Source organism: Rhizobium aureum, from assembly GCF_030182495.1.
Lineage (GTDB): Bacteria > Pseudomonadota > Alphaproteobacteria > Rhizobiales > Rhizobiaceae > Rhizobium > Rhizobium tropici_C.
The window spans coordinates 1-459,136 of sequence record NZ_JAQJCI010000002.1; the positions used below are offsets into that span (position 1 = coordinate 1).

The following is a 459,136-nucleotide window of genomic DNA, read 5'->3' on the forward strand; positions in this document are numbered from 1 at the left end:
ATTAGGTCCAGATCGATATGAGCGATCTGTAGTCCGCGCTGCGGCACCGTCTTGATCAATCCTTCGGCTTCCAGGCGCGGGATCAGTTCGCGGATGGCACCGAGCGTCAGTCCCGTCAGCTCGACCAGCCGCCGCTGCGAGATGAATTGCCCAGGCCGAACGTCGCGCGCCAAGAGATGGCGCGTGAAGCTCTCATAGGCTTTCTCTCTCAACGTCGTCTGTTCGCCTGGTCCGTCCATCGGCAGCTCCGGACTGTTCGGTTAGGCTGCCTCGGCGCGAAACAGCGCACCGAAGGCAGTAAAGAGCGTATCGGAATCTCGGCTGTTCAATGCCACGAGCGGCGGGCGCACGGCAAGCCAGCTGTCGTCCTCGGTCAACCGGGTGAGAATGGCCTTGATCGAGGGGATGACTGGATAGTTCAGCAGCTCTTCGACGAAACGCTCGACATTGGCGTCGTCGATGCCCTTTTCCGCCATGGCCTGGACCTCGCGGGGGAGGAGGTTCGCCATGCCGGAAATGGCTCCCTGTCCGCCGAGGCGCACACCGCGCGCCAGATGCCGTTCATCGCCGATCAGAATGATGAGATCGCCATGCGTCTTCAGCAGTTCCTCGGTATAGGGCCAGTCGCCAGAGGAATCCTTGACGCCGACAACGACATCCGGAAACGCCGTGCGCAGGCGACCCACGAGGGAAATGGAGAGCGGTACCATCGTCACCGAGGGAATATTATAGACGATCACGTCGCGGGCATGCGTGCCGAGCATGGTGAAAACGGCCGAAAACCATTTAAAGAGGCCATCGTCGCTGACGTTCTTGAAGTAGGAGGGCGGGGCAAGAAGAATATTGCGGACGCCCTGCGCCAGTGCCTGCCCAGCTTGAGCTGCCGCATCCTCGGCAGCATCGACGAGCACGCCCATGACGATCTGCTCAGGTGCGATGCCGGCGGCGATCATGGCGGCCAGAACCTGCTTGCGCTCCTGCATGCCGATGGAGGCCCCTTCGCCTGTCGTGCCGAAGAGCGTGACGCTTTTGCAGCCATTGGCCAGACAATGCTTCGCCTGCTCAATCACGCCCGGGATCGCGATCTCACCATCCGCATCAAAGGGCGTTGCCAGGGCGGCCGACAGGCCGAAACTTTCTTTCATCCGATCCTCCCGATCTTGTAGGATCACTGCGTAGCACACTGACATGTTAGTTGTAAAGCGTCGATTCATTTAGTCATGCATAAGGACGCCATGATCGTACAGGGAGCATAATCGGCCGCTGCGACCACGTCCGATGCGGCGCGTGTTGGTTCGCAATGGTTCCGACTGTCAACAGCCAGCGCTATTTCCGCACAGGAACGTAATCGAGCCCGCCATCTATCCGTGAAGGCCGGCCATCGAGGAAGAGTTCACCGATGCGCGGCGCGGAGCGGGCGATGACCTTGCCGCGCTTGATGACGGCGAGGCGATTGGGCTTCAGGCGCAGCGCCTCCAGCGTGTCGATGGCCTGCAACACGACGAAATCGGCATTGCAGCCCTTTTCCAGGCCATAGCCTTCAAGGCCGAGCGCCTTGGCGGAGTTGACGGTGAGCGCATCGAAGATCTTCTTCTTGTCTTCGATGCCGGCCATCTGTGCGACATGGATGGCCATATGGCCGACCTCAAGCATGTCGCCCGAGCCCATCGAATACCAGGGGTCCATCACGCAATCATGGCCGAAGGAGACGTTGAGCCCGGCATCCATCAGTTCGCGCACGCGCGTCATGCCGCGTCGCTTGGGATAAGTGTCGTGCCGGCCCTGCAGCATGATGTTGATCAGCGGGTTGGGAATGACGTTGATCCTTGCTTCCGCCATGAGGGGGATGAGCTTGGAGACGTAGTAATTGTCCATCGAATGCATCGAGGTCAGGTGCGAGCCGGCAACGCGGCCCTGCAGCCCGAAACGAATGGTTTCTGCCGCCAACGTTTCGATGTGGCGCGACATCGGATCGTCGGTTTCGTCGCAATGCATGTCGACGGGAAGGCCGCGATCGGCGGCGATCCTGCAGAGCGCCTCGACGGAGGCTCTGCCCTCATCCATCGTGCGCTCGAAATGCGGAATGCCGCCGACGATATCGACGCCCATGTCGAGTGCGCGTGAGAGGGAAGCCACGCCGTCTTTGGCGCGATAATAGCCATCCTGCGGGAAGGCGACAAGCTGCAAGTCGATATAGGGCTTGACCCTGTCCTTCACCTCCAGAAGCGCCTCGGCCGTCACCAGCTTAGGATCGGAAGTGTCGACATGGCTACGGATGAACAGCAGTCCTTGTGTGACGGCGAGATCGCAATAGCGTAGCGCGCGCTCGACAAGCTCCTCCTTCGTCACGATCGGGCGCAATTCCCCCCAAAGTGCGATGCCCTCCAGAAGCGTGCCTGATATATTCATGCGTGGCAGGCCAAGCGAAAGCGTCGCGTCCATATGGAAATGCGGGTCGACGAAGGGCGGGCTCACCAGCCGGTCGGTCGCATCGATCTCTTCCTTCGCCTCCGCGGCGATCGAGGCTTCGATTGCTGCGATCTTGCCATCCTTGACCGCGATGTCGATGCGCTTGCGACCATCGGGCAGATTGGCATTGCGAATGATCAGATCGAACATGAACGGCTCCTCGGATTATCTTTCGCCACGGCGATAGGGTTGCATCAGCGCCTGCGGCACGCGGGCGCGCCTGCTCATGACGGCAAGGGCAACAATGGACAGAATGTATGGCGTCATCAGAAAGAGCTGATAGGGCACACCCTGCACCGCTGTTTGCAGGCGCAATTGGAAAGCGTCGAAGAAGGCAAAGAGCAGGGCGCCGAACAGCGCTCGACCCGGCCGCCAGGACGAAAAGACGACGAGCGCGATGCATATCCAGCCGCGGCCCTGCACCATCGTCGGAAAGAAACTGTTGAAGGCGGAAAGCGTCAGGAAGGCGCCGCCCATGCCCATCAGAGCACTGCCGGCGATGATGGCGCCATAGCGGATCCTCGTCGGGTTAAGGCCCTGCGCCTCGGCCGCATGCGGATTTTCACCCGTCATGCGGATCGCAAGTCCGACCGGCGTGCGGAAGATGAGATAGGCCATGACCAGTGCCGCCAGGATCGCGAGATAGGTCGGGGCGGTCTGCGTGAAGAGAGCCGGGCCGATGAAGGGCAGGGTGGAAAGCCCGGGGATCGCGATCGGCTGGAACGGCGTGATGGTCGGCGGTGTTCCGGCAACCGGAACGATCAGCCGGAAGACGTAGTAACTGAAGCTGGATGCAAAAAGCGTCACGCCGAGGCCGGAGACATGCTGCGACAGGCCAAGCGTCACTGTCAGGGCCGAATGCAGAAGCCCGAAAATACCGCCAGCGATTGCCGCAATCAGAAGACCGGTCCATAAATCCGCGCCATGATAGACGGAGAGCCAGCCGATCATCGCGCCAAAGGTCATGATGCCCTCGATGCCGAGATTGAGAACGCCGGCGCGTTCACAAAGAAGCGCGCCGAGCGTGCCGAAGATCAAGGGTGTCGCAATCCGCAGCACGGCGGCCCAAAGCCCGGCCGATGCAATGATGTCGACCAGCGTGTTCATCGGCGGATCCTGTATTGCGTGAAGAACAAGGCGATCAGCATGGTCAGTAGCGACAGGGCGACCGTGACGTCGGCAATATACGTGGGAATGCCGAGGCTGCGGCTCATGCCATCGGCGCCGACGAACATCGTGGCGGTGAAGATCGCCGCAAGGACGACGCCGAGCGGGTTGAGGTTTGCAAGCATGGCGACGACGATGCCGGCATAGCCGAACCCGGGGGACAGATCGGTCGTGACGTAACCTTTGACACCCATCACTTCGATCGCGCCGGCAAGGCCGGCAAGCCCACCCGAAAGACAGGCGACCTTGACGAGCGTCGAGCCAAGGCGAACGCCGGCAAAGACAGCGCCTGACGGGTTGAGACCTGCCGCCCGCGACTGCATGCCGAAAACGGTGCGCGACTGAACGAAATAGACGAGCGCCGCAATGACGATCGCAATTGCAAAACCGATATGAAGGCGCGATCGCGCAATCAGCTTGGGCAGCATGGCGTGATCCCCAAGTGCCTGGGATTGCGGCCAGCCGAATGCCGTGGGGTCCTTCAGCACGCCGTCGATCAGCATGGAGACGAAGAGAACGGCGATGAAATTCAGGATGAGGCTGGTGACGACTTCGTCGACGGAAAAGCGCAGCCGCAGCCACAGCGGCACGAGGATCAGGACCATGCCGGCAATAGCGCCGATCACCATCAATAGCGGAATGAGGATCGGGCCGGGCAGGCCGGCGAGCATTTTCGACCCGAAGCCCGCAACGGCAATGGCACCGAAATAGAATTGCCCCTCGGCGCCGATATTCCACAGGCGGGCGCGAAAGGCGACTGCGGCGGCCAATCCCGTCAGGATCAATGGCGTCGCGCGAGTCAGCGTCTCCGTTGCCGAAAGCCTGGAGCCGAAGGCTCCAAGCAGAATCCGGCGATAGGCTTCCAGGACAGGTGCGCCGGCAATCGCGATCAGGATGCCGGCGAGCGCGAGTGCTGCGATGATTGCAAGCAGGGGAGCCAGGGCCATCATGTAGAGTGGGCGGTGTTCGCGCCGTTCAAATCGCATGTTCTGTCCCGCTCTTGTCTTTCCATTCTCCGGCCATCATCAGTCCCAGCAGGCGCGCATCGGCCTCGCCGGCATCGATCGGGGCCGAAAGCCGGCCGCCGACGATGGCCTGGATGCGATCGGCCAGGGCAATCACTTCATCCAGATCCTCCGAAATCAACAGGACGGCGGTGCCTTGCCGGCGCGCTTCCAGAATACGCCCGTGAACGGCGGCGACGGCGCCTTCGTCCAATCCGCGCGCTGGCTGCGCGGCGATCAGGATGCGTGGTCGCTCATGGAGATTGCGGCCGAGGATCAGCTTCTGCATGTTGCCGCCCGATAATAGCCGGGTGCGTGTCGCAGCACCGCCGCCGCGCACGTCGAATGCCTCGATGATCTCCTGCGCAAAGGCCATGCCGGCCTTTTTATCGACGAGGCCATGCTTCGAATAGGAAGACAGGCGCTCGAGCACGGCATTTTCCCAGATCGCCATTTCGCCGATCGCACCATCACGGTTTCGGTCTTCCGGGATGCGTCCGATGCCGGCATCGATGACCGCGGCAACGTCGAGATCGCCGACGGGCTTGCCGAACAGAAGAAGTTCGCCGGATGAGCGGTTCGACATGCCGGACAGGATTTGCCCCAAGGTCGCCTGGCCGTTGCCCGATACGCCGATGATCCCCAGAACCTCGCCTGCCCGGACATGGAAGCTGATCTTTTTCAGCCGTTCGACGCCACCGTTCTTGACGGTGATATCGCGAGCTTCGAGCACGATGTCGCCCGGCTTCGACGTTTCGCGAGTTGGGCGCGTGACACGATGTCCGACCATCAACTCGGCAAGCTCGGCCTTGCTGGTCTGAGATGCCTGTCTTTCGGCCGCGACCTTGCCGCCGCGCAGGACGACAATACGATCGGCCGTGGCCATGACTTCATCGAGCTTGTGCGAGATGAAGATCAAAGACAGGCCTTGTGCTGCCATCTGCTTCAACGTCGAAAAGAGCTTTTCCGCCTCGATCTGGGTCAGAACGGCGGTCGGCTCGTCGAGGATCAGGATGCGCGCATCATTGTAGAGTGCCTTGAGGATCTCCACCCGCTGCTGCTCACCGACGGAGAGATCACCAAGGCGCGCATCGGGGTCGACCTTCAGGCCGAAACGCTCGGAGATCGCCAGGAGCTTGTTGCGGGCCGCACCCGTTTGAGACTTGAGTGACCAAAGCCCTTCGGTACCCGTCATAATATTCTCGAGTACCGTCAGGTTCGGCGCCAACGAGAAATGCTGATGCACCATGCCGACGCCGGCCCGGATCGCTGCGCGCGGCTTGCCCTGCGGCAGTTCCATATTGCCGATCAGGATGCGGCCGCTATCGGGCACATAGTGCCCGAAGAGGATACTCATCAGCGTCGTCTTGCCAGCGCCGTTTTCTCCGAGCAGGGCAACGATTTCGCCCTTTGCCAAGGACAGCGAGATATCGTCATTGGCAATCGTGCTGCCGAAGCGTTTGCTGACACCTTCAATGGAAAGGACAGGAATGGTCATGCCGGAAAGCCTGCAATCGGGAAGCGATGCTGCCAACGTTGCTCGGCCTCGAGCACGGATGCAAGCTGCAGCAACAGCTTATCCTCACCCATGGGTGCCATCAGCTGGACCGGCAGCGGCAATCCCTCTCCATCTTCGCCGAAGGGAAGTGTGATGGCCGGAAAACCGGAAATATTGGCGAGCGCGGCAAGAGGGGCAAAGGACGTCATGCGTTCGAGGTGCAATTCCGTGTCCGAATGATCCGTCGGAAAGGACCCGATGGGCGGTGGTGCAGAGGCGAGCATCGGCATGACGACGACATCGACCCTGTCGAAGACATCCCACAGAATACGGCTTGCCCTGACGGCGCCATTGAGGGAGTTCCAAAGGGCGGTTGCCGGCATGGCGTGTCCGCGCATGATGAAGGCTTGCGTCATCGTCTCTGCAAGGCGCGTGTCCAGTTCGAGATCGTCAATCAGGCTGGCGATATTGACGGAAATGATATCGCCAAAGGCACGGGCGCTGGCTTGAACGGCACTTTCCACCTCACCCCAACGGATGGATACCAGTTCGTTTCCCTGGCTTTCGAGGAAACTGGCCGCTGCTTCCACCGCTTGGGCCCGATCTGGTTCGATTGCGTAACGCTGGCCGGTGTCTGCAAGGAGTCCGACGCGAAGCTTACCGGTCTTGGCCGGGAGTTGAGCGATATCCGCGAACGGTCCTCGCGTTCGACCTCGCACGACATCGAATATCCGTGCGGTATCGCGTACCGAGCGGGTGACGGCCAATTCGCTCGCGATGCCGCCGAGATGATTGCCGAAGGAGGGGCCGGCGGGCACGGCGCCGCGTGTCAGCTTCAGTCCGACAAGGCCGCAGCAAGCGGCCGGCACGCGGATCGAGCCGCCCGCATCCGTCGCATGCGCGATCGCAACGATACCGGCGGCGACTGCGGCCGCCGCACCGCCCGAAGAGCCGCCGGCGGTTCTGTCTTGGTCCAGGGGATTTCGGCAGATCGGGCCGATTGCCGGTTCGGATGCGAGTGAGAAGCCGAATTCCGGGCTGGTGCTCAAGCCGAAGGCGCAAAGGCCACCGTCGCGAAAGCGGCCAGCCAAATCGCTATCTGCTCCTTCACCCGTGCGGGCGAACAGGCGCGAGCCAGCGGTCACCGGTAGCCCCGGGAAGGGGCCGCCGAGATCCTTGGCAACCGTCGGCACGCCTGCGAATGGCCGCAGCGCAAAGCGCTCTGGATATTCCGATGCCTCCTGATCCAAGACTTGCGCTGCGGCAAGTCCCGCCTCTGGATTTAGATAGGTAATGGCGCCAAGCTCATCCTGCTTGGCGCAGGCGGCAAGCGCTGCCTGCATGGCATCCACACAGGTAAGCTTGCCGGACTTGATCGCGCCAGTAAGCTCCGTGGCATCGGCGAATGATGGGCTGGTCATGATCGACCGAAGGATTACTTCGGTTGATCCGCTACCTTCGGCACTTCGAAGGTGCCGGCCTTGATGTCGGCACGAACCTTCTCCATTGCAGCTTCGGCCTCTGCCGGTGCGACGCCTTTCACATAGACGATGTCGCTGCCGCCTTCCTTCATCAGGCCGTAGGCCGTGTAGTTGCGGCCAACCGGCTTGCCGGCGGCGACATCGGCGATCGCCGCATTGAGAATGGGGCGGAAGTACCACATGGCATTGGCAAAGACGGTTTCGGGATAGCGCGGTGTATAATCGATCAGCGATCCCACCGACTTGATGTGGCGCTCCTTGGCGGCATCGGCCGTGCCGATCCGCTCACCGAAGAGAATGTCGGCGCCGGCATCGATCTGCGCGAGACCGGCTTCGCGTGCCTTTGGAGGATCGAAGAAGGTTCCGATGAAGGAGACGAGATGCTTGCAATCCGGATTGACCGCTTTGACGCCCGCGGCAAAGGCATTGATCAGCATATTGACCTCTGGGATCGGGATTGCTCCAACGGAGCCGACGACGTTCGACTTGGTCATCTTACCCGCCAGCATGCCGGCGAGATAGGCGCCGTCATAGTTCCAGGTGCCGAAGACACCGAAATTGCTGCCGGCTGCTTCGCCGCTGGAGCCGAGAACGAAGGCGGTATCCGGATAATCGGCGGCGACCTGACGCGCTTCCTTCTCCACGGCATAGGCTTCGCCGATGATCAGCTTGTTGCCCTGTTCGGCATATTCGCGCATGGCGCGCGGATAGTCCGTGCCGGAAACGCCCTCGGAAAAGACGTATTCGATAACGCCTTCCTTGGCCGCGTCCTGGAGCGCCTTGTGAAGACAGGAGTTCCAGGCGTTTTCGACCGGCGAGGCATGGATGCCCGCCACCTTGAGGGGTGCGGCAGCGCGTGCGGCCGGCGCCAGCGCGCTGACGCCAAGGGCAATGCCGGAGGCTATGACGGCACGGCGTGACAGTATGATTTCATTGGTCATTTTTCAGTTCCCCTGCTTTTTGATCATTTGGTAAAAACCATAGAAGGGGGCTAAAAAAGTGTCAAGCAACAGGCATGCTCAAATAATATGCGAAAGCGCCCCCATGCTTGCTCGTCACATATATTGATAGACAGTCCGTGCGGCCGTTATTCGATCGTCCTGCAGGCCATCGCCGGTTGTTGCTTGGCGCCATACAAATTGGCTCTACGCTGAGGATTCCTGACCAAAAGAGCCGATCCGGCGTGGCAATCGATAAAATCTGCTGATACAACTGTATTCTTCATTAACTAGCTCACTTCACTCAATGTTTTGGATTTCGTGCGATAACGGAACCAAAGGGTAGGGTGATCCATGCAAGAGCTTCCAGTTTCGTCAAAAATCATTAAATCCGTTTTCTTCCGCCCCGATGATGGGCGGCTTTACATCCGCTTTAAGAACGGCGAGGAGCGTCAGTTTACCGGCGTTCCGCAGAAGGCCGCAATTGCCATGGTGAAGGCACCTTCACCGGGCCAGCACTATATCGAGCATATCCGCACCCAGTTCGAACGCGTGGCTTGAGACGAGAGTTCAGAGCCGGCTGTCTTGCCTTGAAGACGCCGGCTGACTTGTTGCTCTCCGGCCACAAGCTCCATAGGCGATGGCCAGGCTTATCCATCAATGCATTGATAAACGAAGAGTTGCGCTATCTACATCGATCAGAACCATCTCCCAGGGAGGACGCGGCGTGATTGATGAAAAGCAACTTATATCCAAGATCACCTGGAGGCTCATGCCCTTCCTCGGGATCCTTTATCTGATTGCCTATATCGATCGCCAGAATGTCAGTTATGCAAAGCTGCAGATGGTCGGCGATCTCGGCATGAGCGAATATGCTTATGGTCTCGGCGCCTCGCTGTTCTTTATCGGTTATTTCATCTTCGAAGTACCGAGCAACCTGCTTCTCGACAGGTTCGGAGCGAGCAGATGGTTCGCGCGCATTCTGATATCCTGGGGCGCGGTGACGGTCGCGCTCGCCTATACGCAGAATGCCACCATGTTCTATATTCTCCGCTTCCTGCTCGGCGCCTGCGAGGCGGGCTTCTTCCCCGGCGTACTCTATCTGCTGACCCTTTGGTATCCTTCGGCCTATCGCGGCACCATGGTCGGGCTCTTCATGATCTTCAGCGCCTTTGCCAATGCGATCGGCGCGCCGCTCGGCGGCGTGCTGCTGGATCTCAATGGACTTTATGGTATTGCCGGCTGGCAATGGGTCTTCCTGGTGACTGGCATTCCCGCGATCATTGCCGGTTTCGTCACCCTGTTCTATCTGCCGGATCTGCCTGCCAAGGCGACCTTTCTCGACGACGCGGAAAAGACCTGGCTTGAAGATCGGCTCGCGGTCGAAAATTCGGCCATGGAGCAAAATGCCGCCGACGGCTTCAAGGCGCTTGTCAATCCGCGCGTGCTGTTGATGGCGCTTTGCTATATCGGCTTTCCGCTGGCCGCCTATGGGCTCAGCTATTGGCTGCCGACCATTGTCAAGAATTTCGGTGTGAGCAACACAACGAACGGTTTTCTCAACATCATTCCCTGGCTTCTGGTCGCGATCGCCCTTTACGCCGTGCCGGCAGCGGCGGACAAGGCCGAATCGAAAACGCCCTACATCGTCATCCCTGCCTTGATCGGTGCCATAAGCCTGGTCTTATCCGCCGTCATTCCCGATCATACGCTGCAATTTGCTTTCCTCTGCATTGCGGCCGCCGGCATCTTCGCCGGCCAGCCGGTCTTCTGGAGCCTGCCGTCGCGCTTCCTTCAGGGCGCTGGCGCCGCAGCCGGCCTTGCCGCGATCAATTCCGTTGGCAATCTTGGCGGCTTCATCGCCCAGAACGTCGTCCCGTGGATCAAGGATTCCACCGGAAGCACGATAGCGCCGATGTTCTTCCTTGCCGCTTGCCTGCTGGCTGCCGCGCTGCTTGTTTTCATCATCGGGCGCATGGTGCCACGCACGCCGCGGCGGGACGGTCTTGGTGCTCCAAATGCGGCCGGCATGAAGTGATTGCGATTATTCAAGCAAGAGCATCCTTCAAATGAGAGGGCGGCCTGACGGCCGTCCTGATTTCTCGCGCGGCTGCTGGCACCATCATCATGGAAATGCCGATACGACGGGCTGCCACCCGTCGCCATCGCATCCCTCTGGCGCAGCGGCAAGACCATATTACGCTCCCAGATAATTACAGGAGTTGACAGATTTTTACAGATTTAGTAGCTCTGACGCACGGGAAATGCGCTATGCCTTATCGCTAGTCGGCCTTCACAAAGGATGATGATGAAACTCTCCGTCGCCAACGATTCCGGTGCAGGCGCGACGCGCTTCGGCGACATCATCTATGAGAGGATTGTCGCGATGATCGCCGACGGACAGTTTGCGGTGAACGAAAGATTGCCGGCGGAAGCCAGGCTCGCGGAGATGTTCGGTGCGTCGCGGCCTGTCGTGCGTGATGCGCTGGAGCGGCTGCGTGCCGATGGCTTGATCGTGTCGCGCAAAGGGTCCGGTTCCTATGTGCGCCAAAGGCCGGATTCCTCAGTCCTGAAAATGGTGCCCGTAGGATCGCTCGCCGACGTCCAGCGCTTTTTCGAATTTCGAGCGGGGCTCGAGGCGGAAGCCGCCGAGCTAGCGGCACGCAACTGGCAGGCTGATGACAAGGAACGGATCACCGCAGCGCTTCAAAAGATCGAACAGTGTCTTCGCGAGGGCCGGCTCGGCGCGGAAGAGGATCAGGAATTGCACGATGCGATTGCGATCGCCACCGGCAACCAGTTCCATGTCACCGCCCGCGAATTGTTCAGGCCGCACTTCGCCATCGGTCATTCGGTGACACGCAGCCTCAGTCTCAAGCGGACTCCGGAGCAGATCCGCAGTGTGCAGGATGAGCATGCGGTGATCGTTCAGGCGATCTTTGCGCGGCAGGATGCCGAAGCGCATGACGCCATGAAACGACACATCTTGAATGCACGCGCCCGCATGTTCAAAGGCGTCTAGAATATTGAATGAGATAAGGCGAGGCGATCTACTTTTTGAAGCTTCCCGCTTGCGCCTCGATGGATGACGAAGGGTAGGAATATGAGCATCGAAACCATGCGGCGGGCGCTGACTGGCGTATCTGGCGTTCCGGTCACGGCCTATGATGCAAATGGCGAAGTGGAACCGCGCATGACCGCTCAGGTCTACCAGCGCGTGGCAGCGGCCGGCATCTACAACATCGTCGCGGCAGGCAATACCGGTGAGTTCTATGCGCTGACGCCTGAAGAAATCCGCCGCGTCCACGAAGCTGCGATAAAGGGCGTCGATGGCAAGGCACCGGTGACGGCGGCAATCGGCCGTTCCCTGCGCGAGGCGATCCAGATGGCCAGGGATGCCGCCTCGATCGGCGCTTCCGCCGTCATGTCGCATCAGCCGGTGGATCCGTTTGCCGCACCCGCTTCTCAGATCGACTATTTCCGCGATCTTGCGGAAGCATCGCCCCTGCCGCTCGTCGCCTATGTCCGTGCCGAAGGTTTCAGCGTCGACGACATGGTTCGCTTGGCCGGCCACGGCAATATTGCCGGCATCAAGTTCGCGACGACGGATCTGATGCTGCTTTCGCGGGCGATCGCCGCCTCCGATCCGAATGGCGCGCTGTTCGTCTGTGGCCTGGCCGAAAGCTGGGCTCCGTCATTTGCAGCCGCCGGTGCACGCGGCTTCACCTCCGGCCTCGTCAATGTCGCACCAAAGCTTTCGCTTGCCGTTCTCGATGCCTTGGCAAAGGGGGACTTTGCTGCTGCCCGTGCGATCGTCAGCACGCTCGAGCCTTTCGAGCGTATGCGCACGAAGTTTCGCAGCGGCGCCAATGTCACGGTCGTCAAGGAAGCGGTCACTTTCTCCGGCCTGAATGTCGGCCCCGTTCGTGTTCCGGGGTTGCCAAGCCTCGATCAGAAGGATCGCGAGGAACTGTTTGCCCTGCTTCGTACCTGGCGGGAAGCAGGCGAGCTTTCTACCAGCTGACTCGCGGCATCGGCACAACCGCTGGCGGCGGGAATGCGCGCGACATACACTCATGCTGATTTGATGAGTGATGCTGCCTCGAGACGCATTCCGTCAACGTCTCACGCCGGCGGCCGCGGTTAGGGCGCGTGCACCGTAAACTGTAGGTAGGCTGCAAGGCTGATGGCGGACAGCGCCACAATGGCGACCGGATGGGAGAGGCTCTTGCTGATGGCCGCAAGCGTCAGGCCGAGCAGGATGATAGCGCCTCCCAGCAGAAGCCCTTTGTCGGCGATAGACAGTGCAAGGGCGGAGAGGCTCACCGCGGCTGCGACCATCGTGACCGGCATCTGGTTTTGCAGACCTTCGCCGCCGCTCGTAAATGTGAGCAGGAACCTGTTCCAGCTCAAACCGAGGGAAATGCTCAAAAGCAGCGGTAGAAGAATGGGCAGCATGAATATCGTCTCTTGCAGTGGGCGATGAAAGAGACGCAATTCATGTGCCAACGACTGCAGGCGGCGATCCGTCCGGCCCAAACGTCATGCCGGCATGAATGGTTGCCCGTTTGGGCGGCGATCTGCCGTTCCGTTCAGCACTCCGGCAGGACTGACGGGCTCAAAATCCCATATGATCAGGGATCACCGACAGCGCGCTCCGTTTTGCGTGATGATGACATCCATCGGAATATCGTGATGAAGCGGATGGATGGTTTCGATCCTCTGCGATTCGAAGCCGACCCCGATGGTCAGCGGCTTGCGATCGAGGGCGGCAAGGGTTCTGTCAAAAAATCCGCCTCCATAGCCAAGACGGAAGCAATGTGGATCGAAACCGACCAGAGGTGCAATGACGATATCCGGAACGGCTTGCCTGCCGCCGGCCGGAACCGGAATGTTCCATACTCCGCGTTCAAGTCGCTCCCCCATTCTCCACGAGCGGAATATCAAGGGTTTCGCCTTGGCGACGACAACAGGCAGCAGACACACGGCGCCACGAGCTGTTGCGGCCGCCATCCATCCCCGGAGGTCCGGCTCTCCGAGAAACGGCCAAAACAGGCTGATATGTTTATCGGCGATGTCGGGAATGACCTGATCGAGATGGGCTGCAATCGAACGCGTATATTCCTCGCGCTCTGCCACCGGCAGGGCTTTCCGATCGTCGATCAGCCTTTGCCGCTCCGCTTTTCGCCACGCAGAGATATCCAGGATTCGGTTCTCGCTTGATGGGATGCCGCTATAAGCCGGGTCGACGTCGTGCAGCATACAGGCGGGAGATGCGTATTCACGAGATTCTTCGTCCGGTTGATGTCGATCTGATTTTACCATCCGCTCCTTAACGCTCCGTCCCACTCGATATCGAAACATGCTTGAGCTATGAGAATGATTTTTATATAGGGAATGATAGGGCAGCTTAATTCCTGAATCGAGATCTTTTCATTGGACCTCTCATCGATCGAGATATTCCTGGCCGTCGCCAGTGATCGCAGCGTGACAAAGGCTGCGAAGGCTGTCGGTCGCGTGCCATCGAACGTGACGACACGCATCCAGCAGCTGGAGGAGGATCTGGGCGTCCTGCTCTTCAGCCGCGACGGCAAGAAGATGACGCTGACGAAAGAAGGCGAGACGTTCCAGATCTATGCCAATCGACTTGCCGCACTGGCGCTTGAAGCGCGCCAAGCGGTCAGGCCCGTGCTTCCATCGGGCACATTGCGGGTCGGAACGATGGAAAGCACGGCTGCAAGCCGGCTGCCCGCGGCGCTCAGCCAATTCAATCGCATGTGGCCGAATGTATCGCTCCAACTGACCCTTGGCGCCTCGCGTGACCTTGCCCGGGATGTTCTGAATGACGTTCTGGACTGCGCGCTGATCGCCTTGCCGCCAAAACCCATGCTGGATGACGATGCGGGTTTTGGGGCCGAGCTCAGACAACTCGAGGCCGCACCGGTCTTTGTCGAGGATCTGTTGCTGCTGTTGCCGTCCGGGCATTCCTCAATCCGGTCGGCCGCCGACCTGCGGGTCGGATCGATTGCGGCCCTGGAACCCGGATGCACCTATCGGCGGATTGCCGAGAGCTGGGCGCGCAAATCGAGCACCTTGCCGACGACGGAACTCGGCTCCTATCATGCCATCCTGGCAAGTGTGGCGACCGGCAATGCTGCCGGTGTCATACCGAAATCGGTCCTTGATCTCATGCACTGGCCGATGACATCAGCGACACATCAACTGGCCGCGGTCGACACGATGCTTATTTTCCGCAAAAATGATCGCCCGAGCGCCTTCAATGCGTTTCATGAGGTCCTTAGCGCCACCAGGGGCAAGGGCTCTCGACTGGTGCCGAACTAATCAAATTCTGTCGCCCAGCCACGAAATACGCTTCCGGAAAACTGGTTTCATCATGCAGCATCAAGAGTCTCAAAAGGCCGGATCCAACCGGTTCCGCTTGTTTTCGCCGATCCTTGCCGGAGCAACCTTACGCGAGCGATTGATTGCCTGCCTCGGCGCTTTGATCGGTATCGGTCTTACCGGCGTCATCAGCGGTTATCTTTTCGGGCAGGGGCCGCATCTTCCGCTTATCGTCGCCCCGATGGGGGCGTCCGCGGTGCTGCTTTTTGCGGTTCCGGCAAGCCCGCTTGCCCAGCCCTGGTCGATCATCGGCGGCAACACCATTTCCGCCATGATGGGTATCATTGCAGCCTATTTCATCCGTGATCCGATCATCGCGATCGGGGTCGGTGTCTCGCTTGCGATCGGGGCGATGTCGTTTACGCGATGCCTGCATCCGCCGGGCGGCGCGGCTGCCTTGACCGCCGTTCTCGGCGGGCCGGTGGTTGCCGGCTGGGGCTTCCTGTTTCCTTTCGTGCCGGTCGCCCTGAATTCCTGCATACTCGTCGGCCTCGGGCTGGTGTTTCACAAACTCTCCGGGCGGAATTATCCGCATGTGGTCGCAAAGCCGGCCGAAAACATCCATCAGACACGCGATCTGCCGCCGCCCTTGCGGGTGGGCTTTCGCGAGGAGGACGTCGATGCAGCCCTGGACGAGCTCGACGAGACCTTCGACATCGATCGGGCAGACCTCGGCCGCCTCCTGCGGCAGGTCGAATTGCAGGCGGCGGTACGATCGCATGGCGACATAAGCTGCGCCGATATCATGTCGCGCGATGTCATCGCCATCAGCGAGGATGCCGAGCCGGATCATGCACGGCATCTTCTCCTGAAGCACAACATCCGCACCTTGCCGGTGAAGGACCGGGAAGGCCGCCTGATCGGCACGGTCGGCCTTCGCGAACTTTCGGAAAGTTCGGATACTATCATAGGTTCCGCATCGAAACCGGCCGTGGCAGATGCCGCGGATCCCGCCTTGTCGCTGTTGCCCGTTCTGACGGATGGTCGCACGCATGCGGTCATCGTCGTCGATGCCGACTGGCGCGTCCTTGGCCTGATATCGCAGACGGATCTTTTGAGTGCCATGGCCCGGCTTCTGCCGACCAGGGGCACTCCAGCGCAAGTGGTCGCATGAAGTAGACGAGAAAGTTTTGGGCGAGCAGCTTTTGAAGCGTTTTCGCGTAACCTTCGGACGCGTCTATCGGAGGTGGACGCCTTCGATGCGTGCTAAATTTCCATTTAAAGAATGACAATTATAAATCATTCTCCATTATTGAAGATGATTGCGGATCCGAAGAATGGGCAGGAATATGTTCGTCGAGCGCGCACAAAATGGAGACTTCATCGTCGATTCCTTCGAGATCGCCGAACGTTTCGGGCTATCGCTCAGCGAGTTCCGCCGCTACATGCAGCGCGGTGCGATCTCCTCTTGCGTCGAGGTGGGCACGGCGGATCATCAAGGCACCAGGCGCCTGTCCCTGCGACTTGGCAACCGGATATGGCGGGCTGTTCTGGACGACGATAACAGGGTTCGGCACGAGGAGATGACATTTCTGCATATGGGTGCGCGACCGCCGGCCCCTTGACGCAACCGCAGCCTGGGTCGAAATCCTACGGGCCTTCCCACAGGATCGCTCCGTCACGGACGAATGTTGCGCTGCTTTAGCACTACTTTGGCAGAATTGAATTTGGGGTCATTAGGAACCTGATACGGCAGTGAGGACATCGTTGTGGTGGATGGTGGTTTGAGAGCGCGGCTATGACAGCGCGTCGGATGGCCGGCAGTGTCGGCTTAGGCGGGCCGTGCCTCTTCCTTTTTTTCCCGCTTTGCCTTGTTGAGGCGTTGATGTTGAAGAAAGGCATAGGCAATCATCGTCATCAACGCGTGTCGGTGGAGGCCCTGCCATGATCGGCCTTCAAAGTGATCGAGGCCGAGCTCTTCCTTCATCTGCTGATGGGCCTGCTCGCAGACCCATCGCGCCTTGATGGCCGCCGCGAGCGCTTTCAAGGTCGCCTCGGCCGGCAGGTTGGAGAGATAATATTTGCGCTCGTCGTTTGAACGCCATTCACCAACGAGCCACGCCACTTCGCCCGGCATGTGCTGCTGTCCCTTGTCGAGGATGCGTTGCGGGGAACCATCAGCAATCCGAATGCGTAGGGCAGCGAAGCGTGCTGTCAGTCGACCTTTCGTGCCGTGACGCCAACTGACCTTCTTCCAGGTCGTTCCTTCCAAGATCGTTTCGGCTGCGGTCGACAGCGTATCGGGGATCGAATGCTTGCGTGGCCGTCCATGGCCGGCGACAGGAAAGACCAATGCGACATCATGAGGATAAACCTTCTGATGCTTGGGAATACCGACAGCCCAGGTGAGATTGCGTGCACTGAGCCCCTGGCGAAACGCAGCCGACAGACCATAGCCGGCATCCGCAAGCACGGTGCCAAACCGCACGCCTGCGGCCATCAGCCGATCGATCTCGTCGAGCGCGATCTCCGGTTTGGTGCGGGATCGGCGCATCTCCTCGGGAACACCAGCCTTCGCCATCCGATCCTGATCACTCGTCCAACTGTCGGGCAAGAACAATCGTAAGCCCACTGGGACGGGAACCTCGTCGCGGGCCAGCGTCAACGACACCAGCGTCTGGCAATTGGCGCGCTTGCCGAGCATCGACGCGTACTGCGGCGCCACCCCAACAGAATGGTCGCCTTTCTTCGGTAGACCTGTGTCGTCGATCACCAGAAAAGCATCTGATGCCCCGACAATCTTGTCGGCCTGCACCGCCAGTTCCGCCTCAAGAGGACCGGCATCCCAAATCCCATCCGAGATGAAATGATGTAGGCGGTCGTAGCGATCAGGTGCCAGACGTTCCGCCATCGGCTCGATACTCTTGCGATCACCAGGTCCGATGAGGCCCGAAATATAGACCGGGCACATCTGCCGCCGCTTCTTGTGACCAAGCTTCTCGACGAACGGCTTCAGCCAATCCGCCAGCGCAACATCCAATTCCGACATCTCGCGCACCCCTGTGAAAGTGCCCAAGATGGCCCATCATCGTAAATGACCGGTTAATCTGCCAAAGTAGTGCTAGGCTCAGGACTCATTGCTCAGAGCCAGAAGATGACGGTTGCGGCGATACATATTGCCGAGAAGAAGGTGTGGGCGCATCGATCGTAGCGAGTTGCGATGCGGCGCCAGTCCTTGAGTTTTGCGAAGAGGTTCTCGACCTTGTGGCGCTTGCGATAAAGCGTCTTGTCATAGGGGTATGGCACTTTCCGGCTGCGGCTCGATGGAATGCAGGGTTCGATACCTTTTGCCTGCAATGCCTCACGGAATGGCGTGCTGTCGTAGCCGCGATCGGCAATGAGGACTTTGGCGGGCGGCAAAGCGTCGAGAACGAGCCGTGCGCCTTTGTGATCGCTCATCTGGCCTTCACTGAGCAGCATGACGATTGGGCGGCCTTCGTCATCGCAGACCGTGTGCAGCTTGGAGTTCAGTCCACCTTTGGTTCGCCCGATACGACGGGGAACATCCCCTTTTTTAGCAGGCTTGCGGCCGTGCGATGTGCCTTGAGATGCGTGGCATCGATCATGATCCGCTCGGACTTCGCGCCATCGACCGCCAGGGCCGCGAAGATGCGGTCAAAGACACCAAGGCGGCTCCAGCGAATGAAGCGATTGTAGAGCGTCTTGTGCGGACCGTAGTCCTTCGGCGCATCCTTCCACTGCATGCCATGCTTGATGACGTAGACGATGCCACTGATCACCCGGCGGTCGTCCACCCGCGGAATGCCATGCGCCAAAGGGAAGTACGGTTCGATCAGCGCCATTTGGCGCTCGCTCAACAAAAACAAATCACTCATCGCGGCCTCCTATCGGAAACCGTGAATCACATCTCAAGCAAAATTAATAGGTCCTGAGCCTAGATCAAGACCTGAAGCGCAAGAGGCGAACCTGAAAGATCGCGATGCGCTTCAGTGAACCGAAATGCCATTCTTTCTTCGTCCATTCAGCAGATGAATGAACGTGATGCCCTGCTCCAGCAGAAGCTCGGCAGCCTTCAGGTCCTTCGGGCCGAGATCCGACGAACAGCTGCGAAGATTGCATGCGAGAAAGAAGGAATTGGTGGCGGCGAGCGCATCGCCATCCTCCTCCGCCTCTTCGGCGGCAGCCTGCAGTACATCCGCAACGGCCGTCATAAGGTCGGCGCGCTCCTGCAGGTTCATTTCATCGAGACTTTTCGTGATGCCATTCATGACGCCTCCTCCGCGCACGCGAATATCTCCGGCATCGACCGGGCCGGCGCAGCTTGCAACTGGACATGATAGAAATGCGATTGGTAAGTCAGATATGGCGACGACGGCGTCAAACAGCAAGGCATGGCTTCCATGCCAAGAGCGCATGGCACTGCGGCCGGCACCCGAGGTGCGTTTGGCGGAATCGACCCATCGCGGGGATCGATCCTAAGGCGCCGTTGTCCCCGGGGACGTTCTAAAGGTGTGGTATCCAGTGGTGATCCGAATGGAGCCTTTCAAGTGGCATCCGTAAGCCAATACTTTCCGAATCTGAAAAATAAAGCCGCCTGCCGGAACGCATCGAAGACCGATCGACCTCCGATGCGGGATATCTCTATCAATGCCGTTCAGCGCGGACGGCGGATCGCCCGCAGTTTGCCGCTGCTGCCGCCGCCGGCATAGAACCGGTCCTTGCCATCGGATTCGAGGCCGGAGACGCCGGTCCCTTCGGGCATTTCGAGCCGCTCCAGCACTTCGCCCGTCGCCGGATCGACGCGGCGCACATCGCTTTCGTCGCCCTCCCAGGTGCCATGCCACAATTCTCCGTCGACCCATGTGACGCCGGTGACGATACGGTTGGATTCGATGGTGCGCTTGATGGCACCGGTTTCGGGGTCGATTTCGTAGATCCTGCGGCCGCGATGCTGCCCGACCCACAGGCTGCCGTCACTCCAGGCGAGGCCTGAATCGCCGCCGTTGCCGGGCGCGGGAATGGTGGAAATGATATTTCCTGTCGCGGGATCGACCTTGTGAATCTTGTCCTCGGCGATCTGATAGAGGTAACGCCCGTCGAAAGCGGTGCCTGCATGGGACGCAACGTCGATCGTGCGCACCTGTTCGCCGCTCTCCGGGTTCAGAGCATGCAGCTTTTCGCCGGAGGCGAACCAGACGTGCTGGCCATCGAAGGTAACTCCATTCACCCTCGGCGCGTTCTCGAAGGGACCGTATTCGCGAATGATTTCTGCTCGGGACTTTTTCATGCTTCCATCCTCCGGTCGGAATTGGTCGAGTGTCGATATGAGAGACCTTAGTCGCTCGGCAGCGGCCCAGGGAGTAACAATGTTGTCGGGAAGCCGACAACCGGCGGCATCATCCAGCGGCAGGCTCTCCCATTGCCGACACTTTGCACCATTCCAGCCGCTGCAAGCGCGTCGAGAGCACGCTGCACCGTGCGCGGGCTTGTCGCCAGTGCAATCGACAATGCTGAACTCGACCAGGATTCTCCATCCGAAAGCAGAGCGAGCAGCGAGCCATTCTCGACTTCCACCGGTGGCGCCAGTACCACGACACCGCGTTCTCCACGCGGCGTCAGCGCAAAACCGCGCGGCGTCGCGCTGATATCGGCCAATGGCTCCAGGGCGGCGCGAAGCCTCCCGATCTCGACCCTCAGCCGCGCCCTGTGGGATTCGTCGGCATGGCGAGCATGGAAGGCGCGGGAAAGCAGGGTAGAACGCGGTACATCGGCGGGAGCGGCCTCGGCAAGCGCGCGCGCCAGGGCAAAGAGCACCGGCCGGCTCGCAAGCGGCACGATCTCGCCGCCGCTGCGCACGATATTGCGGCAGGCATCGACCACCAATATTCCAGACGCCAACAGGGCCTCGACCTCGTCGAGCGACAGCAATTTCTCCTCGCCCTGGGCTACCAGCCGCGCAGCCGGGGCATCCAGAGCACGTGTCGCATCGCGCACTTCGATCATAAGTGCGGGGATCCCTGCCTTGCCGGCCGCTTCCGCGGCGCGCGCAAGGGCGGCGCGGGCCGGCGCGATCCGCAGGCGGCGGATGGCGATGCCGGCGACCGCCAGTTCATGGCTCGCCCTTGCGGCTGGTGGCAGCGGCGATGGATCGAGCTTCGCCAATAGGCGTTCGGCCTCGTCCAGATGGCCGACAAGCAACAGACGGCGTATCTGCAGGTTGCGGGCATGGGCGGCATTGACGTGGTCGCCATGTCTTTCGAGGGCCGCCCTTGCCGTCTCCAGCGTTTTTTCCGGCCAGCCAAGGTCACGCGACACAAGGGCAATCTCGGCTTCGGCCACGGTGCACCGGGCACGGGCGACAGCCTCGCGGGGACCAAAGGCGCGCGCGGCGCTCTTCAGAAGTGTCTTGGCGCGGACAAGATCTCCGAGCTGCGCCATGGCAATGCCGCGCAGCGCCAGCGCCGGCGCATCCTCGCGCAGCGACACACGCTTCAAAGCGCCCAGCACATCGCCTGATGCAAGCGCCTGAGCTGCAGCGACGATCAGCGAGTCCATCGAAATCCCGTCACACTTGTAACTCCCACCCCTTCGGTCTCCAGGGGTAAGTTATCGCATATCGGCAGGCAAGATGTAGCGCCGACACGGACGAGCTGACCGACAAGAGGAGATGAACCATGACGATGCATAGAACTGGAACGCGCCAGGAATGGCTTTCGGCACGGCTTTCGCTACTGGAGCAGGAAAAGGAACTGACGCGACGCAGCGACGAGATCGCCGCCCGCCGCCAGGAATTGCCCTGGGTGAAGCTGGAGAAGGACTACCGGCTCGAGACCGAGAAGGGCGTCGTTCCGCTCTCAGGCCTCTTCAAGGGCCGCTCGCAGCTTCTGGTCTATCATTTCATGTTCGGACCGGACTACACGGCCGGCTGCCCATCCTGTTCGTCGATCGCCGATGGCTTCAACGGCATCGCAGTGCATCTTGAGAACCACGATGTCGCTTTTTCCGCAGTATCCAGGGCGCCGCTTGCCAAACTGTTGGAATTCAAGCGGCGCATGGGCTGGACCTTCGACTGGGCCTCATCGGCCAATAGCGATTTCAACCACGATTTCAACGTCTGGTTCACGCCGGAAGAACAGCGCGACGGTGGCATCGAATATAATTACCGTCGCGAACCGCCGATGCCCGACGCTCAGGCGGGCAAGACGATGCAGCAATGGGAGCTGCGCGGCAGCGAAGGCCCGGTGCAATTGATGGCGTCAATGACAGGGACGAATGTCCCAACCTACACACGCGACCGGCCCGGCGTCAGCGCTTTCTCGATCCAGGATGGCGACATCTACCACACCTATTCGTCCTATGCCCGCGGCCTTGACGGTCTCTGGGGCATGTATCAGTGGCTCGATCGCGCCCCGCTCGGCCGCAACGAGACCGGTGTGTGGTGGAGACACCACGATCGATACGGAGCAAACTGATGTCTGGCTCATCCGAAAACAATGAAAGGGTCGGCAGACATGCCGCCGCCCCTGCCCTGCCAGCCATTGCCGGTCGCTGGCTGGCAATGGCCGCTGCGCCAAGTTTCGCCCTCATGACGGTGCTGTCTGCCTATGGCGCGACCGGCGACATGATCTGTTCGGCGCATGATAGTTCGATGCTCGGCGGCATGGTGCCGATGTATCTGCTCATGAGCCTCTTTCATTGCGGTCCCTGGCTGAAGCTTCTCGCGAGAGAAGAACCAGGCGCCCGCATATCAGCCTAGATGCCGACTAGGCGAGGTTCTTGAGATAGAGCGAAAGCAGCTGGGTCTGGGATGAGATGCCGAGCTTGCGATAGACGTTGCGGCGGTGAACCTTCACCGTCCCCGTCGAGATATTGAGCTTCAGACCGATCGATTCCGACGAATGCCCCTGTAAGACGAGTTCGACGATGGCAGTCTCCCGGCTCGTCAGATTGAGATCCCGCCAGACAGCTTCCGCTGGCGGGACAATCTCGTTCTCGCCCTTCCTGCGCCGGCTCCTGCTGCCGGCCACCAGTTGCGCATCGAAGCGCGAGGCGAGGCCGGCCCAATAGTGTCGCACCATGTTTGCGACGAGCGGTTCGACCTTCTTCAGCGTCGCAAATTCAGCAGGCGGAAAAACCCCGGTCCTCTCGCGCCGCATCAATGAAAGGACGATGGTGACGTCCTCGTCGGCATTGACGAAGAAGCCGATCTCCTCGGCAAGTCCGGTCTGCACATAATAGGTTCGGTAGTACTCGCTGGAAAAGAAGCGATCCGGCGCCAGCTCCCGCATCCTGAGCACGCCTTCGCGGCGGCTGCGCGCCGTGTGATAGAAGGGATCCAGCAGATAGGGGCCAGCCTGGTAGAGCGTGACGAAAACGACATGCTCTTGGGGATCGAAAGTGCTGTAGAGATCGATCGGCCGTTCCTTGCCGCGATAGGCGAAAACGACCACGTAATCGAACCGTACCAGCGACGCCATCATCTGGCGGAACGTCTCTCCGAACTCGGCATCCGTCATCGTCGATCGGCCGATCGTGGCGTTGAAGGCGGCAAACAGCCCTTCAAGGTCGGTGCTCATGTGACGGATCCCCTCTGCCGCCCTGCGCATTCAGCGCAGCCCCTATATACACCTCCCACGAAGCATTCTGCACGAAAATACCTCTTTCGGGGTATATACCTCGCGAGAAGCTCAGGCTTACTCTTTCCTTAACGACGGTGGCAATAAGGCAGATCAAGACTGCCGACCAACCGCAGGGAACAGACGTGGCATCCGCTTCAACGAACGATATCGAATTCCGTTCGGTCACGAAGAACTATGGCGCCGTGACCGCCGTGATGGACATCAATCTCAATGTGCCCAAGGGCGCATTCCTGGCGCTTCTGGGGCCTTCCGGCTGCGGCAAGACGACGTGCTTGCGCATGATCGGCGGCTTCGAACAGCCGAGCGAAGGCACAGTGCTGATCGACGGGCGGGAGATGAACGGTGTTCCGGCCTACCGACGCCCGGTCAACATGGTGTTCCAGCACTATGCGCTGTTTCCGCATTTCAACGTCGCGCAGAACGTCGCCTACGGGCTGAAGCAGATGCGCCCGAAGATCGGCGGTACCGAAATCGACCGGCGCGTTGCCGAAGCGCTCGAGATGGTTCGCCTCGGCGGTTTCGCCAAGCGCCGCATCCATGAAATGTCCGGGGGGCAGCAGCAGCGCGTGGCCCTGGCGCGCGCCATCGTCAACCGTCCCTCCGTGCTCCTGCTCGACGAGCCGCTGGCGGCCCTTGACAAGAAACTGCGCTCGGCCATGCAGATCGAGCTTCAGACGCTGCAGCGCGAGCTCGGCATTACCTTCGTTCTCGTCACCCACGACCAGGAAGAAGCACTGTCGATGGCCGATATCGTCTGCGTCATGAGCGCAGGGCGCATTCGCCAGCTCGGCACGCCGCAGGAAGTCTATGATCGCCCTGCCGATCTCTTCGTCGCCGATTTCGTCGGCAAGACCAACCGCATCGAGGCGACGATGGAAGCCGACGGCAAAACGCTTCGCCTGGCGGACGGTTCGGCACTGTCAACCGGCAAGCGGCTCGCACCGGGAGCGGCAATTGCCGCCCTGCGTCCGGAAGCGATCCATCTCAGCCGCGGCATGGCGGCAGCCGGTATGTCCTTCAAGGGCACGGTGACGCATCGCATCTTCCTGGGCTCGTCAGCCGAATATGCGGTCACCGTCCCCGGTCTCGGCGATTTCCTGATCACCTCGGATCGCCGCAGCATGAACGAAAGCGATCTCGTGGGTCCGGGCGAAGAGGTCTTCCTCGGCTTCGACCCCACAGCCCTCCATGTCTTTCCAGCATCGAATGCATAAGCCAAAACAAGGGAACAGCATCATGAGCAAGGATTATAAGGACAATCTTCCGATTTCAGCCGAAGGCTTCATGGACGAATTCATGCGCCTGAAGCGTGGCTCGATCAGCCGTCGTCACTTTCTGAATATCACAGGCCTCGGCCTTGCAACGGCGGTTCTGTCGCGCTTCCCGGGCGCGCTGTCGACGCCCGCCTATGCCGCCGGCGAACTCGGCACGCAGATGTCGATCGCGACCTGGCCGAACTATCACGACCCCGCGACCTTCGAGAACTTCAAGGCAGCAACCGGCGTCGCCGTCGAAGTCAACGTCTTCGGCTCGAATGAGGAAATGCTCGCAAAGCTCCAGGCCGGCGCCTCCGGCTGGTCGCTCTTCGTACCGACCAACTACACGATTTCGACCCATCACAAGCTCGGCCTCATCGAGGAACTCGATCTCTCCAAGATTCCGAATTTCAGCCAGGCAACGGAAAGCCCGCGCTTCACCAAGGAAGGGCAGATCGACGGCAAGACCTATGCCGTGCCGAAGAACTGGGGCACGACCGGCTTTTCCGTCAACACCAAAAAGATCAAGACCAAGCTTTCGAGCTGGAAGGACTTCTTCGAGATTGCGCAGACGGAGGCCGACGGCCGCGCCATGGTGCACGATTATCAGCTGACCACCATCGGCAGTGCGCTCGTTTCCCTCGGCTACGATTTCAACTCGATCAAGCCGGAAGAGCTCGCCAAGGCCGAGGAACTATTGATCAAGGTCAAGCCGCATCTCTTTGCCATCAACTCCGACTATCAGCCGTCGATGCGTTCGACCGACGCCTGGCTGACCATGTGCTGGACCAATGACGGCGCGCAGCTCAATCGCGACATGCCCGAGCTTGACTATGTGCTCGGCAAGGACGGCGGCGAGATCTGGACCGACTATTACGCGATCCCGAAGGATGCGCCGAACAAGGCCGCCGGCTATGCCCTGCTCAACTATCTGATGGACCCGAAGAATGCGGTGAAGGAGCACATCGCCAATGGCGCACCGACCACCGACAGCCGTGTGATCGAGCTCCTGCCGAAGGAAATCACCTCGAACAAGATCGTCTATCCGGATGAAGCCTCGCTGACGCCGCTCGAATTCGGTGCCGCCGTCACGCTCACCGATCCGAGCCGTGCCGAACTGATGGCGCGCTTCAAGTCGGCGTGATCGTTTTTCTTCGACCCGATCCCTTGCACCATGACGGCGGTAAGGGATCGGCTTCCTTCTCAGCACCGGCGGACAAAGAACCTCTCGATGCCCCTTAACCCTGCCACCAAACGGCGCCTCGTCACCGCTGCCCTTGTCGGGCCGGCAAGCATCTGGCTGTTCGTCTTCCTGGTGCTGCCCTTCATTGCCATCATCGTCTTTGCCTTTGGTGAGCGTGCGCCCGAAGGCGGCTATCAGGCAGCTTTCACCTTCGCGCAATTCGCCAATCTCGGCTCGCGGTCGGCCGCTTTCATCAATACGTTGATCCTTGCGCCGATCGGTGCGGCTGTCTGTCTGCTCGTTGCTTATCCGGTCGCCTATTATCTGGCCGTCAAAGCGAGCCCCCAACGCCGCCTGCTGCTCGTCTCCCTCGTCGTCGTGCCCTTCTGGACGAGCCTGCTCGTGCGCACATACGCCTGGATGTACCTGCTCGGCGCACGCGGCATTCCGCATCTGCTGGAATTCTTCGGCATAGAGAACACCAGACTTATCAACACGCCCGGTGCCGTGCTGCTTGGTATCGTCTATGGCTATCTGCCGCTGATGATCATGCCGATCTATGTCAGCCTCGAAAAGCTCGACCGCCGCCTCCTTGAGGCTTCTGCCGATCTCGGCGCCAGGCCCGTCTCGACCTTCTTTGGCATCACGCTGCCGCTCTCCTTGCCCGGCGTCATGACCGGCGTTGCCCTGGTGACGATCCTGTTGCTTGGCGAATATCTGATCCCGCAGTTGCTTGGCGGCGGCAAGGTGTTCTTCATCGGCAATGCGCTCGTCGACCTCTTCCTGCAATCGCGCAACTGGCCATTCGGATCGGCGATCGCCGTGACCCTCGTTGCTGTCGTCGTCATCGTGCTCCTGGTTGCCATGCGCATTGCCTGGCGCGTCGCCGGCACCCGTCAGGTGGATCTCGTCTGATGCGCGCGCTCGTTACCTTCGTCTATCTGTTCCTCTATACGCCGATCGCGCTCGTCGTCCTGTTCTCCTTCAACGCCGGCCGCAATGCCAGCGAATTCACCGGCTTTTCGACGCAGTGGTACGGACGGGCGCTATCCAACACTTTTCTGATGGAAGCGCTGCGCAACAGCCTCATCATCGCCTTTACCAGTGCCGCGCTCGCCGCAATCTTCGGCACCATGGCGGCAATCGGCTTGGAACGGCTCGGTCCTCGCGCCCGCGCCGTCTTCGACGGGCTCTTTGCCGCCGCGATCGTCGTGCCTGGTGTCGTCATCGGCATTGCGACGCTGGTGGCGCTCGTCGAGGTCTTCGGCATCATCAACCCGTTGATCGCAGCCGTCTGGCCTAGCGATCAGCCACCGAAATTCGCACTCGGGTATGGCTCGATCATCGCCGCGCACGGCCTCTTCACCATGGCGCTGGTGACGATGATCGTGAAGGCGCGCATTGCAAGCCTTGGCCGTGACATCGTCGAAGCCTCCAGCGACCTCTACGCCACGCCGCTGACCACGTTCCGGCAGATCGTGTTGCCGCAGATCATGCCATCGATCCTCGCCGGCTTCCTGCTCGCCTTCACCTTCTCCTTCGACGATTTCATCATCGCCTTCTTCGTCGCGGGATCGAATACGACGCTGCCGATCTATGTCTTCGCCTCGATCCGCCGCGGCGTCACGCCGGAGATCAACGCGATCGCGACCATGGTGCTGATCGCATCGCTCTTCCTCATTCTCATCGCGCGTTTCCTGATGCGCGAAAAGACAACGACAAACTGACCAGGGAAACATCATGATACTCAAGAATCGGGTCGCAATCGTCACCGGAGCCGGCTCCGGCATCGGCCGCGCCGGCGCGCTGATCATGGCGCGCGAAGGCGCGCATGTGGTCGTCGCCGATATCGACTTGGCAAATGCCGAGGAAACTGTGAGCCAGATTGCCGAGGCGGGTGGCAGCGCCGAAAGCCTTGTTGTCGACGTCATAGACGATCAGGCGCTTGAGGCCGGTGTCGCAAAGATCGCCGCCCGGCACGGACGCATTGATATTCTGCACAATCACGCCGGCGCTCAGGTCGCCGGTAATCTGGAAGAGGTCCCGGTTTCCGGTTTCGATAGGTCCTGGAACCTGAATGTTCGGGCGCATTTCATGGCTTCGCGTTTCGTCATGCCGATCATGAAGAAGGCTGGCAAGGGCGTCATCCTCAACACCTCGTCGTCATCGGGCGTGCTCTATGATCGCGAGATGATCGCCTATACCACCTCCAAACACGCGGTCATCGCCATGACCCGCCAGATGGCCGGCGACTATGCCCGCTTCGGCATCCGCGTCAACGCGCTCTGCCCCGGCTGGGTCGACACGCCGTTCAACGCGCCGTTCATCACGCAGATGGGCGGACGCAGCGCCATCGAAGATTACATCGCCGAGAAAGTGCCGCTTGGACGATGGGCCGATGTGTCGGAAATCGCCGAACCGATCCTGTTCCTCGTTTCCGACCGCTCCTCCTACATGACAGGTCAGATCCTCGTCGTCGATGGCGGCGAAACGGTCGTCTAGAGCCGTTTGTATTGACGCATTTCCGGACGGAAAACCGCTCCGCACTTTTCCTGGAATTGCTGCTCTAGGCTTGCGGACGTAGACGTCTCACCGATGCGTGAAATCCGTGCGCCGTCGTTCCTCTCAAAGCCAGTCCGGCAGCCCCGCCGCCACGCGCCCGGCGACAGCTGCCTCGACGCAATCGGCAAGGCTGCCAAAGCGCACGGCGCGTCCGCTGAGCCCCGGCCCGTAAAGCGCATACTTGCCCGAATTGGTCATGACCGCACGCGTGCCGGGCGGAAAGACCGGCTCGGAGATCGAGCACCAGCAAAGGTCGGGCAAAACCTGCACGCCGCTGTCACGCAGCCGCGCCAGCGTCCCGTCAGCCTCGGCAGTCGCGATGACATCGCGCCCCGCCGTGACGATGACCATCACCTCAGGCAGGCGGCGCCGGCCGGCAAAGGCGTGGGCGAGCGCATGGCATTCGGCAAGCGAGGCGTGCGGGCTGCCGATGGCGACGAGCTCGACGGCTTCCGGCCCCTCGTTTAACATCCTCCAGGCGGCAGCCATGTCGGCGCGTGTGATGGTAAGGCGATCGGCATTCGGATCGAGAGCATCGACAGCCTCCGGCGTCACGCCTTCGACATGCAGCATGGGAGCAGCAGATGTTGTGCCAAAGGCAGCACAGAGCGCCTTCAGGTCGTCGCGCGCCGGATGTCCGGCGGCAAGACCACGCAGCAACGGAATGCGATCGGGAGACGCCTTTCCGGCGAGATAGCCGATGAGCGGCCAGAAAGCATCGTCGCGACCTTCGGGAAGTTCGACATCGAGGATACGCGTCGCCTTGCGATTTTCATCCAGATATACGCCCGAAAGCGGCGCGCGACCTGTCAATGCAATACAGAGATCGAGGAAATCGGGATGCTTGGCGGTGCGCGCACCAAGCACGCTGTTGGCGAAGATCACGGCATTGGACTCCGCCCAGCCAATGGCCTCGCCGGCGCCCGGTGCGCTGTCGAGCAGATAGGGAGAGCAGGTGAAAGTCGGGCGGCAGCCCATGCGCACATAGGCATCCGCCAGCCGCGCGGCGGGATCGCCAAAATCCTCCGGCACGCCCTGCGATCTCCAATTGGCGCGATCGACGGAAATGGCGTTCATGGTGGTAGGTATGCGCACACGTCCGCCGAACTCAGCCATCTTTTCCGCAAAGGTCAGGTTGGCTGGGCTTGCATAGATGCATCCATCGATATGACCCTGCGTCACGTCGATAAGCGAAGTGGCGCCCTGCTGAGCCGCCATGGCGGTCAATATGCGCGTGGCCTGAGCAACCGCAACGCCTTCGCCGCCCGCAAGCATGAACCTGTCGGCCTCCGTCAAGGAAAGCCCGGCGATAGCAGGTGGCAAAAGAGGCATGGTCTCGCCATCCGCGACGATGGCAGCGGTTTCGATCCTGACCGTCTTTGCATGCGCCAGACGGGCAAAGACATCCGGATGGAGCCGCACGACGGGCAGCTGCCGGCCGAACATTTCGGCGGCGACAAGTGCGCCGAGCGTCAGCACATCCTCGGCTTCGCAGAAGATCAGGGCAGCCGGCGCGCGGCCTGTCAGCGCGAGATCGAGCAGCACACCGGAACCACTGCAGGAGCCGCGGCTCGAAGGCATCATCAGGATTGCGCCAGTGAGACATTCGCCATGCAGAGGATGATGGATATCGATGACCTTGCCGGTGGCCGGATCGACCCCACCCCAGAAGCTGAGGGCCTCCTGCGTGGCGACGACGCGGCCCTCCGCCGTGCCACCCATGATGCTGCGAGCCGATGCCGTGTCGTTCATTTCATCGTGGGTCCATATGCGAGAGGATTGTAAGCACCGATGTGGAAATCCACATCGTCATGCCTGTTTGCATTAGAAGCGTTGCGGCGAGAAGGGCGTCAGATCGATCGCCGGCGCCTGCCGTGTCAAAAGGTCGGCGACAATACGCGCCGTGCCGGCGGATTGGGTCAAACCGAGATGGCCATGGCCGAAGGCATAGATCACGTCCGGCGTCGCCTTGGCGCTGCCGATCGCAGGTAGACTGTCGGGCAGCGATGGGCGGAAGCCCATCCATTGCACGCCACCTTCCGGCTTGAGGCTGGTCAAGAAACTACGCGCCTTCTGCAGCATGGCTTCGGAACGGCGAAAATTCGGCGGCAAGGCCAATCCGCCCAGCTCCACCGCACCACCGACACGAATGCCGGTCGAAAGTTTGCTGACGACGAAGCCATGGCCGCCGAAGGTGATCTGCGTGCGCAGGTCGAAGGCATCGGCCGGAAGCGTCGTGTTGTAGCCGCGTTCGGTTTCGAGCGGAATGTGCTCGCCGAGCGTCTTGGCGATCCGATGCGAGAAGGCGCCGGCAGCCAGAACAACCTTGCCAGCCTGGCGCAGCTTTCCATCCGCAGCCACCACCTCGACCCCAACCGGGAGCGCCCGAAGCGACGAAATCTCCGATGTCTCGATGACGCCGCCGTGGCTGCGAAAATGCGCGGCCAGCGCCAGCGTGTAGAGCTTAGGATCGGCGATGGAATACCAGCCGGGCGTGAAAGTGCCGAGGATGAAACGCGATGCCAGCCCCGGCTGGATCGCTGCCATCTCGTCGGCTTTCAGATGCTGGAATTCGATGCCGTGATTGCGGCGAACCTCCCAGCCTGGCAGCGAAGCGCGGAATTCCGCCTCGCTTTCATAGACTTGGAGATTGCCCTCCTTGCGCAACATGGAGAGCGTCTCCGTCGCGGCGAGAAACGGCTCAAGCTCGGCCTTGGAAAGATCCATCAGGCTTGTCTGGGCCGCCGTGGCGTGGGCAACGCGCGAGGGCTGGCAGGCACGCCAGAACCGAAACATCCAGGGCGCGATCTTGAGCGCATAGGCGGGCGGCACCGACAGCGGCCCGAGCGGATCGAGGAGCCATTTCGGCGCCTTTTTCAAGATGCCGGGGGACGCCAGCGGCAGGATATCCGTGAAGGCAAAGGCACCGGCGTTGCCCGCCGAAGCGCCGGCGGCCGGTCCCTCGCGGTCGACGACCATGACGCTCAAGCCCCGCGCCTGCGCCGCGATCGCGGTGGAAAGGCCAACAACACCGGCCCCAATGACGATAACGTCCGGTCTTGCCATCAACACGCACTCGAAAGAGATTTCTGCTGATACTGCGGCGCGCCGAAAATCTGTTTGGACTTGCCGATCTCGGTCATGGCGCTCCGGTGGAAATAGGCAACGCGATCGGAGACACCGCGAGCAGGTGTTGGTCCAAGCGTCAGGCAGATCATGGTCATCTCTCCTCCCGGTGCGGGATCAAGCGCAGATATTACGTCATCAAACAACATATGTTCCGGCGGCATGGCAAGCGTTCTTGTCGGAAGGATCGAGAACGTCTCGGCAACGTCGGTATGGGCCTGTTTTACCGTCATTTCTTCGGCTGCAGCAGCATGATATTTGCGGATGACGGTAATTCACTGGTCTTCCTCAACTGAAGCCGAAAAGCACGAAAGGATCGCATGTCGATTTCTTGTATTCTTTTTGTATTTATAATTTTCAAGTCTATGATGCAAGCGAACATAATATGGGAGAACCGAAATTGAGTGACGTGACCACCCTGACACCGGATGCGCTGCGAGGCCGTGTCGAAGCGATCCTTTTAAAAGCCGGCGTCAATGCGCAGCAAGCCGGTGCAATCGCGCGGGTGATCGTCGCCGGCGAACGTGACGCTTGCAAGTCGCACGGCATCTACCGCATCGAAGGTGTGTTGCGTGCGGTCAAGGCCGGCAAGGCACGGCCCGATGCGGTGCCGGTTCTCGAACAAAATGATGGCTCCGCCATCGTTCGCGTCGATGCCAAGAGCGGCTTTTCCAATGCTGCCTTCGAGCTCGGCATGCCTGTGCTTGCCGAACGGGCTCGCCGCTTCGGCATTGCCGCACTCGCCATCAACGACTGCACGCATTTCGCAGCGCTCTGGCCGGAGGTGGAAGCCCTGACGGATCGAGGCCTTGCCGCCTTCGCCATGTGCCCGAGCTATTCCACCGTCGCGCCCGCCGGAGGTACAGCGCCGCTCCTCGGAACCAACCCCTTCGCCTTCGGCTGGCCGCGCATCGACAATCCGCCTTACGTCTTCGACTTCGCGACGTCGGTTGCCGCCCGCGGCGAGATCGAGCTGCATCGCCGCGCCGGCAAGCCTCTTCCAGAGGGCTGGGCGATCGATTCCGACGGCCAACCGACCACGGATCCGGAGGCAGCACTTGCCGGCGCGATGCTGCCGTTCGGAGGCCACAAAGGCTCGGCCATCGGCACGATGATCGAGCTTCTGGCCGGCATCATGATCGGCGACTTCACCAGCCGTGAGGCGCTCGATTATCTCGGCTCCACGGCCTTTGCGCCGCGGCACGGCGAACTCATCGTTGCCTTCTCGCCGGAGGCTTTTGCGGCTGGTCGACCTGGAAATCCGCTCGCCCGTGCCGAAGTGCTGTTCGAAGCGATTGTCGGCCAAGGCGCGCGCCTGCCCTCACAACGTCGCTTCACCGCTCGCGCTCGTGCGGAAAAGGATGGTATCCCGCTGACAGCAGAGGAAATCCGCCAACTCGATCGCCTTGAAGAACTCGGCCTCGACGCCGTGGCCTGAGCAACGTCAAAACGTAACTGAAAGCTAACATAAGATAACAAAAGAGGCCCATTCGGGCCTCTCACGTTTGGGCTTGAGCTTGCGACCACTTAGGCCTTGTACTTTTCCACGGCGCCCGGAAGCTTGCTCCACTCGGCGTACCAAGTATTGAACAGCTTGAACTGCGCCTCGACATAGCCGCGCTGGCTGTCGTTCAAGACGTCGCTTTCGTTGAAGTGCAGCTCATATTCCTTGTCTCCCTTCAGCACCATCATGTGCTTGAAGAAGAGAACCAGGTCCGGACCTTCATCGAAGGATGACAGGACGGCGAGCGCCTGCTCGAGTTCAAGCGCGCGCTGGCGTGCATCGACGTCGCCCTTGGCTGCGGCCTGGGCGAGGTTGCAGAGATGAACGACTTCCCTCGGCAGGACGTTGCCGATGCCGGTGATGGCACCCGTCGCGCCGCAGTTGACGAAGCCATGGAAGACGGCCGTGTCGACGCCGATCATCAGCGACACGTCATCGTCGCGGCTCGTGATGTTCTCGGCGGCATAGCGCATATCGGCAGGGCCGCCGAACTCCTTGAAGCCGACGAGATTTGGATGCTCGGCACGCAGCGCAAAGAACAGATCGGCACGCGTGGCAAAGCCATAATAAGGGCTGTTATAAATCACGGCCGGAAGATCGGGAGCGGCCGACAGGATCGCCTTGAAATGCGCCTTCTGGGCAGCGATCACCGAGCCGCGCGACAGCACGCGCGGGATCACCATCAGCCCCTTGGCGCCGACCTTCTGCGCATGAGCGGCATGGGCAACGGCCGATGCCGTATTGACGGCGCCGGTGCCGACGATGACCGGCACGCCCGCCTTGGCCAGCCGCTCGACGCCCTCCATGCGCTGCGCATCGGTCAGAAGCGGCCAATCGCCCATCGAGCCGCAATAGACGACCGCCGACATGCCTTCGGCGATGAGCTGCTTGGCCTTGCGCACGAGCGCATCGAAATCGGGGCTGCGGTCGGGCTTGCACGGGGTCATGAGCGCCGGGATCACGCCGGAGAAAACGCTGGATTTCATCTGTCTATCCTTTTGGCTTTAGGGTGGATCGGCAACCAGCCCAGCCGCATCCGCCGCCGCGCCTTACCGTCTTTGCAGCATTGATATATCTTTGTATTTATTTTGTCGACAAGAAATATGCAACTAGAGCCGCACGTCGAGGCGATCTCCGCGCACCAGCAATTTCTGGATCTGCGCGACGATCTGTTCCGCATGTTCACGCGCCAGACGCTCGGCAAGCTCGATATCGCGCCCCGCGACGGCGTCGATGATTTCATCATGCTCCTCGACGAAACGGCGCGGCAAGCGGTCATTATAGGATTGATAGTAGAGGCGAAGGATGCGCCGTCCCTCATTCAGCAGACGCGAGAAAAGGCTCGTGAAATAGGGATTGCGGCCAGCTTCGGCAATAGCCAGATGCAGCGCGGCGTTGGTGGAGATCATGGCGAGCGCATCCTGGGCCTCGACGGCGGCAGCGAAATCCGCCTGAAGCGCGCGCACGGCCTCAAGATCCTCCGGGCGATGATACTTCGCCGCAAGTTGCGTGGTGACCCGGTACATGAGCACCAGCGCATCGAAATAGTTGTGCATGTTGAGGAAATCGATCTGCGACACCATGGTCGAGCGGTTGGGCAGCGTATCGATCAGCCCCTCGCCCGCAAGCCGCACCAACGCTTCGCGGATCGGCGTGCGCGACATGCCGAAACGTTCGGAAAGCTGCACCTCGTCGATGGGGCTGCCAGGGGGTAGTTCGAGATCCAGAATCTCGTCCCGCAGGATATCGTAGACCACCTTCACGCCGGAGCCGCGCTTACGCTCGTTTCGAAGGCTTGTTTCATTATCCATGGCTAGCTGACCCCTTCTTTCTGCGTGAGAAATAAAGGGGCATGCCAGGTAAATCAACGGCGCGGCCCGGAAAGGCTGCTTCGTTCCTATCATCATCGTCGCGTCGATGATTATGGACCGGACCTGCCCATTCCAACCGTGGGAAGAACCAAAGATGGCGCACTTCGCAGGTAGGCTCTGTCGCCTCTTTGCGCTACGGATCCGCGGAATGGCAAGCGAGGTAAATGAGATAGCGACGACCTTAGCTTACTTAAGCCTGGTAATCGTTGCGCCGTCCGGGGAGAGCTTTTACCTTCAATCTCCTTCGCATGCTTAGCGCCGCATTTGGAGATTGGATTGCAGATAGAAACTATCCGCCTACTGCTTCGACCTTCCAGGCTGTCGGACACCCCTGCCCTATTCCAATTTCTCGGAGACAGGGAGGCGATGAAACATACGCACGTAGACGAAACACAAACTGCTTGTCGTAGAAGGATTGCTGTTCATGAAAGGCGGCGGCGGCATGATGGATATGCGCCTTGGACCGTTATCAGGAAGGATGATGGAAAAATCATCGGCTGGGGTGGTTTGTACAACGATCCCTCTGATCCTGGGTGGGGTTGCGAGATCGGATACTTCTTCCATCCCGATGTCTGGAGACAAGGATATGCCTCGGAACTGATCTCTGCCGCATTAAATTTGGCCGACAACCAACTGAAGCTTCCTGCGGTCCGTGCATTTGCGCATCCGGAGAATGCTGGCTCGCGGAAGGTTCTGGAGTCGGCTGGTTTCAAGGTCGATCGCTTTTTGAATCGCCTTCTCTTCTCCAGACCTCGTCGATGAGATGATCTGAGTTCTCAAGGTCTTTCCTGGCGAAACCGCGCGACTTGCTACGAACACCGAGCGGGACGATATCTTAATCGATAAGAACACGCCGAAGGGGCTGCGCATGGGATTGTCGCACATGCAACTGATATTCATGCACAGATCGACAATGATAATCTTGCGCGCTTGAGAAGAGCGTTGCCTGGCTCACTGAGCTGAAGCCCGATTGTTTGGTGATTTCCGGTGACCTTATGGGCGATCGGTAGCCAGAACCCTGCTCAAGGCTGGGCAAGATCAACAGTTTGAGATTATGGTTAATGCTTCATTTAATTGAAGCTATTGCGGGCTTTGCTTCCGCCATTGCAGCATGACCAGCTGCAGCTCTCACGGATATCGCACATGGACTTTTGCGCGACAGCACTCCTATGCGTATCGTGACGCTGGCTCGCCGGCAAGGTATCTCAAGGTATCTGTGTCGTTATCTCCAGATTTTTCGATGTATATAGCGACTGCGCCTCGCACAGAAGCGGCCGATCCTGCATGTCCGTCGCGCATGACTTCGTACTGGCTTGTTTTCGCCTCCCGGACACGGTGTAGCAGGAGACGCCGTCAAGCCCTGCCCTACGGATCGGCGCATTGCTGCTCCGTGCAGATCGCCCGAATAGTGCCCGCCGCCAGACAAGGCGCCATATAAAGAGGAACGAAACATAAGGATCGTTGCACATCTAACGAGCGAAGTGCGCGTCCCTTGGCTTGCCGATTCAAGAGAAAGGTGCGCCGCGTACCCGGTACTTCTCGCGGCACGATGCAAGCTATCTTCCCAGTCATGAAAATCCCGTTAACCAAAACTTGCTGTGAGAGACGCCACCCCGTATATGGTCGACAGTTTGGCATGAGGCGAGAAGACGCAGGCGGATTTCTTTGCCGTCTCGTCAAAATCACTTCACAATCAATTCGTAATGGAATTGCACTCAGAGGAACGATTTCATGGAAGAACCCTGGACGACCGATCGCCAGCCGGTCACTGCGACCGAGCTCGATGTCAAAAAGGCGGCTGCGATCAATGCGCTCCTGCTTCGCCCTATCGACATCCTGCCTATCAAGGCCGGCGACCTCATCCGTCCTTTCGCGCTCGGCCTCTGGAATGAGATCCGCCCGCTGCTGAAGCCCGACGTGCCGGTCATGTCGCTCCGTCGCGCGACCAGCGCATTTCTTCATTCCAAGCGATATTACCAGGCCTGCGCGCAGCCGAATTCAATGCGTCACGATCTCGCCGGCAATCCGGTCGAGCAGCTCTCGGCCGAAGACAGGCTTGCGGCACAGCAGCGTCTGATCGCACTCCGCCAGACGCAGACCAAGACGGCCCCTCATCACGACGAACCAAGCCCGCCGCCGGTGTTGAGCAAAGCAGAGCTCATTCGGGCATCTCTTCTCGGCAACAGGCGTACGGACCGCGTTGCGCGTTGATACGCCAGGCGGGCCACCGCATCCCGGCAGCCCATCGAGTGAACTCATCATACCGCTTCATGGCGCTGCCCGCCTCGAATGGCGTCGGCCTGGATGCCGATGAGCGCCGGAACTTATCCATTACCCGGCCGACCGGTGTAGTCCGCGGACTACCGATCTCCTAATCCCCTCACCTCAATCCTGTTGCCGTCGTGGCGCCATGGAAGGAATGGCGCAAGTAGTCCGCGGACTACCTCTCATCGAAGGCTGCGCGCCAGCCGCGCATACCGACACAAGCACACACAGCAAGGATATCAAGGGAGCGAAACCCGCCGCTCGGAGCGAACGGCAGCCTATGCATGCGCAAAAAGCAGCCAAAAACTGCCTTTTGTTTAAGCATTTGTAAAACGGCCACGAATCGGAGCATATTATAACTGCGTAGTTCAGCGGCAATCCGTCACAATTGCGCAGTTAATTGGGAAAATAACCATGCAGCCGAGTCTCGTGCTCCAAGACGATCAAGAGCATCTACCAACGCTTCTGGCAACAGATGCGCAAGAGCTGTCTTATCAGCTCCAGCAGCATCAGGCAAAGCTCTTTCCGCCTCAGTCACAGAAAACTATGCGGATGTTTTCGCCGGCTGAGGCCGCCGCATTTATCGGCATCGGGGAAGGTTACCTCCGCCAGATCGCAGCCGAAGGCCATGGGCCGGATCCGCTTGCCAATGGACGGCGGCTCTATACGGCCGAAGACATGGATCGGATCCGTAAGGTTCTCGACGAACGAAACGGAACGCCTAAATACGTGCCTTGGCGCCGCGGAACCGAAAAACTGCAGATCATCTCGGTGATGAATTTCAAGGGCGGTTCCGGCAAGACGACCACTGCAGCCCATTTCGCGCAATATCTGGCGTTGAGAGGCTACCGCGTACTTGCGGTCGACCTCGATCCGCAGGCATCCCTATCAGCTCTGTTCGGGCACCAGCCCGAGATCGACGTCGGCGAAAACGAAACGCTTTATGGGGCCATTCGTTATGAGGGCCCTCGCCCAATAGCCGATATCGTTCGTTCGACCTACACGCCAAATCTGCATCTGATCCCCGGAAATCTCGAACTCATGGAATTCGAGCACGAGACGCCGCGTGCAATGGCTGCCGGCAAGGCCGAGACGATGTTCTTTGCCCGCATAGGCGAAGTCCTGACCGAGATCGAAAGTTTCTACGATGTGGTGGTCATCGATTGCCCGCCGCAACTCGGCTTTCTGACGATGTCGGCACTCTGTGCCGCGACATCGATCCTCATCACCGTGCATCCGCAGATGCTCGACGTTATGTCCATGTCGCAGTTTCTGACGATGACGAGCGAGCTCATGTCCGTCGTCGAGAGAGCAGGGGGGCGCACCAGTTATGACTGGATGCGTTACCTCGTGACGCGCTTCGAGCCAAACGACGGACCACAAAGCCAGATGACCGGTTTCATGAAGGCAATCTTCGGCAACCGCATGCTCCATAACGCAATGGTCAAGTCGACGGCCGTTGCCGATGCCGGCGTCACCAAACAGACCCTCTACGAGGTCGAGCGTGCCCAGTTCACCAGGGGTACCTATGACCGCGCTCTGGATTCGCTCAATCTCGTCAACAGCGAGATCGAGACGCATATTCGCCTAACCTGGGGAAGGAAATAAATAGATGGCGCGCAAAAACCTTCTCGAAATCTCGGCGCCGAATACGAGCCGCACGGAGGCACCGGCGCCAAAGGACCATCGTCCGATCGCTGGCTTCCTGCCGCAGGCAAGAGGCTCCGCTCCGGTGGGCGGCATCACCAGGACGCTCGGAAATATCACGGAGAAGATGGAACGAGCCAGCGATCTCGAACGGCAACTGGCGGAAGGTCAGACGGTCGTCGATATCGATCCCGAGCTTGTCGATGGATCATTCGTTACCGATCGTCTGGAAATCGATCCCGTCGAGCTTGGTCAGCTGGTCGAGCAGATACGCGAACACGGCCAGCAGGTGCCAATCCTCGTACGCCCGCATCCGGAATCCCGCGGGCGTTTTCAGGTCGCCTACGGCCATCGTCGACTGGCGGCGGCAAAAGAGCTCAGCATCAAGGTGCGTGCAGTCGTGCGTCAGCTCACCGACGATCAGCTGGTGGTCAGTCAAGGCCAGGAAAACAGTGCCCGCACGAACCTATCCTATATCGAGCGCGCATTGTTCGCGTTGCGCCTTGAGCAGCGCGGTTTCGGTCGCGATGTCATCATGGCCGCACTCGGCGTGGACAAGGCAGCGCTTTCGAAGATGCTCATCGTTACCAGACAAGTGCCTCTCGCTCTCATCAGCGCGATCGGCCCCGCCCCCGAAATTGGCCGCAGGCGCTGGCTAGAGCTCGGAGAACGTCTCGAGAGCGTCCCCTCGGAACCAATCGTGGCTGAGTTGTCCGCGGACAACCAGCGTCAGCTGTCCAGTGATGCGCGCTTTCAGCGGGCGCTGGTTCTTGCAATCGGTAAACCAGCATCCGCCAAGGCAGCTGTTACGCCATCATCGATAGCCGGTGTTCCGGTGACGTTTAAGCGAACGCCGGCGCGCGCGACCTTTGTTTTCGACAGCAAGGCCGCCCCCGGCTTCGATCAGTTCGTACAGGAGAGGTTGCAATCTCTCTTCAACGAGTTCCAAGAAGGAAAGGATACGTAACCCGCAAAAGAAAAAGGCCCCCAAACGACGCCGTCGTGGAAGCCCTTCTCTGATCTTAAGCAAATCGAGAATCGCATTTCCCCGAATCACAGTCAAGAGTCTTTGGCATCGTTTTGGTGAGCAGACTTCTTTTGCCACAACGTAGGTGAAAGAAAATGGAAGCCGAACATGTGACGACGCCTTTTGGGCGGCGGCCGATGACGCTTGCCATGTTGATAGCTCAAAGAAGAGCCGATCATGGGAAATCCGTCAGGTCCGTCGACAAGTGGAAGATTTATCGTGCGCTCTGTGAAGCCAAGCCCTTGCTGGGCGTGACGGATCGAGCGCTGGCCGTGTTGAATGCGCTCTTGAGTTTCTATCCGAAGAGCGAACTCTCGGATGACGCCAACCTGATCGTATTTCCTTCAAACGCACAATTGTCGTTGCGCGCGCATGGCATGGCGGAACAGACAATCCGCCGTCACCTCGCTGTCCTGATCGCTGCCGGGCTTCTTGTCCGCCGGGATAGCCCCAACGGCAAGCGCTACGCTCGCCGGAACAGGGCAGGGGATCTCAATGAGGCTTATGGTTTCTCCTTGGCGCCTCTTCTGTCCCGCGCCGACGAGATCGAGCATCTCGCCGCCGAGGTCGTTGCCGAGCGATTGCACATGCAGGGTCTACGCGAGCACATCAGCCTCCACCGGCGCGATATCGCCAAGCTCATCGAAACCGCCATTGCCGAGGATATTGAAGGCCCTTGGGAAGCCGTCCATTCAGGCTTTCGCGCGCTCATTGATGACCTTCCGCGTTCGCCGAACGTGGCACAGTTGGAGACGCTGTTGGGGAAACTCGGCCGTCTGCGTGACGAAATCGTCAACCGATTGGAAACACATGCAGAAACTGCGAAACTAAGCGCCAATCCCTATCAAAATGAGCGGCACATACAGAATTCAGACTCCGAATCCCAAATTGAATCTGAAGCCACGTCCACAAAAAATGCCTCTCCACGAAGCTTCGCTCCGCGGACAACTCCAGTTCTCGTGAACATCCCCCCAGCTTCCGAAACTCTGCCGCCGATGCCTTGTACGCCCGACGGTAGTCACCCGGAGATTGGCACCGGAACAGAGTTGAAGTCCTTCCCGCTCGATCTCATTTTGCGAGCATGCCCAGAGATCACCGCTTACGGCCCGACCGGACAGATCAAGAGCTGGCGCGATCTGCTCTCTGCTTCACTCGTCGTCAAATCGATGCTCGATGTCAGTCCGGGAACCTATGGAGGGGCCTGCGCTGCCATGGGAGTGGAAAACGCTGCGACCGTCATCGCCTGCATCCTCCAACGTGGCTCCCGTATCAATTCCGCCGGTGCCTATCTTCGCGATTTGACACGGCGAGCGGAGAAAGGAGCGTTTGCCATCGGTCCTATGCTCATGAGCCTTCTTCGGGCGAATATGGCCCCAGCCGTGCGCAAGATCGCTTAGCATGTCCCGTTAACAGCATTGAGGATCTGATGGTCGGTTTCAGTTGGCACCACGACGAAATAACTCTGGCATTGCGTACAGCTCAAGATATTTCGCTGCCTCCGCAGCGAATGATAACTACCCTGCATCGGATCTTTTAGGGGAGGGCGCTTGGAGTTATGAACAGCCGGAAGGGTAGACATTTGCTGGCAAAAAAGGCATAAAAGTACAGAGATGTGCTGGCAGTAGGGATAGTCCTGGTTTGCAAATTCGATCGTTTTCGACTGAATTTCATCGCTCGCTAGCAGATTGATTTCATTGAAGTAAATTCGCTATCGGAAGCTATATCGAACTTTCATACCGTCGCATCTGTGTAAATTGCGTGACGAAGACAGGCTGTTCGTCCGCATACTAACTCGCCTCAGAAACAGGAGACAGCGGCCCATACCTGTTGCCACTGATCCTCCTGCCTTAATTTTCAGTCATTGTGACTAGACCGACGTCATTGCTGGTCGCAAATCGGTATCGGCCGCGGCGGCGGTGCCGGATGGTCGTTCTTGTATTGCGCGATGATCGGCTCCAAGGTTTCCTTCGGCCAAAATTTCGGAGTGCCGATTTCCTTCAGGCAGGACTCGTTCCAATACAATCCGGACTGTGCTGGAGAGCGCCCGGCTGCAACGGCCTTGGCGACTGCGTTGATGTCCGAGGATTCAGGATAGATGTAGAGGGTCGTTGGATTGTCCTTCACCATGGAGATGATCTGATTGGCATCCGATGTCGACCAGCTCGTGCAGCCATCGCTGCGGCCTCCCGCATATTCCACCAGCTTCCCGAGCGGAACGTATCCGTCGCGATTGGCATAGGGGCTCTGCGGATCCTTCTTCATGCAGATACCGGCAACCTTTGCAGCCGCATGGCCGCCAATCGCCCTGGCGCGTGCATTGGCGGTTTCGCCAACACCGTCGAACTGCACGAATGTGCGAAGGAAAGCAGCATCCTTCGTCTGCGAAATCCGATAATAACCCTTGAAGGTGGTTTTCGTTTCTTCCGTCACATAAGACCCGCCGGCCGTCAGGTTCGAATCCATCGCGTTGCCGAAGTTCCTCGCGCACATCCGGCCATTGCCGAAGTCGACGACGCCCTTGAGATCGCGGCCGCTGCCGTGGCCCGATGAAACCACCCGGAATGTCTGCGTCGCCTCGCAGACGATATAGAAACGCCCTGCCGATTTGCCGTCAGCCGGATTGTTCGGCCGGGTTGCATCCATAGCGAAATAACAGGGATTCCTGACCTTGCCTTCGCTCATCTTCTGCATGTAAAGCGCGCGCGCCCTTTGCAGAATCGGTCGGGCAATCTGACCGTCGCCTTCGCCGACATAGGCATTCAGCCATGCCGGAATATCCGATTGGCGCTCCGCGGCAAGAGATTGCGATGTTGAAGGGATGATGATGGTAAGAGAGCAAAGGCTGAGCATCTGGGCGACGCTTCGAATGGCATATCTCAACCGCACGAAAATAAATCTCCTGTCAAAATTTTCTGGATCCACATGCGCCGTAGCAGACAACCACGATCTTGGCAGTCCGCCCGCCACACAAGTCCGGCTGCCATGCGCTCAGATCCAGACATCATAATTGTGCGCTGCTTTGCTGAATGACGACCTAACGGAGGCGGGAACCTCGGCGGTCGCGGAAAGATTATTTGCCCGCCCTTAATTTCCTCATCCGCTTCGCGTCAGCATTCTTCACGGATCGCGGCGCAAATATGGCCGTGTTGTATCGGATGAGTTGCATTTGCTGACATGGGCTTTTGCCGGCCGTCCTAGGGTCAATCCCGGAGGATGAACAATCTGATTTTCTACCTCGCGAATAGCGAGATCCACCGGCAATTGCCCGATGCGGATTCTGGCCGATGATCAATCGACAAATTCAACGATCACGCCCGGTTTTACCATCCTTGCCAGCTCCTCCACATCCCAATTTGTCAGGCGGACACATCCATGAGAGCCGACTTTGCCGATGAGCTCTGGATCCGGTGTCCCGTGGATGCCATAAGTGGGTTCGGTCAAATCGATCCAGACCGTGCCGACCGGATTGTTCGGCCCGCTTGGCAGCTTCAGGATCCTCTTATTGCGACCCTGTTGAAAATTGATCTTCGGATTGTAGGTATATGTCGGCAATCGAGCGACGCCCTTGACCTTGTGTGAGCCTGAGGGGGAGGGCGATTCCTCGCTGCCGATCGTGGCCGGGTAGATCGTCAACAGCGACCCGTCTTCCGCAAAGGCGAATACCTGGCCCAACTTTCTGTGAACCTCGATCCGCTTCACCACGCCGGTCTTTGCCTCGCCAGGCATCGCAACCATGATTGTTTCACCCGAGGTAAAAGACGCGGTCGGATTGAGCGCTTTCAGGAGAGCGATGCTCATATGGAAACGTTCGGCTAATTTTTCGCCGATGCTCGTATAGCCGAGGCGATCCATCTTGGCTTGCTCGCCATAGTCCTTGGGAATGCTCTTCACCAGATCCTTCCCGTCATCCGACGTTATGACATATGGCTGAATGACGGGAAGCTGATCCTCAATCCGTCGGAGTACCTCTGGATCGAGTTTTCCATCGATGGGAAGCCGTTGCAAAGCTTCAAATCCTGCAATTGCTTTACTGAGATTCTCTCCGGCATAGCCATCGACAGCACCAGGAGAGGAGCCGGCTCGATCCAGCAGCACCTGAAGTTTGATGATCGCTGCGTCAGGCTTGCTCGGCTTCTTGCCCGGCGCTTCGGTCTGTATGGACGTGATGGCAGCGCCATTGACATCCTGAGCGGCTATGGGAGCGGCGACAGCCGGACTTGAAAATATCAAAGCGATAGAGATCGCAAGACAGCGTATATGAATCATGTCTTGAAAATCATTATCCGCGCAAGTTGTTCCGCCGGCTTATGGGTGGACCCGAATGGCTGATCCCGGCGAGGGGTCTGATTTTTCGCAGCTGTCGAAGATAAGGCTGGCCGCGCCGATCAGACCGGCATGCCGTCCGAGCTGAGCGGCAACGATCGGCACGTTGCGATAGGCGGGCATGGCGCGCTCGCGAACCGTCGCCGCCATTTGATCGTGCAGAAGATCAAAGCCATGCGAAATTCCTCCACCCATGACAAGCAAGTCGGGTGAATAGAGATGAAGCAGGTTTGTGAAGCCGATCCCCAGCCACCGTGCCTCGTCGATCAGCAGCGCCAATGCATCGGCGTCGCCCTTTCGCGCGGCTTCGACGACATGTCGTCCGGTCACGTCGGCATCGGCGGCGACCTTGCGCAGCACCGATCCGTCGGACGGCCTGGTGCGGGCCGTTGCCCGTCTGCCGAGTGCCGTGCCGGAGGCGACGGCCTCAAAGCAGCCGACTGCCCCGCAAAAGCAACGTTCGCCCTCGTTTGTGATCGTCATGTGGCCGATCTCGGCAGCCAGGCCCCGTCTGCCATGCAGGATCCGGCCATCGGCAATCACGCCACCGCCGATACCGGTCGACACTGTGACGAAGACCATCGATCCCGCCCCTCGGCCGGCGCCATATCGCCACTCGCCAAGCGCTGCCGCATTCGCATCGTTTTCGAGCCTTACGGGCAGCTTGAAATGGTTTTGGAGAATCTCCGCCAGCGGGACCTCATGCCATCCGACCAGGGTCGGGGCGGCAATGACGACGCCGGCGTCCGGATCGAGCGGACCGGGCGCGCCGATCCCGATCCCGATCGGCGAAAGATCGGGCGTTTGTGCCAACACCGTTTCAGCCAGCTGCTCGATCTGGCGGATGACTGCGGCGGGGCCGCCGACCGCATCCGTCGACAGGGACGAGAACGACAGAGGGCATCCCGCATCATCGACAAGTGCGGCGCGAAGCTCCGTTCCACCGAGATCGAATGCAAGAGCGACCTTTTTCACGAAACCCGGCTCTCCAATCCGTGCAGCCAGGCGATCCGGTCGCCGAGGTTCTTGTCGCCGAATGCCAGCGATCCAAGAACGACGGTCTGCGCTCCGGCCTGGCGCAGAAGCGGGACGGTTTGTTCGCGAATGCCGCCATCGGCGGCTAGGATTACCCGCTCCTCGCGGCCTGCTTTCCTTAGGAGGAATCGTGCCTCGAGCAGCCGGTCGCATGCCTTTTCGGAAAGGCTTTGTCCCTTGACGCCGATCGACGTTCCGAGCAGCGTCACGAAGGCGACGTGATCGATGAAGGGCTCGATCGCCGAAATGGGTGTTTCCAGTCGCAGCACCACACCGGCTTCGGCACCCAGCTCCTTGGCAAGTGCAATGGCACGCAAGCCGGCATTGCCGTTTTCAGCGTGGACGCTAATCAAATCGGCGCCCGCCTCGATGAACTGGCGCGTCTGCTCTTCGACGATTTCAGCCTCGACCATGAGATGCACGTGGATCGGTTTGGCGGTCGACTTGGCGATGCGCGCGACAAAATCCGGAAAGAACAGAAAGCCCGGCGTAAAGCGCGCATCGGCGACATCGATATGATGCAGGTCCACATAAGGCTCTATGCGCCTGAGGTCGGTTTCCATATTGGCAAGATCGGCCGACCAGAGCGAGAATTCGCCGAGAAGCCTGTTGCGGGGAAGCGCTGCGATGGCCGCCGGGCCGGAAAGGGGTCTGGACGTCATGATGGAACGAAGCTCCGGAGTGTTTTGGATGCGAAAAAATGTGCGATGGCGTCTTGGACCTCGGCAAAATGCCTGTTTTTGTCGACAGCCTTGGCGGTGACTTCGACAAAGCTTGCGCCTGGAATGACATTGGCGAGCGTCTGCGCGCAGGAGAGCGGATGGATCGCATCCCGACGGTTGCCGATAACCAGGGTGGGTATAGCAAGAGCAGCGGCGACTGCCTGCGGCACATCCGGCCCGTCGGCCGCTATGTCAGCCAGTACCGACGCAAAAGCGACGGCGTCCGGTCTGTCGAAATAACCAAGCAGGGAAGAGAAATTGTCCGGTGCCTCCGAGGCGATCCATCGTCCGGTTTCAGAGGCGATAAAGCGCCTTTTGGCCTCCTCGATCGGATGGGAATGGATCAGAGCGGCAACGGCGCGGATCGGCGCGAGATTGCCCGGTGATGCCTCGAAGGTCCAGGCGGGGCGCACGAGAACGAGTCCGGCGATCCGTTGGGCGTGATGATGGGCAAGGTGCAGCGCAATGGCCGCTCCCATCGAAATGCCGCCGATGATGAAGCGGTCGAACCCGTATTCGGTGGCCGCGGCCAGAACATCCTCTGCAAACATTGGGATCGAATAGGGTTGTGTATTGCCGAGTGAGGATGCGCCGTGCCCGCGGCATTCCAGTGTCAGCCGGTGAATAGCCGCCGCTGAGATATTCTGCGCCACCTGCGCCGCGTCGCCGCCGAGACCGTGCTGGAAGACGACGGGGAGTCCTTGCCCAGTCTCGTAGACGGCAAGTTCTGTATCATCGCGCTTGAACGATTTCTGTCTCATCATATCAGTGCCTTGAGAAAGCCGGCAACGCCGAGTGCCTCCGAAGCCGAAAGGCCATGGGTTACGAGCGGTCCGTCGAAATTCACCGAGCGCAGCCGCGCCATGAAATCGGCAAAATCCACAACGCCCTGTCCGGCGGTTGCAAAGCGACCATCGCTGTAACGATCCTTGGCATGCGCCAGAGCGATGTGACCGGCTGAGATTTCGACTGCCTCTTCGACGATCACCCGCGCCTCGGCCGGTGTTGCCTGTTCGAAGAGATTGGCCGGATCGAGCACGATGCGCAGCCGCCGCGATCCCATCTCGTCGATCAGTCGCCGGGCGTCGCGTGCCGACGTGACGATATTGGCCTGCTCCGGCTCGATGCCGAGGTCGACGCCATGCCGTTCCGCCAACTCCAGAGCCTTCGATATTTCAGCCGCCAGGTCGGTCCAGGCGGAGGGATCGCCATTGTCACGATGATAGGCCCATTGGTCGTTCGGGTCGCGAGTTCCGGTGCAAAGCGTTACCAGCGGAATCGAGAGTGCCGCTGCCGTTTCGATGACGACGGCGAATTGGGCGAGACCGATCCGGCGAATGGCGATATCGGGGTGAGCCATATTGTAGGTGCCGGACAGTGCGGCAAGCGAGATGCCCGTCGCCTCGACGGCCGCCCGGATCGCCGCGATCGTTTCTTCGGAAACGGCATCGGGCATGGATGGGAGGCCGCAGCAGGCGAGATTGAACTGCGCGCAAGCATAACCGCTGTCACGCACAGCCGAGAGAACGCCGAGCGGTTCGGTTCCGGGAAAGGTCTTGGCGAAGATGCCGATCTGCATCAGACCGCTCCCGTGACCGATGCAAGCTCGACGCGCTCGCCTCGCTCCACCGATCGGGCGATCGCCACCATCGCGCGGATGGAGGCCAGGCCATCCTCGACATTGGCGCCGCGCATCGGCGCGCCCTTCAGCGCGCTATCGGCGAGCCCCTCCAACTGCCGGCGGAAGAAATGGCCGTCGGCGCCGAGCGGCTTCCGGCTCGTCGCATCCTTCTCGTGGAAGATTTCCACTTCGCTGGAGCGGAAGTACCAGGGATTGAAAGTCTTTGCGAGAATCGAGCCGTTTTCGCCATAAAGCTGGAAACCTTCATGCCAATCCATGCGCACGGCAACCGTCAGGTCCAGATGACCGAGAGCACCGTTGGCAAACTCGGTCTCCACGAACCAGCAATAGGCACCGGCGCGTTCCAGAAGCCGGGCACGAACCGAGACGATCTCGCCGCAGAAGAAGCGGGCGGTATCGACCAGATGCGAGCCATGCGCGAGCATGAAATATTGCCGGAGATCGGCCTTGGGATTGCCCGATGGCTTGCGCGCAAGCTTGCTGGTGACGGGCAGCGGCTGGACCGCATCGGTATTGGTATAGCGGTGGGTGGAATCGCAATACCACGCCTTCATCGCAAAGATCTGGCCTATATCGTCGCGCACAAAATCGCGCGCTGCCTCAAGCGCCGGATCGAAGCGTTTCATGTGCCCGACCTGCAGGATTTTGCCGGACCGGCGCACAGCCTCGGCAAGCTGCTGCCCTTCCTCGACCGACACGCCGATCGGTTTTTCGCAGAGCACATGCTTTCCGGCTTCCAGCGCCTTGATCGACATCGGCACGTGATAGGCGTCGGACGTCGCGACGATTACGGCCTCCAGCTCGGGATCGGCCAGCATGGCATCATAATCGTCATACATCTTCTGCGGCTCGTAGGTCGCGCCCATGCGGGCCAGAAGATCGGGGGCTGCGTCGCAGATCGCATAAAGATCGGCATTCCGAGCCTTAACGCAGGATTCCAGATGCGCAAATTGCGCGATCGGGCCGCAGCCGAGTACTCCCACGCGAAGACGGCGACTTTCCTTTTCGATCATGGTTCTCTTCCTTATGCCCCGTAGCCGCGCATGGTTTGGCGATTGGCTTTGACCGCAGCGGCAGGATCGGTACCGGCCGTTTCGGATTCCTCCTCCAGCACCAGCCAGCCGTTGAAGCGTGGGGCCGCTGAGACGAGGTCGATCACGGCTGGCGTATCGAGGACGCCCTTGCCGAGCATCGCCCATCGGCCCTGCGCATCAACATCCTTCAGATGCAGGTAGCGGATACGGTCCTGATAGGTGTGCATCGTGTCAAGCATGTCGGCATGCCCCCGCAGGATATGACCGGTATCCGGCACCCAGCCGACCAGGCTCGGGTCGAGCAGAGCGAAGATGCGGTCGTAATCGGCCCGGTTAAACAACAGCGTATTGTGATGGGAGCTCGGATGCACGGCGACCTCGACCCCGGCGGCCTCGCCCAGTTCGCCGGCGCGATTGTAGAACTCGCCGGCAATGGCGAACTTGTCGTCTCGCGGGCCATCGGAAACGACGGTTGCCGAGCCGATGGAAACGAGTGCGTCGGGGAAATGCGCGGCATAATCGATCCAGCACTTGGCCGTCGCAAGATCATCTTTCATCGCGTCGGCGACGGTAAAGCCGCTCTTGGAACCGAAGGCGAAGGAGACGAGCGTCAGGCCGCAATCCCTCAATGCATTCGCGAAGGCATGCGGGTTCGCGCCATAGCGGCCGATCATCGTATCGGTGATTTCGATGCCGGAATAACCGCCTGCGGAAATCGCCGAGAGCAGATCGTCTGCCGTTCCTGTCCAGGCATTGCCGAGCATTTCCCATGTGAATGTCTGGCAGCCGACTTTTATGTCCTTGCGCATTCCCGCTATTCCTTGATTCCGCCTTGGGTCAGGCCTTCGATGATGTGTCGTTGGAAGAAGAGCACCAAAATGATGAGTGGCACGGTGACGACAGCCGATGCGGCGGCGATGTCTCCCCAGGGCACATAATATTGGTTGGTGAAGTTGGCGATGCCGACCGGGATAGTCTGGCTGCCGCTGTCCGAAGTGAAGGCCAGCGCGAACAGGAATTCGTTCCAGGCGGTGATGAAGGCAAGCAGGCCCGTCGTGACAAGGCTCGGCAATGACATCGGCAGGATGATATGCCAGAGCAGGCCGACCGGCCCGACGCCGTCTATGCGGGCCGCCTCGTCGATCTCGCGCGGCAGCGTTTCGAAATAGCCGAACAACACCCACGTTACGAGCGGCAGTCCGAGGGCGAGATAGGTGATGATCAGCGCGGTATAGGTATCGAGCAGCCCGAGATCGGAGGCGATGAGATAGAGAGGCCCGACGAGTGCGATCTGCGGAAACATCGATACCGAAAGGATGACCGTCAGGATGCCGAAGCGTCCCTTTACATCGAGGCGCGACAGCGAAAAGGCAGCCAGCGAGCCAACGATCAGGCAAAGAGCGGTGGTCGCCAGCGAAACGACGAGCGAATTCAGCACATAATGATGCAGGCCTTTTTCGACGAAGGCGTTGTAGTAATGCTCCAGCGTGAACGGGTTCGGTATGAGCGAGGGCGTTCCCTCGGTCAGCGCCTTGTCGAGCTGGAGCGATGTCGAAAACTGCCAGATGAACGGGCCGGCGGACCAGATGAGGATGAACAGGGCGCCGAGATAGATCAGGATGTTTTGGAAGACGGAGCGCTCTGCGTTCATGTCGTCCTCCTGATCTGGTGCACGAGGAAGAGGCAGAAGCCGATCGCGATCAGCCCCTCCGTGATGAACATGGCGGTCGAGACTGCCGAGCCGTAGCCGAACTGAAGCGTCGAAAAGAGTACTTTGTAGGACAGTGTCGAAAGCGTCTCGGTGGAATCGGCTGGACCGCCGCCCGTCAGCACATAGACGAGGTCGAAGACGCGGAATGCATCGAGCGCACGGAAGAGGCCGGCAATCAGCAGCGTCGGCATCAGGAGCGGCAGGCGAATATGCCAGAAGATTGTCCAGGCTCCCGCCCCATCAATGCGTGCCGCCTCTATGAGCGATTTTGGAACGGTCTGCAGCCCGGTCAGCAACAGAAGCGCCATGAACGGCGTGGTCTTCCAAACATCGGCGAGGATAATCGTCGTCAGGGCGGTATCGGGAGAGCCGTACCAGTTGACGTTCTGATCGATCAAACCTGCATGCAGAAGGATGAAATTGATGATGCCGTGCTGACCATCGAAGAGCCAGCCGAACATTTTCGATGTCACGACGGTCGGCATGGCCCAGGGCACGAGCATGGCGGCGCGGACCATACCCCGGCCGGTGAAGGTCTCGCAAAGGATCAAAGCCATCGCCAGGCCGATGAAGGTCTCGAGCAAGGTCGAGATCAAGGTAAACCAGATCGTGTGCCACCAGGCATTCCAGAACGGCGGATCGGCCAGCAGCTGCACATAATTGGCGATGCCGACGAAATCATTGTCCTGTGTGATCAGCGAACGGTTGGTGAAGGACAGATAGACGCCGTTGACGATCGGATAGAAGGACACTGATGCCAATGAGAGAAATGCCGGCAGCAGCAACAGCCAGGGCCAGAGGGCGCTTGACAGCGCCCTCGACTTGCCTGGGGTTTGCTCCGAAACGGCGGCCGTCATCGTTACCGCCATGTCAGCCGACGATCTTGTTGATCTGGGCCGCGGCGGCCTGCAGCTCCACCTTGACGTTGCCGCTGACGAGTGCCTTCGAGATGCTGGACTGCAATGCCAGCGTCACCTTGGCATATTGCGGCGTGATCGGCCGCGGCGTGGCGCCGGTGAAGACGCTCTGAAGGCTTGCCATGAACGGCTGCTCTGCCTTGAGCTTCGCATCCTGGAAGATCGCTGGCCGTGAGGGCGCAAGGCCGAAATTAAGGGCAAGCCGGGTCTGGGTTTCGGGTGAAGACATCCAGGTCAGGAATTCGATCGCCGCTTCCCGCTTCTTGGAGTTGGCGTTGACGCCCAGCTGGTAGCCGCCAAGGCAGGCCGAGCTCTTGCCGCCGGCAAAATGCGGCAATGGCGCAACCGCGACCTTGTCCACGACATGCGAGGCCTTCGGATCCTGCGCGATCGGATAGACATAGGACCAGTTGCGCATGAACATCGCCTCGCCAGATGTAAACGGCTGGCGGGAGGGCTCTTCGTCCCAGGAGAGCACGTTCTGAGGGCTGATCTTCGTCTTGTTGATGGTGTCGTACAGGAACTGGATCGCGGCAACGGCGGCATCGTCGCCGATGACGGAAGACTTTCCATCGGCGGACAGGATGGAACCGCCATTAGATGCAATGATCTCCACCGCGTCACAGACCAGAACCTCGGCCTGCTTGCCCTGCCAGAGATAACCGAATTTGGCGTCGCCGGCCTTCTGCGCCTCTGCCGCCATCGTCGCCATGTCGGCCCAGGTTTCCGGCACCTTGCCGCCGTGTTTTTCCACCAGATCCTTGCGATAGTAGAACATGCCGGAATCGACGAACCATGGCAGCGCGGTCAGCTTGCCGCCATAGGTGCAGGCAGCCACCGTGCCGGGGAAATAATCGGCGCGCTTGTCTTTCGGGAAATATTCATCAAGCGGCAGAGCCCAGCCGGCGGAGGCAAAACCCGCGATCCAGATCACGTCCTGGCTGAAAACATCGGGTGTTCCGTTGCGGCGGGCGAGCTGCTGGACGAGGCCCTGATAGACTTCCGTCGACGAACTCGGCGGCGGCAGTTCGATGAACTTGACGGTGATGCGGCTTTGCGACTCGTTGAAAGCCTTGACGAGATCGCCAAGCCCTTCCTTGCCGAAGAAGCTGGCGCTGGCAAAGCTGATTTCCGTTCGATCCGCAGCGCGGGCCGGGCGGATGCCGAGACCTGAGGCAACTCCAAGCGTTGCCGTGCCGATCGCGGCGCTAGCGGCACCCAGCAGCAGCTGACGACGATCAAGCATTATCGATTGTCCGGCACTCGTGGAGTGAGCCGGCGTCTTCTTGATATCTGTCATGTTTCCCTCCCAGGAAGACTGGCGATCTCCAAACCTCCGCGCCAGTATTCGCATATGTTTTATAAAAATTTGTCGCGCGTCAAGAAATAAGATGCTTTAAATCATTCCGGGAGTCATCGTTCGGATGCGCCGAGGCGCGGCGAACAGATGTGGCAGATCAGGGAGGATTGGGTAATATGGCTGGTAATTCAAAAGCTAAGCTCGGCATAGGCGTCATCGGCTGCGGTAACATCTCGATGACCTATCTGCGCAATGCAGCGCTGTTTGCCGGTGTGGAATTGCGCGCCTGCGCCGATATATCCGCGGATGCGGCCGTGTTGCGTGCGCGCGAATATGGCATTCGCGCGCTCAGCGTCGACCAATTGCTGGCCGATCCCGAAGTCGATCTCGTACTGAACCTCACCGTTCCAGCCGTCCATTTCGACGTCACCATGTCGGCCTTATCGGCCGGCAAGCACGTCTTCACGGAAAAGCCGCTGGCAACATCGGCGGCCGATGGACGGATTCTCGTGGCGGAGGCCAGGCGGCGCGGATTGCAGCTGGGGTCTGCGCCCGATACGTTTCTGGGCGCGGCCGGTCGTCGGGCGCGGCACCTGATGGATGAAGGCGCGATCGGCCGCCCGGTCAGCGGCACTGCCTTCATGATGGGGCGCGGCATGGAGCACTGGCACCCCAATCCGCAATTCTACTATCAGCCGGGCGGCGGCCCGGTCTTCGACATGGGTCCCTATTATCTGACGATGATGGTGAACCTGCTCGGTCCGGTCGTGCGGGTCATGGCAATGGCGACGAAGGGCCAGGAAGAGCGCCTGATCACCGCCGACGGCCCATTCAAGAATACGCGCTTCAAGGTCGGCACTCCCACAAACATCCTGTCGCTTCTGGAATTCCAATCCGGCGCGACCGTGAATTTCGGCGCCTCCTGGGACGTCTTTCGCCACTCCAATCATCCGATCGAGCTGCACGGTACCGAAGGCTCGTTGCGCTTGCCCGACCCGGACACGTTCGGCGGAACCGTGTCGCTGTCCGAGCGTGGCGACGATTGGCGTGATTTCGAAAGCGACGGCGAGCTTTACGGCGCGAGGAACTGGCCATTCGATGCACCGGACCGCGCCAACTACCGCATGCTCGGTGTCGCCGACCTGGCGCGGGCGCTCGAGGAGGGCAGGCAGCCGCGAGCCTCGGGGGAGCTGGCGCTTCACGTCCTTGAAATCATGGAGGCTATTCTCTTATCCGGCGAAAGCAGGCAGTCTGTCAGCATCGACACAAAGCTGGTCCCGCCACGGCGTCTTGGCGAGGATGAAGCACGCAGCCTTCTCGCCTGATTGCCGCAGAGGGGAGCAATCCAATGGAACAGCTGGATGAGAGCGCCCGACGCATTCTCGCCATAACCGATCCGTCAAGCGGCCGGCCTTTTGAAACCGGTACGGTTCAACAGGCCCGCATCGACTATGATGCCAATTGCCCGACGCTCCAAGGCACAAGGGAGGAGGTGGCCTCGGTGCAGGATCGCCAGATCGTCGGTCCGAATGGCCCGATCACGCTGCGCATCTATCGTGGCATCGGCGCGCCTTCAAAGGATGGTCGTGGTCTTGTCTACTTGCATGGCGGCGGCTGGGTGATCGGCAATCTCGAATCTCATGACGAAATTTGCCGATGGTTCGCCAATCTTGCCGAATGTACCGTGATCTGCCCGGACTACCGGCTGGCGCCGGAACACAAGTTTCCCGCGGGATTGACTGATTGCGTTGCGACATTGGCGTTCGCGGCACAATCCGCCGCTGATCTCGGCATCGATCCCGAACGAATTGCCGTGGCCGGCGACAGCGCCGGCGGCAATCTTGCCGCGGTGCTCGCATTGATGTCGCGCATCGGCGACGCTCCGCCACTTGCGGCGCAGCTGCTCATCTATCCCAACACCGACGCCGCGCAGACGGCCGACAGTTATCGCCGCTATGCCGAAGGTTTCGGCTTGACCACCTCGACGATGAGATGGTTTCGCGATCACTATGTCCGCACGGCGGCCGATATTGCCGACTGGCGGGTGTCGCCATTAAAGGCCGAGATCCTCGCGGGGGTGGCTCCGGCCTTCGTCATCACCGCCGGACACGACATCCTGGCCGACGAAGGCATCGCCTATGCCGAGCGGCTGCGGCAAGATGGGACGCGAATTGTGCATCGGCACTGGCAGGGACAGATCCACGGCTTCGTCTCGATGGGAAAATATGCGGTCGAGGCTCGGCAGGCCATAGAAGAGGCCGTGACGACTTGGCGTTCCTTCGAGGGACGCGCGAACTAGATTAAACGGTGACAGTAGGCTTCAGGCCGATTGCCGCATGACCAATGTGCCGGCCAGCGTGACCTTGTGCGTGATTGTCCGCACCGGGACATCCATGTCACCCAGCAGCGTCAGCAACGCATCGACACTGTTTGCGGTCATCGCGGCGAAATCCTGTGCCATGGTCGTCAATGGCGGGCAGGTATAGCGGCTCAAGGGATGATCGTCATGGGCGGCGACACGCAGATCGTCTCCCTTTTTCCGCCCAACCTTCAATCGATGCGCGAAGGCTGCCGACATGACCCCGAAGGCGAGACGATCGTTCGCACACAGGATGGTCTTGCGTGGCAGAGCCCTTGCCTGGAGCAGGCTGTCCATCTGCTCGTATCCGATGCGTTCGAATTCCCACGTGTAGGCGGCGTTGGTCTCTATCACCAGCGGCTCGTAGCCTGCGGCCTCCATCGTGGCGATATAACCTGCCAGCCTCTCCGGTGAGTTATGATTGACATGCGGAATGTCGAAATAGGCCGGCGCCTCACCGGATCGGCAGAGATATTCCACGATCGTCGCCACGCTCTGGTAGTTGTCGTTGCCGATGAACGGCGTGTTCCCTTCGATGTAAGTGTCGAAGTAAACGATGGGCAGGTTCTGCGCGAGTTTTTCAAAGGTGCGCGGATCGGATTTCCGCCCCAGCGGTGCGACAAGCGCCCCTGCCACCTTCAGCGACAACATTGTGTTGACCGCTTCTGCTTCCAGCTCCGGCAATCCGTGCGACGAGAACACGATCGGCCAATAGCCTTCATTGCGCAGCCGCAATTCCAGTCGATTGACCATCTCGGCATAAAAGGGGTCGGTGAGGGCGGGCACCAGAATGCCGACATTGCGGGTCCGCTTGCGATTGAGATTCCGTGCATACAGATTCGGCTGGTAATCCGACGAGCGAAGCGCCGCCTCGATCAGCGCCCGTGTCGTCGGTTTCACGCTGGTCGGGTCATCAAAATACTTGGAAAGGGTCGGGCGAGAGACGCCGCAGGACTTTGCGAAATCCTCCATCGTCCTATGCGTCAATTTTTCCATCAAAAGCCGACCGTTTTTCCAATCATCTCGATCCAGCAGAGCGGTTCAGCTTTTCACGGAATCTCTGAACCGCTCCATCTTTTGTCGTCTCGCAATTCCGGACGGAAAATCGCGCAGCACTTTTCCTGGAATTGCTCCGGTGATCGTTATGCGTCTCCAAGGAAAGAAGCGCAACCGTAGGCGCAAATTCCAGGTAATTTCTTTTCGCCTTCATGTCACAATAAAAAATGACGTGCGGAAATTTATTAATTACCGTGTTAAGGCTAAGCGGCGAAAATCGCGCGTCCGGCACGTCGCCTTCGACCGTTAGCCGACCCGATCGCAATTCCGCAATTCCGCAATTCGCTTGCGCTGCTATTGAATGCTGAAGGGAAAATATTTGGCGTTGATCATGTCATAGGTTCCGTCCGCCTTGATGGACTTCAGCGCCGCATTCAGGCGTGCAAGCCGCTCGCTATCATCCAACCGTACTGCGATCCCGGAACCGTCGCCGAAATATGTCACGTCGACCAGATCAGGTCCCCTGAACTCGCAGCAGCTTCCCGCCTTTGTGTTCGCAATCCAGTCGTAAATGGCAAGTTTATCTTCCAGAATAACGTCGACGCTTCCATCCGCCAGTCCCTTGTACAATTCGGGTGACGACCGAAAAACCGTCTTGCGCATTTGCGGATAAAGATTGTTGGCAAAGGATTCCTGGGCTGTTGACGATGTTACACCAAGGTTTTTGCCGCCAAGCGCGGCGGGGCTTACGTCTTTGATCGGCGAATCTTTTCGCACGATGAACACCGACGGGCTGCTGTAGTATCTTTCCGTGAAGGCAACCTTCTGGCGCCGTTCGGCGCTCATCGACATGGACGAGATAATCGCGTCGTATTTCCCGGCAACGAGATCGGGGATCATGTCATCCCACTTCTCGATGATAAATTGGCATTCGAATTTGCCAATCTCGCAGACGGCATTGGCAATATCGATGTCAAAGCCTTGGAGCTTATTATTTGCATCGAGATAATTAAAAGGTGGAAACGCGCCTTCGACGGCTATTCGCATCGGCATGCGCTCTTGCGCACCCACTTGAAAAGGCAAGGTTGCGGTCAAAAGGAGACCTATGCCGCCTGCTACTAACCTTCTGCGCAATATAGTCTTAACCGATGGGCGCGACATAGTAGAGAACCCTCAATAAGTGGTTGATCGCGCAGATAATACGCAGTTGTTTTTAATTCTACGTGAACGCTTCTTTGTTAGATCTATTCTGGCCGTGGTTTTGATTTGATGATGACGCCCTAGTCCAGTGGTGTTTGGGGATCTGCGCTTGCACATTGTCCGTTCCTCCAACCCGAAGTCGTTTCAACAGTCCTGGATGACTTCTGGGAGGATTCTGTTTCTGATCGCCGCCAGTGGCCTGGGAGCGATTGGGCTTGTCGTGCTTTCGGCGCTGTGGGCGGGAACTGAAAGCGACGCTGCCGCTCTCGATCGACAGCGGCTGCTCGTCAATGCGCGCCTGCGAGAGCAGGTCGATCAGGTAGCACGGGTCATCGGACAAGTCGGCAACGGTTATATTGCCGCAAACCGCGCTTATTCGGCCTCCGGCACTTCCACGGTCTCGTCTGCCTTCAATACTGTCTTGACGACGGCGGCCGGGAGTGCGGTCAGCCAGACGGCAACATCCGTCTTCGGCTACGACCAGGCTTTCGTCGTGGATGAACATGGCGAACTGGTCATGATGGCGGATGGCAAAACGGAAAAGCGCTATCGGTGGATGAAGCCTCTTCTTTTGCCACTTCTTCGCGAGGCTGGCGCCGCCGCACACCAAGACATGACATTCACCGGACATTTGCCTGGGTCATCGGACAATCCCGCCGGGAGTTCGGTGCCGGTTCACCGCGGATTGGCCAGTTTGCTCCGCCTGGAAGGTCGGCCAACGATCGTCGGCATTGCAGCCATCAAGGAACCACACGAGAGACAAGGGCAGTCGTTGTGGCAATTCCTGATCGTCGTGCGGTTCCTTGATGGAGCTGCGCTGGACGAATTGAGCCGTGAACAAGGGCTGAATGGCGCGCGCTTCGCACGCACCGCCGATGCAGACGGTGACGAAGTTGCGTTTCAGATCGACGATACGACAAACGGCGAACCGATTGGCTTTATCGTATGGCGGCCCGACCTTCCGGGATCAAGGGTGATCGGCAGATTGATGCCGGCCCTTTCGATAGCAGCGTTGATGATGGCGCTTCTCTTCACGGTCTTGCTTCTCCGCCTGCGAAGCAGTCTCGGTGAATTGAAGAAAAGCGAGTTCCACGCAAGACAGCTTGCCCTCCACGATGTGCTTACCGATCTGCCCAATCGTGCGATGTTTGCGATCAGGTTCGACGAGTGCCTGGCCGAATTGGAAAACTCTTCAGAGCGATCGGCAATCGCGCTTCTTGACCTGGACCGGTTCAAAACCGTGAACGACACATTCGGTCACGCCGCGGGCGACGAACTCATCAGGATGGCGGCGGAGCGGATCCGTTCGCTCCTTCGCTCACGAGATACTTTAGCCCGGCTCGGAGGAGATGAATTTGCCCTGCTTCTGCGCGATGTCAAAGACCACGATCAAACGCTGCCGGGAATTTGCGAAGCGATCGTTGCGGAACTTAGCAAGCCGTTTCCCCTCTTGAAGGGTGAGGCGGTTGCCCGGGTTGGCTGCTCGATCGGCGTGGCGATCGTGCCCGACGCCGGGCGCAATGCGGATGACATCATGCGTTATGCCGATGCCGCGCTGTACGAGGCAAAGATAAGCGGCAGGGGGCGGTGGCTGGTTTATTCGCCCTCCATGGACGGCGGCAGAAACGCCCGCGACATTCTTAAAAACGAATTGCGTGAGGTTTTGGCCAAAGTTCGCGTCTTGTCCGGCGTTGGTGAGGCGCGCGAGCTGCCGGCTGACCGAGCCGACTTCGGGTCGCTGGAAGTTTATTACCAACCGGTTTATCAGGCGGGCAAAGGATATGCCGTGTCGGGCGCCGAGGCGCTCGTGCGCTGGAATCATAGCCAGCGTGGGCTTTTGACGCCTGCAAGCTTCATCCCCGCAGCCGAAGAAGGCGGGCTTATCGACGCACTTGGATTCTGGGTCTTGCGCGAAGCCTGCACGGCCGCCTGCAACTGGCCCGAGAACACGTTTGTCGCCGTCAACGTGTCTCCATCTCAGCTAAGGAGGCCCAATTTCGTCGAGGAAGTAAGCGCCGTTCTTCAAGAGACTGGATTACTGCCGTCGCGACTTGAGCTCGAGCTTACCGAAACCTCGCTCATCGAGGATTATGCGGACATCTATGCGGTGCTGAAATCCCTACGCAGCCAGGGTGTTCAAATTTCCCTCGATGATTTCGGAACCGGCTATTCCTGTCTCAGCCATTTGACGCGTTTTGACATCGATCGGATCAAGATTGATCGCTCGTTCGTCTCGCTCCTCGGCACAAAAGCCAATGGGGCAGCCATTGTCGGCGCCATCATCTCGCTGAGCAACAGTCTCGGTATTTCGACAACGGCGGAAGGGGTCGAAACAGAATATCAGCGTGATTTTTTGGCGGCATTGGGCTGTACGGATCTCCAAGGCTATCTGTTCTCCAAGCCGCTTCCGCTTCAAGAGCTCGATTGCTTCGAGAACCCTCGGAGTCACGAAAAATTACTCGCGACCAATTGAGAAATCAGATGGCTTTCGCAAACCGCGACGCCTTGATCAAGGAACCGGCGATCGTTCCGCCGAGCCGGACGGCGCCGTCGATGATCCCGATCTTTCCCTAGAGCAGATCCTGTTCAATCCGGGTCATATCCAGCAGCCTTGAAGTAATTCGCGCATTCTGCAGGAGTGAAGCGGGGTAGCAGGGCGCCAACTGCGTCCCACAGGGCGTCGATCTTTCGCTCTGCCCGACCTCGCAACATGGCTTTCAGTTTGGAGAATGCGTTCTCGATGGGGTTAAAGTCAGGGCTATAGGGAGGGAGAAACATGAGTTTGGCACCGGCACGCTCAATGGCGTCGCGCACGCCGGATGTCTTGTGTGCCGGCAAGTTGTCCATGACGACGACATCACCGACCTGAAGGGTCGGAACCAGCACCTGCTCGACGTAGGCCAGGAAGACGTTACCGTTCATGGCGCCATCGTAGACAAACGGTGCGGTCATTCCCGTGAGGCGCAATGCTCCGGTAAAGGTCGTTGTTTTCCAATGGCCGTGCGGAACACCGGCTCGGCAACGCTCGCCTCGAAGTGCACGCCCGCGTAGACGGGCCATCTTCGTCGAGAGGCCGGTTTCATCTATAAATATCAGTCGTTCAGGATCGAGATCGAGCTGACCATCAAACCAAACGCGCCGACGCTTCAGGACATCCGACCGGTCTTGCTCCAGTGCATGTGCGGTTTTTTTAAACGTCCATCCGCGGCCTCGCAGCCAGGCACCAAGCGCACTCCGGCTGATCCTCACCTGTTGATCAACGGACAAACGCTCGACCATTTCATTGAGCGTGATGTCCCTACGGTCCTCGATCAGTTCGACAACGAACGCCTCGTGTGCATCGAGCGCCGACGGTCGTCTCCAACCTTGTGGCCGGGAGGTCGGCTCGCCCTCTTTTGCTCGTGCGATCCACCGGATCGCCGTCGAAATTCCAACTCCGAACCGGGCTGCGGCTTGTCGTGCTGACATGCCCGCCGCAGACGCTTTCAAAACCCGTAATCGAAGATCATCGCTCAGCGCTTGTGCCATCATCCACCTCTTTGCTGTGGATGTTGAATCAGCTTCGCCGCGCCGCGTCACTTCACAATCGATTCATCGATCGCAGGACCTGCTCTAGCTTGGTTTGTAGCTGTGACGCGAAAAGAAGCGGTCAAGCTCCCGCTGCTGCGGAGTCTGTCCGGTATAGATCGCGATATATTCCGGAATTCGCTTCATGCGCACGGCAATGTCTTCCTTGGACTGCATCGAGATATAGCCGATCTGCACAAGGTAGGTCGTCCGCGCGCGGACATCGGCGGAAACGGCGTCATAGCCGAAGCGGGTGAACATTCGCGAGAGCGCCTCCATGCGCAAGTGGTCGGCGCGGCGAACCTCCTCGAGAATATCCGGGGACTGCAAGGCCCAGCTGCGCACGGCGAACTCGAACTGAGAATCGAACAAGTCCTTATCGAGCCAGCAGTCGAAGACATTGAGCATCGCCTCCGCAACCGACTCCGCATAAGCCTCTGACTGCTTGACCAAATTCCCGGTATTCTTGTCCCGCCATCTGCCGACCAGGGCGCTCAGAAGCTCTTCGCGATCCTTGAAAAACCAATAGAAGCTCGTGCGCGAGAGCTTGAGCTTCTTCGCCAGCGGCTGGATCTTTACGGAATCCACTCCGGAATCGATCAGGGACGAATAGGCCGCCTCCAACCAACCCTCCTGAGACCCCCGCCATCCGCTGTCGCTTACACTCTGGTCCATGGCTCTTCTCCTATCAAATTACTGTGGTCTCGACAATGAAAATGTACATTAGTGTCTCAGAAAAAGACGCTTATGTTTTCTTCGTTGACATAGGTGTACATTTTCATTTAGCGTCATGCGATGTTTCCAGCCCGGAGCACGACGCATGTCGAACGATCCTCTTCTTCAGCCTTATAAATTAAAGCATCTGACGCTGCGCAACCGCATCATCGTGACCTCTCACGAACCGGCCTACCCCGAAGACGGCATGCCGAAGGAGCGGTATCGCGCCTACACGGTTGAACGGGCCAAGGGAGGTGTCGCGCTGACGATGACGGCCGGCTCGGCCGCCGTCTCGCGAGACAGTCCTCCGGTTTTCAACAACCTGCTCGCCTATAAGGACGAGATTGTTCCGTGGATCCGCGAGATGACCGACGCGGTTCACGAACACGGCTCGGCGATCATGATCCAGCTTACACATCTCGGCCGCCGCACGCGCTGGGACAAGGGCGATTGGCTGCCCATCGTATCGCCGTCCCACCATCGCGAAGCCTCGCACAGGGCCTTTCCGAAGAAGATCGAAGACTGGGATATCGAGCGCATCATCAAGGATTTCGCCGACGCTGCCGAACGCATGAAGGCCGGTGGCATGGACGGCATCGAATTGGAGGCCTACGGACATCTCATAGACCAGTTCGTTTCGCCGCTGACCAACGAACTCGATGGGCCGTATGGCGGCTCGCTCGAGAACCGCATGCGCTTCTGTCTTGACGTCTTCAAGGCGATGCGAAAGCGGGTAGGGGACGATTTTATTCTCGGCGTCCGATACACTGCGGACGAACGCCTTCCCGGCGGTACCGGGAAAGAGGAAGGCATCGAGATTTCGAAGCGGCTGCGCGACAGCGGCCTGATTGACTATCTCAACGTCATTCGCGGCCATATCGACACCGATCCGGGTCTCACCGATGTCATTCCCATCCAGGGCATGGCAAACTCTCCGCATCTCGATTTCGCCGGCGATATCCGCGCCGCGACGAACTTTCCGACATTCCACGCGGCCAAGATCCCGGACGTGGCGACCGCCCGCCATGCCATCGCGGCAGGCAAGGTCGACATGGTGGGCATGACGCGCGCCCACATGACGGACCCGCATATCGTTCGCAAGATCATCGAGAAGCGCGAAGAGGATATTCGTCCCTGCGTCGGCGCCAACTACTGTCTTGACCGCATCTACCAGGGCGGCCTTGCCTTCTGTATTCACAACGCGGCGACCGGGCGCGAGCAGACGATGCCGCACATCGTGGAGAAGGCCGAACTCCGCAAGAAGGTCGTTATCGTAGGGGCGGGACCGGCGGGGCTCGAGGCGGCGCGCGTGTCCGCCGAGCGCGGTCACGATGTCGTCGTCTTCGAGGCCGCGAATAACGCCGGCGGTCAGATCCGTCTGACGGCGCAGAGCGAGCGGCGCCGCGAGATGATCAGCATCATCGACTGGCGGATGAGCCAATGCGAGAAGCTTGGCGTCACCTTCCACTTCAACACCTGGGCGGAAGCCGAGACCATCACCGCCGAAAAACCTGATGTCGTCATCATCGCGACCGGTGGTCTGCCGCATACCGACGTTCTCACGAAGGGCAACGAACTCGTGGTATCGTCCTGGGACATCATCTCGGGCGACGTGAAGCCGGGCAGTCACGTTCTCGTCTTCGACGACGCCGGCGACCATGCCGGTCTGCAGGCAGCCGAATTCCTCGCGAAAGCAGGTGCAAAGGTAGAGATCATGACGCCGGACCGATCCTTTGCTCCGGAGGTGATGGCGATGAACCTTGTTCCCTACATGCGCTCGCTGCAGACGCTGGACGTCACGTTCACGGTGACGTTCCGGCTGGAATCGGCGGAAAAGAGCGGCAACCAGATCATCGCGACGGTCGGGAGCGACTATGGTGGCGTCGCCAAGGAAAGGGTCGTTGACCAGATCGTGGTCAATCATGGCACGATCCCGCTCGATGAACTGTACTTCGAACTCAAGCCGCACTCCCGGAACCTGGGTGAGATCTCGTACGATCAGCTTCTTGCGGGAGAGCCGCAGTCCGTCGTCCGCAACAAGGACGGCCAGTTCCAACTCTTCCGGATCGGCGATGCGGTCGCCGCGCGCAATACCCACGCCGCGATCTACGACGGCCTCAGGATCGCGAAGGACCTTTAACGTCTCGGCCGGCCAAATCGGTCGGCCGATCTTCATATAAGGACGAGTCCCTACATCGCGACCTTGCGGCGGAGAAAAGCGGTGTCCTGCCCATGAAAATGCGAAGGCGACGCCATTCGATGGAAACCGTCCTGACGCCGCTCTAGTTTAAGGGGTGTATGCAGCGAGACAGCGGGGAGCCGATGCACATAGATGGAAGATGTCATTGCGGGTTTGTTTCGTACAAGGCGGAAATCGACCCCGAGCAGGTGTCAATCTGCCACTGCACAGACTGCCAGCGGCTGACGGGAACGGCCTATAGGGTTACCGTGTCTGCGCGACGCGAGGCATTTGAGATCACGGGTGGAGAGCCGAAACTCTACGTGAAATTCGGCGATAATGGCCGTCGCCGGCTGCAGTACTTCTGCCCGAATTGTGGGTCACCGATCTACACAACTGGAGAGCTTGAAGATGCTGACGAGGTCGGCATTCGCCTGGGGACGATAAACCAGCGATACAAGCTCCGGCCCAGATCGCAGGGCTGGTGCTCCTCTCGGCTGCCTTGGATCGACACCATAGGGGATCTTCCCGGGCGGCCAGGCGATTAATACGGTATTGGGGCTCCTGCCGCTTCGCGCCTTGAAAGCCTCTGCACCGATCGCGGCATCGCCGACACATCTCCTGGTCAGCGATCGATGACCAGATTGCTCAGAGGTTTCGAACAGCAGGGCAGGAACATCCCGGCGTCGATTTCCCGCTGCCTGATGCCGCCATTGTGGTTCATCTCAACCGAGCCCGAGACGAGCTTGGATTTACAGGTTCCGCACATGCCATTGGAGCAGGATGATGGGAGCCTGATGCTGCCTTTCTTCGCGGCTGCCAGCACGGTCTGATCGGCGGAGACTTCGAGCATCCGCTTCTGCTTCGAGAATTCTACCTGATAGATCTTGCCCGCAGGCTGTGCCTCGACGTCGAGGCCGGGTTCGTCGATGACAGCGGCATCGAAGCTCTCCTCGATGTAGTTCGACGCCGGAACGCCAAGCGCTGCCGTGATCGAGCGGGCCGCCGCCATGAATGGCGCCGGACCGCAACACATGACGACCCGCTCGGCGATGTCAGGAACCGCAAGCTTCAGGTATTCGGGCGATATCCGACCGGTCAGTCCGGACCAGGCTGGCTCGCCGGTCACCGTTTCCGGCAGGAAGTGGAGCCGCAGACCTTTCATCCGTGTCGCGAGGCCGGACAGATCCTGGCGGAAGATGAGGTCGCAAGGCGTGCGCGCTGCGTGAAGGAAAACGATGTCCGAAGGTTCGTATCGATCCGCCAGATCGCGGGTGATCGACATGACAGGGGTGATGCCCGAGCCGCCGGATAGCAGCAGGAGCTTCGTTTTCTCGCCTTTTGGACGAATGAAGTGACCGAGTGGCCCTTGGCCTTTGACCGTCATGCCCGGAGCCATGTGATCGTGGAGCCAGTTCGAGACCTTGCCGCCGGGCACACGTTTGACCGTCACGGTGAACGCATTACCGCGATAGGGTGACGACGAGATGCTGTAACAGCGAGCCTCGCCTTCCGAACCTGTCGGGAAATCGAACAAGAAGTACTGTCCGGCCTCGAAGTTGAAGCGCTTGCCTTCCGGAGATGCGAACGTGAAGCTTTTCACATCATGCGTCTCCTGATGAACGTCGAGGCAGACGAGCGTCTCGTCCCGCTCGGGATTCCAGATGGCGGCCTCGCTGCGCGAAATTTGTTGGAACTCAATACCCATGAGCGCGCATCCGATCGATGTACCAGGTCGCGAATTTGTCGAGATTGGTTTCCGAGAACCGGGAATAGGGGCCTGGTTGATAGGCCGGGTCGAGTGCGCCGGCGTGCGAGCGGGCGACGAGATCCGCGTCCTGGTCGGTCGTTGCGATCCAGACATCGGTCAGCTTGTCGAAATCATAGTCCCTGCCTTCGACGGCGTCCTTGTGCACGAGCCACTTGGTTCTGACCAGTGTCTTGCCGGCGGAGAGTGGAATGACGATCGCGACGACGGCATGGTCGCCCATGAAGTGGTTCCAGCTATTGTGACCCCAAAGATGCGTATCGCCGAGGTCCTTACGGGTCATTTGACCGAGGAGCTTCGACGATGCCGCCGTGGCATCATGCGTCTGAGATTCGCCGGCACCGGCGATGATCAGGCGCTGGGTCCGGAAGTTTGTCGCGCAGTCGACGAGCTGCTCGACGGCGGCCGACGGAAAGCCATCGGCTTCCCAGGCCCTCGTCCGCTCGTCGTAGAGGCGGAAGTGCTCCTCCGCCTGTTCGCGATCCTCCGGGCTCAACGTCTCCGGGTCGAAGCCGAAGTCGAGATCGACGAAAGAGACGCAGAGTTCCGGATGGTTGGCGGAACAGTGATAGCACTCGCGATTGTTCTCCATCGTGAGCTTCCAGTTGCCGTCCTCGATGACATCGGTCTGATGCGCGACCTTGGCGTTGCGGATGTCATATGGCGCGAGGCGCTCGATCATGGTCTGCTCGAGGTTCGCAATGTCCTCCGGAGGATTGTCGGAAAGGCAGACGTAGACGAGGCCGGCGATCGATTTGAAATTGACCGGTTTCAGGCTGTGACACTGCTTGTCGAAGTCCTGGCCCATATGGGGCGCGTAGGCGAGTTCGCCGGTCAGCTCGTAGGTCCAGGTATGGTAGGGACAGACAAGTTTCGAGACGATGGTCTTTCCGGCATCGAGCAGGCGCGACCCGCGATGGCGACAGACGTTGTGAAGCACGCGGAGCTCGCCGTCATCGTCGCGAAGGAGGATCAGGCTGGTCTTGCCGATATCGACGACGGTCGCATCGCCCGGCTCCGGAACGTCGCAGTCAAGGCCGATGCAGATCCAGTGCTTATGGAAGAAGACATCGATGTCGGCCTCGAAGACGTCCTCGCGCGTATAAAGGCCGGCCGGCAGGGAATGACCATCGGCGCGAGCTTCAAGAAGGGCGGAGATATCGGATGGAAGCCTGTTTAGCATGATAACTCCTCATGGTTCGATGGCCGGCAGTTTGCTCTTGCATCCCATAGGCTTCAACGGCAATAATTTTCAGCAATCCATAACCTTATGTAATGCTGGGGATGCTTGAATGAACTTTCGGCGTCGTATCCCATCTCTGACGGCATTGATGACGCTTGAAGCCGTTCTGCGGCACCGAAGCTTCACCGCGGCCGCGATTGAGTTGGGCGTCACTCAGGCAGCAGTCAGCCGCCAGATCGCGGCATTGGAAGAGGAACTGGGATTGCCGATGTTCGTGCGCAAACACCGCGCCATCGAACCGACCGCGGAATGCCTCACCCTCGGAACGACGCTCGCTCAGAGCTTTGCGAACATCGCGGACACCGTCGACGCGGTCAGATCCTCCCAGCAGGACGTCGTGACCATCGGCGCGACGGTCGCCTTCTCCTCGTTCTGGCTTCTTCCCCGGCTGGCGGAGTTCCGGCGCGAGAATTCGGGCGTCCAGATCAGGGTCGTTTCGCAGGATGCCAGGATCGATCTCGATGCAGGCGGCATCGATATAGCCATTCGTTATGGAAGACCGCCATTCGCCGACGCGAAGGTGGTTGCCTCTCAGGAGGACTTTGTCGTCCCCGTATGTTCGCCCGACTACCTCCGGCGGCGTCCGCCCGGTGAGCTCAGCGAAATCGACGAATTCATCGAGACGGACGTGCATGACAGATCATGGCTGTCATGGCCGCAATGGGCGCAGGAGACGGGTCGTGCTTTGCGGATCAAGCCGCATCTTCGCTTCAACCATTATACCGAGGCGATCGCGGCCGCGCGCGCCGGACAGGGGATCGCACTGGGTTGGCGCCTTCTTGTCCAGACCTTTCTGGATGACGGCACGCTCGTCGCCCTGGACGTAGCCGAGATGCCCACCGAGGACCGGTATCATGTTCTGCTCCCAGCCAGAGCACGCCGCAAACCTGCGGCGGAGCATGCGGCGAATTGGCTGGCGAACGCGCTCACTCGTTGAAGACGCGAAAGATCCCCTTGAAGCCTGAGATTGGCAGCCGAGCGCCGTGCACAGTCATCCGAGATCGATGAAAGTCATACCGCCGGCTGCGATAAGGCTTTGATTTCAGAGGGCCGCCAGCCAGGCCTTGACGCCTGAGAGGCTGTGGAAATCATCGACTGCGCGCACCTTGACTGCTGGCAGGGCGGTGGCAGCCATTTCCGCCAGAGCACGGCCAGGCCCAAGTTCGAGGATCGCGGTCACGCCACGTTCACCCAAGGCTTCAAGCACATCAGCCCAATCGATCCTCTCGGCCACTTGCCGTGCCAGACCCATCCGAGCGCGAAGCGGGTCGGCAACGAGAGTGGCACCACTGGCGGTCATGAGACGCAGGGTCGGGCGGCTCATGGCCACCGAGGCGAGCGCACTGTCAAACGGTGCGACCGCACCGGCGAGCCGCGGCGTATGGGAGGCGACGCGCACCGTCATCGGGGCGGCACGCGCTGCACCTTCCTCCAGCGCAGCCGCGCAGAGCGCATCGATTGAAGGTCGATCGCCGCCGACGATGAACAGAAGATCCGGGTTCACAATGGCAATTGCGCAGCCGAACCGGCTGGCGAGCTGTTCCACGGCCGCCTGCGGCAAGCCGCGCACATAGCCGAGCCCATCATCCGGTCCGCCTGCGGCATCCATTGCCCGTGCCCGCTGATCGACCAGTTTCAAACTATCCATGAGCGACCAGACGCCGGCCACCCCCCATGCCGCCATTTCACCGACGCTGTAACCGGCCACCATCGTTTCGCTTGGTGCGCCCACCGGGAAAAGGGCGCGGGCAATCGCAAGCGCACGCGCCACGCACAGGATCTGGCCCTCGCGGTTTGCATGCAAGGCGGCTTCGGGTGCAGTCCGGCAGAAGTCCGTCGGGTTGGTGCCAAGCACGGCGGTCGCGGCCTCGAAAACGGGTTGTGCCGCGGGTTCCGTCGCGAAGAGCCCGAACATCTCCCGATTCTGATGACCTTGGCCCGAGCAGAGCAGCGCGAGGGTCACAATTCCATCACCTCTGTAAACAGCGCCATCGCAAGCAGATCGGCACAGCCGCCGGGGCTGAGGTTGCGCGCGACGAATGCCTCGTGAATGGCTTTGGCATCCCACCGCCAGTTCGCCCGTCCGACCCCACCATCCGCCAGAAAGGCGCGGGCCTTCTCACGCGCGAAATTCAACCCTTCCGGGCCGGCACGATAAAGCAGATTGCTGTCGTCGACCACGGCGATGAGCGCCATGCAGGCATGGACCCTTGCGGCTTCCTCATTGCCCATGGCCAGGCGCCGTCCTTCGGCAAGCGCCGGACGGGCGATATCGTAGACGGATGGCATGCCGGCGGCAGCCTCGGCCCGCGCGCCTCCGACCTGGTAGCGCCGCGCCACCACGCTGCCGTGACTGTCATGCTCCGGCGCCTTGTCGAGGATGTCGCGTCCCCAACGCTGTGCGACAAGGGTGCCGAGCGGCGCCCGCCAATCGCAGGTCGCCGCCAGGCCGGCCGCCGCCGCAAGAAGGCCAAGGCCGAAGATGGCGCCGCGATGGGTATTCACTCCGCCGGTCGCATCCCGCATTGCCTTTTCCGCTTCCATGCCGATTTGCCGCAGGCGATCCATGCCGGCGTTCATCGCGCCCGTCTTGGCAAGCGCGATGAAGAACGGCTCCAGTGTCCGAGCGCTCAGGCGCAGAAGATCTGCGTCCATGTCGGCGTGAGCGCCGTTGTCGATGTGGCTGACCAATCCTGGCTTGGGCCAGGTTTCCACCTCCAGGATGAGCGCTCGGGCGGCATGCCGCCCGATCAGCGCGGGATCGCAATGCTTGACGGCGACGGGGTGTGGTTTGGCCAGCAACGGAAACGTCATGCGAACAGCGCCTCCCGCGCAATAAGGGCCGATCCGGTATGGGATTTAACCAGGAGCTCCGGATTTCCCGACAGCCATTCCCGCCATTGCACGGCTGTACCGCACGGCGTGATCAATTCGGCGTCGATACGCATCGGCGCGCGTTCGGCAACATCGGTCAGTAAAGCCGTCACTCGCCTTGCATCTGCGTCCGAGCCACACTCGACCAGAAGATCGAGATCGGAAGTATCGGCCAGATAGGAAAGGCCGGTCAGGTATTGCCAAGCCAGACTTCCGAAACAGCGACAAGAGGGGGCTGACTCCAGAAGGGTGCCAATGGCCTGACACCATCGCGCCGGCGCCGCGGCCAGCGCATCCCTTAATAGAGGAGGAGGTGTCGTCCGTATCACGGCAGCGGGCGGGCAGGCGAGAGCAAGCCGTTTGCGTCCCATATTTGGAGGAAGGGGAAGCCCCAAGGATATGATATCCGCCGCGTCGCTGCATGTCCGACGACGGAAGATTGCCGGTCGTCCCAACGCCGCCCATGCCAGCACATCGGGCTCCATTTCGCCCTGGACTTGCCCACGCAGCAAGCCCGGCCACGCTTCGGAGCGCACATAGACAAGATCGTGGCGGCGGAGGGCGGCGACATCAGTCATGGAGCAAAGCCAGCCGCTCTACCTCGGCCGCGATCATCGCAGCCTTCGGCCGGCCGCCGCGATCGGCGCCCAATTGCGCGCGCAGATCACGCGAAACAGGCCGGGCAAGAAGTGCGGCAAGCTGGGCGTTCAACGAGGCCGCCGGATCCCAGACTTCCGCTACGGCGCCGGTGGCAAGAAGATTATCGAGGCCGGGCGCGAAGACGGGCGTTGTCTCGGCCTTTTCCTTCAGGATGGCAAGCGGCAGCTTGGTTACTCGAGCCATGGATGGCAGGTCCATGACTTCGGGCCAGGCGGTGGGCAAGGCTGCCAGCGATCCGCAGGCCAGCGCGGTGGCAATGAAGGCGCCGGCAGCGCTGCCCCCGTAGAGGAGGCCGACCGTGCGGTGTCCCGCATGCTCCGCCTGCCACAGCGCCTTTGCCAAATGCGCCAGTGCCTCGCTAAGCCCCAGCAGTTCGTCACGCCGGCTCATCCGCTGGCTGCCGGAATCGACCAGGAACAACAGGGGCGAGCTGTCCGGCCGTCGCGCGACGGAAAGGATATGCCCGGCCAGCGCTATCGCCTCGTCGACGCCGGGATAGGTCTTGTCGGCAATGCCGATCAGATCGATCCGGTTCTGCTGGTCCAACCGGCCCCAGCCGGTAACGAGCCCGCCCGCCTGCGCCACTTCATGGCCGGCCGGAAAGAGTGAGGACAGGATATCAGCGAGCTGCATCGGCGCTCTCCCGATGGATATTGGCGGTGGTGAGGAAAGTCCCGATGTCCCGCTCCGGTATTTGCCCGGGGTCCTCAATATGCAGCCGCGCCCATATCTCGGTGGCATCACGGGCATCGCCAAAATGGCGCAATCTATGTTCGAGCCGCGTCTGTTCTGCTTGCAGCACCGTCGGGTCTAAAGTGGCCGGCCGTTGCAGCGCGGCAATCGCGCCGGTGCGGAAGGCGGCGATATCGTCCTCGACGAAGATATCGGCTCCGCCAATCAGGTAGCGATGCTTGCCGCCCATGGTTCGCCAGACGAGCGCCCGATCGCGGGAGTCGAACTCTTCCACGCCTTTGTTCGTTTCGATGACCTCCGGACCGGAGACGGATAGGCGACCCTGCTCGGAAATGACGAGTGCCGAACAGCAGCCGGCAATCAGGCTGCCGCCACCGTAGCAGCCCGCCCGGCCGCCAAGAAGACCGATGACGCGCGCACCCTCGGATCGCGCCTCCAGCACGGCGCGCATGATCTCGGAAATCGCCAGCTCACCGGCATTGGCTTCCTGGAGGCGCACGCCGCCTGTGTCGAAGAGAATGACGATATCCCGCCGCATCTTAGCCGCGGCATGCAGCAGGCCCGTCAGCTTGGCGCCGTGCACCTCGCCGATGGCACCGCCCATGAAGCGCCCTTCCTGGGCGGCCACCAGCACGGGACGGCCGTCAATGCGGCCGGCTCCGACGATGATGCCATCGTCGAACTGCCGGGGTAAATCGAAAAGTGCAAGGTGAGGGCTCGTCTCCCGCCGTTCCGGGCCCAGGAATTCGGTGAAGCTGTCGGCGTCGAGCAGATGCAGCAGCCGACCGCGGGTGGACTCTTCATACCAGCTTCGGCGCGGCGTGCGAGGATCGGTCATTCTGGCTTCTCCATCAGCCGCACACCCTGGGCCAGGCGCAGCGCCACCATATCCGGCCGGGCGCCGCCGTCATTAATCGTGATGCGCAGACCGCCGGCGGCAGAGCGTGCCGCGAAATCTTCGGTAACCGCTGCCCACAGCTCGGCGAAACCATGGGCCGGCGTTGCGATCTCGATAACGCAACGGTCCGGCGCCTCCCGCCGTTCAAGCAATATTTCGAGGTTGCCCGACGCGACGACGCCCACCAGGGCGAGGGCGCGGGTCCCGCCGGTCTGTGCCGATTTCAATTTGTAAAGCAGATTTTCCATGGCGGTGGCCTACCAATTGCGAAACCGGGAAGGCGGCCTGTAGAGGCCGCCAGAGGCGAGCATCAGATCCTTGATGGAATGCGCAGCCAGCAGACTGCGATCGGCATCCAGGGGATCAATTCCAAGGTCTTCGGGACGCTGGATGACCTTGCGCTGACGTAGGTGCTCCACCATCTTGCGGTCTCGGGCGCGACCGACTTCGGTGTAACCGGCCACGCCGCGGATCGCCTGTTCCCGCTCGTCCCTGTCCCGGCACAACAGCAGATTGGCGATCCCCTCTTCCGTCACGATATGGGTCACGTCGTCACCGTAAACCATCACGGGAGCCAGATCGAGCCGTAGCTTGTCGGCCAGATCCAGGGCGCCCAGACGCTCGACGAACATCGGCACCATGCCATCGCCGAAGGTTTCGCCGATCTGGACGACCAGCTTGCGTCCTCGGCGCAGGGCGGGGGTGGCGGCAGAGGGGTCGGCTTCCCGGCCGGCGCGCAGCCAGGCGTCGCTCGGATGGCGCCGACCCCGCGCGTCCGATCCCATATTGGGGGCGCCGCCGAAACCGGCGACCCTGTTGCCGGTCACGGTCGAACTGTTGCCGGCAAGGTCGATCTGCAAGGTCGAGCCGATGAACATGTCGCAGGCATACAGTCCGGCGGTCTGGCAGAAGGCGCGGTTGGAACGCAACGAGCCGTCAGGTCCGGTGAAAAAAATGTCGGGGCGAGCCCGCATATAGTCTTCCATGCCCACTTCGGAGCCGAAGGAATGGATCTGCTCCACCCATCCGGCCTCGATGGCGGGGATCAGGGTGGGATGAGGGTTCAGCGCCCAATGCGTGCAGACCTTGCCCTTCAATCCCAGCCGTTCACCGTAAGTCGGCAGCAGCAGCTCTATGGCCGCGGTATTGAAGCCGATGCCATGGTTCAGGCGGCGCACGCCATAGGGCATATAGAGCCCCTTGATCGCCAGCATTGCCGTCAGGATTTGCGTTTCGGTAATCGCCGCCGGATCGCGCGTGAACAGCGGCTCCACATAAAAGGGTCGCTTGGCATCCACGACGAAATGAACCTGGTCGGCAGGAATGTCGACGCGCGGCACGCGATCGACGATCTCGCCCACCTGCGCGACGACCAGCCCCTTACCGAAGCTCGTCGCCTCCACGACCGTTGGCGTGTCTTCCGTATTCGGCCCGGTGTAGAGGTTTCCCTCTCTGTCCGCGCTGACCGCGGCGATAAGCGCCACCTGTGGCGTCAGATCGATAAAATAGCGGGCGAAGAGCTCCAGATAGGTGTGAACGGCACCCACTTCGATCTGGCCCCCGAACATCATGCGAGCGATGCGGGCCGATTGCGGGCCGGAATAGGAAAAATCGAGCCGCCGGGCGATGCCGCTTTCGAAAATATCGAGATGCTCCGGCAGGACCACACCCGACTGCACCATATGCAGGTCGTGTATTTTGGCAACATCGACTTCAGACAGCGCCTTGGCCAGCAGGTCGGCCTGCTTCTGGTTGTCGCCCTCAAGGCAAACACGATCCCCGGGCTTCAGGATCGCTTCCAGGAAAGCGACGAGGCGCTGCGGGTCGACAAGCTTGCCGGCAGCGAGGCGCTGGCCGGCTTCCAGACGTGCCAGCCTGTCGCGGCCCTTTGTATTCCAATCAAGCATTTGATTGCCCTTTGTATGCGCAAGAGCGTGTTTCTAGAAATATAATGTACACACAATTGCGAAAAACCGCAACAACGTGTATTTTAAAATCGTCATGCGGTTTATCTGTATGCATTGGAGGAGGAAAAATGGTGGCCTTGTATTTCTATCGAAGCGCGTGCGGGGAGGATCGCTCATGATGATCTCCGGTGTCGCTATGCTTGCCCTTTGCACCCTCTTGGGGAGCGTCCTCGGGGATCTCCTGGGGGTGGCGCTTGGCGTGAAGGCGAATGTCGGCGGTGTCGGCATTGCCATGATCCTGCTCATTGCCACGCGGCTGTGGCTGAGCAGACGGGGCTTGCTGACGCTTCCGCTCAAACTCGGCGTCGAGTTCTGGGGCGCTCTCTATATTCCGATCGTCGTTGCCATGGCGGCTCAGCAGAACGTGCTGGTGGCTGCACGCAGCGGTCCGCTGGTGTTGATTGCCGGGATCGTGACGGTTTTCGTTTGCTTCGCGACCGTCGCGCTGATGAGCCGTATCGGCGAGAGAGGCGAAACGATGGATGAAATCGAAGCGAAGGCCAGGGGCGAGCTTGCCACCTCCGGCAACGCGGCCTGAGGGAGGCTTCCATGGAGATCCTGAAACACAGCCTGACCGCCAACAGCCTGCTCACCGCGTTTGCGATCGTTGGATTGGTGATGTGGCTGTCGAATGCCATCTCGAAACATGTCCTGTTCGGCCGCGTCCACGGCTCGGCCATCGCAATCGTCCTGGGGCTTGCCGCCGCCTTTGCGGCTGGTCTGTGGACCGGAGGCGAGAAAGGAGTGGTGGATATTCCCATCCTCAGCGGCATCGGCCTGATGGGCGGAGCCATGCTGCGCGATTTCGCCATCGTCGCCACGGCCTTCGAGGTTGATGTCAGCCAGGCACGCAAGGCCGGCGCTGTCGGTGCGCTTGCCCTTGGCCTCGGCACGGTTCTTCCGTTCATTGTCGGCTCGTTACTCGCCGTCGCCTTCGGCTATACGGATGCCGTATCCATAACGACGATCGGCGCCGGTGCCGTTACCTACATCGTGGGACCAGTGACGGGAGCCGCTTTGGGCGCAAGCTCGGCCGTGATCGCGCTGTCCATCGCCACCGGTGTTTTCAAGGCTGTCCTTGTCATGGTCGGAACACCGATTGTCGCCAAGGCGATCGGTCTCGACAATCCCCGCAGCGCCATGGTGTTCGGCGGCCTGATGGGAACCGTCAGCGGCGTGTCGGGCGGCCTGGCGGCGACCGATCGTCGGCTCGTTCCCTATGGCGCATTGACGGCGACGTTTCATACGGGGCTGGGCTGCCTTGTTGCACCTTCGATCCTTTATCTCGCCGTCAGGGCGATTGCAGGGGGCTGAGGGTGCGATGAACATGCAGCACGCGGCTTGATATTGCATGGTGATTGCTATCTGTCGAATTGGATGGTGTAAAACTGAATGGTTTCCCGCCAAATCGGAAGCAAGGTTTGAAATGACGGAATTTGACGAAGCTGGATCGATCGGTCAGCGCATTAAACTCGTGCTGATGGATGAGATTTCCTCCGGTGCCATAAGGCCTGGCACGAGTTTGGACGAAGCAACGCTGAGCAGCCGCTTTGGCGCTTCCCGCACGCCGGTGAGGGAGGCTCTGCGCCAGCTGGAGGCGATCGGCCTGGTTGAGATTCGCCCGCGACGCGGCGCAACGGTTCTGCCATTGACCTTGCCGCGGCTGATGGAGATGTTCGAAGTAACCGCCGAGATGGAATGCATGTGCGTCCGTCTGGCAACGCATCGGATAACGGGTATGGAACGCGCGGTTCTGGCGGACATTCACGAGCGCTCCGAACTCGCAGCGAAGGCGGACGACTTCGAGCAATATGACAAGCTCAATTTGTCCTTCCACGAAGCTTTGTATCGCAGTGCGCATAACGAGTTTCTGTTCGATGAACTGATGCGGCTTCGTGCAAGGCTCCTGCCATTCCGCAGAACGCAGCTGCGTCAACCGCAGCGATTGTCAGCTTCATTTCATGAGCACGAGGCGATCCTGCGCGCGATGATGCGCGGCGATGCGGCGGAAGCGGCCTTGATCATGCGCGAGCACATGCTGAATGCGGCTTTGGCATTGGCGCGCTACATGGAAATCGGTGAGGAAGCCGCATAAAGGCGGCATCCGGCAAGCGCGCACAATAAGCGGCTTGGAACGTCACAGCACTATCCTGATGTGTTGAATAGTGCTGTGTATCACTTTGTCAGAGCGGTCTGACGTTTTCCGCCTTCGACTTGCCGGTCTTACGATCCTGGCCGAGATCATAGGAAACGGATTGGCCCTCTTTGAGCACATCGCCATATTGCAGGGCGGAGACATGCACGAATACGTCAGCTCCTCCCGATTCCGGCGCGATGAAGCCGAAGCCCTTGTCGGTGTTGAAAAACTTAACTTTACCAGTCGGCATGCCATTCCCCCGTGTCTGTACAGTTTGATTGCGACGGCAACCTAGCGGTCAGTCGGCGCCAGATCAAGCGGGTCGGATGCAACAAGGTTCAGCTGGCCGTGAGCTGCCGACGAAAGCCGGCATGAGCAGGCTTCCTGTCGATTGAAGCGATGTCGGGCGGCCTGATGCCGGAACCCGTGTCTGCAACAGTGACCAAGCCGCTCAGCATCGTCCGCGCGATGTCGGGCGCAATGTGATGCGGCATGTGGCCGACATCGTTCAGCAGCTTGATGATAGGGGCGGGATGTTTTCTCCGGATCCATTCCAGGTGCCAGGCGGGATCGATAATCCTATCGGCGAGCCCGAACAGGACCGATATCGGCAAGTCCGCGGGGAGCATCGTCAGACGCTGCATATCGCTATTGAATGCCCGAAGCTCGTCCGCCATGGACCGGATCGAAATCGGGTTGAGCAGATGATGTGCAGGCAAATTTGCAAGCGTGGCAGGGACGGGGTTCGGATAGGACGAGGCTTGAAGTCCCCGTTCGACAAAATATCCGGGCCAGCGGCTGATCACCTGCTGGTAAAATAAAGCGCCGATCATCGGAGCTGAGGCGGCTCTGAGCGTGATCAGCGGCTTGAACGGAACCGGCCGGCAGCAGGGAGAGATCAGCAGCAGGCCACTCACTAGGTCTCGCCTTCGCGCGGCAAGATGGAGAGCAGGCGCGCATCCTATCGAATGCGCCACTATGATGACGTTTCTAATGTCGAGGAACTCGAGGAGACGCTCGAGCCAGACCGATTGCCCGAACCCTCCGCGCTCGCCCTCCGGCAAGGGAGTGCTATGGCCATAACCAGGGCGGTCGACCGCAATCAGCCGATATGCGCTGTTCTCAAAGGGAAGAAGAACTTCCTGGGCGAGACTGCCGCATCCGTGCAAAACGACGACGGGACGCCCCGCGACATCGCCACTTTCCAAGATGTGGACTTGAGCGGAGTCGAATTGAAGAATTTTACCAGTACGAACAATGGCGTGCTGCGTTTTCATTTGCCTCAAACGTAACGTCTCCGAAATTGTTCCACCCTCCGTTTTCGACCCTGGTAACTTCGCCGAAATATCGCGCATTGGCCAGAAAGTAGGTTTTCCGTCAAACAAGATGGAAGATACAACCGGCATGGAAGCTTCACCGATGATGACGGTGGTAGAACCTGTCTGTTTCGGTGGGATTCAACCCGATAATAAATCGGCCTGCGCCGTTTATACTCAAAAAGGATGATGCGACATTTGAAGGTATTCTATGGTAAAACATAGATATGCCTGGAGGGTGCGATGTCGTATCTACGTCACGCCGCAACCATCGCGTTGAGCGTCATGCTGCTCGCGCCATTGTCTTCGAGAGGCGCCGAGAAGGTCGGTCAGGCGGTGCTGATTAAAACCGAAGTTACGGGCGAAGGCGGTCCGCTTGCGGTCGACGATCCCGTGCATCGGGATGAGCGAATTCGCACCTCCCTTTCGGGTCTTGGACAGTTCACCTTTCAAGATGGCACGAAGCTGGCTGTGGGAGCCGGCTCCTCTGTTGTCATCGATAAATTCGTCTACGACGACTCAGGCTCCGTCAAAAAGCTGACCGTCAATGCGGCCAAGGGCACTTTTCGCTGGATGAGTGGAAATTCGAACCACGCGGCCTACCAGATCGTAACTCCGGCCGGGACGATCGGCGTGCGCGGCACGGTATTCGATTTCTATGTCGGGGCCAATGGCACCACGGCGGTCGTTCTGTTGAGCGGCGCCGCGCAATTCTGCGGTGCCGGCGGATGCAGGCAGTTGAAGCAGCAATGCGACTGCGTCGTTGCAAAACGCAACGGTCAGATCAGCGATCCGCGCCGGGTCAACCGCGATATCCTCAAAACCCTGGGCAACCAGAAAGCTTTGCCGTTCCTGTCCGGCGATCAGCAACTTTCGGGACGAATGGGCTTTGCCGGCGGCGGCTGCGGTCTGTCGACGGCGATGAGAGATCGGCCTAATGGCATATCTCCACGCAGCGCTCCGGCGAATAATCCTGCACCGGCACCGCACGATACGCCTAGCCCACCCAGCCCCCAGGAATCGCCGCACGCCGAGGCGCCCGCAGCACCGCACGAAACTCCCAGCACGCCGGATATCTCAAATCCGCCAAGCCCGCCCGATAAATCAGGCAAACCGCATGAGCACGATGACGACGAAGGCGAGCATCACGATCACCATGAACATCACAACCATCATGGCAGAGGTGACCACGGATGGGGTGATCACGACGGAGACGATCAGGACAGCCAAGGAGATGACGGCCATCATGGCGGTCACGGTAACGGGCATCACCATCGATAGTGCTGTACGTGGCGGAGGATGGCTATCAGTCAGCTAGATGTCGGCCGCCTTGTCTGCGGTTTCATCGGCGAAATGTCCGGCTCGGCGCGAAATCTGGCCGTAAAAACCCTGCAATAGTCCTGCTGCTACGGCCCGCGCCTTGAGTTTCGTCGTGCTGATGAGTTTGCGGCTGCTCGTCGACCGTGTTCGGAGAGCGGCGACAAGCTGCCTGTGCGTGGACTGAAGTTCGGCAAATTCGGTGGATCTTTTCAGGCGCGCATCGCCGACCACAGCAAAGAGTTTGGTTCTCATACTCTTACCCTTCAGCGTCAGCGCGCCGGCCTCGAGCAGAGCGCAATCGGGCAGCAGGCTTGCGGTCGGTTCGGATACCAGAATGTCGAAATTGATGTCCTTGCAGGCGGATTCGATACGTGCGGCAATGTTCACGGCGTCCCCGACCGCGGAGTAATTGAACCGTGTCTCGGCCCCCATATTGCCGACGCATGCGAGCCCCGTATGTATGCCGATCCCTATCCCGACCCGCCGCTCGTCTCCGAAACCGAATGCATCGATCTTGTTGAGGCGGGCGAGCGTTTCCCGCATGCCGAGAGCCGCGCGGATCGCCTTGCCGGCATGATCGGAGACATCGACGGGAGCGTTCCAGAAGGCCATGATCGAGTCGCCGATGAACTTGTCGAGCGTGCCGTCATTGGCGATGACATGGTAGCTCAGTGCATCGAGCAGCGTGTTCAGAAACGCAACGACGGCGCTCGGGGTCATCTCCTCGCTGATCTGGGTGAAGTTTCGCACATCGACGAACATGACCGTCAGCTCGCGTTCATCTCCTCCGAGGCGCAGGGCATTGCGCGTATGCTCGATGCGATGGAGCAGGGACGGCGAGAGATAGTGGCCGAAAGCCCGCCGCACGTCGCGACGTTCCCGATCGGTCACGAGAAAGCGGAATGCCGTCGCGGCGAAATGCGTGATCGATCCGGCGACGATCGGTGCCAGCGGGTCGAAGAGGAAGCCCCCATACAAGAAGGCAAGCCAGGAGGCCACAAGAGCAAGGAAGGTAATCAGCAGGCCGCAGGCAAGCGCGACGGCCGGATTGACGAAAGTGGTGAGGATTACCAGAAGGCTGCCCAAGATGGCGATGGACAGGATTTCCAGACCGTCCGCCCAATCCGGCCGGGACAAGAAGCGGCCCGAAAGAACCTGCTCAACGATCTGAGCATGGATGGAGACGCCGGGCACGTTCTCGCCAAGGGCCGTCGTGCGGACATCCTGGAGACCTGAGGCAGAGGTTCCGACGAAAACGATGCTGCCTTCGATGGCAGTTTTGATATCGGTAGAGACGTTTCCGGGCGAAAGTACCTTTGCTGCCGAAATATACCGCTCCGTAGTGTCGGGGCTGACATAGAGCCAGAGCTCTCCCGCTGCCGTTACCGGCACGACGAAATCCCCGATTTTCACACGAGCTAGCGTGTTGGGCGTGTTCGGCGCTGCGTCGAGCACGTAGGTGGAGGCCCCTTGTGCGACGCGGAGCGCTTCGAGCGCAAGGCTGGGGTAAAGCTGTTTGCCGTCGCTGAGGAACAGCGGAACCGCGCGCACCACCGCCGATGATGCGCCCGGATTGAGGCTGATATGGCCGAGGCCTGCGGCATTGGCCTGCAATTGCGGCTGCAGCGGCGTCGCGGCCTTGATCGCCGGCGGCGCACTGAAGGGGCTTTCGCCGGTATAGGCAAATCCCGCCTTGATCGGCGGCAGATAGTTCCCTTCGTTGGAGAGGCCGAAGCCCAGAACCACCGGTCTTCCCGATAGCGACTGGGAAAAAATCTCATCATTGTCCGGCAGCTTGCCGAGCAGCGAAGGGTCGATCCCGGTGACATCGCGAACGACATTGCGCGGCGACAGGCGATCGGGCTCAGCGAAAAGGACATCGAAGGCGATGGCGGACGCGCCCATATCGGAAAGCCTGTCCACAAGAGCGGCAATCCGGTTTCGCGGCCAAGGCCATTGACCGAACTCGCGCAAGGACGCCTCGTCTATGTCGACGACGCGGACGGGCTGGTTCTCGAAGGTCCTGGGCACCAGGCGCTGATACTGGTCAAAGGTCAAATCGCGGGCAAGCCTTAGTAACTGAGGATCGCTTGCCCGAAGGATCGTCAGCGCCGTGACGATGGTCAGGCCGATAACGACGCCAATTTGCTGCGCACGCGTCACCATTGCGGCGTCGGTCCCTTTGCCCCGTATTTCCCGGCAATAGTAGCACTTCGGAGAAATGCAAAAATCTATTGTTCTGCTGCTGTGTCGGGAAAGAATATGCTGCCTTGTTCTCGGGAGCGATGCAATGATCAAAGTATCGAGGAGACATGGGGCCGTGCTTTCACGCGGTTGTACGCAGTTCAAGTCTCGCCAAGATTGAGCCGACTCGATTTACTCCTCATCGGGAATATGAGAATCGATGGCGATCGTCTCGAGATTGTTTCGTACGCTCACGACGCCAGGTATGGACAAAACGATAGTTTCCAGGTGGCGCAGCAGCGAAATCGTCTCGACGCGGCCTTCCAGTGTGACAACACCATCGGTGGCACGCACTTCGATGCTGTCGACGTCGACCTTGCCGATCTCTTCCAGTCGATCCGTGATCTGCGCTTCCAACTGGTCGTCGTCAATTCTGTTTGGCGGCAAAGGGGCGGTTGTATCGATCCGGTCCTCGCGTCCAGACGCATCGGCGGTATCCTTTGTAAACCCGGCGCTCGGATCTTCGTCGAAATTGGCCGGGGTGTCGCCATAGCCCGTGTCGTCGGGCCTGGGTTTTAGAGGATCGCCATCGGCATCGGAATATGGCCACCCCTCACGCAGGTCCCGGTCTTCATAGTCGCGATAGTCTTCTTCGCGGGATGACGGATTTGGTTTACGCGGCGCTGTCATGTCGATCTCCTTTCTTATCGGAGTCAAACATGTCTGAAATCAATTTGTTTCATCGCGCCCGCCGCCGCAGCTTGCCGGGCCTTAATCACGACGGGCAGAACGCGGTTCGAAGTTGGGTCGTGTTCATTGTCATGGTTTGTCCTGCGCGTGCCCGATCATCTCGGCCCTATCGATGAAGGCGAAGTTGGTCTAGGACGTTCCCACCCGCTCACGATATGGCGCGTTACTGATCGCTGAGAGGCAGCGAGGCGACCGATCCGCGCCGGATAAGGCTAGTTTTTATGGCGGTGCGCTCCGCGGGCATGCCCTTGCCGTTCAACCGCGAAATCAGCCGTTCGGCCGCCTTCTTGCCCATCTCGTAGACAGGCTGGTCGATAACGGTAATCGGCGGTGTCGTGACGGTCGTCCAGTCGGCATCCAGAAAGGAAATCATCGAGATGTCGCGTGGTATGGACAGCCCGAAGGTCTGCAGAGACTTGAAAACGCGAAGACCGACGAGGCTGTCCGAAGTGATGAGGGCGGTTGGCGGTGCCGCGTCCCGCAGCAGGCGCTCGACGACACCATCCGTCCTTGGCTGGTCGGTGGCGCCGAGCCGCACGTAATACCGAGCCTTCTTTATGCCGGCGTCGGCTTGTTCCTTCAGCACGCCTTCCACCCGTTCGCGCACCGCCGAATTGGAAATGCTGCTGATATCGCCAAGGAATTCATTCTCCGCATCCATGGCGGAGATATAGGCGATCCGACGATGTCCCATATCGAGAAGATGGCGGGTGGCCATCATGGCGGCGTCGAAATCATCGCCCGTGACGGCATCCACGCCGAGTTCCGGAATGCTTCGGTCAAAGAGAACGAGCGGCACGCCGACGCGATGTATGTCCCGAAGATGCTCCATCCGGTCGCAGCGCGCCGGGGTCACGATTAACCCATCGACGCGCTTGCCGATGAGCAGATCCACCGCCGACTTTTCCGCATCGAGCTCCTCGCCGGAATTGGCAATGATCACATTGAAGCCGGCCATGCGCGCGACGTCGCTAATACCCCTGACAGCCAGGCTGAAGAAGGCATTCTCGATATCGCCCACCAAAACGCCGATGATGCCGGATTTGCCTGTCGTCATGCTGCGGGCAAGTTCGTTCGGCCGGTATTCGAGTGCGGCGGCAGCGGCAAGCACCTGCTCGCGAACCTTGTCGCTGACGATGCCATAGCCGCCGAGCACGCGCGCGGCGGTGGCCTTCGAGACATTCGCTGCCCTGGCAACGTCGGCGACGGTCACGGAGCGTTTCGAGGTAAGGGGCTCTTCCATTCAATGACGACTACAAGAGTTGTTGACGGGCGGTCAATCTCAAGTTAACAAATATCACTGAGACCGGTCTCTTTATATATGAGACCGGTCTCTTGTCCAGATAATCTCTCGCCAACCCCGGGCGGGGATGAGGACGCGCATGCATGAGTGCCGATAAGAGCATCCTTCAGAGCGGAGAACGAACATGAACATATCCGGTATATTCTCAGCCATTGCCGCGCCCTTGCGCGCCGGCGTGCTGGCCTATTTCGTTGCAGCAAGCGTCGGCCCGGCGGTCGCTGCCGACAACCCCTATCATCTGATCGATCCCGGCGTTATCAGCGTCGGCACGATGGGAGATTCCAAGCCCTACACCTTCACGACGGCCGATGGGCAATTCACCGGTTTCGATATCGAACTCTTTTTGAACGTCGTCTCCCGCATGGGCTTTCCCAAGGACAAGGTGACGTTTACCGGCCAGGAGTTCTCAGCCTTGCTGCCGTCGGTCGCCAACCAGCGTTTCGACGTCGCCGTCGCGGCGATCGGCACCACCGAGGCACGCAAGAAGACGGTCGATTTCTCGGATGGTTACCTCGCCGGCTATCTCTCGGTTCTGTCCTCCGATGCCTCGATCAAGGATGCGAGCGGTCTCAAGGGCAAGCGCCTCGGCGTCGTACAGGGTACGCTGCAGGAAGTTTATGCCACGAAGAACTTCACTGGCACGGATCTCGTCAAATTCCCGGACAACAATTCGGCCGTGGCGGCATTGAACAACGGTACCATCGACGCACATTTCCTCGATTATGAGGCGGCCAAGCAATATGGCGAGCGTTATCCCACATTGAAGATTGCGGTAAACATTCCGTCTTTCGACGCACCTGCAGGCTTCGTCGTCCACAAGGGCAATGACGCCTTCCGCCTGGCGCTCAACAAGGCGCTGCACGAAGCGATGCAGGACGGCACCTGGAAGACGTTCTATGAGAAGTGGTTCCCCGGCTCGCCGATGCCCGACCAATATCTTCCTAAAAAGTAAGGCTGTGCCGCCGTCCGGCTTGCCGGACGGCGGCATTGAACCGCCTGACGAATTTCATGGGGAATTGAATGGATTGGCTTGAAAATCTCCGTCGCAGCTTCCTCGATTGGGATGCGATGGCAGAAGTCCTGCCGAGTATGATCACGGTCGGACTGAAGAACACACTGATTCTGGCGGCAGCCTCCACCGTGCTCGGCGTCATCATCGGCATGGTGCTGGCCGTTATGGGCATTTCGCAGTCACGTTGGCTGCGCCTGCCGGCGCGCATCTATACCGATATCTTTCGCGGCCTGCCGGCGATCGTGACGATCCTCATCATCGGCCAAGGCTTCGCCCGCATCGGCCGCGAGATCTTCGGTCCGTCGCCGTTTCCGCTTGGCATCATCGCGCTGAGCCTGATCGCCGGCGCCTATATCGGCGAGATCTTTCGATCCGGCATTCAAAGCGTCGAGCGGGGGCAGATGGAAGCCTGCCGCGCGCTCAGCATGAGCTACGGACAGGGCATGCGGCTGATCGTCATTCCGCAGGGCGTGCGGCGTGTCCTGCCGGCCCTCGTCAACCAGTTCATCGGCAACGTCAAGGATTCGAGCCTCGTCTACTTTTTGGGGCTGCTGGCCTCCGAGCGCGAAATTTTTCGCGTCGGCCAGGATCAGGCCGTCGTCACGGGCAATCTCTCGCCTCTGCTGCTCGCTGGCGTCTTCTATCTGGTCATCACCGTTCCGCTGACGCACCTCGTCAACTATATCGACGCGCGTCTGCGTCTCGGGCGTCAGGGCCACAGTTCCGGCGTCACCAGCGGCCTCGTCGAGGTCGGCGAACTGGAAGCGGCATCGGGTACCACGGCGCCTTCCGACGCCGCTGCTCCGCGTTTCAAGGGTGGCGCCGTTCAAATCCGCGATCTCAGCATGTCCTATGGCGATCTCGAAGTGCTGAAGGGCATCGATCTCGATATTGCGAGAGGCACGGTGACCTGCATCATCGGGCCTTCCGGCTCCGGCAAGTCGACACTGCTCCGGTGCCTCAACCGGCTCGTTGAGCCGAAGCGCGGCGATATCGCGCTCGATGGCGAAAGCATTCTGGCGATGAAGCCGGAAAACCTGCGGCGCCGCGTCGGCATGGTGTTCCAGCACTTCAATCTCTTTCCGGATCATACCGCGCTCGAAAACGTCATGCTGTCGCTGACGAAGATCAAGAGGATGCCGAAGGGCGAGGCGCGCCGAATTGCCGAGACCCGCCTTGCGGAAGTCGGCCTTGCCGGGCGTAAGGATCATCGGCCCGCTGGCCTGTCCGGCGGCCAGCAGCAGCGCGTTGCCATTGCCCGCGCGCTCGCCATGGATCCGGAGGTCGTTCTCTTCGACGAGGTCACGAGCGCGCTCGATCCGGAATTGGTGAAGGGGGTGCTCGACCTGATGGCCAATCTCGGGCGCCAGGGGATGACCATGGCGGTCGTCACGCACGAGATGGGATTTGCCCGCAAGGTCGCCGATCAGGTCGTGTTCATGGATGAAGGCCGTATCGTCGAAGCGGGCCCGCCGGAGCAGATCTTCGACATTCCGCAAAGCGAACGGCTGAAGCGTTTCCTCGCCGAGGTTCTTTGACAACAGGGTCGGCGGCGGCTTCCGCCGGCTTCTTGATCGCAACACCCACCACTGACAAGGTTTTCCAACATGCATGCTCCCACTCGTCCTTCGAAAGTTATTGTCGTCGGCGGCGGTATCTTCGGGGTCTCCACGGCCGTTCATCTTGCGCGGCTCGGCATTCAAACAACACTTATCAATGATGGCCCGTTGGCGAATGGCGCATCCGGCCGCTCGCTCGCCTGGCTCAATTCGGCCCGGCGTCGTTCCGACGCCTATCATCGACTACGCCTGGCCGGCATCGACCGCTATCGCACGTTAGCAGCCAAATATCCGGATGCGGCCTGGCTGCGCTTCGATGGCGGCCTGACCTGGGATGCGGATGATGCCGGCAATGATATTGCCGCGGTTTTCGATTACGAGCGTGACCTTGGCTATCATGCGCAACTGCTGATGCCGGATCAGGTTGCCAGGATTACGCCCGGCGTTGATGCCCGCTCGGTGACCAGACAGGGAGCGATCTTCAATCCGGGCGAGGGCTGGGTCGATCTGCCGTCCCTGATCGGGATTCTTGCCGAAGAATTCCGCGCATTGGGCGGCAAAATCGTCACTGATGCCGGCCGGGCGACGGTCGATGTACACGAAGGCCGTGCCCGTGGCGTCAGGACAGCGAACGGCGCCCATTGGTCGGCCGATGCCGTGCTGCTGGCCACCGGTGGCGACGTGCCGACGATCGTTGCCGAGGCCGGCCAGCATATCGGCGATGATACGCCGATCGCACTTCTCGTCAGGACGAAGCCGATCAAGCACCCGCTGAAGGCGGTGCTGAACACGCCGCGCGTCGCCATTCGTCCAACTCCGGACGGCGCCTTCGCCCTGGATTCGGCATGGTCGGAAGAGGAGGTCGTCGTGAAGGGCGACGGCAGTTATGAGATCAGTCCCTCGACTCTTGAAGGCTTGTTGATGGAGGCTTCAAAGGTGCTGGAAGGCAACCCGACCCTCGAGATCGGCGACTACGGCATCGGCCCCAAACCAATCCCGGGCGATGGCGAGCCCGTTTTCGGCGAATTGCAGGCGATACCGGGCTATTTCGTCGCCTTCAGCCATAGCGGCGCCACGCTCGGCCTGATCGCGGGCGAGCTGCTTGCCGACGAGATCGCCACCGGCAGACGGCACCCCCTTCTGGCTTCCTTCCGGCCGGAACGCTTTGCCAGATAGCTTGATAAGAGACGATGCGGACCTCGCTTCGAAAAGCGAGGTTCGCCATTCGGTGCGTGTGACAGGATGATCCTGTCCCTGTCCGGCTAATTGACTTCGTCGGCGATGAAGCCGCCGATCTGTTGTTTCCATAGCCGCGCAAACAGGCCATCCTGCTGCACCAATTCCTCCGGTTTGCCTTCTTCCACAATCCTCCCGCCATCGAGCACGACGATCCGGTCCATCCTAGCGATGGTCGAAAGGCGATGCGCAATGGCGATGACGGTTTTTCCCTCCATTACCAGGGCGAGCTTTTCCTGTATGGCGGCCTCGGATTCGCTATCGAGAGCCGAGGTCGCTTCGTCCAGCACCAGGATCGGTGCATCCTTCAACAGGACGCGCGCGATTGCGACGCGCTGGCGTTGACCGCCTGATAGCTTGATGCCGCGGTCGCCGACGAAAGCATCGAAGCCCTTGCGGCCTTCGCTATCGGCAAGATCGGCGATGAAGCCATCGGCGCTCGCCAACTTCGTCACCCTTTCGACCTCTTCCTGCGCCGCCTCCGGCCGGCCGTAGCGGATATTGTCACCGACGGAACGATGCAGCAGCGCGACATCCTGGGCTATGACTCCGATCGCGCGGCGAAGGCTTGCCTGCGTCACCGCCCGGATATCCTGCCCGTCGATCCGGATCGCGCCGTCCTTGATATCGTAGAAGCGCAGGAGCAGGTTGGCGAGCGTCGTCTTGCCGGCACCCGATAGACCGACCAGTCCGACCTTCTCGCCCGGCCGAACCGTCAGCGACAGATCGTTGATAACAGGTTTGCCGGACTTGTAGGCGAAACGGACGTTTTCAAAGCGGATCTCGCCCCGATCGACCACCAGCTCCGCCGCGTCGGGCTGGTCGATGATGGTCGGAGGCGTCGTCATGACCGGCATCGCGTCCTTGATGGTACCGATCGCCTGGAAGATCTGCTGGCCCATCTGCAGGAACGTGAATGTGTGTCCGGAGAAGCGGTTGAGAACATAAACGGCGGCGGTGAATTCGCCGATTGTGACGAAGCCATCCACGAGCCCGGTAAAGCCGATCGACAGGATTGCCAGCCAGTGCATCATGTTGAGAACGACGACGATGACCTCAGCGGTACGGTAGATGCGTTGTTCGCTCTGCTGAGCTTCGATCGCCTTGCCGATTATGCCTCTGATCGCACCGGCCTCGCTGTCTTCCGCGGCAAATTGCTTGACCATTTGCATATTGGCATAGAGATCGGTGATGGCGCCGGATATCAGGCTGCGACGCTTGGCCGAGCGGCGTGAGCGCTCGGTGAAGACGGGCGCCAGCCTGACGGCGAGAAGCACGTTGAGCGTGATCCAAACGATGGACGGAAGGGCGAGCTGCCAGGAGAGCGCGCCCAGAAGGATGACGGAGCCGGCCATCTGCATGATAAAGCGCGGGATGGATTGGAAGGCCGAAATGACCTGTTGCTGCACGGCTGACGCTACCTGCTGCAGGCGCGAGGCGACCTGGCCGGCATAGAGATCGTGGAAGAAGGCGAGGTCCTGCCGCTCCACCGCCCTATGGCCCTGCCATTGAATGGCGGCCGGCATGCCGATGCCAAGCGTATGCGAGGTCAGCGTATTGACGAGGAAAGAGCCGATCGGGATGCAAGGAAAAAGCATTAGACCGAGGAAGGTCAGCAGCATCCGGTCGTTCTGCAGGAAAGCGGCAGCACCCTGCTGCGTGACGCCATCAACAATGACGGACAAGCCCCAAACGATGGTCAAGCTCATGACTTCAATCGCCATGGTGCAGAGGACGAGCGCGATCAGCACGCCGCGGAACATCGAGATGAAATGCCAGAGAACGGCAATAGGCCCTTTCGACGGCAGGGGCCGATAGGGGATGTCGAGCGGCTGGATCAGCCTTTCGAAGGGACGGTAGATCGTATCTGAAATAGACATGCGCCGCTCGCGTGATGGAATCAGGAAGGCGAGAAAGAAGTCAGATATGCGGGGCGGCATAGGATCACCATCCAGCTGCAATCTCAACTAGAAATCCCAAAATCGCGCCGATCTGTTATCGTTGGCGACCGGCTTGCATGCCGTAGCCCCTGAGGCTCTCAGTTCGCTCCACCCCGGTTCGACACCTCAAGCTCTCGCAGGAGTGGCTGGATAAGTTCGCCATCACCCGAAACCGATATCGCTGTACCCCTTTCCTCGAGGGAATTCCGCAATAGGTATTGTAGAGCGCAATCAGCGGGATTCGATATGGACGAAATGGGCGAACAGCTTCTGCACCTTTGTGCTACCAGCTCGACACTCATCGCAGCCTATGATGCTGAGGACCGGCTGCGCTACGCGAACCATGCCTTCCGCTCGGCCTATTTCATCGATCCCGGTGAGGCGCCGCTTTGGCCGGATCTGATGCGGCGCAACTTCGAACTCGGGCGCGGCACGGTCATTCGTACGGCCGATTTCGATGGGTGGCTACGGTCGACGCAGTCGCGGCGCGGCAAGATCGGCTATCGAGCTTTCGAGACCGATTTGGCCGACGGCCGCTGGCTTTGGATGACCGAGACCGTGCAGAAGAATGGCTGGATGCTGTGCGTTGCAAGCGACATCACGACATTGCGCGCCGAAAGCCGGAGTGTCCGCCAAGATCGCGACCAAGCGATCAAGGCTTCACAAACCGACGAGCTGACAGGCATCGCCAACCGCCGTTTCGTCATGGCGCGCATAGACGACATGCTGATTGGTGCGCGGAATGGTAGCATCGGATGCCTTGCCTTGTTCGATATCGACAATTTCAAATCGATCAACGATAGGCTCGGTCATCACGCCGGAGATCTTGTTTTGCGGGATTTTGCTCATCGGCTTCACCAGCATGTGCGACGCACCGATTGTTTCGGGCGGGTCGGAGGCGAGGAGTTCGCGCTCGTCATGCCGGGGACGGAGTTGCAGGATGCAATCGAGTGCATAGAGCGGATGTTGACGACGATCCGGTTTTCCCGGCCGCTTATCGACTCTCCTGATTTCGGCTACACCTGTTCGGCCGGCATTGCTGCCTGCTTTGAAACAGAGAGCGCGCCGGATCTGTACCGTCGCGCCGACCAGGCTCTCTATTCGGCCAAGCTCAGCGGCCGCGATCGCGTTCGCGCGGCCTGAAACCTTGGGCACACGCCGGCCACATTGCCTTCGACCAGATGACCGGGGCTGTTTTTGCGTGCTGTGCAGAAGCTGAACCGCTTTGAAGGATGGGCATGTGCGACTATGTTAAAAGCCGAGGCTTCTGTCGGCATTGCTAATCTTCCGGCCTCGCTCCTCAGCGAGCGTCCCGGTAAGGCAACAACTTGGAGCGACCGGCTCATCTTGGTTTCCATCATGGGGTGACCGGCCCATATGGTGAAGCCAGCTATTCGTGATCGCCAAGGCGAGCTTCAATGGCATTCATCTGCTCGATTTCCCGGCGCTGGCCTTGCGAGATTTCGGAACAGAGCCTGACAAGTTCCGAATCTTCGAGAGATGCCTCCCTGCACATGAGGATCGCACCGGAATGATGCGGTACCATGGAGGCGATGAACTGGCGATCGCCTATAAGGGCCTGGGTGCGAGTGCCGGCGAAGGCGGCTACGAACAGGATCACGAGTAGGACGTGAATTCCGATGTTCAGCCTCTTGTTCTTGTACATGCTTCCCATAGTCGCGAGCATGATGATGCCCATTGGAGCCACCATTGTCAGCGCCATGTAGAGCATGTTGAAATTGTTCCGGAAATCGTTCCAGCCGTCGATCATCGAGAACATGACGAAATACATGACGATCAGGCTGAGAAGCATATTGACGGCGAACATGGCATAGGGATGCCTGTTCATCCCGACATGTCCCGCATGGTCGTGATCGCGCATTGTGGCCTTCCTTCGGATCTCGGGCACGGCCGGGATGTAGCGAGTTTTCGGGGTCGGCGGTGCCAATCTTTTTGGGAGCGTATCCCGCCTTAACATTGTTTGGCCTGTTTGGTTCCTGATATCGCCGAATTGCAGAAGCAGGGCACCACCTGGTAGCCTGCCAGCCCTGACGTCACCCCAATTGCGCGAGTGATGTGATCGGTGGCCGCGCCACGCTCGGCTGGTGCCCGGGAACAATTCGGCATGCGGTGAAGTTCTGACGCATGCCAAAGATTCAAACACAGCATCTCTGCATCGGCTACGAGATCTGGCGCCGTGCCGCCATCTCGAAGCAAGCACGGGATTGACCGATGCCGACAGATCCTCCCATTCGTATGGTGGCCACCGATCTCCTCGAAATTGGTTTCGGGGAAAGCGGGCCTCAAGGCGGGCCGGTGATCTTGCTGCTGCACGGCTGGCCCGACGATCCACTGAGCTGGGCGGGGGTAGCGAAGCATCTGAACGCCGCCGGATTTAGGACTGTTGCACCCTGGCTCAGGGGTTTCGGCCCGACCTGCTTCCGCATCGCAGAGACAATTCGTGACGGCAGCGCCGAGGCCATGGCTCAGGACGCTCTCGATCTGATGGACCGTCTCGGGGCAGATCGCTTCGCTGTAGCCGGTCACGACTGGGGCGCCCGCATCGGCTACGCATTGGCCGCGCTCGTCCCGGACCGCCTGCAAGCGCTCGTCGCGCTGTCGCTACCCTATTCGCCCAAGGGCGCCTTTCCGATACCGCCTTTCCGGCAATCCCGAGCCTGGTGGTATCAGTGGTTCATGGCCGTCGATCGAGGCGCCGAGGCGGTCGCCCGCGATCCCAAGGGCTTCGCCCGCCTTCAATGGGAGACCTGGAGCCCGCCGGGATGGTTCGACGAGGCCGAGTTCGAAGCGACGGCAGGAAGCTTCGACAATCCCGATTGGCTCGCCATCACCCTGAATAGCTACCGCAGCCGCTGGCGCGATGAACCGCGCGATCCGCGCTACGACGATCTGCGCAAGCGGATCGCCGAGGTGGAGAGACTGAGCGTCCCGACGCTGATGATCCAGGGTGAAGCCGACGGAACGGTGCTGATGGAAAGCTCCGAAGGCAAGGACCGCTACTTCGGCGGCGGCTACCATCGTGTCGTCCTAAATGGAGTGGGGCATTTTCCTACCCGAGAGGCACCTGCCAAGGTGGCCGCTGCGATCATCTCCCATCTAAAGCAGGTCGAAACTGGGGGATCTGAGCCGGGTTTCTAGCGTGGGTAGTGGCGCCCTCGTCGGCGATAAAAACATCGAGTAACTCTCCTGCGGACAGGAGGAGAGCGGTAATGACAGGTGGTCTGGCATGCGGTGCGAGGCTCCCCCGTCGAGCCATCTGCGGTGGGATTTAACTCAGGCGAGTCTCGATCGCCAAGCGGCAACACATTCGTTTGACGGCTTGCATGACGATATTGATCGCGGCGCCCGACGGCGCCAAACGACAGGAGCTTATGCGATGCGTTCCTCCTTGGCAGCTACTGCCATTATCCTTGCGGCACTCTTCGTCCCCGCCTTCGCACAAGAGCAGCAGCCCGCGATCTCTGTCGAAACGACGCGGCACGTGGGTTTGCCGCAGGGCTTCGAAACGCAGTTCTCGCATCACTATGCCGATGCGAACGGCGTTCGGCTTCACTATGTCATGGGCGGCGCAGCAAATGGTCCGCTCGTGGTACTGCTGCATGGCTGGCCGCAGACCTGGTATACATGGCGGAACATCATGCCGTCGCTGGCAAAGGCCGGCTACCGCGTTGTCGCTGTGGACTATCGTGGTGCGGGTGAATCCGAAAAACCGCTCGCCGGTTATGATAAGGCGACTATGGCCGCCGATATTCGCGCTCTGATCGACGGGCTCGGCGCAACGAAAGTCCATCTGGTCGGGCGCGATATCGGCGTTATGGTCGCCTATGCATACGCGGCGCAGTGGCCGGACGAGGTTGCCAGCATCACGATGCTCGACGTGCCTATTCCGGCCACCGCCGCCTGGAATGAAGCGAAGCACAAGCCCGACCCGGAGCTTTGGCATTTCGGGCTCTTCCAGCAGCGCGACATCGCAGAAATGGTGGTTGCCGGCCATGAATACGCATTCATCCGGGATTTTTATCTGAAGCGTGCCTACAGGCAGGTCGCCGACGAGGACATTGCTGTTTACGCCAAGGCCTATGCCGCTCCCGGAGGGCTCCGTGCCGGCTTCGAGCTCTACCGCGCCTTTCCCGAAGACGAACGCCGTTTCGCCGAATTCGAGAAACGGAAACTGCCGATGCCGATCCTGGCGCTTGCTGGCGACAAGAGCAACGGTTTGACGGAACTTTCCATGGCGAAGGAGCTCGGCACCGACGTGCATGGCGGCGTCGCGCCAGACACCGGCCATTGGCTGCCCGACGAGAATCCGGAATTCCTCACCCAGCAACTGATCGCTTTCTTCGAGCAAATCGGTCGCCGAGCGAAATAGGACTGCTCGGGCCGGCATCCGAAAAGGAGCCGTCGGCTTGCTGCGTGGAACCCAAAACAAAAGGGCCCCGAAGGGCCCTCATAACTGGATAAGCGAAAAGATCAGCGCTGGAGATTGACCAGGACATCCAGCAGGTCGGAGCCCGTCTGGAAGACCTTGGAGTTGGCGGTATAGCTCTTTTGCGCCTGGATCATGTCGGTGAGCTGGCCCGCCAGGTCGACGTTCGAGGCTTCCAGCGAGTTCGACTGGATGTAGCCGAGGCCGTTGCTGTTGGCGAAGCTCGTGACGGTAACGCCGGATTCGGCATTGGCCTGATAGACGTTGCCGCTCATGAGGGTCAGCTTGTCGGGGCTTGCAACGGTTGCCAGTGGGATCTGATAGATCGCCTTCGGATCGCCTTTTGCGTAATTCGCGTAGACGACGCCGTTCTTATCGATGGTGACGCCCGTGACCGCGGCTGCCGCCTGTCCGTTGGTCGAGCCGGTGGAGGCGAAGGCCGCGGCTTTCTGGGTCATCTTGCTCAGATCCATCGCGATCGACCCGGCGGTCTTTGGATCGGTGATGGTGAAGGTGCCGCCGGATGTCATATTTCCGCTTGTATCGAACGTCAGCGTGCTGGTCGCAACGGGGCCAGATGAGTAGGGGAAGGATGAACCGGTACCCGTCGCCGCGTCGGCATTGCGGTAGACGGCGACTTCCCATGTCCCTGACGTCGCCGGAGTTGGCGGGGTGGTGGTGGGATCGGCAGGCTTGGCATCCGCCGTCTTGGTATAATAGATATCATACATGACGGTGTTGCCGAGCTTGTCATAGGCAACGACCGAGCTCTTCTGGGTATTGGTGGTAACGGGCGGCGTACTGCCGGTACCACCAGTCCCCGTGTAGCCGGTGCTCGGCAAGGCCACGGTCGCGCTGGCCGTAACAACCGTAGCACCCGAATTGAGGTTACCGGTAAAGCTGCCCGAGGTTGAGGGGGAGTTCGCAAGACCGTTCTGATTGACGTTGATCGGCACCAGACCGTCGAAACCGTTGACGACGACGGCGGGGGCTCCCGAAGCGTAGGAATAACCCATCAGGGTGTAGCCGGCGGAATTGACGAGATTGCCATTGGCATCCGGCTTAAAGTCGCCTGCGCGCGTCAGAACCGTCGAGCCATCGGCGCCCTGCACGACAAAGAAGCCGGCGCCCCGGATCGACAGGTCGGTGCCCGAAGAGGTCGAAATGGCGTCGCCCTGCTGCGAAACCGAATAGCTGACATTCGTCTCGACGCTACCGGAATTGTAGTTGCCGCCGCCCGAAGGCAGGATCAACGACGAAAAGCTGGCCGTTGCCGACTTGTAGGCCGTCGTGTTGACGTTCGCGATGTTGTCCGACACGGTGCTAAGCTTATTCGCCTGCGCATTCATGCCTGAAACGGACGTTTTCATGCTACCAAAGATGCTCATTGGTTCCTCGCACGTTGCTGATGCCGGTACGATAACCAGAATGACTTGTGTGAAACTGGCTTTTTGCCTGTGCCGCGCGGTTGAAACAACCTCTCCGCGCTATCGGTGGCGCGCTATGCATGGCGTCCTTTTCCGGCAATGGACCGGAGGAAGCCTATTGCGAAGGCAGATGCGGAGCCGGAAAATCGAATACGCGGCTGGTATAGCTTTCGACAAGGGCGCTGAACGGCGTCCCGTTCGGCAGCTTCAGCACGGCGTGATGTTCGAGCAGGAATGGCGGCGGGACAAGAGGCGCTGTTCCGGAGGCCGGCAGCTCGGCACCCGTCTCCCATCCCTCCGGCAGCGGAGACCAAAGCAATTTCGCGGACAGGTTCGTACGGGTGAAATGGAGCGCCTGAACGGCACGGCCGAAGGCGATATCGCTCGTGTTGAGCGCCTTGTTCATCTCGGCCGTCAGTCTCGACGGCACATACCAGTTGTCTGCCTCGGACAGGATGCGGTCACCGCAGGCCAGGCGCACGCGCCGGTAGGCGATGGGTTCATCGGGACCGACGGCAAGCAGTTCCCGGATGGGAGCATCGGCTGGCTTGTCCTGTCCGAGCACCCGCTGAGCGACGATCTTGGAACCCTCCGGTGCGAGCTTGTGAGCGGCGCACCAGCGATCGAGCGTCAGCGTAGCGCTGGCATTGCTGAGGAGATCGGCATTCAAGGTCTCAAGGATTGCCAATGCTTCCAGGCGCGAGGTCGGCGTATCCGGCCATCGAGCCGGGCTGGACATCTCCTGCGCCGCCGCGGTCTGTATGCCGAACGCGATGGCGGCTGAGCCGCCAAGGGCAAGGATGCGAAGCAATGACGAGGATCGGAAAGACATGAGAGGAAAATCCTTGAAACCAACAATGAGACTAACAAATTCCAACAATCGGAGCGCGCGCGTTACAGCTTCGCCGAGGCATAGATGGCAGGAGCATTGCGATTGGCAAGGCCTGACAATGCGCAAGACCTGACAATATGATTGCGGAAGCATGCGGCGTCGGTCTCAAGCCAGGCAATCCGCCGGTATCGGCGCATTGCGGTATGCTTGCGATCCGATCGCGCCGAGGCTCGGAATAGACCCGGCTCGTCTAATCCGCGTTACGGCTGATGTGAATGCTGTAGACGCTTGCCCATTCCTGCGCGACGAAATCGGTCAGCGCGGCGGGGATTTCGACAAGGGCGCTGTGTCGCGCCAGCACGTGAAATCCTCTTGGAAGGGAGCTCGCAATGCGATCGATAATCTTTTCATAATCAACGATCAGCATCTCCCGCCCCACCATGAGGTCAAATAGTGCCGGATTGGTGATCACATGCTCGTTCTCACAGAACCAATAGGAGGAGATCGTCAGATCGGGAAGATAGCCGATCTGCGCCGGCAGGTTTCGTCGCTCGAACCGATAGCGCCCCGGCAGCGCCGCCGCCGACATGAGCTCCTCGCCAAGCAGAAGCTGGGTTTCCGAGGCATCCAAGCCGTGAAGCTCGAGGTTGGGATTATCGGCGAGATAGGCAAAGGCAAGGCTGAAGGCACCGGAGCCGCAGCCGAGATCGCATACCCTTTCATATCCGCGTATCGCCGGTCCGAGATTGGCGAGTGCCCGCAGGCATTTCAGAGAGTTTCGTATTCCGAAAGCGCGGGTGAATGCATCGGCGGAGCGGCTATAGTCAAATATCTCGATCTGTTGCCTGCTTTTGACAGCATTGAGCAAGGCAATGGAGTCGTTGCTTGGACGATATAGATGGTTGCATCTCAGCAGAGTTTCGGAAAAACCTTCGAGATGTTGCGCCTTTACGTCCACATATACCATGCAAGCTTATCCTCGCTAAGGATGTATTCTTTCGTATGATTGGAAGAGAGCATACCCTGAAAGCAATTCCTTCACTCGTCCTCAGTTCTTGATAGCCCACGCTAGTCACAGCTTTATGCACAGACGCCTTTATGCACGAGCGCCCGAACGGCGCCGTTGGCGTTTTGGGCAGGACGACAGGTTTCATCGTCATCGCGTGCCGTCGCCGTGCCAGTTCTGCGAGAGCGGCACCGGAAATCCCTCAAAGGTCTTGAGCGTATCGAGAACGATGGAGGTCTTCACATGCTGCACCGACTCGTGCGGCAAGAGCACGTCGTTGACGAACCGGGAAAGGCCGGCAAGCCCGCGGGTCGCGACCTTCAGGTGATAGTCCATTTCCCCTGTCAGCGCGTAGGCTTCCAGCACTTCCGGCAGCCCGTTGATCAGCTGCGAAAACCGGCGGGCATTGTCCCGGTTATGCGTGGCAAGCGTCACCGAAATCACCACCAGCATGTCCAGGCCCAGCTTCTGGCGATCGAGGTTGGCGTGATAGCTGCGAATATAGCCTTCCGCCTCCAATCTCGTGCGCCGTCGCGAGCACTGCGAGGGCGAAAGTGCGATGCGTTCGCCGAGCTCGTTGTTCGTCAATCTACCGTCTTTCTGCAGTTCGTCGAGAAGGCGGAGGTCCAATTTGTCGAGGGGCTCATCCATTGCGCAAAGCTTTCAAAATACTCACGGATCGTGTATAATATTTTCATTCCGCACTGAGAATGCAAGCACTTTGCGCGCGCTTTGGGCCATACTTTGCATAGTCAAAGTACTGTCTCTGAGGAGGAGAAAATGGGTCCTTTTCCGCATGATGCGCCGCCGTCCGAAATCAGCGCCGACAATCCGGCCGGCACTGACGGCTTCGAATTCGTCGAATTCGCTCACCCCGAGCCGGAGAAACTGCGCGAGCTCTTCACGCGCATGGGCTATGTCGCGGTCGCCAGGCACAAGACAAAGGATATCACCGTCTGGCGCCAGGGTGACATCAACTACATCCTGAATGCTGAGCCCGGCAGCCACGCCGCCCGCTTCATCGCCGATCATGGCCCGGCGGCGCCGTCCATGGCGTGGCGCGTTGTCGACGCCAGGCACGCTTTCGACCATGCCGTCTCCAAGGGTGCTGTTCCCTATGAGGGGAATGACAAGGCGCTCGATGTTCCCGCAATCGTCGGCATCGGCGGCTCGCTGCTCTATTTCGTCGAGACCTACGGCAAGAAGGGATCGGCCTACGATGCCGAATTCGATTGGCTCGGCGAGCGCGATCCGAATCCCGAAGGCGTCGGCTTTTATTACCTCGACCATCTGACCCACAACGTCTTCCGCGGCAACATGGACAAATGGTGGGACTTCTACCGCGATCTGTTCAATTTCAAGCAGATCCACTTCTTCGATATCGACGGGCGCATCACCGGTCTGGTGAGCCGGGCCATCACCTCGCCCTGCGGCAAGATCCGCATTCCGCTGAATGAATCGAAGGACGATACCAGCCAGATCGAGGAGTTCCTGAAGAAATACAAGGGCGAGGGCATCCAGCACATCGCGGTCGGAACGGATGATATCTATCGGGCGACCGACACGCTTGCCGACAACGGCCTGCGTTTCATGCCCGGCCCGCCGGAAACCTATTACGATATGTCCTATGCGCGCGTGAACGGTCACGAAGAACCGATCGAGCGCATGAAGAAACATGGTATCCTCATCGACGGCGAAGGCGTGGTGAATGGCGGCGTGACGAAGATCCTGCTGCAGATCTTCTCCAAGACCGTCATCGGGCCGATCTTCTTCGAGTTCATCCAGCGCAAGGGTGACGAAGGTTTCGGCGAAGGCAACTTCCGCGCGCTGTTCGAGTCGATCGAAGCCGATCAGATCAAACGCGGCGTCATCGGCACGGCCGCCGAGTAATTCTTTCGGGCGGCCTCCGACAAAGCGTGAGGCCGCCTTCAGCTCTCGGGAGGAGTGGAGCGATGGACCAGACGATATCCCAGGCTTCCGACCATCAGGCGACGGCAGCGGAAGCGCTGCAATATATGCCGGGCTTCGGCAATGACTTCGAAACGGAGGCACTTCCCGGTGCTCTGCCGCAGGGACAGAACAGCCCGCAGAAGTGCAATTACGGTCTTTATGCCGAGCAGCTTTCGGGCTCGCCCTTCACGGCGCCGCGCGGAACGAACGAACGGTCGTGGCTCTATCGCATCCGTCCGAGCGTGCGCCACACTCGCCGCTTTTCCAACGCCTCCTATCCGTTCTGGAAATCAGCGCCCTGTCTGGATGATCATTCGCTTCCGCTTGGCCAGCTTCGCTGGGATCCGCTTCCGGCGCCGACCGAGCGGCTGAATTTTCTCGAAGGAATCCGCACGATCACCACCGGTGGCGATGTCCTGACCCAGACCGGCATGGCCGCCCACGCCTATGTCTTCAACGAGGATATGGTCGACGATTACTTCTTCGATGCCGATGGCGAGCTGCTGGTCGTTCCCCAGGTCGGCGCCATCAGGGTATTTACCGAGATGGGCATCATGGATATCGAGCCCCTGGAAATATGCGTCATCCCGCGCGGGATGATGTTCAAGGTGACGCGCAAGGGCGACGAACAGGTCTGGCGCGGCTATATCTGCGAGAATTACGGCGCGAAATTCACGCTGCCGGAGCGCGGGCCGATCGGTGCCAACTGCCTCGCCAATCCGCGAGATTTCAAGACGCCCGCTGCCGCCTTCGAAGACAAGGAAACCCCTTGCCGCGTGCATGTCAAATGGTGCGGCAAGTTCTATGTCACGGAGATCGGTCATTCGCCCCTCGATGTGGTTGCCTGGCATGGCAACTACATCCCCTACAAATACGATCTGCGGACGTTCTCCCCCGTCGGCGCCATCCTGTTCGATCATCCCGATCCGTCGATCTTCACGGTGCTGACCGCACCGACCGAAAGTGCCGGTACCGCAAACGTCGATTTCGTCATCTTCCCGCCGCGCTGGCTGGTTGCCGAACATACGTTCCGCCCACCCTGGTATCATCGCAATATCATGAGTGAATTCATGGGTCTCATCCACGGCCAGTATGATGCGAAGGAAAAGGGCTTCGTGCCCGGAGGTATCAGCCTGCACAATATGATGCTGCCGCATGGGCCGGATGCCTCCGGCTTCGAAAAGGCGTCGAATTCCGAGCTGAAACCCGTGAAACTGGATCACACCATGGCCTTCATGTTCGAAACCCGTTTCCCGCAGCAACTGACGAAATACGCCGCCGAGCTCGAGACGCTGCAGGATGATTACCTGGAGTGCTGGGATGGCCTAGAGCGCCGGTTCGACGGAACACCCGGCATCAAGTGATGACCGGCCGCATATTTTCTGACATCGGAGCCACGATATGAAGCTTGCGACTTTGAAGGACTCCACCAGGGACGGCAGACTTGTCGTCGTCTCGCGTGATCTCACCCGTTGTTCCGAAGTCGGTCACATTGCCCGCAGCCTGCAGGCGGCTCTCGATGATTGGGAGCATGTAGCACCCAGGCTCGCCCTGATCGCGGAGGGTATCGAGACGGGTGCGCAACCGACCATGCGGTTTCACGAACATGATGCCGCCTCGCCGTTGCCGCGCGCCTATCAATGGGCCGACGGCTCGGCCTACGTCAACCATGTGGAACTGGTGCGAAAGGCGCGGGGCGCCGAAATGCCGGCAAGCTTCTGGGTCGATCCGCTGATGTATCAAGGCGGCTCAGACGGCTTTCTGGCGCCGCGCGATCCGATCCTTGCGGCCGATGAAGCCTATGGCGTCGATATGGAGGGCGAGGTTGCCGTCGTCGTCGACGACGTTCGCATGGGCGCCAGTCCGGAGACGGCGCTGCAAGCCATCCGGCTGGTGATGCTCGTCAACGACGTGTCGCTGCGCGGCCTGATCCCGCAGGAGCTGGCAAAGGGTTTCGGGTTCTTCCAGTCCAAACCGGCATCGGCATTTTCGCCGGTCGCCGTCACGCCGGATGAGCTTGGGGAGGCATGGGACGGCGGCAAGCTGCATCTGCCGCTGCTGGTCGCCGTGAACGGCAAGCCTTTCGGCAAGGCAAATGCCGGCATCGACATGACCTTCGACTTCGGCGAGCTGATCGCTCACGCGGCCAAGACCCGCAGCCTTGTCGCCGGCACGATCATCGGTTCGGGAACGGTGTCCAACAAACTCGATGGCGGGCCGGGCAAGCCGATCGAGAATGGCGGCAATGGCTACTCCTGCATTGCCGAGCTTCGCATGATCGAGACGATCGAAACCGGAGCGCCGAAGACGCAGTTCCTGCGGTTCGGCGATCAGGTTCGCATCGAGATGCAGGATCGTACCGGGCACTCGATCTTCGGGGCGATCGAGCAGACCGTCGAAAAATACCTGGGGGCAGAACCGTGATGAGCGACGTCGTGCTTTACGATTACTGGCGCTCGTCCGCCAGCTATCGCGTTCGCATTGCGCTCAACATGCTCGGCATCGGTTACAAGCGTGTGCCCATCGATCTGCTGGAAGGCGAACAGAATAGCGTCGATTACCTGGCACTCAATCCGCAAGGATTCGTGCCGACGCTCACGATCGACGGAGAAATTCTGACGCAGTCGCTTGCGATCATCGAATATCTGGCCGAACTTCGGCCTGAGAGCGGCTTGATGCCGTCTGACAGCGCGAGCCGCCAGCACGTGCGGGCGCTTGCCTATGCGATCGCCATGGATATCCATCCGATCTGCAACACGCATGTTGCCGCCCATGTCATGGCCATCACGGATAGAGCCGATGCCCGCGAGGAATGGATGAGGCATTTCATTGCCGGTGGCCTTCGCAAGCTCGAGATGATGTTGAGCAAATTTGAAGGTAGCTTCAGTTTTGGCGACACGCCGACCATGGCGGATATCTGCCTTGTGCCGCAGGTCTACAACGCCCGCCGCTGGGGCGTGGACCTGACCGATCTCAAGCGCATCGTCGAAATCGATGCCAGGTGCACGAATTTGCCGGCCTTTCAGGCGGCGCATCCCGATCGTGCAAGGCCGTAGTGGATCATGTGCGCTTCGCGGTGATAGTCTTGGCATTCAGGCTATTCGGCGGGTCTTTTAGATGCGGCGCATACAATCAGCCTTCCTTAGCGATTTGCGCTTCGGAATTTCCAGTTGCAGAAAGTCGACTCCTTTTTACATGATTGTCATCTGGTTTTTATAAGTGGGAAGAGGGAAGCAACCACGACGCAGGGGGTATAAATGCGTAAACTTGTTCTCTCCATGATGGCCGCGACCGTATTGTCCGGTGCGGCTCACGCGGCGACGGTCTATCCGTTGGACCGGGCGACGGTACTCGCCGGCTCGCCATTCGATTTCAAGGTGGAATTCAGCAAGGTCGTCAAGCCGGAAGACGTCAAGGTGACGGTCAACGGCGAAAGCTATGAGACCGTCTTCGGCAAGGCCGCCGATTTTGTCGCGGAAGAAAAGGGTGCCGAGGACAAAGTTCTCGGATCGGCCCTGATCCTGCGTGGCGTCAAGCTTGCAAAGACCGGCCAGTACAAGGTCGAAGTATCGGCCGGCGACGAGAAGAAGTCCGTCAATTGGGATGTCTACGGCACCTCCGCCACGCCGAAGGCCAAGAACATCATCTTCCTGCTCGGTGACGGCCTTTCCGTTGCACATCGCACCGGTGCCCGCATCATGTCCAAGGGCATGACCGAAGGCAAGGCCAATGGCCGTCTTGCCATGGATGACGTTCCGCCAGTTGCTTTCATCGGCACGTCCTCGACCTCGGCGATTGCGACCGACAGCGCCAATACGATGTCGGCCTATATGACCGGCCACAAGTCGGCCGTGAACGCGCTCGGCGTCTATGCCGACCGTACGCCGGCAAGCCTGGACGACCCCAAGGTCGAAACCATGGGTGAAGCCCTGCGCCGCACCGGCAAGAAGTCGCTCGGCATCGTCACTACGGCCGAAGTCGAAGACGCGACGCCGGCGGCGCTCGTCTCCCATACCCGTAAGCGCGGCGACAAGGCCGACATCGTCGGCATGATGTATGACGTCAAGCCGGATGTCCTGCTCGGCGGCGGCTCGGCCTATTTCCTGGCGAAAAGCGTGCCGGGCTCCAAACGCAAGGACGACAAGGACTATGTCGCGCTCTTCAAGGATGCCGGCTACGCCGTTGCCACCGACAAGAACGAACTGGCGACGGCTGCCGGCTTCAACCAGGACAAGCTGCTCGGCCTGTTCCACACCGGTAACCTCGACGTCACGCTCGACCGCGAATTCCTCAAGAAGGGCACGGTCGACAAGTTCCCGAACCAGCCCGGCCTGGTCGACATGACCAAGGTCGCGCTCGACAAGCTTTCCAAAAATCCGGAAGGCTTCTTCCTGATGGTCGAGGGTGCCTCCATCGACAAGATGAGCCATCCGCTGGACTGGGATCGCGCTCTGATCGAAACGATCGAGTTCGACAAGGCCGTCGCCGTTGCCCGCGAATTCCAGGCCAGGAATCCGGATACGCTTGTTGTCGTCACCGGCGATCACACCCATGGCGTTTCGATCATCGGTACGGTCGACGATGACAAGCCGGGCACGGAAATGCGCGAGAAGGTCGGTACCTATGCGGCCGCCGGCTTCCCGAACTATGAAGATAAGGATGGCGACGGCTATCCGGACCGCGTCGACGTTACGCGTCGCCTGTTCATGGCAGCCAACAACGGCCCGGACCACTACGAGACCTTCCGTCCGAAGCTCGACGGTCCTTTCGTTCCGGCTGTTCAAAACGAGAAGAAGGAATATGTTGCCAACGAAGCCTATAAGGACGTGCCCGGTGCCGTCTTCGTACAGGGCAATCTCCCGAAGGACGAAGATAGCGGCGTTCACGCCGTCGACGACGTCGTGCTGCAGGCGGCTGGTCCGGGTGCCGAAGGTTTCCATGGCTATATGGAACAAAGCGACGTCTACCATGTGCTGGTCGATGCTTTCGCTCTTGGCTCCGAAAAGATGTAAAACCTGTTCATATCCGTGAGCTGGGACAGGCGGCTTCTGGTCGCCTGTCCCTTCATTTTTCATGAGGGTTCTCATGCCTCGGAACCAGACCATTGTCATCAACCGCCGGGCGTTGCTCGCCGCCGCCGCCACACTGCCGATGATGGGCGTTGCCATGCGCGCGAACGCTGCGGAAAAGCTCGGCTTTGATCAGCTTTACAAGAGCTTCGGTCCACTCGGTCTCGAATTTTCCGACAGGGTGAAGCAGCTGAGCGGCAAGGATGTCGCCATCAACGGCTTCATGGCGCCGCCCCTGAAGGCGGAGGCAGCCTTTTTCGTCCTTACCGAAATTCCGATGTCGCTTTGCCCGTTCTGCTCTTCCGATGCCGATTGGCCTGACAATATCGTGGTGGTCTATCTCTCGTCCAAGCAGACATTCGTGCAGTACAATGCGCCGATCATGGCGCGCGGCGTGCTGGAATTCGGCTCATGGACGGATCCGGAAACAGGTTTCATCAGCCAATTGCGTCTCCGGGACGCCTCGTTCAGGACGATCTGATCCCATGCTTGCCCTTGATGTCTCCAGTCTCGAAATGCAGTTTCCGGGCCTGGCTGCGCCGGTACTCGCCATTGAGCGCTTCCATCTGCCGGCAGGCGGCAGGCTCGCGATCACCGGTGCCTCCGGCTCCGGCAAAAGCACCTTTGTCAACGCCATTACCGGTCTGGAGAAAGTCACGCGCGGCAGCATTTCCTGGAGCGGCACCGAGATTACCCATCTTTCCTCCGGCCGGCGCGATGCGTTTCGCGCGCGCAATATCGGCCTTGTCATGCAGGACTTCCATCTGTTTCCCGGCCTGTCCGCCTTCGACAACGTCGTGCTTCCGGTCAAGCTGGCGCGGCGTCTCACGCCTGGGGAGCGGGAGCGTGCGCTGAAACTCCTGTCTGCGACAGGCATCGCCCGCCCGCAGCAGAAGATCGAAACCTTGTCGCGCGGCGAGATGCAGCGTGTTGCCGTTGCCCGTGCGCTGCTCTCGCGCCCCGGTGTCGTCGTCGCCGACGAGCCGACCGCCAGCCTCGACCGGCAGGCGGGCAAGGAGGTTGCGGAGCTTCTGATGCAGCTTTCAGCCGAAGAGGGGACGACACTTATCGTGGTAACGCATGATGCGGCGCTTGCCGCGCGTCTCGGCCGCCGCATCAACCTGGCAAGCGGCCGTATCGAGGAAGACAGCCAGGAGGTCGCCGCGCAATGATCGCTTTCATTCTTGCCGACCTCAGGCGTTTCTGGAGTGGGGCGTTGGCCGTCGTGGTGCTGATTGCTTTGTCGGTCGCCTTGAGCGTAACGGTGACGCTGCAGGAGCGGGCCGTCCGGCTCGGCAGCGCGCGCGCCGCGGAGAAATTTGATCTGCTTGTCGGTGCTGCCGGCAGTGAGACGCAGCTGGCACTTTCGGCCGTCTTCCTGCAGCCGGCGCCGCTGCCGCTGATGGAGGGCGCCGTCCTTTCCCGCCTAGCCAGTGATCCACGTGTCGAACTGGCGGCCCCCGTCGGCTTCGGCGACTCCGCCTATGGACATCCGATCGTCGGCACGACGACCGGCCTTATATCCTCCCTTTCGCCATCGCTTGCACAGGGCGCGATGTTCTCGCGCCTCGGCGAGGCGGTGGTTGGTTCCGATGTCGCCTTGTCCACAGGTGCCGAGATCAAGCCGATGCATGGCACGGCCGAGACCGGCGGCGAAACCCATACCGCGATTGCCTATAAAGTCACCGGCCGCATGGCGCCGACGGGCACGGCCTGGGACCGCGCGATCCTCGTGCCGATCCGCGCCGTCTGGCAATTGCACGGCATGCATGGCGAGGAAGACCATCACGATCATGATGGTGAGGAAGCGGATGCGCATGGCGGGGAGCCGCGCGAGCATGCTGAAAGCCATGAACACGAGCATGGCCATGTCGATGCCGATGCGCCGCTGGATGAACATTTCGACGCGCAGACACCCGGCGTTCCGGCCGTTCTCGTCAAGCCGAAGACGATTGCCGATGCCTACCGGCTGCGGCAGGAATACCGTACCGGAACGACGCTCGGTGTCTTCCCGGCGGAGGTGCTGACGAAGCTCTATGCAACGCTCGGCGATGCCCGCAGTCTGCTCTTGGCGATCACGCTTGGCACGCAGGCGATCGTGATTGCCGCGATCGTGATGGTCACCATCATGCATGTCGGTTCGCGGCGCCGGCAGATCGGCGCCTTGCGGGCGCTCGGCACCCCTGTCCGCTCGATCGTCGCGCTCGTCTGGGGCGAGCTCTTCGCCCTCTTTGCCGCCGGTATCCTGCTTGGCATAACGCTCGGCTACATCGCAGCATTGGTGATCTCCGCCAGACTTGCCGCTTCGACCGCCGTCCATCTGCCGGTCGGCTTTGCTCCCGACGATCTGTGGCTTGTCGGCGGTTTTGCAGCCGTTGCGGCGCTCATCTCCATCGTGCCCGCCTTCAGCGCCATGCGCTCCAGCCCGGCTGCAGCACTGCGAGCGTAACAACGGTTTGTAGGCTGCAGCGGCATCATCCAGGCTTGAATATCGCCTTGTGTCATTTCAACGCTATCTTGTTCTGAGTGTTCACTGGCACTTTGGGAGGGGCACTTGGCATTTTTCGATGATAGCGAATTGAGCGAACTCAAGATCGAAAGGATGATCTTCCACCTTGTCGGACCCAAAAGCGGTCTGATCAAGCTGGAGGAAGTCGATCCCGGGGAATTCGAAAGCTTCTTCGTCGATCGCATCCGGTCGGTGAATGGCGGCTTGCCCTATGCTTTTTCCGATGCGTCTTCGACGCGTGAGCGTCTCAGCCGCATCGCCTCGAATGCGAGCGTTTTCCAGGAGGAAAGCGAAAAGCTGGCCGAGGATTTCCAAGCCCATCATGGCGGAACCGCCGCCGAGGGGGCGATCCTGTTGTTTGCTCTGAAGGCGAAGGCAACGCGATCGTTCGCGCTTCTGAAATATGATGACGAAACAGTCATCGCCTACGACCTGAAGGATGACGGCGGCGGCCGGAAGAAGGTCAGCCTCGAAGCGCTTCAGAGAACCTTCGTCCAGAACAAGGCGGCGCTGCAAAAGGCAGCCCTTATCAAACTGTCCGAAAAGGGCGGTGAGCTGACCGTGCTGGACAGGCGTAACCAGCAGAAGGTCGCACAATATTTCGAGGCGTTTCTGGGTGCGCGACAGACATTGAGCAATGCCGAATTGACGAAGAAATTGGTCGATGTCACGCGCAAGGTGATCGGTGACAATCCTGACCTGGTGGACGGCGAAGTGGTGCGCGAACTCACCAAGCGGACCTACGATGCCGCCTCCGGAGGCGGCGAAATCGACAGCGACGACCATCGCGCCTTTCTCGAGACAGTCATCGGGCACAAGCTCGCGGACGATAGCCCTCTGCTGAGCAAGTTCAATCGCGGCCTCGCCACAGAGCGGATCTCCGGAGTGCCGATGGCGCTCGTTCCCGATCAGGTGAAGGGACCGAAGACACTCTATTTCAAGACCGAAAATGGCATCGAGATCCGCGTGCCAAACGAATTCCGCGCTCTGATCGAAAAGACCGAAGACGGCATGATCATCATCCACGACAAGCTGGCGATTGAGACCGATGACCCCAACTGAGATCCTCGATCTTATCGCACGAACGCAGCCGACGAAGCCAGTCGAAGAACATGCGGAACTGATCATCGTCAGAGCGAAGCTTGATGACGCAGCTCTTAGAACGGAATGGCTGGCCCTGCGCGCCAGTATTCCAGCCTTTCTCGAATCCGTCACGATCCGGCGTGACGGCACCGACATCGCCCTTGACGACGGTGACGTGCCGGCACCGAGCACGGTTTTTGCCATTACGCTCAACAAGGTCTCGCAGAAGGCCGTTCTTCGGCTCTTCTACGGAAAATCTCTGATAGGCCTGTCAAGAGCCCTGGATAGCAGCCTGGTTGTCTGCGTTGCCGAACTGACCGCGGATCAGGCATTCACATCCTATGGCGCCAGATTCCAGCCTTGGACGCAGCAACCTCCCGCCCCGTTCGAGCGGATGCCGGAACTTCCCAATCCTCGAAGCATAAGCCATGACGCCAGCAATGCGGGGCTTGTGCCGGCAGACATACGGCCATGGCTGCTGCAGCATCATCCGGCGCAATCGTCGCAGACATTCGAGGCTTGGCGCTCACTGGCGGCTCCCAGGTTGATGGCGGCACTTTCCGATCAGGTCTATGGCGCCGCGCCGAATGTGATCTATCAGTTCTCCGGCCCGCCGAGCCGCAAGGTCGGCCTCTCGCTTCTCGAACTGCTCGCCATATTCGACCGCCTCAACGAAGGTGTGTTTTGGGCATTTGCCGGCGGCGAGCGCGACACGGAGACCCGTCACGTCCTGCTGGCGGCGGAATGGGCGCGCAGCTATCGCCAGGGAAACCTCGCGGAATTCGGAGACGGCAGCCTTGAATCCGCGAAGGCCGCCTATGCCGCCTATGTCAAGGCCGGCAGCAAGGAGACGCTGAAGGCTCTTGCCGATTTGCGCAAGACGGTCGTGGACGAGGCGCAAAAGGCGACCCAGCGAGCCCAGGATATGACGGGCGCCTTGTGGAAGGATCTGGCTGTCGCCACCACGCCCTTCGTGATCAAGATCCTCTCCGATGCCGCAAAGACGCCCAATACATGGATCGCAGGGCTGTTCGCCATCGGCGCGGCGGCGTTTCTGATCCTGTCTTTTCGCGTTCAGACCTTCATCAATGCCGGTTATTTTTCCGGCCAGGACCGTGCCCGCGCCATATGGGCCTTGCGATTGAATCAAGTACTGAGCGCGGCCGAGATCGAGGAGTTCAGCGAAACGCCGATCCGCAACAGCGTGTCCGACTATGATCGCGTCCGGAAGACGGTTCGTAACGTCTATGGCACACTGGTCGCTATCCTCATCATCTTTGCCGGTTACCAGTTCTACACCGCGGCAACCGCGAAAGTTCCGCCGGCCAATAGCGGGACTGTCGGCAGGCAGGGGCCGTCGCAATCTCCGGCATCCGGATCACCGCTGCCGGGGCCTGCGGCCAGCAATAGGCCCGAGCCCGCCGCTCTCCAGAAGGCGGCCCCGGTTCCTGGCACGCCGGCAACCAAGCCACCTTGACGCTTTATAGTTTCTCTAATGCTGAAAATGGCCATTGCGCTTGATTGTGGAAAGAATATCGTGGATCCAATTTCAGGTAGCGATGGATCAAGACGGCAGCCAGGGGAGGAGCGAATGGCGCCAGTCAAGATATTGGTCGCGCGTCATGCCGAACGACTTGGGAGATCGCAACCTGTCGCCCAGCGGCGAAGCGGGCAATGGCGACAATCTCGTCATGATCGAAGATCAGCGGTTCTGTGCGACGGGTTCGCAGGCGGCAAAGGACCGGCTTGGAGATTTCCGGTGCCGACAATGAGGCATGGTCATGAGTGAGATCGATGCGATACCTCTATCCACGGAAAGCGAGGTCATAGCGGCCTCCGATTTCCGTTGGGACGGCAACGGTTTCGAGGCGGGTATCGGCATTGCCGCGTCCGGCGGCGGATTTCGGGCCATGCTCTTTCACGTCGGTGCCTTCCTCCGCCTGGCAGAGCTTGGGCTTCTGCAGCGGGCAAAGCGCATCTCCAGCGTTTCCGGCGGTTCGATCACCACCGGCTGGCTCGCCAGCGTTTGGCCCGATCTCGTCAAGGCTGATTTTGCCAATATGAACGATGTCTTCGTCAGTCCGATGCTTGCTTTTGCCCGGGCAAGGATCGACATCATGGATGCAGTGATCGGGCTCCTGCCCGGAACGTCCGCCGCGCGGCAAGTGGCGAAATCCTACGACAAGCATCTGTTCCAGGGCCGCAGCCTTCAGGATCTGCCCGACCAGCCGCAGTTCATATTCTGTGCGACGAATTTGCAGACCGGCGTACTCTGGCGCTTTGGCAAGGCCTATGCCGGCGACTACATCGTCGGGCGGCTCGACCGGCCGGATTTTCCGTTGGCGCAGGCTGTGGCCGCCTCTTCGGCCTTTCCGCCCATTCTGTCACCGCTGGTGCTCAAGTTCGCGGACGGCAGTTTTCAGGATTGGCCGACGGCGCCGTCCAAGCCGATCCCGGCGATCCGCGATTTTCGCAGGACCGTCATTCTCACCGACGGAGGCGTCTACGACAATCACGGGGTCGAACCGCTGGTAAAGCGCTTCGCAACTCTTTTTGTCAGCGATGGCGGTGCGCCCTTTGCCCGAAATTCCGGCCTTTGCCGCAATTGGGTCAGCCAGCTTCGCCGGATTCTGGATGTCACCGACAACCAGGTGAGGGCATTGCGTCGTCGTGATCTCATCGGCCGCTTCAAGGCGGCCGCGCCGCTGAGCGACGAGGCATCGCTGGTCGCCGCACAGGGATACGGCCGTTTCGGCGCCTATTGGGGAATCGATACGGACCCGTCGAAACTTGCGCCCGAAGCGGCGCTGCCATGTTCACCGAAGGAGGTCGCGGTCCTTTCTGGCGCACCGACCCGGCTCAGCAATCTCGGCGACGAGGTATCGGAAAAGCTGGTGAATTGGGGATATGCGATCTGCGATCGAAGCGTTCGCGCAAACTATCATGGGCCGATGCGACAGGTCGCTCCGGCCTGGCCCTTCCCGAAAAGACCGTTGGCATGATCATGATCGGCATCGCGCTCACCATCGTTACAGTGCAGGTCTTGCATCGATCGGCTGCAGCTTAAAGCGGAAAATTGCTGGTCGCACTTGACCGCTTCACTTTGCGTGCCAGATAGCGCGTGTCATCCATACGTTCTTCAAAAATGATCCACCAAAATCCGCAAATGCGCCACTGTTCGGATTGCGATGCCGGACACCGTGGCATCGATACGCATCAATTTCGAAGTTCTGTTACGACAATGATCATCATTTACGATCCTGACCCCATCCCCTGTCCCGCCCCACGCGACGTCCTGTCGCAGAGGTTCGGTAAACCATTTTATAGAGATCGCATGGTATCGCGCGCCGACTTCGAGTATGGCCGGCGCATGCCATTGATGAGGCTCCTCGCAAGGATGGGGGATAGCTATGGGAATTGAAATCCATTTGCCGTCCCTGGCACGCGTCCTGGGGCAGGTGGCCATCATCGTCTATGCCTATTCCTGGGTTATCCGGATCATCGATCGCGGCGTTTTGAAATCGGTTGCGGTCGGATTGCTGTTCGGCGTGGTCGGCATCCTGTCGATGGCTGATCCGATCCAATGGATGCCCGGCGTCATTCAGGATGGCCGCTCCATCCTCCTCGTCCTTACGCCCGTCTATGGCGGCCTGTTGGGGACCATTGTTGCAGCGATGATGATGGGTCTGTTCCGCTTCATGATCGGCGGCTTGGGCGCGGTCGGCGGCATTGCCGGGATCCTCATCGTCGCGATCGCGGGCTATGTGCTCAGCCTCCTGCCGCGGCACTGGATCGGCACGGGATGGAAGCGATCGGCATTGTTCGGCCTGGCGACCTGTACGTCGCTCGTGGTTCTCGTCTTTCTGCCGTGGCCGGTCGCGCGCGAACTTCTGCTCTCGGCAACGCTTCCGGTCACGATCGTCAATATAATCGGTGTCTTTCTCCTCTCGGATCTGCTGGGGCGGGAGCAATATCGCATCGGCATCCAACGCGCGCTTGAGAGCGAAGCAAGCCTCGATCCGCTGACGAGACTTCCCAATCGCCGTGTCCTGCAGCGGGAAGGGGACCGCTGCAGCAAGGAAGCCGGCATCAGGCGCATCCCGTTTTCGATCATCATGCTTGATATCGATTACTTCAAGAAGATCAACGATAGCTGGGGCCATTCCTTCGGCGACACGGTTCTGGCGCGGGTCGCGGACGTGATCCGGCAGACCGTCCGAAGGACCGACATTGCCGCCCGCTATGGCGGAGAGGAAATCGTCGTTCTGCTTCCGAACACCGATATCAGGGCCGCTACCGCTATCGCGGAGAAAATCCGCAAGGATATCGAAGCGACAATCCTGATGTTCGAGCAGGAGAGCATCCGCGTCACGGTCAGCATCGGCATTGCCTGCTCCCACGAACCGACCGCCGACTTCAAGCATGTGCTCGAGGCTGCCGACAAGGCGCTCTATCGCGCCAAGGCGGGCGGGCGAAATCGCGTGGAATTGGCTGACGCCGCCTAATCCTGCCGCACGGATGTCGGATCTGACAGCTGCGCGCTCGCTTTATCGCATCTAAGCGTCCTTGACGGGAAGGTGCCATCCGGCATAACTGGACGCGACGGTTCCCCAAGGAAGACTCCGCGGGGATTAATAGGGAACACGGTGAGGGCGACCCAAGAGGGACCTAGGCCGTGGCTGCCCCCGCAACTGTAAGCGGATTGCCGATCATCCGGGAGCGACCAGCCCGCTGGTTTCCTTCCAGGGCCTTGAGCCATGCCACTGCAAGCATGCTTGCGGGAAGGTAGATGATCGTCAGATATCCGCAAGCCAGGAGACCTGCCGTCGATCGCGATCCAATCAGCCGGGCGGGGATGCCCGGAAGGGACAGAGAAAATGATTGACCTGAGCCTTCGACACTTTCAGACATCCATCGGTCTTGATTGGGATCCCCGCAGCCGTCGGCGCTCTTCTTGAGCGCGATCGCGCTGACGCCGTCCAGTTTCCTTCCTATCGAGATCTCTCATGCGCCATTTTTTGACGACGATTACTTTTGCATTCGGCCTGACTGGTTTTGCTGCTTCTGGTTTGGCCGCGACCCAATATCCTCTCACCATCAGCAATTGCGGCCAGAAGGTCACCTTCCAGAAGGCTCCGGCCAAGATCGTTTCGATCGGGCAGGGCATGACCGAGATTCTCTTCTCGCTCGGCCTTGCCGACAAGATCGCCGGAACGGCGGTCTGGGTCGGACCCGTCCTGCCGCAATACGCCGAAGCCAACGCCAGGATTCCGCGGCTTGCCGACAATGATCCGAGTTTCGAATCCGTTGTCGGCAAGGAGCCGGATCTGGTGGCAGCCGAATTCGAATGGCATGTCGGCCCGCAGGGCTCCGTCGGCAAGCGCGAGCAGTTTTCCGAGCTCGGCATCAACACCTATATCGCGCCGACCGATTGCGTCGCCAAGGTCAATGCCGATGGCGGCGATGGCGTGCGCAAGGAACTGTTCACGATGGACCTGATCTACCAGGAGATCGGTGAACTTGCTGAGATTTTCGATGTCGAGGATCGCGGCGATGCCCTGATCGCCGACCTGAAGAAGCGCGAAGCGGATGCGGTCGCCTCGATTTCAGCCGCAAAGTCCAAGGACCTTCCGATCGTGTTCTGGTTCTCCAGCAAGGAGGTTGGCGGCGATGCCTTTATCGCGGGCAAGAACAGCGCTCCGGCCTATATCCTGAAGACGATCGGTGCCAGGAATGTCGTCACGACCGAGGAAGAATGGCCGCTGGTCGGATGGGAGACCATCGCGCAGGCCAATCCGGCCGTGATCGTCATCGCTACCATGGACCGCCGCCGCTATGCGGCTGACGACCCGAAGGTCAAGCTCGAATTCCTCGAGAAGGATCCGGTCACCAGCCAGCTCGACGCTGTCAGGAACAAGCATTTCGTTCTGATGGATGCTCAGTCGATGAACCCGACGATCCGGACCATCGACGGCATCGAAATCCTGGCCAAAGGCATTAGATCCTTCGGTCTGGCGCGGTGACGATGCGTCTTACCGCGGAACGACGGCCATGGTGGACGCTGCTGGTGCTTGCCCTGGCTGCCTTCATACTTCTGGCCTTCATGATCAGCCTTGCGGTGTCGATCGGCGAGATTTCCATCCCGCTGTCGACCACTGCAAAGGCCGTATCGAACCGGCTGTTCGGAACAGGTTTCGAGCTCAGCCGGATCCATCAGGGCATCGTCTGGGATTATCGCCTGAGCCGGGCGCTCGTCGCCGCCAGCGCCGGCGCCTCGCTGGCATTGAGCGGCGTGATCCTGCAGGCCCTGTTGCGCAATCCGCTTGCCGAACCTTATGTGCTCGGCATTTCAGCGGGCGCCTCGACCGGGGCGGTCTGCATCATGATCCTCGGGCTCGGCTATGGCATTCTCGGCCTTTCCGGCGGCGCCTTTCTGGGTGCGATCGTCGCTTTCCTGTTCGTCGGCCTGCTTGCTACGGGTGTTGGCGGCACGAGCGAGCGCATTATCCTGTGCGGCGTCGCCGGTTCGCAGCTTTTAAACGCGCTGACCTCCTATATCGTCACCACGTCGGCCAATGCCGAGCAGGCGAGGGGCGTCATGTTCTGGCTGCTCGGTTCGCTGAGCGGCGTGCGCTGGCCGGATGTCTATCTTTCCGGACCGGTCGCCATTCTCGGTTTTGCCATCTGCATGGCGCATGTCCGCGTGCTCGACGCGTTCATCTTCGGCACGGATGCGGCCGCTTCGCTGGGGATTGCGGTGCGGCGCGCGCAGATCGTGCTGCTCGGCGTGACTGCCTTCATGACGGCAGCCGTCGTCAGCATCGTCGGCTCCATCGGTTTCGTCGGCCTCGTCATCCCGCATGCCGCCCGCTTCATGGTGGGGCCAAGCCATGATCGGCTGCTGCCGGCAGCAGCACTTGCCGGCGCCATCTTCATGGTCGGTGCCGATATCGTCTCGAGGATCATCATTCCCCAGCAGATCCTGCCGATCGGCGTGGTCACCGCCCTGTTCGGGGCGCCCGCCTTCGCCATCATTCTCTATCGCGCCCGGAGGACGGCATGAGCATCGCGGTCGACACAGTCACTTTTGCCGCCGGCAATACGTTGATCGTCAACGGCGTCAGTCTGGCGGTGGAAAAGGGCAGGGTCCTCGGCCTTCTGGGCCCGAACGGCTCGGGCAAGTCCAGCCTGCTGCGGCTGATCTGCCGCTTGAGGAAGGTCAAGAGCGGCGTCATCCGGCTCGGCGGCAGCGATATCGCCTCGATTTCACGCGGCGATATCGCCCGCCGCATCGCGCTCGTCGAACAGCAGGCGACGACCGATACCCAGGTGACGGTTATGGACGTCGTGCGTCTCGGCCGCACGCCGCATCGCGGGCCTCTCTCGTCCTGGAGCGCACATGACGATGCGGCGGTTGTGGATGCGCTTGCGCGCGTCGGCATGCAGGGCCGCGCCGGTCAGCTGTGGCAGACACTCTCCGGCGGCGAGCGGCAGCGCGTCCATATCGCGAGAGCGCTCGCCCAGACGCCGAGCGAACTGCTGCTCGATGAACCGACGAACCATCTCGATATCCAGCATCAGCTCGATATTCTCGGCCTTATCTCCAAGCTCGACGTCACCTCGATCGTCGCGCTGCACGATCTCAATCTCGCGGCCATGTTCTGCGACAGCCTGGCCGTGCTCCAAAATGGCGAGGTTGTCGCCGCCGGCCCGCCGGAACAGGTGCTGACGCAGGAATTGATCGAAAGGGTTTTCGGTGTCCGGGCGCATGTCCAGAAATCCTCGGTCCATGGCCGCTGCAACATCCAGTATATGGCGGGTTGACCTCGTTTAAGCGGAAGCATTGATCTCTCGCTCGCATCGAGCCGTTTCAATCCGCGCGTAAAAATAGTTTAGGTTTAAACTTGTTTTTTCCGACCGATGGATCGACAGTGCTGGCCCAAGGGGAACAAGGCTCATCTCTCCGTCCGGCAACGACGGTTGGAACAGATGGAGGCAATGCGTTCCGCCCGCAGAAGGAGGAACAGCATGATCAAGCCGCATCCGCTGAAAGGTCCCAGCAAATTGAAACTCGGCGTCTTTTCCGCCAATGCGGACGGGGGGCTTGCCATTACCGACGTGCCGGAGCGCTGGCAGGCTCGCTGGGAGGACAATCTGAACGCCGCACAGATCGCTGATCGTGGCGGGCTGGATTTCTTCCTTCCGATCGCGCGCTGGAAGGGCTTCGGCGGCAAGAATCGAGTACGCGAATGGTCCTTCGAAACCTTTACCTGGGCGGCGGGCCTTGCCTCCGTCACGGAACGGATCGGCCTTTTTATGACCGTTCACGTGCCACTCGTGCATCCGCTCTATGCGGCGAAGGCGCTCGCGACCGTCGATCATATCAGCGGCGGCCGCGCGGGCCTGAATATCGTTTGCGGCTGGAACCCGAAGGAGTTCGGCATGTTCGGGGTGCCGCTGGTCGAGAAAGGGTATGACCAGGCGGATGAATGGCTTGATATCATGGAACGGGCCTATACGTCGGATGCACCGTTCGACTACGATGGCACCTATTACAGACTGAAGGATGTGGTGAGCCGACCGACCAGCCTGCAATCGCCGCGGCCGGTCACCATGAACGCGGCTTTCGGCGCGCCTGGTCGGGATTTCGCGGCGAAGAAGTGCGATTACCTCTTCACCACCTTCACCGAGCTTTCCGAAGCCGGCAAGCATGTCGAGGATATCAAGGGGCGGGCCGAGAAGCTCGGCCGCGATATCGGCGCCTATACCGTCTGCCATGTCGTCTGCCGCGAAAGCCAGCAGGAGGCAGAGGACTATTACGAACGCTATGCCGTGACGCTTGCCGACCATGAGGCGGTCGACGCCCATATGGCCGGCAAGAAGGAATTCTCGCAGTCGCATGACACGCAAGCCTACGATCGCTATCGCAAGCGGTTTGCAGGCGGCGCGGGTGGCTATCCGCTGGTCGGTACGCCGGAAAGAATTGTCGAAGACATGATAGCCATTGCCGAACGGGGCTATTCCGGGATTGCCATGTCCTTCGTCAACTACACCTATGAGCTGCCCTTCTTCTGCGACCGGGTCACGCCACTCCTGAAGAAGGCGGGGTTGCGGGTCGAATAACGGCGGATATCGTCCACGCCGAGGTCGACGCACCACACGGTGTGCCTTCCTGGAGTTGCGCTAGTTCAACCGGTGACGAAACATCCAGGCGGCAATCGGCATGGTCACCGCGGCGATCACGACCAGCGCCAGCATGTCGGGAAAAAGCGCGTCGAGCCCGGCACCTTCTAGATAGACGCCGCGCGTGATGCTGATCGCATATTTCAGCGGATTGATCATCGTCGCATATTGCAGAACCTTCGGCATGTTGTCGGTCGGCGACATCAGGCCGGACAGCAGCATGAAAGGCATCAGGAAGACGAAGCCGAGGATCATTGCCTGCTGCATATTGCCGGCAACCGAGGACAGAAACAGTCCGAAGCCGATGGCCGCCGCGAGGAAGAGGCTGAGCCCAAGGTAAAGCGTCAGGAATGAGCCGGCAAACGGGATGCGGAACCAGAACAAGGCCACCAGCAGGATCGTCGATGCCTGGGTGATGCCGACGATCATCGAGGGGACGGCCTTGCCGATCATGATCTCGGTCGGCGTGAAGGGCGCCACGAGCAACTGGTCGAAGGTTCCTTCCTCGCGCTCGCGCGCGACGGACATGGCGGTCAGCATCATCGTCATCAGCATGGTGATCGTGCCGATGAGCGATGGGACCATGCTCCAGCGCGTTTCCAGCTGCGGATTGTACCAGGCGCGCGTCGTTACCTGAACGGCTTTGCCGGAACCGCCCTTCTGTGCAAGCCAATCGGAGGTGAAGTCGCCGACGATCGTGTTGGCATAGCCCTGCGCAATGCCGCTCGTATTGGAATTCCGGCCGTCGGCGATGACCTGTACCGCGCCGGGGGCGCCGCCTTCCAATTGCCTCTCGAAATCACGCTCGACAACGATGATCAGCACGGCCTGCTTGGCATCGAGCAGCCTGACGGCCTGGCCCGCCTGCGCCAACGTCGCCACCCTTTCGAAGATGCCGGATCCCTCGATCTTTGCGATGAGATTTCTCGATGCCGTCGTCCTGTCCTGGTCGACGAGCGCATAGGGAACCGTGTTGAGGTCGTAGGTGGCGGCATAGCCGAAGATCAGACATTGGAGGATGGGCGGGACGATGATGCTTGCCCGGCTTCTCGGGTCCTTCAGGATGACGAGGAGTTCCTTGCGGATCAGGGTAGCGATGCGCAGAAGCGATGCAATGAACATGGCTAGCCGATCCTTTTGCGGGTCATGCGCACGGCAAGCGCCAGGAGCGCCGTGGCCATGCCGGCCAGCACGGCGGCATTGGGCAGGATGACGCTCCAGATATTGCCGGCCAGAAACAAGGTCTGCAGCAGGGTGACGAAGTAGCGGCCCGGGAAGATATAGGTGATGATCTGCACGGCCCAAGGCATGCTTCGCGGATCGAACATGAAGCCCGAGAGCATCATTGCCGGCAGGAAGGTGGCGAGAACGGTCACCTGGCTGGCGATGAACTGGTTCTTCGTGACGGAGGATATGGCAAGACCGAGACCGAGCGCCACCAGAAGATAGAGCATGGAGACGACGGTCAGGATCAACAGCGACCCTCGAAGGGGCACGCCGAAGAGCAGGCGGCTGCCGACGACACAGAGCGCAAGCCCGGCAAGCCCCAGAAGAAAGTAAGGGACTGTCTTGCCGAGCAGGATTTCGCTCGAACGGACGGGTGTGACGAACAGCGCCTCGAAAGTGCCGCGTTCCCATTCCCGCGCCATGACGAGCGCGGTCAGGAGCGCGCCGATCAGCGTCATGACGAGGACGACGAGGCCTGGGACGAGGAAATAGCTGCTGTCATTGGCTTCGTTGAACCAAAGCCGGGACTCGATCGTCACACCGCTGCCGGTAGCCGCCCCTTTGCGGGACACTTCCTTGGCGTTCCAGACGCCGACGGCAGCTTCGGCGTAGCTCAGCGAAATGCGGGCGGTGTTGGCATCGCTGCCGTTGACGACCACCTGTACTTCGCCGTTGCCCAAGGCCATTTTACGCGCTAAATCCAATGGAATGCGCAGGATTACCCTTACCTCCGATGACAGAAGCATCTTTTCGGCTTCGGCCATCGTCTTGACCGGTTTCGGCGAAAAATAGCTGGAAAGCTCGAAGGCCGAGGCCAGCCCGCGCGCCTCGGCCGAGTTCTCTTCCATGACGATCGCAACGGGAACGTTCTTGACGTCCAGATTGATGCCGTATCCGAACAGGATCAGCAGCGCCACCGGCATGATAATGCCGATCGCGATGCTGCTCGGGTCGCGCAGGAGCTGCCATGTCTCCTTGCGGATGAGCGCACGGACGCGGCGCAGGGCTGCGCGCAATCCGTGGCCAGGCCTGTCTGCGGGTTCGCTCATGCCGCCTTCTCCGCCTGTTTGTGACGCTCCTGCTCGACGATCGCGATAAAGGCCTCCTCCATCGTTGCCGCCGTCTCGCCGCGTGCCCCGGCATGGGCGCGGATTTCGACCGGCGTTCCCTCAGCCAGGTTCTTGCCGGCATCCAGGATGATGATCCGGTCGCAATATTCGGCTTCTTCCATGAAATGCGTCGTCACGATGACGGTCACGCCCTGCTCGGACAGGGCAGTGATCCGGCCCCAGAATTGCCGCCGGGCCAGCGGATCGGCACCGCTGGTCGCTTCGTCGAGGAAGAGAATATCCGGCTCGTGCAGCAGGGCCGCGGCAAGCGCCAGCCGCTGCTTGAAGCCTCCGGGCAGCTGGCCGCTGGGCAGCCTGGAGAACTGGTCGAGTTCGAACTGGTTCTTCAAAGCGGCGATCCTGTCTCTCCTGTGTTTGCCGCGCAGCCCATAGGCGCTTGCGAAAAACTCCAGATTCTCGTCGACACTCAACTGGCCGTAGAGCGAAAACTTCTGCGCGACATAGCCCAGCCGCTCTCGGGCCTTGGCACCCGCTCTGCGCAGATCGGAGCCGGCGACCATCAACGTGCCGCCACTTGCGGGGAGCAGGCCGCAAAGCATGCGGAATGTCGTGCTTTTTCCTGCTCCGTTCGGGCCAAGAAGACCGTAGACCTCTCCCTTGCGCACGCTGAAGCTGACATGGTCGACGGCCGTGAAATCTCCGAACTTCCGGACGAGGTCGTGAACCTCGACGACGGTTTCATCGCCGTCGCTATGGTCGGATGGCTGGCCGGTGCGCATCTGGCGCTCGGCGTTGCCGACGACGGCGGAAAATAGCATCATGAAGGCGTCTTCGAACCGGGGCTCGACGCTTTCGGTATCGAGCTTGGTTTCATCCAGCCGTAGCGGCTCGTCCTTCTGCTCCGGCCTGCGCACGATCCTGACCCGGCCGGCTTCCGGGACGGCATCGATAATATCAGGCAGGGCGAAAAGACGGGCCTGCAGCGATCTTGCCGGCATGTTCTCCGGTGTGGGAACCATGAAGCAGCAGCCGTCAGCCTTCTTCGTTATGTCGGCAGGCGGTCCCTGATCGAGGATCTTGCCTGCATGCATGAGCACGGCGTGTTCGCAGCGTTCGGCCTCGTCGAGATAGGAGGTCGCCACGATCACCGAGAGCCCGTCCTCCTTGACGAGCTTGAAGACGATTTCCCAGAGCTCGCGCCGCGACAGCGGATCGACGCCGACGGTGGGCTCGTCGAGCAGCAGCAGTTCGGGTGCTCGCACGAGGGTGCAGGCAAGGCCGAGCTTCTGCTTCATACCGCCAGACAATTTTCCCGCCGGCCGTTCCTTGAAGCGCCCGAGCTGCGTCATCTCGAAGAGGCGCGGATAGGTTTCGTCGCGCTTCGATTGCGTCACGCCATGCAGATCGGCGTAGAGATCAAGGTTCTCCTGAACGCTCAGATCCTCATAGAGGCCGAATTTCTGCGGCATATAGCCGATCCGGTCCTGAACATGCTGCGGCTCCGTGGCGATATCGAAGCCGATCACTCGCAGACTGCCGCTATCGGGTGCGATGAGGCCACATGCCAGGCGCAGCAACGTCGTCTTGCCGGCGCCATCGGGGCCGACGAGCGCCGTCAGCGCGCCTTTGCGGACATCGAGCGAGACATCGGCAAGCGCGTCGACCGTTTCTCCGGTGTCCCGATGAAACGACTTGCAAAGCTTGCTTGCTGTCACCGAGAGATCGCCGGCGCTCATGGCATCCTCGTTCTATTGCCGCTGCGCGGTTGGCGGAGCCGACTGTTCGCCCGGAAGCGGCCGGACGGTTGCCGGCATGCCGAGCCGCAGCATATTGTCGGGATCGTCGACGAAGACCCTGACCTCGTAGACGAGGCTCGTGCGCAATTCCTCCGTCTGCACCGATTTCGGCGTGAACTCGGCAACGGAGGAAATGAAGCCGATCCATCCCCCGATCGTCCGCCCTGGCAGCGAGTCCACGGTGACGGAGGCTTTCATGCCGGGACGGAGCATCCCAAGCTGGGTTTCCGAGATATAGGCACGCACCCATTTCGGGCTGATGGTCGCAAGCGAAAAGGCAGCCCGCGTGGGAGACGCCATCTCGCCGGGTTCGATCAGCCTGGACTGTACGATAGCGTCGACGGGCACTCTCAATTCGGCGTCGGCAAGCTGTTGATGGAGGAGCGCGACATTGGCCTCAGCCGCATTCAGCTGCGCTTCGGCCTCCTCGATATCCTCCACGCGCGAGCCGGCAACGAGCAGATCCAACGCCTTCTGGTTTGCGATGACCTTGGCGTCGGCGACGGCGGCGGCCGAACGGGCTTCATCCAGGGCCTGCTGGCTGACGGCTGCCTTGGGAGCGAGCGCGTTCTGACGCTCGAACTGGGCGCGGGCATTGACGGCCTCTGCCTTGGCGGATTCGACATTGGCACGGGACTGGGCGATCTCTTCGGGGCGGCTGCCGTTTTTGAGGCGGGTGAGATTGGCGCGTTGGCTGGCAGCCTGCGCTTCCGCCTGGGCGACCTGCGGCCGGAGCCGGCTGGTATCCAGTCTGGCGACGATCTGGTCTTTCTTGACTTGCGCTCCCTCTTCGACAAGGACTTCAGCCACACGTTCGCTGCCATTGAAGGCGAGAGTGAGTTGTCTGAAGTCGATATTTCCATAGAGAACGAGATCGTTCGCGCCGTTATCCCGATGGAGATACCACCAGGCACCGCCCGCGACTGCAATCAACAGGACCAGGATGACGATGACACGCTGCATGCTTTGTTGAACTCCGAACGAGCGGTCGGCTCTGGTGAAACGAATTGTGACCGAGATTGATCCGCAGCAGATTATAACACTTGTCAAATTCAAATTTCAAATTAATATTTGAATTAATGGAAGGCAAAGACAATGGCCAGAGGCATAAGACGAACGGCGCGGTCACGAGATCGGCAGGACGGGGCGGCCACGCGCACGAGCCTGCTCGAAGCCGGCGGCGCCGTTTTCGCCGAATTCGGCTTCGACCGCGCGACCGCAAAGGAAATCGCCTTGCGCGCCGGGACGAATGCGGCCGCGGTGAATTATCATTTCGGCGGCATCGAGGCTTTGTACGAAGATGTTCTTGCCGAGGCCCATCATCGCCTGATGAGTTACGATGTGCTTGCCCGCATGATCAATGCGGACATCGACCCGAAGGAGAAGCTGCGCCGGTTCATCGGTTTGCTGGTCACGGTCGTCAGGACAGGAAATGAGAGTTCATGGCCGGCCAAGGTGATCGTGCGCGAACTGATCGCGCCCACGCCTCATATCGACAAGCTCCGCCGCGAGGAGATCGAGCCGAAGAAAGCTTTGCTGTTTGGTGTCATCGCCCAGATCCTTGGCGTGCCACCGGACCATCCGCTCGTCGCTCAGGCAGCGCTTTCGACGATGGCGCCCTGCTTCATGCTTCTGGTGGCCGAAAAACGCGTCTCCGAGATCATTCCTGCGCTTGGGCGGGATGCGACTACGGACGAGGAGCTGGCGGACCGGCTGGTTCGCTTTACGCTTGGCGGCCTCGCGCATCTTTCCTTGTCGGAGCACGCGGACCGACCATCGGATGCATCGAACTGATTTGCCAATGGAGCGGGGCGAAGGCGGCCTCAGCCTTCGAAGCCGAACCGCTCGACATCGAAGTCGTCACCCTCATAGGCGGCTCCGTCCTGAATGTCGGCCATATCCTCATGCATCGGTATTGGCGCACTGACGAGGCTCGGGAGCGTCATGTCGACTGCCGTGCCCGGCGGCTGCAACGCCCAGGCGACGATGGCCCCCGTCGACATGGCTCCGACGCCGCCGGATACGTGCTGCGCGGCGGAGCTTGGCAGCTGCGCTATTGGCTGCATCTTTGCCATGGCGTTGTCGTCCGTATTCTTCGTGTTGTCCGACATGACGAGTTTTCCAGCCTCGTTGCGTCCCACTACCAGGCTTGCCAGCACAACAGGAGCGGCTGGTCTTTCAGGCGCGGCCGTCGGGATGACGACGATACTGCTGGTTGGCCGCCATGCCGGCAGCGGAATGGCATAGGCGGCCAGATCGGCGAAGGGCTGCTCCTTGCTTTCCTCGGCCACGCGCTTGCCGAGCTGAGCCTCCAGCCCGTTCACGGCTCGATTCCTAGGCGTCGGCAGCATGCTGGTCATAAGGCTGCTGTCGGGCATGCCGCTGCGAGATGCAGCCGACAATCCGGCATCATCATCGTCCTCCACCGCGGTCGCGATCCTGCTGCTCACCTGGGATGGCCGCTTCCTGGATTGCGCGACCGCCACCTCATAGCCCGGCAGCGGTCTGCCGTCCGCCGGCACATGCAGCGTCTGCCCGTTCGGGAAAAGCCGTGCCAGTTCCTGGCGTGACATTCTCGGCCAGGCTCGTACCCTGCCGACATCCAGATGCACGAAGGGCGAGCCGGAGTTGGGATAGAAGCCGACGCCGCCGATCTGCATCTGCATGGCGATGGCGCGCAAGCTCGCAAGCTTGACGCCGGGAATATAGAAATCCATCGCCTTGCCGAGCGTGTGCTGGCTGTGCTTTGCGACGCCGGAGCTACGCGAGCGGTTGCGCAACATGCTGTTGGTGGAGGGAGAGCGGTAGGCCGAGACGACGTGTATGGATTCCCTGGCGCCGCTGCGTTGATAGACTTCCCAGACCAGATCAAGCAATTCCGGAGCGATCCGGGTCGGTTCGTTCTTTCGCCAGTCGCGCAAGAAGCGGTTGATCTGAGCAAGGCCCCTCGGATCATATTTACCACCGCGCTTGAAGACGATGGTCGCCCTTTCTCCGGTATGGGTGAAGAAGAGTTTGAGTGCCCGGTCTTCGGCCGCAGCCGAGCCGGCAAAGGCGCCAAGCATCAGCATCGCGATCAGCGCCAGCCGGCAAGCGACGAAGGAAGAGGCGATGGCGAAAGTTGTCGCCGGAATGGAAAAGATCGCGTGATGCACGGATACGACTTTCGCCTTGCTAACAGATACAGAACTCAGAGGCGCCGCGCCTGCGGCATCGCTATACCTCCAATTATGGTCAACAAATCCCTAACGGACCGTTTATAGTCGCAACCGGCAAAATTTTGTGCTCTCCGGCATGTCGACAGGGGATGCTGGCCGGCTTTCGTCTCGATCGATCCCGCTTCGAGGGTCTCACGCTTTTCGTTGCAGTGGCGAGAAAAATCAACTATTGCATGTAGGCGTAGTCTTCTGAACGATCGAGATTAACCGGCTTTGCAAACGTTTTCGCGCGGGTTGCAAACTGCTTGCCAAGACAGCATCATCCGGCCCCATGAGTGGACAGAATCGATTTGCTCCCCCGTCCAGCGGGCAGCAAACTATTAGACGCAGCGACCTGTTGCGGCAGCTCCGGCGCGCCGGGCTGCGTCGTTTGACGACCATCGTCGCGCCGGCCGGTTACGGCAAGACGTCGCTCGCCGTCCAATGGTACGAGTTGTTGAAGGAAGATCGGGTCAAGCTGTGCTGGGTGTCGCTCGATGCCGAGCATACGAGCCAGGAAGCTTTCCTGCTCGCTCTGATCGATGCCCTGCAGACGCTCTCGAACGAGGACGGTGCGGATGCCGGCAATCTGCCGGCTACAGCGCTTCTTTCCGTGCTCGGGACGCGCCTGCGCAAGATCGAAGAGCCGCTCGTCATCTTCCTCGACGACTATCACTTTGCTCAGACGGATGCGACCGAGGCCCTGATGGCAAAGATCCTTGCCGATCTTTCGCTCGAGCATGTCAAGCTGGTGCTGGTCAGCCGCAGTCCGCCGCGCTTTCCTCTGTCGGCATTGCGGCTGCGTGGCGAATTCAAGCAGTTCGGCGTGGCCGAACTCGGTTTTTCCGATGCCGAGGCGCGGGAATTATTTGAGGGCAAGGGCGCGCATCTGACCGAAGAGCAGGTCGGCTCCTTCAATCGCCGCACGGAGGGCTGGGCGGTCGCGTTGCAGATGGTGAGCCTTCTGGTTGCGGAATCCGAGGAAAGCGATACCATTCTCGCCTCCTTCGACGGAGGCGGCGCGGATATGGGCTCTTATCTCTCGGAGCAGGTGTTTGAGCATCTGCCCGAGGATATCCGCTTGTTTCTGATCGAGACTGCGGCCTTGCCGGCCTTCAATCGGCCGCTTCTCGAGGCAGTGCTGGAAACCGGCGAGGACGCGGGCCTGATCGAGCGGCTGAATGAGTACGCCCTTCCGGTGACGCTGCTTGCCGGGCCGGGCAACTGGATGCGGTTCCACCCGGTCTTCAACGAGTTTCTCAAGAGAACCGCCGGCCGCAGGGGTATCGATGCCAACCGTGCGCTGAACCGTGCAGCACACTGGTTCGAGGCTCATGGCGATATAGACCGCGCCGTCCATCACGCGCTTTTGGCGGATAACGCCAATCTTGCAGCGCGTATCGTCGAAACCGCCGGCGGATGGAGGCGTGTCTATGCCACCACGCGGGGCGGCGCAACGCTTTTCCAGGCCTTGAGCGGACATGCCTCGGAGATCGATCTGGTCCGCTTTCCCCTCGCGACGCTAGGACTTTCGATTTTTCATGCCAAAGCGGCACAGCTTGCCGCAGCCAATCACTATCTCGCCACGGCCGAGCGTGCCGCCTCCGGTGATCCGATCCTTGCGAAAGACCTGCGCGTCGTGCGCATTCTCCTTGCGCTTTATACGGATCACTGGGCGAGCACGGCCGATCTCTCGGCATTGGAAGATGATTTGCAGCAGCCGGATGGCATGGAACTCATCCATCGCGCGCTGGCGCTCAATATGCTGTCCTACAATTTCCTGATCCGAGGCGAACTTGATCGGGCGCTGCATTACGGTCATCTCGCCATTCGCGCCTTTCGCGACGGCGGTGCCGATTTCGGTGCGATGCATCTCTACACGCATATCGGCCAGGCCTTCTTTCTGTCGGGCGATTGCGCGAGCGCGCTTGCCTCTTACGACGAATTGATCTGCGAAGCACAAGCCAATATCGGTCCCGGCAGCGATCTCGACGCGGTCGGCCAGGTTCTGAAGGCGGAAGTGCTATCGATGCGGGGCGAGGCAGAGGCCGCGGCCGGCATGCTGGAATGGGCGCTGCCGCATCTCGAGCGCCACGATACATGGTTTGATCTTCTCGCAGCGGGTTTCATGGCCGAACAACGGGTCTTGCGCATGCATGAGGATTTCCTGGCGGCTCACGCCGCCATGGATCGCATCCGTGCGGCGGCGCGGCGGCGCGGCTTCGATCGGCTCAGCCGCCTGATCGATGGCGAGCGTGCCATGCTTCTCATGGCATCGGGTGATCTTGACCAGGCGATCCGGCACGCCGAGGCCAACGGTTTCGGCATACAGGCTATCGTTGCGGATCGCGCCAATCTGCTTTCCATTCATCTGCGCGGCGCGACCCCGGCAATTTTCTGGACGCGCGCTTATCTGGCGCTCGGCGAAGTTTCCAAGGCGCGCGAGGTCTTCGATCAGTTCAGAACGCGTCAATCCCAGCGCCTGCATATTCCGCGCGCGATCGAGCTTGCTCTCATCGACATAGGGATTCTGCTCGCTGAGGACCGTGCCGATGTCGCCGCCGCCCGCCTTTCCGATCTTGTGCTGACGATGCCGCTCGACGACTATCGCGCCTTGCTGCATCTTGATCATGCAGCGGGCCTTGGTGAGCTTCGCTCACTTGCCACTCATCCGACAGTGGCAAACGTGACCCGCAAGCGTCTCCAGTCTCTGCTCGTGGCTGCCGAGACGATGCAGGAGCCGGCCATTGCCGACGTCGGATCCGCCTTTACCGGCCGGGAACATATGGTGCTGGAGTTGCTGAGCTCCGGGCTTTCCAACAAGGAAATCGGCCGGATGCTGGCGCTTTCCGACAACACGATCAAATTCCATCTGCGCAACATCTTCGCCAAGCTCAACGTCTCGACGCGGACGGCAGCCGTCACGGCAGCGCGTCAAAAGGGCATGCTCAATAGGTGACCTACCCGAACGGGTAGGTTTCAGCATGTGTGCCCACCCATCGGGAAGGCTTTCGATGGGCGAAAAAACACCTAATCTGCACTCGTGCGAATATTATAATGCGAGGTAGATTCGTGGTCGTCGTCGATCCGGTGACGCAGGAGATTATCGAGGGCAAGCTGGCAGCCACCGTCGACGAGATGGGTGTGGTCATGGCCAGAACCTCGATGAGCCCGGTCATCTATGAGGTGCTTGATTTTGCCTGCGGTCTCCTGACGCCCGAAGGGGAGCTCGTGGCGCAGATGAACGGCATCACGCTCTTCACCGGCACTTTCGGCACGCAGGTCAAGTCATTGATCGCTCTCTATGGTGAAGATCTGGAAGATGGCGACATTCTCCTGACGAACGATCCCTATTCCGGCGGTACGCATGCCTGCGATTTCGCCATCGTCAAGCCGATCTTCTTCGAAGGGCGGATTCTGGCCTATGCCATCAACGTTGCTCATTATCTTGACGTCGGCGGCTCGGTTCCCGGCTCGCTTGCGCCGAATGCCGTCTCCGTCTTTCAGGAAGGATTGCGGTTGCCGGGTGTGAAAGTCGTGCGCAGCGATCGCTTTTCGGGAGAAGTTCTGCGGATCATCCGCGAGAATGTCCGTTTGCCTGACGTTGCGATCGGCGATCTCACCGCACAGGTGGCGACCGTTCGCGTTGCCGCCCGTCGCATGGCCGAATTGGCCGGCAAATACGGAACCGACGTCGTGAAGACCGCATTCGATCACCTACTGACCGTGAGCGAGAGGCAGGCGCGCGCCGCCATCGCCGCGCTGCCCGACGGGGTCTACGAAGCGACTGACGTTATCGATGGCGACGGCGTCACCACCGATCCTATCAGGGTGCAGGTGGCGGTCACGATCGCCGGTGATCGGCTGACGGCGGATTTCACCGGCTGCCCGCCCGCGGTCGCGGGGCCGATCAATTGTGCGGCAGGTGCGCTGCAATCGGCCGTTCGCACCATCTTCAAGGCGCTGGTGGCGCCGGAGGCGCCGTCCAACGAGGGCTGGTTCCGGCCGCTCACCGTCATCGCGCCGAAAGGTTCGGTTTTCACGGCGGAAAAGCCTTCGCCTACGGGCTGGTATTACGAAGGCTCGGTGCATGCCTCCGAACTCGTCTGGAAGGCGCTCGCCAAACTCATGCCCGAGCGCTTCTCCGCCGGTTCCTATACGAGCCTTTGCGTCGTCTATATCGCTGGCAGGGATGGGACGGGGCAGCCGTTCATCCATATCGAGCCGCAGCATGGCGGCTGGGGCGCGAGCAAGGACGGCGACGGCGCCAATGCGCTGATCGCGCTCACCGATGGCGACACCTACAATTATTCCGTCGAGGTGATCGAAGCGCGCTTTCCCCTGCTCGTGCGCCGCTATGCGCTGAACGTCGAGGGAGGATCGGGCGCCGGTCGCCGCCGCGGCGGTTTCGGCGTCATCCGAGATTACGAGATTCTTGGAGACGATGTATCAGCCTATTGCAGCTTCGGGCGAACGGACACGCCGCCCTGGGGCATCGAGGGAGGCAAGCCCGGCAGCATCAATCTCCTGCAGGTGGAGGATGGCGGCAAGGTCAGCAATTTCGGCCGCGAGCCGCATATCGGGCTGAACCGCGGCGATCTCGTGCGCATCATCACCGGCGGCGGCGGCGGCTGGGGCGAGCCTCACGCACGCGAGCCGGAATATATCCGTCGCGACATCGAAGACGGCTACATCACCCGCGAGGCGGCCCGCAGCCAATATGGATATGAAGAAAGGGTGGCGGGATGATCAGACTGGCGACGGATGTAGGCGGTACTTTTACCGACCTCGTCGGTTATGATGAGCGCACGGGTGAGATCTTCACTGCCAAGAGCCTGACGACTGTTCACGATCAATCCGAAGGCGTCCTTGCGGCGATCGCACTTGCCGAGAAGAAGGACGGGCTTTCGACGCGCGACGTGATCTTCTTCGCCCATGGCGGAACGACCGTCATCAACGCGATCACCGAACGCAAGGGTGTCAGGACGGCGCTGGTGACCACCGCCGGTTTTCGCGACGTATTGGAAATCGGCCGCGGCAATCGCCCCGATCTCTATAATCTCCGGTTCAAAAGCCCGGAGCCCTTCGTACCCCGCAGCCTGCGCTTCGAGGTGCGCGAGCGCATGGATGCCAAGGGCCAGGTGCTGACACCCATCGAGCTTGGCGATGTCGAGGCGATCATCCGCGAGTGCCGCGCCCGCAAGGTCGAGGCGGTGGCCGTGATCTTCCTCCATAGCTACGTCAATCCCGAGCACGAAATCGCCTGCGCCAAGGCGATTGCCGAGGCGTTGCCGGATGTGACTGTCTGCGCCAGCCACGAGGTCTCCCGTCAATGGCGGGAATATGAGCGCTCCAATACGGCGGTGCTCAACGCCTATGTGCAGCCGATCATCAAGCGCTATTTCGCCCGGCTCGAAAGCGCGCTGATGGAGCGCGACCTCACCTGCCCCTACTATGCGATGCAGTCCAATGGCGGCATCTCCACTTTCGATCAGGCCCAGATGAGCCCGCTGACGCTTGTCGAATCCGGGCCCGCGGGTGGTGTTGCGGGTGCCGCACGCATCGGTGCTGTAATGGCTGAATCGGAAGTGCTGTCGCTCGATGTCGGCGGCACGACTGCAAAATGTTCCTTGATTCACGACAGCCGGCCGACGCTCGACAGTGAATACAAGCTCGAGCATACCCGCATCGCGCCCGGCTACCCGGTGCAGGTGCCGGTGGTCGATATCGTCGAGATCGGCGCCGGCGGCGGATCAATCGCTCGCATCGACGAGCGCGGCGCGCTCTGCGTGGGGCCGGAAAGCGCCGGCTCGATACCTGGCCCGGCCTGCTATGGAAGAGGCGGAGACAAACCGACCCTTTCCGACGCCTTGCTGACGCTCGGCATCTTCGATCCGGCGAGCTTTGCCGGCGGGCAGATGCAGCTCGACAAGTCCAAGGCCGCCGCCGCGATTGCGACGATTGCCAAGCCGATGGGCCTGTCGGTCGAGGATGCGGCGCTTGCCATCGTCGAGATCGCCCATGCGTCGATGATCAACGCGCTGAAGCTCGTGACGGTTCAGCGCGGGCACGATCCGCGCGACGCCGCTTTTGTCATTTCCGGCGGCGCCGGTCCTGCGCTTGCCGCAGGTCTCGGGCGTGATCTCGGTGTGAAGGTGACGGTCGTGCCGCCGCATCCCGGCATCTTTTCCGCCTGGGGTATGCTGGCAGCCGAGCCGCGCGCAGATTTCCGCAGCACCTGGTTTGCGCCCCTCGCATCGGAGGCCGTCGGCAATCTCAAGCGCCGGTTCGACGAGTTGAAACGGGATGCGGTCAGATATTTCTCCAAGGGAGATGCGGCCGAGATCCGCTACGTCTGCCGCGTCGAGGCCCGCTATCGCGGCCAGGAACACGGCGTCTTCGCCCTGTTCGAAATGGACGACGACGCCGAAAGCTTTGCGGAACGTTTCCATGCAGCGCATGAGCGCGCCTATACGTTCCGACTGCCCGGCTCCCCGGTCGAAATCACCATGATCCATCTGGAGGCGGTGCTTCACGGTCCGGTCATCGCCATCCCGAAACTCGATCGCGCCGGCCGTTCGCTGGATGCGGCCTTCAAGGGTCATCGCAAGGTCTACTTCGGCGGCACGGTTGGTTGGGTATCCTGCCCCGTCTACGAACGCACGAAACTGCCCGCTTCCGAGAAGATCGCCGGCCCGCTTCTCATCGAGGAGGCGACTGCCACCTCGCTGGTGGCTGCCGGACAGGAGCTTGAAGTGAGCAGGGAGGGGCTGCTGCTCATCCGCGAATGCGATGGGAGAAGCGTCTGATATGGCGATTGCGATCGGTCTCGACCATATCGTCAGGAGTTTCGGGCCGATGCGGGCCGTCGACGACGTGACGCTCGATATCAGGGCAGGGGAGTTCTTTACGCTGCTCGGCTCGTCCGGTTGCGGCAAGAGCTCGCTTTTGAAGCTGATCGGCGGTTTCGACAGGCCGACGTCGGGCCGCGTTCTTTTCGATGGGAAAGATATGGCCGGCGTTCCGGCCAATCGCCGCCCGGTCAATACCGTGTTTCAGTCGCTCGGGCTCTTCCCGCATATGAATGTCGCGCAGAATGTCGGTTATGGGCTGAAGTTGCGTGGACTTGCCGGTGCCGGGCTGAAGGCCAAGGTCGAGAATGCCTTGGATCTCGTCGAACTTTCCGGCTTTGCCGATCGCGACGTCAATCTGCTTTCGGGCGGCCAGCGCCAGCGCGTGGCGCTCGCCCGCGCGCTCGTCATGGAGCCGGGCATCCTCCTCCTCGACGAACCGCTGACCGGACTTGACGAGCGGTTGCGCCAGCAGATGCGCGACGAATTCGGGCGGCTGCACAAGCGTACCGGCGCGACGTTCATTCTCGTTACCCACAATCAGGACGAGGCGCTCAGCCTTTCCGATCGCATGGCGGTCATGCACAAGGGACGCATCGAGCAGACCGATGTGCCGTCCCGCTTTTTCGAGGCGCCGGCCAATGCTTTCGTTGCGCGCTTTGTCGGTATCGATACGCTTCTGAAGCCCGAAAATATTACGGTTTCCGGCGAAAAGGCCGTTGCCACGATTGCCGGCCAACGGCTGAGCGCAAGTTTTTCCGGAGCGCCGCCGCCGTCTGATGCTCTGGTTGCAATCCGTCCAGACCGAATTGAGCTTGTCCCGGCTGCCGCGATAGCGGCCGAAACAATTGAACTTAAGGTTGTCGAAAGTATCTATCGCGGACTCAGCCATGACGTTACGCTCGCTTTCGCCGACAGCCAGCGCGTGGTGCTAACGACCAGCGCGGATGAGACACCGCCCTTGCCGGGCGAAAGCGTGCGTGTGCATCTGAAGCCGGGTGCTGCGCTCTTGATTGATCGTTCCGGAATACCGGCCCTGGCTTCAGGCGATGAGTAGGACCCGAATGGCTGAAACAAGCGAAAAATAAGGGAAGGGAATGACACGATGAACAAAGATAGAGATCTTGCCTCCTCCGCCTTGAGGAGCAACATGCAGCGCCGTGACATGCTCAAACTGATGGGTGCGGGTGCGGCCGCGCTTTCCTTTGGTGGGTTGACCGCGACGCGGGCCATGGCCGATGACGCGACGGTTGCATTCTGGGCCACGGCGACGCTCGACATCGGCGACAAATGGCAGGAATTTGCGCGCCAGAGCGGCGTTTCGCCCGAATTCACCGATAACGGCAATGATGTCGGCCCGGTCGTCGCGCGCCTTGCCGCCGGCAATGCCAATGATCTTTTCGATGTCGGCGGCTTTCAGGGCGGCGCTGAAAGGGAGCTCGCCAAGCAAGGGCTGATTACGCCCTGGGACGTGTCCAAGATCCCGAATTTCGCAGGCATCTGGCAATGGGCCAAAGACATACCGACCTTGACCTATGAAGGCAAGCAATATGGTATCCCGACCGTCGTCAACGCCGACTCCATCATCTACCGCCCCGACAAGCTCGGGAAGGTCGACAGCTATGGCGTCATCTTCGATCCCAAGCTCAAAGGCCGGGTCGCGATGGAGGACGCCTGGATCAACAGCGCCATCTTCACGGCGATCTATCTCAAGGAAGCAGAAAACAAGTCAATCAAGGATCCGGGCAATCTGACGGAATCCGAGCTCGGCCTCGTGATGGAATTCCTGATCAAGCACAAGAAGGACGGGCAATTCCGGACCTTCTGGAATGGCTGGGAGCAGGGCGTGCAGCTGGTGGCGAACGAAGAGGTCGACGCCATGACCGGCTGGGAACCGATTGTCTATGAAGGCCGCAAGCGCGGGCTTCAGGTGGAATATGCCGCACCCGCCGAAGGCTATGAAGGCTGGGGCAACAATACGGTGTTGCTCAAGGGTGCCACGGAGCGTGGCAAGGCCGGGGCGGCCCATAAATTCGTCGATGCATTGCTTGCCGGCCTCTATGGCTGCGAACTGGGCAAGGCGCGCGGCTATCTCGTGCCGACCGACAACAACCTCGCCTATGCCAAGGCCCATCCCGACGAATACAAGGCCGACGACGTCGCCAAGCTCGCCGACCATGTGAAGGCCAAGTTCTCCGGGAAAGTCTACTGGCAGAATTGCCGGCCGGACAACTTCCAACTCTACGAAGAGTGGTGGCAGAGGCTGCGCAACGCCTGATGTAAGGCGATGGAGCGGGGCTGGCCCTTCTGTTCGAGGACAGGCCGGCCCCGAGCCGATGGGATCAACACCGAGAGAAGGAGGGTTAGACCATGAAGACACCGGTTCTATTGCTGGCCGCTCCGCTTGCGGCGATCCTCGTGCTCGGCCTTGCACCGCTGGTCCTGGTCGTGGTCTGGAGCTTCTGTGCCTGGGATTCCGCGACTTACTGGATCAAGCCGGAGTTCAGCCTCGCCGCCTACGGCGCGGTCCTGGAGGCCGGGCGCTGGAGCGTGTTTCTGTCGACCCTCGGCAAAGCATTTCTGACATCGGCTATCTGCCTCGTCATCGCCTATCCCACCGCCTATGCGATGTATTTCCTGGCCGGGCGCAGGCTGTCGGTTCTGCTCGCAGCCCTCCTTACCATCCCGTTTTTCACGTCCTATCTCATCCGCTCCTTTTCCTGGCGGCTGCTGCTTGGTCGTACCGGCGTCATCAACACGCTACTTCAGCACGCCGGGATTATCGACGCGCCGCTCGACTGGCTGCTGTTCAGCGACTTTGCCGTCATCGTCGGGCTGGTCGCCTCCTATCTGCCGTTCGCAACCTTCCCCATCCTGCTCTCCATGCGCCGCGTCGATCCTATCGCGCTGGCGGCATCGCGCGATCTCGGCGCCGGCTTCTGGACGATGGCACGCACCGTACTGTTGCCGCTGACCTATTCCGGTGTTTTTGCCGGGTTCCTGTTCGTCTTCGTCATGGTCGCGGGCTCGTCGACGGAGGTGCAGATGCTCGGCGGCGCCGGCGCATCGATCGTATCGGTGATGATCAATGACGTCATGCGTGTCGCCAATTTTCCGCTCGCCTTTGCGATTTCGACGCTGATGCTCGTGATCGTCTTCGGACTGGTGCTGATCGGAGACGCCATATTCGGCCTCTCCTCGCTGTTCGAGGAGCGCGGCTAATGATCGTCAGGGAGGGTACGACACCGCGCATCGTCATCTGGACGCTGACCATCATCGGTCTCGCCGTGATCTATGCGCCGCCGCTCTATTTGCTCGGCGTCTCCTTCAATCCGGCGCTTCAGCCCGGCCTGCCGCATTTTTCCGATGTTACGCTGAAATGGTATGTCGCGCTCGGGGCGGAAAGCGCGCTTGTCGCCGCGCTCGGCCAGTCGATCATGATAGCGCTGGCGACGGCTGTTATCGCGACCTTGCTGTCGCTCGGTGCGGCGCTCGCATATCGCGAGCTGCACCGCGGCCGCGGACTGTGGTTCCTGGCGGTGCTTCTGCCGATGTTCGTGCCGGGCGTCATCCAGGGACTGGCGCTATCGACCGTTATCAGCCGTGCCGGCGTGAAGGCTTCGGCCTTGACCGTCATTGCCGGCCATCTGCTGTGGGCGATGCCTTTTGCCTTCATCGTCATCCTGACAAGCTTTGCCGCCGTCAAGCGCACCTACCTGATGGCGGCAGACGATCTTGGTGCAAGCCGGCTCCGGCAGTTCCTGGATATTACGCTGCCGTTGATCCGCCCGGGTCTCGTCAGCGCCTTCATCTTTTCGCTCCTGCTGTCGCTCAACGAGTTTACGCGCGCCTTCTATCTGGCCGGTCGCCAAAACACGTTGCCGGTGGTGCTGTTCGGCAAGATGAATGCCGGCGCTTCGCCGACGATTTACGCCATGTCCGGCGCAATCTTTCTAATCTCCAGCGTTTGCGTGGTGGTCGTGGCACTGCGTTCGCTGCTCATGCAACGCCGAGCGGGTTGATCGATATGAAAAAACAACCGACGGACCACACACTCCGCCACCCCCTGATCCTCCATGAACGGGAATATAGAGGATGAAACAAGAGTCCAAGCTGATGGCGCTGATCCGCGCTGGAAAAAGACAGGAAGCGTTTGACATGGTCGAGCGGCTGAAAGCGGTCACGCAATCGCTGCCGACGTCGATCAAGGTGGATCGAACCGGTGCGGTGACCTATTACAAAGGAAACCGCCGTTTCGTAAGAAACTTGCAGGGCGGCTGGGAATTGGCGCCGAAGAAAAAGTAGATCGACGACATACGAGTTCTGGCGTCGTCCTCGCGACCCGATCAGGGTCGGAGAAATGACAGCTGTCCGTGATCGCAGTTGCGGCGGATGCCGTGATCGTAGCTTGCGAAAATGCGATATGACGATGGCTAATCGCGCAGCGATGATCAAGAAAGTAATGAGAGCTTTATCAAGTATCTAATATAATTAAGATGTAATAATATTAGAAAGTATCTTATTTAGAAATATAAAATTAACACCCAAAGCCTAATGTCTCCTCGACCGTCATCGCATAGATGGCGGCCGATTGAAGGAGACAGGAGCATGTATCGTGTTTCTCATTTCGGCAGGGACAAGAAGGGAGCTGCAGCGGTCGAATTCGCTTTAATCGCGCCGCTTTTTTTCCTATTGCTTCTCACATTGGTTGCCTTCGGCATCTATCTCGCCGCGGCCCATTCCCTACAGCAGCTGACCGCCGATGCCGCGCGAACCGCGATCGCGGGATTGTCGGCCACGGAGCGAAGCCAGCTGGTCCAGGATTTCGTCTCCCGCTCGACGATTAACGACGCCTTCATCAACAAGGACAAGCTGACGGTCACCGTCGCGACAGACCCGGCCAATGCCAACCAGTTCACCGTGAGCGCCGCCTACGACGCATCCAATCTTCCGATCTGGAATCTCTATACTTTCGCCATGCCGGATTCGACCATCCGCCGTTATTCGACCATTCGGCTGGGAGGTCTCTGATGAAGAGGCTTCTCGGTCGGCTCGCCTCCTTGACGGACAGGCGGGGAAACGTCGCGGTGACCACTGCGCTTGCCTCCCCCTTGATCCTTTACTGCCTTGGCCTCGGCATCGATTACGGCATGATGACGCTGCAGCAGCGGCGCCTGCAGCAATTGAGCGACATTGGCGCAATCACGGCTGCCGCCGATATCGCAAATGCGCAGAGCGCGCTCCTGGCCAATCTTCAAAGCAACGGCACGACGGCCGCAGTGGCATCGGGCAGCAGCTACATGACCGCAAACGGGCAGATCACGACGGCGGCGGCCACGTCGGGTCAATATGAAACCTTGGGCAATATGGTTCTAGGGTCCTATAAGGCAGACACATCCGTGGCGCCTCAAAACCGCTTCACGCCGGGGACTTCCCTCTCCGATTCCGTAAGGGTCACGCTGACGCAGAAGGCGGTGATGCCTTTTGCCTCCGCCTTTGCCGACCCGCCGACCTTGAGCGCCACGGGTACCGCTTCCAGCGAGCGTTTGGCAGCTTTTTCTATCGGCTCCCGGTTGGCGAGCCTCAATGGCGGCATTCTAAACCAGCTTCTGGGCTCTCTTCTTGGGACGCAGGTCTCTCTCAATCTCGTCGACTATCAGGCGCTCATCAGCGCGAAGGTAAACCTTTTAAGCTTCCTCAATCTGTTGGCGACGGATCTCAAGCTGACAGGGGTAAGCTACGATCAGCTCCTGGCGACCGATGTCACCTATGACAAGATTCTTGGCGCGCTTGGCAAATCGTCCAATCTTTCCCCGGCAGTCGTCACCATCATCAACAATCTGGGCAAGACGCTGGGAACCACGAAGCTCACCGTCAAGCTGCAGGATATCGTGAACCTCGGTCCTCTCGGTACGGATGTCGTGGGAACCGCGCCCAACCTGACTTCCACGATCAGCGTTATGGACCTGATCTCCGCAACCGCGATGGCCGCCAATCAGCAAAGGCAGATCGCGCTCGATCTTGGGGCTAACGTGCCGGGTCTTGCAGCGACGAAGATGACGCTGGCGATCGGGGAGATCGCACAACAAGCACCGGCGGCCGCCGTGGGCGCGCCGGGCACTATCGTTCGCACGCCGCAAGTGCGCGCGGCAATCGAAGTTTCGGTCACCGGCCTGTCCCTGATTGCAGGCTTGAAGATCAGGGTGCCGCTTTATGTTGAGATCGCGCCTGCCGAGGCCAAGCTTGCCTCGATAAGCTGTGTCGGCGGCAGCATGCCGAACGCCGTCGTCGGGATCGACGCCGTACCCGGCGTGGCGGAGATTGCGCTTGGGGACGTCGATACTTCGGCTTTCGTGAATTTCGGCTCCAAGCCACGCGTTACTCCAGCAGCCATCATCGATTCCCTGCTTCTGAAGGTGATCGCAAGCGCGCAGGTCGATATCGCCAATATGAGCCCGACACGCGTGACCTTTCAGCCCTCGGAAATTTCTGCCGGCACAGTCAAGACCGTTTCAACCAGCACTATCCTGACCTCGGCCGTCCAGTCACTTCTGAAAAATGCCAATATCAGCATTCAGGTGCTCATTCTGACCCTTGGCACGCCGAGCGCGGTGCTGGGAGCCGTCGCCGATACGCTGTCTGCCGTCACCGCTCCGGTCGACCAGCTCCTCTACAATCTGCTTGGCGTCCTTGGCGTCGGTGTCGGCCAGGCCGACATAAAGGTGACCGATGCGCGCTGCATGCAGCCCGTACTCGTTCAGTGAGGCTTGAGCATCGCGGTCGATCACCGGCAAGGACCGCTCAGGCTCATCTTCAAACCAGGTAGGGGCCGATGCATTCGGCCACGGACGCGACGTCCTCGACCCGCATGCCCGCAACATTGATCCTTCCGGAGTCCGGCATGTAGATGCCGTGTTCGGCCCGGAGCTTCAGGACGTTTTCGGAAGAGATCGGCAGCAGGGAGAACATGCCCTCCTGGGTGCTCATATGGGCGAGTTCCGGAAGAAATCGACCAAAGGCTTCTCCGGCCGCACGGCGGATTTCCGTTATGCGGAGGCGCATGTCGTTCAGTTCATCCACCCAGAGCTGACGGCGGAACGGCTCCTGGAGGATTGCCGCAACGATGGCTGCTCCGTGCGCGGGCGGCATGGAGTAGCTTGCGCGCGCGTAACCCGCGAGATTACCAATGCCCTTGTTCAACGACGCCTGCTGATCCGCAAACAGATAGACAGCGCCGGTGCGCTCTCGATAGAGCGAGAAAGACTTGGAGCAGGAGACAGCGACCATGGCTTCGCCGACCGCTTCGATGACATCAATCATGCCGGCCGCATCTTCGACCCGGCCGCGCCCGAGGCCCTGATAGGCGTTGTCGAAGAGAGGGAGCAATTCCTTGGCAGCGACGACGTCGGCAATATCTCGCCAATTCTGCGATGAGAGAGCTGCGCCCGTGGGATTGTGGCAGCTCGTTTGCAGCAGCACCGCGTCACCGGGCGCGGCGTTCCGTAGGGCCGTCAGCATGTCGTCGATCAGAACGGCCTGCTTGCCGATATCGAAGAAACGATAGGTTCCGACCTGAAGGCCGACCGCGGCAAAGATCGGCTGGTGATTGACCCATGTCGGTGTGCCGATCCAGATCTTCCGTCGCTTGTCGAGGGCAAGCAGTTCCGCAGCCAGGCGCAGAGCGCCTGTGCCGCCAGGGGTCTGAATTCCGGCGAGCCGCCTGCCGCCGTGGCGCTCGCCGAAAACCTCGAGAGCCATCGCCCGCAGGAAGGCGGGATCTCCCTCCGGGCCGATATAGGATTTGGATTTTTGCGTTTCCCAGAGATGATGCTCGGCCGCCTTGACGGCTCTCATGACAGGGGTGCGGCCCGCTTCATCGCGATAGACGCCGACGCCAAGATCGATCTTTCCGGCTCTCGGATCGGCGGCGAACTTGGCGATCAATTCCAGCAGGGGATCGGGCTTCTGCTCCGCCAGACTATCGAAAAACGCCGTTTTCTTCATGGGCACCTCCCTCCACTTATTGAGGCCAATTCTGCAGAACCCGCACGAATTCCGTCAGCCATGCATTCGTCTGGTGGCCGTCCAGGGAGCGGTGGTCGATCGTCAGGGAGACATAGGCCATTGGGCGGATCTGGATCGTATCGACCCCATCGACCTCCCGAACGACGACACGCTTTTCCAGCTTGCCTATGCCGAGTATCGCCGATTGCGGTTGGTTGATGATAATGGGGGAGGCCACCAGCGAGCCGGAGACGCCGTGATTGGAGATCGTGAAGGTTCCGCCCTTCAGCTCGTCGGCTTTAAGCGTATTGGATCGTGCCCTGTTCGTCAGATCCTGAAGGCGGGCGGCAATGGTCTCCAGCGGAAGATCCTGCGCCTGCCGGAGCACCGGTGCGACCAGGCCTTTGTCGCCCAATGCGATGCCGACCGCAATGTTGACGTCCTCGAATATTTCAAGACTATCGTCGTGCCACTGGCTGTTGACCTCCGGTACGATCTTCATGGCGGCGACGGACGCCGCCACGAAATAGGCGGTGTAGGAGAGGTTGATGCCCTCCGCCCTCATACGGTCCTTGTGGCTTTCGCGATGGCGCATGATCGCCGTGAAATCCGCCTCGAAGACCGCAGTGACCTGAGGTGCGGTCGCAAGGGATTCGGCCATGTGCCTTGCGATCGCAAGCCGCATGGCTGAATGGGGTACGGTTCGGGATTTGACGTCAATCGGATTTGCCGAGAAAGGCTGCTCGGTCGTGGCCTGCTGCGATACCGGAACGGCTGGATGGGATTTGCTGGCTTCCAGCGCATGATCCATATCGGCGCGCGTGACCCGCCCGCCCTTGCCACTGCCTTTCAGCGAAGCGGGATCGATCGCGTATTCCTTGGCGGCGCTACGAACGGCAGGTGAATAATAGCTGGAGGCGGTCACCGTCGAGGCGTGATGCATTGGCGGCGGAGCGGCGGTCGCTTCTGTTGCAATGCCGATCGCTTCGACGCTCATTCGTCCCAGGATCGCCCCGGGTGCGGCGTCATCGCCATCCGTCATGGAGATTTCGCTCAGGATACCATCGCAGGGCGCCGATATCTCCTGCGTTACCTTGTCGGTTTCCAATTCGACGAGGGCGTCGCCTTCGCGGACATGATCGCCAATTTGCTTCAGCCAATTGCGGACGACTGCCTTCGTGCCTTCCTGTTCGATCGGGGCCGTGATCTCGACAGTGTTCGTCATTCCCTAGAACTCCAGGATCTCGGTGATGCGCTTGGTAATCCGTTCCGTCGAGGGCACGGCCCATTCCAGCAGGACGGGATTATGCGGGCTCGGAATATCGGGCATGGTGAGCCGGGAGACCGGCGCATCGAGATCCGTGAAGGCCTTGTCTGCAATGACCGCAGCAATCTCGGCACCGAAGCCCGCGGCTTCGAGATCTTCGTGGACGATGAGGCAGCGATGCGTCTTGGCGACCGATGTGAGTACGGCCTCCTGATCCCAGGGCATCAGCGTGCGAAGATCGATGATATCGGCCGAGATGCCCTCGGCAGCCTCCTCGCAACGGTGAACCATGGCGCCCCAGGTGACGATGGTGATGTCGTTGCCGGTCCGTGTCCGCTTCGCCTTGCCGAAGGGCAGCGCGAAATCGTCGCCGGGATAGGGGCGGCGTGCCCACGGGTGATCGAGCATGGCCCTGTGTTCGAAGAAGATGACCGGGTCGTTGCCGCGCATCGAGGTGCGCAGCAGGCCGACCGCATCTTCGGCGTTCGAGGGAACAGCAACCTTCCAGCCTGGTTGATGGACAAAGGCAACTTCGTTGGTCTGGCTGTGCCAGGGATCGCCGCATTTGAAGAAGCCGCCGGGCATGCGCACCACGATGGGGGCGGCGAAACGGTTATTGGTGCGCCAGCGGATCGTGCCGCAGTCGTTGAGCTGTTCGGTGGCCGGTTCGGCATATTTCCGGAACTGGATTTCGGGGATGGGTACGAGGCCGGCCAGCGCCATGCCCACGGCACGGCCGATGATCCCCTCCTCGGATAGGGAGGTATCGAAAACCCGTTCGTTGCCGAATTTTTCCTGCATTCCAAGGGTGACGGCGTGAACCCCGCCCTTGGGGCCGATATCCTCGCCGAACATGAGGACGCGCTCATTGATCGACATTTCATGTTCGAGCGTTCTACGGATGGCGGTGACCATGTTGATGCGCGGGCCGGCGGTCTCGGGCTTATCCGTTGTCGCCGGAGGCACATATCCGGATGGATGCTGCCCACCCATCGTCTGCATGTCGCCATCGAAGAATACATGGCGTGTCACGGAGGAGGGATCGGCGACCGGCCGCTCCTCGGCGGCTGCGCGCGCTCTTTCGGCCCTATCGTGAGCCTCGATCTCGCAGGCGTTCCATTCCTCGATCGACATGACGGCGGGAATGAGGAATTCCTTCAGGCGCGGCAGTGGATCGCGTTCCCATTCGCGCCGAACGGTTTCCTCGCTCTTGTAGGCCTGCGTATCCTGAAAACTGTGGCCCTCAAGCCGAGGGACCGTCAGCCGCAAAAGGGCAGGCTTACGCTCTTCGCGGACGAAGAAGACGGCCTCCTGTACGAGACGTGCAGCCTCGGCGGGGTCGCAGCCGTCGCCATCGAATATTGCGAGATTTCTCCAACTTGCCAGATTGGCTGCGATATTTCCGCCTGGGGTCTGCACGGTTGAAGGGACCGAGATGCCGAAGCCATTGTCTTCGATGTAGAACAGCATCGGCAATGCTTGCGTCGTTGCGGCGCTCAGTGCGGCCCAGAAACCGTTCGAGGCGACCGAGCCGTCGCCCCCGAGGACGACGCCGATATCCCGCGCATATTCTTCGCGCCCCAAAGTGGTCGCGTAGTATTTCATCGCCTGCGCCCAGCCGGCCGTCGGCGTATATTGGGCGCCGACACCGCCGCACATGGGCAGCGCCGATGCGCCAGAGAGGTTCGGATAGTTGAAGACGACACCAATGTCGCGCCCGTCGGAATAACCGCCGGCGCGTCCCATGGCCGAACCGAGCGCATCGGCCGGGTCGACCCCGAGCGAAAGCAGAAACGGCCGCGATCGGTAATAGCCGCAGGTGGCATCGTGCAGGCCGGTCAGTTGCGTGCCGAGAAGGATCTGCGCCACATCGTGGCCGCGTGCGGAAAATTGATAAAGGACCTTCTTTTCCGGAACGAGACGCTTCTCTTCCAGCTCATCGAGGGCTCTTGAAAGGTGGACGAGGCGGGCAACCCTGCGCCAGTCAATGCGGTCGTCGGGCGCGTTGCGCTCATGCTTTCTTATCGCCAGTTGGGCCATTTGCTCCTCCTGCACGTGGTCGCATGATTCTAATTCAAAGTGGCCGCGTTATTCCTTTCAATCTCATAGGAATTACCCTAGTATTTGGTTGTTTTATTTCAGAATTGGCGTATTTTTGAATGGAAAATTTCAATCTTGATCACGTCGACAGGGCGATCCTTCGCGTGCTGCAGGAAGAGGGCGACATCAGCCAGGCGGCACTGGCCGAAAAAGTGGGCGCATCGCCTGCCTCCTGCTGGCGAAGGATCAAGGCGCTGGAGAGCGCTGGCGTGCTCGGCAGAACGGTCCGCCTTGTCGATCCCGACAAGATCGGCAAGGGCCTTAATGTCTTCTGCCAAGTCAAGATGAAGACCCACGATCCAGCAACCCGCCGCGATTTCGAACAATTCATCGCGAGCTATCGCGAAGTGCTCGAATGCTATTCCATGTCGGGCGAATGGGATTATCTCATCCGTGCCGTCGTTGCCGATGTGCGGGAATATGAAGGGCTTTTGATGCGCGGTATCCTGACCCATGAAGCCGTGTTGAGCTCATCGTCGCACTTCTCGCTGAAATGCGTCAAATACACCACGGCGTTGCCGACGAATGTGTCACGATAAAGCCTTCTGTCCGTACTCGCCTTGAACAGTGCAAGCGTCTCACGCTAATAAACCCTGATAATTTCAGATGCGGAGCAGGGTTGGGAGTGTCGGCTGATAACATCAAACTCGGCCATGATTTGAGCGAAGCGGTCGCGGCGCTTCTCGCCGATCTGCCCATCAAGGCGGCGAGTTTCATCGTCACGATCTATGGCGATGTCATCGAGCCGCGGGGCGGCGTCGTGTGGATCGGCAACCTCATCGAGGCATGCAAGAGCGTCGGCATTACCGAAACGCTGGTGCGCACTGCCGTGTCGCGACTGGTGACCGCCGGCCAGCTTGCCGGAGAGCGGGAAGGGCGCCGCAGCTACTATCGGCTGACGGACGCGGCCCAAGCGGAATTCGCTGAGGCCGCCAGTCTCTTCTATGGGCCGGAGCCTGCCGTCCGATGGCAATTCGTCCTTATCAATGGACCCGCTCCGGAGGAGATCATGCAGGCATTGGAGCGGGACGGCTTCGCTAGGCTGAGCCCCCGTCTTGCGATGGGTACGCATCCCGCGCCACCGCTGCCGGGTCGCGTCGTTGTCTTCAACGCTGAGCTTGCGACCGAGAACGGCGCCTTGAAGGAGCTCGCGGAAGAGGCCTGGAACCTGCGGCACTTTGCGGAAGCTTACAGCGAATTTACTGCCCGCTTCGGCACATTTTCGCGAGGAGTCGGCGATTGTGTGGCCCTGTCACCGTTCGATTGTCTGATCGCGCGATTGCTTCTCGTCCATCAATATCGCCTGATCATGTTGCGCGAGCCGCATCTTCCCAAGTCCGCCCTGCCGGCCGATTGGCCCGGCGAGGAGGCGCGGCGCCTATTTGCCGAACTTTATTTGCGTCTGTCAAAAAAGGCTGACGCCTATGTCGGTCGCCGTTTCGTGAACGAGTCGGGCAAGCTTCAAGAAACAACGCCGGTAAGCCAGGCTCGGCTCGATCACCTCAAGTCCCGCTGAAAGATCAATCCACTCAGTCACATAGCGTGTGAGTTCTCTTCGCAGCACGCTTTCACGGCATTGAATGTCACAGAAATATCCAAAAATTTATTTGTGCTGTGACATATGGTATGCTAATACAATGACCGATCGGTCGGCTAATGCGCTCGCTGTCGGATCGATGTTTCGTGGAGGAGAGCGTGAAACAGGCCTATACTGGTGAAGCCATGAAGCGTCAGCTTGGCTCAGATCCTCAAGGCGTCCGCAGGCCTGCGATCACTCTTTAGCGCGCCGGACGTGCCAGGACGGAGGAAGATCAATGTATGCACAGATGGTGAAAACCGATGGCGCCCGCATCCGTTCCCTTGACGAGATGGATCCCCAGGAACGCGCCTTTCAAGAGCGTGTCGATGCCGGCCAGAAGATCGAGCCGAAGGAATGGATGCCGGAAGGCTACCGCAAGACGCTGATCCGCCAGATCAGCCAGCACGCGCATTCGGAAATCGTCGGCCAGCTTCCGGAGGGCAACTGGATTACCCGTGCTCCGACGCTGGAACGCAAGGCGATCCTGCTTGCCAAGGTGCAGGACGAAGCCGGCCACGGCCTCTATCTCTACTGCGCTGCCGAGACGCTCGGCATCAGCCGCGACGAGATGTATGAGCAGCTGCACTCCGGCAAGGCCAAATATTCCTCGATCTTCAACTATCCGACTCTGACCTGGGCCGATATCGGCGCGATCGGCTGGCTCGTCGATGGTGCTGCTATCATGAACCAGGTTCCGCTGCAGCGCTGTTCCTACGGTCCCTATTCGCGGGCCATGATCCGGATCTGCAAGGAGGAAAGCTTTCATCAGCGCCAGGGCTTCGACATCCTGATGAAAATGGTGAAGGGCACGCCGGCGCAGAAGCCCATGGTGCAGGATGCGCTGAACCGCTGGTGGTGGCCGTCGCTGATGATGTTCGGCCCTTCGGACGATGCCTCCGTGCATTCGGCCCAGTCGATGGCCTGGAAGATCAAGCAGAATTCCAATGACGAGCTGCGGCAGAAATTCGTCGACCAGACCGTGCCGCAGGCGGAGTACCTCGGCCTAACCGTCCCCGATCCCGATCTGAAGTGGAACGAGGAAAAGGGCGGCTACGATTTCGGCGAGCCGGACTGGGAAGAATTCTTCAACGTGATCGCCGGCAACGGCCCCTGCAATGCGGAGCGGCTGAATGCCCGCAAGCAGGCTTGGGAGGATGGCGCCTGGTTCCGCGATGGTCTGACGGCGCATGCCGAAAAGGTGGCCGAACGCCTCGCTGCCGCAAAGGTTGCCGCCGAATAGGCGTGCAGGATGACAAGGGAGTGAGAAGCATGTCCAGCGAATGGCCGCTTTGGGAGGTCTTCATCCGAGGTCAGCACGGCCTCAACCATCGCCATGTCGGCAGCTTGCACGCGCCCGATGCAGAGATGGCGATCAACAACGCACGCGATGTCTATACGCGCCGCAACGAGGGCGTCAGCATCTGGGTGGTGCGGTCTTCCGAGATCACCGCCAGCGCGCCTTCGGAAAAAGGTCCGCTCTTCGATCCCTCCAATTCGAAGGTCTATCGTCATCCGACCTTCTTCGACATCCCCGATGAAGTGGGGCACATGTGATGGCGACCGCTACCCTTGAGCCGGCGGTCGATCAGGCCGCCCTCGTCGAATTCCTCCTGCGCATCGGCGATGTCACGCTGATCTTAGGCCACCGCGTTTCCGAATGGTGCGGCCGAGGACCGGCGCTGGAGGAGGATATCGCGCTCGCCAACACGGCGCTCGATCTCATTGGCCAGACGCAGCTCTGGCTCGCTCTGGCGGGCGAGGTGGAAGGCAAGGGCCGTTCGGCCGACGATCTCGCCTATCTGCGCGATGGCTGCGAGTTTCGCAACATCCTCTTGGTCGAACGCCCCAATGGCGATTTCGGCAAGACGCTGATGCGGCAATTTCTCTTCGACGCCTGGCACTATCTGCTGCTGAAAGCGTTGAAAGGCTCGGCCGACCGGCGCATTGCTGAAATCGCCGAGAAGGCCTTCAAGGAAGTCTCCTATCACCTCGATCGCAGCCGCGACCTGATCATCCGCCTCGGCGACGGCACGGCGGAAAGCCATCGCCGCATGCAGGCGGCGCTGGACGAACTCTGGCCCTTCACCTGTGAAATGTTCGCCGGCGATGCTTCCGATGCGGCACTGGCACAGGCCGAGGTGATCCCGGAACCGCAAAGCCTCAAACCCGGTTGGGACGAGATCGTTTCCGATGCGCTTGCCAAGGCGACGCTTGAGCGCCCGGCAGATGGCTACATGCACAAGGGCGGCCGTCGCGGCGTTCACACCGAGCATCTCGGCTATCTCCTGGCCGAGATGCAATTCCTGCAGCGCGCCTATCCGGGCGCCACCTGGTAGGAGGCTGATATGGCGACCGCGCTGCATCCTTCGGTCGACGAGGTCTGGCACTGGCTGTCGGAAATGCCGGACCCCGAGATACCGGTGATCTCGCTGACCGATCTCGGCATCATCCGCGACGTCGGCTGGCGAGACGATACGCTCGTCGTCACGGTGACACCGACCTATTCGGGCTGTCCCGCCACGACGGTAATCAATCTCGATATCGAGCGGGCATTGGCTGAAAAGGGCATCGACCGGATACGCCTTGAGCGCCGGCTGTCGCCGGCCTGGACGACGGATTGGATCAGCGCCGAGGGACGTGAGAAGCTGCGCGCCTACGGCATTGCCCCACCGGTCGACGGTACGGCGGCCGATGGCATCTTGATGAAGCGCATCGATCGGCTTTCCGGGCGCTCCAATCTCACGATTGCCTGCCCGCGCTGCGGATCGACGAACACGGAAAAGATCAGCCAGTTCGGTTCGACGCCCTGCAAGGCGAGCTATCGCTGCACGGACTGTCTGGAACCGTTCGATTACTTCAAGTGCATTTGACCCCAAGAGGACGAGGCCCGCATCCATGCCACGTTTCCATCCGCTGATCGTCACCGATGTTCGCCGCGAGACGCGCGATGCGGTCGTCGTCACGCTTGCGCCAGCCGAGGAGGATCGGGCCATCTTCGACTTCACGCAGGGCCAATATCTGACCTTCCGCCGCAAGTTCGACGATGAGGAGCTGCGCCGCTCCTATTCGATCTGTGCCGGTAAGGACGAGGGCGTGCTGAAGGTCGGCGTCAAGCGCGTGGACGGCGGCTGCTTCTCCACATGGATCAATGAGAACCTGAAAGCCGGCGACACGTTGGAAGCCATGCCGCCGATGGGCGCTTTCTTCACAGCCATCGAACCCGATGTCGCAAGGCACTATCTAGGCTTTGCCGGCGGCAGCGGCATCACGCCGGTGCTCTCCATCATCAAGACGGTGCTCGCGCGCGAGCCGCGCTCGGTCTTCACGCTCGTCTATGCCAACCGGCAGATCAGCTCGATCATGTTCCGCGAAGAGCTCGACGACCTGAAGAACCTTTATCTCGGTCGCCTGTCGGTGCTGCATATTCTTGAAAGCGAGGCGCAGGAGATCGGCCTTTTCACCGGCCGGATAGACGCGGAGAAGTGCAAAGCGCTCTTCAAGAGCTGGATCGACATCAAGTCGGTTGCGACAGCCTTCATCTGCGGTCCGGAGCCGATGATGCTGGCGACCGCCGCGGCGCTGCGCGAGCACGGCATGCGCGACGACCAGATCAAGTTCGAGCTTTTCGCCTCCGCGCAGCCGGGCAAGGCCCGCCTGAAGGTGGAGAGCGCAGCTGCCGCTGATCATGAAAAGAGCTGCGAGGCAACCGTCACGCTCGACGGTGCGACGCGCATCTTCAAGTTTCCCAAGCATGGCCAATGCCTGCTCGATGCCGCGCTCGAAAACGCGATGGACGTGCCCTACGCCTGCAAGGCCGGCGTTTGCTCCACCTGTCGCGCCAAGGTTCTGCAGGGCGAGGTCGAGATGGAGGTCAACCACGCACTCGAGGATTACGAGGTGCGCCAGGGCTATGTGCTGACCTGCCAGTGCTACCCGCTCACCGACCGTATCGTCGTCAGTTACGACCAATAGGATCGCATCGAAGGGAGGAATGTGATGTCCGAGACGATGCCGATCGAGCAATATCTGCAGGAGGGTGGGATGCTCTCCTCGCCGGACAATGTGCCTCCGCGCTATCGCGGCGAACTCCTGCGTCTGATGGCGAGCTTCGTCGATAGCGAGCTGGCCGGTTCCGCCGGCTTTGCCGATATCATCAACGATGCCCCAGGCATTCAGGAGCGCATTTCTGCGGCACGCATTGTGCTGGAAAAGACCGATCATGCCGGCCAGGTCCTGAAGATCATGGAGACTTTCGGCGTCGATGGCGAGCGCTATGCGGTCCACCATCCATGGGCGGCGCGGCTCGCTCGCGATGCCGATATCGGCGCTGTCAGGCAGGGTGGTGACATGCGGCTCTCCGTGTTCCACTACCCGCTTGAAGGCTGGGTGGATGCGGTCGTCATGAACGTTCTGATGGGTGCTGCCAGCGTCGTACAGTTGAAGGAGCTGGTGCGTGTTTCCTACCAGCCGCTGGCCGAAACCTTCCGTGCCATCCTGCCGCGCGAAAGGCGGCATGCCGAACTCGGCGCCGCCGGTCTTGGCCGCATCGTCGCCGATGATGAGGGTCGGGCCAAGGCGCGGGCTTCGGCTGCCTACTGGTATCCCCGCGTTGCCGCGAGCTTCGGTCACGCCGGTTCGGCTCGCTTCGAGACATTGTCGCGTTTCGGCCTGCGCCATCAGCCCAACGAGACCCTGCTTGCCGAATGGCGTGCCGATGTCGATGCGCAGCTTTCTGCGCTTGGATTGAACTGAGAGGATAGTGAGATGAACATCATGGCAAACCAGCCGCGCCGGCTCGAAAGCTATGTCGGGGGTAGATGGGTCGCCGGCACGAAGGAAGGCGTGCCGCTGCTCGACGCATCGACCGGTACTCCCGTCGCGTCAATCGATTCCTCCGGCATCGATTTCAAGTGGACCCTAGCTTACGGCCGCGACAAGGGCGGACCGGCGCTCAGGCGCATGTCCTTCCATGAGCGCGCCGCGATGCTGAAGGCGCTTGGGCAGGCCCTGCTTGAGAGGAAGGAAGAGTTCTACGCGCTTTCGACGGCGACGGGTGCCACGCGTGCGGATAGTTGGGTCGATATCGAAGGCGGCATTGGCACCCTGCTGTCCTATGCCTCCAAAGGCCGGCGCGAGCTGCCGAATGCGCGCGTACTGCTCGATGGCGATGTGGAGCAGCTCTCCAAAGACCAGAGCTTTTCAGCCCAGCATATCCTAAGCCCACTGCAGGGCGTCGCGATTCACATCAATGCCTTCAATTTCCCCTGCTGGGGTATGCTGGAAAAACTCGCGCCGACCTTGCTTGCCGGCGTTCCCGCCATCGTGAAGCCGGCAAGCCAGACGGCCTATCTGACCGAACTCATGGTTCGCTGCATCATCGAAACCGGCCTCTTGCCGGAAGGCGCACTGCAGCTCGTTTGCGGCTCGGTCGGCGATCTCCTCGATCATGTCGAAGGCCAGGATGTGGTGACCTTTACCGGTTCCGCCGCGACCGGCCAGCGCCTGAAGACGCACAGGGCGATCATCGCGAATTCCGTGCGTTTCACCATGGAGGCAGACAGCCTCAATGCGGCCGTCCTCGGCCTCGATGCCGGCCCAGGCACCGAGGAGTTCGATCTCTTCGTCAAGGAAATCGCGCGCGAGATGACGGTCAAGGCCGGTCAGAAGTGCACGGCCATCCGCCGCGTCATTGCGCCCCGGACTTACAGTGAAGCCCTCATTGCCGCCTTGAACGATCGTCTCGGCAAGACAGCCATCGGCAATCCGGCCGATGAGACGGTTCGTATGGGACCGCTCGCGAGCCTCGGTCAGCGCGAGGAAGTCCGCGCTCGCATTCGGGATCTCGCCAGCGATGCCGAGATTGTTGGCGGCGATCCAGACAATCCGCGCGTCATGTCCGGCGATGCGAGCGCCGGCGCCTTCCTCAATCCGGTTCTGCTTTATTGTGACAAGCCGGGCTCGGCGCGTGCCATTCACGATGTCGAGGCCTTCGGTCCCGTCAGCACCGTCATGCCCTACGATATGGCGGAAGAGGCCGTCGATCTGGCGCGGCGCGGCAAGGGCAGCCTCGTCGCCTCCGTCTTCACCAACGATCCGCATTTCGCCGCGGAAGTGGTTCTAGGCCTTGCACCATTCCACGGTCGCGTGATGATCGGCAATCGCTTGAGCGCCAAGAGCTCCACCGGTCATGGTTCACCGCTGCCGGGCCTCGTTCACGGCGGTCCCGGGCGTGCCGGCGGTGGCGAGGAGCTCGGCGGCATCCGCGGCGTCAAGCATTACATGCAGCGGACCGCCGTGCAGGGCACGCCGACAATGCTTTCGGCCGTCATCGGGCGATGGGTTCCCGGCGCCGAGGTGCGTTCGGGCAGCGAGCATCCGTTCCGCAAATCACTTGACGAGCTGAAGATCGGCGATCAGCTCGTCACCGCCACGCGCACGGTGACGCTTGACGATATCGAGCACTTCGCCCGTTTCACCGGCGACACGTTCTATGCTCATATGGACGAGGAGGCGGCCAAGGCCAATCCGTTCTTCGAGGGGCGTGTGGCGCATGGCTATCTTATCGTCTCTTTCGCGGCAGGCCTTTTCGTCGATCCGGCTCCAGGTCCGGTTCTTGCAAATTATGGGGTCGACAATCTCCGCTTCCTGACACCGGTCAATCCGGGTGATACGCTCCAGGTGCAGTTGACCTGCAAGGAAATCAATCCCCGCATCAATGCCGAGCATGGCGAGGTGCGCTGGGATTGCAAGGTAATCAACCAGCTGGATGCCGTCGTCGCGCAATATGACGTTCTGACGATGGTGGCGAAAACGAGAGAGTGAGCGCATGACGACGACCGAGCAAGACCCGCATCGCCTGGAAATGACCGTACTGATGACGCCCGATATGGCGAATTTCAGCGGCAAAGTGCATGGCGGCGCCCTTCTGAACCTGCTCGATCGCGTCGCCTTCTCCTGTGCATCGCGCTATTCCAAGCAATATGCCGTGACGCTGTCGGTCGATCAGGTGCTGTTCAAGGAGCCGATCAATGTCGGCGAGCTCGTCACCTTCCGCGCCTCGATCAACGATACCGGACGTACTTCCATGGAAGTCGGCATAAGGGTGGAAGCGGAGAATATTCGTTCCGGCCAGCGCCGCCACACCAACTCCTGTTATTTCACCATGGTTGCCGTCGACGAGGCCGGTCGTCCGGTTCGAGTACCCGAGCTGGTGCCGGTGACATCAGTCGATATCAGGCGACACAAGGCTGCCCAGCTTCGCCGCACCTTGCGCCGCGAATTCGCGCAGCGGCTGGAAGCGGTGGCCGAAACCGGCCGCGACGTGGAAGGTTTGGGAGCCGACTGAATGGCGCAGATCTATTCCTACGACGGCGTGATCCCGGTCATCGATCCCTTGGCCTTCGTGCATCCGGCCGCAACCGTCATCGGGGATGTCATCATCGGCCCGGCCTGTTATGTCGGGCCGGGCGCCGTGCTGCGGGGTGATTTCGGACGCATCGTGCTCGAGCGAGGCTCGAACGTGCAGGAGACCTGCGTCGTCCATAGCTTCCCGAATCTGGAAGTTGTGATCTGCGAGGCGGGACATATCGGCCACGGTGCGGTGCTGCATGGCTGCCGCATCGGCGCCAACGCCATGGTCGGCATGAATGCCGTTATCATGGACGAAGCCGTCATCGGCGAAAACGCCATCGTCGCCGCCATGGCCTTCGTCAAGGCCGGCGCGGAAATTCAGGCAAACAGCCTGGCGGTCGGCTCACCGGCGCGTATCGTCCGCGAGCTGACTGCGGAAGAGATCGCGTGGAAGCGCCAGGGCACCGCCATCTACCAGCGCCTGGCGCTGGAGGCAAAAGAGAAGCTTGCGGCCGTCGAGCCGCTGACTGCACCGGAACCGGATCGCCGCCGCATCCGCGCGCCGGAATATGATCCGCTTATTCTTGAGCGGATGAAGCTCGGCGACTGAGGCACGATATCAACGAACGGCCTTGACCCCTTCCAGGATGAGGGTAGCGGCAATCTCGGCATATTCGTCGCGGCTGATCGGACCATTCGGCCGGAACCACATATAGACCCAGTTCATCATGCCAAAGAGCGACATGGTGACCGGCATCAGCAACGGCCTGTTCTTGTTGAGGTCCGGGTTGAGATCCTCGATGACGCTGGAAAAGCGCTTGACGATGCGTCTTTCGATCGTCCGCAATTCCGCCAGCTGTTCCTGCGATAGAGCATGCGTGCCGTTGAGCTGCACCTTGTGCTCGTTGTCGGCGCCCTCATAGTTCTTCAGCACGGCTTTCACCAGCAGGCGCAGCCGCTCCTGTGGCGTCACGTCTATCCGGTCCGCTGCGTCGATCGCGCCTTCCAGCTCCGTCAGATGCGTTTGCACGATGTCGAAGATCAGCGCGTCCTTGCCGGGATAGTAGTGGTAGAGCAGGGCTTTCGAGACATTACCGTGCGAAGCGATCATCGACATGGAGGCCTTCTCCATGCCTACCTCGGCGAAAACAGCCGCGGCACTTGCCAGGATGCCGCGCTGCTTTTCCTCGAAATCAACTGCGCGCGTGCGTGCCATGTGATCCTGCTCTGCTCATTTCCGGTTGACCTTAACCAAACCTCTCGGCCGATCCTCGCTATATACAATCAATTGCTTGTTACGCTATCCGACCAGCATTCCCATCATTCTTTCGGACGGTTGTCCACGATGCGTTTGGCCTTGCCCTCCGAGCGCGCGACTCCGCCCGGCGTATGCACGGTGACCTTCGTCGAGACACCGACCACGCTCTTGATGTGGTGGGTAAGCTCTCTTGCCGAAACGCTTCGCGCGGCTTCGTCCGCTGCCTCCAGCGTGCATTCGACATGAACGGTCATGTCGTCCATGCGGCCGGAGCGTGTCAGTTCGATCTGGAAGTGCGGTGCAAGCCCGCGGCATTTGAGGATCTGCTCTTCGATCTGGGTCGGAAAGACGTTGACGCCGCGCAGGATCATCATGTCGTCGGAGCGGCCGGTTACCTTTTCCATGCGCCGCATCGAGCGGGCGGTGCCGGGCAGCAGCCGCGTCAGGTCGCGCGTGCGATAGCGGATGATCGGCAGCCCTTCCTTCGTCAGTGTGGTGAGGACCAGCTCGCCGATCTCGCCGTCTGGCAATGCCGCGCCGGTAACCGGATCGATGATCTCTGGATAGAAATGATCTTCCCAGATGTGCAGCCCATCCTTGCTCTCGACGCATTCATTGGCAACACCCGGACCCATGACCTCCGAGAGGCCGTAAATGTCGACGGCGTGCATGTCGAAGGCATGCTCGATTTCCTCGCGCATGGCATTGGTCCACGGCTCGGCCCCGAAGATGCCGACGGCGAGCGAACTCTCTCTGGGGTCCAGGCCCTGGCGGCGGAATTCGTCGAGGATCGAGAGCATGTAGGAGGGCGTCACCATGATGACACGCGGCTTGAAATCCTGTATCAGCGCGACCTGCCGTTCCGTCATGCCGCCCGACACCGGGACCACGGTGCAGCCAAGTTTCTCCGCGCCGTAATGCGCGCCGAGGCCGCCGGTGAACAGGCCATAGCCGTAGGCGATATGCACCAGATCGCCCGCCCGTCCACCGGAGGCGCGGATCGAGCGGGCAACGAGGCTCGCCCAGGTGTCGACGTCCCTGGCAGTGTAGCCGACGACCGTCGGCTTGCCCGTCGTACCGGAGGACGCGTGGATACGGGCAAGCCTTTCGCGCGGCACGGCGAACATGCCGAAAGGATAGGTGTCGCGAAGATCCTTTTTGGTCGTGAAAGGAAATTTGGTGATATCAGACAAAGTCTTGAGATCGGAGGGATGCACGCCCAGCTCGTCGAAACGCTTGTTATAGAAGGGCGAGTTCTCATAGGCATGGGTGAGCGTCCATTTCGTGCGCTCGAGCTGCAGCGCGGAAATCTCGTCGCGGGAGGCGGTTTCGATTGCTTCAAGCTCACCTGCACGCGGCGAAAGGTTTTCCATCGATATCTCCTCCAAAAAGCCGGCGCTGCCGGCGCGCGGAACCTATTCCGGCAAAAGTGCGCCCTTGACCGTTCGCGAGTGGCCACGGAATTCCGCAATCTGCTCGCCCTTCTGATTGGTAATCGCGATATCGTAGATGCCGCCTCGTCCGCGCCGCGACACCTCCCGCGCCGCCGCCATCAGCCGGTCGCCCCTGAATGCCGGCGCGATGTAGGTCACGGAACAATGCTGAGCGACGGTGCGCTGATTGTAGGTGTTGCAGGCGAATGCGAAGGCGGAGTCGGCCAAAGTGAAGATGTAGCCGCCATGGCAGGTGCTATGGCCGTTCGTCATTGCCTCGGTGATCGTCATCGAAAGGCTCGCTTCGCCGGGGGCTACAGCAAGCAGTTCCATGCCGAGATGACGGCTGGCGTTGTCTTCGTCCCACATGGATCTTGCACAGGCTTCCGCCAGCGCCTGCGGCGAAAGGCTCTCTACCGTGCTCATTTTCCCCTGAACTCCGGCTTGCGCTTTTCGAGGAAGGCGCTGACGCCTTCGGCATAGTCGGCGCTGCGGCCTGCTTCGCGCTGAAGGTCGCGCTCAAGGTCGAGCTGCTGGTCCAGCGAATTCGTCGCTGCCGCCTGAATGGCGCGCTTCGTCAGGCCGAGGCCCTTGGTCGGACCGGCAGCGAGCCTGGTGGCAAGCGCCGTTGCCTCATCCATCAGCTTGTCATCGTCCACCACTCCCCAGATCAGGCCCCAGCCGGCGGCGGTTTCGGCATCGAGGGGTTCGGCCGTCAGCGCCAGTGCCTTGGCGCGTGCCTCGCCGATAAGCCGAGGCAAGTTCCAGGTGCCGCCGGAATCCGGCACCAGGCCGATCTTCGCAAAGGCCTGGATGAAGCGGGCCGAGCGGGCGGCAAGAGTGATGTCGCAGGCAAAGGCGATATTGGCACCGGCGCCGGCCGCTACCCCATTGACGGCGCAGACAACCGGCTTTTCCAGGCTGCGGATGAGGCGCAGCAGCGGATTGTAGAAGGTCTCGATCGTATGGCCGAGATCGGGTGTGCCCTTGCGCGGGTCGCGATCGCTGAGATCCTGGCCGGCGGAGAAGCCGCGGCCGGCTCCCGTCAGGAGAACCGCACGCACCTCCGCATCCTTGTGTGCACGCTCGAAACCGGCGCGCAGCGCCAGATGCATTTCCTCGTTGAAGGAATTGAGTTTGTCGGGTCGATTGAGCGTGAGGCTCAAAACGCCATCGGCCAGTGCCGACAGTACGGTGTCGGAATCGGGCATGTTTCCTCCCCATCGCCTTTCCCATGGCGACCGACAAGAACTCTTGCATAAACCGACCGGTCAGTCAATTATGAAGGTGGCGATTGGAGGAGACCAACAGTCACGCCCTGCACGAAAGAGCGATCGCTAGTGTCGGCATCGACAATCGGCTGGTCCCTCCGCATCTTCCTGATCTCGTCGACGAAGCGGGGGTCAGATTGTAACGAACTCCATTTCAGCCTAGTATCGGCTTGTGCCTTTTTGATGACTCTTGGGGGGGAGATCCTGCGGCATGGCGAAGCTTGTGTTCGCTTTGAACCAGTCCCTGGACGGCTATGTCGACCACATGAAATTTGCGCCCGACCGGGTGCTCTTTCGTCATTTCATCGACGACGTGCGCGGTCTCGCCGGCAGCGTTTATGGTCGCCGCATGTACGAGGTCATGCGCTATTGGGACGAAGATCATTCCGAGTGGGATGAGGAGCGACGTGACTATGCGGCGGCGTGGCGAAGCCAGCCGAAATGGGTCGTGTCGCGCTCGCTGAAGTCCGTCGGACCGAACGCCACTCTTGTCGCGGATGATTTCGAGGCGACGATACGCGGACTGAAGGCGCGACTGGATGGAGACATTGAGGTTTCCGGGCCTGAGCTGGCTCGCAGTCTGACCGACCTCGGTCTTGTGGACGAATATCGGCTATATCTTCATCCCGTCGTGCTGGGTCGCGGCAAGCCATTCTTCGCCGGCCCGCGGCCGCCGCTCCGCCTGGTGGCAAGCGATCGCATTGGCGAAGACGTGATCAGGTTGACATACGTTCCCGTATAGCTGCACGGCATAATAGCCCTTGGTTGCCGTGATCGTTCGCGGCTGCATGACCAGGCGCGCAGGGAAGTGTCCTACGAAGTGGGCAGTCGTCCAGTATTGCTCTTTACAAATGACCGACGGTCAGTCATAACGTTTACTCCTATCGGAATCCAAAGGGGGTCGAATGATTGTCCTTGTTCATGGGTTGGAAGCGCCGGCGCGGACCGGCGCGGACCGGCGCCTGTCCTTTCTCATTCGCTTAGGAGAGACCCGTCATGATCCGTCACGATCTTAGCCAATGGCCGCTTGTGCTGTCGGCTGCCCGTGGTTCGATATCGCCCGAAGAACAGCTTGCTTTCCTCTCCGACTGGACGTCGTGGCTGGACCGTGGCGAACCCTTTTCGACCCTGCGCGTCCTGACGGATCTCGGCGCAACCAAGCACCCCGAAGGCGGTGCAACGGAAGCAAGGACCTGGTTTCAATCCAACGGCGGGCGGATCAAGCGGCTCGTGATTGGCATGGCGACCGTCGTGCCGATCGCTGCCGTGAAGGAGATGAGCTGGATGAACGCCGAAAGGCTGTATGACGTCCCCGCGCAGATCTTCGATGAGGTCAATGAAGCGACGATGTGGCTCGCCTCGGTCTCTGCGGCGCGCGGAAAGCCGGTGCACATGGGGCATGTGCTGCGGAGCCTGACCGATTTGTGTAGGCCGTCATGATGGTATTCGAAACGCTGCTCCCTGATTGCGACGAGACGCATTGGCCGCTGGCGATCCTGGTCGCGGAAGCAAGGCTGGACGCCGATGGGGTTAGATCGGGCCTCGACACAGTCGAGCGCTGGCTGGCGCAGGAAAAGCCGTTTGCGCTTCTGTTGATCTCGGCATACGAGCAGCCGCTCGTGAGCGATGCTGCCATACTGGCTATGGTGGCGCAGCGGATCGGGATTGCCCGCGAAGCCCTCCATCGGTTTCTTCTCGGCATTGCCGTCGTCGTTCCGGCGGCGACGGCTGACGGCGTGCGGCAAAGTCTTGCTCGTCTTCCGCTTCATATGCCGCTAGAAATCTTCAACAAGGCTCCGCCTGCTGTGGAATGGCTATGCCGTTCCATTCTCGCGCCGGCGGGCCTTGCCATTGATAGCCTGTAGATGAGGAAAAATCCGTGACCACCGCAGAACGCCCGCGCCCGCGCACCAAGCCTCCGGAAGTCCGCCGGGAGGAGCTGATGGATGCTGCGCAGCGGCTGTTTCTGGAGAAGGGCTTTGCCGCGACCAGTGTTGCGGAAATCGTCGAGGCCGCCGATGTCGCCAAGGGCACCTTCTATCTCTATTTCCAAACGAAGGAAGATGTTCTTGCCGCTCTGAAGACGCGCTTTATCGAGCGCTTTTGTGAAAAGATCGACGCTGCTGCCGCAGCGGCATCCTCCGGCAGCTGGATGCATCGGCTCGATGTCTGGATAGGATCATGCGTGGTCGGCTATCTCGATGAGGTCGCGCTGCACGATCTGGTTTTTCATGAATTCCACCCACCCAAACGAAGCATGAAACGCGCCAATTCGCTGGTAACCCGCCTGTCATCCTTCCTGCTCGAAGGACGGGAAGCCAAAGCCTTCTCCTTCATCGATGCCCGGCTCTCGGCCGTCATGCTTTTTAATGCCATGCACAGCGCCGTCGACGACTGCCTGGCCGAAGGATCGACCGTCGACCGGCAGAAACTGGTCGATGTCGTCACGGATTTCTGTCGGCGCTCCGTCTGCCCCTGAGCGACCTGCGCGGACAATCCGCAAGCCGGCCCATCAAAGACCGGCCGTCGCCACTTGATCTTCGTGGTATTTTGCTAAGTATCGCACCGTCGATGCACCGAGTGACAGGATGGGATTGATGGCAGGCGAAGCTGAAGGCAGGGCAGTTGATTTATCGGTCGATGATACGTTCTTCGACCTTCTGACGGACAGTTTTCGTCGCATAGTCGGCGTTGCTCTCGTCGATGGAGGATCCGGGCCGGATTGGCTCTATCGCGACGCGCCCTTCGTGGTCGTCGCCCACAATACGGACGCCGATCCCCGTTTCGTCTACGCCAACAAGACTGCGCAGAAGTGCTTCGAATATCCGTGGGATGAGTTCGTGACGCTTCCTTCGCGGCTTTCGGCGGAGCTTCCCGATCGTGCGGAGCGCCAACGACTGCTGGACGCAGTGACGCGCAATGGCTTTATTTCCGACTATCGCGGCCTGCGGATCGCAAAATCTGGACGTCGTTTCTGGATCGAAGACGGCATTGTCTGGCAGCTCGTGGATCGCGACGGGACTCTGCGCGGACAGGCCGCCACATTCTCCAAATGGAAGGATGCCTAGCGCGGTTAACGGGGAAAGCCCGATGTCGCTCCAAAATCGATAATGCTCTTCCGCGTCATGTTCCAAGTCCGCGAGGCGGAACAGGCTGCGGACCACCCTCGATGACGCTGAAGGAACGGACGCTCGGTCTCCGCCTTCAAAGCGTGTCTCATCTGCTCCGGCGCGGGTCGTCAAGCGGCTGTACGACGTGTATAGTAAGGTGAAATACTTCGGCATTGCCGGGTCAGGCGCATTGCGTGACGCCGTCCTGGTATCGTCGCGTTGATGAGACCGCATCGTTGAATATATGAACAAATAACACCAATGCACTGCCCGAAGTTTCTGGCCTGTGTCGTGGCCAAATTTCTTGCTTCATCGTGAAACTTCGAAGATCGTCGTTATGTCAAACCACTGGATATTGCCCGGCAATCCAATTTTTCCGGCTCGCACCCTTGAGGAAACACAGTATTTTTTGACGGAGCTCGAGGCCTGCACAACTCAGGAGGAGTTGGCCGAGGTCGTCATTCGATATGTGGAGCCGTTCGGCGCCACCAATGTTCTGGTCGGCACCATGCCTCAGATCGGCGCGACCAAACGCCAGCAGATAGGCCATGTCTTGATCAATGCCTGGCCGAATGATTGGTCGGCTCGCTATTTTTCTCAAAACTATGTCTTCAAGGATCCGACGATCACGCTGGTACGCGAAGGGCTTGAAAGCTTTTTCTGGAATGAGGACGAAGTCGTCGGAGTTCGGTCCGGCATGCGGGTCATGGGCGAAGCCAAGGAGTTCGGCCTTGCGGAAGGTTTCACCATGACGCTTCCGAGCCTGGGGCCTGAACATGTCGGCTTTTCGATCGCCGGCGAGCGGCTTGAACTCGCGCCCGAAAACAAGAAGAATCTGGCGCTTGTCGCGAATTTTGCTGTTTATCGCGCCTTGCAGATCCGGCGCACCCAGCAAAACAGCAGCGTCGTTAAATTGACGGCACGGGAGCGTGAGGTGCTTCAGCTGGCCGCCGAAGGCTGGAAGGAGCGGCAGATCGCCTCGCGCCTCGGAATCACCGATCATGCCATCGACAAGTACATGCGCTCCTGCCGCGAAAAGCTTGGTTCGCGTAATACCAATCACGCAATTGCCCTTGCTTTGCGAAAGGGTCTGATTTCGTGAGGTACGCTTTTCCGTACCTGTGGTGATCGTGAAACGGCTCGATGATCAGCTTGCCCAAACAGGAGAGCTGTAGAGATGCTTCATATTGTCACCGACCGGAACATGCACGACTATCAGGACGAGATGGATCAGGCATTTCGTCTGCGGCACCGCGTCTTCGTCGATGAGCGCGGATGGAATGATCTGACGCGTGCCGATGGTCGCGAGACCGACCAATTCGATACGGCCGACGCCGTGCATATGCTGTTTATCAATGAAGGCGAGGTTCTTGGATATCAGCGAATGCTGCCCTCCACCAAGCCCCATCTTCTGTCCGAGGTGCTGCCGCAGCTTTGCGAGCAGGAAAGGCCTATTGGCCGGCATATCTGGGAATGGACGCGCTATTGTGTCGAGCCGGCTTACAGGGAACATGGTCGTGCCGTGAGCGCGGTCTCCAACGCGCTGCTTTCGGGTTTTGTCGAATGGGGCTTGGAAAACGATATCAATACCGTGATCATCGAAATGCAGCCGCTTTGGATCCTCCGGCTGCTGCAGCTTCATTTCCGGGTCAGCGCGCTTGGATTGCCGCAGTCGATCTCGGGAGAGGATGTCGTGGCTGTCACCGCATCGTTCGATGAGCGTACATTGACGAAACTTCGTTCCCTGAAGACGGACCTGCGCCGTCGCGCGGCTTAGATGGAATGCCGTGAACTGTTTTGGCTGCAGGTGCAGATATGCAGCTTCATTGCTCCATAAAATCAGCGCTCCAGCACGGTTGCCCAGCTCCGTGCTGGAGCGCCTGACGCATCCACCGGTATCCTGCGGTGAATTCCTGCATGTTGGGAGGTATCGGAGGTAGGTTCCGGTCCTTTCAATTTCCTCTCTCTTGAGGCATTCATAATTAATGAGGAATGTTGAATATAAACAGTCCTTCCAGCTTTCGACTAGTCTGTGAGATCAGTATGAAGACGCATTCCTCGTCACCTTCCGCGGAAACGATGCCGGCGCATCTGCTTGAAGAAACGACTGCCTTGATAACCGCGATGGAGGCGGCGCAGACCGAGGCTGACATCCTGCGGTTGGTGCTCGTCTATATCAGCCGCTTCGGCGCGACAAATGTGCTGGCGGGCACAATGCCGCCGATCGGCGACACGAAGCGGCAGCAAGTCGGCCATATTCTTCTCAATGCGTGGCCGACCGATTGGATCTCTCGTTATTTCAGTAATGACTATCTGCGCCACGATCCGACGATAGACATGGTCAAGGAGCAGCATGCCCCGTTCTTCTGGCGGGATATAGAGGGTTGGAGACTGCAGAATACGAGGGCGCGCGATGTCATGGGGGAAGCCGGAGAGTTTGGTTTGCGCGAGGGTTTCACCATCGCCCTGCAGACTTTCGATGGAACCGTGATAGGCTTTTCCATCGGCGGTGAACATCTCGAAATCAAGGAGCAGGAGCGCGGCGGCCTGCAATTGCTGGCGACCTTTGCAGTGGACCGTGCCTTCCAGCTTAGGGACCTGGATCAGCTTCCGTTGCTGAAGGGGGTCACGCCAAGGGAAAGACGTGCGCTGCAATTGGCCGCGGATGGCTTGCGGGATCATGAGATCGCGGTGCGGATGGGCATCACCCATCACGGCGCCGAAAAGCATCTGCGCTCGGTTCGCGACAAGCTCGAAGCAAAAAATACAACCAATGCCATTGCGATCGCCATTCGGCTCGGCCTGATAAGGTAGGATCGGCTCTCTGCGACATTGACTGGGAGGCTTCGCCAGACTGCACGGAATAGTGATCGGGCGAGTTTGTTTCCGCCGGACGTTGATAGTTTCGGTACCATTATTGCCTTTATTCAGGACTCTACTAAATATGGTTCGGACATAGCAAATTGGCTATCGTAATTCGGATCGTAAAAACTCGTGCTGAATCAGAAGCAGAGGCGTGCGAATGACGTTTGACTGGTCTGTTTGCTGAGGACGGCCGACTTGGACGCCACCAGCTTCAATCATGATGAAGTCGATGCTGCATACGGCGGCCGAAAGATGTTGTTCGGCGGCTATCGACATAGATGTGCCGTATCCCGCGATCCAGCCAACCCCGATCAAGATCGCTTTCAAAGCTGGCGCCGATCGCAGGCGCCAGCAAGGATGCGACAACTTTGGCGTGGAAAGGCCTCTCGTGAGCCTCGCCAGAGCCGACGTCAGCAGAATTCTCAGCGACCCGTTCCCGAAAAATAGAGTTACCAGTCATGATAAAACGCATGGTGATCATGCTGATCGTCATAGGCCTGATCCTGGGCGGGATTTTCGGCTTCCAGGCATTCAAGAACCGTATGATCGCGGCGTATCTGGCTAATCTCAAGGCGCCACCGCAGACGGTCTCCACCATCACGGCGGCAACGAGCCCGTGGCAGACCACGCTGCAATCCATAGGCAGCTTCAATGCCGTCGAGGGTGCCAATCTCTCGGCGCAGGTCCAGGGCATCGTTCAGAAGATCGGGTTTCAGGACGGCCAGGATGTCAAGAAGGGCGATCTCATCGTCCAGCTGCTTGCCGACCAGCAGATCGCAACGCTGCAGCAATACCAGGCATCGGCGACAAATGCGCAGATCGCCTATGAGCGCGATTCCAAGCTGATCAAGGCAAATACCATTGCGCAGAGCCAAGTGGATAGCGATCTGGCCACATGGAAGGCTGCGCAGGCGCAGGTCGCCTCGCAACAGGCGCTGATCGATCAATATTCGATCCGTGCACCCTTCGATGGACACCTCGGTATCCGGCTGGTCAGCCTCGGCGAATATCTGGCGCCCGGAACCGCAGTCGTCACATTGCAATCGCTCGATCCGATCCAGTTCGATTTCTCGCTGCCGCAGCAAGCCCTATCGCAGTTGAAGGTCGGCCAAGCGGTGACGGCGACGGTCGACGCTTATGGCAACCAGACCTTCGATGGCAAGATCACGGCAATCAGCCCGTTGGTCGACACTCAGAGCCGTAACATCACCATCCGTGCAACGTTTCCTAATGCCGACCGTAAGCTCTTGCCCGGCATGTTCGGCAGTGTTTCTGTGGTGGTGGGTGAACCGAGAGAGTATATCGCTCTGCCGCAGACTGCCGTCACCGTCAATCCCTATGGCAACGTCGTTTATGTGGTGACCGATAAAGGCAAGATGCCGGATGGAAAGCCGCAGCTCGTCGCCAGTCAGAAGTTCGTCAGCACCGGGCAGGCGCGCGGCGATCAGATCGCGGTGATCAAAGGTATAAACGCGGGCGAAGTCGTGGTGACCTCCGGCCAATTGAAGCTCAATAACGGCTCGCCTGTCATCATCAACAATGATGTACAGCCGTCGAACGATCCCAACGCAAATCCGGCAAACCCCAACTGAGGTGTGGCGATGAATATCACCGATATCTTCATCCGGCGCCCTGTCCTTGCCCTCGTGGTGAGCGCGTTGATTGTCGTGATCGGCTACCAGTCGTTCCGTACGCTGACCGTCCGTCAATATCCGCAGACCCAGAATGCCGTCGTCACGGTGTCAACCACCTATCCCGGTGCGGCACCCGACGTCATCGCCGGCTTCATCACGACGCCGCTCGAAAACGCCATCGCCCAGGCGAACGGCATCGATTACATGACATCCTCAAGCACCAGCGGCACATCGACAATCACCGTCAACCTGCGCCTCAACTACAGTGCCGACGCGGCGATGACGGAAATCAATGCCAAGGTATCCTCGGTTCTCAACCAGCTGCCGAACGGCACGCAACAGCCCATCATGACGGTTTCCATCGGCACGTCGATCGATGCGATGTATATCGGCTTCCGCAGCGATGTTCTGGCCAGCAACCAGATCACCGACTATCTGACGCGCGTGGTTCAGCCTAAGCTGCAGGCGGTCAATGGCGTTCAGACAGCCGAAATCCTTGGCGCGCGAACCTTCGCCTTGAGAGCCTGGCTGAAGCCCGATAGGCTCGCTGCCTATGGATTAACGGCCGGGGATGTCGCGACGGCGCTCGCAAACAACAACTATATTTCCGGCGTTGGCACGACGCGCGGCCAGATGACTCAGACGGTGCTGACGGCACAGACCGATCTGCATTCGGCTGATGAATTCAGGGAGATGGTGGTCAGGCAGATCGGCAGCACGATCGTTCGCCTGAAGGATGTCGCTACCGTCGTGCTGGGGTCGCAAAATCCGGATGTTCAGATCCGGTTCGATGCACAGGATGGCGTGTTCATGGGCATCCAGATTACGCCGACGGCAAACCTGCTCGATGTGATCGCCGGTGTACGTGCCGTGTTTCCGAGTATCCAGGCGCAGCTGCCGCAGGGGCTCCAAGGCTATATCGTCTACGATTCCAGCACCTTCGTCACCACGTCGATCGATGAGGTGGTCAAGAGCCTGATCGAGGCTCTGGTGATCGTCATTTTCGTGGTGTTCGCCTTTCTCGGTTCACCGCGATCGGTTGCCATTCCGATCGTCGCCATACCGCTGTCGTTGGTCGGCACCTTCGCGATGATGCTGATCTTTGGCTTCTCGATCAACCTTCTGACGCTGCTTGCCCTGGTGCTGGCGATCGGCCTCGTGGTCGACGACGCCATCATCGTCGTGGAGAACGTCAACCGTCACATCGAGGAAGGGGCGCCGCCGATGCAAGCGGCGCTGGCCGCGGCGCACGAACTGGTGGGGCCGATCCTTGCAATGACCGTCGTGCTGGTCGCCGTCTATGTGCCGATCGGCTTCCAGGGCGGCCTGACCGGCGCTCTATTTACGGAATTTGCCTTTACGCTGGTCGGCGCTGTCACCGTTTCGATGATCATCGCGCTGACGCTGACGCCGATGATGTGTTCGCGCATCCTGAAGCCGCATTTGACCGATCGCAGCGGCTGGGAGGAGCGAATCTCCGATTTCATCGACCGTCGCTTCTCTGAAATCCACCGGCCCTATGTGCGCATGCTGCACGGCAGCCTGAACACTGTGCCGGTGGCGTTGGTCTTTGCCGCAATCGTCCTCGGCAGCATCTATTTCCTCTACACCAGCGCCAAGACCGAGCTGGCTCCCAACGAAGACCAGGGATTCCTCGCCGCGCAGATGACGAATGCCCCGAACGCGACGCTTGACCAAAAGCTGCTCAACTCCGATCAGGTCAACAAGATCTTCGCCAGCTTCCCCGAAACCGATCATACCCTGCAGGTCGAGGTGCCCGGCACCTCGTTCGAGGGCATGGTGTTGAAACCATGGGATCAGCGCACCAGAACGGCGGACCAGTTGCAGCCGTTGGTACAGGCTGACCTCGCAAAAATCGCCGGCGGACAGGCGGTGGTCTTCCAGATACCACCGCTGCCTGGCGCGAGTGGCTTGCCCGTGCAGTTCGCCATCGGCAGCACCGGCGATTTCAACCAGCTCAACGAAGTATCCAATACGTTCCTGCAGGAAGCGCAGAAATCCGGTGAATTCATCTTCCTGACCAAGGATCTCTACGTCGACAATCCGCAATATTCGATCCAGATCGACCGCAACAAGGCATCGGCTCTCGGCCTGTCGATGAACAATGTCGGTTCGGCGCTCGCAGCCATGCTGGGTGGCGGCTACGTCAACTATTTCAGCATCGACAACCGCTCCTATCAGGTCATACCGCAGGTGGAGCAGCGCTCGCGCCAGACCATCGATCAGATCATGAACTATCCAATCGCAACCGTGAACGGCGACAAGATTCCGCTTTCGGCGATCGCGACGGCGAAGCTTCAGGCGACGCCGCGTTCAGTTGCGCATTTCCAGCAGCTGAATTCGGCCACCATCTCGGGCGTGCCGGCCCCGGGCGTCGCCGTCGGCGATGCGCTGGAAACCCTCAAGTCGATCGCGGCGCGCACGCTGCCACAGGGGTACTCGGTCGATTACGGAGGCCAGTCACGCCAATATGTGCAGGAATCCAGCGGCATGGCTACCACCTTCGCCCTAGCCTTGATCATTGTGTTCTTGGCGCTGTCGGCGCAGTTCAACAGTTTCCGCGACCCGCTGATCATTCTTGTGTCGGTGCCCATGTCGATTGCGGGCGCGCTCGCCTTCATCAGCCTCGGCATCGGCGGCGCGACGATGAACATCTATACGCAGGTCGGCTTGGTGACGCTGATGGGGCTGATCAGCAAGCACGGTATCCTGATCGTCGAGGTGGCGAATACGTTGCAGGCCTCCGGAAAGACCAAACGGGAGGCGATCGAGGGTGCCTGCGGCATTCGTCTGCGTCCGATCCTCATGACGACCGGCGCTATGGTTTTGGGCGTCGTGCCGCTGATCCTGGCGACCGGAGCCGGCGCATCCGCCCGCTTCAACATGGGCCTCGTGATCGCGGCGGGGCTTGCCATCGGGACATTGTTCACGCTTTTCGTGGTGCCTGCCGTCTACATGCTGCTTGCCGCCGATCACCATAAGCGGGCTGCATCCGAAGCGGAACCGGCGCCCGTGCATTGACCGGAACCGCCATCAGGCCTACGCGCCATAGTGGCCGGGCATTGTCTCGATCGAACTCAGCCGCGGCATCATCTTGCCGACCGTCTCTTTGCGAAAGACCGGTACGGTGGTCGCCGTCGTCTCGCGTGCCGTCGACGGAGGGCACGCGCTTCGGAATTCCTATCATCACCCCCGCGCGGCAGACAGGCTGGATTCGACGCCCGCATATTCGCGTGACTGATCTTTGCGAAGCAATCTTCGCGAGATTTCATCCGCTGGAACGGGCTTGCCGACCATATATCCTTGAAGCTGATCGCAGCCGGCGGCGCGTAATATCGCCGCTTGATTGGCGGTTTCGATCCCCTCCGCGGTCACCGGAATTCCGAGCGCCGTGGCAAGGGAGATTGTTGCGCGAAGAACGTCGACCCCATTTCCCTCGTCTTCCACGCTGGATACCAGCGAGCGGTCTATCTTCACGCGGTCAAACCCAAATTGCCGCAATGCGCCGATGCTTGCATAACCACACCCGAAATCGTCGAGCGCAAACCTGATGCCGATGCTCTTGAGCTGATTGATCGACCGCCGCGCCTGATCCGGATTGCTAATGAGAACACCCTCCGTAATTTCCAAGGTGAGACGGGTCGGATCGAAAGCGAACTCCTGCAGGACAGCGATCACCTGCGCACCGAAATCCGGATTGCACAGTTGGATGGGCGATACGTTGACCGATAGTGTCAGACCGCTCCAGTTCTTCGCGCAAGCGATGGAGGTTCGCAGCATATGGATGCCGAGAGCATCGATAAGGCCGGATTTTTCCGCAAGCGGGATGAATATTTCGGGGCTGATGCTTCCCGCCGGACTACGCCAGCGCGCCAGAGCTTCGAGACCGGTGGTCATGCCCGTTGCCGCGGAGACCAGGGGCTGGAAAACGGGTTCGATTGCGCCACTGTTGATGGCCTGTCTCAGCATGCCTTCCATTTCGGCGATCCGCTGACGATCCTGATCGAGGCCGGGATTGTATTCGACCGCATGCCCCTTGCCGTTTTCCTTGGCGCGATAAAGGGCCATGTCGGCTCTGCGCAGAAGTTCAAGAGGCGCCATGTTCCCCGCACAGATTGCCGCGCCGATACTGGCGTCTGCCTCGATCGTCCGCCCGTCGATCTTGAAGGGTTCCCCAAATACCGCGAGGATGGATTTCTCTACCTCACCGCATGTGGCATGCCCGACCTGCACCAACGCGAATTCATCGCCGCCAAGCCTTGCAGCGGCGAGAATTTCGGAATGGCACGTCGGTAGCGCCTGCGCGATCATGCGGATCAGATCATCCCCGACGGCATGCCCCCAGGCATCATTGACCGCTTTGAAGCCATCGAGATCGATCAGGTAGAGCGACAGCGGTGCTGCGGCCGATGCGTTCATGCTATCCAGCGCGTTCAGAAGCCCATGTCTGTTGAGTAAGCCGCTCAGACTATCATGACTGGCTTCAAAGTGGGCAGTCTGCGCGAGCTGACGCAGACGCCGCGCTTCGGACGTGCCGGCCAAAAGAACGCCGCCGAGGAAGAGGACAAGAATGACGACGGCCGTCGCGATATAAGGGGAAACCTTGGACAGCGCCGCGGTTCCCGGCGCTTTGCCGGGCCAGGCGAGATAAGCGATCGGGGCGCCATTCATATCCTTGATTGGCCAGTTGAGGAGGCCTTGTTCGGGCGCGAGCGTGAGGTGCAATCCTTCGAGTTCGTGTTCGTCCGATAGCGTGTCCAGGATCTCAGGCGTCAGGTCCTTGGTGAAGCTCAGCACACTTAGCTTCGGAAGCACGGCGGCGGGCGTGTACGGTTGGATGGCCTGTGACGCGACGAGAGTAATGCCGTTCTCCGTCTTCATGAAATTCACGATCGGATCCTGGCCCGGGCCGGCGGCGGCCACGATTTGGCGGTCGAACGGGTGGCCGAAAAGATCCCGGGGCTGGACCGGTTTGCCCTTGATGTAGGCGGAAAGTGTTGCGTCATCCGGTCCGATCACGATCGCGCCATCATATAGCGGATAGTTCGCGCTGACCTTTCCCCAGTTTGCATAGGCCCAGTCAGCGGCCGTCGCGGTGCCGATGGCGTTGTAGGCATCGTCCCATACGGCGTTATCTCTGATGGTGGCGCCTAGACGCGACACCAGCGCTGCAATTCCGGCCTCGGCCGCGCGGCCCGCCCGGGCATCGTCGATATCGTTCATCGAGCGCGTCATCGTGGCAACAACATGCGCCACCAGGCTTGTCAGCAAGAGAGCAACAGCAAGAAAGCAGGCAGTTACGGCAAATACGGAAGAGGTCTGAGCGCGCACATGCCCAGCCGCGAGATGAAGCGACATGAGAAGTCCGAGATGTGAATTGGAAAGACCATGTCAGAGGGGACTGCAGGAGACATCATGTCCGCAAGGCGCTGCATCACATGAATTATCACGTGATTGTGTAAGTGCGATTAAGGGGCGTGGTTAAAAACCTCCTGCCGGAATTTCCGATTCGTCCCGGGCGTACAGGTCTATCGAGTCTGAGAATGCTTCAACGTCGTCAGAGCTTCGGGGTCAACATATCGAAGCGGTCGTAAATGGTGGCGCAGGTATCAACTTCGGATCCCTCAAGAGCAAAACCACAGACGTCTCCCATGCGGGATGGCCCTCGCGCAATGGCTTCGCCAGTCGACCTGGGGTAAGATACGCCGCAGGGGCCATCGCGGTCGGCGGGGAGGGGCATGGAGCGCCGTCTTGCAGCAATTCTGATCGCTGACGTCGCAGGCTACAGCCGCCTGAGCCAGATCGACGAGGAAGCGACGCGCCGCAACTTCAAGGCAGATCTGGATGATGTCATCGAACCCAGAATAGCCGAACATCACGGCCGGCTGGTCAAGACGATGGGCGACGGGCTGCTCGTAGAATTTCATAGTGTCGTCGACGCCTTGCAATGCGCGATCGCCATTCAGCGGGAGAAGGCGAAGCGGAATTCGGCCACCGACGGCGCCATGACGCTGCGGTTCCGCATCGGGGTTAATCTCGGCGACATCATCGTCGAGGACGAGGATATTCACGGCGATGGAGTCAACATTGCCGATCGCATGCAGACGCTGGCCGAACCTGGCGGTATCGCAATCTCCGGCACGACCTATGATCAGGTGAAGACGAAGATCGATGTCGGCTTCATTTCGCTCGGGCGGCAGAAAGTCAAGAGCATTGCCGAGCCGATCCGGGTCTACAGAGTCGCTTTCGATCCGGCCGCGGCCCGCCGGTTTCCGCAATTGCCCAAGCGTGTGCGCCGCGGCGCGGTCCTGGCTATCGCACTGTCTCTGATTGTCGGCGGTGGCGCTTATCTCTGGTACAGGCTGGACATTGGTGAGACGCCGGCGTTCGTCCGCCGCTTCGCCTATCCTCTGCCAGACAAGCCGTCGGTCGCCGTCCTTCCTTTCATCAATGTCAGCGGCGATTCGGAGCAAGATCACCTGGCCGAAGGGCTGACGGACGATCTGATTACCGAACTTTCCAAAGTGTCGGGGCTTTTTGTCATTGCGAGGCATTCGGTCTTTGCGTTGAAGGGCGATACGAGCAAGACTAAGGACGTGGCGGCGGAACTCGGCGTGCATTACCTGCTCGAAGGCACGCTGCAGCGGGCGGGGCTGCAGTTGCGGATCAATGTGAAATTGATCGACGCTCTGACGGGACTCTCCATGTGGGGGGAACGCTACGACCGGCAATATGCCGATCTCTTTGCAATTCAAGACGATGTGACCGGCAAGATCATCTCGGCGCTGAAGGTGGAGCTCAACGAAGGCGAGCGCACGCAGATTGAGAAGATCCCGAGCGATAACCTCGAAGCCTACGACTATTACATGCGCGCAGAGCACGAAGGGCTGCTCTACAGCGATGTGGAGACCTATCGCCGGACGCTTTCCTATTACCAGAAGGCGATCGACCTCGATCCGAATTTTGCCGACGCGCACTCCGGGATCGCGCGCGTCGCAGTCGATGTTTGGCGCAACGATTACAATTTTCTCTGGTCGGCGGCGGTGGCGCGCAAGATCGCCTATGATGCGGCGGGACAGGCGCTGAAGCTTGACCCGAACAATGCGCGGGCCCATACCGTGCTCGCCCTGTTGCAACTGGTCGATGGGAGGGAAGTCGAAGCCCGGGAGTCGGCAAACCGGGCCGTGGCGGCCCAGCCGAACAGCGCTGAAGCTGCAGGTAACCTGGCGTTGATCCTGTCCCAAACGGGAAGCCATTACGAGGCGGTTGCCGAAATCGACAGGGCGCTCAGGCTTGATCCGGCGCCATCGCCGAGCTTCCAGCTGCTGGCGGGCATCGTTCTCTACACGGTGCGAGACAATAATCGTGCCATCCCTCTTATAGAAGCGGCGCGCGACGCGTTGCCGAACGCCGAACCGGCGCGCGAATATCTGACAGCGGCTTATGGCTTTGATGGCGACCGGGTGCGAAGCGTGGCGGAGAAGGCCAAGCTTCTGGAACTCTTCCCGGAAAGCAATCTCGCCTATTACGGGTATCTCTACGACTACTGGCGTCCACCGGAACTGGAGCATCACCTCGCCGGGCTGAAGGCCGCAGGTATTCCGGCATGGCCTTTCGGATTTGTCGGGAGCGATGCCGATCGGCTCGACGAGAAGGCGCTGCGCGATCTAATCGACGGAAAGACCTGGGCTGGAAAACACAAGAATGGAACGACCTTCGTCCAGTATTTTGATAAGGCAGGCAACACCGCCTACAGGAGCGCCAATACCAATATTACCGGCACGGTCGACGTGAAGGGAAATAGGCTGTGCGAGAGGTTTAGTGGCTATTTCCTGGACCGCATGGTCTGCGGGCAGGTCTATAGGAACAGGGATGCCGGACAGCCCGACGCCCAATACGTCCACGTGACCCCTCAGGCACTGATGTTCTTTTCACCGGCACCATGAAATCAGTCTGCCGGCGTGTGCTGCCAGTCCTTTTGCATTTTTTCGGAAATCAACGTGTTCTGAACTTCCGACCAATGTTTCTTGGAGTCGATGACCTTTGTCGGCTTTTTCTCGAAGCCGTCGGCGGCACCAGGATCGTAGCTCAGGTACAGCTTGCCATCGATGATGCGCCAGGCATTAGGGTCGATATTGGTGGTCACCGTGCCGAAGGAAACGCCGTCTGCGCAATAGCCGCCGTATTGCGGTGCGTATTTTCCGGGATCGGCGATGAACAGGTCACGATTCTTGGCGCTGGCGAAATGCCACTCGGCACCCAGCCAGCGATGCGAATAGGCCGAGGATCCCTGTACGGCCCTGTTTTCACTGAAATATGCCACCGTATCGTATCCCTTGATCGCGACATCACCGAAATAGCCGGTGTTGACCGGCTCCTCGGCGCAGACCGGCGCGGCAATGGCGATTGCCAAGCCTGCGAAGATCAGTGCGGCGGGTCCTGCCTGTTTGCGAGACATGTATCGGTCCTCCCTTTTCGGGCAGTTGAAGTGGTGCTATTGGCGCTTGGTGCATTCGGCAAAGAGCCAGTCGCCAACGAGATCAGCCTTTTGGCAGACCGCTCCAGCCTTCAGTAGCAGTCCAACGGTATCCCAGTGGGACCGCCATCCGGCCTGGGTCAACGGCGTGTAGCCGTTACGCTCTTTCGCTTCCAGGTCGGCCTTGTGCGCCACCAAGAAGGCTACCACATCGGCTTGCCCTTCCTCGGCAGCAGCATGCAGCGGTGACATGTGGTAGAAGTTCTGGTCGTCATTAACTTTCGCACCTTTCGACACCAGCAGCTCGACCACGTCGAGATGTCCGCCGTAGGCGGCGGCATGCAGCGCGGTAAGGCCGCCTTTGTTACGGCATTCGATATCGGCACCGTTTTCCAGCAATAGCGCGACTATATCCTTATGCCCGGCGAGCGCAGCAATGAGCAGGGGCGGTTCACCGGACTCGTTCGGGACGCCGATATCGATGCCGGCCGCGATCAATTGCGCGACGCGCTCTCGATCGCCGGTCTGGGCGGCGTCATGCAGTGGGTCTGCATAGACGAGCGGCGTCCAGAGTAAAAGGCATGCCATAAATCCGCTGACGACCCTCATCGCAAACCTCGTCCAACAAGACGACCTCACCGGTGCGAAAGAACATTTAACGTATCACGAATACGACGTCGTAATCAAGAAATCGCGCAGCAACGAGTTTAGATGGTGAGTGTTTAAAGGTGTCTTGGGTATCGCCACTCAATATGCGGTAAGAAGATCTGGCGTGAGGACACAGTCGAGCGCAGATTGCATTGCTAAAATAAAATAGCATTGGTTGTTATTACAATGGCGAGATTGCTGCATGGAAAAATGCTGGGGTGTTTAGACTGATTTTGAGCGACTTTCTCCGGCTCTTTGGTTCGACAAATCTGTTGCCCTGAGAAATCAAGATGACGGGCCGTCGGTTCGATTCCCATTGAGAACGGACATCGCGGTTCTCATGAAACCGCACTCTCTTGCCCCGTCTCGTCCATGCCGTCTTCCAAGCGGACAGCCAACTCCCGTCCTTTTTCAAGGTCTCAGATCAATCCTCGCCTGGCGAGGTTGCGCATCAGATGCGAAGTTCCGAACGTCCATGGCGCGCATTCGGTCGACAGCAGCACGCGGTTACGCAGCGCTCCAAGCTTGTCGTTGGAGATGGTAACGATGTCGCCGACCTTGTGGGTGAAGCCTTGGCCGGGCGTGTCGCGATCCTCGACGGGAGCAAATAGCGTTCCCATGAACAGCACGAAGCCGTCGGGATATTGGTGATGGCGACCGATGGTCTGGGAGACGAGATCCAGCGGATCGCGGCTGATTTCCTTCATCGAGGAGCGCCCATGCAGCACATAGCCGTCCTCGCCTTCGACCTTCAGGTCGAGATCGGCATAGCGCACGTCGTCCAGGCCGTAGGTTTCGTCGAACAGGCGGATGAAGGGGCCGATCGAACAAGAGGCGTTGTTGTCCTTCGCCTTGCCGAGCAATAGCGCGGACCGGCCCTCGACATCGCGCAGGTTGACGTCGTTACCGAGGGTGGCGCCCTTGACTCGGCCCTGGCTGTCGACGGCGAGCACGATTTCCGGCTCTGGATTGTTCCATTTGGAGATCGGATGCAGGCCGACATCCGCACCCTGCCCGACGGAGGACATGACCTGCGATTTGGAAAAGACTTCGGCATCCGGTCCGATGCCGACTTCGAGATATTGCGACCACACACCCTCCTCGATCAGTGCGGCCTTGACCTTGGCGGCTTCCGGTGAACCGGCTTTCAAGTTGCGCAGGCTGTCGCCGATCAGCGCGGTCACCTTGCCGCGGATCGCTTCGGCAAGATCCGGATTTCCGGCGGCACGCTCCTCGATGACGCGCTCCAGCATCGAGCGGGCGAAAGTGACGCCGCAGGCCTTGATCGCCTGCAGATCGATGGGCGCGAGAAGATGGATGACCAAGTGGTTGGCCTTGGCGGTAAGCAGATCGTCGAGTTTGGCGATGGCTTCGCCTTTCTGTGCACGAATGAAAGCCACCGGATCATCTTTTTCCAGAAGGTCGCGCATGGTCGGCGCGTCCTTCGAGGTGATGTCGTATAGTGTGCCGTCCCGAACGGTGACGAGGGCAGGGCCTTCCACATCCGGGCGCCAGATGCGGCCGACGAATGTTCCGGTGGTGAATGTGTCTGAGCTCGTCATGTCGTTCGTCTCCTCCAAACTGCGTGTGTTTTCTAACCCAGGCAAATGTGCTTTGCCATCCGTTATCGATGCGGTATTCGCCCACGTTTTGGATTTTCACTTTCTTCAATTCGGTTAAAGACGTAAGGCCCCGCAGCAGCGCCGCGGGGCCTTTGGGCCGCAAGCCGGGAGAGAGAGGCTTCAGGCGGCCTGAACCTTGCGATTGCCGCGCGCCCATTCCGGCAGCCAGTCGCCGTGGGCTGTCAGCAGCTCGTCGACCAGCGACCAGATCTGGTCGAGATCGAGCTCGGCTGCCGTGTGCGGATCCATCATCGCAGCGTGATAGATGTGCTCGCGATTTTCAGTCATCAAGGCTTTGACCGTCAGCTCCTGCACATTGATGTTGGTGCGGATCAGGGCCGTCAGCTGCGGCGGCAGGTCGCCGACATGGGTCGGTTGGATGCCGGAGGCGTCGACCAGGCAGGCGACTTCCGCCGCGCAATTGAACGGCAGCGAGGTGATGCAGCCATTGTTGCGGACATTGCCGTAGATGACCGAAGGTTCGCCGGTCCAGACCGAATTGATGATCGACGAGGCATATTCCTTCGATTGCTTGACCTCTATCTTTTCCGCCGTGCGATATTCCTCCGCCTGGCTCTGCCAGCGCGCCACCTGCTCGATGCAGCGCTTCGGATATTCGTCGAGCGGGATGCCGAACTTCTCGATCAGGTCCTCGCGGCCTTCCTTGATGAAATAGGGCGTATATTCGGCGAAGTGCTCGGAGCTTTCGGTGACGAAATAGCCGAGACGGGTCAGCATCTCGTAGCGCACCTTGTTCGGGCAGCGGGGGTTCCAACCAGGCTTCGGCGCGCGTCCTTCGCGATAGGCGCGGACGAGATCGGGATAGAGATTGCGATAAGAACCATCCGGCTGACGATGCTCGAATTCGAGATAGAAGGCCATGTGGTTGATGCCGGCGGAACGATAGCGGATCTCGTCATAGGGAATATCGAGATCGTGGGCCAGTTCCATGGCCGTGCCCTGCACGGAATGGCAAAGGCCGACCTGCTTGATATTAGGGTACTTCTCGCCGATCGCCCAGGTGTTGATCGCCATGGGGTTGACATATTGCAGCATGATCGCATTCGGGCAGACGGCGAGCATGTCCTCGCAGATCTTCCAGAGATGCGGAACGGTGCGCAGACCGCGCATGATGCCGCCGACGCCGAGCGTGTCGGCGATCGTCTGGCGCAGGCCATACTTCTTCGGCACCTCGAAATCGGTAACGGTGCAGGGCTCGTAGCCGCCGATCTGGAAGGCGACGACCACGAAGTGCGCGCCGTCGAGCGCCTTGCGCTGGTCGGTGAAGGTCTCGACAGTGGCCGGAGCGCCAAGTGTCGAGGCAAGCTTGCGGGCAACGATGGCGCTTTCGTCCAGCCGCTGCGGATTGATGTCCATCAACGCGATTCTGGCGCCAGCCAGGGCAGGGCGCTGCAAGACGTCGCCGATGATATTCTTCATGAAGACGGTCGAACCGGCTCCGATGAATGTGATCTTGGGAGTGCCTGTCATGTCAAAATCTCCTGAATGCTATGAAGCCACCTCGAACGCCGCTCTGACAAGGCGTTCGGTGTAAGCCGTCTTGGGATGCGATAGAACCTGTTCGACCGGCCCTTCCTCCATGATCTTGCCGTGCTGCATGACAATGACGCGGTGGCAAAGGGCGCGGACGACCTTGAGGTCGTGGGAAATGAAGAGATAGCTCAGACCTTTCTCATCCTGCAGCTTTCGCAGGAGGTCGATGATCTGGGCCTGAACGGAAAGGTCGAGCGCCGAGGTCGGCTCGTCGAGAAGGATGAATTCCGGCTCGAGCGCGATGGCGCGGGCAATTGCGATGCGCTGGCGCTGGCCGCCGGAAAATTCATGCGGGAAGCGCGAGAGAATGTTGGCCGGCATGCCGGCGCTGACGAGCGCTTCCTTAACGCGCTCCAGGCGCTCGGCCTTGTTGGCGCCGAGATTGTTGACCACCAGCCCCTCGCAAATGATCTGGCCGATGGTCATGCGTGGATTGAGTGACGAGAAAGGATCCTGAAAGACGATCTGCATGCGCGAGCGTAAAGGCCGCATCTCGGCGCGAGACCGGCCATGGATCGGCTGCCTGTCGAAGAAAATCTCGCCGCCATCGGCATCGATCAGCCGCAGCAGCGCCTGGCCGAAGGTGGTCTTGCCCGAGCCGGATTCGCCGACAAGGCCGAGCGTCTCGTGGCGGCGCAGCTCGATATTGAGGCTGTCGACGGCGACGAGTTCGCGCATGTCGGGCTTGAAGAAGCTGCCGTGCCGCAGCATGAACGCCACCTTGACGGCCTTGCCTTCGAGAATCGTGTCGCAGTTCGGCGGCAGCGGCTTTGCCTGTCCGCGCGGCTCCGAAGTCAGCAGGTGCTGTGTATAGGGATGCTGCGGGCGCGCAAAGAGTGCCTCCGTCGTATTGTGCTCGCGCATTTCGCCATGCTGCATCACATAGACATAGTCGGAGAACTGGCGCACGACCGTCAGGTCGTGGGTGATCAGGATCACGGCCATGCCGAGCTGCTTCTGCAGGTTGCGGATGAGGTTCAGAATCTGCGCCTGCACGGTGACGTCGAGCGCCGTCGTCGGTTCGTCGGCAATCAGTACGTCCGGGTCGTTGGCGAGCGCCATGGCGATCATCACGCGCTGGCGCTGCCCACCCGAGAGTTGGTGCGGATATTGCTTCAGCCGCGCTTCCGGATCGGGGATCTGCACCTGCTTCAGGAGATCGAGTGCCCGCTTCTCGGCGTCGCGGCGGCTGACCTTGCGGTGGACTCGTATCGCTTCGACGATCTGGCTGCCGATGGTGTAGATCGGATTGAGTGAGCTCATCGGCTCCTGGAAGATCATCGAGATGCGGTCGCCGCGCAGTTGCCGGCGCGCACGCTCGGAGAATTTCAGCACGTTCTTGCCATCATAATGCACGGCGGACTTGTCGGAGACGACGGCGCGCTTGGTCAGCAGGCCCATGAGGGTGCGGGCGGTCACCGATTTTCCCGAGCCGGATTCGCCGACGATGGCGATGGTCTCGCCGCGATAAAGCTGGAAGGTGATGTCCTTGACAGCATCGACCATGCCGTCCTCGACCTTGAACTTGACGGCAATGTTGCGGGCGTCGATGACGGGCGCGGCTGTCTTGTTCGCGGCATCGAGCCGCGTGTCGGGAGCGAAGGAATTGACGAGTGCAAGAGCCATATCCATTCTCCTCTCAATAGGGATCGATCGCGTCGCGCAGGCCGTCGCCAAGGGCATTGAAGGCGAAGACGGTAACGAGAACGAAAGCGACGGGCGTGAGGATCCAGGGATAGGAGCCGATGACCGAATAGGTCGACGTATCCTGCAGCATCAGACCCCAGGAGATCAGCGGCGGTTTGACGGCAAAGCCGAGGAAGCCGAGGAAGGATTCCAGCAGCACGACACTCGGGATCGCGAGCGTCACGGTCACGATCACGTGGCTCATGACGTTCGGGAAAATATGCTGCAGGATGATGCGCCGATCGGTCGCGCCGACCGCCATGGCCGCCCGGACATAATCGATGCGCGCCAGAGCCAGCGTCTTGCCGCGCACCTCGCGCGACATCTGCGCCCAGCCGAGCGCCGACATGACGATGATGACGAAGGCGAGGAAGACGTTGGTCGGAGCCGTCACTGGGATCAGCGAGGTCAGTGCCAGGTAGAGCGGCAGCTGCGGGAAAGCCAGTACCACTTCGACGAAACGCTGGATCCAGGCATCGAGCGTGCCGCCGAAATAGCCGGATATCATGCCGACAGCAGTGCCGACGACGGTGACGATGGCAACCACCGTCAAGGCGATCATCAAGGAGATGCGCGAACCGTAAATGGCGCGGGACAGCACATCCCGGCCGAATTTGTCCGTGCCGAGGAAATGGACGGGGCCGCCATCGGTGGCGCCGAAGAGATGCCGGTCACCGGGGATAAGGCCGAAGAGATGGTAGGGGTCGCCCTTGACGAAGAGACCAAGCAGGCGAGGGTGATCGTAATCCGGTCCGACGATCGGCTGGAATGTGACCGGATCGAGATCGCTGGTCTCGGCAAGCGCGTAGACCCGAGGCTGGAGGACGAAGTTGCCATCCTTGTCGTGAAAGCTGATGACCTGCGGCGGCGCGAAGCCGGTATCGGTCGCCTTCGGGTCGAGCGGTGCGATGAATTCGGCGAAGATCGCCATCAGCAGGAGCAGGACGACGAGGGTAAGGCCGCCCATGCCGGTCCAGGAGCGCTTCAGGCGACGCCAGACCAGCGCGATGTAGCTCTCGTTGCCGCTCTTCTGCTTGATCTTCTCTTCGGGCGGCGGCGGGGCGTTGCTGAAGGCCAGCATCAGTGGATCCCTCCCTGTTGGCGCACACGTGGATCGAGCAGGGCAAGCAACACGTCGGCGATGATGTTGCCGACGATGAGGGTTGCCGAAAGCACCATCATGAAGGTTGCGGTCACGTAGACGTCGCCGACCGCCATCGAGCCGACGATCGCCGGCCCGACCGTCGGCAGCGTGAAGATGATCGCGGTCTCGATCTCGCCGGTCAGCATATAGGGCAGAACCACGCCCTGATACATGATCAGAGGATGCAGCGCATTCGGTACGGCATGGCGCATGACGACGGCGCCGCCGGAAAGGCCTTTGGCGCGCGCCGTCTCGACATATTGGGCATTCAGCGTATCGAGCAGGTTGCCGCGCATGATGCGCATATTGTAGGCGAGGCCGCCGAAGGTGGCGATCGCGACGACCGGCCAGACATGCTTGACGAGATCGACGAATTTGGCCCAGGACCAGGGCGCGCCGCCATATTGCGGCGAGAAGAAGCTGCCGATCTCCGAGACGTTGAGCTGGAAGACGAGGAGATAGACGATGATCAGCGCCATCAGGAAGCGCGGCACCGTCATGCCGAGGAAGGAGATGCCGGCAAGCAGATTGTCGATCCAGCTATATTGCCGCGTCGCCGCCCATATGCCGAAGCCGATGCCGAGAATCGATGCCAGGATGTGGCACACCAGCGCCAAGGCCAGGGTGCGCGGCAGGCGCTCGCCGACGACATCGGCCACCGGCTTGTTGTAGACCATGCTGTAGCCGAAATCGCCCCTGGTGACGATGCCGCCGATCCAGTTGAAATACTGGACGATCATCGGCTTGTCCAAGCCATGTTCCTTGCGATAGGCCTGCGCCTGGGCATCGGCCTGCTCGAAGGACGCACCGCCCTGGTTTATCAGTTGCGAGCGGATGTAATCGGCATAATCGCCCGGCGGGGCTTGGATGATGGCGAAGGTCACCACGCTCAGGATCAGGAGCACGGGAACGGCGGACGCTATGCGAACGAGCAGGAATCGTAACATCGGACGGTTCGCTTCTCTTGATGCTGTCGACAATCGCGATCCGGTGAGGACGATATGCGCCAGCGGTTCATGTTTGTCCGGCGATGCTGATCGCTGGAATGCTTCGGATTTCCACGACAGCCGGCGTCATGCCGGCTGCCATGGGGTCGTTTGGAACCTTATTTGATCGGGCCGGCGCCGCCCGGGGCGCCCGGCAGTTCCTCGGGGAACAGCTCGTATTTGCCCTGTTTGTCTGCCGCTACCCAGAGGCGTTCACGGATGATGGAATCTTCAGCCCAGTTGAACAGGAAGATCGGTGTGCCCGGAGGAACGTTGGAGAAGCGCTTGTTGATGATGAGAGCTCCCGGATATTCGGTCAGGCCGATATTGTAGAGATGCTCCGTCGAGATCTTCTGGAACTGCTTCATCAACGCCACGCGTTCGTCATTGTCCTTCGACGTGATGAACTTGTTGACGACATCGACCATGTCCTTTTCGAAGGGCATCAGATCCAGCTGTCCGCTTTCCGGGGCGCGGTGGTTCCAGCTTGTGCGCGGGCCGACCGGTGCCAGCTGCTCGGTGTTCTGCACGACCGAGGCAAGCTCCGTGGTGTTGCGACGCACCATCCAGTCGAAGCGGCCGCTGTAGTTGGCATCGTCGCGCTTAGGACCGACCAGCGCATTGATGATGACGCGTAGCCCGAGCTTTTCCATCTGGCTGACGACGCCCTCGGCAAGGCTCTTGTCGGTGGTGTAGTCGCTGCTGACCAGCAGGGTGATCTCCACATCCTTGCCGCCGTTGACGCCGGCCGGGAAGTTGACGATACCGTCGCCATCAGTATCCTTCAGTCCGGCCTTTGCCAGCTCGGCCTTCGCAGCAGCGAGATCGAACGGGTAATAGACGGTGGAATTGCGATCATAGAAGCTGCTGCCGGAGGATAGGCCACCCGGATAGATCGCCGTGAACGGTCCCTTGACCAGCGACTCCCCGAGCGCTTTGCGATCGAGCGCCATGGTGACGGCCTTGCGGAAATCCTCGTTGCGGTTCAAGTCACGTACCGCCTGTGCACGCGCGTCCGGATTGCCCCAGCCATTGGCGGAGAAATTCATCTGCAGGTTATAGCCGATGAGGCGGGGACCGAAGGCGAGACGGGCCGGAGCATCCGGCTGTGCGGCGCGCTTCAGAGAGGCGACGAAGTTTTCCGGCTGCTCGAGGTTCGACAGATCGCCGGAGCCGGCAACCGCCTGCACGTCGCGGTCTGCCCAGGTCGAGAGCTTGTAGTGCAACTCGTTGAGGTAAGGCAGCTGATTGCCCTTTTCGTCGACCTTCCAGTAATAGGGATTGCGGCGCATGACGATGATGTCGTCGGAACGATATTCGACCGGCACCCAGCCACCCATGACCGGCATGTTCATATATTCCGGCGGGAAGGCGTTCTTGAACTGGTCGTAGGTATTCTTGGAATATTTCGGGTGCTGCGGCTTGAGGATATGTGATGGGCCCGGGCAGAAGCTGGGGTAGGCCATCGTGTAGAGATACTGTTTCGGGAAGGCATCCTTGAAGGTCCACTCGATCGTGTAATCGTCGATTTTCTTCAGCGTCGTTCCCTCGCCGAACGCTTCCGGCGATGCGCCGCCGCCAAGCGGCGAGACATTCGGATCGATGACCTCGTCATCCCAGTAGAACATGATGTCGTCGGCGTTGAAGGGCGCGCCATCGGACCATTTCGCGCCCTCGATGAGGTGCATGGTGAGCTTATGGCCATCGGGGGACCATTCCCAGCTCTTGGCGAGGTTCGGTAGTGGTTCGGTATCCTTCGCCTCGACCTGAAACAGGGGAGCCGTGCGCGTCAGGCACTCCGAAAGGCCGATGTCGATGCCGCCCCAGCCCTGCGTCTGGCCGGCGCCGTAGTTCCAGCCCTCCGGCCGGCCGCCGATGACATGACGCAGCGTGTCGCCATAGACACCGATGCCGTCGGGCATGTTGCCGGTTTTGAACACGAGCGGCTCTTTCGGCAGACGATCCTTGACGGGCGGCAGTTTGCCGGTCTTGACGAACTTCTCCGTCACCCAGGCAGGCTCGTGATATTCCGGCAGCGCCTTGAACTCCAGAATGGAGTTGCGCTCGACATATTTGATCTTTCCTTCCGCCGGGAAGACCGGTGGAACGGGTGGCACAGTCGGTTCGGCCGCATGGGCGCTGATCGCGATTGCGGATGTGGCAATCGTCAACGCAGCCAGAAGGCCGATCGGTCGAAAATGTCTCATCTTTTCTCTCTCCCTAAATCGCGAGCGTTCCGTTCGAGACCTCGCTTTCCTCCTTTGAAACGAAAGATGGCTGGTTGAAGCGGGACATCCCCTTAAGATCCCGCCTCAACCTTCACCTTCCGGCCTGCCTGTTCGTCAGCCAGCCTGTTTCAAGGCTGCTTTCTCTGCGCGCAACTCCTCGATCGAGCGAACGTTGCGGCTCGCCGCGCCCTTCCAGTCGCGTGTCTTGACCTTGCCACGCGACAGGCGCTCCTTCGCGTCGTCCACGGCATGCGCATATTGCGGCAGCCAGCGCGCTTCCGCGACGACCATTTCGTCGACCATCTGCCAAACCTCCTCCGGTGTGGCGACGGCGCCCACCAGCGGGTCGTGCAATACGGCGAGTTTCAAGAGATCGATGTCGCCGCTGATGGCGGCATGGACCGACATGCGCTGAACGTTGATCGAAGAAATGCAGGTGGCAGCGCACGCCTCGGGCAGTGTTATGCCCGCCACCATGTTGATGCCGAAGCGATCGACGAAGCCGGGTGACTCGATGATGGCATCGGCGGGCAGGTTGGTGATGACGCCGTTGTTCTTGACGTTGAAATGGCCGCGATAGACGCGGTTGGTTTCCAGCGCTTCGAGAATATGGCTGGCATGCTCGTTGGAGCGCCGTGTCGGGTCGATCGGCTGCGAGGCGCTGTCGAGGATCTGCTGGAATTCCGTCTCGAACCAGTTGCGCGTTTCGGTGGAGTGACGCAGATAGCCGCCGGTCTCGCCATGGATCCAGTCCGACATGTCGATCCATTTGTTGATCTCGTCGGGGCGCTTGCGATACCAGGGCAGGTATTCCGACAGGTGTCCGTTGCTCTCCGTCGAATAGACGCCGAAACGCTTCAGCACATCGATACGCAGCTTTTCCTGCTGTGAATAGACCGGATGCGCCTCGAAGGCGGCGATCAGCTCGTCCTTGCCGATCTTGCGGCCGTTGAGGCGCAGGTCGACGAACCAGGTCTGGTGGTTGATGCCCGAGCAGATATAGTCGAGCTCGCGCTTGTCCTTGGCGCCGAGCACCTCGGCGATCTGTTCGGCGCCATGCTGGACGCCGTGGCAAAGGCCGATCGTATCGACCTTGCCGTATTCGATCGCCGCCCAGGTGTTCATCGCCATCGGGTTGGCATAGTTCAGGAATTTGGCGCCGCTCTCGGCGACCTCGCGGATATCCTTGCAGAAATCAAGGATGACCGGGATGTTGCGCTGGCCGTAAAGAATGCCGCCGGCGCAGATCGTGTCGCCGACGCACTGATCGATACCGTATTTCAGCGGAATACGGATATCTTCGGCGTAAGCCTCCAAGCCGCCGACCCGCACGCAGCTGATGACATAGCGTGCGCCTTCCAGCGCCTTGCGGCGATCCGTGGTGGCGGTGACGCGCGTCGGCAGCCTGTTGGATTCAACGATCCGGTCGAGGATCGCCTTGATCATCGTCAGATTGTGCTCACTCAGATCCGTCAGCGCGAACTCGACATCGCGGAATTCCGGCACGCAGAGAATGTCGGTGAACAGCTTTTTCGTGAAGCCGACGCTGCCGGCGCCGATAATAGCGATTTTGAAACTCATGATCCTCACCTTCAAGTCGATCGAACAAGCAGCGGCAGGGGAAATCGACAGCGTTTTTGTCCATTGTCGCATCGGTTGCGGAACGGGCCGAAATCGAGATTTTTCCTCCGATCGCCGTTCCTCGCCGGCGAGCATGCGCTGTTTTCTGGCGGGATTATGCCTATAATCGCCGAGGCGAACAGAGAACTATTATGCTTTTGAGGGTAATTTTGTGCTGCAGGAATTGATCGACAACGGACAGGTCATGCGGACGGTTTCACTGCCGCGTGGACGCCACCGATTGCACGCCATGCCAACCAGTGCGGGATATGAAGTGCGCTATGATGAACCCTATGATTGGGATGGACGGCGGCGCGGTCTGACACCGTTCACCGTGCTGCAGCACACGATCAGCGGCACCGGGCGCCTGCGTTATGAAAGCCGCAATTATCGTGTCAATGCCGGCGACACACTGCTCGTTCTCGTGCCGCATAATCACCGCTATTGGCTGGAGAAGGGGGAGCGTTGGGAATATTTCTGGATTTCCATGAACGGCGAGGAAGCGTTGCGCATCCATCGCCTGATTCTCGCCGCAGCCGGTCCGGTGTTGAAGCTACAGCAGGCGACGATCGATCATCTTGCCGATTGCAGCCTTCGGCTCGTAAAGGGCGCTACGACGCCGGCTTCGGCTTCGGCCATCGCCTATGAGGCGGCCATGGCGCTCTATGACGACGTCTTCGGCTCGCATGCCTTTGCCGCCGACCGCTCTGTCATGCAGATCGTCATCGATCATATCAATGCCAATCTCGACAAGCCGCTGCCAGTCGAAGAACTGGCGAAGGTGGGCGGTCTCAGCCGCGCGCATTTTTCGCGCGTCTTCGCCGAGAGCGAAGGCGTGCCGCCGGCGGAATTCGTTTTGCAGCAGCGCATGCAGCGCGCGGCGAAGCTGCTGACGAAGGCCGCCTTCATCCCCGTCAAGGAAGTCGCGATCATGTCGGGCTTCGACGATGCCAATTATTTCTCCAAGGTGTTTCGCCGCATCTACGGCATCAATCCGACGGAGTTTCGCACGACGGGCATGTATGCCGCGGTGCGCAGTCCGGTCGAGGAGACGAAGAATGCACGGAGCCGATAGATCCGTGATAGGTCGGCATCCTTGCCATCGCTTGCTTGTCTTGAAAATGGAAATCCGCCAACCGGTCGCATTGCGCAACGGCGGCGAGCCTGTATAGATATTGCCCCGCGGCGTCCCGCCTGCCTCGCCGCGCGCCTGACTTCCCAGCAACATCTGTTCGTCCCCGCCGCGACGGGCTTAATCGATAGGATTGAATATGCGTTCTGTTGTCGCCTTCAACGAATCCTGGACGTTTCGCGAAGGATTCTCGCCCAGGGATGTCGGCCGCCCGCAGGACGGACAGCAGGTCACTCTGCCGCATACGGCCGTCGAACTGCCTTTCAACTATTTCGACGAGAAATCCTATCAGCGCGCCTTCACCTATCAGAAAATAATGGAGTGGGACGACACATTCGCCGGGCGGGAGATATCGCTGATCTTTGATGCGGCCATGGCCGACGCCGTTGTTTATCTGAACGGCGAGGAGGTTGTTGCTCATAAAGATGGCTATACGCCGTTCGAGGCGCGCCTGACCGGCCGGCTGCGTCAGGGCGAAAACCTCATCACGGTCAAGATCGATGGCAGCGAGAACCCGGAGATACCGCCTTTCGGTGGCCGGATCGATTACCTGACCTATGCCGGCATCTATCGTGATGTCTGGTTGAAGCTGACCGATCCGGTCTCGGTTGCCAACATCAAGGTCGAAACCGCCGATGTCCTTTCCGACCGCAAATCCGCGACGGTGCGCTGCGACATCTCCAACCCGCAAAATCTCGCTTTTAAGGGGACGGTGACCGTTACTCTACGCTCCGTGGACGGAGCAACCATCGCTTCCGGTGAGGCTGACACATCCGGTGAAAGCGTGAAGCTCAGCTTTGCCGGCCTTTCCGGCCTTTCGCTTTGGGAACTCGACGATCCGGTTCTTTATTCGGCCGAAGTGGAGCTTGCGAGCGATCACGGCGCGGACCGTCATGCCGCGACCTTTGGCTTCCGCACGGCAGGCTTCACAGCGGAAGGCTTCCTGCTGAACGGCAAGAAGCTGAAGCTGCGCGGGCTCAACCGCCATCAGGCCTTTCCCTATGTCGGCTATGCGATGGGCCGCTCTGCCCAGGAGCGCGACGCTGAAATCATGAAGCGCACCCTGAAATGCAACATCGTGCGCACCTCGCACTATCCGCAATCGAAGTGGTTCCTCGATCATTGCGACCGCATCGGCCTGCTGGTCTTCGAGGAAATCCCCGGTTGGCAGCATATCGGCGATAAGGAATGGCAGCAGGAATCGATCCGCAACGTGCGCCGAATGATCGAACGCGACTGGAATCACCCATCGATCGTCATCTGGGGCGTACGCATCAACGAATCCCAGGATTCTCACGATTTCTATGCCGAGACGAACCGCCTGGCGCGCGAGCTCGATCCGACACGTCAGACCGGCGGCGTGCGTTACATCACCGAGAGCGAGATGCTCGAGGACGTCTACACCATGAATGATTTCATCCTCGGCAACGAGGAGCTGCCGGGTGCCAACCGGCCGCGCACGCCGCTGAGGCCGCAGCAGGAAAATACCGGCCTTTCCAAGGATGTGCCCTATCTGATCACCGAATTCGGCGGCCATATGTATCCGACGAAGATCTACGATCAGGAGCAGCGCCAGGCCGAGCATGTCCGCCGGCATCTGGAAGTGCTGAACGCCGCCTATGGCGACCCCTCGATATCAGGCGCCATTGGCTGGTGCATGTTCGACTACAATACCCATAGCGATTTCGGCTCGGGCGATCGCATCTGCTATCACGGCGTGATGGACATGTTCCGCGAGCCGAAATTCGCCGCTTATGTCTATGCCAGCCAGTGCGAGCCCGCCGAAGAGATCGTCATGAAGCCGGTGACGATCTGGGCGCGCGGCGAGCGCAATATCGGCGGCGCGCTGCCGCTGATCGTTCTGACCAATTGCGATGAGGTCGAGCTGCGTTACGGCTCGCTGACCAAGCGTCTCGGCCCGGACCGGGAGACTTTCCCGCACCTGCCGCATCCTCCCGTCGTCTTCGATCACCGTGCCTTCACTCCGGACGAGCTCGGCGTATGGGGGATGGAATGGGAAGACGTGCATTTCACCGGCTATATCGGCGGCAGAAAGGTTGTCGAGCAGCATATGGTCGCCAATCCGCTGCCGGCGTCGCTTCAGGTCGAAGCCGATGCCGATACCTTGCGCGCAGGCGAGCGCGATGCGGTGCGCGTCATCGTGCGTGCGCTCGATCAGGCCGGCTCGCGTCTGCCTTTCCTCAATGAGGCCGTCACGATCAAGGTCGAAGGTCCGGCGAAGGTTATCGGGCCGGAAACGGTGGCATTCCAGGGCGGGACCACAGGTTTCTGGCTGCAGGCAATCGGAGAAGCCGGTGCGATCAGGCTGGAAGTCTCGTCTCCGCGCTTTGCCAGCCAAAGCCTGAGCTTCACGGCGAAATAAGCGAACGGCCGGCTCCCGTCGTCACGCGGCGGAGCCGGCAATTTCTCCCGGAACCTGCGGGATCGACTGCAGCAGCGTCTGTCGTGCCGAAGCAAGATGCTGACGGCAGGCAGCGTCGATCCTCTGCTGGTCGCGCGATTGCAGCGCTTCGATATAGTCGAGATGCTCCACTATGGCGCGGGCATTGCGCTCGCGTGCGAAAGCCTTGTTCCACTGATAGTGATAGTGAAAAATGATGGCGATGACGTCGTAGAACTCGGTGATGAAGCGATTCTTCGAGGCGCGATGGATGAGAAGGTGAAATTTTTCGTCGAGGCGCGAGAAATCGCGGTAATGCGCGTCGAAATCTTTGAGCAGCTCGTGGTGTTCCTGCTCGATCGCCTTGAGATCCTCCCAGGCGTGATGATTGGCAGGCAAGCGGCCGAACTCGGCTGCGGAATGCAGCTCGAACATTTCCCGCACGTCAGCAAGTTCGAGCGCGAATTCGCTGGTGAAGCCCTTGAGAATCCAGTGGCTGTTCGGCCGTTTCTCGATCAGGCCGAAGCGGCTGAATCGGATGAGAAATTCACGAACGACCGACGTGCCAGTGCCGATTTCGCGCGCCAGTTCCAGCTCGTTGATCTGCATGCCGGGCTGGGCTTCATCGGACATGATGCGCACCATGAAGCTGCGCTCGATGATATCGTGCAGTGAATCGGTTTCCTCCTTGGGAAAGAAATCGGCCTCGGTCGGCTGGCGCAGTACAACCTTCTGCCGCTTGTTCCAGAGAATGATGCCGGCGTCGCTGAGACGCATCAGGATCGCCCGCGCCGTGCTGCGGCTGACGCCGAGCTCGGCTGCGATTTCAGGCTCGCTCGGCAGTTCGGTATCGAGCTTCAGGCGGGCTGCATAGCGATTGTAGGCTTCCTTGAAGAGCGTGTTTTGCCTTGCCATTTCCCCCTCGCGTATCGTCGCCGCTCTTTGCTGGCGGCGCTGTCTGAACCATGTTCCGATGGCAGTCAATTGCAGGAGTTATGTCGAAACCGCTGTTTCCGTCGTCTCCCGTGACGGTCCCTATGATTTCCTCGTTGACACCAAAATGTTTATTGTAGATAAAAAACAAAATCAATGGCGATGGACGCCGAGAGCGTCCGTTAACGCCACCGAAATTGAAATGATCGTCATCACAAGGGAGAGGTGATGCAGAGAAGAACAATCGGCAGGACGGGCCTTGAGGTCACGGAGATCAGCTTCGGCGCTGCGGCGCTGGGCGGCCTCTATCGTGCCTGCCCTCGCGATCAGGCGATGAAGACCTTGCAGGCGGCCTGGGATAGCGGCATCCGCTATTTCGACGTGGCACCCTGGTATGGCTTCGGCCTTGGCGAGCGCCATGTCGGCGATTTCCTGCGCGATCAGCCGGAAGACAGTTACGTGCTGTCGACCAAAGTCGGTCGCCTCATGCGGCCGGTGCCGAGCGACAAGGTGCCGAATTACGGCTATGTCGATCCCCTGCCTTTCGATGCCGACTACGATTATTCCTATGACGGCATCATGCGCTCGGTTGAATTCAGCTATGCACGCCTCGGTCTCAATCGCATCGATATTCTCTATGTCCACGATATCGGCGGCTATACCCACGGCAAGGCACTCAACGAACGTTACCTGGGGCAGCTTCTGGGATCCGGGTTAAAGGCTCTGGAGGAGCTGAAATCATCCGGCACGATCAAGGCCTATGGCCTTGGGGTCAATGAGGTGCCGGTCTGCCTGGACGTCATGCATGCGGCCGATATCGACTGCATTCTGCTCGCCGGTCGCTATACGCTGCTGGACCGCTCGGCGGTTGCCGAGCTGGTGCCGCTTTGCGAGAAGAAAGGAACATCGCTGGTCGTCGGCGGTGTCTTCAACTCCGGCATTCTGGCGACTGGTCCCGTGCCCGGCGCGCATTTCGATTATCTGCCGGCAACGCCGGATATCCTGGCCAAGGTTGGGGCTATGGAAGAGATCGCCCGCAAGCATAGTGTACCGCTTGCCCAGCCTGCGCTTCAGTTCCCGCTGCGCAGTCCCTGCGTGGCCTCGGTGTTGATCGGCACGGCGAAGCCGGAAAGTCTTGTCCGCAATATGCAGCTGGTGGAGCCCCGGCTCCCCGACAGTTTCTATGCGGAGTTCGAAGGGTTGACCCTCGTGGCGCCGCCGTTGGGAGACGAGGCGGTCCGGGTCTAGCAGATTGGAGCTTCGAGCCGTCGGAGAGATGGCTTCGTAGAGGAGGAAAGCCTGTTTTGGCGTCGGTGGCTTTTCCGCCGCGCGATGCGTGACGCCGCAAGGCGTCGCGATACCAGCCGTAAGCGTTCAGCGGCAGGTGTGCAGGAGAGAGAGCGCGTTGAGAGGAGAAGCAGATGAAAATTGCCAAGTCACTTTTGTCCCGCCGCAGCTTTGCCGGCCTCGCCGGTGCTGCCGTCATCGCCATGGCGATGCCCATGCAGTCCTTCGCGGCCGACGTGACCATCCCGATCATCGTCAAGGATACCACATCCTTCTACTGGCAGATCGTTCTTGCCGGCGCTCGCCAGGCAGGCAAGGATCTCGGTGTGAAGGTGCCGGAGCTCGGCGCTCAATCGGAATCCGACATTAACGGCCAGATCAGCATTCTAGAAAACGCCGTTGCCGGCAAGCCGGCTGCGGTGGTCATCTCGCCGACCGAGTTCAAGGCGCTCGGCAAGCCCGTGGATGAAGCCGCCAAGTCCGTGCCGGTCGTCGGCATCGACTCCGGCGCCGATTCCAAATCCTTCGTCTCGTTCCTGACCACCGACAACGTCCAGGGCGGCCGCATCGCCGCCGATGGTCTTGCCGCCGCAATCAAGGGCATGACCGGCAAGGAAGAGGGTGAGATCGCCATCATCACCAGCCTGCCGGGCGTCGGTTCCCTCGATCAGCGCCGCCAGGGGTTCCTGGAGGAGGTCAAGAGCAAATATCCGGGCCTCAAGGTCGTTGCTGACAAGTATGCCGATGGTCAGGCAACAACCGGCCTCAACATCATGACCGACCTGATCACGGCCAACCCGAAGCTCGTCGGCGTCTTCGCCTCCAACCTGATCATGGCTCAGGGCGTCGGCCAGGCCATCGCCGAAAACAAGCTCGGCGACAAGATCAAGGTGATCGGCTTCGACAATGACGACAAGACCGTCGGTTTCCTGAAATCGGGCGTTCTTGCCGGTCTCGTGGTGCAGGATCCCTATCGCATGGGTTATGACGGCATCAAGACGGCGCTCGCCGCTTCGAAGAAGGAAAAAGTTCCGGCCAACGTCGATACCGGCGCCAACCTCGTCACCAAGGCGAATATGAGCGATCCGAAAATCGATGCGCTCTTGAACCCGAAGGTCAAGTAAGACTTGAGGCCGCGCCCGAAGCATCGGGCGCGGCCTTTCGCCTGGCCGCGTCCCCCGAGGCGGCCGTGCGGAGATGTGAGAGGGAGGAGACGTCATGACGAGCCTTGAAGAAATCAGCCATCGGCACGATGACACTGTCAAAACGGAAGCAAACCGCATTCCGGCGGGCTCGCCCATTCTTGAGCTCAAGGGCCTGCAGAAGCGCTATGGCTTCGTCGAGGCGCTGAAACCTGCGACCGTCACGTTTCTGGCCGGCGAGATTCACGCGATCGTCGGCGAGAACGGTGCCGGCAAATCGACACTCATCAAGCTCTTGACCGGCGTCATCACCAGGACGGCGGGCGAAATCTTCTGGTGCGGCCATCCGGTTGCGCTCGCAACGCCCAATGAGGCGATCGCCCGCGGCATCAATGCCGTGCATCAGGAAGTGGTGCTCTGCCCGCACCTCACGGTGGCCGCCAATCTTTTCCTTGGCGACGAGGTCAATCGTTTCGGCCTGATGCGCAAGAAGCAGATGGTGGCCATGGCGCAGACCGTGCTCGACGATCTCGGCTTCGGGCTGCCGGCCGGCGAACTGTTGGGATCGCTCACGATCGGTCAGCAGCAGCTGGTCGCGACTGCGAGAGCCGCGATGCGCGGCACGCAGTTCCTGATTTTCGACGAGCCGACCGCCTATCTCACCCGCCAGGAATCGGCGCAGCTGTTCAAGCTGATCCGCCGCCTGCAGGGCGAGGGTGTGACGATCGTCTATATCAGCCATCGCATGGAAGAGGTGTTCGAACTCGCCGACCGGGTTTCTGTACTGCGCGACGGCACGCATGTCGGCACCCGCACGATCGCCGAAACCAACGAGGACGAGTTGATCAAGCTGATGATCAATCGTTCCATCGAACAGATCTATCACAAGGAAGAGGTTCCGATCGGCGATACCATCCTCGAGACGCGCGGTCTTTCCGGGCCCGGCTTCGAGAATGTTTCGCTGAGCGTTCGTGCCGGCGAGATCGTCGGCCTTTACGGACTGATCGGCGCCGGCCGCAGCGAATTCGCTCTCGGTCTTTACGGGCGTCAGCCGCTCTCTGCCGGGGAAATTTATTGGCAGGGCCGCAAGGTCGAAATCCGCAACGAACGTGACGCGATGGAACTCGGCATAGCGCTGGCGCCTGAAAGCCGGCGCGATCAGGGGCTTTGCCTCAACCTGCCGATTGGACTCAACATCAATCTGCCCGTATTCAAGCGGTTAAGCCGCGGCCCGATCATCGACAGGAAAGGCGAATCCACCAACGCCGACAAGCAGATCCGTGATCTCAGCATCAAGACGCCGAGCCGGCGGGTTCTGGTCTCCGCCATGTCCGGCGGCAACCAGCAGAAGGTGGTCATCGGCAAATGGTTGAGCCATGGTGCCAAGCTCTTTATTTTCGATGAGCCGACGGTCGGCGTCGATGTCGGGACAAAGGCTGAAATCTATCGGCTATTCGCCAAGCTGCTTCGCGACGGCGCCGGCATCATCGTCATCTCATCCTATCTGCCCGAGGTCTACGAGCTCGCCGATCGCCTGCACGTTTTCCGCCAAGGCCAGCTGGTCGCCAGCCATGATTTCCATGCGGCAACGCATGAGGAAGTCCTCGGCGAAGCGATCGGCGTCTGAACAACAAACAAGTCGAAAGAGGGAGAACAAGAAAATGGCCGCGAATACGACAGAAGGCCCAGCGGTTGCGCCGCGGCGCAAGATGAACATCCTCTTCAGCTTGACGCTGATCCTGCTGCTGCTGGCGCTCTGGATCCTCCTGGGCTTCTGGACCGACAAGTTCTGGACGCCGCTCAACATCACCAATCTGATGCGTCAGGGGTCGATGACCGCCATTCTTGCGCTCGGCCAGACCTTCGTCATCATCACGGCGGGTATCGACCTCTCCGTCGGCGCGATCGTCGGCTTTTGCACGGTCATCATCGCCTGGCTGCTTCAGGCTGGATTTCCAGTATGGGCCGCCATTCTCATCACCCTGCTGTTCGGGGTTCTGATCGGGGCGTTCCACGGCTTCGGCATCGTGCGCATGGGCTTGCCGCCCTTCATCATCACGCTGGCGACACTGACGTCGCTACGAGGCATCGGCCTGCTGATTACCAACGGCTCGACGATCAATATCGTCAATGATGATTTCACCAATTTCGCCGTTTCGGATTTCCTGGGGATTCCAAGCCTGTTCTGGATGGTGATACTGGTGGCAATTCCAGCCGTCATTTTCCTGCATCTGAGCCGGTGGGGCCGTTATCTCTTCGCCGTCGGCTCAAACCGCGAAGCAGCCCGGCTTTCCGGCGTCAACGTCAACTGGATGATCTATCTCGCCTACATCCTCTCGGGAACCTGCGCCGCCTTCGTCGGTATTCTGCTTGCCTCGCGCATCGCGATCGGCAATGCCACCCAGGCCGATGGCTGGGAGCTGCAGGCGATCGCCTCGTCGGTGATCGGCGGAACGAGCCTGTTCGGCGCGGTCGGCTCGGTCTACGGCCCGCTGATCGGCGCATTCATCCTGGCGACGATCAACAACGGTGCCAATCTCTTGAACCTGAATTCCTTCTGGCAACGCATCATCACCGGCGTACTGATCATCGTCATTGTCTATTTCGATCAGCTGCGTCGCCGGCGGCTTTAATCCGGTGCCGCCGATCCAGAGGCCGGTCCGCTATCAGGCTGGCGAGGGACGAGTCCTTCGCCAGCTGAAGTTTCGCAATAGGTTGCGCAGCGGCTTTTCGACCAGCTCATAGGCAAATATTCCGAGCACGGTGCCTGCAATAGCGCCGAGGAAGGCGACCACATCGGAAGGGATCTGTGTCGATGTCCCGAACTTTACCACGACCGAGATTGCCAGCGTATGCCACAGATAGATGGAGTAGGAGCCGTTGCCGAGGTAGGTGAGCGGCACAATCTGCGGCAGCCTGCCGCTGCGCTCGACCGAGACCATGCCCAGTACCAGCGCTATGGCGAGCGGGCCGCATGTTATCTCGTTGAATTCCAGGCCGAGAATTTCAATGGCAGCAAAACCGCCAATTGCCGCGACCATAAGCGCAAGGCCGAGGCCAAATCCCGGGATGTTTCCCTTCAGCCAGAGCTGGCCCAGAACCGCACCCGCCACGAATTCGAGAATGATCGGCCTCGTATAGGTAACAAGCAACGGCGATTGTGGATGGATGATCGCGCCGGCGATGACGAAGGCGACAAAGACGCCGATCAGGCTGCCGAGACGCAGGCGTTGCGGCAGGAACAGGCAGGCCGCGAAGATGACGTAGAAGAACATCTCGAAATTCAAGGTCCATCCCTGAACCAGGACCGGCCAGATCTCGTTGCTATCGTTTGGCGAGCGGAGCGGAATGAACAGCAGCGAACCAAGGATATGGCTTGCCGTCAGCTTCAGGTTCGGAAACAGGCCGACGATTGCTCCACCGATCATGATGGCCGTGACGATCCAATAGGACGGCACGATGCGCTGCAGCCGATCCAACACGAAGCGCAGCGGCGTGACGGGACGGCGTTCGCTCATGGTCCACATGATGAAGCCGCTGATAACGAAGAAGACGTCCACGCCGGCGGCCCCGATGCGAAAATGGCCGCCACTGCGCTCGGCAGCGTGAAAGAACACCACGGCGAGCGCAGCAAAGGCACGAAGATACTGAATGCCGTAGAGTGTCTTCATTGGCCCGTCCGCGGCTCCCAGTTCACAGGCGTCGCAAATTGTATCCGGTCATCGCTGGCGGGCAGTGATGCGTTTACGCGCGCTCGCGCTCGCATGGAGAGTTTTCCTGCCGTGAAATAGAACAGGAAGGAGCCGACGTGGTACGGATTTAGAATATCGATCTCCACGAAAGAGCGGATCAGCAGAAGGGTGGCAACGCCTAGAAGGATGTAGGATTCATCGTTTCTTATGTCGCTCAGGAAACGGCTGATATGGCCGATGAAGGCCGTCAACAGGATCGAGGCGAGCAGGAATACGCCGATGAGCCCGGTTTCCACCGCAGTTTCGATATAGGTATTATGGAAATGGAAACCGGCTCGGGAAGCGATGAAAAACTCATCCCATAGTCGCTCGGGCTCGGAGAAGCCCTGAACCCAGTAAGCCTGGTAGCCTACTCCGAAGAAGAGGTTCTGCTGCGCGGCGGCGATGCCCTGCTGCCAAAGATAGGTACGCCCGGTGAGCGTGGAATCCTTGCCGAAGGCGCCGAGCACAACGTCGACCGCGCCGCCATAGACGCCGGCAACTACGAGCACGACGCCGGAGACGGCCGCGGTCACAAACAGCCTTTTGCGCTGCTTGGGCGACAGGTAAAGGATGACGCGCAGGCTCGCGCATAGGACCACCACCAGCCCGGTCGTCAGCACCGAGGTCGCCGATTGCGAGGCAAGCAGGCAATAAGCGGATAGCAGGCCGGCAATTCCCGCGCCCAGCATCCAGATTCGCCGTTCGCCAAGAACGAAGACGGCGGTAAAGGCGAAATAGATGCCGATCGAGGCATAGAAGCCGAGCTGGTTCTTGGAGTCGAAGGCGCCGACGAAGCTGTAGGTTCCATCGATCGGATCATAGGCATAATAGCCGAACAATATCGAATAGATGAGCACGATGCCGGTGCCGGCGATCGCACCGCGTGCCAGTGTGCGGATATCGAGCGTGCGCATCGCGACCAGGGCGCAGAAGATATGCGTCATATATTGGATCGCCGCGCGCGCCGATACGGAGGGAACGACCGACCAGAAGATCGACAGGCAGGTGAAGACGCCGAAGGCGAAAAGCCAGAGCTGCTTCTGATAGCTGCCGAGCACATTGCGATAGTCGATCATGACCAGCGGGAACCAGAGCGCGTAGTAGAGCAGGATCGAAGGCTGGCCGAAACGCGAGGAGTAGGCGAAAACGAAGAAGGAGAGAGCAATCGCCACCGTGCCATAGGTGACGTTGCTGCCTGGACGGACAAAGATCGATTTGGCTATCCGCATCGACTTTCCTTATCGGATGGCAAGACCGGTGCTGACCTTGATGAGATCACCGGGCAATACCTGCGTATTCTCCTGGGCCTGGATCTCCTTCGACTGGCCGTTTTCGTCGCGGATGATCGTGTAGGTGACGCTCACACTCTGGCCGCTGGGATCGAGGTTGCTTGCATCCGAGGATTGGGCAAGTGCTTCCTGCATCAGCGACTGGCTGGTCGAGAGCTTCAGCTGCAGGGTTTCCAGCTGCGTATCGGTATCCTGCATATCCTTGGCCAGCGAGTTCTGCCAGTCGTTATGCACCGTATTCTCGTCCTGGGTGGCCTTGTTGATGTCCTGTTTGGCTTTCAGCGACGCCGTTTCCGTATCGAGAAGCGTGGCCTCCAGATCGGATGCGCGCTGTTCCGCGGAGATCCGGCGGGAGGCGAGCTCAAGCCCCCGTTCGGCCAGGCTTTCGACCTTGTCGCGGTCGGCCTTTGCCAATTCCAGCTGGCGGCTCTGCGTCTCGTTCTTTTTCGAAAGGGCTTCGACTTCGTTCTGCAGAAGGGTTTTCAGATCTTCCAGCGACTGCAGCTGGTTCCTCATGCGCTCGCTGCGGGTCTGCATCAGCGCCCGCTCGCTTGCAAGCATACTTTCTGCTTGCGGCGTTTGCTTGAGTTCCGGGGGAACCTCGATTTCATCCTTGCCGGACAGTTCGGCCAGCAGGCGCGCCTTGCGCATCAGAAGACGGCCGCGTTCCGCCATGTAGACGACGGCGTCGCCCTTGGCATTGATGAAATCCCGTGCGAAACGCTGGCCGGCATCGGCGCGACGCATGCCGCCTCCCAGGCTGACGGCCTTGAGCACGGTAAGATTGGGCGCGAAAGGATATTCGCCCGGATTCTGCACCTCGCCTGAGAGATAGATCGGGCGGAACTGGGAGAGCTCGACTGAGGCCGAGGGGCGATCACGCAGGCCGAACTGCTTCTGCAGCCCGAGGCCGATGGCCTCTGCGATCTGGTCCGTGGTCTTGCCGAGCGCGGGCATGTCGCCGATGAAAGGAACGGAGATCGAGCCCGAAGGGCCGACTGTGTAGTCGCCGGAAATCGAGGACCAGTCGCGAACGGCGCCTTCTGCGGTCTGCCATTCGGCAACGCGTACATGCAGCTTGTCCATGACGCCCAGATGATATCCGGGCAGATTGTCGGCCGAAGCCGAGACGGACGCTGCGCAAAGGCTGAGAGCGACGAAAGCTGCGCATCGAAGAGATGTATTCACGCGAACAAGCCTCTTGAAAGGCCGAAATTCAATCATGCAGGATCTTCCCTGTTTGTGGTTGGCAGCCGCGCCGAGCGCGGGAAACCGCAGGGGGTGGCCCGCGGTATCTGCCGGTCATCATCAATAGCTGCCGCGCGAGAGGCAGACCGCAGGAATGGTTTTGGCGATGATCTTCATGTCGCTGCCGAGCGACCAGTTCTTCACATAATGCGTGTCGAAGGCGACACGGCTGGCATAGGAGACGTCGTTGCGGCCGCTGACCTGCCAAAGGCCCGTCAGGCCGGGGCGGGACTGCAGATAATAGATCGCAGCGGTCTCATAGAGCTCGAGCTCGTCCTCCACGACCGGTCGCGGGCCGACGATGCTCATTTCGCCGCGGATGATGTTGATCAGCTGCGGCAGTTCGTCGAGGCTGAGCTTGCGCAGCACCGCGCCGACGACGGTGACGCGAGGGTCGTTCTGCAGCTTGCGGGTTGCGCGCCATTCTTCCATTGCCTTCGGATTGGCTTGCAGATAGGCCTGAAGAACCTTGTCGCCGTTGACGACCATGGTGCGGAACTTCAGGCAGCGGAAGCTCTTGCCATTATGGCCGATGCGGCGATGGCCGTAAAAGGCGGGACCCTGATCCGTAAGTTTCACCAGCAGCATCAGCATCAGGAAGAGCGGGCTGATGAGAACCAGGGCAGTCATTGCGGCAGAGACGTCGAAGACGCGTTTCAATACTCCACCAGTTGGCGGAAAGACGTCGCTTTCCGCGGCGCTGAAAAAAGCCGATGTGGCCGATCTCGTCGCAGACTTCATAGAGAAAACTCCATTCATGTTGACGATTGGTCGGAAATTCTCGGACGCGTAATTAGAGCCGGGATGAACGGAGTGTAGGCTGGGAATTAGACTTTTTAAGCCAAACTTTTGTAGCGATATGGCATGGCGGTATATATTTACCGCATCAGTGGTGACTTGGTTTAAATCAGTGATCAGGAATGGATGAGTTGTACTGTATCAAACCTCGTATAATATCGGGGTTGATAGCTCTGTCGCCTCATAGTCGATAGTTTCTAAGGATATTATAGGCGGTGAACAGTAAGTTGTTCATTATCATTGGTTTCGAAAGCTTTCGGTCGTTCTAGCCTCAGCTATATGCTATCTTGACGCTACGCGCACTTCTTCAGAGGATATATTGCACTGCAGCAATATTTTGCGGTGCACATACTGAGGGCGGCTTTTCCAGGACTTTGTAATAAAAGTTGATTGAATTGACGAGGAAGCTACAGGTGCCTGGCGGGTCGCGCCTGTCTCCAGAGTTGCATATTGGTGCCGTATATCCATATAATTGCAATGAGAAAGATGAACAAATTCAATTGTAATTATAATCGAGGTGTAGTTTTAACAGGCGCAGCGTTAGGATCGTCTCAATTCGCAACGGAACACTGTGACTTGGTTGAATCTCAATGAATCATAAAATATATTTGACTTTCAGGTCTGATAAGGGAGGAAAGACCTTGATTGCTTTTTACATGATGGCTCAGCGGGCGAGGTAAGATTATGTACGCGCCGCGCGTTTTTATCAGCATGTTGGGCACGCTGATCGTATTTGCTACCGCAACATACTTTTTGACGAATTCTCTTTGGACCACGTTCGTCGAGACGATCATCTGTGCCGTCCTCCTGCAGACCGGCTATTTTCTGGGCGTGCTCTATCTCGTCTGGAAAGAGCGCAGGTCGCGCCCTGCCTTCCTGGCCGAAGACAAGGGGCTCACGCCGGGTCCGGAGGATACGAAGGTCGGCGGCCTCTCCACGTCCAATTTCAAGCGTTCCGAGCCGTTCAACCCTTAACTCCGGCCTTGAGTCGGCCCTAAGTTGGGATGGCCAGGCACATCTTTTGCCAGCCCGGCGGTTGCCGGATCGAAGCCATGTCCTAAGTCTCCGGCAGAACCATTGGAGGCTGACGTGACCGACAGTGCAGAAAAAGGCGTCTGCGTAATCATCGCCGCAAAAAATGCCAGCGACACCATTGGGCTGGCTGTTGCCTCGGCTCTTCGGGAGCCGGAAGTCGCAGAGGTCGTCGTCATCGACGACGGTTCGACGGACGGAACCGCCGCCGCCGCCGCCAGCGCCGATGATAACAGCGGCAGGCTGACCATCCGAAAGTTCGAGAAGAACCGCGGTCCGGCCGCCGCGCGCAATCACGCGATCGAGATATCCAAGGCCCCGCTAATCGGCATTCTCGATGCCGATGATTTCTTCTTTCCGGGGCGTTTCGCCTCGTTGCTTGCCGCCGACGATTGGGATTTCGTCGCCGACAATATCGCCTTCGTCAATGCCGACACGGTTCCGGACGCCCATGCAAGGCTCGATCACTTCGATGCGAAGCCGCGCTTTCTCGATCTCGTTGCCTTCGTCGAGGGCAATATTTCCAAGCGGGGTGTGCGCCGCGGCGAGATCGGTTTCCTCAAGCCCCTGATGCGGCGGTCTTTTCTGGATGCGCACGGCCTGCGCTATGACGAGACGCTACGCCTCGGCGAGGACTACGATCTCTATGTGCGCGCGCTGGCCAAAGCCGCGCGCTACAAGATCATCCATAGCTGCGGCTATGGCGCGGTCGTGCGCAGCGATTCCCTGAGCGGCCGGCACAGGACAGAGGATCTGCGGCGGCTCTATGAGGCCGACCGGGCCATCCTTGCCAAGGGCGGCCTTTCTTCGGCGGATGCAGCCGTGATCCGCCGCCACGAGCGGCATATTCGCGACCGCTACGAGTTGCGACATTTCCTCGATATCAAATCGCAGTCCGGCCTGTTCTCGGCTGCGGCCCATGCACTGTCGCATCCCTTCGCCGTTCCGGCGATTGCCGGCGGCATCCTGGCGGACAAGACGGAGCGTTTCCGCAAGCGCGGCGGCGCATCCATCGCCCATTCCGGAGCGAATGGTCTGCGCTATCTGCTGCAGGCCGCTCCGGAATAGGGATTGTTTGGAAATTGAAAGCGGTCCAGCGTTTCACGGAATCGCCGAACCGCTCCTTCTCTTTGTTTTCTCGCGATTCCGGACGGAAAACCGCTGCGCAGTTTTCCTGGAATTGCTTCAGAGATAATCGCGCCGCACACCTTCGATCGCGGCGAGCAGGCGTTCCTTGCAGGCTGCGAGCGCCCCGTCTTTGCTCAGCTGCGGCTTTGCCTTGCTGGCCTGCCAGAGAGCCAGGGCCGAGGGCACGGCAAGCGCCTGCTTCGCCATGACCCGGAACGTGGTCTGCTCGGGATCGGCAAGCATGACATTTTCCCCGTATCGCTGCTTTTCGAGTTCGGCGGCAGCTTGCTTGCTGCGTTCGAAGCCGACGCCCCAGAACTTGGCGCCCTTGGCGATCGCTTCGGCGCGGGTGGAAACGGGGATGTGCTTCGGCGCATATGTCACGCCGAGTGAGCGTGCCCAATCGTTCCATTTGAAGCTGTTGATGGAACGCGACGAGCTGACCGCGATCCACGGAACGCGGAAGGCGTCGGCGAGAATGGCGCCGTGCATCGATTCCGCAACGATCAGCTCGGAGGCTGCTATTTCGCGGATCACCGCCTTCGCCTCGCCGCGGGGATCGAGATAGGAAAGGCCGACGGTTTTGCAGATCTCGGGCCAGAGGCCGGCGGCAGCCGATTCCCAATGCGGTATGAAGGTGCGTCTGCCGTTCTTGGAAATGTTCTGGAATTCCGGCATTTCCGTCACCAGCACGGCGGGATCGACAATGCCCATTTCGGCTGGCAAGCCGATCTTTTCCGCCGTCAGGGGGCCGCGGACGCTGCGGATGTCCCATTGCGAGCTATCGCGCATGTCGGGAAGGGAACCGTAGCCGAAGCCGCTGCCGATGACGAGCTTGCGTCCGTCGGCCGGCAGGATTTCCGTGTTGAGAACGGTTCCGACGCCGACCAGCAGCGTTTCTTCATGAACGTCGCGAAGGCCGGGAAGCAGGAAATCCCAGAGCCAGAGATTGAGATCGTCACCGAAATTGCCATGGGTGGATTCCCAGTGGAACGGCTTCATGCAGGACTCCTTGCTGACCAAACGATAACGGGGACATGCCGATGGCTCTTGGATGCGGCATGCACAGCATATGCTGCGGTGCAAAATCTAGGGCGCGAGTTTGCCCACGGCAAGCTGCATCACGCTTTGTAAAATTGCAGGGTCGCGCAAGGCCCATTTTGCCAGCAATCCGAATTGCGGCAGGCGCCGCTGCCGCAGCTGCCGCGCCTGGCTCCAAAGTGCCTGGCGCCGGGCGCGGTTTTTGTAAAGGCGGATGGCGGCGACATCCTGAGGCCGGCGTGAAAATCTCTGTTCCAGCGTGTCGAGCGCCGTCCAGGTGTTGAACTGCTGACGCAGGAATTGCGGGGAATCATTGTCGATGCTGTGAAATATGTTCACGCCTTCGCCACGCAGTGCGCCGGCATTTTCGCATAACAGCACACGTCTGGCCGCCAGGGCACAGTCGCAGAAATAAAGGACATCTTCCGCAGCCAGCCGCAGCGTCGGTTCGAAGCGTACCTTTTCGAAGAGAGATCTGCCGATCACCATGCAGGACATGTGCAGGAAGCTCCAGTCCTGCAGCATGACGCTGGCGACATTGGGGATCTCGATGATGGCCGGTTTATCGGACAGCCGCACGATATCGGCTGATTTTGCGAGTTCGGCGATGCTGAAATGATAGTAGAACTCTTCGCCTCCGTCGATGGAATCCCAATAGCAATCGGCGTCATGGCGCGTCAGCGCCTCGAATGCGTTGTTCAGGTGCTCGGGCGCCCATTCATCGTCGGAATCGAGGAATGCAACAAAACGGCTGGCCGCCGGTACATTGTCGAGACCGGTATTGCGCGCCCCGCCCGGTCCGGCATTGGTCTGGCGAATGAGGCGAATGCGCGCGCGCTCCTCAGCGCCCAGCGATTGCAGCTCTTTTTCCGCCGGGAGCGGTGATGCATCATCGACGACGAGAATATCGAAATCCTGAAAAGTCTGCCGGGATATCGATCTCAAGGCGCGCTGCAGAACGCCCGGTTGCTTCTGATAGAACGGAATAATAATCGTGAGAGACGCCATATTCCCGCCTTTACGGTTTTCAATCCAAGAATTTTCGGCCTCATCCCCGGGGACGTAACCATCGGCGTTATCCATCGCTAATTTTTGGCTGCTTGCCCGGCGATGGATGCCGCCGCGACGCCAACAGGTAGCGTCCATTCGGTAGGGAGCAATGTCGAAAGCGGAGATTTCTCAAACTTTATCCCTGCTGGATGCGATGCCGAATGCCTCTCCGGTGATCTATTGTGACACATTGGTTCTCAGGATTGGACGGCATTGCATCCATGGGAAGAGCGGTGTCGATCGATATTCCCATATTGATTGCAATAGTGTCGTATTTTGGTCATGCTTCGCACTGAAAAGTCTGCTGCGCTGCAAAAAATCTTCACCCTTCGGTAAAAATCTACCTACGTTGAAAACCTTGCGTGAAGTCGGCATGCAAAAGTGCTCCATTTTCCTTAACTCCTTTTTTTTGCACGATTTTTCTCCTACGCAATGCAATTGTTTAAGCTTTCGAGCAATCCGAAGGGGTTGCTCGAACGCGGTGCGGGATATCACTTTTCGCCCATTTTTGCTGCGCCGCCATATTCCCTTTCCAAAGATCGCCCTAGGTTACGTCTGCGAGCTCTGCTCTGCTCTGAACGAAATAGCTGCAAGGGGGGATGCAGCACGAAGAAAGGGTGACAGACATCGTGAATGTGACTGCCAACGTGTCTTCGCGGATAAACCTCATGCGTATCGTGCTCATCTCGGGCATCATCTTTGTCCATATACCGTTCGATACGCGTACCAGCCCGTTCAACGGCGCATATGGCCTTTTCGACTGGCTGCGGGTGTTCCTTCGTGACAGCCTGTTCCGTGTCGGCGTGCCCTGCCTGAGCGCGATTTCGGGTTACCTGCTGTTTCGCCAAGGCACGACATCGCTGGACTATGGGAAGATTATCCGCCGAAAGACAAAGACAGTCATCCTGCCTTTTATGCTGTGGAACAGTGCGTTCTTTGTATCCGTCCTGATCCTCCAGTACTACGGAATTGGTGATGGATATCTGCCTGATTTGTCGGAATCTACTCCGCATACACTATCGACCCTTCTGTTCGCGATTGACGGCGCGCCGATCAATCTGCCGCTTTACTTTCTACGCGATCTTTTCGTCTGCATCCTGCTGTCGCCAATTCTTGCTTTTCTCATCAGCCGTGCGCCGTTGCTGACATTGGCTTTCCTGCTTCTCATCGCGGCCTGGCCGGTATCGATCGGAATCGTGCTGCGGAACTCGATCCTCTTCAGCTTCAGCTTCGGAATTTATCTCAGCCTCTACCGTGTCGATGTGACGGCGATGGATCGCTATGTCGCGCTGATCGGTCCCGGCTTCATTGCGCTTGCAGCACTTCTGGCAACCGCCGCCTATGTGGAAGGACCCGGTTTGCCCTTGTGGCTCGAGGTTTGCCGCAATCTGATGGTGATCGTCGGCATTCCAGGGTTCTGGGCGCTATCGTCGATCTTCATCCGCAGCCGCATGGGGCAGAGGCTGGCTGAAACGGGCAGCCTCAGCTTCTGGATCTTCTGTGCCCATTATCCGCTGCTTTTCTGTGTCTGGGTTCTCTGGAAGCGCGGCGGCAGCGACCTCTATCCGATCTTCTATCTTTTGGCGGCGGCGCTTGCCGTGCTGCTGCTGCCTCTGACGAATGGCATGGCGCGTTCCGCCCTGCCAAGCCTCCATAACCTGCTGACCGGCAGCCGGACGCGCCCACTGGCCGAAGCCCGAGCTGTCCAGATCCGCGCCGCCGAAGATCGGCGGGCGCGCTCCGAGCAAAGGTGATGCCATGACGACATCGAAGAGCTACGTGCAAAGATTTGGTCTTGTCTCGATCGCCCTTATGGGTGCCTGCTTCGTGCCTCAGGTGGCATCCGCGCAGGATGATAAGCCGACGGCGGGATCCTTCGTCGACAATTTCGAGCGACTGGACACCAGCCGCTGGTACATCTCGGACGGCTGGAACAATGGGCCGTTTCAGAATTGCACCTGGTCGCGCAAGCAGGTGACCGTCACCGACGGAATGCTGCAGCTGCAGTTCCTCCAGTCCAAGACCGGTCAGCGAAACTACGCCTGCGGCGAGATTCAGACCACCAAGCGCTATGGCTACGGCACCTACGAGGCACGCTATCGTACGGCTGCCGGATCTGGCCTCAACTCCGCCTTCTTCACCTATATCGGCCCGACCGACAAGAAGCCGCATGATGAGATCGATTTCGAAGTGCTCGGCAAGAACCCCGGTCAGGTCCAGGTCAACCAGTATGTCTCGGCCAAGGGCGGCAACGAGAAGCTGGTGCCGGTTGCCGGCGGTGCCGATCAGGGTTTCAACGATTATGCCTTCGTCTGGGAAAAGGACCGCCTGCGTTACTATGTGAACGGCAAGCTGGTTCAGGAAGTCACCGACCCTTCGAAGATACCTACCAATGCCCAGAAGATTTTCTTCAGCCTGTGGGGCACGGACACGCTGAGCGACTGGATGGGCAAATTTGCCTATTCCGGCCAGCCGGCAGTCATGCAGATCAAGCGCGTTGCCTTCACCGCAGCGGGCGAGAAATGCCTCTTCCCGGAATCGATCACCTGCAAGATCGATTGAACCTGACCGGTCGCGCGGTGCCTTGCGCGGTCGGTCGTGATGCCAGGATGCAACACCAACCACACCAGGCGTTCGGTCCCGGCCGGGCGCAAAAGCGGAAACTTTGATGCTGCATATTCTTTATTTCGTTCACGATCTTGCCGATCCGGCTGTGCGCAGGCGGGTGCTGATGCTGCAGGCCGGCGGGGCGCTCGTGACGCTGGCGGGCTTCCGGCGCGACGACAATGCGCTTGCCGCCATCCATGGCATCGAACCGATCGAGCTCGGCAAGACGCAGGATGCCCAGTTTGCGCAACGTGTCGCCGCGGTGGCCAGATCGGCGGCGAAGCTGCGTAGCGCATTGCGTTCCGTTGCAAGACCGGATGTCATTATCGGCCGCAATCTGGAGATGCTGACGCTCGCCAATCGCGCCAAATCCGTGTTCGGCGGCGATATGCCGATCGTCTATGAATGTCTCGATATCCATCGGCTGCTGCTGCGCAACGATGTGGTGGGCGGTGCGCTTCGCAGCGCCGAGCGCCATTTCGGTTCGCAGGCGGCATTGCTCATCACCAGTTCCCCCGCCTTTGTCGAGCGCTACTTCCGGCCGCGCTCCGGCCTGCGTCTGCCGGTCATGCTGCTCGAAAACAAGGTGCTCGCCCTTGAACCTGCGGCAAATGCCGTTGCGCCGGTCATCCGCCCTCCGGCTGCAGGCAAGCCATGGAAGATCGGCTGGTTCGGCGCGCTTCGCTGCCGGAAGTCGTTGACCTTGCTCGATGAATTTTCCCGCCGGATGGAGGGACGTTTCGAGATCGTGCTGCGGGGTAGGCCCGCTTACTCGGAATTCGACGATTTCGATGGCTTCGTGCGCAAAGCGCCGTTCATGCACTTTGCCGGCGCCTATAAGAATCCCGAGGACCTTCAGGCGATCTACAACGATGTCCAGTTTTCCTGGGCGATCGACTTCTTCGAAGAGGGCCTGAATTCGAGCTGGCTGCTGCCGAACCGCCTTTACGAGGGCGGCCTCTACGGTGCCGTTCCCATCGCCATGGAGGGCACCGAGACGGCACGCTTTCTGGCAAGCCGACAGATCGGGCTTACGCTCGATGCGGCCGACGCCGCGCAGCTGGCGGCGCTCTTGGGCGGGATGGACGGGCAGCGTTACGTTGCCGCCTTCGACGCCGTGGCGTCGCAGGATCGCAAGCAATGGATGATCGATCGCGCCGATTGTCATGGTCTGGTGCAGCGGCTGGCGTCGCTGACGCGCGCAAACGAACAGATCGCCGAAATAAAGGCCCTCCCACAACTGCATCGCAATAGAGGTGGATTGCAATGACGAACGGAAGTTCAGGGGACATGCGTTGCATAATCGTTATTCCCTGCCTCAACGAGGAAAAGCACATCGAGCCGCTGATCGGTAAGCTCGGACAGGCTTTGGACGAACTCGATGCCAGGATCGTGGTGGCTGATGGCGGCAGCACGGATCGCACGCGCGAGATCGTCAGGGAGATCGCCGCGGGGGATCCGCGTATCCTGCTGCTTGACAATCCCAAGCGGCTGCAGAGTGCTGCCATCAATCTCGCCATGGAAACCTTCGGCGACGATTATGACTATTTCATCCGTATCGACGCTCATGGCGATTATCCGGCCGATTACTGCCAGACACTGGTTCAGGAAGCCTGCGCCACAGGCGCGGATTCCGTTGTCGTCGCCATGCGCACCATGGGCTTCAGCGCCTTCCAGAAGGCAACGGCCGTGGCACAGAACTCCAAGCTCGGCAACGGCGGCTCGAAACATCGCGAAGGCGCCAAGGGCCACTGGGCCGAGCATGGGCACCATGCGCTGATGCGCGTCGCGGCCTTCCGGTCGGTCGGCGGCTATGACGAGACCTTCAGCCACAACGAAGATGCCGAACTGGATTACCGCCTGCACAAGGCGAGGTTTCGGATCTGGCTCACGGACAAGACGGCCATGACCTATTATCCGCGCGCCAGCGTGCCGACGCTCTTCAAGCAGTATCTCGGCTACGGCCGTGGCCGCGCGCGCAACATCCTCAAGCATCGCAGCATGCCGAGCCTCAGGCAGATGCTGCCGCTGGCAGTCGTGCCGATCTTCATCGGCGCCTTCCTGGCCGTGCTCAACTGGATTGCGGTCATTCCTATCGGCCTCTGGGCCGTGGCCTGCATCGCTTACGGCTTCTGGATCGCTCTCGGTCAGAAGAATCCTTACGGCCCGCTGGCCGCCATCTCGGCCATGGTCATGCATTTCGCATGGTCGATGGGTTTCTGGATGGAAGTCTTCAGCTTCCGCAATCGCAGGATCGCGTCATGACACAAGTCCATCGACGCCCGATCAGGATCGATATCGCTGTTTGCACCTACCGCCGGGCAGAGCTTGACCAGACGTTGCTGTCGCTTGCCGTGCTTGCCATTCCCACCGGCGCGATTGTCCGTATCATCGTCGCCGACAATGATGTCACGCCGAGCGCGCGGGGCCGTGTCGACGCCATGCGTTCGGCCGTGCCCTTTGAAATCGTCTATGTCCATTGCCCGGCATCGAACATCTCGATCGCCCGAAATGCCTGCCTGGATCATACAAGCGGCGATTTCATCGCTTTCATCGATGACGACGAGACGGCGTCGGAAGATTGGCTGGCGGAATTGCTCATCATGGCCGACACGACTGGTGCCGATGCAGTTCTCGGCCCCGTTCAGGCGGTCTATGCGAATGTCGCGCCCGCCTGGATGCGGCGCGGCGATTTCCATTCGACCTTGCCCGTCTGGGTCGCGGGAGAGATTGTCACCGGTTACACCTGCAATGTGTTGCTGCGCCGCGGCGCGCCTTCGCTTGCCGGCCGGCGTTTCAATATCGCGCTCGGCCGCAGCGGTGGTGAAGACACCGAGTTTTTCATGCACATGCACAAGGCGGGCGGCCGGATCGCCTATGCCGAGGATGCGTTGGTCTACGAACCCGTCCCCGACAAGCGCGCCACGGTTTCCTGGCTGTCGAAGCGCCGCTATCGCATGGGCCAGACGCATGGACGCATGCTGCTGGAAGCCACGAATGGCTTCGGGCGCTGGCGCGCGATTGCGCTTGCCGGCACGAAATCCGCCTATTGCTTTGCCGCTGCCGCATTGCTCGCGGCCTCTCCCATCAAGCGCCATCGCTATGGCCTGCGCGGCATCATGCATGCCGGCGTCGTCAGCGGCCTCTTCGGAGTTCGCGAAATCGAACAATATGGAAGTCTGGAGAAGGCGCCGCAATGACGGATTTCATCCCCGATGTCAGCTTCGTCATTGCTGCCTACAATGCCGAGGAAACGCTGGAGCGCGCCATCGACAGCGCGCTGGCGCAAGGTGCCGTCAGCATGGAAGTGATCGTCGTCGACGATTGCTCGACGGACAGAACGCGGGAGATCGCCGGCAACCATCCCGATCCACGTGTTCGTCTCGTTGCCATGGCCCGCAATGGCGGGCCGGGCGCTGCTCGCAATGCCGGCCTGGATGCGGCCCGTGGCCGCTGGGTGGCCGTGCTCGATTCCGATGACGCCTTGCGGCCGGACCGTATGGCGCGCCTGATCGCCCGGGCGGAAAAGGCGGAGGCACAGATCGCCGTCGACAATCTCGACGTCATTCGCGAGGACGTCGGAACGACGCTTCCCATGTTCCCAGAGGCGATGCTGGTGCGCATGCCGACACTGACGCTGGCCAAGTTCATCGCCTCGAACATGATTTTCCAGTCGGAGCACAACTTCGGCTATATGAAGCCGGTCTTCGATCGTGCCTTCATCGAGAAGCATCGCCTGCGCTTCGATGAAACCCTGCGGATCGGCGAGGATTATATTTTCCTTGCTTCCGCCCTTGCCCGGGGCGGCACCTGTGTCGTCGAGCCGATGGTGGGCTACCTCTATTATATTCGCGATGGCTCGATCTCCCGTGTTCTTAAGAAGGAACATGTGGAGGCCATGCTTGCCGCCGATTCCAGGTTCTTCGCCGAACATCCCTTCGGTGCGGCGGCTCTTGCCGCGCAGCGGCGGCGCACGCGCAATCTCAAGGAAGTCATCGCATTCCTGAAGCTGGTCGACAGCATCAAGGAACGCGAGCTGCAGACCATGCTGAAGATCGCCTGCCTCAATCCGCGCGCGGTGCGCCATCTCAGCATGCCGATCTTTGCCCGTTTTCGTCGGCTGGCAGCCTCTCTGCGGAGCGGCCGCCAGGTAACGCCCACCTCTCAACTTACCTCGCCCCTGCCCAATATGGGCGCAGGCCCTCACTCTAACAAAGGATAGAGCCATGGACCCCAAGCATCGTGTGAGAAAAGCAGTCATTCCGGTTGCCGGCAACGGAACACGCTTCCTGCCCGCCACCAAGGCAATGCCGAAGGAAATGCTGACGATCGTCGATCGTCCGGTCGTGCAATATGCCGTCGATGAAGCCATCGAAGCCGGCATCGAGCACATCGTCTTCGTCACCAGCCGCAACAAGTCGGCGATCGAAGATCATTTCGACGATACGCCGGAGCTGATTTCCTCACTGCAGCGGGCTGGCAAGAGCCATCAGGTTACCGAGTTGGAGCGCCTTCTGCCGCGCGCGGGTGCCGTCAGCTTCACCCGCCAGCAGGCTCCGCTCGGTCTCGGTCACGCCGTCTGGTGTGCCCGCGACCTGATCGGTAACGAACCCTTCGCGCTGCTGTTGCCCGACATGCTGTGCTACGGCATGCGCGGCTGCATGGCAGGCCTGATGGATCTCTATAACGAAGTTGGCGGCAACATCGTCGCCGTCGAGGAATGTGCTCCGGAAGAGACGTCGAAATACGGCATCATCGGCAAGGGCAATGCGGTTCGGCACGGCTTTGCCGTGACCAAAATGGTCGAAAAGCCGCACCCGTCCGAAGCGCCTTCAAACTTTTACCTCAATGGCCGTTATATTCTTCAGCCGGAGATATTCGACATTCTGGCCCGTCAGGAGCGCGGTGCCGGCAACGAGATCCAGTTGACCGACGGCATGCTGCGCCTTTCCGAGACGCAGTCCTTCCATGCCCAGGTCTATAACGGACGCACTTTCGACTGCGGGTCCAAGCAGGGCTTCATCGAAGCCAATGTCGCCTTTGCGCTGGCTCGCGCCGATATCGGCGGACTGGTCTATGACTCGATCCGCAACCTGGTCGTCTCGCACGAAGCGCAGATGACCGCCGCTTAAGCCTGTTCACATCTTGGTCTGCGGCCGGGAAGGCCGCGGACCTGGCTTATTTTCATTCAGGCTTCTCCGACAAGGTGGTCGCCATGCATCAGAAGAACTTCAATTTCCACAGCGCTCTTCCGCAAGCGGAATCGCAGGATGGCTTCATCGATCTCGATCGGTTGATGGCGGTCATTGGCCGTCGCATCCGCACCATTATTTTCGCCGTGGCCGCTTTCGTCATTCTGGCCGTCGCCTATCTGCTCACTGCTACCGCGAGCTACACCTCGATGACGCAGATATTGCTCGACGAAAGCATGACGAAATATGCGGAGGATCAGCCGCCGGCGGCAAGCAGCCAACAGGCGGATATGGAAATCGCCAGCGCGGTCGAAATCCTGAAATCGAACGAGATGGCGCTGCGTGTCGTCGATACGGCCGGTCTTGCCGATAACAACACGCTGCTCAATCCGCCGATGTCGCCGGCAGCACTGCTCAAATCCGGTGTCGGCCTGATCGTCAGCGTCTTCACGCCGTCCCGCCCCCCGATGACGCCTGAAGAGCAACGCGAGGCCCAGCGCCAGAAAGTTGCGGCCGTCCTGCAGCAGAGCCTCAAGGTCGAGCGCGTTACGCGAAGCTCGGTCGTTGCCGTCTCCTTCAGCTCGACCGACAAACGGCTCGCCGCCACGGTCACGAGCGCCTATGCAAACGCCTATCTGACCGATCAGCTGAACGCCAATTTCGATGCGACCGAGCGTGCTTCCGTCTGGCTGCAGGAACGTCTGAACGACCTGCGCCAGCGCGCGCAGGAAGCTTCGCTCGAAGTCGAGAAATACAAGGCCGACAATGGGCTGACCTCGACCGGCGGGGAACTGATGTCGGAACAGCAGATTTCCGATTTAAACAAGCAGCTGATCATCGCTCAGGCCGATACGGCCAGCGCAGCCGCGCGTTATAATCAATATAAGTCGATCATCGACCAAGGTCCCGATAACGCCGTCAAGAATGCCACCATCTCGTCGAGTTCGACCGACAATTCGGTGCTGCAGGATCTGAAGACGCGTTACCTCGCTGTTCAGAAGCGCGAACAGGACGTCACGCAGAATTTCGGTGCCGACCATCCGCAGGCCGTGGCGCTCAAGGCCGAGCGGCTGGACATTACCCGGCAGATCTACCAGGTCCTTCAGCAGCTCACCGCCAGCTACAAGAACGAGCTTGATGTCGCGCAGTCGCGGGCGGAATCGCTGCGCGAAAGCATCGACAAGGTCGTCGGCAAGAATTCCGAAGCCAACAAGTCGCTGGTTCATCTGAATGAGCTGAACCAGAAGGCGACGGCGCTGAAGGGTCTTTATGAATCCTACCTTGGCCGTTTCGAGCAGGCGAGCCAGCAGCGATCCTTCCCGATCGCCAAGGCGCGCGTCATCTCGGTTGCCGGCGTGCCAACGGCGCCGTCGAGCCCGAAGAAGACGCTTGTCATGGCTCTTTCCGTGATCCTCGGCCTGATGGTCGGCTGCGGCGTGGCCGCTTTCCAGGAGTTCCGCGACCGTTTCTTCCGCGTCGAAGCCGACGTGCGCTCCGCGCTTGGATTGAAGTTCCTTGGCTATCTGCCGCTGCTCGGCCAACAGGCGAGCGGCAAGAAGAAGCGGCGCAAGGGGAATATCGGTCAGGAGCCCGCGACCGCCGAGGAGGCGGAACAGGGCGTTACCTTCGAGCGGATGATGCGCATCTCGGTCGAAGCGCCGCGCTCGATCTTCGCGGAGACGCTCAGGAACGCAAAGCTCGCCAGCGATGTCATGCTGCAGGGTCGCGCCGACCGCGTGATCGGCGTCATCTCGGCGCTGCCGGGTGAGGGCAAGTCGACGACGGCCGCCAATTTCGCCGCCCTGCTTGCCAGCAGCGGCAAGCGCACGCTGCTGATTGACGCCGACTTGCGCAATCCGGGCCTGAGCCGCACGCTGAAGTCTCGGCCACAGGCCGGCCTGATCGAAGCCGTGCTTGGTGAAGTGCCGTGGACCAATGCGGTCAAGGTCGATCCGCGCACCAAGCTTGCCATTCTGCCGGTTGTGGTGCGCGATCAGCTGCTGCATACCAGCGAGCTTCTGTCTTCTCAGGGCATGCAGCAGCTGATGGAGAATGCGCGCAAGATGTTCGACTATATCGTCGTCGATCTTGCTCCGCTCGGTCCCGTCATCGATGCGAAGGCCTTTGCCCCGCAGGTCGATGCCTTCCTGTTGGTGACCGAATGGGGCGCGACCCCGACCAATCTGGTGCGCAATGTGCTGGAGCAGGAGCCGCAGATCAATTCGCGCGTTCTTGGCGTCATCCTCAACAAGACCGACATGTCGGAACTGCCGCGCTACAGCGATTTCGGCGGAACGGAGCGCTATCGGCAGAAATATGTGAGCTACTACACCGAGGTACAGCCGCGCGCCCAGGTGGACGCGTAGTCTGCTTATGCCTTGCCGGCCTTGAGCCGAGTCCTTGCCAGGGCATGTTCACGCCAGATCGTGAATATGCCCGCCGCCACGACGATGAGCGCGCCCAGGATCATGGGCGCGCTCAGTCTTTCGCCGAATATGGCAACGCCGATAATGGCGGAGAAAACAAGCTGCAGATAGGTCAGCGGCTGGATCACCACGGCGTCGAGCAGGTCGTAGGCGCGAATAAGGAAATAATGGCTCGATACGCCCGTCAGGCAGAGAATACCCATGAAGATCCAGTCATGCGGTGCGAGCGTCGTCCAGAAGAATGGCCCTATGCAGCTCATCGCGACAGCACCGACGACACCCGTATAGAAAAAGCTGGTCATGGCCCCGTCTTCGCGGCTGACATAGCGCGTGAGGACGACATAGAGCGAAAACAGCAGCGCACCGAATAGCGGCACCAGGAACCGTGCGTCGAAGACGCCGCTTTCCGGTTTCAGGATCAGCAGCACGCCGACGAAGCCGCAGCAGATCGCCAGCCATCGCCGCCAGCCGACTTTCTCGCCGAGGATCGGTATGGACAGCAACGCCACCATCAGCGGGCCGGATGAAAAGATCGCCTGCGTATGGGCAAGGCCGACGATGACGAAGGACGAGATGGCGACGACGATCTGTGCGGCGAGCAGCAGGCCGCGGGCAATCTGCAGGACTGGCCGCTTGGTCCTGATGTTGCGTCGCAGGCCGCCCGGAGCGCGCGAGGCCATGGCGATGGCAAAAAGCATGAAGGCCCAATAGCGGATCATCGCCACCAGGAGCGGCGGATAGGCGCTGACGAGATGCTTGGATATGCCGTCCTGTATGGCGAAGATGCTGATGGCCAACAGCGTGAAGGCGTAACCGGCTTTGTTGGATTTCATGATTTTCGAAGGAAGAAGATGTGCGAGGCCCCGGAGGCGCCGGGACCCGGCGCCACGGTCACTTTAGGCTATTCGTCGTTTCAATCATAGGATCATTATTTGCCTTCCGGCCCCGCCGGCTAGCAGCATCAGCCCTTCTTGCGTTCCGCGACGAAGGCGCTGAAACCTTCGATGAAGGTTGCCAGATTGTGTTTGACCTTCTCATCGGTGAGTTCGCCTTGTTCATTAAAGACGCCGCTGGCCCGCGACACCATCAGCCGGCCGCCGAACCAGGCATCGGCGCCGAGCGTGCGCAGGACCGTCAGCCAGGCATTCTGGCTGAGAATGGTGCCGAAATTACCGGGCGAGGCTCCGAGGACCGCGATCGGCTTGCCGCCGAAAACCTGGGCGATATCGGAGGAGGGGCGGCTCATCCAGTCGATGGCGTTCTTGAACACGCCTGGAAGCGAGTTGTTGTATTCCGGGGTAAACAGGATCAGCCCGTCGACCGAGATGGCAAGATCCTTGAGCTCCTGGACTTTTTCCGGAATGCCGTCCGCAGCCTCGAGATCGGCGTCATAGAGCGGCACGCCATGGATGGTGCGGGCGATCAGTTCGACACCGCTTGGTGCCAGGTCGACGGCAGCATGGAGCAGAGCCGTGTTGAAGGAGCCTTTACGCAGGCTGCCTGATATGCCGAGTATCTTCATTGCTTCCTCCATTTGCCATGATGGGGAGACATTTATGCTTCGGCGTCCTGCGTCAAGGTCTGACGGCGATCTTATGCTGCAAGCAATGACTTCAGCCTGACGGAGCTTGCCGCCAGGGCATTGCGATCCGGATGCGCACGCGCCGCGATCAGCATTTCGGCAAGCCTGATATCGCGCGCTATCGCATTGCCGCGGCCGATGCCGCTGGCGGCGAGCAGTCTTCCGTCCGCGTCCAAATGGAAGAGGATGAACGCCCCGTCATCAAGATCGCGCCGCACATGAGCGACCGCCTCATCCGCAAGGCCGGCGATCTGCAAGGTCAGGTCATACTGGTCGGACCAGGACCAGGGGACGGCCGATATTTCCGCGCCTTCTCCCAGCATGTTGGCGGCGGCGAGGTTCGCCTGTTCCTGCGCATTGCGCCAGGATTCGAGGCGCACACGCCTTCCACCGTAAAGTGCCAGTGGAAACGAACAGCAGTCCCCCGCCGCGTAAATGTCCGCAATGGAGGTCTCCAGCCGCTCGTTGACGGCGATGCCGTTGTCGATCGCAAGGCCGGCTTCTGCAGCCAGTGCCACATTCGGCAGCGCGCCGATGCCGACGAGCAGCAGATCGGCGAAGATCGCTTCGCCGCTAGCCAGATGAACGATCGCCTTGTCGGCGTCCTCCTGCACGGCTTCGATGACCTGGCCGCAGCGAATATCTACGCCTTCCTGGCAATGCCGTCCGGTAATCGCCTCGGCGATGGCATCGGGCACGCCGCGCTTCAAGACGCGCGGTAGGCCCTCGATGACGGTGACGTCGGCACCGCGCATGCGCGCCGTTGCAGCCAGCTCAAGGCCGATGAAACCGCCGCCGATGATGGCAATATGCTGCCCGGGGTAAAGAGCGGCATGCAAGGCCATGGCATCCGCATGAGTGCGCAGCACGCTTATGCGCTCCGACGTGCCGTCGATACCGGGAAAGCCGCGCGCCGAGGCTCCTGTCGCAAGCAGCAGCTTGTCGTAGCCTAGCGTTTCTCCACCCGCGAGCCTGATCGTCTTTATGGCGGGATCGATCGCCGTCACCGTGGTGTCGAGCCTCAGGTCGATCGATTGGTCGCCGTAACGCTCCAACGCGGCGATAAATTTTGGTTCGGGGGTTGCGCCCCATCCGCCTTTCGAAAGGGGCGGGCGTTCGTATGGGGCAAGCGGTTCGGTGCTGATAAGGGTGATATCCCCGCCAAATCCCTTTTCACGAAGCGCGAAGGCGGCGCGCGCACCGCATTCTCCGGCCCCGACGATGACGAAATGCGCCACGATAACCTCCTCAGAGCCCGATGAAGACGGTGCCGTTTTCGACCTTGACCGGATAGGTCTGCAGATTGACGCAGACCGGTGCGCCCTTGGCTTCGCCGGTGCGATAGTCGAAGCGGCCATTGTGCTTGGGACATTCGATGATGTTGTCCATGACCAGGCCGTCGGCGAGATGGATCTTCTCATGCGTGCACAGGCCGTCGGTGGCGAAATAATCGTCTTCGGGGCTGCGATAGACGGCGAAGGTTCGCCCGTCATGATCGAAGCGAATGACATCCTCTTCGTCGATCGCATCGGCGGCGCAGACTTCGATCCAGTTGCTCATGTTTTTCCTCCCTTTGCACGTCCGGTTTTATTGAGCGGCAGCCGGTAGCTCGCCCTGGAATTCCTCGCGATAGGGCCGCGCCGTCGGCGGCAGCTCGCGCTTCAGGAAATAATCCTCATTGCGCAATTGTCGCAGGAATGCCGGGATCATCTCGCGATAGCCGGACCATATGGACGGATTGGCTGCCGGCAGATCATGTTTGATCATCGCATGCAGCTTCGGCAGCGCGTGATAGGGCACCATCGGGAACATGTGATGTTCGACATGATAGTTCATGTTCCAGTAGATGAAGCGGCTCACCGGGTTCATCATGACCGTGCGGCTGTTCAGCCTGTGGTCGATGACATTGTCGGCAAGGCCGCCATGCTGCAGTAGGCCGGTCAGAACATGATGCCAGGCGCCGTAAAGCCGTGGCAGCCCGATCAGCATCAGCGGCAGGATCGAGCCCATGGCAATCGCGGCTGCGATGGTCGCGACATAGATGGCAAGCCAGATGCGGGCGATGCGGATCGCCTTCGGCTGCTCCATCTCGGGAATGAAGGTCTTTTCCGCAGGGCTGACGACACCGCCAGCATTGCGCAGCATGTCGACGATGGCGTGCCAGACATCGAGGATGCCGAAGAAATTCAGGACCAGGCGAAGAAGATCCGGCGGCCGCATGACGGCGATTTCCGGATCGCGGCCGACGATGACGGTATCGGTGTGATGGCGCGCATGGCTCCAGCGCCAGGTCACCGGATTGCGCATGATCATGAAGCAGGCGATCTGATAGACCGCGTCATTCATCCAGCGCGCCTTGAATGCCGTGCCATGGCCGCATTCATGCCACCGGCTGTCCGAGGCAGAGCCGTAGAGCACACCATAGGCCAGGAAGAAGGGGATAGAGATCCATGATCCCCAGAAGTAGACGGCCAGTGCAGCGAATATCACCATGCTGCCGAGCCAGATGATGGTATCGCGGATCGCGGGCGCGTCCGAGCGCTGCATCAGCGCCTTCATGTCCTTGCGTGACACATCCGTATGATACCATTCGGCGGCCGCGAGCCCCGTTTCCACTGCCAGCCTGCCGCTTTCGCCGAGCAGATCGTAGTCACGCTTGATTATTGTCGTCATTCCTGCCTCCCGCGATGTGCAACAGCGCACCGCCCTCGATGCCGAAAACGATAGATCGACTTTTTGCTTGCCTCAATGCATGAATGATGGAATCTATCAAAATATATCAAACTCTGACGTCATGAATGATGACATATTTCAGGAGTAGCCATGCGTCGCCCCACCATAGCGGATCTTGCCAAGGCATCCGGCGTCAGCGTTGCAACGATCGATCGCGTGCTGAACGGACGTCATCGCGTGCGTGAGGAAACGGCAAGGCGGGTCTATGACGCAGCGCAGGAAATCGGCTATCATGCCGTGGGACTCCTGCGTCAGCGGGTCTTCGAGGATCTGCCGCAATATCGATTGGGCTTCGTCCTGCAGAAGCCGGTTCAGGCTTTCTACCAATCTTTTGCCAAAGAAATCGCCACATCCGCGCAGGCCGTCACGACCGCGCGCATTAACGCGCAGGTCGACTTCGTCACTGCGTCGACACCGACGGCGATCGTCGAGAAGTTGAAGGCGATGGCTGGCCGCAGCCAGGCCGTTGCCCTCGTTGCGCCGGATTATCCGGCCGTCACGGCGGCTATCGAGGGGCTGAAGGAAAAAGGTATTCCGGTTTTTTCCCTGCTGTCGGATTTCTCCACGACGGCGCGCCAGGGCTATATCGGTGTCGACAACCGCAAGGTCGGGCGCACGGCCGCCTGGATCATCGCGCGCTCTGCACGGCGTCCGGGGAAGGTCGCCTGCTTCGTCGGCAGCCACCGCTTCCTCGGCCATGAGCTGCGCGAAATCGGCTTTCGCTCCTATTTCCGCGAAAATGCCCCCGAATTCGAGGTGCTGGATACGCTGATCAATCTCGACACGCCGGAGATCACCCATGAGGCGACGCTCGATCTCCTGCAGAAGCACCCTGATCTCATCGGCTTTTATGTCTGCGGTGGCGGCATGGAGGGCGCCATTTCCGCCATTCGCGAGGAGCAGCTATCGGGCAAACTGATCGCCGTCGTCAACGAGTTGACGCCGGAATCGAGGGCAGCGCTTGCCGACGACGTCGTCGCCATGGCGATCGGCACGCCATTGCCGGCACTCTGCAAGGAGCTGATGAGCCTGATGATCAGGTCCCTCGAGAGCGATGAGGCGGCCGTGCCTGGACAGAGCTTTCTGCCCTTTGAAATCTTCGTCTCGGAAAACATCTAGCATTTATGATGGAGTTTCATCATTTCGCCGAGAATTCTATCAAGAATGATGGCTAGGCCCGATGGAAGAAAGACATGAATGTCGCTAGTCCTTCGAGAAACAGGCGCGGCGATGAGGAATGTTTCTTGCGGCCGGACGTCTTGAGGAGGAGTGCTTATCATGAGTTCCATTCGCTTCGCGCTCAATCATATGTGCGCGCCGTCCCTGACACTGGAAGCGTTCTTTGCCGTCGCAAAAGAGCTCGGCATCGATAAGGTGGAGATCCGCAACGATCTCGCCGGAAACGCGATCTTGGACGGTACGCCGGCAATGGCTGTCAAGGAACTCGCGGCGCGCGAAGGCGTGGCTATCATCTCCATCAACGCGTTGCAGCGCTTCAATGAATGGAACGACGAGCGCGCCCGCGAGGCGGCGGAGCTGATCGATTATGCGCGCGATTGCGGCGCCAGGGCGCTCGTCCTTGTTCCGGTCAATGATGGCAGCGGCCGCGAGCCCGAGGTGCGGCGTGCCAATCTCCGCAAGTCGCTGTCGGCCCTGAAGCCGATGCTGGAAGCAGCCGGCATCATCGGTCTTGTCGAACCGCTCGGCTTCGAGATCTGTTCGTTGCGCCTGAAGAGCGAGGCGGCCGCCGCGATCGAGGAACTGGGCGCGAAATCTACCTTCTGCCTGGTTCACGATACCTTCCATCATCATCTTGCCGGCGAGGCCGCGATTTTCCCGGAGTTGACGGGGCTCATCCATATTTCCGGCGTCAGCGATCCCGATGTTTCGGTCGCCGATATGCGCGACCCGCATCGCGTTCTCGTCGATGCCAGGGATCGCCTCGACAATGTCGGTCAGCTGCGCGCGTTGATCGCTGCCGGCTATGCCGGCCCGGCATCCTTTGAGCCTTTCGCTCCGACAGTCCATGCTCTGAATGAGCCGATTGCCGCTCTCAAGGAAAGCATGGCCTATATTGCGGGCCGGCTCTGATCGATGCGGTGGTCCGCGGGCAACTCATTTCCGCGGACTACTGCCCCCACTCGCTCAGTCATGCGAATGGGTTTCGGAGTGCTCCCCGGCATGGTCCGTTGGGATGATGTGCAGGTTCCCGAAGCGCACGCCGCGCTGCGTGATCACACTGTCTGCGAAGGTCATTACCTCTTCCGCCTTGCCCTTCAGCACGGAAACTTCGAGGCAATCATGCCCGTCGATATGGACATGAAGCGTCGAGACTGAAAGATCATGGTGGTGGTGTTGCGCCGTCGTCAGCCGGCGCGACAGGTCGCGGGTTTCGTGTTCATAGACATAGGTCAGCGTCGCATAGCATCTGGCCTCCCCGTCAACCGTCGGCTGCGCGCGCGTGACGGCGTCGCGAACGAGATCGCGCAAGGTTTCCGAGCGGCTGGCATAGCCCCGCTGCGCGCTGATCTTGTCTATCGTCTCCAGAAGATCGTCATCGATGGTGATGGTTATGCGTTGCATATCCTGATCCTCGTTCCACGCAGCGGTTGGTATCGACTAGAGGAAATTTCGAGGCGATTTGCAACGGTGTCCGGCTTTATTGCCGGCCGCGGAAACGACGCTGGTAGGCCGGGTCGTAAAGCGAGCTTTCGCGGAAATCGCTGGCGCCAAGTGATGGACCGACGAATATCAGCGCGGTGCGCTCGATCGGTTCTTCAGCGACCTTTGCCTCGATCGTGGCAAGCGTGCCTCGAACGATCCGTTCATCGGGCCACGATGCCTTGACGACGATCGCAACCGGGCAGTCCGCGCCATAAAGCGGCGTCAGATCCTCGACGACTTCTTTGAGCGCGTGGATCGCCAGGTGGATCGCGAGCGTCGCGCCGGTGGCGCCGAATTTTTCCAGCGTCTCGTTATTCGGCATGGGCGAGGCACGGCCGGAAACGCGGGTCAGAACCAGACTTTGGGCGACGGTTGGTATGGTCAGTTCGCGGCCCAGCGCCGAGGCGGCAGCCGCGAAAGCGGGAACGCCTGGGGTCAGCGTATAGTCGATGCCGTGCCGCTCAAGCCTGCGAATCTGCTCGGCGACAGCGCTCCAGACCGAGAGGTCGCCGGAATGCAGGCGCGCGACATCTTCGCCGGCGGCTGCCGCCTTCAGATACTCCGCCTCGATTTCGTCAAGCGACATCGGTGCAGTGTCGATGATGCGCGCGCCCGGCGGGCAATATTGCAGCAGTTCCGGCGAAACGATCGAGCCGGCATAGAGGCAGACGGGGCATTTTCCGATCAGATCCCGGCCGCGCACCGTGATCAGGTCGGCGGCTCCTGGGCCTGCGCCAATGAAATGCACTGTCATCGCTCTACCTCGTTCTGAATTATGGCTTGATCCACGACCATTGCGTCACTGGCATGGCCGGCCGCCAGCCGGTCATGCGGCCAACGGGCGCGGCGCGTGCTATATCGATGCGGATCAGCGAACCGCCCCGGCGTGCCTGTTCGGTCAGCAGAAGGGTTTCCATTTCGGTCGTGACGGCATTGGCGACCAGCCTGCCGCCGCTTTTCAATTGGCCGATGGCGGCCTCCAGCATGCCGGCATCGCTGCCGCCGCCGCCGATAAAAATCGCATCCGGTGCCGGCAGGCCGGTAAGAGCAGCCGGCGCCTCGCCTTCGACAACGGTCAGGCCCGGTACACCGAAATTCGCTGCGTTTCGGCGTATTCGAGCGGCGCGTTCAACGGAAGCCTCGATGGCAATGGCGCGCAGCGAGGGATCGGCCAGCATCCATTCGATGCCGATCGAACCGGACCCGGCGCCGATATCCCAGAGCAGCTCACCATAACGTGGCGCCAGCGCGGATAGCGTGATTGCGCGTATCTCCCGCTTGGTGATCTGCCCGTCATGTTCGAAAAGCTCGTCGGCGAGGCCCGTACTCAGCGATAAAATCCGCGCGCCGGCGTCGGCTTTGACTTCAATGCCACAGATATTGAGATCGTTGATACCGGAGAGGGAAAACTCGGCCGCGCTCTGCCGAGAGATTTTTTCATTCGGGCCGCCCAGCGCCTCCAGAACCGTGAGGCGAGATTGACCAAACCCTGAACTTTGCAACAGGACGGCCAATTCGGCAGGACCTTTGCCATCGGATGTCAGCGCCAGGATCTTACGGCCTGGGTTCAGATGCGGCCGGATGAGATCGATGGGCCGTCCATGCAGTGACAGAACCGTGGTGTCCTGCAAGGGCCACCCGAGGCGCGATGCGGCGAGACTGAAGGAGGAGGGCGCCGGAATGACGGTCATTTCAGAAGCCGCAACGCGTCGTGAAAGCGTCGCCCCAACGCCGTAGAAGAATGGGTCGCCGGAGGCAAGAACCACGGTCGGCTCACCGCGCCGGGCAAGCAGCGTCTCGACGGATTTTTCGAATGGTGAGAGCCATGTCTGGGTCTCTCCGGTGATGACAGGACCCATCAATTCGAGATGACGCGCTCCGCCGAAGACCATGGGCGCTGTGGCAATCAGCCGTTTGGCCTCGTCGCCGATGCCGCCTGGACCGTCTTCGCCGATGCCGATAAGAGTGAGCCAGCGTTGAATTGAAGGTGTCTCAGCCATGGGCAAGGCCCGCATTCTGATCCTCGGCGGCACGACCGAGGCCCGCGCGCTGGCGGCAGCCCTTGCCTCGCGCGCTGATCTCGACACTGTCCTGTCGCTTGCCGGCAGGACTGCCGATCCGGCGCCGCAGCCCGTTCCGGTGCGCAGCGGCGGTTTCGGTGGCGCAGAGGGGCTTGCCCGCTATGTCATCGATGAAAAGATTGATCTGGTGATCGATGCCACCCATCCCTTCGCGGCCCGCATCTCCGCCAATACTGCCCAGGCGGCCACTCAATGCGCTGTGACGGCCTTTGCATTGCGCCGTCCCGCGTGGATGCCGGTCGAAGGCGACGACTGGCTTTCCGTACATAGCGTTTCGCAAGCCATCGCTGCACTTGGCGCCAAGCCTTTGCGTGTCTTCCTCGCGACCGGCCGACAGGAGGCGTGTCAGGCGAATGCGGCGCCGCATCATCATTACTGGGTCCGCAGCGTTGACCCCGTCGATCCGCCGCTGACCGTGCCTGACGTCAGCTACATCCACAGCCGGGGTCCGTTCCGCCTGGAGGGTGAGCTGGAGATCCTGCGACGCCACGCAATCGAGGTGGTCGTCGCCAAGAACAGCGGCGGTGACGCGACCTACGGGAAGATCGAGGCGGCAAGGCAGCTCGGAATCAAGGTGATTATGGTCGAGCGCGCGGAGACTGCCGGCTTGCCGGTGGTCGAAACAGTGGAGGCTGCGCTCGATCGGATCGATCATTTCGTCTCTTCCCTGATGAAGCGCGGCGTATAGACCAGATCCGGGCGTCCTTCGCGGGCAATGACGCGGGTTTCGGCCGAGCCGATGATGACGCAAGTCGCCATATCCGCCTGCGACGCCTCGGCATCGCCAAGCCGCACCACCGTCATGCGCTCGTCCGGCCGGCCGGCGGCCCGGCCAAAAATGACTGGCGTGTCCGCAGGCAAAATGTCCCGCACAATCTCGAAGGCCGTGCCGAGTTGCCAGGGCCGCGCCTTGCTGATCGGATTGTAGAGCGCGATCACAAAGCCCGCTTCGGCGACGGCGCGGAGACGGGTTTCGATCAGCGGCCAAGGCTTCAGATTGTCCGATAGCGAAATTGCACAGAAATCATGCCCGAGCGGCGCGCCGATGCGGGCCGCAACGGCAAGCATGGCCGTGATACCGGGCACGACGATTAGGTCCACCGCACGCCAGTCAGCCGGGCCGTGGTCGATCGCCTCGCAAACGGCGGCTGCCATGGCAAAGACGCCCGGATCGCCGCCGGAAACAACGCAGACATTGACGCCGGCTGCCGCCCGCTGCAGCGCCACCTTGGCGCGGTCCAGCTCCTCGCGATTGTCGGATGCCTGACGGATCTGGTCGCTGCGCAGCGTCAGGCGGTCGAGATAGGGGCCATACCCATAGAATTCATGGGCATCGGCAACGGCCGCCAATGCCTCCGGCGTCGTCTGCGCGGGATTGCCGGGGCCCGTGCCGATCACATAAAGACGCCCGCTCATGGCCGGCTTTCCCAGCCGGGAACCAGCACAAGGGAGAAATAGGGCGCTTCAGCATCGTCGCGGCTGGCAAGAGGCGTCATGGCGCCGTTCGCCATCGTGCCGCGCTCGACATAGATCGCTTCCTCCAATCGGCCGGCAGCATCGAGCGCGCGGCGGATCTTCGGCAGGTTGCGGCCGACCTTCATGATGACGGCGGCCTGCGTGTCCCCCAGGCGGCGGGCAAGCTCGGCTTCCGCCATGGTTCCGGGGAGCACGGAGAGCACGTCGTCTCCCTGCACCATCGGCAATCCGGCGAGCGACCAGCAGCCGGACATCGCCGTCACGCCTGGTATGACCTCGGTCGGGAAGCGATCGGCAAGGCGGACATGCAGATGCATGTAGGAGCCGTAAAACAGGGGATCGCCTTCGCTGAGGACAGCAACCGTCTTTCCTTCCCGCAAGTGTGCCGCCACCATCTCGGCAGAAACGTCGTAAAAGGCCGTGATCTGATCGATGTAGTCAGGTGCATCCTTATCGATCTCGGTGGTGACGGGATAATAGAGTGGCAGCAGCGTCACGTCGGTTTTCAGCAGATCGCTGACAATGGCCTTGCCGTTGCCGCCTCTGCCCTGCTTGGCAAAATAGGCGACGACATCGGCACGCTCCAAAGCCTTGACGGCCTTGACTGTCAGCAATTCCGGGTCGCCGGGGCCGGTGCCGACGCCGATTAGGCTTCCATTGGATGGTGCGCTCATAGGCCCGGCCTCGCGAGAGCATTAAGGGCGGCTGCCGTCATGGCGCTGCCGCCCAGCCGGCCGCGCACGATGGCAAAAGGAACGCCGTAGGAGTTCTCGGCAAGCGCATCTTTCGATTCCGCCGCGCCGACAAAGCCGACGGGCATGCCGATGATCGCGGCTGGTTTCGGCGCGCCATCGCGCAGCATTTCCAGAAGGTGGAAGAGGGCGGTCGGGGCGTTGCCGATGGCGACAACCGAGCCGGCAAGGCGGTCTGTCCAAAGATGCATGGCGGCCGCCGAGCGCGTGTTGCCGATGGACTTCGCAATCTCCGCCGTGCGCGGATCCTGCAAGGTGCAGATCACCTCGTTTGCGGCCGGCAGCCGGGCGCGGGTCACGCCGCGGGCGACCATCTCCGCGTCGCAGAAAATCGGCACACCGTCAGTCAGCGCCTTGCGGGCGGATGCGACGAAATCGGAGGAGAACAGGAAATGCTCTGCTGCTTCCACTAATCCGCAGGCATGGATCATGCGGATTGCGACATCGGCCTCGGCTTCAGGGAAACGCTGGAGATCGGCTTCACTGCGGATGATCGCAAAGGAGCGCTCGTAAATCGCATCTCCCTCGCGGATATAGTCATAGTCAGGCATTTCTATCCCTGTCGTAAAGCCGTCGCGATTGCGTCCCGGCCGAGCCGTTTAAGACACTGCTGTGCCGATTCGCCAGCAGCTTTGTTGTTCCGTACCAATTCCCCAAGCGCAGCCAGCGTCGATTTCAGGTCTTCCTTATGGATGTAAGCCACGGGCTCCGATGATGATGACCCATTTACGACAATAGCATAGCCTGTCGCAGCCCCGACAATGGTGAGCATTGTCGGGGAGGGATGCGCACAGCCTTTCGCGCAGCCGGACAAATGCACCTTGAGTGAGCCGTCAAGCAGGTCCGCCCCCACTTCGACCAGATCGGCGGCGGCCTCTCTCGTCGCATAATACGCGGAAGCGCATGCGCCGGCACCGGCACAGGGAATTGCATAATTTGCCGGATCGTCGGCGCGTGTCTGAAAGCCGCAAGCGGCTGCGGCAGCCTGGATACTTTCGATCCGAACAAGCGGAAGGCCAAGCAGCAGCAGGCTGTGTTCCGGTCCCGTCCGGATTTCACGGGCACCCGCTGCTTCCGCGATGTCCAGAAAGCGGATGAGGTGTTGCGCGGAGATCTGACCGAAGGCGGGGCGCAGTCCGAGCACCGAGCGTTCGCCATCGAGCGGGATGACGCCCACGGGAGGGGCCGGCTGGATGGCTTCTCTGCGGGCGAGGTCGGGAGAGAGGGGAAATTGAGCTTGCAGTGACGCGGCATCCAGATCGCGACCCCGGGCGCGGGGTCCGATTGCGGCCAAGGTTTTCAGCAGCGTCATGACGCCGGGAATCGCTTGGTCGCCGGTCAAGTCGGCAAGCGGCGTGGCCGTCGCCCGTGTTCCGGCAATCGCGAGCCTCCACAGTTGGCGGCCGCCGCCCGCCTTGCCGGCCTTCAGCCTGATATCCGCCGAGAGTTCATCGAGAACGAGCTGGCCGCCGCCATCGACGATAATGGCAAGCTTGGCAGCCAGAAGCGGCTTGGGATCGATTGAATCGATCGCGCTCCGCAAACATTCGGCAAGCAAGCGCGCGTCAGCGATTTCCGATGGATCGAGGCCGCTGAGCGGCGGAACTTCGATCGCAACGCCGCTCTCCGGCACGATGTCGGCACGATCGATATCGGCAGCCAGTCCGGCCATGCTGTCCGGCGTCATGCCGCGTAGCTGAAGATTGCCGCGCGCCGTGATTTCGATCAGACCGTTCCCATGCCTTTGAGCGGCCTCGGCCAAAGCGCGAAACTGGGCAACCGTCAGACCTGGCGTCGATGGCCGCAGGCGCACGAGCAGCCCGTCGCCCGTCTGCATCGGTGCGCTCAAGGAGGGGCAGGCGCCGCGAACCATGGAGGGCAGGGGTGATGCCAAAGGGTCATGATCGGCCGTCTCCTGTGAGAGGCACGTGTGACCCGTCATCGTCTCAGCATCGGCCGCAACCATAAAACTGCCCTTCATAAGGGACATTTCCTTGCACAATCCGGATCGGCGGGCAAACGTTTTGGCGACGGGCTCTTAGTCGCACCTTAGTCGCGATCGTCGAAATCCTGTCCCTTGCGCATGAGGTAGATATCCATGATCCACCCGTGCCGCGCGCGGGCTTCGGCACGGGTCGCAAGAATGCGCTCGGAAACCTCCGCCAGCCTGCCGGCGATGATAATCTCGTCCTTCGTGCCGAGATAGGCGCCCCAATAGATATAGGCATCGGGGTCGTCGATCTTGCTGAAGGCCTGCTCGCCGTCGAGCATGACGACGGCCGTTTCGACAATTCCCGGGAAGCTTTCAGCCAGCCGCCGACCGGTGGTGATCTGCACCGGTTTGCCGACGAGGTTGAGGGGGATGCGATGGCTTGCCGTCAGCGCCTGAACGCTGGTGATGCCGGGAACAACGCTGTAATCGAGAGCGACTTTGCCGCGCGCGACCACGCGCTCGAGAATGCGCAAGGTGCTGTCATAAAGGCCCGGATCGCCCCAGACGAGGAAGGCGGCGCTCTGGCTTTTCGTCAGGTGTTCCAGAAACAGCCGCTCATAGGTCGCTGAAATCGCCTCGTGCCAGTCGTCGACGCTCTGCACATAGCTGCGGTCCGCGGTCTGGCGCGAGGGCATGTCATAGCTAACATAACGCGCGGCTGGATTGGTGACATAGCGCTGGCAAATCTCGCGTCTGACGTCAGCAAGCTCGCTCTTGGCGGCGCCCTTGCTGGGGATGAGGATGACATCGGCGGAGTTCAGCGCATTGATCGCCTGCACGGTCAGATGTTCGGGATTTCCCGTGCCGATCCCGACGATGTGAATATGCCGCATGTGCTTGCCCTCGCTCTTCAGGGCTGTTTGCCGGAAGCGCAGCATCATTTCAAGGGGAAGCGTTCACGCCGATTGCCGCTCAAAGGTCCAGCGGCTGGCCATATAGCTGCGCGGCGAGGTGCCGAGCATACGGCGAAACATGGTGGTAAAGGCGGCCACGCTCTCGTAGCCGGCTTCGAGCGCGACATTGGTGACGGGCTGGCCTTCGGCGAGCTGCGGCAGGCAGGCAAAGACGCTCGCCTGCTGGCGCCATGTGGTGAAGCTGATGCCGGTTTCCTTGCGAAACTGCCGTGTGAACGTCCGGCGGCTCACCGAAAGCTTCTCGGCCCAATCGTCCAGTCTGGCGTTGGGCGACGGATTGGACAGATAGTCGCGGCAGAGCGCGGCCATCCGACGGTCGGACGGGAAGGGGAGACCGAGGGGCCGTTCCGGCAGCGTCGCGATTTCCTCGACGAGCAGAGACAGGACCAGCCTTGCCTTTCGATGAGTGACCGGTGCCTCCCGCAGGCGAATGGCTTCCAACAGCAGGCTGCGGGCGAGATCCGTGACTTCGACGACGCGCGGTGCCTCGTCCTTCGGCGGTTGGCCGCGTGGCGTCACGTAGACGGATTTCATGCAGACATCGCTCAGGATCTCGATCGAATGTTCCAGCCCGACAGGGATGAAAAGGGCATGACCGGGCGGGACCATCCAGCGGCCGCGCGCCGTCATGATCAGGGCGACGCCGGCAAAGATGCACAGCAATTGGGTGCGGCGATGATGGTGCCACGGAACGGTATAGCCCTGCGGCGGCTCGGCGCTATGGACAAGCACATCCGCGGGCGATTCCTCCATCCAGCGCATGTTCTGCACATGGTCATTGTCGAGGGTTGCCAGCAACTGTTTCGATAGTTTTTCCATTTTGGCCCGATCGAGAAACTATTGGACCAGAACACGAAAGAAGGACACACGCAAGCCGTGTTAAAGGCGGAAGAAACAATATGGTCGGCAAGGCAGCCGACACAGGCGAGGAATCTCCCATGGTTGCGGCATTCTCGGGTACGCAGGCCCGATATGAAAAGACGACGATATCGATCGTTATGGCGGTCAGCACCTGCCATCTGCTGAACGATACGATGCAGTCGCTTCTGACATCGCTCTATCCGATGTTCAGAGAGAATTATGCGCTCGATTTCGTGCAGATCGGGTTGCTGACGATGATGTTCCAGATCACCGCTTCGCTGTTGCAGCCGGTGGTCGGCATCGTCACCGACAAATGGCCGATGCCCTACTCGCTGCCGGTCGGCATGGTCAGCACCTTTTCAGGTCTGCTGCTGCTCGGCTATGCCGGCAGTTTCGGCGTGCTCCTGATCGCCGCGAGCCTGATCGGCTTCGGTTCGGCCGTCTTCCATCCGGAGGCGTCGCGTGTTGCACGTCTCGCTTCGGGCGGGCGCCACGGCCTGGCGCAATCGCTGTTCCAGCTCGGCGGCAATGCCGGCTCGGCCATCGGACCGCTGATTGCCGCGTTCTTCGTCCTCCAGCATGGCCAGAAGAGTGTCGCCTGGCTTTCGGTGCTGGCCGTCATCGGCTTCATTGTTCTGAGCTGGGTCGGCAACTGGTTCATCAATCACCGTCGCCAGCAGTCGGCGCGTCCCGCGCCGAGCCGCGCTCTGCCGATTTCGCGCAACAGGGCGATGTGGGCGCTCGCCATCCTCATCCTGCTGACGGCGACGAAGAACGTCTATATGGCGAGCATTTCGAGCTATTTCACTTTCTACGTCATCGACAAGTTCCATCTCGATGTCCGCGATGCGCAGCTGATGCTGTTCCTCTTCCTTGGCTCGGTCGCCGTCGGCACGATCATGGGCGGTCCGGTGGGCGACCGTCTGGGCGCGCGTTTCGTGATCTGGTTCTCGATCCTCGGCGTCATCCCGTTTGCGCTGCTGATGCCCTATGCGAACCTGTTCTGGACCTGCGTCCTCACTGTCGTCATCGGCCTCGTGCTTGCCTCGGCCTTCCCGGCGATCGTCGTCTTTGCGCAGGAGCTGATCCCCGGCCGTGTCGGACTGATCGGCGGCATATTCTTCGGCTTCGCTTTCGGCGCGGGCGGACTGGGGGCTGCTGCTCTCGGAGATTTTGCCGACACGCATGGCATCCCCTTCGTCTATACGCTCTGCTCGTATCTGCCGTTGTTGGGATTATTCACGATCTTCCTGCCACGAATCCCGCGGCATTGATCGAAATCGGCGGGCAATCAGCCCGCCGCTTTTCTGGAGCGCTTATGCGCGAGCCTGCGTGTCAGGCGTAGCGGCTGATGGCGAGGTCCGTCGCGTCGATATCAGGCCTGCGGCCGCTGACGAGATCGCTGATGACGCGCGCCGAGCCGGAACTCATGGTCCATCCCAGCGTGCCGTGACCTGTATTGAGATAAAGCCCCTTGACCTTCGTCGGTCCGATGACCGGCGTGCCGTCCGGCGTCATCGGCCTCAGGCCCGACCAGAAGGAGGCCTTGGCAACGTCGCCGCCGGGGAAGAGATCGGTCACGGAATGCTCAAGCGTCCGGCGCCTCGCAAGGCCAAGATCATTGGTATAGCCGGAGATTTCCGCCATGCCGCCGACGCGGATGCGATCGCCGAGCCGGGTGATGGCGATCTTGTAGGTTTCGTCCATGACGGTCGATTCCGGTGCGCGCGAGGCATCGGTGATCGGGATCGTCAGCGAATAGCCCTTGACCGGATAGACGGACAGGCTGATGCCGAGCGGTTTCAGCAGGAGTGGCGAATAGCTGCCAAGCGCAACAACGATCGCATCCGCATCCACTCGCCCGCGATCGGTTATGACGGCGCGCGCCTGACCGCCCTCAGCGTCGAGCCCCTTGATCATCGTGCCGTATTGGAACTTTACGCCGAGCTCGATCGTCTTCGCAGCAAGCGCATTGGTGAATTTGAAGCAGTCGCCTGTCTCGTCCTTCGGCGTCAGCAGGCCGCCGACGATCTTCTCGCGAACGTGCTTGAGCGCCGGTTCGACACGAACGCAGCCGTCGCGATCCAGTACCTCATAGGGAATGCCGTCGGCCGCAAGAGCCTTGACGTCCTTGGCCGATGCATCGAGCTGCTGCTGCGTGCGGAACAGCTGCAGCGTGCCCTGCATGCGCTCGTCATAGGCGATGCCGGTCTCCTGGCGAAGCTGAGCCAGCGAGATGCGGCTATAGTCGGCAAGGCGCAGCATCCGGCTCTTGTTGATCGCGTAGCGTTCCGACGTGCAGTTGGACAACATCCTGACCATCCAGGAGAGCATGGCGGCATCGACCTTCGGTCGCAAAATGAGCGGGGCATGTTTCATGAACAGCCACTTGATCGCCTTTGCGGGAATGCCGGGTGCCGCCCAGGGCGAGCAATAGCCGAAGGAGACTTCGCCGGCATTGGCAAAACTCGTTTCCAGCGCCGGCCCCTGTTGTCGGTCTATGACCGTGACTTCGTGGCCCGCCTTGGCAAGCTGATAGGCTGACGTCACGCCGATGATGCCGGCACCCAGAACGACGACTTTCATGATGTCCTCAGAGACTCGAGAGATGGGAAGGTCAGCGATATTGACGGTGGAAGCGATGGCCGAGACTGGTCAGGATCTCATAGGAAATCAAGCCGGCGTCGTGTGCAAGATCATCCACGGTTTGATGATCTCCGAGAACTTCCACCATGCTGCCGAAGGTGAGCGCGCCTTCGGGCAGGGCGCTGATATCGATTGTCGTGCTGTCCATCGACACGCGACCGACGATCGGCAGGCGCACGCCATCATAGTAGACCGCGCCGCGATCGCTGAGGCTGCGCGGCAGGCCGTCGGCATAGCCGGCAGCGATCGTCGCAAGCCGGGTCCGGCCTTTCGTGACATGCACGCCGCCATAGCCGACACGCGCGCCTTCCGGGACGGTTCGGGTCTGCACCACTGCGACATCGAGCCGGACGACGACTTCCATAGGATTGGCGACACCGCGTGTCGGCGCACCGCCGTAGAGGGCGATGCCCGGCCGTGCCAACACGCCGTGAAAATCGCCACCGAGGAAGATGCCGCCGGAATTCGCAAAGGAGATATCGTAGCTCGGGAATTCCGCTGCGACGCGGCGCATTTCGGCAAGCTGATCGGCATTTTGCCGGCTGTCGGCTTCGTCGGCGGAGGCGAGATGGCTCATGACGAACAGGATGTCGAGATCGTCGGATGTCTGCAGATGGGCAGCGACGGCGGCCCTGTCTTCAGGGGGTATGCCAAGCCGCGACATGCCGGTATCGAATTGCAGAACCGCCGGCAGCCTGCGCTGAAGCGCGCATGCGATACCACCCCATTGCTGCAGCTGATCGAGCGAATTGATCACAGGTACGATGCCGCCATCGGCACATGCTGCCTCGTTGCCGGGCAGCAGGCCATTCAGCACGAAGATTGTGGCGTCGCCGGGCAGTTGCGGACGCAGCCGTAGCGCTTCGATGAAGTGGGCGACGAAGAAATGCCGGCAACCGCGCGCATAGAGCGCTTTTGACACTTGATTGGCGCCGAGCCCATAGGAGTCGGCCTTCACGACAGCGGCTGTGCACGCCGGTGCGACGGCCGCGGACAGTTTGTCGTAGTTCCGGCAAAGGGCTGCCAGATCAATCGTCAGATAACCACAAGCCCCGCTGTCGATCGCCGATTTTGGCGCCCGCAAATCCGTTATGCCGTCCATGTCCGCCCTCGCTGTTCAAGTGCAGATTATTGAAATGATCGCGAAATTGCCTATCAAACAGCGATTGATTATTGTGTAGTTGCGTAGATATTGAAACGAACTGCGAATTTTTGAAAGAATTCACATGCCGGCTCTCGATGCGATCGACCGCAATATTCTCCGCCTGCTTCGGCTCGATGCCCGCGTCAGCAATGCAAGGCTGGCGGGAGAGGTGGGATTGTCGCCGTCGGCCTGCCTCAGACGCATCAAGCTCATGGAGCAGGCTGGTGTCATCAGAGGCTATACGGCGCTGGTGGATACCTCCCAGGCGGAAGCCGCGATCGCAGTCATCATCAACATCACGCTCGAGCGGCAGACGGAGGATCACCTCGATCGTTTCGAGGCTGCGGTGCGCAAGCATCCGGAGATCAAGGAGTGTTTCCTGATGACGGGCGGATCCGATTATCTTCTGCGCGTCGAGGTCGCCAATCCCGGCGATTTCGAGCGCATCCACAAGGATATTCTTTCGACCATGCCGGGCGTGCTGCGAATCCATTCGAGCTTCTCGATCCGCAATGTGCTTGCGACGCGGCCGAAAAATCCGCGCTGAAGAAGCGGCTGATATTGACCTGACCGTTCAGCTCGGTCGCCAGAATTCCGCTGGTTTCAATGTCTTTCAGGCTAAGGCCGTCAGGTGTCCGGCCTTGCATGCATCTCGGCCGTCAGCCATCGCTCGAGCGCCAATGCGTCTGGCCTGCCTGCAATGTGCGGGGCGATCCAGAGCACCATGCGTCGGGGTCCAGGCAGGAAACCGAATGGCGCCACCAGCCGCCCCGAGGCAAGCTGATCGAGCACCAGCATCTGCGGGACGACGGCAATGCCGAGACCGCAGGCGGCAGCCTGGATCAGTAGGTAGAAGTGGTCGAAGGCGGATTGCGACACGAGCCGCAGATCCGTTCTGCCCGCAATCGCCTGCCAGTCGCTCCATGCCTGGGGACGCGTGCGCGTGGACAGGAGCGCCGCATTCTCCATGTCTCCTGGGCAAAGAATGCCGGAGCGGCTCAGATATTCCGGCGAGCAGACCGGGCCGATCGCCTCCCCGCCCAATTCGCGGATGATCGCATCCTTCGGTGGTTCGATGACGCTCGAGCGGATTGCGAGGCTGATCTTGTCCCGGACGAAATCGACCTGATCGTAGTTCATGTTGAATTGAAGGGCGATGTGGGGATGGCGCTCGTGGAATTGACCGATGCGGGGAATGATCCATCCCATCATGATCGATGAGGAGCAGGAAAGCGTCAGCGGACCGGGGCGAACACGCTCGACACTCGCCTGCATCAAGCCGAAGGCGCTTGCCAGCCCCTCGGCCAGCCGCAGCCCTTCAGGCGTCGGCTCTGTGGAATGGGCCCGGCGGTTGACGAGAATGACGCCCAAAGCCTGTTCGAGACCGCGAATGTGCCGGCTGATCGCGCCGTGCGTGACGCAAAGCTCGTCGGCTGCCAGCGTCATCGATCTGTGCCGCGCGGTCGCTTCGAAAGCCTTCAGGGCATTCAACGATGGAAGAGGGCCGCTCATTGTCCAGTCCTGCGATAATGTGATGTGATTTTTACTCACATGACAAGGAGATTAAATCGTTTGCTTGCGGCTTGTCCATACCGCTAGAGATCAAGGTCATTCGAAGGCGCATGCGGCTGAAGGCAGGGACTGGAGGGGAAATCGGAGTTTCCGTTCTGTCAGCGACGCAAGCGGATCGCTGCGCTGCGGGGGAATTTCAGGACTGGGGGAGGATTTCTATTGCAGTCTGCTAATCAGGAAATGTCACAGGTCGAACGTTCGGCCATATCAAAGGTATCGAAGCGGCTGGTGCCGTTCATCGCCTTGATGTTCTTCATCAACTTCCTTGACCGTACCGCAATTTCCTTTGCCGGCCCGAACGGCATGACGACGGATCTGGCGCTGACGGCGGCGCAGTTCGGCTTCGCGGCGGGCATCTTCTTCTTCGGCTATATCGTGCTGGAGATTCCGAGCAATCTGGCGCTCCACAAATATGGCGCCCGCCGCTGGCTTGCCCGCATCATGGTGAGCTGGGGCATCGTGGCGCTCTTGTTCACCTGGGTATCGAGCGCGACGGAGCTCTACGTGCTGCGTTTCCTCCTCGGTGTTGCCGAAGCCGGCTTCTTTCCGGGCGCGATCCTTTTCCTAAGCATGTGGGTGCCCGCCAAGCACCGCAACAAGATCCTGGCATTGTTCTATCTCGCCCAGCCGCTGACAACGGTCATCGGCGCGCCCTTTGCGGCGATGCTCATACAGATGCACGGTCTCTTCGGCTTGGAAGGCTGGCGCGTCATGTTCTTCGGCGTTGCCGTTCCCGCCATCGTCATCGGCATCGTCGCATGGTTCTATCTCGCAGATCGACCCGACGACGCCAAGTGGCTGACGCAGGCGGAAAAGGATTGGCTGAACCGCGAGCTTGCCGGCGAGGAAAAGGCCAAGGTGGCCGCTCATGGCAAGATGACCGGCCTCGCCCTGACGGATGCCCGCGTCTGGCTGCTGTCGGTGATCTATTTCGGGCTGATTTACGGCCTCTATGCGCTGGCCTTCTTCCTGCCGACCATCATTGCCGGTTTTGAAACGAAATTCGGCACCAAATTCGATGTCTTCGACAAGGGGTTGATCACGGCCATTCCCTACCTGCCGGCGGCGGTTGCGCTGTTCTTCTGGAGCCACGATGCCTCCAGGCGTGGCGTTCGGCCGTGGCATATCGGCATTCCGGCTCTGATCGGCGCATTCAGCATTCCGGCCGCGCTCTATATGGGCTCGCCTGAAGCGACGATCGTCATGATCACGCTGACGGCCTGTGCGATCTTTTCCGCCCTGCCGAATTTCTGGGCCATTCCGTCCCGCTTTCTGACCGGGCCAGCGGCCGCGGCAGGCATCGCCCTGATCAATACGATCGGCAACATCGCCGGCTTTGCCGCGCCCTATATCACCGGCGTGGTCAAGGATGCGACCGGCCTTTACCAATTGCCAATGTTCATCGTCGGGGCGCTGATGCTGCTGTCGGCACTGCTCGCCTTCTCGCTGAGCGGCAGGGTAGAGGAACCGAAACTGGCTGCGTCGGCCAGCAGGGGCTGAAGCGTCCAGGGCAATGAATGGATGAATTCGATGGCGGTCACGAATGCGATCGCCATCGATTTTCTCAGCCGGCCCGCAGCAGCATGCCGAAGAGGTCGCGCGGGTCGTCCGGATCGGCAATAATATCGAGCTTCTGGAAGTAGTCCGTGCCTTTCAGCTTCTCGCGCACATAGCGCAAGGCGGAGAAATCCTCGATCGCAAAGCCGACGCTGTCGAATAGGGTGATCTGCCGCTCACTGCTGCGGCCCTGCGCCCTACCGGCGACGACCTGCCAGAGTTCAGTGATGGGATAGTCCGGATCCATCTGCTGGATCTCGCCTTCGATGCGCGTCTGCGGTGGATATTCGACGAAGGTGTCGGCGCGCAGCAGGATGTCGTGGTGAAGCTCGGTTTTGCCCGGGCAGTCGCCGCCGATGGCGTTGATGTGCACGCCGGCGCCGACCATGTTATCGGTCAAAATGGTCGCAAACTGTTTGTCGGCCGTGCACGTGGTGATGATGTCGGCGCCTTCGATGGCGGCCTGGGCCGAGGTGCAGGGCACGAGCCGCAGGCCCGTCTTGCCGAGATTACGCACGGTTTTTTCCGTCGCCTTCGGATCGATGTCGTAAAGGCGGACTTCCTGGATGCCGAGCACCGCCTTCATTGCCAGAGCCTGAAACTCTGCCTGCGCGCCGTTGCCGATCAGGGTCAGGCAGCGCGAATTGGCCGGTGCCAAATGGCGAGCCGCCATGGCCGAGGTCGCTGCCGTGCGCAGGGCGGTCAGCAGCGTCATTTCGGTCAGTAGCACCGGGTAGCCGGTCGAGACTTCCGCCAATAGGCCGAAGGCGGTGACGGTCTGCAGGCCCTGAGCCATGTTCTTCGGGTGGCCGTTCACATATTTGAAGCTGTAGACCGCTCCGTCGGAGGTCGGCATCAGCTCGATGACGCCGTCATGCGAATGGGAGGCGACGCGAGGAGTCTTGTCGAAGAGGTCCCAGCGACGGAAGTCGGCCTCGATGGCGTCGGTGAGTTCGACCAGCATGGTTTCAATGCCGACATGATGGACGAGCCGCATCATATTCTCGACGCTGACGAAGGGAATGAAGGCTTTTTCCGAAGGAAGCGGTGCGGTCATCGTCATGTCCTCGATGCAGTTGTTTCGCATAGGGTAACAAGCGGATCGATTGACTGAAATCGCAAAACTGTGTCAGTTCTGGTATTAGTTTATACGAATTGCCTAGTATTTTTGACGGAAAAGGCAGAACGGGATCACGCAATGGCGCTTGCTAAATATATTCCGGACGATCTCGATCGGCGCATCATAGCGCATTTGCGCGCCGATGGCCGCGCTTCCCTCTCCAAGCTGTCGGATGCCTTGGGTGTCGCACGCGGTACAGTGCAGAGCCGGTTGGACCGGCTGATCGAGACCGGTACGCTTCTCGGCTTCACCGTGCGGGTGCGCGAAGATTATGAAGAGCAGACTGTCCACGCCGTCATGATGATCGAAGTCGTCGGCAAGTCGACGACCCAGGTCATCCGCAGGCTGCGTGGTCTGCCCGAGATCTATTCGCTGCATACGACCAACGGAAATTGGGACTTGGTGGCCAATATCCGAGCCGCCAGCCTTTCGGACTTCGACCGGGTCCTGCGCGAAGTGCGGATGATCGACGGCGTCGCCAACAGCGAAACCAGCCTGCTGCTCAGCAGCCTATGATTCGCCTATAAGTGGCGGGACGCTGCGCCGCGATTGAAAACTCGCCGCATGTGTTGTTATGCTTTCGCACGGACCTCAGCCTACTCGCCTACGCCCCTGCCTGTTCGTAAAGCTCATGCAGCAGATCTCGTAGGCCCGCACCTCAAATAAAGTGCAACAATCGGCGGATCGCTGCTTTCGAGCGGAAGAATGGTTTAGCTTCCATATACAACTTAGCGATCCGAAGACCTGCTGCTTTGGCTTTCCAGCCGATAACGGTTTCCGGGATAAACCAGCCGTGCCGTAGAAACGACGCCGCGCGCCGACCATGTCCGACGGCGGATCGTCAGGCAGGGTTCGGTTTTCAGGATGGTCAGCAGCTTGCATTCCCAGGCTTGCGGCATCACGGCTTCGACCACATGCTCAGAGCCGCTCAAGGGCGCGACCGCCGAAAGATAGGCGTTCGGCGTCATGCCAATGAAGTCCTGCTGCAGGTAGTCGGGAGCGGCCTCCGGATGGACATGGCGGTCCTCGATCTGGACCGGCACCCCATTCTCGCTATGGACGATCAGCGAGTGAAAAACCGGCGAGCCAATGTCGAGTTCCAGCGCATCGGCAACATCGGGCGATGCGGCCTCGCGAGCCAGTACGATCACCGTTGCCTGGTGGGAATGGCCACGTTCGGCGATTTCCTCGGCGATATTGCGCACCTCGAACAGCGCGGATGCGCCCTTGCGTTCGGCGACGAAGGAGCCGACGCCCTGAATGCGCACCAGCTCGCCCTCGTTTGCGAGTTCGCGCAGCGCCCGATTGGCCGTCATCTTGCTGACGCCGAGTTCGACGACCAGCTCGTTTTCGGAGGGGACGCGATATTTCGGCGGCCACTCGCCGCTGTGAATGCGATCGAGTATCATCTGCTTGACGCCGGCGTAGAGAGGCGCGGCGTCGTTTTCCGCCAGTTCGCGTTTCATCTCGCCGGAGCGCTTCATTGCCTATTCCCTTTGCACCGAGTGAATTTGCCTCGAAAACAACTTTCCCACTTGCATATCATAAATTATCTCATATGGTACCCTATACAACCTCGCAATCAATCCTAAAATTTCATTGGGAAAGCGGGCAAGCCGGCGAAGATCGGTAGGAAGTGCTGCAAGGCCTGTTTCAACTTCAGAGGAGCTCTATACGATGAAATTCAGTGCAATTCTCTTGTCAGGCGTCGTGGCTGCCGCAGCTTTCGCCGCGCCGGCCTTCGCCAAGGACTGGAAGACGGCGACGATCACCCTGGAAGGTGCCTACGCCCCGTGGAACATGACGAATGCCGACGGCACACTCGGCGGCTTCGAGCCGGAACTTGCCAAGGTTCTCTGCGAACGCGCCAAGATCGACTGCAAGCTCGTTGCCTCCGATTGGGATGGCATGATCCCGGCGCTGAACGCCGGCAAGTTCGACGTGATCATGGATGCTCTGTCGATCACCGACGAGCGCAAGCAGGTTATCGGCTTCACCATTCCTTATGCTGCAACGCCTGCCGCTTTTGCGACCGCCAAGGATAGCCCGCTGGCCAACGCCGCCGGCACCGGCACCACGATCAAGATGACCCCCGGCCAGACTGGCGTCAAGGAAATCGACGTGCTGAAGGAAGCCTTCAAGGGCAAGACGATCGGCATTCAGGCGGCAACCGTCTACGCCAAGTTCATCTACGACAATTTCGGTTCGGTCGCCACGATCCGCGAATACAAGACAGGCGCCGACCGCGATCTCGACCTGCAGAACGGCCGCATCGATCTCGGCTTTGACGATGCCGTCTACTTTGCGAACGCCTTTGCCAGCGCCAACGATTCGCTCGCCTTCACCGGCCCGGAAATCGCCGGTTCCATCTGGGGTGAAGGCGAAGGCCTTGGCATCCGCAAGGCGGATACCGATCTGCGCGACAAGTTTAACGAGGCGATCAAGTCCGCGCTTGCCGACGGAACCATCAAGACCCTGTCGATGAAGTGGTTCAAGGTCGACGTCAGCCCGAATTGATGAGCGCGGCCCTCGGGCCACATCATCGGTCTCCGGCTTTGCGGCCGGGGACCGTATGATATCATCCTGACGCCTGAAACTGCCACGGATAGGGATTGGATCTATGGCAAGCTTGCAATTGCTGGGCTTCGGCTCGAATGGGTGGGGCGCGCTGCTGCTCGTCGCCGCCTTGATGACGTTAGCGGTCACGGCGACGGCCCTCATCATCGGAGCCGTGTTGGGCGCGATAATCGCTTTCGCGAAGCTCTCCGGAAGTCTGGTGCTGAAGACGCTCGGCAATATCTACACCACCGTCTTCCGTGGCGTTCCCGAACTTCTGATCATCTACCTGATCTATTTCGGTGGTTCATCGGCGGTGACGTCGATCGGTAAATGGCTTGGCTATGAAGGCTTTCTCGGCCTGCCATCCTTTGCCGCGGGCGCGCTTGCCGTCGGCATTATTTCCGGCGCCTATCAGGCCGAAGTGTTTCGCGGCGCTTATCTTGCCATTTCCAAGGGCGAGCTTGAGGCGGCATCCGCGATCGGCATGCATCGCGGTCTGCGCCTGCGGCGGATCATCATTCCGCAGGTCTTCCGCTTCGCCATTCCCGGGCTCGGCAATGTCTGGCAGCTCAGCCTCAAGGATTCCGCCCTGATCTCCGTGACCGGCCTCGCCGAATTGATGCGCACCAGCCAGGTGGCTGCCGGCTCCACCCGCCAGTATTTCCTCTTCTTCATCGCCGGCGGCATTCTCTATCTGGTCCTGACCAGCCTGTCGGATCGCATCTTCAACAGGGCCGAACGGCGCGCCAATCGCAGCATGCCGGCTGCGACCATCGGCCAGGCTTGAGGAGGACGGTATGGATTTCGATTTCCTTGCGAGCACGATGGTCACGCTGCTGAAGGCGGTGCCGATGACGCTGCTTCTCTTCTTCCTGTCGGTCCTCTGCGGCGGCATTCTGGCGCTCGTCATCGTCGCCATGCGCGTCAGCGGCAATCCGATTCTCTCCGGTTTTGCCAAGGGCTATATTTTCGTGTTTCGCGGCTCGCCACTGCTGATCCAGATGTTCCTGGTCTTCTACGGTTTGGCGCAATTCTCCATCATCCGCTATTCGTTCCTGTGGCCCTTCCTGCGTGAGCCGGTCGTCTGCGCCATCCTGTCGCTGGCGCTTTGCACCGCCGGTTATTCGGCCGAGATCTTCCGCGGCGGCATCCGTGCCGTTTCGCCGAAGGAGATCGAAGCCGCCCGTTCGATCGGCATGTCAGGCTTCCTGCTGGTGCGCCGCATCATCGCGCCGATCGCCTTCCGGCACGCGCTGCCGGCCTATTCGACCGAGATCGTGCTGATGATGAAATCGACGGCGCTTGCGAGCCTCGTCACGGTCTGGGAGGTCACGGGCGTTGCCCAGCGGTTGATCTCGCAGACCTACCGCACGATGGAGGTCTTCATCTGCGCGGCGATCATCTACCTCGTGCTGAATTTCATCATTCTGCAGGCCATGGCCCTGCTGGAATATTCTCTGTCCCGCCATCGCCGCGCCATTCCGCCGGCGTTGAAGGCCTAAAGCTTACTGGAGCAGGCAAATCATGCCAGGTGTCACCCGACTTTCCGTCCGCAACATCCGCAAGAGCTTCGGTACCCATGAGGTCTTGCGCGGCATTTCCCTCGATGCGCAGGATGGCGATGTGATTTCGCTGCTCGGCGCTTCCGGTTCGGGCAAATCAACTTTCCTTCGCTGCATCAATCTTCTCGAAATTGCCACGGATGGCGAGATCTGGGTGGATGGCGAGCAGATCCGCATGATCCACAAGAATGGCAGGAGCTATCCGGCGAGCCATAAGCAGGTGGATCATATTCGTTCCGAACTCGGCATGGTCTTCCAGAGCTTCAATCTCTGGTCTCATATGACGATCCTGCAGAATGTCATCGAGGGGCCGGTTCATGTCCTGAAACGTCCCCGCGCTGAGTGCATTGCCGAGGCCGAAGTGCTGCTGGAAAAGGTCGGCATTGCCGACAAGCGCCATGCTTATCCCGCCCATCTCTCCGGCGGCCAGCAGCAGCGCGCGGCGATTGCCCGCGCGCTGGCCATGAAGCCGAAGGTCATGCTGTTCGACGAGCCGACCTCGGCGCTTGATCCGGAACTCGTCGGCGAAGTGCTGCGCGTCATGCGCGCCCTTGCCGAAGAAGGCATGACCATGCTGGTCGTCACCCACGAGATGAGCTTCGCCCGCAATGTCTCCAACCGCGTGGTCTTCATGAAGGAAGGGCTTGTCGAAAGCACCGGCACGCCGGACGAGATGTTCGGCGGCGGCGCCTCGCCGGCTTTCCGCCAGTTCATCGGCCATTTCGGAAACGGGCAATGACCGTCACGATCGATAGGCCGCTATCTTGGCGCGACGTCGCACGCGTCGGCGGCGGCGAGCCGCTTTCCCTTTCCGATGCCGCCTGGGATCGCGTTGCCGAGGCGAGCCGCATCGTCGAGCGCATCGTCGAAACGGGCGTGCGCGCCTATGGCGTCAATACCGGTGTCGGTGCGCTTTCCGATACCGTGGTCGATCGCGATTCCCAGAGCCGGCTCTCGCGCAATATCATCCTTAGCCATGCCTGCGGTGTCGGCCCGTTTTTGCCGGCGCGTGAGGTGCGCTCGATCATTGCGGCGCAGATCACCAATTTCGCTCATGGCCATTCCGGCGTGAGGCCCGAAATCGTCAGGCATCTGGCTGCGTTTCTCGAGCATGACTGCATTCCGGAAGTCCCGTCCAAGGGCTCCGCTGGTTATCTCACGCATAACGCCCATGCGGCTCTCGTCCTGATCGGCGAGGGCAGGGCTATCGTGAAGGGCACATCCATGAGCGGTGCCGAGGCACTCGCGGCAATCGGCCTGAGCCCCCTGGTGCTCGGCGCCAAGGAAGGCCTGAGCCTCGTCAACGGCACGGCCTGCGCCACCGGATTGTCGGCGCTTGCTGTCTCCCGTGCCGAACGCCTGCTCGATTGGGCCGATGCCATCGCCGCGCTGACCCTGGAAGCCGCAGGTTGCCAGATGGCGGCTTTCGACGAGAAAGTATTGGCGCTGCGCCCATCGGCTGGCATCGCCAAGGTCGGGCGCAGGCTTCGTAGCCGTCTGCATGGCAGCGGCCTCATTGCTGCCGCTCTCGGACGGCGCACGCAGGATGCCTTGAGCCTGAGATCGGTGCCTCATGCCCATGGCGCAGCCTGGGATGTCTTCGAGCAGACGGCCGATATCGTCGATCAGGAACTGGCTTCAGTCACGGATAATCCAGCCGTTTCGGGTACACCTGAAAAGCCCGTCGTCTCCTCCGAAGCCCATGCCGTTGCCCCCGCCCTCGGCCAGGCGGCCGATAGTCTGGCTATCGCGATCGCGCAGATATCGGCGATGAGCGAGCGGCGGACGGATCGCCTCGTCAATCCGCTGGTCAGCGGCCTGCCGCCGTTCCTTGCGAGCGACGCCGGCAGCCATTCCGGTTTCATGATCGCGCAATATACGGCTGCAGCGCTGAGCAACGACAACCGGCGGCTCGCCGCTCCCGCTTCGCTCGACGGCGGCCTGACCTCCGGCCTGCAGGAAGACTTCCTGGCCCATCCCACGGCGGCGGCCAACAAGCTGCTCGCGATCCTCGATAACGCGGAATACATCCTGGCGATCGAACTGATGGCGGCGGCGCAGGCGCACGATTTTCTCACCTCGCAGGGCACGCGGGCGCCAGGAACCGAGCATATCTATGCGGCCGCTCGTTCCTGCGTGCCCATCTATGGCGACGATCGTCCGCTGAATGCGGATATGGAAGCCTTACGAGGCATGATCGCCAAGATCGCGCCGCCTGCGGAAGATGAAACTGGAGCATGAAATGACTGCGGAATTCGACCTTGCCGTCGTCGGCCTCGGCGCAATGGGAAGTGCGGCCTTGTCTTTCGCCGCAGCGCGCGGCGCAAAGGCGATCGGGATCGAGGCACATTTCCCCGCTCATTCCCTCAGCTCCTCGCATGGCGACAGCCGCCTGATCCGCCTCGGCTACTTCGAAGATCCGTCCTATGTGCCGCTGCTGGAGCGTGCCTATCAAAACTGGCGCGCGCTGGAGGCGAGGCTGCGGGCCGAGATTCTGACTGTTACGGGCGTCCTGCAGATCGGCACGCCCGACAGCAAGATCGTCAGCGGCACGCGCGCCTCCTGTGACATGCATGGGTTGCCGTACGAAGTACTCGACCGCGACGCCATGAACCGTCGTTTTCCGGCTTTTACGTTGGAAAAAGGGGAGGTCGGCGTGCTCGATCCGCAGGGCGGCTATGTCAGGCCTGAAGCGGCGATCATGGGCTATTTGAAGCTTGCGGCGGAAGATGGTGCTGTTTTGCATTTCGGCGAGCGCGTTGTCGCGATCGATCCTGATGGTACGGGTGTCACCGTCGTTTCCTCGACAGGGCGATATCGCGCCCGCAAGGTAATCGTCGCAACGGGCGCATGGATCGCCGAGCTCGTGCCGCAGCTGAAGGCGCATGCTCAGCCGATCCGGCAGGTGGTCGCGTGGTATCAGCCCAAGGATGGCTTCGTTGCCGAGCCGCAGCGCATGCCCTGCTTCCTGCGGGATGAAGGCGCCGAAGGCTCCTATTTCGGCTTTCCGGCGATCGGCGTCGATGGCGTGAAAATCGGCCGCCATGCCCATTTCCGGGAGCCGATCGATCCGTCCATACCCAATCCGCCGGTCAATGACGCCGACACCGATCTGCTCGACCGCTTCGCCCGCAAGCGCTTGCCGAATGCTGCCTCGTTTCGCGTGCGGGCGACCACCTGCCGCTACACCATGCTGCCGAGCGAGGATTTTCTTATCGATCAAATGCCGGGACAGCCGAATGTGGTGGTCTCGTCGGCCTGTTCCGGCCACGGCTTCAAATTTACGAGCGTGATCGGCGAGATTCTCGCCGATCTGGCGCTCCAAGGCGGAAGTGCATTGCCGACCGCGCTGTTCTCTTTTGAGAAGCATTTTGGCGGTCTGGAAGCATAGGCCACCAATCTCGCGGGCAATTCAGCCGATCGTCATGCGTCGCAGCACGTCCGATCGGAAATAGAAGTGTTGGACGAGCGCGCCGAGGATGTGAAGGACGACGACGATCCAGAGCAGGGACTTGATCGGTCCGCCATGAACGAATGCCGCCGTATCGATCCCCAGATAGTAGGCTGCCATACCCGACAGCGGCATCGCAAAGATCAGCACATAGAGCAGGACATGTGTCAGCTGCGCAAGGTAGTGCAGGAAGGCAGGCTGGCCATCCGGCGTAGCGGGGACATGGGATGAAAATCTGACTGCAAGGCGCAGGACGGCGAGCAACAGGACAGCAATGCCGGCATAGGCGTGGATATTGGCGCTGGCAATATCGGCTGATGAGGGCGTCTGGCCGTTGCGGATCAGACGCCGCCACGCGTTCATCCCGTCAGGAAACAAGAGATTGAAAAAGATCAGCAGCGCCATGAGCCAGTGAAGGATGCGTTGCGGAATGGAATAGGCAGCTCTGGCAGGCATTGGCTCTCCTTAGATTGAAACTGTTCTAAAGATAGAACGTGATCCTAACGAGAACCTGAACGCCACGGAGAGCTTGTCGGGCCGTCGGGTGGTGGTGAGCTGGGGACCTTCCACTGGAGCATTTCCGCTTTTCTTCGAATTGCGAAAACGCTCTATCTCCTTGTTTGTTTATGCATTCCGGACGGAAAACCGCGGCGCACTTTTCCTGGAGTACCCTAGCATTTCAACGGAGCCCCGACGGCCCATTCAGGCCTCCGGGGCTCCGCGCTGTCAGCTCAGCACCGCACGCGGTTCGAGGAAGGATTCCAGGCCATAGGTGCCGAATTCGCGGCCGATACCCGATTGCTTGAACCCGCCGAAGGGCGCAAGCGGCTCGTGCGGTGCGCCGTTGATGACGACCCGGCCGGCTTCGATGCGCTCGGCGAGCCGCTTTGCCCTGGCGATATCGGACGAGAAGACATAGGCCTGCAGGCCATAGGCTGTATCGTTGGCGATTTCGAGCGCATGTGCCTCATCGCGATAGGGAATGACGCAAAGCACTGGCCCGAAAATCTCCTCGCGGGCGATCCTCATATCGTTGTTGACGCCGGAGAAGATCGTCGGGCGAACGAACCAGCCGCGATCGAGCCCTTCAGGACGGCCTTCACCGCCGACGATCAGCCCTGCACCCTCCTCCTGGCCGAGGCGGATATAGGATTGGACGCGATCCCATTGCTTCTGGCTGACCATCGGGCCGATTTTGACGGCAGGATCGCTTGCATCACCCACCTTGAGCGTCGCGACGGCTTGGATAAGTCGGTCATGGATCTCCGCCAGCCGGCTTTCCGGCGCGAGAATGCGGGTGCCGGCAATGCAGGCCTGGCCGCTATTGGCAAAGCCGGCAGCCAATACCTGCGGGATGGCGGTATTAAGGTCGGCATCGTCCAGAATGATGTTCGGGCTCTTGCCGCCGAGCTCGAGCGTCACGCGCTTCAAAGTCACTGAGGCCGCCTGGAGGATCGCCCGACCCGTCACCGTCGAGCCGGTGAAACTGATCTTGGCGATGTCGCGATGGCTGCTGAGGGCGGCGCCGACCACATGGCCGTATCCGTTGACGATGTTGAAAACGCCTTTCGGCAGGCCGGCGGCGTGCAGGCATTCGGTGATGAGCTGCGTCTGGATCGCGCTCATTTCCGACGGCTTGATTACCATGGTCGTGCCCGCGGCAATGGCGGTGGCAAGTTTACTGCAGATGAAGCCGTAATTGCTGTTCCACGGCGTGATGGCGGCTGCCACGCCGGCAGGGCGCATTTCGATTTCCGCATGGCCGATGCGACGACGAAATTCATAATTGTCGAGCGTCTTGGCCATGTGGAGAAACGCCGTGGCGGCGTGCGGCACCGAAAAGCCGATGAAGGATGCCGGCGCGCCATATTCCTCGCGCATGGCGTCGGTGAGATCGGAGGCTCTGGCCTCGACCGCATCGTGCAGGCTGTGCAGCATGGCGACGCGCTCGGCCTTCGAGCTTTGCGACTGGCTCGCAAATGCTGCCTTGGCAGCGCTGACGGCATTGTCGACATCCTCCTCGTCGCCAAGGCGAACGGTGCCGATTTGCTCTTCCGTGGCTGGATTGAAAAGAGGGGCTTCTTCCGTGCCATGGGGCTGAACGAAGCTGCCGTTGATATAGATCGTGTCGATAGTGCGCATGAACATCTCCTTTATCTTCACCAGAGAGGTAAGATGCGCTATTTGATCGGTCTAGCAGGACAAAGCGGAACAGGCTGATAAGGAAAATCGCGCAATGAAGGCAAGCCTGACGGAGCTCGAAGCGATCGCCGCGGTTGCCCGCCACGGCGGCTTTCGCGCCGCCGCCCGTGAACTCGGCATGTCCTCCTCGGCGCTCAGCCACGCGGTCGCCACGCTGGAGGAGCGTCTGTCCGTGCGGATTTTCAACAGGACAACGCGCAGCGTGACATTGTCCGAGGCTGGTGAGCGCTTGGTGGCGGAAATCGCGCCGGCGCTTGCCGTGATCGATAGGGCCATCGAGAATGCCGGCGTGTCGTCGGAATCGGTGTCCGGCACGCTGCGGCTCAACATGGCACCCGGTGCGGCGCGCATGCTGCTGGTTCCTCTTATCCTCGAATATGGGCGGCGCCACCCGAACGTGGATATTGAAATCGTCACCGACAATGCCTTGGTCGATGTCATTGGTAAGGGCTTCGATGCCGGCATCCGGCTTGCCGAGGCCGTTCCGACGGATATGATCGCAATATCAATCGCTCCGACGCTGCGCTCGCTCGTCGTCGGCTCACCTGCCTATTTCAGCGACAGGCCGCGCCCGCTCGTTCCCGGTGATCTCCTGCAGCATTCGTGCATCCGTGCGCGTATGGCAAACGGCAGGCTCTATCGCTGGGAATTCGAGCGGCATGGTCAGGCCATGCTGATCGACGCGCCGGGAAGCCTCATCCTCGATGCTTCCGACCTGATGTTGAGCGCTGCCCTCGCTGGGGCGGGGCTTGCCTATATCAGCGAAGCGTCCATTGCCGAGCACATAGCGGCGGGCAAGCTGATTTCCGTGCTGGAGGATTGGAGCCCACCCTATCCGGGGCTCAGCCTGTATTTTGCCCAGCGCCGCCAGATGCCGGCCCGATTGCGGGCCTTGATCGATCTGATCCGCGAGCAGAATGCGTCCCGCTGATCGCCGGATCCCTGACAAAGGCAAGCAGCGGCCTCATTGATGAGGCCGCCGCCGGTTTGTCGTTACTTGCCGGCGTCCTTGGCTGCCTTCTCGATCACGGCGGCAACCTTTTCCGGCTGCGACGCGAAGACGGCGTGGCTTGCCTTGATTTCGGTCACGTCGCTGCCGGCGCGCTTTGCCATGTCGCGCTCAAGCTCGGGGTTGATGGAGCGGTCGTTGGTTGCAACAATGGCCCAGCTCTTCTTCGCCCGCCAGGCCGGATCGCCGACCTTGGCGGTAAAGGCGGCCTTCGCGGCGAAGACCTGAGATTTCGCCATGAAAGCGGCCTCGTCCTTCGGCAGGTCGGCTGCAAAGTCCGCCGCGAAGGCCGCTGGATCGAGATAAAGATATTGGCCGTCCTTGGTTTCCCGGATGTTCATGCCGCCCGCCGGCTTGGAGCTTGCGAGGCTGATCAGGCTTTCGCCCTTGTCCGGCTGAAACGCGGCGACATAGACGAGACCTGCGACATCCGGGCGATTGCCCGCCTCGGTGATGACCATGCCGCCATAGCTGTGGCCGATGAGCAGGCTCGGGCCGTTCTGAAGGTCGAGCACGCGGTTGGTGGCGGCGACATCGTCGGCAAGCGAGGTGATGGGTTCCTGCACGACCGTGACCTTGAAGCCGTCCTTTTCAAGGATCTCGGCGGTCTTGCGCCATCCCGAACCGTCGGCAAGGGCGCCGTGGACGATAACGATGTTCTTGATCTCGGCTGCCTGTGCAGTAAAGGCAAAGGTGCTTGCGGCAAGGCCGAGAGCGATGATGGAGAGAAAGCGGGTCTTCATGGGGTAACTCCTGTCAGTTGAGGTTCATGCTTGGGGGTGAGAGGGGATTTCAGCCGAAAGTGAAGGCATACGCCTGAACGCCGGGATCAAGAAAATGGATCTCGAAGTTACGTGCGGTGACGTCACCGGATTGACGGACCAACTGGTAGAGCTTGGTTTCGGTCACGGTGCCATTGCCGCCGGCGTCGATATCGGAGCCGTGGTCGGGGCCGGGTATCTTTCCGTCTACCGTCACCTGAAAGCGGATCGGCTTTCCGTCTGCCGAAGGCCCGAGGACGAGGTGCAGGTCGCGGGCGCTGAAGCGGTAGCTGATGCTGCCGCCTGCCTTGTCGAGTGTCGCCTCTTCCGGGCCGATCGTCCATGTGCCTGCCAGTCCCCACTGGTTGAGGGCGGGATCGGCAATCGAATAGTCGGCTGCGGTGTCGGCTTTTACGCCTTCAGGCGAAGCAAAGCCCGTTGCCTGCTTGTAGCCGACATAGGTCTCGCCGGAGCGGATATGGCTAAGATCGGGGCTTGCTTCCGCGCCTTTTGCATCCGGAACGACCGGGCCGCTTTGGGCCATGTTGCTGCCGGCCTCGCGCAGAAGGTCCTGGATCGCCTGTTCGGTCTGGCGATAGTTGCCTTCGCCGAAGTGCTGGTAGCGAACCTGTCCCTTGGCATCGATCAGGTAAAGTGCAGGCCAGTAGTTGTTCTCGAAGGCGCGCCAGATGCGGTAATCGTTGTCGATCGCAACCGGATAGTTGATCTTGAAGTCGGCGATCGCCTGCTTGACGTTGTCGACATTCTTCTCGAAGGCGAATTCGGGGGCATGGACACCGATGACGACGAGGCCCTGATCCTTATACTTTTCCGCCCAGGCACGCACATAGGGAATGGTGCGGATGCAGTTGATGCAGGAATAGGTCCAGAAATCGACGATCACGACCTTGCCGCGAAGCCCGGCCGTCGTCAGCGGCTGAGAGTTCAGCCAGGTGACGGCGCCATCGAGCGAAGGGGCAGGACCTTCGACGGGCAGGTCGCTATGGAAGGGGCGCGTCGCGTCGCTGGCAATCTTCATCGCGTTGTTGCTGGCAACTTCGGTCCCTGGGTTTGCGCTCTTGCTGGGCAGTTTATTCAGCAGGGCCTGCTCGAAGGAGCCGGTGCTGGCATAGGAAAGGCGGGCGAGAAGGCCGGTATCGAGGCCAAGGGCGATCGCAGCAACGCCGGCGAGAACTGCGGCACCGGCAAATTGGCGGATGCGCTCGCTGAGGCCGAGTGATTGCTTCATGCGGGCAAAGATCTTGCCACCGGCAAAGAGTGCAACGGCAAGCGAAGTGGCGGCGCCGGCCCCATAGGCAAGCAGCAGGAATGTCGTCTGCAGATTGGCACCCTTCAAGGCTGCGCCTGTCAGGATGAGCCCGAGGATCGGGCCGGCGCACGGCGCCCAGAGCAGGCCGGTTGCGATGCCGAGCACGAAGGAGCTTCTGACGCTCGCTGTTGCGCGATGCGCGCCGGCGGCGTTCAGGAGATTGTTGCCGAGATCGACCGCCGGCCGGGAGAGAGCGCTGGCGATGCGCGGTGAAATCAAGCTAAGGCCGAAGAGACCCAGCAGAACGATGGCTGCGAGGCGACCATATTCACTGGCGCGGATCGCCCAGGCGCCACCGACCGCAGCAAGCGTTGCGACCATGGCAAAGGTAAGTGCCATGCCTGCAAGCATGGGCAGCGTGCTCCGGACGAAGGGCTGCCCGGCGCGGGCAAAGACGAAGGGGAGGACGGGCAGGATGCACGGACTGAGGATCGTCAGCGCACCGCCGAGATAGGCTATGATGAGAAGCGTCATCGTCTTGTTCCTTTGAAGCGATTGGACCGGCTGCGGACGGCGACATGCCGTGGCCAGCAGTGACGCTATCTGCCGGTGGCGACGTATCCCGAATGTGTCCGATTGGGTGGCAGAATGTACCGAAACGTCGATGTCTCGGGCTTCGATACACTGCGATACAAATCGGATGGGGGTGGCGCGGTTTTCAGCGAGCCCGGCTGTTTGCCGAGGCGTTGCCGCCAGGAGCCGCCAATTGTATCAGACTGTATCCTGGCGGCCGGAAGCTACATAGGCATTCAAAACAAGGCGGTCGGCGACACATCGGCGATACATGCGGCTGGCTTTCTTATGCTCACGATCCAATCGACAGGAGATAGAGATGTCCGAGGAAATCAATCACAACCGCCGCCGCTTCTTTGGTATTGCCGCCGCCGCCGTTGCCGCTGCCGAATTCGGCCTGCCTGCCATCGCCGGTGCGCAAGAAACAAAGGCTTCCACATCGGCCCTGCCGGCGATCAAGGCAGGAAGCCATACGTCCTTCGACGCGCTGAAGCAGATCGATGCCGGCGTGCTCAATGTCGGTTACGCCGAAGCCGGTCCGGCCAACGGCCCGGTCGTCCTGCTGCTCCACGGCTGGCCCTATGATATCTACAGCTTCGTCGATGTCGCGCCGCTTCTTGCCGGCGCCGGCTACCGGGTCATCATTCCCTATCTTCGCGGTTACGGAACCACACGCTTCCTTTCGAGGGACACACCGCGCAATGGTCAGCAGGCAGCCCTTGCCGTCGACATGATTGCGCTGCTCGACGCGCTGAAGATCGAAAAGGTTGTCGTTGCCGGCTACGATTGGGGCGGCCGCACCGCTGACATCATGGCGGCACTTTGGCCCGAGCGTTGCAAGGCGCTGGTGTCGGTCAGCGGCTATCTCATCGGCAGCCAGGAAGTCAACCGCAAGCCGCTGCCGCCGAAGGCGGAGCTCGCATGGTGGTATCAGTTTTATTTCGCAACCGAGCGCGGTCGCCTTGGCTATCAGGAAAACCGCCATGATTTCGCAAAGCTGATCTGGCACACCGCCTCGCCGCAATGGGCTTTCGACGACGCCACTTTCGATCGTTCGGCTGCAGCCTTCGACAATCCCGACCATGTCGACATTGTCATCCATAACTACCGCTGGCGCCTCGATCTCGCCAAAGGCGAGGCAAAGTTCGATGCCTATGAGAAGAAGCTCGCCGCAGGTCCGGTGATTTCGATCCCAACCATCACCATGGAGGGCGATGCCAACGGTGCGCCGCATCCGGAGCCTGCGGCCTATCGCGGCAAGTTCTCGGGCAAGTACGAGCATCGCACCATCACCGGCGGCATTGGCCACAATCTTCCGCAGGAAGCGCCGCAAGCCTTCGCCCAGGCTGTGATAGATGTTGATCGTTTCTAGTTCGGCGGTAGTGTGCGAGTGGGTGCCGGCAAAGCCGGCGCCCGCTGCCGTTGGCGCGACGAGGAACAACTATTCGTAGGTTGGTGCTTACGATGTTGAGCGGGAAATCAAAATGGAGCATATCGACCATATCCTGATCGTGGATGACGATCGGGAGATCCGTGAGCTGGTGTCGAGCTATCTGAAGAAGAACGGCTTGCGGGCGACGACGGCCGCCGATGGCCGGCAGATGCGCAGCTTTCTCGAGGCCAACTCGGTCGATCTGATCGTACTCGACGTGATGATGCCGGGCGATGACGGCCTCGTGCTCTGTCGCGAGCTTCGCGCCGGAAAGCACAAGGCGACGCCCATTCTGATGCTGACGGCGCGCAGCGACGAGATGGACCGCATTCTCGGCCTGGAGATGGGCGCGGACGATTATCTGGCAAAGCCGTTTGCCGCCCGCGAGCTGCTCGCCCGCATCAAGGCGGTTCTTCGGCGTACCCGCATGCTGCCGCCCAACTTGCAGATCAGCGAAGCCGGTCAATTACTAGTCTTCGGCGATTGGCGGCTCGATACGGTCGGCCGTCATTTGCTCGACAAGGATGGAACGGAAATCACGCTCAGCGGTGCCGAATACCGCCTGCTGCGCGTTTTCATCGATCACCCGCAGCGGGTGCTCAATCGCGACCAGCTTCTGAATCTCACCCAGGGCCGCGACGCCGATCTCTTCGATCGCTCCATCGACCTGCTCGTCAGCCGTCTTCGCCAGCGGCTGGGGGATGACGCGCGCGAGCCGATGTATATCAAGACGGTGCGCAGCGAAGGCTATGTCTTCTCCGTGCCGGTGGAAATTGCGGAGCTTCGCCCATGACCGCGGTTGACCTTCCAGGTCACCGGCCGTGGTGGCCGAGCACCCTGCGTGCACGTATTTCGCTGATCCTGCTGGCCGGGCTTGCGATCGCTTACGGTCTGTCGTTCAGCGTGCTCTATATCGAGCGCTACATGTCGGCAAAGGCGGTCATGCTCGGTACGCTGGAAAACGACGTTGCCACCTCTATCGCGGTTCTCGACCGCCTGCCGGCCGATGAGAGGGCGAATTTCGTCGACTGGCTGAGCCGCGGCAACTACAATTTCGAGTTGGGGACGGGCCTGCCTGGTGTGCCCGATACCTCCGCGCATGGCGCGGAGATCGCCGCCAAGATAGAAGAGGCGGTCGGCCATCGCTTTCCCATCCGCATGGAATCGATACCAGGGCCGATCTCGCGGCTGCAGGCACATCTCAATCTGAGCGATGGCAGTCCGCTGACGATCGATGTCACGCCCAAGGGTGTCATGCCGATCGCGGCCTGGCTGCCTTATGTCTTCGTCGTCCAGATGCTGTTGATCGTGCTTTGTACCTGGTTTGCCGTGCGACAGGCGACGCGTCCGCTCGCCGAGCTTGCCGCCGCGGCCGATGCGCTCGATCCCAACAACAAGAGCCCGGCCTTGAGCGACCGAGGGCCGAGCGAAGTGGCGCACGCCGCCAGGGCCTTCAACGCCATGCGGGATCGAATCGCGCATTATCTCGAAGAGCGCGTGCAGATCCTTGCGGCGATCTCGCATGATCTGCAGACGCCGATCACCCGCATGCGCCTGCGCGCCGACATTGCCGACGATTCGCCCGAGAAGACCAAGCTGCTGCAGGATCTCGGCGAGATCGAGCGTCTGGTGCAGGATGGGATTGCCTATGCGCGCAGCGCCCATGGCAATGGCGAGAAGAGCGCACGCATCGATCTTGCCTCCTTCATTGAAAGCATCAGCTACGATTATCAGGACACCGGCAAATCCGTCGAGATTCTTGGCCTCATCCAGGGCACAGCGACGACGAAGCCGCACGCGCTGCGTCGCATCCTCACCAACTTCATTGACAATGCCCTGAAATTCGCCGGTGCGGCGGAAATCGCCGTGGAGCGGCGGGATACGGGCCAGGTTGCGATCACTGTTCTGGATCGCGGTCCCGGCATTCCGCAGGACCAGATAGAGGCAGCCATGCAGCCCTTCTTCCGGCTGGAGCAATCGCGCAACCGCAACACCGGCGGCACCGGGCTTGGTCTGGCGATTGCCCAGCAGCTAGCCCAGACGCTCGGTGGCTCCGTCAGACTCTACAACCGTGAAGGCGGTGGCTTGGCGGCCGAAGTCGTCATTTCCTGATCGGCCTCTTCAAAAGATTTTCGGCCGATTTGTAAGCATTTGTATCCGGCTCGTTGGAGCCTACGCTTTGTAACACTTCCGGCGATTCCCGAAACATGCCGGATACGTCGATCCATCAAAAACAACTCCGTCAACAGACGTTGCCCTCACGACATAGCAGACGGGCAACGCAACAAAGGAGTGTTCCATGACCAAGATCGACAAGGTTCTCTACACCGGCAGGACCCACACCATCGGCGGCCGCGACGGTTTCGCACGCAGCGATGACAACCAGCTGGATGTCAAGCTTTCGCCTCCCGGCAGCGCCCATGCCGGCACCAATCCCGAGCAGCTCTTCGCCGCCGGCTGGTCGGCCTGCTTCATCGGCGCAATGGGTCTTGCCGCTGCCAAGCGCAAGATCAAGCTGCCGGCCGATCTCGCCGTCGATGCCGAAGTGGATCTGGGCACCACGGAAGGTGCCTACTTCCTGCAGGCACGCCTCACCATCAGCATGCCCGACATCGAGCCTGAGCTCGCCCGCACGCTGGTCGAGGAAGCTCACCAGACCTGCCCCTATTCGAAGGCGACTCGCGGCAACATCAATGTCGAGCTGAAGCTCGCTTGAGAATCGCTCAAGCATCGATATTGCGCGCCGCTCTGCAGGGTGCGGCGCGCCGAATCGTTAATTTTTCCGCGTCGAATAATCAGCAAGGCTGCGCCTGCGTTTCGCCTGGAGGATCTCATGAGACCAATCATTCTTCTCCTTGCAGGAGCTGCGATTTTCGCCGCTCCATGCGTCTACGACCCCGGTTCGAGCGAGCCTTCGGCGCTTGCGAGCATCGCCGTTTTATGGGGCGGTTCTGGCTCGAATGGAAGCTCGCGTTAACCACTTGTTAACCATATCAACGGTACACAGGATCAACGATTTATTCACATAGATGACCAAAGTGCTAACAGACGCTCGTTCGATCCGTATCAAGGGCCGCTCTTTTCTTGCGGTCATGCTTTCGCCGGATCTTCCGCTGGACCAGTGGTTGATCAGGCTTGACGACCTCGCAGCCCGTTCGGCCGGCTTCTTTCTGGGGCGGCCGGTCGTGCTCGATATCACCGACCTGCCGATCGACAAGGCACAGCTCAAGGAGCTGATATCAGAGCTTTCGGCCCGCAATGTCAGCATCATGGGCATCGAGGGTGGTCGCCCGTCGATCGCTGGCCCCGGCATGCCGCCGATCCTGAAGGGTGGTCGCCCGGCTGCCGATTTCGAGGTCTCCGAGACCGAGCCGGTCGTCGAGCGCCGCAACAGCGAGCCCAAGGCGCCGCCTCCGGAAGTGCGTGCGGTTACGCAATCCCTGATCATCCGCGAGCCGGTGCGTTCGGGACAGTCGGTGATCTTTCCCGAAGGCGATGTCACAGTCATCGGTTCGGTGGCGTCGGGCGCGGAAGTCATTGCGGGCGGATCGGTCCACATCTATGGCGCCCTGCGCGGCCGCGCCATGGCAGGATCGATCGGCAATGCCTCGGCGCGTATCTTTTGCCGCAAGCTCGAGGCCGAACTGCTGGCGATCGATGGCATCTACAAGATGGCGGAAGACATATCGCCCGACCTCAAGGGGCAGGCCGTTCAGCTCTGGCTGGATGGCGAAACGATCATGGCCGAAAAACTAATCTGAGCCGGAGCCGGCCAAAACAGGAGAGCAAGATGGGCAAGGTAATCGTCGTCACATCAGGCAAGGGCGGAGTTGGAAAGACGACTTCGACGGCCGCACTGGGAGCGGCTCTGGCACAGAGAGGCGAAAAGGTCGTCGTGGTCGATTTCGACGTCGGTTTGCGCAATCTCGATCTGGTCATGGGTGCGGAACGCCGCGTCGTCTACGATCTCGTTAACGTCATTCACGGTGATGCCAAGCTGCCGCAGGCGCTGATCCGCGACAAGCGGCTGGAGACGCTCTTCCTCCTGCCGGCTTCGCAGACCCGCGACAAGGACAATCTGACACCCGAGGGTGTCGAGCGCGTCATCAACGAGCTCAAAACCTATTTCGACTGGGTCATCTGCGACAGCCCGGCCGGTATCGAGCGCGGCGCCACCCTTGCCATGCGCCATGCCGACGTCGCCGTCGTCGTCACCAATCCGGAAGTCTCCTCGGTGCGCGATTCCGACCGTATCATTGGCCTGCTCGATGCCAAGACGCTGAAGGCCGAGCGCGGCGAGCGCATGGAAAAGCATCTGCTGCTGACCCGCTTCGATGCTGGTCGCGCGGAACGCGGCGACATGCTGAAGGTCGACGACGTGCTGGAGATCCTCTCCATTCCGCTGCTCGGCATCATCCCGGAAAGCACTGATGTCCTGCGCGCGTCCAACCTCGGTTCGCCGGTCACGCTTGCCGATGCGCGCTGCGCGCCGTCGCTTGCCTATTTCGACGCCGCACGCCGTCTTGCCGGCGAGCAGGTGCCGATCACCATCCCTGGCGAAAAACGGGGTATCTTCGGCAAGATCTTCGCAAGGAGGGCCGCATGAGCATTTTCGGACTGTTCCGCAAGCAGAGATCTGCACCTATGGCGCGCGAGCGCCTGCAGATCCTCCTTGCCCACGAGCGCGCCTCCGTGGGCTCGGATCTCGTATCCGTGCTGAGGGAGGAAATCCTCGCCGTCATCGCCAAGCATGTGCAGGTCGATCGCGATAAGGTGCAGGTGAAGATGGATCGCGACAAGGACGTCTCCATGCTGGAGATCGATGTCGAGATCCCGCGCGACGCGGCCTTGAAGGCCGCCTGAGGCAAGCCTGGCACTGCGCATGTGTGCGAATGATGCCACATGGTCCTTCCGTGTGGCGGAGCGTCGAAGTTTTTTCGAAGCTTGCCCTTGCAAAGGGTATGATTCGCGATTATCTGCACGCCATCACCTGTATCGATGGCCTGCCGCTGACATTTCCGTGTCGAGCCGGTGTTCGCTGTCCGGGTTAAAAGCAAGGGCGCTCCCCAGAAATGGGTAGAGCGCCCTTTGCTTTTGTCGCGTCCGCAGTGCGGTACTTTTCTTGGTCGATGCGATATGCCAGTTTGCGCCGATCATGCGGGGAGGCGATTGGCTTGGGCGGATTGGACAATCAACGGAATGCCGTGTTCTCATGGCTGCTTGCCAGCATCTTCCTCGCAGTATGCGCCATCGGCGCCCAGGCGGCCGACAAGACGATCTATCTCACATTCGACGACGGCCCCTTGCCGGGAACGAGGAACATTCTTGCCGTGCTGAGCGAGGAAAAGGTTCCGGCGGCCATGTTCATGGTCGGCCTGCATGTCGAAACCATTCCCTCTGGGCGCGATCTGCTTGCCGAAGCCAAGGCCATGTCGCTCGTGACCGTCGGCAACCATAGCTATAGTCACGCCAACAATCGCTACAGGAAATATTACGCCGATACCCAGGCGGTGGTTGCGGATATGCGCCATGCCAACCAGGTGCTCGGCTTGACGCCGGTTGTGCATGCGCGATTGCCGGGCAGGGACGTCTTTCGGCTTCCCACGGTCGCGAGGGAGGATCTCTCCATCAATGTCGCGCAATGGGAGCGCGAGTGGCTGGATTATGAACTGGTCGCGGAAGCGGGCTTCTATCTCTATGGCTGGGATTTCGAGTGGGTGCACAGCGACGACGGCAAGCCTGTCCAATCGGTGGACCACCTCGTCAGCGAAATCGATCATCTCTTCCAATATGGCCGCTTCACGCAACCGGGAAAGATGATCCTGCTGATGCACGACGAAATGTTCCAGGACCAATTCAACGGTCAGGATAATCTGAGGACCTTGATTCGTTCGCTTCGCGAACGTGGCTATGCCTTCGGCGATATCAGAACCTACGCGCCCCCGAACCCCTGAACCCACCTGAGTTTGCTTAGGCCTGTCCCGCCGCGGTTCCCGCCGCAACCGTCAGGATGAAATCGTCCAGTTCCCGTTCCAGGCGGCGTAAGCTCCGGATACTGAAACAGTGGAACGGTCGATGGTTTCAGCCACAGGCCGCTTTTTGCTGTCGGGCGATGGTGCGCAAGGAAGCATCATCCCCAATGATATGCGTTTCAGATTGACTTCGGGATCATGTAGTGCTGCCGCAAAATGGCACAGTCACTTGTGGATTTTAAATCTATGTTTCCCAACTTCCAGTTGGCTTATGGATTGCCGGCCTGAAAATCGATTTGTTGTCGGCGCTGTCGTACTCACCCCTGACGACAGCCGGGAGTCTCGGAGACGGCCCCTCGGCTGCGACCGAGATTCCCGTCAGAGGATACCAATGCCGATCGGCCGGTATTCAAAAAAGAGTGAGAGAGCGGCTTGCAAATATTGGGGTGTCGGAATCCAGCCGTTTGCAATGGTCGTGGATCGGATTGGCGAGGATGCGCCTCACAAAGGTCCGGAATAGGCTTTCCTCGCTGTTTATTCACGTTTTATCATAGAGGCTGACGTCATAGCTGAAGGCTCGAGGAGAGGAGTACTTCAGGCATGTATGAGCGAGGCGCAGGGCACGGCAGATGAGAATTACGACGATTACGAATTGGGCCTACGGCATCACCGTCGTCCTGACCGTGCTGTCTGCCGTCGCGTTCATCCTCTCGGCCCGAAGCGCCATCCAGGAAAGGCAGGCAGTGGAGCAGCACCTGCTGCTGACCAGCATGGGCGAGGAACTTGCGCTCGCAGCCGAGGAGACGACGGACGAGGCTCGTCTCTACGTGATGCGCGGGGAGGCGAGACATCTCGAAGCTTTCACTAGCGACGAGGGCGAGGAGCGGCGGCGCGATGCCGCGCTCAATTCCCTGCGTGGCTCGGGGATTCCCGACGCCGAACTGCAGGTCGTCGGGCAGGTGGCAACCAATGCGGAAGCGCTCGATAAGATCGAGGAAGCGGCAGTAGCCGCCTATACCGGCGGAAATCAGGCAGGTGCGCGCGACGCCCTGTTCGGCCCGGAGCATGAACGCATCCAGACGGCGCTCCTCAGCGGTGTGAGCCAATTTCGCGCCATGGCAACAGCGCGCACGCAAGCGGCTGTGCGCAGTGCACAGGCACGCAGCGATTTGTGGGCCGATGTCGCCAAGGTGATGCTTGCCTTGACTGCGGCGGTGTTTCTCGGCGTGCTTTATTTCATCCTGCGGCGCCGGGTTGCCCTGCCGCTGATCCGCATGACCGGGATCGTCAACCGGTTGGCCAAGCAGGACTACGCCGTCGAAGTGCCGCCCGACCGCCGCCGCGACGAAATCGGCGAGATGAACGACGCCATACAGATCTTTCGTGAGAATGGCCTCGAGCGGAACCGGCTGGACGCCGAACGGAAGCGCGACCTGGAGACGAAGGATCTCATATTACAGATGATGCATCGCCTGCAGGCCTGCTATGCCCAGAACGAACTTGCCGAGGTCGTCGCGTTGTTCGTGCCGCAGATCTTTCCGGGCATCGCCGGATGCCTCTATACGATGAATGAAAGCAGGACGGCGCTGACCGAGGTCAGCCGGTGGCTGGAGCCGGCCCATACCGAACTTTCCTTCGCCGCTTCGGCCTGCTGGGGGCTGCGACGCGGCCGGCCGCATGCCAGCCACGTCGCGGACAATGATATTCCCTGCCAGCATCTGGATGGTTCCGGTGTGCCCGGCCTTTGCGTCCCCTTGACCGCGCTCGGCGAGGCGATCGGCCTGCTTTATTTCGAAGATCGATCCAAGGATGCCGCTGCCGCCGATGCGCCGAGGCTCTACCTCGAACTGATTGCCGAGAATATCGGCCTTGCCATCGCAAACCTGCAGCTGCGTGACAGGCTGATCAATCTCGCCGTGCGCGACGCGCTGACGGGCCTGCTGAACAGGCGCTCCCTGGATGAGATGCTGAACAATCTTTATCGGGATCATTCAGCCCGCACGGTCATCTGCATGATGATCGACATCGATCACTTCAAGCGTTTCAACGATGAGTTCGGCCATGATGCCGGCGACGAAGTGCTGCGTCATGTCGGGCAGATCGTCGCCGATACGGTCGCCGAAACCGGCACGGTCTATCGTTTCGGCGGGGAGGAGCTGACGGTCATCGCCACCGATATGGCCGACGATGCGGGCTTTGCACTTGCCGAGCAACTTCGCGCGCGCATCTTTGCCACGCCGTTTTCCTATCGCGCACGTATTGTCGGACCGCTTTCCGTCTCCGTCGGCATCGCCTCATCCCCGGCATCCGGACCCGCCAAAACACTGATCAACCGCGCGGACGGAGCTTTGCTGAAGGCAAAGCTCGACGGGCGCAACAGGACGGTGGCGGCCTTCATGATGGAGCCGGAGGAAGAATTGAAAAGAGGGTAGGGTTGATCTTAAAGGGCGCATATGGCGTCGAAATCCGGTTTTGCCGCCTTGCCCAATGCGCGCCTCGATTGTAGCTTGAGGCTGGAAATCGCATAAATGGAGGGCTCGGTTTATGGGCATGACGCGGAATGCTTCGGATAGCGAGATCCTGCAGTCGATAGGTTTTGACCCGGCCCTTCACCGCAAGTTTGCGGCCGGCATCGAATCCGGCTTGCTGCGCGATCTGCATGTCGTACTCGCCGCTCGCTCCCAGCAGGTTTTCATGGAGTATTACGGCGTTGGTTCCGATGAAAATTGGGGCACTCCGCTCGACAGCGTCGCATTCGATGCGGATACGCTGCACGATCTCCGCTCGGTGACCAAGAGCATCGTCAGCCTCCTTTACGGCATCGCGCTGGACAAGGGATTGGTGCCGCCGCCGGATGCACCCCTTTACGAGCAATTTCCGGAATATGGTGATCTCGCCGAGGATGCCGTCCGCGCCAGGATCACCATCGGCCATGCGCTGACGATGACGCTGGGGATGGAGTGGGAGGAGGATCGTCCCTACACGGACCCGTTAAACAGCGAAATAGCCATGGAAAACGCGCCGGATCGCTATCGCTTCGTTCTGGGGCGCCCGGTGATCGCGGAGCCGGGAACGCGTTGGATTTATTCCGGCGGCAGCGTCGCGTTGGTCGGCACCATCATCGAGCGGGGCACCGGCAAGCGTTTGCCTGATTTCGCGCAAACCGCCCTCTTCGAGCCGCTGGATATTACAAAGTTCCACTGGTCGTCGGGATATGACGGCGTGGCGTCGGCTGCGTCCGGACTGCGCCTGACGGCGCCCGATTTGCTGAAGATCGGCATGCTGCTTCTGCAAAAGGGCCTGTGGAACGGCCGGAGGATCGTTTCGGAAGAGTGGATCGCGCGATCCCTTACGCCGGCGATTTCGACCGGCGACGGTTTGGACTATGGCATGCTGTGGTTTTGCGGAGAAGCGCCCGCGCCGGCATTTGCCAATCCACGCCCTTGGCGTGCGGGCTTCGGAAACGGTGGTCAAAGGCTCTGGCTGATGCCCGATGCGGGAATTGCCGCCGTTATCTATTCCGGCAAGTACAATGCATGGGATGCTTGGATAACGCCGACCCGCGTGTGGCGCGAGATCATTCTCGCCAACTTTCTGAAGGCCTGAAGAAGTGGTTCCGCCAAAGGACGCGTTTCCCACACTTGAGACCGACCGGCTGCGGCTTCGCGAAGCGAGCATGGACGATCGCGACGACTTCCATGCGCTGATTTCTATTCCGGAGGTCACACGGTTCTCGAATTGGGTCGATGCGCCGAAAATGGCGCAGATCGAGCGCTCCCTGCGATGGATGATCAAAATCTTTCCCAAGGGAGCGGGCTGTCCATGGATCATCGAGGATCGGGCTTCCGGCGATTTGCTCGGGGCCATCCGCTTCAACAGTATCGACCGGCACGCCAGATGTGCCGAGCTCGGATACGAACTGCATCCTTCCGCTTGGGGCAAAGGGCTCATGAGTGAAGCGGCAAGGGCTGTCGTTCGATGCGGCTTCGACGTTTTTTCGCTCAATCGCATCGAAGCCTGGACGCTGCCGGGAAATGCGGCCTCTGATCGGGTTCTTGAAAAGGCGGGGTTCCGGTATGAGGGCACGCTGCGGCAAAAGGCGCGATTCAAAGAGGCCTTTCATGATTTCCGCATGTTCGGCTGCCTGGCAGGCGACCCGCAAAACTAGCCCTTAGTCGGCGCCCCGGCTGGTTTCGCCAGTCAGTGTTGCGGATTGAAAATAATCCCGAGGTGAACGTCCGAGCGAACGCCGGAACATAGCCGAGAAGGCGCTTGGGCTCTCATAGCCACAATCCAGCGCGACATCGAGAATGGCCCGACCCTCCGCGAGCAGGGTGAGAGCCTTCAGCATACGGGCTTGCTGCCGCCACCGGCCGAAGCTCAACCCGGTCTCGCGTTGAAACAGCCGCATAAGCGTCGCCCGGCTCATGTGGAGATCATTTGCGGCTTCTTCGATCGAAATCGTATGTGCGAGATCGCCAAGCACAGTTTCGCAGAAGGCGGCAAGCACCGGATGTTTCGGCAGTGGTAAATTCAGCGGTTGTGCCGGCAGGAAAGCGAGTTCGAGAAGCAGCAGGCGAATGACCGCATCCGCGACCTCCTTGCGATCGGGTTTATCGACGAGGCCGGCGAGCCGCAGGATGAGTTCGCGTAGAAGCGGGGTGACTTCCACCACCATGCAGTCTTTCGGCAGGGTATCTTTGCCGTCGGCGTCGATCAGCAACGAACGAAATTGAATGCTTGTGCGGCTTGCCGTCACATGCTCGAGATGCGGCGGCAGCCAGACCGCGCGGCTCGGCGGCACGACCCAGGTGCCGCTCTCCGTGGTCAAGGAGATCACGCCGCTGACGGCGTAGAGCAATTGCGCCTGGCTATGGCTGTGGCGGGAACTGGTGAAGTGATGATCGTCATATGCGATGACCGCGACGCCTTCAGCGACGTCGGTGCCGTGATACAGATAGGTTTGATCCTTTTGCGACGATGATTGATCCATTCGCGCGAGAATATCAGAGCCTTTAGCGATAACCTAGAGTTCCTTTCAAACAGGATCTCTCCTTCCGTGTCCGTCCTCTCCCACAATCTGCATCGATCAGATCGGCCGCATCTCGCTGCCATCGCATCGCTGCACATGCGGGCGAACATCGGTGCCGTATTCTGCGTGCTCGCTTCCCTTCAGCTTTCCGTTGCGCTGCGACTTACCGGCGGTCGTCGGGCCTGACGGCATCCCGGCGACCGTAGGCTGCTGTCCGCTTTTTCCTGAATTTACCGACACGTGACGGAACGGATCATGCTGAAGAATCCCGAAATCAAATATCGCCCCTTTATCTCGCCCATCGAATTGCCGGATCGGCAATGGCCGAACAAGCGGCTCGCCGAGGCACCGCGCTGGCTTTCCACGGATCTGCGCGATGGAAACCAGGCGCTCGCCAACCCGATGGATGTCGAGCGCAAGCTGCGCTTCTACGACATGCTTCTAGCCTCCGGTTTCAAGGAGATCGAGGTTGCGTTTCCGTCGGCATCGCAGATCGAGTTCGATTTCGTCCGCGCGCTGATCGAGGAGGATCGCATTCCCGAGGATGTGACGATCCAGGTGCTCACCCAGGCGCGCGCCGATCTCATCGCCCGCACCTTCGAATCCCTCGTGGGCGCGCGCAAAGCCATCGTCCACCTTTACAATGCGACGGCACCGCTCTTCCGCCGCGTCGTTTTCGGTATGGAGCGGCACGAGATCGTCGATCTGGCGATCAGCGGCGTCACGGCGATGCTGGAGGAAAGTCGCAGACAGCCTGACACCGATTGGACCTTCGAATATTCGCCGGAAACCTTTTGTTTTACCGAGCCGGATTTCGCCCTGGAAATCTGCGAGCGCGTGCTCGATGTCTGGCAGCCGACCGTGGAGCGGCCCGCCATCCTCAACCTGCCGGCAACGGTGGAGGTGGCGATGCCGAATGTCTATGCCGACCAAATCGAATGGTTCTGCCGCAATATTTCGCGGCGGGAAGCCGTCATCATCAGCATCCATCCGCACAACGATCGCGGTACGGCGGTGGCCTCGGCCGAACAGGCGCTGCTAGCTGGCGCCGATCGCGTCGAAGGCTGCCTCTTCGGCAATGGTGAGCGCACCGGCAACGTCGATCTGGTGACGCTGGCCCTGAACCTCTACACCCAGGGCATCGATCCCGGCCTGACCTTTCCGTCGATCCGCGACGTGGTCAAGACGGTGGAATATTGCAATAGGATCTCTATCCACCCGCGCCATCCTTATGCGGGCGAGCTGGTGCACACCGCATTCTCCGGTTCGCATCAGGATGCCATCCGCAAAGGGTTTGCCGCACACGAGCGACGCAATGACGGCATCTGGGAAATGCCCTATTTGCCTGTCGATCCCGCCGATATCGGCGAGAGCTATGAGGCCGTCATCCGTGTCAACAGCCAATCGGGCAAGGGCGGTGTCGCCTGGGTCATCGAGCAGGATAAGGGCTTGAAGCTGCCCCGCGCCATGCAGGTCGATTTCAGCAAGCGGGTACAGCTTCTCGCCGATAGCACCAGGCGGGAACTGACGGCCGAGGATATCTGGAAGGCGTTCGTGCACGCCTATCATGTCGATGATGTCGAAAGCTTCGAGCTTGTCGATTACGAAGGCGGCTTCCGCAAGGGCGCCGGTGCGGAGCGCATTTTCACCGGCCGGATTCACCATGGCAGTCGGGACGTTGCCGTCAGCGGCCGCGGCAACGGGCTCATCTCGGCGGTGCTTGCCGCGATTGCCGAAACATTCGGCGTGACGCTCGGCGTTATGGACTATCAGGAGCATGCGCTTCGCCGCGGAAGCGATGCGAAAGCGGCTGCTTATCTGCAATGCGTCCGGCCGGACGGCACCCAGATTTTCGGCGTTGGCATCGATGACGATGCTGCGACCGCAAGCGTCAAGGCCGTCCTCAGCGCTGCGAATGCGGCGGGTTGACGATGTGGCGTATCGCTTGTCATCGGCCGAAGCTGGGCCGATGACGACCAGCTTTGGGCGCCACGGCCGGCCGTCTCTATCGTGTCTGGTCAATTTGCTGTAACCCGGCTCGGTAGCGAACGATCGGTTCGACGAACGGCACGGCCGATCTCGATGACCGGGCCGGGATTCCATCAAAAGACGGGCTTAGCGATAGCGCCAGCCGCCGTGCCACCATTCGCGATGTACCCAGTAGCGATGTCCGTCCCAGTAGCCGCGGCCGGGATAAAACACGCCATAGGCCGGAACTGCAGGCACGACCACAACCGGGCGCCCATTCGGGCGGCAATAGCCATAGGGGCCGCGATGGAAGCCGATGCCGCATCCGTCGCGAGCCTCGGCCGGCGAGATCGCGGCGAAGCTGGCAGCTGCTGCAAAAGCCAGCAAGATGATCTTTCTCATGATGTCCTCATTCGTCCTAAAGGAGGTTTGATGCTGTTATCCCTTCAGTGCTTAAACGGCTGCGATCGGTAAATCCGTCGCTGCGTTCGATCATTTTGCATTCACATGAGGGAGGCAGGCATTTGAGGCGCGCCGGTCTGCAGGCCTGCAATCCGTGCTGAAGAACCGCTTTGGGATCAGGACTGAACTTCAAAGGTTTGACGTGCGGGGTGGGACTGTGAAGGACACGTCTTTGCCGCAGGTATCGGTTTTTTGCCGACCAGAGGCATGCGCCGTATCAAAGCGCGCCGGACGGCCAGAATTGCCTTGTATTGCTCTCCCAGGCGTAGGCGGCCATCGGAATCATAGGCAAAGAGGAGATGCCGCCGCGCAAAGGCGTGCGCCAGCCACAGGGTGAAGGCGACGCCGACGCCCCAGCCCATCAGCGTGTCGCTCGCCCAGTGGGCACCGACCCATTGGCGCGACAGGCAGATCAGGACGCCGACCGGCATGAATATGGGGCGAAGGCGAGGGAAGACGAGCGCCAGCGACATCGCCATGGCGCCGGCTGTTGCCGAATGTCCGGAGGGAAAGGATGCGAAGTCGGCGTCTAGGGCAAGAGGACGAAAATAAAAGGCGCCGTTCGTCTGCAGGAGTTCCGGTCTGGCACGGCCGATGATGTTCTTGGCGAGCGAAGCGACAATGCCGCCGCCGGCAACCGCCAGGAAGACGAATACAGCCGCGGTGGCGATGAGGTCTGCCCCGGTTCGCATCGATTTGCGCAATTTGTACGCGGGAGCAAGGATGGCGAACATCAGCAATGTGCCGCTGAATGAGAGCACCAGCAGCCCTGTGCCGAGGCTGCTGATCCATTTCGCCATTCCGCGCAATTGCTCAGGGAACGATTTCATCCAGACGCCCAAGGGGTAGTCTGAAGTCGCCATCACGAGCAATGACAGGACAAGGAAGACGGCGATGATGGTGATAGGGCGCTCGAGAAATGCGCGATTCTCGGGAGGCGCGATGGCAGGGGTATTGAAGAAACATCGGACGCCACCGATCAGACGCCTGCGACAGGTTTTCGCGGAATGCTCCAGCGCCTCTTTCATGACCTCCTGTTTCCGCTGCCATGCCTGCATGAAGCCGACTTCCCATTGCTGCCGATCATTCGCTGATGCCCGCGAATAAGGCCTTACGCTGTGTTTCCCTTGGTGAAGGCTGCTACAGCAATACGCTGACAGGTGCCTGAAAGCTGCCATGCAGCGCGTCTGCAGCGCCGAGCGGCATGCATTTCAGCCGTTCGGACAACTAACTGCGACATTGGCCTCTCGTCGGGCCAGATTCACTTTTCTGAATATCGCAATGCCGGCAGGAAAAGCGGACGAAGCAAAAAAGGCTTTTTCGCCAGAGAGATAGCAGCGGAATTTCGCAGCCGCGCTCACAAAGCGAGGGGAGGATTGCCTCGGCTGCCTTTTTTAGCGACAATCAGGGCAGCGTTCGGTGGGAGGAGCCAGATGCACGAATATTCGGCGCATGCGGATCAGGTCTACGCGTCCGCGCAATCGGCCGCGGCAAGTTCTTCAGTCGTCGCATCCTGGCGTCGCTGCATGACCATGCATCGCCTTGCGCCGGAAGATAAGCGTCTGCCGATACGACTGGCCGGCCAGGAATTCCAGGCGGCGCTGGAGCGCTCGCAGCGGTTGGTCGCCGAGGCTTCGAACGAACTGGACCGTCTTTTCCTTGCGGTCGGCAAGGCCGGCTGCTGCCTGCTTCTCACCGATCGAGACGGCATCGCGCTCGAGCGCCGAGGTGCTGCCGGCGACGACAAGGAATTCCACGACCTTGGCCTGTGGACAGGTTCCGTCTGGACCGAAGCCAGCATCGGCACCAATGGCATCGGCACGGCGCTTGCCGACGAGCGGGCCGTTGCGATCTTTCGCGATCAGCACTTCTTCTGCTCCAACATCAATCTCAGCTGCACCACGGCGCCGATCCGCGATCATCGCGGCCAGCTTGCCGGCGCGCTCGACATTTCGAGCTGCCGCGACGATGTCAATGATGCGACCCTGGCGATCCTGTCGCAGACGGTGCGCGATGCGGCGATGCGGATCGAGCTCAATCTTTTCCGCAGTGCCTTTGCCGGTGCCCGCTTCGTCATGGTGCCGACGGAGACGGCCTCCACCTCCGCGCTGCTCGCCGTCGACCGCAACGATCTCGTGCTCGGCGCGACACGGGCGGCCCGCCTTGCGCTGCGGCTTGACGATCATCGCATCGCGGCGGGAATTCCTGCTTCCGATATTCTGCGCGAGCAGGGAGCCGGGGGTGAGGATCTCCTGGAGGCCGAACGCGCCGCCCTGCTCAGGGCTCTTTCGCGCGCCAACGGCAATGTCTCGCAGGCGGCCGCGGCGCTCGGCATGAGCCGTTCGACGCTGCATCGGAAGATGAACCGGCTCAATCTGCACTGACCTCTAAAGACGGAGCATTTGTTCAGGCAGATGTCGCAGGGTTGCGACACTGTGCGCTGCAGCATTACCCGATGGGCCTACCGTCCGAAAGCATATGCACTCAGACTTCTCCCATGGGTTCGTTGACCGGACCTGCCGACCAAGGGAGGATGGCATGCTGCATCAGAAGATCGTCGAATCTCCGTTCAAGCTGAAATATGGCAACTATATCGGTGGCGAGTGGCGCGAGCCGATTGCCGGCAAGTATTTCGACAACCTCACGCCGATCACCGGCGGCAAGATCTGCGAGATACCGCGCTCCGATGAAAAGGACATCAACGCCGCGCTCGATGCCGCCCATGCGGCCAAGGATAAATGGGGGAGGACGTCCACGACCGAGCGCTCCAATATCCTGATGAAGATCGCCCAGCGCATGGAAGACAAGCTGGAAGTGCTGGCGCAGGCCGAAAGCTGGGATAATGGCAAGCCGATCCGCGAAACAATGGCAGCCGATATTCCGCTCGCGATCGACCATTTCCGCTATTTCGCCTCCTGCATTCGCGCCCAGGAAGGCTCGATCGGCGAGATCGACTACGATACGGTCGCATATCATTTCCATGAGCCGCTCGGCGTCGTCGGCCAGATCATTCCGTGGAATTTCCCGATCCTGATGGCCGCCTGGAAGCTTGCGCCGGCACTGGCCGCCGGCAATTGCGTCGTCATCAAGCCTGCGGAGCAGACACCGGCCTCGCTGTTGGTCTGGGCCGAACTGGTAGGCGAGCTCCTGCCGCCGGGCGTGCTCAACATCGTCAACGGCTTCGGCCTCGAAGCCGGCAAGCCGCTGGCTACCAGTCCGCGCATCGCCAAGATCGCCTTTACCGGCGAGACGACGACGGGCCGGCTGATCATGCAATATGCCAGCCAGAACCTGATCCCCGTCACGCTCGAACTTGGCGGCAAGTCGCCGAACATCTTCTTTGCCGATGTCGCGGCCGAAGACGATGATTTCTTCGACAAGGCGCTCGAAGGCTTCGCGATGTTCGCGCTTAACCAGGGCGAAGTCTGCACATGCCCCAGCCGCGCCTTGATCCAGGAATCGGTCTATGATCGCTTCATGGAGCGGGCCGTCAAGCGCGTGGAAGCCATCAAGCAGGGCAATCCGCTTGATGCCGCAACCATGATCGGCGCCCAGGCATCGAGCGAGCAGATGGAGAAGATCCTCTCCTATCTCGATATCGGCAGGCAGGAAGGCGCCGAGGTGCTGACGGGCGGCGCGCGCGCCGATCTCGGCGGCGAGCTGTCGAGCGGTTATTACATCAAGCCGACCATCTTCAAGGGGCACAACAAGATGCGTGTGTTCCAGGAGGAGATCTTCGGCCCGGTTGTTTCTGTGACGACCTTCAAGGACGAGAAGGAAGCGCTTGAGATTGCCAATGACACGCTCTACGGCCTCGGTGCCGGTGTGTGGACCCGCGACGGCAATCGTGCCTATCGCTTTGGCCGTGAGATCCAGGCCGGTCGCGTCTGGACGAATTGCTATCATGCCTATCCGGCTCACGCGGCCTTCGGCGGCTACAAGCAATCGGGTATCGGGCGAGAGACGCACAAGATGATGCTCGATCACTACCAGCAGACCAAGAATATGCTGGTGAGCTACAGCCCGAAGGCTCTGGGTTTCTTCTGAGACCTCCCAATCAAGCCGTCAAGGCTCCCAGCCGCGGCCGGGAGCCTTCAAGCATTTACAGGCGGAGATGGAGGATCATGATGAACGACGGTGGATCGGAACCGCGGGTGCTCGCGACCGACAAGGCGCTCGAGCTTATCCGCGAGATACAGCAGGATCATCCGGATATCCTGTTTCATCAGTCGGGCGGCTGTTGCGACGGCTCGTCGCCGATGTGCTATCCGGCAGGCGAGTTCATGATCGGTGACAACGACGTCAAGCTCGGCGAGATTGGCGGCGTGCCGGTTTATATCAGTGGCAGCCAGTTCGAGGCCTGGAAGCACACACAGCTCATCATCGACGTCGTGCCGGGACGCGGCGGCATGTTCTCGCTCGATAATGGACGAGAGAAGCGGTTTCTAACACGCTCTCGTCTCTTTGGCGGCGGTGAAGCCTGCGCAATCCCGGACATCAGCCGTGCGCCGGCGCCGTAAGCAAGGTCATAAACGGCGTGTCGTATTCCCCTAATACCCGCGACCGTAGAGGCTTTGATAGAGTGCTGTGCGTTGGTTTTGAGGGAGGAAGCGATGCGAGCAGCGAAGATTTTGATGATCACCGGTGATTTCACTCGCAGCGTATCCGGTTTCCGGACATCGCCGTGTAGAAAATGACTTTCACCGGAAATGCAACTTTTAGAGAATATCTCGCGCGGGCCTATATCCTGGGTTATGAACCCTTAACTAACCTCAGGTAGTATTCCGATCATCGACTATCGCATGAGGCATAGGGCTTTGCGTCAAGCTTCCATGAGGGAGAGGCTGTGGCGCTTGAGGATAAGCGATGACAGCGATTTCAAACGTGCCCTCGGCGGCCTTGGCCATTCTCCAGCAATTGAATAAGGGCACGACAATGACGGAGCAGTCTCCGTCCGCCGCCGATAGTCTTATTGCGGCGGCGACCGGCCAAGTGAATAAAGTGGCCGTTTCCAAGCAGCCCACACAGGCCCAGTCGAATGTCTCGGAAGCCATGTTCAGCATGAGCAGGGACAGCATCGCCAAGCAGAAGCTTGATCTTATCGAGCGGACGGGCCGGGCTCTTGGGGTTAAACGAAGCGACTATTCCTCCATGGACGAGTTTGTTGCAGCGATGAAAAAGGTCTATGGCGAGATGAAGGTGCAGGCTGGTGGCATGGGAGCGTTTCATGTGCTTGAAAGGCAGCTCGGCCTCGATAAGCTTGGCCTGACGATCGAAGACGTTATCGAGAGCGCTCAAGACGGCGGCAGCAACGACAAGGTCACGAAAGCCCTCGAAAGACAGGCGAAGAAAGAAAAGGACGAGGCGAGCGGAACCGGATCGGATGAGGCTATCCAGATCGATGCGGCGGCTGCCACTCTCTACGGTCTGCTTTCGTTCAACTGACCTGGTTTGTCAGTCGCGGAATCGCGCTCTGGCGGTGCTATCAGACGACTTTTGACAAGCTCGGCTGCCGCATCCGCCGCAGTTTCCATATAGCTTGGATCGCGATGGAGCAGCACCACGGCAAACGCGCCGTCGAGAAGCAGCATGATCTGGCGCGCGAGCGGCAGGGCATCATTGCCGGCTCCAGCCTCCATGAAAGCCGAACCCAGCCAATCCTCGACGCGCTTCTTGTGGGCGCGGGCAGCCACCAGGGCCGGATGGCCGGGGAGATTGATGAGCTCCACCGAGGTGCGCAGGAAGCCGCAGCCCTTCCATTTGGCGCTGCGCGCCGACTGTGCCAGATGGTGAAAAATACCGGCGACTTTCTCGGCGATATTGCCGTCCGTTTCCTCGAACCAGCGCTTGAACAGAGCCAGGTTAGGCTCGTCGCGTGCTTGCAGATGGGCGGCGATCAGGTCGTCCTTGCTGCGGAAATGATAATAGAGAGTGCGCTTGGTGACGCCCGCCTTTTCGGCGATGGCGTCGACGCTGATCGCGCGGATGCCGTCACGATGGAAGAGCTTTCCGGCGGCCTGAAGAATGCGGTCGCGTGTCGGCTGGGAACGGTCTCTCATAGCCTAATGTATACCGGGTAGTGAATATACACAACGCAGCGCTCGCCTCATCTTGGCGGTCATGAGCGAACGAGCAATTCCATCTGCGGATGCAAGCAATCTGCCGATTTCCATTCCCTGCCGGGATGGCGTCGTTCTCGGCGGCCATCTGTGGCTGACCGGGATGAACAGACCGGAAGGCAGCGTCATTATCAATCCTGCCACGGGCGTTCTAGCGCGCTACTATCATCGTTACACGCAGTTTCTGGCCGGGCATGGGTTCGATGTGCTGACTTACGATTATCGTGGCATCGGTCAGTCACGCCCGCAACGGATGCGGGGTTCGGGCTATCGCTGGCGGGATTGGGGTGAGCAGGATTTCGACGCCGCGCTTCAGCTGATGGCTGCTTATCGGCGCGGCGGCCCGCTCATGGTGGTCGGCCATAGCGTCGGCGGTTTCCTGCCGGGATTGGCCGAAAGTGCCCCGATGATCGACAGAATGCTGACGGTCGGCGCCCAATATGCCTGGTGGGGCGATTACATGCGCGGCAGGCGAGCGGCCCTGTTCCTGAAATGGCACATCGCCATGCCTGCAATGACTGCGATCTGCGGCTATTTTCCCGGCCGCCGGCTCGGCTGGCTTGAGGATCTGCCGAAAGGCGTGGCAAACGAATGGAGTTTTCGCGGGCGCCGGTTCGAGCGCAGCCATCCGAGAGACGAGCGAGAGGCCGTGCTGCGTCGCATGGCGGCAGTCAAAGCCCCGATTTTGGCCGTTGCGGTTTCGGACGACGAACTCGGCACGATGCCGGCCATCCGCCGCACGCTGAGCTATTATACCGGCGCGCAATGCATGCCGGTGTTGCTGAAACCGGCCGATTTCGGCCGCGATGCGATCGGCCATTTCGGCCTGTTTCATGATCGCTATGCCAGCAGCTTCTGGATCGATACGCTGTCCTGGCTGCGGGAAGGCAGTAATCCCTGGCCTTCCCGCGTGCTGCCGTTGGAGAATTCCTCGCACCTTTGAAGGCTCGGGCCAGCGTGGCTAGCAATCAGCGGATCAGCGACCGACCCATTATCCGGATTCCCGAATTGTAAAATCGCAATTTGCGGCTTAATTCCTTTGTTCGGCAATCTTACATATCGCAATGAATATGTATCGGCCTGCGCCGGCTGGGGGGTAATGCATGCATCTTGGTGATTACGCTGCGCTCGGGCATTCGGAGTTGCGCGTCAGCCCGCTTGCACTTGGGACCATGTCGTTCGATGGGGATTTTGCCTGGCATTCGCGCGATAAGGCTGCGGCGATTCTCGATCGCTATCTTGATCTCGGCGGCAATTATCTCGACACCGGCAATGGCGACGTAAAAGCGGGTGGCCAGACGGTTGTCGGCAATTACTTTGCGCAGAACTCGATAAGGCGCGACCAGCTCGTCGTCGCTGCCAGGTTCAACGCCGATCGGAATGGCGAAACATCAGGCCGCAAAGCGGTGATCGATGGGTTCGAACAGGCCCTGCGGCGGCTTCGCACAGACTATCTCGATCTTTATTGGCTGAACAATTGGGACATACAGGCTCCGCTGGAGGACATACTCGCGGCGCTGCACGATCTCGTTCAATCCGGAAAACTGCGCTATTTCGGCATCTCCGATGCGCCGGCCTGGAAGGTGGCGCATGCACATCTGCTCGCACAATCCCACGGCTGGTCTCCGTTCATCGGCCTGCAGATTGAATATTCACTTGCTGCAAGGCTCTTCGAGGTCGAGCTCATTCCGATGGCACGCGGATTGGGGCTCTGCGTGGTATCGCATTCGCCGTTGAATGGTGGGCTCATCAGCGGAAAATATACGCGCGCTGACAATGCCCGGCTGAGGTCGGGTCAGGCGGCGCAATTGGCGCAGACGCCCGGCGAGGAGGATTTCGAAATCGTCGATGCCCTGATCCGCGTAGCAGGCGAGCTTGGCACCAGTACCGCTCGCGTCGCCCTTGCCTGGGTCATGGCGCGCACGGCCGTGTCGTCCACCGTTATCGGCGTGCGGAGCATGGAGCAGCTGGAGGAGGATATTGGCGCACTCGATGTCCGCCTATCGACAGAGCAGACCATGACCCTCGATGCGCTGACGATTCCGAATCACACGCTTGCCCCATCACTATTGCTGCGCGAAGCCGCCCCTGCCTGCGCCTGGATAACACCCCGGTAAGCGTCGGTTTCTCTTAACGATCGTTCCTCCAAGCTAAGTTGCCGATATCGAGACGAGGAATGGCATGAGCGGTAGGTACGCCGCAGCCGCTGAATGTGAACCGGAACGTCCTGTCCGGGCGGTTCTGGCCTCAAAAAGGCTTTCTTCTACTAGTAGTCATTGTTGCCTCTGCTCTGCACGCGCAGGCGTTGCTGCCCCAATTCGTTGTTCATGACATTCGGGGAATGCCCGCGCTGCCTCTTTTTGAAGAAGCTCGAGGAGACAGGAAATGAACAGGAACCGTGCCGAAGGCGCAGTCAAGGAAGCAGCCGGAAAGCTGACCGGGAACGCGCGTCGCTGAAGCCGTCGGCGCGAACGCTTCTTCTCGCGATTTATCGAGGCTTCTGATGCTCTTTCTGGCCAAGCTGTCATCGCTGACGACATCACCGGATAGAAGTGCGATCTGCGCGGCGATCCGGTGCCTCATTGCTTATGCCAAAGGACTGGAAGATTGCCGTATCGAGGTTGTCGCCGAGGAGGGGGCGATCGTCCTGTCCGGGGTTGCGCCATCCGATCAGGCACGGCAGCAAGCCATCGCGATTGCCGGCGATTATGCTGGAACCCGCATCATCAACAACATCGTTATCCACGCCGATCGCGGCCCTTCCATCGAGACCGGGATCAGCTCGTCGAATTCCCCTGCGCCGTCCGGGCCGCCCGCGGCGCTCAAACCGCCGAAGGAGACGTCATGAAAAAGATCATCATCACGGCTGCGGCCATTGTCCTGGCTTTCGGTTCTGCGGCTTCCGCCGCCAGCAGCCAGCAACACCATCCGAAAAGGCAATCGGCGCAAGTCGCCTCCGAGCCCCGGCAACGCCTTGGAACGCTTTCCTGCGAAGTCGCAGGCGGTGTCGGCATGATCATCGGTTCCAACAAGCAGGTCAGCTGCACCTTCAAGCAGCGAACCGGCAGGGTCGAACGCTATACGGGCGCGATCGGCAAGCTCGGGATCGACATCGGCGTGACCCGCAAGACCTATCTGAGCTGGGTCGTCATCAACACCGCGCCTACGCGTGTCGGCGATGGTGCCCTGGCAGGCACTTATGTCGGCGCATCCGCCGGTGCTTCCGTTGGCCTCGGTCTCGGAGCCAATGCGCTGGTCGGCGGCAATTCCAAGAACTTTGCGCTGCAGCCGCTGAGCGGCGAGGCCGGAACCGGCCTGAATGTCGCAGCCGGCGTTTCCCGGCTGCAGTTGCGCCCGGCCAGCTGACGCAGATCGACAGCGGCGCGGTTCCCAGCAACCACGCCGTTTCTGCCTTGCCCTGGAAGCCGGAACATCTCCCCGCCCTGGACGAAGATGGTGTCGAGATCTGTTCGGATCATATCTGAGGGGCCAAAGGCACAGTGGCTACGGCTATGGCTATGCGCGGTAGAATTCGATCATTGCGCGTTCATCGCTGCTCATGAAGTGAACCAGGTTTTCCTTGCGCGATGAAGTTCTCTTTCTGCGGGTATTTTGATACTTTTAATAGTAACCTATATCGCCTTTATTAGCATTTGCATCCTAGGATAGTTGCCCAGTAAGGCAACCAGATAGTCATTCGATGTCCGAGTTTGGAAAGCCGCCGTATATCCCGGCCCTTGACGGTTGGCGCGGACTGGCCGTCTTGCTGGTGTTGGCGGGGCATTTCGGCGGTGATCACTACCTTCCGAATCTTGGATCGCGGGTGTCGACCTGTTTTTTGTTCTTTCCGGACGCCTTATGGCCGATATCCTCTTTGTGAGGAAAATGCCTCTCCGGGTTTTCTTCTTTCGGCGATTCAGCCGTGTTTATCCCGTTCTATTGTTATTTGTTTTCATAAATGCAGCCGTTTTCTGTTCGACTCCGCTGACACCCGGCGTCGTGGGAGTGCTCTCTGCACTTTCTTTCACGTTGAATTACCTCATAATCGACAGCGGTAGCTTCATCCCGGTATTTGACCACATCTGGTCATTGTGTGTGGAGGAGCACGGCTATGTCTTGCTTGGCCTGCTGGCCTGCTTGTTTCGTGGTGCCAATCACCGGTTCATTGGACTTTTGATATTAGGCCTCGGCTTTGCCGCCATCGCCGACGGCATCTTACAATATGATGGTTACGGACAGAATCCATTCACAGTCTTTTGGCCGAGCCATGTGGCGGTCGCGCCGATATTGATTTCCGCCGCATTATTCCTGCTGCTTGGGCAGTATCGCTATCGGCCGGCCATGGAGTGGTTGGTGCCCTTGGCATTTTTCTGCGGCCTGGCGGCGCGCCTTTTCGCCGATGCCGCCTGGTTGTTCTTCGGTGCAAAAATCATGCTGTTGGCGCTCGCCGTCTGCATGATCGAGAGAGCTGCGCGCTTCTCCGCAATATTGTTTGAAGGGGTTATCTTCCGGCAAGTCGGCCGGATGTCATTTTCAATCTACTTATGGCAGCAGCCATTCTACATCCTCGCCCGGCAAGGTCTGCTATCCCAAGTTCTCGCGCTGGTTCTGGCAATGTGTTTCGGGTTGCTGAGCTATTACCTGATCGAGCACCCAAGCCGCACGCGATTGAATGCGTGGTTTGAAAAAAGCAAACAGCAAGGCGCTGCTTTGAAAATCGGCTGAAACGGGCGCGACCAATTTTGGTCGCGCCCGATGCTTTTAACTTCAAGCGATGTCGAAGCGGTCGGCGTTCATCACCTTTGTCCAGGCGGCAACGAAGTCCTGCACGAACTTCTTCTCGGCATCGGCCTGGCCGTAGACCTCGGCGAGCGCGCGCAGCTGCGAGTTGGAGCCGAAAACGAGATCGACGCGCGTCGCGGTCCACTTCACGTCGCCGGTTGCGCGATCGCGGCCTTCGAAGACGTCCTTGGCATCGGAAACCGCCTTCCATTCCGTGCCCATGTCGAGCAGGTTCACGAAAAAGTCGTTGGTCAGCGTTTCCGGACGCTTGGTGAAGACGCCGTGCTGGCTCTGGCCGACATTGGCGTTCAGCACACGCAGGCCACCGACGAGAACCGTCATTTCCGGAGCCGTCAGCGTCAGCAGCTGTGCCTTGTCGATCAGCAGCTCTTCCGAGGAGACGGTGTAGGCCCGCCGCTGGTAGTTGCGGAAGCCATCAACGATCGGTTCGAGAACGGCAAAGGCGTCGACATCGGTCTGTTCCTGCGATGCATCGGTACGACCCGGAGCGAAGGGAACAGCCACATCGTGGCCGGCCTTCTTCGCAGCCTGCTCGATGGCAACCGAACCGCCGAGAACGATAAGATCGGCGAGAGATACCTTCTTGCTGCCGGCCTGGGCATCGTTGAACTTCTTCTGGATGCCTTCGAGCGTCTGCAGCACGGAAGCGAGTTGGGCCGGCTGGTTGGCTTCCCAGTCCTTCTGCGGAGCGAGACGAATGCGGGCGCCGTTGGCACCGCCGCGCTTGTCGGAGCCGCGGAAGGTGGAAGCGGAAGCCCAGGCAGTCGAAACCAGCTGTGGGATGGTCAAGCCCGACGCAGCAATCTCGCCCTTGAGGGTGGCGACATCGTTGGCGTCGATCGCTGCATAATCGGCCGAGGGAACCGGATCCTGCCAGATCAGCTCTTCGCTCGGCACTTCCGGGCCGAGATAACGGGCGCGCGGCCCCATGTCACGATGGGTCAGCTTGAACCATGCGCGGGCGAAGGCATCGGCGAACTCATCCGGATTTTCGAAGAAACGGCGAGAAATCTTCTCATAGGCTGGATCGAAACGCAGGGCGAGGTCGGTCGTCAGCATGGACGGCGCGTGACGCTTGGACTTGTCGTGTGCATCCGGGATCGAGCCGGCACCGGCGCCGTGCTTCGGCACCCATTGATGCGCGCCGGCCGGGCTCTTCGTCAGTTCCCATTCATAGCCGAACAAGTTCCAGAAGAAGTTGTTGCTCCACTTCGTCGGCGTTGAGGTCCAGGTGACTTCGAGACCGCTGCCGATCGTGTCGCCGCCCTTGCCTGTGCCGAAGCTGTTCTTCCAGCCGAGGCCCTGTTCCTCGATACCGGCCGCTTCCGGCTCAGGACCGACATGGGCTGCATCGCCTGCGCCATGGGTCTTGCCGAAGGTGTGGCCGCCGGCGATGAGGGCGACGGTTTCTTCGTCGTTCATGGCCATACGGGCGAAGGTTTCGCGGATGTCGCGTGCGGCTGCAAGCGGGTCGGGATTGCCGTTCGGTCCCTCAGGATTGACGTAGATCAGACCCATCTGCACCGCTGCGAGCGGGTTTTCCAGATCGCGATCGCCGCTGTAGCGCTTGTCGCCGAGCCAGGTGTCTTCCGCACCCCAGTAGATGTCTTCTTCCGGTTCCCAGACGTCTTCACGCCCGCCGCCGAAGCCGAAGGTCTTGAAGCCCATGGATTCCAGCGCGACATTGCCGGTGAGGATCATGAGATCGGCCCAGGAGATGCTGTTGCCGTATTTCTGCTTGATCGGCCAGAGCAGGCGGCGAGCCTTGTCGAGGTTGACGTTATCCGGCCAGCTGTTGAGCGGCGCAAAACGCTGCGTGCCGGAGGAGGCGCCGCCGCGGCCATCGCCGGTGCGGTAGGTGCCGGCGCTGTGCCAGGCCATACGGATGAAGAGCGGGCCGTAATGACCGAAGTCGGCCGGCCACCAATCCTGCGAATCCGTCATCAAGGCGGTGAGGTCCTTCTTCAGGGCCTCCAGATCGAGCTTCTTGAACTCTTCGGCATAGTTGAATGCCGTGCCCATCGGGCTGGACAGCGCGGAGTTCTGGTGAAGAATCTTGAGGTTCAGCTGGTTCGGCCACCAGTCACGGTTCGAACGGGCCGAAACGCTTGTGTTTCCATGCGGAAACGGACACTTGCCGGCAGTTTCGACTTTGGTATCCATAATTGTCTCCCTTACGATAATTTGGGCTGTGACGACCGGAGGATGGATTTTGCGACCCTCTCGGTAAGTCGTTTGGTTTTATGACAAGCGTGACGACGGTATGTCCGACGCGTGAAAATCTCTCGTTGTACTGACCTCGCATAGAGCGGATTCGCGGAAAACCGACAAGGCCAATGCCCCCGCTTTCCCGATAGTCCGCGCATCGATGAATTGAACGCAGTCAATGCTCCCAATGTGAGCTTCGTGTGACAGGCGGCCGCATCTCATCTTTGCCGCGGGACTATAACCAAGGCTATCCATTAATTTAAGTTGGATTTCCTGATTGGCGCGATAAGATGAACTTATGACAAATTTGACCCTCAAGCAGCTCCGCTATTTCGAAGCTCTGGCCAGGCACGGCCATTTCGGACGCGCCGCCGACGTATGCGCCATCTCGCAGCCCGCCCTATCGATGCAGATCAAGGAATTGGAGGAGCAGCTCGGCACGAATCTTTTCGAGAGAGGTGCGCGCCAGGTACGGCTGACCAATTTTGGAGAGGCTTTCGCAAGCCGCGTCCGCAATATCCTGCGATCGGTCGACGAGCTGGGAGACCTTGCGCGCGCATCGCACAACCAGCCTGTCGGCCGGTTGCGAATCGGCATCATTCCGACGGTCGCGCCCTACCTGTTGCCGAGCATCATCGGCAATCTCACCCGTATCTATGACGGGCTCGATATCCATGTGCGCGAGACCTTGACGTCGAAACTGGTGGAGGAACTGGAGGAAGGTCGACTCGACACCGCCATTGTCGCCTTGCCGGTATCCGAGCCGTCGCTGACGGAAATCCCCCTATTTGCCGAAAATTTCGTGCTCGTGCGGCCGAGCGAGGATGAGGGCAAGCCGGTGCCCAACCGGGAGGCGCTTCGCGAAATGCGGCTATTATTGCTGGAGGAGGGGCATTGCTTCCGTGATCAGGCGCTGTCGTTCTGCAATATACAGTCGGCCGTTCCTCGGGAGCTGATGGATGGCAGCTCGCTATCGACGCTGGTGCAGATGGTCAGCGCCGGCATCGGCATCACCCTGATACCGGAGATGGCCGTGGCGGTGGAAACGCGTTCGGCTTCCGTTTCGACCGTGCGCTTCCAGAGCCCGCAGCCGTCGCGAACGATCGGGATGATCTGGCGCAAGACGAGCCCCTTGGCGAGGCAGCTCATGCAGATTTCCGAGGTGGTCCGGGAAGCTGCCGACGCAATGCGCGAGCAGCACGATTCGATTTGGCGCGCGCAGGATCTGGAGTTCGATGGCCGATTGCAACCGTCGGCTGCTCGCCACCCCAGCCTTGATACCGCCGATGACCGGGCTTCGCACCAGTAGGTTCAGCATCTCGCATTAACGCTGCAGGAAACTTTTCCACAGAAGGCGTTATTTCAAACGATTGAAAATATTTTAATCGTTTAAATAGTTTAATACCTTGATTTACAAAGAAACTCCTCCATGTCATGCCAGTAACGCATGACAATGGAGGTCGTGATGCAAGAGCTTGAAAGCGTAAGAAATGAAATTCCTACGTATGTGATTGATCGCCTCGAAAACGAATGGCGGGTAATGCAGACTCAGAATGTGCAGCTGGAAACCGGGCTGCAGACTGAAACGCCTGCAAATACAGGGCCTACAACGGGCGATAGTCTCGGATCCATCGATAAGTAGTATTTATGAAGGCAGGAATCGTGCCGCTCTCGCAGGTCCCGCGGCGCTATTGAAGGCATCGCATTCCGCCTTTTTCCATGACATCCAGAAAACGGATCAGCCCCGGCTTATCGCCAGGGCTGTCGTTTATTGCGGCGCCATTGGCGCCGGATACGATCGAGATAAGAATCGGTTCAGGCGTCGAGATAACGTTCCGCCAGCCGTGCCCACATGGCAGCCCCCACGGTGAGGTTCTCATCGGCGAAATCATATTTGGCGCTGTGGAGGATGGCTGAATTCAAGCCATTGCCAAGGCGCAGGAAACTGCCGGGCTTATGCTCGAGATAATGCGAGAAATCCTCGCTGCCGGGGATCAGACCGCAGGTGGTGACTTTATCAGCGCCGACGAGCTCCTCGGCAACCATTCGTGCGAATTCTGTTTCCTTCTCCGAGTTGACGACCACCGGGTGACCGTGGACGTAGTCGATCTTGGCGCTAGCGCCATAGCCGTCTGCGATGGAGGCCGTCAGTTTGCGGATGCGGGCCTCGAGCAGCTCGCGCACTTTCGGATCGAAGGAGCGGACCGTGAGTAGCATCTTCGCGCTCTCCGGAATGACGTTCGATGCCTCGCCGGCGTGGATGGCGCCGACGGTCACAACCGCCGTCTGCGTCGGGTCGACGCTGCGGGCAACGATCGTCTGCAGACTGACGACGAGGTTGCAGGCGACGACGACGGGATCGATGGTCAGATGCGGGCGCGAAGCATGGCCGCCCTTGCCTGTGATGGTAATCTCGACCGTATCGGCCGCCGCCATCAGCGGGCCGGAGCGCAACAGCCAGGTGCCTTCCGCAGCACCCGGATGATTGTGCAGCCCGAAAATGACGTCGAAGGGAAAGCGTTCGAACAGCCCATCCTTGATCATCGCCGGAGCGCCGCTGACCGCTCCCGCCTCTTCGGCCGGCTGGAAGATCAGGTTCACCGTACCATTGAAGCGGCGGGTACGAGCGAGATATTCGGCAGCTCCGAGCAATATGGTGGTGTGGCCGTCGTGGCCGCAGGCATGCATCTTGCCTGACACCTTGCTGGCATAGGGCTTGCCCGTCTGTTCCGTGATCGGTAGCGCGTCCATGTCGGCGCGGATCGCGATGCTCTTCTTGCCGGCTCCAACAGTCATGCGCGCAACGACGCCATGGCCGCCGACATTGCGGGTGACCTCGTAGCCCCAGGCCTCCAGCTTCTCGGCGACGAAACGCGCGGTTTCCGCCTCTTCGAAGGAGAGTTCGGGATTGGCGTGGAGATGCCGCCGGATGCCGGTCAGTTCGGCCTTCATCGGTTCGAAATCGGAAAGGCGGGCGAAATCGTTGTCGAGGGTCATGGCTTTCCCATTGGTTCGCTTGTGCCGCTTTTCGCCATAAAGCGTGCGGGCTTCACTGATGATATGTGTCGCGCTAGATGAAGCGCGACAGAAAGCTTCTGGTGCGCGGATGCTGCGGATTGCCGATCACATCCTCCGGCCTACCCTGTTCGACGATCTTGCCACCGTCCATGAAGACGACACGGTCGGCAGCCTCGCGCGCAAAGCCGATCTCGTGGGTGACGACGATCATTGTCAGGCCTTGGCTAGCAAGATCGCGCATGGTCGACAGGACCTCGCCGACGAGCTCCGGATCGAGCGCCGAGGTCGGCTCGTCGAAGAGCATCAGCTTCGGCTTGATCGCCAGCGCTCTCGCAATCGCCACGCGCTGCTGCTGGCCGCCGGAGAGTTGCCGAGGGTAGTTGTGAGCCTTGGCCGACAAGCCAACGCGGTCAAGCAGCGCCAGCGCATTTTCCGTCGCCTGCTTTCGGCTCTCGCCATGGATGCCGGTCGGCGCTTCGATCACATTCTGCAGCGCCGTCATGTGCGGGTAAAGATTGAACTGCTGGAACACCATGCCGATCTTGCGCCGCTGCAGCGCGATCGCATGGTTGGACAGTTTGAGCAGCCTGCCCTTGTTCAACCGATATCCGATCTGTTCGCCGTCGACTTCGATCGAACCGCGATTGATCGCTTCCAGATGGTTGATGCAACGCAGAAAGGTCGACTTGCCGGAGCCGGAAGGGCCGAGGATGACGACCACTTCGCCCGGCATCACATCGAGGTCGATGCCTTTCAGGACTTCGAGATTTTCGAAGGACTTGTGGACGTTGCGCGCCTGCACCAGCGGCGGCAGGTCGGCAACGGTACTGATTGGGGCGTTCATTGGCCCGCCTCCTGTGCCGGCACGAGCGCTGGCGCGCTCTCCGTTGCCGCCTTCGTCCCGCCGGTGCGGCGGTCGGCGCGGCTGTAATAGCGCTCGATGTAGCTCTGGCCGATATTCAGCACCGAGGTGATCAGCAGATACCAGATGACGGCGACGAGCAGCATCGGGATGACTTCGAAGGTGCGGTTGTAGATCGATTGCACGGAATAGAGCAGGTCGGCCATGGCGATAACACTGACGAGCGAGGTCGCCTTGATCATGCTGATGAGCTGATTGCCCGTCGGCGGCACGATGGAGCGCATGGCCTGCGGGATGATGATGCGGCGCAGAGCCCGGCTTCTCGTCATGCCGAAGGCTTCGGCGGTCTCGAACTGGCCTCTGTCGACCGAAAGCAGGCCACCGCGGATGATTTCGGCCATATAGGCGGCTTCGTTCAGCGCCAGTCCGGCGATCGCCGCCGTCATCGGGCTGATGACCGAATTCGTGTCCCAGCTCACGAAGGTCGGGCCGAAGGGAATGCCGATCGATAGCGTCGGGAAGAGCGTCGAAAGATTATACCAGAAGATCAGCTGCACGAGCAGTGGCGTGCCGCGGAAGAACCAGATGAACAGCGAGGCGAGCGTGCTTGCCAGCCTATCCTTCGACATGCGGGCGATCGCCAAAAGCAGGCCAAAGACGATGCCGAGCGCCATGGCGACGACGGTCAGGCCGAGCGAGACATAAAGGCCGCTGATGACGACGGGGTCGAAGAAATACTGGGCGACGACATGCCAGCCGAAGTTTTCATTGTGGGCGACCGACCATGCCCAATAGGCTGCGATCGCAAGCGTGACGACCCAAGCCGCCACACGACCCTTCGGGAACGGCGTGTGGGCATTCGCCACATCCCGTTCCGCAGCATCGCCTGATGGCGATGCGATGTCTCTGGCATTCGTGCTCATTTCGGCAACGTCCCGCCAAGATTGATACCGGGTTCCTTGATCATGTTATTCTCAAGGCCCCACTTCTTCATGATGGCGGCATAGGTGCCATGGTCCATAAGAAGTTTGATGGCGTCCTTCAGAATTGGGCCGAGCGGAGAACCCTTCGGCACGACGGCGCCCTGATAGAGATCCTCGAAGCCGTTCTTCTGGCCGACGCCCGTGAGCTCCAGCTGGCCGTTCGCCTGGGACACGAAATAGGTGAGCGGGGCCTGTGAGGAGAAGAAGGCGTCGGAGCGCTTGGAGCGGACGGCGAGGATCGAGCTCGGCTGATCGGTGAAGGACTGGACCTCGATCGCGCCCTTACCATCTGTCTTGCACTTTTCGGCCTGAACCTGGATCACCTTTTCGGCCGATCCACCCGCCATGACGGCGATGCGCTGGCCGCAGGCGCTGTCGAGCGAGGTGATGCCCTTCGGATTGCCTTTCTGGACTGCGAAGACGACGAATTCCTGGACCCAATCGACGAAGTCGTTGGCTTCCTCGCGGCTCTTGAAATCGCCAACGGGGCCGAAGGCGAATTGATAGCGGCCGGAGTTGATGCCCGCGAGAATGGCAGGCAGGCCGCTGACGCTTTCATGCTCGATCTTCACGCCGAGCACCTCGCCTATCGCATCGGTCAGATCGGCGCTGGCGCCGGTCAGCTTGGTGCCGGTGACGATTTCATAGGGAGGGAAGGAACCGTTGTTGACGGAAATCATCTTACCCGATGTGCGTATGGCCTCTGGCAACTTTGCCTGCAGGTCCTTGTTGACCGAAAGTTTCGGCAGGCTCGCATCCTCGGCGAAGGCAGCACTCGACATCATCAGGCTTGCCACGGCAATGCAGGTCATTTTCTTCAGCGACATGGTCATTCCCCTTTTTGCTTTGCGTCTCTGATTTTTCAGTCGATGGTCAGGCAGCGCTCGTCCGGCTGCCATCAACATCGAACGGGAAAAGTTCCTCCGGCGTCATCAGCCGTGGCAGGATACCCTGCACATGCAGCTCCCCGGCGAAATCGGCGATCATCCTGCGGTTGGCGGCAAAGCCGCTCGCGTCCCAGCCTTCGGGCAGCTCGGTTGCCGATTTCAGCAGCTCATCCAGCATGAAGGGCGTGGTGTCGGCATATTTGCGCCGCTTGCTGAGCCACATGCGCTGCGATTCATCGATGAGCGCGCTCAACTCGGCGATGACCCACGGATGCTCGGCGACGAACTCGGCCTTCAAGCCGATCAGGTGCATGCCCGGTACATAGCCCACATCGGCGAAATAGCGATGTTCCGCGGCGCGGAAATCCGGCAGCAGCTGGCGGAAGCTGGAATTACCGGCGAAATAGCCATCCGGCATGAAGGGCGTGAAGATCGCATCGAGCTCGCCCTCTTTCAGGAGGTCCACCATCGGCCTCTCGCCGGGTGCTGCCTCGATGCGGCCGGGGCGGCCGAAGCCGTCGAGGCGATCGGTGATCGGATGCGCTTCGGTGAGGCGGCCGGCATACCACATGGCATCTTCGACGCCGACGCCTTCTCGGCGCAGCGCTGCCCGTGTCCAGGTATTGCCGGAGTCGCGCCAACCGGTGACGCCGATGCGCTTGCCGGCGAGCTCAGCAAAGCTCGTGATCGGGCTGTCCTTGGTGGTGATGACGCAGCGGTGACGGAAGCCGCGCATGATGAAGTTCGGTATGCCGACCACGCTCTCATCGCCATCAATGCGCATCTGCGTGTAACGGCTGAAGGAAGTTTCGGCGGCATCATAGGTGTCGCTCTTGCCGACATGCGAGATCAGCGTCCCGACCCGGTCCACCCTAATATCGAGCTTGGGGGAGGAGACGTCACCCAGCACCAGAGGGGTCATATAGTCCCAGTCACGAACGGCAAGGCGGAGAGTAAGGGGCATGAAATTCACTCGCGGGAAAACTTGTTTTCTCAACGATTAAATGTTCAATATATGTCGATCAAATGTTATTACGTTATTGAACATTAAAAATGGTGCGAAAAATGAGCGAAGATCGGGACGCGAAATGGTTTGCCGAAAAATTGAGCGATCGGACCATTCGCGGTATCGCGCTTGAGACGAGCGCGCTCATTCGCGCCGGCGCGCTGCCTGTTGGCACCAAATTGCCCCCCATTCGCGATCTCGCTTTTGCCCTTGGGATCAGCCCCGCGACCTTGTCCGAAGCCTGGAGCGAGCTCAGGCGCCAGAAGATCATCAGCGGACGCGGCAGGAACGGCACATGGGTGAGCGGCGATCGCTTCGTCGCCAAGCCGGCGCGGCTTGCAAGCGTCGGCGATTATGGTTCCGACGCCCTGAACCTCACGGCTGCCGTTCCCGATGTGCAGCTGCTGCCGAAGCTGGAGGCGGCGATGGCCTATGGGGCGTCGGCGGAAAATCTCAACAGCTACGAGCGCAGCCGCATCTTGCCGGAGCTTGAGCGCGAAGTCAGGAAGACGTGGCCCTACGAGCCGGAGGCGTTTCTGGCAACTAATGGCGGCTATAATGCCGTCTATACCGTGATCAACGCCCTGGTTATGCCCGGTGCTGCCGTTGCGATCGAAGACCCCACAGGCATGCGGCTTCTGGATATTCTTGAGGATCGCGGTGCGCGCATCATTCCGGTGAAATGCGACGAGGAGGGGCCGCTGCCGTCGTCGCTGGAAGAGGCGCTGCGGTATCGCCCGGTCGCTTTCATCTTCCAGCCGCGCATCCATTCTGTCACCGGCCAGAGCGTGAGCGCGGCTCGGATGGAAAGTCTCGCCGACATCCTTCGCGACAAGGATACATTGATCGTGGAAGACGATGGCGTTGCCGATATCTCGACCGCGCCGCGCCATTCGCTGGGCCGTCTCTTTCCCGATCGCGTCATCCATATCCTGTCGTTTTCGAAGACGCACGGGCCGGATCTCCGTCTCGCCGTATTGTCGAGCTCGCGGGCGATCGTCGAGCAGGTCCAGTCCTATCGCAGCTTCAGCGCCGGTTGGACGAGCCGAATTCTGCAGGCGGCCGGTGCCTGGCTGCTGCGCGATCCGGAAACGGCTGCATGTCTCGATCATGCCCGGCAGACCTATCGGCAGCGCCGGGCCGGCCTCATCGATGCGCTTGGCGAGCGTGGCGTCGATGCGCACCATGGCGAAGGACTATGCGCCTGGATACCGGTCTCGTCGGAGCCTTTTGCAATGGTAACGCTTGCCGCCAGGGGCATTGCGGTGCATCCGGGTGCCAAATTCTCCATTCTGCCCAGCAGTCATTTGCGCGTGGCGACGGCCAATCTTTCGGATCGCCTGGAAGAAGTGGCGGATGCGATCGCGCTCGCCGCCGTCCATACATGACGACAAATCTATCGGCTCGGCGTCGCGCCAATGCTTTTGGGTGCGCCCTTCCAGGCAGACGCATACTTTACCAGCTTCGCCGAAAGCAACGCAATCACGGAAATCGCGACGAGATAGATCGCTATGTAGACCGGCTGCGGCAGAGGGACGTCGCTCATCAGATGTCCGTAGATCTCGGTAAAACCGCGATGGCACATGTAGATCGGGTAGGAGAGGTAGCCGAGAAAAATGCCGGGCCGCTGCAGGCTGGCCGGCAATTCGAGCATCGTGCCGGCAAGGACGATGAGCGGCGAGATCAGGATGCAGAAAACAAGCGCATATTTCAGTGAATAGGTCGGAAGAAACAGCAAGGCCGAGATCGCCGCGATCGGCAGCAGGGCGGCATAGCTGGTCATGGTCCAGCCAAGCGCTGCGCTGCTTCGCAGTCGATAGATGATCATTCCGAGCGTGAAGGAGAAGAAGACACGGGCAAGACCGCCGTCCACCGAGCGCCATTCCCAGCCGAGATCGAGCGATTTGTGGAAGAGGACCGAACCGATCAGCAGCGCCAGAGATGCGGCGGCTATGAGGATCAGGCTTCGTGTTTTCAGCCGGAACAGCGCGAGCGCGAATACCAGATTGGCCAGCAATTCCCAAAATAGCGACCAGGCCGGACCATTCAGCGGATAGAGTGCCCAGATGTCACCAGCCGATCGGGTCAGAAAGCTCGGCGAAGGCAGCATGAAAAGCGTCGTGAGGATGCTTGCGCTCAGATCGGCACGCCCGACGCCTGCCGCCTGCCAATGCAGCAGCAATTGCAAAAGGCCGTAAACGCTGCCGATGAGGAAGAGCGGATAGAGGCGTGCGTAGCGCGCCTTCATGAAGGCAAGAACGGTCATGCCAGCGGCGAGCTTTTCACCGTAGGCTCTGGCGATCACGAAGCCGCTGAGCACAAAGAAGAAATCGACCGCAATATAGGCCGAAGGCGCATAGGGCCTATCGAGGTGGTAGACGACGACGGCAAAGGCCGCCAGGCCGCGCATCGCATCCAGGGCGGCGTATCTGTGTTTCGTTGCGTCAGCCGGCATTGATCGAAACCTCGTTGAGCGGAAGGATTGCGCCTCGGCTACCCGACGGCGCGCGCGCCGAAGAACTCGGTTCTCAAGTTTCGATCGAGCGGGCGCACCCGCGAAAGATTGCCCAGGAATTGGCGGGGATTTGTGAGGACGGACCGATTGAGGAAATGGGTTCTGATCAGGCCGGAGGATTTACTGTGGGCGCCGGCATGGCCGACCCGATAGATCGCGCCGCGGAAGGGAAGGGATCCGAGCGGAGAGCCGGCATCGGCCAGCAGCTTGCCGATGCGCACATGGCTGCCGAGCATGGATTTGATGTAATCGACCTCGGCGTCGGCGAAGCTTGCCGGCAATCGGTAGAGGTCGGAGCGGATGATCAGCGATGTGCCGCAGTAATTGGCGAAGTCGTTATGGTGCAGCAGCAGCCGGCCGCCCTCGTTCCAGAGATAGCCGCGGTCGATCTTCCAGCCGTTGGCGTCGGTATTTTTAGCCGCGAAATCGACGATGTTGGCGCTGACGAAATCGTCGTCGTCGACGATCATGAAGAAGCGGGTGTCGCGCGCAGAAAGCATGCCGCTCAGAACGCGGCGGCCCTTGTCCAGCCGGAATGCGTCGTAGACCTTCTCCCGGTCGGCGCCGTTGATGTCGTGCAGCTGGTTCGGGGGAAATGTGACCCGCTCCGCCGAGAAATTCGGCGGCAGATCGGGCAGATCGGCGCCTTCATTGGCAACCACGACGCCGCGCCAGTTGCCATTGGATTGTCCGGAGATCGAGGCGATCGTTTGCGACAGCCGCCGTTTCAGCGCGGGCCAATCGTTGGAATTGGCCTGGTGGCGAACGGGAATGATGAACGTAACCAGTGTCATGATGCGCCTTTCCGACATTTGCCATTGCTATTGCGGTGACCGAAAGGATCCATCCGGGATTTGCCGCGCTTCGATGTGCCGTTCGCCATGGCCTGCTACTGTACCTTTGCGCGGCGACCTTGCAGTGTCGTCCGCGCGAGGAAGAGAATCCTCTCCTTGCACAGGAGGAGGATAAGGCCCGAATAGGCAAGGCCGCCGACCAGGACTTCACAGATCAGACGGGCTGCAAGCGACCAGTCGTACAAGGCCGACGAGGTTGCCAGCACTGCGACGAGCATGCCGAGATAGGCGGCTATCGGCCGCAGGAACTGGCCGAAATATTCGGCGATGCTGAGGCCGATCAATCGCGAGACCATCCATAGCGTCACCGGCCACAGCAGCAGCACGCCCACCATAAGCCCGAAGACGACGGTCGCCACGCCGTATTTGTGAAGAAGAAGAACGGTCAAGATCGAGACGACGTTACGCACCAGCTGATAATAGAACCACCAGTCGGACCTGCCCTGGCTCGTGATCAGGGAGGCCTGGATGACGCCTATCCCGGCCATCAGCCCGATCACGCAGAAGAAGCGGACCGGCCAGATGGCGGCTGCCCAATGCGGTCCGAAGATCAGGGGAATGGCATCGTCGGCAACGGCTGCAAGCCCCATGAAGGCTGGGAAGGATACCAGCGAGCAGCCGAAGGTCGCCATGAGGAAGGCTTCGCGCACCTTGTCCTTGTCATGCTGCAGGGAGGAGAGCAGCACGTGACTGACCGAATTCAGCCCGCCCGACAGGACATTGTTGAGCATCTCGTAGAGCCGCCGGGCGAAATTGTAGATACCAAGGGCGGCCGGGCTCACCAGGGTGCCGATGATCAGCTGGTCGAGATTCATGGTCTGCAGGAAGCGGTTGCCTGAGGCATAGATGCCGTAATGCAGCAATTCGCGCAGGCTCGAAAGCTTGATCCTGAAACCCGGCAGCCATCTTGCGCCCCAGAATGCTGCGACGCAGGCGGCCGCCGGAGCCGCGATCTGGGCGATTGCAAGCGCCCAGAGGCCGAAGCCTGCAAAGATCAGCGCCAGACAGATGGACGCCGAGACGATCGTGGCGATCGCGGTCCGCGCCGCCGCCAGATGGAAGGACATGGTCCGGCCGATCAGGGCATTGGGGACGATGATCATCATGTCGAAGAAGATTTTCAGCCCGATGATCAGCAGCAGGCTGACGATCTCGTCATGTCCGACCCAATGGGCAAGATGGGGTGAAAGCAGGAACAGCGCGGCATAGAGGATAGCCGCGGAAAGGAAGGACAGCCAGAAAACCGTATCAAGATGACTGCGCCGAATGGATTTTTGCTGGATCAATGCTTCGCCGAAGGCCGTCGGCCCGAAGCCGGCGGTGAAGCTCACGATGGCGAAGGCGAGCGCGACCAGGCCGAAATCCTGCGGCAGAAGAAAGCGCGACGTAACAATGAAGACAAGGCTGTTGAGCGCCGTCGGGATCATCGTATCCAGAGCCGACCAGAAGGCACCCCTCAAAGCGGCCCGCGAGCGGTTTTCGCTCAGATGTTCAAAGACGATTTCATCCGCTTCGGAAATCAGCAAACGCATACCTCGTCGTCCAGATCTCGGAGCCGGGGTTCCGACGTCCGCAAATTGCGCCGTGCCGCTATCGCCCGATCGGCAGGACGGCTTACGGATGCATGATCTAGGCCAGCCCCTCGATTTGTCTAGGGATAATTGTTGCATTGCAACATTGCGTTGCCGAAATTGATCGCACCATCAAGGCAAACGCGAAATCCGCCTCCTCGGGACGGCCGAAAAAGCACTATTGCTACTGTGCGGCGGAGCGGACGTGGGGCTCGTCCCATTCGATCTCCGGTGCTGCATCGCGCTCTTCTCGAGTTTCGTCCATCACGTAGAGATAACCTTCGAGCATATCGCAGGCACGTTCGCTGGCGCCGATCTTCGCTTCCGTTTCACTGATGGCGGTCGCGATCGCCCTGATGCGGGCGCGCAGCATATGGCCGACCACATCCTTGCCCGGACGCTTGCCAAGCCGGTCGAGATGGAGGCCGATGCGGCTGGAATGCCGCTCGAGCTCGCTTTTGCTGAAATTCGCCTTGCGAATTTCTTCGAGAAGACTGGCACGCATCTTGGCAACCGGGTCGAAGGTTCCAGGTTCGCGCTCGTCGAGCACTATCTCGGTAATGAGTTTTTCGATGGCGACCAGCGCCTGCAGGTCGACCGCATCGGTCAATTCCACATCATAGCCGGTATCGTCGAACACTTTGCGGCGCACGGGATCGAGAAGCAGCTCGTAGGCCTTCTGCAGCTTGGCAAAAGCCTCCGTGTCGCCGCCGGAATCCGGATGGGCCGCCTTCGCGCGCTTGCGATAAGCCGCCTTGATCTGCTCTTCGTTCGCATCGCGTGCAACGTCGAGAATATCGTATGGATCAGTCACTCCAACTCCTGCCGCCGCTTATTCCAGTTTCGAGGCCCTAGCCGCTGATCTTGCCGGCGGGGTTTAAACTTGCCGCTAGGCTGTTTCAACCGGCCCCGGCGCTATTTGTACCATCAGAAAGGCAGAGTTTGGACAAAAAGAGTCCCGTGTCAAAACCGAATTGCCTCTTCTGTGGAAATTCAGCGTCTAGGATCGTTCGGTCGAGGAAGACGATCGAGCGTGCCTGCTTGAGCGGATAGAGTTGGCAACGATAGGGCTTGTGGAACGTCAGGGTCTTGCGGTGACCTAACGGCAATCGGCCCGCTCCCTTGAAGGAAGCGGGCCAATCAAAGAATGCTTCAGCTTTCAAGCGGCCGAGAACGGCACGGCGACGAAGGTCTTGTTGCCGTCGCGCTCGATCAGGAGCAGCACGGATTTGCGGCCATCCTTGCCGGCCTTGGCGACGGCCGTCTGCACCTCATGGGCGTTGTGGACTGGCTGATCGTTGACCGAGACGATGATATCGCCGGTCTGAATGCCGGCCGCGGCAGCCGACTTGTCCGGATTGACGCTGGCAACGACAGCGCCCTCGACGCCATGCGGCAGGTTCAGCTGCTCACGCACATCAGGTGTGAGGTTAGCAAGACCGACACCGATGCTCGGCTGGTTGGAGGGCTGCACCTTGCCGTCACTATTGTCGTTGGCGGCCTGCTTGCTGTCGTCATTGCCGCCGATGGTGACATTGACGTCCAAGCTCTTGCCGTCGCGCCACAGCGTGACCGAGCGCTTGTCGCCGGGAGAGAGGTCGGCGACCAGTCGCGACAGGTCCTTCGGTGTCTTGACGGCCTCGTTGCCGACGGCGGTGACGATATCGCCGCTCTTGATGCCGGCGCGTGCGGCTGGTGTATCGTCATTGACGCTGGCGACGAGCGCACCCTGCGCCTGAGAAAGGCCCATGGCATTGGCGACATCGGAGGTCACGGGCTGGATCGCGACGCCGAGATAGCCGTGATCGATCGAGCCGTTCTTTTCCAGTTTGGCGACGATCGCCTTGGCTTCATCGGAGGGGATGGCAAAGCCGACGCCGACACTGCCGCCGTTCGGCGAATAGATGGCGGTGTTGATGCCGACGACATTGCCTTCGCGGTCGACCAGCGGCCCGCCGGAATTGCCGTGGTTGATCGGCGCGTCGATCTGGATGAAGTCGTCATAGGGGCCGCTGTGCAGGTCGCGGCCGCGAGCTGACACGATGCCGGCGGTGACGGTGGTGCCGATACCGAAGGGATTGCCGATCGCCAGAATCTGATCGCCGAGCTTCAGCTTGTCGGAGTCACCCCAGGCAATGGTTGCGAGCGGCTTCGGAGCCTGGATCTTCAGGACGGCAAGATCGGACTTGGCGTCGGCGCCGAGCAGCTTGGCGGGCAGTTCGGTGCCGTCGTCGAGCGTGACCTTGATGTCGACGGCGTTCTGGATGACGTGGTTGTTGGTGACGATGACACCATCGGGGCTGATGATGAAGCCCGAACCGAGTGCCATTGCGCGCTGGCTTTGCTGCTGATGCGGCATCTGCTTCGGGAAGGGGATGCCCTGGTTTTCGAAGAACTGGCGGAACTGTTCGTCCATCGGCGAATTGCCGCCGTCGGCGCTCGTATCGGTCGCCTTCATCGTTGTGGTGATGGTGACGACGGCCGGCTTGTCGGCGTCGACGATCGGAGCGAAGGAGCCGCCGGGCGCGATGATGCCGGCCGGTTCGGCGGCCGAGGCGACGGTTGCGGATGTGCTGAAGGCAAAAGGCAATGCGCCGGCGCCGGCGATGATGGCGGCACCGACGATGGCGGCTGTACGATGTTTGCGGAGAAGAGAAGGCATGGCAAAAGTCCCTTGCGAGATCGTTGGCGGTTTGGCGGCCCGTCATATCGGGAACGAGCTTCGATTGATCCGCGCCAATTTGCGAGCGACTTGCTTCCCGTTTTTACTGAAGGAAGCAAAGTATAGATTTGAATTGGCGCTTGGGGTTAATATGATCCGCCGGGAAACTTTTACAAATTAAATATTGATCATGTTTTTATTGCGAGATTTTAAGATATTACATGAATTTAATGTTGCTCAGCCGGAATTTTTCCACATTTAGCTTTGCGCTACGGGCCATCTCTTGAGAGCCTCCGTTCCAAGCTCCGTCAGTGCGTAGATGCCGCGGTCGATGCGCTCGAACCAGCCATAGACGTTATCTCTCAGAATTTGTGGGGCCTTCGGTGCCGCTTCCCGCATGTCCTTCGGGCGCTGCACGCCGTTTTCGATGGCGGCGGCGCAGGCAAGCGCCTGCTGGCGATAGGCAGTCATGATCGGCTTGCGTGTGCTGCCGCCGAGAGCGGGATCGCCCTTGCGCCGGCGATGTTCGTCGACAAGGCGCGATCTGCGCCGCGCATTCTTGCGGGGCATCGGCGCAACGGGAGTGACGACTATATCGACTTGGTCGTTGCCCGAGACAGTAAGCATGCCGAAGCCTAGCCTTCGGCAAAGATCGCGGAACCGGCGATCGCCTTCCCGGCCCTTGCCCTTTGCCGAGACGCGGGCGGCGATCCAGACTTCGTCGCTGGCGGCGGCCCGATCGACAGCCTGCAGGATGAGCTCAAGATTGAAGCTCATCTTCAGCTCGCAGATGACGACGATGGGCGGTTCGCCGTCAGTCAGTCCCACAAGGTCGCAGCCGCCGATTTCGCCTTTCACGACATAGCCTGCGGCTTCGAGAAATGACTTGATCGGGAGATAGAGCGCCGTTTCCAAATCCGCCTCCGGCCTTTGAATATCGTCTTGTTCTATCCGATTCGGTTAACCAGAAAGTCGATAAAGGCGCGGATGCGGGCGGCCAGATGCTCATGGCCGGCATAGACGGCGTGGATATGCTCGATGTCTTCCGGATTGAAATCGTCGAGGATGGGTACGAGCCTGCCGGCGTCGAGATCCGGCTGGACGTGGAACTGGCCGACGCGGGCAAGGCCTATCCCCGCAACGCAAAGGCTGCGAACGGTCGGGCCGTTGTTTGCCTGGAGGTTGCCTTGCACGGTTTTCACGAAATGGGCGCCGCTCTTCGGATCGCGAAAGGGCCAGCCTTCGGCAGTCGGTCGGAAGTTGAACGTGAGGCAGTTGTGATGATCGAGCTCATCCGGCGTTGCCGGCCGGCCGTTTCGCTCGATGTAGGCGGGTGCCGCGACGATGACGCGGTGGCTGTCCATCAGTTTGCGGGCTTTGAGCGAACTATCCCGCAAGATACCGGCGCGGATGGCGACATCGGCCCGCTCGCCGACGATATCGATGACACTGTCGGTCAAGGAGATGTCGAGTTCGATCTCAGGATAGCGCCGCAGAAAATCCGGGATGATCGGCACCAGATAACAGACCCCGAAAGCGACGGAGGCGCTGACGCGCAGCGGGCCGCGCGGCACCGCGGCGCCGCCTGATGCCACGATCCGTTCCGCTTCCTGAATATCGGCCAGGATCGTTCGTGCCTTTTCGAGATAGATCTCTCCCTCGGGCGTCAATTGCAGGGAGCGGGTGGTACGCACCAGGAGGCGAGTGCCCAGCCGCTCTTCCAGCCGGGTGACGAGCTTGCTGACGGCCGAGGGCGAAAGACGCAGCCTGCGGCCAGCTGCGGAAAAGCTGCTGAGAGTGGCCACCTGAACGAAGACATCCATCTCGCCGGCGCGATTGTCCATTTGCAACTCACTCTTTTGAATTCAATTCACAAGTGTTGAGTTGATATAGCCGATTATCGTTCGAATGTCGCTACGCCATATTCTTCCCGAACAAGAACTCGCGCATCCGCAGCTGGCGGGTGCCATTTGATCGGGTGATCTCATGCCTCTGGCTCTCTTTGCCTTGACGATCGCTGCCTATGCGATCGGCACAACCGAATTCGTCATCGTCGGTCTCCTGCCCACCGTCGCAAGCGACCTTCACATCAACCTGCCGCTCGCCGGTCTCATTGTCAGTGTCTACGCACTCGGCGTCACCTTCGGTGCGCCGATCCTGACGGCGCTTACCGGCCGCATCGAGCGCAAACCGCTGCTGCTCGGCCTGATGGCGCTGTTCATCGTCGGCAACGGCATGGCCGCCTTGAGCCCTGGCTATGCGCCGCTGCTCGTCGCGCGCGTGCTTTCGGCCTTCGCCCATGGTGTGTTCTTCTCTGTGGGATCCACCATTGCCGCCGATCTCGTGCCTGAAAACCGCCGTGCTTCCGCAATCGCCATGATGTTCATGGGCCTGACCGTTGCTATCGTCACAGGTGTTCCCCTAGGCACTTTCATCGGCCAGACTTTCGGCTGGCGCGCAACCTTCGCAGCCGTCGCGGGTCTTGGCATCATTGCCTTTGTCGCCATTCTGCTGCTTCTGCCGTCCAGCCTGAAGAAGGCGCCGCCGGCCGGCATCGGTGAACAGGTCCGCGTGCTTGCAAGCGGCCGGTTGCTGATCGTCTTTGCCATGACGGCACTCGGCTATGGCGGCACCTTCGTCGCCTTCACCTTCCTGGCGTCGATCCTGCAGGAAGTGACCGGCTTTGCCGCTTCCGCCGTCAGTCTCATTCTTGTGCTCTACGGTATCGCCATTGCCATCGGCAATGTTGTCGGCGGCCGTCTTGCCAACGGCAATCCGGTCCGTGCATTGACCTGGCTCTTTGTCGCTCAGGCTCTCGTGCTTGCTCTCTTTAGCTTTACCGCCGTCTCGCCCTGGCTTGCCATCCCGACGCTTGCGGCGCTTGGCTTCCTGTCCTTCGCCAATGTGCCCGGGCTGCAGCTCTACATCGTCCAGCTTGCCCGGCAGGTTCGCCCCGCCGCAGTCGATGTCGCCTCGGCGCTCAATATCGCCGCCTTCAATCTCGGCATTGCCGCCGGAGCCTGGATCGGTGGGCTGGTGGTGGAATCCTCGCTTGGCCTTAGCGCCACGCCTTGGGTCGGCGCGATCCTGGTCGTCGCGGCTCTGGTGCTGACCCTGTGGAGCGGCGCGCTCGACCGCCGCTCGGCTTCCGCGGCGCAGGCCGTCTCCTGCGCCGCCTGATCAAAACCCGTACCGAAAGGATCATTCATGAAAATCGTCAGCGCCAATGGCGCATCCATTCCCGCCCTGGGTTTCGGCACTTTCCGTATGCCGGGGCCTGATACGGAACGCATGGTCGCGCATGTTCTGGGCAATGGCTATCGTCACATCGATACCGCCCAGATCTATGGCAACGAGGCCGACGTCGGCAAAGGCATCCTTCGTTCGGGTATTGCTCGCGGCGACTTGTTCCTGACCACCAAGGTCTGGGTCGAAAATTATCGGCACGATGCTTTCATTGCCTCGGTGGATGAAAGCCTGAAGAAGCTGAAGACCGATTATGTCGATCTCCTGCTTCTACACTGGCCAAACGACGCGGTACCTCTGGCCGAGCAGATTGCCGCATTGAACGAGGTCGCAAAGGCAGGCAAAGTTCGCCATATCGGCGTGTCCAACTTCAACCGTGCCCTGATGCGCGAGGCGGTTCGGCTCAGCGACCTGCCGCTCGTCACCAACCAGGTCGAATATCATCCCTATCTCGACCAGTCGCCCATCCTCGAGGCCGCCGCCAGCCTCGGCATGTCGGTGACCGCCTATTACGCCATGGCGGATGGCAAGGTGCTTTCCGATCCGATGCTGAAGGACATCGCCGCCAGGCACGGCAAATCGATCGCCCAGATCGTTCTGCGCTGGATCGTGCAGCAGGGGTTGATCGTCCTTTCCAAGACTGTGTCGGAAGACCGTGCGGCGAAAAATGCCGCCATCTTCGACTTTGCGCTTTCGCAGGATGAGATGGCTGCGATCCATGCTCTCGCGCAGCCGAACGGGCGTATCGTCAGCCCTGACGGCCTGGCGCCGATCTGGGACGAAGCGGCCTAATATTGATGGTCCAGCGAACAAGGGAGCCGCTCAGCGGCTCCCTTTTTGTGTTTGGTGGCTCAAGCCTTGAAGTCCAGCTCGACCTCGCAGGCGCCGATCGAGGCTGGCAACAGCGGCTTGCGGCTGCGCTGGCCGAATTGCCGCTTGAAGCCGAAGACATTGCAGATCAGGCTCTTGGTATAGAGACCGGGACCGCTCGAATAGATGCGCCAGCCGCCGTCGACGGCGATATCGCCCGCCTTGACGCGCGCCCATTGCGCAGATGCCTGATAGCGGTCGTCGAAGGCCGCATCGCTGCTGCTGAAATAGGTGTTGCGCTGGCGCAGCGACGCATGCTCCACCCGGCCGCTGACGGCGATCGGGTTGGCGAGCGCGAGCGCCTGCCATACGGCCTCCGCGTCGTCGTCGAGGGCAAGGGCCTCGCAGTAGCGCAGATGCGCATGCACATACATGAGCCCGATCTCGCGACCGAAGAAGGACGAGGATTCGGCGCGACGGAAGAGCTTTTCCGGACCACCGGAATAGGTTGCCGGCTTTTCCATCAATCGGACGCCATCCGGGAACAGCAGGTTCTCGCGGATGATCTTCATGTGGGCATGGCGCTGATCGGGCGTGAAGAGGCCGCCGATCATCGGCTGGGTCATCGCGATCAGCGAATAATGGAGACCGGTGCGCGTATCCTCCGGATGCAGCAGCAATTCGACACCGTCATGGCTCGGATCGAAGACGCCATAGCCGGCAACGATGCCATCGCGCATCAGAAGCCGGTTGAAATCGGCGCGCATGGCAACGGCGGTCGCCTGCAGCGACTGCGCTTCCTCATTGCGGCTGGCGAGCGTCAGGATATTGGCGTAGCGCACAAGCTGTTCATATAGAAGTGAAACAGTCCAGCTGCTGACCATCCAATCCCGCAGATGCGGGTCGGCCGGCTGCAGGCTGTCGTTCCAGTCGCCTTCGCCGTAGCGGATGAGGCTCGTGCCCGGCACGAAGCGGCTGCGCACCGTCTCCAGCAATTTCTCGACGTGATCGGAGATCGTCGCACGTTCCGACGTCAGCTGCATCGTGTCGTCGGCGCGCCACGGCACCGTTCTGGTAAGGAAGGTGAGGTCGCCGGTCGCTTCGATATAATCGCAGAGCGCCTTCAGCGGCCAGACGACGATATCGCCATGCGCCTCGCCGGCGCGGATATTGGCATAGGGCTCCAGCATGAACCATTGCGGCCAGTCGCCGCGATCGCGGTACTGCTCTGAAAAGAGCGTCGAAAGGATCTGCCGGACTTCTTCGTCATGCTCGTAGGCAAGCAGGAATTCGATCGGCCCCTGGCAGACGTCGCGCGTGCCCCAGGCAGCCCCCGTATATTGTTCCAGTCCATGCGGCACGCTCAAATGCACGATCGCATCATGCGCGATCCAGGGCAGCATCACGGCTTGTGCCGCCACATCGCGGCCATCGCCTTCGATGCGTGCGCCCCGCGTCACATGGCTCCAGAAGCGGCGCGCCGGCGCCAGCATCTCTTCACTGTCGACACCGGCGCTGTAGCGCGCGGCAAGAGCTTCCGCCGCATCCGGATCGGTCATCGAGCCCGTGACGGCAAAGCGCAATTCCTTCGTCGGATGCGATTTCAGCGCGATGAACGGGCCGTTGCGGGTCGTGCCATCGGTGTAAAGCAGCTCGTCGCCGCCGATGGTCTCGAGGGCATCCGGTGTCGAGGTGACGAGATGGTATCCAGCCTTTGGATATCGATCCCATAACCAGGACGGCTGCGGCCGGAAGGAGATACGTTTGGCTGCCGCATCGACCGAAATGTTCGCCACGGCCTCATAGTCGCGTTCGCCGAGGACGATATGGCCGAAGACGAGGAAGCGGCAGGCTTCGCCCTCCGCCGAAATGCTCCATTGCATGGCCGGATCGTCGCCGGAGGCGATTGCCGAAACGATGATGGTGCGACCGGGGAGCTTGTAGATCCAACGCGTGTCGCTCAAGCCCATCTCGAAGGCGGCGGGCACGCCGAGTAGGCGCCAGCCATCGCCAAGGTCGACGAGAATGCGCAGGCCGCTCGACCGCGTCAGATTGTAGGGATCGCGCGAGACCGAGAACAGCTTGTGGAAGGAGGTGTTGCCGATGGTCAGCTGCGCGGCGAAGATGCCCTGCATCCAGCAGGTGGCAGCCAGCGTCTGGTCGTCGAGCAGCATGTTCTGGCCGCTGCGAACGATAGCGCCATGGCGGCGGGTCACCAGGCGTTCTTTTTCCTGGAGCACGATGTGCCTGTTGTGCGGTCCATTCGGCACGAAGAATGAGAGCAGCTTTCCGTCGGCATGTTCTTCCAGCATACGCTGGGGGTAGAGCGCATCGATCGCGGCTTGATCCAGGCCGCCGCTTTCCGCAAGCGGCGCATCCTGCACGAGGCTGCGTACCGATTGGGCGACAGCAATCGTGTCGATCGCCAATTCGCCCTGAAGTTTCGGCAGGCCATCGAGATGGGCAAGATCGGCATCGCTGGAAGCGGTCGGATGATCGGCGACGAAGAGGCCGAAGAAGGTCGTCGCAGTTGCATCGCCTGCTGCGAGCGAAAGCGGCTTCGACTGGATCGCCGGGCAGGCGACCTCATGCTGGCGGCGCGCGCTGGGCAGGCTGGTGCCGAAGTCCGGCACCATGACGCCATCGTCGCCCTTCGATGGCACCAGCAGCTGGATTGCATCGGTCGCGTAAGCCGCGGCACCCTCGATGCAACCCTGTGCGAGCCAAGGATTTCGCCCGCCGCCCTGCTTAAGATTTTGTCGATTCATGATGACAGGACCGAAGGCGGCATGGGTGGCGATGTGATGGTCGATATATTGTGAGGCATAGGCCTCGCTGTTCATCAGGAAGCCGCGATCGCCGAGGCCGACATCCTGAACGAGAACGAGGTCGGCTGAAATGGTGGCGCTCGTACTGTTCTGCAGCGATACTTGCCAGAACCATGCGGTTTTATTCGGGTGCAGCCGTAGACTGACCGTATGCTTCACACCGGCCGTCTCGCCGCTCCAGGAAAAACCGTTTCTGCCATGGCCGAATTGTACGGCAGCCTTCGGACCGACGATTTCAGCCGTTACCGGCTTGGCGCCACCGATGCGCAGAAAGAGCCGGCCGATGCCACCATAGACGGGCGAACCGAGCACCTGGTTGATCATTATGCCGCCCTGCTGGTCGGCAAAATCGATCGAAAACAGCGTGCCGTTCGGCAGGGCGGAAGCCGAAAGACCGGCGGTGTTGCCGAGTGTGATGAGGCCAAGTTCTTCGCGGCGGGGCGTTTGAAAGCTGCGATTGGTGTCCGAGGACATAAGCGTGATCTCGCTGATTCATGGATCGGATGAGGGGCACTAGATCACAAGGCGACGACCGATCATAGAAGGCAATTCACCATTCACCAGCGCAATCTTTTGTGACGGCTTACGGAAAATACACGCCTCGATCCGGCGTAATGCGCCGGATCTTTTCCGTGAGAGAGCACCCGGTTTCAATGATGCGGAAGCTCCGCAACCTGGTTGGCCGTGCGGATAACAGCCGAAAGATCGGCATCGTCGAAGGCTTCCTTGGAAATGCCTTTGATCTTGAAGGTCCTGCTTTCGCCCGGCGCGAGATTGACCAGCATGTCGTCGACTTCGGCATTCGGGCTGATGCGATCGACGAACAGGCAGACATCGCGCAGGAAGGACTGCGCTGTGATGGTGACAGCAATGCCGTCCGTCGTCTGGATGCTCTCGATATCGAAGCGGGGCTGAGGATACTGCAGCTGCATGTCCTTCTCGAAGAACCACCAGGCTTCCGCATCGCCGAGGCGGGCACGCAGATATTCGCGGCGCGGATCGCCAGGGGTCGCGACCTCGGTCGGGATCTCGATATCGGAATTCTCAAAGCGGTCGCACAGGATGCGCCAGACGTGGTGGCGGGCGAGCAGCTTGCCGGTGAAATCGAAACGCTCGACCGTGAAAGGCACGCGCCAGAACAGGGTCGCATCATTGACGGCAATGGCGGCCAGCCGATCGCCGCGCGGCTGGATGGTGAGGAGATGCGGCGCATAGCTATGTTTCAAGGCATACCAGAGCGGCTTCTTCCGGCCGGCGCCGTCGATGGCCGCCCAGGAGGTGACCGGCCAGCAATCGTTGAGCTGCCAGACGATCGTGCCCATGCAGGTCGGCCGATGCGAGCGCATGTGGTCGATGCCATAGCTGATCGCGCGCGCCTGGTTCAGCTGGGTGACGAAGAGCCAGTCGTCGAAGTTTTCCGGCGGTGAGAACCAGCCCTCCAACCCCATCAACAGCTTGTCGTTGCCGGCCGTTGCCTTTTGATGATGCAGCACGCCTGGCGAGGCCGGAGCGCGGTCCTTCTCGCGAACGGATTGGGCAAGGGTTGCGAAGGTTGGCGGCGCCTGCCATCCGAATTCGGAGCAGAAGCGCGGAATATAGTTGCGGTAGGTCTCGTAGCCCACCTCGTTCCAGACGTCCCAGATATGCTTGCAGCCGTGCTCGTCCGCGTTCGGCGCGATCTCCATGGAACCGGAATAGGGGCTGCCCGCCCAATAGGGGCGCGTCGGGTCGATCTCGGCCACCAGCTTCGGCAGGAGGTCGAGGTAGTAACCGGCGCCCCAGGGGCGATTGCCCAGCACATCCTGCCAGCCCCAGTCGAAATAGCCCCAGATATTCTCGTTATTGCCGTTCCAGATGACCAGCGAGGCGTAAGCCATGAGCCGTGTGATCGCTTCGCGCGCCTCCGCCTCGATCTCACTGTAGACCGGTTCTTCTTCGGGATAGGTGGCACAGGCAAACAGGAAATCCTGCCAGACCATGACGCCGGCAGCATCGCATTCCTCGTAGAACGTGTCGGTCTCATAGATGCCGCCGCCCCAGACGCGCAGCATGTTCATATTGGCGTCGCGGGCCTGCGCGATCCGCTCGCGATAGCGTTCGCGCGTCACGCGCGGCAGGAAGCAATCGTCGGGGATCCAGTTGGCGCCGCGGGCAAAGACCGGCACGTCGTTGACGACGAGGGTGAAGGCGGAGCCGATCTCGTCCGGTGTCGTATCCAGCCGCACAGAGCGGAAGCCGACGCGCCGCTTCCAGCCATCAAGCGCCGCACCGTCCGAGCCAAGCAGCTGCAGGTCGAGATCGTAAAGCGGCTGACCGCCCATGCCATGCGGCCACCAGACCTGCGGGTTGTCGATCCGGCATTCGATCAGCGCATGGGTCTCGCCTTGCGCGACGCGGACCTCGGCGCGCTTGCCGCCGATGGAGAGCAAGAGCGCCGCGCTATCCGTGCCCTTGTCGGCCCATTCGATCTCGACATGCAGCCGCGCGACGCCCTGGCTGCCTTGCAGGGTGATTTCCGGCCGGATGCTGCCGAGGCGCGCCTTCGACCAGCTCTCGATGACAACAGGTTTCCAGATGCCAGCGGTGACAAGGGTCGGACCCCAGTCCCAGCCGAAGTTGCAGGCCATCTTGCGGATGAGATTGCTCGGGCCGGGATAATTCTGGGGGATATCGGCGGCGCTGCCCAGCTGCTTGCGGACTTCCTCGCCATGTTCATAGGCGGATTGGAAATCGACGATCAGCTCATTACGGCCGCTTTTCAGCTTATTGCCGATATCGAAGCGGTAGCTGCGATGCATGTTGCGGGTTTCGCCAAGCAAACTGCCGTTCAGTTCCAGGCGTGCCGCCGTGTCGAGGCCGAGGCAGGAAAGATCGATGCGCTTAGCGTCTTCGCTATCCCAGTCGAAGGCCAGACGATAGCGCCAGGCGGAACGCCCAATCCAGTCCTGCGAGATTTCGTTGACGTCGAGATAGGGATCGGTGATCAGCTGCGCCGCCATCAGGTCGAGATGCACATTGCCCGGCACGGCGGCGGGAACCGAATTGGGCAAGGCCGGTGCGCTGGAGGGTGCGCGAAGACGCGAGAGGGTCCAGCCGGTGTCGAGCGTCTGTCTTTTCATGGCATGCGTCCGTTATGAAATGGATGTCTCAAACAGCCTTTGGCGTGATGAATTGCCGGCCTGCCTGCGGATGGCGGTTCATGCGATAGACGTAGGCGATTCGGTTGCGTTGTATCAACGCCTTGGTGATCCCGCTGTGTTCAATGTAGGCGCCGTCGATGGCGTTGCGAGAGTGCTTGCCCCTCCATGAGCCGCTGCAACAATGGCCGCAGAATGCCATAGGCTTGTGACAGGGACCGACTGCCGGTTAAGCAGATTGAGATGTCAATGAGCTTGAAGATACGTGTCTGCGATGCTGAGCGGCGGGCGGTTATATGTTCAGATTGCCTTCAGGCGAGAATGCGAAGTCACCGGTGCCGGTAAACAGAAAGTCCCTAGTCAATCGAGTATGGGTGAAACTGCAATTTTCGAACCGCACTCGGATCGCGACGGCCTCCGAAAGATCAACATCGACAAAACGGCAGGAAGAGAAGATCGTTCCGGAAAGATCCGTCCTGAAGAACCGCATCGCGTGCATCGCACATGCCTCGAATTCGCAATGAAGCAACTCTGCCTTCGAGACCGGTACCGACTCGAAGGCGCAGTTCTCGATCCTGTTGCCGATCCAGGTGCAGCCACTTAGTGATTGCGTTGCAGAAAAGTGCGCGTTCCGCAGAACCGACATGGCAATGGTGGCTGCGCTTAGGTCAAGTCCATGCCAAACAATGTCCGAGAGATCGGCATCGCTGAGGTCGATACCGTTTTCACTTGCCTGGGCCAGAAGATCTGCTTCGAAATCCTTTTGGGAGATTTTTCTCATTGTCCGTGAAGATGCCTTTGCCACTTCGATTTGGCAAGCGGCAGCATATTGCGCCTTTCGATCGGCGGTATATCACACAGTTCTCGTTATTCAGGGCGATAGCTCTACAAGATCCGACGTCCTCGTCGGTCGGCATCCGATAAGAGGAAGCAGTCGGTTGCATATTTGATGGGCTTTTGCTTAAAGTTTAGGCTAGTCTAGCATTTTGATTTTATTTAACTTTTTCAATCATAAATCGTCAATTCACAGATCTTAGAACACGAATTGGCAAGGTCGATCTTCCATGAATTCCGTTTGGCTCGATGCCCCAAGCGACGATTTTCGATCGCTTTTCAAGACGCATCCGTCGCCTATGTGGGTGTATGATCCGCAGACGTTGAGATTCCTGATCGTGAACGATGCCGCCCGCGATCTCTATGGCTATGGTCACGCGGCGTTCGCCGATATGACCGTACTCGACATCCGGCCGCCCGAAGAGCGGGAGCGCATGCTGGACGCTGTCCATCGGCGCACCGACATGGAAACGGCGCAGCGCTGGACGCATCTGAAGGCCGATGGCGAGACATTCGAAGTTCTGACCTACGGGCGGGAAATTCGCTTTAATGGCAAGGTGGCAATCCTGGCGATCGTCCAGGATCGCACCGAGGTCAACGCTGCGCGACGCCAGGTCGATGCCACCCAATCGCTGCTCGATAGCATCGTCGACAATCTTCCCGTCGGCGTCTTCGTCAAGGATATGGAGCGGGATGGCCGTTATATCCTGTTCAACGAAGCTTGCGGCGCCATCGTCGGGCAGGCAGCACCGGATGTGATCGGCAAGTCGGATCGGGCGATATTTTCCGACGAGCAGACGGCGCTTTTCCGGGAGCAGGACAAGCTTGCCTTCGAGACCGCCGCAACCGTTTACTTCGAGGAAACCATCCATATGGTGGATGGAGTGACACGCATCCTGAAGACGGCGAAGCGGGCGCTTCCCGCGCCGTCAGGGCAAGCGCCGCGCTATGTTCTCGGTATTTCCCAGGATGTGACCGAAGAGCGCAGCGTCGAGGCGCGGCTTGCGCATCTTGCCATGCACGATTCCCTGACCGGCCTTCCGAACCGGGCCTTCTTCTCGGAGAGCATCGTGCGGCAGGTTGCGGCTGCGACACCGGAAAAGCCGATTGCGCTGCTCTACATCGATGTCGATCACTTCAAGCATATCAACGACAGCAAGGGACATGCTGCGGGCGATATGCTTTTGCGCCAGGTTGCCGAACGCTTGCAGCAGCTCGCGGAGAGAAACGATCTGGTGGCGCGCCTGGGTGGAGACGAGTTCGCACTGGTTCTGAGGATGACGGATGTCGGGCGCGCCCAGCGTCTCGCCGATTTGCTGCTGCTGTCGTTTTCGACACCCTTCGATCTCGATGGCGTCCGCGAGCATGTGACCTGCAGCATCGGCATTGCCATGGCGCCGGAACACGGCAGAGATGCCGATGTCCTTATGCGGGATGCGGATTTGGCGCTCTATGCGGCCAAGAGCAGCGGCCGATCGACCTATCGTTTCTACCAGACCGAGATGCGGCTTGAAGCGGAGCGGCGCCACCAGCTTACACTCGAGCTTCGGGAAGCCCTGCAGAACGACGAGTTCGAACTCCACTATCAGCCGATCATCCGGCTGGACGAAGATATTCTCTCGGGGTTCGAGGCGCTGATCCGCTGGCGCCATCCCAGGCGTGGGCTCATCTCCCCGGCCGAGTTCATCCCCGTTGCCGAGGAGACGGGAATGATCGTGCCGATCGGCGACTGGGTATTGCGGGAAGCCTGTCGGACTGCGGTGGAATGGCCCGAGGAATTGAAGGTGGCCATCAACTTGTCCGTCTATCAGTTCCGCCACGCGAACCTGCTGGCCACCGTCGTCTCGGCAATCGACGAGACAGGTCTCCGCCCCGGGCGTCTGGAGATCGAGATTACGGAATCCATTCTGCTCTCCGAGGTCGAGCAAAGCCTGTCGCTGTTGCGCGCGTTGAAGGAGCTTGGCATTCGCATTGCCATCGACGATTTCGGCACAGGCTATTCGTCGCTCAGCTATCTGCGTGCCTTCTCCTTCGACAAGATCAAGCTCGACCGCAGCTTCGTCGCCGGCATGGAGGCCGATCCTGGCAATCTCGCGATCGTTCGGGCCGTGGTCGGCATAGCCTCGGGCTTCAATGCGGTAACGCTTGCGGAAGGCATCGAGACGGAGGCGCAATTGGCCAAATTGCGTGCCGAAGGCTATGACGAGGTGCAGGGCTTCCTGCTGGGGCGTCCGATGTCGCGCGAGGATGCTGTGCTGCGAATTCTCGGTGAGACCCGGCCCGAGCACGCTTTGCACGCCCGAAAGCGGGCGGCGCAAGGATGACATGTGAAAGGGCTGAGCAGGCCGGACCTGGAAAAATAAAAAACTTCGACTGCCATTGTCGGAAGTCGTGATCGAGCAACGTCCTTGGAACAGCCCGACGATAAGGGCGGATATGCACAACCGTTTCCAAGGAGACCGATATGACCGATGCAGCAGAACAATCCCAACAACCTCGCGTGCCGGTTCGCGGCGGCGTCGTGGCCTATCTGACAGTGGACGGTGCCGCGAAGGCTGCCGAATTCTACAAGCGCGCCTTCGGTGCGGAGGAAGCCTTCATGTATCCGGTCGACGAGAAGGGCCGGACCATGCATATCCATCTCTATATCAACGGCAGTTCGGTGATGCTGGGCGACGCCTTTCCCGAATATGGCCATGCACTGGAGAAGCCGCAGTCTTTCGTGATGCAGCTCGTCGTGGATGAGCTCGATTTCTGGTGGAAGCGCGCCGTCGATGCAGGCGCTGAGGTCGTGGTCGAGCCACAGGTGATGTTCTGGGGCGATCGCTGGGGCCAGCTCCGCGATCCATTCGGCGTTCTCTGGGCGATGAATGCGCCGGTCAACGGCTGACGATATATGCCCTCGGTGTTGGTAGCGCCGAGGGCATTTCCTCTGATCCGGCTGCGAAGATGCTATTCTGCAAGCAGGGTTTGTGTCAGAGGGTGCTCAGCGTCCGTAAGGCCGTCCAGGATCGAATAATGGTGCTTGTCCGGTTCGACCACGACCGCCGTTGCCGCGCCGAGTCCGGTCCAGATATTGGCGAGCAACGCATTCTGGCGGATGAATTCGGCGCGTTCGGCACCCCCGACCCAGCAGGTGAGGCGGACGGCCTCGAGCGGCTCCAGCAGGGCTGGGCTTTCGGTTCTTGCTTCGGTGTCATCGATGCGAAGCTGCTCGTTCATGCTGCGCCTCATGATCGGCCGCAGGTCATGAAGGCCGGAAATGGCAAGCACATGGCGAATGCGGTTGCGGATTGTTTCACGGAGCGGCGATGTCGTTGTCATCATGCGGGCAACGAGCTGACCTCCGGCTGAATGACCAGTCAGAACGATGGGGCCGCCGACGAGTTCGGCGGCTTTGGTAGTCGCGGCCGCAATCTCCTTGCCGATCCCGGCGATGCGATTTTTCGGGCAAAGAGTGTAGGACGGGATCGCGACCGCATATCCTCTGGCGATAGAGCCTGCTGCAAAGTGCGACCAATAGCTTTTGTCCAGCTGCAGCCAGTAACCGCCATGGACGAAAACCACCAATCCCTTCGGCTGGCCTTCGGGCAGAAGGAGATCGAAGCGATTGCGCTCCGCAGGACCATAGGCCAGATCGAGTTTCGCGCGTCTCGCGGTCGTCAGCCTGTCACGGAAGGACTTTGCCGGCTCGACCCAGGCGGCCGGCCATTGATCTCCGTCGACGATATAGGCGCTATTGGTATAGGCTGCGTCCCAATCGTTGACCCTGAAATAGCTCATGCTCAGCTTCCTCTCTCCAGCTGCCGACGCCTGTGGATCAGGTCACGGCCGCTCGCACCGCAAAGCGCGTGTCCTTCCATGATCCGCTGCTCAGGATTTCCTCAAGCACCGTCGCGGCGCGCCATACGTCGCGATAGCCGACATAAAGCGGCGTGAAACCGAAGCGCAGGGTCGATGGCGCCCGGAAGTCACCGATGACACCGCGCTCGATCAGCGCCTGCATGACCTCATAACCGTTGTCGTGCTTGAAGGAGACCTGGCTGCCGCGCCTGCCGCTGTCGCGGGTCGTCTCCAGCTCGACGCCATATTGGCCACATTTCGCTTCGACCAAGCGGATAAAGAGCTCCGTGAGCGCTATGCTTTTCGCGCGCAAGGCCGTCATGTCCACTTCGTCCCAGATGGCCAGCGCACCCTTCAACGCTCGCAGCGACAGGATCGGCTGCGTGCCGCAGAGAAAGCGCTTGATGCCGGCATCGCCATCGAAGCTCCGTTCGAAGGCAAAGGGGCGCGCATGGCTCCACCAGCCGCTGAGCGGCTGGACGATCGATGCATGGTGGCGCTTTGCTGCATAAATGAAGGCCGGCGCGCCCGGGCCGCCATTCAGATATTTGTAGGTGCAGCCGACGGCGAAATCGGCGCCCGCACCATCGAGATCGACGGGCAGAGCGCCAGCGCTGTGGCACAGATCCCAGATGACGAGCGCGCCTGCCGCCTGGATGCGTTTTGTCAGCGCCGCCATGTCGCGCAGCTCGCCGCTCTTATAATTGACGTGGTTGACGAGAACGACGGCGACGCTGTCGTCGATCAGTTCCTCGATGCTTTCGGCATCGCGGCCCTCGAAGCGGAGCGTCAGGCCAGGGCGTGTCGAAGCCACGCCCTCCGCCATATAAAGATCGGTGGGGAAACTATCACCCTCCGCAACGATCACATTGCGGCCGGGCCGCATGGCGAGCGCTGCATGCAAGGTCTTGTAGATGTTGATCGACGTGGAATCTGTGACAACGGTCTGGCCTTCGGCGGCGCCGATCAGCCGGCCGATACGGTCGCCGAGCTCGAGCGGCAGATGAAACCACCCGGCACTGTTCCAGCTGCGGATCAGGCCGTTGCCCCATTCCTCCATGGCAGCCTGGCGCACTTCGGCAAAGACCTCGTGCGAGGCCGCGCCGAGCGAATTGCCGTCGAGGTAGATGACGCCGGCGGGCAGGGCAAAGCGGCTGCGAAAAACGCGCAGCGGATCGGCCTCGTCCATGGCCTCGACGGCCGCGAGATCGGGAAGGCTATCCATGATGTCGTTGCCTCGTAATCTATTCGCGAATGGTTTCTCGGGTGGCCGCCCCGCCGCGGCTGCGGCGGATGCTCGGCAGTGCCAGCATGATGAGCACGAACAGGCCCGTGGCGAGCTTCAGGTTCGGCGGCGGCATGCCGGCGGCAAGGCAGAGCGAGACGAGCTGGTAATAGATGATGGAGCCGACAAAGGGCGCCAGCAGCTGTCTGAACACCGTCTGCTTGCCGGTAAAGGCCTCACCGATCATCAGGGCGGCAAGGCCGTTGATCAGGATGCCGATGCCCATGTTGACGTCGGCAAAGCCCTGCGACTGGACCATCAACGCACCGCTGGCGGCGGAAAAGGCGCTGGCGATGCCGACGCCGCCGATGGTTGCGGCCCAGACATTGATGCCCTGCGCCTCGGCCATGTCGGGATTGGAGCCGACGGCACGCATGGCGGTGCCCTTTTCCGTCTTGAAGTAGAGGTTGAGGGCGATCAGCACGATGAGTGCGAGGATGCCGGCGACGACGATCTTGCTGGCAGGGAAGCCGGCTGCTGTGAACGGTACCCAGTCGAACACCGTCGGCGAGCCGAAGACGGAGAGGTTCGATTTGCCCATGATGCCGAGATTGACGCTATAGAGCATGGTCGACATCAGGATGCCGGCGAGCAGCGTATGGATGCGGAAGCGCAGGTGAATGAAGGCCGTACAGCAGCCGGCGGCAAGGCCGACGACGAAGGCAACGGCGATTGCGAGCGGCGGCGCGACGCCGGCGGCAAGCAGGATGCCGCAGACGCAGCCGCCCAGCGGAAACGCGCCTTCACTGGTCAGGTCCGGAAAGCTCAGCATCCGGAAGGGGATCATGATACCGAGGACGACGAAGCTTAGGACGAAGCTCTGCGCCAGGGTGACCGGGATGAGCGAGACGAAGCTTGAAACGGTTGCTTGAATGAAATCCATCATGTTGTCAGCTCACCAGCAGCATTCGGTCGGTCTTGACGGCGAAGTGACCGATCAGCTCAGGCACTGTGATGCGCCGCTTGCCATCTCCGGTGATTTCGAGATGAACGCGGCCGGCATCGAGCATGATGATGCTGTCGCCGAAATCGACGGCGTGCTGCATGTTGTGCGTCACCATCAATGTCGTCAGCTTGAGCGCCTCGACGGTACGGACCGTCGCCTGCATGACGATATCGGCCGTGCGCGGGTCGAGCGCTGCGGTATGTTCATCGAGCAGCAGCACGTCGGGCGAACCGCCGACGGCCATGATGAGGGACAGCGATTGACGCTGGCCGCCCGAAAGCAGCTCGACCTTCGTATCCAGGCGGTTCTCCAGGCCAAGGCCGAGAACGGCGAGACGTTCCTTGTAGGCGGCGAGACGGGCGGCATTCAGACCGGGGCGGAATCCCCTGGCTTTGCCGCGCAGTTCCGCCAGGAGCATGTTTTCGCCGACGGTCATGCTGGCGGCGGTTCCCTTCATCGGATCCTGGAACACGCGGGCCAGCCGCGCGGCGCGCTTGTGAACCGGCATGTTCGTCGCGTCATTGCCGTTGATGAGGATCTGACCGGAATCGAGGCTGAGAGCACCGGAAATCGCATTCAGCATGCTGCTCTTGCCGGCGCCGTTCGAGCCGATGACGACGCCGAATTCGCCTGTTTTGAGGGAGAGCGTCAGGCCGTCGAGCGCGACCTTTTCGTCGGGCTGGCCTCTGTAGAAAACCTTGCGCGCGGATTTGATATCAAGCATCCGTGCCTCCCCTGCAGTATAGGGTTATGAAATGGCGGCATCCTGGGCGCCGCCATGGATCGGATTGATCCTACAGCGTCGCGTCACATGTGACGCGTAAAGGTCGCTGTAGCACTTTAAATCTGCTGCATAATTTCATCCTTAAATCCATGTCGATTTAAGGAATTATGCAGTAGAAGATGCCGCCTATCACTTCGTGAAGCAATTGCAATCGGCAAGCGAGGCCGGCACCTCGGCGCCGAATGCCTTCAACACCGTCTTGTTGATCAGCGGCGCATGGTCCTCATAGGCCGGACGCGAAGGCTTGATCGTCTTCGGATCGGCACCCTTCAGGATCTGCGCGGCGATCTTGCCGGCATTTTCCCCAACCTGCTCGTAGTTGACGGCAAAGCTTGCCGGCACGACGCCATTGCGGACCGCGGCATCGTCGGAATTGACGATCGGAATCTGTGCCTGGCGGGCAGCGGCAGCAACGGCCGGGATTGCCGGCTGCAGCAGGTTGGACGCGGGCGTATAGATCACGTCCGCCTTGCCGGCGAGCGATGCGATACGCTGCTGGATTTCGTTGACGTTGTCGACGCCGACAGGAACCACGTCGAAGCCGGCTGCAGGAGCGGCGGCCTTGACCTTGTCGATCAGCGCGACGTCATTGGCCTCGCCGGGGTTGTAAGGTACGCCAAGCCGCTTGGCGTTCGGCAGCAGCTTCTTGGTAAAGGTCAGGATCGCCGAGATATCCTGCAGGTCGCTCGAGCCGGTGATGCCGTCGTCACCCGCGTCCCACGAAGGAACAAGCTTGGCGGCGACAGGATCGGTGACGGCGGTAAAGACGATCGGAATGCCGGATCCGGCGAGCGCCTTTTTTGCGATCTGCGACACCGGGGTCGTCACCGTATAGATCAGCTTCGGATGCTCGGACTGCAGCTTGGCGATCATCTGCGGCACGAGCGACGCGTCGAAGCTCGTGTTGCTCTCGGAATAAACGACATCCTTGCCTTCGACGAAGCCGTTATCGGCGAGCGCTTTCTTGAAGCCGGCGATCGAAGCATTGAGCTGCGGATGTTCGCCGAAATTGGCGATGGCGATCTTGATGGGTTCGGCCGAAGCGGTGGCGACACTGGCCACGAAGGCGCCGGCGACCGCGAGTCCGGACAGCCATTTGGATGTAGATCTCAGCATATTTTCCTCCCGGATGTGACAAGGAGCCGTATTCCTTCAGCTCTCTTGGCAAGGGATCATAGCGACTGCTGCAAGCCTGTCAAATTCAGATATATGATGTGCACTATCTGCGCCTTTGATATATATATTCCTGTGTTGGCGAGTTTTATATATAATTCGGATTTTGCGGGGGAAGGGCAGGCCGCATGCAGGACATCGATGCGTTGAGCAAGACCGAGGCGGCCTATTGGCTGTTGCGACGCGATATCCTCAATACGAAGCTCAGGCCCGGAGCATCCTTGCGGCTCGGCGCCCTGCGGGAAACCTATGGCGTCGGCTGGACTCCGCTTCGCGAGGCCCTTTCGCGGCTGGAAGCCGAAAAGCTGGTGACGGCCGTCAGCAATCGTGGTTTCGCGGTCGCTCCTGTTTCCAGGGCGGAGCTGGAGGATCTGATGCGCGCGCGGATGGTCATCGAACTGCCATTGTTCATGGAATCGATCGAAAAAGGCGGCCCCGATTGGGAATCAGCCGTCGTGACCGCGCACTACCGCCTGTCGCGCTGCAGGATCGTGCCGGATTCCGCTTCCGAGGAGATGGCCGACGAGTGGGATGAGAAGCATTCCGCCTTCCATGCCGCGCTGATAAGCGCTGCGACATCAAATTGGCTCAAGCGCTTCCAGGCCACCATTACCGATCAACTGCGGCGTCACCACCGTTTCCTCGGCCTGGCGCCGACGCAGCGCGCGACGGCCGGCCTGTCCGCCGGCTATGAGAAGGCGCTGGCGGCGCTCAAGGACGCGATGGCGATCGAACATCACACGGCGCTGATGGAGGCTGCCCTCGACCGCGATCTCGAGCGCGCCAAGGCGCTGATGACGGAGCATATCGGTTACACGCTGCAGGTCTATATCCGCTCAGGATAAGCAGACACTTGCCGCCCTGCTCGGCGAGAGCTTGTCTGCTCTGGCCGCTGGCGCTGTCGGAGGTGGCGAAGGCGCCTCCTATGGGGCTGCGCAGTATCAGTATAACTATCTCGACCATGCGGACAACGATGCGCTGAATGCTGCGAAGGCGGCATGCAAAGGCGGTGATGATACTGCCTGCGCTGAGAAAGCACGACTGGAGGCGAAGGATAGGCTGCAGCAAGACGCAATGATTGCCTGCCGACCAAGTGGCTACCAGGCAGAAGGATGCGGCGCAGTTTTCGCTAGTGTGATCGCAGCATTGTCGAGTTACAGTGGCACGGCATCATCGTGGTTTATCTCGGCGGATCAATACCGCGCGGACCTCGCGGACCTTCGCAGCAGCGCTGGGCTTGATCAAATTTGGAAGATCATGGCTCCCGAAGGAGTCAACAGCCTTACTGCGCAACAACAAGAAGACGCTGCGAAACCGATTCTTGTTCTCGCGGGGGATCCGACCGGCGTTACTGCTCTGCCGTCGCTGATTGCCAAAGCAAACAATGGTGATCCGCTCGCTCTGGTGCAGGTGCTGACGTTCTTTGCGAAGTTCAGGACGGGCAATGCGATTGACGATCTTCTCGAGGGCGGAAAGAGCGCCACAGGAATCCCGAATGATTGGAGACCGATCAACGGGGCGGGTGCACAAGTCAACACTCCAGCAGGATTTACTTCATATATAACGCCCGACGGCGATATCGTTCATGTCTCGCCGGCAGGGCTCGTCTATGGGTCTGACAAAAACTTCGTGAACCGCATTGATCACGTATTGGCGCATACACAGCCGGATCTACGCACCTAAGGCAGACCCCGGCGTTTGGTGGGAAAGCTGCTCGTCGCGATGTGGAAATATGTGACCGAGGACGTTGAATTGAAGCTTCCGTCGTGAAGGCTGTGTAACAGGAGCCGCATCGACATCTCATCACCTGAGGGCCGATTAGCCTCGGCTGATCCAGAAGGCCAACCGAGATCCCAGCTGGCTTTGACACCGCATCAAAGACAGGTATCGCCGTATGGGACTATGCCGTCGCTGCCGTGGGATGGAATAGTCAGCCTCATGCGGTCGGCAGCACGCTGATCGGGATGTCATCGCTTTCGTCACTGCTCTCGAAGGCCATTTGGTCGGCGAGCTGGCGGAGTTGGTTGAATTCGGCCGGGCCGTCGAAGGAGATGCCCCCGAGGCGGATGGCGATGGAAAGCGGCGCGCCGTCAGCGCTGAAGGTAGCCGCGGAGACGCCCGCGCGGATGCGGTTGCCGATGTCGCGGGCGTTCTCGATCGTAGCGCCAGGCAGGAAGATGCCGAGTTCGTTGGTCGCAAGCCGCGCCACAAGATCGCCACGACGAACCGAGGGCTGGATGATCGAGGCAAGCGATTGCATCACCGTGTCGGCCCATTGCAGCCCATAGCGGCGGCCGATGTCGTCGAGCGTATCGACGATGACGGCGATGACGATACCGCCGGCATCTGCGTCGGTATGCTTGCGCCGCTCGATAAAGTGCTCGACGGCCGCGGCAAAGGCAGTACCGTTGAGCGTCTTCGTCACGCTGTCGTAGCGCGCCGCCTGGGTGACGTTTTCCTGCATCTTACGGATGACGTCGTTGTTGAGCTGCAAGGTAAAAAGCAGCGGAAAGGCCACAAATGCAGAAATAAGTACGGCACCGGCAAATCCGACTAAAAATGGTCGATCCGGCATCAACAGGTTTAATATAAATATAAGAGCAACGGAACCGACCACGGCGCATAGTGCGCCGAGTGTGGCTCTCCGCATGGCCTTGAAAATGGTGGCGGAGGGATGTCGCCGCTGTGGAATCATATCGGAGTTATCCCCGTTCCGTAATACTGCGTCAGCTAAACAGAGGTCCGAAAAAGCCGGCTTAAGAAAACCGGTAAAATTTGCTGTTTTGCATCGTTGTTTTCATGAAATACCTGTCTTCGAACGAATATCCGGAGCCGCCGTTTTACTTGGTGCCCGGTTTGCGACAGAACCCGGTCGGCTTTATCTCGATCCAGATCCTGGGCGTGTTTCATCGTGTCTATCGCCATGGGAGTTACGATGCCGATAGACACAACAATCAATTGTTTCGCCGTAGCGTCTCGGTCATACTTGATGCCCCTGTTTACAACCTGGCAGCGGATGTGCCCCTGGCGGGAGCATGCCTGAAACGTGAACCGATTTGCCCCCTTTAGCAATCAAATATTGAAAATATCTAAAATACATCCGGCGTATCGCATCCCGCCATATGGCTAATCGAGCTTCAACGTCATCCATGCTTGGGTGCATTCGCGTGCCGATAAGTATTTACTAATATTACCGGCATTTTGGAATGTTTTAAATCCTCTTCCGGCGCGCCTTAGTGGTTAAGGTTATGTACATTCTCCGCACGGTTGATGATTAGAATTGTTGCGATCATGCGACAGCGGCATCGACTCTGTGAATAGCCCAAAAATAGTCAATAGATTGCCGTCGGAAAGGCTTGCGCTTTCCGGTATTAACTGTTTCAGGAGATTAAATGGGAGTCTATCTTACAAATAGATGGGATGTCGTCTACGTTCGTAGGTGAATAAGATTTATAAAATGTATCTTTAGAGTATTATGTCGGCGAAGGGGCATAGTTTTGGCTAATAAGACGCGATTGATGGCGGCAATCGGAATTTCGATGGCCATAAGTTCTTTATCAAGTGGTTCCGCCGGTGCTGTGACATTGCAGCAGGCGATTGACAAAACACTAAAAACCAATCCGCAGATCATGCAGGCGGCGCAGAACCGGGAAGCAACCGAGTTTCAATTGCGCCAGGCAAGGGGGCTTTATTTGCCCTCGGTCGACCTTGACTCTGGTTATGGCCGCCGGAGACTATCGGACGTCACATCCGGAGCTTTATCGCGCACCCATGATTACCTGAATCCTGCTGACGTAAGCTTGACTATTACGCAGACCTTGTTTGATGGCGGCGACCGCAAGGCGCAGAAGGACAAGCAGGCCGCCCGCGTTGACGGCGCATCCTTCCGCGTCCAACAGCGCTCGGAAGCTTTAGCGCTGGAAGTGACCCAGGATTACCTTGAATATCAGTTGCAGATGGAAATCGTCGCAGCTGCTGAGAAGAACGTCGCCTTCCACAAGCAGATGGTCGGCAATATCGAGGACAGCATCAAGGGCGGCGCTCTCACCGATGCCGACCGTCTTCAGGGTCGGGAGCGCTTGGAGGCGGCTAACGCTCGCCTTCAGGAAGCAAAGAAGGAGCTCGATGCGACGAAGATCCGCTTTCTCCAGGTCGTCGGCGAGCCGATCAGTAATGCGAGCCGACCGGCTTCCGTCGCGCGCTACCTGCCGAAGACGTTGGACGACGCGGTCTTTATCGCTCAAAAGAACAACCCGCAGATCTCGTCGGCAAAGGCTGATGTCAATGCCGCTGACGCGGACGTGCGCGGTTCGAAGTCCGCATTCCTGCCACGGTTGGACCTCGTCGGCAGCGCTCGCATTGGTGACGATGTCGACGGCAACAAGGGTAACACGAGCGACGTCCAAGTTGGTGTCGTCGCCAAATGGAACATCTATCATGGCGGCATCGATACCGCCCACCAACAGGAGCTGGTTCGTCGCGCCGCCGAACAGCGTTTTGCGCTGAGCCAGACGTACCGCGAGGTGGACGAGTCCGTCCGTTCCGCCTGGAGTGAGCGCACCAACCAGGCTCAGTTGGCGCATATCCTCGGCGGGCAGGAAAAGACGAACGCTCAACTCGTCACGTCTTACCGCGAGCAATTCAAGGTCGGTCAGCGCTCGCTGCTTGATCTATTGGATGCCCAGAACACTCGCTTTAACACTGAGATCTTGGCCAAGACGGCGGAAGTCGCATCACTCTTTGCGGAATACAAGATCCTGGCGGCATCGGGCAGCCTGTTGTCGACGATGAAACTGAAGCCGGTCGATCAGGCGACGCCTTATGCCCGTGATCAGTTCGCTGTTTCATCGAATACGGCTGATCCCGGATATACCAGATACGACTCGCATCAGAAGCCCGGCTTGCCGATGGATCTGCTCGAGCCGATTCGTTAATCGTTACGATCCGAATTGGATAGTGGCTCATGTTGAACGTAGCACCTGACGTGTCTGCGAGCGTATCGCTGCGGACTTTCAAGTCGGCATTTAAATCGGTCGCTGCGTTTTACGGCCGTCCGAACTCGGATACAGTGCTGTTTTCGGGCATTCCGGACGAAATTCTGGAAGCCATGGAGCTGGACGATGTCGAACGGCTGTCGGAACGCGTCGGTCTGCAGGTCCTGAAGCATACGGAACGAGATTGCCGCCTGGGCAATTTCGATTGCCCGGCGATCGTCACCTTTGCTGACGGCGGTGTTCTGCCATTGCTCGAAACGACCGAAAGCGGTTCCTATATCACTGAACTCGTGCCGGTCGCCGGGACAGCGGCCTGCTTGACGCGGGACGAACTCAAGGCGCTCAATCCGCAATCGGCATTTGCTTTCACGCTCTATTATCAGAATTCTTCAGAAGAAGCGCGGGTCGGCCACGCCCTGGAGATCGAGAAGCGGCACTGGCTGGCAACGGCGCTGGTACCCTATTGGCGCACCTATGCCCGCGTCATGCTGGCGGCACTCTTCATCAACATCATCGCGCTGGCATCGCCGCTTTTCACCATGAATGTCTATGATCGGGTGCTGCCGAACAAGGCGTTCCCAACGCTCTGGGTGCTGACCGCCGGCATCTCGCTTGCCTATCTCTTCGATTTTCTACTGAAGATGGCCCGCGCATCGCTGATCGACTATGCGGGTCGTAAGGCGGATCTGCGGCTCTCGCAGTTGATCTTCGACAAGATCCTGAATTCGACATTGGCGTCCCGCCCGATGTCGACCGGAGAATATGCCAATCGGGTGACACAATATGAATTCGTGCGCGAATTCTTCACATCGAACACGATCGGAGTGCTGATCGACAGCATGTTCGTCGTGATTTTCCTGGTTGTCATATATTTGATCTCCGGGTGGCTCGTGATCATTCCAGGCGTCGCTTTCATTCTCTCGGTGACGATCGGCCTCGTGGCCCAGGCTCAGATTGGCAAGCGCATGGCGACGGCGACGAACGAGGCCTCGCGCCGCCAGTCGCTGCTCGTCGAGACCATTTCGACGATCGAGACATTGAAGAGCCTCCGCGCCGAGGCGACGATGTTGCGCCGCTGGCAGGAGCTGACGAAATATTCGAGCCGCACCAGTGAGGACATCAAGCACATCTCGTCAAACGCCATCAACATGACGATGTTCTTGCAACAAATGGTCAGCGTACTCATCGTCGTTGCGGGCACGTATGAATTTGCCGACGGCAAAATCGCCATGGGTGCGATCGTGGCCACCGTCATGCTGGCGAGCCGCGCCGGCGCGCCCTTCGGGCAGATCGCCATGACGCTGGCGCGTTTCCGCCAGGCCACCATGTCGCTGCGCATTCTTGACAAGATCATGGAGCAGCCTGACGACCGTCCGTCGACGGTCGGCTTCGTCAACCGGCAGATCCGTAGCGGTGGATTCAGCTTTCAGAATGTTTCCTTCCAATATCCAGGATCTGACCAGGCGGTCATCAATCAGCTGTCCTTCACGGTTGCGCCCGGGGAAAAGATCGGGATCATCGGCCGCATCGGTTCGGGCAAGACGACCCTCGGCCGGCTTCTCGACGGGCTGTTTCAGCCGGCCAGCGGCCGTGTACTCATCGATGGCGTTGATATACGCCAGTATCACGTGGCGGAGGTGCGATCCACGGTGGCCGTCGCCGGGCAATCATCGGACCTGTTCTCCGGCACGGTAAAGGAAAATCTGCTGCTCGGCCGGGCCGACGCCACCGATGAAGAGCTCTTGGCGGTATCACGAATGACCGGCGTCGAGGAGTTCGTCTCCGTACATCCGCGCGGTTTCGATATGCCGGTTGGCGAGCGCGGTGCGAACCTGTCGAATGGCCAGAAGCAGGCATTGACCATCGCGCGCCTGCTTCTGACCCGGCCGAAGATCGTCTTTCTTGACGAGCCGTCGGGAGCGATGGATTTGGCAAGCGAGCGCCATCTGATCAGCAAGCTGACCGATGCGTTCGGCCCGGAAACGACGCTGCTGGTAGCAACCCATCGTCACAGTATGTTGGAGCTGGTTGACCGGCTGATCGTCATCGACAAGGGCCGCATCATCGCGGATGGACCGAAAAACGCTGTCATCGAGGCGATGCAGCGCAAGGCGGTGCAATGATGCGTGCCTCTCAGCGCAATATCGACGACAGTCCTCCGTTGTTCGCCCGGCTGATCCTTGGCCTCTGTGCCTTGATGATCGTTGCTTTCGTCGCTTGGGCGGCCTTCGCCGACATCGACGAGATCGCTCGCGGCGAAGGCAAGGTGATACCGGTATCGAAGACGCAGATCGTGCAATCGTCCGAGCCCGGCATCGTCCAACAGATCAATGTCAATCTCGGCCAGGTCGTCCATAAAGGCGATATTCTGGTCCAGCTCGACAACACGACGACGGTGTCGACACTCGGCGAGTCGGTTGCCAAGGCTCGTGCGCTCGGTGCCAAAGTTGAGCGCCTGGCCCTGGAGGAGGCAGGCGCCTTCGACGCACAGTTCGTCTGCCCAGCTGACATTCTTGCTACCGCAAAAACCGTCTGCGACAACGAGGAAAAGCTCTTCGAGGCGGATCGCGCTTCCTACAAGAACAAGCTTGACGTTCTCAATCAGCGTCTGAAGCAGCATCAGAACGAGCTGGATGAAGCCCATGCCAACATAGACCGCCTGACGCAGAACATCGAAGGCGCCCAAAAGCAATATGATCTGCTGAAGCCGCTCGGCGAGAAAAAGCTTGTTGCCCAAACGGAGGTTCTCAAAGTCCAGCGAGACCTTGTCGACCTGCAAGGGCAGCTTAAAGTCTATGTCGAAAGCCTTGATCGCCTGCAAGCGGCCGTCAATGAGGCGACGCTACAGGTCGCCGACCTTGGATTGCAGCTGCGGCAGCAGGCCCTGACCGACAAGGGGCAGGCACTGTCGGAACTTTCCGTCGTCGATGAGACGATCCGCGGGGCATCCGATCGGGTCAAGCACACCGATATCCGGTCTCCGGTCGACGGCATCGTCAATACGCTGGAGGTCAACACGATCGGCGCCTATGTCGACGCCGGCAAGGTCATCGCCGGTGTCGTCCCGACAGCGGACACCCTGCTGATCGAGGCGAAGATTTCTCCACGCGACGTTGCATTCGTGCGCATCGATCAGCCGGCGGTCATCAAGATCTCGGCTTATGATTTCTCGATATTCGGCGCACTGGACGGTAAGGTCGTTAACGTCTCCGCCGATAGTCTTGTCGAAAAGGACAAGAACGAAACCTATTACCTTGTGCGCATCAAGACCGACAAATCGGCGCTGGAACGCGACGGCAAGCACTATCCGATTATCCCAGGCATGGTGGCTTCGGCCGAGATCATGACCGGCCGCAAGACGATCCTGGCCTATTTGATGAAGCCGATCAACAAGGCGCGCTCCGAAGCGCTGACGGAACGGTGAGGGGCAACCATGCGCAAAGGAGGCGGGAAGGACGAAGCTGCGATAGTTCGGGAGGAATCCCTACCATCTGTCGATGGTGATGAACTGGAGCCACGTTTCCGCGCGGTAACGGGTGGCGGCGAGCGTCGTGGCATTCGCCTGGAGGGTATCTATTGGGATGGGCTAGGGCGTATGTCGGAGGCCGGTGGCATCAGCATCGGTGACCTGGTTTCAAACATAGCCGCAGAGATGCCGGAGACCGGCAATCTCACGTCCTTGCTGCGCGTGCTGAGCTTCAAATGGGCGCTGAGCCGCCTCGATGCCGTCGAAGATCTCGCATCGCTGACCAATCTCAACGCTGTCCTTCAGGCGTCGCCGACACCTGCAGTGGTCCTGACGCAAGAGCGCGGGATCAAGCTCTTCAACGATGCCTTCTTGAAGATGTTGCGCCATCGCCTGCCGCTGATCGATGATGTCCAGCAGACCGCGCGCACGCTACGCCTGTCGATCGACACCCAGATCCAAGAGGTACTCTCCGTTCTGTCGGTCAATCGCGGTAAGACGCTGAACACCGGCTTCAAGATCGGCCTCGGTTCACAATCGCTGACGGGGCAAATCAATCTGGCGTTGGCGCCGACGCACGAAGCATTGATGCTGATCGGCTATCTTTCCGTCTACTGAGAATGCCACCGCTTTCATTATGCGCGACGCTCGCCCCAAATGCCTGGGTGGCGGGTTCGGTTAGTGAACTTCGCCTTCGCCGGGGACCACCTTGGCGAGCGGCACTGCGGCGGCAACCGCTTGTGCGTGAGGATCGCGCGAACCGTGCAGATAGCCGCGGTCAGCAACGATCGAATAGAGCGGCAGATATTCTGCAATCCGTTTGTCGGACAAGACCTCGTCGCGCATGTTGTCGAGGATAAGATTGTTACCGTTGACGGAGACCGACAGGACAGCGTGGTAGAAATGCCGCTGCTGGTCGAACAAGACGACCAGTGTCATATGGTCGAGATCGACGCCTGCCTTATAGAGTGCTGCCATCTTCAAGATGGCGTAGTCTTCGCAGTCGCCTCGCTGATGCGACAGTGCTTCGCTCGGTTTCGCCCAGTAATCTGCTACATGATAGGTTTCCATGTCGCTGGCGTAGCGGATGGCATGGTTGACCGTGTAGTTGATGGTATTGATCTTGTCGCGGATCGACGCGCCGGTAATCTTTGTTTCAGCGGCCGCGATGACGGTTTCGGCTGCATTGCATCCACCTGTTCCGCAATCGAGCGATTTGCCCGACCGGATTTCCGCGAGCGGCCCGGCGAAATTGTTGAGCGCGGCAAGATGTTTGAACGGAATGGCGACAGTTCCGAATACAGAGTCGCCTAAAGGAGCGCTGCTCGGTTTTGCGGGGCGTACCGGCTCAGACGCAGTCAAGTCATTGTGCGGAAGGCCGCCCGGCGCAACTGCGAGGCTGTTGTTCAATGCCGCCAGGTCGATGCCACTGATCGCTCTTGCGGCGTTTCCGATGGTGGGCGCAAAGAGATCGATGGCCGTATGGACCAGCGGGTCCTGAAACAGCTTGACGACGGGCCGAACAGTATCGTCGGTCGCCGCCATGCTGGTGGTCGCTGAGGCTAGACCGAAGGCAAAGGAAGCTGCAGCGAGTGCTGCAAGTATAGTTTTTTTGTTCTTGCGTACCATTGGCGCTAAATTCCCTCTGATTGAGAGAATAGTGCGTGATACTTCTGAATATGATGTTGGGATATATAGATAAACTAAGTATAAATTAAGCGATCAAATAAGTATAAAATTGTACGAAATGCGATGAGAAAGAATTAAGGATGATTTCGCCAAGGGTACTAAAGTGGTCCGTCTCGACTCAGGATCAGATGAAGCGGCGCTATCGTGATGACGAAGCGCGTCTCGTTACCTACGTGCTCGATGAGCCCTGCCGGCATCAGAACGACTGTGAGGGCCGTGCGGAAACCTTCAGTGTGCCGCCGTCGATCGTATTGATTACCATTCTACGCTCCACCTGGCCGGCGGCATTGAAGCGGAAGAGGCCGGTCGTGCCGCGGAAGCCCACCTTGTTCCTCAAATTGGCTGCAGTGATGGCCTGCGGTCCCTGGGAACGGATCAGGCCGGAGGCGATCGCCATGGCGTCGTAGCCATAGGCGCCGTAGGTCGTCAGCGGGTGATTGAAATGGCGCTGATAGCGCTCGGTAATGAGCCCGCTGCTCTGCGTGTCGTCGGTCGCGACGAACGCACCCGCTACGGCGGGCGTCGCATAGACCGATTGCGGCCAGTTGTTGGTGCCGACCAGCGTCTGACCGGGAATGGCTGCGCTACGAACGGCACTTGCGGCCATACCGATTTCCGGGGTGTTGCCGAGAATGACCACGATGTCGGCCGACTGGATGAGCGGCCGGTTCTTGGTCAGGATATCGGAGGACTGATCACTTGCGCCGTAACGGCCAAGGCCCATGAAGGTGTTGCCACCGTTCCAGATGGCGCTGCCCAATCTCGTTGCGTCGGATTGAGGAAAATCAGCGGGCACTAGCGCCGATACCTTTTTGTGACCCGAAGGACCGGCCGCCTTGACACCTTCCGTCGCGCTGTCGATCTCATCCGAGGCCAGATTGAAGACGTCTCCGCCGGTCGCCGCACCCGCAAGGTTAAGCAATGGGGGACGCTGGGTGGTTGGAATGGCAGCGATGGAGGCCGTCTCGGCCGGCGGCAGATAGCTGACGATCAGCGCGGCATTCCGGGCCTTGGCCGCAGTGACCTGTGCGGCAACGCCGGCAAGTCCAGGGCCGACATTCTTGACGCGCAACCGGACCTGATTGTTGCCGAGTTCGCCGACGCCAAGCACTGCCCCGTCGCGCACATCGCGTGCCGGGCCTTCATAGAGACCTGCCGCACCCTTGCGCAGCAATAGCGTGATTTCGGTGCCGCCGTCGCCGCCATAGCTCTCTTCAATGGCAGTGGACGGCATTTTTATGTCGTCCTTCTTGCTGTTGTTCTCCAGTCCCACACCGTCCATCTGACAGCCGGCGAGGCCGGCACAGAGAATGAGGGCGGCACCGCATGCTGGTCGCCAACGCGGTCTGCGCGGCAGCCACTCCGTCAAAAGGCTCAATGAAAGGCTGATCGCAAACGGCACAACTACTCCCCCCGATTCTCTACGGCAGACTGCAACAGCCAGTCGGCCGCATTTGCACACTGCGGCTGACGTAAAGTCAAGCAGTATACTTAACGAGTTGTTCTTCCGTTGAGTTAACCATCGGTAAAATAATTCTGCGGTGCTGCATAACCGGCTATATCCGTGAGGTTAATGAAGTATTGCAATCAGCCCGCTCCCGTAATTGATTGCGGCAAATTACGAGACACCGGGAGCCAGACCCATGGACGACTTGCGCATTTCGACCGTAGATCACGAAGCTGCTTCGCATGATTTCGCATCAGGCGGCCGGGACACGGGCGTTACGGCCGATATCGGCGCCGATCATTTGCTGCCATTGTCGCAGAATGCTGATGTCGCTGCGTTCGAAGTGGCACAAGCCGAGGAGCAGCAGGCGAATGGCAAGACAGGGCGACTTGCCGCGAACGAGCCGCAAAACGCCGGCGCTCGTCAGCCACTCCAGATCGTACCCGACAATGGCAATGTCGTTCATCTGCCGCCGAACACCTCCATCGACGATATCCATGTCGAGGGACGTAACCTTGTTCTCATCCAGGCCGACGGTACGCGCATCGTCATTATCAACGGAGCGCTGCACGTTCCAACCTTCCTGATCGGTGAGGTCACGCTGCCGCAGCAGGCCGTCGTCGCCGCGCTGCAGCAGCAGGGCATCAATGTCGCTGAAGGTCCCGATGGTTCGGTTCATGCCGGCAACAGCACGGATTCCGGCCACCAGTTCACGGACAGCCAGGCTGGGAACCCCCGCACGCCGCTTAATCTGCTTGGCCTTCTTGGTCCTGGCGACATAATCGGCGGCGGTAACGGCCGCAATCTATCTGGTACGCAGACTCGCGTTCCCTTCATCGATCAGCAGGCGACCGAAACGGCTTCGCTGATCGAACGCGGCAGCAGCACTGGCGCCTTCCTCACGACAAGCAGCACCGGTCGCTTCGGCTTCGGCGGCAATAATGCCGCGATCACCACCGTCACGCTGGTCGGCGAGGCAGAAATCACCGGCAGCGGCACGCAGCAGCTGTCGGGTCTAACCTCTGGCGGCGTTCCCGTTGTCGTCACCCAGAATGGCCAGACCGTTACCGGCACGGCCAATGGTGTCGCGGTCTTCACGCTGGTATTCAACGCTTCGACCGGCGATTACACCTTTACTCAGCTCGCTGCTCTCGACCATCCCCGCGGCGCCAATGCATCGGGCGATGTACTTCAGCTTCAATTCCGGTACACCGTCTCCGACACGAGCGGTCATACGGTTGCGTCCATCGCGAATGTCGACATCACAGACAGCGTGCCGGTTGCAGCCGCAGCAACTGCGGGTTCTGTCACCGAGGCAGCGCTGGCTGCCGGCAACGCAGCCCTAAGCCATGACACGGGCGCCGCGACGGCCAACGGCTCGCTTAACATTTCCTGGGGTGCCGATAGCGCCAATACCAATCAGGGCGGCCTCGGTGATCGCTCGGTTGCCTTCACCAATACAACGGTACTGACACAGGGCCAGGATGGCGAGACGCTGAGTTCGCATGGTCAGGCCGTTCATACGGTGCTGCTGGCCGATGGCACGCTCGTCGGCTATACAGGTGAAACCGTTCCCACGGCGACCTCCGCATCCAACGTCGTCTTCTATGCAACGGTCTCCGACACTGACAACGGCCATTACAACTTCACCCTGGTGCAATCGCTCGACGATGCCAAGGGATCGGACGCCATCAAGCTGACCTTTGGTTACACGGCGACCGATTCTGACGGCGATACTGCTTCGAACACCTTCACCGTCACCATTGCCGACGACAAGCCGGTCGCGGCAGCCGGTGATGCAGGCTCGGTCACCGAAGGCGCGCTGGCGAGCGGCAACGAGACCCCGCATGTCGAGACCGATGCAATTACTACCGGTTCGCTCAATATCTCCTGGGGTGCCGACAACGCCAACACCGACAACGGCAGCGCCGGTGACCGCTCGGTTGCCTTCACCAGCGCAACCGTGGCGACACAGGGCCAGGACGGTGAAACACTGAGCTCGCATGGTCTTGCAGTGCATACGGTACTGCTGGCCGATGGCACGCTGGTTGGTTATACCGGCGAGGCCGCTCCGACGGCGACCTCCGCATCCAATGTTGTCTTCTACGCAACGGTGTCGGATACCGACAACGGCCACTACAACTTCACTTTGGTGCAGTCGCTCGATGATGCCAAGGGTTCGGACGCCATCAAGCTGACCTTCGGTTATACGGCGACTGATTCTGACGGTGATACCGCCTCGAACACCTTCACCATCATCGTCGCTGACGACAAGCCGGTTGCCGCGGCCGGCGATGCGGGCTCCGTTACGGAAGGCGCGCTGGCAGGCGGCAATGAAAATCCGCATGTCGAAAGCGATACGACGGCCACCGGTTCACTCAACATCTCCTGGGGTGCCGACAACGCCAACTCGGACAAGGGCGGCGGCGGCGATCGGTCTGTTGCCTTTACTAATGCCACGGTCACGACAGAGGGCCAGGATGGCGAAGTGCTGAGTTCGCATGGTCTTGCAGTGCATACGGTACTGCTGGCCGATGGTACGCTGGTCGGCTACACCGGCGAGGCCGCTCCCACGGCGGTCGCAGATGCCAAGGGTGCGGTCGGCTCGAACATCGTCTTCTATGCGACGATCTCCGACACCGACAACGGCCACTATAACTTTAAGCTGGTCCAGTCGCTCGATGATGCCAAGGGATCGGACGCCATCAAGCTGACCTTCGGTTATACGGCAACGGACTCGGATGGCGACATCGCCTCGAATACGTTCACCGTCACCGTCGCCGACGACAAGCCTGTCGCCAGCGATGTTACCGTCGGCACGGGCAGCCTTTACGACACGACGGCAGCCGAGCAGATGCCGCCCCGCCCACCCCTCGAGTTCAGCGAAGGGCCGACGCCGTCGGAGGGCGCCGCCGACACCGTCAGCGGCGGATCGGGCAGCTTGTTTACTGCCGGCGCTGACGGCTTCCAGCAGGTCACCTTCACGGATCCGACTGGCCTCAAGGGCATCTACATCGATGCCAATGGCGTCGCTCATAAGGAAGGTCTGTCCTATAACACCACGACGGACAATCTGGGTAACACGATCTACACCGCAGCTGGCAAGGAGTCGGGTCAAGTTCTCTTCACTCTGACCGTCGGTGCCGACGGCAGCTACACCTATGCCCAGTCTGGCGCTTTCGCCGATGCCAAGGGCTCCGATAACGAGAATTTCAAGATCGCCTTTGAAGTCACCGATGGTGATGGCGACAAGGCAACAGGCTCGCTGACGCTCAACGTCGCCGACAGCCTTCCGGCCGCCAATGATGTGACGGTCGACTCGGGCAGCCTTCACGACACCACGTCGACCCCCTCGGGGCCGAATCTGCCTCCCGTCCCGTTGCTTATCGAGCAGCCGAGCGAAGGTTCGACGCCGGATGGCGCCAAGACTGACTCCAACAGCGTCAGTGGCGCATCGGGCAGCCTGTTCACGACCGGAGCCGATGGCTTCGCGCGGCTGACCTTCACCAATCCGACCGGTCTCAAAGCCATCAACATCGATGATAACGGCGTTGCCCACAAGGAAGGCCTGTCTTACGGCACGTCGAGGGACGATTCCGGTAACACGGTCTACACGGCGACCGGCAAGGATTCCGGCCACGTCATCTTCACGCTGACCGTGCATGCCGACGGCAGCTACACCTATGTCCAGTCCGGCGCCTTCGCTGACGCCAAGGGCTCCGATAACGAGAATTTCAAGATCGGCTTCGAAGTTACCGACGGTGACGGAGACAAGGCAACGGGCTCGCTGACGCTCAACGTCGCCGACAGCCTCCCGGTCGCCAACAATGCCACGGCTGATCGCCTCCTTAACGACGATATGTTCCCAGGCGGCAATCCCGACAAGACTGACGAATACAACAGCGTCAGCGGCGCATCGGGCAGCCTGTTCAACATGGGCGCAGATGGGTTCAAGCGTGTCACGATTGCTCATTCGGATCTGCCGCAGCTGACCACCATCTACACCGATGATAACGGCGTCGCGCATCAGGAAGACGTCATCTGGGGCAAGCCGACGATTTCCGGCGGCGCGACGACCTGGGTTGCTTCCAGCGCAAATCACGAGACCGTCGCCACGCTGACCATCAATGCCGACGGCTCCTACACGTTTTCGACCGGCGCACCGCTTGTGCATCCGACCGCGCAAACCGCCGAAGAGACCCTCTCTCTGACGTTCAATTTCACCGTCACCGATGGCGACAGCGACAAGACCACGGGTTCGCTGACGATAGGCATCAAGGATGACGTGCCGATCGCTCACACGATTGACAATACCGCCTCGACGCTCAACGACGACGCGCAGATCGGCGGAAACCTCGATGCCGACGGCGCCAACGTGCATAGCGTCTCGGGCGCTGCCGGTGCGTTGTTCAGCGCTGGTGCTGACGGTTTTGCAAGCGTCTCGATCGATCAGTCCAGCCTGCCGGCTTTGAAGACGATCTATGTCGATGCCAACGGGTTCGCGCAGCAGGAAGACGTCATCTGGGGCAAGCCGACGATTTCCGGTGGTGCGACGACCTGGATTGCTTCCAGTACCAACCATGAGACGGTCGCTACGCTGACCATCAACGCCGACGGCTCTTATACGTTCAGCACCAGTGCGCCGCTTGTCCATCCGACCTCCGGCACGACGGAAGAAGGCTTGCCGCTGACCTTCACCTTCACGGTGACTGATGGTGACAATGATACATCCACCGGCTCGCTGACCTTGCATGTTACGGATGACGTGCCGCTGGCAAACACCGTCGCTGTGACCAGCGTGACGCTGAACGACGATGCCCTGAAGGGCGGAAATCCCGACACAGTTGGCGTAACCGATACCGATACGGTCAGTGGCACGAGCGGCACGCTCTTCACGGGTGGCGCGGATGGCGTTCATCAGGTAACGCTCGGAGCGACGACGGATTTCAGTGCCATCTATATCGGCAAGGATGGCTTTGCCCATGTCGAGTCGGTCGTTTGGGGCAGCCCGATGACTGCGGCGGGTGGCGAGACGGTCTGGATCGCGACGGGCAAGGACAGCGGCCAGACGGTCGCGACGCTGACGATCGGCGCGGATGGTTCCTATAGCTTCACGCTCAGCGCGCCGGTCGCGCATCAGGCAAGCCTGACCGCGGAAAATACGCAGGATCTGACCTTCAACTTCACGGTCACCGACGGTGACAGCGATACCGCCAATGGCGCGTTGACGGTTACCGTCAAGGACGACGCGCCGATCGCCTTTAAGGTCGATACCGCATTAACGCCGCTCAACGACGATGCGCAGGCGCATGGCAACCCGGATGGCGCCGCCGACGCGAAGACGATCAACGGCGGTGCCGGGGCTCTGTTCTCTGCCGGTGCCGACGGCGTCAAGGGTGTGTCGATGGACAGCCTGCCGACGCTGAAGGCAATCTACCTCGACGGCCACGGAATCGGCCATCAAGAATCGGTATCCTGGACGTCGTCAGCGGCGAACGGTGTGACGACCTGGACGGCAACCGGCGCCTCCAGCCATGCCACCGTTGCGGTTCTGACGATCAATTCGGACGGTTCCTACAGCTTCACCGCGGATGCGCCGCTCGTTCATTCGGCGTCATCGACGACCGAAGACAGCATGACGCTGAATTTCGGCTTCACAGTTACGGATGGCGACGGCGATACGGCGAAGGGGTCGCTCGCGATCGCCATCATAGACGACGTTCCGGTTGCCTCCGGCACGACTATCGCCGCCAGGGCCGACGAGGGCGATATTTACAATCTCCTGTCGCATGGCAACAGCCCGCTCGACGGCGCACACGACGGATCATCCTCGCAGCCGGCACTGTTCGGTCTCGGTTTTGCGGCCACGGTATCCGGCTCCGTTGCATCCACCGTTTCCTTCGGTGCTGACGGCGCAGCGATCGGTGGCGGCTTCAGCTTCACGGCCAATGCGGCATCGACGCTTACCGCCCTGCATCTGACTTCGGGTGGCGGCGCGCTCTCCTATGCCGTCGTCAACAACGTGATCATCGGCTATGTCGATAATGACCACCACAGCGGCTACAATCCGCTTCTCGACCGTCCGGTCCTGTCATTGTCGCTGTCTAGCAACGGCAATTTCACCTTCCAGCAGTACGATCAGCTCGACAACGTCGCAGGTCCCGGCAACGATCTGCGCTCGGGCAATAGCTCGATCTCGGTCATCGACTTCGGTTCCGTCATCCAGGCGACTGACGGCGACGGCGACAGCGTGACGCTGACCGGCGCTTTGAACATTACGATCGTTGACGACGTACCGAAGGTCGATCTGGCCCTGACGGGCTCGATCACGATCGACGAGAGCGGCAGCGGTGATAACGACGTCAACGCCAACTTCTCGGTGAAGAGCCTGTTTGCCGGCATCACCGGCGGCAACGATCCGCACATGTCGACGGTCTACGCACAACATAACATCGTCTCTCCGTCGGTCTCGATAGGCGCCGACGATGCGTCGGGCGCGACGAGTAGCCTGGCGCTTCATATCGACAATGCCGACTCCGGGCTGACGACGACGGCAGGTCAGGCGATCACGCTCTCGCAGCTCGCCGATGGCACCGTTGTCGGCAAGATCGCCGACGGCGAAATCGCTTTTGCGATCCGGATCGACAACAGCGGCAAGGTCAGCATCGCCCAGTACATGTCCCTTGCCAATCCGAACACGTCTAAATCGGACGGCGATCCGGTCGATCTTACCGGCAAGCTCTCGGCGGTTCTGAGCGCGACCGATAGTGACGGCGATACCGTCGCCAAGTCGGTTTCCATCGGCAGCAGCATTCGCTTCGATGATGACGGCCCGTCGATCGGCGTTGCCATATCGACGAAGACACTTGCCGAGCATGACCTTCTGACGAATACGGGTTCGCTGTCGCCTTCAGGCATCAGCACTGGCGCGGTTGCGCTCAATCTTGCCTTCGGCGCTGACGGCCCGGCCGCCCATGCTGTCGCGTTCGTAGCGCATTCGAACGGCAGCTATTTCACCGCGAGCTACGGCAACAATCAGACGTTTGATGCGACAAAGCTCAGCTCTGGCGGCCACGCGCTGTCCTACTCGCTCAGCGGCGACGGCATGACGCTCATCGCCTATACCGGCAGCGATGCCGCCGACCAGTCGAGCTGGGTCTTCAAGGTTGTCCTGACCCAGGACAGCGGCCACGCCAACGGCGCCTACAACTTCACGCTTTACAAGTCGCTCGACGACGTCAACGGTCAAACCAACCTCTCGGATATCAAGCTGACTTTCCAGGTTGCCGGACATGACGGCGATGGGGATACCACGAGCGGTACACAGAGCTTCTCGGTCGACATCACCGATGATGTGCCGACGCTGGCTGATCATGGCTCGGTTTCTGCGACCGTATCGGAAACGGCGATCAATGCTCCGGTGGTGACGACGGCATCCTATACGATCGATTTCGACACGGTGAACCCTGCTGCTGCCAAATTGACGGTTACTGAAGGCAGCGTCAGCGGCGGCCATGTGGGCTCGTCGTTCAAGGGCGGCGACATCGTGCTCGTGTCCAACACGGGAACGACCTTTGTCCTCACCCAGATGGATATAGGTGTGTTTGACCACAAAGGCGTGTCGTCCAAGACGGTCACGATCATCGGCACCGATGCGCAAGGCCACACGTATTCGGTGACGACTACCGGCAAGACCTTCTCGGCCGCCGGGACGGCACTCGAAGGCAAACAACTGACGTCGCTCGAGATCGATCCGCATGACAATTCGCTGACAGTCACGGTCGACAACGTCCATGTCACCGACACGACGACGACGCCCACCCATAATCCTGCCGAGACAACGGTAGATCTGACCTCGCTCGTCCACGCCAGCGCCGACGGCCCGTTGGCCTGGTCAGTGAACGCGGTCGCCGCCGGAACGTCTTCCGGTAACCTGACTGGCGGTACCGGGCTGACCTACAACGGCACGGCCATCACGCTCGCCAGCACGGATGGACACACGATCACCGGCTCGGCAGGAGGCGTCACGGTCTTCACGTTGACTGTCGATCCCGCGAGCGGTCACGCTACATTCGACCTTTATCATGCGATCGACGGCGGCAAAACGCTGCCACTCGACTTCTCGAAATATGTCACGGCGACGGATTTCGATGGTGATTCCGTAACCCTGGGCAGCGGCTCCGTTACCATCGTCGTTCAGTCGACCACGGACAGCCTTCCGACAATCTCTTCGGCCGGCCTGGTATCAAGCGTCAGCGAAAGCGGCTTGCCGGGTGGTACGGGTACGCCGGGCGTTTCTAACGTCCATTCCGGCAGCATCGCGATCACCGCAGGCGATGCGCCCTCGATCGTGACGATCAATGGCCATACGTTCAACGTCGGCACCGCTATCGCCAACGGCGATACCAATGCCACCATTCAGGGCGCCCACGGAACGCTGCATATCCTCAGCGTCACCACGACGGCTATCAACTACACTTATACGCTGACCGGTGCGACGAGCGGCGCGGGCAAGCATGACGACTTCTCCGTTAAAGTCAGCGATGCGCCGATTGACGGTGAAAGCCAGACGGCAACACTGACCTTCAACATCAATGACGACAAACCGATCGCCAGCACCCTTTCGCTGGGATCGATGTATGAGAACGACAGCAGCCGGATCTTCACTCTTTCTGCCGGAACCATCGCTTTTGGTGCCGACGGAGCGGCCCAGAGCGGTGCGATCCATGTAGACAGCGTCAGTGCCGGCGGCCCTCTCACGGGAACGACGCTGAGCACTTCCATCGTCACGATCGACGCCGGTCATGTGACCGTCACGCCAGGTGGGGTGTTCGACGCCTTGCCGCTCGGCAAGTCCTCGGTCCTGTCGGTCGGCTATACGGTCACCGACGGGGATGGCAGCAAATCCAGCGGCACCTTCAACATTACCGTCCATGGCGTAAACCATGCGCCGACCACGGCGGATGGAAGCGTCTTCACCAGTGAAGACGCGGATTATTACTTCAAATCGACGGATTTCGCCTTCAGCGACAGCATCGACGGCAATAAGCTGGGCTACGTCACCATCAACAGCCTGCCGACGGATGGCACGCTCTATCTTGGCTCGACACCAGTTGCCGTGGGGCAGCATATCGCTGCCAGCGCGCTTACGACGCTGCACTTCACGCCTTCGGCGGGATTTGCCGGTCCGACCGAGACCGAGAGCTTCAGCTTCACTGTGCAGGATGACGGCGGCACTGCCAATGGCGGCGCGAATACGTCGACTGCCCATACGATGGCGATCAACGTTACGGCCATCGATGATGGCAAGGCCGCGATCTCGATCGCCGATCAGACCACGCATACGGGCAAAGCGATCGTCGCGGGCGACACGCTGAACGCCGCCGTTGCGGCAGACGATCCAGATCACGGGCAGTCGGGCCTGACCTATGCGTGGAGCTGGGCGGACGACAGCTCGCATACCGTTCTCGGAACTGCATCGTCCTACACGGTGACGAGTGCCGATGTCGGGCATTCACTGATCTTGACAGTGAGCTATACGGACGGTCAGGGCTTCAACGATGTCGTGACGCAGACGACGTCCACCGTCATCGCGCCGGTCGTCTTCGCCCCGACGATCGATACAACGCCGCTGTCGGAAGCCTATCTCGCGACCGGCTCCGATCCGCAGCCCGGTCAATTGACGGCCGCGGGGAGCATCGTCCTTGGGACATTCGACAATCCGCATATCACCAGCGTCACAGGCGCCGACAACAATGCCGTAACAGTCGATCAAACCGCTCCGGACAGCCAGACGACGACGATCCATGGCTCCTATGGCGATCTCATAATCGACGCGAATGGCGCATATACATACACGCTGACTCATCCGGGCTTGAATGCATCGGGGGATACGGATCAGTTCACCTACACGGTGACCGACATGAACGGCAGGACAAGTCAATCGACTCTGACGTTCAACATTGCCGATGACGCGCCGGAGCTGACCGGTGCAGGGATCTCCGCAACCGTTTCCGACGATGGCGTGGTGACGGCCGGCTCGCATTCCGCAGTGGTGGCGACGGACCTGACTTCGCTGGTAATTTCCGGTGCCGACAGTCCATTGGCGTGGTCGGTGAATGCCGTAGCGGCCGGTACCTCTTCCGGTACCCTGACAGGTGGCACCCCGTTGACCTACAACGGCGCGGCCGTCACGCTTACCAGCACCGACGGGCATACGATTGTCGGCTCGGCGGCCGGCGATACGGTCTTTACGTTGACTGTCGACGGCGCCGGCCATGCTAGCTTGGTGCTGAACCAGGTGTTTGACGGTGCCAAGGTCCAGACGCTCGACTTCTCGCAATACGTGAAGGCGACGGACGCCGATGGCGACCCCGTGACCTTGGGCACGGGCACCTTCACCATTGTCGTGGATCACGTCAATCACCCGGCGGTGTTTACCGGGGCCGAGACCGGCGCCGTCACGGAAGATCTGAACGTTGTCGGCGGCTTTCTGCAGACAAGCGGACAGTTGTTGGTCAACGATGCCGATCGGGGCGAAAGCAAGTTCCAGGCAACGACCATAAATCCGGACGGCACGCATCTCGGTGCGCTGACGATAGATGCGGACGGCAACTGGAGCTACAAGGTCGATGACAACCTGTCGGCCGTGCAGAGCCTGGGTGCGAACCAGACCAGGACCGATACGTTTACAGTTTCATCGGTCGACGGAACGACCCATGACATCGTGGTGACGATCAACGGTGTGAACGATCCAGCCGTGATCAGCGGTGATGTGGCGGGTGCCGTGACGGAAGCCGGCGGCGTCAATAACGGGACGGCCGGGGTACCGTTGGCGAGCGGCGTGCTTTCGGCGACGGACGTCGACAGCGATCCCTCCTTTACGGCGCAAAACAGCGTGGCGACGAACTACGGTCACTTCACGATCGGCGCCGATGGTCATTGGAACTATGTGCTGGATAACAGCAATAATGCCGTCCAGGCGCTGAACAGCACCGGCAGCAATACGACGCTGCACGATCTGATCACCGTGACGACTGCCGATGGCACACTGCAGCAGATCGATATCACGATCAACGGAGCGAACGACGCTGCCGTGATCACTGGCGATGTTGCCAAGAGCGTGACGGAGGCCGGCGGTGTCGACAACGGTACGGCCGGAATACCGACGACGAGCGGAGTGCTTTCGTCGATGGACGTCGATAGCGATCCCTCGTTTGCAGCGCAAAACAACGTGGCAACGAACTACGGTCACTTCACCATCGGCGCTGATGGTCATTGGAACTATGTGCTGGACAACAGCAATAATGCCGTCCAGGCCTTGAACAGCACCGGCAGCAACACGACACTGCACGATCTGATCACCGTGACGACTGCCGACGGTACGCAGCAGCAGATCGATATCACGATCAACGGAACGAATGATGCGCCGGCCTTTACTGGCGATACCGGAAACATTCTGGAGGGCAGCACCGCTCCGATCAGCGGCGCGATCACCGTTTCTGACGTCGATGCAAACCAAAGCTCCTTCACGACTGCGTCTTCAAATTCGATCGCAGGCGCACATGGGACGTTTACCTTTACCAATGATGGCTCGGCTACGGGAGCATGGACCTACACGCTGAACAACAATGACGCGGCGGTTCAAGCGCTGACGGCTGGCGCCAAGCTGACCGATACCTTGGCCATCACCTCAGCCGATGGAACGCCGCACAACGTCACCGTCACGATCACGGGTGTCGACAGCGCGCCGGTCTTTGGCACGGGGACGACAACGGGGTCTGTAACGGAGGACGCGTCGTACAACGTAGGTTCGGAGCTTATAGCGAATGGCGGGTTCCAGGATTATTACTTCTCCGGAGGCCATACCTATCCGAATGGCTGGTCATTCACTGGAGCAGCCTTCGAGGTAAATGCCGGTCGACTTGACGGCACGTCTGTAATGCTCACGGCGAATACCAGCTCGACCAACAACTCGCTTTCGCAGACGATATCGACGGTTGTGGGTCAGACATATAGACTCTCCTTTTACATGCAGGACTTTTCCACCAGTCTGGCGGGCAGTGGGACGGCAATTTTCGACGTTACGACAGGATCTCAAACGCAGGCTATCAGCTATACATATTATTCGAGTGTCGGTCCGTACACGCTCTATACCGTCAACTTCGTCGCCACGAGCTCTAGTACGGTCATAAAATTCTGGTCGCCAAATCAACCTTTTGGCTATTTTAATATCGACGACGTCTCTGTAAAATCGATTGCCGCAACACCAGGTGTTGAAACGACGACGGGGTCGATTGCGTTCACGGATACACATGCATCTTATACACATACCGTTAGCTATACGGCGCCCGTCGGTAGCAACTACTATGGTACGTTTAATGCTAGCGTCGATAACATCAATAACAAGGTTAACTGGACGTTCAGCGTCAACGATAGCGCGATACAATCATTGGGCGTAAATGATCATGTAAATCAGATATACACTCTGACACTGAGTGATGGTCATGGCGGAACGGTTACAAAGGACGTCGTCGTAACCATCAATGGAGCTAACGATGCGGCGTCTATTTCCGGTACAGCAACTGGCGCGGTAACGGAAGATGGACAATTGACGGCTGGCGGTACGCTGGCAGTTACCGATGTTGACCGTGGCGAGAATCATTTCCAGACACCGTCTTCATTGTCCGGAACCTACGGCACATTCAGTTTTGATGCGAATAGCGGCGTTTGGAGCTATACACTCAATAACTCCGCTGCAAACGTTCATGCGTTGGCTGGAGGTCAGGTTGTAACTGATACATTAACTGTGACGTCGGTAGACGGAACAGCTTCCCAAGATATCGTTGTGACGATCAATGGAACGGATGATGCTCCAGTAGTAGACCTAAACGGTAGTTCGGCGAGCGGCGTCGACGCATCGGTCAATTACACGAAGTCGAGTAGCGCTGTTATTTTGGCGCCGAGCGCGATCGTCTCAGACGCCGATTCGTCTAATTTCAACGGCGGAAGCCTTGTCGTTACGTCATCTGGCTCATCAGACAAGGTGAGTATCAAAAACCAAGGAACATCGGCTGGTCAAATCGGGATTACCGGTACGAGCAGTGGGAACGTTACCTATGGTAACAAGACAATTGGTACGTACTCGATCAATGGTGCAACATTGACGGTTACATTCACTTCAACGAACGCTACACAAGCTGCGGTAACGGCGTTGTTAAAGGATATCCAATTTAGCTCGACATCGAGTACAGCAGGTAACAGAACAGTTACTTTCACTGTCAACGATGGCGACGGTGGGGTATCTTCCGCTGCACATGTAACCGTCAACTACACGAATATGCCCGCCGGCATCTCCGGCGAGGCCATCAATCTCGCGCTCACAGATCCGTCGCGTCACGTCGGTGCGGTCACGTTGAGCGTTGCCGGAGTTCCGGCGGGCTGGGTGCTCAGCGAAGGCACGCATAATGCCGATGGTACCTGGACCGTGGCGACGAACGATCCGTCATCGCTGACGGTGACCTCGCCAAACGGTACTACCGGCGCGGTGGTTCTTCAGATCACCGAAACCTGGACCAATGCGGATGGCTCGACCGGCGTGGCAACGGTCGCCACCAATGTCGAAGCCTATGCCAAGGGCTCGCCGATCTTTGCCTGGTCGGGCGACGACACGCTGACCGCCTCGAGCGGCAATGACACGCTGGTCTTTGCGAACACTATCGGCAAGGACGTCGTGCACAACTTCGATGTGGCGCATGACAAGATCGACCTGATCGGCTTTGCAGGCTTCAATAGCTTCGCGGATGTGCTGGCCCATCTGTCGACCGATGCCTCCGGCAATGCCGTCATCACGCTCGGCAATGGCGAGACCATTACGCTGACAGGCGTGAGCGTCGCGGCTCTGACGGCGGACGACTTCCTCTTCAACAAAGAGGTCGTAACGCATAATGCCGGGGACATGGTGCTCGCCGACGGCGCGCTGATGCCGTTCAGCGGAACGCTTGATAACACCGGGAGCATCCATCTCGCCTCGACCGGCAGCGAGACGGCCCTCGAAATCGTCCAGCACGGCCTCACGCTGACCGGCGGTGGCACGGTGATCTTGTCCGACGATACGCATAACGTCATCTTCGGCAGCGGTGACGGCGTTACCCTGACGAATGTTGACAATACCATCTCAGGTGCCGGCCAGCTCGGCGACGGCCATCTGACGCTGGTCAACGAGGGCACGATCATTGCCAATGGCAGCCACGCGCTCGTCATCGACAGCGGCGCCCACGCGGTGAGTAATACCGGCACGCTGGAAGCGATCGGCACCGGCGGTCTCGATATACATAGCGACGTTGTCAACAACGGCGTCGTGTGGGCGAATGGCGGCAACGTCAACCTCGAGGGCAATGTCAGCGGCAGCGGCATCGTGCTGGTGTCGGGTCACGCGGGCCTCGAAATCGGTGGCTCGTTCAACGAAGCGATCACGCTTGGTAAGAACGCCCAAGCTACGATCACGATCGACCACGCGACCGCCTTCACCGGCACGATCGCAGGCATCGACGGCAACGACGCCCTGCGGTTCGGCGACATCTCCGCCGCAACCGCAAGCTTCTCCTATACCGAGAACGCGGCGAAGACAGGCGGCGTGCTGACAGTCACCGACGGCACTCATACCGCCTCCGTCGGCCTCAGCGGCGAATATTCAGCCAATGACTTTTCGCTCGGTCACGACGGCGCATCTGCCGAGATCGACTTCAGCGGGATCGGCCACCTCTACGGCACCGACGGCAACGACACGCTGATAAGCGGTGGCGGTTATGCAATGACCGGCGGCGCTGGCGCGGATACCTTCGTGCTCGATGCCAAGGCGCTGCACAACCTCAACATGGCTGATGTCATCACTGACTTCAGCCCGAAGGGAGAGGGCGACAAGCTGGATGTCTCGAACCTGCTGAATGCGCTGGTCGGAGAACATCCGGGCATGACCGAGGCGAGTGCAGTCGCGTCGATGACGGCAGCGGTCGACACCGCAACCAATTCGACGAAGATCAGCGTCAACACCGGCTCGGAGACCCATATGGTGGCCACGTTGCAGAACTACACACCGGCAGGGCACGACGCCGTGCATGTGCTGTTCAATAACCACGATGAGCAGCTTGCCACCCATACGCAGACCGCTGGCGCCTGACGCCTTTCTGTCGGAACCAACATTTCTACGCGGCGCTTCTTGAAAGCGCCGCATCCGGGCGGTCATGCTCCCATGCAAGATCTTCTGGTGAGTTCCGAACTCGGCAAGCTGCTGACCTACTTCCATGAGACCGGCAAGCCGACCGCCTTGGACTGCCATGGTCCTATCGCTCTGCTTTCAACGCTGCCCGACACCCACGCCTTTGTCAGGCAGTTCGAGACGAGTGGAACAGAAAAACTGCATACAAACTGGGCCTATGCTGGCTACAGGTTCACCGTCTTCAGCAACCAGGAGGAAGAAATGGCCAAAGGCCTGTTGGGTGGCGATGCGATGAAATTCTATCCGCAGGATGCACTCACCCGAGCGGGCGGCCTGTATAGTCAAGCTGACACAGCATTCTCACCCCGTGTTGTGACAGATCGCGAGCTGATTACCGGACAGAATCCTGCGTCAGCCTTGGCCGTAGCGCACGAACTGTTGGTCCGACTGAAGTAAGATGGCCGCCGCCACGTCCGCCAGCGATTTCCCGCAGGTTACTTTCTAATCGGCCTGCCGCTCTCTCACGCGGCCGGCCTTGTTTTCAGGTGATGATATCCGGATTCAATGTCTTGTGTCCAAGCTTCGGTTCCTACCCATCCAAATCCGTTCACCTCCCGCAGAAGAAAAAACTTGCTGACGCAGCTGGGCCAGGAAATTCGGGTGGAATGGCGATTTGCGGTAGAGCGGCAGATCGCGCGCCGGAGCAGCCTTACGGTGCGATCTCCACCACGACACGCCCCCTGATTTTGCCCTCGACGATATCCTGAGCGAGGCTTGGAAGCTCGGAAAAGGGCTCGATCCTCGCCAATGTCCCGATCCTTTCCACTTTCAGGTGTTCGGCCAGGGTCTGCCATGCGCGGATCCGTTTGGGCATCGGCGCCATAACGGAATCAATGCCAAGCAGTGCCACGCCGCGCAGGATATGCGGGAGCACCGTTGCCGGCAGGTCTGCGCCCCCCGCAAGGCCGCAGGCAGCAACCGCTCCGCCGTAGACGGTCTGTGAAAGTGCGTTTGCGAGCGTCGTCGAGCCGACGGAATCAACCACGCCGGCCCAGCGCTCCTTTTGTAGAGGGCTGCCCTTTTCTGAAAGCGATGCCCGGTCAACGAAAGCGCTCGCGCCGAGCGACCCGAGATAGTCCCATGTTTCTGAGCGTCCGGTCGATGCGGTTACTTTGTAACCCTTGTCCGCAAGCAGGCTGATCGCCACCGAGCCGACACCGCCCGCCGCACCGGTCACGAGAATTTCGCGATCGTCGTTGACGATCGTACCCCAATCCTCAAGCGCATTGACACAAAGCGCCGCCGTGTAGCCGGCCGTTCCAATTGCCATTGCCTGCGAAAGACTGAAGGTTTCGGGCAGCGCGATCAGCCATTCCGCTTTCAGGCGCTGAAATCGCGAATATCCGCCCCATTCTGTTTCAGACAGACCCCAGCCGTTGACGATGACCTTGTCGCCGGGCGCCCATTTGTCCGATCGGGATTCAAGCACGATTCCTGCAAGGTCGATACCTCCGACCATGGGAGTACGCCGGGCGATCCGTCCTTTGCCGGTGAGGGCCAGACCATCCTTGTAATTGACGGTCGAATAATGAACCTCAACGAGAACATCATGATCCGGCAGATCGGTGAGTGAAAGCTGGCGGAAACCCGCCTGCGGCTTGCCATCGGCCATGTCGATGACCATTGCCTGGAATGTATCGGACATGCGTCCCCCTTCTCACACTTGAAGTCGGCCGTTCGTCTTGTCAGGTCTGAGGCGCCGCCTTCATCCTGTCGCGTGCGTCCATCGCGGTTGCGTAGCTGTTGCGAATGTAGGCCAGCAGGTCCGCCAATGCCCTTGTCGCCGTCTCGGTGTCGCGCTTGGCGACGGCCTCCATGATCTGCCGGTGAAAGCCAGCGACCTTGCGACGCTCGCGAACCCGGAACACGATCATGTTGGTTATGGGGATGAAGGACTCGATCACCGTGTACATCATGAGCTTCAGCGGGCCATTGCAGGTGGAATCCACCAGCGCGCGATGAAAGCGCACGTCGGATGCGCAGAAGTCCTCGTCACTGATCGTCTCATCGCGCTGGATCTCGATCTCCGCCGCCATTCGCTCCAGATCGGCAGCGCCGTGATTTTCGCAGGCGAGCCTGCAACAGATCGTCTCCGTCTCAAGGCGGGCCGTAATAATCTCGTGGATATCGAAGGCGCCGATGCCGACTAGCAGGGTTGCCGCTGCGGTGATCGCCTTGGAAAGCCCTTCCGGATCCGGCCTCTTGACGAAGTTTCCGCCGAGCGGGCCGCGCCTTGAATGGATGAGGTTTTGCGCTGCCAGACGTTTCAGCGCCTCGCGCACGGTTGGCCGCGATATGCCGAAGCTTCTCGCGAGATCCTCTTCGGTGGGAAGCCGCTCGTCGATCTTCAGGCGGCCATCCATGATCGCGGACTTTATGTTCTCCGCAACCTGCTTGGCGATGCCAGCCCTCACGACCTCATCAAATTTCAACGTCATTGATTGTCACCCTTACCTCGATTTCATAGATGCCACGGTCGCTTCGAAAACGCTACTGAAAATTGAATATAGGTTTGACAAATATCGGATAGACGATAACCTGCCCTCGATCCAGATAACCAAGGGGAACGAAATTGGGCTCGTGCTGTCGCCGCTTCTCGTCGGCATTGTCATCCGCAGTTACGGGTGGACGATCCTTCTTGGCAATAACGGCATCATCAACAAGACGCTGATGAATTTGGGTCTGATCGATCGCCCGGTCGGCCTGATGTACAACGCCCTCGGCATCGTCATTGCGCTCGTTCACGTCTTCCTGCCTTTCATGATCCTGCCGTTGATGAGCGCGCTGCAGGGGATCGATCCGTCGTTGAAGTCGGCCGCACGCTCGCTCGGTGCGGGAAAGCTGACGGTCTTCACGCGCGTAATCCTGCCGCTGGCTATGCCGGGTATCCAGGCGGGCTGCATTCTGGTGTTCGTGCTTTCATTGAGCGCCTATGTGACTCCCGCCCTGATCGGTGGCCTGAGGGTGAAGACAATGGCAGTCAGCGTCGTTGACGCGCTGATCGACACATTCCAGTGGCCATTCGGCTCCGCCATGGCGCTGACGCTTTCCCTCACTAGAGCGGCGATCGTCGTGATCTTTGCGCGGCTTACCCGCATGAAATGGAAGATGAGCTGATGTCCAAGCATATGTTGAATGGCTATTGCCTCATTATTTACGGCTTTCTCTTGCTGCCCATTCTCGTGGTCGTTGGTGCCTCCTTCGTCAACTTCGTCAGCCAAATTCGGTCGGACTTAACTAATAGGTGCGAAGGATAACGGGTCTAGGATATTGATATTATGAAATGACGTACCGCATAATGCGGTTTCTGCAAATAACCATTGAAGTTTCAAATGGTTAGGTTTGACGGATTGGTGCCGCGGGTTCAAACCCCTTCAAGAGCGAGGTAGGCGGATCGGCCCCTTCTTGGGGATAGCCGGCCTATGCGAGCGGCATTTTCCAAAGGCTGTGACCGCTTTATTCGCCAGCGCTGATTGTCGGCCGATTGCAGAAACGCCCGCTGTAGTACAGCGGGCGTTTGCATATCTCGAATCTGGCTGAAGGTGGTCACAGGGACGCAGGCCTTCAGACGCTCGGACGGGTCTCCTACTCCATCGCCAGGATCATGTTGCGCACGACAGGGTAGATCTCCTTCTCCCAGCGGCGGCCGTTGAAGACGCCGTAATGTCCGACGTTGGCCTGTAGGTGGTGGCGCTTCAGGTGAGGGCGCAGCGAACGACAGAGGTCGTGGGCGGCCGAGGTCTGGCCTAGGGCGCAGATGTCGTCGCGCCCGCCCTCGACCGTCAGGAGTGCCGTGTTGCGGATCAGGCCCGGATCGACCTTGCGCCCGCGATGGGTATACTCGCCCATCGCCAGTTCGGCCTTCTGGAAGACGCGATCGATCGTCTCGAGATAGAATTCTTCCGTAAGGTCGAGCACTGCGAAATATTCGTTGTAAAAGGTCTTGATCTTCTCGGCTTCGGCCGTCTCGCCCTTTGCCAGGTGCTCGAAGAGCTTGCGATGGGCGGTCTGGTGGCGCTCCATGTTCATGCTCATGAAAGCGCTGAGCTGGACGACGCCCGGATAGACCCGCCGCCCGCCGCCGGCAAAGCGCAACGGAACGCAGCTGATCAGCGAAGTCTCGAACCATGCGAGCGATTTCGAGACGGCGAGTTCGTTGACCTTCGTGGGGCTCTCGCGCGGGTCCACCGGACCGGCCATCAGCGTCATTGTTCTTGGCGTGGCGGGATGCCTAGCTTCCGACATCACGGCAACGGCCACGAGCGCCTGGACGCAGGGCTGGCAGACGGCAAGGATATGTCCGCCTGGGCCGATCTCCTCCAGGAAGCGGATGATATAGTCCACGTAATCGTCCATGCCGAAGCGTCCGGCGGAAAGCGGAACGTCGCGAGCGTTGGTCCAGTCGGTGATATAGACGTCGTGGTCGCGCAGCAGCGTCTGCACCGTCCCCCTCAGAAGTGTCGAGAAATGGCCGGAGAGCGGGGCGACGACGAGCACCCGAGGCCGTCTCGTATCGACGTCCGCGGAAAAATGCAGCAGCTTGCCGAAAGGTAGATCGAGGGCTGTCTCCAGGGTGATCGGCACCTCGCGATTGCCGATCGTCACCGATGTTATGGCGAAGTCCGGACGTTCGTGAGTGAGCTGGAACCGGGAGATCATCTCCATCGCCGCCTCGAAGTAGCGGCTCAGGTCACCACTCCAGAAGCTCGAGGAAAACATCTCGAGGCGTCGCGCCCAATCGCGTATCGGGGCGAAGAAGTCATCCTGGAACTGATAGGCCTGGTAGAGCATGACGCGTCTCCTGCATCGCGACAGAATTTCACGATGCAAAAATGCTAGTGCAATATTTCTTGCGATGCGAGAAGATTGTCTGCGAAAGCAATGTTGTTCGAAGGATGTGGGTAGAATGACGCAAGCGACACTGACGATTTCCTCGAAGAACTATTCCTCGTGGTCGCTGCGCGGCTGGCTCCTGTGCCGGATGGCGGGGCTAGATTTCACCGAAGTGCTCGTCGAACTGGATGACAATGCCCGCCAGGAGCTTCTGCTGCTTTCGCCTTCGGTGCTCGTCCCAAGACTGACCCACGACGATGTCACTGTGTGGGATACGCTGGCGATTGCCGAATATCTGCACGAGATCGCTCCCAAGGCCGGCCTCTGGCCCGCTGCGCAGGCAATACGCGCACGCTGCCGATCCGTCTCCGGCGAGATGCATTCGGGCTTCCACAATCTGCGTTCGGCACTGCCGATGAACTTGAAGTCAAGGCACGAGAGCTTCAAGATCTTCTCGGGAGCGCGGCCGGATGTCGAGCGCGTCAAGACGATCTGGACCGAATGCCTGGATGCCAGTGGCGGCCCCTGGCTCTTCGGTGGTGCTCCGACCATTGCCGACGCCATGTACGCGCCGGTCTGCGCGCGTTTCCGCACTTATGCAGTGGAACTCGAACCGCAACTGGCAGCTTACGCCGACACCGTCTTGTCCTGGCCGCTCATGATCGAATGGACAGCCGGCGCGATCGCCGAGCCGGACGAAATCGTCGAACTGGAAGTGGAATTCTGAGCAACCGGGACTATCGAGCCTGTCCCAGCTGAAACATAGCGAATTGTATGGGTTGAAAAATGCTGATTATCAGCGGAGCCTTACATCGCTCGGTCGGTTGGGCGAGCCCCATGAAGTCGCCAGCGCAGTCTCGTTCCTGGCTGGTCCCGCTGCTAGTCTGATCACCGGCGCAGTTCTCAATGTAGACGCCGGCTTCAACGCCTTCCGAGACAGTTTGGAATGAGACATTGAGGCATCGTCATGTCTGAATGGCGCCCGCGTTTCGCGTGCGAGGCATCGGATCGCGTCAACAGCGGTTATCGCATGTTGTGGCCGCCCGGATCGCATCTGGAAAGGATATCGTCTACGACGGACACGAGCGGCACAGTCGCATCAATGATCGTAGCGTTGCTGGGCATTTCTTCCTTTGTGCAATGAAGTTTCAAGACGAATTCTTGCTCGTCAGGCTTGCCTCCAAACTCGTCTTGGGGTCGCTCAGATAACCTCCTCTTCAACGTGTCGATATCGACGTCGAGAACAAACACCTCATCAAACAATTTGATAAAGCTATGGAAATTCCTGGAGCCCCCGCAGAAAAAAGACAGTCGGTGCCCCTTGTCGGCCAGCAGCGACTTAACTTTCTCGACGTCCCAAATGTGATGACGATGTCGGAAGGCACTATCCAACATACTCGGATCGAGCATCGAGAAATCGAGCGGTCGTCCGGTTAAAGGGTCGCCCTTGTAAGCCAGTCGCGGTCACCGTGGAGAGCATGATAACCGCGCCGCTGCAGTTCTGTGGCTACCGAAGTCTTGCCGCTACCGGACACACCCTCGATCAAATAGTTCCTTTCGCCCATTTCGCCCTCAGGGTGTGAATGCATACCCTCGCTTGGCGGCCAAACGCGACGGCCGATCAATGATGCAGACCTATATCATGCGTGTGATATTTCGTCGGCGTTATACGATGCGCCCCATAGCTTCCTGACCATTCCAGCTGAACCTTCCTGTGCGGGGACGGGAGGCCGATATGACGCTGCTTCCCATGGCGTTGCCGCCAAGGGCTGTTTTTCATCGATGAAAAATACCCTGCGGATTTGGATGTTTATCACTTGGCGGTCTCTGCCTATTTCTGTCTGCAAAGGCAGACGATCGCGGAGGATGACATGCTGACCAAACCTGGTAGCGCAATCACAATGGTTCTCTGGAACGGCCGAGAAATTCCTCGCCTGGGCATGGGGTGCTGGGCGATTGGCGGTCCGTTTTATGCCGGCGACGTGCCACTTGGCTGGGGTGAGGTCGATGATAATGAATCGGTTCGCGCTATCGGGCGGGCGGTGGATCTCGGCATTCGCTTCTTCGACACCGCTTCGAACTATGGCGCCGGGCATTCCGAAGAGGTGGTCGGCAGGGCGATCGGCGATCGAGACGACATCGTCATAGCTACCAAGTTTGGCTTTGCCACGGACGAGAAGACCAAACAAATGACGGGTGCCTTCGCCGACCCTGCTTTTATCCGTCAGTCTGTCGAGACGTCCTTGCGTCGTCTGCGCCGTGAACGCTTGGACCTGCTGCAATTCCATCTCAACGATTTTTCGCTCGAAGCCTCGGATGAGGTTTTTGAGACACTCGAAACGCTGAGGGCCGAAGGCAAGATCGACGCTTTCGGCTGGAGCACGGACCATCCGGATCGCGCCGCACGTCATGTGCATCGGCCGGGCTTCGTATCGATCCAGCATACGATGAACGTCTTCGAGCCGGTTCCGGCGATGATCGAACTCGTCGAGCGCTACGGCCTGATTTCCATCAATCGCGGTCCGCTCGCCATGGGTCTGCTCAGCGGCAAATTCACTCTGGATAAAAGTGTCGGCGAGAAGGACGTGCGTGGCGCAAGTCTCGATTGGATGGTCTACTTCAAGGATGGTAGGATCGCTCCCGAATTTGCTGCGCGGCTGGAGGCGGTCCGAAAACTGCTGACCGAAGACGGCCGCACGCTCACACAGGGTGCGCTCGCATGGCTCTGGGCGCGTTCGCCGCGCACGCTGCCAATTCCCGGTTTCCGCACGGTTGCGCAGGTCGAGGAAAATGCCGGCGCCTTGGCGAAGGGGCCATTGCAAGCAGATGTGATGGCGAAAATCGATCAAGCGCTGTCTGAATTCCAACCAAACTGACCAGATCCGGCGGTGCGGCACATTGAGACTTTCTCTTCTTGCATCCCCTTGGGGAGCTCCCTCGTCCAATATGTGCGCGTTCCTGATAGACAGGGCCGGGGGTGCTTGTTGCCGCCTCCCGGCCTGAAGGTTGGATTTACCCTTTCGGTGTTTTTGCCAGCATCTCGCTCAGCGTTGCTGCCGAGAGCATGGCTTCGGCTAGAAGCTTCTTGAGCTTCTGGTTCTCTTCCTCCAATGCTCTCACCCTTTTGGCATCGAAACCGGCATTTCCGAACTGCAGGGATTGCCACCGATAGAAGGTCGGCTCGCTGATGCCGTGCTTGTGGCAAACATCTGCTACCTTCACCCCGGCCTGGTGTTCCATCAGAATGCCCGTGATCTGGTCGTCGTCGAATCTTCTCTTGCCCATCACCGCTTCAGTCCTCACGAAATGCTCTGTTGAAGCTGTCGAGAAGTGGTCTGATAGCATAGAACGCCACGCTGCTTTTGCCGGTTTCGATCAGCGTCTGTGCGGGCATGCCTGCGATCAGCTCGACATCGCTCATTTTCGTCAACCTCTCGTCCGTTACACGGATTGTCGCGGCAAAGTACGGCTGGCCGCTCTGCGTATCGGTGAGACGATCCGCCGATACATACTCGACCCGACCTTTCAAGAGTGGAACACGCCGCTGATTGTATGGAAGGAGGTGAACCTGCGCCTCGAGCCCCGCATGGACGAGATTGATGTCTTCCGGCCTGACGTGGGCGGATACGACAAGGCGATCGGCACCGGGGAGAAGGTCGACAAGCGGTTCGCCGGCGCCAATCACCCCACCGGCTGTGTGGATGCGCAGGTTCATGATTGTTCCATCGTCGGGAGCACGGATATCGGTCCTTGAAAGCTGGTCGTCGATCGCCCGCAAGCGCTCGCGCAACTGCATGATCTGGCCTTCCGTGTCGCGCATGCCCTGTGCGACTTCGCTCAACCGGTCGCTCTCAAGCTTTGCGAGATCGGCCTGTGACTCGCTGATGACCTGGTAGGCGCGGGAGATCTGCGCCTCTACCTGACCCTGCTGGCCATCCAGATCCGCTTTTTCCCGCTGGAGGTTGAGAAGTCTGCTTTTTCTTTCCAGTCCTTTGGCGTTGAGCACCGTGACCTGATCCAGTTCTTCCTGCGAGATTGCGGCCCTGTCGGCCAATGCTGCCTTTTGTGCGCCAAGTCCGACGATTTCCTGCCGTACCTGCGCGATTTTTTCATTGGTAATCCCGACTTCCGCCTGCATGACCCGGCGCCGCGCTTCGAAGATTTTCTGTTGCCCAGTCAGAATCGCGCCAACCGAAGGATCCCTGTCCATTGCCGCCCGGAGGTCCTGCGGATAGGCGACATGATCACCGCCCGTCTGCTCTACAAGCAAGCGCGCGCGGCTTGCTTCGGCGTCCCAGAGTTGCCCTTGAATGCTGTCGCGCTCCGAGCGAAACTTCGTATCGTCGAGTTCTATGATGATCTGCCCGGCCGTGACCGCATCGCCGTTTTTGACAAGTATCCGTCGCACAATTCCGCCTTCCAGATGCTGAATGGTCTTGCGGCTGGACTCCGGTTCGATAACGCCCGGTGCAATCGCGGCGCTCTTCAGCGGCGCCAGAACCGACCAGGCTCCCAATCCGACTATAAAGACGCCGATCAGCAGGTTGCCTGTCCAAACAACGCCTCTGAGCCTCGGCATGGGCGAAGGAGGGGCGGGGCCGCGCTGTTTCGGGTCGATCACCGGTGAATAGGCCTGTCGCTTGGCCGTCGATCGTCGAGCGAACCGCTGGCCTGTCCTTGACGAATTTGAAAACCTCGCCAGCATTGCGTCCAGGTGAACAAGGGTCATGGCGGCGTCCCTCCCTACGTTCCTGTTCGAGATGGCGGTTGAAGATAGGTTTCGTAAATCCGCTCGCTCTCGCCGAAGGCCGCCACCGTCCCGTTGCGCATAATGGCAATCTTGTTGGTGACCGGCAGGATCCCCATCCGATGCGTTATGATGACGACGGTCATTCCCCTGGATTTCATGCGTTCGATTGCCCTGAACAGCATGCGTTCGCCGTCATAGTCCAGGCTCGAGTTTGGATCGTCGAGAACGACAAGGGATGGGTTTCCATAGGCGGCCCGCGCCAGTGCCAACTGCTGGCGCTGAGCTCGAAGCAGCAGGTTTCCGCCTTCGCCGATATCGGTCTCGTAGCCCTGGGGCAGCCGCATGATCGCTTCGTGCAATCCAACCAGCTTCGCGGCATCGATCGCTTTGACTGGATCTCCTCCGTCAAGCCGGCCTATCACATCCTTGATTGCGCCGCCGAAGAGTTCGATGTCCTGGGGCAGGTATCCGACATGATGGGTTCCCCCGCAAAGGCGCAGAGCCGATATGTCGACACCGCCAAGAAGAGCACATCCGCCCGTTGCCTGCACAACACCTGCCATGACGCGGCCTAGTGTCGATTTTCCCGATCCCGACGGGCCGATGAGCGCTACGCAATCGCCCGGCGCGAGGCGCAATGTGATACCGGTCAATATCTGCTTGTTGGCGAATGGCTGAATATAGCTGACGTTATCGAGAACCAGGCCATTGGGCTCTGGTTGCGGCACCGTTCGGGGATCGCGTTCCGCTGCAACGGCGATCAGCATTCCATTCAAGCGATTGAAGGCATTCCGCGCAAAGGTGAAAGAGCGCCATGCACCTATTGCGCCCTCGATGGGTGCCAGCCCGCGCCCGAGCAGCAAGCTCGCAACGAAGATGATTCCTGGGCTGCTGTTGCTCGCAAGCACCAGCCATGTCGCCGATCCCATCATGAGGATCTGCGCGAGCGTGCGGATTGCCTTGGAGAAGCCAAGAATGATCTCCGTCCGATGCATCGCGATGTCCTGGACCCTTCTTGCCATTTCCGCATCGCGATAGACGACCAGTGCCGCGCCATACTGCATGCCCATGGCCCGGATCACCTCGATGTTCTTGAGGGCGCTCGCAAATCGCTGATAGCTCCTCGAAAGAGCAAGATTGGCGCGGGCAAGCGGCTCTTGAGTCGCCAGTTCCGTCAGGAACGCAAACAGCAGAAGCGCAACCGCGCTCAGAAGACCGATGGTCCCAAGCAGCGGATGAACAAGAAAGAGCAGGAGCAGGAAAATTGGCGCCCAGGGAACGTCGAAAAAAAGGGAACTGGCTGGTGAATCGAGGAACTGGCGTAGTACGGCGAGGTCCCTGTAGCATTCCGTGGCGGCTCCCGCATTGGCGCGAGCGGCATATTCGAATGATGCGGTGAGCACCATCGGCCGTAACCTGTGATCCAGCCAGCTGCCGATGCGCGAAAGAGCTGCCCTGCGAACGATATCCAGCGTGGATCCGACCAGCACGGCAACGGCGATAATCATCGTCAGCATCAGAAGCGTGTCGGCGCTTCGGCTCGACAGGACCCTATCATAGATCTGGAGTAGATAGATCGAAGGCGCCAGAAGGAAGAGATTGTAGCCGCAGCTATAGAGGAAAACCAATCCGAAGGCTCCGGCACAAGCCCGGAGCGCAACAACGAGCTGTGTCTGTGGGCGCGATAGCTTTGCAGAAAGCGTTGCCATTATCAGATCTCGCTGCGCTTGATGCCGACAAGAAGAGGCTGCTGGCTGATTTTGCAACCTATGAGGGTCGCCGACCGAAGCCGGCGACCTTCAGGATCTGAGTTTCAGGAGCCCAGATGGCTGAGATCGATATGACCGAAGTCATTTACGAAATGATCGAGAGCATTGTTCACCGTCGTCGTTTCTGGATCGGTGTGAACCAACGCTGACGAGATATCACCGCCTCGAGCGATGTTTCCGTTACCACCATTGCCGCCGACGCCTGCGAGGATGGTGGCATGCTGATCAGCCAGAAGCTGCGTATACTGGGTCCCGGTCGTCGCGGCGCTCACCGCAGCTACGTCGCCGCCACTCGAGCTTCCTTGACTGCCGTCGGAGTGAGAATCTCCCCCCGCGCCGCCGGCGCCAGTGTTCGTCACCGCCGCCAGGAAGCCGTTCTGGGCCTGAGTAAAGCCACCACTTCCGCCACCGCCGGCGGTCCAATCGGCCGTCTGCCAAACATGATCGCCGTTGTGCAAATCGGTCGATGCTCCATCGACTGTTTGCACATTGGCGACATACGCAACCGGGTTGTAGTCGATATTCCCATGGCTGTAGCCATCACCGCCATTACCGGCATTGGCATCGCCCGCATTTGGATCATTGAGTTGAATCGTGTCAGACATTTGTGGAATAGGCATTGATGTCCCTCCTTCTACTTCGTTTCGTCCGAGTTTGTTCTACGGCGTGGGTATCCAGCATCTCATCGCCAGCCAATACAACCGCAGGTAAATATTACCCGCGATTTGATCTGTGAGCTATCTAGCTAATCGGCGACGTTCCTTCGGGCGTATGGTTGGAGGTGATAGAGTGATATTCCGGTTTAGCCGTTAGGGATTTGGCTCTGGTGGCACGATCATGATGATATCTGCCATCCGGTCGAAGCGATGCCGTTCTTCAAAGCAAAGGCTATCAGGCAAAACGGCTAAATTCTGGGGGTCCGATCAGGCTGCGCTTGGCGAGGAGATCCTGTTCGAAGGTTGAAAACGAGTGTTTTCCGCCGCGAAAGATGGCTTGGGCGACGCCGAACCTGTAAACCAGGGGGTGGATCTGGCGCTTTTAAGCACGCATAACGGGTGCCGCATCCATGACAGCCAAATGGCTACGGAACTAGCCGACTGGATGTAGACGAATTGCAGGCTCTGTTTTTTTCACCTTCAGATGCACAATGCCCTGAACAATTCAGGCGGCATATGCTGTTCGCTTGAACGTGCGGTTGATCGCGCAATGGAGACGGTAATGACGGAAGTTCGTCCCTTATCGGAAGACTTGCCCAAAACAGGCACCGATCAAAACCTCGCCCCCAATTCGGCTGCGGGGCATCTGGCGCTGGTGCCGACCTGGCTTCCATTGGATGTCGCTTCTGGTCCGAGCTACAATTCTGCCGGCAGCGGTGGTGACGGGATAAGCGTAGGCGTGATCGACAGCAACGCTTTGGCCGTCTTCATGCCCTCCAATGCCGCTATTGCAGGACCTCATTCGGCTGCCGACGCCTTCCAGGGCAACGATGCGCTCATCAATCAGCATCCCACCGAAATGGCTGGGATAGGCGGGAATGGCGGAAGCGGCAATGTTGCCATCGGCGGCGGGGGCGTCAGTCATGCGGGCACCGGGGGCAATGGTCTTTTCTATGGCGGCCTCGTAAGCACCGACGTCGCACTGTTTGCCCCCGTAAATGCTGCCGTTGCGGCAGGCCCTGGCGCGGTGGCTCACGCCGATCAATCGAACAATGCCCTGTTCCTGCAGGGTGCAACCCAGATTGGTGGCGTTGGCGGCTCGGGAGGGGACCATAATGTCGCAAGCCATGATGCATCGATGAGCCCGGGAACTGCACTTACATTTACCGGCGACAATTATGCCGGCCACGGCGGCAATGGATTTTTCGTTGGCAGCATGGTCGACGTCAGCGTGGCCATTTTTTCACCGATCAACATCGCCGTGGGCGCGGCAGGCGGCTCGGCGGAGGCTCATCAGGCAAACAATGCAATTTTTGATCAGGGCACCGTGCAGATTGCAGGCATCGGTGGCGACGGCGGTGGCTTCAACATGTCGTCGGGGACGATCTTTACCGGCAGTCATGAGGGGGGCGGCGGCGGGATCGGATCGTCAACCGGCAGCATGGTAGACGTCAATCTCGCCTATTTCCATCCTATCAACATCGCCGTTCCCGCCGGCGGGACGGCGGACGCCCAACAGATCGATCATGTTCTCTATGATCAGCACGCGCTTCAGCTGGCCGGCATCGGTGGCCACGGCGGGGGCGGCAACCTCACGGACGCCCACTCGGCTCTCGTGGACGACATTCTGAGCTTCATCCATACCTAGCGGATAGAATCCCATTTGCATTGCGCGAACTCAACTGCGCAAAATCCGTTCTTCCCGCCATTTTTCCAGCCGCATGCCGGATCGTCTCCGGCGCTCGGGCTTTCGCCTCATGGGCCGACATGCCGCGGAACACATTTCGCTGAGGTACCGAACAATCGACCATGCCTTATCCGCATTGTCGTCGATTACTGCTGCCTTGAGTTGAGATGTGGGATCAAGTGCAAGTCGATCGATAGCTTCTTCTATCCAACGACATTTCCTGTATGCACATGTAATAGATCGATTGCCTTTTCAGTGTGTTTGAAAGCTCTATTGACCTTCTTGTGGCACGCGAATTCCGCGAAAGCATGTATTTTCTACAGCGACAGGTCGATTCTGCATGTCCTTCATAAATAGGTGTTCCAACCTGTTTTACAGGCTCTGGTTGTCACTCACCAAGGTTTCTGAGACTATGAGAATTCTCATGAGAGATAAGACTATTGATATCGAGAATACCTCTTTTTTCTGTCATGACATGAAGTGAGTGCAGCAATAATGTGTGTTCCTGTTGGTCTGCAAATATTCCGGGGAGCACGCAGGTGTCCAACAGTACTAAAACTAAGCGCCAGATGCGGCGCAGTGCACCAACTATTGTCGTAATTCAGCATTCCACACTGGCGCGAACGACTGTGGTCAAGCTTCTTGAGCATGAATTCGCCGGTTGGAATTTTATCGATATGATCTCCACCGAGAGTCTCGATAGAGCCCTTGGAGCGGAGGTGCGTCTGATTGCACTCGATCTGGCCGGCAGAGGTGTTGAGAGCACAAGCCTGCGTGACGATCTCGCGGCAATTGCTGCACGTTTTCCTGAGGCTCCTGTTACCTTGCTTTTGGGCACAGATGACGTCAACATAGTCCGTCAGGCACTCGAGATGGGCATTCGCGGCTTTTTCTCGACGTCACTTCCCATTGACATCGCCCTTGCCGGCCTCCGTCTCGTTCTGGCGGGAGGAACATTCTGCCCACAGCTATTGGGAGCTGTTGCAAACGGCTCAAACGAGCATATTCCGGTCAGAAACGAGGCCGAAAAAAGCTTGGATGATAGGACGCAATATTTGGCGATCGCCGATTTCACTCCCCGGGAGGCGGATGTCCTCGCGGAGCTGCAATGCGGCTGCTCAAATAAGGTCATTGCAGGAAAACTCAATTTGTCGGGCCATACCGTGAAGATGCATCTGCAACATATCATGCGTAAGTTGCAGGCGCAGAACCGCACCGAAGTGGTTGCCCGCTTGGTTCAAAGAGCCGCCAGCGGGCCAGACGCCTCGCCGAGTTAGGCGAAGGTGGCAGAACTTTTTGGGATCGCTTTTGTGGCCTCATCCACATGGAAGACGAGGCGACGCGGGGATCCGGCCTTTGCCGTCGTCAAGGCCATGGCCGAGGCGCATGGCGGCCACGCCACGGTCGACAGCCGCAAGGGCGGAGGCACGACGGTCGTTCTCCCGATCCCGCATTGTTGGAGGTTCACGATCGAAGGTTGCCGTCCTTGGAAGAGGGATGCAGCGGAACGAAAAGCCCGCGGCGCTGTTCTCAATGAAGAATTGTCCCAAGAGGCCTTCTGTCGGAGAATAACGTGCCGAATCTGATGGATGATATGCCCCTCGATCCGAGCTGGCTCGATATCGTCGTTCGGCTCGCATTGGTGACGGCAGTGGGTGCCCTGGTCGGCATAAACCGCGAAGCTGGTGGCCACGCGGCGGGATTCCGTACGACGATTCTGGTGGGCTTGGCAGCTTGCCTCACAATGATCCAGGCCAATCTTCTGCTGTCGACAGTGGGCAAGACACCGCAATCATTCCCCTCGGCGTACTGACCGGGGTCGGTTTCATCGGCGGCGGCGCCATCCTCAAGCGCGGGGATCTGGTGACCGGCGTGACGACGGCGGCGACCCTTTGGATCATGACCGCGATCGGCCTGTGTATCGGCGGCGGTCAATTGATCGTCGGTTCGGCCGGCGCCGTCATCGCCTTTATCGTGCTGTCGCCCTTTAAACGGTTCGACAAGCTGATACCGCGCCGGCAGAAGGCGCGGTTCGTGATCGAGCTTCCGCGGGATGCCGGCGGTACGGTCGCCGACATGCAACGGCGCTGGAGCCGCGCGGATATGCCTTCGCCTTTCTCGCCGAGACGATGGGACCGACGGAGGCGACCGCGCATATTTCCTACGAGGTGCGATGGAGGCAGGCGGGCTTGGATGCCGGCGGCGCGCAGTTGCTTGCGTCTCTCCGGGAGTATCACAAGATCGTATCCTTCGAGATGCTGACGACGGGCACATGACCATCGGCGATCAAGACGGAACATTCGCAGGCGACAAATGTTTTCCCCTATCAAACACGGGAGAAAACAATGACCGAGATCAAGAATACGAAAACGGCAAGGGATCCTCCGGATCGCGCCGATATTCGCACCCTGCAAGCGCTCGATCAGGCGGCCGGCGGCTCAGGAGATGTCACGCAGGCTGCCGCAGCAGGAGCATCGGCGCAGGATATTCCGCCGCAACCGGGTACGGACGATGCTCGCTGCGAGGATTCGGCCGAATGCGATCGGCGTCGCAGACGGGAGGTCGATGAGGTTTTCTTCAGGATTTCCAAGGTGCAGTCCGGCCTTCAATCGCAACAGCTTGATGATTTGGCGCCGGCGGCTGAGGAGGGTGCATCTTCAGCGTGGAAACAAGAAAGAGCCGATGCCGAAATTCGCGCGGAAATCGAAAGCAGGCTGAAAGCGGATGGGCTGCTCGATACCGCGGGCATTTTCGTCACCGTAAGCCGCGGACGAGTCATCATCGAAGGATCCGTCGAAAATCACGAAGCCAAGCAGCGCGCGGAAGCGATCTCCCGACAGGCGGGCGGCATCGTCGGGCACGACAGCAATCTTGCTATCCGCAAGACGCGATAGATGGACACGCCGAGATGCGCATGTTGTTGCTCGTGGTCTTTGGTCTGATGATCGCATCGGTACTGGCCATTCTCGTCATCAAGCCATTTACCGCCGGCGACAGCCGGGACACGACGGTGACCAATGGGCCAATCGAGCAGCCGGAACCGAAGCCGTAAGACATCCTCATTTGATGGGTTCTCATTTGCTGGGCTGTTGACTGTTTTGCTGCCCATTTTTCGGATCACCCGGCTTGATGATGGGAGTATTGCCGACCTTTGGCGCAGGCTTTTCCATTTGACTATCGCCGACGGATGGCGGCTTGAGAACGCCGCCGCAGTCCGCCAACGTCCGACTTGGATCGCTGTCCGGTGCCGGAGTTGCCTGGCCGTCGCCTGGCTGCTGGTTTTCCGTCTGTCGATTGGTGTCCATAGCCTTGCACCGGTCGTCGTTCGGCGTTTGTTGTGCGAATGCGAAGGTCGAGGAAACAGCGACCGCCATCGCCGCCAGCAGAATGCCGCGGCATCTCGGTAAGGTCCAGCCATTCAAATGGCGCGGCCAATCGAAGCTGCGTTGCAACGATCGTGCCGAAGTCGATGATGCAGCCGTCGACGACATTGCGTTGGTGATATTCTTTGTCATTGTTCACCTCGATGACGGTATGAAGTTCTCGTGGCGAAAAACGTTTCCGATTGGGGTGGTCGTCCGCTTCGATCGGAACCAGTCGGCTTGAGAGACCTATCAGTCTTCGGCATCCCAGATGCCGGGAAGGCTGCGGATCGGATGGGTGGGAAGCTCGCCTGCCATTTCGTTGGCTATGGAGAGAAAGCGGAAAAATCTCCATATTCTTCAGCACCATCGTGTCCGCTTGGCACGATCTGCAGCCTCACAGGGCTAACGTCCGGCTATGCGCATTGTTCCGGCCGACGCCGACGGGATGCGGCGTCGCGCGATGGAACCATCTCGCAGCGCTGAGGTTAGGCCGGTATGGGATTTGCAACTTACGGAGGCCTGCAATGGCACCCCAGGAACCCAAAAAACCGCTTTCTGCGACCGAGGCTCGTCAGGGCGTGCGCGGCGTGCATCTTTTCGCCGTGTTGGTCACGGGGCTGGTTTTGGCCGCAATCGTGTGGGCCGGCGTCGAACTATGGGGCCGTTACATCGAGCCGAATAAATCGGAAAACCCGGCGCCGCCCATAAGCTCCTCCGGCGGACAGCCGCAGGGCGGCACGATCGACAATACTCCGCCCGCCGGACAAGCTGCCCAGCCCGCACCGACCGACCGGTCGGAAAACAATCAGCAGGGCACCAAGAGCACGCCGGCCCAGCCAAACCGGGACGGAACTCAGAATTAGGAAAGAAACGTACGGCGAAGCCATGATTGCGCTCCGCAGCAGGCCGTTCGCCCACCAAAATTCGGCCGGGCTATGTACGCCCGGGAATTGTCTCTGCGAGAATTTCCCGCGTATTGACACTATCCGACGTTACGGTCCTTTGGAGAGTCATCATTTTCGGCTTCGGGCGGCGCAACTTTCCGCCGAAGCCTTATCAGCACGTCTTCGCCGTCAACGGATGCTCGTGTTCGCTCCATGATCTCGCGCTCCGCAGCCGCTTGCTCCCAGTGGAGATGGCTGCATCCCCAGGGGCGCCCCGCGGCCTCCCAAATGGCATAGGCCCGTTTGCTGATCCATTCGAACCGCTCATCCGTCATTTGTTCTCCTCCATTTTTGGATGCATAGAACTGCGCTTGTGCATGAATGTTCCGCGCCGGGAACAATAATGGTGCTGACGGGTTGCACCTTATGTTGAGAACTTCACAAAAGCATGAATCCGCGACAGAAAGGAGGAGCCTGATGGCTTTGACGTTGATCAGCAAGGCCTTCGCTGAAGACGAGCCGATACCGAGCAAATACGCGATGGAAGGCGAGAATTTATTCCCCCCGCTCTCTTGGGGCGGTGCTCCCGATAAAACCCAGAGCTTTGCCCTGATCGTCGAGGATCCCGATGCACCGAGCGGTACGTTTTGCCATTGCGGCATTGCCAACATTCCGGCGGAATGGACGGGGCTGGCTGAAAGCGTCGACACGACGCAGGAGCAGGCGCTCCGCTTTTACAAAAACGATTTCGGCAATGCCCGTTACGACGGTCCGCGGCCGCCACGCGGCGATCCCCCTCATCGTTATATCTTTCGGCTCGCTGCGCTTGACGTGCCGAGGGTTACCCTTCCGGATGCCGTCGGGGCGGAGGCGATGTGGCAGAAAGTGAAGAAACACACGCTGGCAGAGGCAAGCATCATCGGCACCTATCAATCCTAGGCTTATGCTCTGTCAGCCTTCTGCGACCGGCGCCGCGGCGCGGCTGCTCCCGGCACGAATGGTCGCCGAAATCCGACCTCCGGATGGTTGCAATGAACGGAAAAGATCAGGGCGATTCAGACAGGGACGAGCCGCGCAGCTTCGCGGCCGAGGATGTTCGCCAAGGCGAGATCATCCTGAAACGGCGTTGGCAGCGCGTGATATTCATCGGTGGGCTTGCCGCGGCGGTATTGCTCATTCTGCTGGTACGCTTTGCCGGATAGGCAAACGAGATCGCAAACAAGTCAAAGGAGGGCTCATCATGCCCGCAAAGTCGAAATCGCAGCAAATGGCCGCCGGCGCGGCGCTCGCCGCCAAGCGCGGCGAGAGGAAGAAGAGTGAGCTGAAGGGCGCATCGAAGAGCATGGTCGACTCCATGAGCGAAAAGGAGCTTCACGACATGGCATCGACCAAGCGAAAGGGAAAACCGGCGCACGCGGCCAAATCCTAACGGTTCGGTCATTCACTGAAGCGTTGGGCCGTTCCAGCCTCACCGCTTCCACCGCCAGTCGCGAACTTCCGGCATATCCTCGCCATGGCGCCGGACATAGTCATGGTGCTTGACGAGCTTTGCTCTCAGGCCATCCACGACATCCGGAACTTTTTCGGCCAAACCCGGCACGCGGTTGATCGCCTCCAGCGCGAGATGATAGCGATCCAGCTCATTCAGCACCGTCATGTCGAAGGGCGTGGTCGTCGTGCCTTCCTCGATGAACCCGCGCACATGGATGTTGTCGTGATTGGTTCGTCTGTAGGTCAGCCGGTGGATCAGATAGGGATAGCCGTGATAGGCGAAGATCACCGGTTTGTCCGTGGTGAAGATCCGGTCGAATGCCTGATGCTCGAGACCGTGCGGATGCTGCTCCGGATCCTGAAGGGCCAGGAGATCGACCACGTTGACCGTTCGGATCTTCAAGTCCGGGATCGCCTCATGCAATAGCATGACGGCGGCAAGCGTCTCCATGGTCGGCACATCGCCGGCACAGGCCATGATGAGGTCGGGAGCGATCGTATTCTCCTCGTAGCTCGCCCAATCCCAGATGCCGACGCCGGCCTTACAATGGGCGATCGCCTCGTCCATACCGAGCCACTGCGATTCAGGCTGCTTGCCGGCGACGATGACGTTGATCCGGTCATAAGTCCTCAGGCAATGATCAGCGACCCACAGCAGTGTATTGGCATCCGGTGGCAGGTAGATGCGCACCACATCGGCCTTCTTGTTGGCGACGAGATCGACGAAGCCGGGATCCTGATGCGAAAAGCCGTTGTGATCCTGCCGCCAGACATGCGACGTCAGCAGGTAGTTCAGCGATGAGATCGGCTTGCGCCACGGCAGCTCGCGCGAGACCTTCAGCCACTTGGCATGCTGGTTGAACATGGAATCGACGATATGGATGAAGGCCTCGTAGCAAGAAAAAAGCCCGTGCCGGCCCGTGAGCAGATATCCTTCCAGCCAACCTTGGCAAAGATGTTCGCTCAGGACTTCCATCACCCGGCCCTCCGGCGCTAGATGGACGTCATAGTCTTCGATTGCCTCCATCCAGACACGATCGGTCGCTTCGAAGACGCTGCCGAGGCGGTTCGATTCCGTCTCGTCAGGGCCGAAGATGCGAAAATTCTGCCTGATGTCATTGAGCTTCAGCGTGTCGCGCAGATAGTGGCCGAGTATCTCCGTCGATTGCACCTGCTTGCTGCCGCGCTCGCCGATCTCGACAGCGTAGTCCTCGAGGGAGGGAACCAGGAGCTCTTTGCGAAGCAGGCCGCCATTGGCATGGGGGTTGGCACCCATCCGTCTTTCGCCTTTGGGTGCCTGCGCCCGCAGCTCGGCCTTCAGCCGCCCATCGCGATCGAAAAGATCGTCGGGATCATAGCCGCGCATCCAGTCTTCGAGGATCTTTCGGTGGCTCTCGTCGCCGCGGCAATTGGCGACGGGCACCTGGTGCGCCCGCCAGAAACCTTCGACCTTCTTGCCGTCCACTTGCCTGGGTCCCGTCCAGCCTTTCGGGCTGCGCAGCACGATCATCGGCCAGCGGGGCATTCCTTCGGGCGAAGTCTTTTCGCGTGCGTTTCTCTGTATGCTGCGAATGCGGTCGAACGTCTGATCGAATGTTGCGGCCATCGCCTGATGCATCGCGGCGGGCTCGTGCCCCTCGACGAAAAACGGCTCGTAGCCGTAACCGGAGAACAGGTTTTTAAGATCGTCGTCGCCTGCCCGGCCGAGGATCGTCGGATTGGCGATCTTGTAGCCGTTGAGATGGAGGATGGGCAGCACCGCGCCATCGCGCGCCGGATTGAGGAATTTGTTGGAATGCCAGCTTGCCGCCAGCGGCCCGGTTTCGGCTTCGCCATCGCCGACGACACAGGCGACGACGAGGTCGGGGTTGTCGAAAGCCGCGCCGAAGGCATGGACGAGCGCATAGCCGAGCTCGCCGCCTTCATGGATGGAGCCCGGCGTCTCGGGTGCCGCATGGCTTGGAATGCCGCCGGGGAAGGAAAATTGCTTGAACAGCTTCTGCATCCCGTCCGCAGTCTCGGCGATATCCGGATATATCTCGCTGTAGGTGCCCTCAAGGTAGGTATTGGCGACCATGCCGGGACCACCGTGACCCGGTCCGCATATGTAGATGATGTCGAGATCGCGTGCCTTGATGACACGGTTCAGATGGGCATAGATGAAATTCAGACCAGGCGTCGTGCCCCAGTGACCGAGCAGTCGCGGCTTGATGTGCTCGGGTCTCAACGGCTCGCGCAGCAGCGGATTGTCCATCAGGTAGATTTGGCCGACGGAAAGATAGTTGGCAGCCCGCCAGTAGCGGTCGATCAGAGAGAGTTCTTCGGTTGAGAGCGGCGTGGTGACTGCATTCATTTCCGTCTCCTCGTTTTCGTCATGTGATAAGGGCCACGGCCTCGTCGGCGATCACCTGTTCCTCATCGGTCGGGATCACGAATAGCTTCACTTGGCTGGAACCTGCACTGATCGAGGTCAAATTGCGCCGGTTTGCATCGTCATCGATCTCGATACCCAACCATTGCAACCTCCGTACGACGCGGGCTCTGATCTGCGGCTGGTTTTCGCCGATGCCGGCGGTGAAGACCAGAGCGTCGAGGCCTCCGATCGTCGCGCACATCCGGCCGACTTCGCCCGATATGCGCAGGCAGAAGAGATCTATGGCTTCAGCCGCCTCCGGCCGCTTGTCTTCGAGCAGGACGCGGGTGTCGCCGCTGATGCCGGAAACGCCGAGCAGGCCGCATTCATGGTAGAGAAAGTCTTCGATCCGTTCCGGCTCCCGCATCCCGCTCCTCATCAGATAGAGTAGGGCGCCCGGGTCGAGCCAACCGGGACGTGTCGCCATCGGGATCCCGTCCAGGGCCGAAAACCCCATGCTGGTGTCGCGGCTGATGCCATTTTCCATTGCGCACAGGCTGGCGCCGCTGCCGAGATGGCATGCGATGACCTTGCCCCCGGCGCTTGCCGGCTCGATCTTGCTAAGCTGCGAGGCGATGCATTTGTAGGAAAGGCCGTGAAAGCCGTAGCGGCGCACGCCGTCATCATGCATGCCGCGCGGGATTGCCAACCTGCTGACAAGGCCTGATTGCGACGAATGGAAGGCCGTATCGAACGAAGCGGCTTGCCGAACCTCGGGTCGAAGCTTTTCGATAGACCGGATGACGCGGAGCGCCTGCGGTTGATGGAGGGGGGCAAGGGGAACGAGCTTCTCGATCCGGTCGATCGCGGCATCGTCGAGCAGCGTCGCCTCTCGAAACATCAGGCCGCCATGGACAACGCGATGGGCGACCGCGCGCAGCCTGCCCGGAAGATGTGCGAGCATATGGTCCAGGGTTTCGGCGACGACGGAGACGAAATTTGCATCGTTGTCGCCCTTGACCGACCTCTCGTATTTATCGTCTCCGATGGAGTAGCGAAGCATCAGCGGAGCTTGATCGAAGTCGATCTTTCCGCGGCCGACATTGCGCGCCTGCGTGCCCGCAAGCTCGAAGACCCCGATTTTCAAGGTCGAGGACCCGGCATTGAATGTCAGCAAGACATCGTCGGTCATGTCAGCCTCGGATGAAGGATGTCGACTACCGCTAGTTAGGGCATTCGGGCCCGGAAACAACCGGGCATGTGGTCGCAGAGCCGATCGGGCAAATGCTTGAGGAACCAAGCCGAGGCAGGGCGGTTCGGATCATGGTCAATTCGATAATCATTCGGCGAATGCCCGCCGATATGAGGAGGTGCAAGATGGAAACCTACCGCCGATATCGCAAGAACGAGGTTCCGCCGGGCTCCATTATCGTCAAATTCTATCATTCCGGCGATCAGATCAGGGGTTTCCTGCGCAAGGAAACACCGCCTGGTGAAGATGATGTCGTTTTCCCTGGTGAGGAAATGGAGCCTAATGACGCTTTCATAGCGGCACGCAACAAGATGATCGGCGAGACGCTCAGGCCGATCTATGTGGAGCTGTCCGAGGGTGTGCAGTGGGACCCGGCATGGGGCCGGCTGGAGTGATCTGAACCGAGCCGGCGCCTTTTTCCTGTGAAGAGAGCGTCATCGGCCCGGCCAATGCTGGCGGGCCTCTTCTGTAACCGCCGTCTTGCGCGGCCGCTTCCTCTCAAGGGGCGGCATGGCTTCGACTGGTGAGGCAAGCCCGAGCCGCTCGGCCAGTCGTCGGGCATCGACCGGTGCCCTGACTTTCACGTCATTATCGAAATAGACATAGACGTCGCGACCCCTCGCGGACGATGTCAGCGGCTTCAACACGCGATTGGCGTCGGCGGGCTCGCGACCGTGCGCCCAGGCGCTGATTCGTCTTGCCCACTTATCGAGAGCCTTGTCGTCGTAGCCGCTGACATAGAGCTCTTCCGAGCCATGGAGACGGCAATAGACAAAATCGGCCGTGATATCCATCAGCAACGGCCATTCGACCGTGTCGGCGCAAACCAGTCCCATCTTGTGTTCCCTCAGCAGCCGGATGAAATCGGCTTGCGCGAAGCTATCGTTGCGGATCTCGAATGCATGGCGCAGTGGCCTGTTTTCGTCGGTCTCCAGCCAGTCGCGCCCTTCCATCCATGCATCGCGTCGCCTCGCAAGTTTGACCGCGGCATGGGTGTCCTTTGGCAGCATTGACATGAAGGTGGAAAAGAGTTCGGCGTCGAATTGTAGCCGCGGCGGAAACTGCCAGAGGATAGGGCCAAGCTTCGGTCCAAGGCGCAGCAAACCTGAGGCCATGAAATTGGCGAGCGGCGTCTCGACATCGCGCAGCCTGCGCATATGGGTTATGTAGCGGGAGCCCTTGATGGCAAAGACGAAGCCATCGGGCGTATCGTCCCGCCATTTCGCAAAAGCCTCGGGACGTTGCAATCCGTAGAATGTGCCATTGATCTCGATGGAAGGAAACTGCCGGGAGGCATAGGCCAGCTCGCGCTTCTGTGTCGTGCCTTCCGGATAGAAAACGCCGCGCCAGGGGGCGTAGGTCCAGCCTGAAATACCGATACGGATCGTACCTGTCTTTGTCATCAATTCATGGCCATGTCTGGAGCCGCTTGCTTCGGGATGACTTCGGCAAAGCCGGTGCCCCCACTAGGTGGCATTGATGGAAGGGAGAAACGACATGACCTCGCTGCGTTGCCGCGGTTCGAGTGTCTCGATCTCCCGTTTCCAGAATGTCTCGGCTTCGGGAGGGTCCGCTTCCCAGCTGTTGGTCGATAGAATATTATCATCCATGACCAGAAGCCTGCGTCCGCCGAGCCGCAGATATTCCTTCGCAAGTTCCTGAGCACCGTTTCTCATGGAGTCTGGGTTTTTCATAGATGCTGGGTTTCTCATGGCATCTGCTCCTCGATTGCGGCATGTATCGCCAGCCATCCACATCGCATCCGATGCAGTCGATATATGGAAAGCCTATGGCGACGCCGGGTGGCCCGCGAAACACGAAACGGTCCCGCATTTTCCCGAGTTTTCGTCATTGAGGACAATTCCTGCTCGTCGCGCTGTCGTTCGATTGACTATTTTGCGTGTCGTTGCCTTGTGTCGTGTTCTTGCCGGTTTTCATGGCATTGCAGTCCTGCGACTGACCGTTGGAATTGGGAGTACCGGTCGCACCGGTGCCGGTGGTGCCTCCGTTTCCGTCGGAAGTGCCATTATTTTGCGTGCCTGTCGCGGCGCCGTTGCCGCTGCCGGATCCACCGGCGCCAGTGCCGCCAGAGCCGGACTGCTGCGCCATGACAGCTGTGGCCATGCCGATCGACAAGGCGCCGACTGCGATCATTTTCATCAACATAGGATCATTCCTCTCTTCTGTTTGCCGCCTTCAAACTCAACAGCAGAGTGGTTGTTTCCAGTTTTCTGCATTTTTGCTCTTGGCAGGATCATGCTTTTGAAGACGCTTCCTTCGCGGAACAAATCGAGCTTGCGAAAGTTGTAGGCGTCTTTTCCAGAGAGAACGGACCCATGTCTTCCTTCAAGAATCGGCCTGTGATCAGCGACTTTCAGTACCCCGGCGAGGCTCCAGGCGGCGATCCATTTCTGGGGACGATCAACAGCGAGCTTGCCGACAAGGGCTTTCTGGTCACCAGCACGGACGAGTTCGTCACCTGGGCGCGCACGGGATCGCTGATGTGGATGACGTTCGGGCTCGCCTGCTGCGCGATCGAAATGATGCAGATGTCGATGCCGCGCTATGATGTCGAACGCTTTGGCGCGGCGCCAAGGGCTAGCCCGAGGCAGTCGGATCTAATGATTGTCGCGGGTACGCTTTGCAACAAGATGGCGCCGGCGCTTCGCAAGGTCTACGACCAGATGCCAGAGCCGCGCTATGTCATCTCGATGGGTTCTTGCGCCAATGGCGGCGGCTATTATCACTATTCCTACTCGGTCGTGCGCGGATGCGACCGGGTCGTTCCCATCGATATCTACGTGCCGGGCTGTCCACCGACCGCGGAAGCCTTGCTCTATGGCATCATGCTTCTTCAACGCAAGATTCGCCGAAACGGGACAATCGAGCGGTAATCCCTTCTGCATCGGCCCGCTGCTTTTCCGATTTCTTTTGCAGCGACAGCAGGCGATTTTTTGGAATTGGATGGAACAAGCTCGGAATACAACCGTTTCCCCGCAAGACGTAAACGGCGTCTGAAGTCCGAAAGTCAATCCAAAGCATCCCGAACAGGCATCGCGGTATAGCGAAAGCGGAGACTACTCAAATCAAGACCAATGGCGATTGGGCCGGCACCCGCGTGGATGCCGATCTCATCGCGCATGGCCGGCGTTGAACGAGATCGGGTGCTGCATGCGAGGCGGGCGAGGAGCGCTCTTATTAGAACCTGCCAAGGAGGAAGTTGTGACCGACCTGTCCCGAACAACCGGTCTGCAAACCGAAATTGTCGAACTTATTCCAGCCCTTCGCGCCTTTGCGCGGACCTTTCACAGAAATACCAACGATGCCGACGATCTTGTTCAGGAGACCCTGGCGAAGGCATTGGCCAATCTCAATCAATTCGATCGCGGCACCCGACTGAAATCGTGGCTGTTCACGATCATGCGCAATACGTTTTGCACGAAGTTCCGCATTGCCAAGCGGGAGGCTCCGGGCAGCAAGAAATGTGTTTCCGGTGATGGCATCGCCTTGCCGTCGCAGGAATGGACAATCCGGGCAAGGGAGCTGGAGGAAGCTTGCAATCACCTGCCCGAGCCTTATCGGGCGGTGCTTGAATATGTCGTCATAGAAGGCCGTTCCTATGATGCCGCGGCAGAAAAATTCGGCTGCGCGATCGGCACGGTGAAAAGCAGGATCAATCGGGCAAGGCAGCAATTGGCCGCTCGCCTCGACGAGGATAGGCGCTGACGGATTGGATCTCCGTCACACGAGCAGGAAACAGTGCTCGATATCCGATTTTCGGTTGTTGAACAGAGCCTTGGCAATGTGCTCCATGGCAGCCGATTTCTCGCACAGCACAAAGCCGGCAAAATCCGCCGTTGCGCCGGGCGGTTCCCGAGCCAGGGCGAAGACATAGGGAAGCCTCTGCCTTTCAAGCCGTTCAACCAGATAAATGGCGCGCTCCGGAGCCAGATGCAAATCCAGGATTACCGCATCCGCATCGCTCTCCTCAATCAGTTCGGCGGCATGCTCGATGTCATCGACCGGTCCGACTATGATCGCGCCGAGCTCTTGCAATTTTTGCCGTGCCTCGTCGGCGAGGAAATAACCGTCCTCCACGATCAGAAGCCGTTTGCCCCGGAACATCTGGCTATAGGGGGCCGTCGAGTTGTCCATCCATCAATCCAGAGTGAGTTAATCGCTTATAGATGGTTTCGCGTGAACTGAAAGTGAACCGCAAGGCGGGACAAAGGCTGGCGTTCACCTCATGGGAACCTGGCGTCCAGAACATTCTAGGCCGATAAAAGTTTCCAAATCCACAGCGAAAGAATCTTGTGAAAGCATGGCGGAGCGCAGCGGGTTCAGGAACAAACGGCCGCGTCTGCGGTTTTTCATTGAGGAGAGGGACCTCCGCGACATGGGAGGATCGAATGCACGAAGTCATTGATGTCGAATTTAAAATGCTTTGGAACGCTCCGGTTCGCCTTGCTGCCGGGGATCAGGGTTGCCAGACCGTTCAGGGGCCGGAAGACGCCATCCATTTCCTCGCACGACGATGGCCGTATGAAAGAGGCTCCTCCTACGCCCATGCAAGGGAGCGCTGCGTCGCAGCCGTTTCGCATCGGATTCCAGTCGAGGCATCGAGACCAGCCTTCGTGATGGCCTGCCTTGATGCGCGGTTGATGGCAACAGGCGGATATCGGCCATGAGCAACGACGACACGATTTCCGAAACGGAAGCTTATGAACTCGGCAGGAAGGCCTTCCAAAAGGGTGCAAGCGGCGACAACAACCCATTTCCGGAAGGTGACCACCGCCGAGACAAGTGGGCGCACGGGTTTATGGATGCGCAGAAGATCCTAAGCGATGAGCACCTGCCAGGCCGCCCGTCGAGCTGATAGGCAAGGCATTGTAGATTCCTCCAGGTAAAATCAGCTGAGATTACCTCTGCGTCCCAAGAGGCCCATCGCCTTCCCACATCAGCAGGAATTTCTGCGTGACCAAGGGCAGATTGTCGTCCAGCCATCTGGCCATCGATTGTTCTTCGGCAAGGCTTGCCTGCAATGCATCCTTCGCTTCGCGGAAATTTCCGGCATCCGCGATCGTCAGCAGCGATTTATATGCCGCAATTTCATAGTTTTCGAATGCGAAGTCGGCGAAGGCGTCTTTCAACACCGCGTCGCCCATGCCTGCATGGCTCATGACGGCTGTCGCGCCGGTGAATGAAAGGACCATGTCGTTGACGCTCAGGTAATTTTCATCCAGTTCCTCAAGAATATGCTCAAGGCGGATGATCTGATCCTGGGTCTCGCTGATATGCTGTTCGAGCTTTGCTGCCACTTCGGGATAGCGGTCCATGCGCGGCAGTTGTGGCCTCATCATGCTCAGGGCTTCGTTTTCCATCGCATGGGCATTTCGAAGACCGATGACAAACATGTCGTGGATTTCCGTTTCCGCCATGGTTTCCTCCTTTGGTAGGCCACGCTCCATCGCTGGTTCCGAACCGCAGCGGATACCGGTTGTTCCGGCATGACAAGGCGAATGGATCAGCTATCGCCGTCTCGTTCGTTGAGATCGATCTGACCCTTTTCGGCCAGGATCGGCAGGGCGATATTGTGCTGTGCCTCGTTCATTTCCTGAACGGTGACCAGCGTTCCTCCCTGTTCGAGAGCGGCCGCGTAGGCCGCACGCTGTTCCTCGTGAAAGAAGATTCCCGTCAGCGCATCGAGAAAGCCCATATGATCGATCGGCGACGTATCCGGCCGATTGCCCGGCGTCATGGTGATTGCATCCTTGGGTATGCCGGCGTCCATGAGAGCCTGCGCTGCCGCCTCCGCATCATATTCGTCCTTGAAGAACGCGCTCAGCGCAAAGGAACCTATTTTGCCGTTGCCGTTCATGACGCCTTCCCTCCGTTCCAACCGTTCATCATTCTAACGAACAGCAATGAGGTGGGTTCCCCTCTCGGCAGCATCCGAGCATGGAACAAAGAGAACGGCGATTAGTTGATCGTCGTAGAGTCTGGAACCATAGCGAGCCCCCAATGCTCGATAGATTTCCTCTGACCGGTACAGGTCCTTCGCTGGCATATGAACATGCGGACGCAGAAACCCTCGATGAACTGCGCGACGATGCTCGCTCGTGCACGCGATGCGATCTCTACCGCAATGCCACCCACCTCGTCTTCGGTGAAGGGCCAGATACGGCCGATATCGTGCTTGTGGGCGAACAGCCCGGCGACAAGGAGGATTTGGCCGCGCGGCCTTTCGTCGGACCTGCGGGCCGGCTTCTCGATCAGTGCCTCGAAGAGGCCGGCGTGGAGCGGGACCGCTGCTACGTCACCAATGCCGTCAAACATTTCAAATATCAGATGCGCGGGAAGAAGCGCCTGCATGCAAGGCCCAATGCCGGAGAGGTGCAGCGTTGCGCCTGGTGGCTCGGGGCTGAGCTCGAACTCCTGAAGCCCAAACTGGTCGTCGCACTCGGCGCGACAGCGGTATCCTCGCTGCTCGGTTCGAAGGTCAAGGTCATGCGCGACCGTGGCCATATCCTGCATTCCGCGGGAAAGCCCGATGTTCTCGTGACCATTCATCCTTCGGCACTTTTGCGGATCAGGGAGCAGGATGAAAAGGAAAAGAGCCGGCTCGCCTTCGTTCGGGATCTGAAAAAGATCCGACGCTTTCTGCCGCATTGACCATCATTTCAACCGATTGACCGGGAGCTGAAACCCCGCACGACAACAAGCAAAGGTCAAGTCATGGCTGACAATCAACCCGATATCATGGAAACAAAGCCGGATCGGCGGAAACAGCGGCCGGTTGAAAATGCAGACCGGCGGGCCGATTCCTCGGTGGAAAAGCGGCCTTCACTCGTCCGTCGCCATCCCTTCTGGATTCTCTCCGGCATTGTAGTGCTGGCGGCTCTGATCGTTGGCGCATGGTTCGGCTGGAAGATCTATTTCTATCCTTACGAGTCGACGGATGACGCTTTCGTCGCCGCGCGCAGTTTTTCCGTGGCTGCCAAAGTTTCCGGTTATGTCGCGGAAGTTCCGGTGACAGACAACCAGCACGTCGCCGCCGGCGATGTCATCTTGCGGATCGAGCCGCGCGACTATCAGATTGCGCTCGATCAGGCGAATGGCCAGGTGGAGGTCGCCAAGGCGGCCGTTGATAGCGCCGGCGCGCAGATCGAAGCGGCCAATGCTTCGGTCGACGTCGCCAGAGCGCAGCAGAATTCCGCCGCCGCCGCCCTCCAATATGCGCAGCAGGAATCCGCTCGTCAGCAACAGTTGGTCAAGAGCGGCTCCGGCAGCGTACAGGCCGTCCAGCAGGCGGCCTCGACCTTGCAGCAGGATCAGGCAAGCCTCGCGCAGATGCAGGCGAACGTGACCTCCGCATTGAAGAACAAGACTGTCGCGGAAGCACAGAAATCCAGCGCGCTCGCCAGCCTGAAACAGGCCGAAGCGCAGGCGGAAGAGGCGCAGCAGAACCTGAGCTATACGACGATCACCGCAGCCCAGCCGGGCCGCGTTGTGCGCCTCACCGGCGCCAAGGGCCAATATATCGACGCAGGGCAGGCGATCTCGACCTTCGTTCCCGACGAAATCTGGATTACGGCAAACTTCAAGGAGACGCAGCTGACGGACATGCGGCCGGGCCAGCCCGTGGAGCTCACGATCGACGCTTATCCGGATCATAAGCTTCACGGCAAGGTCGCATCCGTCCAGCCAGGTTCCGGAACGGCCTTCTCGCTGCTGCCGGCCGAAAATGCGACCGGCAACTACGTCAAGGTCACGCAGCGCGTGCCGGTCAAGATCATGGTCGACAAATGGCCCGCAGATGTCGCCATCGGCCCCGGCATGTCCGTGGTGCCGTCGGTGACGGTGCGCCCGAGGAGCTGAGATGAGCGGCGCAAGCGCAACGGCAGGCGGGGCAGGGGCGTCGTCCGCGCATACGACGAATCCGTGGCTGATTGCCATCGTGGTGTCGCTCGCGACCTTCATGGAGGTGCTCGACACGACGATCGCCAATGTGGCGCTACGCTATATTTCCGGCGGTCTGGCCGTCAGTTCCGACGAGGCATCCTGGGTCGTCACGACCTATCTCGTCTCGAATGCGATCGTGCTTGTTGCCAGCAGCTATTTTGCCGAGCGGGTCGGCCGTCGCAGGTTCTATCTCCTGTGCCTGGCGACCTTCACGATCGCTTCCGTCCTGTGCGGCCTCTCCTGGAATCTGGAAACATTGCTGATGTTCCGCGTGATCCAGGGCTTTGCCGGCGGCGGCATGGTGCCGACCTCGCAGGCGATCCTTGCGGACGCCTTTCCGCCGGCAAAGCGCGGACAGGCCTTCGCTCTTTTCGGCGTCGCCGTGGTCGTGGCGCCGGTCATCGGGCCGACATTGGGCGGCTATCTCTCCGACAATCTTTCCTGGCACTGGTGTTTTCTCATCAACGGCCCTGTCGGCGTCTTCGCCTTTGCCCTCGTCTATGTCCTGTTGAAAGAGACGCCTCAGACAAAGCGCATGCGCGAAGAGTTTCGCCGTAAAGGCGTCCGCTTCGATCTTGTCGGCTTTCTGCTGGTGGCGACCTTCCTCGGCTCACTGGAACTTGTGCTGGATCGGGGCCAGACAGATGACTGGTTCGGCTCCGGCTTCATCATTGTGATGGTTGCCATATGCGTTCTCGCATTTCTCCTCGCAATCCCATGGGTTCTGACCAAGGCCAACCCGATCATCGATGGCTGGCTGCTTGGCACCCGGCAATTCGGATCCTGCTTCATTGTCATGATGGCAACCGGCGCCATACTGATCGCAACGACGCAGTTCATTCCCGAAGTCGTGCAGCAGAATTACGGCTACACGGCCACCTGGGCTGGGCTCGCCCTATCGCCGGGCGGGCTTGTGACCATGGTCATGATGTTCGTCGCCGGCCGGGTGAATTCACTGGTTCAGCCGAAATACCTGATTGCCATCGGCGCTGGGATCATTGCCGTGTCCATGTGGCAATTGACCCGGCTCTATCCCGGCCTGAACTTCGGTTTCTTCGTCTGGTCGCGTCTCTATATCGGACTTGGCCTGCCGCTGATCTTCATCCCGATCACCTCAGCCTCCTATTACGGCCTCAGGCCGGAGCAGACCAACCAGGCATCCGCGATGATCAATGCGGCCCGCAATATCGGCGGTTCGATCGGCGTGTGCATCGCGTCGAATGTGCTTGCTCATCGCGAGCAATGGCATCAGAGCCGCCTTGTGGAGCATGTCACGCCATCCTCACCGGCCTATCAGGAGACGCTGCAGACCATGTCGCGCTATTTTGCCGAGAAAGGGCGCGACGATGGCGGATGCGCGGATACAGGCGACCGCCTGGATCGGGCAGCAGGTACAGACGCAGGCGAGCTTTCTCGCCTATATCGACGTGTTCCACGTGCTGATGCTGATCGTGCTTTGTGCCATTCCACTGGCATTGATCCTCAGCAATGTGGATCTGAAGGAGGGCGGCGGTAGCATGCATTGAGAGCGATGATCCATGAGTTGCAATTCCCGCCAAATCCATCGCTCGCGATTTGAAGCGATCCGCGGTCTTGGATTACAGGCAAACTCGTCATCCGGTCGAGTTGCCTTCCAGGCGCGATGAGAGCGATGACTGAGCGGAACCATGCAGGGCGAAGGCCGTTCCTCTCCGGTATCGGAGGAAAAATTCATGGCTCCACGATCATTCTGGAAAGGCTACCTCAAGCTGTCACTCGTGACCTGCCCGGTCGCTATGGCGCCGGCAACCAGCGACAATGAGAAGGTTCGCTTCCATACGCTCAACAGGAAGACAGGCAATCGCATCGTCAGCCGATATGTGGATTCCGTCACCGGAACGGCAGTGGACGAGGACGATGAAGTCAAGGGATATGAGCGCGGCGAGGATGACTATGTCTTGCTCGAGGATGAGGAGCTCGACGCCGTAGCTCTGGAAAGCACGCGGACGATCGATATCGAGATGTTCGTGCCGCGCGACGGCATCGAATGGATTTGGTTCGATACTCCGCATTATCTGACGCCTGACGATCCCGTCGGCGAGGAGGCTTACTGCGTCATCCGCGATGCGATGGCGGCAAGCCGGATGGTCGGCATATCCCGGCTGGTCATGTATCGCCGCGAACGTGCCGTCATGCTGGAGCCCCGAGACAAGGGGATCGTGCTTTGGACTTTGCGCTTTGGCGACGAGGTGCGCGACGAACGGGATTATTTCGGCGATATCCCATCGAAATCGGTGGATACCAAGCTGATGCGGCTGGTTGAGGAGCTCATAGAAGAGCGAACGAAGCCGTGGGATCCCGCCATGGTTTCAGACCCCGTCCAGGAAAAGCTGCTCGACATCATCGCCTCGAAGAAGAAGGGCCGAAAGCGCCCGGCCAAGGCGAAGGTGGAGGAGGAAGAGCCACCGAGCAATGTCATCAGCATCATGGATGCGCTTCGAAAGAGCCTCTCGCAGGAGAAGGGCACAAAGAAGCGATAGCCCGCTTGGAGCAATTCCAGAAAAAGTGCGCAGCGGTTTTTCGTCCGAAGCTGCGAGACAACAGAGAGCCGCTCCGGTTATGAGCCAGGTTTGCTTTTTGCCTGCGATTGGCGCAACGGTTCCGCGGCTGCCCTGAAGTCAGCCCAGGGATCCGAGCGGAGCGCGGCAAGCCGCGTCGGCACGTTGAGCACGGTAAAATAGTCCGGGCCGATGGCCGGGCTCAACTCGTCCCAGGAGAGCGGCATGGAGACGGCGGCTCCGGGACGAGCGCGGGTGGAATAGGGCGCGACGGCGGTCGAACCGCGCTGGTTCCTGAGATAATCGATCAGGATCTTGCCGCGTCGTTTCGATTTGGTGATCGTCGACACATAGCGTCCGGGACTGTCGGCCGCCATCGCATCGGCGATACCCTTTGTGAAAGCCTTGACCGCAGGCCATTCAGCCTTGGCGACCAACGGGCAGACGATATGCAGCCCTTTGCCGCCCGAGGTTTTGATAAACGGAACGAGACCTGCCTGTTTCAGGCGCTCGCCGGTTTCTTCCGCGGCGGCGATGACCTCGGTCCAGTCGACGCCCGGCCCCGGATCGAGATCCATGATGATCATGTCAGGCTTTTCCCACTGGCCGACCATCGATCCCCAGGGATGCACTTCGAGAACGGCCGCCTGCACGAGGCCGATCAGGCCGTTCAGATCGTTGATGCTCACATAGGGCTCTTCGTCCTGCGGATCCTTCGCCAGGGCGATATTCCGGTTCATGCCCTTCCAGGCATGCTTCTGGAAGAAGTGCTGACCGCTGATGCCGTTCGGGCAGCGTACGAGCGCGAGCGGCCGGCCGACGACGTAGGGGCCCATGTAGCGCCAAACCTGCGTGTAATAATCCGCAAGTCCTGCCTTGGTCACGCCCTCGTCCGGCCAGTAGAGGCGGTCGCCATGCGTCAAGGATACGCTGCTGCGGGCGGGCTTCTCGGCTGAAGCTCCGGTGGCGGTTTTCGGTGTTTCCCGAACGATCTCGAGCGGGTTCTTATCCTCTCTCAAGCCACGGAAGGAGGCGTGACGCAGGTGGCCATCGGCCGTCCACGCACGGAACTCGACCTCCGCCACCAGTTCGGGCCGCACGAAGCGGACGCCGCGATTTTCTTCGGCCGTCAGCTTCGTTGCAAAGGGATTTTGCTCCGCTTTCAGGCGACCAAGCGTTTTGAAAAGCTGCTCGGCAACAATGTGCGTGTAACCTGTGCCGACGCGACCGACATGTTCGAGCTTGCCGTCCTCATAGACGCCAAGGACCAGCGAGCCGATTGCCTTTCGCGATGTCGTGGAGGGAACCCAGCCGCCGATGACGAATTCCTGCCGCGACGAACATTTCGATTTGACCCAGGTCTTTCCGCGACCGGGACGATAGGGATCGTTGGCGATTTTCGAGACGATCCCTTCCAGGCTCAGCCGGCAGGCGTGGCTTAGCAGCAGGTCGCCGTTCTCATCAAAATGGCTGCTGAAGCGAAGCATGCCTGTCTCGGATGAAATGATCGTCCGCAGCAGTTCCTTTCGGCTGACCAAAGGACAGGAGACAAGATCATAGCCATCGAGATGGAGGAGATCGAAGGCGTAGAAGACGAAACGATCGCTGCGGCCTTCGCTGAGGTCGGCCTGAAGTGCTGAAAAGTCCGAGGCGCCGGCCGTCGGCTCGACGACCAGTTCGCCATCGATGATCGCCGTACCGACGGGCAGATCCTTGAAGGCGGCGATGATTTCCTTGCCGAACTTTCCGGTCCAGTCGAGCCCGCTGCGGGTGAGCAGCTTGATGCGCCCGGCCTCTATGCGGACTTCTAGCCGATAGCCGTCGAACTTGATTTCGTGCAGCCAGCGCGCGCCCGAGGGTGGCTTTGCCACGAGCGTTGCCAGGGCCGGCTCAATGAAGGTCGGCAGGTGCGCCTTCCTGGCCCCCTTCAGGGATGATGGATCGATAGCCTTCGCATCCGCTTCCGGTTCGGCTTTATGCGGTTTTTCCCTGGTGGCACCATTCGCCCGGCTGCGATCGATCTTGCCGGTCTTCGAGGACCAGCCCGGTTTCTCGCCTTCGACGTCATGGATGACGCGCCCTGTTTTGGCCGATTCCGGGCGTTCTTCAAGAATGTCGGGTGCCCCTTCCGGGCGGGCCGCATCGTCCTCCCCCTTGATCAGCAGCCAGTTTTCCCGCTTTTCGCGCGGCTTTCCCGCCATACGGATCAGGTGCCAGCGGCCGCCAAGTTTTTTTCCATGGAGCTCGAATTCGAGATGTCCTTTGTTCAGGCCCTTGTGGGGGTCGCCAAGCGGCGTCCAGGAGCCCTTGTCCCAGACGAGGACGGTGCCTCCGCCATATTCGCCCTTCGGGATCGTGCCCTCGAAATCGCCGTATTCCAGCGGATGGTCCTCGGTCTGCACGGCGAGGCGCTTCTCACCCGGCACGAGACTTGGCCCCTTGGTCACGGCCCAGCTCTTCAGGACGCCATCGAGTTCGAGGCGGAAATCATAATGGAGCCGGCGGGCATCATGCTTCTGGATGACGAAGCTGTCTCCCGAGGCTCTCCGCTTTTCCTGGTTTGCGCGCCCTTTCGGCTCGGTCGTCTTCGTGAAATCACGTTTGCGGTTATAGGTTTCCAATACCATCGTCAGCCTGCCTTGCGTTGCGAGCGGGACGAGGATGCGGCTTGCGATTTCTCTGCCTTGCGAGATGCAGAACCGGCCTTTTGCGAGGCGCGTTTCGCACTTGCCTTGCCGCGACCATCAGCGCCGGCGCTCTGGCGCAAAGCTTCCATGAGGTCCGTCACCTTGTCGATTTTTGCCGGCTCGCGTTTCGGGATCGCCCTGCCTTCGACCTTGGCTTTGACGAGTTCCGTCAGTGCCGCTTCGTAGCGATCCTCGAATTCCGCAGCGTCGAAGCTGCCTTCCTTCGTGGCAATGATATGCTTGGCAAGCTCGAGCATCTCGCCCTTGATCTTCATGTCGGGCACATCCTCGAAAGCCTCTTTTGCCGACCGAACCTCATAGTCAAAGTTCAAGGTGGTGGCGATCAGCCCCTTGCCGTGCGGGCGGATCATGAGGGTTCGCAAACGGCGAAACAGGACGGCCTGCGCAATGGCGGCCACTTTCTTCCTGTGCATGCCCTCGCGGATCAGTGCAAAGGCTTCCTCGCTGGCCGAAGAGGAAGGGGCGAGATAGTAGGGCCGGTCAAAATAAACATCGTCGATATCCGAGCACGCCAGGAAAGCCTTTACGTGCAGGACCTTGTCGCTTTCCGGCACGGCGGCGGCGACTTCCTCCGGCTCCAGCACGATGTAATCGTCCTTGTTGAGCTCATAACCCTTGACCTGGTCGTCGCGCGGCACCGGTTTTTCGGTCTGGCTGTCGATGAACTCGCGCCTGACACGATTGCCGGTTTCCCGGTTCAGCGTATGGAAGGAAATGCGCTCCGAGGTCGAGACCGCCGTGTAAAGGGCGACGGCACAGCTGACCTCTCCGAATTTCAGATATCCTTTCCATTGCGCGCGCGGGCTCATAGGCGGGCTCCCAGTCGTCCAGGCTCCAGATCGACAATGGAAGTCAAACGACATTCGCCGATCATTGTTCCCTTCCCGCGCGGAAGCGGTGCACCGCCAACCATGCCGGGAACGATCGAGAAATGCCCAAGGCGCCGTCGATGGAGACCGGGTCATCGGACCAGGCCCCATCGATATCAGTCCAACGTCACTTCCAGCTGGTATAGTCCGATGCGACGCAGCCGAAGGGTGCCCGTTGATCGCCGAAACGCTTCTTCAGCTGATCGCAACCCCAGCGGTTGAGGGGAGCAGGCATCATGTTGTTGAGATCCATGGCCGGCGACGTGAATTGCGAGCCGGCGCTGGTCACATACCAGAGCCAGTAGCCAAGAAGGCCGCCGATAATCAGGAGTATGACGAGGAAGAACCTTGCGAGCCGCGCCAGGACGGACGGGCCCTTTTTCGCTCGTGCGACGAGTTCCAGCGGATGGCTGCCCAGCTCGGCTGTCAGTGGCGCGAGCGTTCTGGCGCGCTCGTCTGCCGTCATGTCAATTCGCTCCAGTCGCTGATCGAGAAGCACAGGGAGAGCCGCTTTCCCATGCCAGACGGCCAGGCCCACGGCTTTGCTGCCCTTTTCGCCGACGAGCAGAGGCTGCTCTCCCGGTTCAAAACGCGTATGGGCCACTCTTCCGGTCCATCTATCGGCAACCTTATCCGCGTAGGTCACCGTCAACCGCTTGCCTTTGCGCTGAAACGTGGTGATTTCCACCGGAACCGGCACCAATTGAGCGGGCTTGCGCAACTGCCCGCGAACTCGCCAGATGCGCAAGAGCTGGAAGATCATGGCGATACAGGCGCCGCCGAGCAGGGCAACGAATACGGCAAGCGTGATGATCCGGTTCCAGAGCTTTTCAAGCCCAAGGCTGAGGGTCGCCAATTCCGGATGATCCGCGGAGATCACCAGGTCCGTTTCATAGTCGCCGGCATGCATGTCGACGAACATGATCTCGACATCCTTGTCGTAGTTCTGGCCTTTATAGGCATAATTGAGATGAGCGGAACAACTGGTGAAGAAGCCCTTCCGGGTCGAGCATTTTCCATCGCGGATATCGCCGCTATCGAGCACGACGGGATTTTGGTTGATCGTCCAATCTCTCAATATGTCGGGCGTTTCGGAAACTGCCATGAAAACGGTCAGGCCGATCAATATCGGTAGCGAGAAGTAGACGGCCCTCGGCATCGAAATCACGCCCTGAGCAAGCATGAGAGCTCTCTGAGGAAGCTTGATCGTCGGAAATGTCATTGTGTGCCTGAAACTCCGAATGTGAATGGTCGCGTAGGCATCCGCAAAGCAGGGGCAACGCGGCGGCGTCGCAAAATCCTGGGGTCCGACTTTGCGCCTACGATTGCAGCGCGGGAAAATAGACAATTTGCATGGCAGCTCAATATGTGGTTGTGGAACATCCGCAACTTAAAGGCGGCGTGGTCGCTAAACGCTCGCACGGTGTGACTTTTTTGTCCCGCAAGGTTGACTGGGCCGCTGGATATTCCCACCGACTGCGCTGGCAACGATCGGGCTGGCGCCCGGCCGTAAGCCGCGTCAGGTTGCGTCGAGATAGGGCTTCAAGGGCATGTCATCATGTCTCGGCACCGTCTGCCGTTCGATCATATGGTGGATGACCGGCGGCTGATCGCCACGGTGCAGAGCATCGAGGCGTTCGGCGACCTCGACGTCGGCATGCGTCTGGCGCTGGCTATGGCGGACATAGTCTATCCAGGTTGGCAGATGGTAGCTTTCGGTCCAAGTGGTCGGCTTTTCCAGGTCGCGCAACAGCGACCATTGCTTGGCCCCGTCCCGGATTCTCATCCGGCGCCGTTGCGCCATGACGGCCAGAAATTCCGGCACGTCTTCCTGGTCGATGCTGTAATCCACCATGACCAGGATCGGGCCGCTTCGCGAGCGCAGGTCGAGCAGCAGCTGCGGTTCGCTGAAGGTGTTGGTCGGATCGAGGTTCAAGGATTCGAAGTCCGGCTGGCGTAGCAGGATACCAAGCAGGCCGCCTATGGCCAAGGCGGCGCTGGCGATGAGGAGCGCGCCGGTGACGCCATGGGCGTCGGCCAGTGCACCCCAGAGCCAGCTTCCCACGGCCATGCCGCCGAAGGTGGCGGTCTGGTAGAGCGAAAGTGCACGGCCGACGACCCAGCGCGGCGTGGAAAGCTGAACGGTGACGTTGAACAGCGAGAAGGCCTGCACCCAGGCGACGCCTGCCGGCATGAGGAGAAGGCAGCTCAGCCATACCTGGTCGCTCAACGCAAGAAAGAGGCAGCTGACCGCCAGCGTGAAGAAGGCGCCACGGATCACCCATTCATTGCTGAGGAGATCGCGAATGTGGCCGATCAGCAGCGCCCCGCAGATCGCGCCGAAGCCGAAGAAGCCGAGCATGATGCCATAGGTGATTGCCGTGCCGTGTACATGGTCGCGGGCAACCAGCGGCAGAAGCGCGAGAATGACGATCGCCGTCAGGCCGAAGACGAAGCCGCGGCACATCACCTTGAGCAGGTTCGGCGACATCAGGACATAGCGGAACCCGGCCGACATGGCACTGCCGAAGGGTTCGCGCGGCAGGGTGTTGCGGTCAGGCGCCTTTTTCCAGCGCCACAATGCGAAGATGAGGGCGAAGTAACAGAAGACGTTGAAAAGAAATGCGAAAGCAGCACCTGCCGCCGCCACGATGACGCCGCCGATCGCCGGCCCGATGCTGCGCATCAGATTGTAGCTCATGCTGTTGAGCGCGACGGCGCCCGGCAGGTGGTCGCGCGGCACGACATCGCCCATGGAGGCCTGCCAGGACGGATTGTGCAGGGCGCCGCCGCAGCCGATCAGGAAGGTGAGGCTCAGCAGCAGCCAGGGCGTCAAGGCATTGGTGTAGGACAGTACCGCAAGCGTCGCGGATACGCACAGCATGAGCATCTGCGCGATCAGCATGATCCGTCTTCGGTCGTAGTTGTCGGCCAGCGCGCCAGCCGCAAGCGAAAAGATCATAACCGGCAGGGTGGTGGAGGACTGGACCAACGCCACCATGCCGTGAGAGGTGGCAAGGCTGGTCATGAGCCAGGCAGCACCGACGCCTTCGACCAGCCCACCGAGATTGGAGATGAGCGTTGCCGACCAGAGCGAACGGAATGTCCTGGACTGGAACGCGACGAGCGGCGAGGTTCTGTTGGGCATGTCGGCTTTTCTTCATCGGATTGTCTTGCTCGGCGGGCGTGGCAAACTCTCCCAAAGCGCATGCGCAGCCGAGTCGATCTCAGCCTATAGTGATTTGCTAATTTCCGAAATGATTTTGGAATAATATTCTCACTGATGAAGCGAAAATGCGCGCGACGCCGGGACCGGTCTCCAGACCTGTCATCCAGCGAAAGCGCGCTTCATTTTCCCATCGGGCCCTACGCCCGTTTTCCCAGAGAGATCGAAGCCGTATGGAAATCCTTATGCGAAGAGGGCGGCTTCCGGTTTTCGACTTACCGTTGCCTGATGCTTTGCATTCTTCGTCTTCATGGCCCTGCCGGCGACATAGACCTCGCTGACGCAGCGGTCGTCGCCCATGGTCTGGAGAATGAACAGCTCTTCGGCAAGCGAGGTTGCCGTGCGCATGCGGAATTCCATTGCCGACTTGGCGCTGGAATCAAGCACGACGATATCGGCATCCGCGCCTGCCTGGAGCGAGCCGATCTGCTTCTCCAGGCCGAGCGCCAGCGCATTGCCGCGCGTCATGCGGTAGAAGGAATTGAACGGCGTCAGCCGCTGCCCCTGCAGATGCAGCACCTTGTAGGCCTCGTCCATCGTTTCCAGCATGGAAAAGCTGGTCCCTGCGCCGACATCGGTTGCGACCGACCAGCGCGCACCAAGCCTGTCGAACTCCGCTGCGTTAAAGAGCCCGGAACCAAGGAAGAGGTTCGAGGTGGGGCAGAAGACACCGACCGCGCCGGTTTCGGCGAGCACCGCGACTTCCCGTTCGCTCATATGGATGCAATGGCCGAGCAGCATACGGTCGTTGAGAAGGCCGTAGCGGGCGTAGATATCGGTATAGTCCTTGGCCTCCGGATAGAGAGATGTGGCAAAGGCGATCTCATCGCGATTTTCCGAGAGATGCGTCTGGACATAGCAATCCGGGTGTTCGGCAACGAGCGCCTTGCTCATCTCCATCTGCTCGGGAGTCGAGGTAATGGCAAAGCGCGGGCTGATGGCATAATGCACGCGGCCGCGGCGGTGCCATTTGTCGATGAGCCGCTTGGTCTCGTCGTAGCCGCGCTGCGGCGTATCGCGCAGTGCATCCGGCGCGTTGCGGTCCATCATCACCTTGCCGCCGATCATGCACATGCCGCGCGCTTCGGCTGCCGCGAAATAGGCATCGACGCTTTCCGGATGCACCGAACAATAGGCGACGGCCGTCGTGGTGCCGTTCGACAGGAGCTCGTCCATGAAGCGATCGGCGACTTCAGCTGCGTGGGCGGCGCGGGCGAACTTCTGCTCCTCGACGAAAATATAGGTGTTCAGCCATTCGAGCAGCTGCGCGCCGTAAGACGCGATCGCCTGCGTCTGCGGGAAATGCAGGTGTGTATCGATGAAGCCCGGCAGGATGAGGTTCGGACGATGATCCGCGATTCTGATGCCGGCATCGGCCAGTTTGCGAATGTCGTCATAGGCACCGATTTCCACGATCTTGCCATCGCGAACGAAGACCGCGCCGTCGTCGATATAGCGATAGGAGGCGGTATCGTCGATGCCTTGCGGCTCGGCGAGGAAGGTCAGCACGCGGCCCCGGATCAGGATTTCATTCATTGGGTCTTCTCCCCATTGACGGCACTTTCATACCAGGAGACGAGCAGGCGGCGCTCCCCGTCGGTTATGTGAGAGGCGTTGGCGGGCGGCATGGCGTGGCTACGGCCGGCCTGCAGATAGATCTCGCGCGCATGGGCGGCGATATCGCGATCGGTCTCGAACATCACCCCCTTCGGCGGAGCGACGATGCCCTCCCAGCTTGGCTCCTTCGCATGGCACATGGAGCAGCGACCCATCACGGTATCGCGGACCTTTGGGAAATCCTGCGCCGTTATGAAGGGCTGCTGGATGGCAGAGATCTTCGTCGTGGGTTCGCCGGTCAGGATCTTCGGCACGGTCGAAAGCCACATGATGACGATGAAAAGCACGACGGTGATCAGCCAGGTCCAAGTCGGGTTGCCGGCATTGGCGTGGCGGGTATTGAACCAGTGGCGGATGGTGACGCCCATCAGGAAGACGAGCGAGGCGATGATCCAGTTGAACTGCGTGCCGAAGGCCAGCGGGTAGTGGTTCGACAGCATCAGGAACAGCACGGGCAGCGTCAGGTAGTTGTTATGCGTGGAGCGTTGCTTGGCGATCCTGCCGTATTTCGGATCGGGCTTGCGCCCGGCAAGCAGGTCGGCGACGACGATCTTCTGGTTCGGAATGATGATGAAAAAGACATTGGCCGACATGATCGTCGCCGTGAAGGCACCGAGATGCAGGAAGGCGGCACGGCCGGTAAAGAGATGGGTATAGCCCCAGGCCACCGCCACCAGGATGAAATAGAGCACCACCATCAGCCGCGTATTGTCGTTGCCGAAAGGCGATTTGCAGATCAGATCGTATAGGAGCCAGCCGCCGGCGATCGAGCAGAGCGAAATGGCGATTGCCACCGGCTTGGAGACGTCGAGCACGGCCGGGTCGATCATGTAGAGATCGGCGCCGGCGTAATAGACGAGACAGAGCATGCCGAAGCCCGACAGCCAGGTGACATAGCTTTCCCATTTGAACCAGACGAGATGGTCCGGCATGTTGGCGGGCGCCACCAGATACTTCTGGATATGGTAGAAGCCGCCGCCATGCACCTGCCACTCCTCGCCATAGGCTCCCGGCGGCAGGGCGGGGTGCTTTTTCAGGCCGAGGTCAAGTGCTACGAAATAGAACGACGAACCGATCCAGGCGATGGCGGTAATGACGTGCAGCCAGCGGACGGCGAAGGTCAGCCAGTCCCAGGCGATGGCATATTCATACATGGGAACTCCTCCCGATCTCTATGGGAGTGTTTGCCATCCCTCCATTTTCTCGAAAATCCCGGTTAATCCGGCAACACTTTCAAAAAAATCTATAAGATGAACTCTGGTTTGTTCCGCCCGCCGATGTGGTAGAAAGAGCCATGTCCTATCTTGATAATGTCCGCGTCTTCGTTCGCGTGGTCGAACTCGGTACTCTCTCGGCATCAGGCCGCGACCAGCGCGTCACGCCCGCGGTGGCGAGCAACCGCATCAAGGAACTCGAGCGTCACCTCGGCGTGCGCCTGTTCAACCGCACGACGCGTAAGCTCTCGCCGACCGAACATGGCCGTGTCTTCTATGAAAAGGCAGTGAAGATCATCGAGGCTGTCAATGAGGCGGAAGCGGCGATCGCCGATCTCTCGCGAAATCCGAAGGGTTCGCTAAGGATCACCGCGCCGCTTGGCATCGGCCGGCGGCTGATCGCCTCGGGCATTCCGGAGTTTCACGACAAATATCCGGATATCGAGGTGCGCGTGCGCCTGTCGGACCACAATGTCGATATCCTTGCCGAGGGCGTCGACGTCGCCTTCAAGCTTGGCGTCTTGGAGGATTCCAACCTGCGCATGCGCGGCATCCTCAATTGCGAGCGGGTGCTGTGCGCGTCGCCCGCCTATCTGGCGCAGCGCGGCGTGCCGCCGACCGCGGATGCATTGATTGCCGACAAGCATGACTGTCTTTTGCTGCGCTATCCCGGCTCCAAGGAATATTACTGGATGCTTGTAACGGCGGAAGGCCCTCGGAAGTTCGAGGTCGCAGGCCCTTATGACAGCGATGACGGCGACGTGTTGACCCAATGGGCACTGGAAGATCGCGGCATCATCAACAAGCCGTTGTTCGAGGTGAAGGCCTATCTCAGGGAAGGCCGACTGGTCGAAATCCTGAAGGAGAGCCCACCCGCTTCGGTTCAGCTCGCCGCCATCTATCCGCATAAGCGCTTCCAGGATCCGAAGGTCCGCCTGATGATCGATTTCATGGCGGAGCGCTGTCAGCGGCTGATCGGCAAGCTGCTCGAGGACGAGCCAGGCGCTGCGGTCTCGTGATCCGAAGGCGACAGATTGATCTCCGCTTGAATCAAGCCAGCGAAAGCATATATGACTATCAGTGGTCATATGGAGAAACGGATATGAAGGAAATCCAGCTCAAGGATGCGAAGGCGACGCTTTCCGCCGTGGTCGATCAAGCCGTGGCCGGTGAGCCGACCGTTATTACCCGCCATGGCCGGAAGGAAGCGGTGCTGGTTTCCTTCGAGGAATGGCAACGCGTCTCCAGAGTACCTGATTTCGCCGATCTGCTTCTCGCCTTTCCCGGCGAGCCCGCCGATATTCCAGAGCGATCGCGAAAACCCGCGCGTTCATTGCGTGGAAACGGCTTCTGATCTTGTATCTTCTGGATACCAATATCGTATCGGCCGATGCGCCGACCAAGCGCCAAGTCGGCGTTGAGGCATTCGCTGCCTGGCTGCGCGCGAATAGTGACCGGCTTTATCTTTCGGCGATCACCATCGCCGAGATCGAGGCAGGCATCGCCCGCATGGTTAGGATTGGGGCGACGACTAAGGCGAAGCACTTGCGCCGCTGGCTCGCTGCGGTGGAACATTTCTATGCCGGCCGTATCCTGCCCTTCGGAGTTGAGGAGGCGCGGCATGCTGGCCTGATGCTTGACAGGGCGCGTGCTCACGACCCCGGCTTCGAGGACATTGCCATCGCCGCGACTGCTGCCGCTCATGGTTTCACCGTTTTGACGGCCAATGAGCGGCATTTCGCGCCGCTTGGCGTGCCGCTCGCCAATCCCTTCAAGCAGTTGCCTGTTATCCGATAACAGGTTTTGTCGCGGCCAGCTGTGCTGCAGCCGTCCAGCTCAGCGCCGCCGTCATGATCTCGGCGGCGGCAAGCGTGGCGATGACCGTGGGACGCTTGTCCTTTACTGCTGTTCCGCCGATTGGGCAGACGAGGCGATCGAAAAGCTCGGCCTGACCGCTTTCGCGCCACAGCCAGTTGCGGAAGGTGGCGCGCTTCGTCTTGGAACCAATCATGCCGACATAGGCGGCATCCGAGCGCTTGAGCGCCTCGGCGGCAATCAGGAAGTCGAGTGCGTGATCATGGGTGAGAATGACGAAGCTGCTGCCGGCCGGCGCATCGCGTACGACGGCCTCAGGCATGGCCGTGAGACAGGTCTCAACGCCCGGCACGGTGCTGGCGACGAGTTCTTCTTCTCGCGTATCGACAAGCACCACGCGTAACGGCGCCAGCGAAAGCGCCATGGCGAGGGCATCGCCGACATGACCGGCGCCGAAAACATAGACATGTGGGCGTGCGGCCATCTCGCGATCACTCCGAGCTATGAGATCATTCGCAAGCCTGGGGCTGACGACGGTGAAGGCGAGGCCCACCCGGCCGCCGCAGCATTGGCCGATCTCCGGACCGAGCGGTACGTTCATCGGCTCCGCCGCAAGGCCGGAGCGCAGTGCCCGTCGTGCCTGGTCGATCGCCATATATTCCAGTGTCCCGCCGCCGATCGTCGCAAAGATTGCCCGTTCCGACACCAGCATCCAGGCATCCGCATCGCGTGGTGCCGAACCTGCGACACCGATGACCTCGACGAGGATCGATGCCGGTTCGCGGCGCAGGAAATCCCGGATATCTTCACGGGCGGCAGACATGATCTTACTCCTTCTTCGCCGCCTTGAGACGCTCGATCGCCATCAGCACCCGTTCGGGTGTCGCCGGCGCGTCGAGACGCGGGCAGATCTTGTGGTCGGCGACGCTCGCCACGGCATCCGAAAGGGCATGCAGGACGGAAAGGCCGAGTGGCAGCGGCGGCTCGCCGACCGCCTTGGACCGATGAATCGTCGGCTCATAGGCCTCCGACCAATCGGTCAGAGCCACATTGAAAATCTTTGGCCGGTCGGATGCAAGCGGGATCTTGTAAGTCGAGGGCGCGTGCGTTCGAAGCCGCCCCTTGCCGTCCCACCAGAGCTCCTCCGTCGTCAGCCATCCCATGCCCTGGATAAAGCCGCCCTCGACCTGCCCGATATCGATCGCCTTGTTCAGCGAGCGGCCGGTATCGTGCAGGATATCGGTGCGTTCAACGACATATTCTCCGGTCAGCGTATCGATCGACACCTCCGAGCAGGCAGCGCCATAAGCATAGTAGTAGAAGGCATGGCCGCGGCCCGCCTTGCGGTCCCAATGGATCTTCGGCGTCTTGTAGAAGCCGGCGGCCGAAAGCTGGACGCGAGCCATATAGGCCTTCTTGATAAGATCGCTGAAGGACATCTCGATATCGCCGATCCGCACGCGGTTGGGCAGAAACATCACCTGCTCGCGCGGAACTTGATGGCTTTCGGCGGCAAAGGCGATCAGCCGGTCCTTGATCTGGCGCGCGGCATTCTGCGCCGCCATGCCGTTGAGATCGGCGCCGGAAGAAGCTGCAGTCGGCGAGGTGTTCGGCACCTTGGCCGTCGTCGTTGCGGTGATCTTCACCCGGTCGAGATCGATCTGGAACTCTTCCGCCACGACCTGCGCCACTTTCAGATGCAGGCCTTGCCCCATCTCGGTGCCGCCGTGGTTCATGTGCACGGAGCCGTCGCTATAGACGTGCACCAGCGCGCCGGCCTGGTTCGATTCCGTCTTGGTGAAGGAAATGCCGAATTTGACCGGCGTCAGCGCGATGCCGCGCTTGACGATGCGGCTCTTGGCGTTGAATTCGGCGATCGCCTTGCGGCGCCCGGCATAATCCGCGTTTTCCTCCAGCTCGGCGACGATGCGCTGGATGATGCAGTCTTCGACCTTCTGGTGATAGGGGGTGAGGTTACGTTCGCCATCGACACCCATCGCGTCGTAAAAATTCAGCTTGCGGATGTCGAGCGGATCCTTGCCGACGGCGAAGGCCACCTCGTCGATAACGCGTTCGGCACCGACCATCCCCTGCGGACCGCCGAAGCCGCGGAAGGCCGTGTTGGAGACGGTGTTAGTATAGAGCGGCGCCGACTTCGCGTGAACATGCGGGAAGAAGTAGGCATTGTCGCAATGGAACAGCGCGCGGTCGCCGACCGGACCTGAGAGGTCGGCAGAGAAGCCGGCGCGAAGCGCGAAGGTGTAGTCCACGGCAAGGATACGTCCCTCGTCGTCGAAGCCGACATCGTAGTCGATGGCAAAATCGTGCCGCTTGCCGGTCGCGATCATGTCTTCGTCGCGGTCGAGTCGGATTTTGACGGCGCGCTTCAGCTTCTTGGCGGCGATGGCCGAGATCGCAGCGCATTGGTTTGCCTGGGTTTCCTTGCCGCCAAAACCACCGCCCATGCGGCGAACCTCAATCGTAACAGCATTGCTCGGGACGCCCAGCGCATGGGCGACCATATGCTGCGTCTCGCTCGGGCCCTGGGTGGAGCAGTAGACGACAACCTCGTCATCCTCGCCGGGCACGGCAAGCGAGACCTGGCCTTCGAGATAGAAATGATCCTGGCCGCCGAGCCGCATGCGGCCCGTCAAGCGCCGCGGCGTACTCTCAAGGGCGGCCGCCGCATCACCGCGTTCCAGCGTCAGCGGTGTAACCACCTGCCTATGGGTCGAGACATCGAGATCCCATATGTCGATATCGGCAGGCAATTCCTCGTACTCGATCTTCGCCAGCCGCGCAGCACGCCGCGCCTCATCGCGCGTTTCGGCGATCACGCAGAAGATCGGCTGACCATGAAACTCGACCTTGCCGGCGGCAAGCACGGGATCGTCATGCATATAGGAGGGCGAGATATCGTTGACGCCGGGCACATCCTGATGGGTGAGCACGGCAACGACGCCGGGGGCGGCGCGGACGGCGGAAAGATCGACGGATTTCAGGGTGCCGTGGGCAACGGTGGATAGGCCAAGACCGGCGTGAAGCGTACCGGTTGGTTCCGTTATGTCGTCGATATAAACGGCCGTACCTGAGACATGCTTATGGGCGGAGTCATGACGGGGGCTGGAATGGACGCCGCCGACGATGGTGTCGGCCTTGAGATCGGAAGCGTGTTTGTTCATGGCTTATGCGGCCTCATATCTGGACACCTGGGCCGGTGCGGCGCTGGAGGTCGTTTCCAGGTAGAAACGCAAGAGAAGATTCTTTGCCGCCAGCGCACGATATTCCGCCGTGGCGCGCATATCGGTCAGCGGCGCATAATCCTCGGCATATTTCTCCATCGCCATCTCCACCGTCGTCTCGTTCCAGGGCTGGCCGAGCAATGCCTTTTCAACGGCGAAGGCCCGTTTCGGCGTCGCGGCCATGCCGCCATAGGCAATCCGGATTTCGGCAACCGTGCCATCTTCGCCAAGTGCCAGCCGGAAGGCGCCGAGCGTGGCGGTAATGTCCTCGTCCCGTCGCTTCGTCACCTTATAGACCGCGAATTTCTCGTCCGCTGCCGGAACTGGAATATGCACGGCCTCGACGAATTCGCCCGGCTGGCGGTCCTGCTTGCCATAGGCAATGAAGAAGTCTTCCAGCGCAATGGTGCGACGGACGGAGCCTTTGCGCAACGTCAGTGAGGTGCCGAGCACGATCAGGGGAGGCGGGGTATCGCCGATTGGGGAGCCGTTGGCTATGTTGCCACCGATCGTGCCCATATTGCGTACCTGCTGGCCGCCGATGCGGGCAATCAGCGGACCGAGCGCCGGAATATGCTGGGAGAGCGTCGCAATCGCTTCGGAATAGGTGACGCCCGCACCGATCGAGATGATGCCGTCATGCACGATGATCGATTTCAACTCCTGCAGCCCGGCAATGAAGATGACCGGCGTGATGTCGCGCATGTGCTTGGTGACCCAGAGGCCGACATCGGTCGAGCCGGCCACCACCGTTGCCGTCGGCGATGCTTCCAGAACCGAGGCGAAGTCATCAAGGTTCGCAGGCACGATAAGCCGATTACGACCCTCGCCGATTTCGACGCGGGCGCCATCGCGAAGGGCTTGCAGGCGCGTGATCATGGTTTCGCGTTCGATCAGCAGCGGGTCGTCTTTTGTCCCGCCATAATTGGAGATGGAGCGGGCAGCGCGCAGGATCGGCTCATAGCTGGTGCAGCGACAGAGATTGCCCTGGAGCGCCGTTTCGATCTGTTGATCCGTTGGGTTCGGCGTCTGCATCCAAAGCCCGTAGAGCGACATGACGAAGCCCGGTGTGCAGAAACCGCATTGCGAACCGTGAAAGTCGACCATCGCCTGCTGTACCGGATGCAGGTGCTCGCCGCTCGGGGCAAGATGCTCGACGGTGACCACATGACAGCCGTCGAGTGATCCAAGGAAGCGAATGCAGGCGTTGACGCCCTCATAGACGAGACCGCCTGCGGGCGTCAGCCGTCCCACAAGCACGGTGCAAGCGCCGCAGTCGCCCTCGGCGCAGCCTTCCTTGGTGCCCTTCAGCGAGCGGGAGAGGCGCAGCCAGTCGAGCAGCGTCTGGTCCGGCGCGACGTCGTTAAGGGCAATGTCCCGGCCGTTGAGAATGAAATGAAGTTCGGAGCGGATTGTCGTCGATGTCATTGCTCAGCTCCCGCGGTAGGTGGAGTAGCCGTAGGGCGAGAGGAGGAGCGGCACGTGGTAATGCGCGCCTTCGTCTGCAAGACCGAAACGGATCGGAATGACATCCAGAAACATCGGGCCATCGCCAGAGCGGTCAAGATAATCGCCGGCATGAAAGCGCAGCTCGTAGGTACCGGCCTTCATGCTTTCGCCTGATAGCAACGGCGCATCGCAGCGGCCGTCAGCGTTGGTCTCGGCGGATTTGAGATGGTGATGCGCCTCGCCCTCGATCCGGTAGAGATCGACGCGCAGGCCCTTTGCAGGCCTGCCGAGCGCGGTATCCAGCACGTGGGTCGTGAGCCGGCCGGCTCCTGGCGAATGAGGCTGCATGTTTTCTCCCGAACGTAGCGCTTCTGCCTTCACTATCCGCCAGGCTCATTCCCCTGAAAAGCAGCTGTAACGTTCGAGACTTTCAAAATTTCCAAGGGGAATAGCGCGCGCGATTTGCGGTTAGACATTTGCCATCGACGACATTTGGAGGAGTGTTTCATGCGATATTGCCGTGACATGCACGGATATGGCCGGACGCCGCCTGCGGCTCAATGGCCGGGCGAGGCGCGCATCGCCGTGCAGTTCGTCCTGAATTACGAAGAGGGCGGCGAGAATTGCGTGCTGCATGGCGATGCGGCATCCGAAGCCTTTTTGTCGGAAATCGTCGGCGCTGCTCCGTGGCCGGGCCAGCGCCACTGGAACATGGAATCGATCTATGAATATGGCGCCCGCGCCGGCTTCTGGCGTCTGCATCGGCTTTTCATCGAGAAACGACTGCCCGTCACCGTCTACGGCGTTGCAACCGCGCTAAGGCGCTCGCCAGCGCAGGTCGCCGCCATGCAGGAGGCCGGCTGGGAAATCGCATCGCATGGCTTCAAGTGGGTCGAACACAAGGATATGGGGCATGAAGAGGAGCGAGCGGCGATCGCCGAGGCAATCCGTCTGCATACGCTCGTTACCGGCGAGCGCCCGCGCGGCTGGTATACCGGCCGCTGTTCGGTCAACACTGTCGATCTGGTGACGGAAGCGGGCGATTTCGATTACATCTCCGACACTTATGCCGACGACCTTCCCTATTGGCATGAGCATGGCGGCCGCCACCAACTCGTCATTCCCTATACGCTCGATGCCAACGACATGCGCTTTGCGACGCCGCAGGGCTTCAACAGTGGCGATCAGTTCTTCACCTACCTGAAGGATTCCTTCGATGCGCTCTATGCCGAAGGTGCAGCCGGCCGCCCGAAGATGATGAGCGTCGGCCTGCATTGCCGGCTGATCGGACGTCCGGGGCGCATCATGGCGCTCGCCCGCTTCATCGACTACATCCAGAGCCATGAAAAGGTCTGGATCGCCCGCCGCGTCGATATCGCCGAGCATTGGGCGAAGACGTATCCGCCAGGGCCGGTCTCGGAGCGGGCCTCGCAAATGCCGGAGGGTGCCTTTGTCGAGCGGTTCGGTGGCGTCTTCGAACATTCGCCCTGGATCGCCCATCGCGCCTTCGCAGACGAGCTTTCGCCGGCAAACGATACGGCGATTGGCCTCCATGCCGCGCTCGCCTTCCAGTTCCGGGCGGCAAGCGAGGAAGAACGGCTCGGCGTACTCGTCGCCCACCCGGATCTTGCCGGCAAACTGGCGCAGGCGAAGCGTCTGACGACGAACTCCGCGGAAGAGCAGGCATCCGCCGGGCTCGACGTGCTAACGGACCACGAGCGGGCGCGTTTCACCGATCTCAACGACCGCTATGTCGCCAAGTTCGGCTTTCCATTCATCATCGCCGTGCGCGATCACACGAAATCCGGGATTCTCGCTGCATTCGAGACCCGGATCGAAAATGATCGCGACGCTGAATTCGCCAATGCCTGCCGGCAGGTGGAGCGCATCGCGTTCCTGCGGCTTGTCGCCATGCTTCCCGATGAAGAAGGGCTGGATCGGAGTGCCGCATGAGGTCGGCTATCGCACGTCAAGAGCACAAATGAGGAGAGCGTGAATGAAAGTGATCGAGATTCAGCCGCTGACGCGTGTTGCCTTCTTCCCTTTCGGCGAAGTGATAGAGATGGAAGGGGCCTATAATTACCCCATCAATGCCGGCAAATGTGTGCGATATCATGATCTCGCAAAAGTCGAGACGACCGGCGAGAAAGCGCGCGCGATGATCAGCCTGCTGCGCGGCGAGCCTTACAGGCTGCCGCTTGAGCTGAAGATGGTGGAGCGGCATCCGCTTGGCAGCCAGGCCTTCATACCGCTGACCGACAATCCGTTTCTGGTTGTCGTCGCACAGGAAACCGCAAATGGGCCGGGAGAGCCTTTGGCTTTTCGCGCAAAGCCCGGACAGGGTGTCAATATCGGCCGCAATGTCTGGCATGGCATCCTTACACCACTCGACGGCGTCTCGGATTTTGCCGTCGTGGATCGTGGCGGCGAGGGTGTCAATCTGGAAGAGCACTTCTTTGCCGAGCCATTCCTGATCCGCTAATCAGCGGAGCGGTTTAAATGAAACAGGGGCGCCGCAATTCCGACGCCCCTTTCTCATTTGGATGCCTCGCTTTTGGCCCTGCCTTTCACATACAGCATTCCGCCGACGTTTTTGGGAATTACTCATCCTTGAGATGCGCGGCATTTCGGACCTTAGAGTGTCCGCGTTGGTCAAGCCAAGGACTGCAAACAGATTGGGAGCCGGACCACCGCAATGGGTGATCCGGCTCCCTTGACGTGCAGCGTTTTGGCTAGCCCGCGAAGAAGGCGAAGCGAACGATGAACAAGGCGGCTACGATCTGCGTTGCCAGATGAAGTGTCTTCCAGCGCCCGGTGCAGACCTTCAGGACGACGTAGCTGATGAACCCGAAGGCAAGGCCGTTGGCGATCGAGTAGGTGAACGGCATTGCAAGTGCCGTCAGCGCTGCCGGTGCCGCCTCGGTCAGGTCGTCCCATTCGATCTCCGTCAACTCGCGCATCATCAGGCCGGCGACATAGAGCAGGGCCGGTGCGGTTGCATAGGCGGGAACGGAGCCCGCGAGCGGTGAAAAGAACAGCGACGCCAGGAAAAGCACGGCGATGGTGAGTGCCGTCAGGCCGGTGCGGCCGCCTGCTTGAACGCCCGAGGCGCTTTCGACATAAGCCGTCGTGCTGCTGGTGCCCATCAGCGAGCCGGCGACGATGGCCGCGCTGTCGGCAAGCAGAGCCCGGCTCAAGCGGTTCGGCTTGCCTTCCTCGAGAAGCTTCGCCCGCTTGGCGACACCGATCAGCGTTCCGGTGGCGTCGAAGACCTCGACGAGCACGAAGACGAGGATGATGTGGATCAGGCCGCCGTGCAGGGCGCCCACAATGTCGAGCTGCAGAAAGGTCGGCATCATCGATGGCGGTGCCGAAACGATGCCGTGGAACTGGCTGACGCCGAGGATCCAGGAAAGGACTGTGACCGCAAGAATGCCGATCAGGATCGAGCCTCTGACTCTCATCGCGTCGAGTACGGCGATGACGAAGAAGCCGAAGATCGCAAGAAGCGGGCCCGTCTGCTTCAGATCTCCAAGGCCGATGAGCGTCGCCTTGTTGGCAACGACGATGCCGGCGCTCTTGAGCGCGATGATCGCCAGGAAGAGGCCGATACCAGCAGCGATCGCGCTTCTGAGCGATCGCGGTATGCCGGCGATCAGCCAGCTGCGCACGCCGGTGACCGTCAGCAAAACGAAGATGGCGCCCGAGATGAAGACCGCGCCGAGCGCTTGCTGCCAGCTGAATCCAAGTGTGGCGACGACGGTGAAGGCAAAGAAGGCGTTGAGCCCCATGCCCGGCGCCATGCCGATCGGCCAATTGGCAACAAGCCCCATGACGATGGAACCCAGCGCCGCGGCAAGACAGGTGGCGACGAATATCGCATTGCGGTCCATGCCGGTGGCCGACAGGATATCCGGATTGACGAAGATGATGTAGGACATCGTCAAGAACGTCGTCACGCCCGCGATGAGTTCGGTGCGCACGGACGTGCCGTGTTCACTCAATTTGAAAAGTCGTTCAAGCATCGTTCCTCCCTAAGCGTTTCAGGCGCTCATGAATGTCATGGGGCTTGCCCGCATCTCCTCCGATGCGGGCGCGAGAAGCGCCTGTGACCGGCGTTTCGTGGCGGGAGAGATTGTGCGCTTTTAAAGGCTCCGGGCGCTAGAGCCGGATTTCCCTACAATTTGCGAAAGACATTCTAGATTTTCAGACTATTTCCGAGAGAGTCGAGTTGCGCTCTGGGGATGGACTTGCGGAAGAGAGTGCCAATACGCCATCGATCGGACACCATAGTACTGCATCCACTCTATAGCGTTCCCGGCGGCAAAGCCAACTTATTCTGCGCCGGGCTTTGATCTACAAGAGGCTCATCGTTGTCCCACACAGCCCATTTAGCGCAAATGGCACAATTACGCCCCGAGCCATTGGGTAAGGTCAATGCGCGGTATGGGCCTTGGCAGTGATGTCAACGCCAAGTGCACGCATCACTGCAAGTGTTGTCTTGAGTGTTGGATTTCCGCGTTCACTAAATGAGCGGTAGAGCTGTTCCCGGGACAGCCCGGTTTTGCGTGATATTTCGGTCATGCCTTTAGCGCGGGCGACAACGCCAAGCGCCTTGGCAATATAGGCCGCATCGCCAGTTTCAAAAGCATCCGCCATGAAAGCGGCGATTTCTTCATCGTCCACCAGTGCGGCGGCAGGGTCGTAGGTAGTTAGTTTTTCAGTCATCTTGTGCATTCCATTCTTTAGCCAGTTTCTTGGCGGCGGCAATCTCGCGGGCTTGCGATCCTTTGTTTCCGCCACATAGCAACACGATCAGGAGATTTCCGCGCTGCTGAAGTAGATGCGATATCCGGAACCGTAGTGAATCCGCAGTTCGCTAACGCCTTCGCCTACGGGTTCGACGTCGCCCGGCAAGCCTTCGGCCAACCGCATCAGTCGCGCTGCAATAATGGTTTTGGCTCGCTTGTCTCGGAGGCGGGATTCCCATTTTGCGAAGATCGCAGTTTGCTTTAACTCAATCATGAGAGAAATGTAGTCTAAAAACTACATATGTGCAACGTCCTTCCTTTCGGGTCCAGCGATGGAATAGACGTCTCCAGTCGGAACGGTTCATCCCGCACACGAGCCGCTGGTGGATTCCATGGTAAGGTTGCTCGATCTCACGGAGCCCCGAGACGACGGGACACCATTCCGGCAGCGCTCCTCACCCGTTCGCCGATCCGATGGATGTCGGCGTCCTGGAGGCGATGCTTCGGCCCGGAGACGGAAATGCCTGCTATGGCTTCTCCATGCACGTTCAGGATGGGCGCCGCCACGCAGCGCATTCCTTTTGTCCGCTCCTCGTCGTCGAAGGAATAGCCGCGGTCCCGTGTCTTTTGCAGCTCCTCGCGCAACTGGTCGAAGGAGCGCATGGTGTTCTCGGTAAAGCGCTCCAGCTCTTTTTTCTTGAAAAGCGTGGCGAGGCGATCGTCGTCATAGGTGCTCAGCAGCGCCTTGCCGATGCCGGAGGCATGCAGCGGCGACAGCGATCCCGGCGGAAAAAACGCCCGGATCGACTCGTGGGTCTCCACCTGGCTGATGAACAGGACATTTCCGTCCTTCTCGATGCCCAGATTGGAGGTCTCACCCGTTTCCAGCATGAGCTCCCGCATGATCGGGCGGCTTCGCTCGACGACGTTGGTGCGCCGGAGGAAGGCGGAGCCGAGCCGATATGCCTCCGGGCCGATATACCATACCTGGCGATCGGGGCTGATCTCGACGAATTCGCGGCGCTCCAGCGTTGCAAGCACGCGGTGCATGGTCGCTGCGGATTGGTCGAGCTTCCCGGCGAGTTCCGAAAGTGTCATGCCCTCGGGCGTCGAAAGCGCATCGAGCACGTCCAATGCGCGATCGAGCGCCTGGATCGTATTTTGTGTCTGAGGGCCGTTGAAGGCTTTTGGGCGCCCGCGTCGGCGCGTTTCGGCAGGCATCGATCATCGTCTCCTTGAAGCCATTTCCAGAAAAATTTTATGATGAAAAAATCATTCATATAATGAAAAAAGTCAACATCATGTTTTTTATAAATAAAATTGAATTAGTTTCTATTTTGAAAAATGACTTCAAAAAAATTTATCTCCCGTGTTGGACATGCTATCCATCTTTCAACATTAGGAGGACACCCAGATGTATATGCAAAATCCGGTTTTCATCCCCGGTCCGACGAATATGCCCGAAGTCCTTCGCAAGGCTGCGGACATGCCGACGCTCGATCACCGGTCCCCGCTCTTCGGCGAAATTCTGCGCCCGGCGCTTGCCGGCGTAAAGAAGGTCATCAAAACCGAAAAGGCCTCCATATTCGTGTTTCCGTCCACGGGAACCGGTGGGTGGGAAACGGCCATCACCAACACGCTCAGCCCCGGTGACCGCGTATTGGCGGCCCGCTACGGCATGTTCAGCCATCGCTGGATCGACATGTGTCAGCGCCATGGCCTCAAGGTCGATATCATGGAGGCGGAATGGGGCGGCGGCGCTCCTGCCGATCGCTATGAGGAAGTTCTTGCAGGCGATACCGCGCACGAAATCAAGGCCGTCCTCGTCACGCACAACGAGACTGCAACCGGCGTCAAATCCGATATCGCTGCCATCCGCCGGGCGATCGACGCCGCCGGCCATCCCGCCTTGTTGTTCGTCGATGGGGTCAGCTCGATCGCCTCGATGGATTTCCGCATGGACGAATGGTCCGTCGACATCGCCGTGACGGGGTCGCAAAAGGGCTTCATGCTGCCCGCCGGTCTGGCGATCACGGCCTTTTCCCCGAAGGCCCTGGCAGCGGTCGATCAGGCAAAGCTTCCGCGTACCTTCTTCGATATTCGCGATATGGCGAAGAGCTATGCGAACAACGCCTATCCCTATACCCCGGCGGTCGGCCTTCTGAACGGGCTGAAACTCTCGACGGAGCTGCTGCTCGCCGAAGGACTGGAGAATGTATTTGCAAGACACCGGCGTATTGCCGGCGGCATCCGAGCCGCCGTTCGGGCATGGGATCTTAATCTGTGCGCTAGAAGCGAGGAACTCTATTCCGACACGGTGAGTGCGATCCGCACGCCGCAAGGTTTCGATGCGACATCGATCGTCGCGCATGCCGCGAGGAAGTACGATGTCGCTTTCGGAACCGGGTTGGGCGAGGTCGCCGGCAAGGTGTTCCGCATCGGGCATCTCGGCAGTTTGACTGACGTCATGGCCCTGTCGGGGATAGCGGCGGCTGAGATGGCCATGGTCGATCTCGGTCTCAATGTCAAACTCGGCTCGGGTGTTGCGGCCGCGCAGGAACACTATCGCAACGACCAGCAATCCAAGATTCAGGCCGCGGCCTGAGGAGCTATATGATGTACATTCCGACATTGGCCGATGTGGTGGCTGCGCATACGCGCATCAGGCCCCACATCCATCGCACCCCGGTCCTCACCTCCAGCTTCATCAACTCGCTTGTCGGCGCCGAATTGTTCTTCAAATGCGAGAACTTCCAGAAAGCCGGTGCGTTCAAGGCCCGCGGCGCATCCAACGCCGTCTTCGGCCTGAGTGACGAGCAGGCTGCCCGCGGCGTTGCCACGCATTCATCCGGAAACCACGGAACGTGCCTTTCCTACGCCGCCGGGCGGCGGGGCATTCCCTGCACCGTCGTCATGCCGCGGACCGCGCCGCAGGCAAAGAAGGATGCCGTCCGGGGATATGGCGGCAGAGTGGTCCAATGCGAACCTTCGACCTCCTCGCGCGAGGCCGTCTTTGCCGAAGTCGTCGCAGAGAGCGGCGCCGAATTCGTTCATCCCTACAATGATCCGCGCGTCATCGCAGGCCAGGCGACCTGCTCGATGGAACTGATCGAGCAGGTCGACGGGCTCGATGCCGTGGTCGCACCGATCGGCGGTGGCGGCATGGTGTCGGGAACCTGCCTCACCTTGTCGAACCTCGCGCCGAATGTCCGGATCTATGCCGCCGAACCCGAGCAGGCCGATGATGCCTGCCGCAGCTTCAGGGCGGGCTACATCATTGCCGACGACGCGCCGAATACGGTGGCCGATGGTCTGAAAGTGCCGCTCAAGGAGCTGACCTGGCATTTCGTCAGAAACCACGTGACCGATATCCTGACGGCCTCCGAAGAGGATATCGTCGATGCGATGAAGCTCATCTGGAAGCGGATGAAGATCGTCATGGAACCTTCAAGCGCCGTCCCGCTGGCGACGATCATCAAGAACAGGGAGGTTTTCGCCGGTCAACGCATTGGCATCATCATCACCGGCGGAAACGTCGACCTCGACACATTGCCTTGGCAGTAAGGGAGAAAGAGCAATGAACATGGAACCGAAATTCGCCGGCATGGAAGTCGGCTACGATGTGCCGGCTCTTCCGGGCATGAGCGTCGACGACATCCAGACACCATGCCTGATCCTCGATCTCGATGCGCTCGAACACAACATCCGCAAGATGGGTGACTATGCAAAAGCCCACAACATGCGCCACAGGGCGCATGGCAAGATGCATAAATCCGTCGATGTCCTCAGGCTCCAGCAGGAGCTTGGCGGTGCAATCGGCGTCTGCTGCCAAAAGGTTTCCGAGGCGGAGGTCTTCGTGCGTGGCGGCATCAAGGATGTCCTGGTCTCGAACCAGGTTCGCGATCCGGCAAAGATCGACCGCCTGGCGCTTCTGCCGCAGCACGGCGCACGCATCATCGTCTGCGTCGATGATCTCGCCAATGTCGAGGAACTCTCCAAGGCGGCACAGAAGTACGGCACGACGCTGGAGTGCTTCGTGGAGATCGATTGCGGCGCCGGACGCTGCGGCGTCACGACGACGTCGGCCGTCGTCGAACTCGCCAATGCCATCCATGCGGCACCGGGTCTCAAGTTCACCGGCATTCAGGCCTATCAGGGCGCGATGCAGCACATCGATAAATATGAAGACCGCAAGGCGAAGCTCGATGCGGCCATCGCTCAGGTCAAGGATGCCGTCGGAGCGCTGAAGGCCGAAGGCCTGGAACCCGAACTGGTCAGTGGCGGCGGCACGGGAAGTTACTATTTCGAGAGCAATTCGGGCGTCTACAATGAGCTGCAGTGCGGCAGCTATGCGTTCATGGATGCCGATTACGGCCGTATCCAGGACAAGGACGGCAAGAGGATCGACCATGGCGAATGGGAAAATGCTCTCTTCATCCTGACGAGCATCATGAGCCATGCAAAGCCCGACAAGGCGATCTGCGACGCCGGCCTCAAGGCGCAATCCGTCGACTCAGGCCTGCCTTTTATCTACGGCCGCAATGATGTGAAATACATCAAATGCTCCGACGAACACGGCGTTATCGAAGATCCGGACGGCGTTCTCAAGATCAACGAGAAGCTCCGCCTGGTTCCGGGCCATTGCGATCCGACCTGCAATGTTCACGACTGGTATGTCGGCGTGCGCAACGGCAAGGTGGAAACGCTTTGGCCGGTGTCGGCCCGCGGCAAGGCCTATTGATGAAACAGGGGGCTTCGGCTCCCGGCAAACCAGGCGGAAGTGCAATGATCATCATTCCCGAAAGTGCCATTGCCGAACTGGTCACGCCCTCCGATTGCCTCAAGGCGGTCGAAGAGGTCTTCGCCTCGATGGCGAACAGGTCGGCCTATAATTTTCCCGTGATCCGGGAGGCGATCGGGCATGCCGATGCGCTGTATGGCTTCAAATCCGGCTTCGATCGAAAGAGCCTGGCGCTCGGCCTCAAGTCCGGTGGGTTCTGGCCAAACAATACCAGCAGAGGCCTTACCAATCACCAGTCCACCATCTTCCTGTTCGACGCCGATACCGGAAGATGCCGCGCCATGGTGGGCGGTAACTTGCTGACTGCGCTGCGGACGGCCGCCGCATCGGCAATCTCGATTAAATATCTCGCCCGAAAAGATGCGAAGGTCCTCGGCATGATCGGCGCGGGTCATCAGTCGACGTTTCAGTTGCGCGCAGCCCTCGAGCAGCGCGCACTCGAGAAGATCCTCGCCTGGAACCCGCATCCCGACATGCTGAGTCGTCTGGAGGAGGTTGCCAAGGAGGAGGGCCTTCCCTTCGAGGCAGTCGATCGCGATCGCCTGGGAGCTGAATCGGATGTCATCATCTCGATCACCTCGTCCTTCGCTCCGCTTCTCAAGGCTTCGCAGGTCCGCGCCGGCACGCATCTCGCCTGCATGGGCACGGATACGAAAGGCAAGCAGGAGGTCGAGGCTGAGCTCCTCGCTGTCGCAACCGTCTTCACCGATGAAGTCGAGCAGGCCATAACGATCGGCGAGACGCAGCACGCCATCGAAAGGGGGCTGATCCGAAAAGAGGCCATCGTCGAAATCGGTGCCGTGATCAACGGAACGCATCCGGGCCGGACCTCCCAGGATCAGGTCACGCTGTTCGATGGTACGGGTGTCGGCCTTCAGGACCTGGCCGTTGCTTCCGCCGCCGTCGAACTCGCTTTGGCGAAAGGCGTGGCGATCGAGGTCGATTTCTGAAGCGGCGCATTTGGGGGAGGCATGAGGCGGTGATGTCGTCTACACTTTCCGCTCGATCGAGTAGGTGGAGATTCGCATGTCAGGCCGGCCACTAAGAATTGCAATCAATGGATTTGGCAGGATCGGACGTTCCGTTCTGCGCCTTCTCCTGCGTGATCGCCGCGATATCGAAATCGCGCTGATCAACGACATCGCCGATTTGGAGACATGCGCTTATCTCTTTGAATTTGACAGCGTATACGGCCCGTGGGCGGAGCCGGTGTCCTTCGAGGACCAGCTCCTTATCGTCGGTGGGGCGTCGATACCGTTTCACAATGCTCCCGACATCAGCAAACTCGATCTTCGCGGCATCGACGTTGTTCTGGAATGTACCGGTCATGCCAAATCACGGGTGGTGGCACAGCGAGGAATTGCGGCCGGAGCAAGAAGGGTTCTCATTTCCGGCCCTTCTGCCGCAGCCGATGTGACGCTGGTGCTGGGGGCAAACGAGGAAACCTTCCGCGGCCAGGCGGTGATTTCAAACGCATCATGCACGACGAATGCGCTTGCGCCGCTTTTGCGCGTCGTCGACCGGGAATTCGGCATCATCGGTGGTCAGATGACCACGGTTCATTGCTACACGGCAAGCCAGCCGACGATCGATCAGCCGCGCTCGGAGCTGTCGCGCAGCCGCGCGGCCGCCCTTTCGATGGTGCCTACGACGACGAGTGCACATGCGATCGTCGGCGACGTGCTTCCTTATCTTGCCGGTCTCATCGAAGCCCGTGCCCTTCGCGTGCCGACCGCCAGCGTCTCGGCGATCGATCTGACGGTTGCGGTTCGCAACGTGTCAGACCTGGATACCATGCGCGCAAGATTGAAGCATGTCGCTCTAGGATCCCCGGTGCTGGGGTGGATCGAGAAGCCATTGGTTTCGGTCGATCTGCGCGGCCGCCCGGAATCGCTCGTCTTAAGCGGACCGGAAATGTCGCTTTCCGCCGGCGGTCTTCTCAGGGTGTTCGGCTGGTACGACAACGAATGGGGTTTTTCCAACCGCATGATCGACATGGCGCAATATATCGGGCGGGCAAATTAGCGGGCTCGGTAGCCTCCCCATTCCCGCATTGTCGAAAATGGACGCAGACGGCCGTCAATTCGCTTCAATGAGGAAATCAATGATATGCACGTGCCCGCCTGTCGCGATGGGTAGCGCGATCACTATGAGATTTTAATATTTTCGTGCGCTGCGATGAATGGAACGGCTACGCATGTCGGGCCATCTTCGTCCTATCGTCAATGGTGCGATTGGAGCGAAGATGTATTTCGAACTGAAGGACACAACGGCGGATATTCTCGCAAAGAGCCGTCGTCGTGAAGAGCTCTGCGATCTTCCGCTCGACCTGATAGAATCCGAACGTGAAGCATACGATATCCAGACAACGGCGCAGGACGCGCTCGGTTTCGAACGCAAAGGCTATGCACTTGTCGGCACGAGCGATCCTGCGCGCCGCATGCTCGGCCTGAAGGGGCCGATCTATTCCGAAATCCCTGCCTTCGGCTTGCAAAGAAAGGCTCAAAACTTCCGGCTGCCGCCTGGAACAATCGGCGTACAGTGCGAGTTCGTCTTTACGATGCTGCGATCATTTCCGGATGACGGCGAGCGAATTTCCCTCGACAGCGTGGCCGATGCCATTATGAGCTGCCGCCCGGCAATTGGCATTATCGGCAGAAGGATCCGGCACGCGATTGCCGGTGCCAATGCAGTGATCGCGGACTTCGGCCTGCACGTCGCAACCCTCTGCGGCGAGCATGCCGAAAGGGGCGAGGCCGGCGACTTTGCCGGGATCGAGGTCACGGCGTTCCTGTTCCAGCAAACCATGCTTTCAGGCAATTCGTCATCGGTCATGGGCAATCCGCTGAATGCGGTTGCCTGGCTGGCGGAAGAGCTTGTCGCCAATGGCAGGCAGCTTGAACCGAGCGATATCGTGGCGACAGGCTCCTGCACGCCGATCCTCCAGGTCCGCGCCGGACAGCATCTGGCGGCAGACTTCGGACCGCTCGGCCAGGTCGAATGCCTGTTTAATTGACATGATCAATAGCCGAAAGGACTGATAATGCGGCCGCAACGAAAGCCATTCGTAGTCGAACTCAAGAAGAGCAGGCGCTCCCGCTCAAGAATCCCGCTGCTTCAGGAAGACCGCGATCGCCTGATCGTGCAGAAGGATGCGGCGCGTGTCGGGCTGGCCTTGCAGCGTGAGGATCGTCGTTGATGGTGAGCCGAAACATCCCTCATGAATACTTCCTGCTGTCCGCGGCAAGCGAGGAAGGTCCCGTCGTCGGCTATCTTCACGGCCGGCCCATCCGCAATGCCGTCGTCGACAGGAACGGCAGCAGGTATCGCTTCGTCGGAGTTGCCGTCAGGGATCGTCAAGGCCGGCTTGATGTGCTGTCGCTCCGGCGGGGAGAATGGATTGTCGCACCGGACCTGATTTACGAAGAGGCAGCTTAGCGGTGGCGTAGCGCTGCGCGATCTCAGGCGATCATATAGCCGCCGTCGACCGGCATCGAAATGCCGTTGACCATGGCCGCCTCGTCGGAAAGCAGGAACAGGATCACTTCGGCGACGTCCGCAGGTTCGGCAAATCGGCCGAGCGGGATCCGTTCGCGCATCGGCGCTGCCTTTTCAGGGTCGCTCCATGCCTTGATGGCCATGGGTGTCAGCGTGACGGTCGGATGGACGCCATTGACGCGAATGCCCTTCGGCGCCAGCTCTTTTGCCATCACGCGCGTCAGGCCGTCCAGCCCGCCTTTCGAGGCGCAATAGGCCGCATGGTCCGGTATGCCGACGAAGGCGGCGACGGAGGATACGTTGACGATCGCGCCGGAAAGGCCTCTTTCGATCAGTGAGCGGGCGAATTCCTGCGCCACGATCATCGGCGCGCGAGTATTGACCGCGAACAGGTGGTCGAAGGCTTCAACCGTGGTGTCGAGAAATGACTGCAGCTCGGTCGTCCCAGCGCAGTTGATCAGATAATCCGCCGGAAGTGCGGCCAATGCCGCCTCCCGCGTCTTTTCGGCGTCGGCAAGATCGATCTGGATCGCCTCGCAGCCCAGTTCGTCACGCAACGAGGCGACATCCGCCGCACTTCTGGTCAAGGCCACCACACGAGCCCCCCGCTTCGCAAGTATCTCCGCCGTCACGCGGCCAATGCCCTTGCCTGCGCCGGTGACGATCACCCTCTTCCCATCGAAATTCATCGGAACGTCCTCTTACAATCTCTTGCCGGTTTCCTGATCGAAGATATGAACATGGCGCGGGTCAATACGGAAATGCATTGTTCGCCCCGACGCGATTTCGATCCGCTCGCGAATGAGTGCATCGATCGGCACTCCACCGACGCGGCCGAAGATCAGCGTCTCGGAGCCGGTCGGCTCGAACACGGACACCTCGACCGGGATGCCGTTGTCGCCGATCGTGATGTGTTCCGGCCGAATTCCATAGGTCACCGGCCGGCCGTCCTCGGCGTTGACCGTTTCCACCGGCAGAACGACGCCTTCGTCCGTGATGACGACCTGCCGGCCGTCGCGATTGCCGAACCGGCCTTTCAGGAAGTTCATCGAGGGACTGCCGATAAAGCCTGCGACGAAAATATTTGTGGGAAAATCGTATAGTTCCAGCGGTTTGCCGATCTGCTCCACCCGTCCGTCGCGCATCACGACGATCTTGCTGGCCATCGTCATGGCCTCGATCTGGTCATGCGTGACGTAGATGGTGGTGGTCTTCAGCCGCTGATGCAATTCCTTGATCTCGACCCGCATCGTGACGCGAAGCTTGGCGTCGAGGTTCGAAAGCGGCTCGTCGAAGAGGAAGACCTGCGGATCGCGGACAATGGCGCGGCCCATGGCGACGCGCTGGCGCTGACCGCCGGACAGTTGCTTCGGATAACGATCGAGATAACGGGAGAGATCGAGGATTTCGGCGGCACGACGCACCTTTTCATCGATTTCCGCCTTGGGGCGTTTCGCCATCTTCAGGGGAAAGCCCATGTTCTCGGCGACCGTTTTGTGCGGATAGAGTGCGTAGGATTGAAAGACCATGGCGATGTCGCGCTCCTTCGGTGGGGCATTGGTGACGACGCGGCCTCCAATTCTGATATCGCCGCCGCTTACCGTCTCAAGGCCCGCGACCATGCGCAGCAGCGTCGATTTTCCGCATCCGGAAGGGCCGACCAGAACGACGAATTCGCCGTCGTCGATGTCGACGCTGACACCATGCATGACCTGAAGGGCGCCATATTTCTTCGTGACGTCGCTAATCTGTACGTTTGCCAATGTCTTCCTCCCAGATGCAGCAGTGCATGCTGTGTTTCCTGGCCGTTACCGGCAGTCCCTTACCCGCGCCGGATGATGTAGGCGCCGAGCGCGGCGGAAATCGCCGTCGCTATCCAGACCGAAAGCCCCAATGGTTCGATAAAGCGCATCCATAGGAGCGACAGCGCCACCCAGATGACGACCGAGATGAACAGCCGGTCGAACCAATTCGTCTCAATCGGCAGGAACCCCACCTTGCGCTCGTCGTTTTCGGATTCCGAAGACATTGCGTTATCCTTTCACGGCACCGAAGGTCAGGCCCGCAACGATATGGCGCTGCACGATGGTGAAGACGATGAGTGCGGGAATGAGGGTGAAGACCGATATTGCCGCCATGATCCCCCATTGGGTGCCCGTCGTCGTGACATATTCAGAAAGGCCGGTGGTCAAGGTACGCGCCCTGAAATTGGTCAGGGTCGCCGCGAGCAGATACTCGTTCCATGCGAAGACCCAGGTCAGGATCAGCGTTACTGCCAATCCCGGCCGCGCCAGCGGGAATATGATATCCGACAGAACCGTCCATGTGCTTGCGCCGTCGACATAGGCTGCCTCATCAAGCTCTTTCGGAATGCCTTCGACCGTCGGGCGAAGCGTCCAGATCGCAAAGGGAAGATTGAACGAGCAATAGACGAGGATCATGCCGGTCCGCGTATCCGCAAAGGAAAAACTGCCGATCTTGTAGACCTGTGTCAGCAGCAGGAAGAGCGGCAGCAGGAATACGGCCGGTGGCGCCATTCTGTTGGTGATGGTCCAGAAGAAGATGCTCTCCTTGCCGGCGAGGTCGAAGCGGGAAAGCGCGTAGCAGGCCAGAAAGCCGAGCGTCGTCACCAGCAGCGCATTGCCCGAGGAAATGAGCAGCGAATTCACCATATAGCCACGCAGCGTCGGGTTGTTCAGCACATCGGTATAGTTCTTCCAGAACAGGCTTCTCAGAATGACTTCGGGCGTGGAGAACAGCTCGACCGTCGGCTTTACCGAGATGACGAAGAGCCAATAGATCGGAAAGAGGGTCGCAAAGCTGATGGCGATCCACATGACGGCCAGAAGCCAAGGATAACGGGTCTTCATCGTTTCAACCTTTCCTGGCGCGCGGCGCGATCAGGCTGACATAGAGCAGCCAGCAGACAACGATGGTCAGATACAGCACGACGACCGAGATGGCCGAACCATAGCCGTAGTTCGTCTTGGGAAAGACTTCCCTGAAGATGTGCACGCCGATGTAGCGCGTCGCGGAACCGGGGCCGCCGCCAGTCAGCATCAGCACCTCGTCCACGGTCCGCAGCGCATCCATGAGCCGGATGAAGACGGTGGCGATCAAGGCCGGTCGGATCATCGGGAGCGTGATGTGCCAGAAGATCTGGCTCTTGCCCGCTCCGTCGATCTGCGCTTGCTCGAATGGATCCGGTGGCAATGAAACCAGAGCGGCGATCAGCGAAAGCGTCACCAGGGGCGTCCAGTGCCAGATGTCCATGATCACCGTAACGATGAAAGCCGCACCCGCGCTTTGGCCGATGTTGAGATCGAAGCCGAACCAGCTGTGCAGCAGGTATGGAATGATGCCGATGGAGGGCGTCGTCATCAGCTTCCAGACCGATCCGACGATGATCGGCGCCATGATCAACGGCAGGGTATGGATAGTGCGGAATATTGCCTTGCCGGGAAAATCCTTCAGAAGCGCCTGCGCGAGCACGTAGCCGAGCACGATTTCCGAAACTACGGCGAAGAAGACGAACGCCGCCGTGATGCCCAGGGACGCCAGGAATTGCTGATCGAAAACGACCTTGCGGTAATTTTCCGCCCAGTTGAAGACCATGTGCGGGTTGGCTGCAAACGGATTCCACGCATGGAAGGAAACCCAGACGACATAGACGAACGGAAAAATGCCGAAGAGCCCGAGGATCACTATGGTTGGTGACAGCAAGAGCCAGCCGAGCTTCTGTGAATGCATCGCCCTATCCCCCTGTGGCGGTTGCTAAGGTGCCCGTTTTGCAGCGATGGGATGGCAGGCCGCTATTGACGGCGGCCTGCACGTTCGGAAGGGAAGGCTATTTGCGATAGCCGAGCGAGGTCAGTTCCTCTTCCGTCTTTGCCGCCATCTTGTCGAGGCCCTCGTCCGGGCCGATCTTGCCGGTCAGGATGTCGAAGAAAATCGGGGCGGTCGCTTCGCGCACCTGGGCGTGGAACGGATAGGGCGGAGCGCCGGCGAAGAGCTTGCCCTGATCTTTCAGCATCGTATAGAAGCCACCGAGCTTGACATCCATGGCCTTGACCTTGGGGTCGTCGAAGGTCGCGGTATTGGTGACGCGCGGCGCGGCAATCGCCCAGTCCGGCTGTACCTCGTTCTGGCCGATGAATTGCAGGAAGAGCAGGGCTGCCTCCTGGTTCTTGGAGGTGACAGGCAGGCCGAAGGCGCCGCCGTCATAATAACCGACATAACCTTTGCCGGCTTCGGCGGCCTCGAGCACGCCCGGCTTGAGCGGCGGCAGGGCGAAGCCGACCTTGCCCGTGACCTTCGACTGCGAGGAATCGGTCGCGATCCAGGCCGCGTTCTCGCCATAGACCAGACCCTGCGCCACCCGGCCGGCAGCGAAGGTCGTGGCGACTTCCGTCCATGTGGATTGCGAGGATTCTGGCGGTGCGATGTCACGCAGATGCAGCCACCATTTCAGCGCGGCCTTCGCCTTGTCGCTGTTCATCTGGCCGCCATGCTCGACGGTCGCGGCATAGTCCTTCTGCGCATCGATGCCCCAATTGTAGACGCCGAAGGTCGGCGCAACGGACTCAAAGAACTCGTACCAGGAGGCCGGATGCCCCGTATGGGCCTGCGCCGTCGAGCCCCATAGCTGCATATTGTGATCCTTGCCCCATTGGGTGAAGAAGTCGGCGATTTCCGTATATTGCTCGTGGGTTGTTGCAGGCTTCAGATCATGGCCCGTTTTCTGCTTGAACGCCGCCTGGATTTCCGGATCGTCAAACAGGTCCTTGCGATAGAGATAGGTCTTGAGGAAGGCCTCCATCGGCACGCCGTAGAGATCGCCGTTCGCATCCTTGAAGTAGTTGGAGAAGCTGGTGAAATTGGCGGCATCGTAGGTCGGTGCCTTCAGATCCGGCTGGTCCTTCAGCGCCTTGGTGATGTCGGTCAGGAAGTTTCGCGCCATATAGGAATAGACGATGTCCTGCTCGATATAGACGACGTCGTAGATGCCGGTGCCAGCTTCCATGTCCTTGATCGCCTTGTCGTACATCTGATCCCAGGACGTCGTTTCGATTTCGACCTTGATGCCCGTTTTCTTCTCGAATTCGGGTGCCAGCACATCCTTGATAAAGTTGGAAGGGGGCGTGGACTCGGTCACTCCATGCAGCGTCACGCCCTTGAATTTCGCTCCGGCGTCGGACCAGAAGTCTGCCCAGGCCGGTGAAGCGGCGGCGGCAAGGCTAAGCGTCAGCGCGATGGCGCCGGCTTTCATAGCGTATCTCATTTCAATCCTCCCAGATTACAGCGAGATCATTCGCCGAGGGATTCTTAGCCCGAAATTCCGTCGTTTGCAATATTTGTTGCTTTAACATGCAAATCATGGAGCTATCTTGTTGTTTCGGCTGTCGATAATGGTCGATGTAAACATGTGGGAATATCAAGGCTGATATAAAATGCTGCAATGCAACGATATTCTCGCTATTGCATAGCTCATTTCGCTGAATTTATTTGTTGCTTTGCCATACTAAATAACTTAATCCTGGATGGGGCTCGGACGAAAAATCGTGAGGTTACGACGATGCGACGCTTAGGAATCCATTCATTTGTATGGACGGGCGGCCAAACCCAGGAAGGGCTTGAAATGGCCCTGCAAAAGACGGCCGAGCATGGCTACGGAACCATCGAGTTCGCCTATCTTCGTCCCGAAAAATTCAACCTGGATCGGCTCGCAAGGCTTGCGCAGTCGCTTGACGTGGAGATCGGCGTGACGATGGGGTTGCCGCTCGACAAGGACGTATCGAGCGAGGATGCTTCGGCCGTTGCGGATGGTAAGCGGATGCTGGCTGACGCGGTGCGCGCAGTCAGAGACATCGGCGGCAACAAGCTGGGCGGGATTCTTTATTCAGCGCACACCAAGTACAATCGCCAGCCGACAAGGAAGGGCTGGGACAACAGCGTCGCGGCCATTGCGGCGACGGCCGACGTGGCTAGGGAGGCGAAAGTCGATCTCGTCCTCGAAATCGTGAACCGGTTCGAGACCAATCTGTTGAATACGACCGCACAAGGGCTGAAATTCATCTCCGAGACGGGCTCCGATCATGTTCGCCTGCATCTCGATACGTTCCACATGAACATCGAGGAGGCCAATCCCGCCGCGGCAATCCGCCTGGCCGGCGACAAGATCGGCTATTTCCACATCGGCGAAAGCAATCGAGGCTATCTCGGCGACGGCGTCATCGATTTCGACCTCATTTTCGACGCCCTGCTCGATATCGATTACAGGCGCGACATCGTATTCGAGAGCTTTTCGACCGCTGTCGTCGACGAGGGGTTGTCGCTCGCCTGCGCGATCTGGCGCGACACATGGACCGACAACGACCCTCTGGCCGCCCATGCGAAGCGTTACATCGAGCTTAAACATGACGAGGCCAGGCGCCGGCGTGCCACAAGCGCTCGTCCCTGATAATCCTTCGTGTGACCCGTTCCTGCCGTGTAAGCTGGCGCGGGTCGATTTGAAGGGATTGGAACATGAACGACACCGTCTCCATCGGAAGCTCGCCGCGTAGAATTCGCCAGAGCAATCTCGTCGCGGCTCTGCAGGCGATCTACAGCCACCGCGGCATGAGCCGCGCCGATCTGGCGCGAAAGCTCGGTATGAACCGCTCGTCTTCGGGTGAGATCGTTGCCGAGTTGACGGAAGGCGGGTTTGTTCATGAGCTGGAGGCAGGCAGCAGGCGTGGCGAGCAGTCGCGCGCGGGACGGCCGGGGATCATGCTGGAACTCATTCCCGATGCCGCGTTTTTCGTCGGTATCGAGATCGGCGTGGAGCATATATCCGCTGTCGTTATCGATCTTGCCGCCGAAGTCAGGCTTTGCCGCAAGGTCGCCTTCGATACGCTGTCTTCGACGGTCGAGAGGGCTGTCGAACATGGCATAGCACTTATCGTCGGCGACATGACCAAGGAGATGATGGCGCGGTGCAGGGGGCTGGGCATTTCGACGCCGGCTCATATCCGGCCCGATGGGTCGGTAAGGCTTGCGCCCATTCTCGGATGGCGAAACGTCCCGTTGAAGGAAATCTGCCGGTCCGCATTTCCGGTCGAGGTTCCGATCGCAATAGAGAATGATGCGAATGCCTTCGCGATAGGGGACAGTTATCGCAGCCGCATTGCAGGTGTGACGCTCTTCCTGCTCATGGAGACCGGCGTCGGCGGCGGGATCGTCATCGACGGCAAGCTGTTTCGTGGCGGCCATGGCCTGGCCGGCGAGATCGGCCATACTCTCGTGTCCGGAAGCGGCGGGCAGAAATTCGAACAGCTGATCGGGCGCGAAGTGCTGATCAGGCAGTATCGCGAGGCCGTCGGACGAAATGACGCCGATCTGCAGGACTTCTTGGTCGGCGTTCGCGATCGTGTTCCGGCGGCCGTCAACATTGCGGAGACCTGGTCGCGTCATCTGGCATATGCGCTGTTGCAGGCCTGCCGGTTGATCGACCCCGGCAGGATCGTGCTCGGCGGCTCGGTGGCATCTCTCTATCCGATGGTTGCCGCCCGCGTGGCGGTCCATATGTCCGAGGGCCAGAATATTCCCTTTCCCAATCCCGAAATCGTCGTTGACCAGGACGCGGAATTCGGGTCCGCATTCGGAGCGGCATGCATGCTTCATCAACGCTTCCTTTCGCTGGAAAACGAGGAGTTCAGCAGTGACGACGGCATGCAGCAGCGCGCGGCGGTTTGAAAACAACAGGTATCGAAAGCATGACTGCGATGACTTCAGCACTGGCTCCTGACCAGCTCGGCCCCACGGTATGCGTCGGGGAAATTCTCGCGGAGATCGTCGCCACGACCGTCGGCGATGGGTTCGTCGAGGCCCAGCCGCTGATCGGGCCTTTCGCCAGCGGTGCGCCGGCGATCTTCATTTCGCAATGCGGGCGGCTCGGTGGCAGCGCGGCCATGATCGGCGCCGTCGGAGCCGACGATTTTGGCCGGGTGAACATCGAAAGGCTGAAGCGCGATGGCGTCGATATCTCCGCGATATCCATTGATCCGCATTACCCGACGGGCAGCGCCTTCGTTCGCTACCGCAGGGATGGCTCCCGCGATTTCGTCTACAACATCGCCAAGTCCGCCGCCGCGCGTTTCGGCTGGAGCGACGGTGTCCGCGATCTCATCGGTCGCAGCGGCCACCTGCATGTCATGGGCTCGGCGCTGTCGGTTCCGAGCGCATGCGAGGTGATCGACAAGGCCGTCGACATCGTAAAGGCTCGCGGCGGCACGCTCTCGGTCGATCCGAACATCCGCAAGGAGCTCAAGCTCGACGCGGATACCGAACGACGTTTTGCCAAGCTGGTTGCTGCCGCCGATCTGCTGCTGCCATCCGGAGAGGAGTTGGAGCGGGCGGCTGGCGTCGAGGGTGAAGCGAATGCGATCCGCCGCCTGTTCAGCATCGGGGTCAGGGAAATTGTGCTGAAGCGGGGAGTGGATGGGGCGACCTATTTCAACAGCGAGGGCGAGCGCATCGATGCTCCGGCCTTTACCGTCAAGGAAATCGATCCGACCGGCGCGGGCGATTGCTTCGGCGGCGCCTATCTCACCTGCCGCCGCCTGGGCATGCCGGCGGAGGATGCCCTGACCTATGCGGCGGCTGCCGGCGCCCGCAATGTCACCGTCGTCGGCCCGATGGAAGGTGCCGGTACTCGCGACGAACTCGATGCGTTCATAGCCGCTACCGCGAGGCGCTCCTGATGCAGGTCCATCTCGATCAATTGGCAACGCTGCGAGCCGAAGGCCGGCCGAAGGGCATCACCTCGGTCTGCTCGGCGCACCCGCTTGTGCTCAGAGCCGCGCTCCGGCATGGACGCCTGCATTCGAGCACCGTGCTGATCGAGGCGACCTGCAATCAGGTCAATCACCTGGGCGGTTATACGGGCATGACGCCGGGCGACTTCGCCGCCCTTGTCCAGCGGATCGCGAAGGAGGAGGACTGCCCGGAACAGCTCATCGTTCTGGGTGGCGATCATCTTGGCCCAAATCCGTGGCGGGATCGTCCTGCCGAGGAGGCCATGGCCGAGGCGGAGAAAATGGTCGCCGCCTATGTCGATGCCGGGTTTCGAAAAATCCACCTGGATGCCTCGATGGGCTGCAAGGGCGAGCCTACAGCGCTCGACGACGAGGCGACGGCCCATCGCGCGGCAAGGCTCGCGGCTGTGGCCGAAGCGTCGGCAAGGAGGAGCGGCGGCGTCATGCCGATCTATGTGATCGGCACGGAGGTCCCGCCGCCGGGCGGCGCCGATCATGCTCTAACGGCCATCGAGCCGACGGCCGCTCCGGCGGCGCGCAAGACGATCGACGTCCATCGACGCGTGTTTGAGGGCGCTGGCCTACACGAAGCGTTCGAGCGCGCCATCGGACTGGTCGTCCAGCCCGGCGTCGAGTTCGGCAATCACAATGTCATTGTCTACGACCGTAGCAAGATTGCCGAGCTGAAGTCCGTGCTGACCGACGAACAGCAATTCGTTTTCGAAGCCCATTCGACCGACTATCAGGGTACAGCGCCGCTCACGGCTCTCGTGGAGGATGGATTTCCCATCCTGAAGGTCGGCCCCGAACTGACTTTCGTGCTGCGCGAGGCCCTTTACGGATTGGATCTGATCGCTTCCGATCTCTTGCCGGATTATGGCAATCGGCCGCTTTACGCCGCCATGGAAGCGTTGATGCTGGCTCATCCAAAGAGCTGGAGCCAGCATTATCACGGGACCGAGGGTGAACAGCGGTGGCTGCGGCATTATTCGCTGTCCGACCGTATCCGCTACTACTGGGCCTCGGCGGACGCTCAATCCGCCGTCCAGAAACTATGCGATGCCCTGCGGGGACAGACCATACCGCTGCCGCTGTTCTGGCAACATATGCCTGCCGCCCGACATTTCGCCGATGCGCCGCTGGACCCGGAGGAGGTCCTGATCTGGCGGGTCACCCGTAGCCTTGCGGACTACCACGCCGCCTGCGGTGCAGGGAAACGATAGAAGTTTAACCCAAGGAGGAGAGAATGGACGAATTGAAGGGAAAAGTGGCTGCTGTCACCGGTGCGGCATCCGGGATCGGATTGGCGTCCACGGAGGCCATGATCGCGGCCGGAGCGACGGTCGTTCTCGTTGATCGCGATGAGAAGGCATTGAGGTCGGTTTGCGAACGCCTGGGAGAGAAGGCTATCCCGCTCGCCATCGACCTGCTGGATACCGAACAATGCGCCTCGCTGCTGGATCGCATCCTCGCCAAGGTCGGCCACTTCGATATCCTGCATGCCAATGCCGGCACCTATATCGGCGGCGATCTGGTGGAAGCCAATCTCGATGCCATCGACCGGATGCTCAACCTGAACGTCAATGTCGTCATCAAGAATGTCCGAACCGTGGCGCCGCATATGATCGAGCGGGGAACGGGCGACATCATCGTCACCAGCTCGGTCGCGGGCCATTCGCCGGTGCCATGGGAGCCAGTCTACTCGCCATCGAAATGGGCGATGACATGCTTCGTGCAAACCATGCGTCGCCAGCTTCTGAAGAGCGGAATCCGTGTCGGTTCGGTTTCTCCAGGCCCCGTCATCAGTGCCTTGCTCGCCGATTGGCCGGAAGAAAATCTGCGCAAGGCCAAGGAGGCCGGCGCCCTGATCGAACCCAAGGAAGTGGCGGATGCGATCATGTTCATGCTGACGCGTCCGCGCAACGTCACGATCCGTGACGTCGTTGTCCTGCCAAGCGCTTTCGACATCTGAGGAGCTACGCCATGAGCTACCAGAAAAAATTTCGCCTTGATGGCGAACATGCGGTGGTTACCGGCGGTGGCCGTGCGATCGGCCTTTGCTGCGTGGAGGCGCTGGCCGAGGCCGGAGCGGCCGTCGTCGTCATCGAGCGCGCCGAGGCCGACGCCCGAGAGGCGCTCGCCTTGCGGCAGAAAGGCTACGATATCGACCTGCGGATCGGCGATGTCACCGACTCCGCGCGCATGGAAGCGATCGCCACGGAGCTTGCCGATGGCGGCCGCGCCGCGACGATCCTGGTGAACAATGCCGGGATCGGCCAGAGTGGCATCCCGTCGCAGGACGTCACGGATGCCGATTGGCTGCGCATGATGGACGTGAACGTCAACGGCGTGTTCTGGTGCTCGCGTTCCTTCGGCCGTCACATGGTTGCGATGAAGCGCGGCGCCATCGTCAATCTCGGCTCGATGTCCGGAACCATCTGCAACCGGCCGCAGCCGCAGACGCCATACAATGTGTCCAAGGCGGCCGTCCATCATCTCACACGTTCGATGGCGGCCGAATGGGCTGGGGATGGCGTCAGGGTGAATGCCGTCGCGCCGACCTATATCGAGACGCCGATGGTCATGGCGGTGGAGGCCAATCGCGATCGCATTCCGATCTGGCTTGCCGACACGCCGATGGGGCGAATGGGCACGCCTGAGGAGGTCGCCAGCGCGGTCCTCTTCCTCGCATCGAGCGCAGCAAGCCTGATGACGGGCGCCATCGTCAATGTCGATGCCGGCTTTACCTGCTGGTAGACGTTCCGTTCGATGGAAGAGGTGCGGGCCTGCTTGCGTCCATTCAGATGGGAATGGCCATTACAGCGGCTGGTTTCGTCATGCCCCAGCCTCGTCCGCGGACGAGGCTGGATTGTTTCATTGGCTCCGAGGACCGATCTCTCATATTGCCTTTACGCAGCTTCGGCAGGAAAGCCGCTGAGTGCTTTTTCGGGCATAGTCTCCGTCCCGTGCAGAGACGATGCTTTACAGATGTGAATGAAGGTTCTGAATTCGTCATCGTGTCGATCTGGCGACGATGGCAATACAACCGCATGGGCATTATCACAATCAAGTTTACGCAACCTTGATGTCGCAAATGATCTGGCTATTCTGCCTAATCAGGTAGTACGCTTTCCGCATTGAAATACCGTCTCGGGTTTCTCGGCCGCCCTCGGGCCGCGGAGCCACCCGCAAGGAAACGATAAGCAGGTAGTTTTCATGTTCCTAGAAGCAGCTCTTTCCAGCTTGATCAAAATCGGAACGCTCACGGTCATTTTTCCCGATGGTTCCACGCGCGATTTCGGTACGGGATCGGAACCGCGCGCAACGATGAAAATAAAAACCGCTCGCGCAAAGCGCCGCCTCTTCTTCAATCCTGCCTTGGCGCTCGGCGAGGCCTATATGGATGGCGATGTCGAGCCCGGCTCCGGCGATCTCTTTCAAATGATGGATTTGCTCGTCCTGAACATGATGGAAGGCGGCACCCACCCCTTCAGCAAGATCATGGACAAGGTTCGCTGGCTGCGCCGGCATCTCGATCAGTTGAATTTCGCCGGACGTTCGAAGCGCAATGTTGCCCATCACTACGATCTCGATGCGCGACTCTATTCGCTGATGCTGGACGACGACCGGCAATATTCCTGCGCCTATTTTCCTGTCGGCGATGAGACGCTCGAGGAGGCGCAACTCAAGAAGAAGCGGCATATCGCATCGAAGCTTATGCTGGATCGTCCAGGCCTCGAGGTTCTGGATATCGGCTGCGGTTGGGGCGGCATGGCGCTTTATCTGGCTCGAGAATTCGGAGCGCGGGTAACGGGCCTCACGCTTTCGGAAGAGCAATTGCTGGCGGCGAAGGCGCGTGCGAAGGACGCCGGTCTCGAGCATATGGTGACGTTCGAGCTGCTGGATTACCGGTCATGGACGCGGCCCGTCGACCGCATCGTCTCCGTCGGCATGTTCGAGCATGTCGGTATCAATCACTACCGGACCTTCTTCGACAAGATTCGCGCCGTGCTCAAGGAGGATGGCGTTGCCCTGATCCACGCGATCGGCCGGGCTGACGGGCCGGGCAGCACGAATCCCTGGATCGCAAAGTATATTTTCCCAGGCGGTTATTCGCCGGCGGTCTCCGAAGTCCTGTCCGTGGTCGAAAAGACCGGGCTCTGGACGACCGACATCGAAATCCTTCGTCTCCACTATGCCAAGACCCTTGAGCAATGGCGGCATCGCTTCATGAAGAACAGGGACACCCTGGCAAAGCTCCATGACGAACGGTTCTGTCGGATGTTCGAATTCTATCTGATCGGATCCGAACTTGCCTTCCTCCGCATGGGTCATATGAACTGGCAATTACAGCTGACCAAGAATGTCTCTGCACTGCCATTGGCACGTGACTACATGGTCGATATCGAACGGGCGAGGGCTGTCATCGCAGAGCAGGGGAAGGCGCAGCCGATCGAAGCCGCGAGCGCGCGGGCAAGACGGGATCTGACCGTGCATGACGAACGCAAGCCCCGTCAGCAAAATCAATCCGGTACGGAGTCTTCCCGGAACCTCTAAAAGCAGCCTTCGATGTGGCAGCTGGCGTCCCCTTATCGTGCGGACCGACGCCAGCCGGCATCGGCAAACACGAGGCCGGCTCCGGCGATGGTTCGGTGTGAGTTGGCTGTTCGCGAAAATGTGCGACGTGTGGTCATTGTCTTGGCGGACTTGCCATCACAGATCGCAATTGGCTATGGGGTTATCGCCATAGGATGATTAGACACGTTTGCCTTTCAGCTTCATTGCCTGAAAGGGCGGCACCAATTCGCGGGGATTATCAGGACCGAAATGCACTCAGCCAAGAACGAAAAGACTCTCTCACGACGGGCTTTCATACTCGGATCCATTTCCGCCACCGCAACGCTTGCGGGGTGTGCCACGACGGCTCCGGTTCCGACGCCGATCGCCGCTCCGGCTCGCATGCCGCCCGTCGTTCCCGTCGCTTCGCAAGCTGAGAGCACGATCGCGCCGGATCCGGAACTCGAGGCCCGCTATACCTCTGTGGTTGATGGCGGCCATGTCATTCCGGCGATACCTTATCGAAAACTGGATCCGAAATTTTACCGGCAGCGCGTTCCTGATCCGACCGGAGAGCCGGCCGGCACGGTCGTCGTGGATACCGCGTCGAGATTGCTCTACGTCGTGGAACGTGGCGGCACTGCCATGCGATATGGCGTCGGCATCGGCCGCGACGGCTTTGCATGGGAAGGCGAGGGGATCATTCATTGGCGGCAGCATTGGCCGCGCTGGAAGCCGCCGGGCGACATGATCGCCCGCAAACCGGAACTCGCGAAATATTCGGTTGCCAATGGCGGCATGGATCCGGGCATCAAGAACCCTCTGGGTGCTCGCGCCCTCTATATCTTCCAGAACGGCAAGGATACGCTTTACCGTCTGCATGGTTCGCCGGAATGGCGCTCGATCGGCAAGGCAGCATCGTCCGGCTGCGTTCGCCTGATCAATCAGGATGTCATCGACCTTTACGAGCGTATTCCATACCACGCGCGCATCGTCGTTCATCAGACGCCGCTTCAAAGCAAGGCGATTTCTGCCTGAGAGAGCGGCGCGCCTTCGAGACGGGGGATTGTAAAGCTATAAACGCCTTCTCCCCGAGGAGAGAAGGAGATAGCGAGTGCCTTCAGCGATTAGGGCAGTAGACTGCGCTGCTGGCTTTGACGCTGGGCTTCCTGCGCGGCCTTGAGCTGTGCCTTCGTATACATCAGCGCATGTTCGGCAAGGTCGCGTCCGTCGTCCCAAAGGTTGCGCCAGATGCCGAGAATGCCTTCGAGCGGCTGGCCGACGACGCGGGAGGAGAAGGATTCGAAGGTGATGGGCCCCTTGTAGCCAGAGCGTACCAAAGCCCTGAAGACGCCGGCAAGATCGATCGTGCCAGAGCCCATATAGCCGCGATGGGAATCGCCGGTGTGGAAGTAGCCGAGATGATCGCCGGTTTCGAGGATGGCGGCCTGAATATCGGATTCCTCGATGTTCATGTGGTAGACGTCCAGATGCACTTTCACATTCGGCATGGCGATGCGCTTGCACATTTCCACGCCTTGGGCGGCCGTGTTGAGCACATTGGATTCGTAACGGTTGACCACTTCCAGAACGAGCGTGATGTTGCTTTTTGCCGCCGTTTCGGCCACCTGACGCAGAATGTCGACCGATTGTGCGACGCCGGCAGCCGTCGTCGGCTCGGTATATTTACCGAAGGCCGAGTGCAGGATGCCGCCGATATATTCGCCGCCGCAATCACGGCAGACAGCGATCGCCTGTTCCAGCTTTTCCTTGCCGCGCCGACCCTTCTCCTTGTCGCCGCTTGAAATGTCGCTGTCGAAATCGAGGCCGAGCGAGAAATTGATGCCGATGCCGCTTTTTTCCAGCTGGCGGCGTGTGAATTCAGGATCGATCAGGCTGGGATCGAGCGCCGGCGCCTCGATGAAATCATAGCCTACCTCGGCGCTCTTTGCGATCGCGCGGGCGCATTCGTCGCGGCTCCAGCCAGCCTCCCAGACCAGCGCGTGAACTCCCAGCTTGTTCATGATCGTCCTCCCGGTTTCGTGGATGCAAAAGAAATTGCTGCAATGCAAAGGAAATGAATCGTTTTATACTTGAAAACGTCCACATTGACACCGCACCTATACAGGCATAGCCTACAATAAAACGTTTCACCAGAATTTTTGCAATATCAATCGGAGATTGGTCGTGGAGGAGGGGAAAGTGTCGAAATCGCGAACCCCTTCCATCAAGATGGTGGCCGACAGGGCCGGCGTTTCGGTAGCAACCGTCTCGAATGTCCTCAATGGCAAGCCCACGGTCTCTCCGGACTTTGCCCGGCGCGTGAACGATGCGGTGCGCGAGCTCGGCTATGTCGTCGATCTTGGCGCGTCGCGGCTGCGTTCGCGTAAGACCCAGCTTGTCGGCGTCGTCGTGCCGGATCTGACCAATCCGATGTTTGCCTCCTTCGTCTCCACGCTGGAACATCTGGCGCGCCTGGACGATTACGATCTGGTCGTCGTGTCGGCACGCAACGACACCGAGGAGGAGGCCGATCGCCTGCGCAAGATCCGTGCCTGGCGCCCGGCCGGTCTGATCGTCATTCCCTGCGACGGCGCCTTTGCCGAGCGGTTGCCGACCGGCTTTTTCGCGCCGGTCGTCCTTGCCGACCGCATACCGGATGCGGCTGGGTTCGATCTCATTGCGGTCGATAACGGTCCGGCCGCCGGCGCGATCGCCGCCCATCTCGATGGACGGGGTTATCGCGATTGTCTGATTGTCGGCAGCAGCCTTTCAATCAGCAATGTGCGCGAACGCTGGGAGGGCGTGCAGGCGGCAGCCAGGCGCATGCATGTCGAAATGCTGGAGATCGGCATCGATGATGCCAACGGTGCGCAGCGTCTCGAAGAGCGGCTTCGCCGTCGTCCGCTGCCCGGCGCGCTGTTTTCGCTCGACCACGGCACGACGCTCCTGACTTATCGCGCCATGTCGGAGATCGGACTTTCCGTGCCCGGGGATCTCGCTTTTGCGAGCTTTGACGATATGGAATGGATGCAGCTGGTCGCACCCGGCATCACGGCCGTGCGCCAGCCTATCGAGGAAATGGCCGAACAGGCCTGGGCGCTGCTCTTGCGGCGCATGACCGGCTCTGCCGGAAAACCGGTTACACGGCGCCTGCGCTGCGCCATCGAGATCCGCGGCTCGACGCTGCGGAGCCCGCTTGAGGAGGCGGGTAACACGAAACTGGGAGGAGAAAAATGGAAGTTACAAGACGAACCATACTCACCGGAATAGGCGGCGCCGTCGTCGCCGGGACGCTCGGCGCTACGATCGGGGTTGCCCAGGCGGCCGAGCCGCAGGTCGGCGTCGTCGTCAAGATCGGCGGTATTCCCTGGTTCAATGCCATGGAAGTCGGCATCAAGAAGGCTGCACCGGAATTCAAGGCGAATGCCTGGATGGTCGGACCGACGCAGGCGGATGCCGCCCAGCAGGTCCGCGCGATCGAGGATCTGATTGCCCGCAAGGTCGCCGTCATCGGCATCGTTCCGAATGATTCCGCCGCACTCGATCCCGTTCTCGGCAGGGCGAGGGCAGCCGGCATCAAGGTACTGGCCCACGAAGGTCCGAGCCAGAAGGAAGCGGATTGGGACTTTGAACTGACGACCATCGAGGGCTACGGCCAGGCGCATATGGACCTGCTGGCGAAGCAGATGGGCGAGGAAGGTAAATACATCGTCTATGTCGGTTCGCTGACGGTTCCGCTGCATAATGCCTGGGCGGATGCGGCGATCGCCTATCAGAAGCAGAAATATCCAAAGATGCAGATGCTCGGCGACCGCTTCGGCGTGGCCGAGAGCCTGGATGAAAGCATCAAGACCACGCAGGATCAGCTGCGTGCGCATCCGGACCTCAAGGGTATCCTGACATTCGGCTCGCAGGGGCCGATCGGTGCGGCGCGCGTTCTCGACGATCGCGAAAAGGCGAAGTCGATCGTGCTGGTCGGCGGCTTCTCGCCGGGGCAGGGCGTCAAATATGTCAAGTCCGGCACGATCCGCGGCGGCTTCATCTGGAATCCGATGACGGCAGGCGAAATCTTCGTCCAGCTTGCCTCTCTGCTCGCCGCCGGCAAGGAGCCGACCGACAATATGGAGCTGACCGGCGTCGGCAAGGTCCGCGTCTATCCGGACAAGAAGCTCATCCAGGCCCAGAAGCTGGAGTCGCTCGATAAGGAGAATATCGACCGGCTCGTAGCGCTTGGTCTCTAAAGCATTTCCAGGAAAAGTGCGCAGCGGTTTTCCGTTCGGAATGCGTAAGAAACCAAGAGGATAGAGCTTTTCCGCAATTCGAAGAAAAGCGGAAAAGTTCTGGCTGTTCCTCCCGAGGGCCGGCGGTTGGCGTGGATGCCGCCGCCGGCCAACCCATCCCAATCGGAGTGGATCGATGAGCGATGATATTCCGTTTCTGCGATTGACCGGGCTGTCCAAGCGGTTCGGGGGCGTGCGCGCATTGGAAGAGGTCGACTGGGACGTGCGGCCCGGCGAAATCCATTGCCTTGTCGGTGAAAACGGTTGCGGCAAGTCGACACTCATCAAAACGGTGGCCGGCGTGCACCCGCCCACAGCAGGCATGATCGAGATCGAAGGCAAGCCGGTTCTGCCGCTGGACCCGGCCGGCGCCAAGGCTTTGGGAATCCAGGTGATCTTTCAGGATCTGTCGCTGTTTCCCAACCTGTCCGTTGTCGAAAACATTGCCATCGAGAGCCATCTCGATCGACTTGTAAAGCCGGTCAACTGGAGGCAGATGCGCGAGAAGGCCGGCACCGTGCTGGCAAGGCTCGGCTTTGCGCTCGACCTCGATCTGGTGGTGTCCGATCTCTCGGTGGCCGAGCGCCAGATCGTTGCCATCGCGCGCGGCCTTGCCGCCGAGGCGCGGCTGATCTTCATGGACGAGCCGACGGCGTCGCTGACGCGCGCGGAGGTCGACCGTCTGCTTGATATTGTCGGACGGCTCAAGGCCGATGGCATAGCTGTCGTCTTCGTCTCCCACCGGCTCGACGAGGTGGTCGAGATCGCCGAGCGCGTCACCGTGATGCGTGACGCCCGCAAGGTCGGCACCTGGCCTGCCGATCAGATGAACGAGAAGAAGATCGCGCATCTGATGACAGGGCTCGATATCGATCATTCGATCGTCGCCCGCGACATGGGCGAAGCGCAGCCTGTCCTCGAGGTCAGCGGCTTGTCGCGCCGCGGTGAGTTCGCCGATATCGATTTCACTCTTCACCGCGGCGAGGTGCTCGGCATCTCCGGATTGCTGGGATCGGGGCGCACCGAACTGGCATTGACGCTGTTCGGAATGCATCGTGCCGAAAGCGGCAGCATCCGTCTCGAGGGCGCACAGCTTACGCTTCGCTCCAATCGTGACGCGGTGCGTGCCGGCATTGCTTATGTCTCCGAGGATCGTCTGAGCCTCGGCGTCATCCTGCAGCAGTCGATCGGCGACAACATCATGCTTGCAGTCATGAGGGGCATGGCAAACCAGCTGGGGCTTATTCCCGACAGGACACGCAGGCAGCTTGCCGAAGATTGGGTGAAGCGGCTCGCCATCAAGGTCCCTTCCACCGATCGCGCCGTACAGACGCTTTCAGGCGGCAATCAGCAGCGGGTCGTTTTGGCAAAATGGCTCGCCACGCGGCCGAAGGTTCTGATCCTCGATTCCCCGACCGTCGGCGTCGATATCAAGAACAAGCAGGGCATCTACGATGTGGTGGCCGATCTCGCCCGCCAGGGCGTCGCCATCATCCTCATCTCCGATGAAGTGTCCGAGCTGTTTGCGACCTGCGACCGCATCCTGCACATGCGCGCCGGCCGCATCGTCGGCGAAGCGGTGCCCGGAAACGTCAGCGAGGCCGATATGAAGGAGCGCATCTATGCATGAGCACAGCAAGACGGTCGGATCATCCTTCGTCGCGCAATTGAAGCGCCGCCCCGAAACATGGCTGCTGGCCGTCATTGTTCTGATGATGCTCGTCTTCTCGTTGACGGCGCGAGATTTTCTGACGCTCGCCAATCTCATCGACCTCCTTGAAACCTATTCCGTGCAGGCGATCATGGCGATGGGGCTTTTCGTCGTGCTGGTTTCGGGCGGCATCGACATCTCCTTCGCCGCAACCGCCTCAGTGGCGCAATATTGCGCGGCATTGCTGGCAACGCAGTTCGGCTATTCCGCACCCGCCGTCATTGTCTGCGGCCTGGCGATCGGTGTCGGCCTCGGCTGCCTGAATGCGCTGCTGGTCCACTACGTGCGCATCACGTCGATCATCGCCACGATCGCCATGATGAGCGTCAGCTTTTCATTGCTGATGTATTTCTCCGGCGGCAAATCGATCTACACGTTGCCGGATTGGTGGACGAACCGCATCGTGTTCTGGCGCATGGAGACGGCATCGGGCGATATCGTCCGCCTGACGCTGCCGATCGTCGCCATGGTGGTGGTGACGCTGTTCACCTGGGCATGGATGACGCGGTCTTCGGTCGGCCGTCAGCTCTATGCCATGGGCGGCAATGGCGAGGCGGCACGACGGATCGGCATGAATATCGGCCGCCTGCAATTCGTCGCCTACGGCTATCTCGGATTGATGGCGGCGATCGCGGGCCTCCTGCAGGCGCACCGGGTCGGCGAAAGCGTGCCCAATGCCATGTACAATACGGAACTTGCGGTATTGTCCGCCGCGGTGCTCGGCGGCGCCAGCCTGACGGGCGGCGTCGGTACCGTGCCCGGCGTGCTGCTCGGCATCGTTCTGCTGGCCGTCCTGCAGAACGGGCTCAACCTGCTCGGCGTCTCCTCTTATTTCTTCCAGATCGTCATCGGCATCACCATCCTGGTTTCGACGTCGATCACCGTGATCAGCTCGCGTCCGGGCCGCCGCCATCGCATCATCGCCGGAGCGTCGTCCAATGGCTGAGCACCCGCTTCTCTATAACATCAACAGCGGCCTTGCGGATCTGATGGCGCGCGTGCGGACGGGCATTCCCGGTGCGCATACCGGGCTGGTCGTCCTGCTGATCCTTCTCGTCGCCGGCTTCTCGCTGTTCATTCCGAATTTTGCTTCGATCGGCACGTTGCAGTCCTTCATGTACCAGCTGCCGCTGCTCGGACTATTGTCTCTGGCGATGATGGCGCCGCTGATAACGGGCGGGCTCAATCTGGCGATCATCGCCACGACGAACCAATGCGCGCTGCTGATGGCCTTCACCATGCAGAGCCTGATCACGCCAGACAGCGGCACCGGGACGGCAATTGCCGTGATCGCCCTGGCACTTGTTGCCGGTCTCGCATTGTGCCTGCTTATCGGCTTCGTCACCGGTCTGCTCATCGCCTATACCGGTGTCCATCCGATCCTGATCACGCTTGGCACGAAATCGCTGATCGACGGGATCAGCATCTATCTCACGCGTGGCATGGCACTTTCAGGCATACCGGACGGTTTCAGCCGTATCGGCACGGCCACAATTATCGGCGTGCCGATGATCTTCCTGCTGCTGATCGTCGTGGCGGTCATCGTCAGCCTCATATTGCGGCGTACCGCCTTCGGCGTCTCCTGCGCCATGATCGGTTCCAATATCGAAGCCGCGCGCTATTCGGCGATCGATACGCGTCGGGTGCTGGTCGGCGTCTATGTCATGTCGAGCCTCATCTGCTTCTTCGCCGCCTTGGTCATGCTGGCGACCTTCAATTCGGCAAGCGCGGATTATGCGCAATCCTATCTGCTCGTGACGATCCTTGCGGCCGTGCTTGGCGGCGTCGATCCATTCGGCGGCTTCGGCACGGCCGGCGGGTTGATGCTGGCGCTGGCGATCCTGCAGGTCATCTCCTCGGGCTTCAACCAGTTCGGCCTCAGCAACTATCTGACGGTCGCGATATGGGGCGGCATTCTCATCTTGGTCGCCATGGTTCAGACGGTACGGCCCTATCTCATGGGGCTGCTGCCAGCACGTTTTCTCGGTCCGAAATGAGCATCGTCGCGGTTTTTGACATCGGCAAGACGAATGTGAAGTTGTCGGCGGCAACCGATGATGGTCGCGTGCTGGACACGTTGTCGACGCCGAACAAGGTCAAGGACGGACCGCCTTATCGCCATCACGACCTTGATGAACTCGAAGCTTGGCTCATCGATAGCCTGGCTGCATTGGCCAAACGGCATGACATAGGCGCGATCGTCACCTGCGCGCATGGTTCCGGCGGCGTGCTGGTCGGCGGGCAGGGTGCGGCAATGCCGATGATCGACTACGAGCAGCCCATACCCGCCGATGTCGACGCCTGCTACAGGACGATCGTCGGCCCCTATCGCGAAAGGGCGAGCGCCATCATGTTGGGTGCGGCGCATCTCGCGCGACAAATGCTCTGGCAGGAAATGCACTGGCCAGAGACATTCGCAGCCGCCAGCGCCTATCTCGCCACCCCGCAATATTGGGCCTTTCGCCTGTCCGGGGTCTTGTCAAGCGAGGTTACGAGCCTGGCGGCGCAGTCGCATCTTTGGGCCTCGGCCGATGGGCGGCCGGCTACGCTCGTCGAAAGCCGTGGCTGGCAGCGCCTCATGCCGCCGATGCGGCGCGCCTGGGAAACGCTTGGGCCTTTGAAGCCGGAGTTGGCCAGACGCTGCGGCCTGCAGGCAACGACGCGCATCCTATGCGGCGTGCATGACTCCTCGGCGAACTTCTACCGTTACCAGGCCGCCGATCTCTCCGATTTCATGGTCATTTCGACGGGCACATGGATCGTCGCGCTCACGGATCGCCTCGGCGTCGATTTCGATGTCGAGTTACCCGGTCACTCCTGCAATGCCGATGTGTTCGGCAATCCGATGCCCGGCATGCTCACCATGGGCGGGCGCGAATTTTCCGCCGTCGCCGCAAAGGCCTCAGGCCCAGCGTCGCTGCAGGCGGTGCGGAGGATCGTCGCCTCAGGCACTTTTGCGCTGCCGACCTTCGGCTCGGACGACGGGCTCTTTCCCGGCACGGCGCATCGCGGCCGTCTGCAAGGTCCGCTTGCGGAGGATGAGGATGTGCGTTTCACGCTCGCCATGGTCTATTCGGCGCTGCTGACGGCAGCCTGCATCCGGGATCTGCCTCCCGCGGGAACGGTGGTACTTGACGGCAACTTTGTCGTCGATCCTCTCTATGGCGCCGCCGTTGCGGCCCTTTTGCCCGAACGGCGGGTGCTTGTGAGCCGCAGCACGACCGGCACGGCGACGGGCGCTGCCATGCTCGCCGCCCATGAGAAGCGCACTTCGCCGGCGCCACTCGCCGCCGAAGCGCCGGATATTTCCGACTTTCCCGAACTTTCATCCTATCAGCGCCGCTGGCAGGCGCTGATCAAGACCATGGAGCAAATATCGTGACGACTTATGACGACAATGCCCTGCGCGAGGAAATGGTAGCGATCTGCCGCCGGATGAACGCGTCCGGCATCAACCAGGGAACGGCGGGCAACATGTCCGTGCGCAATCCCAAGGGTTTCCTGATCACGCCAACATCTCTCCCCTACGACGTGATGCAGCCGAAGGACCTGGTGCAGATGTATTTTGACGGCAGCTACGAGGGCGAACGCCGGCCGTCGTCGGAATGGCGCTTTCATCGCGATATCCTTGCCTCCCGCCAGGATATCGAATGCGTTCTCCACTGCCACTCGGTCTATGCGACCACGCTCGCCGTGCACCACAAGACCATCCCCAGCTTCCACTACATGACCGGTGTCGCCGGAGGTACGACGATCCGCTGCGCGCGCTATGCTACCTTCGGCACCCAGGCGCTTTCGGATGCGGCCATCGAGGCGCTGCAGGACAGGCTCGCCTGCCTGCTCGGTCAGCATGGCCAGATCTCGCTCGGCACGACGCCCGCGGCAGCGCTTGCCCTTGCTATCGAGGTCGAAACCCTGTCGCGCCTTTATGTTCAGGCATTGACGCTCGGCGAGCCTCCCATTCTCGATGACGAGGAGATGGCGCGCGTCATCCAGCAGATGAAGAATATGAGCTATGGGATGGCGCCTGATCTGGGCGGCGTCAACGATACGGCCAAACACCGGCAATAGGGCCAACGCTCCAGATCTTCCGGACACGACGCCTTAACATATATGCGACTGGGTCGCACTTTAACGCTTGAAGGAGATAGACAGTGAGCGTCAAGTCGTCGATATCGTTGACCGAGCAGCAAGATGCGTTTGCCCGCTCGCTCGTCGAAACGGGTCGCTATTCCAGCTTGAGCTCTGTCCTCCAGCAGGGTCTGGAGCTGCTTCGGCAGAAAACCGAGGCGGAGGCGGCAGAGACGGAGGCGCTCCGCATGCTCATCCAGCACAGGGTCGACGAGCCGAAAATCTCGGCAATGGACATGGAAGAGCGGATCGCAAGCATGATCGAGCGGAAACGGCGCGCTCTTCGTGTGGAATCTTGAATATTCAAAAGACGCGGACCGCGACTTCGAGCTGATCTTCGATCATCTGTTCGTGGCCTATATCGACTTGGGGGATACGCCCGAGGAAGCTCTCGAGCGCGCCGCCGAGCGTATCCATGCGCTTCGTCTGGCGATCGATCGGCTGGTCGAGACGCCGCACATCGGAACGTTGCGATCGGATATCCATCCCGGCATTCGCTTCCTGCGGCGTGACGGGGCTGCAGTCTGGTTTCTGCCGATCGAGGAACGTCGGGCGTTTGTCGTCGCCGCGATTTTCTTTGGCGGCCAGGGTCACATCAGGCGGATGCTGGCGCGTTTGCTGGAAAATTAGCGACCGGCTCGATCGCGTCCCCACCGCGCGCAGCCGGCAAGAGTCAACGCAACGCAGTATCCCTTCGCAAATCTGCGTGTAATGTAGCTGCAATCTTTGGCTGTCAGTGGGGCAAAGGACGGCAAGCGCCATTCTTTGGGGAAACATCGTTGCGAATCTTGCTTCTTGAGGATGAGCCCGAGATGGCTCTCGCGCTTCTCGAGGCGCTGAGACGCCGCGACGTGCTTGCCGATCATGTCCGGACGATTGCGGATGCCGAGGCGATGGCCCGTCTCGGGACCTATGATGTCCTGGTCCTGGATCGTCGCCTGCCGGATGGTGAGGGTCTCGATCTTGTTGCCGCGCTTCGTCAGCACAGGCATCCCGTGCCGATCCTCGTTCTGACCGCTCTCGGCACCGTCGATCATCGTGTGAACGGACTTGACAGCGGAGCCGACGATTATCTTGCCAAGCCTTTCGCGATGGTGCTGCCGGCACGATCGATGTCTGCGATGAAGGTCCAGGCATACCGCAGGCGGAGCGCGATCGCGTTTTCGAACCGTTTCGCCGCATCAATGCCAGCTCCTCCGGAGCAGGCCTGGGGTTGAATCTGGTCAAGAAGGCGGACGAGATTCACGGCGGACGCGTTTTATTCCTCGATACCGGCCAAGGCTTCTGCGTGCGGCTTGAGATCGGCTCCATCCCTCCCACGGTCGTGGTGGCGGACAAGGGCTGGCGCGGAAAACGGTGAGGCTATGGCAAGGCCATAGCAACGGAAAATCCTGAAAGTGTTTTCATTTTCTCAGTGGTCCCGGCTTTGATATTCGATTTTCCGAAGCGGAGTTCCCTGCTAGATTCAGACAGAACCACCAACGGGATGAGGCATGTTGAAATTTTTGCTGTCGGCCTGGCTTTTCCTGATGGCTGTCTGCACTCCTTTCCTTGCCTTCGGCGATACAATGGATCTTCGACTACATAAGGCGGCCGCGGCGGGCGATGTCGCCGCCATCCGGGAACTGCTCGTCAGCGGTGCTGCCATCGAGGCGCGGGACGCAAGCGGCGCGACGGCACTGCTTGTCGCGACACATGGCAACCAGGTGGAGGCCGCACGGGCGCTGATCGAGGCTGGCGCCGACGTCAATGCCAAGGACGAGATTGAGGATAGTCCCTATCTCTATGCCGGCGCCCGCGGCCATCTCGACATTCTAAAGCTCACCCTTGCCCATGGTGCGGATCTCAAAAGCATCAATCGCTATGGCGGCACGGCGCTCATTCCCGCGTCCGAGCGCGGCCATGTCAAAACGGTCGATACCTTGATCAAGGCCGGCGTCGATGTCGATCACGTCAACTGGCTCGGTTGGACGGCCCTGCTGGAGGCGATCATCCTCAGTGACGGCGGTGCATCTCACGTTCGGATCGTCGAACTGCTGATCGGTGCCGGCGCAAACGTCGATCTCGCGGACAATGATGGCGTGACGCCGCTCCAGCATGCCCGCAACCGCGGCTACGGCAAGATCGTGAAACTGCTTGAGAAGGCGGGGGCCACGTGACGTGGCATTTCCGGCTGTAGCGCAATCCGCTATATGGCGAAGGCGCATGCCGCAGCCTCCGCGAAACCATGAGAATGAAGGGTCCAGACGATGCAAAGAAACTACTATTCCTCCCTCGGCGGCCATCCGCCGCAGAGCGATCTCCTGACGGGGAGGGCGGTATTCACGGAGGCCTATGCCGTCATCCCCAAGGGGGTAATGCAGGACATCGTCACCAGCTATCTGCCCTTCTGGAACGACACCCGCTGTTGGGTGATCGCCCGGCCGCTCTCGGGTTTCGCCGAGACCTTTTCGCAATATGTCATGGAGGTGGCGCCGGGTGGCGGCAGCGACAGGCCGGAACAGGATGCAGAGGCCGAAGGCGTGCTTTTCGTCGTCGATGGCGAGATCGAACTGACCCTGCCTTCCGGCAAGCATGTCCTCCAGCCGGGCGGCTACGCCTTCCTGCCTCCGGGCCTGACGTGGTCGCTGCACAACCGTGCAGGCGCGCATGCCCGCTTTCATTGGATTCGCAAGGCCTATGAGGCCGTCGAGGGATTGGATTACCCGCAGCCGCTTATCCTCAACGAGAAGGACATCACGCCGTCGGCCATGCCAGGCACCGAGGGAGGTTGGGCGACCACCCGCTTCGTCGATCCCTCCGACCTGCGTCACGACATGCATGTGACGATCGTCACCCTGCAGCCCGGCGCCGTCATTCCCTTTGCGGAAACCCATGTCATGGAGCATGGTCTCTATGTGCTGGAGGGCAAGGCCGTCTATCGCCTGAACCAGGATTGGGTCGAGGTGGAGGCTGGCGACTTCATGTGGCTGCGTGCCTTCTGCCCGCAGGCCTGCTATGCCGGCGGTCCCGGCCCCTTCCGCTACCTGCTCTACAAGGATGTCAACCGCCACATGGCGCTTCGTCCCTTCGGCTCGCGCCGTTAAGCCCGAGCGTATCGGGAACCCCGGCGCTTTGGGCGCCGGGCTTTGCCCGCTCGGCGGCTATTGCCCGCGTGCTGCCTCGCTCGACGCGAATATTATCGGCTGTCAGTTTTGTCACCCGGTTTTGGCATGTCATAGCCCGCGGGCAGCTCTACGAAGAATATGCGCATGCCGGCGAGGTGGACGTATCAGACGCTGCTTTTACGGACGCTTCTACAGTTTTCACGAGATCGCATCACTGCTGCTGCAGGGCAAGCCTCACGCCCAGGGCCATATAGATCGTGCCGATGACCTTTCCCTGCCAGCGTCCGATGGTGCGGTTGCGCCGCAGCCAGCCGCCGATCGATCCGGCGCCGATCGCCAGAAGCGACGTGACGGCGATGCTGAGGGCGACGAAGATGGCGCCGAGCAGCGCGAATTGCGCGATGACGGAGCCGCTTTCGGGATGGATGAACTGCGGCAGGAACGCCAGGAAGAAAAGAGCGGTCTTCGGGTTTAGGATCTCGGTGAAGAAACCTTGCCGGAACGCGCGCATGGGGGTGATAGCCTGCGCTGTCGGTACGTCGATGCTGCCGCTCTTTTCGATAAAGGCCTTGAAGCCTAGATAGATCAGGTAGATGACGCCGGCATATTTGACAATCTCGAAGGCCAGCGCGGATGTGGCGAGAAGCGCCGACAACCCGAAGGTTGCCATCATCGTATGGAAGAGATCGCCGACGGCAATGCCGAGGCCGGTTGCCAGCCCGGCACGTTTGCCGCCGCTGACGGCTCTGGTAAGGGTGAGCAGCGTCGCAGGTCCGGGAATGACCATCAGGCCGAGTACCACCAATATATATGTCGTCAAAACACCAAGGCTGATCATCGATCTCTCTCAAGCTGACATTTGCGGGTGGAGGCCGTGAAAACGGTGATCTGCATCCGTCACTGTTGTCTGGTCGAACAGTAGTCGATCCGCGGATTGTTTCAATAGTATCGCCGCACCCGAGATCGGTGGAGACCTATCTATCGGCAATTGCATTTCTCCGAGGCTGCTGTCTGGTCTATGGTATAAGGCTGATTTTCCAATCGTCTTCGTCCAAGCCGAGCCGTGCAAGGGCCGGCGGGAGACTGTCGGAGATATCGTAAGAGTACAAAGCGTCGAAATGGAGCTTAGAATTGAGCACAGCGTTCATGAAGGAAGAAAGCGCCGAAGCGGCAGCGGAAACCGTGCTGCCCGACCGGCCCATTTCACCGCATCCGAACCTTGTTACGGAAGCGGGATTGAAAGCACTGGAACTGCAGCTTCAGGACGCGCGAAAAGCGTATGACACGGCAAATGCCATTGAAGACATCAATGAGCGCCGGCGGCAGACTGCCATCCCATTGCGCGATGCGCGCTATTTCGCGGAAAGGGTTCGCACGGCCGAGGTCGTCACGGCTCCCGGCTCGTCTGACGTTGTCGCCTTCGGAAGTACGGTGACTTACAGCCGGGAAGATGGCCGCGTGCAGAAATATCGTATCGTCGGAGAGGATGAAGCCGATCCCAGGGCTGGATCGATTTCATATGTTTCACCCGTTGCAAGGTTGCTGATGGGAAAGAAGGTTGGCGATATCGTCAGCCTTGGCAAGGAAGAGCTGGAGATCACCGCGATCGAATAGCCTCCATTTCGTTCCGGATATTGCCGCCGCCAAAGCTGAAAAATCGCGACGTGTTTCAGCGCGCGGGCTCGAAGGGCGTGGCGATCGCGACCCGTGACGGCGCCACCTGAAAATCGGCCGGCAACATGCGGTGATAGGCGAGCATGAACTGGCAGGCGCTGCGGGCGTCATGACGCAGATCGTGATGGATGACGAAGCTGATCTCGCCGGCCGCAAGCAGCCCGATATTATCCCGATCGAGATCGTGGGCGGCAAAGACCGTGCATTCACGCCGGGCTTCGGCAAAGGCTTTCAAGATGGCGCGATTGCCGCCGCCGGCCGAGTAGACTGCACGAATATCCGGGTCTCGTTCCAGCGCGTCGCGGACAAGCAGTTCCGTTGCACGATCGACACCGAATCCTTCTGAAATCCGCACGACCGAAAGGTGCGGAAAGCGCGCCGCCAGTACATCGCGAAATCCCTGTTCGCGCTCGTCCTCGCCGGCAAAGAGCCTGCTTGATAGCGTCACCAACACCTTGCCCGCCCGTTCTCCAGCCATGCGGCCGAGAAGATAGGCGGCGGTCGCCCCCGCCACGCGGTTGTCCATTCCGACATAACCGATGCGGGCATTTTCGGGCAGATCGGTCACGAGCGTAACCACTGGGATCTTTGCCGCGATGAGCTGGCCGGCAAGATCGGCAATGGCAGGTGTGGAGGCTGCCTTCAGGACGACACCGTGGCTGCCGCGCCGGCGTATGGCGCGCAGGATCGAAAGAAGCTCGTGCTCGCTCATCGTTTCGGCCACATGAAACCGCGCGGAAAAGGAAGCGGGCCGCATGCCGGGCAATTCCGCTTCGAAGGCTCCACGGACGGCGGATGAGAAGCGTTGCGGCGTATCCATGACGACATCGATGACAAGGCGCCGGCCGGCCAAGCCCGATTGCACATATTGCCGCTCCAGCTCGGCAATTGCCGCTGCGACGCGTGCACGGGTAACGGTGCGCACGCCATCGCGTTCATGCATCACGCGGTCGACTGTCGCGAGGCTGAGACCGGCCTGCAGCGCGATGTCTTTCAATGGGAAAGGCGGCTTCAAGGCGGCTCTTCTGAGGTGTTTTTGAGGTGTCCTATCTTTTTCATAGGCCGGCCCGAGGCTAGAATCAATCCCATAAGTCCAACGTCACTTTGGGAGGAGATCACCATGGACGCTCAGACGCTCGCCAGCCGGCGCCGTCAAAAGGTTTGGCTGTCGGCCGATTGCGGCAATTTCGATACTTTCAAAGGCCTAGTGGAAAAGACTGCCAATCCGGCGGACTGGCCTTTGGCCGCGGGAATCGAGAAAAACATCCTGATCTATGATGGCGACAAGGTTCGCAGCGCTGCCGAGGATGAAGACGAACGCCGCACCCTGATGGCCGAGTGGGTCGAGGCCTTCACCTCAGGCCCAGGCATCGTCGTGATCAAGAACGCCATGCCGGATGCGGGAGTTGTCGATCGCGCGACTGCCGTATTCGAAGCCATCGTTCGCGAGGAAAAAGAGAAGGGCAGGGGCGCCGGCGATCATTTTGCCAAACCCGGCGCCAATGATCGTATCTGGAATGCACTGGAGAAACATTGCCTGGCGGACCCGGAGAATTTTGCCCGCTACTATGCGTCGGCTGCCGTCGCCATGGTGTCGGAAGCCTGGCTCGGCGTCGGCTATCAGATGACGGCGCAGATGAACCGGGTCAATCCGGGCGGCACCGCGCAGAAGCCGCATCGCGACTATCATCTCGGCTTCATGTCGCCGCAGCAGATGCAGGCCTATCCCGGCCATATCCATGCCGTCTCGCCGCTGCTGACGCTGCAAGGCGCGATCGCGCATTGCGACATGCCGCTTGAAAGCGGGCCGACGCTGTTCCTGCCCTATTCGCAGACCTTCTTCGAAGGCTATATCGCCCTCGGCCGACCCGAGTTCCAAGCCTATTTCGCCGAGCATCACGTCCAATTGCCGCTGAAGAAGGGCGATGCCGTCTTCTTCAATCCGGCCGTCATGCATGGGGCCGGTAACAATGTCTCGAAAGACATCTATCGTATGGCCAATCTCCTGCAGATCTCCTCGGCCTTCGGACGAGCGATGGAGAGCGTCAACCGCAGCCGCATGTCGGTGACGGTCTATCCCGCACTTCTTGCCGCGCTCAACGCCGGCACGCTGAGCCGCACAGAAGCTGCGAACGTGATCGCGTCAACGGCCGAGGGCTATGCCTTCCCGACCAATCTCGACAGCGATCCGCCCGTTGGCGGTTTGGCGCCGAAAACGCAAGCGACCATCATGGCCGAGGCGATCGATGCCGGAATGGATTCCCGGCAGTTTGCCGAATTGATCGCTGCCCATGCAGTACGCAGGGAGGCTTGAGGATCCGATGAGCCGACTGGATGGAAAATTCGCCGTCGTGACCGGCGGCACGCAAGGCCTGGGCGCGGAAGTTGCGCGCCTCTTTGCCGAACGGGGCGCCGCCGGCCTGACGATCTGCGGCCGCAGCACCGCCAAGGGCGAGGCCAAGGCGCGTGAGATAAGTGACCGCTATAAAATACCGGTCGCTTTCGTTGCCGCCGATCTGGGTCAAGTCGAGGATTGCCGTAAAGTCATCGCGACGGCGGTCGAAAAATTCGGCCGCACCGATGCCCTCGTCAATGTCGCCGCCATCACGGACCGCGGCACCATTCTCGATACCGATCCAGGCCTGTTCGACCGGATGTTCGCGGTCAATGTGCGCGCACCCTTCTTCCTGATGCAGGACGCGATCAAGAATATGATCGCCAATGGCATCGAAGGCACGATCGTCAACATCTCCTCGATGTCGTCGATGGCCGGCCAGCCTTTCATCAGCGCCTATTGCTCCTCCAAGGGCGCGCTCGATACGCTGACGCGGAATACGGCCTTCGCGCTGCTCAGAAACCGCATCAGGGTCAATGCCCTCAACATCGGCTGGATGTCGAGCGATGGCGAGGATCGCATTCAACGCGAATATCACGGCGCCGCGGAGGATTGGCTGGCAAAAGCCGCCGCCGAGCAACCCTTCGGCCGGCTGGTCGATCCGGCCGAGGTCGCGCGCGCCGTCGCCTTCCTGTCATCGGAGGAATCCGGCCTGATGACCGGCGCCACGATCAATTTCGATCAGTCGATCTGGGGCGCCTATGAAGGCTCGCCGCATCCGCAGAAGGCGATGTAAGCCATGGAGATTGGCGGGAGCGGCGACCCTCTCGCTGGCGGCAAGGGCGGAACTCCCCTTCTCCCCTCGGGGAGAAGGTGGCCCGAAGGGTCGGATGAGGGGCTCAAAAGCTCTTGATGGAACCGTCAGACCAGACCATTTTGCCGCCGCGGATCGTGCCGCGCACCCGCGGTATTCGGCCGCGCTCGGCGATGACCAGATCGGCGCGTAATCCTTCGGCGATGCGACCGCGGTCGTGTAAGCCGAGCGCCTTTGCTGGGTTGGCGCTTGCGAGCGTAGCGGAGGCGGGAAGGCCGCCCTTGCCGATTTCCGCAAGCGCGATCACGGCCGGCAGAATGGCCGATGGGTGATAGTCGCTGGCAAGAATATCGAGCATGCCGGCTTCATGGGCTTCCCGCGCGGATAGATTGCCCGAATAGGAAAGTCCGCGCAGCGCATTCGGCGCGCCCATGGCCGTTGCCAGCCCGAGCTGCCTCGCCTCTCTTGCCGTTGCGATATTGATCGGAAATTCGCTGATCGCAGCGCCGAGGCTGTGCAGAAGCGCCACCTTTTCGACAGTATCGTCGTCATGGGATGCCAGCACGACGCCATGCTCGCGCGCCAATTCCGACAGGCCGTTGATGATGTCCGTGCCGTCGCCATGTTCGGAGCGGGCAGCCATGCGCTGCTTCACGAGCTCGGCCGCTTGGGCCTCGCTGATCTTCCTTGCCTTCGCCGTGTTGGCGATGTGCAGTTCGATATCGCGGTATTGCCCTTGTCCCGGCGTGTGGTCCATGAGCGAGATCAAGTGGAGCGCACCGGCGTCGATCAGCGTCTTTGCCTCCGTCAAGGCGGGCAGGAAGGTGACTTCGAAGCGGCCATGGATGCGATGATCGATCAAAAGCTCTTCCCGCATCGATACGAGGGTCTGGATCATTGCATGGGTGTGCTCGATGGAGCGGACATGGCCGTAAGTTGCGGGTGTGAAGGCGACGGCGGCATAGGCTGTCGTCACACCATTGGCGGCGAGCATTTTATCGAGATCGTAGACGCCGAGTTCGAGCGGCATGCGGACATTGACGCGCGGTTCCACGCATTTCTCGATCATGTCGCCATGCATGTCGACGAAACCGGGCAGGAGAAACCGGCCGCCGCCATCTATCTCCGCCCCTTGGACAGGCCGTTCGCTGATCTCGGCGATCAACCCATTCTCGATCCTGATAGCGCCGCGTTCGATCACGCGGTCCTGCAATATAATTTCGAAATTACTCAGCCACATCGTCTTGCTCGTCCTCGATCTTGATGGCTTCCAGATGCAATTTCCGGTCGATCAATGCCTTTACATCACTCGGATGGTGAAAGACACCGATCATTGCAATGCCGGACACTTTAAGTTGCGCCAATCTTTCGACCAGCGCCTTGCGGGCAGCACGATCGGGCGATGCGGTGGGCTCGCCGAGCAGCAGCAGGCGCTGCGGCAGGATGAGCGCGGGGGCCAGATTGACCTTCTGCTGCTCGCCACCCGAGAAGGTGGAGGGATAAGTCGACCAAAGCCGTTTCTTGACGCCGAAAGCGTCGAGCCAGTGCCGAGCCTGGGTCAGGGCTCAGCGCCTGCGCATGGCTATGGGATGCGCTGACCGGAGTGCCGGCCTTCTCCTCGGTCATCATCTTTTCCTCGGGCATTTGGCATTCGCGGGGCGAGTCTTTAAATATTCGAATGATGACTACATTCATTCGAATGAATTGTCCACGATGTTTTCAGATGTAGGAGCATTTTCTAAGGCGGCGCGAACTTTTAGTCATCGCGCCGGCGCAGCCATTCCGCCGTGATGCGGCTTGCCTCTCGTGCGGCTGCCGCTGGCGCCCGCCCTTCCAACAAGGCAAAGAGAAAAGATCCCGCGAACCGGTCGCCGGCGCCGATCGTGTTCGCCGTGTCGACACGCTCGGTGGGTTCAATCTCAACAGGCTTTAAGCCGTCAAACAGGGTGATCGGACGCGCGCCGTCGGTGAGCACGAGCATTTTCAGACGCAGACCGGCGATCTGGCCGGCGCGCTGCCAGGCAAGCATAAGATCATCCGGAACATCGTCACGCGAGGAGATGACATAATCGGCCGGGCGGGGTGTCGCCGGCCGCAGTGGAAATTGTGAGACTACAAGGGGCTGGGCGTCGATCTGTGCGACAAGGCTTTCGTCGAGGGCGATAGCGTTGATATAGATGCCGGCGCCTGACAGTGTCCCGGTGGCCGCGAGCGGCTGTGATCGCCCTGTCGGCGCGATGATCGTCCGCTCTCCACTCGGTTCGAGAAGAATTTCCAGCGGTGTGGTTTCGCCGGCCACCATCATTATGTGGCCGATATCGAAGCCGTGCGCTGCGAGCGACTTGAGCGCTGCTTGCCCTTGCTCATCCTGCATCAATCGCGAGACGATGGCGACATCGGCTCCCAATTCCAGCAATTGTCGGCCGGTATAGAAGGCGCCGCCGCCGAGACGGGTTATCTGGGATGAAAATTGTATGCGTCCTCCCCGAGCCAGCGGGGCATCCAGCTGCCATATGCGATCGTGATTTACCGATCCGATTACGATTATCCGGGGCATGCGTCTGCCTATCTGTCGTCAATGTCTGGTGCCAGCGCGTCTTCGATGAAACGCTGCGCCAGCAGGAAGATCAAGAGAACGGGTCGTGCCCGCGATGAGTTGCCGACGATTAAGCAGTGCCATTTATCCTCGATATCCGAATGACTAGAAAAACATTCGGATATTTACCTAATCGTGAGGAATGACGCACCTGTGAAAGGAGATATGGTTAAATGCCAAATATACTCGCTGAATCGGCCTCAGTAGTTGTTCGTAGGATTTCGGCTACTGGACGGAGATTGAAAACGATGTTGTAGCCGATATATATCATTCGAATGATATGATTGAATTCGGAAAGCAGGCATGGAGAAAAAGTCGCCGCACGGGCAATGGCAACAGGTCGAGAGCGATATTGCCGAGGATATTCTGACCGGACGCCTGTTACCCAAGGCGCAGCTTCCGACGGAATCAGACCTGATGGAACGTTTCGGCGTCGGCCGCCACAGCATAAGGCGCGCCATTTCCCGTCTCGAAAGCCGGGGGCTCGTGCTGGTCGAGCAGGGGCGCGGAACCTTTGTCAGGGATAGTCGCCTCGATTACCGCCTGTCGGAACGCACGCGCTTTTCCCAGAACCTGCTCGATCAGGGCAGGGAGCCGCTTGGACAGGCCATTCACGAAGAGGTGGTTCCTGCCTCCGAGATGATCGCGGAGGCCTTGCGGCTTCCCCGTGGCGAACCCGTCTACCATATCGTCCGGCGCTGCTTTGCCGACGAGGAGCCGATCAACTATTCGCATGCCTATTATCCGGTGCGTCGCTTTCCGGGCTTCGACGAGGCGCGCCGCAGCGGGCGAAGCGTGACCGTCATTCTGGCCGAATACGGCATTCCCGACTATATCCGCCTGCGCACCGACATCATCGTCCGTCTGCCGACGAGCGAGGAGGCCAAGCAGCTCTGCCAGCCCATGTCTCAGCCGGTGGCCGTGTCGAGAAAGGTGGACGTCGATCTCAAGGGCACGCCGATCTCCTATTCCGAGTCTGTATGGCCGGGTGAGCGCATCCAATTCTCGATCGATAATACCAGCCAGCTTCTGGACGTACTTGCGCGCGGCGATGCGGACTGAGTGGATCAGTTTCGCGCGGCTTGCACCCGTCCGACGCCGAATGACGCCCCCGCTGCGATATGCTAATATAATGACCTGTGAGGTGCGCAGGGGATCATGGCAATGTTGGAGACGGACAAGGTATTTGCCGGCTCGATTCCGGAAAATTACGACCGCCATATGGTGCCGCTGATTTTCGAGCCTTACGCCGCGGATCTTGCACGACGGGCCGCGTCGCTGGCGCCGATCGCCGTCTTGGAAATTGCCGCGGGAACCGGTGCGGTCACCCGCGCATTGACGCCTAAACTATCCGACAGTGCAAGCTATGTCGTCACCGACCTCAATCAGCCGATGCTGGACTATGCCGCCTCGCGACAGGCTCCCGACAGCCGCATCACTTGGCGGCAGGCGGATGCCATGACGCTGCCGTTTGAAAATGCGGCCTTCGATCTCGTCCTTTGCCAATTCGGCGCGATGTTCTTTCCAGATCGTATCGCGGCTTATCGCGAAGCAAAGCGCGTTTTGAAGCCGGGAGGACATTTCCTCTTCAACGTCTGGGATCGCATCGAGGAGAATATCTTCGCCGATGATGTGACGAACGCGCTGGCCCGCATTTTCCCGAACGATCCGCCGCGCTTTCTGGCACGCACCCCGCATGGCTATCACGATGTGGACCGGATTCGCAGCGATCTCGAGAATGCCAGCTTCACCGATGTGGTGATCGAAACGAGAGCCGAACAGAGCCGTGCATCCTCACCGCGCCTTCCGGCCGTAGCCTATTGTCAGGGAACGCTTCTTCGCAACGAAATCGAGGCCAGAGAAGCGGGAAGCCTGGAGGCTGCAACCGCCTGCGCGGCATCTGCGATCGCCGACAGACATGGCAATGGCGAAGTTGCTGCGAAAATTCAGGCACATATCATCCTGGCCACCGCCTAATCCGTCTCGTGCTGCAAGCTTAACTGAAGAATAACTATGATTTAAAGCAAGTCTGCCGAATTTAGCGCGCGGCGACGAGTTGTTATATCCTCCGGGTCATAAATAGAGATCGAAGACGATATTTACTGAGATTTCTTGTGGGATTTTATAGGGAAATACTTGAGGGGCCGGCCGTCGGCAGTAATGCCGGCAAGTCATCGCGCCTGCTGTCGAATCTTCAGGTGTTGCGTGCGCTCGCCGCCTTGTCCGTCGTCGTTGCTCACGCCTTGCACGAGACCGAGATACTGGCCGGGGCGACAGGGCGGGCAGCGGTTGACGGCTCTGCATGGAATCTCGGTTTCGGGGTGGATATATTCTTCGTCCTCTCCGGCTTCATCATGACCCATACCGCTGCTTCGGAATTCGGCAAGAGCGGCGCTCCATTGCGTTTCTTCCTGCGGCGCTGCGCCCGCGTGATCCCGCTCTATTGGCTGCTGACGAGCCTTATGCTTATCGGCGCGCTCGTAGCACCCTCGCTGCTGGCTGTTCCTATCGGTTCCGTGTCTCATGTCCTGGCATCCTATGTCTTCATTCCGTCCGGGCGTGGTGCGGATGAGATCAGGCCGGTGCTCGCGCTCGCCTGGACGCTGAACTACGAGATGCTGTTCTATGTGTTCTTTGCGGCCGCACTCCTGCTGCCGATAAGGCTGGGTATCGTCTGGCTGTCGGTGCTGATGTCAGGCATGGCGCTTATCGGAAGGCTCGTCGATCTCAGCCATGTCCAGATAGCCTTCTGGACGAGCCCGATCATTCTGGAGTTCCTCTTCGGTGTCTATGTCGCCCTGATCTTTCGCAGCGGCATCAGGATCGGCGGTGCAGCGGCGGTCGGGCTCATGGCCATCGGTCTTCTCGGCTTTGTACGCATCTCCACCCCTTGGGATGATGCGGCTTTGCCGCAATTCCTGCGAAGCGGCCTACCCGCGGCACTATTCGTTCTTGCAGCCGCAATCGGCCCCGTCCTGCCTCAGAGGAGTCTCGTTCTTTGGGGTGTCGCCCTAGGCGATGCCTCCTATAGCCTCTATCTTGCGCACCCCTTTATTCTGCGGCCAATGCGAGCCATCTGGGCAAAAGCGCTTGGCGGGGCTCTTCCTCTTGGTTTGTTCGTTGTCGCTGCGACGAGCGTCGCCGCCATGTCTGCACTGGCACTCTTCAGAGGCGTCGAAAAGCCGCTCACGAGCTACGTCCAGAGCTTGGTGCTGCGCGCAGCACCGCGAAAGCGCATATCGGCAACCCTTTCGGCAGCCGACACTGAAAGCCTCTAAACAAGCTAAAGCGATTCATAAATCGGGTTCGAAATGCGACAACGGTTCGCCCGTCCCGCCGATCTATATTCTTGCGGCAGCTATCCTGCCGTTCAATCGGCCCATTCGGGATCGGTCGTAAAAGCGATCGTCAGCCAGCGGTCCGGGCCTTCGTCGCCGATCGCCTCGCCGATCTCGTCGCGGATATGGTCCCACTCCTCCAGCTTCTTCGCCGGTCCGTCCGGTGGCACGATGAAGTAGAGCTCGATCTGCTTGCCGCGGCCGACGCGGGCGACATAGGAGCGATAGGATTTAAAATTATAGCGTTGGACGATGTCGGTGGCGACGCGATCGACATGTTCCCGCAGATCGGAAGGCGTCACGAGCAGGATATCGGCAAAGGCCTGCTTGATCGTTCCGATCGGCATGGGGATGACGATGAGGCAGACGAGAGAGAGCGCAATGGGATCGACATAGGGTGACATCCATTCCAGGCTCGTCCCCTGAATGAAAAAGCCGAAGATGAAGGCGAGCAGCAGCGCCCCGCTGAGGCAGCCTGTCATTACCCAGGCCTTGGCATCGAGCGCAATGAAACTGGACCTCAGCGTTTCGTTCGCACGCCTGCCATAGGCGGCCATCAGGAAGGCGATGATCATGGTCAGCACCGCATAGATGATGGCATGATCGAAGGAGAGGTGCCGGCCGCCGGCCATGATGCTGCCGATCGCGTTGATCAGGGCATAGACCGCAGCCCCGGTCAGCAGGACGCCATTGAGTCCGAGCACCATGGGTTCGAGATGCCAGAAGCCCATGGTGAAATGCTTGGCGAACCTGCCGCCCGCCGCCGTGTTCGTTGCGGAGGACACGATCAGGTTGGAGACGATCAGTGCAACGATCGTCATGCTCGCATCCGTGAGTGCGTAGACGCCGTCGAAGACGATCGCATAGGAGCCGGAGAGAAGACCGAAGACAATGCCGGCGACCGCCAGAACGAACGTCACGATAATGGAGATGCGCAGGACGCTTTGTTCGGTTGTCACTTTCAATCTCCGGAGAGAGGCTGGTCAGCGGTTCAGATAAACTTGCATACACGCCAGACTTCTATCGTGTCATGTGGCCCGAGCCAATCCGAGCCATGATAGCGAGGGACTCTCCCTATATGGTGACAGAATGCGTTGTTCGATCAGGGCTCGCGCGGCCGAGCGCTCTGACCCTGCCGCCTGAATTCGCTCGGCGTGACGCCAACCAGTTTTTTGAAATCCCGGGCGAAGTGGAAGGGATCTGGATAGCCGCATTGGGCGGCGATCCTGCCGATCTGCTCGTCGGTTACGACAAGCAAACGCTTCGCGGCGTTCACGCGCTCGTGGCGGAGCCAATCGACAGGTGTTGTCCCCATTCTCTGACGGAAGCGGCGAAAAAGCTGCGCTTGGCTTAGATGGGCGGCGATGGCGAGTTCATCCACCGACCAGGGGCGGCTGAGGTCGGCGCGGACCAATTCCATGACCCGCTGCAATCGCTGGACGGCGCCGCTCAGCTCGCCATGTTCCGCGCGCGCGGAAACCAGAAGCGAGATCAATTGTGCGAGCAGGGCAAAACAGTGACTGTCGGAGAGGAAACTGCCAGTTTCCACGTTTCGGAGGATGCCTTCGAACAGCGCCTGCGGATCGCGTGGGTTAGAAATGGCGAAGACCGGATTGGCGATCACGCCGAGGCTGTCGAACAGTGTGTCGAGCCCGTGCCCTGCGAACCCCAGCCAGAGATAAGACCAGTGCGAATGATGCGGCTCGCAACGATGTGAATACAGCATCGAGGAATCCAGCCATGCGATCGTTCCTTCACAGAGAGCGCTTGAGAGACCGTTGACCTGCAGCAGGCCTTTTCCGCTGAGGGTCAGGATGAGAGTGTGCTGGTTGAAACGATGGGCGATCGGCATTTCCTCGGGCGTGCAGATGCGGCGCCCCGCGGCGAGAAGCGCATAGGGAAGGGCGCGGGACAGCCTGCCCGGCGTCTGAAAGAAGACGTCATCCAGAGGGTAAATATCATCTGGGATTGCTTCATCTGTCATGTCGTCAGGTCTTATCCGGAGATGAGAGTTTTATCCATATAGCTGCGGCTGGCATCCATGTCTTTTCGCCGTTCGACGCTGTAATCTGTGGCCGATGAACCAGAATGGACGAGGTCCTGATCATGTCGATGGCAAGCCCGGTGTTTGATCCGCTCTCGCAAGCGTTTACAGACGACCCTTACGCCGCCTATCGCGAGCTGCGCGCCAGCCCGGGCCCGGTCTATTACGAGCATTTCGACATATGGCTGTTGTCGCGCTATCAGGACGTCGCCGCTGCCGCCGGCGACAAGACGCTCGTGCGCTCGCTCGAGTTCTTTCTCTCCCCGGAGGAAATACAGGAACAGAAGGTTAGGCAGAACTGGCACGACATGCCGAACCATTCGCGCTTCGTACAATTCAGCCTTTTGGATTCCGATGGCGAGACACATGACCGATTGCGCCGCAAGGTATTTCGTGAATTCACGCCGGCCCTCGTCGCCCGCCAGCGCGGGATGATACAGGATTTCGTCGACCGGCTGCTCGATCGCCTTCTGCAAACCGGCACGATCGACTTTGTCGAGGATCTCGCCTCGCAGGTCCCGGGGCATATCATCGGTTCGGTTCTCGGCGTGCCGGAGGAATATGCCGGGCAGCTGCGCAAGTGGTCGGAAGAGGTGGTGCAATATTTCGACGTCGATCGCAGCGCGGAGCGCAAGGCGATCGCCGAACGAGCGACGACGGAGTTCTACGAACTGCTCAAGGAGCTCATCGCCGACCGCACGCGCAACCCGCGCGACGATCTTCTCTGTCGGCTGACAGAGGCGCATGTCGCCGGTGAACTGACCGAAGACGAGCTCGTCTCCACCTGCATGCTGATCCTGATGGCCGGCCACGGCTCGACGATCGACGTGCTTGGCAGCGGCATGCATGCGCTGCTGCAATATCCGGACGCTTTGACCAAGCTTCGGGAAACGCCTGATATCATATCGACCGCCATCCAGGAGATGTTCCGTTTCGAGTCGCCGCTACCGTTCTTTCATCGCTACCTGACGGAAGAAAAGACGATTGCCGGCGAGCGGCTGCCGAAGGGCACGAAGGTCGGCCTGCTCTATGGCGCGGCCAATCGCGACCCCGAGCAGTTCGAGGCGCCCGATCGGTTCAATGTCGAGCGTACTCCCAATCGCCATCTGGCATTCGGCGGCGGCGCGCATTTCTGTCTTGGCAATCACCTTGCACGGCTGGATATGGAGATCATCTTCTCGACGCTCCTGCAGCGGACACGTTCCATCGAACTGCTGGATGAACATCCCGCCTATAAGCGCGGGCTGTCGGTGCGCGGCCCGAAACGCCTGGACATCAGGCTTGTTGCCGCATGATCGGTTTTGCCGAAAGCATGGAGAATACAATGTGTGAAATCGTGTTCATCGATTCCGCCGGTCGCGAGACCCATGTGGTAGCCCAGGATGGCGAGACGGTGATGGCCGCTGCCGTCAGGAGCGGTATCGATGGCATCGTGGCGCAATGCGGCGGCGCACTGGCCTGCGGCACCTGTCATTGCTATGTCGAGCAGCCTTATCTCGATCTCCTGCCCCCGCCTTCCGAAGAAGAGGCGGCGATGATCGAGTTCGTCATGGAGCCGGCGCCGAACAGCCGCCTGAGCTGTCAGATCGTGGCACGCAGCGTCGTCGACGGCATGCGCGTCATTGTGCCGGATAACCAGCACTAGGGACTAGCCTTCAGACGAGATGTCCGACGCAGCGACCTCGCCCGAACTTTCACGATTCCGGCCTAGACCGACTGTTCCGATGCCAGGAGATCGGCATAGTGAGCACGGGCGACATCCGGGTGTGACCGCAACCGGCTCTTCAGCTGGTTTTGGCCGACCTCGCGGAAGATCGGGTTGAGCGGATCGACCGAGATGCCGCGTTCGGCGCGCTTCAATTCGTCAGGCAATTCGATGACGGGGATCGCGGCATCCGGCCGGGAGCCCAGGAAGAAAGCGACGGAGAAGCGTTCGACGCCCGCAGGCGGCGCGATGACATCATGCACGTCGGCGCGTACGAAACCATTGGTCGCCAATTCTAGCAACTCGCCGGTATTGATGACGAAGGTGCCGGGCACCGGCGGCGCATCGATCCATTGTCCGTCTTCCGTGCGCACACGCAGGCCGGGTGTCGTATCCTGCAGCAGCACGGTGACGAAGCCGCCGTCCTTATGGGCGCCGACGCCCTGATCCGTTTCGGCGACATCGCGGCCGGGATAGCGGATGATCTTCAGAAGCTGCGAGGGCTGCGGCTCATAGATGTCGGCAAAGACGTTTTCCGGCTGATCGAGAGCTGCAGCGATCGCCTTCAGCACATCGATGCCGATGCGCGTCACTTCTGCCTGATAGGCAAGCAGGAGTGGTTTGAGCTCCGGCAGTGCCTCGGGCCATTGGTTTGGTCCCTGCAGTCGCCGCCAGGCCGGGGTATTCGGGCCGATCTCGAAGGGTGTGCTTTCGGTGTTGATGTCGAGCTGTTCGCGCCAGTCCTGTTCGCCGCGGGTGCGCTCCTGTCCGGCCCGATTGTAGCCTCGGAAATGCGGCGATTTCACCATCTCGATCTTGAGCTTCTCTTCGAGCGGCAGCGCGAAGAAGCGCTTCGCGGTGGCAACGACGTTTTCGATCAGTTCCGGATCGACGCCATGGCCCGTCAGATAGAAGAAGCCGTGATCATGGAGCACCGTGCGAAGCTCCGCGACGAATGCCTGGCGTTCCGATGGCGATGCGTAGAAGCGCTGGAGATCGAGCGTCGGCAATGATGTTTCGACGGCTGATTGCGCGGTGTTAGGGGTCAACGATTGCTCCTCTTTCAAGGTGAACTTGTTGCTGTCGTTTCAGATGGCAACGTGTCATCCAGGCCGAAGCTAGAATTCATCGGGAGCGAAGGCAAAGAAGATAATCCTAGAGATCGCAGATCCGTTGGAATGGTTTTTGCAGCCACTGCGGCGCCCGGCTGAGGACTTATGTCGGGAGAATCCCTTTTAAAAGGCTGGCGGCGGCCCAGTTACGAATACTATCGAGCTAGAAGAAAGGATTGCTGTTGCGACAGTAGGAGGAGGCAATCCCGGATTTTGTCGGCAAGCCAACGTTTGCCGCCCCGCAGACAATGAGCTCAACTGCGGGCCAATCAGTCTAGCCCTAAGGTCATAGCCTCAAGATGCCAGTATCGCGACTTCGCGATACCGGCATCGAGTGGCGGCTAAGCATCGATGATGTAGACGATCTCGAAGGTGGAGGGATCTACGATCACAATTCGGCCGTCAGCCAGAACGAAGAAGCGGTAAGTCTTGTACTGAGGTACGATTTCGACGATTCGCGGCGGTAGCGGCTGCAGCTTGATCTTCCGGGGGATTCTCGTGCCGACCGATACCGTGAAATCGGTCTCGCGGACGGGCGTAACGTGAACTTCCTTGATGACCTGGCGGATCTGCGTCTGTTGTTCGACAGATACCTGCACTTGCGTGTTCGTCTGAGATTTGCCTGTCGTCGTAGTTTCGCTTCCGGTTGTACCCTGCTGGCTGTTGCTAGCCGGATTATCGGGAGATTTCATATTATTTCCCGAATTCCCTGCAGTTCCGCTTTTTGTATTGGCGCCATTCTGGCTCTCGCCGGACTGATTTGCATCGTTGGATTGGGGAGCGGTAGTGTTGTTCGTCGATCCGCTCTTAGTATCCTTTCCGCTTTTGGTGCCATTGTCTTGCTGCTTAGGAGTTCCAGATTGATCGGTTGATCCATTGTTCGTCGAGGTACCTTTTTGGGTGCCGTTCGACATCGAACCCTGATTATCCGGCGCGGACTGACCGGAGGGTTGATCGGCGGAACTGCCGGTTCCCGACTTTGAACCTGTTGTGGAGCCACCGGTAGTGGTTCCCGAGTTTGGCTGGGATTCCGTGGCGGGCTGTTTGCTGTCGTGCGTTTTCCCACTTTTGGGGACGATCGGGTTATCCTGTGCGTTTGCGGGCATGGTGCCTGCAAACGAAACGCTCATGGATAGAGCCGCTATCAGAGCGGCAAGTGCCTTGGTCTTCATGATTTCCTCATTTCCTGCTGGTGATCGATGGCGACGCCTTTCCGCCGCTATGGAACGAACACAGCTGCAGCTGCCGTGTTCCAGAGCTGCGGCTTCAGTCGGAATAGGGCGCGACTAAAGTCCAAACAGGAGTTCCTTGGCGCAATAGCGATTATTGATGGAGTGGGCGCGCTTGTTTGCTTTCCGCTAAGACGTTATGGCGGCGGCGCAAAGGGAAACGATCGAGGCTGCTTCTGCGAGAACTGCTTACACGGACGCCTCGATAGCTGAGCTTAGGTCAAATCTTCCGCCAGCGTATTCAACTCATCGACGTTATGGATCAGCGTGAGCCTTTTGCCGGCATCAAAGGCCTCAGTGCACAGGCGGCGGATGTCAGGCATCCAGTCCTGCTCGATTTCCCATATGGTTCGGAACAGATCCCGTGTTGGCGGCATCGCCGAAAGCCCGCCAGGTGCATGCTCGAGCTTGCCTGATTGCCAGGCGATCTGCCTCTCCGCAGCGAGCCAGAAATGCATCCAGAGTGGCATGTCGACGAGAATGATCTCGGTTGCGCGATCTATTCGCGCTTGGATTGAGTTCCGGTGCCCCAGTCCATCGATAACCCAGCTCTCGCCGGCTATGATCCGCTCATGCTTTGCTGTATAAATTTCAAGTGGCGCCGGGACCCAGCCTTCTCGCCAAAGGAACGTGTCGATCTCGAAATGGGGAATTGCGTGTTTCTCGCCCAATCTACGGGCGAGGGTGGATTTTCCACCGCCAGCATTTCCGAGAATGGCGACGCGCAGCATTCGAATAGACCTGAAGATTTGAACCTATCGGAAGCCTGACAGAGATGTCTGCATGTTTATGCTGCCATTCCGCCGCCGTTGCAATCTTTGCCTATTGCTACCGGTCAAACAGCGTCCCGGCGCACGAAATGTCGGATGCCGGTCGGAGTAGTTTCGATCAGATCGCGCAAGGTCGGTGGCACCAGCTCGAATTGATCGAGACCGGCTCGTGTGGATGGTGCCCAGCGAAATTCAAGCTCGGCACTGCCGTCTTTCACCCGGTGCACGACGTCCGTTTCATGAAACGGAAGCGGTTGCGAGAGCTCTGCCTCGTAGTAAAAGCCGACTTCGTGAACGCGCCGGCCTGACAATTCGAAGAAGTTCTCGATGATGAAGCGCAAGGGGCCGACGGTGGCCGTACAGCCGATTTCCTCTTCGATTTCGCGGGCAAGCGTCTCGGCGCCCGCCTCGTGAAATTCCACCCGGCCGCCGGGTAAGGACCAGAACTTATCTGCGAGTGCGCGGTGAATGAGGATATGATCGTTCGAGCGGATCAAGGCGCCTGCGCGCAGTTGGAAGCGGGATTCCCCCGAATCCATGACGATCATGGTTCGCTGGGTTTCTGTCATGGATCGGCCTCCGGTTCCGGGTGGGATGGGATCAGTGGTCAGAATTATCGACATTTGCTCCGAAGTGTATTGAAATCGTTTGAAGATTGTTTCCTTCTCTATCGATCCTGTTCATCAAATCGGCCTGGACGATGCGTTTCGTAAATCCAATTCCTTTCGTCGGCGATATTGCTCGCTCGAAGACGTTCTACAGCGATCTGCTGGGCCTCAAGATCCTGAACGATTTCGGGAGTTTCGTGCTCTTTGAAAGCGGCTTTGCCATTCATGACGGAAAAGCGCTGGAGCAAACGGTCTGGAAGAAAGTCACGGAAACATCGGAGCCATATGGGCGCCGAAACATGCTTCTCTATTTCGAACACGACGATGTGGATGCGGCCTTTACCAAAATAGCCCTGCATGTCGATCTCATCCATCCGGTCGAGCAGCAGGAATGGGGACAGCGGGTATTCCGCTTTTATGATCCCGATGGTCATGCGGTGGAGATCGGTGAGCCGCAATCGGTCGAACAGGTCCCCGCGGCAGGCTGATAAGATCCTCGCGTTCGGGTAGGCCTTGGGACATGCCGTGCAGCGGCATGCATTCTCACAGCACGTCGAATATGGCTGACGCGACCGCTACCTCCGTTCCCGCCAGGCCAACCGAGCAAAAAAGTGTCGTATCGGAGGGCAGTGTTCGGCCTGGCACCTTGTTCGCAACGATGTCGGCAAGGTCCCGCATGCGGGTTTCGTGCGCCGATCCCGCAAGGAAAAAGGGCGAGGCGTAGGTTCGTGTCTGTTCGATGGAGTCCGTGACGATCACATGCGCGGCATCGGCTACGTCCAGTCCGAGCTCGTGTCCCCGCAATGTTTTCGGACCGACCGTATTGACGTGCGCTCCGGCCTTCAAATCCGCCGCGTGAAGCACAGGCACATTGCTGTCCGTTGCACAAAGTACGATATCGGCATCCGCCACGGTTTCGGCAATGCTGCCGGCGGGTTCTATCGCTATGTCCAATTCGCGTTGCATTTCCTCGGCGAAAGCCCTGCAGTTTTTCTCATCGCGGCTGAAGACGCGGACACTTTTTATGTTTCGAACGGCCGCAGCGGCAATCAATTGCATCCGGGCCTGAGCACTGCTGCCGATAACCCCAACGGTTTTGGCGTTTGGATCGCTGAGATGGCGTATGGCCACGCCCCCGATCGCTCCCGTTCTGATCTGGCCAAGCCGTTCGCCCAGGATGATCCCTTTAAGTTTTGCGTCATGCACGGACCAGACGGCAACGATCTGCGAATGTTCCGGTCCATTGAAGGTTTCATACACGCGGAAGCCGGCGAGCGGCTTTTCCCCGAGTATACCCCCGACCGTAAACACCAGGTCGCCACTGCCGGGAAATGAGACGTGATGCCGAGGAGGGCAAACGATATTGGCGGATGCTTTGGCGAGGAAGGCCGTTTCCAATGCGTCGAGAGCGATCGGCATGAGCGCGAAACTGTCCAAATCCTCATCTCTCAGTATTTTCAACATCACGAACCTCCGGCGTGACGACATGCTGCAACCTCAACGCAAGTTGAGGTCAAGCTCTATTTTCAGCTCGGCGCTGGTCCGGGCACATGTTGGCTGGGCAGGTATCGGCCTGGATGAATCGGTCGGTATTTCGCTTTAAAATCGCCTCTCCCATCGTAAGTGAAGGATACCGTCAATACACCATGTCGAATGATTGGCCCGCAGCAATATCTGCCAGTAGCCGCGTTACGGCGGGTGGACCGCCATGGGTCGCGATCCACCGGCTCACCCGACAGGCAGCTTTCGCATACAGATTGACCGACGCTGCGCTTTCAATCCACGCTCTCCTCGACGTCGGGAGCGTATCATCTGGTTCCACCAAGCAACGATCAGGCGACGATGCCGGCCTCAGGTAGCGGCCGTCATTCGAAACGAGTACCGCAATGCCCTCGTCGAACCATTGCGGCACATCACGTCGGAAGGTCTTGATCAGTCCGATCCGGGTATGAAGTTCGATATGTGACATCTCGTGTGATGCAATGGTGACGGTCGTTCCTTGGAGCGAGAGGAACAATGCGAAATCGAGAAGCGCCATACCCCGCGACCCTCCGCCGCCGATCTTGCGGTAGCAATTGTCGTCGCCGCAGACGAAGATTCTGGGATCACTATCGATTGTCCCGTAGAACTGGCGGAGCTGGTCGCGAGCCATGGCAATCGTCTTGAGCACGGCTGCCTGCTGCTGAGAAGCCATCCCATCCTCGACATAGACCTGACCCCGAGCCCTCTTGAAGCCCATGCAGTTCGGGCACACCACAGCAGCTATCGCCGGATATGCGGCCAAGAGGCCGGCGGCTGTCGTCGCAATCAGAAGGACTGCGAGTGTGGCTGCTTTGATCGATATAGATACCATGCTCCTTCCGGTCCCGTTCCGTCGTCTAAAGACTTCGAAGGAAGTCAATCATGGCTGTATTCACCTCCGGCGCGCGTTCCTGCTGGGTCCAGTGGCCGCAGCCCGGTAGCATGACCGCCGGCCGGAGCTTGGGAACCATTGCCGATTGCTTGGCAATGATCGGCTGAAACACCTCGACAATGATGTCGCGGTCGCCCGCGATATAGAGCGCTGGAACGGTTATCGTTGCTCGGCCAAAGGCGGCCATGAGTTCCCAGCTGCGATCGATGTTGCGCCACCAGTTCAAAGCGCCGCGGAATCCGCTTCGCGAGAATGCCTCGACATAGAGATCGATGTCGGACTCCGCGAGCCAGGAAGGCAGCGAAACCGGATTGGTGAAGAGATCCCCACTCCGCGGCACCATCCCGGCGGTAAACCCTCCAGCGCCCGCCGGCGGCGGGCTATCGCCCGAGAGGGAGTAGAACATGGATCGGAACGTGTGGCGCAGATCGCGCCCGAGCGCCGCCTCCGCCTCGGGGGTCTGGAAGTAGAGCTGGTAAAACACCGCATCCTTGGTCTGCGGCATGAGCGTCGTCGGCGGTCCTGCGTCGCCAAAGCCCCGTGAGCGGAACGGCGGGCTGAGCGCGATGACTGCGCGGAAGCGATCGGGGCGCAAAAGCGCCGTTTGCCATGCTATCGCAGCGCCGATGTCGTGGCCGGCGATCACGGCTTGTTTGGCATCTAAGGCATCGACAAGCCCCAGCATGTCACCGATGTCATGGAGAATCGTATATTTCTCCATCGCTTCCGGACGATCGCTCCACCCATAGCCGCGCAAGTCGGGCGCCACTGCATGGAACCCCGCCTCCGCCAGCGCGCCGAGCTGATGGCGCCAGGAATACCAGCATTCGGGAAAGCCGTGGCAGAGAATGACGAGTGGACCCTCACCCTGTTCGGCCACATGCAACCGGATACCGTTCGCTTTGACCATGCGATGCCTGATCTCGGGCATTGCCGAATCTACCCAGGATGTCGGTTCAGAGTCAGCTCCGCCGAGTTCAGCGGCGGCGGTTTTTAACGGCTCTCCGAAAGCGGCGCCTATGGTAAGCGCGCGCCCTGCCAAGAGGACTTCACGTCGGGAAAATATCGCATCTCGCATTGTGTCGCTCTCTTCCGATCGTCGCATCCGGAACCTCGGTGGCTTTGAAGGCACCGAAATGCGGACCTAATTCCAGATTGCACACCGAGTGTATGGCCGCTTGCTGCGGTCGACTATTGGCGATAACGTCGATGGGCTATGAAGCAGAACTTCACAGTGAAGCAGCGGCCTGTCGCCGAGCATGGAGTCACTGGGTGACGCGCGGAATTGCTTTTGGCGCGGCTATGAGACAATCACGGGCCGACGAAAGTTCTGTATCGTGATACGACGAACATTGGTTCAAGATCTCGGCACTCTACCGACATCGTTCAGCTTTCTCATAGGCGGCCGATGCGGGAGGTGAGCGAGAAACCCACGACTTCGGGCTTATGGAAGCAGCGCCAGAGCGAACCGATCGGCGGCGGCCACGACGATCAGCGCGATCGCCAGCACCGGCAAACTGACATAATGCAGGATCAAGGCCGCGCCGACAAAGAACCCGGCCTCAAGCACCAGCCGTCCGGCGGGTCCGATTTCGTATTTCCGCTTCGGGGAGAGGAATGTGCCCCAGCCGATAGCGCCCGCCGCGCAGAACACTATACCCAACAGTGCTTTTACCACCAATGGCACTGCCAGATGCGCTGCTAATGCGGCAAGTGACGCAAGGATGCAAAGTTCCAGGGCAAACCTTATGCCAAGCGCGATCGCTCTCATTCTTCCCCCCATGCCGGTCAAACGATTGTTTGTGGTCTGCCGGATGGCAGAGGGTATCGTCGCATGCTCGATCCCGCAGGTCACTTTATAGCGGCACCTAAGTCCGGGGCAACCGACTTCCCATTCGTTCTCTGCCCCAAGCTTCGGCAAACTCGATCAATGGGCGCAGGCTCACCCTTCCTTCGTGGCGCGATATTCGACACACGGCGGAGTCTCGGCATGGACGGTGTGGCTTACCAGTCCTCCTTCAGGCCCCTGTAATGGGCACTATCGCGCCGTCTTTGGGGCGGCTGCCTGGTTCCGCTCGCCGGCGGCCGAAAGGATCTCGCACCTTTCGGCATGTGTCGGCGCGGGTACAGCCGCCGCAAGGGCCCTGGGACAGATGCCGATCTCGTGTCCTTCAATCCGAAAGAAGGCGATGCCTCCCGTCTCCAGTGCCAATCGCAGCTGTGCTTCCGTCGCCCGATGCAGGCTGTGACGATTGCCTTCATAATCGCGGATTGTGCTGCGCGACACGCCAGAGCGGTCCGCAAGGTCCATCTGCGTCCAATCGAGAAAGCCTCGGGCCGCCCGGCAGAGCGCTGGTGTCAAAATCATCGCCATCTTAACCTTGACGCAGGGTTCAGAGCTGCCCATATTGGGCAATATCTATCATATAGGACATAATCCACCGGATTTCCAGGGGTTTTGCTGCCGTAGCAGTCTGAGTTATCCGGCCAAGCGAGGGAATGACGTTTTGGGATAACTGGCGAGCCTGTTTTCATTCTGGCACTTTTGGCCCTGCCGTTTATCGGAAGTCTCCTTTCCGTCTGCCTGTTGCGCACTCAGTCGCGGCGCGGTCCGGCTGCGGTCGCCGGAGCGGTCACATTTCTGGCGCTGCTGATTTCCGCGAGCTTCTTTCCCGCCGTCAAGGATGGCGGCGTGGTGCGATACAGCATCGCGTGGCTGCCGCAGCTGGGGCTGGATTTCAGTCTCAGACTGGATGGTTTCGCCTGGCTCTTCTCGGTCGTCATTACGGCGATCGGCTTTCTCGTCATCGTCTATGCTCGCTACTACATGTCGGAAGAGGATCCGGTTCCTCGCTTCTTCTCCTTCCTGCTCGCCTTCATGGGGGCGATGCTCGGCATCGTGCTGTCGGGCAATGTCATTCTGCTCTCGATATTCTGGGAGCTGACCAGCATCTTTTCCTTCCTGCTGATCAGCTATTGGCACAATAGCGCCGCCGCCCGTGATGGCGCCCGCATGGCATTGACCATCACCGGGATCGGTGGGTTCTGCCTGCTGATCGGCCTGATCCTGATCGGCCATATCGTCGGCAGCTATGATGTGGATAAGATTCTGGCCTCGGGTGATGCCATCCGCAATCACCCGCTTTATTTGCCGGCGCTGGTGCTGATCCTGCTGGGAGCGCTGACGAAGAGCGCGCAATTCCCGTTCCATTTCTGGCTTCCGAATGCCATGGCGGCGCCGACGCCGGTCTCTGCCTATCTGCATTCCGCTACGCTGGTAAAGGCCGGCGTCTTTCTGCTGGCGCGCTTCTGGCCTGTTCTGGCCGGTACGAATGAATGGTTCTATATCGTCGGCGCTGCCGGCATCATCACGCTGCTGCTGGGCGCGTATTTTGCGATGTTCCAGCAGGACCTCAAGGGACTGCTCGCCTATTCAACGATCAGCCATCTCGGCCTCATCACCACCTTGCTCAGTCTCGGCAGCCCGCTTGCCACGGTTGCCGCCATCTTCCACATGCTGAACCACGCGACCTTCAAGGCATCGTTGTTCATGGCGGCCGGTATCATCGATCACGAAACGGGTACGCGCGATATGCGCCGTCTGAGCGGCCTGTTCCGCTATCTGCCGTTTACAGGATCGCTCGCGATCGTCGCGAGTGCCGCGATGGCCGGCGTGCCGCTGCTCAACGGTTTTCTGTCGAAGGAAATGTTTTTCGCCGAAGCGATCGAAACTCATGCCGATTCCATGCTCGATCGCATGCTTCCCTATGTGGCGACGCTTGCAAGCGCCTTCAGTGTCGCCTATTCACTGCGCTTCATTCAGACCGTCTTCTTCGGTCCGGCGCCGGCCGACCTGCCGATCGCCAAGCCGCATGAGCCGCCGCGCTCAATGCGCTTGCCGATCGAGCTTCTGGTCGTCGTTTGCCTTGTCGTCGGCATCGTTCCGGCGCTTTCGGTCGCGCCCTTCCTGCACGCGGCCGTCGTCAGCGTTCTGAATGCCGATACGCCGCAATACAGCCTCTCGCTTTGGCACGGCTTCAATCTGCCGCTGGTCATGAGCATCCTCGCCTTGGTCGGCGGAACCGCTTTCTACTTCGCCTTCAAGGATTATCTGTCGCGATGCGACGACGGTCCGCCCCTTTTCCGTCGCCTGAAGGGGCAGCGCATTTTCGAGCGCGTGCTGGTGGAGGTTTCCTGGCACTGGGCGAGAACGGCCGAAAAGCGGATCGGCACGCGCAAGCTGCAGCCGCAGCTTCGCTGGGTCGTTGTGACCGGCTTTACGGCCGGCCTGCTGCCGCTCTATTTGTCGGGTTTCGAGGCGAAGCATTTTGCCTTTTCAGGCGCCGATCCGGTCTTTGCCTTCATTTGGGCGATCGGCATCTGCCTTGCAATCGGCACCGCCTTCTTTGCCAAATACCACCGTCTTGTCGCGCTCGTGATGCTGGGCGGCGTCGGGCTGATCGTCTGCATGACCTTCATCTGGCTTTCCGCGCCGGATCTCGCCATTACCCAGCTTCTTGTCGAGATCGTCACGACGGTTCTCATCCTGCTCGGCTTGCGCTGGCTGCCGAAGCGGACGGAAGGGATCGACGATACGGTCGACCTGCGCGCTCGTTTCCGCCGGTTCCGCGATCTTGCGCTGGCCGTCATCTGCGGCGTCGGCATGACGTTCGTCTCCTACGCCGTCATGACCATGCCGGTGCCCGACGCCATCGCGAATTATTTCCTCGAAAATGCCTATTCGAAGGGTGGCGGCCGCAATGTGGTCAATGTGATCCTGGTCGATTTCCGCGGCTTCGATACTTTGGGCGAGATCGCCGTCCTCGGTGTCGTCGCCTTGACGGTCTACGCGCTGCTGCGTCGTTTCCGCCCGGCGCCCGACAGCATGCAGATGCCGGAGCAGCAGCAGATCCAGAACCGTTTCGACGAGGAAAGGCCGGAGCGTTCGGCCGGCGATACGGTGCGCGATTACCTGCTTGTGCCCTCCGTGATCATGCAGTGGATGTTCCCCTTCGTCATCGCCCTGTCCGTTTATATTTTCATGCGCGGACATGATGCGCCGGGCGGCGGCTTCTCGGCTGGCCTGACGCTCTCGATCGCCTTCCTGCTGCAATATCTGGCCGGCGGTACGCGTTGGGCCGAGGATCGCATCCGCATCCTGCCGCTGCGATGGATGGGGGCGGGGCTTCTGGTCGCAACTGCCACGGGCATCGGCGCCTGGTTCTTCGGCTATCCCTTCCTTACATCGCATTTCCAGTACCTGGATGTGCCGTTGATCGGCAAGGTGCCGGCTGCGAGCGCGCTTCTCTTCGATCTCGGCGTCTTCCTGCTGGTCGTCGGCTCCACGGTTTTGATCCTGGTGGCCCTTGCGCACCAGTCACTGCGCATCAACCGCCTGCGCGTGCTAGATGCCGATAAGGCAAAGGGGGATTGATGGAACTCATCTTGTCCATTGCGATCGGTGTGATGACGGCCTGCGGCGTCTGGCTGATCCTGCGTCCGCGCACCTATCAAATCATCATCGGACTGTCGCTGCTGTCCTATGCGGTCAATCTCTTCATCTTCGGCGTCGGCGGTGTGAAGACGAATGTGCCGCCGCTGCTCGGCGATGGCATGGCGACGGGTGCTCTGGCGGACCCGGTGCCGCAGGCTCTGGTGCTGACGGCGATCGTCATCGGCTTTGCAACCACGGCGCTGTTCCTCGTCGTGCTGCTCGCCTCGCGCGGCCTGACCGGTACAGACCATGTCGATGGAAGGAGCGATCGGAAATGACAGGCTGGTCGCACCATCTCATCATCGCGCCGATCCTCGTTCCGCTTATCGCGGGAGCGCTGCTCGTATTCATCGACGAGCGCTCGCGGACACTGAAGGCGCTCATCAGCTTGGCCGCCACCGTCCTGCTGGTCGGCATTGCGCTTACGCTCTTCCTTGCAGAAGGCGGGTCGCCCGGCCAGGAACGCGCCTATCTGCTTGGAAACTGGAGCGTGCCCTTCGGCATCGTGCTCGTGCTCGATGGGCTGTCGGCGCTGATGCTGCTGCTGACATCCATCGTCGCCGTTGCGGCGCTGATATTCTCGCTGGCGCGCTGGCACGCGGTCGGTGCGCATTTTCACACCATGTTCCAGCTGCTGCTGATGGGCGTCAACGGCGCATTCCTGACCGGCGATCTCTTCAATCTCTTCGTCTTCTTCGAGATCATGCTGGCGGCATCCTACGGCCTGCTGCTGCACGGTTCCGGGCCGCTCCGCGTCAAGGCCGGCATGCACTATATTGCCGTCAATCTCGCGGCCGCGCTGCTCTTCCTCATCGGCGTCAGCCTGATCTATGGCACGGCGGGAACGCTGAACATGGCGGATCTCGCGGTGCGCATCCCGGAGATGTCCGCCGATCGCCGCATGCTGATGCAGGCCGGCGCCGGCGTGCTCGGCATCGCATTCCTGATCAAGGCCGGCATGTGGCCGCTCTGCTTCTGGCTGCCGACGGCCTATAGCGCGGCTTCGGCGCCGGTCGCCGGCATCTTCGCCATTCTCAGCAAGCTTGGCATCTACGTCATCCTGCGGCTGACCATGCTTCTGTTCAGCGCCGGCCCGTCCGCCGGCTTCGGCGCGACCGTGCTTCTCTACGGCGGCATGGCAACGTTGATCTTCGGAACCGTCGGCGTGCTGGCGTCTCAGGCGCTCGGCCGGCTCGCCGGTTTTTCCGTGCTCGTCTCGTCCGGCACGCTGCTGATGGTGATCGGCATCAATGATGGTTCCATTTCGTCCGGCGCGCTGATGTATCTTGTCAGTTCGACGCTGACGATCAGCGCCTTCTTCATGCTGATCGAGCTCGTGGAGCGCGGGCAGGATGCGGGCGCCAGCGTTCTTGCCGTCACGATGGAAGCTTATGGCGATGCCGAGGAAACGGAGCCGACGGAAGGCGAAGGCGTCACCATGCCAGGCACCATGGCGATGCTCGGCATCTGCTTCGCCGCCTGCGGTATCCTGCTTGCCGGTCTGCCGCCGCTTTCCGGTTTCGTCGCCAAGTTTGCCATGCTCTCCGCCATGATGGGAACCGGCGCGATCGGCATTCCGCCGAGCGCCGCCGTCTGGACCTTGATCCTGCTCGTCATCCTTTCAGGCATTGCCGCGCTAATCGCGATGACGCGTGCCGGCATACGCACATTCTGGAGCTCGCTCGAGGGAACGGTTCCACGCGTGCTTGTCATCGAGATATTCCCGGTCATGGGCCTGCTCGCATTGACGCTGGCCTTGACCATCTGGGCCGGCCCCGTCATGCAGTACATGGATGCGACCATCCGCACCCTTAGCGATCCCAATATCTATGTCGATGCTGTCCGTAATGCGGTGGTTGCGCCGACAACTATCGCAGCTCAAGCAAGCAAAGCGGGGGGCCTGTAATGCTGCCTTATCCGCTGTTGGCGCTGAGCTTGATCCTGATGTGGCTGCTGCTGAACGGTTTCACGCTTGGTCAACTCATACTCGGCATCATCGTTGCCGTTTTCGCCTCCTGGGGCATGGCATCGCTCAGGCCCGAAAAGCCGCGCTTGCGCAAGTGGTATCTGCTGCCCAAGCTCTTTTTCCGGGTTGTCTTCGACGTCGCAAAATCGAACCTGCAAGTCGCCTGGATCATTTTGAAAGGTCGATCGCGCAAGACAAATCCGGGTTTCGTTGTCCTGGAACTTCGGGTGCGCGATCAGATCGCGCTTGCGCTGCTGGCGGTTATCCTCACGAGCACGCCGGGCTCGGCGTGGCTCGAATATGACTCCAATGACAATACCGTGCTGCTGCATGTTCTTGATCTCGAAAATGAAGCGCAATGGCGCGACATGGTCGCCAATCGATACGAAGCCTTGCTGATGGAGATATTCGCATGAGCGCCATGATCATCCAGATATCCGTCGCGGCTGCACAGCTGATGATCGTGGTGGCAATGGCGATTGCTTCCATTCGCATGTTTCGTGGACCGCGCGCGCAGGATCGCATCATCGCGCTCGATACGCTTTATGTGAACGCCATGCTGCTGCTTCTGACCTTCGGCATCGGCACGGGGCGTGTCGTCTATTTCGAAGCGGCACTCGTCATCGGCATGCTCGGCTTTGTCGCAACCGTTGCTCTAGCGAAATTCCTGATGCGCGGGGAGGTGATCGAATGAGTCCGCAGTTTGAAAACTTGCCCCTATGGGCTGCGATCCCTGTCGGTGGACTGCTTCTCATCGGCGCCTTCCTCACCCTGGTTGGTGCGATCGGCTTCCTGAGGCTTGGCACCTTCTACGAGCGCATTCATGCGCCGACATTGGGAACGAGCGGCGGCATTGGCGCAATCATGATCGCCTCGATGATCTTCTTTTCGATTTCGACATGGTCGCTGGTCATCCATGAGCTGCTGATCGGCATTTTCGTAACGGTGACGACGCCCGTCACCTTTATGCTGCTTGCGCGCGCGGCCTTGCATCGCGATCGTGCCGAGCAAAACAGCAATGCTCCGCCCAAGCAATCGCCTGCAGGAACGTCGTCCGAAGGACGCTCTTCGTAGTCATCTGACTCTTTTCGCCATGTATTGGGGCAAAGGTTGGCTTCGTTGCGCCTAGGACAATCAGCGTTAAGGTCCGAGAGGCAAGTCTCCCTTTTCAAGCATATAGCAGCATTGGATGATGGTTTCGCGGCGCGAGCGCGAGAAAAGCTCTCTGCTGCCGATCTGTGTGAAGCCGAGTTTGGTCAGCACGCGTCCCGATGCGGGATTGTCGGATGCATGACCGGATTCGAGCCCGGTCAGGCCGACTTCGTGGAAGACGAAACCGAACAGCGCTTGTGCGGCCTCGAAGGCGTAGCCCTTGCCCCAGGCGGCTTTCTCCAACCAGTAGCCCAGGCTGCCCTCGGCGCCGCTGATGCCATCGACATCGACGACACCGATCATTCTTCCCGCCTGCTCGATGGCGAAGCGGTAAGCCGTGCCATCGGCCCATTCCTGCTCGTGGCTGGAAAACCAGCTTTGGATATCTTGCCGGCCTGGCGGATAGGTGGCGTTGCTCAGCATGCGCGTCACATTCCAGTCGCTCTGAATTTCGCACGCGCGTTCGGCGTCACCCGCAGATGTGGGGCGAAGCAGGAGACGGGCAGTTTGAATGAATGAGCGGGGGATCGATCTTGCGGTCATCATACATGCCTTGCTGTCTGGGAGACTATCGATGCATCTATATCGCGCGATTCCATTTAGCTGCATATTCTTGAGTGACAGCCCATATATTGCCGCAATGCGTGCGCAAAAGCGCCGCCTCTTGCAGGCACGGCCTGCAGGACAGCGGGACCGGCCGTGAAAGCGTTCCGTTTACGAGGGGCGAACCCCCTTTTGCGGTCCGGTCCTATCTTCCAGGTGATTGTCAGCCGCTGCATCTAAAAACTCGGAGGAGTGCAGGCGCTGATGACCTCGCAGGGAACCGGGCCAACGCAGCGGAAGCGATGCGGCCGGCGGCTTTCGAAGTAATAGGCGTCGCCCGGGCCTATAATACGTCGTTCATCATCAACGGTTACCTCCAGGCGGCCGGTGAGCACGATGCCGCCTTCCTCTCCTTCATGAACCAGCGGCACCTTGCCGGTATCGGCGCCCGGTTGATAGCGCTCCTTCAGGATCTGAAGGCTGCGCCCGAAGAGGTTTTCACCGACCTGGCGGTAGGAAATCGGGCCTTTGCCGATCTCCACCAATTCCTCGGCTGCATAAAAGGCCTTCTTCGGCGCTTCGGGTTCGAAGGCGAAGAATTCCGCAAGCCCGATCGGGATGCCGTCGAGAATGCGCTTCAGGGCCCCGACGGATGGATTGGCCGAATTGGATTCGATCAAAGAGATTGTCGAATTGGTCACGCCGGCGCGCTTGGCGAGCTCGCGCTGGGAGAGGTTGCGCGCCAGGCGCAGATGACGCAGGCGATTGCCGATATCGACAGACATCGTGGCTCCGGGGTTTCGGATGTTCGAAATATCGAAAACATTCCATGTCGATGAAACAAAATCAATAATTTAAAGGCGGATAGAAAAGGACTTGTTCGGAGCTGGAAAATCGCTGATGTCAAGGACAGCGCAATGGAGGCGAAAATGGACAAGATCACTCATCCCAATACCCCTGTTCTCGACAATTTCTGGATGCCGTTTACGGCAAACCGGCAGTTCAAGGCAGCGCCCCGGCTGCTCGCAGCCGCTGATGGCATGTATTACACCGATGTCGATGGCAACAAGGTGCTTGATGGGACGGCAGGCCTCTGGTGCGTCAACGCCGGCCACGGCCGCAGAAAGATCGCGCAGGCGGTCGAGCGCCAGCTTTCCACCATGGACTACGCGCCGACTTTCCAGATGGGCCATCCGATCGCCTTCGATTTCGCCGCGAAGCTCGCCGCGCACGCACCGGGCGGCCCTGAGGCCGGCCTTGATCGCGTGTTCTTCACCGGCTCGGGTTCTGAATCCGTCGACACTGCGCTCAAGATCGCCATCGCCTATCAGCGCGCGATTGGGCAGGGCACGCGCACGCGCATCATCGGTCGGGAAAAGGGTTATCACGGCGTGGGCTTCGGCGGCATCTCTGTCGGCGGCCTTGTCAATAACCGCCGTGTCTTCCCGCAGATCCCCGCCGATCACATGCGCCACACGCTGGACATCGAACGCAACGCCTTCAGCAAGGGTCTTCCGGCCCATGGTATCGAGCTTGCCGAGGATCTGGAGCGGCTGGTCGCGCTGCATGGCGCTGAAACAATCGCGGCCGTCATCGTCGAGCCGATGTCCGGCTCCGCCGGCGTCGTCTTGCCGCCGAAAGGCTATCTGGAGCGCCTACGCGCCATCGCCGACAAATATGGTATCCTGTTGATCTTTGATGAAGTGATCACCGGCTTCGGCCGCTTGGGCACGCCGTTTGCGACGGAATATTTCGGTGTCGTTCCCGATCTCGTCACGACTGCGAAAGGCATCACCAACGGCACGATTCCGATGGGTGCCGTCTTTGCCAGCCGCAAGATCTATGATGGCCTCATGACCGGTCCGGAAAACCAGATCGAGCTCTTCCACGGCTATACTTATTCGGGGCATCCGGTTGCCTGTGCCGCCGGTCTTGCGGCCATGGAAATCTACGAGGAGGAAGGTCTGCTGACGCGCGCGAGCGAGCTCGCGGGCGAATGGCAGAGTGCGCTGCATTCGCTGAAAGGCCTTCCGCATGTCGTCGATATCCGCAATCTCGGCCTCGTCGGCGCCATCGAACTTGCGCCGCGCGATGGTGCTCCCGGCACGCGCGCCTATGACGTCTTCGTCGATTGCTTCCAGAAGGGCCTGCTGATCCGTGTAACAGGCGATATCATCGCGCTCTCTCCGCCACTGATCATCGAACGCGAACAGATCGAGACGATCGTCTCCATGCTTGGTGACGCGCTGAAGCGGGTGGCCTGATAATTCACGATCCCTGGCCGGTACCATCTGCACCGGCCAGGGATCATCGGGCCGTTCGTGCAAGCGTCGGTGTGGCACGGGGATGCCGCATGACAGGTTACCGGCTGCCGGCGTCGTCAGCGCCACGGCCATCCTGTTCGAGGATGTGGGCACAAGGCTATGGAAACCTCGATCACCGCGGTGCAATAACGTTTGTTTTCGAACCCAGCGATCAAATGCCGAGGGCGATACAAAGAGGAATGGAAGCGGGTTGTATAAGGCGCCGGGCCGGGGAGGAATATGGGTGAGGAGCGAGCGTACCTATCCGCGCTTCCGGTGTCGTTTTGGCGAAGCGATATCAGTTTGCCGGACAACAAAGCAGTGATGAAAGCCGAAAGCCTGTATCACTTGCCCACAGATACTTGCGCCGATTTCCGGCAACGCCATAGAGTATTTCCAACGGGTATGCGATCGCAGTACCGGCTCGTTGAGCTTAAAATCATCGTCTCGAATGGCTGGATCATGCCGCTCCACAGATGATGCGGCTGCTCTCACGATGGGTAAAGCCACAAGGTTTGTGATTCCTGGTGTCCAAAGAGCGGCAAATAACGCAACCGCGGGGTCCAATTATCGATAATAATAACGGATGATGTTGCCATTATACATCTATCCTTTACATTTGTGCGGGCATCCATGTGGAGGAGCTCCGTCATCGCTTCACAAGCAACGGCGGCTTGGCAAGGAACGCTAACTAGAAGAGAGCAGACTAATGGCAAACTTTCTCGATAAATGGTCTTCGAAGAAGGCTGACAAGCCGAAGGCTGGCGCACGGAATGTTGTCGATACATTTCGTGCACGAGTAGCGGAACAGAAAGCATATCTGGAGGAGTATGAGCGCGATAGCTCCGGCTTCAAGAAGTGGCGCTCCACTTGGTTCCAGCGCGTGCCCGGCGGTTTCGGCGTGACGGTCGGTCGTGACTCCATCAATGCCGGTCACGGACTAAGCTATGTCGTCGTTGAATCGGTCAAGGACGTCTCCGAGTTCCTCGACGATCTTGCTTATCATGCGGAAAATGATGTCGGCTTTCAGCAGGCACTTGAAAAGAACCGCCAGCGCCGCGTTGCACTTCTGAATGCTGCAAAGACGGGCGACAAGGCAGTTGCTTCCAAGGGCAAGGCAAAGGCCAAGCCTGCAGCGGCTAAGCCGGCTGCCAAGCCAGCCACAAGCAAGTCCGCACCGAAGACCACTCGGGCAAAGGCTGCTCCCGCAGCTGCCGCGCCGGCCGTTGCGGAAACGGCAAAGCCGAAGCGCGCTCGCAAGGCAAAGGCCGCGAGCGCCGCTGAATAAGATGACGAAGCCCGCTTCGAGCGGGCTTTGATCCTGCAGCTATCGATTGGCTTTGAAGCTTCCTGTTCGATCCACGGTCAAACAGGAAGCTTCGAAGTGTTGAGACCACCGCGGAACCTCGCATCATTCCGTATGCAAGGAGCAGCAAGACGAATTCAAAGCGGCCGATGTGACCGCCGTGATATGTCTTGATGTCCAAAACCTAGCGATATCGCCGAACAACGACTGTGGCTGCATAATCGAAGGTGCAATCGCGGCGCATTGCCAGTGCTTTCGATGTTGTTCAACCGCTCTATAAGAGCTTTGTCTTTGCTCACCCGATTGCGCGGACATTACGGCGGATCGTTTGCGGCGGCTGGCCGAGTACGCGCAAGAAGGCGCGGCGCATGCGCTCGCGATCCGCAAAGCCCACTTCTATGGCGATTTCGTCCATCGAATGACCGCCTTCTTCGATCATCAACCGCGCCGCCTCTACCCGCATGTTCTCGATCGCCTTGGCGGGTGACTGGCCGGTTTCGCTGCGAAAAACGCGGTTGAATTGGCGGGGACTGAGCCTTGCCGCCTCCGCCAGCTCCTCGACGGACACGATCTTGCGCAGATTTCGTCCTGCGAAGTCGAGCGCGCGTTGAACACGATCCGATTTCGGCTCGAGTTCCAGGAGGGCCGAAAATTGCGACTGTCCGCCGGCGCGGCGGTGATAGACCACGAGCTTCCGGGCAACCTCCCGGGCCAGTTCCTCGCCGTGATCCTTTTCGATCATCGCAAGGGCGAGATCGATGGTGGCCGTCATGCCAGCAGAGGTCCAGATCGACCCATCGATGATGAAGATCTTGTCTTCATCGACCTTCAGGGCAGGGAACCGATCTCGCAGCTCCCGAGCAAAAACCCAATGCGTCGTCGCACGGCGGCCATCGAGCAGACCGCTCTCGGCCAAGGCAAAGGCGCCTGTGCAAGGAGCGGCGACGCGTCGGCAGGACTTTGCCGACCGACGGATATAATCGAGGATAGCCGGAGACATGGCCGAGACCTGCGTGGCGGCGCCGATGAAAAGAGAATCGAACGACGTGTCGCCAAAGGCTTCCGTTTCGACGCTGAACCCCGCGGATGAGCGCACAAGCCCTCCGCCCTCTGAAAGCAGCGTCACGCGATAGAGCTCTCTTTCCCTCGCCAGATTTGCGACCTCGAAGGCGGTCACTGCGGTGAAACCCATGACCTGGAAGCCAGGAAAGAGGAGAAATCCAATGGAATGCATGGCGGCGCTCGCAGCTGGAAACGGTACCTGAGGCGCTTCTCGGACGGCACGCCGTGCCGGATGCCTCGATCTGCTCTCGGAACTTGA

The 459,136-nt window shown here is 60.0% G+C and carries 414 protein-coding genes, 8 pseudogenes and 1 riboswitch; of the genes and pseudogenes, 227 read left to right on the forward strand and 195 right to left on the reverse strand.

The window, feature by feature from the left end:
- The 8 genes from PH552_RS05845 to PH552_RS05880 form a co-directional block, all read right to left on the reverse strand.
- A partial coding sequence (locus PH552_RS05845) for a GntR family transcriptional regulator (RefSeq protein ID WP_285165747.1) occupies positions 1-239 on the reverse strand: 239 nt, incomplete at its 3' end.
- Positions 240-260: 21 nt separating this feature from the next.
- Positions 261-1,145, reverse strand: coding sequence for a dihydrodipicolinate synthase family protein (locus PH552_RS05850; protein WP_112345147.1), 885 nt, complete (start codon positions 1,143-1,145; stop codon positions 261-263).
- A gap of 181 nt (positions 1,146-1,326) precedes the next feature.
- Positions 1,327-2,619: an amidohydrolase family protein gene (locus tag PH552_RS05855; RefSeq protein WP_112345146.1), complete on the reverse strand. Its 1,293-nt coding sequence runs from the start codon at positions 2,617-2,619 to the stop codon at positions 1,327-1,329.
- A gap of 15 nt (positions 2,620-2,634) precedes the next feature.
- Complete coding sequence (locus tag PH552_RS05860) at positions 2,635-3,576, reverse strand: ABC transporter permease (RefSeq protein WP_112345145.1); 942 nt, start codon at positions 3,574-3,576, stop codon at positions 2,635-2,637.
- The gene (locus tag PH552_RS05865) at positions 3,573-4,622 is read right to left on the reverse strand and encodes an ABC transporter permease (RefSeq protein ID WP_112345144.1); all 1,050 of its coding nucleotides are present in this window, start codon (positions 4,620-4,622) and stop codon (positions 3,573-3,575) included. Before PH552_RS05865 ends, PH552_RS05860 begins: the two co-directional genes overlap by 4 nt.
- Entirely contained in the window at positions 4,612-6,138 is a 1,527-nt protein-coding gene (locus PH552_RS05870; RefSeq protein ID WP_112345143.1) for an ABC transporter ATP-binding protein, read from the reverse strand. Before PH552_RS05870 ends, PH552_RS05865 begins: the two co-directional genes overlap by 11 nt.
- A complete protein-coding gene (locus PH552_RS05875) occupies positions 6,135-7,559 on the reverse strand; it encodes an amidase (RefSeq protein ID WP_112345142.1) in 1,425 nt (474 codons plus the stop codon). The genes PH552_RS05870 and PH552_RS05875 overlap by 4 nt, the downstream gene beginning before the upstream one ends.
- A 14-nt stretch (positions 7,560-7,573) precedes the next feature.
- Positions 7,574-8,560 (reverse strand): BMP family protein, encoded by a 987-nt coding sequence (locus tag PH552_RS05880; protein ID WP_112345141.1) that lies wholly within the window; start codon positions 8,558-8,560, stop codon positions 7,574-7,576.
- Positions 8,561-8,911: 351 nt separating this feature from the next.
- On the opposite strand from PH552_RS05880, the gene PH552_RS05885 reads away from it, so the two are divergent.
- From PH552_RS05885 to PH552_RS05900, 4 genes are all read left to right on the forward strand, one after another.
- Entirely contained in the window at positions 8,912-9,118 is a 207-nt protein-coding gene (locus PH552_RS05885) for a KTSC domain-containing protein (RefSeq protein WP_112345140.1), read from the forward strand.
- 166 nt (positions 9,119-9,284) lie between these two features.
- Positions 9,285-10,595, forward strand: a complete 1,311-nt coding sequence (locus PH552_RS05890) for an MFS transporter (protein ID WP_112345139.1) — start codon at positions 9,285-9,287, stop codon at positions 10,593-10,595.
- Between the two features lie 270 nt (positions 10,596-10,865).
- Entirely contained in the window at positions 10,866-11,579 is a 714-nt protein-coding gene (locus PH552_RS05895) for a FadR/GntR family transcriptional regulator (RefSeq protein WP_112345229.1), read from the forward strand.
- An 81-nt stretch (positions 11,580-11,660) separates the two neighbouring features.
- Positions 11,661-12,581, forward strand: coding sequence for a dihydrodipicolinate synthase family protein (locus PH552_RS05900; RefSeq protein WP_112345138.1), 921 nt, complete (start codon positions 11,661-11,663; stop codon positions 12,579-12,581).
- A 119-nt stretch (positions 12,582-12,700) separates the two neighbouring features.
- Here the strand turns inward: PH552_RS05900 and PH552_RS05905 are convergent, their stop codons facing one another.
- Positions 12,701-13,015, reverse strand: coding sequence for a hypothetical protein (locus PH552_RS05905; protein WP_145644276.1), 315 nt, complete (start codon positions 13,013-13,015; stop codon positions 12,701-12,703).
- Between the two features lie 183 nt (positions 13,016-13,198).
- A complete protein-coding gene (locus tag PH552_RS05910; RefSeq protein WP_348647388.1) occupies positions 13,199-13,921 on the reverse strand; it encodes a 5-formyltetrahydrofolate cyclo-ligase in 723 nt (240 codons plus the stop codon).
- A gap of 72 nt (positions 13,922-13,993) precedes the next feature.
- Here PH552_RS05910 and PH552_RS05915 point away from each other — a divergent pair, with 72 nt between their 5' ends.
- The 3 genes from PH552_RS05915 (at position 13,994) to PH552_RS05925 (ending at position 16,524) form a co-directional block, all read left to right on the forward strand.
- A complete protein-coding gene (locus PH552_RS05915; RefSeq protein ID WP_112345135.1) occupies positions 13,994-14,899 on the forward strand; it encodes a LysR family transcriptional regulator in 906 nt (301 codons plus the stop codon).
- Between the two features lie 52 nt (positions 14,900-14,951).
- Entirely contained in the window at positions 14,952-16,073 is a 1,122-nt protein-coding gene (locus PH552_RS05920) for an HPP family protein (protein ID WP_113250291.1), read from the forward strand.
- Between the two features lie 175 nt (positions 16,074-16,248).
- Positions 16,249-16,524, forward strand: a complete 276-nt coding sequence (locus tag PH552_RS05925) for a DUF6522 family protein (RefSeq protein WP_112345133.1) — start codon at positions 16,249-16,251, stop codon at positions 16,522-16,524.
- Positions 16,525-16,577: 53 nt separating this feature from the next.
- On the opposite strand, the pseudogene PH552_RS05930 reads toward PH552_RS05925, so the two are convergent.
- The 5 genes and pseudogenes from PH552_RS05930 to PH552_RS05950 all read right to left on the reverse strand — a co-directional run bounded on the left by PH552_RS05930 (position 16,578) and on the right by PH552_RS05950 (position 21,475).
- Positions 16,578-17,948 (reverse strand): annotated as a pseudogene (locus tag PH552_RS05930) (IS701 family transposase).
- Between the two features lie 92 nt (positions 17,949-18,040).
- Positions 18,041-18,795 (reverse strand): IS5 family transposase gene (locus PH552_RS05935; protein ID WP_112343075.1). Its coding sequence is split into 2 segments (ribosomal slippage): positions 18,041-18,462 and positions 18,462-18,795, totalling 756 coding nucleotides; the frame shifts between segments, so codons are not numbered across the junction.
- A gap of 111 nt (positions 18,796-18,906) precedes the next feature.
- Positions 18,907-19,188 carry a hypothetical protein gene (locus tag PH552_RS05940; protein ID WP_112344459.1) on the reverse strand — a complete coding sequence of 94 codons (282 nt, stop codon included), beginning with the start codon at positions 19,186-19,188 and terminating at the stop codon, positions 18,907-18,909.
- Between the two features lie 386 nt (positions 19,189-19,574).
- On the reverse strand, positions 19,575-20,207 hold the full coding sequence (locus PH552_RS05945; protein ID WP_112344458.1) for a Vgb family protein: 633 nt from the start codon (positions 20,205-20,207) through the stop codon (positions 19,575-19,577).
- 47 nt (positions 20,208-20,254) lie between these two features.
- A complete protein-coding gene (locus tag PH552_RS05950; protein ID WP_112344457.1) occupies positions 20,255-21,475 on the reverse strand; it encodes a helix-turn-helix domain-containing protein in 1,221 nt (406 codons plus the stop codon).
- Between the two features lie 119 nt (positions 21,476-21,594).
- Here PH552_RS05950 and PH552_RS05955 point away from each other — a divergent pair, with 119 nt between their 5' ends.
- Positions 21,595-22,392 (forward strand): DUF899 domain-containing protein, encoded by a 798-nt coding sequence (locus PH552_RS05955; protein WP_112344456.1) that lies wholly within the window; start codon positions 21,595-21,597, stop codon positions 22,390-22,392.
- Positions 22,392-22,676, forward strand: a complete 285-nt coding sequence (locus PH552_RS05960) for a hypothetical protein (RefSeq protein ID WP_112344455.1) — start codon at positions 22,392-22,394, stop codon at positions 22,674-22,676. The genes PH552_RS05955 and PH552_RS05960 overlap by 1 nt, the downstream gene beginning before the upstream one ends.
- A 7-nt stretch (positions 22,677-22,683) precedes the next feature.
- Here the strand turns inward: PH552_RS05960 and PH552_RS05965 are convergent, their stop codons facing one another.
- Entirely contained in the window at positions 22,684-23,496 is an 813-nt protein-coding gene (locus PH552_RS05965; RefSeq protein ID WP_112344454.1) for a helix-turn-helix transcriptional regulator, read from the reverse strand.
- Between the two features lie 185 nt (positions 23,497-23,681).
- On the opposite strand from PH552_RS05965, the gene PH552_RS05970 reads away from it, so the two are divergent.
- The 5 genes from PH552_RS05970 to PH552_RS05990 all read left to right on the forward strand — a co-directional run bounded on the left by PH552_RS05970 (position 23,682) and on the right by PH552_RS05990 (position 28,500).
- The gene (locus tag PH552_RS05970; protein WP_112344453.1) at positions 23,682-24,773 is read left to right on the forward strand and encodes an ABC transporter ATP-binding protein; all 1,092 of its coding nucleotides are present in this window, start codon (positions 23,682-23,684) and stop codon (positions 24,771-24,773) included.
- A gap of 22 nt (positions 24,774-24,795) precedes the next feature.
- Positions 24,796-25,959: a polyamine ABC transporter substrate-binding protein gene (locus PH552_RS05975; RefSeq protein WP_112344452.1), complete on the forward strand. Its 1,164-nt coding sequence runs from the start codon at positions 24,796-24,798 to the stop codon at positions 25,957-25,959.
- 87 nt (positions 25,960-26,046) lie between these two features.
- Positions 26,047-26,913 carry an ABC transporter permease gene (locus PH552_RS05980; RefSeq protein ID WP_112344451.1) on the forward strand — a complete coding sequence of 289 codons (867 nt, stop codon included), beginning with the start codon at positions 26,047-26,049 and terminating at the stop codon, positions 26,911-26,913.
- Entirely contained in the window at positions 26,913-27,725 is an 813-nt protein-coding gene (locus PH552_RS05985) for an ABC transporter permease (RefSeq protein WP_145646670.1), read from the forward strand. Before PH552_RS05980 ends, PH552_RS05985 begins: the two co-directional genes overlap by 1 nt.
- Positions 27,726-27,738: 13 nt before the next feature.
- A complete protein-coding gene (locus tag PH552_RS05990; protein ID WP_145646668.1) occupies positions 27,739-28,500 on the forward strand; it encodes an SDR family NAD(P)-dependent oxidoreductase in 762 nt (253 codons plus the stop codon).
- Positions 28,501-28,623: 123 nt separating this feature from the next.
- On the opposite strand, the gene lhpI is transcribed toward PH552_RS05990, so the two are convergent.
- The 3 genes from lhpI to PH552_RS06005 all read right to left on the reverse strand — a co-directional run bounded on the left by lhpI (position 28,624) and on the right by PH552_RS06005 (position 31,919).
- Complete coding sequence (lhpI, locus tag PH552_RS05995) at positions 28,624-30,312, reverse strand: cis-3-hydroxy-L-proline dehydratase (protein WP_285165748.1); 1,689 nt, start codon at positions 30,310-30,312, stop codon at positions 28,624-28,626.
- Positions 30,313-30,384: 72 nt separating this feature from the next.
- A complete protein-coding gene (locus tag PH552_RS06000) occupies positions 30,385-31,626 on the reverse strand; it encodes an NAD(P)/FAD-dependent oxidoreductase (protein WP_145646667.1) in 1,242 nt (413 codons plus the stop codon).
- Entirely contained in the window at positions 31,626-31,919 is a 294-nt protein-coding gene (locus PH552_RS06005) for an ATP-binding cassette domain-containing protein (RefSeq protein WP_112344446.1), read from the reverse strand. The genes PH552_RS06000 and PH552_RS06005 overlap by 1 nt, the downstream gene beginning before the upstream one ends.
- Before the next feature lie 167 nt (positions 31,920-32,086).
- Here PH552_RS06005 and PH552_RS06010 point away from each other — a divergent pair, with 167 nt between their 5' ends.
- Positions 32,087-33,124 (forward strand): Ldh family oxidoreductase, encoded by a 1,038-nt coding sequence (locus PH552_RS06010; protein WP_112344445.1) that lies wholly within the window; start codon positions 32,087-32,089, stop codon positions 33,122-33,124.
- Positions 33,125-33,213: 89 nt separating this feature from the next.
- On the opposite strand, the gene PH552_RS06015 is transcribed toward PH552_RS06010, so the two are convergent.
- Together PH552_RS06015 and PH552_RS06020 are read right to left on the reverse strand one after the other, a co-directional pair.
- A complete protein-coding gene (locus tag PH552_RS06015) occupies positions 33,214-34,176 on the reverse strand; it encodes a dihydrodipicolinate synthase family protein (protein WP_112344444.1) in 963 nt (320 codons plus the stop codon).
- Positions 34,177-34,299: 123 nt separating this feature from the next.
- Positions 34,300-35,001: a GntR family transcriptional regulator gene (locus PH552_RS06020; RefSeq protein ID WP_112344443.1), complete on the reverse strand. Its 702-nt coding sequence runs from the start codon at positions 34,999-35,001 to the stop codon at positions 34,300-34,302.
- Positions 35,002-35,337: 336 nt separating this feature from the next.
- On the opposite strand from PH552_RS06020, the gene PH552_RS06025 reads away from it, so the two are divergent.
- From PH552_RS06025 to repC, 5 genes are all read left to right on the forward strand, one after another.
- A complete protein-coding gene (locus PH552_RS06025) occupies positions 35,338-35,823 on the forward strand; it encodes a GNAT family N-acetyltransferase (RefSeq protein WP_145646665.1) in 486 nt (161 codons plus the stop codon).
- Positions 35,824-36,792: 969 nt separating this feature from the next.
- Positions 36,793-37,272 carry a ProQ/FINO family protein gene (locus tag PH552_RS06030; RefSeq protein WP_112344441.1) on the forward strand — a complete coding sequence of 160 codons (480 nt, stop codon included), beginning with the start codon at positions 36,793-36,795 and terminating at the stop codon, positions 37,270-37,272.
- 468 nt (positions 37,273-37,740) lie between these two features.
- Positions 37,741-38,934 carry a plasmid partitioning protein RepA gene (gene repA / locus PH552_RS06035; protein ID WP_112344440.1) on the forward strand — a complete coding sequence of 398 codons (1,194 nt, stop codon included), beginning with the start codon at positions 37,741-37,743 and terminating at the stop codon, positions 38,932-38,934.
- A gap of 4 nt (positions 38,935-38,938) precedes the next feature.
- Positions 38,939-39,940 (forward strand): plasmid partitioning protein RepB, encoded by a 1,002-nt coding sequence (gene repB / locus PH552_RS06040; protein WP_112344439.1) that lies wholly within the window; start codon positions 38,939-38,941, stop codon positions 39,938-39,940.
- 155 nt (positions 39,941-40,095) lie between these two features.
- Complete coding sequence (gene repC, locus PH552_RS06045; RefSeq protein ID WP_112344438.1) at positions 40,096-41,397, forward strand: plasmid replication protein RepC; 1,302 nt, start codon at positions 40,096-40,098, stop codon at positions 41,395-41,397.
- Positions 41,398-41,878: 481 nt separating this feature from the next.
- Here repC and PH552_RS06050 read toward each other — a convergent pair whose 3' ends face one another.
- From PH552_RS06050 to PH552_RS06100, 11 genes are all read right to left on the reverse strand, one after another.
- A complete protein-coding gene (locus PH552_RS06050; protein WP_112344437.1) occupies positions 41,879-42,886 on the reverse strand; it encodes a hypothetical protein in 1,008 nt (335 codons plus the stop codon).
- A gap of 402 nt (positions 42,887-43,288) precedes the next feature.
- The gene (locus PH552_RS06055) at positions 43,289-44,266 is read right to left on the reverse strand and encodes a L,D-transpeptidase family protein (RefSeq protein WP_112344436.1); all 978 of its coding nucleotides are present in this window, start codon (positions 44,264-44,266) and stop codon (positions 43,289-43,291) included.
- Positions 44,267-44,305: 39 nt separating this feature from the next.
- On the reverse strand, positions 44,306-45,298 hold the full coding sequence (locus PH552_RS06060; protein WP_112344435.1) for an ROK family protein: 993 nt from the start codon (positions 45,296-45,298) through the stop codon (positions 44,306-44,308).
- Positions 45,295-46,020 carry a ribulose-phosphate 3-epimerase gene (locus tag PH552_RS06065; protein ID WP_112344434.1) on the reverse strand — a complete coding sequence of 242 codons (726 nt, stop codon included), beginning with the start codon at positions 46,018-46,020 and terminating at the stop codon, positions 45,295-45,297. Before PH552_RS06065 ends, PH552_RS06060 begins: the two co-directional genes overlap by 4 nt.
- On the reverse strand, positions 46,017-46,844 hold the full coding sequence (locus PH552_RS06070; protein WP_432422029.1) for an alpha/beta fold hydrolase: 828 nt from the start codon (positions 46,842-46,844) through the stop codon (positions 46,017-46,019). Before PH552_RS06070 ends, PH552_RS06065 begins: the two co-directional genes overlap by 4 nt.
- The gene (locus tag PH552_RS06075; RefSeq protein WP_112344433.1) at positions 46,841-47,659 is read right to left on the reverse strand and encodes a sugar phosphate isomerase/epimerase family protein; all 819 of its coding nucleotides are present in this window, start codon (positions 47,657-47,659) and stop codon (positions 46,841-46,843) included. Before PH552_RS06075 ends, PH552_RS06070 begins: the two co-directional genes overlap by 4 nt.
- Entirely contained in the window at positions 47,659-48,735 is a 1,077-nt protein-coding gene (locus PH552_RS06080; RefSeq protein WP_112344432.1) for a Gfo/Idh/MocA family protein, read from the reverse strand. Before PH552_RS06080 ends, PH552_RS06075 begins: the two co-directional genes overlap by 1 nt.
- Before the next feature lie 11 nt (positions 48,736-48,746).
- Positions 48,747-49,565 carry a sugar phosphate isomerase/epimerase family protein gene (locus tag PH552_RS06085; protein WP_285165749.1) on the reverse strand — a complete coding sequence of 273 codons (819 nt, stop codon included), beginning with the start codon at positions 49,563-49,565 and terminating at the stop codon, positions 48,747-48,749.
- Positions 49,566-49,570: 5 nt separating this feature from the next.
- A complete protein-coding gene (locus PH552_RS06090; RefSeq protein ID WP_112344430.1) occupies positions 49,571-50,407 on the reverse strand; it encodes a carbohydrate ABC transporter permease in 837 nt (278 codons plus the stop codon).
- A complete protein-coding gene (locus tag PH552_RS06095) occupies positions 50,404-51,324 on the reverse strand; it encodes a carbohydrate ABC transporter permease (RefSeq protein WP_245430453.1) in 921 nt (306 codons plus the stop codon). Before PH552_RS06095 ends, PH552_RS06090 begins: the two co-directional genes overlap by 4 nt.
- Positions 51,325-51,337: 13 nt before the next feature.
- Positions 51,338-52,684 carry an ABC transporter substrate-binding protein gene (locus PH552_RS06100; protein ID WP_112344428.1) on the reverse strand — a complete coding sequence of 449 codons (1,347 nt, stop codon included), beginning with the start codon at positions 52,682-52,684 and terminating at the stop codon, positions 51,338-51,340.
- A gap of 176 nt (positions 52,685-52,860) precedes the next feature.
- Between PH552_RS06100 and PH552_RS06105 the strand changes: the two genes are divergently transcribed.
- Both PH552_RS06105 and PH552_RS06110 read left to right on the forward strand, forming a co-directional pair.
- Entirely contained in the window at positions 52,861-54,009 is a 1,149-nt protein-coding gene (locus PH552_RS06105) for a Gfo/Idh/MocA family protein (protein WP_112344427.1), read from the forward strand.
- A gap of 23 nt (positions 54,010-54,032) precedes the next feature.
- Complete coding sequence (locus tag PH552_RS06110) at positions 54,033-54,983, forward strand: alpha/beta hydrolase (RefSeq protein ID WP_145646664.1); 951 nt, start codon at positions 54,033-54,035, stop codon at positions 54,981-54,983.
- A 21-nt stretch (positions 54,984-55,004) separates the two neighbouring features.
- Here the strand turns inward: PH552_RS06110 and PH552_RS06115 are convergent, their stop codons facing one another.
- Both PH552_RS06115 and PH552_RS06120 read right to left on the reverse strand, forming a co-directional pair.
- Positions 55,005-56,039, reverse strand: a complete 1,035-nt coding sequence (locus PH552_RS06115; RefSeq protein WP_112344425.1) for a LacI family DNA-binding transcriptional regulator — start codon at positions 56,037-56,039, stop codon at positions 55,005-55,007.
- Positions 56,040-56,393: 354 nt separating this feature from the next.
- On the reverse strand, positions 56,394-57,200 hold the full coding sequence (locus tag PH552_RS06120) for an ABC transporter substrate-binding protein (RefSeq protein WP_112344424.1): 807 nt from the start codon (positions 57,198-57,200) through the stop codon (positions 56,394-56,396).
- A gap of 127 nt (positions 57,201-57,327) precedes the next feature.
- On the opposite strand from PH552_RS06120, the gene PH552_RS06125 reads away from it, so the two are divergent.
- Positions 57,328-59,712 (forward strand): putative bifunctional diguanylate cyclase/phosphodiesterase, encoded by a 2,385-nt coding sequence (locus PH552_RS06125; RefSeq protein ID WP_112344423.1) that lies wholly within the window; start codon positions 57,328-57,330, stop codon positions 59,710-59,712.
- Positions 59,713-59,825: 113 nt separating this feature from the next.
- On the opposite strand, the gene PH552_RS06130 is transcribed toward PH552_RS06125, so the two are convergent.
- On the reverse strand, positions 59,826-60,767 hold the full coding sequence (locus tag PH552_RS06130; protein ID WP_112340577.1) for an IS630 family transposase: 942 nt from the start codon (positions 60,765-60,767) through the stop codon (positions 59,826-59,828).
- An 84-nt stretch (positions 60,768-60,851) separates the two neighbouring features.
- The gene (locus tag PH552_RS06135) at positions 60,852-61,481 is read right to left on the reverse strand and encodes a TetR/AcrR family transcriptional regulator (RefSeq protein WP_112344461.1); all 630 of its coding nucleotides are present in this window, start codon (positions 61,479-61,481) and stop codon (positions 60,852-60,854) included.
- Between the two features lie 145 nt (positions 61,482-61,626).
- Between PH552_RS06135 and PH552_RS06140 the strand changes: the two genes are divergently transcribed.
- Together PH552_RS06140 and PH552_RS06145 are read left to right on the forward strand one after the other, a co-directional pair.
- Positions 61,627-63,663, forward strand: a complete 2,037-nt coding sequence (locus tag PH552_RS06140) for an NADH:flavin oxidoreductase (protein ID WP_112344462.1) — start codon at positions 61,627-61,629, stop codon at positions 63,661-63,663.
- Between the two features lie 182 nt (positions 63,664-63,845).
- Positions 63,846-64,250: a GFA family protein gene (locus PH552_RS06145; RefSeq protein WP_112345169.1), complete on the forward strand. Its 405-nt coding sequence runs from the start codon at positions 63,846-63,848 to the stop codon at positions 64,248-64,250.
- A gap of 77 nt (positions 64,251-64,327) precedes the next feature.
- Here PH552_RS06145 and PH552_RS06150 read toward each other — a convergent pair whose 3' ends face one another.
- Positions 64,328-65,410, reverse strand: coding sequence for an FAD-binding oxidoreductase (locus tag PH552_RS06150; RefSeq protein WP_112344463.1), 1,083 nt, complete (start codon positions 65,408-65,410; stop codon positions 64,328-64,330).
- The gene (locus PH552_RS06155) at positions 65,400-66,653 is read right to left on the reverse strand and encodes an aromatic ring-hydroxylating oxygenase subunit alpha (RefSeq protein ID WP_112344464.1); all 1,254 of its coding nucleotides are present in this window, start codon (positions 66,651-66,653) and stop codon (positions 65,400-65,402) included. Before PH552_RS06155 ends, PH552_RS06150 begins: the two co-directional genes overlap by 11 nt.
- 109 nt (positions 66,654-66,762) lie before the next feature.
- Between PH552_RS06155 and PH552_RS06160 the strand changes: the two genes are divergently transcribed.
- Complete coding sequence (locus tag PH552_RS06160; protein WP_112344465.1) at positions 66,763-67,650, forward strand: LysR substrate-binding domain-containing protein; 888 nt, start codon at positions 66,763-66,765, stop codon at positions 67,648-67,650.
- Between the two features lie 105 nt (positions 67,651-67,755).
- Here the strand turns inward: PH552_RS06160 and PH552_RS06165 are convergent, their stop codons facing one another.
- Genes PH552_RS06165 through mdcA form a run of 7 tightly spaced genes read right to left on the reverse strand, consistent with a single transcriptional unit; the run spans position 67,756 to position 73,745 of the window.
- Positions 67,756-68,676 carry an acyltransferase domain-containing protein gene (locus tag PH552_RS06165; protein WP_112344466.1) on the reverse strand — a complete coding sequence of 307 codons (921 nt, stop codon included), beginning with the start codon at positions 68,674-68,676 and terminating at the stop codon, positions 67,756-67,758.
- Positions 68,673-69,527, reverse strand: coding sequence for a triphosphoribosyl-dephospho-CoA synthase MdcB (gene mdcB / locus PH552_RS06170; protein ID WP_112344467.1), 855 nt, complete (start codon positions 69,525-69,527; stop codon positions 68,673-68,675). The genes PH552_RS06165 and mdcB overlap by 4 nt, the downstream gene beginning before the upstream one ends.
- Positions 69,524-70,165 (reverse strand): malonate decarboxylase holo-[acyl-carrier-protein] synthase, encoded by a 642-nt coding sequence (mdcG, locus tag PH552_RS06175; RefSeq protein WP_112344468.1) that lies wholly within the window; start codon positions 70,163-70,165, stop codon positions 69,524-69,526. The genes mdcB and mdcG overlap by 4 nt, the downstream gene beginning before the upstream one ends.
- Positions 70,158-70,880, reverse strand: coding sequence for a biotin-independent malonate decarboxylase subunit gamma (locus tag PH552_RS06180; RefSeq protein ID WP_112344469.1), 723 nt, complete (start codon positions 70,878-70,880; stop codon positions 70,158-70,160). Before PH552_RS06180 ends, mdcG begins: the two co-directional genes overlap by 8 nt.
- A complete protein-coding gene (locus PH552_RS06185) occupies positions 70,867-71,778 on the reverse strand; it encodes a biotin-independent malonate decarboxylase subunit beta (protein WP_112344470.1) in 912 nt (303 codons plus the stop codon). Before PH552_RS06185 ends, PH552_RS06180 begins: the two co-directional genes overlap by 14 nt.
- Complete coding sequence (gene mdcC, locus PH552_RS06190) at positions 71,775-72,086, reverse strand: malonate decarboxylase acyl carrier protein (protein WP_112344471.1); 312 nt, start codon at positions 72,084-72,086, stop codon at positions 71,775-71,777. The genes PH552_RS06185 and mdcC overlap by 4 nt, the downstream gene beginning before the upstream one ends.
- Positions 72,087-72,095: 9 nt before the next feature.
- Positions 72,096-73,745, reverse strand: a complete 1,650-nt coding sequence (gene mdcA / locus PH552_RS06195; RefSeq protein ID WP_112344472.1) for a malonate decarboxylase subunit alpha — start codon at positions 73,743-73,745, stop codon at positions 72,096-72,098.
- A 175-nt stretch (positions 73,746-73,920) separates the two neighbouring features.
- Between mdcA and madL the strand changes: the two genes are divergently transcribed.
- The 3 genes from madL (at position 73,921) to PH552_RS06210 (ending at position 75,900) form a co-directional block, all read left to right on the forward strand.
- Positions 73,921-74,343, forward strand: coding sequence for a malonate transporter subunit MadL (madL, locus tag PH552_RS06200; protein ID WP_112344473.1), 423 nt, complete (start codon positions 73,921-73,923; stop codon positions 74,341-74,343).
- Between the two features lie 11 nt (positions 74,344-74,354).
- On the forward strand, positions 74,355-75,119 hold the full coding sequence (madM, locus tag PH552_RS06205; RefSeq protein WP_112344474.1) for a malonate transporter subunit MadM: 765 nt from the start codon (positions 74,355-74,357) through the stop codon (positions 75,117-75,119).
- A 112-nt stretch (positions 75,120-75,231) separates the two neighbouring features.
- Positions 75,232-75,900 (forward strand): GntR family transcriptional regulator, encoded by a 669-nt coding sequence (locus tag PH552_RS06210; protein WP_113251396.1) that lies wholly within the window; start codon positions 75,232-75,234, stop codon positions 75,898-75,900.
- Positions 75,901-75,988: 88 nt separating this feature from the next.
- On the opposite strand, the gene PH552_RS06215 is transcribed toward PH552_RS06210, so the two are convergent.
- Both PH552_RS06215 and PH552_RS06220 read right to left on the reverse strand, forming a co-directional pair.
- On the reverse strand, positions 75,989-76,192 hold the full coding sequence (locus tag PH552_RS06215) for a cold-shock protein (RefSeq protein ID WP_112344476.1): 204 nt from the start codon (positions 76,190-76,192) through the stop codon (positions 75,989-75,991).
- Positions 76,193-76,280: 88 nt separating this feature from the next.
- Positions 76,281-77,219 carry an alpha/beta fold hydrolase gene (locus PH552_RS06220; protein WP_112344477.1) on the reverse strand — a complete coding sequence of 313 codons (939 nt, stop codon included), beginning with the start codon at positions 77,217-77,219 and terminating at the stop codon, positions 76,281-76,283.
- Positions 77,220-77,501: 282 nt separating this feature from the next.
- Between PH552_RS06220 and PH552_RS06225 the strand changes: the two genes are divergently transcribed.
- Positions 77,502-78,539, forward strand: a complete 1,038-nt coding sequence (locus PH552_RS06225) for a FecR family protein (protein ID WP_112344478.1) — start codon at positions 77,502-77,504, stop codon at positions 78,537-78,539.
- A 33-nt stretch (positions 78,540-78,572) separates the two neighbouring features.
- Here PH552_RS06225 and PH552_RS06230 read toward each other — a convergent pair whose 3' ends face one another.
- From PH552_RS06230 to PH552_RS06240, 3 genes are all read right to left on the reverse strand, one after another.
- Positions 78,573-80,744, reverse strand: a complete 2,172-nt coding sequence (locus tag PH552_RS06230) for a CHASE2 domain-containing protein (protein ID WP_181592419.1) — start codon at positions 80,742-80,744, stop codon at positions 78,573-78,575.
- 210 nt (positions 80,745-80,954) lie between these two features.
- Positions 80,955-81,452: a BON domain-containing protein gene (locus PH552_RS06235; RefSeq protein ID WP_112344479.1), complete on the reverse strand. Its 498-nt coding sequence runs from the start codon at positions 81,450-81,452 to the stop codon at positions 80,955-80,957.
- Between the two features lie 223 nt (positions 81,453-81,675).
- Positions 81,676-82,755: a LacI family DNA-binding transcriptional regulator gene (locus tag PH552_RS06240; protein ID WP_112344480.1), complete on the reverse strand. Its 1,080-nt coding sequence runs from the start codon at positions 82,753-82,755 to the stop codon at positions 81,676-81,678.
- A 184-nt stretch (positions 82,756-82,939) separates the two neighbouring features.
- On the opposite strand from PH552_RS06240, the gene PH552_RS06245 reads away from it, so the two are divergent.
- From PH552_RS06245 to PH552_RS06255, 3 genes are all read left to right on the forward strand, one after another.
- Entirely contained in the window at positions 82,940-83,767 is an 828-nt protein-coding gene (locus PH552_RS06245; RefSeq protein WP_112344481.1) for an ABC transporter substrate-binding protein, read from the forward strand.
- Positions 83,768-83,835: 68 nt separating this feature from the next.
- Positions 83,836-85,365, forward strand: coding sequence for an amino acid ABC transporter permease/ATP-binding protein (locus PH552_RS06250; RefSeq protein WP_112344482.1), 1,530 nt, complete (start codon positions 83,836-83,838; stop codon positions 85,363-85,365).
- Positions 85,366-85,434: 69 nt separating this feature from the next.
- Entirely contained in the window at positions 85,435-86,562 is a 1,128-nt protein-coding gene (locus tag PH552_RS06255) for an NAD(P)/FAD-dependent oxidoreductase (RefSeq protein ID WP_112344483.1), read from the forward strand.
- A gap of 86 nt (positions 86,563-86,648) precedes the next feature.
- On the opposite strand, the gene PH552_RS06260 is transcribed toward PH552_RS06255, so the two are convergent.
- Entirely contained in the window at positions 86,649-88,502 is a 1,854-nt protein-coding gene (locus tag PH552_RS06260; RefSeq protein WP_112345171.1) for an ABC transporter ATP-binding protein, read from the reverse strand.
- Positions 88,503-88,808: 306 nt separating this feature from the next.
- Here PH552_RS06260 and PH552_RS06265 point away from each other — a divergent pair, with 306 nt between their 5' ends.
- Positions 88,809-89,705, forward strand: coding sequence for a GGDEF domain-containing protein (locus PH552_RS06265; protein ID WP_112344484.1), 897 nt, complete (start codon positions 88,809-88,811; stop codon positions 89,703-89,705).
- A 247-nt stretch (positions 89,706-89,952) separates the two neighbouring features.
- On the opposite strand, the gene PH552_RS06270 is transcribed toward PH552_RS06265, so the two are convergent.
- Positions 89,953-90,444: a DUF305 domain-containing protein gene (locus PH552_RS06270; RefSeq protein ID WP_112344485.1), complete on the reverse strand. Its 492-nt coding sequence runs from the start codon at positions 90,442-90,444 to the stop codon at positions 89,953-89,955.
- 350 nt (positions 90,445-90,794) lie between these two features.
- Between PH552_RS06270 and PH552_RS06275 the strand changes: the two genes are divergently transcribed.
- Positions 90,795-91,721: an alpha/beta fold hydrolase gene (locus tag PH552_RS06275; protein WP_245430454.1), complete on the forward strand. Its 927-nt coding sequence runs from the start codon at positions 90,795-90,797 to the stop codon at positions 91,719-91,721.
- Positions 91,722-91,959: 238 nt separating this feature from the next.
- Entirely contained in the window at positions 91,960-92,952 is a 993-nt protein-coding gene (locus PH552_RS06280; protein WP_112344487.1) for an alpha/beta fold hydrolase, read from the forward strand.
- A 101-nt stretch (positions 92,953-93,053) separates the two neighbouring features.
- Here the strand turns inward: PH552_RS06280 and PH552_RS06285 are convergent, their stop codons facing one another.
- From PH552_RS06285 to PH552_RS06300, 4 genes are all read right to left on the reverse strand, one after another.
- Positions 93,054-94,397, reverse strand: a complete 1,344-nt coding sequence (locus tag PH552_RS06285; protein ID WP_112344488.1) for a flagellar hook protein FlgE — start codon at positions 94,395-94,397, stop codon at positions 93,054-93,056.
- Positions 94,398-94,551: 154 nt separating this feature from the next.
- Positions 94,552-95,268 carry a hypothetical protein gene (locus PH552_RS06290; protein ID WP_112344489.1) on the reverse strand — a complete coding sequence of 239 codons (717 nt, stop codon included), beginning with the start codon at positions 95,266-95,268 and terminating at the stop codon, positions 94,552-94,554.
- Positions 95,269-95,518: 250 nt separating this feature from the next.
- Positions 95,519-96,235, reverse strand: a complete 717-nt coding sequence (locus PH552_RS06295; RefSeq protein ID WP_112344490.1) for a class I SAM-dependent methyltransferase — start codon at positions 96,233-96,235, stop codon at positions 95,519-95,521.
- Positions 96,236-96,424: 189 nt separating this feature from the next.
- A complete protein-coding gene (locus PH552_RS06300) occupies positions 96,425-96,925 on the reverse strand; it encodes an Lrp/AsnC family transcriptional regulator (protein WP_112344491.1) in 501 nt (166 codons plus the stop codon).
- Positions 96,926-97,054: 129 nt separating this feature from the next.
- On the opposite strand from PH552_RS06300, the gene hppD reads away from it, so the two are divergent.
- The 16 genes from hppD to PH552_RS06380 all read left to right on the forward strand — a co-directional run bounded on the left by hppD (position 97,055) and on the right by PH552_RS06380 (position 116,008).
- Positions 97,055-98,164: a 4-hydroxyphenylpyruvate dioxygenase gene (gene hppD, locus PH552_RS06305; protein ID WP_112344492.1), complete on the forward strand. Its 1,110-nt coding sequence runs from the start codon at positions 97,055-97,057 to the stop codon at positions 98,162-98,164.
- Between the two features lie 62 nt (positions 98,165-98,226).
- Positions 98,227-99,588, forward strand: a complete 1,362-nt coding sequence (hmgA, locus tag PH552_RS06310) for a homogentisate 1,2-dioxygenase (RefSeq protein ID WP_112344493.1) — start codon at positions 98,227-98,229, stop codon at positions 99,586-99,588.
- A 37-nt stretch (positions 99,589-99,625) separates the two neighbouring features.
- Positions 99,626-100,648 carry a fumarylacetoacetate hydrolase family protein gene (locus tag PH552_RS06315; RefSeq protein ID WP_112344494.1) on the forward strand — a complete coding sequence of 341 codons (1,023 nt, stop codon included), beginning with the start codon at positions 99,626-99,628 and terminating at the stop codon, positions 100,646-100,648.
- Complete coding sequence (maiA, locus tag PH552_RS06320; protein WP_112344495.1) at positions 100,648-101,280, forward strand: maleylacetoacetate isomerase; 633 nt, start codon at positions 100,648-100,650, stop codon at positions 101,278-101,280. Before PH552_RS06315 ends, maiA begins: the two co-directional genes overlap by 1 nt.
- 201 nt (positions 101,281-101,481) lie before the next feature.
- Complete coding sequence (locus tag PH552_RS06325) at positions 101,482-103,236, forward strand: alkaline phosphatase (protein ID WP_112344496.1); 1,755 nt, start codon at positions 101,482-101,484, stop codon at positions 103,234-103,236.
- A gap of 73 nt (positions 103,237-103,309) precedes the next feature.
- Positions 103,310-103,774, forward strand: a complete 465-nt coding sequence (locus tag PH552_RS06330; protein ID WP_112344497.1) for a hypothetical protein — start codon at positions 103,310-103,312, stop codon at positions 103,772-103,774.
- Positions 103,775-103,778: 4 nt separating this feature from the next.
- Positions 103,779-104,465 (forward strand): ABC transporter ATP-binding protein, encoded by a 687-nt coding sequence (locus PH552_RS06335; protein WP_112344498.1) that lies wholly within the window; start codon positions 103,779-103,781, stop codon positions 104,463-104,465.
- Positions 104,462-105,742 carry an ABC transporter permease gene (locus tag PH552_RS06340; RefSeq protein ID WP_112344499.1) on the forward strand — a complete coding sequence of 427 codons (1,281 nt, stop codon included), beginning with the start codon at positions 104,462-104,464 and terminating at the stop codon, positions 105,740-105,742. The genes PH552_RS06335 and PH552_RS06340 overlap by 4 nt, the downstream gene beginning before the upstream one ends.
- A gap of 105 nt (positions 105,743-105,847) precedes the next feature.
- Complete coding sequence (locus tag PH552_RS06345) at positions 105,848-106,864, forward strand: nucleoid-associated protein (protein WP_183761257.1); 1,017 nt, start codon at positions 105,848-105,850, stop codon at positions 106,862-106,864.
- Positions 106,851-108,362, forward strand: coding sequence for a hypothetical protein (locus PH552_RS06350; protein WP_112344501.1), 1,512 nt, complete (start codon positions 106,851-106,853; stop codon positions 108,360-108,362). Before PH552_RS06345 ends, PH552_RS06350 begins: the two co-directional genes overlap by 14 nt.
- Before the next feature lie 304 nt (positions 108,363-108,666).
- The gene (locus PH552_RS06355) at positions 108,667-109,887 is read left to right on the forward strand and encodes a patatin-like phospholipase family protein (RefSeq protein ID WP_183761252.1); all 1,221 of its coding nucleotides are present in this window, start codon (positions 108,667-108,669) and stop codon (positions 109,885-109,887) included.
- 408 nt (positions 109,888-110,295) lie between these two features.
- A complete protein-coding gene (locus tag PH552_RS06360; protein ID WP_112344504.1) occupies positions 110,296-111,390 on the forward strand; it encodes a GGDEF domain-containing protein in 1,095 nt (364 codons plus the stop codon).
- 81 nt (positions 111,391-111,471) lie between these two features.
- Positions 111,472-111,727, forward strand: a riboswitch (cobalamin riboswitch).
- Positions 111,728-111,891: 164 nt separating this feature from the next.
- Positions 111,892-112,908, forward strand: coding sequence for an ABC transporter substrate-binding protein (locus PH552_RS06365; protein ID WP_145644312.1), 1,017 nt, complete (start codon positions 111,892-111,894; stop codon positions 112,906-112,908).
- Positions 112,909-112,910: 2 nt separating this feature from the next.
- Positions 112,911-113,948, forward strand: a complete 1,038-nt coding sequence (locus PH552_RS06370; protein ID WP_285165750.1) for a FecCD family ABC transporter permease — start codon at positions 112,911-112,913, stop codon at positions 113,946-113,948.
- On the forward strand, positions 113,945-114,709 hold the full coding sequence (locus PH552_RS06375; protein ID WP_112344507.1) for an ABC transporter ATP-binding protein: 765 nt from the start codon (positions 113,945-113,947) through the stop codon (positions 114,707-114,709). The genes PH552_RS06370 and PH552_RS06375 overlap by 4 nt, the downstream gene beginning before the upstream one ends.
- Before the next feature lie 204 nt (positions 114,710-114,913).
- Positions 114,914-116,008: an LLM class flavin-dependent oxidoreductase gene (locus PH552_RS06380; protein WP_112344508.1), complete on the forward strand. Its 1,095-nt coding sequence runs from the start codon at positions 114,914-114,916 to the stop codon at positions 116,006-116,008.
- A gap of 60 nt (positions 116,009-116,068) precedes the next feature.
- Here PH552_RS06380 and PH552_RS06385 read toward each other — a convergent pair whose 3' ends face one another.
- Genes PH552_RS06385 through PH552_RS06400 form a run of 4 tightly spaced genes read right to left on the reverse strand, consistent with a single transcriptional unit; the run spans position 116,069 to position 121,124 of the window.
- Entirely contained in the window at positions 116,069-117,190 is a 1,122-nt protein-coding gene (locus PH552_RS06385; protein WP_112344510.1) for an ABC transporter permease, read from the reverse strand.
- Positions 117,191-117,192: 2 nt separating this feature from the next.
- Positions 117,193-118,344: an ABC transporter permease gene (locus PH552_RS06390; RefSeq protein ID WP_112344511.1), complete on the reverse strand. Its 1,152-nt coding sequence runs from the start codon at positions 118,342-118,344 to the stop codon at positions 117,193-117,195.
- Positions 118,341-120,101: an ATP-binding cassette domain-containing protein gene (locus tag PH552_RS06395; RefSeq protein WP_112344512.1), complete on the reverse strand. Its 1,761-nt coding sequence runs from the start codon at positions 120,099-120,101 to the stop codon at positions 118,341-118,343. Before PH552_RS06395 ends, PH552_RS06390 begins: the two co-directional genes overlap by 4 nt.
- A 12-nt stretch (positions 120,102-120,113) precedes the next feature.
- Positions 120,114-121,124, reverse strand: a complete 1,011-nt coding sequence (locus tag PH552_RS06400) for an HlyD family secretion protein (RefSeq protein WP_112344513.1) — start codon at positions 121,122-121,124, stop codon at positions 120,114-120,116.
- A 132-nt stretch (positions 121,125-121,256) separates the two neighbouring features.
- Between PH552_RS06400 and PH552_RS06405 the strand changes: the two genes are divergently transcribed.
- Positions 121,257-121,955 (forward strand): CerR family C-terminal domain-containing protein, encoded by a 699-nt coding sequence (locus tag PH552_RS06405; RefSeq protein ID WP_113250301.1) that lies wholly within the window; start codon positions 121,257-121,259, stop codon positions 121,953-121,955.
- Between the two features lie 29 nt (positions 121,956-121,984).
- Here PH552_RS06405 and PH552_RS06410 read toward each other — a convergent pair whose 3' ends face one another.
- Complete coding sequence (locus tag PH552_RS06410) at positions 121,985-123,316, reverse strand: peptidoglycan L,D-endopeptidase MepK (protein ID WP_285165752.1); 1,332 nt, start codon at positions 123,314-123,316, stop codon at positions 121,985-121,987.
- A gap of 433 nt (positions 123,317-123,749) precedes the next feature.
- On the opposite strand from PH552_RS06410, the gene PH552_RS06415 reads away from it, so the two are divergent.
- The 10 genes from PH552_RS06415 to PH552_RS06460 all read left to right on the forward strand — a co-directional run bounded on the left by PH552_RS06415 (position 123,750) and on the right by PH552_RS06460 (position 136,973).
- Positions 123,750-126,317, forward strand: a complete 2,568-nt coding sequence (locus tag PH552_RS06415; RefSeq protein WP_285165753.1) for a winged helix-turn-helix domain-containing protein — start codon at positions 123,750-123,752, stop codon at positions 126,315-126,317.
- Between the two features lie 98 nt (positions 126,318-126,415).
- Complete coding sequence (locus PH552_RS06420; protein ID WP_112344516.1) at positions 126,416-128,107, forward strand: hydantoinase B/oxoprolinase family protein; 1,692 nt, start codon at positions 126,416-126,418, stop codon at positions 128,105-128,107.
- Complete coding sequence (locus PH552_RS06425) at positions 128,104-130,167, forward strand: hydantoinase/oxoprolinase family protein (protein ID WP_112344517.1); 2,064 nt, start codon at positions 128,104-128,106, stop codon at positions 130,165-130,167. The genes PH552_RS06420 and PH552_RS06425 overlap by 4 nt, the downstream gene beginning before the upstream one ends.
- A gap of 1 nt (position 130,168) precedes the next feature.
- Complete coding sequence (locus PH552_RS06430; RefSeq protein ID WP_112344518.1) at positions 130,169-131,266, forward strand: ABC transporter ATP-binding protein; 1,098 nt, start codon at positions 130,169-130,171, stop codon at positions 131,264-131,266.
- A 48-nt stretch (positions 131,267-131,314) separates the two neighbouring features.
- Entirely contained in the window at positions 131,315-132,487 is a 1,173-nt protein-coding gene (locus PH552_RS06435; protein WP_285165755.1) for an ABC transporter substrate-binding protein, read from the forward strand.
- 92 nt (positions 132,488-132,579) lie between these two features.
- Positions 132,580-133,431 carry an ABC transporter permease gene (locus PH552_RS06440; protein ID WP_285165756.1) on the forward strand — a complete coding sequence of 284 codons (852 nt, stop codon included), beginning with the start codon at positions 132,580-132,582 and terminating at the stop codon, positions 133,429-133,431.
- Positions 133,431-134,231 carry an ABC transporter permease gene (locus PH552_RS06445; protein WP_113250304.1) on the forward strand — a complete coding sequence of 267 codons (801 nt, stop codon included), beginning with the start codon at positions 133,431-133,433 and terminating at the stop codon, positions 134,229-134,231. Before PH552_RS06440 ends, PH552_RS06445 begins: the two co-directional genes overlap by 1 nt.
- A 94-nt stretch (positions 134,232-134,325) precedes the next feature.
- Positions 134,326-134,514: a hypothetical protein gene (locus PH552_RS06450; RefSeq protein WP_245430456.1), complete on the forward strand. Its 189-nt coding sequence runs from the start codon at positions 134,326-134,328 to the stop codon at positions 134,512-134,514.
- Between the two features lie 303 nt (positions 134,515-134,817).
- Positions 134,818-135,240: a TadE/TadG family type IV pilus assembly protein gene (locus PH552_RS06455; protein WP_112344523.1), complete on the forward strand. Its 423-nt coding sequence runs from the start codon at positions 134,818-134,820 to the stop codon at positions 135,238-135,240.
- On the forward strand, positions 135,240-136,973 hold the full coding sequence (locus PH552_RS06460) for a pilus assembly protein TadG-related protein (RefSeq protein WP_112344524.1): 1,734 nt from the start codon (positions 135,240-135,242) through the stop codon (positions 136,971-136,973). Before PH552_RS06455 ends, PH552_RS06460 begins: the two co-directional genes overlap by 1 nt.
- A gap of 49 nt (positions 136,974-137,022) precedes the next feature.
- Here the strand turns inward: PH552_RS06460 and PH552_RS06465 are convergent, their stop codons facing one another.
- From PH552_RS06465 to PH552_RS06475, 3 genes are read right to left on the reverse strand one after another with little or no spacing between them, the layout of a single operon-like run.
- The gene (locus PH552_RS06465) at positions 137,023-138,213 is read right to left on the reverse strand and encodes an aromatic amino acid transaminase (RefSeq protein ID WP_112344525.1); all 1,191 of its coding nucleotides are present in this window, start codon (positions 138,211-138,213) and stop codon (positions 137,023-137,025) included.
- 16 nt (positions 138,214-138,229) lie between these two features.
- A complete protein-coding gene (locus tag PH552_RS06470) occupies positions 138,230-139,438 on the reverse strand; it encodes a dihydrolipoamide acetyltransferase family protein (protein ID WP_112344526.1) in 1,209 nt (402 codons plus the stop codon).
- A 3-nt stretch (positions 139,439-139,441) separates the two neighbouring features.
- Positions 139,442-141,520, reverse strand: a complete 2,079-nt coding sequence (locus PH552_RS06475; protein WP_183761243.1) for a transketolase C-terminal domain-containing protein — start codon at positions 141,518-141,520, stop codon at positions 139,442-139,444.
- A 119-nt stretch (positions 141,521-141,639) separates the two neighbouring features.
- Between PH552_RS06475 and PH552_RS06480 the strand changes: the two genes are divergently transcribed.
- From PH552_RS06480 to PH552_RS06530, 11 genes are all read left to right on the forward strand, one after another.
- On the forward strand, positions 141,640-142,119 hold the full coding sequence (locus PH552_RS06480; protein WP_112344528.1) for an Lrp/AsnC family transcriptional regulator: 480 nt from the start codon (positions 141,640-141,642) through the stop codon (positions 142,117-142,119).
- 86 nt (positions 142,120-142,205) lie between these two features.
- The gene (gene paaX, locus PH552_RS06485) at positions 142,206-143,096 is read left to right on the forward strand and encodes a phenylacetic acid degradation operon negative regulatory protein PaaX (protein WP_183761240.1); all 891 of its coding nucleotides are present in this window, start codon (positions 142,206-142,208) and stop codon (positions 143,094-143,096) included.
- Between the two features lie 298 nt (positions 143,097-143,394).
- A complete protein-coding gene (gene paaA / locus PH552_RS06490; protein WP_183761238.1) occupies positions 143,395-144,399 on the forward strand; it encodes a 1,2-phenylacetyl-CoA epoxidase subunit PaaA in 1,005 nt (334 codons plus the stop codon).
- A gap of 29 nt (positions 144,400-144,428) precedes the next feature.
- Positions 144,429-144,713, forward strand: a complete 285-nt coding sequence (gene paaB / locus PH552_RS06495) for a 1,2-phenylacetyl-CoA epoxidase subunit PaaB (protein ID WP_069061017.1) — start codon at positions 144,429-144,431, stop codon at positions 144,711-144,713.
- Entirely contained in the window at positions 144,713-145,495 is a 783-nt protein-coding gene (gene paaC, locus PH552_RS06500) for a 1,2-phenylacetyl-CoA epoxidase subunit PaaC (protein ID WP_183761235.1), read from the forward strand. Before paaB ends, paaC begins: the two co-directional genes overlap by 1 nt.
- Positions 145,496-145,504: 9 nt before the next feature.
- Positions 145,505-146,029, forward strand: a complete 525-nt coding sequence (paaD, locus tag PH552_RS06505) for a 1,2-phenylacetyl-CoA epoxidase subunit PaaD (protein WP_183761232.1) — start codon at positions 145,505-145,507, stop codon at positions 146,027-146,029.
- Between the two features lie 25 nt (positions 146,030-146,054).
- On the forward strand, positions 146,055-147,131 hold the full coding sequence (gene paaE, locus PH552_RS06510) for a 1,2-phenylacetyl-CoA epoxidase subunit PaaE (RefSeq protein ID WP_183761229.1): 1,077 nt from the start codon (positions 146,055-146,057) through the stop codon (positions 147,129-147,131).
- Positions 147,132-147,155: 24 nt separating this feature from the next.
- Positions 147,156-147,911 carry a Phenylacetic acid catabolic protein gene (locus tag PH552_RS06515; protein WP_183761226.1) on the forward strand — a complete coding sequence of 252 codons (756 nt, stop codon included), beginning with the start codon at positions 147,156-147,158 and terminating at the stop codon, positions 147,909-147,911.
- A gap of 12 nt (positions 147,912-147,923) precedes the next feature.
- Entirely contained in the window at positions 147,924-149,981 is a 2,058-nt protein-coding gene (paaZ, locus tag PH552_RS06520; protein ID WP_183761223.1) for a phenylacetic acid degradation bifunctional protein PaaZ, read from the forward strand.
- A 4-nt stretch (positions 149,982-149,985) separates the two neighbouring features.
- Complete coding sequence (locus PH552_RS06525; RefSeq protein ID WP_183761220.1) at positions 149,986-150,504, forward strand: acyl-CoA thioesterase; 519 nt, start codon at positions 149,986-149,988, stop codon at positions 150,502-150,504.
- The gene (locus PH552_RS06530) at positions 150,505-151,119 is read left to right on the forward strand and encodes a transferase hexapeptide repeat family protein (protein WP_183761218.1); all 615 of its coding nucleotides are present in this window, start codon (positions 150,505-150,507) and stop codon (positions 151,117-151,119) included. It begins immediately after the preceding gene.
- 9 nt (positions 151,120-151,128) lie between these two features.
- On the opposite strand, the gene PH552_RS06535 is transcribed toward PH552_RS06530, so the two are convergent.
- From PH552_RS06535 to paaG, 4 genes are all read right to left on the reverse strand, one after another.
- Entirely contained in the window at positions 151,129-151,725 is a 597-nt protein-coding gene (locus PH552_RS06535; protein ID WP_113250306.1) for a TetR/AcrR family transcriptional regulator, read from the reverse strand.
- A gap of 104 nt (positions 151,726-151,829) precedes the next feature.
- Positions 151,830-153,140 (reverse strand): phenylacetate--CoA ligase PaaK, encoded by a 1,311-nt coding sequence (gene paaK / locus PH552_RS06540; RefSeq protein ID WP_183761215.1) that lies wholly within the window; start codon positions 153,138-153,140, stop codon positions 151,830-151,832.
- Between the two features lie 42 nt (positions 153,141-153,182).
- Positions 153,183-153,626, reverse strand: a complete 444-nt coding sequence (gene paaI, locus PH552_RS06545; protein ID WP_112344540.1) for a hydroxyphenylacetyl-CoA thioesterase PaaI — start codon at positions 153,624-153,626, stop codon at positions 153,183-153,185.
- The gene (paaG, locus tag PH552_RS06550; RefSeq protein ID WP_112344541.1) at positions 153,623-154,411 is read right to left on the reverse strand and encodes a 2-(1,2-epoxy-1,2-dihydrophenyl)acetyl-CoA isomerase PaaG; all 789 of its coding nucleotides are present in this window, start codon (positions 154,409-154,411) and stop codon (positions 153,623-153,625) included. The genes paaI and paaG overlap by 4 nt, the downstream gene beginning before the upstream one ends.
- 271 nt (positions 154,412-154,682) lie before the next feature.
- Here paaG and PH552_RS06555 point away from each other — a divergent pair, with 271 nt between their 5' ends.
- The 8 genes from PH552_RS06555 to PH552_RS06590 all read left to right on the forward strand — a co-directional run bounded on the left by PH552_RS06555 (position 154,683) and on the right by PH552_RS06590 (position 160,395).
- Complete coding sequence (locus PH552_RS06555) at positions 154,683-155,213, forward strand: dihydrofolate reductase family protein (protein WP_112344542.1); 531 nt, start codon at positions 154,683-154,685, stop codon at positions 155,211-155,213.
- Between the two features lie 254 nt (positions 155,214-155,467).
- Positions 155,468-155,911, forward strand: a complete 444-nt coding sequence (locus tag PH552_RS06560; RefSeq protein ID WP_112344543.1) for a hypothetical protein — start codon at positions 155,468-155,470, stop codon at positions 155,909-155,911.
- On the forward strand, positions 155,908-156,336 hold the full coding sequence (locus tag PH552_RS06565) for a hypothetical protein (protein ID WP_112344544.1): 429 nt from the start codon (positions 155,908-155,910) through the stop codon (positions 156,334-156,336). The genes PH552_RS06560 and PH552_RS06565 overlap by 4 nt, the downstream gene beginning before the upstream one ends.
- A 14-nt stretch (positions 156,337-156,350) precedes the next feature.
- Entirely contained in the window at positions 156,351-156,950 is a 600-nt protein-coding gene (locus PH552_RS06570; RefSeq protein ID WP_245430457.1) for a TetR/AcrR family transcriptional regulator, read from the forward strand.
- 109 nt (positions 156,951-157,059) lie between these two features.
- A complete protein-coding gene (locus PH552_RS06575; protein ID WP_432422030.1) occupies positions 157,060-157,539 on the forward strand; it encodes an MEKHLA domain-containing protein in 480 nt (159 codons plus the stop codon).
- A gap of 451 nt (positions 157,540-157,990) precedes the next feature.
- Positions 157,991-158,683 (forward strand): helix-turn-helix transcriptional regulator, encoded by a 693-nt coding sequence (locus PH552_RS06580; RefSeq protein ID WP_162737002.1) that lies wholly within the window; start codon positions 157,991-157,993, stop codon positions 158,681-158,683.
- A gap of 75 nt (positions 158,684-158,758) precedes the next feature.
- On the forward strand, positions 158,759-159,358 hold the full coding sequence (locus PH552_RS06585; RefSeq protein ID WP_285165757.1) for an acyl-homoserine-lactone synthase: 600 nt from the start codon (positions 158,759-158,761) through the stop codon (positions 159,356-159,358).
- 266 nt (positions 159,359-159,624) lie between these two features.
- Positions 159,625-160,395 carry a helix-turn-helix transcriptional regulator gene (locus PH552_RS06590; RefSeq protein WP_162737003.1) on the forward strand — a complete coding sequence of 257 codons (771 nt, stop codon included), beginning with the start codon at positions 159,625-159,627 and terminating at the stop codon, positions 160,393-160,395.
- 262 nt (positions 160,396-160,657) lie between these two features.
- Here the strand turns inward: PH552_RS06590 and PH552_RS06595 are convergent, their stop codons facing one another.
- Positions 160,658-160,939, reverse strand: coding sequence for a hypothetical protein (locus PH552_RS06595; RefSeq protein ID WP_145644310.1), 282 nt, complete (start codon positions 160,937-160,939; stop codon positions 160,658-160,660).
- Between PH552_RS06595 and PH552_RS06600 the strand changes: the two genes are divergently transcribed.
- Positions 160,917-162,038 carry an efflux RND transporter periplasmic adaptor subunit gene (locus tag PH552_RS06600; protein ID WP_245430458.1) on the forward strand — a complete coding sequence of 374 codons (1,122 nt, stop codon included), beginning with the start codon at positions 160,917-160,919 and terminating at the stop codon, positions 162,036-162,038. The genes PH552_RS06595 and PH552_RS06600 overlap by 23 nt on opposite strands.
- 9 nt (positions 162,039-162,047) lie before the next feature.
- Positions 162,048-165,122 (forward strand): efflux RND transporter permease subunit, encoded by a 3,075-nt coding sequence (locus PH552_RS06605; protein WP_112344550.1) that lies wholly within the window; start codon positions 162,048-162,050, stop codon positions 165,120-165,122.
- A gap of 165 nt (positions 165,123-165,287) precedes the next feature.
- Here the strand turns inward: PH552_RS06605 and PH552_RS06610 are convergent, their stop codons facing one another.
- Positions 165,288-167,459, reverse strand: coding sequence for a bifunctional diguanylate cyclase/phosphodiesterase (locus PH552_RS06610; protein ID WP_112344551.1), 2,172 nt, complete (start codon positions 167,457-167,459; stop codon positions 165,288-165,290).
- Between the two features lie 380 nt (positions 167,460-167,839).
- Here PH552_RS06610 and PH552_RS06615 point away from each other — a divergent pair, with 380 nt between their 5' ends.
- Positions 167,840-170,047: an adenylate/guanylate cyclase domain-containing protein gene (locus tag PH552_RS06615; RefSeq protein WP_183761212.1), complete on the forward strand. Its 2,208-nt coding sequence runs from the start codon at positions 167,840-167,842 to the stop codon at positions 170,045-170,047.
- A 2-nt stretch (positions 170,048-170,049) separates the two neighbouring features.
- Here PH552_RS06615 and PH552_RS06620 read toward each other — a convergent pair whose 3' ends face one another.
- From PH552_RS06620 to melA (PH552_RS06660), 9 genes are all read right to left on the reverse strand, one after another.
- Complete coding sequence (locus PH552_RS06620; RefSeq protein WP_112344553.1) at positions 170,050-170,559, reverse strand: YHS domain-containing (seleno)protein; 510 nt, start codon at positions 170,557-170,559, stop codon at positions 170,050-170,052.
- A gap of 36 nt (positions 170,560-170,595) precedes the next feature.
- Positions 170,596-171,186, reverse strand: a complete 591-nt coding sequence (locus PH552_RS06625; RefSeq protein WP_112344554.1) for an ankyrin repeat domain-containing protein — start codon at positions 171,184-171,186, stop codon at positions 170,596-170,598.
- Positions 171,187-171,644: 458 nt separating this feature from the next.
- On the reverse strand, positions 171,645-172,787 hold the full coding sequence (locus PH552_RS06630) for a fumarylacetoacetate hydrolase family protein (protein ID WP_112344555.1): 1,143 nt from the start codon (positions 172,785-172,787) through the stop codon (positions 171,645-171,647).
- 180 nt (positions 172,788-172,967) lie between these two features.
- Complete coding sequence (melA, locus tag PH552_RS06635) at positions 172,968-174,338, reverse strand: alpha-glucosidase/alpha-galactosidase (RefSeq protein WP_113250308.1); 1,371 nt, start codon at positions 174,336-174,338, stop codon at positions 172,968-172,970.
- An 18-nt stretch (positions 174,339-174,356) separates the two neighbouring features.
- Complete coding sequence (locus PH552_RS06640) at positions 174,357-176,027, reverse strand: ABC transporter ATP-binding protein (protein WP_112344557.1); 1,671 nt, start codon at positions 176,025-176,027, stop codon at positions 174,357-174,359.
- Positions 176,028-176,040: 13 nt separating this feature from the next.
- Entirely contained in the window at positions 176,041-177,168 is a 1,128-nt protein-coding gene (locus PH552_RS06645; protein ID WP_112344558.1) for an ABC transporter permease, read from the reverse strand.
- Positions 177,168-178,178 (reverse strand): ABC transporter permease, encoded by a 1,011-nt coding sequence (locus PH552_RS06650; protein ID WP_112344559.1) that lies wholly within the window; start codon positions 178,176-178,178, stop codon positions 177,168-177,170. The genes PH552_RS06645 and PH552_RS06650 overlap by 1 nt, the downstream gene beginning before the upstream one ends.
- Positions 178,179-178,336: 158 nt before the next feature.
- On the reverse strand, positions 178,337-180,424 hold the full coding sequence (locus tag PH552_RS06655) for an ABC transporter substrate-binding protein (protein ID WP_112344560.1): 2,088 nt from the start codon (positions 180,422-180,424) through the stop codon (positions 178,337-178,339).
- A gap of 135 nt (positions 180,425-180,559) precedes the next feature.
- Positions 180,560-182,026, reverse strand: a complete 1,467-nt coding sequence (melA, locus tag PH552_RS06660) for an alpha-glucosidase/alpha-galactosidase (RefSeq protein ID WP_183761209.1) — start codon at positions 182,024-182,026, stop codon at positions 180,560-180,562.
- A gap of 211 nt (positions 182,027-182,237) precedes the next feature.
- On the opposite strand from melA (PH552_RS06660), the gene PH552_RS06665 reads away from it, so the two are divergent.
- Complete coding sequence (locus tag PH552_RS06665) at positions 182,238-183,140, forward strand: AraC family transcriptional regulator (RefSeq protein ID WP_183761206.1); 903 nt, start codon at positions 182,238-182,240, stop codon at positions 183,138-183,140.
- Between the two features lie 196 nt (positions 183,141-183,336).
- Positions 183,337-185,580 carry a glycoside hydrolase family 2 protein gene (locus tag PH552_RS06670; RefSeq protein ID WP_183761203.1) on the forward strand — a complete coding sequence of 748 codons (2,244 nt, stop codon included), beginning with the start codon at positions 183,337-183,339 and terminating at the stop codon, positions 185,578-185,580.
- A gap of 21 nt (positions 185,581-185,601) precedes the next feature.
- On the opposite strand, the gene PH552_RS06675 is transcribed toward PH552_RS06670, so the two are convergent.
- Positions 185,602-186,513, reverse strand: coding sequence for a GntR family transcriptional regulator (locus tag PH552_RS06675; RefSeq protein WP_112344563.1), 912 nt, complete (start codon positions 186,511-186,513; stop codon positions 185,602-185,604).
- A 246-nt stretch (positions 186,514-186,759) separates the two neighbouring features.
- On the opposite strand from PH552_RS06675, the gene PH552_RS06680 reads away from it, so the two are divergent.
- From PH552_RS06680 to PH552_RS06695, 4 genes are all read left to right on the forward strand, one after another.
- On the forward strand, positions 186,760-187,779 hold the full coding sequence (locus PH552_RS06680) for an aldo/keto reductase (RefSeq protein ID WP_183761200.1): 1,020 nt from the start codon (positions 186,760-186,762) through the stop codon (positions 187,777-187,779).
- A 173-nt stretch (positions 187,780-187,952) separates the two neighbouring features.
- Positions 187,953-188,942, forward strand: coding sequence for an ABC transporter substrate-binding protein (locus PH552_RS06685; protein ID WP_112344565.1), 990 nt, complete (start codon positions 187,953-187,955; stop codon positions 188,940-188,942).
- Positions 188,943-189,036: 94 nt separating this feature from the next.
- Positions 189,037-190,587, forward strand: a complete 1,551-nt coding sequence (locus PH552_RS06690) for a sugar ABC transporter ATP-binding protein (protein ID WP_112344566.1) — start codon at positions 189,037-189,039, stop codon at positions 190,585-190,587.
- 34 nt (positions 190,588-190,621) lie between these two features.
- Positions 190,622-191,593: an ABC transporter permease gene (locus PH552_RS06695; RefSeq protein ID WP_112344567.1), complete on the forward strand. Its 972-nt coding sequence runs from the start codon at positions 190,622-190,624 to the stop codon at positions 191,591-191,593.
- A 33-nt stretch (positions 191,594-191,626) separates the two neighbouring features.
- Here PH552_RS06695 and PH552_RS06700 read toward each other — a convergent pair whose 3' ends face one another.
- The 4 genes from PH552_RS06700 to PH552_RS06715 all read right to left on the reverse strand — a co-directional run bounded on the left by PH552_RS06700 (position 191,627) and on the right by PH552_RS06715 (position 195,972).
- Positions 191,627-192,631 carry an acyltransferase family protein gene (locus tag PH552_RS06700; protein WP_183761197.1) on the reverse strand — a complete coding sequence of 335 codons (1,005 nt, stop codon included), beginning with the start codon at positions 192,629-192,631 and terminating at the stop codon, positions 191,627-191,629.
- Complete coding sequence (locus PH552_RS06705) at positions 192,628-193,923, reverse strand: O-antigen ligase family protein (protein ID WP_145644304.1); 1,296 nt, start codon at positions 193,921-193,923, stop codon at positions 192,628-192,630. The genes PH552_RS06700 and PH552_RS06705 overlap by 4 nt, the downstream gene beginning before the upstream one ends.
- Before the next feature lie 9 nt (positions 193,924-193,932).
- The gene (locus PH552_RS06710) at positions 193,933-195,207 is read right to left on the reverse strand and encodes a polysaccharide biosynthesis/export family protein (protein WP_112344570.1); all 1,275 of its coding nucleotides are present in this window, start codon (positions 195,205-195,207) and stop codon (positions 193,933-193,935) included.
- A gap of 84 nt (positions 195,208-195,291) precedes the next feature.
- Complete coding sequence (locus PH552_RS06715; RefSeq protein ID WP_112344571.1) at positions 195,292-195,972, reverse strand: sugar transferase; 681 nt, start codon at positions 195,970-195,972, stop codon at positions 195,292-195,294.
- Positions 195,973-196,782: 810 nt separating this feature from the next.
- On the opposite strand from PH552_RS06715, the gene PH552_RS06720 reads away from it, so the two are divergent.
- Both PH552_RS06720 and PH552_RS06725 read left to right on the forward strand, forming a co-directional pair.
- Positions 196,783-197,004, forward strand: coding sequence for an exopolysaccharide production repressor protein (locus tag PH552_RS06720; protein WP_483315479.1), 222 nt, complete (start codon positions 196,783-196,785; stop codon positions 197,002-197,004).
- A gap of 114 nt (positions 197,005-197,118) precedes the next feature.
- A complete protein-coding gene (locus PH552_RS06725) occupies positions 197,119-198,129 on the forward strand; it encodes a glycosyltransferase family 2 protein (protein ID WP_183761194.1) in 1,011 nt (336 codons plus the stop codon).
- Between the two features lie 117 nt (positions 198,130-198,246).
- On the opposite strand, the gene PH552_RS06730 is transcribed toward PH552_RS06725, so the two are convergent.
- Together PH552_RS06730 and PH552_RS06735 are read right to left on the reverse strand one after the other, a co-directional pair.
- The gene (locus PH552_RS06730) at positions 198,247-199,191 is read right to left on the reverse strand and encodes a polysaccharide pyruvyl transferase family protein (protein WP_169643310.1); all 945 of its coding nucleotides are present in this window, start codon (positions 199,189-199,191) and stop codon (positions 198,247-198,249) included.
- A gap of 87 nt (positions 199,192-199,278) precedes the next feature.
- Positions 199,279-200,238, reverse strand: coding sequence for a glycosyltransferase family 2 protein (locus tag PH552_RS06735; protein WP_183761191.1), 960 nt, complete (start codon positions 200,236-200,238; stop codon positions 199,279-199,281).
- Between the two features lie 710 nt (positions 200,239-200,948).
- On the opposite strand from PH552_RS06735, the gene PH552_RS06740 reads away from it, so the two are divergent.
- From PH552_RS06740 to PH552_RS06775, 8 genes are all read left to right on the forward strand, one after another.
- On the forward strand, positions 200,949-202,034 hold the full coding sequence (locus PH552_RS06740) for an acyltransferase family protein (protein WP_210278782.1): 1,086 nt from the start codon (positions 200,949-200,951) through the stop codon (positions 202,032-202,034).
- Between the two features lie 4 nt (positions 202,035-202,038).
- A complete protein-coding gene (gene exoK, locus PH552_RS06745; RefSeq protein WP_112344576.1) occupies positions 202,039-202,842 on the forward strand; it encodes an endo-1,3-1,4-beta-glycanase ExoK in 804 nt (267 codons plus the stop codon).
- A gap of 106 nt (positions 202,843-202,948) precedes the next feature.
- Positions 202,949-204,157: a glycosyltransferase family protein gene (locus PH552_RS06750; RefSeq protein WP_169643306.1), complete on the forward strand. Its 1,209-nt coding sequence runs from the start codon at positions 202,949-202,951 to the stop codon at positions 204,155-204,157.
- On the forward strand, positions 204,154-205,152 hold the full coding sequence (locus PH552_RS06755; RefSeq protein ID WP_183761189.1) for a glycosyltransferase family 2 protein: 999 nt from the start codon (positions 204,154-204,156) through the stop codon (positions 205,150-205,152). Before PH552_RS06750 ends, PH552_RS06755 begins: the two co-directional genes overlap by 4 nt.
- Positions 205,149-206,087 carry a glycosyltransferase family 2 protein gene (locus PH552_RS06760; RefSeq protein WP_183761187.1) on the forward strand — a complete coding sequence of 313 codons (939 nt, stop codon included), beginning with the start codon at positions 205,149-205,151 and terminating at the stop codon, positions 206,085-206,087. Before PH552_RS06755 ends, PH552_RS06760 begins: the two co-directional genes overlap by 4 nt.
- A complete protein-coding gene (locus PH552_RS06765; protein ID WP_285165758.1) occupies positions 206,084-207,109 on the forward strand; it encodes a glycosyltransferase family 2 protein in 1,026 nt (341 codons plus the stop codon). Before PH552_RS06760 ends, PH552_RS06765 begins: the two co-directional genes overlap by 4 nt.
- A 4-nt stretch (positions 207,110-207,113) precedes the next feature.
- Positions 207,114-208,019, forward strand: a complete 906-nt coding sequence (gene galU / locus PH552_RS06770; protein ID WP_112344581.1) for a UTP--glucose-1-phosphate uridylyltransferase GalU — start codon at positions 207,114-207,116, stop codon at positions 208,017-208,019.
- A gap of 83 nt (positions 208,020-208,102) precedes the next feature.
- Positions 208,103-210,445: a polysaccharide biosynthesis tyrosine autokinase gene (locus tag PH552_RS06775; RefSeq protein ID WP_183761184.1), complete on the forward strand. Its 2,343-nt coding sequence runs from the start codon at positions 208,103-208,105 to the stop codon at positions 210,443-210,445.
- Between the two features lie 5 nt (positions 210,446-210,450).
- On the opposite strand, the gene PH552_RS06780 is transcribed toward PH552_RS06775, so the two are convergent.
- From PH552_RS06780 to PH552_RS06800, 5 genes are all read right to left on the reverse strand, one after another.
- Entirely contained in the window at positions 210,451-211,338 is an 888-nt protein-coding gene (locus PH552_RS06780; RefSeq protein WP_169643296.1) for a DMT family transporter, read from the reverse strand.
- A gap of 128 nt (positions 211,339-211,466) precedes the next feature.
- Entirely contained in the window at positions 211,467-212,027 is a 561-nt protein-coding gene (locus PH552_RS06785; protein WP_112344584.1) for an NADPH-dependent FMN reductase, read from the reverse strand.
- A gap of 71 nt (positions 212,028-212,098) precedes the next feature.
- Positions 212,099-213,325: an NAD(P)/FAD-dependent oxidoreductase gene (locus PH552_RS06790; RefSeq protein WP_183761182.1), complete on the reverse strand. Its 1,227-nt coding sequence runs from the start codon at positions 213,323-213,325 to the stop codon at positions 212,099-212,101.
- A 10-nt stretch (positions 213,326-213,335) separates the two neighbouring features.
- A complete protein-coding gene (locus PH552_RS06795) occupies positions 213,336-213,647 on the reverse strand; it encodes a MocE family 2Fe-2S type ferredoxin (protein ID WP_075855758.1) in 312 nt (103 codons plus the stop codon).
- Positions 213,648-213,674: 27 nt separating this feature from the next.
- The gene (locus tag PH552_RS06800; RefSeq protein ID WP_183761180.1) at positions 213,675-214,760 is read right to left on the reverse strand and encodes a fatty acid desaturase family protein; all 1,086 of its coding nucleotides are present in this window, start codon (positions 214,758-214,760) and stop codon (positions 213,675-213,677) included.
- Positions 214,761-214,910: 150 nt separating this feature from the next.
- Here PH552_RS06800 and PH552_RS06805 point away from each other — a divergent pair, with 150 nt between their 5' ends.
- Together PH552_RS06805 and PH552_RS06810 are read left to right on the forward strand one after the other, a co-directional pair.
- A complete protein-coding gene (locus tag PH552_RS06805; RefSeq protein WP_183761178.1) occupies positions 214,911-215,939 on the forward strand; it encodes a LacI family DNA-binding transcriptional regulator in 1,029 nt (342 codons plus the stop codon).
- A gap of 159 nt (positions 215,940-216,098) precedes the next feature.
- A complete protein-coding gene (locus PH552_RS06810) occupies positions 216,099-216,911 on the forward strand; it encodes a TIM barrel protein (RefSeq protein WP_169643288.1) in 813 nt (270 codons plus the stop codon).
- Between the two features lie 54 nt (positions 216,912-216,965).
- On the opposite strand, the gene nikR is transcribed toward PH552_RS06810, so the two are convergent.
- The 3 genes from nikR to cbiE form a co-directional block, all read right to left on the reverse strand.
- Positions 216,966-217,403: a nickel-responsive transcriptional regulator NikR gene (gene nikR / locus PH552_RS06815; protein ID WP_112344590.1), complete on the reverse strand. Its 438-nt coding sequence runs from the start codon at positions 217,401-217,403 to the stop codon at positions 216,966-216,968.
- 76 nt (positions 217,404-217,479) lie between these two features.
- Positions 217,480-218,238 (reverse strand): precorrin-4 C(11)-methyltransferase, encoded by a 759-nt coding sequence (gene cobM, locus PH552_RS06820; protein ID WP_169643286.1) that lies wholly within the window; start codon positions 218,236-218,238, stop codon positions 217,480-217,482.
- 19 nt (positions 218,239-218,257) lie between these two features.
- Complete coding sequence (gene cbiE / locus PH552_RS06825) at positions 218,258-219,499, reverse strand: precorrin-6y C5,15-methyltransferase (decarboxylating) subunit CbiE (RefSeq protein WP_169643284.1); 1,242 nt, start codon at positions 219,497-219,499, stop codon at positions 218,258-218,260.
- Here cbiE and PH552_RS06830 point away from each other — a divergent pair.
- Complete coding sequence (locus PH552_RS06830) at positions 219,483-220,253, forward strand: cobalt-precorrin-6A reductase (protein ID WP_169643282.1); 771 nt, start codon at positions 219,483-219,485, stop codon at positions 220,251-220,253. The two genes, cbiE and PH552_RS06830, sit on opposite strands and share 17 nt — an antisense overlap.
- On the opposite strand, the gene PH552_RS06835 is transcribed toward PH552_RS06830, so the two are convergent.
- From PH552_RS06835 to PH552_RS06860, 6 genes are all read right to left on the reverse strand, one after another.
- Complete coding sequence (locus PH552_RS06835) at positions 220,217-220,981, reverse strand: precorrin-3B C(17)-methyltransferase (protein ID WP_112344594.1); 765 nt, start codon at positions 220,979-220,981, stop codon at positions 220,217-220,219. The genes PH552_RS06830 and PH552_RS06835 overlap by 37 nt on opposite strands.
- The gene (locus PH552_RS06840) at positions 220,978-221,715 is read right to left on the reverse strand and encodes a precorrin-2 C(20)-methyltransferase (protein ID WP_169643280.1); all 738 of its coding nucleotides are present in this window, start codon (positions 221,713-221,715) and stop codon (positions 220,978-220,980) included. The genes PH552_RS06835 and PH552_RS06840 overlap by 4 nt, the downstream gene beginning before the upstream one ends.
- Positions 221,712-222,344, reverse strand: coding sequence for a precorrin-8X methylmutase (locus tag PH552_RS06845; protein ID WP_169643278.1), 633 nt, complete (start codon positions 222,342-222,344; stop codon positions 221,712-221,714). The genes PH552_RS06840 and PH552_RS06845 overlap by 4 nt, the downstream gene beginning before the upstream one ends.
- A 2-nt stretch (positions 222,345-222,346) precedes the next feature.
- A complete protein-coding gene (gene cobG, locus PH552_RS06850) occupies positions 222,347-223,774 on the reverse strand; it encodes a precorrin-3B synthase (protein ID WP_169643276.1) in 1,428 nt (475 codons plus the stop codon).
- Between the two features lie 68 nt (positions 223,775-223,842).
- A complete protein-coding gene (cobF, locus tag PH552_RS06855) occupies positions 223,843-224,619 on the reverse strand; it encodes a precorrin-6A synthase (deacetylating) (protein ID WP_113250388.1) in 777 nt (258 codons plus the stop codon).
- Positions 224,620-224,682: 63 nt separating this feature from the next.
- The gene (locus PH552_RS06860; RefSeq protein WP_113250314.1) at positions 224,683-225,519 is read right to left on the reverse strand and encodes an AraC family transcriptional regulator; all 837 of its coding nucleotides are present in this window, start codon (positions 225,517-225,519) and stop codon (positions 224,683-224,685) included.
- Positions 225,520-225,638: 119 nt separating this feature from the next.
- On the opposite strand from PH552_RS06860, the gene PH552_RS06865 reads away from it, so the two are divergent.
- The gene (locus PH552_RS06865) at positions 225,639-226,835 is read left to right on the forward strand and encodes an MFS transporter (protein WP_112345175.1); all 1,197 of its coding nucleotides are present in this window, start codon (positions 225,639-225,641) and stop codon (positions 226,833-226,835) included.
- A 61-nt stretch (positions 226,836-226,896) separates the two neighbouring features.
- Here the strand turns inward: PH552_RS06865 and PH552_RS06870 are convergent, their stop codons facing one another.
- Both PH552_RS06870 and alr read right to left on the reverse strand, forming a co-directional pair.
- Complete coding sequence (locus tag PH552_RS06870) at positions 226,897-228,147, reverse strand: D-amino acid dehydrogenase (RefSeq protein WP_112344600.1); 1,251 nt, start codon at positions 228,145-228,147, stop codon at positions 226,897-226,899.
- A 31-nt stretch (positions 228,148-228,178) separates the two neighbouring features.
- Positions 228,179-229,309 carry an alanine racemase gene (gene alr, locus PH552_RS06875; RefSeq protein WP_112344601.1) on the reverse strand — a complete coding sequence of 377 codons (1,131 nt, stop codon included), beginning with the start codon at positions 229,307-229,309 and terminating at the stop codon, positions 228,179-228,181.
- Between the two features lie 124 nt (positions 229,310-229,433).
- Here alr and PH552_RS06880 point away from each other — a divergent pair, with 124 nt between their 5' ends.
- Complete coding sequence (locus PH552_RS06880; RefSeq protein WP_112344602.1) at positions 229,434-229,898, forward strand: Lrp/AsnC family transcriptional regulator; 465 nt, start codon at positions 229,434-229,436, stop codon at positions 229,896-229,898.
- A gap of 80 nt (positions 229,899-229,978) precedes the next feature.
- Here PH552_RS06880 and PH552_RS06885 read toward each other — a convergent pair whose 3' ends face one another.
- Positions 229,979-230,863, reverse strand: coding sequence for a LysR substrate-binding domain-containing protein (locus PH552_RS06885; protein ID WP_169643274.1), 885 nt, complete (start codon positions 230,861-230,863; stop codon positions 229,979-229,981).
- A gap of 240 nt (positions 230,864-231,103) precedes the next feature.
- Between PH552_RS06885 and PH552_RS06890 the strand changes: the two genes are divergently transcribed.
- Entirely contained in the window at positions 231,104-232,423 is a 1,320-nt protein-coding gene (locus PH552_RS06890; protein ID WP_113250316.1) for an MFS transporter, read from the forward strand.
- Between the two features lie 64 nt (positions 232,424-232,487).
- Here PH552_RS06890 and PH552_RS06895 read toward each other — a convergent pair whose 3' ends face one another.
- Complete coding sequence (locus tag PH552_RS06895) at positions 232,488-233,537, reverse strand: ornithine cyclodeaminase (RefSeq protein ID WP_113250389.1); 1,050 nt, start codon at positions 233,535-233,537, stop codon at positions 232,488-232,490.
- A gap of 141 nt (positions 233,538-233,678) precedes the next feature.
- On the opposite strand from PH552_RS06895, the gene PH552_RS06900 reads away from it, so the two are divergent.
- Positions 233,679-234,116 carry an Lrp/AsnC family transcriptional regulator gene (locus PH552_RS06900; protein ID WP_113250317.1) on the forward strand — a complete coding sequence of 146 codons (438 nt, stop codon included), beginning with the start codon at positions 233,679-233,681 and terminating at the stop codon, positions 234,114-234,116.
- A 212-nt stretch (positions 234,117-234,328) separates the two neighbouring features.
- On the opposite strand, the gene hutC is transcribed toward PH552_RS06900, so the two are convergent.
- On the reverse strand, positions 234,329-235,084 hold the full coding sequence (hutC, locus tag PH552_RS06905) for a histidine utilization transcriptional repressor HutC (RefSeq protein WP_112344606.1): 756 nt from the start codon (positions 235,082-235,084) through the stop codon (positions 234,329-234,331).
- 193 nt (positions 235,085-235,277) lie between these two features.
- Here hutC and PH552_RS06910 point away from each other — a divergent pair, with 193 nt between their 5' ends.
- The 6 genes from PH552_RS06910 (at position 235,278) to solA (ending at position 241,112) form a co-directional block, all read left to right on the forward strand.
- Positions 235,278-236,117, forward strand: coding sequence for a transporter substrate-binding domain-containing protein (locus PH552_RS06910; RefSeq protein WP_112344607.1), 840 nt, complete (start codon positions 235,278-235,280; stop codon positions 236,115-236,117).
- Between the two features lie 103 nt (positions 236,118-236,220).
- Positions 236,221-236,946 carry an ABC transporter permease gene (locus PH552_RS06915; RefSeq protein WP_113250318.1) on the forward strand — a complete coding sequence of 242 codons (726 nt, stop codon included), beginning with the start codon at positions 236,221-236,223 and terminating at the stop codon, positions 236,944-236,946.
- Between the two features lie 10 nt (positions 236,947-236,956).
- Positions 236,957-237,661: an ABC transporter permease gene (locus PH552_RS06920; protein WP_113250319.1), complete on the forward strand. Its 705-nt coding sequence runs from the start codon at positions 236,957-236,959 to the stop codon at positions 237,659-237,661.
- A gap of 22 nt (positions 237,662-237,683) precedes the next feature.
- Positions 237,684-238,460 (forward strand): ABC transporter ATP-binding protein, encoded by a 777-nt coding sequence (locus PH552_RS06925; RefSeq protein ID WP_112344610.1) that lies wholly within the window; start codon positions 237,684-237,686, stop codon positions 238,458-238,460.
- Positions 238,457-239,962 (forward strand): HAL/PAL/TAL family ammonia-lyase, encoded by a 1,506-nt coding sequence (locus tag PH552_RS06930; protein ID WP_113250320.1) that lies wholly within the window; start codon positions 238,457-238,459, stop codon positions 239,960-239,962. The genes PH552_RS06925 and PH552_RS06930 overlap by 4 nt, the downstream gene beginning before the upstream one ends.
- A 1-nt stretch (position 239,963) precedes the next feature.
- On the forward strand, positions 239,964-241,112 hold the full coding sequence (gene solA, locus PH552_RS06935) for an N-methyl-L-tryptophan oxidase (protein WP_113250321.1): 1,149 nt from the start codon (positions 239,964-239,966) through the stop codon (positions 241,110-241,112).
- Positions 241,113-241,133: 21 nt separating this feature from the next.
- Here the strand turns inward: solA and PH552_RS06940 are convergent, their stop codons facing one another.
- Together PH552_RS06940 and PH552_RS06945 are read right to left on the reverse strand one after the other, a co-directional pair.
- The gene (locus tag PH552_RS06940) at positions 241,134-241,628 is read right to left on the reverse strand and encodes a cytochrome b (protein ID WP_113250322.1); all 495 of its coding nucleotides are present in this window, start codon (positions 241,626-241,628) and stop codon (positions 241,134-241,136) included.
- Positions 241,629-241,898: 270 nt separating this feature from the next.
- On the reverse strand, positions 241,899-243,314 hold the full coding sequence (locus tag PH552_RS06945; protein WP_113250323.1) for an aldehyde dehydrogenase family protein: 1,416 nt from the start codon (positions 243,312-243,314) through the stop codon (positions 241,899-241,901).
- Positions 243,315-243,408: 94 nt separating this feature from the next.
- Here PH552_RS06945 and PH552_RS06950 point away from each other — a divergent pair, with 94 nt between their 5' ends.
- Complete coding sequence (locus PH552_RS06950; RefSeq protein ID WP_285165760.1) at positions 243,409-244,305, forward strand: LysR family transcriptional regulator; 897 nt, start codon at positions 243,409-243,411, stop codon at positions 244,303-244,305.
- A gap of 62 nt (positions 244,306-244,367) precedes the next feature.
- Here PH552_RS06950 and PH552_RS06955 read toward each other — a convergent pair whose 3' ends face one another.
- Positions 244,368-245,126 (reverse strand): alpha/beta fold hydrolase, encoded by a 759-nt coding sequence (locus tag PH552_RS06955; RefSeq protein ID WP_113250325.1) that lies wholly within the window; start codon positions 245,124-245,126, stop codon positions 244,368-244,370.
- A gap of 49 nt (positions 245,127-245,175) precedes the next feature.
- A complete protein-coding gene (locus tag PH552_RS06960) occupies positions 245,176-246,948 on the reverse strand; it encodes a cytochrome c biogenesis protein DipZ (protein ID WP_285165762.1) in 1,773 nt (590 codons plus the stop codon).
- 358 nt (positions 246,949-247,306) lie between these two features.
- On the opposite strand from PH552_RS06960, the gene PH552_RS06965 reads away from it, so the two are divergent.
- The 11 genes from PH552_RS06965 to PH552_RS07015 all read left to right on the forward strand — a co-directional run bounded on the left by PH552_RS06965 (position 247,307) and on the right by PH552_RS07015 (position 258,559).
- Positions 247,307-248,359 carry an alpha/beta fold hydrolase gene (locus PH552_RS06965; protein ID WP_113250327.1) on the forward strand — a complete coding sequence of 351 codons (1,053 nt, stop codon included), beginning with the start codon at positions 247,307-247,309 and terminating at the stop codon, positions 248,357-248,359.
- 112 nt (positions 248,360-248,471) lie between these two features.
- Positions 248,472-249,212: a response regulator gene (locus tag PH552_RS06970; RefSeq protein ID WP_112344619.1), complete on the forward strand. Its 741-nt coding sequence runs from the start codon at positions 248,472-248,474 to the stop codon at positions 249,210-249,212.
- Positions 249,209-250,531 (forward strand): ATP-binding protein, encoded by a 1,323-nt coding sequence (locus tag PH552_RS06975; protein WP_113250328.1) that lies wholly within the window; start codon positions 249,209-249,211, stop codon positions 250,529-250,531. Before PH552_RS06970 ends, PH552_RS06975 begins: the two co-directional genes overlap by 4 nt.
- Positions 250,532-250,718: 187 nt before the next feature.
- On the forward strand, positions 250,719-251,135 hold the full coding sequence (locus PH552_RS06980; protein WP_113250329.1) for an organic hydroperoxide resistance protein: 417 nt from the start codon (positions 250,719-250,721) through the stop codon (positions 251,133-251,135).
- Positions 251,136-251,448: 313 nt separating this feature from the next.
- The gene (minC, locus tag PH552_RS06985) at positions 251,449-252,180 is read left to right on the forward strand and encodes a septum site-determining protein MinC (RefSeq protein WP_113250330.1); all 732 of its coding nucleotides are present in this window, start codon (positions 251,449-251,451) and stop codon (positions 252,178-252,180) included.
- 29 nt (positions 252,181-252,209) lie between these two features.
- Complete coding sequence (gene minD / locus PH552_RS06990) at positions 252,210-253,025, forward strand: septum site-determining protein MinD (RefSeq protein WP_112344624.1); 816 nt, start codon at positions 252,210-252,212, stop codon at positions 253,023-253,025.
- On the forward strand, positions 253,022-253,282 hold the full coding sequence (gene minE, locus PH552_RS06995; RefSeq protein ID WP_112344625.1) for a cell division topological specificity factor MinE: 261 nt from the start codon (positions 253,022-253,024) through the stop codon (positions 253,280-253,282). The genes minD and minE overlap by 4 nt, the downstream gene beginning before the upstream one ends.
- A gap of 311 nt (positions 253,283-253,593) precedes the next feature.
- Positions 253,594-254,373, forward strand: coding sequence for a polysaccharide deacetylase family protein (locus PH552_RS07000; protein ID WP_113250331.1), 780 nt, complete (start codon positions 253,594-253,596; stop codon positions 254,371-254,373).
- 647 nt (positions 254,374-255,020) lie between these two features.
- Positions 255,021-256,823 carry a sensor domain-containing diguanylate cyclase gene (locus PH552_RS07005; protein WP_112344627.1) on the forward strand — a complete coding sequence of 601 codons (1,803 nt, stop codon included), beginning with the start codon at positions 255,021-255,023 and terminating at the stop codon, positions 256,821-256,823.
- Positions 256,824-256,935: 112 nt separating this feature from the next.
- Complete coding sequence (locus PH552_RS07010) at positions 256,936-257,997, forward strand: serine hydrolase domain-containing protein (RefSeq protein ID WP_285165763.1); 1,062 nt, start codon at positions 256,936-256,938, stop codon at positions 257,995-257,997.
- 4 nt (positions 257,998-258,001) lie between these two features.
- On the forward strand, positions 258,002-258,559 hold the full coding sequence (locus tag PH552_RS07015) for a GNAT family N-acetyltransferase (RefSeq protein WP_285165765.1): 558 nt from the start codon (positions 258,002-258,004) through the stop codon (positions 258,557-258,559).
- A 3-nt stretch (positions 258,560-258,562) separates the two neighbouring features.
- On the opposite strand, the gene PH552_RS07020 is transcribed toward PH552_RS07015, so the two are convergent.
- Positions 258,563-259,384 carry an AraC family transcriptional regulator gene (locus PH552_RS07020; RefSeq protein WP_285165767.1) on the reverse strand — a complete coding sequence of 274 codons (822 nt, stop codon included), beginning with the start codon at positions 259,382-259,384 and terminating at the stop codon, positions 258,563-258,565.
- A gap of 294 nt (positions 259,385-259,678) precedes the next feature.
- Between PH552_RS07020 and leuA the strand changes: the two genes are divergently transcribed.
- Positions 259,679-261,352: a 2-isopropylmalate synthase gene (leuA, locus tag PH552_RS07025; protein ID WP_285165768.1), complete on the forward strand. Its 1,674-nt coding sequence runs from the start codon at positions 259,679-259,681 to the stop codon at positions 261,350-261,352.
- 186 nt (positions 261,353-261,538) lie between these two features.
- On the opposite strand, the gene PH552_RS07030 is transcribed toward leuA, so the two are convergent.
- Positions 261,539-261,793, reverse strand: a complete 255-nt coding sequence (locus PH552_RS07030) for a GCG_CRPN prefix-to-repeats domain-containing protein (protein ID WP_285165769.1) — start codon at positions 261,791-261,793, stop codon at positions 261,539-261,541.
- A 176-nt stretch (positions 261,794-261,969) separates the two neighbouring features.
- A complete protein-coding gene (locus PH552_RS07035; protein ID WP_285165771.1) occupies positions 261,970-262,911 on the reverse strand; it encodes a phosphatase PAP2 family protein in 942 nt (313 codons plus the stop codon).
- A 375-nt stretch (positions 262,912-263,286) separates the two neighbouring features.
- Between PH552_RS07035 and PH552_RS07040 the strand changes: the two genes are divergently transcribed.
- The 4 genes from PH552_RS07040 to PH552_RS07055 all read left to right on the forward strand — a co-directional run bounded on the left by PH552_RS07040 (position 263,287) and on the right by PH552_RS07055 (position 267,298).
- Complete coding sequence (locus tag PH552_RS07040) at positions 263,287-264,237, forward strand: GAF domain-containing protein (RefSeq protein WP_285165774.1); 951 nt, start codon at positions 263,287-263,289, stop codon at positions 264,235-264,237.
- A 154-nt stretch (positions 264,238-264,391) separates the two neighbouring features.
- Complete coding sequence (gene adh / locus PH552_RS07045; protein WP_285165775.1) at positions 264,392-265,900, forward strand: aldehyde dehydrogenase; 1,509 nt, start codon at positions 264,392-264,394, stop codon at positions 265,898-265,900.
- A gap of 80 nt (positions 265,901-265,980) precedes the next feature.
- Entirely contained in the window at positions 265,981-266,373 is a 393-nt protein-coding gene (locus PH552_RS07050) for a DUF779 domain-containing protein (protein WP_112345177.1), read from the forward strand.
- A 346-nt stretch (positions 266,374-266,719) separates the two neighbouring features.
- A complete protein-coding gene (locus tag PH552_RS07055; RefSeq protein WP_285165776.1) occupies positions 266,720-267,298 on the forward strand; it encodes a hypothetical protein in 579 nt (192 codons plus the stop codon).
- Here PH552_RS07055 and PH552_RS07060 read toward each other — a convergent pair.
- The gene (locus tag PH552_RS07060) at positions 267,274-267,912 is read right to left on the reverse strand and encodes a TetR/AcrR family transcriptional regulator (protein WP_285165778.1); all 639 of its coding nucleotides are present in this window, start codon (positions 267,910-267,912) and stop codon (positions 267,274-267,276) included. The two genes, PH552_RS07055 and PH552_RS07060, sit on opposite strands and share 25 nt — an antisense overlap.
- 61 nt (positions 267,913-267,973) lie before the next feature.
- On the opposite strand from PH552_RS07060, the gene PH552_RS07065 reads away from it, so the two are divergent.
- From PH552_RS07065 to PH552_RS07085, 5 genes are all read left to right on the forward strand, one after another.
- A complete protein-coding gene (locus tag PH552_RS07065; RefSeq protein ID WP_285165779.1) occupies positions 267,974-268,915 on the forward strand; it encodes an alpha/beta hydrolase family protein in 942 nt (313 codons plus the stop codon).
- 160 nt (positions 268,916-269,075) lie between these two features.
- Positions 269,076-270,089 (forward strand): aldo/keto reductase, encoded by a 1,014-nt coding sequence (locus PH552_RS07070; protein WP_285165782.1) that lies wholly within the window; start codon positions 269,076-269,078, stop codon positions 270,087-270,089.
- A gap of 386 nt (positions 270,090-270,475) precedes the next feature.
- Positions 270,476-270,820, forward strand: coding sequence for a BON domain-containing protein (locus tag PH552_RS07075; protein WP_183761169.1), 345 nt, complete (start codon positions 270,476-270,478; stop codon positions 270,818-270,820).
- The gene (locus PH552_RS07080; RefSeq protein ID WP_183761167.1) at positions 270,817-271,338 is read left to right on the forward strand and encodes a DUF992 domain-containing protein; all 522 of its coding nucleotides are present in this window, start codon (positions 270,817-270,819) and stop codon (positions 271,336-271,338) included. The genes PH552_RS07075 and PH552_RS07080 overlap by 4 nt, the downstream gene beginning before the upstream one ends.
- A gap of 492 nt (positions 271,339-271,830) precedes the next feature.
- The gene (locus tag PH552_RS07085) at positions 271,831-272,697 is read left to right on the forward strand and encodes an acyltransferase family protein (RefSeq protein ID WP_246698435.1); all 867 of its coding nucleotides are present in this window, start codon (positions 271,831-271,833) and stop codon (positions 272,695-272,697) included.
- A gap of 42 nt (positions 272,698-272,739) precedes the next feature.
- On the opposite strand, the gene katG is transcribed toward PH552_RS07085, so the two are convergent.
- Positions 272,740-274,938 carry a catalase/peroxidase HPI gene (gene katG, locus PH552_RS07090; protein WP_183761165.1) on the reverse strand — a complete coding sequence of 733 codons (2,199 nt, stop codon included), beginning with the start codon at positions 274,936-274,938 and terminating at the stop codon, positions 272,740-272,742.
- A gap of 343 nt (positions 274,939-275,281) precedes the next feature.
- Between katG and PH552_RS07095 the strand changes: the two genes are divergently transcribed.
- Positions 275,282-276,292 (forward strand): LysR substrate-binding domain-containing protein, encoded by a 1,011-nt coding sequence (locus PH552_RS07095; RefSeq protein WP_183761163.1) that lies wholly within the window; start codon positions 275,282-275,284, stop codon positions 276,290-276,292.
- A 156-nt stretch (positions 276,293-276,448) separates the two neighbouring features.
- Positions 276,449-276,625 carry a hypothetical protein gene (locus tag PH552_RS07100; RefSeq protein ID WP_169643266.1) on the forward strand — a complete coding sequence of 59 codons (177 nt, stop codon included), beginning with the start codon at positions 276,449-276,451 and terminating at the stop codon, positions 276,623-276,625.
- Between the two features lie 173 nt (positions 276,626-276,798).
- Here the strand turns inward: PH552_RS07100 and PH552_RS07105 are convergent, their stop codons facing one another.
- From PH552_RS07105 to PH552_RS07125, 5 genes are all read right to left on the reverse strand, one after another.
- The gene (locus PH552_RS07105) at positions 276,799-277,980 is read right to left on the reverse strand and encodes a M20 aminoacylase family protein (RefSeq protein ID WP_183761160.1); all 1,182 of its coding nucleotides are present in this window, start codon (positions 277,978-277,980) and stop codon (positions 276,799-276,801) included.
- Between the two features lie 73 nt (positions 277,981-278,053).
- Entirely contained in the window at positions 278,054-278,845 is a 792-nt protein-coding gene (locus PH552_RS07110) for an amino acid ABC transporter ATP-binding protein (protein WP_246698436.1), read from the reverse strand.
- Positions 278,842-279,786, reverse strand: a complete 945-nt coding sequence (locus PH552_RS07115) for an amino acid ABC transporter permease (RefSeq protein ID WP_285165785.1) — start codon at positions 279,784-279,786, stop codon at positions 278,842-278,844. Before PH552_RS07115 ends, PH552_RS07110 begins: the two co-directional genes overlap by 4 nt.
- Positions 279,783-280,673, reverse strand: coding sequence for an ABC transporter substrate-binding protein (locus PH552_RS07120; RefSeq protein WP_183761156.1), 891 nt, complete (start codon positions 280,671-280,673; stop codon positions 279,783-279,785). Before PH552_RS07120 ends, PH552_RS07115 begins: the two co-directional genes overlap by 4 nt.
- A gap of 46 nt (positions 280,674-280,719) precedes the next feature.
- A complete protein-coding gene (locus PH552_RS07125) occupies positions 280,720-281,697 on the reverse strand; it encodes an ABC transporter substrate-binding protein (protein ID WP_183761153.1) in 978 nt (325 codons plus the stop codon).
- 101 nt (positions 281,698-281,798) lie between these two features.
- Here PH552_RS07125 and PH552_RS07130 point away from each other — a divergent pair, with 101 nt between their 5' ends.
- Positions 281,799-283,127, forward strand: a complete 1,329-nt coding sequence (locus PH552_RS07130) for an aminotransferase-like domain-containing protein (protein WP_183761151.1) — start codon at positions 281,799-281,801, stop codon at positions 283,125-283,127.
- A gap of 8 nt (positions 283,128-283,135) precedes the next feature.
- Here the strand turns inward: PH552_RS07130 and PH552_RS07135 are convergent, their stop codons facing one another.
- The 5 genes from PH552_RS07135 to PH552_RS07155 form a co-directional block, all read right to left on the reverse strand.
- Entirely contained in the window at positions 283,136-284,194 is a 1,059-nt protein-coding gene (locus PH552_RS07135) for an acyltransferase family protein (RefSeq protein ID WP_183761149.1), read from the reverse strand.
- Between the two features lie 38 nt (positions 284,195-284,232).
- Positions 284,233-285,048 (reverse strand): galactosyl transferase, encoded by an 816-nt coding sequence (locus tag PH552_RS07140; protein WP_183761147.1) that lies wholly within the window; start codon positions 285,046-285,048, stop codon positions 284,233-284,235.
- A gap of 95 nt (positions 285,049-285,143) precedes the next feature.
- Entirely contained in the window at positions 285,144-286,634 is a 1,491-nt protein-coding gene (locus PH552_RS07145; RefSeq protein WP_483315483.1) for a lipopolysaccharide biosynthesis protein, read from the reverse strand.
- 229 nt (positions 286,635-286,863) lie between these two features.
- Positions 286,864-287,493, reverse strand: coding sequence for a DnaJ domain-containing protein (locus tag PH552_RS07150; protein ID WP_183761144.1), 630 nt, complete (start codon positions 287,491-287,493; stop codon positions 286,864-286,866).
- 345 nt (positions 287,494-287,838) lie between these two features.
- Positions 287,839-289,341 carry a DegQ family serine endoprotease gene (locus PH552_RS07155; RefSeq protein WP_183761143.1) on the reverse strand — a complete coding sequence of 501 codons (1,503 nt, stop codon included), beginning with the start codon at positions 289,339-289,341 and terminating at the stop codon, positions 287,839-287,841.
- On the opposite strand from PH552_RS07155, the gene PH552_RS07160 reads away from it, so the two are divergent.
- Positions 289,340-289,522, forward strand: coding sequence for a hypothetical protein (locus PH552_RS07160; protein ID WP_285165786.1), 183 nt, complete (start codon positions 289,340-289,342; stop codon positions 289,520-289,522). The two genes, PH552_RS07155 and PH552_RS07160, sit on opposite strands and share 2 nt — an antisense overlap.
- A 77-nt stretch (positions 289,523-289,599) precedes the next feature.
- On the opposite strand, the gene PH552_RS07165 is transcribed toward PH552_RS07160, so the two are convergent.
- Together PH552_RS07165 and PH552_RS07170 are read right to left on the reverse strand one after the other, a co-directional pair.
- Positions 289,600-290,256, reverse strand: a complete 657-nt coding sequence (locus PH552_RS07165; RefSeq protein WP_285165788.1) for a DUF2161 domain-containing phosphodiesterase — start codon at positions 290,254-290,256, stop codon at positions 289,600-289,602.
- Positions 290,257-290,288: 32 nt separating this feature from the next.
- A complete protein-coding gene (locus tag PH552_RS07170) occupies positions 290,289-291,185 on the reverse strand; it encodes a LysR family transcriptional regulator (RefSeq protein WP_183761139.1) in 897 nt (298 codons plus the stop codon).
- A 142-nt stretch (positions 291,186-291,327) separates the two neighbouring features.
- Here PH552_RS07170 and PH552_RS07175 point away from each other — a divergent pair, with 142 nt between their 5' ends.
- Positions 291,328-292,521 (forward strand): MFS transporter, encoded by a 1,194-nt coding sequence (locus tag PH552_RS07175; RefSeq protein ID WP_183761137.1) that lies wholly within the window; start codon positions 291,328-291,330, stop codon positions 292,519-292,521.
- A 27-nt stretch (positions 292,522-292,548) separates the two neighbouring features.
- Entirely contained in the window at positions 292,549-293,379 is an 831-nt protein-coding gene (locus tag PH552_RS07180) for an aldo/keto reductase (RefSeq protein ID WP_183761135.1), read from the forward strand.
- A gap of 59 nt (positions 293,380-293,438) precedes the next feature.
- On the opposite strand, the gene PH552_RS07185 is transcribed toward PH552_RS07180, so the two are convergent.
- From PH552_RS07185 to PH552_RS07195, 3 genes are all read right to left on the reverse strand, one after another.
- Positions 293,439-296,699 (reverse strand): GH36-type glycosyl hydrolase domain-containing protein, encoded by a 3,261-nt coding sequence (locus tag PH552_RS07185; protein ID WP_183761133.1) that lies wholly within the window; start codon positions 296,697-296,699, stop codon positions 293,439-293,441.
- A gap of 176 nt (positions 296,700-296,875) precedes the next feature.
- Entirely contained in the window at positions 296,876-299,344 is a 2,469-nt protein-coding gene (locus PH552_RS07190; RefSeq protein WP_183761132.1) for a glycoside hydrolase family 2 protein, read from the reverse strand.
- A 310-nt stretch (positions 299,345-299,654) separates the two neighbouring features.
- Positions 299,655-300,143 (reverse strand): pentapeptide repeat-containing protein, encoded by a 489-nt coding sequence (locus PH552_RS07195; RefSeq protein ID WP_183761130.1) that lies wholly within the window; start codon positions 300,141-300,143, stop codon positions 299,655-299,657.
- A gap of 283 nt (positions 300,144-300,426) precedes the next feature.
- Here PH552_RS07195 and PH552_RS07200 point away from each other — a divergent pair, with 283 nt between their 5' ends.
- Both PH552_RS07200 and PH552_RS07205 read left to right on the forward strand, forming a co-directional pair.
- The gene (locus PH552_RS07200) at positions 300,427-302,520 is read left to right on the forward strand and encodes a putative bifunctional diguanylate cyclase/phosphodiesterase (protein WP_183761128.1); all 2,094 of its coding nucleotides are present in this window, start codon (positions 300,427-300,429) and stop codon (positions 302,518-302,520) included.
- 140 nt (positions 302,521-302,660) lie between these two features.
- On the forward strand, positions 302,661-303,086 hold the full coding sequence (locus PH552_RS07205) for a VOC family protein (RefSeq protein WP_183761125.1): 426 nt from the start codon (positions 302,661-302,663) through the stop codon (positions 303,084-303,086).
- 62 nt (positions 303,087-303,148) lie between these two features.
- Here PH552_RS07205 and PH552_RS07210 read toward each other — a convergent pair whose 3' ends face one another.
- The 5 genes from PH552_RS07210 to PH552_RS07230 all read right to left on the reverse strand — a co-directional run bounded on the left by PH552_RS07210 (position 303,149) and on the right by PH552_RS07230 (position 308,170).
- Positions 303,149-303,979, reverse strand: coding sequence for an alpha/beta hydrolase (locus tag PH552_RS07210; RefSeq protein WP_183761124.1), 831 nt, complete (start codon positions 303,977-303,979; stop codon positions 303,149-303,151).
- 37 nt (positions 303,980-304,016) lie between these two features.
- Complete coding sequence (gene kynU, locus PH552_RS07215) at positions 304,017-305,264, reverse strand: kynureninase (RefSeq protein ID WP_183761121.1); 1,248 nt, start codon at positions 305,262-305,264, stop codon at positions 304,017-304,019.
- A gap of 19 nt (positions 305,265-305,283) precedes the next feature.
- Positions 305,284-306,207, reverse strand: coding sequence for an ABC transporter permease (locus PH552_RS07220; protein ID WP_112345180.1), 924 nt, complete (start codon positions 306,205-306,207; stop codon positions 305,284-305,286).
- A 7-nt stretch (positions 306,208-306,214) separates the two neighbouring features.
- A complete protein-coding gene (locus PH552_RS07225; protein ID WP_285165790.1) occupies positions 306,215-306,994 on the reverse strand; it encodes an ABC transporter ATP-binding protein in 780 nt (259 codons plus the stop codon).
- A gap of 189 nt (positions 306,995-307,183) precedes the next feature.
- A complete protein-coding gene (locus PH552_RS07230) occupies positions 307,184-308,170 on the reverse strand; it encodes an ABC transporter substrate-binding protein (RefSeq protein ID WP_183761118.1) in 987 nt (328 codons plus the stop codon).
- A gap of 185 nt (positions 308,171-308,355) precedes the next feature.
- Between PH552_RS07230 and PH552_RS07235 the strand changes: the two genes are divergently transcribed.
- On the forward strand, positions 308,356-309,072 hold the full coding sequence (locus tag PH552_RS07235; protein WP_183761115.1) for a GntR family transcriptional regulator: 717 nt from the start codon (positions 308,356-308,358) through the stop codon (positions 309,070-309,072).
- A 31-nt stretch (positions 309,073-309,103) separates the two neighbouring features.
- Positions 309,104-309,910, forward strand: coding sequence for a DUF6862 domain-containing protein (locus tag PH552_RS07240; protein WP_183761112.1), 807 nt, complete (start codon positions 309,104-309,106; stop codon positions 309,908-309,910).
- Positions 309,911-310,163: 253 nt separating this feature from the next.
- Here PH552_RS07240 and PH552_RS07245 read toward each other — a convergent pair whose 3' ends face one another.
- Positions 310,164-310,721 (reverse strand): GGDEF domain-containing protein, encoded by a 558-nt coding sequence (locus PH552_RS07245; RefSeq protein WP_246698437.1) that lies wholly within the window; start codon positions 310,719-310,721, stop codon positions 310,164-310,166.
- A 1,024-nt stretch (positions 310,722-311,745) separates the two neighbouring features.
- Here PH552_RS07245 and PH552_RS07250 point away from each other — a divergent pair.
- Genes PH552_RS07250 through PH552_RS07265 form a run of 4 tightly spaced genes read left to right on the forward strand, consistent with a single transcriptional unit; the run spans position 311,746 to position 317,305 of the window.
- Positions 311,746-313,161, forward strand: a complete 1,416-nt coding sequence (locus PH552_RS07250) for a TolC family outer membrane protein (RefSeq protein ID WP_112344668.1) — start codon at positions 311,746-311,748, stop codon at positions 313,159-313,161.
- A 29-nt stretch (positions 313,162-313,190) separates the two neighbouring features.
- Positions 313,191-315,344, forward strand: coding sequence for a type I secretion system permease/ATPase (locus PH552_RS07255; protein WP_183761107.1), 2,154 nt, complete (start codon positions 313,191-313,193; stop codon positions 315,342-315,344).
- Complete coding sequence (locus tag PH552_RS07260; protein ID WP_183761105.1) at positions 315,341-316,645, forward strand: HlyD family type I secretion periplasmic adaptor subunit; 1,305 nt, start codon at positions 315,341-315,343, stop codon at positions 316,643-316,645. The genes PH552_RS07255 and PH552_RS07260 overlap by 4 nt, the downstream gene beginning before the upstream one ends.
- A gap of 9 nt (positions 316,646-316,654) precedes the next feature.
- Positions 316,655-317,305 (forward strand): ribbon-helix-helix domain-containing protein, encoded by a 651-nt coding sequence (locus PH552_RS07265; RefSeq protein WP_183761102.1) that lies wholly within the window; start codon positions 316,655-316,657, stop codon positions 317,303-317,305.
- Between the two features lie 60 nt (positions 317,306-317,365).
- On the opposite strand, the gene PH552_RS07270 is transcribed toward PH552_RS07265, so the two are convergent.
- Positions 317,366-318,316, reverse strand: coding sequence for a transglutaminase-like cysteine peptidase (locus tag PH552_RS07270; RefSeq protein ID WP_183761100.1), 951 nt, complete (start codon positions 318,314-318,316; stop codon positions 317,366-317,368).
- A gap of 256 nt (positions 318,317-318,572) precedes the next feature.
- Complete coding sequence (locus tag PH552_RS07275) at positions 318,573-319,778, reverse strand: type 1 periplasmic-binding domain-containing protein (RefSeq protein WP_183761097.1); 1,206 nt, start codon at positions 319,776-319,778, stop codon at positions 318,573-318,575.
- Positions 319,779-320,019: 241 nt separating this feature from the next.
- Between PH552_RS07275 and PH552_RS07280 the strand changes: the two genes are divergently transcribed.
- Positions 320,020-335,001: a T1SS-143 repeat domain-containing protein gene (locus tag PH552_RS07280; protein ID WP_183761094.1), complete on the forward strand. Its 14,982-nt coding sequence runs from the start codon at positions 320,020-320,022 to the stop codon at positions 334,999-335,001.
- 54 nt (positions 335,002-335,055) lie between these two features.
- Positions 335,056-335,496: pseudogene (locus tag PH552_RS07285) on the forward strand (type 1 glutamine amidotransferase family protein); the annotation flags it as partial.
- Positions 335,497-335,749: 253 nt separating this feature from the next.
- On the opposite strand, the gene PH552_RS07290 reads toward PH552_RS07285, so the two are convergent.
- Together PH552_RS07290 and PH552_RS07295 are read right to left on the reverse strand one after the other, a co-directional pair.
- Positions 335,750-336,745: an MDR family oxidoreductase gene (locus PH552_RS07290; RefSeq protein ID WP_183761090.1), complete on the reverse strand. Its 996-nt coding sequence runs from the start codon at positions 336,743-336,745 to the stop codon at positions 335,750-335,752.
- A 40-nt stretch (positions 336,746-336,785) separates the two neighbouring features.
- The gene (locus PH552_RS07295) at positions 336,786-337,538 is read right to left on the reverse strand and encodes a FadR/GntR family transcriptional regulator (RefSeq protein ID WP_113250364.1); all 753 of its coding nucleotides are present in this window, start codon (positions 337,536-337,538) and stop codon (positions 336,786-336,788) included.
- Positions 337,539-337,680: 142 nt separating this feature from the next.
- Between PH552_RS07295 and PH552_RS07300 the strand changes: the two genes are divergently transcribed.
- The gene (locus tag PH552_RS07300; RefSeq protein ID WP_285165791.1) at positions 337,681-338,217 is read left to right on the forward strand and encodes an ABC transporter permease; all 537 of its coding nucleotides are present in this window, start codon (positions 337,681-337,683) and stop codon (positions 338,215-338,217) included.
- 468 nt (positions 338,218-338,685) lie between these two features.
- On the opposite strand, the gene PH552_RS07305 is transcribed toward PH552_RS07300, so the two are convergent.
- Positions 338,686-339,891, reverse strand: a complete 1,206-nt coding sequence (locus tag PH552_RS07305) for a polyhydroxyalkanoate depolymerase (protein ID WP_183761087.1) — start codon at positions 339,889-339,891, stop codon at positions 338,686-338,688.
- A 115-nt stretch (positions 339,892-340,006) separates the two neighbouring features.
- Between PH552_RS07305 and PH552_RS07310 the strand changes: the two genes are divergently transcribed.
- Positions 340,007-340,660, forward strand: a complete 654-nt coding sequence (locus tag PH552_RS07310) for a glutathione S-transferase (protein ID WP_145644298.1) — start codon at positions 340,007-340,009, stop codon at positions 340,658-340,660.
- Between the two features lie 52 nt (positions 340,661-340,712).
- Positions 340,713-340,883 carry an SDR family oxidoreductase gene (locus PH552_RS07315; RefSeq protein ID WP_483315480.1) on the forward strand — a complete coding sequence of 57 codons (171 nt, stop codon included), beginning with the start codon at positions 340,713-340,715 and terminating at the stop codon, positions 340,881-340,883.
- Between the two features lie 73 nt (positions 340,884-340,956).
- Here PH552_RS07315 and PH552_RS07320 read toward each other — a convergent pair.
- Positions 340,957-341,498 (reverse strand): annotated as a pseudogene (locus PH552_RS07320) (DEAD/DEAH box helicase family protein).
- A 306-nt stretch (positions 341,499-341,804) separates the two neighbouring features.
- Between PH552_RS07320 and PH552_RS07325 the strand changes: the two are divergent.
- Entirely contained in the window at positions 341,805-342,809 is a 1,005-nt protein-coding gene (locus tag PH552_RS07325; protein WP_183761084.1) for an aldo/keto reductase, read from the forward strand.
- Between the two features lie 136 nt (positions 342,810-342,945).
- On the opposite strand, the gene PH552_RS07330 is transcribed toward PH552_RS07325, so the two are convergent.
- The 4 genes from PH552_RS07330 to PH552_RS07345 all read right to left on the reverse strand — a co-directional run bounded on the left by PH552_RS07330 (position 342,946) and on the right by PH552_RS07345 (position 347,072).
- Positions 342,946-343,218, reverse strand: a complete 273-nt coding sequence (locus tag PH552_RS07330; RefSeq protein ID WP_162737005.1) for a transposase — start codon at positions 343,216-343,218, stop codon at positions 342,946-342,948.
- 7 nt (positions 343,219-343,225) lie between these two features.
- Complete coding sequence (locus PH552_RS07335; protein ID WP_112344681.1) at positions 343,226-344,662, reverse strand: HlyD family type I secretion periplasmic adaptor subunit; 1,437 nt, start codon at positions 344,660-344,662, stop codon at positions 343,226-343,228.
- Between the two features lie 14 nt (positions 344,663-344,676).
- On the reverse strand, positions 344,677-346,392 hold the full coding sequence (locus PH552_RS07340) for a type I secretion system permease/ATPase (RefSeq protein ID WP_183761081.1): 1,716 nt from the start codon (positions 346,390-346,392) through the stop codon (positions 344,677-344,679).
- Between the two features lie 104 nt (positions 346,393-346,496).
- Positions 346,497-347,072 carry a PE-PGRS family protein gene (locus tag PH552_RS07345; RefSeq protein ID WP_112344683.1) on the reverse strand — a complete coding sequence of 192 codons (576 nt, stop codon included), beginning with the start codon at positions 347,070-347,072 and terminating at the stop codon, positions 346,497-346,499.
- A gap of 598 nt (positions 347,073-347,670) precedes the next feature.
- Between PH552_RS07345 and PH552_RS07350 the strand changes: the two genes are divergently transcribed.
- The 6 genes from PH552_RS07350 (at position 347,671) to PH552_RS07370 (ending at position 351,847) form a co-directional block, all read left to right on the forward strand.
- Positions 347,671-348,756 carry a hypothetical protein gene (locus tag PH552_RS07350; RefSeq protein WP_183761078.1) on the forward strand — a complete coding sequence of 362 codons (1,086 nt, stop codon included), beginning with the start codon at positions 347,671-347,673 and terminating at the stop codon, positions 348,754-348,756.
- A gap of 608 nt (positions 348,757-349,364) precedes the next feature.
- On the forward strand, positions 349,365-350,072 hold the full coding sequence (locus PH552_RS07355; protein ID WP_210260478.1) for a LuxR family transcriptional regulator: 708 nt from the start codon (positions 349,365-349,367) through the stop codon (positions 350,070-350,072).
- A 296-nt stretch (positions 350,073-350,368) separates the two neighbouring features.
- Entirely contained in the window at positions 350,369-350,608 is a 240-nt protein-coding gene (locus PH552_RS33820; protein ID WP_483315481.1) for an MgtC/SapB family protein, read from the forward strand.
- Complete coding sequence (locus PH552_RS33825; protein ID WP_483315482.1) at positions 350,530-351,057, forward strand: MgtC/SapB family protein; 528 nt, start codon at positions 350,530-350,532, stop codon at positions 351,055-351,057. The genes PH552_RS33820 and PH552_RS33825 overlap by 79 nt, the downstream gene beginning before the upstream one ends.
- A gap of 83 nt (positions 351,058-351,140) precedes the next feature.
- A complete protein-coding gene (locus tag PH552_RS07365) occupies positions 351,141-351,689 on the forward strand; it encodes a BON domain-containing protein (RefSeq protein ID WP_183761072.1) in 549 nt (182 codons plus the stop codon).
- Positions 351,690-351,703: 14 nt separating this feature from the next.
- Entirely contained in the window at positions 351,704-351,847 is a 144-nt protein-coding gene (locus PH552_RS07370; RefSeq protein WP_181592422.1) for a hypothetical protein, read from the forward strand.
- A 22-nt stretch (positions 351,848-351,869) separates the two neighbouring features.
- Here the strand turns inward: PH552_RS07370 and PH552_RS07375 are convergent, their stop codons facing one another.
- Positions 351,870-352,247, reverse strand: a complete 378-nt coding sequence (locus PH552_RS07375) for a hypothetical protein (protein ID WP_285165793.1) — start codon at positions 352,245-352,247, stop codon at positions 351,870-351,872.
- Between the two features lie 437 nt (positions 352,248-352,684).
- Here PH552_RS07375 and PH552_RS07380 point away from each other — a divergent pair, with 437 nt between their 5' ends.
- Positions 352,685-353,023, forward strand: coding sequence for a hypothetical protein (locus tag PH552_RS07380; protein ID WP_112344690.1), 339 nt, complete (start codon positions 352,685-352,687; stop codon positions 353,021-353,023).
- A 119-nt stretch (positions 353,024-353,142) separates the two neighbouring features.
- Here PH552_RS07380 and PH552_RS07385 read toward each other — a convergent pair whose 3' ends face one another.
- Positions 353,143-353,379 carry a DUF2934 domain-containing protein gene (locus PH552_RS07385; RefSeq protein WP_112344691.1) on the reverse strand — a complete coding sequence of 79 codons (237 nt, stop codon included), beginning with the start codon at positions 353,377-353,379 and terminating at the stop codon, positions 353,143-353,145.
- Positions 353,380-353,521: 142 nt separating this feature from the next.
- Between PH552_RS07385 and PH552_RS07390 the strand changes: the two genes are divergently transcribed.
- From PH552_RS07390 to PH552_RS07400, 3 genes are all read left to right on the forward strand, one after another.
- Positions 353,522-353,983: a YbhB/YbcL family Raf kinase inhibitor-like protein gene (locus PH552_RS07390; RefSeq protein WP_112344692.1), complete on the forward strand. Its 462-nt coding sequence runs from the start codon at positions 353,522-353,524 to the stop codon at positions 353,981-353,983.
- A 92-nt stretch (positions 353,984-354,075) separates the two neighbouring features.
- Entirely contained in the window at positions 354,076-354,246 is a 171-nt protein-coding gene (locus tag PH552_RS07395; RefSeq protein WP_181592424.1) for a hypothetical protein, read from the forward strand.
- 38 nt (positions 354,247-354,284) lie between these two features.
- Positions 354,285-354,473, forward strand: a complete 189-nt coding sequence (locus PH552_RS07400) for a DUF3008 family protein (protein ID WP_112344693.1) — start codon at positions 354,285-354,287, stop codon at positions 354,471-354,473.
- 39 nt (positions 354,474-354,512) lie between these two features.
- On the opposite strand, the gene PH552_RS07405 is transcribed toward PH552_RS07400, so the two are convergent.
- Together PH552_RS07405 and PH552_RS07410 are read right to left on the reverse strand one after the other, a co-directional pair.
- Complete coding sequence (locus PH552_RS07405; RefSeq protein ID WP_183761069.1) at positions 354,513-356,888, reverse strand: phosphoketolase family protein; 2,376 nt, start codon at positions 356,886-356,888, stop codon at positions 354,513-354,515.
- 19 nt (positions 356,889-356,907) lie between these two features.
- Positions 356,908-358,080: an acetate/propionate family kinase gene (locus tag PH552_RS07410; protein ID WP_183761066.1), complete on the reverse strand. Its 1,173-nt coding sequence runs from the start codon at positions 358,078-358,080 to the stop codon at positions 356,908-356,910.
- A 185-nt stretch (positions 358,081-358,265) separates the two neighbouring features.
- On the opposite strand from PH552_RS07410, the gene PH552_RS07415 reads away from it, so the two are divergent.
- Positions 358,266-358,535, forward strand: coding sequence for a hypothetical protein (locus PH552_RS07415; RefSeq protein WP_113250381.1), 270 nt, complete (start codon positions 358,266-358,268; stop codon positions 358,533-358,535).
- 39 nt (positions 358,536-358,574) lie between these two features.
- Here PH552_RS07415 and PH552_RS07420 read toward each other — a convergent pair whose 3' ends face one another.
- From PH552_RS07420 to PH552_RS07430, 3 genes are all read right to left on the reverse strand, one after another.
- Entirely contained in the window at positions 358,575-359,543 is a 969-nt protein-coding gene (locus PH552_RS07420) for a DUF72 domain-containing protein (protein ID WP_183761063.1), read from the reverse strand.
- Positions 359,544-359,606: 63 nt separating this feature from the next.
- Positions 359,607-359,816 carry a hypothetical protein gene (locus PH552_RS07425; protein WP_112345183.1) on the reverse strand — a complete coding sequence of 70 codons (210 nt, stop codon included), beginning with the start codon at positions 359,814-359,816 and terminating at the stop codon, positions 359,607-359,609.
- Between the two features lie 172 nt (positions 359,817-359,988).
- Positions 359,989-360,306, reverse strand: a complete 318-nt coding sequence (locus PH552_RS07430; protein WP_112344698.1) for an oxidoreductase — start codon at positions 360,304-360,306, stop codon at positions 359,989-359,991.
- A gap of 170 nt (positions 360,307-360,476) precedes the next feature.
- On the opposite strand from PH552_RS07430, the gene PH552_RS07435 reads away from it, so the two are divergent.
- Both PH552_RS07435 and PH552_RS07440 read left to right on the forward strand, forming a co-directional pair.
- On the forward strand, positions 360,477-361,034 hold the full coding sequence (locus PH552_RS07435; protein WP_112344699.1) for a NuoB/complex I 20 kDa subunit family protein: 558 nt from the start codon (positions 360,477-360,479) through the stop codon (positions 361,032-361,034).
- Positions 361,035-361,362: 328 nt separating this feature from the next.
- Positions 361,363-361,866 (forward strand): sigma-70 family RNA polymerase sigma factor, encoded by a 504-nt coding sequence (locus PH552_RS07440; RefSeq protein ID WP_112344700.1) that lies wholly within the window; start codon positions 361,363-361,365, stop codon positions 361,864-361,866.
- A gap of 15 nt (positions 361,867-361,881) precedes the next feature.
- Here PH552_RS07440 and PH552_RS07445 read toward each other — a convergent pair whose 3' ends face one another.
- Positions 361,882-362,295: a response regulator gene (locus PH552_RS07445; protein ID WP_285165794.1), complete on the reverse strand. Its 414-nt coding sequence runs from the start codon at positions 362,293-362,295 to the stop codon at positions 361,882-361,884.
- 284 nt (positions 362,296-362,579) lie between these two features.
- Between PH552_RS07445 and PH552_RS07450 the strand changes: the two genes are divergently transcribed.
- Positions 362,580-362,828: a DUF982 domain-containing protein gene (locus PH552_RS07450; protein WP_245430485.1), complete on the forward strand. Its 249-nt coding sequence runs from the start codon at positions 362,580-362,582 to the stop codon at positions 362,826-362,828.
- Positions 362,825-363,016 (forward strand): ribosome modulation factor, encoded by a 192-nt coding sequence (locus PH552_RS07455; protein ID WP_113250385.1) that lies wholly within the window; start codon positions 362,825-362,827, stop codon positions 363,014-363,016. Before PH552_RS07450 ends, PH552_RS07455 begins: the two co-directional genes overlap by 4 nt.
- Before the next feature lie 43 nt (positions 363,017-363,059).
- Here PH552_RS07455 and PH552_RS07460 read toward each other — a convergent pair whose 3' ends face one another.
- Both PH552_RS07460 and PH552_RS07465 read right to left on the reverse strand, forming a co-directional pair.
- Positions 363,060-363,578: a ferritin-like domain-containing protein gene (locus PH552_RS07460; RefSeq protein ID WP_183761056.1), complete on the reverse strand. Its 519-nt coding sequence runs from the start codon at positions 363,576-363,578 to the stop codon at positions 363,060-363,062.
- Positions 363,579-363,664: 86 nt separating this feature from the next.
- On the reverse strand, positions 363,665-364,018 hold the full coding sequence (locus tag PH552_RS07465; protein ID WP_183761053.1) for a hypothetical protein: 354 nt from the start codon (positions 364,016-364,018) through the stop codon (positions 363,665-363,667).
- Between the two features lie 143 nt (positions 364,019-364,161).
- On the opposite strand from PH552_RS07465, the gene PH552_RS07470 reads away from it, so the two are divergent.
- From PH552_RS07470 to ku (PH552_RS07485), 4 genes and pseudogenes are all read left to right on the forward strand, one after another.
- Entirely contained in the window at positions 364,162-364,812 is a 651-nt protein-coding gene (locus PH552_RS07470) for a UdgX family uracil-DNA binding protein (protein WP_112344705.1), read from the forward strand.
- Between the two features lie 63 nt (positions 364,813-364,875).
- The gene (locus PH552_RS07475) at positions 364,876-366,018 is read left to right on the forward strand and encodes an HlyD family secretion protein (RefSeq protein WP_183761050.1); all 1,143 of its coding nucleotides are present in this window, start codon (positions 364,876-364,878) and stop codon (positions 366,016-366,018) included.
- Between the two features lies 1 nt (position 366,019).
- Positions 366,020-367,628: pseudogene (locus PH552_RS07480) on the forward strand (DHA2 family efflux MFS transporter permease subunit).
- A gap of 186 nt (positions 367,629-367,814) precedes the next feature.
- A complete protein-coding gene (gene ku, locus PH552_RS07485) occupies positions 367,815-368,621 on the forward strand; it encodes a non-homologous end joining protein Ku (protein WP_113250485.1) in 807 nt (268 codons plus the stop codon).
- A 77-nt stretch (positions 368,622-368,698) separates the two neighbouring features.
- Here the strand turns inward: ku (PH552_RS07485) and ligD are convergent, their stop codons facing one another.
- The 6 genes from ligD to PH552_RS07515 all read right to left on the reverse strand — a co-directional run bounded on the left by ligD (position 368,699) and on the right by PH552_RS07515 (position 378,213).
- Positions 368,699-371,266: a DNA ligase D gene (ligD, locus tag PH552_RS07490; protein WP_183761047.1), complete on the reverse strand. Its 2,568-nt coding sequence runs from the start codon at positions 371,264-371,266 to the stop codon at positions 368,699-368,701.
- 2 nt (positions 371,267-371,268) lie between these two features.
- On the reverse strand, positions 371,269-372,156 hold the full coding sequence (gene ku / locus PH552_RS07495) for a non-homologous end joining protein Ku (RefSeq protein ID WP_183761044.1): 888 nt from the start codon (positions 372,154-372,156) through the stop codon (positions 371,269-371,271).
- Between the two features lie 187 nt (positions 372,157-372,343).
- Entirely contained in the window at positions 372,344-373,399 is a 1,056-nt protein-coding gene (locus PH552_RS07500) for a hypothetical protein (RefSeq protein WP_246698439.1), read from the reverse strand.
- A gap of 336 nt (positions 373,400-373,735) precedes the next feature.
- Complete coding sequence (locus tag PH552_RS07505; RefSeq protein ID WP_113250477.1) at positions 373,736-375,364, reverse strand: MFS transporter; 1,629 nt, start codon at positions 375,362-375,364, stop codon at positions 373,736-373,738.
- A 261-nt stretch (positions 375,365-375,625) separates the two neighbouring features.
- On the reverse strand, positions 375,626-376,978 hold the full coding sequence (gene guaD / locus PH552_RS07510) for a guanine deaminase (RefSeq protein ID WP_113250476.1): 1,353 nt from the start codon (positions 376,976-376,978) through the stop codon (positions 375,626-375,628).
- The gene (locus tag PH552_RS07515) at positions 376,975-378,213 is read right to left on the reverse strand and encodes a urate hydroxylase PuuD (protein ID WP_113250475.1); all 1,239 of its coding nucleotides are present in this window, start codon (positions 378,211-378,213) and stop codon (positions 376,975-376,977) included. Before PH552_RS07515 ends, guaD begins: the two co-directional genes overlap by 4 nt.
- 140 nt (positions 378,214-378,353) lie before the next feature.
- Here PH552_RS07515 and PH552_RS07520 point away from each other — a divergent pair, with 140 nt between their 5' ends.
- From PH552_RS07520 to PH552_RS07530, 3 genes are all read left to right on the forward strand, one after another.
- Positions 378,354-379,292, forward strand: coding sequence for a LysR family transcriptional regulator (locus tag PH552_RS07520; protein ID WP_113250474.1), 939 nt, complete (start codon positions 378,354-378,356; stop codon positions 379,290-379,292).
- 83 nt (positions 379,293-379,375) lie between these two features.
- Entirely contained in the window at positions 379,376-379,627 is a 252-nt protein-coding gene (locus tag PH552_RS07525) for a type II toxin-antitoxin system Phd/YefM family antitoxin (protein ID WP_095438739.1), read from the forward strand.
- A 2-nt stretch (positions 379,628-379,629) separates the two neighbouring features.
- Positions 379,630-380,070, forward strand: a complete 441-nt coding sequence (locus PH552_RS07530) for a type II toxin-antitoxin system VapC family toxin (protein ID WP_113250473.1) — start codon at positions 379,630-379,632, stop codon at positions 380,068-380,070.
- On the opposite strand, the gene xdhC is transcribed toward PH552_RS07530, so the two are convergent.
- From xdhC to uraH, 4 genes are read right to left on the reverse strand one after another with little or no spacing between them, the layout of a single operon-like run.
- Complete coding sequence (gene xdhC, locus PH552_RS07535) at positions 380,060-380,911, reverse strand: xanthine dehydrogenase accessory protein XdhC (RefSeq protein ID WP_112344715.1); 852 nt, start codon at positions 380,909-380,911, stop codon at positions 380,060-380,062. The genes PH552_RS07530 and xdhC overlap by 11 nt on opposite strands.
- Positions 380,912-380,915: 4 nt before the next feature.
- Positions 380,916-383,270 carry a xanthine dehydrogenase molybdopterin binding subunit gene (xdhB, locus tag PH552_RS07540; protein WP_169643250.1) on the reverse strand — a complete coding sequence of 785 codons (2,355 nt, stop codon included), beginning with the start codon at positions 383,268-383,270 and terminating at the stop codon, positions 380,916-380,918.
- A gap of 3 nt (positions 383,271-383,273) precedes the next feature.
- Complete coding sequence (xdhA, locus tag PH552_RS07545; protein ID WP_113250471.1) at positions 383,274-384,758, reverse strand: xanthine dehydrogenase small subunit; 1,485 nt, start codon at positions 384,756-384,758, stop codon at positions 383,274-383,276.
- Positions 384,759-384,761: 3 nt separating this feature from the next.
- Positions 384,762-385,127, reverse strand: a complete 366-nt coding sequence (uraH, locus tag PH552_RS07550; RefSeq protein WP_112344718.1) for a hydroxyisourate hydrolase — start codon at positions 385,125-385,127, stop codon at positions 384,762-384,764.
- Between the two features lie 159 nt (positions 385,128-385,286).
- Here uraH and puuE point away from each other — a divergent pair, with 159 nt between their 5' ends.
- Positions 385,287-386,732, forward strand: a complete 1,446-nt coding sequence (gene puuE, locus PH552_RS07555; RefSeq protein ID WP_169643248.1) for an allantoinase PuuE — start codon at positions 385,287-385,289, stop codon at positions 386,730-386,732.
- 43 nt (positions 386,733-386,775) lie between these two features.
- A complete protein-coding gene (locus tag PH552_RS07560) occupies positions 386,776-387,261 on the forward strand; it encodes an ureidoglycolate lyase (protein WP_113250469.1) in 486 nt (161 codons plus the stop codon).
- Between the two features lie 250 nt (positions 387,262-387,511).
- On the opposite strand, the gene PH552_RS07565 is transcribed toward PH552_RS07560, so the two are convergent.
- The 4 genes and pseudogenes from PH552_RS07565 to bhcR all read right to left on the reverse strand — a co-directional run bounded on the left by PH552_RS07565 (position 387,512) and on the right by bhcR (position 390,751).
- A complete protein-coding gene (locus tag PH552_RS07565) occupies positions 387,512-388,804 on the reverse strand; it encodes an NCS2 family permease (protein WP_113250468.1) in 1,293 nt (430 codons plus the stop codon).
- A 409-nt stretch (positions 388,805-389,213) separates the two neighbouring features.
- Positions 389,214-389,507, reverse strand: coding sequence for an addiction module antidote protein (locus PH552_RS07570; RefSeq protein WP_112344722.1), 294 nt, complete (start codon positions 389,505-389,507; stop codon positions 389,214-389,216).
- A pseudogene (locus PH552_RS07575) lies at positions 389,500-389,804 on the reverse strand (type II toxin-antitoxin system RelE/ParE family toxin). Before PH552_RS07575 ends, PH552_RS07570 begins: the two are co-directional and overlap by 8 nt.
- 137 nt (positions 389,805-389,941) lie before the next feature.
- Complete coding sequence (gene bhcR / locus PH552_RS07580) at positions 389,942-390,751, reverse strand: HTH-type transcriptional regulator BhcR (RefSeq protein WP_112344723.1); 810 nt, start codon at positions 390,749-390,751, stop codon at positions 389,942-389,944.
- Between the two features lie 193 nt (positions 390,752-390,944).
- Here bhcR and bhcA point away from each other — a divergent pair, with 193 nt between their 5' ends.
- The 8 genes from bhcA to PH552_RS07620 all read left to right on the forward strand — a co-directional run bounded on the left by bhcA (position 390,945) and on the right by PH552_RS07620 (position 397,769).
- Entirely contained in the window at positions 390,945-392,135 is a 1,191-nt protein-coding gene (gene bhcA / locus PH552_RS07585; protein ID WP_112344724.1) for an L-aspartate--glyoxylate aminotransferase BhcA, read from the forward strand.
- A gap of 11 nt (positions 392,136-392,146) precedes the next feature.
- Positions 392,147-393,094 carry a beta-hydroxyaspartate dehydratase BhcB gene (bhcB, locus tag PH552_RS07590; protein WP_112344725.1) on the forward strand — a complete coding sequence of 316 codons (948 nt, stop codon included), beginning with the start codon at positions 392,147-392,149 and terminating at the stop codon, positions 393,092-393,094.
- Between the two features lie 13 nt (positions 393,095-393,107).
- The gene (bhcC, locus tag PH552_RS07595; protein ID WP_183760981.1) at positions 393,108-394,271 is read left to right on the forward strand and encodes a 3-hydroxy-D-aspartate aldolase BhcC; all 1,164 of its coding nucleotides are present in this window, start codon (positions 393,108-393,110) and stop codon (positions 394,269-394,271) included.
- Between the two features lie 44 nt (positions 394,272-394,315).
- The gene (gene bhcD, locus PH552_RS07600; RefSeq protein ID WP_183760978.1) at positions 394,316-395,281 is read left to right on the forward strand and encodes an iminosuccinate reductase BhcD; all 966 of its coding nucleotides are present in this window, start codon (positions 394,316-394,318) and stop codon (positions 395,279-395,281) included.
- A 76-nt stretch (positions 395,282-395,357) separates the two neighbouring features.
- Entirely contained in the window at positions 395,358-396,356 is a 999-nt protein-coding gene (locus PH552_RS07605) for a type I glyceraldehyde-3-phosphate dehydrogenase (RefSeq protein WP_183760975.1), read from the forward strand.
- 172 nt (positions 396,357-396,528) lie between these two features.
- On the forward strand, positions 396,529-397,347 hold the full coding sequence (locus tag PH552_RS07610) for a 2-keto-4-pentenoate hydratase (protein ID WP_246698440.1): 819 nt from the start codon (positions 396,529-396,531) through the stop codon (positions 397,345-397,347).
- Between the two features lie 27 nt (positions 397,348-397,374).
- Positions 397,375-397,530, forward strand: a complete 156-nt coding sequence (locus PH552_RS07615; protein ID WP_183760972.1) for a hypothetical protein — start codon at positions 397,375-397,377, stop codon at positions 397,528-397,530.
- Positions 397,530-397,769 carry a hypothetical protein gene (locus tag PH552_RS07620; RefSeq protein ID WP_183760970.1) on the forward strand — a complete coding sequence of 80 codons (240 nt, stop codon included), beginning with the start codon at positions 397,530-397,532 and terminating at the stop codon, positions 397,767-397,769. The genes PH552_RS07615 and PH552_RS07620 overlap by 1 nt, the downstream gene beginning before the upstream one ends.
- Before the next feature lie 23 nt (positions 397,770-397,792).
- Here the strand turns inward: PH552_RS07620 and PH552_RS07625 are convergent, their stop codons facing one another.
- The 6 genes from PH552_RS07625 to PH552_RS07650 form a co-directional block, all read right to left on the reverse strand.
- Positions 397,793-398,518: an SDR family oxidoreductase gene (locus PH552_RS07625; protein WP_183760967.1), complete on the reverse strand. Its 726-nt coding sequence runs from the start codon at positions 398,516-398,518 to the stop codon at positions 397,793-397,795.
- Positions 398,519-398,530: 12 nt separating this feature from the next.
- Positions 398,531-399,592 carry an ABC transporter ATP-binding protein gene (locus tag PH552_RS07630; RefSeq protein ID WP_183760964.1) on the reverse strand — a complete coding sequence of 354 codons (1,062 nt, stop codon included), beginning with the start codon at positions 399,590-399,592 and terminating at the stop codon, positions 398,531-398,533.
- A 59-nt stretch (positions 399,593-399,651) separates the two neighbouring features.
- Positions 399,652-399,858, reverse strand: a complete 207-nt coding sequence (locus PH552_RS07635) for a DUF2160 family membrane protein (protein WP_112344732.1) — start codon at positions 399,856-399,858, stop codon at positions 399,652-399,654.
- Positions 399,859-399,862: 4 nt separating this feature from the next.
- Entirely contained in the window at positions 399,863-400,699 is an 837-nt protein-coding gene (locus PH552_RS07640; RefSeq protein ID WP_112344733.1) for a carbohydrate ABC transporter permease, read from the reverse strand.
- A gap of 4 nt (positions 400,700-400,703) precedes the next feature.
- Complete coding sequence (locus PH552_RS07645; RefSeq protein ID WP_112344734.1) at positions 400,704-401,579, reverse strand: carbohydrate ABC transporter permease; 876 nt, start codon at positions 401,577-401,579, stop codon at positions 400,704-400,706.
- 97 nt (positions 401,580-401,676) lie between these two features.
- The gene (locus PH552_RS07650; protein WP_183760961.1) at positions 401,677-403,110 is read right to left on the reverse strand and encodes an extracellular solute-binding protein; all 1,434 of its coding nucleotides are present in this window, start codon (positions 403,108-403,110) and stop codon (positions 401,677-401,679) included.
- 294 nt (positions 403,111-403,404) lie between these two features.
- On the opposite strand from PH552_RS07650, the gene PH552_RS07655 reads away from it, so the two are divergent.
- From PH552_RS07655 to PH552_RS07690, 8 genes are all read left to right on the forward strand, one after another.
- Entirely contained in the window at positions 403,405-404,289 is an 885-nt protein-coding gene (locus tag PH552_RS07655; protein WP_183760947.1) for a sugar phosphate isomerase/epimerase family protein, read from the forward strand.
- 65 nt (positions 404,290-404,354) lie between these two features.
- On the forward strand, positions 404,355-405,563 hold the full coding sequence (locus PH552_RS07660) for an ROK family transcriptional regulator (RefSeq protein ID WP_285165795.1): 1,209 nt from the start codon (positions 404,355-404,357) through the stop codon (positions 405,561-405,563).
- 29 nt (positions 405,564-405,592) lie between these two features.
- Positions 405,593-406,570, forward strand: a complete 978-nt coding sequence (locus PH552_RS07665) for a tagatose kinase (RefSeq protein ID WP_183761290.1) — start codon at positions 405,593-405,595, stop codon at positions 406,568-406,570.
- The gene (locus PH552_RS07670) at positions 406,570-407,847 is read left to right on the forward strand and encodes a D-tagatose-bisphosphate aldolase, class II, non-catalytic subunit (protein WP_183760940.1); all 1,278 of its coding nucleotides are present in this window, start codon (positions 406,570-406,572) and stop codon (positions 407,845-407,847) included. The genes PH552_RS07665 and PH552_RS07670 overlap by 1 nt, the downstream gene beginning before the upstream one ends.
- A 23-nt stretch (positions 407,848-407,870) precedes the next feature.
- Entirely contained in the window at positions 407,871-408,596 is a 726-nt protein-coding gene (locus PH552_RS07675) for an SDR family oxidoreductase (RefSeq protein WP_183760937.1), read from the forward strand.
- An 11-nt stretch (positions 408,597-408,607) separates the two neighbouring features.
- A complete protein-coding gene (locus tag PH552_RS07680; protein WP_112344741.1) occupies positions 408,608-409,381 on the forward strand; it encodes an SDR family NAD(P)-dependent oxidoreductase in 774 nt (257 codons plus the stop codon).
- A gap of 459 nt (positions 409,382-409,840) precedes the next feature.
- Positions 409,841-411,181 carry an SAM-dependent methyltransferase gene (locus PH552_RS07685; protein ID WP_183760934.1) on the forward strand — a complete coding sequence of 447 codons (1,341 nt, stop codon included), beginning with the start codon at positions 409,841-409,843 and terminating at the stop codon, positions 411,179-411,181.
- A 270-nt stretch (positions 411,182-411,451) separates the two neighbouring features.
- The gene (locus tag PH552_RS07690; protein WP_285165796.1) at positions 411,452-412,219 is read left to right on the forward strand and encodes a L,D-transpeptidase; all 768 of its coding nucleotides are present in this window, start codon (positions 411,452-411,454) and stop codon (positions 412,217-412,219) included.
- An 89-nt stretch (positions 412,220-412,308) separates the two neighbouring features.
- On the opposite strand, the gene PH552_RS07695 is transcribed toward PH552_RS07690, so the two are convergent.
- Positions 412,309-413,205: a sugar phosphate isomerase/epimerase family protein gene (locus PH552_RS07695; protein WP_183760928.1), complete on the reverse strand. Its 897-nt coding sequence runs from the start codon at positions 413,203-413,205 to the stop codon at positions 412,309-412,311.
- A 178-nt stretch (positions 413,206-413,383) separates the two neighbouring features.
- Between PH552_RS07695 and PH552_RS07700 the strand changes: the two genes are divergently transcribed.
- The 13 genes and pseudogenes from PH552_RS07700 (at position 413,384) to PH552_RS07760 (ending at position 424,392) form a co-directional block, all read left to right on the forward strand.
- On the forward strand, positions 413,384-414,454 hold the full coding sequence (locus PH552_RS07700) for a LacI family DNA-binding transcriptional regulator (protein ID WP_285165799.1): 1,071 nt from the start codon (positions 413,384-413,386) through the stop codon (positions 414,452-414,454).
- Positions 414,418-415,425, forward strand: coding sequence for a substrate-binding domain-containing protein (locus PH552_RS07705; protein WP_112344747.1), 1,008 nt, complete (start codon positions 414,418-414,420; stop codon positions 415,423-415,425). Before PH552_RS07700 ends, PH552_RS07705 begins: the two co-directional genes overlap by 37 nt.
- 175 nt (positions 415,426-415,600) lie before the next feature.
- Positions 415,601-417,094: a sugar ABC transporter ATP-binding protein gene (locus PH552_RS07710; protein WP_183760925.1), complete on the forward strand. Its 1,494-nt coding sequence runs from the start codon at positions 415,601-415,603 to the stop codon at positions 417,092-417,094.
- A complete protein-coding gene (locus PH552_RS07715) occupies positions 417,087-418,121 on the forward strand; it encodes an ABC transporter permease (protein ID WP_183760922.1) in 1,035 nt (344 codons plus the stop codon). The genes PH552_RS07710 and PH552_RS07715 overlap by 8 nt, the downstream gene beginning before the upstream one ends.
- Positions 418,122-418,290: 169 nt before the next feature.
- Positions 418,291-419,172 carry an ABC transporter permease gene (locus PH552_RS07720; RefSeq protein ID WP_483315484.1) on the forward strand — a complete coding sequence of 294 codons (882 nt, stop codon included), beginning with the start codon at positions 418,291-418,293 and terminating at the stop codon, positions 419,170-419,172.
- The gene (locus PH552_RS07725) at positions 419,169-420,557 is read left to right on the forward strand and encodes an FGGY-family carbohydrate kinase (protein ID WP_183760916.1); all 1,389 of its coding nucleotides are present in this window, start codon (positions 419,169-419,171) and stop codon (positions 420,555-420,557) included. The genes PH552_RS07720 and PH552_RS07725 overlap by 4 nt, the downstream gene beginning before the upstream one ends.
- A gap of 32 nt (positions 420,558-420,589) precedes the next feature.
- On the forward strand, positions 420,590-421,246 hold the full coding sequence (locus PH552_RS07730; protein WP_183761284.1) for a class II aldolase/adducin family protein: 657 nt from the start codon (positions 420,590-420,592) through the stop codon (positions 421,244-421,246).
- A gap of 83 nt (positions 421,247-421,329) precedes the next feature.
- Positions 421,330-421,605 carry a type II toxin-antitoxin system ParD family antitoxin gene (locus tag PH552_RS07735; protein ID WP_183760914.1) on the forward strand — a complete coding sequence of 92 codons (276 nt, stop codon included), beginning with the start codon at positions 421,330-421,332 and terminating at the stop codon, positions 421,603-421,605.
- The gene (locus tag PH552_RS07740) at positions 421,592-421,936 is read left to right on the forward strand and encodes a type II toxin-antitoxin system RelE/ParE family toxin (protein WP_183760911.1); all 345 of its coding nucleotides are present in this window, start codon (positions 421,592-421,594) and stop codon (positions 421,934-421,936) included. The genes PH552_RS07735 and PH552_RS07740 overlap by 14 nt, the downstream gene beginning before the upstream one ends.
- Positions 421,937-422,085: 149 nt before the next feature.
- Positions 422,086-422,400 (forward strand): annotated as a pseudogene (locus PH552_RS07745) (response regulator); the annotation flags it as partial.
- Positions 422,394-422,666 (forward strand): annotated as a pseudogene (locus PH552_RS07750) (sensor histidine kinase); the annotation flags it as partial. The pseudogenes PH552_RS07745 and PH552_RS07750, both read left to right, overlap by 7 nt.
- Before the next feature lie 169 nt (positions 422,667-422,835).
- Complete coding sequence (locus tag PH552_RS07755) at positions 422,836-423,465, forward strand: ankyrin repeat domain-containing protein (RefSeq protein WP_483315485.1); 630 nt, start codon at positions 422,836-422,838, stop codon at positions 423,463-423,465.
- 90 nt (positions 423,466-423,555) lie between these two features.
- The gene (locus PH552_RS07760; protein WP_112344757.1) at positions 423,556-424,392 is read left to right on the forward strand and encodes a bifunctional allantoicase/(S)-ureidoglycine aminohydrolase; all 837 of its coding nucleotides are present in this window, start codon (positions 423,556-423,558) and stop codon (positions 424,390-424,392) included.
- A 232-nt stretch (positions 424,393-424,624) separates the two neighbouring features.
- Here PH552_RS07760 and PH552_RS07765 read toward each other — a convergent pair whose 3' ends face one another.
- Positions 424,625-425,251, reverse strand: coding sequence for a LysE family translocator (locus tag PH552_RS07765; RefSeq protein WP_183760905.1), 627 nt, complete (start codon positions 425,249-425,251; stop codon positions 424,625-424,627).
- A 293-nt stretch (positions 425,252-425,544) separates the two neighbouring features.
- Between PH552_RS07765 and greA the strand changes: the two genes are divergently transcribed.
- Positions 425,545-426,027, forward strand: coding sequence for a transcription elongation factor GreA (gene greA / locus PH552_RS07770; protein ID WP_183760902.1), 483 nt, complete (start codon positions 425,545-425,547; stop codon positions 426,025-426,027).
- 55 nt (positions 426,028-426,082) lie between these two features.
- Here the strand turns inward: greA and PH552_RS07775 are convergent, their stop codons facing one another.
- Complete coding sequence (locus PH552_RS07775; protein WP_113250464.1) at positions 426,083-427,102, reverse strand: LacI family DNA-binding transcriptional regulator; 1,020 nt, start codon at positions 427,100-427,102, stop codon at positions 426,083-426,085.
- Positions 427,103-427,207: 105 nt separating this feature from the next.
- Here PH552_RS07775 and PH552_RS07780 point away from each other — a divergent pair, with 105 nt between their 5' ends.
- Both PH552_RS07780 and PH552_RS07785 read left to right on the forward strand, forming a co-directional pair.
- Positions 427,208-428,401, forward strand: coding sequence for a phytanoyl-CoA dioxygenase family protein (locus PH552_RS07780; protein ID WP_112344760.1), 1,194 nt, complete (start codon positions 427,208-427,210; stop codon positions 428,399-428,401).
- 7 nt (positions 428,402-428,408) lie between these two features.
- On the forward strand, positions 428,409-429,218 hold the full coding sequence (locus PH552_RS07785; protein WP_112344761.1) for an SDR family oxidoreductase: 810 nt from the start codon (positions 428,409-428,411) through the stop codon (positions 429,216-429,218).
- Between the two features lie 103 nt (positions 429,219-429,321).
- Here PH552_RS07785 and PH552_RS07790 read toward each other — a convergent pair whose 3' ends face one another.
- The 3 genes from PH552_RS07790 to PH552_RS07800 all read right to left on the reverse strand — a co-directional run bounded on the left by PH552_RS07790 (position 429,322) and on the right by PH552_RS07800 (position 431,793).
- Positions 429,322-430,476 (reverse strand): alpha-D-ribose 1-methylphosphonate 5-triphosphate diphosphatase, encoded by a 1,155-nt coding sequence (locus PH552_RS07790; protein WP_112344762.1) that lies wholly within the window; start codon positions 430,474-430,476, stop codon positions 429,322-429,324.
- Positions 430,463-430,798, reverse strand: a complete 336-nt coding sequence (locus PH552_RS07795; protein WP_245430487.1) for an ATP-binding cassette domain-containing protein — start codon at positions 430,796-430,798, stop codon at positions 430,463-430,465. Before PH552_RS07795 ends, PH552_RS07790 begins: the two co-directional genes overlap by 14 nt.
- Before the next feature lie 194 nt (positions 430,799-430,992).
- Entirely contained in the window at positions 430,993-431,793 is an 801-nt protein-coding gene (locus PH552_RS07800; protein WP_285165802.1) for a PfkB family carbohydrate kinase, read from the reverse strand.
- A gap of 342 nt (positions 431,794-432,135) precedes the next feature.
- Here PH552_RS07800 and phnF point away from each other — a divergent pair, with 342 nt between their 5' ends.
- From phnF to PH552_RS07815, 3 genes are all read left to right on the forward strand, one after another.
- Entirely contained in the window at positions 432,136-432,894 is a 759-nt protein-coding gene (gene phnF, locus PH552_RS07805; protein WP_112344763.1) for a phosphonate metabolism transcriptional regulator PhnF, read from the forward strand.
- Between the two features lie 102 nt (positions 432,895-432,996).
- Entirely contained in the window at positions 432,997-433,809 is an 813-nt protein-coding gene (locus PH552_RS07810) for a class I SAM-dependent methyltransferase (protein ID WP_112344764.1), read from the forward strand.
- 137 nt (positions 433,810-433,946) lie between these two features.
- The gene (locus PH552_RS07815) at positions 433,947-435,110 is read left to right on the forward strand and encodes an acyltransferase family protein (protein WP_285165804.1); all 1,164 of its coding nucleotides are present in this window, start codon (positions 433,947-433,949) and stop codon (positions 435,108-435,110) included.
- Positions 435,111-435,202: 92 nt separating this feature from the next.
- On the opposite strand, the gene PH552_RS07820 is transcribed toward PH552_RS07815, so the two are convergent.
- Both PH552_RS07820 and PH552_RS07825 read right to left on the reverse strand, forming a co-directional pair.
- Entirely contained in the window at positions 435,203-436,129 is a 927-nt protein-coding gene (locus PH552_RS07820) for a cation diffusion facilitator family transporter (RefSeq protein WP_112344765.1), read from the reverse strand.
- Between the two features lie 143 nt (positions 436,130-436,272).
- Positions 436,273-437,154 (reverse strand): helix-turn-helix domain-containing protein, encoded by an 882-nt coding sequence (locus PH552_RS07825; RefSeq protein ID WP_245430469.1) that lies wholly within the window; start codon positions 437,152-437,154, stop codon positions 436,273-436,275.
- Positions 437,155-437,258: 104 nt separating this feature from the next.
- Here PH552_RS07825 and PH552_RS07830 point away from each other — a divergent pair, with 104 nt between their 5' ends.
- Both PH552_RS07830 and PH552_RS07835 read left to right on the forward strand, forming a co-directional pair.
- Positions 437,259-438,509 (forward strand): cytochrome P450, encoded by a 1,251-nt coding sequence (locus tag PH552_RS07830; protein ID WP_432422034.1) that lies wholly within the window; start codon positions 437,259-437,261, stop codon positions 438,507-438,509.
- 29 nt (positions 438,510-438,538) lie between these two features.
- Entirely contained in the window at positions 438,539-438,859 is a 321-nt protein-coding gene (locus tag PH552_RS07835; RefSeq protein WP_112345193.1) for a 2Fe-2S iron-sulfur cluster-binding protein, read from the forward strand.
- A gap of 62 nt (positions 438,860-438,921) precedes the next feature.
- Here the strand turns inward: PH552_RS07835 and PH552_RS07840 are convergent, their stop codons facing one another.
- The 4 genes from PH552_RS07840 to PH552_RS07855 form a co-directional block, all read right to left on the reverse strand.
- Positions 438,922-439,968 (reverse strand): isopenicillin N synthase family dioxygenase, encoded by a 1,047-nt coding sequence (locus PH552_RS07840; RefSeq protein ID WP_112344766.1) that lies wholly within the window; start codon positions 439,966-439,968, stop codon positions 438,922-438,924.
- A gap of 404 nt (positions 439,969-440,372) precedes the next feature.
- Positions 440,373-441,203: a DUF1236 domain-containing protein gene (locus PH552_RS07845; RefSeq protein ID WP_112344767.1), complete on the reverse strand. Its 831-nt coding sequence runs from the start codon at positions 441,201-441,203 to the stop codon at positions 440,373-440,375.
- A gap of 272 nt (positions 441,204-441,475) precedes the next feature.
- Complete coding sequence (locus PH552_RS07850) at positions 441,476-441,991, reverse strand: P-loop NTPase family protein (protein ID WP_113250463.1); 516 nt, start codon at positions 441,989-441,991, stop codon at positions 441,476-441,478.
- Positions 441,992-442,095: 104 nt separating this feature from the next.
- On the reverse strand, positions 442,096-442,599 hold the full coding sequence (locus PH552_RS07855; protein WP_112344769.1) for an NUDIX hydrolase: 504 nt from the start codon (positions 442,597-442,599) through the stop codon (positions 442,096-442,098).
- Between the two features lie 131 nt (positions 442,600-442,730).
- Here PH552_RS07855 and PH552_RS07860 point away from each other — a divergent pair, with 131 nt between their 5' ends.
- On the forward strand, positions 442,731-443,126 hold the full coding sequence (locus PH552_RS07860; RefSeq protein WP_112345194.1) for a VOC family protein: 396 nt from the start codon (positions 442,731-442,733) through the stop codon (positions 443,124-443,126).
- Positions 443,127-443,181: 55 nt separating this feature from the next.
- On the opposite strand, the gene PH552_RS07865 is transcribed toward PH552_RS07860, so the two are convergent.
- Positions 443,182-444,102: an ornithine cyclodeaminase family protein gene (locus PH552_RS07865; RefSeq protein ID WP_112344770.1), complete on the reverse strand. Its 921-nt coding sequence runs from the start codon at positions 444,100-444,102 to the stop codon at positions 443,182-443,184.
- Here PH552_RS07865 and PH552_RS07870 point away from each other — a divergent pair.
- Positions 444,002-444,241, forward strand: coding sequence for a hypothetical protein (locus PH552_RS07870; protein ID WP_162737010.1), 240 nt, complete (start codon positions 444,002-444,004; stop codon positions 444,239-444,241). The two genes, PH552_RS07865 and PH552_RS07870, sit on opposite strands and share 101 nt — an antisense overlap.
- Before the next feature lie 33 nt (positions 444,242-444,274).
- Here the strand turns inward: PH552_RS07870 and PH552_RS07875 are convergent, their stop codons facing one another.
- The 4 genes and pseudogenes from PH552_RS07875 to PH552_RS07890 all read right to left on the reverse strand — a co-directional run.
- Entirely contained in the window at positions 444,275-444,991 is a 717-nt protein-coding gene (locus tag PH552_RS07875) for a hypothetical protein (protein WP_112344771.1), read from the reverse strand.
- 25 nt (positions 444,992-445,016) lie between these two features.
- A complete protein-coding gene (locus PH552_RS07880; protein WP_246698442.1) occupies positions 445,017-446,129 on the reverse strand; it encodes an alpha/beta fold hydrolase in 1,113 nt (370 codons plus the stop codon).
- 366 nt (positions 446,130-446,495) lie between these two features.
- Positions 446,496-446,822 (reverse strand): DUF2568 domain-containing protein, encoded by a 327-nt coding sequence (locus PH552_RS07885; protein ID WP_162737014.1) that lies wholly within the window; start codon positions 446,820-446,822, stop codon positions 446,496-446,498.
- Positions 446,823-447,200: 378 nt separating this feature from the next.
- Positions 447,201-447,486: pseudogene (locus PH552_RS07890) on the reverse strand (helix-turn-helix transcriptional regulator); the annotation flags it as partial.
- A gap of 77 nt (positions 447,487-447,563) precedes the next feature.
- Between PH552_RS07890 and PH552_RS07895 the strand changes: the two are divergent.
- The 6 genes from PH552_RS07895 to mnhG are packed head-to-tail and all read left to right on the forward strand — an operon-like array spanning position 447,564 to position 453,585.
- Positions 447,564-450,485 carry a monovalent cation/H+ antiporter subunit A gene (locus PH552_RS07895; protein WP_348628031.1) on the forward strand — a complete coding sequence of 974 codons (2,922 nt, stop codon included), beginning with the start codon at positions 447,564-447,566 and terminating at the stop codon, positions 450,483-450,485.
- Positions 450,485-450,823: a Na+/H+ antiporter subunit C gene (locus PH552_RS07900; protein WP_112344775.1), complete on the forward strand. Its 339-nt coding sequence runs from the start codon at positions 450,485-450,487 to the stop codon at positions 450,821-450,823. The genes PH552_RS07895 and PH552_RS07900 overlap by 1 nt, the downstream gene beginning before the upstream one ends.
- The gene (locus PH552_RS07905) at positions 450,820-452,451 is read left to right on the forward strand and encodes a monovalent cation/H+ antiporter subunit D (protein WP_285165807.1); all 1,632 of its coding nucleotides are present in this window, start codon (positions 450,820-450,822) and stop codon (positions 452,449-452,451) included. The genes PH552_RS07900 and PH552_RS07905 overlap by 4 nt, the downstream gene beginning before the upstream one ends.
- Positions 452,451-452,927, forward strand: coding sequence for a Na+/H+ antiporter subunit E (locus PH552_RS07910; protein ID WP_112344777.1), 477 nt, complete (start codon positions 452,451-452,453; stop codon positions 452,925-452,927). The genes PH552_RS07905 and PH552_RS07910 overlap by 1 nt, the downstream gene beginning before the upstream one ends.
- On the forward strand, positions 452,924-453,205 hold the full coding sequence (locus tag PH552_RS07915; RefSeq protein WP_112344778.1) for a K+/H+ antiporter subunit F: 282 nt from the start codon (positions 452,924-452,926) through the stop codon (positions 453,203-453,205). Before PH552_RS07910 ends, PH552_RS07915 begins: the two co-directional genes overlap by 4 nt.
- Positions 453,202-453,585: a monovalent cation/H(+) antiporter subunit G gene (mnhG, locus tag PH552_RS07920; protein WP_112344779.1), complete on the forward strand. Its 384-nt coding sequence runs from the start codon at positions 453,202-453,204 to the stop codon at positions 453,583-453,585. Before PH552_RS07915 ends, mnhG begins: the two co-directional genes overlap by 4 nt.
- A gap of 66 nt (positions 453,586-453,651) precedes the next feature.
- On the opposite strand, the gene PH552_RS07925 is transcribed toward mnhG, so the two are convergent.
- Positions 453,652-454,272: a GNAT family N-acetyltransferase gene (locus PH552_RS07925; protein ID WP_348647334.1), complete on the reverse strand. Its 621-nt coding sequence runs from the start codon at positions 454,270-454,272 to the stop codon at positions 453,652-453,654.
- A 170-nt stretch (positions 454,273-454,442) separates the two neighbouring features.
- Entirely contained in the window at positions 454,443-454,991 is a 549-nt protein-coding gene (locus tag PH552_RS07930; protein ID WP_285165809.1) for a cupin domain-containing protein, read from the reverse strand.
- Positions 454,992-455,135: 144 nt separating this feature from the next.
- On the opposite strand from PH552_RS07930, the gene aptA reads away from it, so the two are divergent.
- Together aptA and PH552_RS07940 are read left to right on the forward strand one after the other, a co-directional pair.
- Complete coding sequence (gene aptA, locus PH552_RS07935) at positions 455,136-456,470, forward strand: omega-aminotransferase AptA (RefSeq protein ID WP_112345196.1); 1,335 nt, start codon at positions 455,136-455,138, stop codon at positions 456,468-456,470.
- Between the two features lie 748 nt (positions 456,471-457,218).
- Positions 457,219-457,797, forward strand: coding sequence for a hypothetical protein (locus PH552_RS07940; RefSeq protein WP_112344783.1), 579 nt, complete (start codon positions 457,219-457,221; stop codon positions 457,795-457,797).
- Positions 457,798-458,110: 313 nt separating this feature from the next.
- Here PH552_RS07940 and PH552_RS07945 read toward each other — a convergent pair whose 3' ends face one another.
- Positions 458,111-459,049, reverse strand: coding sequence for a GlxA family transcriptional regulator (locus tag PH552_RS07945; protein ID WP_112344784.1), 939 nt, complete (start codon positions 459,047-459,049; stop codon positions 458,111-458,113).
- Between the last annotated feature and the right edge of the window lie 87 nt (positions 459,050-459,136).

Excerpts from the sequence above, each read along its gene's own strand:
- leuA (WP_285165768.1), top strand. The coding sequence starts at position 259,679 with ATGCTGAAGAATCCCGAAATCAAATATCGCCCCTTTATCTCGCCCATC.
- guaD (WP_113250476.1), bottom strand. The coding sequence starts at position 376,978 with ATGAATGAAATCCTGATCCGGGGCCGCGTGCTGACCTTCCTCGCCGAG.
- PH552_RS06075 (WP_112344433.1), bottom strand. The coding sequence starts at position 47,659 with ATGCAGATCGGCATCTTCGCCAAGACCTTTCCCGGAACCGAACCGCTC.
- PH552_RS06220 (WP_112344477.1), bottom strand. The coding sequence starts at position 77,219 with ATGAAAACGCAGCACGCCATTGTTCGTACTGGTAAAATTCTTCAATTC.
- PH552_RS07355 (WP_210260478.1), top strand. The coding sequence starts at position 349,365 with ATGCGGCGCAGTGCACCAACTATTGTCGTAATTCAGCATTCCACACTG.
- PH552_RS06575 (WP_432422030.1), top strand. The coding sequence starts at position 157,060 with ATGGGATTGATGGCAGGCGAAGCTGAAGGCAGGGCAGTTGATTTATCG.
- mdcB (WP_112344467.1), bottom strand. The coding sequence starts at position 69,527 with ATGACGTTTCCGTTGCTGGCCAAACCACACCCCGTCGCCGTCAAGCAT.
- PH552_RS06425 (WP_112344517.1), top strand. The coding sequence starts at position 128,104 with ATGATCAGACTGGCGACGGATGTAGGCGGTACTTTTACCGACCTCGTC.
- PH552_RS07855 (WP_112344769.1), bottom strand. The coding sequence starts at position 442,599 with ATGACAGAAACCCAGCGAACCATGATCGTCATGGATTCGGGGGAATCC.
- PH552_RS06565 (WP_112344544.1), top strand. The coding sequence starts at position 155,908 with ATGATGGTATTCGAAACGCTGCTCCCTGATTGCGACGAGACGCATTGG.
- PH552_RS06065 (WP_112344434.1), bottom strand. The coding sequence starts at position 46,020 with ATGACGTCCAGACCCCTTTCCGGCCCGGCGGCCATCGCAGCGCTTCCC.
- PH552_RS07420 (WP_183761063.1), bottom strand. The coding sequence starts at position 359,543 with ATGACAAAGACAGGTACGATCCGTATCGGTATTTCAGGCTGGACCTAC.
- PH552_RS05875 (WP_112345142.1), bottom strand. The coding sequence starts at position 7,559 with ATGACCAGCCCATCATTCGCCGATGCCACGGAGCTTACTGGCGCGATC.
- bhcR (WP_112344723.1), bottom strand. The coding sequence starts at position 390,751 with ATGCCTGCCGAAACGCGCCGACGCGGGCGCCCAAAAGCCTTCAACGGC.
- PH552_RS06950 (WP_285165760.1), top strand. The coding sequence starts at position 243,409 with ATGAAGGCAAGCCTGACGGAGCTCGAAGCGATCGCCGCGGTTGCCCGC.
- PH552_RS06030 (WP_112344441.1), top strand. The coding sequence starts at position 36,793 with ATGGAAGAACCCTGGACGACCGATCGCCAGCCGGTCACTGCGACCGAG.
- PH552_RS07825 (WP_245430469.1), bottom strand. The coding sequence starts at position 437,154 with ATGACAGATGAAGCAATCCCAGATGATATTTACCCTCTGGATGACGTC.
- PH552_RS07730 (WP_183761284.1), top strand. The coding sequence starts at position 420,590 with ATGGTAGCGATCTGCCGCCGGATGAACGCGTCCGGCATCAACCAGGGA.
- PH552_RS06465 (WP_112344525.1), bottom strand. The coding sequence starts at position 138,213 with ATGAAGAAAACGGCGTTTTTCGATAGTCTGGCGGAGCAGAAGCCCGAT.
- PH552_RS07265 (WP_183761102.1), top strand. The coding sequence starts at position 316,655 with ATGCGCAAAGGAGGCGGGAAGGACGAAGCTGCGATAGTTCGGGAGGAA.
- PH552_RS07710 (WP_183760925.1), top strand. The coding sequence starts at position 415,601 with ATGAGCGATGATATTCCGTTTCTGCGATTGACCGGGCTGTCCAAGCGG.
- PH552_RS06370 (WP_285165750.1), top strand. The coding sequence starts at position 112,911 with ATGCGTCTTACCGCGGAACGACGGCCATGGTGGACGCTGCTGGTGCTT.
- PH552_RS05960 (WP_112344455.1), top strand. The coding sequence starts at position 22,392 with ATGTCTGGCTCATCCGAAAACAATGAAAGGGTCGGCAGACATGCCGCC.
- PH552_RS06070 (WP_432422029.1), bottom strand. The coding sequence starts at position 46,844 with ATGATGAGACAGAAATCGTTCAAGCGCGATGATACAGAACTTGCCGTC.
- PH552_RS06315 (WP_112344494.1), top strand. The coding sequence starts at position 99,626 with ATGAAGCTTGCGACTTTGAAGGACTCCACCAGGGACGGCAGACTTGTC.
- PH552_RS06260 (WP_112345171.1), bottom strand. The coding sequence starts at position 88,502 with ATGTCTATTTCAGATACGATCTACCGTCCCTTCGAAAGGCTGATCCAG.
- PH552_RS06270 (WP_112344485.1), bottom strand. The coding sequence starts at position 90,444 with ATGCGCGATCACGACCATGCGGGACATGTCGGGATGAACAGGCATCCC.
- PH552_RS06160 (WP_112344465.1), top strand. The coding sequence starts at position 66,763 with ATGAACTTTCGGCGTCGTATCCCATCTCTGACGGCATTGATGACGCTT.
- PH552_RS07035 (WP_285165771.1), bottom strand. The coding sequence starts at position 262,911 with ATGCAGGCATGGCAGCGGAAACAGGAGGTCATGAAAGAGGCGCTGGAG.
- PH552_RS06390 (WP_112344511.1), bottom strand. The coding sequence starts at position 118,344 with ATGAGCGAACCCGCAGACAGGCCTGGCCACGGATTGCGCGCAGCCCTG.
- PH552_RS06280 (WP_112344487.1), top strand. The coding sequence starts at position 91,960 with ATGCGTTCCTCCTTGGCAGCTACTGCCATTATCCTTGCGGCACTCTTC.
- PH552_RS06750 (WP_169643306.1), top strand. The coding sequence starts at position 202,949 with ATGCTGCATATTCTTTATTTCGTTCACGATCTTGCCGATCCGGCTGTG.
- bhcC (WP_183760981.1), top strand. The coding sequence starts at position 393,108 with ATGAACATGGAACCGAAATTCGCCGGCATGGAAGTCGGCTACGATGTG.
- PH552_RS07105 (WP_183761160.1), bottom strand. The coding sequence starts at position 277,980 with ATGACCCTCGACAACGATTTCGCCCGCCTTTCCGATTTCGAACCGATG.
- maiA (WP_112344495.1), top strand. The coding sequence starts at position 100,648 with ATGAGCGACGTCGTGCTTTACGATTACTGGCGCTCGTCCGCCAGCTAT.
- PH552_RS07390 (WP_112344692.1), top strand. The coding sequence starts at position 353,522 with ATGGCTTTGACGTTGATCAGCAAGGCCTTCGCTGAAGACGAGCCGATA.
- puuE (WP_169643248.1), top strand. The coding sequence starts at position 385,287 with ATGCGATATTGCCGTGACATGCACGGATATGGCCGGACGCCGCCTGCG.
- PH552_RS07865 (WP_112344770.1), bottom strand. The coding sequence starts at position 444,102 with ATGTTGAAAATACTGAGAGATGAGGATTTGGACAGTTTCGCGCTCATG.
- PH552_RS05975 (WP_112344452.1), top strand. The coding sequence starts at position 24,796 with ATGAGCAAGGATTATAAGGACAATCTTCCGATTTCAGCCGAAGGCTTC.
- PH552_RS06000 (WP_145646667.1), bottom strand. The coding sequence starts at position 31,626 with ATGGCAAGACCGGACGTTATCGTCATTGGGGCCGGTGTTGTTGGCCTT.
- PH552_RS06240 (WP_112344480.1), bottom strand. The coding sequence starts at position 82,755 with ATGGAAGAGCCCCTTACCTCGAAACGCTCCGTGACCGTCGCCGACGTT.
- PH552_RS07435 (WP_112344699.1), top strand. The coding sequence starts at position 360,477 with ATGTCTTCCTTCAAGAATCGGCCTGTGATCAGCGACTTTCAGTACCCC.
- PH552_RS07670 (WP_183760940.1), top strand. The coding sequence starts at position 406,570 with ATGCAGGTCCATCTCGATCAATTGGCAACGCTGCGAGCCGAAGGCCGG.
- PH552_RS06110 (WP_145646664.1), top strand. The coding sequence starts at position 54,033 with ATGGAACAGCTGGATGAGAGCGCCCGACGCATTCTCGCCATAACCGAT.
- PH552_RS07725 (WP_183760916.1), top strand. The coding sequence starts at position 419,169 with ATGAGCATCGTCGCGGTTTTTGACATCGGCAAGACGAATGTGAAGTTG.
- PH552_RS07055 (WP_285165776.1), top strand. The coding sequence starts at position 266,720 with ATGACAGCGATTTCAAACGTGCCCTCGGCGGCCTTGGCCATTCTCCAG.
- PH552_RS07305 (WP_183761087.1), bottom strand. The coding sequence starts at position 339,891 with ATGCTCTACCAGGCCTATCAGTTCCAGGATGACTTCTTCGCCCCGATA.
- PH552_RS06380 (WP_112344508.1), top strand. The coding sequence starts at position 114,914 with ATGATCAAGCCGCATCCGCTGAAAGGTCCCAGCAAATTGAAACTCGGC.
- PH552_RS06420 (WP_112344516.1), top strand. The coding sequence starts at position 126,416 with ATGCGAGGTAGATTCGTGGTCGTCGTCGATCCGGTGACGCAGGAGATT.
- PH552_RS06645 (WP_112344558.1), bottom strand. The coding sequence starts at position 177,168 with ATGCTGGCCTTCAGCAACGCCCCGCCGCCGCCCGAAGAGAAGATCAAG.
- PH552_RS07475 (WP_183761050.1), top strand. The coding sequence starts at position 364,876 with ATGGCTGACAATCAACCCGATATCATGGAAACAAAGCCGGATCGGCGG.
- PH552_RS07160 (WP_285165786.1), top strand. The coding sequence starts at position 289,340 with ATGGCAAAAGTCCCTTGCGAGATCGTTGGCGGTTTGGCGGCCCGTCAT.
- PH552_RS06785 (WP_112344584.1), bottom strand. The coding sequence starts at position 212,027 with ATGAAGATACTCGGCATATCAGGCAGCCTGCGTAAAGGCTCCTTCAAC.
- PH552_RS07030 (WP_285165769.1), bottom strand. The coding sequence starts at position 261,793 with ATGAGAAAGATCATCTTGCTGGCTTTTGCAGCAGCTGCCAGCTTCGCC.
- PH552_RS05910 (WP_348647388.1), bottom strand. The coding sequence starts at position 13,921 with ATGTTTCGATATCGAGTGGGACGGAGCGTTAAGGAGCGGATGGTAAAA.
- PH552_RS06930 (WP_113250320.1), top strand. The coding sequence starts at position 238,457 with ATGACCGTCACGATCGATAGGCCGCTATCTTGGCGCGACGTCGCACGC.
- PH552_RS07345 (WP_112344683.1), bottom strand. The coding sequence starts at position 347,072 with ATGCCTATTCCACAAATGTCTGACACGATTCAACTCAATGATCCAAAT.
- PH552_RS07205 (WP_183761125.1), top strand. The coding sequence starts at position 302,661 with ATGACCGATGCAGCAGAACAATCCCAACAACCTCGCGTGCCGGTTCGC.
- PH552_RS06685 (WP_112344565.1), top strand. The coding sequence starts at position 187,953 with ATGAAAATTGCCAAGTCACTTTTGTCCCGCCGCAGCTTTGCCGGCCTC.
- PH552_RS07135 (WP_183761149.1), bottom strand. The coding sequence starts at position 284,194 with ATGCCGGCTGACGCAACGAAACACAGATACGCCGCCCTGGATGCGATG.
- PH552_RS05860 (WP_112345145.1), bottom strand. The coding sequence starts at position 3,576 with ATGAACACGCTGGTCGACATCATTGCATCGGCCGGGCTTTGGGCCGCC.
- PH552_RS06880 (WP_112344602.1), top strand. The coding sequence starts at position 229,434 with ATGCCGGCTCTCGATGCGATCGACCGCAATATTCTCCGCCTGCTTCGG.
- PH552_RS06970 (WP_112344619.1), top strand. The coding sequence starts at position 248,472 with ATGGAGCATATCGACCATATCCTGATCGTGGATGACGATCGGGAGATC.
- PH552_RS06435 (WP_285165755.1), top strand. The coding sequence starts at position 131,315 with ATGAACAAAGATAGAGATCTTGCCTCCTCCGCCTTGAGGAGCAACATG.
- PH552_RS05980 (WP_112344451.1), top strand. The coding sequence starts at position 26,047 with ATGCCCCTTAACCCTGCCACCAAACGGCGCCTCGTCACCGCTGCCCTT.
- PH552_RS06215 (WP_112344476.1), bottom strand. The coding sequence starts at position 76,192 with ATGCCGACTGGTAAAGTTAAGTTTTTCAACACCGACAAGGGCTTCGGC.
- PH552_RS07460 (WP_183761056.1), bottom strand. The coding sequence starts at position 363,578 with ATGGCGGAAACGGAAATCCACGACATGTTTGTCATCGGTCTTCGAAAT.
- PH552_RS06350 (WP_112344501.1), top strand. The coding sequence starts at position 106,851 with ATGACCCCAACTGAGATCCTCGATCTTATCGCACGAACGCAGCCGACG.
- PH552_RS06605 (WP_112344550.1), top strand. The coding sequence starts at position 162,048 with ATGAATATCACCGATATCTTCATCCGGCGCCCTGTCCTTGCCCTCGTG.
- PH552_RS07450 (WP_245430485.1), top strand. The coding sequence starts at position 362,580 with ATGCTTTGGAACGCTCCGGTTCGCCTTGCTGCCGGGGATCAGGGTTGC.
- paaE (WP_183761229.1), top strand. The coding sequence starts at position 146,055 with ATGCCACGTTTCCATCCGCTGATCGTCACCGATGTTCGCCGCGAGACG.
- PH552_RS07685 (WP_183760934.1), top strand. The coding sequence starts at position 409,841 with ATGTTCCTAGAAGCAGCTCTTTCCAGCTTGATCAAAATCGGAACGCTC.
- PH552_RS06235 (WP_112344479.1), bottom strand. The coding sequence starts at position 81,452 with ATGACAGCGCCGCGTAAACCAAATCCGTCATCCCGCGAAGAAGACTAT.
- PH552_RS07525 (WP_095438739.1), top strand. The coding sequence starts at position 379,376 with ATGAAGGAAATCCAGCTCAAGGATGCGAAGGCGACGCTTTCCGCCGTG.
- PH552_RS07085 (WP_246698435.1), top strand. The coding sequence starts at position 271,831 with ATGGCCGATATCCTCTTTGTGAGGAAAATGCCTCTCCGGGTTTTCTTC.
- PH552_RS07075 (WP_183761169.1), top strand. The coding sequence starts at position 270,476 with ATGCTCTTTCTGGCCAAGCTGTCATCGCTGACGACATCACCGGATAGA.
- ligD (WP_183761047.1), bottom strand. The coding sequence starts at position 371,266 with ATGGTATTGGAAACCTATAACCGCAAACGTGATTTCACGAAGACGACC.
- PH552_RS07325 (WP_183761084.1), top strand. The coding sequence starts at position 341,805 with ATGCTGACCAAACCTGGTAGCGCAATCACAATGGTTCTCTGGAACGGC.
- PH552_RS05920 (WP_113250291.1), top strand. The coding sequence starts at position 14,952 with ATGCAGCATCAAGAGTCTCAAAAGGCCGGATCCAACCGGTTCCGCTTG.
- PH552_RS06475 (WP_183761243.1), bottom strand. The coding sequence starts at position 141,520 with ATGGCCCAACTGGCGATAAGAAAGCATGAGCGCAACGCGCCCGACGAC.
- PH552_RS07810 (WP_112344764.1), top strand. The coding sequence starts at position 432,997 with ATGTTGGAGACGGACAAGGTATTTGCCGGCTCGATTCCGGAAAATTAC.
- PH552_RS07425 (WP_112345183.1), bottom strand. The coding sequence starts at position 359,816 with ATGAGAAACGGTGCTCAGGAACTTGCGAAGGAATATCTGCGGCTCGGC.
- PH552_RS06710 (WP_112344570.1), bottom strand. The coding sequence starts at position 195,207 with ATGATTGAATTTCGGCCTTTCAAGAGGCTTGTTCGCGTGAATACATCT.
- PH552_RS06185 (WP_112344470.1), bottom strand. The coding sequence starts at position 71,778 with ATGACCGATCCTCGCACGCCGCGCCGAAGCTGGTATGAAGAGTCCACC.
- PH552_RS07130 (WP_183761151.1), top strand. The coding sequence starts at position 281,799 with ATGAGCGAAGATCGGGACGCGAAATGGTTTGCCGAAAAATTGAGCGAT.
- PH552_RS07210 (WP_183761124.1), bottom strand. The coding sequence starts at position 303,979 with ATGAGCTATTTCAGGGTCAACGATTGGGACGCAGCCTATACCAATAGC.
- ku (WP_113250485.1), top strand. The coding sequence starts at position 367,815 with ATGGCTCCACGATCATTCTGGAAAGGCTACCTCAAGCTGTCACTCGTG.
- PH552_RS07655 (WP_183760947.1), top strand. The coding sequence starts at position 403,405 with ATGCGACGCTTAGGAATCCATTCATTTGTATGGACGGGCGGCCAAACC.
- PH552_RS06395 (WP_112344512.1), bottom strand. The coding sequence starts at position 120,101 with ATGAGCGCCGGCGATCTCTCGGTGACAGCAAGCAAGCTTTGCAAGTCG.
- PH552_RS07290 (WP_183761090.1), bottom strand. The coding sequence starts at position 336,745 with ATGTCCGATACATTCCAGGCAATGGTCATCGACATGGCCGATGGCAAG.
- PH552_RS06615 (WP_183761212.1), top strand. The coding sequence starts at position 167,840 with ATGGAGCGCCGTCTTGCAGCAATTCTGATCGCTGACGTCGCAGGCTAC.
- PH552_RS05850 (WP_112345147.1), bottom strand. The coding sequence starts at position 1,145 with ATGAAAGAAAGTTTCGGCCTGTCGGCCGCCCTGGCAACGCCCTTTGAT.
- PH552_RS06840 (WP_169643280.1), bottom strand. The coding sequence starts at position 221,715 with ATGAGCGCACCATCCAATGGAAGCCTAATCGGCGTCGGCACCGGCCCC.
- PH552_RS06130 (WP_112340577.1), bottom strand. The coding sequence starts at position 60,767 with ATGGCACAAGCGCTGAGCGATGATCTTCGATTACGGGTTTTGAAAGCG.
- bhcA (WP_112344724.1), top strand. The coding sequence starts at position 390,945 with ATGTATATGCAAAATCCGGTTTTCATCCCCGGTCCGACGAATATGCCC.
- PH552_RS06630 (WP_112344555.1), bottom strand. The coding sequence starts at position 172,787 with ATGACGAGCTCAGACACATTCACCACCGGAACATTCGTCGGCCGCATC.
- PH552_RS07680 (WP_112344741.1), top strand. The coding sequence starts at position 408,608 with ATGAGCTACCAGAAAAAATTTCGCCTTGATGGCGAACATGCGGTGGTT.
- PH552_RS06830 (WP_169643282.1), top strand. The coding sequence starts at position 219,483 with ATGGGCAAGGCCCGCATTCTGATCCTCGGCGGCACGACCGAGGCCCGC.
- PH552_RS06460 (WP_112344524.1), top strand. The coding sequence starts at position 135,240 with ATGAAGAGGCTTCTCGGTCGGCTCGCCTCCTTGACGGACAGGCGGGGA.
- nikR (WP_112344590.1), bottom strand. The coding sequence starts at position 217,403 with ATGCAACGCATAACCATCACCATCGATGACGATCTTCTGGAGACGATA.
- PH552_RS07280 (WP_183761094.1), top strand. The coding sequence starts at position 320,020 with ATGGACGACTTGCGCATTTCGACCGTAGATCACGAAGCTGCTTCGCAT.
- ku (WP_183761044.1), bottom strand. The coding sequence starts at position 372,156 with ATGAGCCCGCGCGCGCAATGGAAAGGATATCTGAAATTCGGAGAGGTC.
- paaG (WP_112344541.1), bottom strand. The coding sequence starts at position 154,411 with ATGCCCGATTCCGACACCGTACTGTCGGCACTGGCCGATGGCGTTTTG.
- PH552_RS06670 (WP_183761203.1), top strand. The coding sequence starts at position 183,337 with ATGCGTTCTGTTGTCGCCTTCAACGAATCCTGGACGTTTCGCGAAGGA.
- PH552_RS07515 (WP_113250475.1), bottom strand. The coding sequence starts at position 378,213 with ATGTATGAATATGCCATCGCCTGGGACTGGCTGACCTTCGCCGTCCGC.
- PH552_RS06300 (WP_112344491.1), bottom strand. The coding sequence starts at position 96,925 with ATGGATGAGCCCCTCGACAAATTGGACCTCCGCCTTCTCGACGAACTG.
- PH552_RS07645 (WP_112344734.1), bottom strand. The coding sequence starts at position 401,579 with ATGCATTCACAGAAGCTCGGCTGGCTCTTGCTGTCACCAACCATAGTG.
- PH552_RS07270 (WP_183761100.1), bottom strand. The coding sequence starts at position 318,316 with ATGGTACGCAAGAACAAAAAAACTATACTTGCAGCACTCGCTGCAGCT.
- PH552_RS06365 (WP_145644312.1), top strand. The coding sequence starts at position 111,892 with ATGCGCCATTTTTTGACGACGATTACTTTTGCATTCGGCCTGACTGGT.
- PH552_RS06470 (WP_112344526.1), bottom strand. The coding sequence starts at position 139,438 with ATGACGAACACTGTCGAGATCACGGCCCCGATCGAACAGGAAGGCACG.
- PH552_RS06675 (WP_112344563.1), bottom strand. The coding sequence starts at position 186,513 with ATGGCAAGGCAAAACACGCTCTTCAAGGAAGCCTACAATCGCTATGCA.
- PH552_RS05945 (WP_112344458.1), bottom strand. The coding sequence starts at position 20,207 with ATGAAAAAGTCCCGAGCAGAAATCATTCGCGAATACGGTCCCTTCGAG.
- aptA (WP_112345196.1), top strand. The coding sequence starts at position 455,136 with ATGGACAAGATCACTCATCCCAATACCCCTGTTCTCGACAATTTCTGG.
- PH552_RS06690 (WP_112344566.1), top strand. The coding sequence starts at position 189,037 with ATGACGAGCCTTGAAGAAATCAGCCATCGGCACGATGACACTGTCAAA.
- PH552_RS07065 (WP_285165779.1), top strand. The coding sequence starts at position 267,974 with ATGAGCGAACGAGCAATTCCATCTGCGGATGCAAGCAATCTGCCGATT.
- PH552_RS07295 (WP_113250364.1), bottom strand. The coding sequence starts at position 337,538 with ATGACGTTGAAATTTGATGAGGTCGTGAGGGCTGGCATCGCCAAGCAG.
- PH552_RS05990 (WP_145646668.1), top strand. The coding sequence starts at position 27,739 with ATGATACTCAAGAATCGGGTCGCAATCGTCACCGGAGCCGGCTCCGGC.
- repC (WP_112344438.1), top strand. The coding sequence starts at position 40,096 with ATGGAAGCCGAACATGTGACGACGCCTTTTGGGCGGCGGCCGATGACG.
- PH552_RS06865 (WP_112345175.1), top strand. The coding sequence starts at position 225,639 with ATGGTTGCGGCATTCTCGGGTACGCAGGCCCGATATGAAAAGACGACG.
- PH552_RS06765 (WP_285165758.1), top strand. The coding sequence starts at position 206,084 with ATGACGGATTTCATCCCCGATGTCAGCTTCGTCATTGCTGCCTACAAT.
- PH552_RS07250 (WP_112344668.1), top strand. The coding sequence starts at position 311,746 with ATGGCGGCAATCGGAATTTCGATGGCCATAAGTTCTTTATCAAGTGGT.
- PH552_RS05855 (WP_112345146.1), bottom strand. The coding sequence starts at position 2,619 with ATGTTCGATCTGATCATTCGCAATGCCAATCTGCCCGATGGTCGCAAG.
- PH552_RS06595 (WP_145644310.1), bottom strand. The coding sequence starts at position 160,939 with ATGACGATCAGCATGATCACCATGCGTTTTATCATGACTGGTAACTCT.
- PH552_RS07335 (WP_112344681.1), bottom strand. The coding sequence starts at position 344,662 with ATGACCCTTGTTCACCTGGACGCAATGCTGGCGAGGTTTTCAAATTCG.
- PH552_RS07715 (WP_183760922.1), top strand. The coding sequence starts at position 417,087 with ATGCATGAGCACAGCAAGACGGTCGGATCATCCTTCGTCGCGCAATTG.
- PH552_RS07445 (WP_285165794.1), bottom strand. The coding sequence starts at position 362,295 with ATGGACAACTCGACGGCCCCCTATAGCCAGATGTTCCGGGGCAAACGG.
- PH552_RS06975 (WP_113250328.1), top strand. The coding sequence starts at position 249,209 with ATGACCGCGGTTGACCTTCCAGGTCACCGGCCGTGGTGGCCGAGCACC.
- PH552_RS06620 (WP_112344553.1), bottom strand. The coding sequence starts at position 170,559 with ATGTCTCGCAAACAGGCAGGACCCGCCGCACTGATCTTCGCAGGCTTG.
- PH552_RS07570 (WP_112344722.1), bottom strand. The coding sequence starts at position 389,507 with ATGACTGAAAAACTAACTACCTACGACCCTGCCGCCGCACTGGTGGAC.
- PH552_RS05985 (WP_145646670.1), top strand. The coding sequence starts at position 26,913 with ATGCGCGCGCTCGTTACCTTCGTCTATCTGTTCCTCTATACGCCGATC.
- PH552_RS07040 (WP_285165774.1), top strand. The coding sequence starts at position 263,287 with ATGCACGAATATTCGGCGCATGCGGATCAGGTCTACGCGTCCGCGCAA.
- PH552_RS07800 (WP_285165802.1), bottom strand. The coding sequence starts at position 431,793 with ATGCCCCGGATAATCGTAATCGGATCGGTAAATCACGATCGCATATGG.
- PH552_RS06590 (WP_162737003.1), top strand. The coding sequence starts at position 159,625 with ATGAAGACGCATTCCTCGTCACCTTCCGCGGAAACGATGCCGGCGCAT.
- PH552_RS07190 (WP_183761132.1), bottom strand. The coding sequence starts at position 299,344 with ATGAAAAGACAGACGCTCGACACCGGCTGGACCCTCTCGCGTCTTCGC.
- hmgA (WP_112344493.1), top strand. The coding sequence starts at position 98,227 with ATGGACCAGACGATATCCCAGGCTTCCGACCATCAGGCGACGGCAGCG.
- PH552_RS06530 (WP_183761218.1), top strand. The coding sequence starts at position 150,505 with ATGGCGCAGATCTATTCCTACGACGGCGTGATCCCGGTCATCGATCCC.
- PH552_RS07020 (WP_285165767.1), bottom strand. The coding sequence starts at position 259,384 with ATGGATCAATCATCGTCGCAAAAGGATCAAACCTATCTGTATCACGGC.
- PH552_RS07755 (WP_483315485.1), top strand. The coding sequence starts at position 422,836 with ATGGCTGTCTGCACTCCTTTCCTTGCCTTCGGCGATACAATGGATCTT.
- PH552_RS07940 (WP_112344783.1), top strand. The coding sequence starts at position 457,219 with ATGGCAAACTTTCTCGATAAATGGTCTTCGAAGAAGGCTGACAAGCCG.
- PH552_RS06255 (WP_112344483.1), top strand. The coding sequence starts at position 85,435 with ATGCATGCTCCCACTCGTCCTTCGAAAGTTATTGTCGTCGGCGGCGGT.
- PH552_RS07430 (WP_112344698.1), bottom strand. The coding sequence starts at position 360,306 with ATGTTGATGAAAATGATCGCAGTCGGCGCCTTGTCGATCGGCATGGCC.
- PH552_RS07910 (WP_112344777.1), top strand. The coding sequence starts at position 452,451 with ATGCTGCCTTATCCGCTGTTGGCGCTGAGCTTGATCCTGATGTGGCTG.
- PH552_RS07635 (WP_112344732.1), bottom strand. The coding sequence starts at position 399,858 with ATGTCTTCGGAATCCGAAAACGACGAGCGCAAGGTGGGGTTCCTGCCG.
- PH552_RS07720 (WP_483315484.1), top strand. The coding sequence starts at position 418,291 with ATGTACCAGCTGCCGCTGCTCGGACTATTGTCTCTGGCGATGATGGCG.
- PH552_RS06585 (WP_285165757.1), top strand. The coding sequence starts at position 158,759 with ATGCTTCATATTGTCACCGACCGGAACATGCACGACTATCAGGACGAG.
- PH552_RS06055 (WP_112344436.1), bottom strand. The coding sequence starts at position 44,266 with ATGATTCATATACGCTGTCTTGCGATCTCTATCGCTTTGATATTTTCA.
- PH552_RS07235 (WP_183761115.1), top strand. The coding sequence starts at position 308,356 with ATGCAGGACATCGATGCGTTGAGCAAGACCGAGGCGGCCTATTGGCTG.
- PH552_RS06445 (WP_113250304.1), top strand. The coding sequence starts at position 133,431 with ATGATCGTCAGGGAGGGTACGACACCGCGCATCGTCATCTGGACGCTG.
- minD (WP_112344624.1), top strand. The coding sequence starts at position 252,210 with ATGGGCAAGGTAATCGTCGTCACATCAGGCAAGGGCGGAGTTGGAAAG.
- PH552_RS06480 (WP_112344528.1), top strand. The coding sequence starts at position 141,640 with ATGGAAAATTTCAATCTTGATCACGTCGACAGGGCGATCCTTCGCGTG.
- PH552_RS07005 (WP_112344627.1), top strand. The coding sequence starts at position 255,021 with ATGAGAATTACGACGATTACGAATTGGGCCTACGGCATCACCGTCGTC.
- PH552_RS06140 (WP_112344462.1), top strand. The coding sequence starts at position 61,627 with ATGTCGAACGATCCTCTTCTTCAGCCTTATAAATTAAAGCATCTGACG.
- PH552_RS06775 (WP_183761184.1), top strand. The coding sequence starts at position 208,103 with ATGCATCAGAAGAACTTCAATTTCCACAGCGCTCTTCCGCAAGCGGAA.
- PH552_RS06760 (WP_183761187.1), top strand. The coding sequence starts at position 205,149 with ATGACACAAGTCCATCGACGCCCGATCAGGATCGATATCGCTGTTTGC.
- PH552_RS06275 (WP_245430454.1), top strand. The coding sequence starts at position 90,795 with ATGCCGACAGATCCTCCCATTCGTATGGTGGCCACCGATCTCCTCGAA.
- cobM (WP_169643286.1), bottom strand. The coding sequence starts at position 218,238 with ATGACAGTGCATTTCATTGGCGCAGGCCCAGGAGCCGCCGACCTGATC.
- PH552_RS07780 (WP_112344760.1), top strand. The coding sequence starts at position 427,208 with ATGGACGCTCAGACGCTCGCCAGCCGGCGCCGTCAAAAGGTTTGGCTG.
- melA (WP_113250308.1), bottom strand. The coding sequence starts at position 174,338 with ATGACAGGCACTCCCAAGATCACATTCATCGGAGCCGGTTCGACCGTC.
- xdhA (WP_113250471.1), bottom strand. The coding sequence starts at position 384,758 with ATGACATCGACGACAATCCGCTCCGAACTTCATTTCATTCTCAACGGC.
- PH552_RS06895 (WP_113250389.1), bottom strand. The coding sequence starts at position 233,537 with ATGACCGCACCGCTTCCTTCGGAAAAAGCCTTCATTCCCTTCGTCAGC.
- PH552_RS06150 (WP_112344463.1), bottom strand. The coding sequence starts at position 65,410 with ATGGGTATTGAGTTCCAACAAATTTCGCGCAGCGAGGCCGCCATCTGG.
- PH552_RS07010 (WP_285165763.1), top strand. The coding sequence starts at position 256,936 with ATGGGCATGACGCGGAATGCTTCGGATAGCGAGATCCTGCAGTCGATA.
- PH552_RS07050 (WP_112345177.1), top strand. The coding sequence starts at position 265,981 with ATGAACGACGGTGGATCGGAACCGCGGGTGCTCGCGACCGACAAGGCG.
- PH552_RS07110 (WP_246698436.1), bottom strand. The coding sequence starts at position 278,845 with ATGAACGCCCCAATCAGTACCGTTGCCGACCTGCCGCCGCTGGTGCAG.
- PH552_RS06735 (WP_183761191.1), bottom strand. The coding sequence starts at position 200,238 with ATGGCGTCTCTCACGATTATTATTCCGTTCTATCAGAAGCAACCGGGC.
- PH552_RS07845 (WP_112344767.1), bottom strand. The coding sequence starts at position 441,203 with ATGAAGACCAAGGCACTTGCCGCTCTGATAGCGGCTCTATCCATGAGC.
- PH552_RS07880 (WP_246698442.1), bottom strand. The coding sequence starts at position 446,129 with ATGCGAGATGCGATATTTTCCCGACGTGAAGTCCTCTTGGCAGGGCGC.
- PH552_RS06640 (WP_112344557.1), bottom strand. The coding sequence starts at position 176,027 with ATGGCTCTTGCACTCGTCAATTCCTTCGCTCCCGACACGCGGCTCGAT.
- PH552_RS07405 (WP_183761069.1), bottom strand. The coding sequence starts at position 356,888 with ATGAATGCAGTCACCACGCCGCTCTCAACCGAAGAACTCTCTCTGATC.
- PH552_RS07180 (WP_183761135.1), top strand. The coding sequence starts at position 292,549 with ATGAAAATCGTCAGCGCCAATGGCGCATCCATTCCCGCCCTGGGTTTC.
- bhcD (WP_183760978.1), top strand. The coding sequence starts at position 394,316 with ATGATCATCATTCCCGAAAGTGCCATTGCCGAACTGGTCACGCCCTCC.
- PH552_RS06910 (WP_112344607.1), top strand. The coding sequence starts at position 235,278 with ATGAAATTCAGTGCAATTCTCTTGTCAGGCGTCGTGGCTGCCGCAGCT.
- PH552_RS07260 (WP_183761105.1), top strand. The coding sequence starts at position 315,341 with ATGATGCGTGCCTCTCAGCGCAATATCGACGACAGTCCTCCGTTGTTC.
- PH552_RS07410 (WP_183761066.1), bottom strand. The coding sequence starts at position 358,080 with ATGACCGACGATGTCTTGCTGACATTCAATGCCGGGTCCTCGACCTTG.
- PH552_RS07675 (WP_183760937.1), top strand. The coding sequence starts at position 407,871 with ATGGACGAATTGAAGGGAAAAGTGGCTGCTGTCACCGGTGCGGCATCC.
- PH552_RS06835 (WP_112344594.1), bottom strand. The coding sequence starts at position 220,981 with ATGAGCGGGCGTCTTTATGTGATCGGCACGGGCCCCGGCAATCCCGCG.
- PH552_RS06085 (WP_285165749.1), bottom strand. The coding sequence starts at position 49,565 with ATGCGCAAGGACATAAAAGTCGGCTGCCAGACATTCACATGGGAAATG.
- paaK (WP_183761215.1), bottom strand. The coding sequence starts at position 153,140 with ATGGAAAACCTTTCGCCGCGTGCAGGTGAGCTTGAAGCAATCGAAACC.
- PH552_RS06155 (WP_112344464.1), bottom strand. The coding sequence starts at position 66,653 with ATGCTAAACAGGCTTCCATCCGATATCTCCGCCCTTCTTGAAGCTCGC.
- PH552_RS07500 (WP_246698439.1), bottom strand. The coding sequence starts at position 373,399 with ATGCTTGCTCAGGGCGTGATTTCGATGCCGAGGGCCGTCTACTTCTCG.
- PH552_RS07370 (WP_181592422.1), top strand. The coding sequence starts at position 351,704 with ATGCGCATGTTGTTGCTCGTGGTCTTTGGTCTGATGATCGCATCGGTA.
- PH552_RS06705 (WP_145644304.1), bottom strand. The coding sequence starts at position 193,923 with ATGCGGATAGCCAAATCGATCTTTGTCCGTCCAGGCAGCAACGTCACC.
- PH552_RS07665 (WP_183761290.1), top strand. The coding sequence starts at position 405,593 with ATGACTTCAGCACTGGCTCCTGACCAGCTCGGCCCCACGGTATGCGTC.
- PH552_RS06555 (WP_112344542.1), top strand. The coding sequence starts at position 154,683 with ATGGCGAAGCTTGTGTTCGCTTTGAACCAGTCCCTGGACGGCTATGTC.
- PH552_RS07255 (WP_183761107.1), top strand. The coding sequence starts at position 313,191 with ATGTTGAACGTAGCACCTGACGTGTCTGCGAGCGTATCGCTGCGGACT.
- repB (WP_112344439.1), top strand. The coding sequence starts at position 38,939 with ATGGCGCGCAAAAACCTTCTCGAAATCTCGGCGCCGAATACGAGCCGC.
- PH552_RS06355 (WP_183761252.1), top strand. The coding sequence starts at position 108,667 with ATGAGTGAGATCGATGCGATACCTCTATCCACGGAAAGCGAGGTCATA.
- PH552_RS07310 (WP_145644298.1), top strand. The coding sequence starts at position 340,007 with ATGACGCAAGCGACACTGACGATTTCCTCGAAGAACTATTCCTCGTGG.
- PH552_RS07885 (WP_162737014.1), bottom strand. The coding sequence starts at position 446,822 with ATGAGAGCGATCGCGCTTGGCATAAGGTTTGCCCTGGAACTTTGCATC.
- PH552_RS06400 (WP_112344513.1), bottom strand. The coding sequence starts at position 121,124 with ATGCAGCGTGTCATCGTCATCCTGGTCCTGTTGATTGCAGTCGCGGGC.
- PH552_RS07615 (WP_183760972.1), top strand. The coding sequence starts at position 397,375 with ATGCGGCCGCAACGAAAGCCATTCGTAGTCGAACTCAAGAAGAGCAGG.
- PH552_RS07365 (WP_183761072.1), top strand. The coding sequence starts at position 351,141 with ATGACCGAGATCAAGAATACGAAAACGGCAAGGGATCCTCCGGATCGC.
- minE (WP_112344625.1), top strand. The coding sequence starts at position 253,022 with ATGAGCATTTTCGGACTGTTCCGCAAGCAGAGATCTGCACCTATGGCG.
- PH552_RS07100 (WP_169643266.1), top strand. The coding sequence starts at position 276,449 with ATGCAAGAGCTTGAAAGCGTAAGAAATGAAATTCCTACGTATGTGATT.
- mdcC (WP_112344471.1), bottom strand. The coding sequence starts at position 72,086 with ATGGAAAATCTGCTTTACAAATTGAAATCGGCACAGACCGGCGGGACC.
- cbiE (WP_169643284.1), bottom strand. The coding sequence starts at position 219,499 with ATGCGGGCCTTGCCCATGGCTGAGACACCTTCAATTCAACGCTGGCTC.
- PH552_RS06755 (WP_183761189.1), top strand. The coding sequence starts at position 204,154 with ATGACGAACGGAAGTTCAGGGGACATGCGTTGCATAATCGTTATTCCC.
- PH552_RS07875 (WP_112344771.1), bottom strand. The coding sequence starts at position 444,991 with ATGGTATCTATATCGATCAAAGCAGCCACACTCGCAGTCCTTCTGATT.
- katG (WP_183761165.1), bottom strand. The coding sequence starts at position 274,938 with ATGGATACCAAAGTCGAAACTGCCGGCAAGTGTCCGTTTCCGCATGGA.
- PH552_RS07790 (WP_112344762.1), bottom strand. The coding sequence starts at position 430,476 with ATGTGGCTGAGTAATTTCGAAATTATATTGCAGGACCGCGTGATCGAA.
- PH552_RS06295 (WP_112344490.1), bottom strand. The coding sequence starts at position 96,235 with ATGGTATATGTGGACGTAAAGGCGCAACATCTCGAAGGTTTTTCCGAA.
- PH552_RS07155 (WP_183761143.1), bottom strand. The coding sequence starts at position 289,341 with ATGCCTTCTCTTCTCCGCAAACATCGTACAGCCGCCATCGTCGGTGCC.
- PH552_RS06005 (WP_112344446.1), bottom strand. The coding sequence starts at position 31,919 with ATGACGGTAAAACAGGCCCATACCGACGTTGCCGAGACGTTCTCGATC.
- PH552_RS06360 (WP_112344504.1), top strand. The coding sequence starts at position 110,296 with ATGGGAATTGAAATCCATTTGCCGTCCCTGGCACGCGTCCTGGGGCAG.
- PH552_RS06265 (WP_112344484.1), top strand. The coding sequence starts at position 88,809 with ATGGACGAAATGGGCGAACAGCTTCTGCACCTTTGTGCTACCAGCTCG.
- PH552_RS06450 (WP_245430456.1), top strand. The coding sequence starts at position 134,326 with ATGGCGCTGATCCGCGCTGGAAAAAGACAGGAAGCGTTTGACATGGTC.
- solA (WP_113250321.1), top strand. The coding sequence starts at position 239,964 with ATGACTGCGGAATTCGACCTTGCCGTCGTCGGCCTCGGCGCAATGGGA.
- PH552_RS07520 (WP_113250474.1), top strand. The coding sequence starts at position 378,354 with ATGTCCTATCTTGATAATGTCCGCGTCTTCGTTCGCGTGGTCGAACTC.
- PH552_RS06405 (WP_113250301.1), top strand. The coding sequence starts at position 121,257 with ATGGCCAGAGGCATAAGACGAACGGCGCGGTCACGAGATCGGCAGGAC.
- PH552_RS07125 (WP_183761153.1), bottom strand. The coding sequence starts at position 281,697 with ATGCCCCTTACTCTCCGCCTTGCCGTTCGTGACTGGGACTATATGACC.
- PH552_RS07395 (WP_181592424.1), top strand. The coding sequence starts at position 354,076 with ATGAACGGAAAAGATCAGGGCGATTCAGACAGGGACGAGCCGCGCAGC.
- PH552_RS06870 (WP_112344600.1), bottom strand. The coding sequence starts at position 228,147 with ATGAAAGTCGTCGTTCTGGGTGCCGGCATCATCGGCGTGACGTCAGCC.
- PH552_RS06440 (WP_285165756.1), top strand. The coding sequence starts at position 132,580 with ATGAAGACACCGGTTCTATTGCTGGCCGCTCCGCTTGCGGCGATCCTC.
- PH552_RS06375 (WP_112344507.1), top strand. The coding sequence starts at position 113,945 with ATGAGCATCGCGGTCGACACAGTCACTTTTGCCGCCGGCAATACGTTG.
- PH552_RS06925 (WP_112344610.1), top strand. The coding sequence starts at position 237,684 with ATGCCAGGTGTCACCCGACTTTCCGTCCGCAACATCCGCAAGAGCTTC.
- PH552_RS07850 (WP_113250463.1), bottom strand. The coding sequence starts at position 441,991 with ATGCTGCGCGTCGCCATTCTCGGAAATGCTGGCGGTGGAAAATCCACC.
- PH552_RS06980 (WP_113250329.1), top strand. The coding sequence starts at position 250,719 with ATGACCAAGATCGACAAGGTTCTCTACACCGGCAGGACCCACACCATC.
- PH552_RS06325 (WP_112344496.1), top strand. The coding sequence starts at position 101,482 with ATGCGTAAACTTGTTCTCTCCATGATGGCCGCGACCGTATTGTCCGGT.
- PH552_RS05925 (WP_112345133.1), top strand. The coding sequence starts at position 16,249 with ATGTTCGTCGAGCGCGCACAAAATGGAGACTTCATCGTCGATTCCTTC.
- cobF (WP_113250388.1), bottom strand. The coding sequence starts at position 224,619 with ATGCGGCATATTCACATCGTCGGGATCGGCACGGGAAATCCCGAACAT.
- adh (WP_285165775.1), top strand. The coding sequence starts at position 264,392 with ATGCTGCATCAGAAGATCGTCGAATCTCCGTTCAAGCTGAAATATGGC.
- PH552_RS07400 (WP_112344693.1), top strand. The coding sequence starts at position 354,285 with ATGCCCGCAAAGTCGAAATCGCAGCAAATGGCCGCCGGCGCGGCGCTC.
- PH552_RS05940 (WP_112344459.1), bottom strand. The coding sequence starts at position 19,188 with ATGAATGGCATCACGAAAAGTCTCGATGAAATGAACCTGCAGGAGCGC.
- PH552_RS07705 (WP_112344747.1), top strand. The coding sequence starts at position 414,418 with ATGGAAGTTACAAGACGAACCATACTCACCGGAATAGGCGGCGCCGTC.
- PH552_RS05905 (WP_145644276.1), bottom strand. The coding sequence starts at position 13,015 with ATGCTGCCCATTCTTCTACCGCTGCTTTTGAGCATTTCCCTCGGTTTG.
- PH552_RS07785 (WP_112344761.1), top strand. The coding sequence starts at position 428,409 with ATGAGCCGACTGGATGGAAAATTCGCCGTCGTGACCGGCGGCACGCAA.
- PH552_RS06730 (WP_169643310.1), bottom strand. The coding sequence starts at position 199,191 with ATGAAGCCGTTCCACTGGGAATCCACCCATGGCAATTTCGGTGACGAT.
- PH552_RS06230 (WP_181592419.1), bottom strand. The coding sequence starts at position 80,744 with ATGGTGACGCGTGCGCAGCAAATTGGCGTCGTTATCGGCCTGACCATC.
- PH552_RS06105 (WP_112344427.1), top strand. The coding sequence starts at position 52,861 with ATGGCTGGTAATTCAAAAGCTAAGCTCGGCATAGGCGTCATCGGCTGC.
- lhpI (WP_285165748.1), bottom strand. The coding sequence starts at position 30,312 with ATGAACGACACGGCATCGGCTCGCAGCATCATGGGTGGCACGGCGGAG.
- PH552_RS07385 (WP_112344691.1), bottom strand. The coding sequence starts at position 353,379 with ATGACGGATGAGCGGTTCGAATGGATCAGCAAACGGGCCTATGCCATT.
- PH552_RS07695 (WP_183760928.1), bottom strand. The coding sequence starts at position 413,205 with ATGAACAAGCTGGGAGTTCACGCGCTGGTCTGGGAGGCTGGCTGGAGC.
- PH552_RS05965 (WP_112344454.1), bottom strand. The coding sequence starts at position 23,496 with ATGAGCACCGACCTTGAAGGGCTGTTTGCCGCCTTCAACGCCACGATC.
- PH552_RS06740 (WP_210278782.1), top strand. The coding sequence starts at position 200,949 with ATGCGTATCGTGCTCATCTCGGGCATCATCTTTGTCCATATACCGTTC.
- PH552_RS06245 (WP_112344481.1), top strand. The coding sequence starts at position 82,940 with ATGAACATATCCGGTATATTCTCAGCCATTGCCGCGCCCTTGCGCGCC.
- PH552_RS05895 (WP_112345229.1), top strand. The coding sequence starts at position 10,866 with ATGAAACTCTCCGTCGCCAACGATTCCGGTGCAGGCGCGACGCGCTTC.
- PH552_RS07625 (WP_183760967.1), bottom strand. The coding sequence starts at position 398,518 with ATGAATTTCGATGGGAAGAGGGTGATCGTCACCGGCGCAGGCAAGGGC.
- PH552_RS07340 (WP_183761081.1), bottom strand. The coding sequence starts at position 346,392 with ATGGCAACGCTTTCTGCAAAGCTATCGCGCCCACAGACACAGCTCGTT.
- xdhB (WP_169643250.1), bottom strand. The coding sequence starts at position 383,270 with ATGAACAAACACGCTTCCGATCTCAAGGCCGACACCATCGTCGGCGGC.
- PH552_RS07650 (WP_183760961.1), bottom strand. The coding sequence starts at position 403,110 with ATGAGATACGCTATGAAAGCCGGCGCCATCGCGCTGACGCTTAGCCTT.
- PH552_RS07120 (WP_183761156.1), bottom strand. The coding sequence starts at position 280,673 with ATGTCGCTGAAGAAAATGACCTGCATTGCCGTGGCAAGCCTGATGATG.
- paaA (WP_183761238.1), top strand. The coding sequence starts at position 143,395 with ATGTATGCACAGATGGTGAAAACCGATGGCGCCCGCATCCGTTCCCTT.
- bhcB (WP_112344725.1), top strand. The coding sequence starts at position 392,147 with ATGTACATTCCGACATTGGCCGATGTGGTGGCTGCGCATACGCGCATC.
- PH552_RS05865 (WP_112345144.1), bottom strand. The coding sequence starts at position 4,622 with ATGCGATTTGAACGGCGCGAACACCGCCCACTCTACATGATGGCCCTG.
- PH552_RS06915 (WP_113250318.1), top strand. The coding sequence starts at position 236,221 with ATGGCAAGCTTGCAATTGCTGGGCTTCGGCTCGAATGGGTGGGGCGCG.
- PH552_RS06700 (WP_183761197.1), bottom strand. The coding sequence starts at position 192,631 with ATGAAGACACTCTACGGCATTCAGTATCTTCGTGCCTTTGCTGCGCTC.
- PH552_RS06680 (WP_183761200.1), top strand. The coding sequence starts at position 186,760 with ATGCAGAGAAGAACAATCGGCAGGACGGGCCTTGAGGTCACGGAGATC.
- PH552_RS06800 (WP_183761180.1), bottom strand. The coding sequence starts at position 214,760 with ATGACGACAATAATCAAGCGTGACTACGATCTGCTCGGCGAAAGCGGC.
- PH552_RS07660 (WP_285165795.1), top strand. The coding sequence starts at position 404,355 with ATGAACGACACCGTCTCCATCGGAAGCTCGCCGCGTAGAATTCGCCAG.
- PH552_RS06080 (WP_112344432.1), bottom strand. The coding sequence starts at position 48,735 with ATGATCGAAAAGGAAAGTCGCCGTCTTCGCGTGGGAGTACTCGGCTGC.
- PH552_RS05880 (WP_112345141.1), bottom strand. The coding sequence starts at position 8,560 with ATGACCAATGAAATCATACTGTCACGCCGTGCCGTCATAGCCTCCGGC.
- PH552_RS06845 (WP_169643278.1), bottom strand. The coding sequence starts at position 222,344 with ATGCCTGACTATGACTATATCCGCGAGGGAGATGCGATTTACGAGCGC.
- PH552_RS06525 (WP_183761220.1), top strand. The coding sequence starts at position 149,986 with ATGACGACGACCGAGCAAGACCCGCATCGCCTGGAAATGACCGTACTG.
- PH552_RS05950 (WP_112344457.1), bottom strand. The coding sequence starts at position 21,475 with ATGGACTCGCTGATCGTCGCTGCAGCTCAGGCGCTTGCATCAGGCGAT.
- PH552_RS06600 (WP_245430458.1), top strand. The coding sequence starts at position 160,917 with ATGGTGATCATGCTGATCGTCATAGGCCTGATCCTGGGCGGGATTTTC.
- PH552_RS07185 (WP_183761133.1), bottom strand. The coding sequence starts at position 296,699 with ATGTCCTCGGACACCAATCGCAGCTTTCAAACGCCCCGCCGCGAAGAA.
- paaI (WP_112344540.1), bottom strand. The coding sequence starts at position 153,626 with ATGAGCACGGTAGAGAGCCTTTCGCCGCAGGCGCTGGCGGAAGCCTGT.
- PH552_RS07760 (WP_112344757.1), top strand. The coding sequence starts at position 423,556 with ATGCAAAGAAACTACTATTCCTCCCTCGGCGGCCATCCGCCGCAGAGC.
- PH552_RS06120 (WP_112344424.1), bottom strand. The coding sequence starts at position 57,200 with ATGTCGCGCCCATCGGTTAAGACTATATTGCGCAGAAGGTTAGTAGCA.
- PH552_RS06225 (WP_112344478.1), top strand. The coding sequence starts at position 77,502 with ATGTCGTATCTACGTCACGCCGCAACCATCGCGTTGAGCGTCATGCTG.
- PH552_RS07835 (WP_112345193.1), top strand. The coding sequence starts at position 438,539 with ATGTGTGAAATCGTGTTCATCGATTCCGCCGGTCGCGAGACCCATGTG.
- PH552_RS06145 (WP_112345169.1), top strand. The coding sequence starts at position 63,846 with ATGCACATAGATGGAAGATGTCATTGCGGGTTTGTTTCGTACAAGGCG.
- PH552_RS06210 (WP_113251396.1), top strand. The coding sequence starts at position 75,232 with ATGACGGAATTTGACGAAGCTGGATCGATCGGTCAGCGCATTAAACTC.
- cobG (WP_169643276.1), bottom strand. The coding sequence starts at position 223,774 with ATGAAGGGCAGTTTTATGGTTGCGGCCGATGCTGAGACGATGACGGGT.
- PH552_RS05955 (WP_112344456.1), top strand. The coding sequence starts at position 21,595 with ATGACGATGCATAGAACTGGAACGCGCCAGGAATGGCTTTCGGCACGG.
- PH552_RS06020 (WP_112344443.1), bottom strand. The coding sequence starts at position 35,001 with ATGGATAATGAAACAAGCCTTCGAAACGAGCGTAAGCGCGGCTCCGGC.
- hutC (WP_112344606.1), bottom strand. The coding sequence starts at position 235,084 with ATGAAGCGCTCCGGCGAGATGAAACGCGAACTGGCGGAAAACGACGCC.
- PH552_RS07200 (WP_183761128.1), top strand. The coding sequence starts at position 300,427 with ATGAATTCCGTTTGGCTCGATGCCCCAAGCGACGATTTTCGATCGCTT.
- PH552_RS06290 (WP_112344489.1), bottom strand. The coding sequence starts at position 95,268 with ATGTCTTTCCGATCCTCGTCATTGCTTCGCATCCTTGCCCTTGGCGGC.
- PH552_RS07605 (WP_183760975.1), top strand. The coding sequence starts at position 395,358 with ATGTCAGGCCGGCCACTAAGAATTGCAATCAATGGATTTGGCAGGATC.
- PH552_RS06715 (WP_112344571.1), bottom strand. The coding sequence starts at position 195,972 with ATGAAGTCTGCGACGAGATCGGCCACATCGGCTTTTTTCAGCGCCGCG.
- PH552_RS06430 (WP_112344518.1), top strand. The coding sequence starts at position 130,169 with ATGGCGATTGCGATCGGTCTCGACCATATCGTCAGGAGTTTCGGGCCG.
- PH552_RS07225 (WP_285165790.1), bottom strand. The coding sequence starts at position 306,994 with ATGCTTGATATCAAATCCGCGCGCAAGGTTTTCTACAGAGGCCAGCCC.
- PH552_RS07905 (WP_285165807.1), top strand. The coding sequence starts at position 450,820 with ATGACAGGCTGGTCGCACCATCTCATCATCGCGCCGATCCTCGTTCCG.
- kynU (WP_183761121.1), bottom strand. The coding sequence starts at position 305,264 with ATGGATAGCCTTCCCGATCTCGCGGCCGTCGAGGCCATGGACGAGGCC.
- uraH (WP_112344718.1), bottom strand. The coding sequence starts at position 385,127 with ATGCAGCCTCATTCGCCAGGAGCCGGCCGGCTCACGACCCACGTGCTG.
- PH552_RS06650 (WP_112344559.1), bottom strand. The coding sequence starts at position 178,178 with ATGTTACGATTCCTGCTCGTTCGCATAGCGTCCGCCGTTCCCGTGCTC.
- PH552_RS06135 (WP_112344461.1), bottom strand. The coding sequence starts at position 61,481 with ATGGACCAGAGTGTAAGCGACAGCGGATGGCGGGGGTCTCAGGAGGGT.
- PH552_RS07860 (WP_112345194.1), top strand. The coding sequence starts at position 442,731 with ATGCGTTTCGTAAATCCAATTCCTTTCGTCGGCGATATTGCTCGCTCG.
- PH552_RS06940 (WP_113250322.1), bottom strand. The coding sequence starts at position 241,628 with ATGCCTGCCAGAGCTGCCTATTCCATTCCGCAACGCATCCTTCACTGG.
- PH552_RS07465 (WP_183761053.1), bottom strand. The coding sequence starts at position 364,018 with ATGAACGGCAACGGCAAAATAGGTTCCTTTGCGCTGAGCGCGTTCTTC.
- PH552_RS05885 (WP_112345140.1), top strand. The coding sequence starts at position 8,912 with ATGCAAGAGCTTCCAGTTTCGTCAAAAATCATTAAATCCGTTTTCTTC.
- PH552_RS07115 (WP_285165785.1), bottom strand. The coding sequence starts at position 279,786 with ATGAGCACGAATGCCAGAGACATCGCATCGCCATCAGGCGATGCTGCG.
- madL (WP_112344473.1), top strand. The coding sequence starts at position 73,921 with ATGATGATCTCCGGTGTCGCTATGCTTGCCCTTTGCACCCTCTTGGGG.
- paaB (WP_069061017.1), top strand. The coding sequence starts at position 144,429 with ATGTCCAGCGAATGGCCGCTTTGGGAGGTCTTCATCCGAGGTCAGCAC.
- PH552_RS05870 (WP_112345143.1), bottom strand. The coding sequence starts at position 6,138 with ATGACCATTCCTGTCCTTTCCATTGAAGGTGTCAGCAAACGCTTCGGC.
- mdcG (WP_112344468.1), bottom strand. The coding sequence starts at position 70,165 with ATGACTGATGTCGCCGCCCTCCGCCGCCACGATCTTGTCTATGTGCGC.
- PH552_RS07690 (WP_285165796.1), top strand. The coding sequence starts at position 411,452 with ATGCACTCAGCCAAGAACGAAAAGACTCTCTCACGACGGGCTTTCATA.
- PH552_RS07765 (WP_183760905.1), bottom strand. The coding sequence starts at position 425,251 with ATGATCAGCCTTGGTGTTTTGACGACATATATATTGGTGGTACTCGGC.
- PH552_RS06625 (WP_112344554.1), bottom strand. The coding sequence starts at position 171,186 with ATGAGGGTCGTCAGCGGATTTATGGCATGCCTTTTACTCTGGACGCCG.
- PH552_RS07560 (WP_113250469.1), top strand. The coding sequence starts at position 386,776 with ATGAAAGTGATCGAGATTCAGCCGCTGACGCGTGTTGCCTTCTTCCCT.
- PH552_RS06250 (WP_112344482.1), top strand. The coding sequence starts at position 83,836 with ATGGATTGGCTTGAAAATCTCCGTCGCAGCTTCCTCGATTGGGATGCG.
- PH552_RS06560 (WP_112344543.1), top strand. The coding sequence starts at position 155,468 with ATGATCCGTCACGATCTTAGCCAATGGCCGCTTGTGCTGTCGGCTGCC.
- paaD (WP_183761232.1), top strand. The coding sequence starts at position 145,505 with ATGGCGACCGCGCTGCATCCTTCGGTCGACGAGGTCTGGCACTGGCTG.
- exoK (WP_112344576.1), top strand. The coding sequence starts at position 202,039 with ATGACGACATCGAAGAGCTACGTGCAAAGATTTGGTCTTGTCTCGATC.
- PH552_RS07930 (WP_285165809.1), bottom strand. The coding sequence starts at position 454,991 with ATGTCTGTCGATATCGGCAATCGCCTGCGTCATCTGCGCCTGGCGCGC.
- PH552_RS07565 (WP_113250468.1), bottom strand. The coding sequence starts at position 388,804 with ATGCTTGAACGACTTTTCAAATTGAGTGAACACGGCACGTCCGTGCGC.
- PH552_RS06890 (WP_113250316.1), top strand. The coding sequence starts at position 231,104 with ATGTCACAGGTCGAACGTTCGGCCATATCAAAGGTATCGAAGCGGCTG.
- mnhG (WP_112344779.1), top strand. The coding sequence starts at position 453,202 with ATGAGTCCGCAGTTTGAAAACTTGCCCCTATGGGCTGCGATCCCTGTC.
- PH552_RS07455 (WP_113250385.1), top strand. The coding sequence starts at position 362,825 with ATGAGCAACGACGACACGATTTCCGAAACGGAAGCTTATGAACTCGGC.
- PH552_RS07415 (WP_113250381.1), top strand. The coding sequence starts at position 358,266 with ATGGAAACCTACCGCCGATATCGCAAGAACGAGGTTCCGCCGGGCTCC.
- PH552_RS05900 (WP_112345138.1), top strand. The coding sequence starts at position 11,661 with ATGAGCATCGAAACCATGCGGCGGGCGCTGACTGGCGTATCTGGCGTT.
- PH552_RS07640 (WP_112344733.1), bottom strand. The coding sequence starts at position 400,699 with ATGAAGACCCGTTATCCTTGGCTTCTGGCCGTCATGTGGATCGCCATC.
- PH552_RS06100 (WP_112344428.1), bottom strand. The coding sequence starts at position 52,684 with ATGACAGATATCAAGAAGACGCCGGCTCACTCCACGAGTGCCGGACAA.
- PH552_RS06920 (WP_113250319.1), top strand. The coding sequence starts at position 236,957 with ATGGATTTCGATTTCCTTGCGAGCACGATGGTCACGCTGCTGAAGGCG.
- mdcA (WP_112344472.1), bottom strand. The coding sequence starts at position 73,745 with ATGCTTGATTGGAATACAAAGGGCCGCGACAGGCTGGCACGTCTGGAA.
- PH552_RS06965 (WP_113250327.1), top strand. The coding sequence starts at position 247,307 with ATGTCCGAGGAAATCAATCACAACCGCCGCCGCTTCTTTGGTATTGCC.
- PH552_RS06330 (WP_112344497.1), top strand. The coding sequence starts at position 103,310 with ATGCCTCGGAACCAGACCATTGTCATCAACCGCCGGGCGTTGCTCGCC.
- PH552_RS06090 (WP_112344430.1), bottom strand. The coding sequence starts at position 50,407 with ATGAACGCAGAGCGCTCCGTCTTCCAAAACATCCTGATCTATCTCGGC.
- PH552_RS07470 (WP_112344705.1), top strand. The coding sequence starts at position 364,162 with ATGCTCGATAGATTTCCTCTGACCGGTACAGGTCCTTCGCTGGCATAT.
- PH552_RS06335 (WP_112344498.1), top strand. The coding sequence starts at position 103,779 with ATGCTTGCCCTTGATGTCTCCAGTCTCGAAATGCAGTTTCCGGGCCTG.
- PH552_RS06610 (WP_112344551.1), bottom strand. The coding sequence starts at position 167,459 with ATGTCGCTTCATCTCGCGGCTGGGCATGTGCGCGCTCAGACCTCTTCC.
- PH552_RS06795 (WP_075855758.1), bottom strand. The coding sequence starts at position 213,647 with ATGAGCAACTGGATCGAAGTCTGCGCCGCCGATGCGATCGACGAAGAG.
- PH552_RS06535 (WP_113250306.1), bottom strand. The coding sequence starts at position 151,725 with ATGGCACGCACGCGCGCAGTTGATTTCGAGGAAAAGCAGCGCGGCATC.
- repA (WP_112344440.1), top strand. The coding sequence starts at position 37,741 with ATGCAGCCGAGTCTCGTGCTCCAAGACGATCAAGAGCATCTACCAACG.
- PH552_RS07230 (WP_183761118.1), bottom strand. The coding sequence starts at position 308,170 with ATGCTGAGATCTACATCCAAATGGCTGTCCGGACTCGCGGTCGCCGGC.
- minC (WP_113250330.1), top strand. The coding sequence starts at position 251,449 with ATGACCAAAGTGCTAACAGACGCTCGTTCGATCCGTATCAAGGGCCGC.
- alr (WP_112344601.1), bottom strand. The coding sequence starts at position 229,309 with ATGGACGGCATAACGGATTTGCGGGCGCCAAAATCGGCGATCGACAGC.
- PH552_RS06960 (WP_285165762.1), bottom strand. The coding sequence starts at position 246,948 with ATGACGCTTCTCATCATAGCCTATCTCGGCGGTGCGCTGACGATCCTC.
- PH552_RS06340 (WP_112344499.1), top strand. The coding sequence starts at position 104,462 with ATGATCGCTTTCATTCTTGCCGACCTCAGGCGTTTCTGGAGTGGGGCG.
- phnF (WP_112344763.1), top strand. The coding sequence starts at position 432,136 with ATGGAGAAAAAGTCGCCGCACGGGCAATGGCAACAGGTCGAGAGCGAT.
- PH552_RS07900 (WP_112344775.1), top strand. The coding sequence starts at position 450,485 with ATGGAACTCATCTTGTCCATTGCGATCGGTGTGATGACGGCCTGCGGC.
- PH552_RS06805 (WP_183761178.1), top strand. The coding sequence starts at position 214,911 with ATGCGTCGCCCCACCATAGCGGATCTTGCCAAGGCATCCGGCGTCAGC.
- madM (WP_112344474.1), top strand. The coding sequence starts at position 74,355 with ATGGAGATCCTGAAACACAGCCTGACCGCCAACAGCCTGCTCACCGCG.
- PH552_RS07380 (WP_112344690.1), top strand. The coding sequence starts at position 352,685 with ATGGCACCCCAGGAACCCAAAAAACCGCTTTCTGCGACCGAGGCTCGT.
- PH552_RS07830 (WP_432422034.1), top strand. The coding sequence starts at position 437,259 with ATGGACGAGGTCCTGATCATGTCGATGGCAAGCCCGGTGTTTGATCCG.
- PH552_RS07095 (WP_183761163.1), top strand. The coding sequence starts at position 275,282 with ATGACAAATTTGACCCTCAAGCAGCTCCGCTATTTCGAAGCTCTGGCC.
- PH552_RS07610 (WP_246698440.1), top strand. The coding sequence starts at position 396,529 with ATGTCGGGCCATCTTCGTCCTATCGTCAATGGTGCGATTGGAGCGAAG.
- PH552_RS06955 (WP_113250325.1), bottom strand. The coding sequence starts at position 245,126 with ATGAAGACCCGCTTTCTCTCCATCATCGCTCTCGGCCTTGCCGCAAGC.
- PH552_RS06180 (WP_112344469.1), bottom strand. The coding sequence starts at position 70,880 with ATGCAGCTCGCTGATATCCTGTCCTCACTCTTTCCGGCCGGCCATGAA.
- PH552_RS07350 (WP_183761078.1), top strand. The coding sequence starts at position 347,671 with ATGACGGAAGTTCGTCCCTTATCGGAAGACTTGCCCAAAACAGGCACC.
- PH552_RS06810 (WP_169643288.1), top strand. The coding sequence starts at position 216,099 with ATGAGTTCCATTCGCTTCGCGCTCAATCATATGTGCGCGCCGTCCCTG.
- PH552_RS06860 (WP_113250314.1), bottom strand. The coding sequence starts at position 225,519 with ATGGAAAAACTATCGAAACAGTTGCTGGCAACCCTCGACAATGACCAT.
- PH552_RS07945 (WP_112344784.1), bottom strand. The coding sequence starts at position 459,049 with ATGCATTCCATTGGATTTCTCCTCTTTCCTGGCTTCCAGGTCATGGGT.
- PH552_RS06945 (WP_113250323.1), bottom strand. The coding sequence starts at position 243,314 with ATGCGCACTATCGACACGATCTATATCAACGGCAGCTTCGTTCAGCCC.
- PH552_RS06655 (WP_112344560.1), bottom strand. The coding sequence starts at position 180,424 with ATGAGACATTTTCGACCGATCGGCCTTCTGGCTGCGTTGACGATTGCC.
- hppD (WP_112344492.1), top strand. The coding sequence starts at position 97,055 with ATGGGTCCTTTTCCGCATGATGCGCCGCCGTCCGAAATCAGCGCCGAC.
- PH552_RS06455 (WP_112344523.1), top strand. The coding sequence starts at position 134,818 with ATGTATCGTGTTTCTCATTTCGGCAGGGACAAGAAGGGAGCTGCAGCG.
- PH552_RS06780 (WP_169643296.1), bottom strand. The coding sequence starts at position 211,338 with ATGAAATCCAACAAAGCCGGTTACGCCTTCACGCTGTTGGCCATCAGC.
- PH552_RS06095 (WP_245430453.1), bottom strand. The coding sequence starts at position 51,324 with ATGACGGCCGCCGTTTCGGAGCAAACCCCAGGCAAGTCGAGGGCGCTG.
- paaZ (WP_183761223.1), top strand. The coding sequence starts at position 147,924 with ATGAACATCATGGCAAACCAGCCGCGCCGGCTCGAAAGCTATGTCGGG.
- PH552_RS06885 (WP_169643274.1), bottom strand. The coding sequence starts at position 230,863 with ATGAGCGGCCCTCTTCCATCGTTGAATGCCCTGAAGGCTTTCGAAGCG.
- PH552_RS06695 (WP_112344567.1), top strand. The coding sequence starts at position 190,622 with ATGGCCGCGAATACGACAGAAGGCCCAGCGGTTGCGCCGCGGCGCAAG.
- xdhC (WP_112344715.1), bottom strand. The coding sequence starts at position 380,911 with ATGTCTGCCGCCCGTGAAGATATCCGGGATTTCCTGCGCCGCGAACCG.
- PH552_RS06900 (WP_113250317.1), top strand. The coding sequence starts at position 233,679 with ATGGCGCTTGCTAAATATATTCCGGACGATCTCGATCGGCGCATCATA.
- PH552_RS07330 (WP_162737005.1), bottom strand. The coding sequence starts at position 343,218 with ATGGGCAAGAGAAGATTCGACGACGACCAGATCACGGGCATTCTGATG.
- PH552_RS06285 (WP_112344488.1), bottom strand. The coding sequence starts at position 94,397 with ATGAGCATCTTTGGTAGCATGAAAACGTCCGTTTCAGGCATGAATGCG.
- PH552_RS06385 (WP_112344510.1), bottom strand. The coding sequence starts at position 117,190 with ATGTTCATTGCATCGCTTCTGCGCATCGCTACCCTGATCCGCAAGGAA.
- PH552_RS07070 (WP_285165782.1), top strand. The coding sequence starts at position 269,076 with ATGCATCTTGGTGATTACGCTGCGCTCGGGCATTCGGAGTTGCGCGTC.
- PH552_RS07080 (WP_183761167.1), top strand. The coding sequence starts at position 270,817 with ATGAAAAAGATCATCATCACGGCTGCGGCCATTGTCCTGGCTTTCGGT.
- PH552_RS07195 (WP_183761130.1), bottom strand. The coding sequence starts at position 300,143 with ATGAGAAAAATCTCCCAAAAGGATTTCGAAGCAGATCTTCTGGCCCAG.
- PH552_RS07505 (WP_113250477.1), bottom strand. The coding sequence starts at position 375,364 with ATGCCCAACAGAACCTCGCCGCTCGTCGCGTTCCAGTCCAGGACATTC.
- PH552_RS06115 (WP_112344425.1), bottom strand. The coding sequence starts at position 56,039 with ATGGAAAAATTGACGCATAGGACGATGGAGGATTTCGCAAAGTCCTGC.
- PH552_RS07915 (WP_112344778.1), top strand. The coding sequence starts at position 452,924 with ATGAGCGCCATGATCATCCAGATATCCGTCGCGGCTGCACAGCTGATG.
- PH552_RS06015 (WP_112344444.1), bottom strand. The coding sequence starts at position 34,176 with ATGAAATCCAGCGTTTTCTCCGGCGTGATCCCGGCGCTCATGACCCCG.
- PH552_RS07170 (WP_183761139.1), bottom strand. The coding sequence starts at position 291,185 with ATGGACAATCGCGCCGGCGAGATGGATGTCTTCGTTCAGGTGGCCACT.
- PH552_RS07220 (WP_112345180.1), bottom strand. The coding sequence starts at position 306,207 with ATGGATTTCATTCAAGCAACCGTTTCAAGCTTCGTCTCGCTCATCCCG.
- PH552_RS07175 (WP_183761137.1), top strand. The coding sequence starts at position 291,328 with ATGCCTCTGGCTCTCTTTGCCTTGACGATCGCTGCCTATGCGATCGGC.
- galU (WP_112344581.1), top strand. The coding sequence starts at position 207,114 with ATGGACCCCAAGCATCGTGTGAGAAAAGCAGTCATTCCGGTTGCCGGC.
- PH552_RS07620 (WP_183760970.1), top strand. The coding sequence starts at position 397,530 with ATGGTGAGCCGAAACATCCCTCATGAATACTTCCTGCTGTCCGCGGCA.
- paaC (WP_183761235.1), top strand. The coding sequence starts at position 144,713 with ATGGCGACCGCTACCCTTGAGCCGGCGGTCGATCAGGCCGCCCTCGTC.
- PH552_RS06515 (WP_183761226.1), top strand. The coding sequence starts at position 147,156 with ATGTCCGAGACGATGCCGATCGAGCAATATCTGCAGGAGGGTGGGATG.
- PH552_RS07140 (WP_183761147.1), bottom strand. The coding sequence starts at position 285,048 with ATGACACTGGTTACGTTCATCATTCCCGTTCGCCACCAGGCCAATTCC.
- melA (WP_183761209.1), bottom strand. The coding sequence starts at position 182,026 with ATGAGTTTCAAAATCGCTATTATCGGCGCCGGCAGCGTCGGCTTCACG.
- PH552_RS07925 (WP_348647334.1), bottom strand. The coding sequence starts at position 454,272 with ATGCAGCTAAATGGAATCGCGCGATATAGATGCATCGATAGTCTCCCA.
- PH552_RS07060 (WP_285165778.1), bottom strand. The coding sequence starts at position 267,912 with ATGAGAGACCGTTCCCAGCCGACACGCGACCGCATTCTTCAGGCCGCC.